General features: G+C 63.8%; 405 protein-coding genes, 1 tRNA gene and 23 pseudogenes (2 of these 429 only partly in view). 237 read left to right on the top strand and 192 right to left on the bottom strand.

Features of this window, described 5'->3' with window-relative positions; genetic code table 11:
* The 7 genes from bcsB to OKW30_RS33635 form a co-directional block, all read left to right on the top strand.
* Nucleotides 1-1,821 carry the 3' portion of a cellulose biosynthesis cyclic di-GMP-binding regulatory protein BcsB gene (gene bcsB, locus OKW30_RS33665; RefSeq protein WP_429348752.1) on the top strand. The gene continues 588 nt to the left of window position 1, outside the view, so the window shows 1,821 of its 2,409 coding nt (coding positions 589-2,409); the start codon falls outside the window, past its left edge; it ends in the stop codon at nt 1,819-1,821.
* A 312-nt stretch (nt 1,822-2,133) separates the two neighbouring features.
* On the top strand, nt 2,134-5,889 hold the full coding sequence (locus tag OKW30_RS33660; protein WP_429348751.1) for a cellulose synthase subunit BcsC-related outer membrane protein: 3,756 nt from the start codon (nt 2,134-2,136) through the stop codon (nt 5,887-5,889).
* A gap of 52 nt (nt 5,890-5,941) precedes the next feature.
* The gene (locus OKW30_RS33655; protein ID WP_184062768.1) at nt 5,942-6,592 is read left to right on the top strand and encodes an SGNH/GDSL hydrolase family protein; all 651 of its coding nucleotides are present in this window, start codon (nt 5,942-5,944) and stop codon (nt 6,590-6,592) included.
* A gap of 50 nt (nt 6,593-6,642) precedes the next feature.
* Entirely contained in the window at nt 6,643-7,338 is a 696-nt protein-coding gene (locus OKW30_RS33650; RefSeq protein ID WP_429348750.1) for a cell division protein FtsQ, read from the top strand.
* Between the two features lie 153 nt (nt 7,339-7,491).
* The gene (locus OKW30_RS33645; protein ID WP_429348749.1) at nt 7,492-8,901 is read left to right on the top strand and encodes an MBOAT family O-acyltransferase; all 1,410 of its coding nucleotides are present in this window, start codon (nt 7,492-7,494) and stop codon (nt 8,899-8,901) included.
* 4 nt (nt 8,902-8,905) lie between these two features.
* Complete coding sequence (locus tag OKW30_RS33640; RefSeq protein ID WP_429348748.1) at nt 8,906-10,081, top strand: alginate O-acetyltransferase AlgX-related protein; 1,176 nt, start codon at nt 8,906-8,908, stop codon at nt 10,079-10,081.
* Nucleotides 10,059-11,723, top strand: a complete 1,665-nt coding sequence (locus OKW30_RS33635) for a glycoside hydrolase family 44 protein (RefSeq protein ID WP_429348747.1) — start codon at nt 10,059-10,061, stop codon at nt 11,721-11,723. Before OKW30_RS33640 ends, OKW30_RS33635 begins: the two co-directional genes overlap by 23 nt.
* A gap of 236 nt (nt 11,724-11,959) precedes the next feature.
* Here the strand turns inward: OKW30_RS33635 and OKW30_RS33630 are convergent, their stop codons facing one another.
* From OKW30_RS33630 to OKW30_RS33620, 3 genes are all read right to left on the bottom strand, one after another.
* Nucleotides 11,960-12,748: a CDP-diacylglycerol diphosphatase gene (locus tag OKW30_RS33630; RefSeq protein WP_429348746.1), complete on the bottom strand. Its 789-nt coding sequence runs from the start codon at nt 12,746-12,748 to the stop codon at nt 11,960-11,962.
* 103 nt (nt 12,749-12,851) lie between these two features.
* The gene (gene iaaH / locus OKW30_RS33625) at nt 12,852-14,306 is read right to left on the bottom strand and encodes an indoleacetamide hydrolase (RefSeq protein WP_429348745.1); all 1,455 of its coding nucleotides are present in this window, start codon (nt 14,304-14,306) and stop codon (nt 12,852-12,854) included.
* Between the two features lie 203 nt (nt 14,307-14,509).
* Nucleotides 14,510-14,725, bottom strand: a complete 216-nt coding sequence (locus OKW30_RS33620; protein ID WP_187626537.1) for a transcriptional regulator — start codon at nt 14,723-14,725, stop codon at nt 14,510-14,512.
* 725 nt (nt 14,726-15,450) lie between these two features.
* Between OKW30_RS33620 and OKW30_RS33615 the strand changes: the two genes are divergently transcribed.
* Both OKW30_RS33615 and OKW30_RS33610 read left to right on the top strand, forming a co-directional pair.
* Nucleotides 15,451-16,164 carry a J domain-containing protein gene (locus OKW30_RS33615; protein ID WP_429348744.1) on the top strand — a complete coding sequence of 238 codons (714 nt, stop codon included), beginning with the start codon at nt 15,451-15,453 and terminating at the stop codon, nt 16,162-16,164.
* Between the two features lie 283 nt (nt 16,165-16,447).
* Complete coding sequence (locus OKW30_RS33610; RefSeq protein WP_184062752.1) at nt 16,448-17,068, top strand: arsenate reductase ArsC; 621 nt, start codon at nt 16,448-16,450, stop codon at nt 17,066-17,068.
* Here OKW30_RS33610 and OKW30_RS33605 read toward each other — a convergent pair.
* Nucleotides 17,065-17,391, bottom strand: a complete 327-nt coding sequence (locus OKW30_RS33605; RefSeq protein WP_184011295.1) for an H-NS family nucleoid-associated regulatory protein — start codon at nt 17,389-17,391, stop codon at nt 17,065-17,067. The genes OKW30_RS33610 and OKW30_RS33605 overlap by 4 nt on opposite strands.
* A 788-nt stretch (nt 17,392-18,179) precedes the next feature.
* Between OKW30_RS33605 and OKW30_RS33600 the strand changes: the two genes are divergently transcribed.
* On the top strand, nt 18,180-18,488 hold the full coding sequence (locus OKW30_RS33600; RefSeq protein ID WP_184062748.1) for a hypothetical protein: 309 nt from the start codon (nt 18,180-18,182) through the stop codon (nt 18,486-18,488).
* A gap of 118 nt (nt 18,489-18,606) precedes the next feature.
* Here the strand turns inward: OKW30_RS33600 and OKW30_RS33595 are convergent, their stop codons facing one another.
* Nucleotides 18,607-18,882 carry a hypothetical protein gene (locus OKW30_RS33595; protein ID WP_184031549.1) on the bottom strand — a complete coding sequence of 92 codons (276 nt, stop codon included), beginning with the start codon at nt 18,880-18,882 and terminating at the stop codon, nt 18,607-18,609.
* A gap of 903 nt (nt 18,883-19,785) precedes the next feature.
* On the opposite strand from OKW30_RS33595, the gene OKW30_RS33590 reads away from it, so the two are divergent.
* The 5 genes from OKW30_RS33590 to OKW30_RS33570 all read left to right on the top strand — a co-directional run bounded on the left by OKW30_RS33590 (nt 19,786) and on the right by OKW30_RS33570 (nt 23,825).
* The gene (locus OKW30_RS33590) at nt 19,786-20,403 is read left to right on the top strand and encodes a copper-binding protein (RefSeq protein WP_187626540.1); all 618 of its coding nucleotides are present in this window, start codon (nt 19,786-19,788) and stop codon (nt 20,401-20,403) included.
* A gap of 144 nt (nt 20,404-20,547) precedes the next feature.
* Nucleotides 20,548-20,781: a hypothetical protein gene (locus OKW30_RS33585; protein ID WP_184062744.1), complete on the top strand. Its 234-nt coding sequence runs from the start codon at nt 20,548-20,550 to the stop codon at nt 20,779-20,781.
* A gap of 162 nt (nt 20,782-20,943) precedes the next feature.
* Nucleotides 20,944-21,696 (top strand): SDR family NAD(P)-dependent oxidoreductase, encoded by a 753-nt coding sequence (locus OKW30_RS33580; RefSeq protein ID WP_184031531.1) that lies wholly within the window; start codon nt 20,944-20,946, stop codon nt 21,694-21,696.
* Between the two features lie 110 nt (nt 21,697-21,806).
* Nucleotides 21,807-22,985 (top strand): L-rhamnonate dehydratase, encoded by a 1,179-nt coding sequence (gene rhmD / locus OKW30_RS33575; protein ID WP_429348743.1) that lies wholly within the window; start codon nt 21,807-21,809, stop codon nt 22,983-22,985.
* A gap of 57 nt (nt 22,986-23,042) precedes the next feature.
* Nucleotides 23,043-23,825, top strand: coding sequence for an SDR family NAD(P)-dependent oxidoreductase (locus tag OKW30_RS33570; protein WP_184062740.1), 783 nt, complete (start codon nt 23,043-23,045; stop codon nt 23,823-23,825).
* 19 nt (nt 23,826-23,844) lie between these two features.
* Here the strand turns inward: OKW30_RS33570 and OKW30_RS33565 are convergent, their stop codons facing one another.
* Nucleotides 23,845-24,840 (bottom strand): LysR family transcriptional regulator, encoded by a 996-nt coding sequence (locus tag OKW30_RS33565; RefSeq protein WP_018425428.1) that lies wholly within the window; start codon nt 24,838-24,840, stop codon nt 23,845-23,847.
* A gap of 121 nt (nt 24,841-24,961) precedes the next feature.
* Here OKW30_RS33565 and rhaM point away from each other — a divergent pair, with 121 nt between their 5' ends.
* The 6 genes and pseudogenes from rhaM (at nt 24,962) to rhaS (ending at nt 30,951) form a co-directional block, all read left to right on the top strand.
* A complete protein-coding gene (gene rhaM, locus OKW30_RS33560) occupies nt 24,962-25,279 on the top strand; it encodes an L-rhamnose mutarotase (RefSeq protein ID WP_184062738.1) in 318 nt (105 codons plus the stop codon).
* Between the two features lie 74 nt (nt 25,280-25,353).
* Nucleotides 25,354-26,247 carry an amidohydrolase family protein gene (locus tag OKW30_RS33555; RefSeq protein WP_429348742.1) on the top strand — a complete coding sequence of 298 codons (894 nt, stop codon included), beginning with the start codon at nt 25,354-25,356 and terminating at the stop codon, nt 26,245-26,247.
* Nucleotides 26,248-26,294: 47 nt separating this feature from the next.
* A complete protein-coding gene (locus OKW30_RS33550) occupies nt 26,295-27,824 on the top strand; it encodes a sugar ABC transporter ATP-binding protein (protein WP_429348741.1) in 1,530 nt (509 codons plus the stop codon).
* On the top strand, nt 27,821-28,876 hold the full coding sequence (locus OKW30_RS33545; protein WP_184031485.1) for an ABC transporter permease: 1,056 nt from the start codon (nt 27,821-27,823) through the stop codon (nt 28,874-28,876). The genes OKW30_RS33550 and OKW30_RS33545 overlap by 4 nt, the downstream gene beginning before the upstream one ends.
* Nucleotides 28,869-29,901 (top strand): annotated as a pseudogene (locus OKW30_RS33540) (ABC transporter permease). Before OKW30_RS33545 ends, OKW30_RS33540 begins: the two are co-directional and overlap by 8 nt.
* 39 nt (nt 29,902-29,940) lie before the next feature.
* A complete protein-coding gene (gene rhaS / locus OKW30_RS33535) occupies nt 29,941-30,951 on the top strand; it encodes a rhamnose ABC transporter substrate-binding protein (RefSeq protein WP_184031481.1) in 1,011 nt (336 codons plus the stop codon).
* A gap of 92 nt (nt 30,952-31,043) precedes the next feature.
* Here the strand turns inward: rhaS and OKW30_RS33530 are convergent, their stop codons facing one another.
* The 6 genes and pseudogenes from OKW30_RS33530 to OKW30_RS33505 form a co-directional block, all read right to left on the bottom strand.
* Entirely contained in the window at nt 31,044-32,195 is a 1,152-nt protein-coding gene (locus tag OKW30_RS33530) for a CmpA/NrtA family ABC transporter substrate-binding protein (RefSeq protein ID WP_429348740.1), read from the bottom strand.
* A 7-nt stretch (nt 32,196-32,202) separates the two neighbouring features.
* Complete coding sequence (locus tag OKW30_RS33525) at nt 32,203-32,778, bottom strand: ANTAR domain-containing response regulator (protein WP_187616258.1); 576 nt, start codon at nt 32,776-32,778, stop codon at nt 32,203-32,205.
* Between the two features lie 419 nt (nt 32,779-33,197).
* Nucleotides 33,198-33,363 (bottom strand): annotated as a pseudogene (locus OKW30_RS33520) (cyanate transporter); the annotation flags it as partial.
* Between the two features lie 352 nt (nt 33,364-33,715).
* On the bottom strand, nt 33,716-33,985 hold the full coding sequence (gene infA, locus OKW30_RS33515) for a translation initiation factor IF-1 (RefSeq protein WP_184031475.1): 270 nt from the start codon (nt 33,983-33,985) through the stop codon (nt 33,716-33,718).
* A gap of 135 nt (nt 33,986-34,120) precedes the next feature.
* Nucleotides 34,121-34,402 (bottom strand): hypothetical protein, encoded by a 282-nt coding sequence (locus OKW30_RS33510; RefSeq protein ID WP_184062731.1) that lies wholly within the window; start codon nt 34,400-34,402, stop codon nt 34,121-34,123.
* Nucleotides 34,403-35,007: 605 nt separating this feature from the next.
* Complete coding sequence (locus OKW30_RS33505; RefSeq protein WP_184062730.1) at nt 35,008-35,226, bottom strand: hypothetical protein; 219 nt, start codon at nt 35,224-35,226, stop codon at nt 35,008-35,010.
* A gap of 237 nt (nt 35,227-35,463) precedes the next feature.
* On the opposite strand from OKW30_RS33505, the gene OKW30_RS33500 reads away from it, so the two are divergent.
* From OKW30_RS33500 to OKW30_RS33490, 3 genes are read left to right on the top strand one after another with little or no spacing between them, the layout of a single operon-like run.
* Nucleotides 35,464-36,108: a helix-turn-helix transcriptional regulator gene (locus OKW30_RS33500; RefSeq protein WP_018425410.1), complete on the top strand. Its 645-nt coding sequence runs from the start codon at nt 35,464-35,466 to the stop codon at nt 36,106-36,108.
* A 58-nt stretch (nt 36,109-36,166) separates the two neighbouring features.
* Nucleotides 36,167-36,409, top strand: a complete 243-nt coding sequence (locus OKW30_RS33495; RefSeq protein ID WP_187626547.1) for a DUF1653 domain-containing protein — start codon at nt 36,167-36,169, stop codon at nt 36,407-36,409.
* Between the two features lie 21 nt (nt 36,410-36,430).
* Nucleotides 36,431-36,625 (top strand): YqaE/Pmp3 family membrane protein, encoded by a 195-nt coding sequence (locus OKW30_RS33490; RefSeq protein ID WP_090806541.1) that lies wholly within the window; start codon nt 36,431-36,433, stop codon nt 36,623-36,625.
* 54 nt (nt 36,626-36,679) lie between these two features.
* Here OKW30_RS33490 and OKW30_RS33485 read toward each other — a convergent pair whose 3' ends face one another.
* Nucleotides 36,680-36,988: a 2Fe-2S iron-sulfur cluster-binding protein gene (locus tag OKW30_RS33485; protein ID WP_184062727.1), complete on the bottom strand. Its 309-nt coding sequence runs from the start codon at nt 36,986-36,988 to the stop codon at nt 36,680-36,682.
* Nucleotides 36,989-37,293: 305 nt separating this feature from the next.
* On the opposite strand from OKW30_RS33485, the gene OKW30_RS33480 reads away from it, so the two are divergent.
* Nucleotides 37,294-37,584 (top strand): DUF1488 domain-containing protein, encoded by a 291-nt coding sequence (locus OKW30_RS33480; RefSeq protein WP_026226687.1) that lies wholly within the window; start codon nt 37,294-37,296, stop codon nt 37,582-37,584.
* Between the two features lie 165 nt (nt 37,585-37,749).
* Here the strand turns inward: OKW30_RS33480 and OKW30_RS33475 are convergent, their stop codons facing one another.
* From OKW30_RS33475 to OKW30_RS33445, 7 genes are all read right to left on the bottom strand, one after another.
* On the bottom strand, nt 37,750-38,283 hold the full coding sequence (locus OKW30_RS33475; protein ID WP_429349215.1) for a cytochrome b: 534 nt from the start codon (nt 38,281-38,283) through the stop codon (nt 37,750-37,752).
* 186 nt (nt 38,284-38,469) lie between these two features.
* Nucleotides 38,470-39,771, bottom strand: coding sequence for an NCS2 family permease (locus OKW30_RS33470; RefSeq protein ID WP_184054534.1), 1,302 nt, complete (start codon nt 39,769-39,771; stop codon nt 38,470-38,472).
* Nucleotides 39,772-39,936: 165 nt separating this feature from the next.
* Nucleotides 39,937-40,431 (bottom strand): YaiI/YqxD family protein, encoded by a 495-nt coding sequence (locus tag OKW30_RS33465; RefSeq protein ID WP_429348739.1) that lies wholly within the window; start codon nt 40,429-40,431, stop codon nt 39,937-39,939.
* A gap of 140 nt (nt 40,432-40,571) precedes the next feature.
* Nucleotides 40,572-40,838: a DUF4148 domain-containing protein gene (locus tag OKW30_RS33460; protein WP_184062720.1), complete on the bottom strand. Its 267-nt coding sequence runs from the start codon at nt 40,836-40,838 to the stop codon at nt 40,572-40,574.
* Nucleotides 40,839-41,052: 214 nt separating this feature from the next.
* Complete coding sequence (locus OKW30_RS33455; protein WP_184031463.1) at nt 41,053-41,823, bottom strand: slipin family protein; 771 nt, start codon at nt 41,821-41,823, stop codon at nt 41,053-41,055.
* Nucleotides 41,820-43,448, bottom strand: coding sequence for an NfeD family protein (locus OKW30_RS33450; protein WP_184062716.1), 1,629 nt, complete (start codon nt 43,446-43,448; stop codon nt 41,820-41,822). Before OKW30_RS33450 ends, OKW30_RS33455 begins: the two co-directional genes overlap by 4 nt.
* 85 nt (nt 43,449-43,533) lie before the next feature.
* Nucleotides 43,534-44,580, bottom strand: coding sequence for an AraC family transcriptional regulator (locus OKW30_RS33445; RefSeq protein ID WP_184062714.1), 1,047 nt, complete (start codon nt 44,578-44,580; stop codon nt 43,534-43,536).
* 221 nt (nt 44,581-44,801) lie between these two features.
* On the opposite strand from OKW30_RS33445, the gene OKW30_RS33440 reads away from it, so the two are divergent.
* The 10 genes from OKW30_RS33440 to OKW30_RS33395 all read left to right on the top strand — a co-directional run bounded on the left by OKW30_RS33440 (nt 44,802) and on the right by OKW30_RS33395 (nt 57,286).
* Entirely contained in the window at nt 44,802-45,935 is a 1,134-nt protein-coding gene (locus OKW30_RS33440) for an acyl-CoA dehydrogenase family protein (RefSeq protein WP_429349214.1), read from the top strand.
* A 153-nt stretch (nt 45,936-46,088) separates the two neighbouring features.
* Nucleotides 46,089-47,780, top strand: coding sequence for an AMP-binding protein (locus OKW30_RS33435; RefSeq protein ID WP_429348738.1), 1,692 nt, complete (start codon nt 46,089-46,091; stop codon nt 47,778-47,780).
* A 116-nt stretch (nt 47,781-47,896) separates the two neighbouring features.
* A complete protein-coding gene (locus OKW30_RS33430) occupies nt 47,897-49,438 on the top strand; it encodes a CoA-acylating methylmalonate-semialdehyde dehydrogenase (RefSeq protein WP_184062709.1) in 1,542 nt (513 codons plus the stop codon).
* A gap of 31 nt (nt 49,439-49,469) precedes the next feature.
* On the top strand, nt 49,470-50,387 hold the full coding sequence (mmsB, locus tag OKW30_RS33425; RefSeq protein ID WP_429348737.1) for a 3-hydroxyisobutyrate dehydrogenase: 918 nt from the start codon (nt 49,470-49,472) through the stop codon (nt 50,385-50,387).
* Nucleotides 50,384-51,184 (top strand): enoyl-CoA hydratase, encoded by an 801-nt coding sequence (locus OKW30_RS33420; RefSeq protein WP_429348736.1) that lies wholly within the window; start codon nt 50,384-50,386, stop codon nt 51,182-51,184. Before mmsB ends, OKW30_RS33420 begins: the two co-directional genes overlap by 4 nt.
* Nucleotides 51,181-52,344, top strand: a complete 1,164-nt coding sequence (locus tag OKW30_RS33415) for an enoyl-CoA hydratase/isomerase family protein (protein ID WP_429348735.1) — start codon at nt 51,181-51,183, stop codon at nt 52,342-52,344. The genes OKW30_RS33420 and OKW30_RS33415 overlap by 4 nt, the downstream gene beginning before the upstream one ends.
* 300 nt (nt 52,345-52,644) lie before the next feature.
* A complete protein-coding gene (locus OKW30_RS33410; RefSeq protein ID WP_429348734.1) occupies nt 52,645-54,288 on the top strand; it encodes a hypothetical protein in 1,644 nt (547 codons plus the stop codon).
* Nucleotides 54,288-55,565: a hypothetical protein gene (locus OKW30_RS33405; RefSeq protein WP_429348733.1), complete on the top strand. Its 1,278-nt coding sequence runs from the start codon at nt 54,288-54,290 to the stop codon at nt 55,563-55,565. Before OKW30_RS33410 ends, OKW30_RS33405 begins: the two co-directional genes overlap by 1 nt.
* A 179-nt stretch (nt 55,566-55,744) precedes the next feature.
* The gene (locus tag OKW30_RS33400; protein ID WP_018425391.1) at nt 55,745-55,927 is read left to right on the top strand and encodes a CsbD family protein; all 183 of its coding nucleotides are present in this window, start codon (nt 55,745-55,747) and stop codon (nt 55,925-55,927) included.
* Nucleotides 55,928-56,191: 264 nt separating this feature from the next.
* Nucleotides 56,192-57,286 (top strand): AI-2E family transporter, encoded by a 1,095-nt coding sequence (locus OKW30_RS33395; protein WP_184062697.1) that lies wholly within the window; start codon nt 56,192-56,194, stop codon nt 57,284-57,286.
* 48 nt (nt 57,287-57,334) lie between these two features.
* Here the strand turns inward: OKW30_RS33395 and OKW30_RS33390 are convergent, their stop codons facing one another.
* The 15 genes from OKW30_RS33390 to OKW30_RS33320 all read right to left on the bottom strand — a co-directional run bounded on the left by OKW30_RS33390 (nt 57,335) and on the right by OKW30_RS33320 (nt 74,020).
* Nucleotides 57,335-58,618 (bottom strand): MFS transporter, encoded by a 1,284-nt coding sequence (locus OKW30_RS33390; protein WP_429348732.1) that lies wholly within the window; start codon nt 58,616-58,618, stop codon nt 57,335-57,337.
* A 66-nt stretch (nt 58,619-58,684) separates the two neighbouring features.
* Complete coding sequence (locus OKW30_RS33385) at nt 58,685-59,521, bottom strand: siderophore-interacting protein (protein ID WP_184062695.1); 837 nt, start codon at nt 59,519-59,521, stop codon at nt 58,685-58,687.
* Nucleotides 59,522-59,585: 64 nt separating this feature from the next.
* Entirely contained in the window at nt 59,586-60,428 is an 843-nt protein-coding gene (locus OKW30_RS33380) for a PadR family transcriptional regulator (protein WP_429348731.1), read from the bottom strand.
* A gap of 124 nt (nt 60,429-60,552) precedes the next feature.
* Entirely contained in the window at nt 60,553-60,870 is a 318-nt protein-coding gene (locus OKW30_RS33375; protein ID WP_429348730.1) for a hypothetical protein, read from the bottom strand.
* A 547-nt stretch (nt 60,871-61,417) separates the two neighbouring features.
* On the bottom strand, nt 61,418-62,587 hold the full coding sequence (locus OKW30_RS33370; protein ID WP_429348729.1) for an IS91 family transposase: 1,170 nt from the start codon (nt 62,585-62,587) through the stop codon (nt 61,418-61,420).
* Nucleotides 62,588-62,610: 23 nt separating this feature from the next.
* The gene (locus OKW30_RS33365) at nt 62,611-63,486 is read right to left on the bottom strand and encodes a tyrosine-type recombinase/integrase (protein WP_184062687.1); all 876 of its coding nucleotides are present in this window, start codon (nt 63,484-63,486) and stop codon (nt 62,611-62,613) included.
* 469 nt (nt 63,487-63,955) lie between these two features.
* Nucleotides 63,956-65,524, bottom strand: a complete 1,569-nt coding sequence (locus OKW30_RS33360) for a tetratricopeptide repeat protein (RefSeq protein ID WP_187630461.1) — start codon at nt 65,522-65,524, stop codon at nt 63,956-63,958.
* Between the two features lie 518 nt (nt 65,525-66,042).
* Nucleotides 66,043-67,212 (bottom strand): IS91 family transposase, encoded by a 1,170-nt coding sequence (locus tag OKW30_RS33355; RefSeq protein WP_429345668.1) that lies wholly within the window; start codon nt 67,210-67,212, stop codon nt 66,043-66,045.
* A 23-nt stretch (nt 67,213-67,235) separates the two neighbouring features.
* On the bottom strand, nt 67,236-68,111 hold the full coding sequence (locus tag OKW30_RS33350; RefSeq protein WP_184062687.1) for a tyrosine-type recombinase/integrase: 876 nt from the start codon (nt 68,109-68,111) through the stop codon (nt 67,236-67,238).
* A gap of 574 nt (nt 68,112-68,685) precedes the next feature.
* The gene (locus OKW30_RS33345; RefSeq protein WP_429348728.1) at nt 68,686-69,684 is read right to left on the bottom strand and encodes an aldo/keto reductase; all 999 of its coding nucleotides are present in this window, start codon (nt 69,682-69,684) and stop codon (nt 68,686-68,688) included.
* Nucleotides 69,685-69,775: 91 nt separating this feature from the next.
* Nucleotides 69,776-70,567, bottom strand: coding sequence for an IclR family transcriptional regulator (locus OKW30_RS33340; protein WP_184062670.1), 792 nt, complete (start codon nt 70,565-70,567; stop codon nt 69,776-69,778).
* Nucleotides 70,568-70,603: 36 nt separating this feature from the next.
* A complete protein-coding gene (locus OKW30_RS33335) occupies nt 70,604-71,413 on the bottom strand; it encodes a sugar phosphate isomerase/epimerase family protein (RefSeq protein ID WP_429290791.1) in 810 nt (269 codons plus the stop codon).
* 45 nt (nt 71,414-71,458) lie between these two features.
* Complete coding sequence (locus OKW30_RS33330; protein WP_429348727.1) at nt 71,459-72,325, bottom strand: intradiol ring-cleavage dioxygenase; 867 nt, start codon at nt 72,323-72,325, stop codon at nt 71,459-71,461.
* A gap of 10 nt (nt 72,326-72,335) precedes the next feature.
* Nucleotides 72,336-73,421, bottom strand: a complete 1,086-nt coding sequence (locus OKW30_RS33325; protein ID WP_429348726.1) for a maleylacetate reductase — start codon at nt 73,419-73,421, stop codon at nt 72,336-72,338.
* Nucleotides 73,421-74,020, bottom strand: a complete 600-nt coding sequence (locus OKW30_RS33320; RefSeq protein ID WP_429348725.1) for a nuclear transport factor 2 family protein — start codon at nt 74,018-74,020, stop codon at nt 73,421-73,423. The genes OKW30_RS33325 and OKW30_RS33320 overlap by 1 nt, the downstream gene beginning before the upstream one ends.
* Before the next feature lie 199 nt (nt 74,021-74,219).
* Here OKW30_RS33320 and OKW30_RS33315 point away from each other — a divergent pair, with 199 nt between their 5' ends.
* Nucleotides 74,220-74,975 (top strand): SDR family NAD(P)-dependent oxidoreductase, encoded by a 756-nt coding sequence (locus OKW30_RS33315; protein WP_429348724.1) that lies wholly within the window; start codon nt 74,220-74,222, stop codon nt 74,973-74,975.
* A 60-nt stretch (nt 74,976-75,035) separates the two neighbouring features.
* Nucleotides 75,036-76,436: an MFS transporter gene (locus OKW30_RS33310; RefSeq protein ID WP_429348723.1), complete on the top strand. Its 1,401-nt coding sequence runs from the start codon at nt 75,036-75,038 to the stop codon at nt 76,434-76,436.
* A gap of 26 nt (nt 76,437-76,462) precedes the next feature.
* On the opposite strand, the gene OKW30_RS33305 is transcribed toward OKW30_RS33310, so the two are convergent.
* The gene (locus tag OKW30_RS33305; RefSeq protein WP_184062661.1) at nt 76,463-76,849 is read right to left on the bottom strand and encodes a MerR family transcriptional regulator; all 387 of its coding nucleotides are present in this window, start codon (nt 76,847-76,849) and stop codon (nt 76,463-76,465) included.
* 86 nt (nt 76,850-76,935) lie between these two features.
* Between OKW30_RS33305 and OKW30_RS33300 the strand changes: the two genes are divergently transcribed.
* Together OKW30_RS33300 and OKW30_RS33295 are read left to right on the top strand one after the other, a co-directional pair.
* Entirely contained in the window at nt 76,936-77,844 is a 909-nt protein-coding gene (locus tag OKW30_RS33300; protein WP_429348722.1) for an alpha/beta fold hydrolase, read from the top strand.
* A gap of 25 nt (nt 77,845-77,869) precedes the next feature.
* Nucleotides 77,870-78,769, top strand: coding sequence for an alpha/beta fold hydrolase (locus OKW30_RS33295; RefSeq protein WP_429348721.1), 900 nt, complete (start codon nt 77,870-77,872; stop codon nt 78,767-78,769).
* 331 nt (nt 78,770-79,100) lie between these two features.
* Here the strand turns inward: OKW30_RS33295 and OKW30_RS33290 are convergent, their stop codons facing one another.
* The 6 genes from OKW30_RS33290 to OKW30_RS33265 form a co-directional block, all read right to left on the bottom strand.
* Nucleotides 79,101-79,520, bottom strand: a complete 420-nt coding sequence (locus tag OKW30_RS33290) for a thioesterase family protein (protein ID WP_429349213.1) — start codon at nt 79,518-79,520, stop codon at nt 79,101-79,103.
* Between the two features lie 89 nt (nt 79,521-79,609).
* A protein-coding gene (locus OKW30_RS33285; RefSeq protein ID WP_429346789.1) for an IS3 family transposase occupies nt 79,610-80,787 on the bottom strand; the annotation gives its coding sequence in 2 pieces (ribosomal slippage) (nt 79,610-80,520 and nt 80,520-80,787; 1,179 coding nt in all).
* An 83-nt stretch (nt 80,788-80,870) separates the two neighbouring features.
* On the bottom strand, nt 80,871-82,229 hold the full coding sequence (locus OKW30_RS33280; protein WP_184062654.1) for an FAD-binding oxidoreductase: 1,359 nt from the start codon (nt 82,227-82,229) through the stop codon (nt 80,871-80,873).
* A gap of 450 nt (nt 82,230-82,679) precedes the next feature.
* A complete protein-coding gene (locus OKW30_RS33275; RefSeq protein WP_184062652.1) occupies nt 82,680-82,949 on the bottom strand; it encodes a hypothetical protein in 270 nt (89 codons plus the stop codon).
* Between the two features lie 375 nt (nt 82,950-83,324).
* The gene (locus OKW30_RS33270) at nt 83,325-84,125 is read right to left on the bottom strand and encodes a class I SAM-dependent methyltransferase (protein WP_429348720.1); all 801 of its coding nucleotides are present in this window, start codon (nt 84,123-84,125) and stop codon (nt 83,325-83,327) included.
* An 84-nt stretch (nt 84,126-84,209) separates the two neighbouring features.
* The gene (locus tag OKW30_RS33265; protein ID WP_429348719.1) at nt 84,210-85,637 is read right to left on the bottom strand and encodes an FAD-dependent oxidoreductase; all 1,428 of its coding nucleotides are present in this window, start codon (nt 85,635-85,637) and stop codon (nt 84,210-84,212) included.
* Between the two features lie 459 nt (nt 85,638-86,096).
* Here OKW30_RS33265 and asnB point away from each other — a divergent pair, with 459 nt between their 5' ends.
* The 5 genes from asnB to OKW30_RS33240 all read left to right on the top strand — a co-directional run bounded on the left by asnB (nt 86,097) and on the right by OKW30_RS33240 (nt 91,315).
* Nucleotides 86,097-87,932 (top strand): asparagine synthase (glutamine-hydrolyzing), encoded by a 1,836-nt coding sequence (gene asnB / locus OKW30_RS33260; RefSeq protein ID WP_184062646.1) that lies wholly within the window; start codon nt 86,097-86,099, stop codon nt 87,930-87,932.
* Nucleotides 87,933-88,144: 212 nt separating this feature from the next.
* Nucleotides 88,145-88,624 (top strand): nuclear transport factor 2 family protein, encoded by a 480-nt coding sequence (locus tag OKW30_RS33255; RefSeq protein WP_429348718.1) that lies wholly within the window; start codon nt 88,145-88,147, stop codon nt 88,622-88,624.
* Between the two features lie 539 nt (nt 88,625-89,163).
* Nucleotides 89,164-90,543, top strand: a complete 1,380-nt coding sequence (locus OKW30_RS33250; RefSeq protein ID WP_429348717.1) for an FAD-binding oxidoreductase — start codon at nt 89,164-89,166, stop codon at nt 90,541-90,543.
* Between the two features lie 47 nt (nt 90,544-90,590).
* On the top strand, nt 90,591-90,953 hold the full coding sequence (locus OKW30_RS33245) for a hypothetical protein (protein WP_184062643.1): 363 nt from the start codon (nt 90,591-90,593) through the stop codon (nt 90,951-90,953).
* Nucleotides 90,950-91,315 (top strand): nuclear transport factor 2 family protein, encoded by a 366-nt coding sequence (locus OKW30_RS33240; protein WP_429348716.1) that lies wholly within the window; start codon nt 90,950-90,952, stop codon nt 91,313-91,315. The genes OKW30_RS33245 and OKW30_RS33240 overlap by 4 nt, the downstream gene beginning before the upstream one ends.
* A gap of 461 nt (nt 91,316-91,776) precedes the next feature.
* On the opposite strand, the gene OKW30_RS33235 is transcribed toward OKW30_RS33240, so the two are convergent.
* On the bottom strand, nt 91,777-91,953 hold the full coding sequence (locus tag OKW30_RS33235; protein ID WP_429348715.1) for a hypothetical protein: 177 nt from the start codon (nt 91,951-91,953) through the stop codon (nt 91,777-91,779).
* 606 nt (nt 91,954-92,559) lie between these two features.
* On the opposite strand from OKW30_RS33235, the gene OKW30_RS33230 reads away from it, so the two are divergent.
* The 4 genes from OKW30_RS33230 to OKW30_RS33215 all read left to right on the top strand — a co-directional run bounded on the left by OKW30_RS33230 (nt 92,560) and on the right by OKW30_RS33215 (nt 96,508).
* Complete coding sequence (locus OKW30_RS33230) at nt 92,560-92,937, top strand: STAS/SEC14 domain-containing protein (RefSeq protein ID WP_090807178.1); 378 nt, start codon at nt 92,560-92,562, stop codon at nt 92,935-92,937.
* 312 nt (nt 92,938-93,249) lie between these two features.
* On the top strand, nt 93,250-93,684 hold the full coding sequence (locus OKW30_RS33225; RefSeq protein ID WP_429348714.1) for a hypothetical protein: 435 nt from the start codon (nt 93,250-93,252) through the stop codon (nt 93,682-93,684).
* Nucleotides 93,685-94,000: 316 nt separating this feature from the next.
* Nucleotides 94,001-95,854, top strand: coding sequence for an FAD-binding protein (locus OKW30_RS33220; protein WP_429348713.1), 1,854 nt, complete (start codon nt 94,001-94,003; stop codon nt 95,852-95,854).
* 243 nt (nt 95,855-96,097) lie between these two features.
* The gene (locus OKW30_RS33215; protein WP_184062639.1) at nt 96,098-96,508 is read left to right on the top strand and encodes a hypothetical protein; all 411 of its coding nucleotides are present in this window, start codon (nt 96,098-96,100) and stop codon (nt 96,506-96,508) included.
* 157 nt (nt 96,509-96,665) lie between these two features.
* On the opposite strand, the gene OKW30_RS33210 is transcribed toward OKW30_RS33215, so the two are convergent.
* Nucleotides 96,666-97,715, bottom strand: a complete 1,050-nt coding sequence (locus tag OKW30_RS33210; protein WP_429348712.1) for a methyltransferase — start codon at nt 97,713-97,715, stop codon at nt 96,666-96,668.
* Nucleotides 97,716-98,244: 529 nt separating this feature from the next.
* Between OKW30_RS33210 and OKW30_RS33205 the strand changes: the two genes are divergently transcribed.
* On the top strand, nt 98,245-98,889 hold the full coding sequence (locus tag OKW30_RS33205; protein WP_184062635.1) for a hypothetical protein: 645 nt from the start codon (nt 98,245-98,247) through the stop codon (nt 98,887-98,889).
* Nucleotides 98,890-99,056: 167 nt separating this feature from the next.
* On the opposite strand, the gene OKW30_RS33200 is transcribed toward OKW30_RS33205, so the two are convergent.
* Entirely contained in the window at nt 99,057-99,593 is a 537-nt protein-coding gene (locus tag OKW30_RS33200; RefSeq protein WP_429349212.1) for an RBBP9/YdeN family alpha/beta hydrolase, read from the bottom strand.
* 124 nt (nt 99,594-99,717) lie between these two features.
* On the opposite strand from OKW30_RS33200, the gene OKW30_RS33195 reads away from it, so the two are divergent.
* Nucleotides 99,718-100,176 (top strand): Lrp/AsnC family transcriptional regulator, encoded by a 459-nt coding sequence (locus OKW30_RS33195; protein WP_187631826.1) that lies wholly within the window; start codon nt 99,718-99,720, stop codon nt 100,174-100,176.
* Nucleotides 100,177-100,347: 171 nt separating this feature from the next.
* Entirely contained in the window at nt 100,348-100,839 is a 492-nt protein-coding gene (locus tag OKW30_RS33190) for an NAD(P)H-dependent flavin oxidoreductase (protein WP_311539119.1), read from the top strand.
* A gap of 251 nt (nt 100,840-101,090) precedes the next feature.
* On the opposite strand, the pseudogene OKW30_RS33185 reads toward OKW30_RS33190, so the two are convergent.
* Nucleotides 101,091-101,842, bottom strand: a pseudogene (locus tag OKW30_RS33185) (efflux RND transporter permease subunit); the annotation flags it as partial.
* Between the two features lie 374 nt (nt 101,843-102,216).
* Entirely contained in the window at nt 102,217-102,672 is a 456-nt protein-coding gene (locus tag OKW30_RS33180) for a winged helix-turn-helix transcriptional regulator (protein WP_184062629.1), read from the bottom strand.
* Nucleotides 102,673-102,817: 145 nt separating this feature from the next.
* Between OKW30_RS33180 and OKW30_RS33175 the strand changes: the two genes are divergently transcribed.
* The 4 genes from OKW30_RS33175 to OKW30_RS33160 all read left to right on the top strand — a co-directional run bounded on the left by OKW30_RS33175 (nt 102,818) and on the right by OKW30_RS33160 (nt 106,932).
* Nucleotides 102,818-103,816 carry an aldo/keto reductase gene (locus OKW30_RS33175; RefSeq protein WP_429348711.1) on the top strand — a complete coding sequence of 333 codons (999 nt, stop codon included), beginning with the start codon at nt 102,818-102,820 and terminating at the stop codon, nt 103,814-103,816.
* 16 nt (nt 103,817-103,832) lie between these two features.
* Complete coding sequence (locus OKW30_RS33170) at nt 103,833-104,144, top strand: high-potential iron-sulfur protein (protein ID WP_429348710.1); 312 nt, start codon at nt 103,833-103,835, stop codon at nt 104,142-104,144.
* Nucleotides 104,145-104,215: 71 nt separating this feature from the next.
* Nucleotides 104,216-104,668, top strand: a complete 453-nt coding sequence (locus OKW30_RS33165) for a (2Fe-2S)-binding protein (RefSeq protein WP_429348709.1) — start codon at nt 104,216-104,218, stop codon at nt 104,666-104,668.
* Nucleotides 104,668-106,932: a molybdopterin cofactor-binding domain-containing protein gene (locus OKW30_RS33160; RefSeq protein ID WP_429348708.1), complete on the top strand. Its 2,265-nt coding sequence runs from the start codon at nt 104,668-104,670 to the stop codon at nt 106,930-106,932. Before OKW30_RS33165 ends, OKW30_RS33160 begins: the two co-directional genes overlap by 1 nt.
* On the opposite strand, the pseudogene OKW30_RS33155 reads toward OKW30_RS33160, so the two are convergent.
* The 3 genes and pseudogenes from OKW30_RS33155 to OKW30_RS33145 form a co-directional block, all read right to left on the bottom strand.
* Nucleotides 106,932-107,528, bottom strand: a pseudogene (locus tag OKW30_RS33155) (ankyrin repeat domain-containing protein); the annotation flags it as partial. The gene OKW30_RS33160 and the pseudogene OKW30_RS33155 sit on opposite strands and share 1 nt — an antisense overlap.
* Nucleotides 107,529-107,577: 49 nt before the next feature.
* A pseudogene (locus tag OKW30_RS33150) lies at nt 107,578-107,892 on the bottom strand (catalase-related domain-containing protein); the annotation flags it as partial.
* A gap of 81 nt (nt 107,893-107,973) precedes the next feature.
* Nucleotides 107,974-109,386 carry a DHA2 family efflux MFS transporter permease subunit gene (locus OKW30_RS33145; RefSeq protein WP_429349211.1) on the bottom strand — a complete coding sequence of 471 codons (1,413 nt, stop codon included), beginning with the start codon at nt 109,384-109,386 and terminating at the stop codon, nt 107,974-107,976.
* Nucleotides 109,387-109,976: 590 nt separating this feature from the next.
* Here OKW30_RS33145 and OKW30_RS33140 point away from each other — a divergent pair.
* The 13 genes from OKW30_RS33140 (at nt 109,977) to OKW30_RS33080 (ending at nt 119,956) form a co-directional block, all read left to right on the top strand.
* Entirely contained in the window at nt 109,977-110,399 is a 423-nt protein-coding gene (locus tag OKW30_RS33140) for an FAD binding domain-containing protein (RefSeq protein WP_429348707.1), read from the top strand.
* Nucleotides 110,383-110,886 (top strand): molybdopterin cofactor-binding domain-containing protein, encoded by a 504-nt coding sequence (locus OKW30_RS33135; RefSeq protein WP_429348706.1) that lies wholly within the window; start codon nt 110,383-110,385, stop codon nt 110,884-110,886. The genes OKW30_RS33140 and OKW30_RS33135 overlap by 17 nt, the downstream gene beginning before the upstream one ends.
* Before the next feature lie 14 nt (nt 110,887-110,900).
* On the top strand, nt 110,901-111,782 hold the full coding sequence (locus tag OKW30_RS33130) for an NAD(P)-dependent oxidoreductase (protein ID WP_429348705.1): 882 nt from the start codon (nt 110,901-110,903) through the stop codon (nt 111,780-111,782).
* A 9-nt stretch (nt 111,783-111,791) separates the two neighbouring features.
* The gene (locus tag OKW30_RS33125; protein WP_429348704.1) at nt 111,792-112,241 is read left to right on the top strand and encodes a CoxG family protein; all 450 of its coding nucleotides are present in this window, start codon (nt 111,792-111,794) and stop codon (nt 112,239-112,241) included.
* A gap of 44 nt (nt 112,242-112,285) precedes the next feature.
* Entirely contained in the window at nt 112,286-112,597 is a 312-nt protein-coding gene (locus OKW30_RS33120) for an NIPSNAP family protein (protein ID WP_429348703.1), read from the top strand.
* A gap of 110 nt (nt 112,598-112,707) precedes the next feature.
* Nucleotides 112,708-113,562: an SDR family NAD(P)-dependent oxidoreductase gene (locus OKW30_RS33115; RefSeq protein ID WP_184062621.1), complete on the top strand. Its 855-nt coding sequence runs from the start codon at nt 112,708-112,710 to the stop codon at nt 113,560-113,562.
* Nucleotides 113,563-113,750: 188 nt separating this feature from the next.
* Nucleotides 113,751-113,876 carry a hypothetical protein gene (locus OKW30_RS33110; protein WP_429348702.1) on the top strand — a complete coding sequence of 42 codons (126 nt, stop codon included), beginning with the start codon at nt 113,751-113,753 and terminating at the stop codon, nt 113,874-113,876.
* Between the two features lie 349 nt (nt 113,877-114,225).
* A complete protein-coding gene (locus OKW30_RS33105) occupies nt 114,226-115,359 on the top strand; it encodes an alpha-D-ribose 1-methylphosphonate 5-triphosphate diphosphatase (protein WP_429348701.1) in 1,134 nt (377 codons plus the stop codon).
* A 65-nt stretch (nt 115,360-115,424) separates the two neighbouring features.
* Nucleotides 115,425-116,324 (top strand): phosphate/phosphite/phosphonate ABC transporter substrate-binding protein, encoded by a 900-nt coding sequence (locus OKW30_RS33100; RefSeq protein ID WP_429348700.1) that lies wholly within the window; start codon nt 115,425-115,427, stop codon nt 116,322-116,324.
* A 137-nt stretch (nt 116,325-116,461) separates the two neighbouring features.
* Nucleotides 116,462-117,181, top strand: a complete 720-nt coding sequence (locus OKW30_RS33095) for a phosphonate ABC transporter ATP-binding protein (RefSeq protein ID WP_184031378.1) — start codon at nt 116,462-116,464, stop codon at nt 117,179-117,181.
* Nucleotides 117,178-117,978, top strand: a complete 801-nt coding sequence (gene phnE / locus OKW30_RS33090) for a phosphonate ABC transporter, permease protein PhnE (protein ID WP_184062617.1) — start codon at nt 117,178-117,180, stop codon at nt 117,976-117,978. The genes OKW30_RS33095 and phnE overlap by 4 nt, the downstream gene beginning before the upstream one ends.
* 114 nt (nt 117,979-118,092) lie before the next feature.
* Complete coding sequence (locus OKW30_RS33085) at nt 118,093-118,755, top strand: DapH/DapD/GlmU-related protein (RefSeq protein ID WP_429348699.1); 663 nt, start codon at nt 118,093-118,095, stop codon at nt 118,753-118,755.
* Nucleotides 118,756-118,939: 184 nt separating this feature from the next.
* Complete coding sequence (locus OKW30_RS33080; protein WP_429349210.1) at nt 118,940-119,956, top strand: aldo/keto reductase; 1,017 nt, start codon at nt 118,940-118,942, stop codon at nt 119,954-119,956.
* Nucleotides 119,957-120,048: 92 nt separating this feature from the next.
* Here OKW30_RS33080 and OKW30_RS33075 read toward each other — a convergent pair whose 3' ends face one another.
* The 4 genes from OKW30_RS33075 to OKW30_RS33060 all read right to left on the bottom strand — a co-directional run bounded on the left by OKW30_RS33075 (nt 120,049) and on the right by OKW30_RS33060 (nt 126,540).
* Nucleotides 120,049-121,518 carry an efflux transporter outer membrane subunit gene (locus OKW30_RS33075; protein WP_429348698.1) on the bottom strand — a complete coding sequence of 490 codons (1,470 nt, stop codon included), beginning with the start codon at nt 121,516-121,518 and terminating at the stop codon, nt 120,049-120,051.
* Nucleotides 121,511-122,698, bottom strand: coding sequence for an efflux RND transporter periplasmic adaptor subunit (locus tag OKW30_RS33070; RefSeq protein WP_184062611.1), 1,188 nt, complete (start codon nt 122,696-122,698; stop codon nt 121,511-121,513). Before OKW30_RS33070 ends, OKW30_RS33075 begins: the two co-directional genes overlap by 8 nt.
* Nucleotides 122,688-125,879, bottom strand: a complete 3,192-nt coding sequence (locus OKW30_RS33065; RefSeq protein WP_429290589.1) for an efflux RND transporter permease subunit — start codon at nt 125,877-125,879, stop codon at nt 122,688-122,690. Before OKW30_RS33065 ends, OKW30_RS33070 begins: the two co-directional genes overlap by 11 nt.
* A 340-nt stretch (nt 125,880-126,219) precedes the next feature.
* Complete coding sequence (locus OKW30_RS33060) at nt 126,220-126,540, bottom strand: DUF4148 domain-containing protein (protein WP_184062607.1); 321 nt, start codon at nt 126,538-126,540, stop codon at nt 126,220-126,222.
* A gap of 224 nt (nt 126,541-126,764) precedes the next feature.
* On the opposite strand from OKW30_RS33060, the gene OKW30_RS33055 reads away from it, so the two are divergent.
* The 5 genes from OKW30_RS33055 (at nt 126,765) to OKW30_RS33035 (ending at nt 130,069) form a co-directional block, all read left to right on the top strand.
* Entirely contained in the window at nt 126,765-127,175 is a 411-nt protein-coding gene (locus tag OKW30_RS33055; protein WP_429348697.1) for a putative quinol monooxygenase, read from the top strand.
* A gap of 362 nt (nt 127,176-127,537) precedes the next feature.
* Complete coding sequence (locus tag OKW30_RS33050) at nt 127,538-128,158, top strand: TetR/AcrR family transcriptional regulator (protein ID WP_429348696.1); 621 nt, start codon at nt 127,538-127,540, stop codon at nt 128,156-128,158.
* Nucleotides 128,159-128,301: 143 nt separating this feature from the next.
* Nucleotides 128,302-128,691 carry a methyl-accepting chemotaxis protein gene (locus tag OKW30_RS33045; protein ID WP_429348695.1) on the top strand — a complete coding sequence of 130 codons (390 nt, stop codon included), beginning with the start codon at nt 128,302-128,304 and terminating at the stop codon, nt 128,689-128,691.
* Nucleotides 128,645-129,112 carry a methyl-accepting chemotaxis protein gene (locus OKW30_RS33040; RefSeq protein WP_429348694.1) on the top strand — a complete coding sequence of 156 codons (468 nt, stop codon included), beginning with the start codon at nt 128,645-128,647 and terminating at the stop codon, nt 129,110-129,112. Before OKW30_RS33045 ends, OKW30_RS33040 begins: the two co-directional genes overlap by 47 nt.
* Nucleotides 129,113-129,322: 210 nt before the next feature.
* Nucleotides 129,323-130,069: a GntR family transcriptional regulator gene (locus OKW30_RS33035; RefSeq protein ID WP_184062603.1), complete on the top strand. Its 747-nt coding sequence runs from the start codon at nt 129,323-129,325 to the stop codon at nt 130,067-130,069.
* 235 nt (nt 130,070-130,304) lie between these two features.
* Here OKW30_RS33035 and OKW30_RS33030 read toward each other — a convergent pair whose 3' ends face one another.
* The 4 genes from OKW30_RS33030 to OKW30_RS33015 all read right to left on the bottom strand — a co-directional run bounded on the left by OKW30_RS33030 (nt 130,305) and on the right by OKW30_RS33015 (nt 134,644).
* On the bottom strand, nt 130,305-130,691 hold the full coding sequence (locus OKW30_RS33030; RefSeq protein WP_184059839.1) for a nuclear transport factor 2 family protein: 387 nt from the start codon (nt 130,689-130,691) through the stop codon (nt 130,305-130,307).
* 75 nt (nt 130,692-130,766) lie between these two features.
* A complete protein-coding gene (locus tag OKW30_RS33025; protein ID WP_187630946.1) occupies nt 130,767-132,113 on the bottom strand; it encodes an MFS transporter in 1,347 nt (448 codons plus the stop codon).
* A gap of 90 nt (nt 132,114-132,203) precedes the next feature.
* Nucleotides 132,204-133,736 carry a bifunctional 3-(3-hydroxy-phenyl)propionate/3-hydroxycinnamic acid hydroxylase gene (locus tag OKW30_RS33020; protein WP_187630959.1) on the bottom strand — a complete coding sequence of 511 codons (1,533 nt, stop codon included), beginning with the start codon at nt 133,734-133,736 and terminating at the stop codon, nt 132,204-132,206.
* Between the two features lie 56 nt (nt 133,737-133,792).
* On the bottom strand, nt 133,793-134,644 hold the full coding sequence (locus OKW30_RS33015) for a fumarylacetoacetate hydrolase family protein (RefSeq protein ID WP_184062597.1): 852 nt from the start codon (nt 134,642-134,644) through the stop codon (nt 133,793-133,795).
* A 147-nt stretch (nt 134,645-134,791) separates the two neighbouring features.
* Here OKW30_RS33015 and OKW30_RS33010 point away from each other — a divergent pair, with 147 nt between their 5' ends.
* The 3 genes from OKW30_RS33010 to OKW30_RS33000 all read left to right on the top strand — a co-directional run bounded on the left by OKW30_RS33010 (nt 134,792) and on the right by OKW30_RS33000 (nt 137,650).
* Nucleotides 134,792-135,358, top strand: coding sequence for a VOC family protein (locus tag OKW30_RS33010; RefSeq protein ID WP_184059845.1), 567 nt, complete (start codon nt 134,792-134,794; stop codon nt 135,356-135,358).
* Between the two features lie 116 nt (nt 135,359-135,474).
* Nucleotides 135,475-136,287, top strand: coding sequence for an IclR family transcriptional regulator (locus tag OKW30_RS33005; RefSeq protein ID WP_090809648.1), 813 nt, complete (start codon nt 135,475-135,477; stop codon nt 136,285-136,287).
* 301 nt (nt 136,288-136,588) lie between these two features.
* Nucleotides 136,589-137,650, top strand: coding sequence for an FUSC family protein (locus OKW30_RS33000; RefSeq protein WP_429348693.1), 1,062 nt, complete (start codon nt 136,589-136,591; stop codon nt 137,648-137,650).
* A gap of 49 nt (nt 137,651-137,699) precedes the next feature.
* On the opposite strand, the gene OKW30_RS32995 is transcribed toward OKW30_RS33000, so the two are convergent.
* A complete protein-coding gene (locus OKW30_RS32995) occupies nt 137,700-138,362 on the bottom strand; it encodes a TetR/AcrR family transcriptional regulator (protein WP_184062593.1) in 663 nt (220 codons plus the stop codon).
* A 135-nt stretch (nt 138,363-138,497) separates the two neighbouring features.
* Here OKW30_RS32995 and OKW30_RS32990 point away from each other — a divergent pair, with 135 nt between their 5' ends.
* The 5 genes and pseudogenes from OKW30_RS32990 to OKW30_RS32970 all read left to right on the top strand — a co-directional run.
* Nucleotides 138,498-139,790: an NAD(P)/FAD-dependent oxidoreductase gene (locus OKW30_RS32990; protein ID WP_429348692.1), complete on the top strand. Its 1,293-nt coding sequence runs from the start codon at nt 138,498-138,500 to the stop codon at nt 139,788-139,790.
* Nucleotides 139,791-140,444: 654 nt separating this feature from the next.
* Nucleotides 140,445-141,224: an acetoacetate decarboxylase gene (locus tag OKW30_RS32985; protein ID WP_429348691.1), complete on the top strand. Its 780-nt coding sequence runs from the start codon at nt 140,445-140,447 to the stop codon at nt 141,222-141,224.
* 28 nt (nt 141,225-141,252) lie between these two features.
* Complete coding sequence (locus tag OKW30_RS32980) at nt 141,253-142,035, top strand: 3-hydroxybutyrate dehydrogenase (RefSeq protein WP_184059855.1); 783 nt, start codon at nt 141,253-141,255, stop codon at nt 142,033-142,035.
* Nucleotides 142,036-142,046: 11 nt separating this feature from the next.
* Nucleotides 142,047-143,396 (top strand): DUF3734 domain-containing protein, encoded by a 1,350-nt coding sequence (locus OKW30_RS32975; RefSeq protein WP_429348690.1) that lies wholly within the window; start codon nt 142,047-142,049, stop codon nt 143,394-143,396.
* Between the two features lie 219 nt (nt 143,397-143,615).
* Nucleotides 143,616-143,729, top strand: a pseudogene (locus OKW30_RS32970) (ubiquinol oxidase subunit II); the annotation flags it as partial.
* A gap of 341 nt (nt 143,730-144,070) precedes the next feature.
* On the opposite strand, the gene OKW30_RS32965 reads toward OKW30_RS32970, so the two are convergent.
* From OKW30_RS32965 to OKW30_RS32945, 5 genes are all read right to left on the bottom strand, one after another.
* Nucleotides 144,071-144,892, bottom strand: coding sequence for a S1 family peptidase (locus OKW30_RS32965; protein ID WP_184062585.1), 822 nt, complete (start codon nt 144,890-144,892; stop codon nt 144,071-144,073).
* A 134-nt stretch (nt 144,893-145,026) separates the two neighbouring features.
* Nucleotides 145,027-145,102 (bottom strand) — tRNA-Lys (locus OKW30_RS32960).
* A 48-nt stretch (nt 145,103-145,150) separates the two neighbouring features.
* The gene (locus tag OKW30_RS32955) at nt 145,151-145,714 is read right to left on the bottom strand and encodes an Hsp20/alpha crystallin family protein (protein ID WP_187630960.1); all 564 of its coding nucleotides are present in this window, start codon (nt 145,712-145,714) and stop codon (nt 145,151-145,153) included.
* 285 nt (nt 145,715-145,999) lie between these two features.
* Complete coding sequence (locus tag OKW30_RS32950) at nt 146,000-146,407, bottom strand: Hsp20/alpha crystallin family protein (RefSeq protein WP_429348689.1); 408 nt, start codon at nt 146,405-146,407, stop codon at nt 146,000-146,002.
* 28 nt (nt 146,408-146,435) lie between these two features.
* A complete protein-coding gene (locus OKW30_RS32945; protein ID WP_429349209.1) occupies nt 146,436-146,879 on the bottom strand; it encodes an Hsp20/alpha crystallin family protein in 444 nt (147 codons plus the stop codon).
* A 245-nt stretch (nt 146,880-147,124) separates the two neighbouring features.
* Here OKW30_RS32945 and OKW30_RS32940 point away from each other — a divergent pair, with 245 nt between their 5' ends.
* The 4 genes and pseudogenes from OKW30_RS32940 to OKW30_RS32925 all read left to right on the top strand — a co-directional run bounded on the left by OKW30_RS32940 (nt 147,125) and on the right by OKW30_RS32925 (nt 149,469).
* A complete protein-coding gene (locus tag OKW30_RS32940) occupies nt 147,125-147,508 on the top strand; it encodes a hypothetical protein (protein WP_090809669.1) in 384 nt (127 codons plus the stop codon).
* A 321-nt stretch (nt 147,509-147,829) separates the two neighbouring features.
* A pseudogene (locus OKW30_RS32935) lies at nt 147,830-148,274 on the top strand (3-keto-5-aminohexanoate cleavage protein); the annotation flags it as partial.
* Between the two features lie 3 nt (nt 148,275-148,277).
* Nucleotides 148,278-148,628 carry a 3-hydroxyacyl-CoA dehydrogenase NAD-binding domain-containing protein gene (locus tag OKW30_RS32930; RefSeq protein WP_260335481.1) on the top strand — a complete coding sequence of 117 codons (351 nt, stop codon included), beginning with the start codon at nt 148,278-148,280 and terminating at the stop codon, nt 148,626-148,628.
* A gap of 529 nt (nt 148,629-149,157) precedes the next feature.
* Nucleotides 149,158-149,469, top strand: a complete 312-nt coding sequence (locus OKW30_RS32925; protein WP_429348688.1) for a DUF4148 domain-containing protein — start codon at nt 149,158-149,160, stop codon at nt 149,467-149,469.
* Nucleotides 149,470-149,632: 163 nt separating this feature from the next.
* Here the strand turns inward: OKW30_RS32925 and OKW30_RS32920 are convergent, their stop codons facing one another.
* Nucleotides 149,633-150,211 (bottom strand): TetR/AcrR family transcriptional regulator, encoded by a 579-nt coding sequence (locus OKW30_RS32920; protein WP_184059865.1) that lies wholly within the window; start codon nt 150,209-150,211, stop codon nt 149,633-149,635.
* Between the two features lie 130 nt (nt 150,212-150,341).
* Here OKW30_RS32920 and OKW30_RS32915 point away from each other — a divergent pair, with 130 nt between their 5' ends.
* Both OKW30_RS32915 and OKW30_RS32910 read left to right on the top strand, forming a co-directional pair.
* Nucleotides 150,342-151,076, top strand: a complete 735-nt coding sequence (locus OKW30_RS32915) for an SDR family NAD(P)-dependent oxidoreductase (RefSeq protein WP_184062577.1) — start codon at nt 150,342-150,344, stop codon at nt 151,074-151,076.
* Nucleotides 151,077-151,385: 309 nt separating this feature from the next.
* Entirely contained in the window at nt 151,386-151,985 is a 600-nt protein-coding gene (locus OKW30_RS32910; protein WP_187631229.1) for an NADPH-dependent F420 reductase, read from the top strand.
* Here the strand turns inward: OKW30_RS32910 and OKW30_RS32905 are convergent.
* The gene (locus tag OKW30_RS32905) at nt 151,949-152,233 is read right to left on the bottom strand and encodes a DsbA family protein (protein WP_184062574.1); all 285 of its coding nucleotides are present in this window, start codon (nt 152,231-152,233) and stop codon (nt 151,949-151,951) included. The genes OKW30_RS32910 and OKW30_RS32905 overlap by 37 nt on opposite strands.
* 238 nt (nt 152,234-152,471) lie before the next feature.
* Here OKW30_RS32905 and OKW30_RS32900 point away from each other — a divergent pair, with 238 nt between their 5' ends.
* Nucleotides 152,472-154,178 (top strand): FAD-dependent oxidoreductase, encoded by a 1,707-nt coding sequence (locus OKW30_RS32900; protein WP_429348687.1) that lies wholly within the window; start codon nt 152,472-152,474, stop codon nt 154,176-154,178.
* A 54-nt stretch (nt 154,179-154,232) separates the two neighbouring features.
* Here the strand turns inward: OKW30_RS32900 and OKW30_RS32895 are convergent, their stop codons facing one another.
* Together OKW30_RS32895 and OKW30_RS32890 are read right to left on the bottom strand one after the other, a co-directional pair.
* Complete coding sequence (locus OKW30_RS32895) at nt 154,233-155,117, bottom strand: pirin family protein (RefSeq protein WP_429348686.1); 885 nt, start codon at nt 155,115-155,117, stop codon at nt 154,233-154,235.
* A gap of 41 nt (nt 155,118-155,158) precedes the next feature.
* Nucleotides 155,159-156,739: a cation:proton antiporter gene (locus tag OKW30_RS32890; protein ID WP_429348685.1), complete on the bottom strand. Its 1,581-nt coding sequence runs from the start codon at nt 156,737-156,739 to the stop codon at nt 155,159-155,161.
* Between the two features lie 493 nt (nt 156,740-157,232).
* On the opposite strand from OKW30_RS32890, the gene OKW30_RS32885 reads away from it, so the two are divergent.
* Both OKW30_RS32885 and OKW30_RS32880 read left to right on the top strand, forming a co-directional pair.
* A complete protein-coding gene (locus tag OKW30_RS32885; protein ID WP_429348684.1) occupies nt 157,233-158,246 on the top strand; it encodes an alpha/beta fold hydrolase in 1,014 nt (337 codons plus the stop codon).
* A 20-nt stretch (nt 158,247-158,266) separates the two neighbouring features.
* The gene (locus OKW30_RS32880) at nt 158,267-158,767 is read left to right on the top strand and encodes a hypothetical protein (protein ID WP_262421684.1); all 501 of its coding nucleotides are present in this window, start codon (nt 158,267-158,269) and stop codon (nt 158,765-158,767) included.
* 8 nt (nt 158,768-158,775) lie between these two features.
* On the opposite strand, the gene OKW30_RS32875 is transcribed toward OKW30_RS32880, so the two are convergent.
* Nucleotides 158,776-159,057 (bottom strand): XapX domain-containing protein, encoded by a 282-nt coding sequence (locus tag OKW30_RS32875; RefSeq protein ID WP_184062564.1) that lies wholly within the window; start codon nt 159,055-159,057, stop codon nt 158,776-158,778.
* Nucleotides 159,058-159,342: 285 nt separating this feature from the next.
* Between OKW30_RS32875 and OKW30_RS32870 the strand changes: the two genes are divergently transcribed.
* The 7 genes from OKW30_RS32870 to OKW30_RS32840 all read left to right on the top strand — a co-directional run bounded on the left by OKW30_RS32870 (nt 159,343) and on the right by OKW30_RS32840 (nt 165,981).
* A complete protein-coding gene (locus OKW30_RS32870) occupies nt 159,343-160,029 on the top strand; it encodes a hydrolase (RefSeq protein WP_184062562.1) in 687 nt (228 codons plus the stop codon).
* A gap of 164 nt (nt 160,030-160,193) precedes the next feature.
* Nucleotides 160,194-160,361, top strand: a complete 168-nt coding sequence (locus OKW30_RS32865) for a DUF1427 family protein (RefSeq protein ID WP_184062561.1) — start codon at nt 160,194-160,196, stop codon at nt 160,359-160,361.
* 28 nt (nt 160,362-160,389) lie between these two features.
* Nucleotides 160,390-162,279 (top strand): amidohydrolase, encoded by a 1,890-nt coding sequence (locus tag OKW30_RS32860; protein ID WP_429348683.1) that lies wholly within the window; start codon nt 160,390-160,392, stop codon nt 162,277-162,279.
* A 1-nt stretch (nt 162,280) separates the two neighbouring features.
* Nucleotides 162,281-162,727, top strand: a complete 447-nt coding sequence (locus tag OKW30_RS32855; RefSeq protein ID WP_429348682.1) for a DoxX family protein — start codon at nt 162,281-162,283, stop codon at nt 162,725-162,727.
* A gap of 40 nt (nt 162,728-162,767) precedes the next feature.
* On the top strand, nt 162,768-163,682 hold the full coding sequence (locus OKW30_RS32850; protein WP_429348681.1) for a glyoxalase: 915 nt from the start codon (nt 162,768-162,770) through the stop codon (nt 163,680-163,682).
* On the top strand, nt 163,679-164,374 hold the full coding sequence (locus OKW30_RS32845; RefSeq protein WP_429348680.1) for a YoaK family protein: 696 nt from the start codon (nt 163,679-163,681) through the stop codon (nt 164,372-164,374). Before OKW30_RS32850 ends, OKW30_RS32845 begins: the two co-directional genes overlap by 4 nt.
* A 92-nt stretch (nt 164,375-164,466) precedes the next feature.
* A complete protein-coding gene (locus tag OKW30_RS32840; RefSeq protein WP_429348679.1) occupies nt 164,467-165,981 on the top strand; it encodes an alginate export family protein in 1,515 nt (504 codons plus the stop codon).
* Between the two features lie 125 nt (nt 165,982-166,106).
* Here OKW30_RS32840 and OKW30_RS32835 read toward each other — a convergent pair whose 3' ends face one another.
* The 4 genes from OKW30_RS32835 to OKW30_RS32820 all read right to left on the bottom strand — a co-directional run bounded on the left by OKW30_RS32835 (nt 166,107) and on the right by OKW30_RS32820 (nt 173,145).
* Nucleotides 166,107-167,537, bottom strand: coding sequence for an ATP-binding protein (locus tag OKW30_RS32835; protein ID WP_429348678.1), 1,431 nt, complete (start codon nt 167,535-167,537; stop codon nt 166,107-166,109).
* A 69-nt stretch (nt 167,538-167,606) separates the two neighbouring features.
* A complete protein-coding gene (locus tag OKW30_RS32830) occupies nt 167,607-168,623 on the bottom strand; it encodes an alpha/beta hydrolase (protein WP_429348677.1) in 1,017 nt (338 codons plus the stop codon).
* A gap of 240 nt (nt 168,624-168,863) precedes the next feature.
* Nucleotides 168,864-171,410 carry an ATP-binding protein gene (locus tag OKW30_RS32825; RefSeq protein WP_429348676.1) on the bottom strand — a complete coding sequence of 849 codons (2,547 nt, stop codon included), beginning with the start codon at nt 171,408-171,410 and terminating at the stop codon, nt 168,864-168,866.
* Between the two features lie 178 nt (nt 171,411-171,588).
* Complete coding sequence (locus OKW30_RS32820) at nt 171,589-173,145, bottom strand: ATP-binding protein (protein WP_429348675.1); 1,557 nt, start codon at nt 173,143-173,145, stop codon at nt 171,589-171,591.
* A gap of 369 nt (nt 173,146-173,514) precedes the next feature.
* Between OKW30_RS32820 and OKW30_RS32815 the strand changes: the two genes are divergently transcribed.
* From OKW30_RS32815 to OKW30_RS32795, 5 genes are all read left to right on the top strand, one after another.
* On the top strand, nt 173,515-174,198 hold the full coding sequence (locus tag OKW30_RS32815) for a response regulator transcription factor (protein ID WP_184062541.1): 684 nt from the start codon (nt 173,515-173,517) through the stop codon (nt 174,196-174,198).
* 38 nt (nt 174,199-174,236) lie between these two features.
* On the top strand, nt 174,237-179,231 hold the full coding sequence (locus OKW30_RS32810; protein ID WP_429348674.1) for an AAA family ATPase: 4,995 nt from the start codon (nt 174,237-174,239) through the stop codon (nt 179,229-179,231).
* Nucleotides 179,191-181,884, top strand: a complete 2,694-nt coding sequence (locus OKW30_RS32805) for a PAS domain S-box protein (protein ID WP_429348673.1) — start codon at nt 179,191-179,193, stop codon at nt 181,882-181,884. The genes OKW30_RS32810 and OKW30_RS32805 overlap by 41 nt, the downstream gene beginning before the upstream one ends.
* A 5-nt stretch (nt 181,885-181,889) precedes the next feature.
* Nucleotides 181,890-183,065, top strand: a complete 1,176-nt coding sequence (locus OKW30_RS32800) for a hybrid sensor histidine kinase/response regulator (protein WP_429348672.1) — start codon at nt 181,890-181,892, stop codon at nt 183,063-183,065.
* 175 nt (nt 183,066-183,240) lie between these two features.
* Nucleotides 183,241-183,513, top strand: a complete 273-nt coding sequence (locus OKW30_RS32795; RefSeq protein ID WP_311539117.1) for a hypothetical protein — start codon at nt 183,241-183,243, stop codon at nt 183,511-183,513.
* Nucleotides 183,514-183,536: 23 nt separating this feature from the next.
* On the opposite strand, the gene OKW30_RS32790 is transcribed toward OKW30_RS32795, so the two are convergent.
* On the bottom strand, nt 183,537-183,947 hold the full coding sequence (locus OKW30_RS32790) for a hypothetical protein (protein ID WP_429348671.1): 411 nt from the start codon (nt 183,945-183,947) through the stop codon (nt 183,537-183,539).
* A gap of 249 nt (nt 183,948-184,196) precedes the next feature.
* On the opposite strand from OKW30_RS32790, the gene OKW30_RS32785 reads away from it, so the two are divergent.
* Nucleotides 184,197-185,066 carry an NmrA family NAD(P)-binding protein gene (locus tag OKW30_RS32785; protein WP_184062529.1) on the top strand — a complete coding sequence of 290 codons (870 nt, stop codon included), beginning with the start codon at nt 184,197-184,199 and terminating at the stop codon, nt 185,064-185,066.
* Between the two features lie 122 nt (nt 185,067-185,188).
* Entirely contained in the window at nt 185,189-185,983 is a 795-nt protein-coding gene (locus OKW30_RS32780) for an AraC family transcriptional regulator (protein WP_429348670.1), read from the top strand.
* A gap of 54 nt (nt 185,984-186,037) precedes the next feature.
* On the opposite strand, the gene OKW30_RS32775 is transcribed toward OKW30_RS32780, so the two are convergent.
* Nucleotides 186,038-187,639, bottom strand: a complete 1,602-nt coding sequence (locus OKW30_RS32775; RefSeq protein WP_429348669.1) for a DHA2 family efflux MFS transporter permease subunit — start codon at nt 187,637-187,639, stop codon at nt 186,038-186,040.
* A gap of 294 nt (nt 187,640-187,933) precedes the next feature.
* Here OKW30_RS32775 and OKW30_RS32770 point away from each other — a divergent pair, with 294 nt between their 5' ends.
* The 6 genes from OKW30_RS32770 to OKW30_RS32745 all read left to right on the top strand — a co-directional run bounded on the left by OKW30_RS32770 (nt 187,934) and on the right by OKW30_RS32745 (nt 192,547).
* On the top strand, nt 187,934-188,596 hold the full coding sequence (locus OKW30_RS32770; RefSeq protein ID WP_187610792.1) for an alpha/beta hydrolase: 663 nt from the start codon (nt 187,934-187,936) through the stop codon (nt 188,594-188,596).
* A 189-nt stretch (nt 188,597-188,785) separates the two neighbouring features.
* The gene (locus tag OKW30_RS32765; protein ID WP_429348668.1) at nt 188,786-189,838 is read left to right on the top strand and encodes a rod shape-determining protein; all 1,053 of its coding nucleotides are present in this window, start codon (nt 188,786-188,788) and stop codon (nt 189,836-189,838) included.
* A gap of 64 nt (nt 189,839-189,902) precedes the next feature.
* Entirely contained in the window at nt 189,903-190,190 is a 288-nt protein-coding gene (locus OKW30_RS32760) for a hypothetical protein (RefSeq protein ID WP_184062519.1), read from the top strand.
* A 105-nt stretch (nt 190,191-190,295) separates the two neighbouring features.
* Complete coding sequence (locus OKW30_RS32755) at nt 190,296-191,126, top strand: RNase A-like domain-containing protein (protein WP_429348667.1); 831 nt, start codon at nt 190,296-190,298, stop codon at nt 191,124-191,126.
* Nucleotides 191,127-191,157: 31 nt separating this feature from the next.
* The gene (locus tag OKW30_RS32750; RefSeq protein ID WP_184031263.1) at nt 191,158-191,469 is read left to right on the top strand and encodes a hypothetical protein; all 312 of its coding nucleotides are present in this window, start codon (nt 191,158-191,160) and stop codon (nt 191,467-191,469) included.
* 217 nt (nt 191,470-191,686) lie between these two features.
* Nucleotides 191,687-192,547 (top strand): alpha/beta fold hydrolase, encoded by an 861-nt coding sequence (locus OKW30_RS32745; RefSeq protein WP_429348666.1) that lies wholly within the window; start codon nt 191,687-191,689, stop codon nt 192,545-192,547.
* Nucleotides 192,548-192,609: 62 nt separating this feature from the next.
* On the opposite strand, the gene OKW30_RS32740 is transcribed toward OKW30_RS32745, so the two are convergent.
* Nucleotides 192,610-193,011 carry a hypothetical protein gene (locus OKW30_RS32740; protein WP_184031255.1) on the bottom strand — a complete coding sequence of 134 codons (402 nt, stop codon included), beginning with the start codon at nt 193,009-193,011 and terminating at the stop codon, nt 192,610-192,612.
* Between the two features lie 385 nt (nt 193,012-193,396).
* Here OKW30_RS32740 and gltA point away from each other — a divergent pair, with 385 nt between their 5' ends.
* The 4 genes from gltA to OKW30_RS32720 all read left to right on the top strand — a co-directional run bounded on the left by gltA (nt 193,397) and on the right by OKW30_RS32720 (nt 198,672).
* The gene (gene gltA / locus OKW30_RS32735) at nt 193,397-194,695 is read left to right on the top strand and encodes a citrate synthase (protein WP_184062514.1); all 1,299 of its coding nucleotides are present in this window, start codon (nt 193,397-193,399) and stop codon (nt 194,693-194,695) included.
* A gap of 329 nt (nt 194,696-195,024) precedes the next feature.
* Complete coding sequence (locus tag OKW30_RS32730; RefSeq protein WP_184063344.1) at nt 195,025-197,304, top strand: amylo-alpha-1,6-glucosidase; 2,280 nt, start codon at nt 195,025-195,027, stop codon at nt 197,302-197,304.
* Complete coding sequence (locus tag OKW30_RS32725) at nt 197,301-197,927, top strand: DUF429 domain-containing protein (RefSeq protein WP_429348665.1); 627 nt, start codon at nt 197,301-197,303, stop codon at nt 197,925-197,927. Before OKW30_RS32730 ends, OKW30_RS32725 begins: the two co-directional genes overlap by 4 nt.
* Nucleotides 197,928-197,988: 61 nt before the next feature.
* Entirely contained in the window at nt 197,989-198,672 is a 684-nt protein-coding gene (locus tag OKW30_RS32720; protein ID WP_429349208.1) for a hypothetical protein, read from the top strand.
* A 133-nt stretch (nt 198,673-198,805) separates the two neighbouring features.
* Here OKW30_RS32720 and lhpH read toward each other — a convergent pair whose 3' ends face one another.
* Together lhpH and OKW30_RS32710 are read right to left on the bottom strand one after the other, a co-directional pair.
* On the bottom strand, nt 198,806-199,813 hold the full coding sequence (gene lhpH, locus OKW30_RS32715; protein ID WP_429348664.1) for a trans-3-hydroxy-L-proline dehydratase: 1,008 nt from the start codon (nt 199,811-199,813) through the stop codon (nt 198,806-198,808).
* 29 nt (nt 199,814-199,842) lie between these two features.
* Nucleotides 199,843-200,964 (bottom strand): annotated as a pseudogene (locus tag OKW30_RS32710) (branched-chain amino acid ABC transporter substrate-binding protein).
* Between the two features lie 92 nt (nt 200,965-201,056).
* On the opposite strand from OKW30_RS32710, the pseudogene OKW30_RS32705 reads away from it, so the two are divergent.
* The 5 genes and pseudogenes from OKW30_RS32705 (at nt 201,057) to OKW30_RS32685 (ending at nt 205,090) form a co-directional block, all read left to right on the top strand.
* Nucleotides 201,057-201,779 (top strand): annotated as a pseudogene (locus OKW30_RS32705) (haloacid dehalogenase type II).
* Between the two features lie 81 nt (nt 201,780-201,860).
* Complete coding sequence (locus OKW30_RS32700; protein WP_187630723.1) at nt 201,861-202,715, top strand: MurR/RpiR family transcriptional regulator; 855 nt, start codon at nt 201,861-201,863, stop codon at nt 202,713-202,715.
* A gap of 97 nt (nt 202,716-202,812) precedes the next feature.
* Nucleotides 202,813-203,169 carry a hypothetical protein gene (locus tag OKW30_RS32695; protein ID WP_429348663.1) on the top strand — a complete coding sequence of 119 codons (357 nt, stop codon included), beginning with the start codon at nt 202,813-202,815 and terminating at the stop codon, nt 203,167-203,169.
* A gap of 5 nt (nt 203,170-203,174) precedes the next feature.
* The gene (locus OKW30_RS32690) at nt 203,175-204,503 is read left to right on the top strand and encodes an aspartate aminotransferase family protein (protein WP_184059906.1); all 1,329 of its coding nucleotides are present in this window, start codon (nt 203,175-203,177) and stop codon (nt 204,501-204,503) included.
* 32 nt (nt 204,504-204,535) lie between these two features.
* Nucleotides 204,536-205,090: a carboxymuconolactone decarboxylase family protein gene (locus OKW30_RS32685; protein WP_184063339.1), complete on the top strand. Its 555-nt coding sequence runs from the start codon at nt 204,536-204,538 to the stop codon at nt 205,088-205,090.
* Between the two features lie 167 nt (nt 205,091-205,257).
* On the opposite strand, the gene OKW30_RS32680 is transcribed toward OKW30_RS32685, so the two are convergent.
* Entirely contained in the window at nt 205,258-205,566 is a 309-nt protein-coding gene (locus OKW30_RS32680) for a DUF4148 domain-containing protein (protein WP_184039690.1), read from the bottom strand.
* 320 nt (nt 205,567-205,886) lie between these two features.
* Here OKW30_RS32680 and OKW30_RS32675 point away from each other — a divergent pair, with 320 nt between their 5' ends.
* The 4 genes from OKW30_RS32675 to OKW30_RS32660 all read left to right on the top strand — a co-directional run bounded on the left by OKW30_RS32675 (nt 205,887) and on the right by OKW30_RS32660 (nt 209,496).
* On the top strand, nt 205,887-206,312 hold the full coding sequence (locus OKW30_RS32675; RefSeq protein ID WP_184039692.1) for an OsmC family protein: 426 nt from the start codon (nt 205,887-205,889) through the stop codon (nt 206,310-206,312).
* A 192-nt stretch (nt 206,313-206,504) separates the two neighbouring features.
* Nucleotides 206,505-207,134, top strand: a complete 630-nt coding sequence (locus OKW30_RS32670) for a TetR/AcrR family transcriptional regulator (protein WP_184062500.1) — start codon at nt 206,505-206,507, stop codon at nt 207,132-207,134.
* 58 nt (nt 207,135-207,192) lie between these two features.
* On the top strand, nt 207,193-208,740 hold the full coding sequence (locus OKW30_RS32665; protein ID WP_429348662.1) for an MFS transporter: 1,548 nt from the start codon (nt 207,193-207,195) through the stop codon (nt 208,738-208,740).
* Between the two features lie 486 nt (nt 208,741-209,226).
* Nucleotides 209,227-209,496 carry a YodC family protein gene (locus OKW30_RS32660; protein ID WP_184039698.1) on the top strand — a complete coding sequence of 90 codons (270 nt, stop codon included), beginning with the start codon at nt 209,227-209,229 and terminating at the stop codon, nt 209,494-209,496.
* Nucleotides 209,497-209,587: 91 nt separating this feature from the next.
* Here the strand turns inward: OKW30_RS32660 and OKW30_RS32655 are convergent, their stop codons facing one another.
* Entirely contained in the window at nt 209,588-209,899 is a 312-nt protein-coding gene (locus OKW30_RS32655) for a superinfection immunity protein (RefSeq protein ID WP_187630728.1), read from the bottom strand.
* 168 nt (nt 209,900-210,067) lie between these two features.
* Here OKW30_RS32655 and OKW30_RS32650 point away from each other — a divergent pair, with 168 nt between their 5' ends.
* Complete coding sequence (locus OKW30_RS32650; RefSeq protein WP_429349207.1) at nt 210,068-211,528, top strand: M20 family metallopeptidase; 1,461 nt, start codon at nt 210,068-210,070, stop codon at nt 211,526-211,528.
* A gap of 123 nt (nt 211,529-211,651) precedes the next feature.
* Nucleotides 211,652-212,755, top strand: coding sequence for a malate/lactate/ureidoglycolate dehydrogenase (locus OKW30_RS32645; protein ID WP_429348661.1), 1,104 nt, complete (start codon nt 211,652-211,654; stop codon nt 212,753-212,755).
* Between the two features lie 18 nt (nt 212,756-212,773).
* Here OKW30_RS32645 and pdeR read toward each other — a convergent pair whose 3' ends face one another.
* Nucleotides 212,774-214,780, bottom strand: coding sequence for a cyclic di-GMP phosphodiesterase (gene pdeR / locus OKW30_RS32640; protein ID WP_184062492.1), 2,007 nt, complete (start codon nt 214,778-214,780; stop codon nt 212,774-212,776).
* 205 nt (nt 214,781-214,985) lie between these two features.
* Entirely contained in the window at nt 214,986-219,665 is a 4,680-nt protein-coding gene (locus tag OKW30_RS32635; RefSeq protein ID WP_429348660.1) for a DEAD/DEAH box helicase, read from the bottom strand.
* 260 nt (nt 219,666-219,925) lie between these two features.
* On the opposite strand from OKW30_RS32635, the pseudogene OKW30_RS32630 reads away from it, so the two are divergent.
* Nucleotides 219,926-220,982: pseudogene (locus OKW30_RS32630) on the top strand (aldo/keto reductase).
* 170 nt (nt 220,983-221,152) lie between these two features.
* Here OKW30_RS32630 and OKW30_RS32625 read toward each other — a convergent pair.
* The 3 genes from OKW30_RS32625 to OKW30_RS32615 form a co-directional block, all read right to left on the bottom strand.
* Nucleotides 221,153-222,490, bottom strand: a complete 1,338-nt coding sequence (locus OKW30_RS32625; RefSeq protein ID WP_429348659.1) for an AAA-associated domain-containing protein — start codon at nt 222,488-222,490, stop codon at nt 221,153-221,155.
* A gap of 4 nt (nt 222,491-222,494) precedes the next feature.
* Entirely contained in the window at nt 222,495-224,252 is a 1,758-nt protein-coding gene (locus OKW30_RS32620) for an ABC transporter permease (protein WP_429348658.1), read from the bottom strand.
* 214 nt (nt 224,253-224,466) lie between these two features.
* Nucleotides 224,467-224,607, bottom strand: a complete 141-nt coding sequence (locus OKW30_RS32615; protein ID WP_429348657.1) for a hypothetical protein — start codon at nt 224,605-224,607, stop codon at nt 224,467-224,469.
* 1,157 nt (nt 224,608-225,764) lie between these two features.
* Here OKW30_RS32615 and OKW30_RS32610 point away from each other — a divergent pair.
* Nucleotides 225,765-227,261 carry a carbohydrate porin gene (locus tag OKW30_RS32610; protein WP_429348656.1) on the top strand — a complete coding sequence of 499 codons (1,497 nt, stop codon included), beginning with the start codon at nt 225,765-225,767 and terminating at the stop codon, nt 227,259-227,261.
* Nucleotides 227,262-227,402: 141 nt separating this feature from the next.
* Here OKW30_RS32610 and OKW30_RS32605 read toward each other — a convergent pair whose 3' ends face one another.
* The gene (locus OKW30_RS32605) at nt 227,403-227,744 is read right to left on the bottom strand and encodes a carboxymuconolactone decarboxylase family protein (protein WP_090809722.1); all 342 of its coding nucleotides are present in this window, start codon (nt 227,742-227,744) and stop codon (nt 227,403-227,405) included.
* A 117-nt stretch (nt 227,745-227,861) separates the two neighbouring features.
* On the opposite strand from OKW30_RS32605, the gene OKW30_RS32600 reads away from it, so the two are divergent.
* Nucleotides 227,862-228,842, top strand: coding sequence for a cupin domain-containing protein (locus tag OKW30_RS32600; RefSeq protein ID WP_187630732.1), 981 nt, complete (start codon nt 227,862-227,864; stop codon nt 228,840-228,842).
* Between the two features lie 25 nt (nt 228,843-228,867).
* Here the strand turns inward: OKW30_RS32600 and OKW30_RS32595 are convergent, their stop codons facing one another.
* The gene (locus tag OKW30_RS32595; protein ID WP_184039715.1) at nt 228,868-229,440 is read right to left on the bottom strand and encodes an FUSC family protein; all 573 of its coding nucleotides are present in this window, start codon (nt 229,438-229,440) and stop codon (nt 228,868-228,870) included.
* Nucleotides 229,441-229,511: 71 nt separating this feature from the next.
* A pseudogene (locus OKW30_RS32590) lies at nt 229,512-229,769 on the bottom strand (PLP-dependent aminotransferase family protein); the annotation flags it as partial.
* Here OKW30_RS32590 and OKW30_RS32585 point away from each other — a divergent pair.
* From OKW30_RS32585 to OKW30_RS32570, 4 genes are all read left to right on the top strand, one after another.
* The gene (locus tag OKW30_RS32585; RefSeq protein WP_260335516.1) at nt 229,750-230,841 is read left to right on the top strand and encodes a YadA family autotransporter adhesin; all 1,092 of its coding nucleotides are present in this window, start codon (nt 229,750-229,752) and stop codon (nt 230,839-230,841) included. The pseudogene OKW30_RS32590 and the gene OKW30_RS32585 sit on opposite strands and share 20 nt — an antisense overlap.
* A gap of 288 nt (nt 230,842-231,129) precedes the next feature.
* Nucleotides 231,130-231,915, top strand: coding sequence for a response regulator transcription factor (locus tag OKW30_RS32580; RefSeq protein ID WP_184062474.1), 786 nt, complete (start codon nt 231,130-231,132; stop codon nt 231,913-231,915).
* 159 nt (nt 231,916-232,074) lie between these two features.
* Nucleotides 232,075-233,985 carry an AAA family ATPase gene (locus OKW30_RS32575; RefSeq protein ID WP_429348655.1) on the top strand — a complete coding sequence of 637 codons (1,911 nt, stop codon included), beginning with the start codon at nt 232,075-232,077 and terminating at the stop codon, nt 233,983-233,985.
* Entirely contained in the window at nt 233,986-234,840 is an 855-nt protein-coding gene (locus tag OKW30_RS32570; protein ID WP_429348654.1) for a LuxR C-terminal-related transcriptional regulator, read from the top strand. It abuts the gene before it with no gap.
* Nucleotides 234,841-234,878: 38 nt separating this feature from the next.
* Here OKW30_RS32570 and OKW30_RS32565 read toward each other — a convergent pair whose 3' ends face one another.
* Both OKW30_RS32565 and OKW30_RS32560 read right to left on the bottom strand, forming a co-directional pair.
* Complete coding sequence (locus OKW30_RS32565; RefSeq protein ID WP_429348653.1) at nt 234,879-235,292, bottom strand: DUF3175 domain-containing protein; 414 nt, start codon at nt 235,290-235,292, stop codon at nt 234,879-234,881.
* Nucleotides 235,293-235,354: 62 nt separating this feature from the next.
* Entirely contained in the window at nt 235,355-235,861 is a 507-nt protein-coding gene (locus OKW30_RS32560; protein ID WP_429348652.1) for a PRC-barrel domain-containing protein, read from the bottom strand.
* Nucleotides 235,862-236,160: 299 nt separating this feature from the next.
* Between OKW30_RS32560 and OKW30_RS32555 the strand changes: the two genes are divergently transcribed.
* Nucleotides 236,161-236,472, top strand: a complete 312-nt coding sequence (locus tag OKW30_RS32555) for a hypothetical protein (RefSeq protein WP_184062466.1) — start codon at nt 236,161-236,163, stop codon at nt 236,470-236,472.
* Nucleotides 236,473-236,549: 77 nt separating this feature from the next.
* Here OKW30_RS32555 and OKW30_RS32550 read toward each other — a convergent pair whose 3' ends face one another.
* Entirely contained in the window at nt 236,550-237,857 is a 1,308-nt protein-coding gene (locus tag OKW30_RS32550) for a DNA topoisomerase IB (RefSeq protein ID WP_429348651.1), read from the bottom strand.
* Between the two features lie 171 nt (nt 237,858-238,028).
* Between OKW30_RS32550 and OKW30_RS32545 the strand changes: the two genes are divergently transcribed.
* From OKW30_RS32545 to OKW30_RS32520, 6 genes are all read left to right on the top strand, one after another.
* Nucleotides 238,029-238,373 (top strand): chemotaxis protein, encoded by a 345-nt coding sequence (locus OKW30_RS32545; RefSeq protein ID WP_184062462.1) that lies wholly within the window; start codon nt 238,029-238,031, stop codon nt 238,371-238,373.
* 198 nt (nt 238,374-238,571) lie between these two features.
* Nucleotides 238,572-239,123 carry a type 1 glutamine amidotransferase domain-containing protein gene (locus OKW30_RS32540; protein WP_187630740.1) on the top strand — a complete coding sequence of 184 codons (552 nt, stop codon included), beginning with the start codon at nt 238,572-238,574 and terminating at the stop codon, nt 239,121-239,123.
* Nucleotides 239,124-239,183: 60 nt separating this feature from the next.
* Nucleotides 239,184-239,756, top strand: a complete 573-nt coding sequence (locus OKW30_RS32535; RefSeq protein ID WP_184062459.1) for a DUF4142 domain-containing protein — start codon at nt 239,184-239,186, stop codon at nt 239,754-239,756.
* Nucleotides 239,753-240,097, top strand: coding sequence for a DUF1488 domain-containing protein (locus tag OKW30_RS32530; protein WP_429348650.1), 345 nt, complete (start codon nt 239,753-239,755; stop codon nt 240,095-240,097). The genes OKW30_RS32535 and OKW30_RS32530 overlap by 4 nt, the downstream gene beginning before the upstream one ends.
* A gap of 97 nt (nt 240,098-240,194) precedes the next feature.
* Nucleotides 240,195-240,776 carry a hypothetical protein gene (locus OKW30_RS32525; protein ID WP_187630742.1) on the top strand — a complete coding sequence of 194 codons (582 nt, stop codon included), beginning with the start codon at nt 240,195-240,197 and terminating at the stop codon, nt 240,774-240,776.
* A 291-nt stretch (nt 240,777-241,067) separates the two neighbouring features.
* Nucleotides 241,068-241,520, top strand: a complete 453-nt coding sequence (locus tag OKW30_RS32520; protein WP_184039760.1) for a PA2169 family four-helix-bundle protein — start codon at nt 241,068-241,070, stop codon at nt 241,518-241,520.
* Nucleotides 241,521-241,614: 94 nt separating this feature from the next.
* Here the strand turns inward: OKW30_RS32520 and OKW30_RS32515 are convergent, their stop codons facing one another.
* Nucleotides 241,615-241,953 (bottom strand): BON domain-containing protein, encoded by a 339-nt coding sequence (locus tag OKW30_RS32515; protein ID WP_018425284.1) that lies wholly within the window; start codon nt 241,951-241,953, stop codon nt 241,615-241,617.
* 509 nt (nt 241,954-242,462) lie between these two features.
* On the opposite strand from OKW30_RS32515, the gene OKW30_RS32510 reads away from it, so the two are divergent.
* Nucleotides 242,463-243,950: an RNA polymerase factor sigma-54 gene (locus tag OKW30_RS32510; protein WP_184062450.1), complete on the top strand. Its 1,488-nt coding sequence runs from the start codon at nt 242,463-242,465 to the stop codon at nt 243,948-243,950.
* Between the two features lie 194 nt (nt 243,951-244,144).
* Nucleotides 244,145-245,338, top strand: coding sequence for a pyridoxal phosphate-dependent aminotransferase (locus tag OKW30_RS32505; protein ID WP_429348649.1), 1,194 nt, complete (start codon nt 244,145-244,147; stop codon nt 245,336-245,338).
* Nucleotides 245,339-245,406: 68 nt separating this feature from the next.
* On the opposite strand, the gene OKW30_RS32500 is transcribed toward OKW30_RS32505, so the two are convergent.
* The gene (locus OKW30_RS32500; protein WP_429348648.1) at nt 245,407-246,396 is read right to left on the bottom strand and encodes a ferritin-like domain-containing protein; all 990 of its coding nucleotides are present in this window, start codon (nt 246,394-246,396) and stop codon (nt 245,407-245,409) included.
* 215 nt (nt 246,397-246,611) lie between these two features.
* On the opposite strand from OKW30_RS32500, the gene OKW30_RS32495 reads away from it, so the two are divergent.
* From OKW30_RS32495 to OKW30_RS32465, 7 genes and pseudogenes are all read left to right on the top strand, one after another.
* A complete protein-coding gene (locus OKW30_RS32495; protein ID WP_429348647.1) occupies nt 246,612-248,426 on the top strand; it encodes a S10 family peptidase in 1,815 nt (604 codons plus the stop codon).
* Nucleotides 248,427-248,520: 94 nt separating this feature from the next.
* A complete protein-coding gene (locus OKW30_RS32490; protein ID WP_184062442.1) occupies nt 248,521-249,267 on the top strand; it encodes a FadR/GntR family transcriptional regulator in 747 nt (248 codons plus the stop codon).
* 154 nt (nt 249,268-249,421) lie between these two features.
* A pseudogene (locus OKW30_RS32485) lies at nt 249,422-250,166 on the top strand ((Fe-S)-binding protein).
* Nucleotides 250,163-251,566, top strand: a complete 1,404-nt coding sequence (locus tag OKW30_RS32480) for a lactate utilization protein B (RefSeq protein WP_184062440.1) — start codon at nt 250,163-250,165, stop codon at nt 251,564-251,566. The pseudogene OKW30_RS32485 and the gene OKW30_RS32480 overlap by 4 nt, the downstream one beginning before the upstream one ends.
* Complete coding sequence (locus OKW30_RS32475; RefSeq protein WP_429348646.1) at nt 251,553-252,137, top strand: LutC/YkgG family protein; 585 nt, start codon at nt 251,553-251,555, stop codon at nt 252,135-252,137. The genes OKW30_RS32480 and OKW30_RS32475 overlap by 14 nt, the downstream gene beginning before the upstream one ends.
* Nucleotides 252,138-252,206: 69 nt before the next feature.
* The gene (locus OKW30_RS32470; protein WP_429348645.1) at nt 252,207-253,976 is read left to right on the top strand and encodes a VRR-NUC domain-containing protein; all 1,770 of its coding nucleotides are present in this window, start codon (nt 252,207-252,209) and stop codon (nt 253,974-253,976) included.
* A complete protein-coding gene (locus OKW30_RS32465) occupies nt 253,973-256,234 on the top strand; it encodes an ATP-dependent DNA helicase (RefSeq protein ID WP_429348644.1) in 2,262 nt (753 codons plus the stop codon). The genes OKW30_RS32470 and OKW30_RS32465 overlap by 4 nt, the downstream gene beginning before the upstream one ends.
* Nucleotides 256,235-256,275: 41 nt before the next feature.
* On the opposite strand, the gene OKW30_RS32460 is transcribed toward OKW30_RS32465, so the two are convergent.
* Both OKW30_RS32460 and OKW30_RS32455 read right to left on the bottom strand, forming a co-directional pair.
* Complete coding sequence (locus OKW30_RS32460) at nt 256,276-258,933, bottom strand: mechanosensitive ion channel domain-containing protein (RefSeq protein WP_429348643.1); 2,658 nt, start codon at nt 258,931-258,933, stop codon at nt 256,276-256,278.
* Between the two features lie 416 nt (nt 258,934-259,349).
* Nucleotides 259,350-260,777: a sigma-54-dependent transcriptional regulator gene (locus OKW30_RS32455; RefSeq protein WP_184062431.1), complete on the bottom strand. Its 1,428-nt coding sequence runs from the start codon at nt 260,775-260,777 to the stop codon at nt 259,350-259,352.
* A gap of 1,329 nt (nt 260,778-262,106) precedes the next feature.
* Between OKW30_RS32455 and OKW30_RS32450 the strand changes: the two genes are divergently transcribed.
* The 4 genes and pseudogenes from OKW30_RS32450 to OKW30_RS32435 all read left to right on the top strand — a co-directional run bounded on the left by OKW30_RS32450 (nt 262,107) and on the right by OKW30_RS32435 (nt 265,491).
* Entirely contained in the window at nt 262,107-262,376 is a 270-nt protein-coding gene (locus OKW30_RS32450; protein WP_429348642.1) for a hypothetical protein, read from the top strand.
* Nucleotides 262,377-262,557: 181 nt separating this feature from the next.
* On the top strand, nt 262,558-263,760 hold the full coding sequence (locus OKW30_RS32445; protein ID WP_429348641.1) for an AAA family ATPase: 1,203 nt from the start codon (nt 262,558-262,560) through the stop codon (nt 263,758-263,760).
* A gap of 101 nt (nt 263,761-263,861) precedes the next feature.
* Nucleotides 263,862-263,948, top strand: a pseudogene (locus tag OKW30_RS32440) (isoprenylcysteine carboxyl methyltransferase); the annotation flags it as partial.
* Between the two features lie 103 nt (nt 263,949-264,051).
* Nucleotides 264,052-265,491 carry a nicotinate phosphoribosyltransferase gene (locus tag OKW30_RS32435; RefSeq protein ID WP_184062427.1) on the top strand — a complete coding sequence of 480 codons (1,440 nt, stop codon included), beginning with the start codon at nt 264,052-264,054 and terminating at the stop codon, nt 265,489-265,491.
* Between the two features lie 127 nt (nt 265,492-265,618).
* On the opposite strand, the pseudogene OKW30_RS32430 reads toward OKW30_RS32435, so the two are convergent.
* Nucleotides 265,619-265,789: pseudogene (locus OKW30_RS32430) on the bottom strand (LysR family transcriptional regulator); the annotation flags it as partial.
* Nucleotides 265,790-265,834: 45 nt separating this feature from the next.
* On the opposite strand from OKW30_RS32430, the gene OKW30_RS32425 reads away from it, so the two are divergent.
* Nucleotides 265,835-266,314: a nuclear transport factor 2 family protein gene (locus OKW30_RS32425; protein ID WP_429348640.1), complete on the top strand. Its 480-nt coding sequence runs from the start codon at nt 265,835-265,837 to the stop codon at nt 266,312-266,314.
* Nucleotides 266,315-266,434: 120 nt separating this feature from the next.
* Here OKW30_RS32425 and OKW30_RS32420 read toward each other — a convergent pair whose 3' ends face one another.
* The 3 genes from OKW30_RS32420 to OKW30_RS32410 form a co-directional block, all read right to left on the bottom strand.
* The gene (locus OKW30_RS32420; RefSeq protein WP_429348639.1) at nt 266,435-266,872 is read right to left on the bottom strand and encodes a GNAT family N-acetyltransferase; all 438 of its coding nucleotides are present in this window, start codon (nt 266,870-266,872) and stop codon (nt 266,435-266,437) included.
* A gap of 39 nt (nt 266,873-266,911) precedes the next feature.
* Nucleotides 266,912-268,351, bottom strand: coding sequence for an MFS transporter (locus OKW30_RS32415; protein WP_429348638.1), 1,440 nt, complete (start codon nt 268,349-268,351; stop codon nt 266,912-266,914).
* Between the two features lie 295 nt (nt 268,352-268,646).
* Nucleotides 268,647-269,531: an isocitrate lyase/PEP mutase family protein gene (locus tag OKW30_RS32410; protein ID WP_429348637.1), complete on the bottom strand. Its 885-nt coding sequence runs from the start codon at nt 269,529-269,531 to the stop codon at nt 268,647-268,649.
* 200 nt (nt 269,532-269,731) lie between these two features.
* On the opposite strand from OKW30_RS32410, the gene prpR reads away from it, so the two are divergent.
* From prpR to ahpF, 3 genes are all read left to right on the top strand, one after another.
* Nucleotides 269,732-271,753 (top strand): propionate catabolism operon regulatory protein PrpR, encoded by a 2,022-nt coding sequence (gene prpR, locus OKW30_RS32405; RefSeq protein WP_429348636.1) that lies wholly within the window; start codon nt 269,732-269,734, stop codon nt 271,751-271,753.
* Between the two features lie 148 nt (nt 271,754-271,901).
* Nucleotides 271,902-272,465 carry an alkyl hydroperoxide reductase subunit C gene (gene ahpC / locus OKW30_RS32400; RefSeq protein WP_090809789.1) on the top strand — a complete coding sequence of 188 codons (564 nt, stop codon included), beginning with the start codon at nt 271,902-271,904 and terminating at the stop codon, nt 272,463-272,465.
* 172 nt (nt 272,466-272,637) lie between these two features.
* Nucleotides 272,638-274,236 (top strand): alkyl hydroperoxide reductase subunit F, encoded by a 1,599-nt coding sequence (gene ahpF, locus OKW30_RS32395; protein ID WP_429348635.1) that lies wholly within the window; start codon nt 272,638-272,640, stop codon nt 274,234-274,236.
* Nucleotides 274,237-274,347: 111 nt separating this feature from the next.
* Here ahpF and OKW30_RS32390 read toward each other — a convergent pair whose 3' ends face one another.
* Together OKW30_RS32390 and OKW30_RS32385 are read right to left on the bottom strand one after the other, a co-directional pair.
* Nucleotides 274,348-274,761, bottom strand: a complete 414-nt coding sequence (locus OKW30_RS32390; RefSeq protein ID WP_184035498.1) for a DoxX family protein — start codon at nt 274,759-274,761, stop codon at nt 274,348-274,350.
* A 97-nt stretch (nt 274,762-274,858) separates the two neighbouring features.
* Nucleotides 274,859-275,584: a pirin family protein gene (locus OKW30_RS32385; RefSeq protein ID WP_184062413.1), complete on the bottom strand. Its 726-nt coding sequence runs from the start codon at nt 275,582-275,584 to the stop codon at nt 274,859-274,861.
* A 137-nt stretch (nt 275,585-275,721) separates the two neighbouring features.
* On the opposite strand from OKW30_RS32385, the gene OKW30_RS32380 reads away from it, so the two are divergent.
* Nucleotides 275,722-276,633 carry a LysR family transcriptional regulator gene (locus tag OKW30_RS32380; RefSeq protein ID WP_090810514.1) on the top strand — a complete coding sequence of 304 codons (912 nt, stop codon included), beginning with the start codon at nt 275,722-275,724 and terminating at the stop codon, nt 276,631-276,633.
* A gap of 14 nt (nt 276,634-276,647) precedes the next feature.
* Here the strand turns inward: OKW30_RS32380 and OKW30_RS32375 are convergent, their stop codons facing one another.
* Nucleotides 276,648-277,664 (bottom strand): 1-aminocyclopropane-1-carboxylate deaminase, encoded by a 1,017-nt coding sequence (locus OKW30_RS32375; protein WP_429348634.1) that lies wholly within the window; start codon nt 277,662-277,664, stop codon nt 276,648-276,650.
* 140 nt (nt 277,665-277,804) lie between these two features.
* On the opposite strand from OKW30_RS32375, the gene OKW30_RS32370 reads away from it, so the two are divergent.
* The 9 genes and pseudogenes from OKW30_RS32370 to OKW30_RS32330 all read left to right on the top strand — a co-directional run bounded on the left by OKW30_RS32370 (nt 277,805) and on the right by OKW30_RS32330 (nt 290,194).
* Nucleotides 277,805-278,344 (top strand): Lrp/AsnC family transcriptional regulator, encoded by a 540-nt coding sequence (locus OKW30_RS32370; RefSeq protein ID WP_184062407.1) that lies wholly within the window; start codon nt 277,805-277,807, stop codon nt 278,342-278,344.
* Between the two features lie 147 nt (nt 278,345-278,491).
* The gene (gene msrA, locus OKW30_RS32365) at nt 278,492-279,250 is read left to right on the top strand and encodes a peptide-methionine (S)-S-oxide reductase MsrA (RefSeq protein WP_184060005.1); all 759 of its coding nucleotides are present in this window, start codon (nt 278,492-278,494) and stop codon (nt 279,248-279,250) included.
* 354 nt (nt 279,251-279,604) lie between these two features.
* Entirely contained in the window at nt 279,605-280,504 is a 900-nt protein-coding gene (locus OKW30_RS32360) for a MipA/OmpV family protein (RefSeq protein WP_184062403.1), read from the top strand.
* Nucleotides 280,505-280,611: 107 nt separating this feature from the next.
* Nucleotides 280,612-282,744: pseudogene (gene katE / locus OKW30_RS32355) on the top strand (catalase HPII); the annotation flags it as partial.
* A 261-nt stretch (nt 282,745-283,005) separates the two neighbouring features.
* Nucleotides 283,006-286,594: pseudogene (locus OKW30_RS32350) on the top strand (response regulator).
* 34 nt (nt 286,595-286,628) lie between these two features.
* Nucleotides 286,629-287,474 (top strand): CheR family methyltransferase, encoded by an 846-nt coding sequence (locus tag OKW30_RS32345; RefSeq protein ID WP_184062399.1) that lies wholly within the window; start codon nt 286,629-286,631, stop codon nt 287,472-287,474.
* 10 nt (nt 287,475-287,484) lie between these two features.
* Nucleotides 287,485-288,129 carry a chemotaxis protein CheB gene (locus OKW30_RS32340; RefSeq protein WP_187628136.1) on the top strand — a complete coding sequence of 215 codons (645 nt, stop codon included), beginning with the start codon at nt 287,485-287,487 and terminating at the stop codon, nt 288,127-288,129.
* A gap of 9 nt (nt 288,130-288,138) precedes the next feature.
* The gene (locus tag OKW30_RS32335) at nt 288,139-289,266 is read left to right on the top strand and encodes a hybrid sensor histidine kinase/response regulator (protein WP_429348633.1); all 1,128 of its coding nucleotides are present in this window, start codon (nt 288,139-288,141) and stop codon (nt 289,264-289,266) included.
* A 103-nt stretch (nt 289,267-289,369) separates the two neighbouring features.
* Complete coding sequence (locus tag OKW30_RS32330; RefSeq protein WP_429348632.1) at nt 289,370-290,194, top strand: helix-turn-helix transcriptional regulator; 825 nt, start codon at nt 289,370-289,372, stop codon at nt 290,192-290,194.
* 58 nt (nt 290,195-290,252) lie between these two features.
* On the opposite strand, the gene OKW30_RS32325 is transcribed toward OKW30_RS32330, so the two are convergent.
* Nucleotides 290,253-291,197 carry a LysR family transcriptional regulator gene (locus tag OKW30_RS32325; protein WP_429348631.1) on the bottom strand — a complete coding sequence of 315 codons (945 nt, stop codon included), beginning with the start codon at nt 291,195-291,197 and terminating at the stop codon, nt 290,253-290,255.
* Between the two features lie 192 nt (nt 291,198-291,389).
* Here OKW30_RS32325 and OKW30_RS32320 point away from each other — a divergent pair, with 192 nt between their 5' ends.
* The 3 genes from OKW30_RS32320 (at nt 291,390) to OKW30_RS32310 (ending at nt 294,537) form a co-directional block, all read left to right on the top strand.
* Nucleotides 291,390-292,589, top strand: coding sequence for an aromatic amino acid transaminase (locus OKW30_RS32320; RefSeq protein ID WP_429348630.1), 1,200 nt, complete (start codon nt 291,390-291,392; stop codon nt 292,587-292,589).
* Nucleotides 292,590-292,687: 98 nt separating this feature from the next.
* A complete protein-coding gene (locus tag OKW30_RS32315) occupies nt 292,688-293,482 on the top strand; it encodes a class II aldolase/adducin family protein (RefSeq protein ID WP_429348629.1) in 795 nt (264 codons plus the stop codon).
* A gap of 71 nt (nt 293,483-293,553) precedes the next feature.
* Entirely contained in the window at nt 293,554-294,537 is a 984-nt protein-coding gene (locus tag OKW30_RS32310) for a 2-dehydropantoate 2-reductase (RefSeq protein ID WP_429290458.1), read from the top strand.
* 108 nt (nt 294,538-294,645) lie between these two features.
* Here OKW30_RS32310 and OKW30_RS32305 read toward each other — a convergent pair whose 3' ends face one another.
* The 4 genes and pseudogenes from OKW30_RS32305 to OKW30_RS32290 all read right to left on the bottom strand — a co-directional run.
* Nucleotides 294,646-294,840, bottom strand: coding sequence for a hypothetical protein (locus OKW30_RS32305; protein ID WP_090809820.1), 195 nt, complete (start codon nt 294,838-294,840; stop codon nt 294,646-294,648).
* A 21-nt stretch (nt 294,841-294,861) separates the two neighbouring features.
* A complete protein-coding gene (locus OKW30_RS32300) occupies nt 294,862-296,598 on the bottom strand; it encodes an FAD-dependent oxidoreductase (RefSeq protein ID WP_429348628.1) in 1,737 nt (578 codons plus the stop codon).
* Between the two features lie 128 nt (nt 296,599-296,726).
* Entirely contained in the window at nt 296,727-297,983 is a 1,257-nt protein-coding gene (locus tag OKW30_RS32295; protein ID WP_429349206.1) for a PLP-dependent aminotransferase family protein, read from the bottom strand.
* Nucleotides 297,972-298,254: pseudogene (locus OKW30_RS32290) on the bottom strand (GntR family transcriptional regulator); the annotation flags it as partial. The pseudogene OKW30_RS32290 and the gene OKW30_RS32295, both read right to left, overlap by 12 nt.
* A 190-nt stretch (nt 298,255-298,444) precedes the next feature.
* On the opposite strand from OKW30_RS32290, the gene OKW30_RS32285 reads away from it, so the two are divergent.
* On the top strand, nt 298,445-299,197 hold the full coding sequence (locus OKW30_RS32285) for an SDR family oxidoreductase (RefSeq protein WP_184062382.1): 753 nt from the start codon (nt 298,445-298,447) through the stop codon (nt 299,195-299,197).
* Between the two features lie 99 nt (nt 299,198-299,296).
* A pseudogene (locus OKW30_RS32280) lies at nt 299,297-299,533 on the top strand (SDR family NAD(P)-dependent oxidoreductase); the annotation flags it as partial.
* 95 nt (nt 299,534-299,628) lie between these two features.
* Here OKW30_RS32280 and OKW30_RS32275 read toward each other — a convergent pair.
* Both OKW30_RS32275 and OKW30_RS32270 read right to left on the bottom strand, forming a co-directional pair.
* On the bottom strand, nt 299,629-300,981 hold the full coding sequence (locus OKW30_RS32275) for an alpha/beta fold hydrolase (protein WP_429348627.1): 1,353 nt from the start codon (nt 300,979-300,981) through the stop codon (nt 299,629-299,631).
* Nucleotides 300,982-301,239: 258 nt separating this feature from the next.
* Nucleotides 301,240-302,277, bottom strand: a complete 1,038-nt coding sequence (locus OKW30_RS32270) for a GlxA family transcriptional regulator (RefSeq protein WP_429348626.1) — start codon at nt 302,275-302,277, stop codon at nt 301,240-301,242.
* Between the two features lie 97 nt (nt 302,278-302,374).
* Here OKW30_RS32270 and OKW30_RS32265 point away from each other — a divergent pair, with 97 nt between their 5' ends.
* The 4 genes from OKW30_RS32265 (at nt 302,375) to OKW30_RS32250 (ending at nt 304,587) form a co-directional block, all read left to right on the top strand.
* Nucleotides 302,375-302,842 (top strand): hypothetical protein, encoded by a 468-nt coding sequence (locus OKW30_RS32265; protein WP_429348625.1) that lies wholly within the window; start codon nt 302,375-302,377, stop codon nt 302,840-302,842.
* On the top strand, nt 302,823-303,227 hold the full coding sequence (locus tag OKW30_RS32260; RefSeq protein WP_429348624.1) for a hypothetical protein: 405 nt from the start codon (nt 302,823-302,825) through the stop codon (nt 303,225-303,227). The genes OKW30_RS32265 and OKW30_RS32260 overlap by 20 nt, the downstream gene beginning before the upstream one ends.
* A gap of 48 nt (nt 303,228-303,275) precedes the next feature.
* Nucleotides 303,276-304,247, top strand: a complete 972-nt coding sequence (locus OKW30_RS32255) for an alpha/beta fold hydrolase (RefSeq protein ID WP_429348623.1) — start codon at nt 303,276-303,278, stop codon at nt 304,245-304,247.
* An 88-nt stretch (nt 304,248-304,335) separates the two neighbouring features.
* Entirely contained in the window at nt 304,336-304,587 is a 252-nt protein-coding gene (locus OKW30_RS32250; protein WP_429348622.1) for a LysR family transcriptional regulator, read from the top strand.
* 277 nt (nt 304,588-304,864) lie between these two features.
* On the opposite strand, the gene OKW30_RS32245 is transcribed toward OKW30_RS32250, so the two are convergent.
* A complete protein-coding gene (locus OKW30_RS32245) occupies nt 304,865-305,566 on the bottom strand; it encodes a carboxymuconolactone decarboxylase family protein (RefSeq protein WP_429349205.1) in 702 nt (233 codons plus the stop codon).
* Between the two features lie 44 nt (nt 305,567-305,610).
* Nucleotides 305,611-306,021: a (R)-mandelonitrile lyase gene (locus tag OKW30_RS32240; protein WP_429348621.1), complete on the bottom strand. Its 411-nt coding sequence runs from the start codon at nt 306,019-306,021 to the stop codon at nt 305,611-305,613.
* Nucleotides 306,022-306,135: 114 nt separating this feature from the next.
* Between OKW30_RS32240 and OKW30_RS32235 the strand changes: the two genes are divergently transcribed.
* Nucleotides 306,136-307,041 carry a LysR family transcriptional regulator gene (locus OKW30_RS32235; protein ID WP_187628122.1) on the top strand — a complete coding sequence of 302 codons (906 nt, stop codon included), beginning with the start codon at nt 306,136-306,138 and terminating at the stop codon, nt 307,039-307,041.
* Between the two features lie 64 nt (nt 307,042-307,105).
* On the opposite strand, the gene OKW30_RS32230 is transcribed toward OKW30_RS32235, so the two are convergent.
* Both OKW30_RS32230 and OKW30_RS32225 read right to left on the bottom strand, forming a co-directional pair.
* Nucleotides 307,106-309,085, bottom strand: coding sequence for an AI-2E family transporter (locus tag OKW30_RS32230; RefSeq protein WP_429348620.1), 1,980 nt, complete (start codon nt 309,083-309,085; stop codon nt 307,106-307,108).
* Between the two features lie 142 nt (nt 309,086-309,227).
* On the bottom strand, nt 309,228-310,508 hold the full coding sequence (locus OKW30_RS32225) for a DUF445 domain-containing protein (protein WP_187619234.1): 1,281 nt from the start codon (nt 310,506-310,508) through the stop codon (nt 309,228-309,230).
* Nucleotides 310,509-310,715: 207 nt separating this feature from the next.
* On the opposite strand from OKW30_RS32225, the gene OKW30_RS32220 reads away from it, so the two are divergent.
* Together OKW30_RS32220 and OKW30_RS32215 are read left to right on the top strand one after the other, a co-directional pair.
* The gene (locus OKW30_RS32220; protein WP_429348619.1) at nt 310,716-311,921 is read left to right on the top strand and encodes a metallophosphoesterase family protein; all 1,206 of its coding nucleotides are present in this window, start codon (nt 310,716-310,718) and stop codon (nt 311,919-311,921) included.
* Nucleotides 311,918-314,539 carry an AAA family ATPase gene (locus tag OKW30_RS32215; RefSeq protein ID WP_429348618.1) on the top strand — a complete coding sequence of 874 codons (2,622 nt, stop codon included), beginning with the start codon at nt 311,918-311,920 and terminating at the stop codon, nt 314,537-314,539. The genes OKW30_RS32220 and OKW30_RS32215 overlap by 4 nt, the downstream gene beginning before the upstream one ends.
* Before the next feature lie 35 nt (nt 314,540-314,574).
* Here the strand turns inward: OKW30_RS32215 and cobJ are convergent, their stop codons facing one another.
* Genes cobJ through cobG form a run of 4 tightly spaced genes read right to left on the bottom strand, consistent with a single transcriptional unit; the run spans nt 314,575 to nt 319,128 of the window.
* The gene (gene cobJ, locus OKW30_RS32210) at nt 314,575-316,329 is read right to left on the bottom strand and encodes a precorrin-3B C(17)-methyltransferase (RefSeq protein WP_429348617.1); all 1,755 of its coding nucleotides are present in this window, start codon (nt 316,327-316,329) and stop codon (nt 314,575-314,577) included.
* Nucleotides 316,326-317,069: a precorrin-2 C(20)-methyltransferase gene (locus tag OKW30_RS32205; RefSeq protein WP_184062360.1), complete on the bottom strand. Its 744-nt coding sequence runs from the start codon at nt 317,067-317,069 to the stop codon at nt 316,326-316,328. The genes cobJ and OKW30_RS32205 overlap by 4 nt, the downstream gene beginning before the upstream one ends.
* Nucleotides 317,070-317,696 (bottom strand): precorrin-8X methylmutase, encoded by a 627-nt coding sequence (locus OKW30_RS32200; RefSeq protein WP_429348616.1) that lies wholly within the window; start codon nt 317,694-317,696, stop codon nt 317,070-317,072. It abuts the gene before it with no gap.
* On the bottom strand, nt 317,689-319,128 hold the full coding sequence (cobG, locus tag OKW30_RS32195) for a precorrin-3B synthase (protein ID WP_429348615.1): 1,440 nt from the start codon (nt 319,126-319,128) through the stop codon (nt 317,689-317,691). Before cobG ends, OKW30_RS32200 begins: the two co-directional genes overlap by 8 nt.
* 307 nt (nt 319,129-319,435) lie before the next feature.
* Here cobG and cbiE point away from each other — a divergent pair, with 307 nt between their 5' ends.
* From cbiE to cobM, 4 genes are read left to right on the top strand one after another with little or no spacing between them, the layout of a single operon-like run.
* A complete protein-coding gene (gene cbiE, locus OKW30_RS32190) occupies nt 319,436-320,659 on the top strand; it encodes a precorrin-6y C5,15-methyltransferase (decarboxylating) subunit CbiE (protein ID WP_429348614.1) in 1,224 nt (407 codons plus the stop codon).
* Complete coding sequence (locus OKW30_RS32185) at nt 320,659-321,759, top strand: cobalt-precorrin-5B (C(1))-methyltransferase (protein WP_429348613.1); 1,101 nt, start codon at nt 320,659-320,661, stop codon at nt 321,757-321,759. The genes cbiE and OKW30_RS32185 overlap by 1 nt, the downstream gene beginning before the upstream one ends.
* Nucleotides 321,756-322,496, top strand: coding sequence for a cobalt-precorrin-6A reductase (locus OKW30_RS32180; protein WP_429348612.1), 741 nt, complete (start codon nt 321,756-321,758; stop codon nt 322,494-322,496). Before OKW30_RS32185 ends, OKW30_RS32180 begins: the two co-directional genes overlap by 4 nt.
* Before the next feature lie 20 nt (nt 322,497-322,516).
* Nucleotides 322,517-323,245 (top strand): precorrin-4 C(11)-methyltransferase, encoded by a 729-nt coding sequence (gene cobM / locus OKW30_RS32175; protein ID WP_429348611.1) that lies wholly within the window; start codon nt 322,517-322,519, stop codon nt 323,243-323,245.
* 155 nt (nt 323,246-323,400) lie between these two features.
* Here the strand turns inward: cobM and OKW30_RS32170 are convergent, their stop codons facing one another.
* The gene (locus OKW30_RS32170) at nt 323,401-324,894 is read right to left on the bottom strand and encodes an MDR family MFS transporter (protein WP_429348610.1); all 1,494 of its coding nucleotides are present in this window, start codon (nt 324,892-324,894) and stop codon (nt 323,401-323,403) included.
* 205 nt (nt 324,895-325,099) lie between these two features.
* Between OKW30_RS32170 and OKW30_RS32165 the strand changes: the two genes are divergently transcribed.
* Both OKW30_RS32165 and OKW30_RS32160 read left to right on the top strand, forming a co-directional pair.
* On the top strand, nt 325,100-325,375 hold the full coding sequence (locus OKW30_RS32165; protein ID WP_008923225.1) for a DUF1488 domain-containing protein: 276 nt from the start codon (nt 325,100-325,102) through the stop codon (nt 325,373-325,375).
* A 319-nt stretch (nt 325,376-325,694) separates the two neighbouring features.
* Nucleotides 325,695-326,330 carry a carbonic anhydrase gene (locus OKW30_RS32160; protein ID WP_184062347.1) on the top strand — a complete coding sequence of 212 codons (636 nt, stop codon included), beginning with the start codon at nt 325,695-325,697 and terminating at the stop codon, nt 326,328-326,330.
* Nucleotides 326,331-326,440: 110 nt separating this feature from the next.
* On the opposite strand, the gene OKW30_RS32155 is transcribed toward OKW30_RS32160, so the two are convergent.
* Nucleotides 326,441-326,722, bottom strand: coding sequence for a PA14 domain-containing protein (locus OKW30_RS32155; RefSeq protein ID WP_429348609.1), 282 nt, complete (start codon nt 326,720-326,722; stop codon nt 326,441-326,443).
* Between the two features lie 272 nt (nt 326,723-326,994).
* Here OKW30_RS32155 and OKW30_RS32150 point away from each other — a divergent pair, with 272 nt between their 5' ends.
* Nucleotides 326,995-327,789: a DUF4148 domain-containing protein gene (locus OKW30_RS32150; RefSeq protein WP_429348608.1), complete on the top strand. Its 795-nt coding sequence runs from the start codon at nt 326,995-326,997 to the stop codon at nt 327,787-327,789.
* Nucleotides 327,790-327,820: 31 nt separating this feature from the next.
* Here the strand turns inward: OKW30_RS32150 and surE are convergent, their stop codons facing one another.
* Entirely contained in the window at nt 327,821-328,600 is a 780-nt protein-coding gene (surE, locus tag OKW30_RS32145; protein ID WP_090809866.1) for a 5'/3'-nucleotidase SurE, read from the bottom strand.
* Nucleotides 328,601-328,716: 116 nt separating this feature from the next.
* Between surE and OKW30_RS32140 the strand changes: the two genes are divergently transcribed.
* The 4 genes from OKW30_RS32140 to OKW30_RS32125 all read left to right on the top strand — a co-directional run bounded on the left by OKW30_RS32140 (nt 328,717) and on the right by OKW30_RS32125 (nt 332,649).
* On the top strand, nt 328,717-329,892 hold the full coding sequence (locus OKW30_RS32140; RefSeq protein ID WP_429348607.1) for an epoxide hydrolase family protein: 1,176 nt from the start codon (nt 328,717-328,719) through the stop codon (nt 329,890-329,892).
* Nucleotides 329,893-330,155: 263 nt separating this feature from the next.
* Nucleotides 330,156-331,115: an aldo/keto reductase gene (locus OKW30_RS32135; RefSeq protein WP_429348606.1), complete on the top strand. Its 960-nt coding sequence runs from the start codon at nt 330,156-330,158 to the stop codon at nt 331,113-331,115.
* Between the two features lie 172 nt (nt 331,116-331,287).
* Nucleotides 331,288-332,232, top strand: a complete 945-nt coding sequence (locus OKW30_RS32130) for a metallophosphoesterase family protein (protein WP_184035353.1) — start codon at nt 331,288-331,290, stop codon at nt 332,230-332,232.
* Nucleotides 332,233-332,268: 36 nt separating this feature from the next.
* Entirely contained in the window at nt 332,269-332,649 is a 381-nt protein-coding gene (locus OKW30_RS32125; protein WP_429348605.1) for a cupredoxin domain-containing protein, read from the top strand.
* Between the two features lie 78 nt (nt 332,650-332,727).
* Here OKW30_RS32125 and OKW30_RS32120 read toward each other — a convergent pair whose 3' ends face one another.
* Nucleotides 332,728-333,033, bottom strand: a complete 306-nt coding sequence (locus OKW30_RS32120; RefSeq protein WP_090809877.1) for a hypothetical protein — start codon at nt 333,031-333,033, stop codon at nt 332,728-332,730.
* 197 nt (nt 333,034-333,230) lie between these two features.
* Nucleotides 333,231-334,298 (bottom strand): FUSC family protein, encoded by a 1,068-nt coding sequence (locus OKW30_RS32115; RefSeq protein WP_429348604.1) that lies wholly within the window; start codon nt 334,296-334,298, stop codon nt 333,231-333,233.
* A gap of 589 nt (nt 334,299-334,887) precedes the next feature.
* Between OKW30_RS32115 and OKW30_RS32110 the strand changes: the two genes are divergently transcribed.
* Nucleotides 334,888-335,655, top strand: a complete 768-nt coding sequence (locus tag OKW30_RS32110) for a hypothetical protein (protein ID WP_429348603.1) — start codon at nt 334,888-334,890, stop codon at nt 335,653-335,655.
* Complete coding sequence (locus OKW30_RS32105) at nt 335,612-336,808, top strand: diguanylate cyclase (RefSeq protein ID WP_429348602.1); 1,197 nt, start codon at nt 335,612-335,614, stop codon at nt 336,806-336,808. The genes OKW30_RS32110 and OKW30_RS32105 overlap by 44 nt, the downstream gene beginning before the upstream one ends.
* 12 nt (nt 336,809-336,820) lie before the next feature.
* On the opposite strand, the gene OKW30_RS32100 is transcribed toward OKW30_RS32105, so the two are convergent.
* The 3 genes from OKW30_RS32100 to OKW30_RS32090 form a co-directional block, all read right to left on the bottom strand.
* Nucleotides 336,821-337,471, bottom strand: a complete 651-nt coding sequence (locus tag OKW30_RS32100) for a glutathione S-transferase family protein (RefSeq protein WP_429348601.1) — start codon at nt 337,469-337,471, stop codon at nt 336,821-336,823.
* Nucleotides 337,472-337,636: 165 nt separating this feature from the next.
* On the bottom strand, nt 337,637-339,112 hold the full coding sequence (locus OKW30_RS32095; protein WP_184062327.1) for a sodium:solute symporter family protein: 1,476 nt from the start codon (nt 339,110-339,112) through the stop codon (nt 337,637-337,639).
* Entirely contained in the window at nt 339,109-339,324 is a 216-nt protein-coding gene (locus OKW30_RS32090; protein ID WP_187628102.1) for a DUF3311 domain-containing protein, read from the bottom strand. Before OKW30_RS32090 ends, OKW30_RS32095 begins: the two co-directional genes overlap by 4 nt.
* A 349-nt stretch (nt 339,325-339,673) precedes the next feature.
* On the opposite strand from OKW30_RS32090, the gene OKW30_RS32085 reads away from it, so the two are divergent.
* On the top strand, nt 339,674-340,351 hold the full coding sequence (locus tag OKW30_RS32085) for a MarC family protein (RefSeq protein ID WP_184062325.1): 678 nt from the start codon (nt 339,674-339,676) through the stop codon (nt 340,349-340,351).
* Here the strand turns inward: OKW30_RS32085 and OKW30_RS32080 are convergent.
* Nucleotides 340,268-340,636 (bottom strand): hypothetical protein, encoded by a 369-nt coding sequence (locus tag OKW30_RS32080; RefSeq protein WP_260335476.1) that lies wholly within the window; start codon nt 340,634-340,636, stop codon nt 340,268-340,270. The two genes, OKW30_RS32085 and OKW30_RS32080, sit on opposite strands and share 84 nt — an antisense overlap.
* Nucleotides 340,637-340,840: 204 nt before the next feature.
* On the opposite strand from OKW30_RS32080, the gene OKW30_RS32075 reads away from it, so the two are divergent.
* Nucleotides 340,841-341,086 carry a DUF6723 family protein gene (locus OKW30_RS32075; protein WP_090809892.1) on the top strand — a complete coding sequence of 82 codons (246 nt, stop codon included), beginning with the start codon at nt 340,841-340,843 and terminating at the stop codon, nt 341,084-341,086.
* 47 nt (nt 341,087-341,133) lie between these two features.
* Here OKW30_RS32075 and OKW30_RS32070 read toward each other — a convergent pair.
* Nucleotides 341,134-341,369, bottom strand: a pseudogene (locus tag OKW30_RS32070) (hypothetical protein).
* Nucleotides 341,370-341,565: 196 nt separating this feature from the next.
* Here OKW30_RS32070 and OKW30_RS32065 point away from each other — a divergent pair.
* The 5 genes from OKW30_RS32065 (at nt 341,566) to OKW30_RS32045 (ending at nt 345,696) form a co-directional block, all read left to right on the top strand.
* A complete protein-coding gene (locus tag OKW30_RS32065; RefSeq protein WP_184062323.1) occupies nt 341,566-341,892 on the top strand; it encodes a hypothetical protein in 327 nt (108 codons plus the stop codon).
* A 60-nt stretch (nt 341,893-341,952) separates the two neighbouring features.
* Nucleotides 341,953-342,129, top strand: a complete 177-nt coding sequence (locus OKW30_RS32060) for a hypothetical protein (protein WP_184047024.1) — start codon at nt 341,953-341,955, stop codon at nt 342,127-342,129.
* Nucleotides 342,130-342,182: 53 nt separating this feature from the next.
* Nucleotides 342,183-342,728 carry a cupin gene (locus tag OKW30_RS32055; protein ID WP_184062321.1) on the top strand — a complete coding sequence of 182 codons (546 nt, stop codon included), beginning with the start codon at nt 342,183-342,185 and terminating at the stop codon, nt 342,726-342,728.
* A gap of 265 nt (nt 342,729-342,993) precedes the next feature.
* The gene (tkt, locus tag OKW30_RS32050; RefSeq protein WP_429348600.1) at nt 342,994-345,075 is read left to right on the top strand and encodes a transketolase; all 2,082 of its coding nucleotides are present in this window, start codon (nt 342,994-342,996) and stop codon (nt 345,073-345,075) included.
* Between the two features lie 162 nt (nt 345,076-345,237).
* Nucleotides 345,238-345,696, top strand: a complete 459-nt coding sequence (locus OKW30_RS32045; RefSeq protein WP_018425186.1) for a ferritin-like domain-containing protein — start codon at nt 345,238-345,240, stop codon at nt 345,694-345,696.
* Between the two features lie 284 nt (nt 345,697-345,980).
* Here OKW30_RS32045 and OKW30_RS32040 read toward each other — a convergent pair whose 3' ends face one another.
* On the bottom strand, nt 345,981-347,042 hold the full coding sequence (locus OKW30_RS32040; RefSeq protein ID WP_429349204.1) for a DMT family transporter: 1,062 nt from the start codon (nt 347,040-347,042) through the stop codon (nt 345,981-345,983).
* 517 nt (nt 347,043-347,559) lie between these two features.
* On the opposite strand from OKW30_RS32040, the gene OKW30_RS32035 reads away from it, so the two are divergent.
* A complete protein-coding gene (locus OKW30_RS32035; RefSeq protein WP_184062315.1) occupies nt 347,560-348,264 on the top strand; it encodes a LuxR C-terminal-related transcriptional regulator in 705 nt (234 codons plus the stop codon).
* A 43-nt stretch (nt 348,265-348,307) separates the two neighbouring features.
* Here OKW30_RS32035 and OKW30_RS32030 read toward each other — a convergent pair whose 3' ends face one another.
* Both OKW30_RS32030 and OKW30_RS32025 read right to left on the bottom strand, forming a co-directional pair.
* Complete coding sequence (locus OKW30_RS32030; protein ID WP_429348599.1) at nt 348,308-350,254, bottom strand: hybrid sensor histidine kinase/response regulator; 1,947 nt, start codon at nt 350,252-350,254, stop codon at nt 348,308-348,310.
* A gap of 69 nt (nt 350,255-350,323) precedes the next feature.
* Nucleotides 350,324-352,153, bottom strand: a complete 1,830-nt coding sequence (locus OKW30_RS32025) for a hybrid sensor histidine kinase/response regulator (protein ID WP_429348598.1) — start codon at nt 352,151-352,153, stop codon at nt 350,324-350,326.
* A gap of 895 nt (nt 352,154-353,048) precedes the next feature.
* On the opposite strand from OKW30_RS32025, the gene OKW30_RS32020 reads away from it, so the two are divergent.
* On the top strand, nt 353,049-353,405 hold the full coding sequence (locus tag OKW30_RS32020) for a DUF4148 domain-containing protein (protein ID WP_429348597.1): 357 nt from the start codon (nt 353,049-353,051) through the stop codon (nt 353,403-353,405).
* A gap of 123 nt (nt 353,406-353,528) precedes the next feature.
* Nucleotides 353,529-353,861 carry a hypothetical protein gene (locus OKW30_RS32015; protein WP_429348596.1) on the top strand — a complete coding sequence of 111 codons (333 nt, stop codon included), beginning with the start codon at nt 353,529-353,531 and terminating at the stop codon, nt 353,859-353,861.
* On the opposite strand, the gene OKW30_RS32010 is transcribed toward OKW30_RS32015, so the two are convergent.
* Complete coding sequence (locus OKW30_RS32010) at nt 353,836-354,669, bottom strand: oxidoreductase (RefSeq protein WP_184062305.1); 834 nt, start codon at nt 354,667-354,669, stop codon at nt 353,836-353,838. The genes OKW30_RS32015 and OKW30_RS32010 overlap by 26 nt on opposite strands.
* Nucleotides 354,670-354,823: 154 nt before the next feature.
* On the opposite strand from OKW30_RS32010, the gene OKW30_RS32005 reads away from it, so the two are divergent.
* From OKW30_RS32005 to OKW30_RS31995, 3 genes are all read left to right on the top strand, one after another.
* Nucleotides 354,824-355,735, top strand: coding sequence for an AraC family transcriptional regulator (locus OKW30_RS32005; RefSeq protein WP_260335475.1), 912 nt, complete (start codon nt 354,824-354,826; stop codon nt 355,733-355,735).
* 1,221 nt (nt 355,736-356,956) lie between these two features.
* On the top strand, nt 356,957-357,373 hold the full coding sequence (locus OKW30_RS32000; RefSeq protein ID WP_429348595.1) for a TadE/TadG family type IV pilus assembly protein: 417 nt from the start codon (nt 356,957-356,959) through the stop codon (nt 357,371-357,373).
* A gap of 10 nt (nt 357,374-357,383) precedes the next feature.
* Nucleotides 357,384-358,571, top strand: a complete 1,188-nt coding sequence (locus OKW30_RS31995; protein WP_429348594.1) for a pilus assembly protein TadG-related protein — start codon at nt 357,384-357,386, stop codon at nt 358,569-358,571.
* 213 nt (nt 358,572-358,784) lie between these two features.
* Here the strand turns inward: OKW30_RS31995 and OKW30_RS31990 are convergent, their stop codons facing one another.
* The 5 genes from OKW30_RS31990 to OKW30_RS31970 all read right to left on the bottom strand — a co-directional run bounded on the left by OKW30_RS31990 (nt 358,785) and on the right by OKW30_RS31970 (nt 364,154).
* Complete coding sequence (locus OKW30_RS31990) at nt 358,785-359,072, bottom strand: hypothetical protein (RefSeq protein WP_184062297.1); 288 nt, start codon at nt 359,070-359,072, stop codon at nt 358,785-358,787.
* A gap of 229 nt (nt 359,073-359,301) precedes the next feature.
* Nucleotides 359,302-359,730, bottom strand: coding sequence for a VOC family protein (locus OKW30_RS31985; protein ID WP_429348593.1), 429 nt, complete (start codon nt 359,728-359,730; stop codon nt 359,302-359,304).
* Nucleotides 359,731-359,980: 250 nt separating this feature from the next.
* Nucleotides 359,981-361,081, bottom strand: a complete 1,101-nt coding sequence (gene zapE, locus OKW30_RS31980; RefSeq protein ID WP_184062293.1) for a cell division protein ZapE — start codon at nt 361,079-361,081, stop codon at nt 359,981-359,983.
* A 238-nt stretch (nt 361,082-361,319) separates the two neighbouring features.
* Nucleotides 361,320-363,155: a thiamine pyrophosphate-requiring protein gene (locus OKW30_RS31975; protein ID WP_429348592.1), complete on the bottom strand. Its 1,836-nt coding sequence runs from the start codon at nt 363,153-363,155 to the stop codon at nt 361,320-361,322.
* A 96-nt stretch (nt 363,156-363,251) separates the two neighbouring features.
* Nucleotides 363,252-364,154, bottom strand: coding sequence for a YihY/virulence factor BrkB family protein (locus OKW30_RS31970; RefSeq protein ID WP_184062283.1), 903 nt, complete (start codon nt 364,152-364,154; stop codon nt 363,252-363,254).
* Between the two features lie 159 nt (nt 364,155-364,313).
* On the opposite strand from OKW30_RS31970, the gene OKW30_RS31965 reads away from it, so the two are divergent.
* Together OKW30_RS31965 and OKW30_RS31960 are read left to right on the top strand one after the other, a co-directional pair.
* Nucleotides 364,314-365,396 carry a ligase-associated DNA damage response exonuclease gene (locus OKW30_RS31965; RefSeq protein WP_184062281.1) on the top strand — a complete coding sequence of 361 codons (1,083 nt, stop codon included), beginning with the start codon at nt 364,314-364,316 and terminating at the stop codon, nt 365,394-365,396.
* Nucleotides 365,397-365,406: 10 nt separating this feature from the next.
* Nucleotides 365,407-367,080, top strand: a complete 1,674-nt coding sequence (locus OKW30_RS31960; RefSeq protein ID WP_184062279.1) for an ATP-dependent DNA ligase — start codon at nt 365,407-365,409, stop codon at nt 367,078-367,080.
* A 234-nt stretch (nt 367,081-367,314) separates the two neighbouring features.
* Here the strand turns inward: OKW30_RS31960 and OKW30_RS31955 are convergent, their stop codons facing one another.
* Entirely contained in the window at nt 367,315-367,476 is a 162-nt protein-coding gene (locus OKW30_RS31955; RefSeq protein ID WP_429348591.1) for a hypothetical protein, read from the bottom strand.
* A gap of 47 nt (nt 367,477-367,523) precedes the next feature.
* On the opposite strand from OKW30_RS31955, the gene OKW30_RS31950 reads away from it, so the two are divergent.
* The 6 genes from OKW30_RS31950 to OKW30_RS31925 all read left to right on the top strand — a co-directional run bounded on the left by OKW30_RS31950 (nt 367,524) and on the right by OKW30_RS31925 (nt 373,509).
* Nucleotides 367,524-368,000, top strand: coding sequence for a response regulator (locus OKW30_RS31950; protein ID WP_018425151.1), 477 nt, complete (start codon nt 367,524-367,526; stop codon nt 367,998-368,000).
* Nucleotides 368,001-368,259: 259 nt separating this feature from the next.
* Nucleotides 368,260-369,126 carry a glucose 1-dehydrogenase gene (locus tag OKW30_RS31945; RefSeq protein WP_429348590.1) on the top strand — a complete coding sequence of 289 codons (867 nt, stop codon included), beginning with the start codon at nt 368,260-368,262 and terminating at the stop codon, nt 369,124-369,126.
* An 87-nt stretch (nt 369,127-369,213) separates the two neighbouring features.
* Entirely contained in the window at nt 369,214-369,531 is a 318-nt protein-coding gene (locus OKW30_RS31940) for a hypothetical protein (protein ID WP_184062275.1), read from the top strand.
* Between the two features lie 155 nt (nt 369,532-369,686).
* A complete protein-coding gene (locus OKW30_RS31935) occupies nt 369,687-370,247 on the top strand; it encodes a (2Fe-2S)-binding protein (protein WP_429348589.1) in 561 nt (186 codons plus the stop codon).
* Nucleotides 370,244-371,251, top strand: a complete 1,008-nt coding sequence (locus OKW30_RS31930; protein WP_429348588.1) for an FAD binding domain-containing protein — start codon at nt 370,244-370,246, stop codon at nt 371,249-371,251. Before OKW30_RS31935 ends, OKW30_RS31930 begins: the two co-directional genes overlap by 4 nt.
* Complete coding sequence (locus tag OKW30_RS31925) at nt 371,248-373,509, top strand: xanthine dehydrogenase family protein molybdopterin-binding subunit (protein WP_429348587.1); 2,262 nt, start codon at nt 371,248-371,250, stop codon at nt 373,507-373,509. Before OKW30_RS31930 ends, OKW30_RS31925 begins: the two co-directional genes overlap by 4 nt.
* A gap of 71 nt (nt 373,510-373,580) precedes the next feature.
* Here the strand turns inward: OKW30_RS31925 and OKW30_RS31920 are convergent, their stop codons facing one another.
* On the bottom strand, nt 373,581-374,003 hold the full coding sequence (locus OKW30_RS31920; RefSeq protein WP_187616711.1) for a PRC-barrel domain-containing protein: 423 nt from the start codon (nt 374,001-374,003) through the stop codon (nt 373,581-373,583).
* Between the two features lie 294 nt (nt 374,004-374,297).
* Between OKW30_RS31920 and glgX the strand changes: the two genes are divergently transcribed.
* On the top strand, nt 374,298-376,511 hold the full coding sequence (gene glgX / locus OKW30_RS31915) for a glycogen debranching protein GlgX (protein WP_429348586.1): 2,214 nt from the start codon (nt 374,298-374,300) through the stop codon (nt 376,509-376,511).
* Between the two features lie 151 nt (nt 376,512-376,662).
* Nucleotides 376,663-376,839, top strand: a complete 177-nt coding sequence (locus OKW30_RS31910) for a DUF2934 domain-containing protein (RefSeq protein ID WP_184035182.1) — start codon at nt 376,663-376,665, stop codon at nt 376,837-376,839.
* 264 nt (nt 376,840-377,103) lie between these two features.
* On the opposite strand, the gene OKW30_RS31905 is transcribed toward OKW30_RS31910, so the two are convergent.
* On the bottom strand, nt 377,104-377,277 hold the full coding sequence (locus OKW30_RS31905) for a hypothetical protein (RefSeq protein WP_429348585.1): 174 nt from the start codon (nt 377,275-377,277) through the stop codon (nt 377,104-377,106).
* Between the two features lie 63 nt (nt 377,278-377,340).
* Nucleotides 377,341-378,951, bottom strand: coding sequence for an FAD-dependent oxidoreductase (locus OKW30_RS31900; protein WP_429348584.1), 1,611 nt, complete (start codon nt 378,949-378,951; stop codon nt 377,341-377,343).
* 251 nt (nt 378,952-379,202) lie between these two features.
* On the opposite strand from OKW30_RS31900, the gene OKW30_RS31895 reads away from it, so the two are divergent.
* Both OKW30_RS31895 and OKW30_RS31890 read left to right on the top strand, forming a co-directional pair.
* On the top strand, nt 379,203-381,362 hold the full coding sequence (locus tag OKW30_RS31895; RefSeq protein WP_429348583.1) for a response regulator: 2,160 nt from the start codon (nt 379,203-379,205) through the stop codon (nt 381,360-381,362).
* 151 nt (nt 381,363-381,513) lie between these two features.
* Nucleotides 381,514-381,798, top strand: a complete 285-nt coding sequence (locus tag OKW30_RS31890; protein ID WP_429348582.1) for a hypothetical protein — start codon at nt 381,514-381,516, stop codon at nt 381,796-381,798.
* A gap of 121 nt (nt 381,799-381,919) precedes the next feature.
* Here the strand turns inward: OKW30_RS31890 and OKW30_RS31885 are convergent, their stop codons facing one another.
* From OKW30_RS31885 to OKW30_RS31875, 3 genes are all read right to left on the bottom strand, one after another.
* Nucleotides 381,920-382,939: a class I fructose-bisphosphate aldolase gene (locus OKW30_RS31885; protein ID WP_429348581.1), complete on the bottom strand. Its 1,020-nt coding sequence runs from the start codon at nt 382,937-382,939 to the stop codon at nt 381,920-381,922.
* Nucleotides 382,940-383,036: 97 nt separating this feature from the next.
* A complete protein-coding gene (locus OKW30_RS31880) occupies nt 383,037-383,456 on the bottom strand; it encodes a secondary thiamine-phosphate synthase enzyme YjbQ (protein WP_184062255.1) in 420 nt (139 codons plus the stop codon).
* A gap of 15 nt (nt 383,457-383,471) precedes the next feature.
* Nucleotides 383,472-383,792 (bottom strand): thioredoxin family protein, encoded by a 321-nt coding sequence (locus OKW30_RS31875; protein ID WP_090809954.1) that lies wholly within the window; start codon nt 383,790-383,792, stop codon nt 383,472-383,474.
* A 172-nt stretch (nt 383,793-383,964) separates the two neighbouring features.
* On the opposite strand from OKW30_RS31875, the gene OKW30_RS31870 reads away from it, so the two are divergent.
* The 5 genes from OKW30_RS31870 (at nt 383,965) to OKW30_RS31850 (ending at nt 388,500) form a co-directional block, all read left to right on the top strand.
* Nucleotides 383,965-384,261, top strand: coding sequence for a DUF2628 domain-containing protein (locus OKW30_RS31870; protein ID WP_184062253.1), 297 nt, complete (start codon nt 383,965-383,967; stop codon nt 384,259-384,261).
* A 78-nt stretch (nt 384,262-384,339) separates the two neighbouring features.
* Complete coding sequence (locus OKW30_RS31865) at nt 384,340-384,828, top strand: hypothetical protein (protein ID WP_429348580.1); 489 nt, start codon at nt 384,340-384,342, stop codon at nt 384,826-384,828.
* 304 nt (nt 384,829-385,132) lie between these two features.
* On the top strand, nt 385,133-386,476 hold the full coding sequence (locus OKW30_RS31860) for a sugar efflux transporter (RefSeq protein WP_429348579.1): 1,344 nt from the start codon (nt 385,133-385,135) through the stop codon (nt 386,474-386,476).
* 216 nt (nt 386,477-386,692) lie between these two features.
* A complete protein-coding gene (gene gnd / locus OKW30_RS31855; protein WP_184062247.1) occupies nt 386,693-387,727 on the top strand; it encodes a phosphogluconate dehydrogenase (NAD(+)-dependent, decarboxylating) in 1,035 nt (344 codons plus the stop codon).
* A 74-nt stretch (nt 387,728-387,801) separates the two neighbouring features.
* A complete protein-coding gene (locus tag OKW30_RS31850; protein WP_184062245.1) occupies nt 387,802-388,500 on the top strand; it encodes an HAD family hydrolase in 699 nt (232 codons plus the stop codon).
* A 51-nt stretch (nt 388,501-388,551) separates the two neighbouring features.
* Here OKW30_RS31850 and OKW30_RS31845 read toward each other — a convergent pair whose 3' ends face one another.
* Together OKW30_RS31845 and OKW30_RS31840 are read right to left on the bottom strand one after the other, a co-directional pair.
* Nucleotides 388,552-389,082 carry an ankyrin repeat domain-containing protein gene (locus OKW30_RS31845; protein WP_429348578.1) on the bottom strand — a complete coding sequence of 177 codons (531 nt, stop codon included), beginning with the start codon at nt 389,080-389,082 and terminating at the stop codon, nt 388,552-388,554.
* Between the two features lie 114 nt (nt 389,083-389,196).
* Nucleotides 389,197-389,325 (bottom strand): hypothetical protein, encoded by a 129-nt coding sequence (locus OKW30_RS31840; RefSeq protein WP_260335472.1) that lies wholly within the window; start codon nt 389,323-389,325, stop codon nt 389,197-389,199.
* Between the two features lie 219 nt (nt 389,326-389,544).
* Between OKW30_RS31840 and OKW30_RS31835 the strand changes: the two genes are divergently transcribed.
* Together OKW30_RS31835 and OKW30_RS31830 are read left to right on the top strand one after the other, a co-directional pair.
* The gene (locus OKW30_RS31835) at nt 389,545-391,938 is read left to right on the top strand and encodes a phosphoketolase family protein (protein WP_184062242.1); all 2,394 of its coding nucleotides are present in this window, start codon (nt 389,545-389,547) and stop codon (nt 391,936-391,938) included.
* Nucleotides 391,939-391,951: 13 nt separating this feature from the next.
* The gene (locus tag OKW30_RS31830) at nt 391,952-393,103 is read left to right on the top strand and encodes an acetate/propionate family kinase (protein WP_429348577.1); all 1,152 of its coding nucleotides are present in this window, start codon (nt 391,952-391,954) and stop codon (nt 393,101-393,103) included.
* A gap of 15 nt (nt 393,104-393,118) precedes the next feature.
* On the opposite strand, the gene OKW30_RS31825 is transcribed toward OKW30_RS31830, so the two are convergent.
* A complete protein-coding gene (locus tag OKW30_RS31825) occupies nt 393,119-393,373 on the bottom strand; it encodes a BON domain-containing protein (protein ID WP_184062237.1) in 255 nt (84 codons plus the stop codon).
* Nucleotides 393,374-393,568: 195 nt separating this feature from the next.
* Here OKW30_RS31825 and OKW30_RS31820 point away from each other — a divergent pair, with 195 nt between their 5' ends.
* Nucleotides 393,569-394,264, top strand: a complete 696-nt coding sequence (locus tag OKW30_RS31820) for a YceH family protein (protein WP_184062235.1) — start codon at nt 393,569-393,571, stop codon at nt 394,262-394,264.
* A 55-nt stretch (nt 394,265-394,319) separates the two neighbouring features.
* On the opposite strand, the gene OKW30_RS31815 is transcribed toward OKW30_RS31820, so the two are convergent.
* The 6 genes from OKW30_RS31815 to OKW30_RS31790 all read right to left on the bottom strand — a co-directional run bounded on the left by OKW30_RS31815 (nt 394,320) and on the right by OKW30_RS31790 (nt 399,670).
* Nucleotides 394,320-394,838, bottom strand: coding sequence for an SLATT domain-containing protein (locus tag OKW30_RS31815; RefSeq protein WP_184062233.1), 519 nt, complete (start codon nt 394,836-394,838; stop codon nt 394,320-394,322).
* Nucleotides 394,839-394,860: 22 nt separating this feature from the next.
* Nucleotides 394,861-395,904 (bottom strand): rod shape-determining protein, encoded by a 1,044-nt coding sequence (locus tag OKW30_RS31810; protein ID WP_429348576.1) that lies wholly within the window; start codon nt 395,902-395,904, stop codon nt 394,861-394,863.
* 146 nt (nt 395,905-396,050) lie between these two features.
* On the bottom strand, nt 396,051-396,908 hold the full coding sequence (locus tag OKW30_RS31805; protein ID WP_187616728.1) for an IclR family transcriptional regulator: 858 nt from the start codon (nt 396,906-396,908) through the stop codon (nt 396,051-396,053).
* 90 nt (nt 396,909-396,998) lie between these two features.
* The gene (locus OKW30_RS31800; protein WP_429348575.1) at nt 396,999-397,727 is read right to left on the bottom strand and encodes an SDR family NAD(P)-dependent oxidoreductase; all 729 of its coding nucleotides are present in this window, start codon (nt 397,725-397,727) and stop codon (nt 396,999-397,001) included.
* 13 nt (nt 397,728-397,740) lie between these two features.
* Nucleotides 397,741-399,042 (bottom strand): MFS transporter, encoded by a 1,302-nt coding sequence (locus tag OKW30_RS31795; RefSeq protein WP_184062229.1) that lies wholly within the window; start codon nt 399,040-399,042, stop codon nt 397,741-397,743.
* Nucleotides 399,043-399,148: 106 nt separating this feature from the next.
* Nucleotides 399,149-399,670, bottom strand: a complete 522-nt coding sequence (locus OKW30_RS31790; protein WP_090809981.1) for a 2,4'-dihydroxyacetophenone dioxygenase family protein — start codon at nt 399,668-399,670, stop codon at nt 399,149-399,151.
* Nucleotides 399,671-399,997: 327 nt separating this feature from the next.
* Here OKW30_RS31790 and OKW30_RS31785 point away from each other — a divergent pair, with 327 nt between their 5' ends.
* Nucleotides 399,998-401,416 (top strand): trypsin-like peptidase domain-containing protein, encoded by a 1,419-nt coding sequence (locus OKW30_RS31785; RefSeq protein WP_429348574.1) that lies wholly within the window; start codon nt 399,998-400,000, stop codon nt 401,414-401,416.
* A gap of 63 nt (nt 401,417-401,479) precedes the next feature.
* Here the strand turns inward: OKW30_RS31785 and OKW30_RS31780 are convergent, their stop codons facing one another.
* From OKW30_RS31780 to OKW30_RS31750, 7 genes and pseudogenes are all read right to left on the bottom strand, one after another.
* Nucleotides 401,480-402,961 carry an efflux transporter outer membrane subunit gene (locus OKW30_RS31780; protein WP_429348573.1) on the bottom strand — a complete coding sequence of 494 codons (1,482 nt, stop codon included), beginning with the start codon at nt 402,959-402,961 and terminating at the stop codon, nt 401,480-401,482.
* Complete coding sequence (locus OKW30_RS31775; protein WP_429348572.1) at nt 402,954-406,151, bottom strand: multidrug efflux RND transporter permease subunit; 3,198 nt, start codon at nt 406,149-406,151, stop codon at nt 402,954-402,956. The genes OKW30_RS31780 and OKW30_RS31775 overlap by 8 nt, the downstream gene beginning before the upstream one ends.
* A gap of 11 nt (nt 406,152-406,162) precedes the next feature.
* A complete protein-coding gene (locus OKW30_RS31770; protein ID WP_429348571.1) occupies nt 406,163-407,371 on the bottom strand; it encodes an efflux RND transporter periplasmic adaptor subunit in 1,209 nt (402 codons plus the stop codon).
* Nucleotides 407,372-407,739: 368 nt separating this feature from the next.
* Nucleotides 407,740-409,206 carry an amino acid permease gene (locus OKW30_RS31765; protein WP_429348570.1) on the bottom strand — a complete coding sequence of 489 codons (1,467 nt, stop codon included), beginning with the start codon at nt 409,204-409,206 and terminating at the stop codon, nt 407,740-407,742.
* A 362-nt stretch (nt 409,207-409,568) separates the two neighbouring features.
* On the bottom strand, nt 409,569-410,297 hold the full coding sequence (locus tag OKW30_RS31760) for a hypothetical protein (protein ID WP_429348569.1): 729 nt from the start codon (nt 410,295-410,297) through the stop codon (nt 409,569-409,571).
* A gap of 293 nt (nt 410,298-410,590) precedes the next feature.
* A pseudogene (locus OKW30_RS31755) lies at nt 410,591-411,686 on the bottom strand (helix-turn-helix domain-containing protein).
* A gap of 606 nt (nt 411,687-412,292) precedes the next feature.
* Nucleotides 412,293-412,715: a hypothetical protein gene (locus OKW30_RS31750; protein ID WP_429348568.1), complete on the bottom strand. Its 423-nt coding sequence runs from the start codon at nt 412,713-412,715 to the stop codon at nt 412,293-412,295.
* A 703-nt stretch (nt 412,716-413,418) separates the two neighbouring features.
* Here OKW30_RS31750 and OKW30_RS31745 point away from each other — a divergent pair.
* Nucleotides 413,419-413,823: a helix-turn-helix domain-containing protein gene (locus OKW30_RS31745; RefSeq protein ID WP_429348567.1), complete on the top strand. Its 405-nt coding sequence runs from the start codon at nt 413,419-413,421 to the stop codon at nt 413,821-413,823.
* Nucleotides 413,824-413,866: 43 nt separating this feature from the next.
* Here OKW30_RS31745 and OKW30_RS31740 read toward each other — a convergent pair whose 3' ends face one another.
* Entirely contained in the window at nt 413,867-414,850 is a 984-nt protein-coding gene (locus OKW30_RS31740) for a pyridoxamine 5'-phosphate oxidase family protein (RefSeq protein ID WP_429348566.1), read from the bottom strand.
* 43 nt (nt 414,851-414,893) lie between these two features.
* On the bottom strand, nt 414,894-415,535 hold the full coding sequence (locus OKW30_RS31735) for a glutathione S-transferase family protein (RefSeq protein ID WP_429348565.1): 642 nt from the start codon (nt 415,533-415,535) through the stop codon (nt 414,894-414,896).
* A gap of 109 nt (nt 415,536-415,644) precedes the next feature.
* Here OKW30_RS31735 and OKW30_RS31730 point away from each other — a divergent pair, with 109 nt between their 5' ends.
* Nucleotides 415,645-416,559, top strand: coding sequence for a LysR family transcriptional regulator (locus OKW30_RS31730; RefSeq protein ID WP_184073004.1), 915 nt, complete (start codon nt 415,645-415,647; stop codon nt 416,557-416,559).
* A 122-nt stretch (nt 416,560-416,681) separates the two neighbouring features.
* Nucleotides 416,682-416,972, top strand: a complete 291-nt coding sequence (locus tag OKW30_RS31725) for a formyltransferase family protein (RefSeq protein ID WP_429348564.1) — start codon at nt 416,682-416,684, stop codon at nt 416,970-416,972.
* 58 nt (nt 416,973-417,030) lie between these two features.
* Here OKW30_RS31725 and OKW30_RS31720 read toward each other — a convergent pair whose 3' ends face one another.
* The 10 genes from OKW30_RS31720 to OKW30_RS31675 all read right to left on the bottom strand — a co-directional run bounded on the left by OKW30_RS31720 (nt 417,031) and on the right by OKW30_RS31675 (nt 429,494).
* Nucleotides 417,031-417,888 carry a glycine betaine ABC transporter substrate-binding protein gene (locus OKW30_RS31720; RefSeq protein ID WP_184038367.1) on the bottom strand — a complete coding sequence of 286 codons (858 nt, stop codon included), beginning with the start codon at nt 417,886-417,888 and terminating at the stop codon, nt 417,031-417,033.
* Nucleotides 417,889-418,071: 183 nt separating this feature from the next.
* A complete protein-coding gene (locus tag OKW30_RS31715; protein ID WP_429348563.1) occupies nt 418,072-419,262 on the bottom strand; it encodes a 2Fe-2S iron-sulfur cluster-binding protein in 1,191 nt (396 codons plus the stop codon).
* A 34-nt stretch (nt 419,263-419,296) separates the two neighbouring features.
* On the bottom strand, nt 419,297-420,583 hold the full coding sequence (locus tag OKW30_RS31710) for an aromatic ring-hydroxylating oxygenase subunit alpha (RefSeq protein ID WP_429348562.1): 1,287 nt from the start codon (nt 420,581-420,583) through the stop codon (nt 419,297-419,299).
* Nucleotides 420,584-420,656: 73 nt separating this feature from the next.
* Nucleotides 420,657-421,436, bottom strand: a complete 780-nt coding sequence (locus OKW30_RS31705) for an electron transfer flavoprotein subunit beta/FixA family protein (RefSeq protein WP_429348561.1) — start codon at nt 421,434-421,436, stop codon at nt 420,657-420,659.
* On the bottom strand, nt 421,433-422,620 hold the full coding sequence (locus OKW30_RS31700) for an electron transfer flavoprotein subunit alpha/FixB family protein (protein WP_429349203.1): 1,188 nt from the start codon (nt 422,618-422,620) through the stop codon (nt 421,433-421,435). The genes OKW30_RS31705 and OKW30_RS31700 overlap by 4 nt, the downstream gene beginning before the upstream one ends.
* Before the next feature lie 7 nt (nt 422,621-422,627).
* Nucleotides 422,628-424,553 (bottom strand): (Fe-S)-binding protein, encoded by a 1,926-nt coding sequence (locus OKW30_RS31695; RefSeq protein WP_429348560.1) that lies wholly within the window; start codon nt 424,551-424,553, stop codon nt 422,628-422,630.
* Between the two features lie 2 nt (nt 424,554-424,555).
* Complete coding sequence (locus OKW30_RS31690) at nt 424,556-426,619, bottom strand: FAD-dependent oxidoreductase (RefSeq protein ID WP_429348559.1); 2,064 nt, start codon at nt 426,617-426,619, stop codon at nt 424,556-424,558.
* A 25-nt stretch (nt 426,620-426,644) separates the two neighbouring features.
* Nucleotides 426,645-427,184 (bottom strand): DUF5943 domain-containing protein, encoded by a 540-nt coding sequence (locus tag OKW30_RS31685; protein WP_018425095.1) that lies wholly within the window; start codon nt 427,182-427,184, stop codon nt 426,645-426,647.
* 45 nt (nt 427,185-427,229) lie between these two features.
* Nucleotides 427,230-428,201 carry a dipeptidase gene (locus OKW30_RS31680; RefSeq protein WP_429348558.1) on the bottom strand — a complete coding sequence of 324 codons (972 nt, stop codon included), beginning with the start codon at nt 428,199-428,201 and terminating at the stop codon, nt 427,230-427,232.
* 18 nt (nt 428,202-428,219) lie between these two features.
* A complete protein-coding gene (locus OKW30_RS31675) occupies nt 428,220-429,494 on the bottom strand; it encodes a serine hydroxymethyltransferase (protein ID WP_429348557.1) in 1,275 nt (424 codons plus the stop codon).
* Nucleotides 429,495-429,912: 418 nt separating this feature from the next.
* Here OKW30_RS31675 and OKW30_RS31670 point away from each other — a divergent pair, with 418 nt between their 5' ends.
* On the top strand, nt 429,913-430,908 hold the full coding sequence (locus tag OKW30_RS31670) for a GlxA family transcriptional regulator (protein ID WP_184072988.1): 996 nt from the start codon (nt 429,913-429,915) through the stop codon (nt 430,906-430,908).
* A 151-nt stretch (nt 430,909-431,059) separates the two neighbouring features.
* Here the strand turns inward: OKW30_RS31670 and OKW30_RS31665 are convergent.
* Nucleotides 431,060-431,209: pseudogene (locus OKW30_RS31665) on the bottom strand (alcohol dehydrogenase catalytic domain-containing protein); the annotation flags it as partial.
* Nucleotides 431,210-431,398: 189 nt separating this feature from the next.
* On the opposite strand from OKW30_RS31665, the gene ampC reads away from it, so the two are divergent.
* Nucleotides 431,399-432,580 (top strand): class C beta-lactamase, encoded by a 1,182-nt coding sequence (ampC, locus tag OKW30_RS31660; RefSeq protein ID WP_429348556.1) that lies wholly within the window; start codon nt 431,399-431,401, stop codon nt 432,578-432,580.
* Nucleotides 432,581-432,592: 12 nt separating this feature from the next.
* Here ampC and OKW30_RS31655 read toward each other — a convergent pair whose 3' ends face one another.
* The 6 genes from OKW30_RS31655 to OKW30_RS31630 are packed head-to-tail and all read right to left on the bottom strand — an operon-like array spanning nt 432,593 to nt 439,576.
* A complete protein-coding gene (locus OKW30_RS31655; RefSeq protein WP_018425089.1) occupies nt 432,593-432,856 on the bottom strand; it encodes a hypothetical protein in 264 nt (87 codons plus the stop codon).
* A gap of 31 nt (nt 432,857-432,887) precedes the next feature.
* On the bottom strand, nt 432,888-433,544 hold the full coding sequence (locus tag OKW30_RS31650) for a sarcosine oxidase subunit gamma (protein ID WP_187616750.1): 657 nt from the start codon (nt 433,542-433,544) through the stop codon (nt 432,888-432,890).
* On the bottom strand, nt 433,534-436,536 hold the full coding sequence (locus tag OKW30_RS31645) for a sarcosine oxidase subunit alpha family protein (RefSeq protein ID WP_429348555.1): 3,003 nt from the start codon (nt 436,534-436,536) through the stop codon (nt 433,534-433,536). Before OKW30_RS31645 ends, OKW30_RS31650 begins: the two co-directional genes overlap by 11 nt.
* Complete coding sequence (locus tag OKW30_RS31640; protein ID WP_184072978.1) at nt 436,533-436,880, bottom strand: sarcosine oxidase subunit delta; 348 nt, start codon at nt 436,878-436,880, stop codon at nt 436,533-436,535. Before OKW30_RS31640 ends, OKW30_RS31645 begins: the two co-directional genes overlap by 4 nt.
* 17 nt (nt 436,881-436,897) lie before the next feature.
* Entirely contained in the window at nt 436,898-438,142 is a 1,245-nt protein-coding gene (locus OKW30_RS31635; RefSeq protein WP_187616752.1) for a sarcosine oxidase subunit beta family protein, read from the bottom strand.
* Between the two features lie 39 nt (nt 438,143-438,181).
* Complete coding sequence (locus tag OKW30_RS31630; RefSeq protein WP_429348554.1) at nt 438,182-439,576, bottom strand: L-serine ammonia-lyase; 1,395 nt, start codon at nt 439,574-439,576, stop codon at nt 438,182-438,184.
* Nucleotides 439,577-439,901: 325 nt separating this feature from the next.
* On the opposite strand from OKW30_RS31630, the gene OKW30_RS31625 reads away from it, so the two are divergent.
* On the top strand, nt 439,902-440,984 hold the full coding sequence (locus OKW30_RS31625) for a GlxA family transcriptional regulator (RefSeq protein WP_429348553.1): 1,083 nt from the start codon (nt 439,902-439,904) through the stop codon (nt 440,982-440,984).
* Nucleotides 440,985-441,015: 31 nt separating this feature from the next.
* On the opposite strand, the gene OKW30_RS31620 is transcribed toward OKW30_RS31625, so the two are convergent.
* The 5 genes from OKW30_RS31620 to OKW30_RS31600 form a co-directional block, all read right to left on the bottom strand.
* Nucleotides 441,016-442,017: a GlxA family transcriptional regulator gene (locus OKW30_RS31620; protein WP_184072972.1), complete on the bottom strand. Its 1,002-nt coding sequence runs from the start codon at nt 442,015-442,017 to the stop codon at nt 441,016-441,018.
* Nucleotides 442,018-442,037: 20 nt separating this feature from the next.
* Nucleotides 442,038-442,940 carry a choline ABC transporter permease subunit gene (gene choW / locus OKW30_RS31615; protein ID WP_184038314.1) on the bottom strand — a complete coding sequence of 301 codons (903 nt, stop codon included), beginning with the start codon at nt 442,938-442,940 and terminating at the stop codon, nt 442,038-442,040.
* Nucleotides 442,933-444,108, bottom strand: coding sequence for a quaternary amine ABC transporter ATP-binding protein (locus OKW30_RS31610; protein ID WP_429348552.1), 1,176 nt, complete (start codon nt 444,106-444,108; stop codon nt 442,933-442,935). The genes choW and OKW30_RS31610 overlap by 8 nt, the downstream gene beginning before the upstream one ends.
* 272 nt (nt 444,109-444,380) lie before the next feature.
* Nucleotides 444,381-445,508 carry a VIT1/CCC1 transporter family protein gene (locus OKW30_RS31605; protein WP_429348551.1) on the bottom strand — a complete coding sequence of 376 codons (1,128 nt, stop codon included), beginning with the start codon at nt 445,506-445,508 and terminating at the stop codon, nt 444,381-444,383.
* Nucleotides 445,509-445,574: 66 nt separating this feature from the next.
* Entirely contained in the window at nt 445,575-445,886 is a 312-nt protein-coding gene (locus OKW30_RS31600) for a hypothetical protein (protein WP_176078901.1), read from the bottom strand.
* A 526-nt stretch (nt 445,887-446,412) separates the two neighbouring features.
* On the opposite strand from OKW30_RS31600, the gene OKW30_RS31595 reads away from it, so the two are divergent.
* The 3 genes from OKW30_RS31595 to OKW30_RS31585 all read left to right on the top strand — a co-directional run bounded on the left by OKW30_RS31595 (nt 446,413) and on the right by OKW30_RS31585 (nt 448,660).
* Entirely contained in the window at nt 446,413-447,618 is a 1,206-nt protein-coding gene (locus OKW30_RS31595) for a DUF6402 family protein (protein WP_184072962.1), read from the top strand.
* The gene (locus OKW30_RS31590; protein ID WP_184072960.1) at nt 447,615-448,037 is read left to right on the top strand and encodes a hypothetical protein; all 423 of its coding nucleotides are present in this window, start codon (nt 447,615-447,617) and stop codon (nt 448,035-448,037) included. Before OKW30_RS31595 ends, OKW30_RS31590 begins: the two co-directional genes overlap by 4 nt.
* 245 nt (nt 448,038-448,282) lie before the next feature.
* Nucleotides 448,283-448,660: a BON domain-containing protein gene (locus OKW30_RS31585; protein WP_184072958.1), complete on the top strand. Its 378-nt coding sequence runs from the start codon at nt 448,283-448,285 to the stop codon at nt 448,658-448,660.
* Nucleotides 448,661-448,678: 18 nt separating this feature from the next.
* Here OKW30_RS31585 and OKW30_RS31580 read toward each other — a convergent pair whose 3' ends face one another.
* From OKW30_RS31580 to OKW30_RS31570, 3 genes and pseudogenes are all read right to left on the bottom strand, one after another.
* Nucleotides 448,679-449,248: a helix-turn-helix domain-containing protein gene (locus OKW30_RS31580; RefSeq protein ID WP_429348550.1), complete on the bottom strand. Its 570-nt coding sequence runs from the start codon at nt 449,246-449,248 to the stop codon at nt 448,679-448,681.
* Between the two features lie 14 nt (nt 449,249-449,262).
* A pseudogene (locus tag OKW30_RS31575) lies at nt 449,263-449,379 on the bottom strand (recombinase family protein); the annotation flags it as partial.
* 242 nt (nt 449,380-449,621) lie between these two features.
* On the bottom strand, nt 449,622-449,912 hold the full coding sequence (locus OKW30_RS31570; protein ID WP_184010058.1) for a nucleotidyltransferase family protein: 291 nt from the start codon (nt 449,910-449,912) through the stop codon (nt 449,622-449,624).
* A gap of 294 nt (nt 449,913-450,206) precedes the next feature.
* Here OKW30_RS31570 and OKW30_RS31565 point away from each other — a divergent pair, with 294 nt between their 5' ends.
* Together OKW30_RS31565 and OKW30_RS31560 are read left to right on the top strand one after the other, a co-directional pair.
* Nucleotides 450,207-451,601: an LLM class flavin-dependent oxidoreductase gene (locus tag OKW30_RS31565; protein WP_429348549.1), complete on the top strand. Its 1,395-nt coding sequence runs from the start codon at nt 450,207-450,209 to the stop codon at nt 451,599-451,601.
* 47 nt (nt 451,602-451,648) lie between these two features.
* On the top strand, nt 451,649-452,212 hold the full coding sequence (locus tag OKW30_RS31560; RefSeq protein ID WP_429348548.1) for a flavin reductase: 564 nt from the start codon (nt 451,649-451,651) through the stop codon (nt 452,210-452,212).
* Between the two features lie 222 nt (nt 452,213-452,434).
* Here OKW30_RS31560 and OKW30_RS31555 read toward each other — a convergent pair whose 3' ends face one another.
* The 6 genes and pseudogenes from OKW30_RS31555 to OKW30_RS31530 form a co-directional block, all read right to left on the bottom strand.
* Complete coding sequence (locus OKW30_RS31555) at nt 452,435-453,583, bottom strand: DUF1501 domain-containing protein (protein ID WP_429348547.1); 1,149 nt, start codon at nt 453,581-453,583, stop codon at nt 452,435-452,437.
* Between the two features lie 5 nt (nt 453,584-453,588).
* Nucleotides 453,589-455,085, bottom strand: coding sequence for a DUF1800 domain-containing protein (locus OKW30_RS31550; protein WP_429348546.1), 1,497 nt, complete (start codon nt 455,083-455,085; stop codon nt 453,589-453,591).
* Nucleotides 455,086-455,167: 82 nt separating this feature from the next.
* On the bottom strand, nt 455,168-455,680 hold the full coding sequence (locus tag OKW30_RS31545) for a periplasmic heavy metal sensor (protein WP_429348545.1): 513 nt from the start codon (nt 455,678-455,680) through the stop codon (nt 455,168-455,170).
* The gene (locus tag OKW30_RS31540) at nt 455,677-456,093 is read right to left on the bottom strand and encodes a hypothetical protein (protein ID WP_429348544.1); all 417 of its coding nucleotides are present in this window, start codon (nt 456,091-456,093) and stop codon (nt 455,677-455,679) included. The genes OKW30_RS31545 and OKW30_RS31540 overlap by 4 nt, the downstream gene beginning before the upstream one ends.
* Nucleotides 456,090-456,680: pseudogene (locus OKW30_RS31535) on the bottom strand (RNA polymerase sigma factor); the annotation flags it as partial. The gene OKW30_RS31540 and the pseudogene OKW30_RS31535, both read right to left, overlap by 4 nt.
* Nucleotides 456,681-456,924: 244 nt before the next feature.
* Nucleotides 456,925-457,242, bottom strand: a complete 318-nt coding sequence (locus OKW30_RS31530) for a YXWGXW repeat-containing protein (protein ID WP_429291181.1) — start codon at nt 457,240-457,242, stop codon at nt 456,925-456,927.
* A gap of 289 nt (nt 457,243-457,531) precedes the next feature.
* Here OKW30_RS31530 and OKW30_RS31525 point away from each other — a divergent pair, with 289 nt between their 5' ends.
* Nucleotides 457,532-457,903 carry the beginning of a phospholipase C gene (locus OKW30_RS31525; protein ID WP_429348543.1) on the top strand. It continues 1,353 nt past the right edge of the window, so 372 of the gene's 1,725 nt are visible here — the first part of the coding sequence; it begins with the start codon at nt 457,532-457,534; its stop codon lies beyond the right edge, outside the window.

Raw genomic sequence — 457,903 nt, 5'->3', positions numbered from 1 at the left:
AACATCAGCAACGACAGTACGCTGAGCATCGACACCCAGCCGCTGGCGCAGGCCAGCGAGCTGGCTCGCCTGCCGCGACCCTTCTTCGACGAGCACGATATTCGCCGGTTGAACCTGCCGTTCGTGTTCGCCGGCAATCCTGATACGGCCGCGCTGGAAGCGGCCGGCGCCGTGTCGTCGTGGTTCGGCGCATTGGCGACCTATCGCGGCGCGCAATTCCCGGTATCGATCTCTACCGTGCCTGCCAGGGGCAACGCGGTCGTCATCGTCGACAGCGCAGCGCAAGCGAGCCTGGCGGGCTCGCCGCTGCAAGGTCCGACTCTCGCCGTCGTGACCAACCCCAACGATCCCAACGGCAAGCTGTTGCTGGTGATGGGCCGTGACGGCAAGGAACTCAAGCAGGCCGCCGACACGCTGGTCACGGGCAGCCAGACGCTGTCGGGTTCGAGCGCGCTCATCGCGCGGTTCGCCGACCTCGCGCCGCGCAAGCCGTACGATGCGCCGCGCTGGCTGCGCACCGACCGTCCGATGTCGTTGGGCGAACTCGTCGACGCCAAACAATTGCAGGTGTCGGGCTACAGCCCCGATCTGATCCGCATCAATATGCGCGTGCCGCCCGACCTGTTCGGCTGGCACGCGCCCAACGTGCCGATCGACCTGCATTACCGCTATACGCCGCAGCCTTATATGGTCAATTCGTCGCTGCTGTTCAGCGTCAGTGACCAGTTCATGAAGTCGATTCCGCTGCTCTCGCTCGAACGGCTCGAGGGCGGCAGCAAGCTGCGGGGTGAAGTTTTGCCCGACAGCAGCCTGCCGCGCCAGGCGAAACTGGACGTGCCGCTGGAGGCGCTGTTGCAGCCGAATACCCAGTTGCAGTTCCGCTACATGTACGACTACATCAAGCAGGGCGAGTGCCGGGACATCATCATCGACAACGTGCGCGGCGCGGTCGATCCCGAATCGACGATCGATCTGTCGCAGTATCCGCACTACATCGCCATGCCGAACCTGGCCTCGTTCGCCCAGGCGGGCTTCCCGTTCACGCGCATGGCCGACCTGTCCGGAACGGACGTCGTATTGGGCCCCAACGCGGGCACACCGGAATACAGCACGTATCTGGCGGTGATGGGCCGCATGGGCGATTCGACCGGCTATCCGGCGCGCGGCGTCACCGTGCTGCGCGGTCAGCGCATCGACGCGATGCCGTCCGACAAGGATCTGCTCGTGATCGCCTCGGGTGCGGATCAAGCCTGGCTCAAGGACTGGGCGCGGACCATGCCCGCGGCGTATGACCACAGCGCGCAGTTCGCCGTATCGGATCTGCCGGGTCGCGTGCTGGGCTGGTTCCATGCCAACCCGCGCCTCGACGCCGAACCCCGCCGCCTGTCGCTGGCCTGGTCGGGGCCGGGCGCGAGCGCCGTGCTCGCAGGCTTCGAATCGCCGAAGCAACCGGGCCGCAGCGTGGTCATGCTGGCCAGCAATCAGCCCGACGGCCTGAAGGATGCGGTCTCCGCGTTGCTGGATGCGCCGAACTCCGGCAAGCAGCCCATCCAGGGAAGCCTCGTGTCCATCCGCGGCACGGAAGTCGATTCGCTCGTGAGCGAGCATACCTACTACGTCGGGCATCTCGGCATCTGGCGCGGCCTCGACTGGTGGCTGGCTTCATTCGGCCTGTCGCTCGCGTGGGTGCTGAAGGCGCTGGGCATCATCGCGCTCGTGCTGATCGCGGTTGGTCTGTTTTCGTTCTTGCGGCGCCGCCAGGCCCGGCGCGACGCTGAAGCCCGTGAGCGGCTGCGGGCATCGCGGCAGCAACAATCATAAGCAAGGAAAGTCATGTCAGTCAGACGCAGCCGCAACCGGGCCTGGATTCTCGGACTGATGGTCGCATCGGTCGGCCACCCGGGCTGGGCGCAGGATGCTACGTCCAACATGCTGCTGGAACAGGGCCGCTACTGGCAAACGCATGACAAGCCCGATCTGGCCGCGCAGTCCTGGTCGAAACTGCTGCTGAGCGACCCGAAGCAGCCCGAGGCGCTGTATGGGATGGGCACGATCGCCGTCGGCAAGCAGCAGTTCGCGGCGGCGAACGGGTATCTGGCCAGACTTCGTGCGGCCGCGCCGGGCAGCCGCTTCGTGCCGCTGCTCGAGCAGAGCTTGCGCCTCGCGGTCGAACCGGGTAAGTCCACGTTCGCCAAGGCGCGCCAGATGGCGCAAGACGCCGTCAACCAGAAGGATCAGGCCGCGTTGCTGGCGGCCATCGCCGAATATAACAAGGCCTTGGGCGGTAAAGCGCCGCAGGGCAGTGTGGCGCGAGAGTATTACAGCTATCTCGGCTATACGGATGGCGGTGTGGATCAGGCCATCCAGGGCCTCGAGCGCCTGAATGCCGAGACGCCGAACGATCCGAACACCATGTTGCCGCTGGCCCAGCATATGGTGCGCGACGAACAGGATCGCGCGGCGGGTGTCGCCCTTCTGGAAAAGCTTGCCGCTCGTCCGGACATCGGCGGCGAAGCGACGGAAGTCTGGCGCTCCGTGCTGACTTGGGTCACGCCCACGCCGAAAAACAGATCGTGGTTTGAAGACTATCTGAAGCTGCATCCGGACGACGACGAAATACGTCATCAGATGCTGGCGCCGCATCCGCTCGCACCGGCCGGTCCGGTCGTGGATGCACGACTGACACGCGGCTTCGCCGCGTTCAAGTCAGGCGACATCACCACGGCCGAGCAGTCCTTTTCCGCTGTGCTGCGTGACAAACCCGACAGCACGGATGCGCTGGGGGGACTGGGCCTCGTGCGCATGCAGCAAGGCGACCTGGCGCAGGCGCAGACGCTGCTGTCGCGGGCGGTGTCGCGTCCGGGCGCGGGCGCGAACTGGGCCAAGGCCCTCAATTCCGCGCGCTACTGGCTGCTGGTGAGCCAGGCCGAGGGCGCGCAAAACGTGGGCGACTTCGCCGCCGCGCGACGCGAACTCGATCAGGCGCTGCGGCTGGATCCAGCCGAGCCGGGCGGGCGCAATGCGTCGGCCCGGTTGGATGCGGCGCAGGGCGATCTGACGCGTGCTGAAAAGGGCTACCGCGACGTGCTGGCGACAAGCCCCGATAACCGCGAGGCGGCGAGCGGCCTCATCGATATCCTGGCGCAGACGGGACGCGCCGATGAGGCCCAGAAGTTGATCGACGGCATGTCACCCGAACAGAAGGCCGGCATCGGCGGGCTCGATCGGCTGCGCGCCGCCGTCGCCGCCGGCCGGGCCGATGCCGCCGCGCAGCGTGGCGATCTGAGCGCGGCCCGGCACATTCTGGAAGACGCCCAGCGCAGCGCGCCCGACAACCCGTGGATTCGCCTGGAGCTGGCGCGCTACGATCTCAAACAGGGTCATGCCGACGAAGCGAAGCAACTCGTCGACGGCCTGCTCGTCACGAACCCGGACAATCCCGACGCGCTCTATGCGAGCGCGCTGCTGGCCATGCAGATGGGCGACTGGACGCGCGCGCAGGACACGATGACGCGCATCTCCACCGCCTCGCGCACGCCGAACATGGTTGCGACGGCGCAGCAGATCGATTTTCAGGTGGTCGTGGCGCAAGCCTCGCAAACGGCGCTCGAAGGCAATCTGGAGGATGCGCGCAGTGTGCTGGCGCGGCTCGAACCCGCGGCGGGTCAAGACCCGGCCAAGGTGGGCGCGTTGGCGCAGGCGTATGTCGACGCGGGCAACACGCCGCGCGCCATGAGCCTGATGCACGGGCTGATGCCTAACGGTCTGAAGGGCAGCGGCCCGGATGTGCAACTGGCTTATCTGGGCCTGTTGCTCAAGACCAACCAGTATGTCCAGGCCGGGCTCGCGATGCGCGAGTTGCACGGCCAGACGCTGACCGCGGACCAGCGCCGGCAACTGAACGAACTGAACTACCTCTACACCGTGCGACTGGCTGACCAGCAACGTCAGCAAGGTGACCTCGCGCAGGCCTACGACACGCTGGCGCCGATCCTCGCGAAGCGGCCCGACGACAGCCTCGCCACGGCCGCGCTCGCGCGCATGTACGCCGCCGATGACAAGTATGACCAGGCACTGTCGCTTTACCAGAAGGCGCTCGTCAACGACCCCAACAATCCGGGTTTGCAACTGGGCGTCGCGATGGCGGCAGTGCAGGCCGGCAAGAACAGCGTTGCCGATGCGGCATTGAAAGAGGCCGTTGCGAAGGCGCCCAACGATCCCGACGTGCTGGCCGGCGCCGCGCGCATTTACGTCATGCAGGGCAAGACCCGCGAAGCGCAGTCGCTGCTGGAATCCGCCATTGCCGCCAAGGAAAAGCGGCTCGGCGTGCAGGCGCAAGACGTCCACGTGGCGGGCAATCCCTTTGTCCACGACGACGACGGTCATCGTCGTCAGGTCCGCCACCGTCGCCTGCCCGCTGCCGAAACGTTCGCCCCGCAACCCGCGGCGCCGGATTGCGTGCTGGCGAACCAGAAGCCGGGTTTCGGGCCCGCTGCCGCTCCGGCTGCTCCGGCTGCTACCGCGGCGAGCGCGACTGCCTCGACCGTGACATCCACGGCTGCGCGCGAGCGCTCGTCCTCTGGTCCATCCGCTCTGCCAACCGTGGCGGGCACGCCGGTCGGCGGCCTGGCGCCGCAAGACACGGTCGCGGTGAGCGAGCCTCAGGACGGTTCGCCGTCGCTCGAGGAAATGCGTAATGAACTCAGCGACCTCCGTGCGCAGCGTTCACCGGAAGTCAGGGGTGGGCTGTTCGTCTCGTCGAACAACGCAGCACCCGGTACGGGTCAGTTGACGAGCGTGCAGCAAGCTCTGGAAGGGGTGCTGCCGGTCGACAACGGCAAGCTTTCCATTCGCGTGACGCCGGTTGAACTCGAGGGCGGCACGTTGGGTACCGACGTCTTCAGCGCCAGTCAGTTCGGCGGCGGCCCGGCCGCCACCCGGGCGCAGCAGGCCGGCAAGGTCGCCGCACCGGGCAAACAGACCGCCTACGGCGTCGGTCTGGGTCTCGGCTACGAGACCGGGAACTGGGTGGCCGACATCGGCACCACGCCTTTGGGTTTCAAGTACACCAATGTCGTTGGCGGCGTGATGTTCAGGAACTCCATCGATGCCGGGCAGGGCAGTTGGTTCAACGTGGGCGTGTCGCGCCGCGCCGTGACGGACAGCATCACGTCTTTTGCTGGCTCGACCGATTCGCGATCCGGCTTGAGCTGGGGTGGCGTGACTGCCACCGGCGTGCATGGTGCGATCGGCCTCGACAATCAGGACTACGGCGTCTACGGCTACGGTTCCGCGAAATACCTGGACGGTCATAACGTCCAGTCCAACGTCGGTGCCGAGGTCGGCGCCGGGACGTACTGGTACCTGCTGCGCACGGAAAACAGCATGCTGAGCGCGGGCGTGAACCTGAGCGGCATGATCTACGACCACAACGCGAACAACTTCACCTACGGCAACGGCGGCTACTTCAGCCCGCAGCGCTTCTATGCGTTCAACCTGCCGCTCACGTGGGCGCAGCGTTCGGAGCGCTGGACCTACAAGCTGCAAGGGGCCGTCGGTGTGCAGTACTACCACCAGGCCGGCTCGCCGTATTTCCCGACCGACAGCGGGTTGCAGGCCGCAGCAGTCTCAGCGGCTTCGACCATTGGCCTCGCCGACGGCGCGATCCATCCCGACCAGTCCTCGACCGGCTTCGGCTACAACCTGCTGGCCACGGCCGAATACCGCTTCACCAATCATCTGACTGGCGGAGCCTCGGTGGGCGCCAACAACTCGTCCAGCTACCGGCAGTGGGCGGCGGGCCTGTATCTGCGCTATACCCTTGCGCCACAGACGAAGGCGCTCGATATGCCGGTCATCCCTTACCAGTCGCATTACAGCGATCAGTAGCCCGCCATACTGATCGATCGGACATTGATTATTTTTCAGGAGTCGAAGAGTCATGCTTGCTTCCGTACTTGCTGGTCTCAGCATTCTCATAGTCGGCGATAGCCATCTGAGCGAACCCGGTTATCTCATCGATACGTTGCAGGATCAGTTGATCGCCGCTGGCGCGCAGGTGCATACCTACGGCGTCTGCGGCAGTATTCCCGGCGATTGGGTGAAGTCCGTGCCCGGCACATGCGGTGGCGCCGAGCGTAACGGCAAGGCGCCCCTGGTCATCGACCACAACGCGAAGACTCAACCCGTCGATCAATTGATCGCCGCGAACAAGGCCAAGCTCGTCATCATCGTCCAGGGCGACACGGTCGGCGGATACGGCAAGGACGATTTCCCGAAGGCCTGGGCCTGGCAGCAGGTCACGGCGCTGACGCAAGACCTGGCCGCCAACAAGACGGCTTGCGTCTGGGTAGGGCCGGTTTGGGGCACCGAGGGCGGCAAGTATCAGAAGAGCTTCGCCCGTGTGAAGCAGCTGTCGTCTTTCCTCGCCGCCAATGTCGCGCCGTGTCAGTACATCGACTCGCTCACGTTTTCCAGGCCGGGCGAATGGGCGACGGTCGATGGTCAGCATTTGACGACGACCGGCTACAAGTACTGGGGCACGGACATCATGAAGGCACTGGTCAAGCTGCCTGTCGTTCCGCAGAAATGACGCGCCGGGCTTCGAGCTGCGCCTGCCCAGGTTTCCCGTTTGAGAAAAGAATGAAAAATTTCCTCTCCTCCCTGTTGTTGTCCGGCTTCGCTCTGTCCGGTCTCGGTTTGTCCGTGCAGCCGGCCATGGCCGCAGAAATTCCGCTATACCCGACCGGTCCCGCGGAGGACTCGTCGTTCGTGCGTTTTGTCGATGGCGGTTCGGGTCCGGTCGACGTAAGCGCGGCGGGGTCGAAAGCGCGTCTGACGCTCGACGCCGCGAACCCGGCCACTCACTTCCTTCCGATCGCCGCCGGCAAACCGGTGGGCGGCACACTGAGAGCCGGTAGTGCGCACCAGGACGTATCGGCGACGGTGCAGCCTGGCGAGTTCGTCAGCATCGTTGCGCTCGATGGCGCGGATAAAGCGGGTGGCCTGCATACGGTGACGGTCCGCGAAAAACCCGACGACTTCAATGCGCTCAAAGCTTCGGTGGCTTTCTACAACCTCGACGCTGGCTGCGCGACACCCACGCTGAAAGTGCCGGGTCGCGACATCGTGCTGCTCGACGGCGTGGCTGTGGGACAAGCCAGGCGGCGCCAGGTCAACCCGGTCGCCCTCTCGGTGCAGCTGGTCTGCGGCGGCCAGCCTGTGGGGCAGCCGCTCAGCCTGGGTACGCTCGCGGCGGGGCAGCGTTATACGGTGTTGCTCGTGCCGGGCGGGGCGCATTCGCGCATCTTCATGGCGAACGACGCGGTGAGCCGCTGATCGCATTTGCGCCTCCTCCTTGAAAGCGACGCCGCTCATCGCCGATTTCCGGCTGTTCCCCGTTTTTCATCTGGTTACGACGGGCAGAGCGGGGTTCGGTGTGTTTCGCGATGGCGCGTCGGTCCAGATATCTTTTTCGATTGAGAACGATGCATGGTTTTCGCGTCCCTCGAATTCCTGACGCTGTTTCTGCCGGCCTTTCTGGCGATCTACGTCGCGTTGCCCGCGCGTTGGCGCAATGGCGTGCTGCTGTTTTGCAGCTGGCTTTTCTACGGCTGGTGGAGCCCCGTCTTTCTGCTGCTGTTCATCGCGCTGACCTTCTGGGGCTGGTTCGGCGGCATGGTCATAGACAGGGCGCCGAGCCAGCGTGCACGCGGTGGCTGGCTGGCCGTGTTCATCGTCGTCAACGTCCTGATATTGGGCTGGTACAAGTACGCCAACATCGTGGTCGATAGTCTCGACAGTGTGCTGGGGGCAGGCCATGCAGGGTCCATCCCTTGGCGACACGTCGTGCTGCCCATCGGGCTTTCGTTCATCGTGCTGCAATCCATCTCCTATCTGATCGACGTGCAGCGCGGCACGGTGGCGGCCGATCGCAGCATGATCCGTTACGGCGCCTATCAGGGGATGTTCGTGCATCTGATCGCGGGGCCGATCATTCGCTATACGTGGGTGAGGCGCGAGCTGGTGTCGCGCGAGGTCGACTGGGACGGTTTTGCAGCCGGCGCAAGGCGGCTCATGGTGGGCATGAGCATGAAGGTGCTGGTGGCCGACACACTCTCGCCGCTGGTCGACGCGATCTTCTCGTTGCACGCGCCCACGCTGGCCGACGCCTGGCTGGGCTGCGGTTTCTACACGCTGCAGTTGTTCTTCGATTTCGCGGGCTACAGCGCCATGGCCATCGGGTTGGGGCAGATGCTGGGCTTTCGCTTTCCCGAGAACTTCAACCATCCGTACCTTGCCAGCAGCATTCAGGATTTCTGGCGCCGTTGGCACCTGTCGTTGTCGAGCTGGATACGCGATTACCTGTACATCCCGCTGGGCGGCAACCGCCACGGTGAGTGGCAAGCCTGCCGCAATCTGTTGCTGACCATGGCGATCGCCGGCCTGTGGCACGGCGGCGATAGCTGGAACTTCCTGCTGTGGGGCCTCGTTCACGGCATCGCCCTGATGGTCGCGCGCCTCTGGCGCCGGTTCGATATGCTGACCATGCCGTCCTGGTTATCGCACGTGCTGACGCTGGTTTTCGTCATGCTCGCGTGGACACTGTTTCGCGCGGCGGGTTTCCCTGCCGCGCTCGCCATGTATCGCGGCCAGTTCGGTTTGAATGGCATCGGCCTGAGCGACGCGACGCTCGTGCTGCTGCGGCCCGTGCACGCTCTGGCTGCCGGGTTGGGCATCGTGTGCGTGCTGCTGCCGCTCTGGCAACAGCGTTGGGATAGCCTTCCCGACACGGCGCTGCGGCAGCTATGGCAGGCGGGGTGGCCGCTGGCGGGTTTTCTGTTGTCGTTCGGTCTGATCGTCGCGCGCGGCGCGGTGCCTTTCCTCTACTTCCAGTTCTGACGCCATGGAAGATCCCAAGCCGCTACCTCAATTACCCGCCTCGCGCGCCAGCAAGATCGCCGCCGTCATCCTGATGGTCTTCCTGTTCGCGGGCCTGCTTTCCAATCTCAGGTTCGCGTCGACGACCGAATCGGTGTTGCCTCATGCCGTGACCCGGGCCGGCATTCTGGACGGTGCGGTATCGAAAGAACTCGCCAATCGCATGGCCGATACGCCGATCGCCGCCGACGCGGCGCGCGCGCAGCGTGCGCTGGGCTGGCTGACGCTGCACGATCTGGGCCCGCGCGTGCGGCAGGGCTGCCCGGGCTGGTTGTTCCTGCGCGACGAACTCAGCGTGTATGCCGATAGCGACAGTCATCTCGCCACGCGCGCGGACACGGTGGCCGCCGTGCGGCGCGAGCTGGCGAGGCACGGTATCGCGTTGCTGGTCGTCGTGGTGCCCGACAAGTCGCGTATCGAGCCGCAACATCTGTGCAGTCTGTATCGACCGGTTTCGTTGGGTGCGCGTCTCGCTGAGTGGACCTCGCGTCTGACCGCTGACGGCGTGCAGGTGCTGGATCTAAGTGCGGCGCTGCGTGGCGCGCCGGGCGGCGCTTTTTTTCGGACTGACACGCACTGGACCGAGGACGGCGCGGGTGCCGCGGCGCAGGCCGTGGCGCAGCGCATCCGTGCGATGGGGGTCCCGCTGGGTTCGAGCAAGCCCGACTATCGCGTCACAGACAAGCCTCCCGGCCGGCGGCCCGGCGATCTTGTGCGTCTGGCCGGCCTGGATGATTTGCCGCCGTCCTGGCAGCCGAGGCCTGAGATTGCGGCCAGCCGTGACTACATTCCTCAGGCTCAGGCGGCCGCGTCAGCCGACGATCTGTTCGGCGATGCCGATCTGCCTGGCATCGCCGTGATCGGCACTTCTTATTCGACGACGTCCGATTTCGTGCCTCAGCTCGCTTTGGCACTCGGAACAGGCGTGGGTAATTTCGCACGCGAGGGCGGCAAGTTCGGCGGCTCGGCGCGCGCCTATTTCGCGAGTCCGGCTTATGCTCAGACGCCGCCCAGGCTCGTCGTTTGGGAATTGGACGAACGGGATCTGCAGTCGCCGCTCGAAGCGGAAGATACGGTCATCGTGCCGAAATCCAGCGCCATAGACTCACGGACTCCGCATGTCGAAGCCAGGACACTTTAACTGCCATAGCTTGATGGCGATGATGCTAGGGGCGGGCGCGCTGCTATACGCCGATCTGCCCATGGCTGCGCCGCTGCCGGTGATCATTACGGTGGATGCCGCGGCCAACCGGCATCCAATCAGCCCGCTCATCTATGGCTTGAACTTCGGGACGGCGGAAATCCTGCGGGATCTGCGCGTGCCGATCAACCGCTCGGGCGGCAACACCGCTTCGGCTTACAACTGGCGGGTCGACGCTCACAACACGGGCCAGGACTGGTTTTTCGAAAGCCTGCCGACCGATCCAAAGGACATCTACCAATATAACGACCGTTTCGCGGCGCTTACCCGTGACGGACACGCTTTACCGATGCTGACCATCCCGATGATCGGCAGGGTAGCGCGACTCGATAAGGACGGTAAGCCGCTCGTCAGTTTTTCGGTCAGCAAGTACGGCAAGCAGCAGAGTGTCGACGCTCACGGTTTGTCTGACGCGGGCAACGGCATCGCACCCGACGGCACCCCTATCAGGAACGACCCGGACGATGCTTCGTTGCTGGACGATCCGCAGAGCCAGCAGGAGCGCGTCAGGCAACTCATGCGTGGATCCGGTAGTGCCGGCTCGGACGGTGTGCATTACTACCTGATGGACAATGAGCCGAGTCTGTGGCAACTCAACCATCGCGACATGCATCCCATCGGCGCCCATGCCAGCGAGGTAGCGAACAAGGTGATCGCCTATTCGCACGCCGTGAAGGCGGCAGACCCGGGCGCGCGTGTCGTGGCGCCGGAAGAGTGGGGTTGGACCGGGTATCGTTTTAGCGGCTTCGATCAACAATACTTCGCCGCGCACGGTCAGGGCAATCCGCCGGACAGGGAAAACGAAACGCGAGGCATGGACTACGTCCCATGGCTGCTCACGCAATGGAAGCAGGCCGGCCGCCCTGTCGACGTTTTCAGCCTGCACTTTTACCCGCAGGGCGGAGAATTCAAGGAAAACCAGAATGCGGCCACGGCTGAAACGCCTGCCATTGAACTCGCCCGTAACCGCTCCACGCGCGACCTGTGGGATACGAGCTACAAGGATCCGACCTGGATCAACAGCGTGGTGGCCCTGATTCCGTTGATGCGGCGGTGGGTCGACAGCTATTACTACGCTGGTACGCCGATCGCGCTGACGGAATACAGTTGGGGCGGCGATACGACCATGAACGGCGCCACGGCCCAGGCCGACGTGCTGGGCATCTTTGGCCGGGAAGGGTTGGACATTGCCACGCGCTGGGGCACATTGAATCGGGACATGCCGGTCTACAAGGCGATCAAGCTCTATCGCAACTACGATGGCCAGGGCTCGGGCTTTGGCACCACCAGCATCGCCGACACGCAGCCCGACCCGGATCGGGTCTCGTCTTTTGCCGCCGTGCGTGATCACGACCGCGTCATGACCATCGTGGTGATCAACAAGCAGCTTGATCAACCGGCTGACGCCACCATTGCGATCAACAACTTTGATGTGACTCAAGGCAAAGCCCAGACCTGGCAACTGATGGACAATGCCTTATCCCGTCTGCACGACACCGACTATGCGAGCGGCCAATTGCACCTTACTCTGCCGCCGAAAACCGTAACCTTGCTGGTTTTGCACGGCGCGGGCCGGCGCTGACTCCGTTGCTCGCATGCTGGTGCGGGCCAATTCCGGCCCGGTGGATGCCGGCCTTGAGCCGCTCGATCTGATCGTGTATCGCGCGAGCCATGCGGGTACGTCGCGCCAATCGCCGTCGCGACTCGCAGGTTCAGACCGATCGTACGGGGCAACGCTGTGCGCCCGAACCATTTGATTGAGCAATGCATCTGCGCAATCGTGGAAGCGGGCGCGAATTCTGCGTGTTCGGCAAACGCTCAATGATCGTCCGCGACGCGGCACGCGTGATCGAGCAGCCCTTCGGCCGTGCCGCTGCCGCCTTCGATGTCGATGCCGCTGTTGACGATCAGCCAGCCATCCCGAGCCGCGGACGGTCCCGCGCCGGTAACCAGGATGGTTTGCGTGGCCATCGTCGCCGGATCAGGATTGTCGCGGGCGACGATCCGGAACGGGTTGTCGGCGCCGCTCAGCGAGTTCACCCGCATGATCCTGTAGCGCTCGCCATCGAGCGTCTCCCAACGCCACTCGCCGGGCGTGTCGTGAGCGTGATCGGCGAGCGCGGCGCTGACTTCACGCCGCATGCAGTCGATGTGGATATGCAGCTGGTTTTGCGAGCGACGAGATTCGGAGTTGATTTCGAGGCCGAGCTGATCGTCGGGCAACTCGCGTTTGACCGCCTGCTGCACGTAATGACGCGAATCCCACGCGTCACGCCAGTAGTCCTTCGCATCGGGCGCGAGGATCAGCGGACTTTCGATGCCGGTGATGCGATCGGTCGGCATCAGCAGAAACTGCGAGCGGCCGAGAATGTCCTTCAGGACGACGTAGCGTTTGTCGAGATCGACGACCGTGCATTGACCCGGTGTGCCCGTGGCCTGCTGCGACGGCACGCAGCGGATGTCGACGATCTTCCACAGCGCGTTGGAATCGACCGTCGCGAGGCGCGCGCAGGCGCTGGCGGCGAAAGCGACCGCGAGCACGGCGCTCAAATGAACGACGCGGCGTACGAGGCCGCGAAATGAGAGGGCGGTGGGGGGGGTCGTCATCGTCGCTTAAGGGGAGGTTCGGGCGGGCAAAGCGTCGGAATGCGGGCTGCAACGCGCTGGCATTAAAGCACAAACCTGATGGCGCGCACGTGAAACACGGGCTTCAAAGCACCGGCGCGGGCAACGTTCCCAGTACCTGTTCGAACGCGACACCGATGGCCAGCAGGCGCCTGTCCGAGCCGAGCGGTCCATCGAGTTCGAGGCCGACCGGCAGCCCGCTCGCGCTGATACCCGCCGGCAGCGACAGCCCCGGAATGCCGGATGTGCCGGCCGGGTCGGTATTACGCAGGAACGCTTCCATCGTATCGATTGGTGGACCGCCGTCGATCGTGACCGTCGACGAGCCGTTCAGATCGTCGATCGGTACCGCGACGAGCCGCGTCGTCGGAAACAGCAACGCGTCGAGACCGGCATTCGCGAACGTCGCGGCGACGTAGTTCCGCAGCCGTGGTCGCCAGTAGTTGAGCGCCGCCGAGTAGTGCGAGCCGAGCACGTCGGCGAGCACGTCGTCGTAGATCGCGCGCACATCCGGGCTCGCGATGCGCACGGCCAGTGCGGCGACGGTTTGCACCGGCGCCCGATTCGCGACCAACCACGCGAGCACGTCGTCGCGCGCTTCGTGAATGGCGAGCGGACCGCCGACCATCCCGTTCAGATACTCCAACTCATGCATCGCGACCGGCACGAACGTGACGCCCGCCGCTTCGAGCTTTTGCAGTGCGGCGCGCGCGACGTCCTCGACCTGTCGCTCGAGAGCATCCCACAGCGGCGCGGGCAAGCCGATGCGCAAGCCATCGAGCGCAATCGCAGGCAACGCGCCGTCGCCGGTGATCACGCCGTCGAGCAGCGCCAGGTCGGCGACGCTGCGTGCCATCGGCCCGACGGTGTCGCGCGTATGGCTGATCGGCACCACCGCGTTGGGGTCGTGATAGCGCCGCTCGGCACCGCCATTGCCGACCGATGGACGCAAACCTGCGGTGCCGGTCAGCGCGGCCGGGATGCGGGTCGAGCCGCCGGTGTCGGTGCCGAGTCCGGCGGGCGCGATGCGCGCGGCGATCGCCACCGCGGTGCCGCCCGACGAGCCGCCCGGTATCAGCGACGGATCGTACGGATTGCGCACCGGCCCCGCGTGCGCGGACAGGTTGGTACTCGTGATGCCGAACGCGAGTTCGTGCATGTTGGCCTTGCCGAGCACGATCGCGCCCGCGTCGACGAGGCGTTGCACCGATGGGGCGTTGGTGTTCGGCACGAAGCCCGCGAGCGCGGGCGTGCCGGCCGTCGTCGGTAGACCTGCGGTGTTGATGTTGTCCTTGACGACGATCGGCAAACCGGCGAGCGGCAGACGTGCCCGCTCAGCCGGCGGCAATGCGTCGATGCGCTGCGCCGCCGCGAGCGCGCCGTGGAAGTCGAGCGTGGTGAGCGCATTCAGGTGCGTGAGCGCGGCGGCGCGCGCGAGCAGGGTGGCGACGTAGTCGGTGGCTTTGAGGCGGCCCGATTGCAGCGCCTCGACCGCTTGTGTCGCGCTGAGCGCGAGCTGTGCGTCGACGGTCCATGTCATGACCGGCGTCTCCGTATCGATGGGTGCGTCGCGGGCGGCGCGAGTTTCGACTGCATCCGTCGAAGTCGCGGACAGCTCACGCGGGCAGACAGCGAACGCAAGGGTTCAGCTATTCTGGCACATCCGCCTCAAACCCGATGCCGGGCGATGCGCAACGCTTGTCGTGCTCGCTGTCATCGACATCGATGCGCTCCGGGATCGCCTTATTGGTGATTATCGATCCACATACGCCCCCAGTCCGACGCGTAGGCGAGCGCATGCTCTTCGTCGAAGAAGTAGTCGAGCGCGTCGAACGAATAAGCCTTGCGCGTATTCTCGTTGCGCTGCTCGATCGTCAGATTGGCGGCGAATAATCCGTTGGGGAGCGGTTGCGTTGCCGCTTCGACCTCGTAGCCCTTGTAGCGGATGTGTGAGTTCATGATCTTGACTTGTCTGTGTGCCCGCGAATGTCGTGCGGAATACCAATGCGTGTGGCGCGGCCCTGTCGTTGCCATAGGTGAGTGAAGCGGCGGGCAGGTCAAGCGTAGGGCGCGCTGCGCAGCGGTTGAACCAATCTTTCGTCGAAAGCAGATCAGCGCGGGGCCGGAGTGGTAATCAGAAGCCCGGATTGGATCGAAGTCGCTGTGTGCGGTGACTCTATTCGCGTGGAGGCACGGTGTCTGTTATGTGGCGCACGGTCGCTCGGCGCAAAGCGTGGCGCCGCGCGCGATTGCGGCGGCGTCACGGTGCCCGGGGAGTATTCAGACCGCGTGCAGCACGCGCGCGGGACGACCGTCAGCGGCGATGGAGGTGGCGGGGCTCGGTGCGCAGGCCAGGCTCGCAGTCGCATGGCTCGACGCGGCGCGCGCTTTGCAATGCACGTGAGCGCGCGGCCGATAAGCATATGGCGAACCGATGGTTGGGCGCGTGCGGGTCTGACGATAAAATGGGCTCGTCTCCTCCATGACATCTCCTTAGACATGGGACTCGGTCTCGCTACGCAAGTGGTGGGGCCTTTTTTTCGTGGGCCGTTGGAGGACGATCTGCCGCCGTGCCATCGCGGCAATGCCGGCATGCGCGTGCCTGCGTGGAGGCCGGGTCACGATGACGCCGCTTTTAGCATGCTACGATGCCCGCAGTGATTTTTCGCGAGATCGAGTCCAGCATGGCAACCCTGTACGAGACGCTCGGCGTGCCCGCGCACGCCACCGACGACGAAATCAAGCGGGCCTACCGGAAAGCCGCGATGAAGTGGCATCCGGACCGCAACCACGGTGCCGAGGACGTGGCGCGCGCGGCGTTCCAGGAAATCAGGGACGCGTACGCGATCCTGTCCGATGCCGAGCAGCGCAACGTCTACGACGCGGTCTACACCGAGCAGATGCGCGAGTGGGAGGCGCAGCACACGCGTCGGCAACGCGCGCAGGCGAAGCGCGAGGCAGCGGCGCGCGCGGCCGACGAAGCCGCGTATGCCGAGATGGTGTCGATCGCGATCCGCTTCGCCGACCAGGGCCACAATCGCGACGTGCTGTTCGGCGTGCTGCTCGGGCGGCAATGCGAACCGCAGCGCGCCGCGCAGATCGCCGACAGCGTCGCGGCGTTGCAGGCCGCGCGCCGCGACGAGGCGGACGCCGCGCAAAACGCCCAACGCGCGGGAAAGACCGCGAAGAGCGCGCAAGCGGCGCAAGCCGAGGCGTCCGAGCCCGAACTGGCGGACCGCGCGCAAGACACCGGCGCGGCCTCGCAAACCGCCCCTCACGACACGCAGCCTTCCAGAAGCGAGAACCATGCGAAGCGCGACGAAACCGTCAGCGACATGCATCCGGCCGGCGCGCTCGGCAACCTGTGGTTTCAGTTCCTCAACAGCCTGAAGTTCTGACCCGCCGCCGACGGCGACCGGGCCAGGCCCATCGTGCCGGACCGGCGGGCCGGCGGCAGCGTCGGTTGATCTGGCAAATATTGACAGGGTGCTGAAACAGTGGGCCGGACACTGGTACACTGCCCATCGTTCGCAAAGTTGTGCTCTGTGCCCGTGAGTCGAGATACCTGGTGCGAATCCCGAGGCGCAAATAATAAAGATGCCGTAGTGTCACGGGGGCGCAAGACTGGAGCGGCACAATTCCGCCCAGAGGCCAATAAAAAAACATCGGTACGGGGTAAGCGTGTCCAGAAAATATAAGGTGTTGTTTCTCTGCCGCGATAATTCGATCCGCAGCATCATTGCCGAAGCTTTACTGCGCGAACTGGCGGGGCACCGGTTCGACGCGTTCAGCGCGGGCCCTGAACCGGCCGCGCGCCTTCATCCACTCGCGGTCGCGCAATTGCGGCCCGGCATTTCCGGGCGCGCGGTGCTGAGCCCTAAAAGCTGGCTCGAATTCACCGGCGAATGGGCGCCGCGCATGGATATCGTGATCGCGCTCGACGAATTCGTCGGCGGACTGCACGCGCCGGTATTTCCCGGTGCACCGGCGTTCGTCTATTGGACCATTACCGATCCGCTCGCGGGCGGCCACGGGTCCGCTGACGAGCAGGCCTGTCTTTTCGACAAGACCTTCTGGCAGATCGTCCGGCAGGTCAGCGCGCTTATCGAGCTGCCGCAATATGCGCAGCCTGCCTCGAATCACGCGAATCTCGTCGATGCGGCGAATGCCGTCAATGCGGGGAATACGGTGAATGCCGTAAATGTGGCAAGCGGTGGCGCAAAACCGGTGCGTGGCACGGCGGTTCGTTTCGAAGCCGCAGCCATTGTGCCCGCGCCTTCGAGCGCGGCGGCCTGCACCTAGCGGTTATTCGGGCGCCCGAGCCGCGTGCCGGCGAACGGGTCATTCGACCAGTCCACCTGTTTTTTCGGTTGGGGCGCGGGCGCCGGTTTTGCGGCCAATTCGAAATGCTCAATGCTCTGGCCGGCACTAATAGCCTGCTTCAACCATTGCGGCATTTCGCCGTTGCCGTCCCAGCTGTCTCCGGTCGCATTGCGATAGCGCTCAGCCTTTTTGGCCAATGACTCGGTCGCCAGCGCTGCGGCAAGGTCTTCTGGTCTGATACCAAACTCTTCCATACGATGGCGGAGATACGCAATCATGCTATCTCGCTTCCTTTCGTCCATAGGATATTCGTCCTTCTAAAACGTGCAGCGTGCTGTCGAAGACAGATTGCGGGGAAAAAGCTGCGAAGCATCGAGCCCGACTGAATGGGGCCGCTCCGCGGTGGGGTTGTCGATTGACGGAAATGCCATGTGCCGGGTTAAAAAACGTTGCTCCCTGAATTGCAATACGGCCTCGGACAAAGACGGCCGCTGGAACAACCGACCCTCGAACCGAGAGTCTCGATCAGCAAATATTTCAGCATGTCGCAACGCGACGAACGAGGCCGGTAAGCCTGACGTTCGCTATGAAAAACTCTGTGTCTCGATGCAATGATTGCGAATGGATGGAGTCATTCCACGCTGTCCGTCTTTCACCGGACTTTCGTCGATGTGCGGGTTCGCTTTTTGTGCGTTGTAGCAACATGATAGCGCAATGCGCGAGCAAAGCACGCTTAGTTCACGTTGAATTTGTCGGTGAACGCGGTTTATCGAACGGTGTGGACGATTGGCGACACTGCTGGAAGCTCCTGGGATTGAATTCCGGTATGCGCGAACTATAAAAGAAGGACGACAAGCTGCGAATGCAGACTTACAGCCGCCTTGTGCGCGCCGATTCCGCCGACGCTCGGGAACGCGTCGAGTATCGGCTGCAAGCGCGGTAATTCTTCATCTGTTTAGTTCGGTGACCCGTCGCAGCAGTAGCGCATTGGCATCGACCCGTTCCTCGGCCCGATTGGGCAGGTTGGCTGTTCGCGGATCAATTCTTGTGGAGGACGAACACTGCTGCGCCGGATTCGAGGAGTCCGGAAATGAGAGTACGTATATTGATGATTGCCGCGACCGCCGTTCTGTTTCTCGCGCCGAGAACGGCCATCGCGGAGGAGTGGAGCGGCCAGGCGGACCACGCCGTGTCGGGTCGCGCGATGATGGAGCACGATGCGGACGAATCGGCGCAGGCGACGACCGACATGTCGTTCGGTCAGAACTGGGACCCGCGAGAGCAGGGCATACGCAACGCGTCGTATGGTGGTGTTCCGGCGGGCGAGTCGCAAGCGGGAGGCCGGCGCAGCCAGTCATGCTCGTTCAGCACGGAGTGCAAGACTTATTTCGGTCAATGACCAGAGTTAGCGAGCGGCAGCGGGGCGCCAGGAACGACCCCGGATCGCGAGGCAACGAACAGGTGCCGAGCGCTGCCGCCGCCGCCTTTCACGCGCTTGATCGCAAGCGCATGCCATTTCACGCGAATGCCAATTCCCGCTGGGCATCAGCGCAGCGCTCGCCGAGGCGAGCGACGATATCGTCGACGCCGCGCGCCGCGTCGTTTTCCGCCGCTTCGTAGTAACCGCGGAACTCCTCGAGCAGAGCGCGCCATGACCCATGCCAGCGCGTTTCTCTTAGACAGGCGCCGGACGAATCGGCAATACGCAACACGCCGTTGTCCGGATAGAACGTCAGCGTGACGAGGAGGCCGTCGATGACGCAGGCGGCGGTGCAGGGGCGAGTCGTGACCATGTGTGGTGTCCTTTCGATAAACCAATGTGTGTGCGTTAGACGGTGACGCGAGGTTTAGCAAACGCTGTGCCTGTGATGCCCACGTGACCGTGGCCATCGACTCAAGCGTCCTTTTTCGTTGCCTTGACGGCAAAATTCGCTCGATCAATAACCCGTGTTCGCAGTATTCCAATGATTGACGACAATTTTTTGTATTCGTCGCGCAGCGATGCGTAATCGCTTCAGTATCATCCATTAAGGGTTTGTGCGGAGTCGTTCTATCGAATGCGCCGATTCGACTGTTGTCAGGCAACCGGACAGAGTCAGAGCGAGGACGGCGTCGCCGGGCATCTGAGCTCAGCGAATTGCAGCGATCATATTTTTATGGCAAATGAATCGCCCACCGTCATAAAAGATTTGACGCGGCAAACCCGATTAATCGGGAATGGCGATGCGCAGCCACTTGTCTTGCCATTCCTTTGCGCGTTTGCTAGCATCCCCGAAACCGTTTGAAATAGTCATAACGTTCGGCAATTTCCGGACCCGCTCACGTTGGGTCGCCCGGTAGTCCATCTCGTTGCGAGGAATATGTTATGGCTAGCTCTCTACCCCTCCGCTGACGCTCGCGGGAACGCATGTGCAAAGCCGCGCGGCTCCTTGCGCAAGCTCATCCGCCACGACTCCGCATACCGATTGCATCGCATGGAGAAGCACGCGCTTTTCGCGATTGGCTCTCCGGAACAAATCGACGCATTAGAAAGGAACCGCTATTGGTTTCAAAAAGCGTAACCCCGTCCGATAAAAGCGATTAATAGTCCGCTTTTCTTTTTATTCGAAGCGACTGCACTTGCCGGTGCCAAGCGTAGTACGCGATCTGCGACAAAACATTTGCCGTAACATCGACGCAATCAAAAGGAGCATTTCATGGCTTGTAATTCTACGGACTCCGGGCTCATGCAGGTGAAGGCGATCGCGGTTGCGTTGGTGGTTTGCGTCGCCGCGGCGGGTCCGGCGCTGGCACAGGACAACGCGGCCGCGTCCGCGCCGGAACAGCGGGCAATTGGCGCCGCCGCGCTGCTGCACGTTCAGGCGCGCGTCGTCGCGATCGACCCCGCGACGAACAGCGTGACGCTGCGCGGCCCGCAAGGCGGCGAGGAAACTTTCGACGTGAATCCGCAAGCCGCCGACGTCAGCAAGCTGCATGTCGGCGACGTCGTGACGATTGCGTACAAGAGGGCGGTGCTGGTCGGCGTCGACAAACTCGCGCCGAACGGAATCCGCCAGCGCATCGATACCGAAGTCACACAGCCTGCGGCGAACGGTGTCGTTGCATCGGCGCGGCGCGTCGAGGTCGTCGCGACGGTGCGCAAGATCGATCGCAAGAAGCGCACGATCACGCTGCGCGGGCCGTCGCGCACGGAAACGCTCGACGTGGCGCCGGACATTACGCTCGACAAACTGAAGGTCGGCGATTCGGTGCGCGCGGTATTCGTCTCGGCCATCGCGGCGTCGGTGTCGCGCAATGGCGCGGACGTCAAATAACGGCGATCGAGAAGGCTTAAATAAACTACGCTGAAGCGTATCGAGGTGCACGGCGTCGAACCGCAACCGGCGGTTCGACGTCGCGCCGGCCATTGCGGCTCAGGTTTCACGATGGTCATCGCGTCGCGCGCGAAGGAGCGGGGAATGGAACAGAGCGAAACGGAAACCACTGCCGAATCGGAGCGCAAACGGCTGGTCCGCAGCAAGATACACGTGGGCTTCGCCGCGCTCGGCACGTTATCGTCGGTGTTCGGGATCGGCATAGCGATCATCGGCGGGATCAACTTCGACCAGACCAAGGTGCTGGTCGGCGTCGGCATCATCGTCGTGTCGACCATTCTGTATGTCTCAATGCTTTTCATCGCTGCCGATGATTAGCCGCTTCGCTTCCCTTTAGCGCTCGCTCCCGCTGCCGATCCACTTTTGCTATCGCCCCCGCGAATAGTCGAATTGTTGGCGCATCGCACCGCCCGTATATTGACTGCAGCGATATACAACAACTCGATGGCACGCCGCACGGCGGCCTACAGGAGCACAGCAATGAATCGGATCGATCTGGAGGGGCGCACGGTCGTCATCACCGGCGGCGCGCGTGGCATCGGCTACGCGGTCGCGCAGCGGGCGTTGCGCTCGGGCGCGTCGGTCGCGTTGTGGGACGTCGATAGCGAACGGCTCGCGCGCAGCCAGCGCGAGCTGAGCGAACTCGGCAAGGTCAGCGCCATCACGGTCGAGCTGACCGACGACGCCGCGGTTCAGCAGGCCACCGCGCAAACGGTCGCCGGGCACGGCTCGATCGACGTGCTGATCAACTGCGCGGGCATCACCGGCGGCAACGGCGCGACCTGGGAGCTTGCGCCCGACATGTGGCGCCGCGTGATCGACGTGAATCTGATCGGTCCGTACCTGACCTGCCGCGCGGTCGTGCCGCAGATGCTGAAGCAGGGCTACGGCCGCATCGTCAATATCGCGTCGGTGGCGGGCAAGGAGGGCAATCCGAATGCTTCGCACTACAGCGCATCGAAAGCGGGGTTGATCGGGCTCACCAAGTCGCTCGGCAAGGAACTCGCGACCAGAAACATCCTCGTCAATGCGGTCACGCCGGCCGCGGCCAAGACCGAAATCTTCGATTCGATGTCGCAGCAGCACATCGACTACATGCTGTCGAAGATTCCGATGAACCGTTTCCTGCTGCCGGAAGAAGCGGCGTCGCTGATCCTGTGGCTGTCTTCCGAAGACTGCGCGTTCAGCACCGGCTCGGTATTCGACCTGTCGGGCGGCCGCGCCACCTATTGAGCGCGCTGCTCGCGCATTGCTCACGCAGTGCTCACATCCCGCAGCGTATTGCACACGCGTCGAACGCGCGTTGTCGAGCCGCTTCGACGCCTCTCTCCCGGAGCCCTTTCATGGCCATGCCTACCATCCGGCACGTGCGTGCCTTCATCGTTCGCGGCGGTGGCGCGGACTATCACGACCAGGCCGGCGGACACTGGATCGACGATCACATCGCGACGCCGATGGCGCGTTATCCCGAGTACCGCCAGAGCCGTCAGTCGTTCGGCATCAATGTGCTCGGCACGCTGGTCGTCGAGATCGAAGCGAGCGACGGCACCGTGGGCTTCGCGGTGACGACCGGCGGCGAGATCGGCGCGTTCATCGTCGAAAAACATCTCGCGCGTTTTCTCGAAGGGCAACTGGTGACCGACATCGAAAAGATGTGGGATCAGATGTACTTCGCGACGCTGTACTACGGGCGCAAGGGCGTCGTGCTGAACACGATTTCCGGTGTCGATCTCGCGCTGTGGGATCTGCTCGCGAAGGTTCGCAAGGAGCCCGTGTATCAGCTATTGGGCGGCCCGGTGCGCGACGAGCTCGTGTTCTATGCGACCGGCGCGCGGCCCGATCTCGCGAAGGAGATGGGCTTCATCGGCGGCAAGCTGCCGTTGCAGCATGGTCCCGCGGAAGGCGAAGACGGACTCAGGCAAAACCTCGACAAGCTCGCCGACATGCGCTCGCGCGTCGGCGACGACTTCTGGCTGATGTACGACTGCTGGATGAGCCTCGACGTGCGCTACGCGACGCGGCTCGCGCAAGGCGCGCACGAATACGGCCTCAAATGGGTCGAGGAATGTCTTCCTCCCGACGATTACTGGGGTTACGCCGAACTGCGCCGCAACGTGCCACGCGGCATGATGGTGTCGACCGGCGAGCACGAGGCGACGCGCTGGGGCTTCCGGATGCTGCTGGAGATGCAGTGCTGCGATCTGATCCAGCCCGACGTCGGCTGGTGCGGCGGCATCACCGAGCTGATCAAGATTTCCGCGCTCGCCGATGCGCACAACGTGATGGTGGTGCCGCATGGGTCGTCGGTGTACAGCTATCACTTCGTCGTCACGCGCCATAACTCGCCGTTCTCCGAGTTTCTGATGATGGCGCCGAAAGCCGACGAAGTCGTGCCGATGTTCAACCCGCTGCTGCTCGACGAGCCGGTGCCGGTGAACGGGCGCATGAAGGTGCCGGACACGCCGGGCTTTGGCGTGCGGCTCAATCCGGAATGCGCGCTGCTGCGGCCTTATCAGCATTGAACGTGTCGAACGTTTTGAACCTGTGCCGAACGGCGAACCGCCGCAAAGGAGATTAGGGTGCTGCTCAAGGACAAAGTCGTGATCGTCACCGGCGGCTCGCGCGGCATCGGACGCGCGATCGCGGTGGCCTGCGCGCGCGAAGGCGCGGACGTGGCGATCAACTACTGGGGCGACAACGACGCATCGTATGGCCGGCGCTCGGCGGTCGAGGAAGTCGTCGGCGAAATCGAGGCGTTGGGGCGGCGCGTGATCGCGGTGGAAGGCAACGTCGCGGCGCGCGACACCGGCCAGGAGCTGGTGCGACGGACGGTCGACGCGTTCGGCAAGCTCGACGTGCTCGCGAGCAATGCCGGCATCTGCCCGTTTCACGCGTTTCTCGACATGCCGGCGGACGTGCTCGAATCGACGGTCGCGGTCAATCTGAACGGCGCGTTCTTCGTGACACAGGCTGCCGCGCAGCAGATGAAAAAGCAGGGCACCGGCGGCGCGATCGTCGCGACGAGTTCGATCAGCGCGTTGGTGGGCGGCGGCATGCAAACGCATTACACGCCGACCAAGGCCGGCGTGCATTCGCTGATGCAGTCGTGCGCGATCGCGTTGGGGCCGTTCGGCATCCGCTGCAACTCTGTCATGCCGGGCACGATCGCGACCGATCTGAACGCCGAAGATCTCGCCGACGAAGCGAAGAAGGCCTACTTCGAAAAGCGCATTCCGCTCGGCCGCCTCGGGCGTCCCGACGACGTCGCCGATTGCGTCGTGTTTCTCGCGTCGGACCGCGCGCGCTATGTGACGGGCGCCGCGCTGCTCGTCGACGGCGGCCTGTTCGTGAACCTGCAATGAGCGACGCGCGATGCGGGCGTCAATTGACCGTGACGGGCGTAGTCGGCGTGCCGGGTGCGGCGGCCGGATTGTCGCGCGCGAGGTCGCGCGAGAAGCCGCGCAGCAGTTCGATGAAGCGCAGCGCCGGCTCGGCGAGCTGCTCTTCCTTGCGCGTGAGAATGCCGAAACCCGCGAGACTCTTGCCGATTTCGAGTGGCAGCGCGACCAGCAGCCCGCCGCGCACATGATCGCGCACGACCGACTCCGGCAGCATCGCGACCGCATCGTAATTCTCGAGCAATTGCAGCGTCGCGAAGATCGACGCGCATTCGGTCAGATTGACTGGCGTGGCGAGCCCGGCACGCGCGAGTTCTTCCTCGAACAGCACGCGCGCCGGACTCGTGACGGGTTGCGCAACCCACGGCCACGCGACCAGTTCGCGCAACGTGATGCGCGTGCGCCGCGCGAGCGGATGCACGGCGCGCACGACGAGCAGCAGCGTTTCGCGCGCGAGCGGCTCGAAGCTGAAGTCGTTGTGCTGCAGAGGGTTGGTCAGGCGCCCCAGCGCGAGATCGACCTCGCGCCGATGCAGCAATTGCACGACCTGATCGCTTGTTTCACCGAGGATGCGCACGCTGAGCAGCGGGCTTTCGGTCTTCAGCGCGGCGACCGACATCGCCAGCAGATCGGGCGCGGCGCCCATGATCGCGCCGACGGTCAACTGGCCGTGACCGCCGCGGCGTTTGACATCGAGGTCTTCGGCGAAGCGTGTGAGCTCGGCAAGCGCACGGCGCGCGTAAGCGAGCGTGACGACGCCGAGCGGCGTCGGCGTCATGCCGCGCGCGTTGCGCTCGAACAGCAGGAAGCCGAACGCTTCCTCGATGTCGCCGAGCATGCGGCTCGCGCTCGGTTGCGCGACGTTGACGGCCTCGGCGGCCTGATGCAGGTTGCGGGTGTCGTCGAGTGCGACGAGCAGGGCGAGATGCTTGAACTTGAGACGATTGACGAGTGCGACGGCGGCTGAATGTTGGCTCATGGTGCCAGTAGGAGTGCCCGTGCGATTCGGTTTGTGGATCGACCAATCCCAACAACGGATTGAGAGGCTATCGATGCAGGAATTATAGTCGTTCGAAGAGGTCGACAGGAGACAGGCCGCAATGGAGACAATCGCTTTCCGGATGGTGCTGAACCCCGGCATGCGCGAAGAATACGAACGGCGTCATACGCAGATCTGGCCCGAGCTCGTTGACGCGCTGCACAACGCCGGCGTGCGCGACTACCGGATTTTCTTCGACCCCGACACGCATCATCTTTTCGCGGTGCTCTCGCGCACCAGCGATCACACGATGGACCAGTTGCCGCAACTCGACGTGATGCGCAAATGGTGGGATTACATGGCCGACATCATGCAGACCGGGCCCGATCATACGCCGCTGTCGCAGACGCTCGAGCCGGTCTTTCATCTCAGTCATTGAGTCGCGCTGAACGCAGCTGAACCCCGCAACGACGCACGAACCTCGAAACGCTTTTCACCGGACGAAGGTGCCGCATGCAGGTTGTCGATTCGCATATCCATCTGTGGGATCTGAAGACGCATCGCTATCCGTGGCTGGAGAACCCGGGCGTGTCGTTCGTCGGCGATGCGCGCGATCTGAAGCACGACTATCTGCTCGACGATCTGCTCGGTGAAGCGGGCGACGTCGACGTGCTGAAGCTCGTGCACGTCGAAGCGAATCACGATCCGGCCGATCCCGTCGAGGAAACGCGCTGGTTGCAGTCGATCGCGGATCGCGACGCCTCGCGCGGCTTGCCGAATGCGATCGTCGCCGCCGTGGACCTGTCCGCGCAAAATGCGCCCGCGTTGCTCGAAGCGCATGCGTCGTTCGCGAATACGCGCGGCATCCGGCAGATTCTCAACGTGCACGACAACAAACTGTTCGATTACGTCGGCCGTCATTACATGCGCGAGCCGCGGTGGCGCGAGCATTTCGCGTTGCTGCGCCGTTACGACCTGTCGTTCGATCTGCAGCTGTATCCGTCGCAAATGGAAGAGGCGGCCGCCTTGGCGCGTGCGCATGCGGACACGCTTCTGGTCGTCAATCATGCGGGCATGTTCGTCGATCGTAATAGCGTGGCCGGTTACCGCGCGTGGCGCGAAGGCATGCGCCTGCTCGCGGCGTGTCCGAACGTCGCGGTGAAGATCAGCGGGCTCGCGATGTTCGATCATCACTGGACCGTCGAAAGCCTGCGGCCTTATGTGCTCGAAACGATCGATACGTTCGGCGTCGAACGCGCGATGTTCGCGTCGAATTTTCCGGTCGACCGGCTGTTTGGTTCGTATACGGATTTGTGGCGCGCGTATGCGGCGATCGTTGGCGATGCGAGCGAGGCTGAGAAGGACGCGCTGTTTCGGCGCAACGCGGAACGGTACTACCGGATTTGACGCGCCGCGCGTCGAAGAGAAGACAGCCGCAAAAAAGGAGACACGCAGTGCAGCCATCCCTTTCCACGGTGCCGCGACTCGAATTGCGGCACGCGAGCAAATCCTTCGGCCGGGTGCGCGCGCTGTCCGACGGCGACCTCGTGCTGTGGCCCGGCGAGGTGCATGCGCTGCTCGGCGAGAACGGCGCGGGCAAATCGACGCTCGTGAAAATTCTCGCCGGGGTGCATCAGCCCGACGCCGGCGAGCTTCTGGTGAACGGCGAGCCACGTCGCTTCGCGACGCCGGCCGAAGCGCGCGACGCCGGGCTCGCGGTCATCTATCAGGAGCCGACGTTGTTCTTCGATCTGTCGATCGCGGAGAACATCTTCATGGGCCGGCAGCCGGTCGACCGCTTCGGCCGCATCCAGTACGACGCGATGCATCGCGAGGTGGACGGACTGCTCGCGTCGCTCGGCGTCGAGTTGCGCGCGGATCAACTGGTGCGCGGTCTGTCGATCGCGGATCAGCAGGTGATCGAAATCGCGAAGGCGTTGTCGCTGAACGCGAGCGTGCTGATCATGGATGAACCGACGGCCGCATTGTCGCTGCCCGAAGTCGAGCGGCTCTTCGCGATCGTGCGCAAGCTGCGCGAACGCGACGTCGCGATTCTGTTCATCACGCACCGGCTCGACGAAGTGTTCGCGCTGACGCAGCGCGTGACGATCATGCGCGATGGCGCGAAAGTCTTCGACGCGCTGACCGCCGATCTGAGCACCGACGCGATCGTCGCCAGGATGGTCGGCCGCGATCTGCAAACGTTCTATCCGAAGGCCGATTGCACACCGGGCGACGTGCGTCTGTCGGTGCGCGGCCTGACGCGCATCGGCGTGTTCAAGGATGTCTCGTTCGACGTGCGCGCCGGCGAGATCGTCGCGCTCGCGGGCCTCGTCGGCGCGGGACGCAGCGAGGTCGCGCGGGCGATCTTCGGTATCGATCCGCTCGATTCGGGCGAAGTGTGGCTGACCGGCAAGCGGCTCGACACCGGCAAGCCCGCGGCCGCGGTGCGCGCCGGGCTCGCGCTGGTGCCGGAGGATCGCCGCCAGCAAGGGCTCGCGCTCGAACTGAGCATCGCGCGCAATGCGTCGATGACGGTGCTCGGACGGCTCGTTCGGCATGGGCTCATTTCGACGCGCAGCGAAACGCAGCTCGCCAACAAGTGGGGCACGCGTCTGCGCCTGAAGGCGAGCGACCCGGGGGCGCCGGTCGGTACGCTGTCGGGCGGCAACCAGCAGAAGGTCGTGCTCGGCAAGTGGCTCGCGACCGGCCCGAAAGTGCTGATCATCGACGAACCGACGCGCGGCATCGACGTTGGCGCGAAAGCCGAGGTGTATGGCGCGCTCGCCGAACTCGTGCGCGATGGCATGGCCGTGCTGATGATTTCGAGCGAGTTGCCCGAGGTGCTCGGTATGGCCGATCGCGTACTCGTGATGCACGAAGGCCGCATCAGCGCGGAGCTCGCGCGCGCCGACGCGAACGAGGAGCGCATCATGGGCGCCGCGCTCGGTCAGGGACTTTCACCATTGGGACGTGCAGCATGATGCGCCATTCGACCCATCCCGCGCCGGTGCGGCAGTCGCTGCCGAAGCGTTCCGCCGCTTCATCGGGCGGCCTCGTCGCGAGCGTCGCGAAGAGCCGCGAAACCACGTTGTTCGTCGTGCTGATCCTGCTGATCGCGGGGACCGGGCTCGCGAAGCCGCAGTTCCTGAATCTGCAGAACCTGCGCGACGTGCTGCTGAACGTATCGATCATCGGTCTGCTCACGGCCGGCATGACCGTCGTGATCCTGATGCGGCATATCGATCTGTCGGTCGGCTCGACGGTGGGTATCAGCGCGTACGCGGTGGGCAGCCTGTACGTTGGGTTCCCGCATATGCCGGTGCTCGTCGCGCTGGCCGCGGGGCTCGCGATCGGGCTCGTCGCGGGCGGCATCAATGCGCTGCTCGTCGCGGTGGGGCGCGTGCCTTCGCTCGTGGCGACGCTGTCGACGCTGTACATCTTTCGCGGCGCCGATTACGCATGGGTGCACGGCGGCCAGATCAACGCGACCAGTCTGCCCGACGCGTACTCGCGGCTCGCGACCGGCACGCTGCTCGGCATCCCGACGCTCGCTCTGATCGCGATCGTCGTACTCGCCGGCCTGTCGGTGTATCTGAAGCAGTTTCGCGGCGGTCGCGAGCACTATGCGATCGGCTCGAATCCGGAAGCCGCGCGGCTCGCGGGCGTGAACGTCGAGCGTCGCGTGATGTCGGGCTTTTTGTTGTCCGGGGCGATTGCGGGCTTCGCGGGCGCGTTGTGGCTCGCGCGCTTCGGCACCGTCGATGCCAGCACCGCGAAGGGCATCGAATTGCAGGTCGTCGCGGCGGCGGTGGTCGGCAGTGTCGCGATTACGGGCGGCGTCGGCACGATCCTCGGCGCGACGCTCGGTGCGCTCGTGCTCGGCGTGATCAGCATCGCGCTCGTCGTGCTGCACGTGTCGCCATTCTGGGAGCAGGCGATCCAGGGCGCGCTGATCGTCGCCGCGATCGCCGCCGATACGCTGCTGGCCCGCTCCGTCGCCAAACGCATGATGAGGAAACGCGATCATGGCTAAACCCGATTCCGCGCTGCTCACGCGCAAGCGCGAAACGCCGCTGCAATGGGAAGTGTTGCTGGTGATCGTGCTGATCGTGTCGCTGGTGTTGGGCCGCTGGCTGTCGCCGGTGTTTCTGACCGGCGCGAACCTGAGCAACGTATTCGCCGATCTGACCGAGATCGCGCTGATGGCGCTGCCGATGACGCTGATCATCGTCGCCGCCGAAATCGATCTGTTCGGTCGCGTCGGTGCTGGGCGCGTCGAGCGCGCTGATGGGCGTGCTGTGGCACATGGGTCTGCCGATGCCGGTCGTGATCGTTGTGGTGCTGATCGCCGGCGCGCTGGCGGGCCTGCTGAACGGCCTCGTGATCGTCAAGCTGAACCTGCCGTCGCTCGCGGTCACGATCGGTACGCTCGCGCTGTTTCGCGGTCTCGCGTATGTGCTGCTCGGCGATCAGGCGGTCGCGGATTTTCCGGCCGCGTATACGGCGTTCGGCATGAACACGCTTGGCCCCACGTTCGTTCCGTTGCCGTTCGTGATCGTGATCGTCGCCGCCGTGCTGTTCACGGTTGTGCTGCAAGCCACCGCGTTCGGCCGCAGTCTCTATGCGATCGGCGCGAATCCGACCGCCGCCGCGTTCTCCGGCATCGAGGTCGCGAAGATCCGCTTGCGCCTGTTCGTGCTGTCGGGTCTCGTCAGCGCGCTCGCGGGCATCGTCTATACGCTGCGCTTCACGAGCGCGCGCGGCGATAACGGCGAGGGCTTCGAGCTGTCGGTGATCGCCGCGGTGCTGTTCGGTGGCGTCAGCATTTTCGGCGGACGCGGCTCGATGGTCGGCGTGCTGCTGTCGCTGCTGATCATCGGCGTGCTCAAGAACGCGCTGACGCTCGACGACGTATCGAGTGAAACGCTGACCATCGTGACCGGCGTGCTGCTGCTCGCGTCGGTGCTGATTCCGAACCTCGTCGCGCGCTGGCGGGCGGCACGCGACCGGCGTTTCATCGCGAAGTCCGCAGCCACGTCTTCTTCATCCGCAACCTAGCTTCCCCTCTCTGTCCAACAACAACGCAGGAGACACTTCATGTTCAAACCTCTACGTCACACCGGCATGGCCGCGCTCTGCGCCGCGTTGCTCGCGATCAGCTGCGGCGGCGCGTTCGCCGCGGAACTGAAAAGCGGGCTGAAGATCGCGTTCGTGCCGAAGCAGATCAACAACCCGTACGAAGTGATCGCCGACGACGGCGGCCTCGCCGCGATCAAGGAATTCGGCGGCGTGGGCAAGGCGGTCGGGCCATCGGATGCGGGTGCATCGTCGCAGGTGTCGTACATCAACACGCTGATCACGCAGCACCAGGATGCGATCGTGATTGCCGCCAACGATGCGAACGCGGTCGTGCCGTATCTGAAGAAGGCGATGGGTCAGGGCATCAAGGTCGTCACGTTCGACTCCGATACCGCGCCCGAGGGCCGCCAGCTGTTCGTCAATCAGGCGAACGCCGAAGGCATCGGCCGCGGCCAGGTGCAACTGGTCGCGAAGCTGATGGGCGGCGAGGGCGAGTTCGCGATTCTGTCGGCGACGCCGAACGCGACGAACCAGAACACCTGGATCAAGTGGATGCAGGAGGAACTGAAGAAACCGGAGTACTCGAAGATCAAGCTCGTCAAGATCGCGTACGGCAACGACGACGATCAGAAGTCCTTCGTCGAAACGCAGGGCTTGCTGCAGGCGTATCCGAACCTGAAGGCGATCGTCGCGCCGACGACGGTCGGCATCGCGGCGGCGGCGCGCTATATCTCGTCGTCGTCGAGCAAGGGCAAGGTGGCGGTGACGGGCCTCGGCACGCCGAACCAGATGCGCGCGTTCGTGAAGAACGGCACCGTGACCGCGTTCCAGTTGTGGGACCCAAGCGAGCTCGGCTATCTGGCCGCGTACGCGGCGGCGTCGCTCGCGTCGGGCAAGATCACAGGTAAGGAGGGCGAAACGTTCGACGCCGGCAAGCTCGGCAAGCGCACGATTGGCGCGCACGGCGAAATCATTCTCGGGCCGCCGACCACGTTCGATGCGAGCAACATCGACAAGTACAACTTCTGAGCTTCGGCAACGCCGACTGTCCACCTGATCGCCGTTGGCGGGTCGTGGGCAGTCGGCGCAGCGGATCTCGGGGCTTTCGCGTGCGGTCCCGCTCAGCGGCGGATCGCAAAACGCTGCGCATAAGCGGCGGATGGTGAGCCGCTTCCCCACACTGCGCCATCGATCAGTTCCCTTGTGACGTCCTCGCCGGGCACCGGCACGTTCACGCGCGCGGCGGCCTCGCGATACAACTGCGTCTGGTTGATGCGCGCGGCGACCGCGTCGTAGTCGTTGTGCGCATCGATGATCCCCCAGCGCTCGAACTGCGTGAGGAACCACGCGCCTTCGAATGGATGCGGATAGTTGACCGCGCCGTCGTCGAAGAAACGCATCGGCAGGCGGCGCGGGTTCGCCGTGTCGAGGTGGTCGCCGAGCCGCGCCGCGATCAGCGTCTCGTCGATACCGATGTAATCGGGCCGCGCGAGCCAGCGGGCGATCTCGTCGCGATGCCCGGCGCCGTCGAGCCAGCGGCACGCTTCGAGCACGGTCTGCACGAGCGCGCGCGTCGTGCGCGGATGCGCATCGACGAAATCGCCTCGGCAGGCGAGCACTTTCTCGGGATGCTCGGGCCACACCTCGCTCGAATAAGCGATCGTTTTGCCGACACCATGCGCCTCGGCCATTTCATTCCACGGCTCGCCGACGCACAGACCGTCGAGCCGGTCTTCGGCAAGCGCGGCGACCATTTGCGGCGGCGGAATCGCGACACTGTCGATGTCGCGCAACGGATCGACGCCTTGCGCCGCGAGCCAGTAGTACAGCCACATCGCATGCGTGCCGGTCGGGAAGGTGTGCGCGAACACCGGCTTGCGGCCGAGCGTCGCGAGCGCCTCGCGCAATGTGCCATGCTTCGCGAGCGCATCGGCGAGCCGATTCGACAGCGTGATCGCCTGGCCGTTGCGGTTCAGCACCATCAGCACGGCCATGTCGGTGCGCGGGCCGCCGAGGCCGAGCTGCACGCCATACACGAGCCCGTAAAGCGCGTGCGCGGCGTCGAGATCGCCGGCTAGCAGCTTGTCGCGCACGGCGGCCCACGACGGCTGGCGGCACAGTTCGAGCGTGAGCCCGTGCGCATGGCCGAACTCGAGCAGCTTCGCCGCGATCAGCGGCGCCGCGTCGGACAACGCGACGAAGCCGAGCCGCAGATGGGTCTTTTCAGGCGGCTCCGCAAAGGCCGCGGCGGTGACGGAAGTGGCTGGATTCATGAGCGCATCATTTGAGCGAGCCGGCCGACGCGACGACCTCGCGCGCGACCTCGGCGAGTTTGACGCCCTGGTTCATCGCGCGTTTGCGCAGACTCGCGTAGGCGGCCGGTTCGGTGAGTTTCTGCTGATCCATGAGCAGGCGTTTCGCGCGATCGATCAGCTTGCGCTCGGCCAGTTCGTTTTCGGCCTGCGCGAGCCGCTCGCGCAATTGCGACTCCTGCGCGAAACGCGCGAGCGCGACTTCGAGAATCGGCGCGAGCCGCTCGGTCGCGAGGCCTTCGACCAGATACGCGGTGACGCCCGCGTTGACCGCTTGGCGGATCAGTTGCTGGTTCGCGTCGTGGCTGAACATCAGCACGGGGCGCGGCGCGCTCGCGTGCATCACGGCGAGCTGTTCGAGCGTATCGCGCGACGGCGACTCCGTATCGATGATGATGACGTCGGGCCGCTCGTCCTGAACCGCGCGATGCAGCGCCTGCGGCGTCGCGGTGCCGGAGAGCATTTCGCAGCCGAGACAGGCGAGCGCGTCGCGCAGATCGCCGATGGGTTTGTCGGTGTCGGTGACAAGGAGAACACGCAGCATGGAGTCGGGGGAAGGGACATCTGACCAACAGTAGAGCAATGGGTAAAGCAATGGATATGCCAGTCTTCGCGCGACGGGGCTTGGCGAGGTGTGTGAGCGCATTCGCGCGAATGGCGGGGATCAATTGGGGTTTGTTGCGGGCGATCGCTGCGAATCGTCCGCGAAAGAGGTGACGCGGCCACGCCGGTCGCGCTGCACCGGCGAGGGGCATGCAGGACAGCGGACGCCCGATGCACCGAAGCGGCGCAGCGCGTTCGTAGCGGCCGCAGCCTTGGAGCCTTAAAGCCAGCGCGAATAACTGCGCGGTGAAAACAGCAAGGTCACCGCCATCATCGCGGCGATGCAGCCGGTGAGCATGATCCACGCGGCGACGAATCCGCCGCTCCAGTCGCGCACGATGCCGGCCACGAGCGGCGCAACCGCCGCGCCGAACGCGCCGGCGCCCATCGCGACCACCGGCAGACTGGTCAGCAATGACGCGCCGTAGAAGCTCAAGCCGGTCGCGTCGCGAATCGCCGTCGTCAACGGGCTGAGCGAGGTCAGCAGCGGGTGCAGATGGAGCTGGAGGAGCGGGTGGTCGAGCAGGTGCGCAAAAGCGCGGGTGGGGAGGATTTGGGGGCGGTGTTTGGAGTTTAGCGAGACGTGCTGCGACGTGCGCGGTCGCCGAAGCGGCGTGCCGCCAGATTCCAATCAAGACGCCGCGCGTGTTGCGGCGTACGACGTTCGCGCATGCGCTGGAAAGCATCCCGAATGTCAGGGAAGACGTCTATTTCACGCGCTTGGGCGGCGAGGCTGACGTAGCGCGTTCAAGCAGAACGCGGAGTCGGAAGGTATGGCGCGAGTCTGTGGGGCCTCGCGCTTTCGCATGGGTTCGGGCGGGCTGCCCGCATCGCCTGCACAACATCACAGGTACGCAGGGCGGCGCCGTGACCCCTGCTTACCTCCGCCGCGCCGCTTGCCGTGGGGCACCGCCGCCACTCGCACGCTCGTCCTTGTGGCGGAAATTGATCCGCCCCTTGGTCAGGTCGTAGACCGACAATTCGAGCGTCACGCGATCGCCCGCGAGAATACGGATATGGTTCTTGCGCATGCGCCCGGACGCATAGGCGCCGACCACGACGCCGTTGTCGAGCGTCACGCGGTAGCGGCTATCCGGAAGCACTTCGTCGACGATACCGTCAAGTTCAAGCAGTTCTTCTTTCGCCATGCATAACTCCTGGTCGATGGGATAAAGGGGAAACCGGCCGCAGGCATTGCGAGCGGCGCGACTGTGGATTCGTTTGAAAAGCAGCGGCGCCCGAAAGCACGCTGCGCGACATGAGTGACGCGCCGATGACGCCGCTCAAAGATCGGTGACCGACTGACCGCTCACCTGGCCGTCGATCAGCCGTTCCGCATGCGCCATGCACGCGATGCGCGCCTTGCCCATGCCGTCGAACGGAAACAGATACTGCAGGCGAAATACCCGGCCGTCGGCCGCCGGATTGGCGCCGACGCGGCAGATGCGCACCGACGCGTCGTAACCGGCGCCCGGATTGCGGGTCGCTTGCGCGCCCGGGGGGCGGCGCGGATAAACGAGCGGGTGAATTTCGTAACCCTTGTAGGTCTTGACTGCTGGATTCATGAGAAACATGTCCTGTATTGCGTGGTCCACGCGCCGCCTGCGGGGCGCTGCTTCCGGCAACGCTCCTTTGACGCGTCACGGCGCGGACCGGCGGCGCAGCACCGACGGGCGCGCCGCGTTAAAAATGGTTGGCACAGGCCTGCTAGACCCGGCGGGCTCAATGACAATGGCTCGAGCGGTCGCGCGAAAACGCGGATTCGACCGAAAAAACGCTGAAGCGGCGCGTCAATTCGGGCGCCGGACGCATGATGCTGAACCGCTCGGTGTACTTCTCGCGACGGCGAATGCGGGCGGCGCATTGCCGGAGTGACGGGATCGCCGATAAAGGGCGGTCGAACAGTCGGGGGTGGTGCGGAGATGCCGGGTTGAGACTGCCTGGTGCTGCCAGTGCTATATGGGTGCGAGGTGCAACTATTGCAATATGATGCCTGAAATAGCCCTGATTGGATAGTGCAAACTTCAGCGCACGACCGGAACGCCCGACTGGCAGGGCTTCGCGGGCGGTTGGCGAAGTCGTGTCGGAGGCGGGACGGGCGACGGACGCGCGAATTGCGCGAGTGGCGCGCGCGAGGCTCGCTATCCGAACGCGTGCGCGAACGCGTGCGTCAGCGCGACGTCTCGGCGACGCGCTTCTGCAATTCGCGCGCGGCCGCCCGCGGCAGGCGCGCATCGTCCCAGCCGGTCAACCATTCGACTTCCTTGGCCGTGAAGACCTGACCATGGTTGCGCAGCGCGTACTGCAGCGAATCGATGATGTGGTTGCGAATGATCTCCGGCGTGCGCTTGTCGTCGAGCACGGCGCGAAGCGCTTCGAGTGTGGCCATCGGTTGGCTCCGTTCGGTTGGGTGTCGGCGGATCAGTGTTTATCGCACGAAAAAAATGCGCTCGCGAGGTAGACAAAATTGCCGTCCGGCCTCGAGTCGCGGCGCCAGCGCGAGGCCGCTACAATGGCGACTTCCTGAATTTCGGACCGAGCGGGCGCGCCGGCGTCCACTGCGGGCATCTGGCTTCGTCGTCATCCGCTATTGCGCGCCGCCTCCTTCGAACCTCGCGTTTTTTCCATGCGCAACCCGAACGTGTCTCCTGTCAAAGACCTGCTGCTGAAGCGCTATGCGCCGATCGCCGACGGCATCGCCGCGCTGCTCTATCCGTGCGCCGAGGTGGTGATTCACGATCTGCGCGATCAGACCATCGCGTATCTGGTGAACAATCTGTCGCGGCTCGAAGTGGGCGCGCCGTCGGTGCTCGACGACGCGCACTTCGCGGCGCGCGGCCAGACCATCGGCCCCTATGAGAAGCTGAACTGGGACGGCCGCCGCATGCGCTGCGTGAGCAACATCCTGTTCGACGACGACGGCAAGCCCGCCGGCATCCTGTGCGTGAACTTCAACATCGCGGTGTTCGAGGATGTGCGCTCGACACTCGATCTGTTCATCAAGGGCGGCGCGATGACGGACGCGCCTGCCGACGATCTGTTCCGCGACGACTGGCAGGACCGCATCAACACGTATCTGCACACGTGGCTGCGCGACCGGCAAATCGGCATCAATGCGCTGACGCGCGAGCACAAGCGTGAAATCGTCGAGGCGCTGCACGCGCAGGGCGCGTTTCGCGGCCGCAGCTCGGCGAATTACGTGGCCGCGGTGCTGACGATGGGCCGCGCGACCGTCTACAAGATCCTGAAGCAGATGAAAGAGGGCGGCTGAGCTCAGGCGCGCCGTGCTTGAAAATGCATCGACGACGCCCAAAATAAGGCCACAGACCATGCGCTACCGACACTACAAAGGCGGCATTTACGAACTGGTCTGCGAGGCCACGCTCGAATCGGATCCGACGGTCACGATGATCGTCTACAAGGCGGCCAATGGTACGATCTGGACCCGTCCAGCGACGGTGTTTTTCGAGCTGGTTGAGCAGGAAGGCATCAAGGTGCCGCGTTTTGCGCCGCTCGATGAGTTCAGCAACGAGGCAGATGCGTCCCCCGCGGACTCACCCATGCTGCCGTAATCACAGGAACAGGAAAACCGAATGCGTCTTTTGCTTGCCATCATTCTGCCGTGGCTGCAGTTTTTCACGATCGGCCGTCCGTTTGCGGGCATCATCTGCCTGATTCTGCAAATCACGCTGATCGGCTGGGTGCCGGCGGCCATCTGGTCGGTGTATTCGCTGAGCCAGTACAACACGGACAAGAAAATTGCCCGCGCAATGGGCAACGGGCGGTAAGACACAGCGCGTGAAAGCGTCGGCTAGCGGGGCGCCAGGCCCCTACGCTCCCGCTCACCGTGCCGGTATCGCGACCGCATCCGGCACTTCGATCACCACGTCGGTTTCCGCGACCGCCACGCACGGCAGGATATAACCGTCCGCCTTTTCCTCGCGGCTCACGCCGGGCCATTCAATCGAGTAGCGCACACGCCCAGACGTCATCCGGCACAAGCATGTTCGGCACGTGCCGTTGCGGCACGAACGCGGCAAACGCAGATTGGCGAAAGCGGCGGCTTCGAGAATCGTCAGCGAATCGGGCGCTTCGAAGCTCTGGCCGAGCGGTTCGACGCGAACCACAGGCGGGCGGGTGGGGGCGGACATCGTGCAGGTCAATGACTAGGTGCGCGACACTTTACACGGGATCGGACACCGCTTTATGCCGCGCCGCAACATCGGCGCGTCAGTCGCGCCTTCAAGAAAAAATCGGGGAAATCTTGCACCTGGCCCGAACTCGTCTAAAGTAAATCAATTCACCTCCGCGTGGCGCGAACTGACGATGCCGCGTCGAGGCGACGGCCCGCGTCGGCTGCATGGGACAAGGAGGAACGAGCGGCGGACGCGATAGCAAGCAATCAGCGCGTGCATTACCCGAGCGCATCGTGCGCGCACTCTTCCAGGTGACTCCCATGCAGATCCAATTCCCGAACGAAGCCCCTGAATATTCAGGTCGCGAACTTACTTTGGCGTTTCCGGCAATGGTCGATGGGCAGAGGGTGGAGTGCATGATCACCGCGGAAGCGCTCGAAGATCACTTCGGCGCTGCGTCCCCCCGGTTGGAGGACATGATCGTCGCTTTCGACGCGCACCGGCCGCGCATCGAGGCCGCCACGCGCCGGCTGTTGTCGGAAACGCGCGCGCAGTGTCTCGTGCTCAGAAGCGGTTACGTGCGGTTTTACGAGGCGAACTGGCGTAACTGACCGATCTGAAATTATCGGCTGGCTACCGGTACCGCAGCTTCGGCAAGCGCGACTGCTGCCGAAGCGCGAAGTTCGGATTCACCCGTGCCGCTGCCGCTGGCTGGCCTGCGCGCAAGCCGCGACCGCGTGCCATGCATCGGCGGCAGGCAGCCAACTCCATTACTTTCAAATGATCCGCCGCAGCGCCCGATCCTTGAACACCACATGGTGCGCGATCGCCGCGAGCGCGTGCAGTCCGATCACCCAATAGAACACGTTGCCGAGCCACTCGTGCGCGTCCTTCAACAGCGGCCGCGCGATCGCATCCGCACGCACCAGCGTGAAGCTGATGTCCGTCCATGCGAGCGACACCGGCCGCCCGCCCGCATTGACCATCAGCATGCCGAGCAGCGGCTGCGCGAAGATGAACACATAGAGCGCGAGGTGCGCGGAGCGCCCGAGAAAAGCGAGCAGCCGATTGCTTTCGAGCTCCTCCGGCGCGCCGGCCCACAGTCTCCACAGCAGCCGCAACACGGCCAGCCCGAGCACCAGCGTGCCGGCCCAATAATGCACGCCGGTCCAGAACGCGCGGCCGTCGGAGCCGCGCGGGCCGCGGATTTCGATGGCCAGATAGGCCAGCGCGACCAGCAGAAAAATCATCCAGTGGAAGAAAATCGCGGGCTTCGTGTAGCGGTCCGTCGTGCGGTTATATGAGGACATCAAGGCTCCTGGGGTGGCGACCCGTGCCGCGGCGACCGAGTCGATCGCGACCCGGTCGATCGCGACCCGGTCTATCGCGACCCGGTCTATCGCGACCCGGTCGATCATCATTCGAAACATCGGATGATAAACGGTCCCCGAACCCGACGACACATTCGACCCCCCGGCCGCGCGAGCGCGACCTCCTCATTCGCTGCCGAGATAGAAATACCGGAACAGGAAAATCGCCGCGATGATCCACACGACCAGCTTCACCTGGCGTGCCTGGCCCGTCAGCAGCTTGAGTCCCGCGTACGAGATGAAGCCGAACGCGACGCCGTTCGCGATCGAGTAGGTGAACGGCATCAGCAGCGCGGTGAGCGCGGCCGGCACGACTTCGGTCGCGTCGTCCCACGGCAGGTCGACCAGTTCGCGCAGCATCAGGCACGACACGTACAGCAGCGCGGGCGCGGTCGCATACGGCGGCACCACTTCGGCGAGCGGCGCGAAAAACAGCGCCGCGACGAACAGCACGGCGACCGTGATCGCGGTCATGCCAGTACGGCCGCCGGCCTGCACGCCCGATGCGCTTTCGATATACGCCGTCGTCGACGAAGTACCGAGCATCGAGCCGGCGAGAATCGCGGTGCTGTCCGCGAGCAGCGCGCGGTTCAGGCGATGCATCTTGCCTTCCACCAGCAGCCCCGCGCGGTTCGCGACGCCCATCAGCGTGCCGGTCGCATCGAACAGCTCGACGAGGAAGAACACCAGCACCACGTTCAGCACGCCGCTCGACAGCGCGCTGCGGATATCGAGCTGCAACAGCGTCGGCGCGATCGACGGCGGCGCGGACACGATGCCGTGAAACTGGTTGCCGCCAAAGAAAAAGCTCAGGATCGTCACGCCGACGATACCGATCAGGATCGCCCCGCGCACGCGCATATGATCCAGCGTGACGATGCCGAAGAAGCCGACCGCCGCGAGCACGACGTGCGGGTCATGCAGATTGCCGAGCGTCACGAGCGTGGCCGGATTGCCGACCACCACGCCGGCCGACTTCAGCGAAATGATCGCGAGAAAGAGACCGATGCCGCCGGTGATCGCGATGCGGATCGAATGCGGAATGCCCTTGACGATCACCTCGCGCACGCGGAACAGCGTGACGATCAGGAACAGGCACCCGGAGATGAACACCGCGCCGAGCGCGGCCTGCCACGTGTAGCCCATGCCCTTGACGACCGTGTATGCGAAGTACGCGTTCAGGCCCATGCCGGGCGCGAGCGCGATGGGGTAGTTCGCGTACAGACCCATGATCAGCGACGCGAGCGCGGCCACGAGGCAGGTCGCGACGAACACCGCGCTCTTCGGCATGCCGGCGTCGCCGAGAATCGCCGGGTTCACGAAGATGATGTAGGCCATCGTCAGGAAAGTGGTCACGCCGGCTAGCACTTCGGTGCGCAGGTTGGTGTCGACGGCGTCGAAGCCGAAGTAGCGTTTGATCGAGTCCATGTGGCGGGTTTTCTCTCTTTCGTCGTTCAGACAGTGTTTTTGTCATCGAGGCGGTGACAGCGCGGCGCGGCAAGGCAGGCCGCGCGGCAGCGTTACGGCGGAATTGTAATCACGAATGGCAGCGCCCCGGCGCCTGTGGCGGCGCCAGCAGGCCGCCCGGGCCCGTCAGGCGGGCGGTTTGCCGTGCGACTGTGGCGCCTGCGCATCACCGCGAGGCGCCTGACGCGCGAGCCAGCGATCGAGTTCGCCAGCAAACGCCTTGCCATCGCGCGCGCTGAAGGCGGCCGGCCCGCCCGTGTCGACGCCGCTCGAGCGCAACTGGTCGAGCATCGAGCGCATGCGCAGCCGTTCTTCGATCGTGCCGCGCGTGTACCAGTTGCCGCGCGGATCGAGCGCGTGGGCATTTTTTGCCAGCACGGCGGCGGCGAGCGGGATGTCGGCGGTGATCACGAGGTCGCCCGCGACGACGCGCTCGACGATCAACTGATCGGCGGCGTCGAAGCCGGCCGGCACCTGGATCGCGCGGATCAGCGGCGACGGCGGCACGCGCAGAAACGAATTGGCGACCAGCGTCAGCGGCATGCCGGTCCGGCGCGCCGCGCGATAAAGCATGTCCTTGACGACGGCCGGGCAGGCGTCGGCATCGACCCAGATTGGCATGGCGCGGGTTCCGGCTGTGTGCGGCTGGTTTGCTGCGTGGGGGATGGAGGGACCGGATGATACCTTGCCGCGACGCAAGCCGTGCCATGCCGCTCGCGGCGGGCGGCATTCAGGCTGCGACTACGCCAGCCGCGACCGCTTTACTGCACGGCCGTCGGGGCGTTGCCTTGCTGCTGCTCGCGGTGTTGCGCGACGATGCGGCCCGCGCGCTGCGCGTTCTCCGGATAGTTGATCCAGTCGAGCGGGTCGTAGCCGGCGGCGAGCCATTCCGCGAGGTCAGCGCGGACCTGGGCGCGCGTTTTCGGCGCCGACGGGTCGGCGGGCTGCGTCACCGCTTGCGCGTAGACGGTGCTGATACCCACGGCGGCCAACAGCGCGCCGAGTCCAATGCGGGAAGACAGTTTCATGGCGGGCTCCTGCGAAGCGGAAAAACAGCCGGACCTGGTGGTTTTTCGGTGCGCCGGGTAAGGCGGTACAAGCAACGCACCATTTCTGCCGGCAAATCGAACCCGCCGCGAGCCTCGTTCGCCACGTCAGCGCAAGCAACGCGCAAGCGGGCGGGTATGCCGAAACGTCGACGCTAATCCGCGCCGAATGGATGTCCTGACAAATATCGTCCTATCACGCCGATGGCTTGTTGAAGCGTTCCAGCCCCGCACTCACGAGGTCGATCGGCAGCGGAAACACGATCGTCGAGTTCTTGTCGGCGGCGATCGTCACCAGCGTCTGCAGATAGCGCAACTGCATCGCCTGCGGTTGCCGCGCGAGCGTCTGGGCCGCCTCCAGCAACTGCTTCGATGCCTGCAACTCGCCTTCCGCGTGAATCACCTTCGCGCGCCGTTCGCGCTCGGCTTCGGCCTGACGCGCAATCGCGCGGATCATCGTTTCATTGATATCGACGTGCTTGATCTCGACGATCGATACCTTGATGCCCCACGCGTCGGTTTGCGAGTCGAGCACTTTCTGGATGTCGGTGTTCAGCTGCTCGCGCTCCGACAGCAACTGGTCGAGGTCGTGCTTGCCGAGCACCGCGCGCAGCGTCGTCTGCGCCAGCTGGCTGGTCGCCTCGAAGTAACGCGCGACCTGGATCACCGCCTTCTCGGGATCGACGACGCGGAAATACACGACCGCGTTGACCTTGACCGACACGTTGTCGCGCGTGATCACGTCTTGCGTCGGCACGTCGAACACGATGGTGCGCAAATCCATGCGCACCGCCTGCTGCACGATCGGAATGATCAATACGAGCCCGGGCCCCTTGACCTTCCAGAAGCGGCCGAGCATGAACACGACGCCGCGTTCGTACTCGCGAAAAATCCGCACCGACGACGCAATCAGCGCGACCACGAGCAGGATCAGGATGCTGCCGAAGCCGAATGTGAAGCCGATCATGAGCGTTCTCCTTGTAAGGCGTCGACCGACGTAACGGGCACCACGGTCAGTGTGAGGCCGTTGCGCGCCGTCACGCGCACGCTCTGACCCGGCGCGGCCGGCGTGGTGCTCGAGACGCGCCAGCGCTCGCCGTGCACGCGCGCCCAGCCGGCCAGCGGGCCGCCTGCCGCGTGTTCGGGTTCGGGCAGCAAGCCGCCGTCCAGCACCACGCCGACGCAGCCGATCAGCGCCTCCGAGCCCGTCACGACCGGCCGCCGCCGCGCGCGCAGCGCGAGCCGCGACACGCCGAGCACGAACGCGACGCTGAACACGACGACCGCGGCGATCAGCGGCAGCGGGATGCCGTAGCCGGGCACGTCGGTATCCATCAGCATCGTTGCGCCGACCACGAACGCGACCACGCCGCCGAAGCCGAGCGAGCCGAAGGTCGGCAGGAACGCTTCGCCGATCAGGAAGGCGATGCCGAGAAAGATCAGCCCGAGGCCGACGTAGCTGATGGGCAGCATCTGCATCGCGAACAGGCCGAGCAGCAGGCTGATCGCGCCGACCACGCCGGGCAGCACGAAGCCCGGATTGGCGAATTCGAAGAACAGGCCATACATGCCGAGCATCAGCAGAATCAGCGCGACGCTCGGATCGGTGATCACGGCGAGAAAGCGGCTGCGCCAGTCGGGTTCGAGCGTGATCAGCGGCGCATGCGCGGTGTGCAGCGTGACGCTGCCCGCGCTCGTGACGTACGTGCGGCCGTCCAGCTGGCGCAGCAGGTCCGGCACGTCGCGCGCGACGATATCGACGACGTGCTGCGCGAGCGCTTCCTCATCGGACAGGCTCACCGCTTCGCGGACCGCGCGCTCGGCCCAGTCGGCGTTGCGGCCGCGCATCTGCGCGAGGCCGCGGATGTAGGCGGCGGCATCGTGGACCTGCTTGCGCAGTTCGGTCGATTGGGTGTCGAGCGGCAGAGCGCTGGCGGCTTCGGATGATGCGCCGGGTGACGCAGGCGCAGGCGCGGACGCGCCGCCAGGCAGCGTGCGCATGTCCGGCAGCCCCGGCGTGCCTGGGGTGGCTGGCGTTACCGGCGGGCCGCCGGCGGGCGGCTCGTTGCCGCCGATGCCCATCTGGATCGGCGTCGCGGCGCCGAGGTTGGTGCCCGGCGCCATCGCCGCGATATGGCTCGCGTAGACGATGTAGGTGCCGGCGCTGGCCGCGCGCGCGCCGCTCGGTGCGATGAAGGTTGCGACCGGCACCGGCGAGGCGAGGATCGCCTTGATGATCTGCCGCATCGACGTATCGAGGCCGCCGGGCGTATCGAGTTGCAGGACCGCGAGCTGTGCGCGCTCGCTGGCCGCGCGCTGCAAACCACGCACGATGAAATCGGCGGTGGCCGGTCCGATCGCGCCATTCACCGGAATCACGACGACGCTGTTGGCGGTCGCGGCGGCGACGTTCGCCGCGCTTGCCGCATTGGCCGCTTGCAGCGGCGCCAGCGCTTCGCGCGTCGCGAAGCCGAACGCGCATAGCACGCCGAGCACGGCGATGCCGCGCATCAAACGGCCCACGATGCCGCCGCGGATAAGCGGCCTGCGCGGACCGGACTGCCGGAGCGGGAGACGCGGAGTCGTGTTCATCGCTGACGGCCGTCGCGCCAGCCGGTGCGAACCGGCGGCGCGGGCCCCTACCCTCGATCAAGGCTGGCCTGTTGCCGCTTAAAGCTTAGTCCGATTCGGCGCGTCGCGTGAGATCGAGCCCCGCGGCCCGGGCCGGCCGATAGTCGGTCGGGCGCATGCCGGTCCATTTGCGGAACGCGCGATGAAACGCGCTCGGCTCCGCGAAGCCGACGGCGTTGGCGATATCGGCGATGGTGCGCTGCGTGCGCTGCAGTTCGGCGATCGCGATGTCGCGCCGCAGCGCGTCCTTGATCGACTGATACGTGTGGCCCTCCTGCTTCAGGTGCCGCCGCATCGTCGCCTCGGCGACGTGCAGGCGCGCGGCCATCTGATCGGCCGCGGGCCAGCCCGACATCGGCAGCGCGCGCAGCGTCTTGCGCACGCGCGCGGCGAGCGAACCCGGATTGCGGTACTTGACGATGAAGCTGCCCGGCGCATCGCGCAGAAACGGCCGCGCCGAGCGCGAAGTCTGGATCACCGGCAGTTCCAGAAACGCAGGGTCGAGATCGACGGACGACTCCGGCTCGTCGAAATACATCTCTTCGCAGAACATCAGCCGGTATTCGTGCGCGGCCGGCGGCGCGGCGCAGCGAAAGCGCGCTTCGAGCAACGGAATGCGCCGGCCGACGAGCCAGCACACGAGCCCGTACACGAGGATGAAATACGTCGCGTAAGCGAACATCGCCGGCTTGCGCGTGCCCGCGCGCTCGACGAACTTCAGGCGCACGCGCTGCGCGTCGGTGTCGATCGTCGCGCCGAGATCGTCGAGCACGAGCCGCATGAAGCCGACCGCGCGCGCAAGCGCCTGCGCGCCGTTGCGCGCGCCCAGCGCCGTCTGCGTCATCGCGATGAAGCTGCCGCTTTTCATCGGATGCGAGTCCTGGCCGAAGAATTCGTCGTCGAGCGCGCGTGCGATGCCGGCCCACAGCGCGCCGTATTGCGCCGACGATACGCGGCTTTTCGGCGACGCGAGCATCGCCGCGGCAATGCCGGCCGCTTCGGCGAGCGTTCGCGCGTCGAGGCCGCGCGCCGTCGCGAGCGCGAGCGTTTCCTCGACGAGACTGACGGAGATCGTGCCTTTGTCGCTTTTCATCGGGATTCGGCTTTTCTGGCAAAAGCGCTCAGCATAGGCTGGACCGTGGTTCATGAAGCCCTCGAAATGGCGAGGCTCCATGCACGTGCATGGTAGCAGGATGGCAAAAGCGCTCAGCAAGAATGAGCGGAGCGAGCATCGAACGGCGCGGGCCGCTTGCCTACACTTGCCGCATCACCGCGATCGCCAGCACGGCCGCCAGCACCAACGAGGACGCAGTCATGGACAGCTTCTACACCGACGAACAACGGATGATCCGCGACGCCGCGCGCGACTTCGCGACCGAATGTCTCGCGCCGCACGCGGCGCAATGGGATCGCGACGCGCAACTGCCGGCCGAGGTCGTCGCGCAGCTGGGCGAACTCGGCTTTCTGGGCATGATGGTGCCGGCCGAGTGGGGCGGCTCCTACACCGATTACGTCGCCTATGCGCTCGCGCTGGAAGAGATCGCGGCCGGTTGCGCCGCCTGCGCGACGCTGATGAGCGTGCACAACTCGGTCGGCTGCGCGCCGATCCTGAACTTCGGCAGCGCCGCGCAGAAAGACCGCTATCTGCGCGAGCTCGCCAACGGCCGGACGATCGGTGCGTTCTGCCTGACCGAGCCGCAGGCGGGCTCCGAGGCGAACAATCTGCGCACCCGCGCGCAGCGGCGCGACGGGCAGTGGATTCTGAACGGCAGCAAGCAGTTCGTGACCAACGGTGCGCGCGCCGGTGTCGCGATCGTGTTCGCGGTCACCGATCCCGAGCGCGGTAAGCGCGGCCTGTCCGCCTTCATCGTGCCGACCTCGACGCCGGGTTTCGACGTCGGCCGGCCGGAGCACAAGCTCGGCATTCGCGCGTCCGACACCTGTCCGATCTCGCTCGATCAGTGCGCGGTGCCCGAGGCCAATCTGCTCGGCGAGCCGGGCGAGGGTCTGCGCATCGCGCTGTCGAATCTCGAAGGCGGGCGCATCGGCATCGCCGCGCAGGCAGTCGGCATTGCGCGCGCCGCGTTCGACGCCGCGCGCCGCTACGCGAACGAGCGCGAACAGTTCGGCAAGCCGCTGAAAGACCACCAGACGATCGCGAACATGCTTGCCGACATGGCGACGCGCCTGAATGCCGCGCGCCTGCTCGTGCATCACGCGGCACGGCTGCGCTCGGCGGGGCGGCCGTGTCTGTCGGAGGCGTCGCAGGCGAAGCTTTTTGCGTCGGAGCTTGCGGAGGAGATCTGTTCGAACGCGATCCAGATTCATGGCGGCTACGGCTATCTGGAGGACTATGCGGTCGAGCGCCACTATCGGGATGCACGGATCACGCAGATTTACGAAGGGACGAGCGAAGTGCAGCGGATGGTGATCGCGCGCCATGTTTGAGGGCGGCGTTTGAGCGCACAATAGCCTGGCCGTGGATGCTCGCCTGGATCACCGCGGCGAAAATAACCGAGCGCGGACCGCGCCACTCGCAACTACGTTGCATGGGACCGGAGTAAGCGCTAAAGCGCTAACTCTGGTCGACAGGAGACGACGATGACAGCAGCGAAAGCCTTTCTCGAAGCGCGCGATCTGCTAGTGCGCCATCGCACCGACTACGAGCGCGCGTACCGCGAATTCGCGTGGCCCGCGCTCGGCGAGTTCAACTGGGCGCTCGACTACTTCGACGCGATGGCGCATGGCAACGACAACCCCGCGCTGTGGATCGTCGACGATCCTTCCAGCGACGGCCTGCGTCTGTCGTACGCGCAGATGTCGGAGCGCTCGTCGCGGATGGCGAACTTTCTGCGCGGCGCGGGCGTCGGCCGCGGCGACCGTGTGCTGCTGATGCTGCCGAACCGCGTCGAGCTATGGGACGTGATGCTCGCCGCGATGAAGCTCGGCGCGATCGTGCTGCCCGCCACCACGCAGCTATCCGCCGACGACGTGCGCGACCGCGTGCAGATCGGCGGCGCGAAGTTCGTCGTGGTCGACAGCGCGGAGCTGGGCAAATTCGATGCGCTCGACGTGCCGCTCACCCGCCTGTCGGTCGGTGCGCCGCGCGACGGCTGGATCGATGTTGCCGCCGCGTACGAGGCTTCGCCGCATTTCACGCCGGAGGGCGTCACCCACGCCAGTGATCCGCTGTTGCTGTACTTCACGTCCGGCACCACCTCGAAGCCGAAGCTGGTCGAGCATACGCACCAGAGCTATCCGGTCGGGCATCTGTCGACGATGTACTGGATCGGCCTGCAGCCCGGCGACATCCATTGGAACATCAGCTCGCCGGGCTGGGCCAAGCACGCGTGGAGTTGCTTCTTCGCGCCGTGGAACGCGCAGGCCTGCGTGTTCGTGTTCAACGTCCCGCGCTTCGTGCCGAAAGACACACTCGCCGCGCTCGTGCGCTTCAACGTCACCACGCTGTGCGCGCCGCCGACCGTCTGGCGCATGCTCGTGCAGGAGCCGCTCGGCGACTATCCGGTGAAGCTGCGCGAAATCGTCGGCGCCGGCGAGCCGCTGAATCCGGAGGTCATCGAGCGCGTCAAGCACGCGTGGGGCATTACGATTCGCGATGGCTACGGCCAGACCGAAACGACCTGCCAGATCGGCAATTCGCCGGGCCAGCCGGTCGTGGCCGGCTCGATGGGGCGTCCGCTGCCGGGCTACCGGGTCGAGCTGCTCGACGCCGACGACCACCCGGTCGGCGAAGGCGAAATCGCGCTGCCGCTCGCCGAACGGCCGCTCGGCCTGATGACGGGTTACGCGAACAACGCCAACGCGACCGCGCAGTCGATGCGCAACGGCCTCTATCGCACGTCGGATGTCGCGCTGCGTCGCGACGACGGCTACTACGTGTACGTCGGCCGCTCGGACGACGTGTTCAAGTCGTCCGACTATCGCCTGAGTCCGTTCGAACTCGAAAGCGTGCTGATCGAACACGAGGCGATCGGCGAGGCGGCCGTCGTGCCGAGCGCGGACGCGTTGCGTCTGTCGGTGCCGAAGGCGTTCGTCACCGTGCGTCACGGCTACGAAGCCGGTCCCGAACTCGCGCGCGCGGTGTTCGCGTTCTCGCGTGAAAAACTCGCGCCGTACAAGCGGATTCGCCGTCTGCAATTCAGCGAACTGCCGAAGACGATCTCCGGCAAGATCCGCCGCGTCGAATTGCGGCGCCGCGAAATGGAGCGCGCGGCCGAGCCCGCGCGTCTGCCGGACGAGTATTGGGAAGAGGATTTTCCCGACTTGCGGTGACTGTCTTTATTCCTCGCCATTGCTGGTTTGCCGCCCCGGTTTGAATCGCACGCGTTGAATTCGAGCTTTGGATTCGACGCGTCGGGGCACTGTTTTCTAATCACAGGAGTTTCAGCATGAGCACCCTTGCTTCGAACGAGACCGGCCGCGACGTTGCCGGCGCCGTGGCCACCGTCAAACTGCTGATCAACGGCGAGTTCGTCGAATCGAAGACGACCGAGTGGCGCGATATCGTGAACCCGGCCACGCAGGCGGTCCTCGCGCGCGTGCCGTTCGCGACCGTCGCTGAAGTCGACGCGGCGGTGCATAGCGCGCATGCCGCGTTCAAAACGTGGAAGGAGACGCCGATCGGCGCGCGCATGCGCATCATGCTGAAGTACCAGGCGCTGATTCGCGAGCATATGCCGCGCATCGCGAAGACGCTGTCGGCCGAGCAGGGCAAGACGATTCCCGATGCCGAGGGCGACATCTTCCGCGGTCTGGAAGTCGTCGAGCACGCGTGTTCGATCGGCACGTTGCAGCAGGGGGAGTTCGCCGAGAACGTCGCCGGTGGTGTGGACACTTACACGCTGCGCCAGCCGCTCGGCGTATGCGTCGGCATCACGCCGTTCAATTTCCCCGCGATGATCCCGCTGTGGATGTTCCCGATGGCGCTCGTGTGCGGCAATACCTTCGTGCTGAAGCCATCCGAGCAGGACCCGCTGTCGACGATGCAGCTCGTCGAACTGGCGCTCGAAGCCGGCGTGCCGAAGGGCGTGCTGAACGTCGTGCACGGCGGCAAGGAAGTCGTCGATGCGCTGTGCACGCATGAACTGGTGAAGGCGATTTCGTTCGTCGGCTCGACGGCGGTCGGCACGCACGTGTATCGCCTCGGCAGCGAACACGGCAAGCGAGTGCAGTCGATGATGGGCGCGAAGAACCACGCGGTCGTGCTGCCCGACGCGAATCGCGAACAGACCCTCAACGCGCTCGCCGGCGCCGCGTTCGGCGCGGCCGGTCAGCGCTGCATGGCGAGTTCGGTGGCGGTGCTGGTCGGTGCCGCGCGCGAGTGGCTGCCCGAGCTCGTCGCGAAGGCGAAGACGCTGAAGGTCAACGCGGGTCACGAGCCGGGCACCGATGTCGGGCCGGTCGTGTCGCGCGCCGCGAAGCAGCGCATTCTCGGTCTGATCGACGCTGGCGTGAAAGAGGGCGCGACGCTCGCGCTCGACGGCCGCGATGTGAACGTGCACGGCTACGAGCAGGGCAACTTCATCGGCCCGACGGTGTTCACCGACGTGACGGCCGACATGGAAATCTACCGCACCGAAATCTTCGGGCCGGTGCTCGCGGTGCTGAACGTGGCGACGCTCGACGATGCTATCGCGCTCGTCAACGCGAACCCGTTCGGCAACGGCGTCGGCCTCTTCACGCAAAGCGGCGCGGCGGCGCGCAAGTTCCAGAGCGAGATCGATATCGGCCAGGTCGGTATCAACATTCCGATCCCGGTGCCGGTGCCGTTTTTCAGCTTCACCGGTTCGCGCGGCTCGAAGCTTGGCGATCTCGGTCCCTACGGCAAGCAGGTCGTGCAGTTCTACACGCAGACCAAGACGGTCACCGCGCGCTGGTTCGACGACGACACCGTCAACGATGGCGTCAACACGACGATCCGCCTGCGTTGAAGGCACTGAGGGCACACCCGGAGACGACATCATGAAGATCGGCTTTATCGGACTCGGCAATATGGGCGCGCCGATGGCGCTGAACCTGCTGAAGGCGGGCCACGCGCTCAACGTGTTCGACCTCAGCGCGGAAGCTGTGCGCACGCTCGTCGACGCGGGCGCGCAGCCGGCCCGCTCACCGCAAGCCGCCGCGAGCGACGTCGAATGCGTGATCACGATGCTGCCCGCCGCGGCTCACGTGCGCAGCGTGCTCGTCGCGGACGATGGCATCCTCGCCGGCATCGCGCCGGGTGTACCGATCATCGATTCGAGCACGATCGATCCCGCCAGCGTGAAAGCGTTTGCCGAACTCGCCGCGGCTCATGGCAACAGCTTCGTCGATGCACCGGTCTCGGGCGGCACGGGCGGCGCGGCGGCGGGCACGCTGACCTTCATGGTCGGCGGCAGTGCGAGCGCGTACGAGCAGGTCAAGCCAGTGCTGTCGGCGATGGGAAAAAACATCGTGCATTGCGGCGACACCGGCACGGGCCAGGTCGCGAAGATCTGCAACAACCTCGTGCTCGGCATCTCGATGGCGGGCGTCGCCGAGGCGATGTCGCTCGGCGAGGCGCTCGGTATCGACACGAAGGTGCTCGGTAGCATCATCAATACGTCGACCGGGCGCTGCTGGAGTTCGGACACGTATAACCCGATGCCGGGCGTGATCGAGACCGCGCCGTCCTCGCGCGGCTATACCGGCGGCTTCGGCACCGACCTGATGCTGAAAGACCTCGGCCTCGCCACCGATGCCGCGCGCGGCGTGCGTCAACCGGTCTATCTCGGCGCGCTCGCGCAGCAGCTCTATCAAACCATGAGCGCGAACGGCGCGGGGCGCCTGGACTTTTCGGCGGTGATCAAGCTGTATCGCTCGCGTGAGCGCGGCGGTAACGGCCAGGGAGGCACGCAATGATCGACCTCGATTACGCACATGACGGCGCCGTTGCTTTGATCACGTTGAAACGGCCGCTCGCGAACGCTTTCACGCCCGACGCTCTGCTGCAATTGCAACGCACCGTCGAGCAGTTGAACGCCGATGCGCGCGTGCGCGCGCTCGTGATCACCGGCGACGGTCCGAAGTTTTTCAGCGCGGGCGCCGATCTGAACACGTTCGCCGACGGCAATCGCGAAGTCGCGCGCACCGCGGCCGCGCGTTTCGGCGCGGCCTTCGAATCGCTGCAGAACGCGCGGCCCGTCGTCATCGCGGCGCTCAACGGCTTTGCGATGGGCGGCGGTCTCGAATGCGCGCTCGCCTGCGATATCCGCATCGCCGAGCAGCATGCGGTGCTGGCGCTCCCCGAGACGGCGGTCGGTCTGCTGCCATGCGGCTGCGGCACGCAGACGCTGCCGTGGCTCGTCGGCGAAGGCTGGGCCAAGCGGATGATTCTGACCGGCGAGCGCGTCGATGCGGCGACCGCGCTCCGCATCGGTCTCGTCGAAGAAGTGGTGGAGCGCGGCGCCGCGCGTGAAGCCGCATTGAACATGGCGCAGCGCGTCACCGGTTTGAGCCCGCAGGCGGTCAGCTTCAGCAAGGAGCTGATCCATCAGGCGCGGCATGGCGTGCCGCGCGCCGCCGCGCTCGCGCTAGAACGCGAGCGCTTCGTCGATCTGTTCGATGGCGCCGATCAGCGCGAGGGCGTCAACGCGTTCCTCGAAAAACGCGCGCCGCGCTGGCAGACGAGCCGTGCATCGGGGGAGACGCAGCAATGAGCACTTCGCACGGCTTTGCGGTCGAAATGCGCGCCGCGACGAACACGCAAGCCGAACCCGACGTGCTGTTTCGCGTCGTCAACCGCGTGGCGATCATCACGCTGAACCGGCCTGCCGCGCTCAACGCGCTGTCGCACGCGATGGTGCGCGAACTCGCGGTGCTGGTCGAGCATTGCCGCACCGATGCCGGGATCGTCGCGCTGGTGCTGAAGGGCGCTGGCGACAAGGGCTTTTGCGCGGGCGGCGACGTGCGCGAGGTACATCGGCTCGCGACGCAGGGCGACCCACGCTGGCTCGCGTTCTTCGTCGACGAATACCGGCTCGATTACGCGTTGCACACGTTTGCGAAGCCGGTGGTCGCGCTGCTCGACGGCATCGCGATGGGCGGCGGCATGGGCCTCGGCCAGGCGGCGCGGCTGCGCATCGTGACCGAACGCAGCCGCATCGCGATGCCGGAGACGCGCATCGGCTTCCTGCCCGACGTCGGCGCGAGCCGCTTTCTGAGCGTGATGCCGGCCGAGCTTGCGCTGTATGTCGGGCTGACCGGCGCGACGCTTGCGGGCGCCGATGCGATGCGGCTGCAACTGGCCGACCTGTGCGTGCCGGCCGACTGGCTCGCGAGCTTCGAGGAACGTTTGCAGCGCATGTCGCACGACGGCGAGCGCATCGACGCGCTGCGCGCCGTGTTCGAGCCGCCGTGCAATATCGTGCCGCACGCGCCGCTCGGCGCGCTGACGCAACTGATCCTGCGCCACTTCGACCGGCGTTCGGGCGTCGAGCGCATCGTCGCGACACTGCGTCAGGATCTCGAACGCGAACCGCCGCGCGAGGTGCGGCAATGGCTGCAGGCGACCTACGACGCACTGACCGCCCATTCGCCGACGATGCTGCACGTGACGCGCGAAGCGCTGCTGCGCGGCCGGCAGATGACGCTTGCCGATTGCTTCCGGATGGAGCTCGGCATCGTGAAGCGCTCGATCGAGGAAGGCGATTTCCGCGAGGGCGTGCGCGCGCAACTGATCGACAAGGACCGTCGGCCGCGCTGGTCACCGGCGACGCTCGCCGATGTGCAACCCGAGCGCGTGCGGCATTTCCTGAGTTCGCCGTGGCACGGCGACGCGCATCCGCTGGCGGCGCTGGGCGCGGAGCATGGCGACTGACTTGCGCGGCGTATCGCATGCCGCGCGGGGCGCGCGGCCCGGCGCACGCGCGCCCGCCCTTAGCTCTGCCTGGCATGTCCCGCCCATCAGCCGCCGGTGCCAATTGTGGTGTGGCGGACACAGACTACGCGCGCCGATTGACATCTTTCCGGGCGCAATCTTAGATAGATAGTTCAGCCCCGTCCCGACCGGCAAAGCCTGCTCGCAGCCCTCATCACGGCGCTCGTCCGACCTACGGTGCGTTTATACGTCACCGCTTCCCGCATTCCCGTGCTCTTGATCGATCAGGAGGCAATGCGTATGGAAAAGCCGTCAGATGAGAATCGCCGCTCCAAACCCTTCGGCGACAAACCCGCTTCCCACCTCGATCAGGGCCCTCATGCAAAAAAGCTCGCCCTCACCGCGCTAGGCGGCATTGCGGTTCTGGTGGGCAGCGGTATCTACTGGATGGTGACCTTTTCGCATCGCGTGCCGGATGCGGATTGCTTTCCTCCCGGCATCGAGTGCGTTAAAAAGATCGCCGCGGTGATGAAGGAAGTCAGCGACGCGGATCGCGCAACCAGCATGGGCGAGAGCTGGCTGCTTGCGTTGCTGGTCACGGCCTTCACGTTCCTCGTGTTTTATGTCCACATTTGCCGTGGAGAAGAAGAACGGGCGCGGACCATCGCGGAACGCGAGTTCGAGGAGAAGAAGCGTATCGCGGAAGAGGAAGGCGAGGCCGCTCCCGACGTCGACTCCCGCTCGAAGGGTGTAGTCGGCATCCTGCGAACCTGGTTCGCGTCGCGCTGGTGCATTCCGGTGTTCTGCTACGTCCCCGCGGTATTGCTGTTCGGCGGAGAGATATGGGAGGGCTATACCGATGCGGTCGTACTCGCATTGGCGCTCGCCGCCATTTACGTGGCCGCCGAACACTATTCCGCGCTCGAGCAGCAACGCAAGCTCGTCGACGAGCAGGAAGCGGTGCTCGAGACCATCCGCAAGGAACTCAGCGACAAGGTGGCCAGCATCGATAACGCGATGGGAACCCGCTATGGTCTTCGCGTGATTTACGACGCCTATCGCGACCCGAACCACGACCAGTCCCGCGCAGAGGAGAGGCAGCGCTTGCAGCCGGGCGCGGCGCACCAGCCTCACGGCGGCGCGGCGAACGTTCAGGAGTCTGAAAAAGGCATTTTTTCGATCTATCGTTTCTTCGATATCGACAAGCAATGGTGGGCGCGCGAGTCCTGGGACGGCTATCGCAGCAGCCCCGCGGCGACGCTCTATCGGACCTTGAAGGAAGGCGCGCGCACGAAGATGACGCTGGTGACGCCTCTCGAATATCCCGAGTTCGACGACGGCTCGATGCAGGACAAGGCACTCTTCTTCGGCAAGTTCATTGGACTCGTATGGCATTACGTCGTGCTGTGGCACGTACGGCGCGAGCTCGAGGCCGACTCGAAAGACGTCGCGTGCGAACACAAGATCCGCATTGCGCAGACTTCGCTGTGGCTGCATGTGGTCGACCGGACCGTCTATCAGATTCTCGGCGACGATCGCGGCAAGGACGTCAAGGTGCGCAACCTGACGCACGACATGGATGAGATCTCGGTATCGCTCGCCCGCTGGGCCAAGCGTGAAATTCAAACGCTGGCGGCGCGTGGCCCGACCGTCGAGGAGTACATCTGCACCTGCCTGACCGATGCCCATCAGGCCATACCCGCGGACGGCGCGGCCACCTTCGGACAGAACGAGGATCACGTACTCGAAAGACTCGGATTCAAGGAATGGGCGAACGAAGGAGACGCGCCATCGGGAATTCGCAAGCGAGTGTTGGCCGCGCGCTGCAAGGGATTGATCCGGGATGCCGTGGCGATCATCGCCACGTCCGAGCCGGGGCAGACGGCGATCATCGACGGCCGATACGATCCGTCGATCGAAGAGATAGCAGCGGAGGTCGAGTGATGACTAATTCCATCGATGCGATGCTGGCCGACTTGGAGATCATCAGCGACCTGGTGATGTGCATCGTGGTGCCGACGAAAAACACGGACCGGTCGAACTTCACGACGCCGATCTCGCTGATCGTCAGACACCATCTGGTCGGCGGGCAGTCGCCGCTTGCCGGTCGCGACGTGCGCGGTCTCGTCGACCGGCTCAAGCACTGCGCCGGCGCGCTGTGCAAGGTCGGATCGGGCAAGAAGCTGCTCGCCGATTCGCAGTTGATGCGGGGCATTCCTGCGGCGCCATATCAGGCGAATCAGTTCTACGTCGAGTTGCTGACGGCGGTGTCGCTCGGTCTTTACTTTCTCGGCGTGCCGATCGGCGAGCCGTGGGACCTGGTGCAGACCTGGGCCGACGAGGAGGGCGGCGGGCTACCGAACGGCATCTGCGTGGCGAAGGCGATCGGCGATATCGTGCGCTCGTCGCGCAAGTGGCATCCCACGCTGCCGGTGGAAGCCGATGCGAACGAGCGCGCCAAACGCAGGGCGTCGACGGATCTGATCGTCCATTCGTTCCTGCCGATGATCCTGTTTCGCGATCTGATCCTGTGGGGCGGCGGACAGCCGGAACCGGAGAATTCCGGGCTGCCGGAACATCCGTCGATCCGCAGTCAGACGGCGACCGGACCCACCGAAGGCGACGAGTCGGATGAACGGTCTTTGCTCGTGCCGTCGATCCATGCGTTGGGCCGCTGTTACGAAGTGTTGCAACTGCAACTTTACCTGAGGGCGGGTTATCCGATTTACTATGCCGTGCCAGAGGCCATTCTGAAGACCGAAATTTTGCGGTCCTGCGCGGCGGGAAAATCCACCGAGGAGTGCTGGGAAGAAATGTGCACGTTCCTGCGTGACAAGATCTTCCGCGGCAAGCTGCCCGACGCCGGCAATCTGCAGAAGCAGTGCGTCTACGTGATCGACCGGACCAAGCCTCCCGCGTGCTTCATCAATCACGATGCGGGGCTGCTGACCTTCGAAGGCATCGATCTCGACGTGGGCAGCCGCGAACTGCCGCTACCGGCGAGTTACATGCTCGATGAACGCAGGGAGCGCTACCGCAAGAGAGTGCTTTCGTTCAAGCCGGCCGATGACGAAGCCGCGCTGCGAAACCTCTTGAATGGCGCAAAGAACAAGGAACTTTTCAAGCATATCTTTCATGGCGCGAAAGATGATCATCCTGATCCGGCTCACGGCAAGGATGCCGCCAACGACGCCGCGAAGGACACCGTCACGGCGAGGTGACGATGCGCGGCGCACTGGGTATCGGGAACGCCGGATGCTAGGAATTTTAAGGTTGCTCCGACGCGGATCGCCTCTGGCGAAGCGATCCGCGCCATAACGAGGCGCGTCGCGCCGTACGTTGGCTGTTTCGTTGCAACGCCAGCAGGCAACTCCACAGTCAAACCTGGCAGGAAGGCACCATGGACAGGAATCGTGTAGAAGGTACAGCGAAGGAGCTCAAGGGCTCGGTCAAGGAAGCGATTGGCAAGGTCACCGGCAATCGCGCGAAACAGGCCGAAGGAGCGGCCGAAAAAATAGCCGGCAGGATACAGGCGAGAATCGGCGAAGAAACCGAAGAGGTACGAGAGCGTGTGAAGAGTTAGCGAGCCGAAACTTCACGTACCCGCAGCTTCATTTATCCTGCCCCCCGGTTTCGGGCGCATCAAGTCACGCACGCAAGCCGTGCAATGACGCACCGCGTGCGTAGCGCCTCGCACGCCGCCGGTGCTCGCCGCGTCGCGCCCTCGCCGCGTCGCGCCCTCGCGGCGCGGCGTTCGACACACGGAACGTGTAAATTTCTGTTACGGTCCAGAGTCAGCCGGCGCACTCGTCGCGCCGGCGCCGCATCGCCCATTCGAGGACGCTTCATGCTGGGATTCGACGTCGGCGCGGCCAGGAAAGTCTGGACCGCGTCTCTGCTCGCGCTGCTATTTTTCCTCATCTATATCGCGTCGACGACGGTGCTCGTCGTCGTGTTCGCGGTGTTTTTCAGCTATCTGATCTACCCGATGGTGGTGCTGGTCGAACGCGTGAGGCCGCGCCGCATGCCGCGCGTCGTGTCGATCGCGGTCGTGTTCGTCGTCGTGGTCGCGCTGCTCGCGGTGGTTGGCTCACTGTTCGGCGTGGAATTGCAGGATCAGGCGACGCGCCTCTTCACGCAACTGCCCGCGCTGCTGCGCACCGATGTGCCGAACCGTTTTCCGCTGCCGCATTTTCTCGAACCGCTGCGCGAGCGGATCGTCGATTTCGTGCGCAGCCAGATCGAGACCGGCTCGGACAACGCCGTGCCGTTGGCGCGCAGCCTCGGGCTCGGCGTCGTCCACGCGGCGAGCAACCTGATCTACCTGGTGCTGATTCCGATCCTGAGCTTCCTGCTGATCAAGGACGGCGAACGGATGCGCGACGCGTTTCTGGCGTTGCTGAACAGCCGGCATCGCGTGCTGTGGAACGAGATCGTCGACGATCTGAACGTGCTGCTGTCGAAGTACGTGCGCGCGCTGCTGTTTCTGTCGCTCGCCACGCTATTTAGCTACGGCGTCGTGTTCTCGCTGCTCGGCGTGCCGTACGCGTTTCTGCTCGCGGTCAGCGCGGGGCTGCTCGAATTCGTGCCGTTCGCGGGGCCGCTTGCCGCGGTCGCGATCACGCTCGTGGTCGCCGTGTTCAGTGGCTATCCGCACCTGTTGTGGCTCGTGATTTTTATCGGGCTGTACCGGCTGTTCCAGGACTACGTGCTCAATCCGTATCTGATGAGCGAAGGCGTCGAGGTCAGTCCGTTTCTGGTGATCGTCGGACTGCTCGCGGGCGATCAGCTTGGCGGCGTCGCTGGGATTTTTCTCGCGGTGCCCGTCATCGCGACGCTGAAAATCGTGATCGGCCGGGCGCGCGTGTTTTACTCGGCGTCGCACGGGCAGGGCGAGGCCGCGCGGCGCGCGCTGACGGGCAGCACCGACGATGAGGCGTAACGCGCGGCGCGCAGTCGGCGCAGCGACACCGCGCGCTGCCTGGCATCGCTAACCTTCTCCAGCGATGTGAGCTTCGATGCCGGCGCGAGGCATCGTCGCGCCAGCGGCGCTGGCCGCCGCCACTTCGCGCGGCACGCCCTTCACGCGCGAGATCCACAGCACCGCCGCGAATGCGACCGCCACCGCCGCCCAGCCGACGGTTCCATACCCGGCGATGCGGCCATCAGCCGACGTGCTCAGCATCAAGCCGCCGAGCCACGCGCCAGTGCCGGTGCCGAGCGCCTGCAGCGCGCTGTTCGCGCTCAGGAACGCACCGCGTCGCGCGGGTTCGGGGACCGTGGTCAGCAGTGCCTGCATCGGCACCATGCGGCCGTTCATCAACACGAGGAAGCACGGGAAGAACAGCACGAGCGCGTAGAACGGCAGGTTCGGCAGATGCGTGATGAACAGCACCGGCACGAACGACAGCAGCGCCGCGCAGCGAAACACGCGCTGCGTGCCGAAGCGGTCGGCGAATCTGCCGACGAGGCGCGACGTGAAGAAGGTCGCCGCACCGCCGGCCATGTACAGCCACGACAGCTGTCGCGGTGCGACGCCGTGATTGGCGACCAGCATCGGCGCAATGAACGGGATCACCAGCATGTGCGCGATCATCATCATGAACGTTAGCGCGAACGCGTTCAGATGGCTTCTGTTGCTCAGCAGGCGCCACAGCTCGGGCAATACTTCCGCGAGCGGCGGCTGCCGGCGGCTCAGATGCGCGGCCAGCGACGGCACCTGTTGCGAGGCCGCGAACCACACCAGCAGCGACAACGCGACCAGCAGGAAGAACGGCGCCGCCCAGCCGAACTGCGCGCCGAGCATCACGCCGGCCGGCACGCCGGCGATCGCCGCGAGCGAGAACGCGGTCATGATCGTGCCGGTCGCGGCGCCGCGCCGTTGCAGCGGGATCACGTCGCCGACGATCGCCATGATCACGGAGCCGAGCACGCCGCCGGTGATGCCCGCGAACGCGCGCGCGGCGAGCAGCAGCGCGAAGCTCGACGCGAGCGCGCACGCGAGGTTCGACAGCGCGAACAGCGCGTAAATGGTGAGCAGCAGACGGCGCCGGTCGAAGCGGTCGATATAGGTCGCCGCGAACAGGCCCGACAGCCCCGAGCACCACGAATACGCGGATACGGCCGTCGCGAACGCGGCCGGCGCGATCTGGAACGCGCTCATGATCTGCGGGCCGAGCGGCATCATCACCATGAAGTCCATGATGATCGTGAACTGCGTGAGCGCGAGCAGCCACAACAAACGACGCTCGTGCCGTGCAGTGATTGAGTACATCGGTTGATTTCCTTTTGTCGTTGTTCGAAGTACGCCGCTAATGCCGCGCGCCACGCGAGCAGAAGCTCAGTCGTCGATCGTTTCGTGGACCGCGACCGCGCCCTGTTTCCAGTAGCTGGCCGCGCGAATCCGCGTTTTGTCGACGCCGCGCTCGCCGCATAGATGCTGACGCACCGCGCGGATCGTCGCCGCTTCGCCTGCGGCCCACACGTAGCCTTCGCCGTTCTCCGGCAGCCAGGTCTCGCGCACCGCGTGCAACAGCGCTTCGCCGCGCGTGCCGTTTTGCGTGTTGGCTTCGTTGCGATAGCACCAGACCAGATGCACCTCGGCCTGCGTCGTGAACTCGATGCGCGCCGACGGATCGGCGACCTCGATCACCGCGGCGACGCGCGTGCCGGCCGGCAACTCTTCGAGACGGCGCGCGATCGCGGGCAGCGCGGTGTCGTCTCCGATCAGCAGATGCCAGTCGAAGCCGGTCGGAATCACCAGCGAACCGCGCGGGCCGCCGACGCCCAGATACTGGCCCGCCTGCGCCTGCGCGGCCCACGTCGCCGCGGGGCCCGCGTCGTGCATCGCGAACTCGATGTCGAGCTCGCGGGCGTCGCGATCGAAACGGCGCGGCGTGAAATCGCGCGCGGTCGGCCGCTTGCCTTCCGGGAACACCGGGCCGTCGGGGCCGGCTTGCGGCAGCGTAGGTTTGTCGGCGCCGGGGTCGGGGAAGAAGACCTTGATGTGATCGTCGAACGAGGCTGAGACGAAGTCGTGCAGATCGGCGCCGGTGAAGGTCACGCGAATCAGGTACGGCGTCAGCGCGCGCACCTGCTTGACCTGCAGCAGACGAAACTTCAACGGATGCCGTACGCGATGCACGGCGAGATCAGGGCGAGTGTGTTGCTCTTGCATGTGGGCGATGCTCCGGTTCGGTTCGGGAGGACGCGCGGGTCGCCTCATGGACGGGCGCGCGTTGTCAGGCGGTCGGCTCGCTGTCGTTGCAGGGCTTTGCGATGTCGCCACGGTTGCCGCCTTCGATTTCTTTGGCCGCGCGCATCAGGATCGCCGCGATGCGGCGCTGTTCGTCGGCCGGCGCGTTGTCGCGGCGCAGCAGCGCGTTCTTCAGCGTGCGGCGCGCTTCATTCAGCTCGGGCACCCAGCCGCCTTCGCTGACGTCGGCCGGCTCCTCGCCGGCAAACGCGCGGCGCACCGAATCCATCTTGCGTGCGATATGCGAGAGTCGCGCGAGCATCAGCTCGACGCGCTCGCGGTTCGCGGCCAGATATTCGCGGCCCGCATCCGCCAGCTCATAGCGCTTGCGGTTGCCTTCGAGCTGCACGGTGACGTAGCCGAGTTCTTCGAGATAGGTCAGCGCTGGATAGACCATGCCGGGGCTCGGGCTGTAGAAGCCGTTCGAGCGCGTTTCGAGCGCCTTGATCAACTCGTAGCCGTGACTCGGCTGCGCTTCGATCAGCGATAGCAGCAGCAGTTGCAGATCGTCGGAGCTGAATTTGCGACCACGCGGGAAACCATCGCCGTCGCCGCCGAAGCCGCCGGGGCCGCCGCCACCGTATCCGCCCGGACCGCCGAAACCACCGCCGAAGCGCGAGCCACGGCCGCCGAAGCGCCACTCGTGATGGCGGCCAAAGGCGTGACCCAAAACGTGCAGCTGGTAGTGGTGGCGGGCGCCGGAGGAAGCGCATGCTTCGGAGGCGCCCAGGTCGGCGACTTCGCTCGCCTGCGGCGACGGAAGGCGGAAACCGGGATGAAAACGGTCGCGCGCGCCGCGCGGACCGGAAAAATGATGTGGATGACGCATCTGGGACTCTCCTATGAGTGTCGTAAGATGCATCTTAAGATATATATCTAAAGATTGTCTGTCAAACTTTTTTTGCGGTGGTATCGGCGCACAACAAAGTCTGCGGCATACGAAAACCCCGCTTTCAGAGACAACAAAGTCTGCAGCAAGTCCAAAAAGCGCATTGCAATGCAGCATTTTCTGCCGGGGTTAGCAGGGTTGGAACGCCTGAAAGTAGGGCGGAAGCAATGGCTATTTTTCGATCGCTTAAATAGGGATGGATTGAAGTGATCCCGTGCCTCGGATCAAGCAGACGTCTTCGACTCTTGACTTTCCGACTCTTGCTCATGCGGAGATTGCCGCCCTTGCCGAAGACGCGCAACGTCCACTGGTCAGCCTCGTCGACATTGATCCGCGGCAGCGCCAGATCCTCATTCCACACCAGCTCCGCCACGGAATGCATGCTGGCGCTCGGAGATGGTATGGCTGACTATGAGGGTGCGCATTCGTCCCGCCGGAGGCGGCGCTCCACGAATGTTTCGATGCGCTTTCATGCCGGTGGCCTTCTTAAGGCGGGAAGGAGGTGCGGGCCAGGCTCGTGACCAGCCCATCGCCGGAATCGGGCGACATTCGCGGGCAGTTTCGAGTGGCGCAATGTCTTGAGGTTTGTTCGATGCCTGCCCATGTCCGTGGACTCGGGGTGCGCGCCGGCGCGTGCGGGCAGGCGTTGAATAAACCTGAAGGGAGGAAACCGCGGAGTGCTCTGATGCAATGGAGTCTTCGGGGCTATGGCGATTGATTGCCCGGGATGGCGAGCGGTGTTGCGGGATGCGTGGTCAGGCGGGAGGCCGGTTGAGGGCTGAGGTTGTGCCGAAGCGGTGCAGTGGCGCCATCGTGATGGCGGAACGGACGTGCAAGGGCCTGTGCGAAGCGACAGACGCAAAGGTCTGCTCGTGGGCCGCGTTGCCGCAAAGCCGAGGGTCGGGTTGTTCGTCCTGGAACAGTGGCGCTCATATCTCGCCCCGGCGCGTGGGTGGTGCGCGGATCGGTGCAATGCGCGCAAGGATATCGATGACGATCATCGGCGCGCCGCAGTGCCGGCAGATGAAGGCGGGGCGCGTTTCGATGACGGTTTCGTGAGCTGATGTGTTGACGTCGGTCGCGACGTGCAGCAGTTCGCGGACCTTCGCGAGACTGGCGCGGCGCACCGGGTTGGCGAGCAGTCCGTAGTGACGGATACGATGGAAGCCACCGGGCAGCACATGGAGCAGGAAGCGGCGCATGAACTCGCCGGCTTCGAGGGTCATGGTCTTGTAGCGGGTGTGCCCCTTCGCACGGTAGTCCTTCCAGCGGAAGGTCACGCCGCGTTCATCGAATGCAAGCAGGCGCTGGCTGGAGATCGCGACGCGGTGCGTATAGCGCGACAGGTACGCGAGCACTGCTCCGGGTCCTGCAAAGGGACGCTTTGCGTAGACGACCCATTCGCAGGCACGCAGCGGCGCAAGCCACACGTCAAAGACAGCTGGGTCGGCAAGTTCAGCGTACTGGCCGAAGAACTGCAGGTGGCCGTGCCGGTGCGCGTCCGTGAGCGCTTCGAGCAAGCGCCTGCGGAACAGGCGCGATAGCACACGTACCGGCAGGAAGAAGCCGGGCCGGCATCCGATCCACCGCTGACCATCGGGCGACAGCCCACCACCGGGGACGATACCGTGTACGTGCGGATGATGCGTGAGTGCCGAGCCCCAGGTGTGCAGCACGAGCGTCGCGCCGATCTGGGCGCCGAGGTGCTTCGGATCAGCGGCAATGGTGCGTAGCGTTTCGGCGGCGATATCGAACAGCAGCCCGTAGATGACGGCCTTGTTGTACCAGGCGATGGCACTGATGGGCGCGGGCAGCGTGAAGACGACATGGTAGTACCCGACCGGAAGCAGATCGGCCTGGCGTGCCTGGAGCCAGCGATGCGCAGCACTGCCCTGGCACTTGGGGCAATGACGGTTGCGGCAGGAGTTGTAGGCAACCTCGATGCGGTCGCAGCCGGCGCAGCGCAGCACATGCCCCCCGAGTGCCGCACTGCGGCACTGTTCGATGGCCGACATGACCTTCAGCTGCCCCAGGCTCAGCGCTACCGTGCGCCGCCACGCCGGCCCGCAGGCGCGGAAGATATCCGCGACCTCCAGCACGGGGTGCTCCGCGTGCGGCCGGGCTAGCCGGCGGGCAGGCGGTCCAGCGGACTGACCACCTTGCGCAGGAGGTCAGTGGCAACCTGGGTATAGAGCGTGGTGGTCTCGATCTGCCTGTGTCCAAGGAGCACCTGGATCACGCGGATATCCTCCTTCTGTTCCAGCAGGTGCGTGGCAAAGGAATGCCTCAGCGTGTGCATGGATACGCGCTTGTCGATGTTTGCGGTCTCGGCGGCCGCATGGATGGCGCGGGTCAGTTGCCGCGTGCTGAGCGGGTCGATCGGATCGAGGCCCGGAAAGAGCCACCCGCCATCGAGCATGCAGCCCTGGGCACGGGCAACGCGCCACCAGACGCGCAGACGTTCGAGCAGGACCGGCGAGAGCATCGCGTAGCGGTCACGGCGGCCCTTGCCCTGCTCGATGCGCAGGGTCATGCGCTGGCTGTCGATGTCGCTGACCCTGAGGGCGACCACTTCGCTCGCACGCAGCCCGGCGCCATAGGCGACCGACAGCGCGGTCTGATGCTTGAGGTTTCCGGCTGCCGCGATGAGCCGGCGCACCTCCTCGGGGCTGAGCACAACCGGGAGCGTGCGAGGCACGCGTACCGGCTGCATCCGCGCCATCAGCTCAGGCCGGCCGAGCGTGACTTCGAAGAAGAACTTCAGACCGCTGATCGCGGCGTTCAGCGACACCGGCGACGCGCCGTGATCGACCAGATGCAGCTGGTAGTCCCGGAGGTCCTCGACAGTGGCGGTATCGGGTAAACGCCCGAGGTATCGGGCGAACTGACGTACGGCACGTAGGTAGGCGGCCTGGGTCTTGGGTGCGAACTTGCGCATGCGCAAGTCCTCAAGCATACGGCGGCGCAGCGGGCTGATGCCCGGATCGGAGGAGGTCATGATGGGGCTCCTGCTGGAGGACGAGGCGGATTGCCTCAACCACCAACATAAGCGCGGGCGCCACTGGCCTCCCATTCGCCGCCAGAGACGGGCCGCAGCCCCCTACCGCGCGAGCGGTTTAGTCCCATCGGCCATTGCCGACGTTGGGGCGCTCTGGGTCGTGCGTCAGCAATATCGCGGATTGCTGACGGTGGCGGCATCGAGCAACCCGACGGCAGCTTCCTGCATCAGCGAATTCACACTTCCGACCCTGAGCCGCCTGTCGAGTCACCATAGCGAATGTCCGTAAGAGAGCTGCAATTGGACACTCGACACGACGGACAATGTTTCCCGGTGTCTTCACCCGTCCATTCGACGCGCTTTGCTCGCTCAAAGCGGTTAATCGACCCGACGGAGATGACACGATCACATTTGCGGCTCAAACCCCCGCGAGCACATGAGTGGGCGCTCGCTGTACGTAGGGCGTCGTTCAGGCACCCCGCAATGCGTCGAGCTCTGCGCGAAGCGCAGCCACTACGCCAGTCCAATCACCTCGCGTCGTTTGTCGAAACAAGTGCGCCTGTGCGTACCATGGACTATCGCTTCTGTCGAGTTGCCATCTCCAGTCCGGCATGAACGGCAAAGCAATCCATACGGGCTTGCCGAGCGCCCCCGACAGATGCGCTACAGCCGTGTCGACGCTGATGACGAGGTCGAGGCGAGCGATCAGCGCAGCCGTCTCAGCGAACGTAGTGAGCCGCGTGGAAACATCACGCAGCACCGCGCGCTGCTCAAGCTGCGCGAGGCACGTACGATCACTGTCGCGTACATCCTGTTGCAGCGCGAAGAAGTCCGCGTCGGCATCTAACAACGGCTTCAGTTGCTTGAGCGACATAGACCGGTTGCAGTCATTTACATGCGTCAGGCTTCCCGACCATACGATCCCAACTCTCGGCCGTCGAGCAGAGCCTGCAAAAAGATCGTCCCATTGACGTACAAGCGCGTCGTCTGCGTGAATATATGGACCGGTCACCGCGAGATCGGGTGCACGAACCTTGAGCGCAAACGGTAGACTCAGGGTCGGAACGTGATAATCGAAATGCGGCACCTGTCCTGTCTCGCCGATGACTTCGGCCGCACCCTGATAATTCTTGAGAAGCGGCAGCAGTGCATCCTGAACACGCAACACGACCCGAGCTCCAACTGCACTGAGTCGATCCACGAAACGCACGAATTGCAGCGTGTCGCCGAACCCCTGCTCGTGATGAACGAGTATTGTCTTGTCACGTATCGGTTGGGTGCCGGTCCATAGGGTGTTCTGCGGAAAACCGTGGCTATCGGTGCCATCGCGCCAACGCCATTCATATTCGCGCCAGCCGTGTTCGAATTCGCCGAGCAGCAAATTCGTCTGAGCCCGATTGGTGCGGGCGCCGACGTCGTTCGGATCGAGCGAAAGCGCCTTCTTGAATTGAAGCAACGCCTCATCAAAGCGTCGCAGATCTCGCAACGCGACACCGAGATTGACGTATGCGCGCACGAAACGCGGCTTGAGCGCGATCGCCTGCCGGTAGGCATCCAGTTCGTCCTCATAGCGCTCCAACTTGCCGAGCAGCGCGCCCCGGTTGTAATGCGCTTCGGCTGAATGTGCCTGGATTTTGCACAGATGCACCAGGATTTCGAGTGCACGCTGCGGTTCGCCAAGCTGTATCAGCGACATTGCGACGCCATGCAATGAAGCGGCATGGTTTGGAAACTGGGCCAGGCAGCGCTCGAACAGCGCTATCGCATCATCGTGACGTTGCGCCAACTGACACACCTGCGCGGCGAAATTCAGGTGTTCCGCCGACATGGACATGTGCGCCGATGCCTGTATCAGATACGCCGCTGCGCGTGCATGATCGCCCTGTTTGGCCGCGATGTAACCGAGGCCCGCAAGAGCTTCACCGTGGTCGGGGACGCTTGCCAGAATACCGCTCAGCAGACGTGTTGCATCGTCGAATTGACCGGCCATGAGGTTCTTTTGCGCGGCAGCGAGAGCGTGTTCAGTGTCGTGATTCATGGCGATGTAGGGCGGCGCAGAATGCGATCTGTCGACGGGTGGGAAACGCCTCATTGTACGGCGTCGCGTAACGCGGGCCTCCAGATCGAAGCAATGGCAGCCGTCGGTTCTCTGCGTATGGAAATAGCGACGATTCCGGCGACGCGGAGCCCTGCAGTCCTCCTTTCTTGAGGTTTGTTCGATGCCTGCCCATGTCCGTGGACTCGGGGTGCGCGCCGGCGCGTGCGGGCAGGCGTTGAATAAACCTGAAGGGAGGAAACCGCGGAGTGCTCTGATGCAATGGAGTCTTCGGGGCTATGGCGATTGATTGCCCGGGATGGCGAGCGGTGTTGCGGGATGCGTGGTCAGGCGGGAGGCCGGTTGAGGGCTGAGGTTGTGCCGAAGCGGTGCAGTGGCGCCATCGTGATGGCGGAACGGACGTGCAAGGGCCTGTGCGAAGCGACAGACGCAAAGGTCTGCTCGTGGGCCGCGTTGCCGCAAAGCCGAGGGTCGGGTTGTTCGTCCTGGAACAGTGGCGCTCATATCTCGCCCCGGCGCGTGGGTGGTGCGCGGATCGGTGCAATGCGCGCAAGGATATCGATGACGATCATCGGCGCGCCGCAGTGCCGGCAGATGAAGGCGGGGCGCGTTTCGATGACGGTTTCGTGAGCTGATGTGTTGACGTCGGTCGCGACGTGCAGCAGTTCGCGGACCTTCGCGAGACTGGCGCGGCGCACCGGGTTGGCGAGCAGTCCGTAGTGACGGATACGATGGAAGCCACCGGGCAGCACATGGAGCAGGAAGCGGCGCATGAACTCGCCGGCTTCGAGGGTCATGGTCTTGTAGCGGGTGTGCCCCTTCGCACGGTAGTCCTTCCAGCGGAAGGTCACGCCGCGTTCATCGAATGCAAGCAGGCGCTGGCTGGAGATCGCGACGCGGTGCGTATAGCGCGACAGGTACGCGAGCACTGCTTCGGGTCCTGCAAAGGGACGCTTTGCGTAGACGACCCATTCGCAGGCACGCAGCGGCGCAAGCCACACGTCAAAGACAGCTGGGTCGGCAAGTTCAGCGTACTGGCCGAAGAACTGCAGGTGGCCGTGCCGGTGCGCGTCCGTGAGCGCTTCGAGCAAGCGCCTGCGGAACAGGCGCGATAGCACACGTACCGGCAGGAAGAAGCCGGGCCGGCATCCGATCCACCGCTGACCATCGGGCGACAGCCCACCACCGGGGACGATACCGTGTACGTGCGGATGATGCGTGAGTGCCGAGCCCCAGGTGTGCAGCACGAGCGTCGCGCCGATCTGGGCGCCGAGGTGCTTCGGATCAGCGGCAATGGTGCGTAGCGTTTCGGCGGCGATATCGAACAGCAGCCCGTAGATGACGGCCTTGTTGTACCAGGCGATGGCACTGATGGGCGCGGGCAGCGTGAAGACGACATGGTAGTACCCGACCGGAAGCAGATCGGCCTGGCGTGCCTGGAGCCAGCGATGCGCAGCACTGCCCTGGCACTTGGGGCAATGACGGTTGCGGCAGGAGTTGTAGGCAACCTCGATGCGGTCGCAGCCGGCGCAGCGCAGCACATGCCCCCCGAGTGCCGCACTGCGGCACTGTTCGATGGCCGACATGACCTTCAGCTGCCCCAGGCTCAGCGCTACCGTGCGCCGCCACGCCGGCCCGCAGGCGCGGAAGATATCCGCGACCTCCAGCACGGGGTGCTCCGCGTGCGGCCGGGCTAGCCGGCGGGCAGGCGGTCCAGCGGACTGACCACCTTGCGCAGGAGGTCAGTGGCAACCTGGGTATAGAGCGTGGTGGTCTCGATCTGCCTGTGTCCAAGGAGCACCTGGATCACGCGGATATCCTCCTTCTGTTCCAGCAGGTGCGTGGCAAAGGAATGCCTCAGCGTGTGCATGGATACGCGCTTGTCGATGTTTGCGGTCTCGGCGGCCGCATGGATGGCGCGGGTCAGTTGCCGCGTGCTGAGCGGGTCGATCGGATCGAGGCCCGGAAAGAGCCACCCGCCATCGAGCATGCAGCCCTGGGCACGGGCAACGCGCCACCAGACGCGCAGACGTTCGAGCAGGACCGGCGAGAGCATCGCGTAGCGGTCACGGCGGCCCTTGCCCTGCTCGATGCGCAGGGTCATGCGCTGGCTGTCGATGTCGCTGACCCTGAGGGCGACCACTTCGCTCGCACGCAGCCCGGCGCCATAGGCGACCGACAGCGCGGTCTGATGCTTGAGGTTTCCGGCTGCCGCGATGAGCCGGCGCACCTCCTCGGGGCTGAGCACAACCGGGAGCGTGCGAGGCACGCGTACCGGCTGCATCCGCGCCATCAGCTCAGGCCGGCCGAGCGTGACTTCGAAGAAGAACTTCAGACCGCTGATCGCGGCGTTCAGCGACACCGGCGACGCGCCGTGATCGACCAGATGCAGCTGGTAGTCCCGGAGGTCCTCGACAGTGGCGGTATCGGGTAAACGCCCGAGGTATCGGGCGAACTGACGTACGGCACGTAGGTAGGCGGCCTGGGTCTTGGGTGCGAACTTGCGCATGCGCAAGTCCTCAAGCATACGGCGGCGCAGCGGGCTGATGCCCGGATCGGAGGAGGTCATGATGGGGCTCCTGCTGGAGGACGAGGCGGATTGCCTCAACCACCAACATAAGCGCCGGCGCCACTGGCCTCCCATTCGCCGCCAGAGACGGGCCGCAGCCCCCTACCGCGCGAGCGGTTTAGTCCTTTCCGATTGCTACGCAAGACAGGTCAACCCCAGTGGCTGTCGTATGTTGAATGGGGAACGGACGGTCGCAGGTTGGGTTCCGGCGGCTGCTTATGGCCGATTGCGCCAGTTCAGCGAACTCTCTCCAGAGGGGGCATTGGAGTCGTCATCGGCAGTTTTCCTGCAGGCTGGGTCAATGCGTACTTCCGGCCATTTCCAGCCGTTCACCTTGCCGCAGGGGGACTCGTCCTAACGTCGGGATGCCATCTGCAAGGAGACATTCCAGCGCGTGTTGTTCAGTCGGGGGGAACCGAAATGAGAAAGTAGCGACTGCGAAGAGGCCCGCTACGGAGCCTCGAACATGAGACCGAAGAGGCCGTAAAGTCACCGCCTCAGGTTGGCGAGCGCCGCCGTCGACGGGGCTGCGGCAAACAGCGTCTTGACCGGTGTCCTTCTCGAATGGAAGCGATTAAGCTCCCTCGCAACCTCCGCTTAATCGTCCTTCCCAATCCTTCGTCTCGATCAGGAATGCGTCCATCTCCTGCCAAAACTGATCCGAAAGATTTTCAGAGAGACGGGCGAAGGACTGCTTGAATTCATCGGCGGTCTTTGCCCCGAAAACGATCGTGCTGACCGCAGAATGTCGCAGAGGAAAAAGCAGGGCAGCGGTAGCCAGCGATACGTGATGGCGCCGGCAAATGCGTTCGAGTCCTTCCGTCTGCAACAGGGCTAGCCGCGTCGCGGGCCGCATGTTGTAGAAGGCGTCGGGACGCGAACCGGTCGCGAGAATGCCCGAGTTGAATGGCGACGCCGCGATCCAGGCAATGCCTTTCTCGACGCAGTGATCCAGCAATGCGGTGCTGCGCGTGCGAAGCAACGAGTACTCTCCCGCCGGCATGACGACATCTACGTCGGCCAGTTCGGCGAAGTCCAGGCAGGCCTGCCAGTCCATACTGGCGACGCCTATCGCGCCGACCACTTTTTCATCCTTTAGGCGCTGTAACGCGGGAAACGCACCTTCGACGGCCGTTTTGAGTTCCTCGCGATACGCCGTCCGGGCAAAACCGGGATCCAGATCGTGAATAAAAACTGCACCGAGACGATCGACATTGAGTCGCGACAGGCTGCGCTCGACCGATCGGAGCGTCGTATCGTACGTGTAGTCCAGGTCAAAGTTGCTACCACCTGGCAAGGAGCTTGCGCCAGGCTGGCTCAAGTACCTGCCGAGCTTGGTCGATACGTACAACTCGTCTCGCGGATACGCTGCCAGCGCCGCGCCAAGCCGTTGCTCGCTTACACCGCCAAGATAAGCTGCCGAGGTATCAAAATATCGAACGCCACTCGCCCATGCGGCATGAATCATGTTGAAGAACGCCTGCTCGCCCGCCGCGTTTGCGAGGCTGCCGGCTCCGACTCCCACCCGGGGAAACTGAACAGTTCCATTCGGCTCTGAAATTCGCGCGGTCATTAAATTCGGTATCCCTGATAAACAGTTGTGACAATCGCCAACGATTTTGTGGCGACCACAAAGACGAGCCCCCGAAAATGTGTCAGTAGGCTTACCTGGTATGTTCGTTTGCGGCGATGTAATCGCGGCGCACGCGCTCCGCGGAGGCCTGGAGAACGGCGACGGCCCGCGCGCCGACACGTTCCGAATAGCGCACCGACGGAATCGCGACGTTCAGCGAGCCGAGCGGAAAGCCCGACGATGACAACACTGGCACGCCGATGCCGACGATGCCCGGCGTGTATTCGTCCATCGAATAGGCGACCCCGGTATGTCGGATGGTTTCGATCTGTGCAAGCAGCGCCTTCTTTGATGTGATCGTCTTCGGCGTGATGGCTTGCATCTTCACGGTCTTGATGTACTCGCTACGCATCTGATCCGGAAGAAACGCGAGAATCACCTTTCCACCCGACACTGCATACAGCGGTGCAAGATCGCCGAGTCGCAGATGCGATACCAACCGTTGCGGGCTGGTCACTGTCGCAACGACTTCCACCTGATCGCCTTTGATCTGATTGAGCGCGCACGACTCCAGCGTCTGCTGTGTGATCTCTGCCAGCACCGGCTGCGCGCAGCTGACGAGCGAGCGGCTATGCGTGGATTGCTGCGAAAGCCGGATTAGCGCTTCGCCGAGGCGATAACCCTTGGTGACAGGGACGAATTCGACAAAACCACGAGCCGTAAGATTCTTGAGCAGCTTGGTCAGCGAACTCTTCGGTATATCCAGCGCTTCCGCGATTTCCGTATGGGACATCTCGCGTCCCCATCTCGCGAGCAACTCGATCACGTCGAGCACGCGATCCGCCGATTTGACCACTGCATTCGATTCGTCTTCCAACAGCATATCCGGCTCCTGTTTACATATGGAAACATACTAGCATCAGGACACTGGACCAGCGAGAAACGTCCGCATGCGTGCATGGATGCGTCTCGCCTGTTCTTCGAACGGCAGGCCACGCAGCGGGAGCGTCGGCGCCTCGACGGCGAGTGGAAGATCGGACCGCAGTCTCGACAGCAGTTCGCGCAGCGGCAATTCACCATCGCCGGGCAGCAGCCGGGCCGTCCTCGCTTCTTGTCGCCGTGCTTCGAGGGACTGCGGTGCGGCGCTCGGTGCATCGCAAATCTGGATGTATTCGATCAGCGCCGGGTCGATTGCATCGATCTGCTCGCACGTCGCGCCCGCACGGAAGTACTGCAGTGCGTCAATGAGTATTCGCGCGTTCGGCTGTCCGCTGTCTCGCACGACCTCGAGCGCGTCGGCGGGCGTCCCCACCGCGCAGTATGTGATCGCTTCGAGCCCGACCGAAAGGTCAAAGCCGTCGGCCGCTTCGCACAGGCGGCCGAAGTTGTCCCGCAGGCGAGCGCGTTCGGTGTCGTTGCCGACGCAGAGCACGTGCCGCGCACCGAGCATACGACCCGCTTCGAGTGCAGGCAGTAGTGACGCGACATCCGTCTGCGGACTCAGCCAGATGGCCTCGATGTCCAGCAGCCTGACGCCGGTTGCGTGGAGTCGCGCGCGTAACTCGCGGATGAGTGCGGGATGGTTCGCAACATCCACGATCGCATCGGCGGCGGTGGGCGCGACCAGCCGCAAGCCGCAAAACTCAAATCCCGCAGCGGCGGCCGCATCGACGAGTTGCAGCGGATGCGCGTCAAGGATGGTCAGATGATGCAACGACAGTTCATGCATCGGAACACGTCCGTAACATAGAAAATGGCTCGTGGCGCACAGCGGTCAGTTCTGCGGCGGCAGCACGAAATCATAGGCAAGCAGGGCACTCGGAACATCGACGAGGTGACCGGCCGGACTCAGACCCGGTGCGAGCCGTACCAGTGGTTCGATCAGTGCGTCTTTCACGCCGAACACGACGTCCGAGTCCAGGTAGATGTCGCCGCTCACGAACACATGCGTAACGAGGGTCCGGAAGCCGGGTGCACTGACGCGGAAGTGCACGTGAGCGGGGCGGTAGGGATGCCGCCCCTGCGCATCGAGCATGCGGCCAACCGGGCCGTCGTTCGGAATCGGATAGGCCGCGGGTACGATCGAGCGATACCAGAATGCGCCTTCCGGATCGGTCAGGAAGCGCGCCCGCATGTGCAGGTTCTCCTTGCCCGCCGCCTTCTGCACATCATAGAAGCCATGGCTGTCCGCGTGCCACGTCTCGATCAGTGCGCCCGCGATCGGTTTCCCGTTCAGATCGCGTACGGTGCCCTCCACCAGCAGAGGGTCGCCCGGCTCGCCATCGGTGATCGAAGCGCCGAGCGGCAGAATAGCCGCTTCTTCTACATAGAACGGACCGAGCACGGTAGTTTGCGTCGCGTCGCCCGGATAGCGATGATTGATCGCGTCCACCAGCATCGATACACCGAGCGTGTCGGAGAGCAGAATGAACTCTTGCCGGGTGTCGGTGCACATCTGCCCCGTCTGCGTGAGAAAGCGAATCGCGGCGGCCCATTCGCCTTCGGTGGGCTCGATCTCCTTCACGAACGCGTGCAGATGACGAACCAGCGCGTCGCTGATCTGGTGCACGCGTTCGCTCTTGCTTCCCGCAAGACGCTCGATGACCGCTGCAGTGATGTTGTCTTCGTCGAAATTGCGCATCGCGTATTCCTCACAGCGAATCGGGTTGTGGTGCCGCGCCGCGCCATGCCCTTTCGAGCATTGCCCTGATCGAGTCATAGCCCGGCGTGCGCGGATTCGCATAGGCCTGTTGCAGCACCAGATCGGCCGCGCGCCCGATGCCATCGTGCGGCATGCCAATCTCCGCAAGAGACTGGGGAACGTGCAGCCTTGCAGCGAGCGCGTGCAGCCCAGACCATGCGTCATCGGCTTCAAGCGCGTGTGCGATGCGGCGCATTGCATGCGGCGCCGCGCCAGCCTGGTAGGCAACGACGTGCGCAAGCATGATCGCATGGGTGTCGGCATGCGGCAGATCGAAGGTGCCGCCCAGCACATGACAGACTTTGTGATGCAGCGCCATGCCGACGGAGCCGAGGCACGTTCCGCACAACCACGCACCGTACTGGGCGCGGCTGCGCGCATCACGACTGGCGGGATTGGCGAGAATCTCGGGCAGCGCACCGGCGAGGGCCGCGATACCCTGTTCAGCCATGATCGACGTGACCGGATTGGCGTCGACGGAATAGAGCGCTTCCACCGCGTGAGCCATCGCGTTCAGACCGCTGGCCGCCGACAAGGGCGCGGGCAGCGTCAGGGTGAGTTCCACATCGTAGATCACGGCCTCCGGCAGCACGTCAAGCGTACGACGCGTACGTTTCTCGCCGTCCTGCGTCTCGCCGATGATTGGTGTGACTTCAGAGCCGGCGTACGTAGTGGGCAGCGCGATTTGCGGCAGGCCGGTGCGCAGTGCAAGCGCTTTGGCGAGGCCTATTGCCGATCCACCGCCGACAGCAATCAGGGAGTCCGCGCCGGTCTCCTTCGCGAGCGCGAGTGCACGCGATGTCACGTTCCACGGCGTGTGCATCGCGGCCTCGGGAAAGATATGCGCCGGCGAACCAGTGAAGAACGACGCGATGGCATCGGCCAAATCCTTCTGCTCCGGCGTGGAGACGATCAACGGATGCGCGCAGTCCAGTTGCCGGGCGACTTCAGGCGTTTCCCGACGCCTACCCGCGCCGAACAGCACGCGCGCCGGCAGCGCCTGGTAATCGAAGCGCATCGGCGAGACGTCCTCCATCATAGCGCTCCGTTTTGCAGATACTGGCGGCCGCGCGCATAGAGCGCTTCTACCTCCGGGCCCGTCAGTGTCGGCATGTCGCGTTTGACCTTGTAGCCGATTCGGGTCTGCATATATGCGAGATGCCGGTAGCCAACGGGGAACTCGGCCAGCAGCGCCGCATCGAGAACGGGACGGGCGTCCGGCTTGACCGGATCCAGACGATCCTTTTCGTAGATGGGCTGTCGAAGCAGCAGCAGCCATCGGTCGTGGACCTTCTCGAAGAAGTCGTAGAAGCGGCCGGTGCACACGACGTCGCATAACGTGTCTTCGACTTCTCCACGCTGCGAAATGGTCATCTTGGTCTGCGCGACGGCACGCGAGCCGCTCACTACGATCGACGTGCCGCCCAGAAAATGCAGGATGCTCACGCCGTTGGCCCAACCGGTCTTCGTCACTTCGATGAACTCGCGGCCGCTTCCCTGAAACCACGTCGCCATCATGCGGCCGTCCGGATGCCAGAGCGTCGCGAACCGCTCCCAGTCTCCTGCATCTCGCCATACCGCCCAGTTTTCGATCGTCTCGCGGATCGTCAATCGATCAATCATCGCCTGTTCCATCTATCGCTCCTCGATGTTCCCGTATAGAAATCAGTTTCTATGTTGGTACTCATGACGCTGCGCGGTCAAGCGGTTTTTATCGCGAACCGGGACATTCCCTAGTTTGTTCCCCTATGTGAATGAATGGTGGGATTGCCGTTGACGAGCCGGAATATCGTTTCTAGGATAGGAACTACGTTATATATAGGAACAAACGGACATGGAAAACCAATCGATAACACAACGAAGATTTGAATCACGCACGGCCATCGTGACGGGCGCCGCGCGTGGCATCGGGCGCGGTATCGCAGAGCGTCTTGCGGACGAAGGCTGCCGGATCGCCTGTTGGGATATCGATTGTTCATCGCTCGAAACAGGCGGCGACTCGTTCGCGGCGCTTGTTCAGGCCGTCGATCTTGCCGACGCGCGTTCCGTTGAGGCCGCGTTCGCTGTCACGCTCAAGTCGTTCGGTCATGTCGACATACTCGTGAACAACGCCGGCATCAACGGACCGGTCGTGCCGATCCAGGACTATCCGGTCGACGCATGGAACCGCGTTCTCGCCGTCGATCTGAACAGCGTCTTCCACACCTGTCGCCTCGCCGTGCCACACATGCGCGGACGTGGCGCGGGACGCATCGTCAACGTGGCGTCGATCGTCGGCAAGGAAGGACATCCGAACATTTGCGCTTATGCCGCAGCGAAGGCGGGTGTCATCGGTCTGACGAAATCGATCGCGCGCGAGTTGGCGGGAACGGGCGTCACGGTCAATGGCATCGCGCCTGCGATCACCGAAACGGATCTTTTCCGGGAGATGACGGAGGAGCACATCGAGGCCAGTAAAGCACGCATTCCGATGGGGCGGTTTTTGACCGTTCCGGAAATCGCCGCCATGGTGGCATGGATCGCAAGCGACGAATGCAGCTTCACAACCGGCTTCACTTTCGACTTGTCAGGCGGCCGCGCGACGTATTGAGCGCACGACGGTACGCGAGCCCTGTTCCCGACCACCCGCAAGACACATGCAGGAGACGAAATGACAGCAACGCATCAGCAGAGCAGTAATCAGGCACGAACCGCCACCGCGAGCGCGTGGATAGGCTCGGCGCTGGAGTACTACGACTACTTCATTTATGCGCAAGCCGCCGCGCTGGTTTTTCCGCAACTTTTCTTTCCTTCCCAAGACAGTCGCGTTGCGATCGCCGCGTCGCTTGCGACCTATGGCGTCGGCTATCTCGCACGACCAGTCGGCGCATTTGTGCTCGGCCGTCGTGGCGATACGCATGGCCGCAAGAGCCTGCTTCTCACCTGCATGTTCATGATGGGGTTGTCGACGCTCGCCGTCGGTCTTCTGCCGACATTTGCGCAAGTGGGCTTCGCAGCGCCGATCCTGCTCGTGATCTTGCGCCTCATCCAGGGCTTCGCGGTCGCCGGGGAGATCTCGGGTTCCAGTTCCCTCGTGCTGGAGCATGCGCCGCTCGGCCGTCGCGGCTACTTTGCGAGTTATGCGATGCAGGGCGTGACCGCCGGCCAGGTGTTCGCTGCGGCCATCTTCATGCCGCTCGCCTACTATCTGCCCGAGAAGCAGTTCCTGGCGTGGGGTTGGCGCGTACCGTTCCTGCTGAGTGTGCTCGTGCTGGTAGCCGGTTATGTAATTCGGCGGAAAGTGTCGGAGACACCGGCTTTCGTCGATGAAGCGCAACAGCGGCAGATTCCCGCGTCGCCCGTCAAGGAAGCATTGCGCGATGGCTGGCGGGATATCGTCCGCATCGCCGCAATCGCGTTGATTGCGATCATCCTCGCGGTGACTTCTATCTTCGGCGCGGCCTATGCGGTACAGCCCGCTTACGGTATCGGTCTTTCGAAAGGATTCTTTCTCTGGATTCCGCTGCTCGCCAATCTGACCGCGATGTTCTTCATTCCCTTCGCAGGCAGTCTGTCCGATCGATGGGGACGCCGGCCGCTCATCATATTCGGCGCGCTTGCCTCGGGTCTGCTGTCTTACGTGTATCTCTATGCGATCAGTCTGCACAATGCCATGCTGGCGATCGTCATCGCGATCGTGATGTGGGGCGTGGTGTATCAGTGCTTCAACGCGGTCTATCCGAGCTTCATGCCTGAGCTGTTCCCGACGCGTATCCGGGTTACCGCCATGGCGATCGGCCAGAACATCGGGACGGCCATTACCGCGATCCTGCCGGCGTTCATCGCAGCCGCCGTGCCGCCCGGCACGCAGCACATCCCGTTGATCGTGGGGACGATCACGCTGGTCGTCTGCGGCATCGGCGCGCTAGGCGCATGGACGGCGCGCGAAACCTACCGGCTGCCCGTCAACGCGCTCGGCCAGCGAGATGCAGCACCGATCAGCCAGGAGGAATACGACAGCCTGCGCGCGGACATTCGCAGGAAGAAAACTGCGACCAACGTTCCCGTTTAACGCGATTTCTGTTACCGCCGTCCGCGTCAGTCGACGGGCGGTACCGCACCTTCGACCAAGGTCTTGATGAGCCGCGCGCGACGCTTTTCGAGGTCCGCGATCTGACGATCGATGGCTTCGAGCCGTATCCGCTGGACGTCGGTGATCTGGTCGCACGAGCGTGCGCCTTCGATCAGAAGCATGCAGTCCGGAAAGCCGCGAATATCGTCGATGGTGAAACCGGTCGCGATCATGCGCTGAATCTGCTTGACCTGCGTGACTGCCTTCCCGGGGAACATGCGATAGCCATTGCTCGCACGTACCGAGGTGAGCAGACCGTGTTCGTCGTAGTGCCGGATCGATCGCACGCTCGCGCCGGTGAGTTGCGAGAGTTGTCCGATCGTCAGCAGTTCCTGTGGAGGCTTGTCTTTCATGAAAAGCAGGCTAACACAATTCGCTTGACTCTTACATCAGTGTGAGGGTTGAGACTCGGCGCACTGACACTCTCCAAGGAAGGGCAATGAGCTTACGAACGTTCCCTCACTTTCTGGTTTCCACGCGTTCGGCGGCGACCTTGTTCGCGTCCGCACCCGACGCCATCGCAGCACCGACCAGCTATACAATTGCATCGACGGATGGCGTAAGGCTGGCGGTTGAGGAAAGCGGTAACCCGAACGGCCCGCCAATTATTCTGGTGCACGGGCTGCTTGGCAGCCGCCTGAACTGGGAGGAGCAGGTCCGCAGTCCAGAATTACGCCAATACCGGATCATTACATACGATCTGCGCGGCCACGGTCTGTCGGACAAGCCATCCGGCCCGCAGGCATATCACGACGGAACCCGTTGGGGGGACGACCTCGCAGCGGTAATCCACGGTTCACACGCGCGCAAGCCCGTCGTAGTCGGCTGGTCGCTCGGCGGCGTGGTGATATCAAACTACCTCGCCAGGTATGGCGACCGCGCGATCGCGGGCGCCGTGTATGTCGATGGCGTGGTCGAGCTCGCTCCGGGTCAGATCGTCGATCAGCCCGACATTTATCGGGACATGAATTCGCCCGATCTGAAGACGCATCTGGACGGTGAGCGCACCTTCGTCGGCCTTTGTTTCAACCATCGGCCTGACGCCGACACATTCGACCGGCTGCTCGCGAACGCCGCCATGGCATCGTGGGACATGCAGAAGGAAGTGCCGACGATGACGGTTTTTGCCGCGAAGGGGCTCGGCAAGGCGCGTGTGCCGCTGCTTTTTATCTACGGCGGTCATGACGCGCTGGTCGACACTCACGCGACGCTGGCCCGCGCGACCGCGCTGAATCCGCACATCGTCAGCAAGGTCTATGCGGACTCGGGGCACGCGCCGTTCATCGAGGAAGCCGAGCGTTTCAATCGCGATCTGGCCGAGTTCGTCAGGTCGGCGTCGCAGCAATGAAGTCACGTTTTACGAGGAGATAACCATGGAGCATGAAGTCGGGAAGGACTTCTTTCCGGGCTTCGCGAGGCTTGACGTCGAAGCAGGCGATGTCTCGTTTTGCGGCAGGAGCGGCGGGAGCGGATCGCCGGTTTTGCTTTTGCACGGGTACCCGCAAACTCACGTCGCGTGGCGATTGATTGCGCCGACGCTCGCGAAGTCGCACACCGTCATCGTGCCGGATTTGCCAGGGTACGGCGACAGCCGCACCCGCAACGATCAGCCGCGATGGACCAAACGTCGCGTAGCCGGCGCGCTCGTCGCGCTGATGGGCCGGCTCGGGCACGAGCGCTTCGCAGTGGTCGGGCATGATCGGGGCGCTCGGGCGGGATACCGGCTTGCGCTCGACCATCCTCGACGCGTCGCCGCGTATGCCTCGTTGACCGTGATACCGACGCTCGATGCATTCGCAACTATCGACAAGACGTTCGCGTTGAACGCCTGGCACTGGTTCTTCCTGGCACAGCCGGGCGATCTCCCGGAGCGGATGCTTGCGGCTGATCCGGATGCTTATCTCGACACTGCACTGGCGAAGATGGCGGGCGGTCCGGAGCGGATCGATCCTTTGGCCCTCGACGTTTATCGAAGCGCGTTCAGGAATCCGCACGTGCGCCACGCCATGTGCGAAGACTATCGCGCCGCCGCTTCCGAGGACCTGGAGCACGATGCGAGCGATTTGGCTGCAGGCCGAAGGCTTGCCTGTCCGGTCCTGGTACTGTGGAGCGAGAGCGAACAGAAGGCGAGAAGCACTCTGCCCCTCGACGCGTGGTCCCGATGGGCAGCGAACGTGACGGGCAAGGGATTGCCCGGCGGCCATCTGCTGCCCGAGGATGCGCCGAATGAGGTGTTGACGTCCCTTGAGAATTTTTTGGTCGGACAGGTTTAGCGTTGGCTACCGTGAAGACATTGACGATTCGGAGATCGATGGGCAGCAAGATCCCGAAAGTAGATCAATCACGATAACGTGATCCATCGATATCGCGCCCGCAAGCAGTCTATAGAGCGAATGACTGCTTCAGCTCCAAAAGCGCAAATAAGGAGGCCGGGTCAGTGAACGGCCGAGAAGGGTCGGACAGCGCCCGCAAAGTGTCATTCGGCGTAGCGCCGGTCGGCCGTTCAGACGTCCGTTCCACTCTTCAAACGGTCATTGGTCTTCCAAAGGCGCGCGTTGCCTGACCGGACCAGGACTTAACTCCGACGGAACCGGAGCCGAGGGCTCAACTCGATTGCGCTCGGTTTACGCTGCTCGGCAATTCGACAAAATCCTCGGTCTTGTCCAATGCATGCATCGCATCGAGCAGGGCGGGAGGTGGACACGTCAGCTTGCGCTTTTCCAGATCGAGCCAACCAACCGCTGAGGTCACGCGGGCCACCAGCTTGCCTTCGCGAAGAAACTCGTTGCACAACAGCGTACGGCTTCCATCGGCAGACAGGCCAGCGAGCGCAAAGCCTACTGTTATCCGATCAAGCAGATGGATCTCGCGAAAATATTCGATCTCGTCCTTCATCACCACCGGTCCGATACGGAGCTTCATGAACTCCGACATCGAAAAACCCTGTTTCGCGAAGTACAGCATCCGCGCATCGACCGACTTGTCGAGATAGGCGGTGTTGCGCATATGTGAGTTGAAATCCATGTCGCCCCAGCCGGCGAAGAGTTCCGTCTCGAACATAGTGTGGCCTTACAATAGGTGTTGCGTGATATCTTCCTGCCGGTCTGTGGTGGTCAAGTAATTTCGGACAGGCAGATAGGTTCTTTTGCTGTCGATTTCGCCTCGTAGGCGGCGGGCGACAGATAGCCCAAAGTCGAGTGCAAGCGCACGGGGTTGTAGAAGCCGACGATGTACTGCGTGATGTCCTGCCGTGCCTCGTCGTGATTGGCGTACCGGCGCTGCCATACGCGCTCCATCTTCAGGTTCAGGAAGAAGCGTTCCATCACCGAATTGTCCCAACAATTTCCCTTGCGGCTCATGCTGCAAACCACGTGATGCCGCTTGAGCAAGGCTTGATATGCGTCGCTTGCATATTGGCTGCCACGGTCCGAATGCAGGACCAATCCCGGCACTGGCCGGCGTTGCTGCAACGCCATGGTCAGTGCCGACATGACCAATCCGGCCGGCATGCTGGGTGCCATGGACCAGCCCACGACCTTGCGCGAGTAAAGGTCCAGCACGACCGCCAGATAAAGCCAGCCCTGGGCCGTGCGGATATACGTGATATCCGAAACCCACGCCCGATTCGGCTCAGCCACGTCAAACTGACGGTCCAGCACGTTCTCGGCCACCGGCAACGTATGCTTGCTGTCGGTCGTCGAAACGAACTTGCGCTTCCACGTCGTGCGCAAGTCCGCTTCGCGCATCAGCGTGCGCACCCGATGGCGGCCCGTGCGAAGCCCTTGCTCGCGTACGGCATGCATCACACGCCGGCTGCCGTAGCTCGCGCCGCTGGCAGCAAATGCTGCCCTGATGTGGGTCTGCTCATGCAGGCGCTTTGGGCTCGGCTTGGCGCGCCGGTGCGCATAGTAGCCCGAGCGGCTTACCCCCAATACCCGGCACGCGGCACTGACCGATACGGCCTTCTCTTGCAAGTGGGCTACCGCGCGGTAACTCACTTCAGTTCCCGTGCAAAGAAGGCCGAGGCTTTTTTTAGCAGGGAGTTGTCTTCACGCAGTTGCCGGTTCTCCGCCTCCAGTTGCCGAATGCGTTGCTGTTCGGCCGTCAGCGGCTTGCCCGCGCCAGCACCGCCCGCGCATTCCGCGTCGTACTGCGCCAGCCAGCGCCGTACCCCCGTCTCGCCAAGGTCCATCGACCGGCAAACCTCGCCCACCGACAAGCCTTGGTCTCGTATCATCTTCACCACTTCCAGCTTGAAGCTGGCATCGAATTGTCGGCGCTTCCTTGTCATCTAGCTCTGTTCCTCGTCGATTCCGGATTGTCCTCCTATCGACCTGTCCGAGGGAATTAGACCATTACAGTCTTGTGTTCGCATCACGGGAGTGGAATGGCCTTAAGAACGCCTGAAGGGTTGAATTGCTCTTTAACGCTCGCTAGACGCGCGGCGTTAGGTCCATAGGCGCACGCGATTTGTTCTGCGGACGTGTCGGGTAGCAGGTTGGCGTACCCGCCCGGGAGTGCTGTCGGGCTAAGCGCCGCGTTGAGCCTATGTGCCCACGCCCGATGGGGTTCAGCGTCATCCCTCTCAGGCGTCCAGGTCGCATAGATCAAGGCCGTAAAGTGAGGCTTGCGCATCCCAAACGCGGTATCCTCGGGAGCGACGTCGGTTGCTGCTCCGTGGCAGTGGTGAATGATGATTGACGTGAGCGGCGAGGTACGGGCCTCGAACGCAGAGACAAGAGCGTCGATTGTGGCCGGGCCGAGCGCGTCGAACCATCTGGTCGCGACCTCGTAACCGCGGCCTTGCGCGAGCTTCCCGTCGGTGAGAGACAAGAGGCTTGACGCCGGCATCGGAACGGCCTTGACGAGAAGCGGAGTTCCCACGGACCCGACCCTGGCCAGAATTGCCTCGCCGGTCGCCACCTCGCCTGACCAGACCATGGAAAACACGACGACCGGTTTGCCATCAGGTACAGGCGACAGGACGGCTGAGGCGAACAGATTGGCGGGTGCCTGACTTGCCACGTCCGCAAAGCGAGCCAACACCGCGCGCGCGTCTGCCAAAGGGAAGACTATCGTGCCACTGAGCACCGTTCCGGGATCGTACAGGCGCAGCCGCATGGCGGTGACGACGCCGAAGTTCCCACCGCCGCCTCGCAAGGCCCAGAACAGATCGGCGTTGCGCTCCGCGTCGCAGACGACAATCCTCCCGTCAGGCAGCACGACCTCCGCGGACAGAAGGCTGTCGCAGGCCAGGCCAAAGCGTGTCATGAGCGGGCCGTACCCCCCACCGAGGACGAGGCCGGTCATGCTGACCGCGCCGTCATTGCCGATCACTGCCGCGAGGCCATGCTCGCCCGCAGCCTGATTGAGTTGGGCTGCCGTGACACCGCCGCCGATCATGACCTCGCGACTATCGGCGTCGATCGCGAGTTTCGCCATCCTTGATATGTCGAGGATGACGGTGCCTTCGCGGAGTGAGCGACCGGCCCAGTCCTGCCCGCCGTTGTAGATAGATATTGGGACGTGAGCGTCGTTGGTTACGCGCAATGCACGACTCACCTTCTCGGTGGTATCGCAGCGCGCCAGGAGCAATGGCCGTGGGCAAAGCGCGCCGTTCCACCAGCGCGGCGAAACATTTGCCCAGTCGCTCGGTTCGACGACTTCGAATCCCACTTCTCTGAGAACTTCAGCCAACCTGAGGAGGTCAGCGCTTGTGTGGTTAGCATTCATTGAACTCTCCCGCTCACTGTTCCGAAAGTTGTAGCAGGGTCCGTGCCGCCTTGAGCGCGATGTGGCGGGTCCGAATCCATTGAGGGGCGACAACAGGCTGTCCCCGTGCCGAGGCCGTCCGGTCTCTTTCAATGTTACCGCTTTCCCCTGGGGGCATCATTGGACCGCGTGCGGCCAACTCCGGACGTTCGACTCGTTGCTGTGAACCGTTGACAATCACCGCGCTCGATCCAGCGAGTCGACGGCCCCAATATTTAGCGACCTCGTGGAGCATGCCGGAGCTCATTTCGCAAGACCGGATGTGGTCGCGATGCAAACCATCGGCATTTCTGCTGTCGCAACGGATTACTTGCGTTCCCCAAAATGCACGTCCACTATGCGGAGTGAACGGTTTGTGGTCTTGCATCTTTGCGCAGCAATAGATTGCTAATGTCATGAGTTATAAATTCGCTAAACAAGCAGCGAGCCGCAATCCCGCTGCAAATCATGAACGCTCATCGCAGGACGTTCGACCGCAGGTGGAAACACGCACCACACACCGTCATCGTGGAGGAAGAAATAGATTGCCAATGTGCCTGCTGGCCGCAATGCCTCCACACATACATAGCGCCGCTGATTTGAGTTCATGCGGCCGAACCGGGTCACCCGGGCCGACATGGCCGCAGTCGGCCCAAGCCATTTTTCGACCAGCAGACGTAAAGAGCTCTTTATCGTACTCATCGACCGCTCCTTCAACTTCGCATCTCGTTGATGCAGCTAGCTCCCCGTTTTGTTAGGGGCTACGAATGGCTGGCCAAAGTGTCGTATGCGAATTTCCAACTCATGGCACTAGTTCGGCTTCAGGCACTACACGATAGTTTGGTGTAAGCAAGCGATACAGCGCCTCCCTCAGGCCAGAAGAGGCACTCCCGATTAGGCGGCGACCGGGATAAGTCACCAAGGCGGCAAGGCTCCGTAGCTGTCGGCAGTCAGCGCGCTCGCGCCCGACACCCGCCACGACCCGGGAACAAAGTTTCCAGCCAATATCCAATGTTTGGTCTGTGCAGCCATCTGCGACAAGAGCAGGTCGAGCAGTTTGTCCGCACAGGCATCACCTCATTTCGACTTGCGCCCGACTGCGATGAGCGCCGATGAAGGCAGGTTGATTGAGCCGTCCGACTCTGCATACGCCTGGAAAGCCGCTTTCAGAGCGGGTTGGAGCCGCGCGTGTTGCTCGTCTGTCAAGGCCGCATAGTTCGGCGCGAAGTGAAATAATGGGCCGAATTCCTCCAACAAGGCGTCGACCGAAGCAGCACTTTGGATCGTCTCGCAAACCGTCACGGTGACGTCGGAGCAGCCACTTTCAATCACGGCGCCTCGCAAGCTCGTTTGCGACCACTCATTCAGGCCATTTTCGCCCCACAGCGATCGGCCGGGGAAGACGCGGCTGAACACGCCATCCAGAATCACCATCGGCGTGGCGCCAACCCGGCTTGGCCAGGCTGCCACAACGACCCGCCCATTGGCCCGCACGACGCGCACCATCTCAGCCAAACCCGCCCGCCACGACGCAAACAACATCACGCCAAAGATCGAAAACGCCGCGTCGAAACTCGCGTCACCGGCGTCGAGTGAAGCGCCGTCCATCACTCGCGCCTCACATTCCGGGAACGGACGTAATCGTTCGCTGGTCCGCGCTACCATGGCAGGCGCGATATCGGTGGCAAGAACCCGGGCCCCCATAGCCGCTATAATCAGCGCAAGTGCGCCCGTACCGGTCGCCACGTCGATCACCTGCTCGTTACTGCCTACGCCAGATAAAACCGCTGCCCGCTCGCAAAAACGGCTGGTCAGTGGTTCAGCAAACCGCTCATACGGGTTCGCCAATGAGTTGAAGTCCGGCATGTCTTCGGTCATGAACGCGCTCCTGTCAGAATTGGGTTGACGTATGGCACTGCGGCGGAACGCAACCCGTCTGCGACCTTCGCTATGGACATCTGATTAGCTTGCATCTGCGTAGCCTGGGTTTGCGCCTGAGGCGGAAGGCTCGCTGCGCCGGGCGCCGTGTGGCCCTACACACGCTTTGACCTCTTCACTCGTCACCTTGCGCATGACCTCCGGCGCCTTTAACGCGCTGACCGGCTTCAACAGGTTCAACACCTCGATAAGCAGTTTATGAATATCAGGATCCTGGTGCGCCGCCTGGGTGACCGCAATATGGTGCTCAATGGATTTCTCCAAATCGGCCGGGCGTTTGCCCCGCGCGTCGGGATAGGCCAGATCCGGCAACGCAGCCAGCGTCCACGGGTTCTCGACAATCGACGCGATCGCTAACAGGAACTCACTGCTGAGTGTGGCAAGCGGATCGGCATCGCCGGCGTGCGCCGCGAGCAGATTTCGCAACACGACAGCTTCCTGCGCGGCGGCGCTCATTCCCTGTCCATAGACCGGATTGAAACGGCACACTGAATCGGCGATCGGGATCAGTCCGCGAGGAAAGTCGTTGGAGCTGTCGAAGTGACGCCGCCGACTTTCAGGGAACGCAAACTGTTCGATGTGGCCGTGCAGGGTGGCGTTTTTGATCGCGTGATACACGGTGGCAGTCGGCAGGCTTGCGGCGTAGTCGGCGAATGCGTCGCCGTCGGCGGGCGGCGTGTCTGTGCCTCGTCCTCCGAGTGCCGCGAACCACTTGCCGTCTTCACGCAGAAGCACGATACCCATACGGCTTTCTTCCGGCGCCTTGGGCATGGTGTACATGACCTTCATGTCGGGAGTCGCATCGGGCGCAATCGTATAGACCGCGGTCGAGTAACCGAAGTCGACGCCGATGACCGTCTCCTCAGGCATGGGTCGGCCGGTAGCCTCAAGTAAGTCCAGCGTAGGCTTGCCGCGTCCGGACGCATCGACGACGAGGTCGGCCGGCAATATCTCCAGCTTGCCCCCGCCGGTCTTGTACGAAACCGAAGCGACCGAATTGCCGTCTGGCGTTGCGCCGATGGCGACGACGCGACACCCGTCGCGAAAGACGACGTTCGGGCGTTCATGCACACGACGACGCACGGCAAGCTCGAGCAGCGGACGCGTCATCGTAAAGGTTGCTACACCGAGACTGCGAGCCGGAAACGGATCCTGTCCTGGATACTCAAGGTATACCTCGAGACCCGAGTCGACCGAGTGGGCGCCTGCCTGCACGAGTGTGGATGAAAAACCCGGAAACAGGTCGCACAGTGCCTTGAAGCCGCCGGCAAGCAGCCCATGCGGGTGCTTGCCCTGCGGCACGCCAGGCCGAGGCGTCGAGTCGGACGGAAGCGCATCCCGTTCGAGCACGACGACTTCCCTGAAGTAGTCGGCAAGCGCCTGAGCTGCGGGCAGTCCGCCCATTCCTGCGCCAATGACAACTGCGCGTTCACCTGAAAAACGATTCGGCATCCTAGCTCCTGCGACGTTAATTGGAAGTAAAGCACCTGCTCGGCGTAACGTGCACCACGATGAATTCTTGTGAGCGGGAGAGTCCGCGACTCAGCGGACTTAGCTAGAAAACAGCCGTAGCAGTGGCTTTATTCCGTGCCGCGGGAGAAGGGCGCGATGCTGTTTTCAGGGAGCCGTCTACAACAAAGGAAGACTGAGTGCGCCGGAAGACCGTCAAGAAACAGGAGGCGCATGACCGCTTCTGGCCGCTTTTGCAAATGCTCTGTCTCCAGCAGAGTGTCACAACATCGTCAACAGAACCAGACATCTACCTATCCGCCAAATACCGCGGAATTTTCTATCTTGTGAGGTGTTATCCGAGGAAGCAATGCAACCGCTTCGTCTGGATCCGTTTGATTTCAGATAGCTAGATGACGATCGGCCTGTTGCATGTCTTTCAGATTGCAAGGGAGATGCACGATGTGTGGAATCGCTGGCTGGGTAGATTACGACCGCGACCTGAACGAGCAAAAACCGATCATTGAGGCAATGACACGCACGATGGCACTGCGCGGGCCCGACGCGCAGGGCATCTGGATCGACCGCCACGCAGCACTGGGACACCGCAGGCTTTCCGTCATCGATCTCGAAGGCGGAGCGCAACCAATGCAAGCTGCGGAAGAAGGTAAAGCGGTTGCATGCCTGACCTACAGCGGCGAAGTGTACAACTTCGTTGAACTACGCGACGAGTTGATGAAGCGCGGCCATCGCTTTACGAGCCGCAGCGATACCGAAGTCGTGTTGCGCAGCTACCTCGAGTGGGGCGAGTCATTTGTCGATCGTCTGGTTGGTATCTATGCGTTCGCGATCTGGGATACGCGCAAAGAGGAGTTGCTGCTGGTGCGCGACCGTGTAGGCGTGAAGCCGCTGTTCTATCAACCCTTCGGCAGCGGCGTGCTGTTCGGTTCCGAGCCAAAAGCGATTCTGGCTCATCCGGATATTGTCCCGCGAGTGGGGCTGGAAGGGTTGCGGCACGTAATCAGCATGTTCCGCATGCCCGGCGACGCGGTATACGAAGGCATGCGCGAAGTGATGCCTGGACACCTGGTGCGCGTGTCGCGCAGTGGCATCGCGCAACGGTCCTACTGGAAGCTCGAGGGTTACGAACATACCGATTCGCTGGGTGTCACGATCGAAACGATTCGTGGACACCTCGACCGGATCATGCGCCAGCAGACCGTTGCCGACGTTCCGCTTTGCAGCCTGCTTTCGGGCGGGCTCGATTCGTCGTTGGTCACGGCGATGGCCGATCGGATATTGCGCCAACGAAGCGGCCGTGCAGTGCACTCCTACTCGGTCGATTTTGCGGACCATGGGCAGGCGTTCGCCAAGGACCCGTACCGCGATACCGCCGATACGCCGTTCGTGCGTGAGTTCGTCAAGCAGGTGAATACGCGGCACACCGAGGTCGTGTTGAACGACCGCGAGCTCGCGAACATGCAAGTGCGGCGTGCCGTTGTCGACGCGCTCGACTCGGCATGGTTCGTCGGCGGCGACCTGTTCCCATCGCTCTATCTACTCTTCAAGGCAGTGCGCGAGAATTCGACGGTCGCATTGTCCGGCGAGGCCGCCGACGAAGTGTTCGGCGGCTATAGATGGTTTCACACGCCGGAAACCGTCAACCTCGACACGTTCCCCTGGATGCGGGTTGCGCCGTCGAAGCTCGACACGCTGTTGTCGCCGGACCTGTCAAAGGAGCTGCGACTGAAGGAGTATGAGGCCGACTGTTACGCCCAGGCACTCCGCGCAGTACCGCATGTCGGCAAGACGGGCGCCGAAAAGCGTATGCGCGAGATATGCCACCTCCATCTGATCAACTGGCTCCCCATCCTGCTAGACCGGAAGGACAGGATGAGCATGGCTGTAGGCCTCGAAGTGCGTGTGCCATTCTGCGACCACGAACTGATGCAGTACGTATTCAACACGCCGTGGAGCATGAAGACGTTCGATGGTCGCGAGAAGAGCCTGCTGCGCGCAGCGGCAGGCGACGTCGTGCCCACGGCGATTCTCAAACGCGTGAAAAGCCCCTATCCGGCCACGCAAGACCCAGCGTATGAACGCGCTTTGCGTGACTGCATGGGCAGCGTGATCTCGAAGGCGTCGCCGCGCACGGCACAGACTTTCGACGTAGACGCGGTTCGTAAGCTGATCGATCAACCGCTGAACGAAGTTAGCATCGGTTGGGAGCGAGGGGACATCGATCACGCGCTCGCGATGTCGGACTGGCTGGAAAGGTACGACGTGGAACTTGTATAGGCGAGGTGGCGCTATGAGATTTTAGCGCCGGATGCGCTCTGCCGCCGTCCCTGCCGGCCAACACAACACACGCCGATAAGTTCGCCTTGCTGGGGGCAATCAGACGCATCAAGGATTCGCGGCTCCGATCAAGGGTGCCGATACATGTCATTTGCCTTCGGCAAACACTGATCCGACGTGTAACCAGCCAATGAAACGTTCAAGGAGAACACATGGCGACTACCCAGGATATCGCTGCACGGATCGATGCACTCGAAAGCCAATTCGCGCTGGACCGGCTCATCGCCGCATACAGTCAGGCGTTCGACAATCGCGATGAGGCACTGCTACGCAGCATTTGGCATAGCGATGCGAGTCTGTTACTGGGCGACGCGTTCGGCAACTGTACCGGTATCGATGCCATCATCGAGTCAGCTCACAGGAACTGGGCGCAGATCCCGTACATGCATCACTGGACGGCCAATCCACTGATCGACATTAACGGCGACCTCGCCACGGGCAAGGTGGCGCTCAACGCGCTGGTTACCCATGCGGAGATGGGGCCGGTCCAGATCAGCGGCCTTTATCACGACCGGTTCGAGCGCCGTGACGGCCACTGGGCATTCACGGAGCGCAGATTCGATTTGCACTACGTGACGCCCCTGCCGAACTGGAAACCGGTTGCCGGAATCGAAGCTGCGTCCCAGTCCTGAGCCGAATAGCCAGGCGGATCACCGGGCCGGATCAATGTCCGGAGCAACTTCGGGCCAGTGTGGAGGACACTCTCCGCAGTCAGGGCGTCGACCAGCTTGCCGTCGCCAATCTGCGCCGCCTGGACGTCGGGCCCGGACTGAAGGCCGAAGGTGATCAGGTCGTCGACCTGGATGACCAACTGGCTGTGAGTTGCGGCTTTTGATCAATATCTCGGTGACATTCATACGTAAGTCCTACGTACTTTTTGTTGGCAACGCCCAGTACCGCTTATGGAATGACCACAGCCCACAAGGTGTTGTATCGATGTGACCGGTCAACTCACATGCACTTCGAGATTGCAGGCCGCCAATGGACGGGTTCGATTGGTAGAGAAAACTCCCCGTCGTGAAGACCAGCCCATCCGGAACGCTGTCGACGCTGGATTTCGGGAGGTTCGGGTCGAGCCGCTGCTCGGCCCGGATTCGATGATTATCGGCGTCCGGTAGGTACCCCAAATTCGCGAATCAATCGTAACGCGAAATCATACGAGGAGTAATTGATGAGTGTAGCGACCACACATACTGCTTCGGAGCTGACCGCGGCGCGTGAACTGCGCGCCATGATGCAGGGAAGAGTCGTGTTGCGCGGCGACGATGACTATGCTCGCACGCGGCGGATATGGAACGGAGCAGTGGAGAACCAGCCTGCGTTATTTGCAGTGTGTGAGACGTCCGCGGACGTCGAGGCGGCCGTGCGTGTCGCGCGTCGCAATGGCCTGCCGCTCTCGGTGCGCGGCGGCGGGCACGACTGGGCAGGCCGTGCCTTGTGCCCGGATGGACTCGTCATTGACCTCGCCAGGATGAGGCAAGTAGTCGTGGACCCGCACTCGCGAGTCGCGACAGTCGCAGGGGGCGCCACGACCAAGGACCTGGCCGTGGCCGCCGGCTCCCACGGCTTAGTCGCGGCATTGGGCAACTGCGGTGCAGTCGGCGTAGCCGGCTTGGCCCTGGGTGGTGGCTATGGCCCTCTTAACGGTCGATACGGTTTGGCAGCGGACAACCTGCTTGGCGCTGAGGTGGTGCTTGCGGATGGGCGGCTCGTGGCCACCGGTCCCGATGAGGAGCCGGAGTTGTTCTGGGCGATCCGAGGCGGTGGCGGCAACTTCGGCGTGGTTACGTCTCTGCGGTTCCGTCTGCACGAGATGCGTCACATGCTCGCGGGGCCAATTGTGTATTCCTGGAGCGAGGCCGAATCGGTGCTGCGCCGCTACGCGGCCTTTGCGGCCACCATGCCTGACGAACTCGGTGTATCTATGGGAATGCCGTCCGGCCCGGATGGCCAGCCCACGCTATTGTTGTTGCCGCTGTGGAATGGCGACAAGCACAGGGGCGAGCAGATCATACGTGACTTGCAAGCCCTTGGTACACCTCAGCTTGCCCAGGTCGGGCCGACGACCTACGGCGACATGCTTGCCTTGTTCGACGCGGCGGTGGATGCGGCAGACTGCTGCCATTGGGAGACCCGGACGCGCTCACTGCCCGTGCTCACGCCCGGTGCCGTCGATGCGATCATCACGGCGGTCGCCCGCAAGACGTCGCCCTATTCTATGGTCAACTGGCACCACGCCCACGGCGCGGCCACGCGTATCGCTGCAGAGGAGATGGCTTTCGGCTTGCGCCGGGAACATTTTATGGTGGAGATCATCGCCGGTTGGAAGCCCGACGCGGGTAACGGCGCGGAGCACCGGCAATGGGCGCAGGAGCTTTGGGAAGGCCTCGCCCGTTTTGCGTTGCCAGGCGGCTACGCCAATTTCCTGGTACCACGTGATCGAGAACAGGTTCGGGATGCCTACGGCAGCAACGGTGCCCGGCTGAGATCCTTGAAGCGCCGTTTCGATCCCGACGGCGTGTTCGCCTCCGCCATTCCGTTGCCCGACTAGCATGGATGTCCCAGGAGCGCACGACAACCAACTAAAGGGAGAACGTTATGAATATCGCGGAGAAGACAGTCTTGATCGCCGGCGCCAACCGCGGCGTCGGTGAGGCGCTTGTCAAAGAAGCTCTCAATAGAGGAGCGAAAAGAGTTTTTGCGGACACTCGGGGCGCACTTCCAAATACTGACCCACGCGTGACGGCGCTGACGTTGGACGTAACCAACGCTTCGCAGATCCAGGTTGAGCATTCTCTTACCCACCTACGGCTGCACGCCCTGGCGCCACCTCTGGTGCCGCTTGCTCAAGCGGCAAGAACGGAAGCAGAATCGTCCGCACGTGCGGCGCAACGGCGCGGCCTGCAGCAAGACAAGTGGCCGCGCGAGCGGCTGGCATACTTTCACCGGAGGCAACAATGACGCTCGACGAAATCGTGAGCGCGTATTGCGCCGCATGGAACGAGAAGGACGAGGTGGCGCGCACCGCTTTGCTGGAGAAATCTTGGGGCGATAGCGGCGTCTACGAGGATCCGACGAGTGCCGTTCCGCCAGGCCGCGCAGCGCTCCATGCCCATATCGCCGGCTTCCATCGGGCCTATGCGGGCGCAAGACTCGTTCGCACCAGCAGGGCCGACCAGCACCATGGCAAGATTCATTTCACCTGGCAGATGATGTTGCCCGACGGAACCGTTGCCGTCGAAGGGCGCGATTTCGGCGAACTCGACACCACGGGACGCATTGCCCATATCGTCGGCTTCTTTGGCCCGCCCCCGGCGCTGTGAGGACGGCCGCGCGCTTTTCTCGTGTGCGGCGCCTCATCCGGCCTTCAGCACCACCCGCTCGATGTCCTGAACGATGACTGGAATAGCCGATCACGACCGGCGCTACGATGGACCGCGTACGCGGGTGCTTTGACCGCCCAGAATGTCGGGCCAATGACTCGCGCCAAGACGCGGACATCCTGGCGTCGCCTCTGCCAAGGAAGCCGCCGTACAGGTGGCGCCGGTTTCTATGTCCGTAGTGGGTCGATCAGCGACATTCGAAACGCCGCTTCTGGACGACCTGTCCCGCCTCCGCTGGCAGGTACCTGCCCAGCTGTGACCAGTATCACCGAATGCGGGGCAGGCTACCTATATCGCAAGATTGTCGGTCACGAACCACGTCTCATCCGTGCTCGCGCCGGACAGCCAATTCACGTCAAGCCACCTTCTAAAGCCCGACGCCATACAAGGGTTGCGGATGCCTACTTGCCGCCGATGCCGACCTTGCCGCGCCCGACCTTTCGATGCGGCACACAGGGGCGCAGCCTCTTCCTTGAGCTAGCCGTCAATGTGACGTGCTCCGCAGGGTAGTGGGTCGTCCTGTTCAGCGCGGCCTGATAGGCGGAATGGCCCGGATCGATGCGCTTGAGAGCTGACATCACTGACTCCTCCTCAGAGGATTCTAGTCCGAAACGGCACGGCGGTTATGTCGCCTTCCTGAACATGCTGTAGTCGAAGTCCGCGACCCGGCGCTCGGCGAACCCGGGCGTGCCCTTGACGATTGCCATGCGCTCGTTCCGGTGTGTGCCCACAGGTAATTATTCGAGCGCGCGGCGCACACGCGCGGGATTCTAACCTTCAATCCAATCGGGACTCGTGCGTCCCTTCCCGGGTGGGGCGGGACACGGCATGCCGTCGGGGCGAAAAAAACCGAATCTCGACGGGCACCCCAAGCAACGCATCCTTTCGGCCATCGATCACGACATCGCGAGCCTGCTGGAACGGTCGGCTGATGCCGAACCGGCTCCGGCACCCCGGCCGCGCATGAAGGGGCGGCTTCATAATTCCGACAATAAAGCACGCTAAGCGGTGGACGCAGGTTGCCGGCTGCGCATTCGTGTCCGCCTCTTGTCGGCCGGCCATGAGCGGTCACTGACCCTGCGAGAACTGTTACCCGAAGCGGTCGCTCATGAGCCTACAATAGGAACGCATCATCGCGGCCGCAGGCACCGAATTGCACTGCGGAGAACCAATGGGGGACGGCGATGTTCAAATTCATCGATGGGTTACCGCAAGATGTGCTCGCGATCGAAGCCACGGGCAAGGTTACGCACGACGACTACAAAAGTACACTCATACCCAAGGCTGAGGCGATGATGGGCAAGGGGCCGATCAAGATGCTCTATGTCGTCGGGAAAGAGTTCACGGGATTTGAGGTTGGAGCGCTTTGGGATGACGGCGCGTTCGGGCTGAGGCACTGGCACGATTTCAGCCACATCGCAGTGGTTACGGATCTCGCATGGCTACGGGTTATGGTTGGTATGCTAAAACCCTTTTTTCATGGCGATGTCCGCTTGTTCTCGCTTGCTGAATTGCCTACCGCGAGACGCTGGATCACGGACTCCAAGCGAGTTAGTCGATGAATAACATCCGCTGGTAAAAATCTGAAATCCATCTGCGCTACAAGGCGTTTCTACGGAAGATGAATTTGCCGGAACAACCTCATTGCACCATTTTCGATTCCCTATTGCTGTCAGTCACGAGTGTCTCAAGCGGTCGGCCCCGGCCTTCCGCGCGAGACGCAGCTCGCGAATTCAGGCCCGTGGCGTCATCTGGCAGAGGTCGGCCAGTTAAAGACCTTCGACGTCTCGGCCAAAATTGACGACAATGTTCCCAAGGAAAGATTGCGGGTCGTGCTCCGTCGTCGGAGACGCCGCTGAATCTAAAAGGAAAACATGAGACGACTGTTCCTCGCTGGGCTCGCAGCCACCTCTTTCGTGACTTGCGTTCATGCGCAAAGCAACGCGTCCGGCCCGCTCGTCACGCCCTCGGGTAACTTGCAATTCGTGCGCGTCGACGGCGATTTCGTGGGGATGCTCGACAAGGAAATTTTCGATCGCTTTAGCGCGAGCATGCTCACGCATTTCGACGACGTAGGCAATGCAAATGACAGCGTCACGCGCACGCTCGTGCAGACTGATTCCGGCCCGGTGCTGTACGACTTTCGCCACCATCCGCCGCTTGTGCAACGCTCGGGTAAGCGCATGACGGTCAAGCGCGTGTTCTGGCAAGGCGATCTTGAAGTCGTGATGCAAAGCTCGCAAGGCTGGTTCCAGTTCAAACGCGGCGTGCTGACGAAGCTGCAGTCGTCTACGACGACGTACCATTGATTACGCGCACACCCCCCAACACACGAGCCAGCGATGACATACGTCGCCTCGCCGCGCACGTCGTTGCCTTTTTCCAAGTTGCCTTAACCTCTTGCGGGTCGAGCTCAGCGCGTCGTCGTGGGACAGGTTTCGGCCAATCGACCCCGAAGGCTAAGTCGTTGAAAATCTGTCCGGCGGCGGGCTGGGGGCTAACGATTTGCGGTGCACGGTTGGCGGACTTCGAACGCTTGATGCACGTCTTCCGGTCACCCCATTATTCGAAGAGTTCTGCCGGTTTCTCAGTCATCCGGGTTGCAACCATATTGAGATTTCACGCATGCCGATGAAACCTTCAAACAAAACCACGTCCTCGAAAAGACGACGTATTTTGCAATCTGCGGTCGGAATCACATTTTTGCATGGTGCCCGGAAACAGATGCTCGCTTCGGCGCAAGCGGCGGTATCCGGAGCGTTCACTCGCGTGCGTCCGGGCGATCCAGGCTGGCCGTCCGAGGCGCATTGGAACGAACTCAGCCAGCAGGTCGGCAATGCACTGGTGAAAGTGCAATCGCCCCTGGTGGCTTGCCTGAACGCGCCCGATAGTGACGACTGCAGGCAACTATTCAGGGAGCTCAAGAACCCCTATTTTCTCGGCGACGAGGTGGGTCTAACGCAAACCCTCGGCTGGGTTGACGCGTGGACATCGACACCCAGCGTCTACGCGGTGGCTGCCCGCAACACGGATGACGTCGTCGTCGCCGTTAACTTCGCACGTCGGAACAATCTCCGCCTCGTGGTGAAGGGCGGCGGCCACAGCTATCAAGGCACATCGAATGCGCCGGACTCTCTGCTGGTCTGGACGCGAAAAATGAACAACATCACCGTGCAGAACGCGTTTGTCGGCACAGGATGCGAGGGACATGCGGCACCGGTGAGGGCGGTCACGGCCGGTGCCGGCGCGCTCTGGGCGCACGTCTACGATGCGGTCACTACCAAGGCGGGCGGTTACGTGCAAGGTGGCGGCTGCATGACGGTCGGCGTGGCTGGCCTGATCCAAAGCGGCGGGTTCGGCAGCTTTTCCAAGGCCTACGGACTGGCCGCGGGAAGCCTGCTCGAAGCGGAAGTTGTGACGGCAGATGGCGCGGTCCGGATCGCCAATGCCTGCACGAATCCCGATCTATTCTGGGCGCTGAAAGGCGGCGGCGGCGGGAGCCTGGGCGTGGTCACCCGGCTGACGCTGCGGGTTCACGAATTGCCCGAGACTTTCGGCGCGGTGAACATGACGATCAAGGCGACATCGACGTCTGCGTTTCGCCGGCTGATTGGCGTGATCATCGACTTCTATAATCAGAACCTGATGAACCCGCACTGGGGCGAACAGATCAGATTTCGCCGCGACAACGTCCTCACTATCTCGATGGTGTTCCAGGGGCTCAGTCGCAGTGAAGCGCAAGCGATCTGGGAGCCGTTCATGGATACGCTTGCCGCGTCCCCGGACGATTTCAAGGTCGAGTTCTCGCCACTGAAGATTGTCGCCATCTCGGCCCGCAGTTTCTGGGCTCCAACCCTGTTCAAGAAGCTCCTCGGCTTCATCAGCACCGACGACCGGCCGGGCGCACCCGACGACAATATCTTTTGGTCGGGTAATCGCGGAGAGGCGGGACAAGTGCTACACGGCTACGAGTCCGCGTGGCTCCCCGCGGCCTTGCTGCAAGATGACCGGCGTCAAACCCTGGCCGACACGCTGTTTGCGGCGACCCGTCAATGGAGCGTGTCGCTGCACGTCAACAAGGGCTTGGCGGGTGCACCGGCGGAGGCTGTCGCTGCCGCGAGAAACACAGCCACGAACCCGGCCGCGCTGGACGCCTTCGCGTTGCTTATCGCCGGGGCGGAGGGGCCGCCCGCGTATCCGGGCATTCAGGGCCACGAGCCCGACACCGCGCTGGCGCGCCGGGACCGGCAGGCCATCGGACGTGCAATGGCCGAGGTGCGCAAGCTGGTTCCAGACGCCGGTTCCTACGTGGCGGAAAGCAATTTTTTCGACGCGGACTGGCAGCGGTCCTTCTGGGGCTCAAATTACAGCAGGCTGCTCGCCATTAAGGATCAGTATGATCCCGATGGTTTGTTCTTCGTTCATCACGGCGTAGGGAGCGAACGCTGGAGCGCCGACGGTTTCACGAAAATCGTCTGAACGACTCGACCTTCGAACTCGCACATATGGTTCAGCGGAAATCACATTTCGAAATCTCGTATTGAGGCTTCCCAGCACCATTCGGTCATGACAGGCCGCTAACGTGATTGTTGAAAGGCTATATCCGGTCGACTCCCGCCGACCGCATCGGGCAGGACCCGGCCAAGACCGGTCGTTCGACACACCGGCGCGAATCGTCGACAATCGAGTGAAACAACTTCATTTCCGACGGAAATCAGGCGGATGGAACCTTGCGAGATCCAATTTACAGTGGATAACCTTTGCCATTGGGCAGGCATGGGCGACTATGTGCTGACACCGCCTGATCGCAGTTATGCGGTCACGCTGCGATATCAGGGTGAACCGCCACATGGGGATTCATTTCACATTATTGATGTGGCCGGGCGCAGGTTTCCAGGCTATGCATGGGGTTGCATGTTCGTGATGTCCGATTGCTCGAACTTCATTGCCTTCAGTTGGATGGAACGGAAATTCGAAAGACTGACGACGGTGATCGACGTGAGACATTCCAGTTACTTCGTTTTGCAGCAATACATCTACCATCCACGCATCGAGTGGCCATCAATCCTGGACGCAGCGAACGAACAGGAAGCGTATGCATTCGACGGGACGGAGGCTTGGATGGTCTTTTGACGTTTCGAACCTTCATGTCCGCATCTAGGAGCCACCTTCGATTGGAGATTTGCGGTGGGGCAAGGTCTGCGCCTGATTATTAGCGGTCAATCGGCACGGCATCGTAGATCGTTGTCAATCTATGACCAGTCACCAAACTAGTGCACCGGCTGGCCGACTATCGAATCCCGATGATCATCGAATCCGGCCCGAGTAGTGGTTCGACCCGAATCTCCCTGAAGCCGACGTCGGCCATCCATTCACGGCACTGCGCACCCGTATAGTCAAAGCCCCCGGGCGTCTCGATTAGCATATTGAGGCTCATCAGCAAGCCGAACGCATTCTGTCTGCGCTCATCGTCAATAATGGCGTCGTAGACGATCAGGCAGCCGCCCGGAGGCAGCGCCTCATAACATTTGGCGAGCAGTTCGCGCTTCTGCTCGAGATTCCAGTCGTGAAGAATGTGGCCCATCACGAGCACGTCGGCCGACGGGCAGGCTTCCTTGAAGAAATCGCCCGGATGGAAACGAAGGCGCTCCTTTAACCCGTGTTCCGCGACATACTTGTCAAATAAAGGTCCGACTGCCGGCAAATCGAAGCCGCCACCCGTGAGATGCGGATGCGCGCTTGCAACCTCTACGACTAAAGCGCCTTGCGCCGCACCAATGTCGACGAACGAACCGTAGTCTTGCCAAGGAAATTTCTGCGCAAGCGCTTTAGCGGCGACGAGGCTGATCCCAGTCATCGATTCCAGAAAAACACGCAGTGTTCGTTCGTTCCGATAGATCGCATCAAACGGGTTGCCGCCCTGCTTCGCCTCGTTCTGCGGCAGTCCGCTGCGCAGCGCTTCGGTAAGCGATCCCCAGAACGGATATAGTCGGTCGTTAGCCATTTGCAGTATTCCCCCGATATATCCCGGTTGCGTTCTATCGAGAAATAGTCCTGTCTCGCACGTGTTCCGATAGAGACCTTTTTCTCGCTCCAGCACCTGCAACGAAACCAAAGCATCGAGAAAGTCCAAAGCCGATCTCGGATGCAATCCCAACTCGTCAGTCAACTGCTCACCGTTGCGAGGCCCTTTCCCGAGGTGCGTAAATACACCGAGCTCGACCGCGGACAGCAACGCTTTAGAGCCCCAAAATCCCATGCCCAGTTGCATGAGATTAGCGGGCGAATAGGCTGCCCCGTCTACGTCGTCAGACACTCTTGTGCCGGATTGATATTCCATTGACTCATTTCCTTTGGCGAACGCGATAATGGGGTTGCGGTTTGTACTGCACGACTACATTCACAGAACACCTTGTCGTTAGACTTTATTCCCGCGCCCCAATCCAGGCAGACAAATTGCCCGAACAGCGCACGGCCCATTTCCGCTGAATCCCGCGGCTAAACTGGCGAGCACCGCGCCGCCCTGAATGTCCGGTCTCGGCGATCTCGAATGACTGAAACGGGTCGTATTTGGGCTTTCAGTTGCCCGGATTCTGCCATATCCTTCGTTAGCCGCTCTCATAGAATGAGCGTTAGCGAGAAGTCGATAATCGCCTGTCCGCTCATCCTCTGACTTGCGTTGCTCGATTCATCTGATGTCCGGCGGCATGAACAAGCATAAGCCGCGCCATTGCCACCCCGCGAGCCGGTAACAGGCAAATGGCGCAGAATAGAATCGCGCGCATGTTCGCGCACGCGAGAGGACGTGGCGCCCGACTTTGGACGTCAGAGCCTCCATGTTAGTGAGACAACCTTGCTGTAGTGAGACCATGAAGAAAGGAAAGACAAAACTCACCCGCCACGATGCTGAGCGCCTTTTCGAAGGCCTGCCCAGCGGGAACGTGAAAGTAAGCGGCCGGCCCGAGAACCCATTCGAAGCCGGGGCGTTCGACGCAGTCGAGCGCGTCGACAACGAAACCAAACTCTGGAAGGACAACCTCATTACTCTTCCGATGGCGATCGAGCTGCCTACTGGCTACGAGTCGGTGTCTCACGTACGCGAGGCGATGGCGAAAGCATGGCACGCGAAGTGGGTAAGGGAAGGAAAAAACGAGGTTGTCGCTGAGTTTCCTGAGGGTTGGACAGCCGTTCGGCAGGGAAGTGGACCCACGGAGTTGCGAGATTCCACCGGCGTAGTTCGCGCGGTATACGGGTGGGCGGAGGACGCGGAGCTCAGGATTCTGCCGCGGTATCTGGTTGAATCACAGACGAACAGTTCAAGCGGACTGGGCAGCCTGGTTGTCCGTGATCGCTTGAACGGTCTGGTTCTTGAAAGATCGTCAATATGGTCTGCCCAAACCGGTACCAACCATCCCGACTGGGCCAGACTGTCGGCGTGGCTCAACTTACACTATCCACAATATCGCGATCCGCTTCGGTACTGGGAAGACTACGGTAAAAACGTCCAAAACTAAATAAGCCATTTTCTGGCGTGCCGTCGTCAATCAGCGGCGCCATCCCGAAACTGGATGGGTGTTTCCATTGCCGCTCAGTGAAGAACTATTCCACCGTCGGCGGCTGCGACCCGTGAGCGATCCGACCTCGCACGCTGGAATAGGCACGCCGGCGGTTGAACACCGGATCAACCGTTGTTCATCTTCTCCAGCAATCGAAACCCTTCGGGCCAATTGCCAAGGTTGCTGTCGGCGTTGAGATGTCCCTTCGCTCTAACTTCGACGAGTTCGCTGCCCCACGCAGCTGCGCAGGCGCGTGCGTGGTCCACGCTGCCGTATGGATCGTTGGTGCTGGATACGACGGTCGTCGGAAACGGCAACTGCTCCGATGGCAGGGGCGCGAATCCGCTCGCGGCTACCCGGGGAAATGCCGGTGATGCCGGGTCCGGCACGGCCACAAGCAGCGCGCCACGAATCTTCCGCGCGTACCTGGCAGCCCAATGGACCACGGCCAGACATCCGAGGCTGTGCGCCACTATGACAGTCTCCCTCCCGTTTGCCGCTAGCTGCCGTTCTATCGCCGCTACCCACTCATCGCACACGACGTAATCCCAATCCTCGACTGCGAGGCGTTGCCAATCCGGATGCGCGGCTTGCCATACGCTCTGCCAGTGCAATGGACTGGAGTTGCCGATGCCAGGAACAACAAGAACGGGGTAGTCCATCTGCCAGATCTCCATGAGTGAATGAGCATCCAGTGTAAAAGCTCGCGAATTCAGGCAACATCGCAAATCAAATGGATTGATGGTCATACACAAACGAATTGACTGAGCTTGAGGGTGCTTACAAATGAAAACTAAGCCGGTAACGTTGGACAGGCTCGACTGGCGGATCTTGGAGGTGCTTCAGCGCAATGCACGTGTCACCAACACGGAACTTGGGAAGCAGATCGGGCTTTCTCAGCCGGCTGTCACCGCCCGCATCAGAAGGCTCGAGGAGCGGGGAGTCATCGAGGGCTACGCGGCGCGGATAAATCCCGGCCTCGTCGGTCGGGGCATCGCGGCGATCGTGCGAATCCGCACCACCCATGCTGAGATTAAGCATTGCCTGAGCGCCTTCGAAGCAATGCCTGAGATCGTCGAGGCGCACCGGATCACTGGTGAAGACTGCTTCATCGTTCGGATTGTGGTTGAAGAGATGGCCCAGCTCGAAACCGCAATCGACGCGTTTGCCAGATTCGGGCCCGTGACCACTTCTGTCGTGCTAGCGAGCTATCCGCCGAAGGCGATCCTCGGATCGCAGACTTGACGGGCTGCTTTGTAGAAAATCTGGATGACCGCTATATGGGGTCGATAGTACCCTTCGTTTAGCACCCCCCAGCGGGGGAAATGCGGTCAGCGTCGCAGCGATGCACAATATAGTCGACGTGGCGAGCGCGCAAAACCACGCACTAGTCATGACCAGGCGAAGGAGCGTGCGATGGGCACCACTGAAAACTCAAGTAACCTGCTTGCGAAACTCGGAATTGCTGTACCGATCATCCAGGCGCCGATGGCCGGTTGGGCCACCCCGGCGCTGGCTGCGGCCGTGTCCGATGCAGGTGCGCTGGGCTCCGTCGGTCTTGGCGGCATGACTGCGGAGAACGCTCGCGCCCTCATCCGCGAAACACGTTTGCTCACTGAACGTCCATTCAACGTGAATGTCTTTTGCCATGTTCGACCACCCGCAGACTTGGCGCGTGACGCGCGTTGGCTCACGTATCTGAAGCCGCATTTCGAGCGCTTCCAGGCACAGCCGCCAACGGCCCTCGGCGCGGGTTACTCAAGCTTCGTCGACGACGACGCGATGTTGACGTTGCTGTTAGAAGAACGCGGCCCATACACCAACTCGCCTAATGGTGAACCGTCGCGGCATCCCCGTGATTTCAATGCAGATTACGACTGTAGTGCGATCCAGACACGACAAGGTTAAGCGGTCAGCTCGAACTGGACCGTCCCTATTTAATGCGGCGCAGCATGATTCGAATGCGGCACTTTTTTGTTGTCGCTTCACAAGCCTTGTTGGTAGGCGATCCCGCAGACTTTGCGGATCTGCAATCGATGCAGTCTCAGAAATCGCGGTTGCTGGTGCAAACTTTGACCCTGCCTCGTGCTTGCGACTTCGACGGTGATAGCGGCCGTTCGATCAATTTTTCCCCCGAACTTTGTTGTACGCCCATAGGTGGGCAGATCGTTGAGCGCGGCTATGGTGTCCGTGCTGCCGTTCATCTGCACGTTGTATTCCTTCGTGCCGATCTTCGCGGTGCCGCCCGGCAGGATCAGGTTCTGCGCGTTGACGGCGTTGACCACGTCGAGCGGTGCGAGGCCTTTGGCTTGCAATGCGCGCGGGTCGATATCGACCATGATCTGCCGGACCTTGCCGCCGAACGGCAGCGGCACCGACGCGCCTTGTACCGTCGCCAACTGAGTGCGGATCGCGCTGTTGCCGAGGTCGTAGAGTTGCTGTTCGGAGAGCGTGTCGCTGCGGAGAGCGTGTCGCTGGAGAGGCCGAGTTGCAGGATCGGCACCGTCGAGGCGTTATAGGTAATGATGTTCGGCGGCAGCGTGCCGGGCGGCAGCACGCGTAGGATCGATGCGGAGTTCGACGCTGCCTCGGCGATCGCGCGATTGATGTCCGCGCCCGGATGGAAAAAGATCTTCACCACCGAGACGCCGTTCAGCGATTGCGACTCGATATGCTCGATGTCGTCGACGTCCGAGCTCAGCGCGCGCTCGTAATTCGACGTGATGCGATTGGCCATGTCCTGGGCGGAAAAGCCGTTGTACGTCCAGACGATGCTGACCACCGGGATATCGATGTTCGGGAAGATATCGGTCGGCGTGCGCAGTATCGCAAGCGGGCCGACGATAAGGATCAGTACGGCGAGGACCACGAAGGTATAAGGGCGGCGCAGCGCGAGCTGGACGATCCACATGACGGGTTCCTGAAATGAGGCCATGAAGGCACGGCGTTCCTGCGCTGTCAGAGCGCGTGACGCGGGCTTCGCGAGTCAGGAGTGTGATGGTGCGGCCCTTATGGGCTGCGGTCGGCCAGATTACCGTTCTGTTATCTGGTGTTGATGGGAACGTGCGGTGACGTGAGGACTCACGCGCGATCTATCGATCGTGGCCGGCCTCGCGTCTATGGAGACGGTTCAGGAAGACACCGGCGACCCGACCACCCATGGCAAGCGCGCTGCCAACGCGCCGCGCTTCCAGGCGAATGCGTTCCTCGTTTGCCGCGTTCCGGGCGTCCCTGATGTCGCAACGTCTTACCAGGCTCGCGGCCAACCTGACAGTGCGCGTTCGGCTATTCCAGGCGCGTTTCTGAGCCGGACTCCGCGTCCCGGTTCGAAGGCGCGCGATCGGTACGCCTTTCGCCGAGATCGAACTGCCGTCGCGCCGATTCCATTTCCGCCATATGCGCTTCCACCCAGTCCCAGATCCCACAGATCTTGTCGAGCAGACTGCGTCCTAGCGGCGTCAACTGATAGTCGACACGAGGCGGTATCACGGGATGCACATAGCGCGTGACGAGACCGTCGCGCTCGAGTTGCCGCAAGGTCTTCGTGAGCATCTTCTGACTGACGCCCCCCACCTCGTCGCGTAGCCGCGAGAAACGCATCTCGCCATGGGTGCCCAGCGCGTCGATCACGAGGATCGTCCACTTGTCGGCGATCTGCTCGATGACGTTGCGCGCGAGGTCATCGGTTTTCTTCTGTGGGTTCTCGGCGGCGTGAGGGCCGTCGTAGCAATTTGTTTCCATGGGGAAAGTATGGAACCTTCAGGTGCCTTCTTGTGATCGCCGGATCCGGCTGAAATAATCGACTCGCCTGCCCGTCCTTTGGGCACGTCGCATTTTCTCGGACCGCATTCGACATGGATGCGGCGCTTTAACCAGAGAGCATCGCATGACTATTGAAACAATTGAAGTTGAGGGTTTATCGACGCCTGTATCGCGTATCGGCCTGGGCACGTGGGCGATCGGCGGATGGATGTGGGGCGGCACTGATGAGAAGGACTCGATTGCGGTGATCCGCCGGGCGCTCGACAGCGGCGTGAACCTTATCGACACGGCGCCGGCGTACGGCTTCGGCGCGTCGGAGGAAATCGTCGGCAAAGCACTGGCCGATGGATATCGCCACAAGGCAGTCATCGCGACTAAAGTCGCTCTCGAATGGCAGGACGGCAAGGTATTTCGCAATGCTTCGCCGGAGCGCATTCGTCACGAAGTAGAGGATACACTTCGGCGCTTGCGGACAGATTACATCGATCTATACCAGGTTCACTGGCCCGATCCGCTCGTGCCAATCGAAGAGACGGCCGCGGTGCTGAACGACCTACACAAGGAAGGCAAGGTTGGCGCGCTCGGCGTCAGCAATTTCTCTGCGGCGCAAATGGACGCGTTCCGCCGCGTGGCGCCGCTGTCCACCACGCAGCCGCCTTATAACCTGTTTGAACGCGACATCGACCGCGATGTGCTGCCTTATGTGAAACAGCATGGGCTGGTTGCACTCGCCTATGGCGCACTGTGCCGCGGATTGCTGGCAGGGCGCATCGGCGCCGAGACGCGTTTCGAGGGTGACGATCTGCGTCAACATGACCCGAAGTTCCGTGCGCCGCGTCGTCAGCAGTATGTCGACGCTGTGAAAGCACTGGACGTCTTCGCGCGCGATAACTTCGACAAGTCGGTGCTTGCGCTTGCAGTGCGCTGGGTGCTGGACCGCGGCCCGACGATCGCGCTGTGGGGTGCGCGCCGTCCGTCGCAACTGGACGGACTCGAAGCCGCGTTCGGCTGGCGACTCGACGACAAGGCCTTCGCGCAAATCGACGCGATCGTCTCGCAATTCGTCAAGGACCCGGTAGGCCCGGAGTTTATGGCGCCGCCGCAACGTGTTCTGGTGTCGTGAAAGGAGTGTATTGAACATGCGAACCAATCGACGAACTTTCATTGTGCATACCGTTGGCGCCGCGGCGCTGGCAATGACCGGCGACACGGCGTGGGCCGCGCCCACGCAGCTTCAGGAAAGCGATCCGGCCGCGCAGGCGCTCGGCTACCGGACCGACGCATCGCGCGTCGATCACGCGAAATATCCGCGCTTCAGCGCCACCCAGCGCTGCTCGAATTGCCAGTTCTATCAGGGCAAGCCAGCCGACACGAGCGCGCTTTGCGCGCTGTTTGGTGCGAAACAGGTGAGCGGCGCGGGATGGTGCAACGCCTATCAGGCGAGAGCCTGATAGGCTTGGGCGGGTAAAGCGATACGGCGCATGACGACTTCGTGCCGTTCGCGTCGACTACGAGGAATCAGTTGATGGAACTCATTGTGAACGGCGTTCATCACAACGTCGATGCGGATGCGAATATGCCGCTGCTGTGGGCAGTCCGTGATCTGCTCGGGCTGCACGGTACCAAGTTCGGTTGCGGGGTCGGCGCGTGCGGCGCATGCACGGTCCATCTGGACGGTGTCGCTGTGCGTTCGTGTGTGACCGCACTGGCGGATGTTCAGGGCAAGCCCGTCACGACCATCGAGGGACTCGGCAAAGGCGGCGATCACCCCGTGCAGCGCGCGTGGAAAGCCGCCAATGTGCCGCAGTGCGGTTACTGCCAGCCTGGACAGATCATGCAGGCCGCGTCGTTGCTCAAGCAGACGCCGAAGCCGAGTGACGAGCAGATCGTCGAAGCGATGTCCGGCAATGTTTGCCGCTGTGGCACCTATCAACGCATCAAGGCCGCCGTCAAGGCGGCAGCGTCGGAGGCGTGATGGGCGAAATCGTCAATCTGAGCCGGCGCGGGGTGTTGAGAGGGACTTTGGCAGGTGGGGTTGTGCTGGGCTTGCAGATCGGCGGCGCGGGTACCGCACTCGCGGCGAGCGTGCTGTCATCCGCGAATGGCGCTAAAGCGCCTTTCGCACCGAACGTGTACGTCTCGGTCGCGCCGTCCGGCGAGATCATTCTGGTCGTGCATCGTTCGGAGATGGGGACCGGTATCCGCACCAGTCTCGCGATGATTCTTGCGGACGAACTCGATGCCGACTGGAACACCGTCAAGGTCGTGCAGGCGCAAGGCGATGCGAAGTATGGCGACCAGAATACCGATGGCTCGCGCAGCATCCGCCAGTTCTTCCAGCCATTGCGCGAAGCAGGTGGCACGGCCCGGCAGATGCTCGTGGCGGCGGCCGCCGTGCAATGGCGCGTGGCGCCGGCGACCTGCCACACTGAGCCGGGTCATGTCGTGCATGCGGCGAGCGGGCGGCGCGTGGCCTACGGCGCGCTCGCAACGGCGGCGGCGCGTCAGCCGGTGCCGGGCCGTGACACGCTGCATCTGAAAGACGAGGGTACCTGGCGCTATATCGGCAAGTCGCTGCCGATCGTCGATCTCGACGACATCGTCCACGGCCGGGCGACGTACGGCATCGATGTCGTGTTGCCCCGAATGACGTACGCGTCGATCGAACGTTCGGTGGTCTATGGCGCGACGCTCAAGAGCGTCGATTCGACCGAAACGATGAAAGTGCCCGGCGTGCTGCATGTGGTCCGCATTCCCGCTGCGCCGTTGCCCGCCGGTTTCCAGCCGCTGGGCGGCATCGCGGTGGTGGCAACCAGCACCTGGTCTGCGATGCAAGGGCGGCGGAAATTGAGGCTCGACTGGGACCTTGGGCCGAATGCATCCTATGACAGTCAGGCTTATCGCAAGGCGCTCGAGGACACCGCGCGGCAGCCGGGCAAAATCGTTCGCAACAACGGCGACACAGCGGCTGCGCTAAAGAGCGCCGCCCACCATGTCTCGGCGGACTACTATGTGCCGCACCTGGCGCACGCGGCGATGGAGCCGCTCGCCGCGACCGCGTCCTACGCGAACGGTGCGGTTGAAGTATGGACCGCGACGCAGAATCCACAGCAGGCTCGCACGACCGTGGCACAGGTGCTCGGCTTGCAGGAGCCGGCCGTGACGATCAATGTCACGTTATTGGGCGGCGGCTTCGGCCGCAAGTCCAAGCCTGACTATGTGGCCGAGGCGGCGTTCCTGTCACGCGAGGTTGGCGCTCCCGTGAAGCTCACGTGGACTCGCGAAGACGATGTGCACAACGACTATTTCCATGCGGTGTGCGCCCAGCACATGGAAGGCGGGCTCGATGCGCAAGGCAAGACGGTCGCGTGGTTGCACCGCACGGTGTTTCCGTCGATCAGTTCGACATTCAAGGCTGATGTCCGTTACGGGGCGGCGGGTGAACTGGGGCAGGGCGTGACCGACATGCCTTACGACATCGCCAACGTGCGGTGTGAGAACGGCGCCGCCTCTGCACACACGCGCATCGGCTGGTATCGATCGGTGTACAACATTCCCCACGGCTTCGCATTAGGGTCGTTCGTCGATGAACTTGCCGCGGCCGCGCGGCACGATCCGGTGCAGCACCTGCTCACGCTGCTCGGCACGCCGCGGCATGTCGATCTGCATGCACTAGGGGTCGATTACCCAAACTACGGCGCGTCGATCGACGAGTATCCGATCGACACCGCCCGCTATGCGGCCGTGGTTCGCGCGGCCGCCGCGCGCTCCGGGTGGTCGACCGTATTGCCGGCGCGGCACGGGCGCGGGGTTGCGGTACATCGCAGCTTTCTGAGTTACGTGGCGGCGGTCGCGCATGTGCAGGTGGCCGACGACGGTTCGGTGCGTGTGACACGCGTCGATCTGGCCGTCGACTGCGGGCGCATCGTCAATCCCGATCGGGTTATTGCGCAGTTCGAGGGTGCGGTGGTGATGGCGCTCGGCAACACGTTATACAGTGAACTCACTTTCCGGAACGGCGCGTCGGAGCAATCGAACTTCACGGACTACCAAGTTGCCCGTATCGATTCCGTTCCCGAGACACACGTGTATATCGTGCCGAGCGATGCGCCGCCGGGCGGTGTTGGCGAGCCGGGCGTGCCGCCGACTTCAGCGGCCATCTGCAACGCGATCTTCAATGCGACCGGCCAGCGCATTCGTGCGTTGCCGGTGGATACGTCGCTGCTGAAACGGGCGTAGCGGCGCAACGCATCGGTTGCGGCGGTATTGTGTTGCGAAATGGCCATTTGCAGCGCGGTGCCTCCGCGTGCGTCGACATGATTGACGTTCGCTCCGTGCGCCACCAGCACCGCAAGCATATCGAGCCGGCCGAGCAGCGCAGCAAACGATAGCGCCGTTTCCCCTGCGTTGTTGGTTTGATCGATAGGGCAGCGCGTCCCGAGCAATATTTGCGCAATGTTCGTTTCGCCCTTGAAAAGCGCACCCATCAACGCGGTATTGCCGTGCTTGTCGGCGGCGCATGCGTTGGCGTGTGCGGCAAGAAGCGCCTTTAGCGTGTCCGGGTGATTGTCATACGCGCTAAGAATGAGCGCCGTATATCCGTCAGGCGTTGCGGTTTCGATCGGATAGTGTGCGTCGATCAGCAATTGAACGATATCGGTGCGCCCTTCGCGCGCCGCGGCGAACCAATCATCGGTGTATCCCCGCGCGTCGACCGTGCCGGAATACGTTGCTGGCCGACAAACGTGCTCCGCACAACTCGCGGTCAGGAGTGCGGCTATCGCTGCCGCGGGTGCGTTTCGAACTACTCGCCGCGCAGTAGAGAAACCTCGCATGACATTCTCCGTCGGAAATCGTATTCAGGCAACACGGGGCCTACTGGCTTCAGTTATTGCCAAGGTGCGACGCCGTATCCTGCACGCGTGAGAGATCCGCATGTGTGGCGCGCGCGAGGCGGGTACCGTAATCGGAATCAGCCTTGTAGAAGTACGACAGCATCGTGTACTTGTTCGCGTCGTTTGTTACACGGCCCAGATCGCCCGACAATGCCGTGACCCGATCCGCCTTGTTGGCTTCAGGTAGCGTCCGGTAGAACTCGCCAGCCTGACGGAAGTCGAGCGTCTTGTGGATCGCCATTTGCTGCGTCGTTCCGCTGAGCGGCGTCTGCACGGACTTGTACCTGGCCTGCTGCGAGATCTCCGCTACCCGGGTCATTCTGAACGGACTCTCTCTGTTTAATTTGGACCGGTAGCCGTCAATGCGCTCGATACAATTTCCGCACTACTGCGATGCGGCTTGCGTATGGCCGCTAACCTCGCAGCCGGCATCGGGTTCGATGCCGATAAAGTAGAGCATGGAGATCAGTACCAACGCCGCGACAAGCAGAAACGCGACCCGGAAGTCAGCGAGCGAAAGCTGCGCGTGGCCGCCATGTATCAGGACTGCAGCATGCAGCGCGATCGCACCGAATGCGATGCCTAGACCGATGGTCATCTGCTGGACCATGCTGAAAAACGTGCTCGCCGAACTCATCCGCGCCGACGGCACGTCCGCGAATGCGAGCGTGTTGATGCTGGTGAACTGCATCGATCGGCATAGCCCGCCGATCAGCAGCACCAGCATGATCAGCGTGCGTGGCGTGTCCGGGGAGAGTAGGGCGCACAGGGCGATGGTGGCGGCAGTGAGCAGGCCATTCACGATCATTACCTTGCGAAAACCAAAGCGCTTGAGAATGGGCATGGTGACGGTCTTCATGGCCAGATTGCCGGCCGCGTAAGCGAGCACGAGCAAACCGGCGGCGAACGCGTTCAGCCCGAAACCGAGTTGGAAGAACAGCGGCAACAGGAAGGGCGAAACGCTGACCGAGACGACATACAACGAACCTCCTTCGAGGGTCAAGCGAAAGGTCGGGATTCGCCACGGCGCAAGATCGATCAGCGGATGTTCGGCACGCCGGAAATGCCGTACCGCGAAGGCCGCGGCGACCATGCCACCCGTCAGGGCTGCGACCGTGATGTGCCAGTCGCCATATGGTTGCCCAACGAGTTCCATGCCATACATGAGGCAGGTTAGCGCGACTCCGCTAAGCACGAATCCGGGCACATCGAACGGCCGGCGGCTGGATTCGCGGTAGTTCGGAATGAACGTGGCGGTCAGCACCAGACCCAGCAGACCGATCGGTACGTTCAGCAGAAAGATCCACCGCCAGCTGAAATAGGTCGATATAAAGCCGCCCAGCGCTGGACCCAGCACCGGTGCGGCCAAGCCGGGCCAGGTAATGTAGGCGATCGAGCGCATCAGATGACGCTTCTCAGTGCTGCGCAGCACCGCGAGCCGGCCTACCGGCACCATCATTGCACCGCCGAGTCCCTGCAGGATCCGCGCGACCGTGAATTCGACGAGACCGTTGCTGAGTCCGCAAAGTATCGAGGCGCCCGTGAACACGACGATGGCGCTACCGAACACAGAGCGTTGCCCAAAGCGATCCGCCACCCAGCCGCTGATCGGGATGAAAACCGCGAGCGCGAGCAGATAGGCGGTCATGCCGATACTCAACCTCACGGGCGTGACGCCGAACGTAGCGGCCATGTGGGGCAGCGCCGTCGCAATCACCGTAGCGTCGAGGTTCTCCATGAAATAGGCACTGGCGACGATCAATGCGATGACGACCGATTGACGGCTTGACAAAGACATGAGCGGAGAACCGATACGGGTTGAGTGGCAGACTCGCAAACGCCCTGGCACGAGTGTTTGCCGATGCCGGCAGTCACAGATGAAGCTCGCTTCGCGATGGCACTGAGATAGTGCATGGCTAGACCGGGAGCATGGCGACACCGGTTCATGCTTGCGGACGATGTACTCTATCAAATCATAAGTCGTCATGTGAAGACGTATTTTAAAAACCCGTTCACAAGGGAAGGGCATGAAGGCAGGGATGATGCCGATCAAACGGCCGATAAAAAACGCCACATCGCGATTTCCCTTACAAACAGGCAAATACACCAGCTTGCATGCTGGATCGACGTCGAGACTGTTCATGGAAATTTAGTCGTCAATTGACGAGTTAATTTATTGGCGATATCCTCGTTGCCAATGCGATGGCTGAAGCAGTAGCTATCCCACGGGGTGAACAGCGCCGCGCACGCGGCTGGGGCGACTCATGAGCAGCGTCAAGCGAATCGGGAATGGCCGTCGTCGATTGCCTCGGTTATCGGCGGGCGGGGCTGTCGCGGGTTGCCTGTCATCGCCCGGAATCGCAGCCTGAGTGCGCAGGCGCAACGCGTATGAAGCCCACCGCATTTTCGTATCACCGGCCGAGCACGCTCGACGACGCGCTGTCGCTGCTTGCTCTTCACGGTTTTGACGCCAAGCTGATCGCCGGAGGACAAAGCCTCGCGCCGATGATGAATATGCGCTTCGCGCAACCGGCGCACCTGGTCGATCTGAATGCGCTGCCTCAACTCAAGGGCGTCACGCTTGAACCCGATACGCTAGCGGTCGGCGCAATGACGCGCCATCACGAGCTGGCCACCAGCAACACAGTGCGCGCTGCTTGCCCGCTACTGGCTGAAGCGGCGGCGACGATCGGACATTACGCCATCCGACAGCGCGGGACACTCGGCGGCAGTCTCGCGCATGCGGACCCCACGGCGCAACTACCGCTCATTGCGAGTACGCCAGGCGCAAGGTTTGACGCCGGGCCTTGAATTTCACCTGACTTACGACCCTCCGGCCATGACCTATTCGAATGCGGCTCATGGATGCGAGATCGAGGTGGACGTCTTGACCGCCGCCATCCGTATCGCGCGTTACGTCGTCGCCGAAAACTGCGGCACGCTGCTCAATCCCACCGTGGTGGAAGGGCAGCAGCATGGCGCCGTGGCGATGGGACTGTCGGGCGCGCTGTTCGAGCAGATGCGTTACGACGACTCGGGACAGAACGTGACCGGCTCACTCGCCGACTACCTGATCGCTACTTCAACTGAATTGCCCAACTTCGAGATCATCCCGCTGCATACGCCTGGCAAGTCGACGGCGGCCGGCATCAAGGGGATGGCCGAAGGCGGGGTGATGGGAGCGATCGGCGCATTGACCAACGCGGTCAATGATGCGCTGGCGCCATTTGGCGTCGTTGCCGACCGTCATCCACTGACTCCCATGCTATTGCGCGACTTGCTGCGCGACAAACTCTGAACGGACCAACCATCATGAATCAATCTACAGGCAAACCCGCGATTGGCTTTATCGGCCTTGGCATCATGGGTTTCTCGATGGCCTCGCGGCTCGCCGCCGCCGGCTATCCGCTGCATGTCTATAACCGTACGCGTGCGAAGGCTGAGCCGCTCATCGAGGCCGGCGCGACATGGCAAGCGACCCCGCGGGCGCTCGCCGAAGTATCGGACGTCGTGTTCACGATTGTCGGCACCCCCGCGGACGTCCGCACACTATATCTGGGCGACGACGGTCTGATCGCGCATGCGCAGCGCGATGCGGTGCTGGTCGACATGACGACGTCGAGTCCGAAACTGGCCGAAGAGTTGGCCGCGCACGCCGCTGAGCGCGGGGTGCACATGCTGGATGCGCCGGTATCGGGCGGCGACATCGGTGCGCGCGAAGGGCGCCTGTCGATCATGGTCGGCGGCGCAAGCGCTGTGCTCGCACGCGTGGAACCGATGTTGCGCTGCCTCGGCACCAACATCGTCCTGCAAGGCGGCCCGGGTGCGGGTCAGCACACGAAGCTGTGCAATCAGATCGTCATTGCGTCGACGATGATGGGCGTGTGCGAAGGGCTCGCCTATGCGCACAGCGCCGGGCTGGATGCCGACACCGTATTGAGCGCGATTGGCGGAGGTGCGGCGGGTGGATTCCAGCTGAACAACCTGGGGCCGCGCCTTGCCAAGGGCGATTTTGCGCCCGGTTTCTTCATCGAGCATTTCATCAAGGACATGCGGATTGCGCACGAGGAAGCGCGGAGCATGGGACGTGAATTGCCGGGTCTGGAACTGGTGCGCGTAATGTACCAGGAGTTGGCCGAGCGGGGCTGCGCGCGCAACGGCACGCAGGCGCTGTTCAAACTCTACGAGCGCTGAGCGGCGGCGATGAAGCTGACAGATCAAACCATCCTGCCCGTGCCCCCTGAAGCCGCATGGCGTGCATTGAACGATCCCGTAGTACTCGAAGCATGCCTGCCTGGCTGCAAAGCGCTGAAGAGGCTCGACGACCTGCATTTCGAATCGACCGTGCAGATTCGCGTCGGTCCGATGGCGGCGACCTTCAAAAGCAACGTCGAATTGTCGGATCTTGATCCGCTCAGGGCCTATACGATTGCCGGTATGGGCAGTGCAGGTGCGCTAGGCTTCGCCAAAGTCACTGCGCGCCTGCAACTTGGAGCGCAAGGCAATACGACCGTGCTGGTGTACGACGCTGACGTCGGGATTGGCGGGAAGCTGATGAGCGTGGGCTCGCGCCTGATTCAGTCCGCCGCGAGCAAGAATCTCGATGAGTTCTTCAGCGCGCTAAAGGCGCATGTCGAAAGCCACGCGGTCTGACGGCGGTGTGCTGCGAGAGAGTACCGATCGAAACAGAGGGAATCATGTTGGTAGAAATGCGTACATATCAGATTACGGCGGGAAAGACAGGCGAGTTCCTGGACATCTACGAGCGCGAAGGGCTCGGCATCATCAGTCAGTACGCCCGCCTCAAGGGTTGCTGGACGAAGGACTCAGGCACGTTGAACTCGATCGTGTTTTGCTGGGGCTACGAGGGCTACGCGCATCGGGCCGCGCAGCGCGCGAAACCCGCAGTCGATCCACGCTGGCAAGCTTTCACGCCGCGCATCCTGCCGTATCTCGTCCATCAGGAATCGGTGTTTCTGTCGCCAGTGCCGTTTTGCCCAATGGACTGAAGTGAGTGACGAATTTCCCGGCCGCGCGACCTATCGACGTACCTGCCGTTTGGCGGTCTGCTTGTGAGGTGGCGGGCTGACGTTTTATGACGTATCAGAAAGGACTATTGATGACACACTTTACTTTCACTCCCGGAGCCGTCGCCGTCGTGACAGGCGGCGCTGCCGGCATTGGACTCGCCTCGGCGAAGCGGTTCGCGCAGCTCGGGCTTCGCGTGTGCATTGCGGATCTGGGTGAGGACCGCCTGGCGCACGCGAAGCAGGCGATTGCCAGCGTGGCTGCTGAAGGCGCGAAGGATGTACTGGCCGTCGAGACGGACGTCAGCCGCCTCGAAGACCTGGTCCGCCTCGAAGCAGCCGTTCGGGATCGCTTCGGCGGCACGGATATCCTCATGAACAATGCGGGGATTCAACCGGGTAGCGCCATGTTCGGAGCGGCCGCTAACTGGGATCGGGTGCTCGACGTCAACCTGTGGGGTGTCATTCGTGGCACTCAGACCTTCGTGCCCGCGATGATCGCGCGCGGACGCCCGGGCCTCGTCATTAACACCGGTTCGAAGCAGGGCATCACGACGCCGCCCGGCGACCCGGCTTATAACGTCTCCAAGGCCGGCCTGAAGGCGTTTACCGAAGCACTGCAGCACGAGTTGCGCAATACGCCGGGCTGCCGGATCAGCGCGCATTTGCTGATTCCTGGCTTTGTGTTTACGGAGCTTGCCGCTCAAGGTCGTACCGAGAAACCGGCGGCTGCCTGGACGCCCGAGCAGACTGTCGATTTCATGATCGAGCGACTGGGTGCCGGCGATTTCTACATTCTGTGCCCCGACAACGATGTGCCTCGCTCCCTCGACGAGCGACGCATCCTTTGGGCTGCGGGAGACATTGTAGAGAATCGCCCGGCGCTATCGCGTTGGCATCCGGACTACGAGCAGGCGTTCGCAGCGTATATCCGGAAGAACGACTGACTTGCCCGCCCCGCAAATCGTAAGTGGAAGATGGGAGATCGTAGAGATTCCAAGGTGGCGACAGAGCGAAAGCTATCCCGATCCGTCGGTGGAGATCCTCGATCCGCGCTTTCTGAAATATCGCATTACCAATGCCGCAGTGGAGCGCCTTGCGACTGGAATGCGCTTTGAGGCAGCCGGCTTCAGCATTGCGACTGCCCTCGATGCTCATCGACGACGAATGGCGTCCACTTGCGATGCCCGTGACCACCTCGTCAATCAAGAATCTGTTCGATCTGCCGCTCCATTACAACGTCTACTCCGCGCTCGATTGAAACGCTCGGTGTTTGTTGTCGGTCGCTGTCATGGTCTTGTCATTCCGGTCGGGTGAAATGAATTCGCAGTCGTGCATGGTAGAGCGCGGACCGTGATGAAGCCATCACGGTCGTGCTCGCGGAATCGGCCGGGTGGATCTTTCCCTAAACATCTAGACGTTTAGACGAAAGCGCGGCCAGCAACCGCTTTCTGGGCCGGCAGGAAACGCCCATGAAGCACGAGCGTCGCTTTCTGCCGGGCGGAGCGTCGAGATCGCGGACGCAACAGCACGACTCATCGCGTCGAATCACGACCAACGCTGCGTCGTACAGCAGCACGCTAAAGCCGACACACATACGGAGCATGTCGATGCTGATCAGGAACGCTCGCGTCGTCACGCGGGACGAGGAATTTACGGGAACCTTGCGGATTGAAAACGGCGTCATTGTCGACCTTGAACGGGGCACGACGTCGGCGGCCGAAGCCGCAGACTGGAACGGTGACTATCTGTTGCCGGGCCTGGTCGAACTACACACAGACAATCTCGAGAAGCATCTGGCGCCGCGGCCGGGCGTGAGATGGAATATCGACGCGGCGTTGGTGATTCATGACGCACAGGTGGCCGCGGCGGGCATCACAACCGTATTCGATTCGCTCAGGATCGGCGCGCGTTCGGACGTCGACATGCACAGCCGGGATCTTCAGACGCAGTGCGTGGAGGCACTCGCGCGCCTGTCCGCGTGCGAGTTGCTGCGTGCCGAGCATTTCCTCCACCTGCGCTGCGAAATCGCCGCCCCCGACGTCGTGAATGTATTCGATTCACTGTGCACGGATCCATTGCTGCGGCTCGCTTCGGTGATGGATCACACGCCGGGCCAGCGCCAATGGCACGATCGGGATCAATGGCGTCGCTGGCAGGAACGGCACGGCAAATTGACTGACGAACACTTCGCCGCCGTGATTGCTGAGCTTTCAGACGGACAGGGACGTTTCGCCGACCGGCACCGTCGCGAGATCGTTGTGCGCTGCATGGAGCTCGGCGTGCCGGTGGCGAGCCACGACGACACCGTAATCGAGCATGTTGAACAGGCAGCGGCCGAAGGCATCGTCCTGGCGGAATTCCCAACCACCCGCATCGCCGCGCAAGCCGCACGCGAACACGGCATCGCAACGATTATGGGCGCGCCGAACGTCGTAAGAGGCGGATCGCACTCGGGCAACGTCTCGGCAATCGAACTTGCGCAAGCCGGACTGCTCGACATCCTGTCCTCGGACTACGTGCCCTCGAGCCTGTTGACCGCCGCCTTCGAACTGGTCGGCAAGGCCGGCTGGACGCTGCCGCGCGCGATGGCAACGGTATCCGCGCAACCCGCGCGCGCAGTGGGGTTGGACGACCGCGGCGCGATCGCCCCCGGTTTGCGTGCCGATTTTGTGCGCGTGCGGATGCACGATGCGCTGCCTGTCCCCCGCGCGACGTATCGGGCAGGCGAGCGCGTCGTCTGATGGACGGAACAAAGCAATCCGTTGTTGAATCGCCTGGCATGTACGAAACATAAATTGAGGAAAATATGAAGGTCTCCAAAATTCTATCTGCCGCGGCTCTGGCCGTGAGTTTTGTCTCCGTTACGGCACATGCAGCTGGTACGTGTCCGAACGATGGCGTGGTTCGCTTTGGTGTCGAACCATACGAATCGGCCCAGCGCATGCTGCCGGTCTATACGGATCTCGTCAGGATGATCGGCGACAAGCTTGGCTGCACGGTGCAACTTTACGTCGCAACCAGCTATAACGCCGAGATCGAGGCAATGCGCAACAACAAGCTCGAATTCGGCGAATTCGGTCCCCTCGGCTACGTGCTCGCGCACCAGGTCGCGCACGCTGAAGCCGTCGCCACGTTCGCCGGCGAGCAGGGCAAGCCGGCCACTTACTACGCCTCCATCGTCACGTGGCCCGGCTCGGGCATCAAGACGCTGGGCGATACCAAGGGTCGCTCGTTCGCTTACGCCGATCCGGCGTCGACGTCCGGCCATCTGTTTCCCGCCTTCGGACTGAGCAAGAACGGCATCGATCCGGACAAGGGCGTAAAAGCGGTCTACGCGGGCAGCCACACGGCGTCGTTCGAGGCGCTGCGCAACCACAAGGTCGAAGCGGGCGAGCTGAACAGCGAAGAAATCGCCAGCGCCAAGCTACACAACGAATTCGATCCTGCGGCTTACGTGACGCTGTGGAAATCGGAACCGATTCCGCTCGACCCGCTGGCCGTGCGCGGAGACTTGCCGGCGGATTTCAAGGCCCGTCTGGCCAGTGTGCTGAGTTCGCTCGATCTACGCCAATTACCGGAAGCCGATCAGAAGTTCCTGGCATCGAACCAGAACCCGGAACTGAAGACGGTGCCGCAAACGGATGCTGCTTATAACCAGATCCGCGATCTGGTTTCGACTCTTCACATCGACCTGGCAAAACTGTGAGCACTCTGTCCAGCACCTCGGGTGGCGTCCCGATAGATTCGGCGAGCCGGTTTTCAGCCGGCGTGTCGAGCCTACCCGGAGCAGCACTCCATACGACGCGTGGGCCCGGCGTAAAGCTGGCTGTCCGTGATCTGACGATGCGTTACGCAAATGGCCACACTGCGCTGCGCGGCATGAATGTGTCGGTCCACGCCGGTGAGCTGGTCGTGGTGCTGGGCAGCAATGGCAGCGGCAAGTCGACCTTCATGAAGTGCGTGGTCGGACTGAATCGGCCGACCGCCGGGTCGGTCGAGGTGGCTGGGCGCGATCTCGCCGCACTGTCGGGCAAAGCTTTGCGTGAGGCGCGTCTGCCGCTTGCGTTGATCTCGCAGAACGCCAATCTCGTGAAGCGGCGCAGCGTGCTGGCGAACGTCTGCTGCGGCGCGCTCGGCCGACACCGGACGCTGGCAACCGCGCTGGGTCGGGTGCCTCGCGAGGAGATCGATCCGGCGCTGTCCTATCTGGACGAGGTCGGCTTGCTGCATCTGGCGCGCCAGCGCGCCGGCACGCTTTCGGGCGGACAGGCGCAGCGCGTGGCGGTGGCCCGCGCGCTGGCCCAACGTCCTCACGTCTTGCTCGCCGACGAGCCGGTCGCCAGTCTGGACCCCGAAGCGGCCGACGAAGTCATGCGGCTGCTGCGCCGCCTCGCCGACGAGGACGGTCTCGCGGTGGTGTGCGTACTGCACCAGCCCGAACTGGCGACGCGATATGCCGACAGACTGATCGGTCTGCGCGGCGGCCTGCTTGAATTCGATCGGACGGCGTCGGCCGTCTCCCGTCAACAGATCGCGAGCCTTTATTTGGCCGAGGCGTCATGAGCAAGGTTCTTGAAATGCGTGCATCGACGGGCTCGTCGAGCAGCCGGACCATCTGGTCGGTGTGTGCCGCCGTCGTGCTGTTCGCGCTGTTTGTGCAGGCGTGGATCGTCGTCCAGGCCCGTCCGCAGGATCTGGTTACCGGTGCCCACGGTATGGTCGACATCATTTCGCGCGCCGTGCCGCCGGCGTTCGATCAGTTCGTCCCGAACTTGTGGCCGGTTCTCGAAACGATTGACCTGGCGATTTTCGGCACGGTGTTCGGGGTGCTGCTCGCCTTTCCGCTGTCGATTCTGGCGGCCGCGAATGTCACACCGGCGCTGCCCCTGTACTACGCCGCGCGCGCGCTGATCGGCGTCACCCGGGCAGTGCCCGATCTGGTCTGGGCACTGTTGTTCGTCACGGCGGTCGGGCTGGGGCCGTTTCCGGGCGCACTTGCGCTTGCGGTCCATTCGGTCGGCATGCTTGGGCGGCTGTTCGCGGAAGTAATCGAAGACATGGATATGGGCCCCGTCGAAGCGTTGACGCTGACCGGTGCAGGGCGCCTGCAGGTGTTAAGCCATGCTGTCGTGCCGGGCGTGTTGCCCTCGCTGCTCGGCATTGGGCTGTTCCGCTTCGACGAAAACCTGCGCTCGTCGCTCGTGCTCGGCTTTGTTGGAGCAGGCGGAATCGGCTTCCAGTTGCTGACTGCAATGAACCTGTTCCAGTACCAGACGGTGTCGTTCCTGTTGATCGCCACCTTCGTCCTGGTCGTCTGTGCCGAACGCGTTTCCGCTTACCTGCGCAGCCGTGTCACCTGAACGCGGGCCGCTCACCTGCGTCGCCGTCGCTCTACATGCCCTGGCGCGATCGTCATGGGAAGTGCGCAGCCGGCGGCCCAGGGCTCTCCTCATCATTGAAGCACGAGAATCGATATGTTGATCAATCATGGCGTCGGCGTCGATCCGTGGGCGCTCGGTTGCGTTCTGTCGGAGCATCCGGAAATCCATCCAACGGCGGTAGTTCGCGCCAGCGACTTTGGCCGTTACACCTATCTCGGTCCGCGCAGCCATGTCGCCGAATCCGTCATCGGCGACTACGGCTATGCGATGGGTGACAATCAGATCGCCCACGCACTCATTGGCAAGTTCGCCAATATCGCCACCGGCGTACGCATCAACCCGCCCAATCATCCTTCGTGGCGTGCGACCCACCATCACTTTACCTATCGCTCACGATCGTACGGATTGTCCCTCGACGACGACGCTGACATCTTCCAGTGGCGGGCCCAGGAGCCAGTCGAGATTGGTCACGACGTGTGGCTCGGCCACGATGCCATCATCATGCCCGGCGTGACGATCGGCACTGGCGCCGCGGTCGGCTCAGGAGCCGTTGTGACCAAGGACGTACCGCCGTTCGCCATCGTCGTCGGGGTGCCGGCGCGGGTGCTGCGTTTTCGCGTCGACGCGCGCACCTCGGAGCGCATGCAGCAGATAGCCTGGTGGGACTGGAGCGCCGAGCGCATTGACGCGGCATTGGCCGATTTTCGTGGGCTCACGGCGGCCGAGTTCGTGGAGAAGTACGACGGGCAAAAGTGAATGAATGGCCAAGCGGCCGTTTCTCCGCGACGGGCGGAGCCTTGCACGGCCCTAATGGTGCGTTGCCCAGACGAGGGTGCCAACGGTCGTCGCTTCAATCACCTGGTCTCGACGTGCCCGTCTCTATGGATGTGTCACGTGGAATTCCCAGGTTAGATCCTTCAAATTAACGGAACAGTCTCAAATGGAATTTCGCCAACTTGGCCGCTGCGGCCTCAAGGTTTCGACGCTGACGCTTGGGACGATGCTGTTCGGCGATCCGACCGACGAAGCAACCGCGGCACGTATCGTCGACCAGGCGCATGAACAAGGCGTCAACTCGATCGATACCGCCGACGTCTACGCTGGCGGTGAATCGGAGCGTGTCGTCGGGCGTTGCATCGCCGCCCGGCGCGATCGCTGGGTGCTGGCGACCAAATTGGCCAGTCCATTCGGCGATGGTGACGTCAATGCGCGCGGCGCTTCGCGCAAACACATGGTGCGAGCCGTTGAGGCCAGCCTCAAGCGCCTGAAGACGGACTATATCGATCTGCTTTACCTCCACGCTGAAGATCACGACACGCCGGTCGATGAAACGGTGCGCGCGCTAAATGATCTGGTCCAGGCCGGCAAATTGCGCTACTACGGCCTGTCGAACCATCGCGCATGGAAGATCGCCGAATTCAGTCATACCGCCCAGGCACTGGGTCTCGCTGCCCCGGTAGCCAGTCAGCCGCTCTACAACCTCGCGAATCGGCAGGCCGAGGCCGAACAGCTGACAGCTGCGCACCGTTACGGCCTAGGCGTGATTTCGTACAGCCCACTCGCTCGCGGCGTGCTGACCGGCAAATACGAATTGGGCGTGACGCCCGCGGCCGATACGCGTGCAGGGCGCGGCGACCGCCGCTTGCAGCAGGCCGAATGGCGGCCCGAATCATTGGAGCTGGCACGGCGCGTTCGCGAGCATGCAGAGGCGCGTGGACTGAGTGCGGGACAATTCGCACTCGCTTGGGTGCTCAACAGCAGCTATATCAGTTCAACCATCGCCGGACCACGCACCGTGGCGCAATGGGACGATTATCTGCCAGCCTTGAGCTATCGCCTGAGCGCCGAAGACGAAGACTTCGTCGACTCGCTCGTCACTACGGGCCACCCTTCGACGCCCGGGTTCAATGATCCCAAGCATCTTTTCTTTGGGCGGATTCCCCGTCACGGTTCGTAAGCCGGACAGGTTCCGCCACATCGGACTGCTACGCATGCTATCGACAGCGTGCGCAACCGGGTCACCCTTCCGGTTGCGCCCTGTGCAGGCCTTCAATTTGCGCCCTGTGCCATCGTTGTCGCGACGAGTACCCGCGTGGCAGCCACTTGGGCGAGTTCATCGCTCGACCATCCGCCGCCCAGCGCATGCAGCAGTTGCACGTTGGCACTTAGCTGGCGTGTCTGGATATCGAGCACGCTGCGTTGTGCTTCGAGTGCGACGGTCTGCGCCTGCACGACATCGAGGTAACCTACAGTGCCTTGGCGATATTGGCGCAACGCCAGATCGACCGAGTACTGCGCGGCATTCGCGGCATCCTTTTGCTCGCCAAGCGCGGTGCCGAGATACGACAGCAGCGCAAGGTTGTCTTCGACCTGCTGGAATGCCGACAGCACCACGCTGCGGTAGCGGTCTCCGGCTTCCTCGGTTGCCGCCTTCGCGGCATCGAGCTGCGCATGACGGTAGCCGCCGTCGAAGACGTATTGCACGAGCTGCGGGCCGATCGCCCAGAACAGATTGGGCGCGCTAACCAGTCCAGCATAGGCGGCGCTTTGCACACCACCCTGCAAGCTCAGCGTGATGTCCGGGAAATATGCCGCGCGCGCGACGCCAATCTTTGCGTTAGCCTCGGCAACCCGGCGTTCCGCTGCTGCGACGTCGGGGCGACGTTGCAGCAGCGTCGAGGGCAGGCCGGTTGGAATCGCCGGCAACGCGATGGCGGCGGTCTGCTGCGGCAGGCTGAATTCGGACGCGGAAGTGCCGACCAACACGGCAATCGCGTGTTCGATGAGCGCTCGTTGCGCGAGATTCTGCGACAACTGGGACTTCGCCGACGACAATTGCGTTTGAGCCCGCGAAACGTCGAGGCCCGCCACGATCCCACTGCCATGCAGCGTCTGCGTGAGTTGCAGCGCTTTCGCATACGCCATGACCGTCTCGTTCAGCAGTTCGGTCTGCTGGTCGAGGCCACGCAAACCGATGTAATTGTCTGCGAGTGCCACTTGCAGGGCCAGTTTCACCGAAGCCAGATCGGCTTTGGTCGCCTGAGCCTCATCCTTGCCGGCCACCACGGAGTCACGCACGCGGCCCCACAGGTCGAGGTCGTAATTGACTTCGGCGCCGAGCGTGACGGAGTTGTAGTCGTTCGGGCCGCCCACGCGCAACGGCCGGTCGTCGGACTGGCGAACGCGCTGCGGCACGGCGCTTGCGCTGATGGTCGGATACAGTCCCGACGCGACCTGCGCGACGAAAGCCTGCGCTTGCGCATAGTGCGCGTACGCGGCGCGCAGATCGGTGTTGTTTGCCAGTAGACGCGCTTCGAGATCGTCGAGTTGCGCGTCGCCATATATTTTCCACCAGCCGTTACGGTCTATCCGGTCGGCAGGCTGAGCGGCGGTCCAGGGACCAACGGTTTTGTATTGCGCCGCTATCGGCGCCGAAGGCAGCTGATATTGCGGCGCGAGCGAGCAGGCGGATAGCGCCAGAACGCCCGTTAAAATCGCGACAAGTCCTGGCTTAACCATGTGCGGTCGCCTTCCTGTCAGTGGCCGGCGCAACCTGCACGCCGTCGCCGTCGGCGAGTCCATCGGGCGGCGTATCGATCACGCGATCGTTGGCGGCGAGTCCCGAGCCGATCTCCACCGAGTCGCCCAGATCGCGGTCGATCTTCACCTGCTTGAACAGTACGTGACCGTTCGCACCGAGCGTGGCGACCACGACGCCGCGGCTATCGAACACGAGCGCGCTAGCTGGGACCCGAAGTGAATCGGCGGACGCGGGCAACGTGAATTTCAGGCTGGCGAAACCGCCCGGCAGCAGCTTGCCGTTGGCATTGTCGACCAGCAGCTGCACCAGCGTCGTTCCCGAACTCGAATTGACGGAGTCTGCCGCTGCTATCACGCGCGCGGTGAAATGCTGGTCGGAGTACTCGGGAACGGTCAGGGTCGCGGTCGTGCCATCGTGGATCGCGGGAGCGTAGTTCTGCGGTACCTGAACATACACACGCAATTGCTTGACCTCGGAGACCGCGAACAGCTCCTGGCCGACGCCACCGCTACCGGCGTTCACCAGCGCGCCGACGTCGGTGTCGCGCGCGGTCACCACGCCGTCGAACGGCGCGACGATCCGCGCGAAGGCCTTCGTAGCGACGAGGCGATCGACGTTGGCCTTCGCGGCCGCCACGATCGCCTCCTTCGCGGTGTAATCAGCAGTGCGTTGGTCGACGTCCTGCTGGGCCACGGAATCGGTGCCTCTTAGCGCCTCCCAGCGCTTCGCCGTCGTACCCGCTACGACGGCATTCGCCTGCGCGCTCTGCAGATCGGCGCGTGCCTGAAGGAGCTGCTGGTCAAGCTCGGGTGTTTCGATTTCGGCGAGCACTTGACCCGCCTTGACCGGCGCGCCGATATCGACGCTCCATGATTTCAGGTAGCCGCTGACCTGCGCGAAAATCGGCGCCCGCGTGAACGCTTCGAGCCGGCCGGGCAGTTGCAGTGAAGGTCCGTTGGGGTCGCGCATGGGCTGGATCAGATTGACTGTCGGTACGGCCTGAGCCTCCGTCCAGGTTTTCAGCTTGCGGGCGTCGACGGCTCGCAGCGCGACACCGCCAACGACGATGCCTAAGGCGACCAGCAGGCCGATCACACCCGCAACCCGAAGCGGACGGCGCGATGGCGTATTAGTGGGAAAAGCGGATTCAGACGACATGTGCAGGATCTCCCGGGACGGATGCTGGGGTCGCCGCGCGCCCTGGGCGCGCGTGAACAATACAGAAGATGACGGGGACCAGGAACAGCGAAGCCGTGGTGGCAAACATCAAACCGCCGATCACGGCGCGGCCGAGCGGCGCGTTTTGCTCACCGCCCTCGCCGAGAGCGAGCGCCATCGGCGCCATGCCGATCATCATGGATAGCGCGGTCATGAGCACCGGGCGAAAGCGCGTAAAGCCCGCTTCGAGCGCCGCCTTGAACGGATCGCCATGGACGGCAAGACGTTCGCGGCAGAAGCTGACGACCAGAATCGAATTGGCAGTCGCCACCCCCATGCACATGATCGCGCCAGTGAGTGCGGGTACGGAGAGCGTCGTGTGCGTCGCGAACAGCATCCAGACGATACCCGCCAACGCCGCCGGCAATGCGCTCACAATCACGAACGGATCGGCCCACGACTGGAAGTTGACGACGATCAGCAGATAGATCAGCACCACTGCGCCAAGCAGGCCGAACAACATGCCGGCAAAGGCGCTGTTCATCGTCTGCACCTGACCCAGCAGCGCGATGCTCGAGCCCTTCGGCAAGGTGCTGGCGTTCTGGTGCACGACGCGCTGGATATCGGCCGACACCGCGCCGAGGTCGCGATCCTGGGTGGTCGCGAAGATCTCGACCATGGGCTGGATGTTGTATTGGCTGACGACTTCGTTGCTGGTGGTGCGATCGACCGTTGCCAGACCGCCGAGGATCTGGGCGGTGCCTCCACCGCTGGCGGTGATCGGCAGATTTTGCAATGCTGCTAGTGAATCGAGACTGTATTGCGGCGTTTGCATCACGATCGGATACGACACGCCGTTCGCGTTGTTCAGCCAGTACGTGGGCGCAACCTGGCTCGAACCTGCGAGGTTCACCACCATACTGTTCGTCACGTCGCGCTCGGTGATGCCGAGTAACTGTGCACGCGTGCGGTCGACATCGACGTTGAAGGTGGGGTTGCCGTGCGACTGCGCGATCCGTGCATCGACCACGCCGGGCACGTCGCGGACCGCGCGCAGCAGACGGTCTGCATACGCATAGTTGGCGTTCAGGTTGTTGCCGCGGATCTGCAGGTCGATCGGCGCCGGCGAGCCGAAGTTAAGGATCTGACCGATGATGTCCGCCGGTGGAAAAGAGAACGTGACTCCAGGGAATTCGCGCGGCAATCGTTCACGCATGATGCGGACATACTCGTCGGTCGGACGATGCCCTTCGTTCAGCGCAATCTGGATGTCGCCGTCCTGCGAACCGACCGTCCCGGTGTTGTTGTACGCGGTATTGATGCCGCTGACCGGCAGACCCATATTGTCGACCACCGTGCCGAGATCGGATGGCGGGATGATCTGCCGGATTGCGCCTTCGACATTCGCGAATATCTGCGCGGTCTTTTCGACGCGAACCCCGACTGGTGCGCGCACATGCATCAGGATCTGCCCGGCATCGACCGCCGGGAAGAAGTCGCGGCCGAGCAAGGGCGCGAGGGCGAACGAGAGCGCGACGAAGCCGAGGAAGCAACTGACGAACGGACGCCGATGGTTCAGCGCGAGTTCGAGTAACCCGCGATACACGCCACGCACCGTTTCAAAGCGTGCTTCGAAGCCGCGCTGGAAGCGTCCGAGCGGACCCGGACGCTGCGCCTCATCGGCATGCTCACCCTGCGCATGCGGTTTCAGCAGGTATTTGGCCATTGTCGGCACGAGGGTTCTCGAGAGGATGAACGACGAGATCATCGCGAAAATGACGGCCTCCGCCATCGGCACGAACAGGAAGCGCGCCACGCCGTTCAGGAAGAACATCGGCACGAACACGATGCAGATGCACAGAAGAGAAACGAACGCGGGTGTGACGATCTGCGCGGCGCCATCGAGGATAGCGGTCTCCACCTCCTTGCCGTGCTCGAGATGCCAGTTGATGTTCTCGATCGTCACGGTCGCATCGTCGACAAGAATCCCGACCGCTAACGCGAGACCGCCGAGCGTCATGATGTTCAAGGTTTCGCCCAGTGCGGAGAGCGTGGCTATCGAGCCAAGGATGGCCAGTGGGATCGAGGTTGCGATGATGATCGTCGAACGCCAGCTGCCGAGGAACAGCAGAATCATCAGGCTGGTGAGCACGGCAGCGATCACGCCTTCGCGTGCCACACCGGTGATGGCTGCGCGCACGAAGATCGACTGGTCGCCGATCGGCTCGACATTCAGGTTATCGGGCCACGATGCTTTCCCGTTGGCGATTTGCTGTTTGATGCCGGAGATGATCCCGAGCGTCGAAACCGAACCGTTCTTGAGTACCGACATCAGCACCGAACGCCGGCCGTTCACGTGAACGATATTGGTTTGCGGCGGACTGCCGTCGCGAACATTCGCAATGTCACGAATCGCGACCGTCGTGCCATTGACCGCCTTGACCGGTAGATCGCCCAAGGTCTTGATTTCCGAGGGCGCGTTGTTGAGTTGCAGCGTGTATTCGTAGTCGCCGATCTTTTCCGTGCCGACCGGCGTGATCAGGTTCTGACCCGCCAGGGCATTGGCGACGTCCTGCGCGGATAAGCCGCGCGCCTGCAGTGCCGCAGGATCAATGTCAATCTGCACCTGGCGTGTCTTGCCGCCGAAAGGGTAGGGAACCGACGCACCGGCGACAGTCGTGAGAACGGGACGCACCGCATTCAGACCGAGGTCGCCCAGCTTCTGCTCGGACAGCCCCTTGCCGGATAGCGCCAACTGGATGATCGGTACGGTCGACGCGTTGTAATTGAGGATCAGCGGCGGCGTAGTGCCCGCGGGCAACTGCCGCAACTGAGTTTGCGCGACCGCGGTCACTTGCGCGTTCGCCGTGCTGATATTCACGCCCGGCTGGAAGAAGATCTTGATGATCCCAAAGCCGGCGACCGATTCCGCCTCGATGTGTTCGACATCGTTCACGGTGGTAGTCAGCGTGCGTTCGAACGGCGACGTGATCCGACCGACCATCTGGTCCGGCGGCAGCCCCGTGTATTGCCACACCACGCTGATCACCGGGATTCTGATATCGGGAAAAATGTCGGTGGGCGTCTTCATCGCGGACAGTGGCCCGATGATGAGGATGAAGATCGCGAGGACGACGAAAGTGTAGGGGCGTCGGAGCGCGACACGAACTAGACCGAGCATGAGAATTCCAGGGCTTGGAGGAAACGTAAGAGCATCTTGGAGCGATCTAGCGCGATGTACGGCCGACCTCGGCCGCAGTTCTGAAGCCTGACACACTCATAAAACACGGTTGAGCCAGCGACATGTTTGGCTGTGACGGATGGCGCAACGTTTGAGAGGGCCATCGAGGGTTCTCGTGGCTCGTTTCAGACGGCATTCAAAGGGTTGGCTGCGTTCTAAAGGCGAGGTCTTCGCGTTACTGCCGTATCGTTCAGGATGATCGTCACTTACCTCTCGGTGAAGATCGCTTTAGGTGGAGAGTCAAGCGACGATTCACGGATGACATGCACATGAAGGTGCATCAGTGACCAAAGTAGATCGAGTGAGTACCTGCGGGCGTCGACGGCGCACCCGACTGCGAGGAGCCGTTCATTGACACTCCGCCGACTGCCATGCTGCCCGGCGTCGTGGCATCCTGCGCGTGAATACGCGCCTCCGCAGCCTGAATATCGGTTGGATAGTGCAAGTCATTGGCGCTCGGGCGATACCCGGCCTGTTCGACTTGCACCAGGTCCGCGCGCACTTCGGCGCGCGTCAGCGGGGCAGTGACGTCCTGCGCAAAGGAGACTGCGGGGACGACGAGTGCGCTGGCAACCAACGCTGCATAGATCAGAGACTTCATGGTGAATTACCTCTCAAGTTAATTGTGGTCAGCTTCAGGCACGATGAATGAAGCCTGGGGTCTCGCCGCGCCACCGCCGCGAGGATGAGTAAGCTCTATTGTCCGCAGATCAGGTGACGCGAGGCTGACCTCTGCATTACGCCGCTGCCATGTTCAGATAGGCAAGAGCGTGCTGAGCGTCGCGACGTAGTGACGGATCGAATCGCTGACGAGCCACGTCGGAAGTGCGGTCTGAACTCGATGAGGCTCTATCGGCAAACGTACGCAAACGCGGCTATGATTTCTCGCGGCGATCGGCGCCGAAACAGAAAAGGAGAAGTACCCGGATGATTCATGTCATTGCCACAATCACTGCACAGCCCGGTCAACGCGAAGCCGTGCTGGCACTTTTCAACAAGAACCGGCCGGCGGTGTTGGCCGAAGAGGGGTGCATCAGCTACGAGGCCGTCATCGACGTACCTGAGTTCGGGACGATTCAGACACCGCTCGGCAAGGACACGTTCGCTGTCATCGAGCGCTGGGAAAGCGCGGAAGCGTTGAGGGCGCACGGGGCCTCCGCGCATATGGCCGAATATGGACACAATACGCGCCCGTTGCTCGTGAGCCGCGTCATCAACGTGCTTCAGGCTTGCTAAAGAGAGCGTTCGTGGCGGCCCGCCATCGGCTGGGCGGGATTCGATGCCAAAGCGGGCGCCGTCACGCCGACACCCATCACGATGCCTCCGTGGCAACGCGGACATGAACGAACATCCGGTTCCAGGTTAGTTGGCAGCAGCAAGGACGACGCTCGCTTCGCAACGGCTGAGATAATGCGAGGGTCACGCAGGGCAGCGCGGGACTGCCGCCCACACCCGGGGCGTATACTTTATCAAAACGTAAATCGTCATGTGATGATAACAGCTATAATCCGAGAGCGTAGGGAGCTATGAAGACCAAAGGGACTATCGAGAAGCCGAGCCGTGGAACCGGCGCCGACCGCGCGGCGGTCAAGCGGCCGATGAAAAAAGCGCCGCAGCGTTTGCCGCGCGCCGAGCGTCAGGCGCGCGTGCTGGAGAAGGCCGCGGAATATTTCGCGGAGCATGGTCTCGGCGCACAGACCCGCGCCATCGCGGAAGCCTGCGGCGTATCGCAACGCTTGTTATATAGCCTGTTCCCGAGCAAGGCCGCTTTGATTGATGAAGTCTACAAGCGGGAAGTCGTCGGAATCTTCGACGCAATCTGGTTCGTTCAATTGCAAGACCGAAGTGTGCCGATTGAAAGCCGACTCAACCGCTTTTATTGCGAGTACTATGATACGCTCCTGACGCGCCGCTGGCTGAGGCTCTTCCTTTATTCGTCGCTCGAGGGCCTGCACACCGCGCCGGCCTATACGAACGCGATCGTCAGCCATGCGCTCGAGATCATCGTCACGGAGACCGCGTATGAACTGGGTCTACGCATGCCCGCCGACCTGACTCAACTGGGCGAAGTGGGTTGGCTGTTACATGGCGCCGTGTCTCATCTGGCGATTCGCCGCCGCATCTATTCGAATGAAAACAGCATGCCCGCCGCAGCGGTGATTGCCATGCACGTGCGCGCCTTCCTGACGAGCCTGCCGAGCCTGCTGCCTGCGCTATAAACGCATTGCGAGTCGGCGCCGGGCGGCTCGCCGGTGTTATCGCTGCGATCGTCCGAGTCGTCTCCAGCGCAACTCGTCAGGTGACGATATAATCCTGCGAAATTGAGCTGCGTTGCCGCGATGGCGCCGATGCAGTCGCCGACATGAGTCACGCGATTGCCGCCGGCAATGCCGATCTTGGCGCGCGCACCGAGCTCCAGGCCAGCGCGCTCGAGCAGGCCACCGGCGCACTCAAGGAATTCGACGCGAGTGTGGCCACCAACGCTGCGAACGCGGGACACGCGGACGAGCTTGCCAGGCACGCCTCGGAAACGGCTGGGGAACGCGGCATGGCGGTCGGCCGGGTGGTGGAGACGATGCATGGGATACGGGCGTCGTCGGCGCGCATCGCGGAGATCATCTCGGTCATCGACGGGATCGCGTTCCAGACCAACATCCTCGCGCTGAATGCGGCGGTCGAGGCCGCGTGGGCAGGTAGCCAGGGACGTGGTTGCCGTGGTGGCCGGCGAGGTCAGAGTCCTCGCGCAACGTAGCGCAGAAGCGGCGAAGGAAGTCAGGCAACTGATCGTGGCGAGCGACGCTCGCGTGAAAGACGGCGCTACCCAGGTCGATGACGCGGGCTCGACCATCACCGCGGTCGTGGGTTCGTCGGCGCGCGTCACGGGCATCATGAGCGAAATCCATGACGCGTGTCAGCAGCAAACGCTTCAGATCGGCGAGGTCCGCGAGATGATCGCAAGCCTGGAGCACAGCACGCAACAGAACGTCGCGCTCGTCCAGCAATCGGGCGCCGCCGTGGACGCCTTGAACCGGCAAGCACGAAACCTCCTTGGAGCGGTCAATCTTTTCTGCGTTGGGTCCGAACGCGGCTCGGAACTGAAATCGCCCAACCCACAGCAGCGCGATGCCACTGCGCGCAACCCGGCGCTTTCGCTCGCCAGCAGCTACTCGTGAGCGCGTGGCGGCATAACCCGATTTTCAATTCAATCGAAATCGTCCGCGCTGCAGGCGCGCGGACATCGATACGTTTCTGTCGGCTGTAAAGGTGTATTTCGCTCGCGGCTGATGTCCGTGCGATGCCGGTTTTTTCATCGCGTGTTGACATGGCGCGTTCGGGTCGGACAATAATCTCAGCGCCGACACTCGCCAACTCAGGTTCCAAGCGTGAACGACATCACCGGCATTCCCCCCTCGCGGGCTGATCATGTCTATGTCAGCGTCCGCGAAGATATCTTCGATATGCGCCTGCTGCCCGGCGACCGCGTGACGGAAGGCAGCATCGCCGAGCGCTTCGGCGTGTCCCGTACGCCTGCGCGCGAGGCCTTGCAGCGCCTGCAAAGTGACGGCCTGATGCGCGGCTATGTGCGCGGCGGCTGGGAAGTCGTGCCGGTCGATTTCAAGCGCTTCGAAGACCTGTACGAAATGCGCAAGCTGATTGAAACCTTTGCGGTCTCGAAGCTTGCGAGTGCCGAAGGGGAGCTCTCCGAAGGCGTCGCACAGATGCTCGGTCAGCTTGAACAAATCTGGAAGATCCCGCTTGCTCACCGCCGGCGTGACGGCCGCGAGATGGTCGCGCTCGACGAAGCATTTCATCACGCCCTCGTGCAGGCCGCCGATAACGCCGAGCTGACCAATGCGATGCAGCGCGTGACCGATCGCATCCGGGTCGTGCGGCGGCTCGATCTCGTGTATGGCGACTGCATCGACGAAACCTACGACGAACATGTCGCGATCCTCGATGCGATTCGTTGTCGCGAAACGGATCGTAGCGTTGCGTTGATCGCGCGCCATATCGAGGGTAGCCGCGTTGCGGTGCGCACCTTGACGGGCGAGCGCCTGCAACGCGCACGCACTGCAATGGGGCCGAATGCGGTCCCCTATGCACCACCCAGGTTGCGGGGCACCAAATAGCGACATCGCCGCGCGTACCGAGCCGTGCGAAACCTATCTGGCGCGCATGAGCGGGCGACTCGCGTGCTGGCATGCTTCTCGCGTTAGTGATCGACGATGACTGAACATGACGGATGGCGCCGGATGGTCGAGAATCGACGGGTGCGCCTGACAGGCACGCAGCATAAGCTCGTGAACCTGTTCAGGATCGGTGTGCAGGCTTACCCCGAGATGGACGGCAAGATAGGGATCTGCGTCAATCCGGCAAGCGCCCAGAATGGAGATGCAGCAGTTTCCAGCCGCCCTCGCGTTTGACCCAGATTTCAGTTATGAGCGCGCGAATGTTGAGCTCAGATCCATCGGTCCTGCGCACCAGGGATTGCTCGAGATGGCCCGTCGTGATCACGGTGTCTGGCAGGAACCTATACGCGAGCGGTTGCGGACGCACGATTTGACGCACCTTGATCTTCTCGGTAAGGAAGGACAGATACTCCGACTTGCCATGAACGTAGCCAGCTGAATGGACGAACGTCAGATCGTCGTCGAGTAGCGACGCGAGTTTGAGCAGGTCTCCAGCCACTGTGGCGTCGCAGCGCTGTTGTTCCAACGCCTCGACGGCGGCCTGAATGGACGCATCTTTCATCGTAAATCTCCCGAAAATACTGCATGGATACCTCTTGTGAGAGACGGTGCCGGCCGCGTCGTGGCTCGATTCGGCTCAACGCAACAGTTCGCCGCTCAGTCCATCTGTCTTCGAAGGCGACCCGGCCCGAGACTTTCCCGTCGGCAACCCATAGCTCGCAAGCAGCGCGACCGTGCATGCGGCGATGACATACCAGGCTGGCGCTGCCAAGGAGCCGGTCATGCGAATCAGCATGGTCGCCAGCAAGGGCGCAAAGCCGCTGAATACGACAACGGCCAGGTTGTAAGCCAGCGCGATTCCGCTGAATCTGACCTGGACAGGGAATTGGTCGGCGAGCACCGACGCCCATGTCCCGCTTGCCAGTGAAAAAACCAGGCCGGCAAGCACAAACAGCACCACCGGATTGACGGTGTGACTCGCCAGCGCTTCATAGAACGGGTAGCTCAATGCGATCAGCAGCGCCGCTGACGCTCGAAGCAGGTACCGGCGTGGAATCTTGTCCCCGAGCCAGCCTGCGGCGAGGAGGCCGAGGGAACTGACGATCAGATAAGCGTTCTGGGCAATTGCCGCGGTCCGTGGTGCATAGTGCAGCTGCTGGACGAGGTAGGCGGGCATGTGGCCATAAAGTATGCCGTTGACGCCGGCCATCACGGCGATCGCCAGTGCCCCCGTCACGACCGCTTTGCCATGACGTCGCAAGGTCTCGCGAAACGGCTGTTTGACGACAGCTCCTTGCATCTTCTTGAACTCGGGCGACTCGTCCAGATTACGGCGCATCAGGTAGGAAGCGATCCCGCAAACGCCGCCGAAAAGAAACGCGATCCTCCAGCCATACGCCGCCGCGTCCGTGGCGGACAGGTAGGTCTGGATGCCGAGGTTGACGAATGTGGCCAGCAAAACACCCAGGTTCACCGCGCAGATAATAATGCCCGCGGCGAGCCCCGCCCGATGCGGCGCGGCTTCCACTGCATAGGTAATCGCGCCGGGCATTTCTCCGCCGACGCAAAAACCCTGAAGCATGCGCAGCAGGATCAACAGGATCGATGCGGTCATGCCCCAGCTCTGAAAGTTGGGCAGCAGACCAAGACAGATCGTCGCGGTCGTGACCACAATGATTGAGCCGAGAAACACTGGACGCCGGCCATACCGGTCGCCCCAGCTACTGAGCACAATTCCGCCGAGCGGTCGGATCACGTACCCGATTGCGAGCACGGAGAAAGTAGCCAGCATGCTGACCAGCGACGACGAGTTCGGGAAAAACTGGGCCGCGATGTTATGGGCAAAAAAGCCGTAGACGATGAAATCGTAAAACTCCAGCGAGCCGCCAAGGCTTGCGATGAGAATCATCTTCCACTGCGACCGGGACAAGCCGGATGGCTGTGAACGGTCGGCGCCGCCGACCGGGTTGTGGGATATTCCCATGACTCCTCCAATTTGATTATCGGATGCTTTGTCCGATGGTCTACGTGCGTCGACCGCGAGACATCTCGCGTGACAACGGGGGGTGCGGGCTCACATGGCCACAGCACCTTCGGTTTGCAAGCCGGGTACGGCGTGGTGCAGAAGGTTTTGCAAGGATTCACCGTCCTGCGCGACGCCGTACACATACCGGTCGGGGCGTACAAGCACCGCTGGAGCGTCGATCGACTCCAACCACTCGCGAACAGCCGCTCCATCGCTGGCCACAATCCCGACGCCCGCTTGCGCAGCGCTATTGGCGACGTCGGGGCATTCACGAAGCAATTCCGGTCGCGCAAGCAGCGCAAACCGATAGCCGACCACGTCGTCCACGAGTTGTCCGTCCGGCAGGCGGGGTTGCGGTGCAATATGCCCGGCCACGCCCGATGGTTCATCGATCCATGCGCCCGGGCCAAGCCTGGGTTGTGGGGTCACAAAATTGCGAATCGCTGCGCTCATTTCTTCATCACGGACTTCGGCCAGGTCTGACCTCGTCGTTTGAATGACTGAGCCGAGCTGTACCGCCGTTTCGATAAATAAGCGCACGTGCGGCGAGCGTTCGGATTCGTAGCTGTCGAGGAGGGTATCGGGCGCTTCGCCATGAATGACGGCACCAAGCTTCCACGCGAGATTCGACGCGTCGCGAATGCCGGCTCCCATCCCCTGGCCCATAAAGGGTGGCGTCTGATGTGCGGCATCGCCTGCAAGCAGGAGTCGGCCACGGCGCCAACCGTTCGCCACGACCGAGTGAAATGTATAGATGGCAGAACGTTCGAGGCGCGCATCGGCCGGAGAAATCCAGCGAGCGAGTTTGTCCCACAGCCATTCGGGGGACGTGAGTTGCGTCACGTCATCACCGGGCATCACCATGATTTCCCAGCGGCGCCGATTTCCGGGACCACGCGTGTAAGTGGTCGGGCGCGCCGGGTCGCAGTATTGGACCGAGTAGTCGCCAAGATCGGGCCGCGGTGCATCGAGCAATACGTCGACCACAACCCAGCGTTCATGCGATTTCAGATCGGTCAATTCGGTGCCCATGAAGCGTCGCGCAATCGAGCGCGCACCGTCGCAGCCGACTACATATCGCGCGGTGGTACGTCCAAGTTTGCCGCAGCACGTATCCTCGAAGCGCAACTGGACGCCATCGCTCGCCTCGTCAAGCGCGAACACTTCGTGGCGCAACCGGACGTCAACGCTCGATTGCTGCGCAAGACGCTCGCGTAACGCATTCTCGAGATCGGGCTGATGGAACTTGTAACTCGCACTCCACCCCTGTGGTCCGATACAGGTTGGCCGTTGCCAGTCGATCAGCAACTTGCCTTCCCCGTTCACGAATTTCATGCCGGGACCCACGAACAGCTTGGGTAGCAGCTTGTCGGTTAAACCGAGGGTTTGGAACACGCGCATGCATTCACCGTCGAAATGCACCGCGCGAGGAAGCGCGAAAATCTCCTTGTCTCGCTCCAGCACCAGCACCCGCAAGCCTTCGATTGCCAGCAGGTTCGCGAGCGTCGCCCCGGTGGGCCCGAGACCGATAACGGCCACGTCGTAGTCGCACGCGTGCGTCGAAATAGTTTTCTCTAACATGTCTTGTTCCGCCAGATAAGACGCCGAGCGCACACGAACGCGCCCGGCTACGACTTTTACGCTTCGTCGGCGATTGGATTGGACAGAACGCCGATCCGATCAACCTCCACTTCCGCCACGTCGCCGGCCTTCATGAACAGCGGCGGATTGCGCTTCGCGCCGACGCCGCCAGGCGTGCCGGTCACGATCACGTCTCCCGGAGAGAGCGGGGTGAACGTCGACAGGTAGGCAATCTGTTTGGCAATGCCGTGGATCAGCATCTGCGTCGTCGCGCGTTGCACTTCCTGTCCATTCAGGCGGGTGACGAGCGTCATCACCGCGTTGGGTTCGATCTCGTCGCTCGTCACCATCCACGGTCCGAACGCGCCGGTGCGATAGAAATTTTTGCCCGGGCCCCACTGGCCCGTATGAAGCTGCCAGTCACGCACGGAACCGTCGTTGTAGCAGGCGTAGCCAGCGATGTGATTCCACGCGTCGGCCTCGGCGATGCGTCGTCCACCGCGCCCGATGACGACGGCAATCTCACCCTCATAGTCGAACTTCTGCGACTCAGGCGGACGCAGCATCGGCTGGCCATGGCCAACCTGGGAAGCGGGCACCCGCATGAAGATGACCGGATGCTCGGTGGTTTCGCGGTTGGTTTCCTTGACGTGGTCTGCGTAGTTGAGTCCCACGCAAAAGATCTGTTCGGGGTTCGGGATCACAGGCAGCAGCGTGACTTCCGACAGCGGGTAGTCGCCCTGCCTGCCATCGGCGGCCTGCGCGGCCTCGCGGAATGCGTCGGCGGCAATCAGTGCCTTCAGATCGGCATAGCGGCCGCCGAGACGCTTGCCAAGGTCGAACACGGTTTCGTCGCGAACGATGCCGAACGACGAGCCAAGGTGGGTGGAGAAGCTGGCGAGTTTCATTGATGCTCCGGATAGATAAAAAGTAGATTGGGTCAACGCCTAGATTCGCAAAAAACCCGTGCATTTATCTTATAGTGAGAATAGACTAAATATACCTAATGTCACAACGTGTTTTTTGCTAGGGTTTATCACTACTTGGAGACGAGCATGAACGGTATGAAGAAAGCGAGGGCAGGGCTGTCCCTCAGTCACATGGGCTTCTATGTGAGCGACATGGCGCGCGTGGAGGACTTTTATACGCGGGTGATGGAATTCACCGTGACGGATCGGGGTTCGCTGCAGACGCCGCACGGCGCTGTGCAGTTGGTATTCTTGAGCCGCGATCCCGCGGTGCATCACCAGATCGTGCTCGCGAGCGGCCGCCCCGAGCACCTGGCGTTCAACCCGATCAACCAGATTTCGTTCACAGCAGACAGCCTTGCCACGTTGAGGCGGTTTCATCGGCAGTTCATTGCAGAAGGCCTGCAGGAAATCAACCCCGTCACCCACGGCAATTCGGTTTCGATCTATGCGCGCGATCCCGAGGGCAATCGCCTCGAGCTCTACATCGACACGCCGTGGTACGTCGACCAGCCGATGCGGGTGCCGGTGGACTTCGGCTTGCCCGATGCTGAACTGATGGCGGCTGTCGAACGCCACGCAAGAACGCTATCGGGATTCAGGCCGCGAAGTGTCTGGCAAACCGAAATGGCCGAGCGCATGGGGCTTGCATAAGCGTGGCGCTGCGTGGCTCGCGTGCGACTGTTTCCGCGCGGTGGTCGTTGAAGGCGTCAATGGCGATCTTGCCAGTGGATATAATTCCGTTCACACACGGAGGCGCAGCGCAATAGATGTCGAGCATTACGAGACTTTTATCCATACTCGAGCTGTTTTCGGAGGCGAAGCCGTTCCTGTCCGTCGAAGACGTTGCCGCCGAACTCGATTGCTCAACTCCAACGGCTTATCGCTATGTACGCGAGCTCCTGGATGCTGGCTTGCTCATCCGGTTTGCAGGAGGAGACTATGGTCTCGGCCCTCGCATCATCAAGCTTGACTACCACCTGCGCATGTCGGATCCGCTGCTTGCGGTCGGGCAGCCGATCATGCGTGAGTTGAGTGAACACTCCGGCTTCGATGTGGTGATGTCGCGCTGGTACGGTAACGAACTCGTGGACACGCATCGTGAGACTCACGGCGCGGCGCTTGACCTCCGGTACGGCCGGGGCCGTCCTCGCCCCCTATTTCTCGGCGCCGCTCCAAAAGCGATCCTGTCCACCTTTCCGAAGGCCAAGCTCGCGGTCCTGTTCGATCAGTATGCCGACGAGATCGCGCAAAGCGGCCTTGGGGCGACACTCGACGAGTTTCGCGCGTCGCTGCTCAAAATCCGGCGTGCCGGTTTTTATCTGTCGAGGGGCGAACTGGAAAGCAGCGTTTCTGCACTGGCGTCACCGCTATTTACGGACGACTCCAGTGAAGCAGTCGGTTCGCTTGCGGTGATCGTGCCGACCCAGCGACTCGAATTTGCCAATCTGGACCGTCTTGTCGAATCGATCCGGGAGGCAGCGGCGCGAATCTCGCAGCGTACGCGTGCGTTGGTTGAAAGTCGGAGGACCGGAGCCATCACGTCGTCGCACACCGTTGCGCGAGGCAAGCGGTCCGCATGATGGCCGTCACGTGAACGTGATTCGATCGCGCTCGCGCACTTGAACCTCGGTGGGTTCGGGGGAAGCGGCACTTGCGACGAACGAACTGGTAGCACGAACGCGTAGACCGACGTCGTCAGGAGAGGGCCGTCTTGAAGCCGCGAAAAGGCGGTTGGTCACTTGCGACCCTGCGGGATGCGGCTCTGAAGTGTCGACAGACAAGACGTGCAATCCGGAGCGCCGTCGGAGCGAAAACGCGATCTCTGGCTTCGATTCAAATTTCATGACCCAATCACCTGGTCGCTTCACAAAACAATCCCAAATGAGAAGACCTTTCTTGCCGCCCCGCGTACTGAAAAGCCTGCTCGGCTTCAACGACGGCCCGTGGCGGTGGTCGGCCGGCGTCGGAGGGGGCGTCGCCATGGGCGTGCCTCTGAGCGCGTTCATGCTGGCCGGCCACCAGTCACTCGGGCTCATCGCTTCTCTCGGCGCCTTCACGGCTCTCTACGGCTCGACGCTGCGCCTGGGCGACCGGCTCCAGGCCTTGCCGTTCGTCGCGGCGGGGTTCGTGGCCGCCTCCACGCTGGGCGTAATGTGCGCGACGAATGCGTGGCTGACCATCGCCTGCCTCGTCGCCGTGGCTGCGCTCGCCAGCATCATTCTGCTCGGTGTCGGAATGGGGCCGCCCGGGCCGATGCAGTTCGTGCTGGTCGCCGGTGTCAGCGGTCATCTGGCCGCTTCCGCGCGTTTCAGCGGTTCGCCCCTTGGCGTCTTTATGATCCCCTCTCTGGTCGCGCTCGGCGCGCTCAGTGCGTACTTGCTCGTGATCGCACCCCTCGCGCTGCCGCTTGTGCACCAGCGCAAGGGCGAAGCGCCCAGCTTGCGCATGCGGTTTCCTCCCAGCTTGCTCGACGGGGAAAAGGCCACGATCGCCGCGAGGGTGATCGTGGCGGTTGCCAGCGCCGGCTTGCTGAGCCTGTCTTTTGGGGAGCACCGTGCCTACTGGACGGTTATGGTCGCGGGTGCGGTGCTGCAGGGCAGCCACGTCTCGCGCTCAAGTGCCATTCGGGCCGTGCACCGCGTTGTGGGCACGGTCTTGGGCGCGGCTGTCTTTGGCTTGATCCAGCTCGTCGACCCGAAAGGCCTCTGGCTCGTCGGGGTCCTCGCGCTGCTCCAGTTCGCGATCGAAGTCGTGGCCGCGCGGCACTACGCCCTGGCCCTGACCTTCATTACCCCAACCGCGTTGACCATCTCAGCGGTGGGCGGGACGAGCGCTCCCCTCGCCCTCGTCGGCGAGCGGATCGTGGACACGTTCCTTGGGGCGGTCATCGCCATGGTAGTTCTCTTGGGCAGCGAATGCGTCAGGGGACGACGCGCACGATAAGCAGGTGGAGGATTCTGCGCTTGTCGCGAAGCGCATTGGGTCTTGCTGATTACTTTCTGATCATGTTCAGCGCCGTGTCCCGCACCGCGCGCTTGAACCTGGTCTGATCTTCAGGAAGTGACGAGAAAGCCCGAAGCATATGGTGGTAAGCCACGGTATTGCTGATGGCGTTCATCAGCATGGAAAACATGACTTCGGGGTGGTGCGGTTTCAATTCCTTCGCCCTCGATGCATCTTCGAGCAAAGGCACGAACACGTCGTGATAGGGGCGCACCAGACGCCCGATGAGTATGTTGAAGCGCTCGCCTTCTTCGGTCGCGGCAGTCGAAAAAAACATACCAAGGTCGGGTTCGTCGAAAACCTGATCGATGAAAAGAACCACTGCGTGTTCGACACGCTCACGCGCACCTAGCGTGGCCGAGCGCAACCTGGCTGTGGCGTCGATCATTGGCGCAGCGTGATCCGCGATCTGCTCTACCACCGCAACCCATAGCGCTTCTTTCGACCCGAAATGATGCGCGATCAGCGCCGGGTCGACACCCGCGTCGCGCGCGATTTCCCGCACACTGGTAGCGTCGAATCCACGCTTTGCGAAGGTGTGCCGGGCCTTTCGCAGGAGGACGTCGGCACCGACGGAAGCACTGTACGCGGGTCGTCCGCGGGTACGCTTTTTCTCGATCAGCTTGGCAGGTCCTGACTTTACGTCGTTCATTTGGGTGTGAGTTGTGGATCGTCAATTCAGCCGAAGTTTAACTGACGGCGCGTGAGACGCTGAGGAGGGCCACGGTTTGACGGAGCTCGTGCTTCAGGCTACGATGTGATTTATTCATCATGCGTTGAATTTATTATGTCACAACCAATACGGATTGTCATCGTTGGCGGCGGGATTGCGGGAATTTTGCTGGCTACCCGACTCGGCGACCTGTTAGGGCGTAGCGGCCGGGCCAGCGTCACGCTGATCGACAGCAGCCCGACGCACATATGGAAGCCGATGCTGCACACCATTGCAGCCGGCACGCGCGATGTTCAGCAGCAGCAGGTGATCTACCTCGCCCATGCCCGCGATCACGGCTTCACCTATCAGCCCGGCGCAATGCACGGGCTCGATCGAAGCCGGCGGCTGGTCCAGCTCGACGAGCTCAGGACGCCGGAAGGTGAAGTAGTGCTCGGTCCGCGAACGGTCGGGTACGACGTGCTTGTGCTGTCGCTGGGTAGCCGGGCGAACGATTTCGGCGTGCCGGGCGTGAAAGAGCACTGCCATTTCATCGACAGTCAAAAACAGGCCGAAGCGTTCAACGCCGCGTTGCGAGCGCGCGTATTTCGAAGCGTCGCGAAGGACGAACCACTGCGTGTGGCGATCGTCGGCGCGGGTGCAACGGGTGTTGAGCTGTCCGCTGAACTGAGCCGCTTGCTTGACGTTGCGTCGAGTGACGGAGACCCGACTGTGCGAGAGCGGCTGAGTCTGACGCTGCTCGAAAGCGGCCCGCGCGTGCTCGGGGCGTTTGCGCCGGAGATATCGGCATCGAGCCAGTCGCAGCTCGAGCATATCGGTTTCCGCGTGCTGACTTCGACGCGCGTTACCGCGGCAGAGGCGAATGGTTTTCGCCACGGCGACGGCACGCTTGCCGAGGCCGATCTGATGGTCTGGGCAGCGGGCGTCAAGGCGCCGGATTTCATGAACAATCTCGACGGACTCGAAACGAACCGGTCCAACCAGATCGTCGTCGGAGCGAGTCTGCAGTCTTCGCGTGACGATCACGTGTTCGCGCTTGGCGATTGCGCAAGCCTGACACTTGCCGGTCACGAACGGCAACTTGCACCGACCGCGCAGGTCGCCACGCAGCAGGCCGAGCATCTCGCGCGTCACCTTCCGGGGTGGCTTGCAGGCAAGCCACTTGCCGATTTCCGTTTCCGCGATTTCGGTTCGCTCGTCTCGCTGAGCGACTACAACGCGTTCGGCACGCTTGGGCGCTTCGGACTCTTTCGTGGCGGTTTCGTGCGCGGACGTTTCGCCCAACTGAGTCACGCCATGCTCTACCGGCGCCATCAGCAGGCTCTCCATGGCTTTCGAAAGGCGACGCTGCTGTGGACAGCGGAACAGATCAACGGTCTCGTCCAACCGAAGATCCGCCTGACCTGAAAGTGGCGCCGAACCCTTTGCAGACCCTGTCGGTTTCCTGGTGCGATTCGTGCGGCGGTCGCTGTGATTACCAGCCCTGACGGGTGTTCATCGCGAAGGGACCGGGCACGTGCGTGTTGAGCGGTCATCCGATTGAGGCGGGCGACGCCGTGTACTCTCCCGGAGCAGGCGATCCGCCGCCGCGAAACGCAGGCGCAATGATGGTCGCGGCTTCCGTTAATGTCCAACTGTGACCTTGCGCGCGTTTATATTCTCGGGGACGCGGTTTCGAATCGACGTGCCTGAAGCAAGCGAGGCATCGGGGACGAAACAATGAGCCATGTGGCAATTAATACGTATGCCTATATGTGCGACATTGCCTATCACGAAGCGACATCGCTACACGCGGCGTTTCGCCGATGAGAAGCTGACGCGTACAAGGATCGAACCAATTGTTGCGGTGAGGGGGACAATGTTTTGCGACCAGCAAGGACCCCGATGCATGGACCAAGGCGCTACTATTGCCCGTGCTCTGTACAACGATGCAAAGCACAGGGCCACTCGAATCCGACACGCTGTGATAAGGCAGAGGCGCGGTGTGCAGCACAGCACCTCTGGTGCGCATGCGTGGCTTTAAAGACGCGACGTCATTTGACGTCACTACTGGAGAGATAGTTGAAAATCGAACAAATCCGCAAAGATGCTTTTGCGATGCCCGTCCACAATCCTTCCTACCCCCGCCCGCCGTTTCGCTTCCTTAATCGTGAGTACTTCATCATTTCGTACGAGACCGACATGGACGCATTGCGCGCCGTGGTGCCGGAACCACTGACAGTCGCAAGCCCCCTCGTGCATTACGAATTCATTCGCATGCCAGACTCGTCGGGATTCGGCGATTACACGGAAAGCGGCCAGGTTATCTCGGTGAGAGATGATGCCGGCGCGCCAGGCAGCTACACACACGCGATGTACCTCGACGACGAAGGCCCGATTGCCGGCGGTCGTGAGATTTGGGGCTTCCCCAAGAAGCTGGCGAGTCCGAAATTGCGTGTTGACGGCAACGACACGCTGCTTGGAACGCTCGACTATGGCACCCAGCCCATTGCCACGGGCACGATGGGCTACAAGTACGAGCCACTTGACCTCGAGGTCGAGCGCAAGAAGCTGGCGGACACGCCGAACTATCTACTGAAAGTCATTCCGCACGTTGACGGCTCGGCCCGCATCTGCGAGCTCGTGCGTTACTTCCTGCGGGATGTCACCGTGCTCGGCGCGTGGGGCGGTCCGGCCGCGCTTGAGCTGCACCCGCATGCCTTGGCTCCCGTGGCGGATTTGCCGGTGCGCAAAATCGTCGGCGCGCGGCACGTCATCGCCAATCTCACGCTCGACATCGGGGAGGTGGCTTTCGATTACCTCGCCGAGGCGCCGGCACTCAAGCTTGCCGCGAATCAGTAAGCACCCTCTGACATATTAAGGAAAAGGCATGTCCGTAACAGATAAGGTCGCGCTCGTGACGGGCGCTGCAAGTGGTATCGGTGAACAGTGCGCACGCAAGCTCGCGGCGCTCGGCGCGTCGGTGGTAATCGCGGACCTGAACCTCAAGGCTGCTGAGAGCGTGGCCGAGAGCATCCGCAAGGAGGGTGGCAAAGCGCTGCCTGTATCAATGGACGTGACGAGCGAAGAAGCGGTCAACGCCGGCATCCAGCAGGCTGTCGACAGGCTTGGCAGCATCGATGTGCTGGTCTCGAACGCGGGCATCCAGATTGTCAACCCGATTGAAGATTATGCTTTCTCCGACTGGAAAAAAATGCTCGCCATTCATCTGGACGGCGCGTTCCTCACGACCAAAGCTGCTGTCAGGCACATGTACGCTGCGGGCAACGGTGGGTCGATTATCTATATGGGCTCGGTCCACTCGCACGAAGCGTCGAAGCTGAAGGCTGCCTACGTGACGGCCAAGCATGGACTGCTCGGTCTCGCACGCGTGGTAGCCAAGGAAGGTGGTTCGCGCGGTGTACGGGCCAATGTCGTGTGTCCGGGGTTCGTGCGCACGCCGCTTGTCGACAGGCAGATTCCGGAGCAGGCGATAGCGTTGGGCATTTCGGAAGCAGACGTCGTCAAGAACGTGATGTTGAAGGAAACGGTCGACGGCGAATTCACGACGGTGGAAGACGTCGCCAACACCGTGGCATTCCTCGCCGGCTTCGAATCGTCCGCATTGACGGGCCAGTCCATTATCGTCAGCCACGGCTGGTCGATGCATTAAGGAGCCGCCCAGTGCGTCAAGATCAAGAAACATCAGGCACACCTCGCAAGACTTTCAAGCTTCCGGCCTATGACGAGGTCGCTCTCGTGCTACAGGGTGGCGGCGCGCTGGGCTCCTATCAGGCCGGCGTCTACGAAGGCCTCGAGGAAGTTGGCATTCATCCGGACTGGATTTCCGGCATCTCCATCGGCGCGCTTAACACAGCCATCATCGCGGGCAACGCTCCGGGCAAGCGTACCGAGGCATTGCATGGATTCTGGAACACCATCTGCCAGCCGGCGGACATGCTTGGGAACCTTGGCGCGTGGCTACCCCGTGCCGCGGGCATGCACGACCTGTCGCGCAAGTGGTCGAGCTGCTGGGCGGCAGGCCGCGCACTCACCGAAGGGCAGCGAGGCTTTTTCTCGCCGCGCCTTCCGGTGCCCATCCCAGGGATGGGTAAGCGCTCGCCAGAAGAAGTGAGCTTTTACGATACCACCGCGCTTCGGGCGACCCTTCTGCAATTCGCCGATTTCGACAGAATCAACGACGGCGATATTCGCGTCTCCGTCGGCGCGGTCAACGTGCGCACGGGTAACCTGGTCTACTTCGACAACACGCAGATGCGCCTTTCGCCGGAGCACTTCATGGCCTCGGGTGCGCTCCCTCCGGGCTTTCCTGCCGTCGAGATTGATGGCGAATATTACTGGGACGGCGGTCTGGTGTCGAACACCCCGTTGACCGAGGTTGTAAGCGACCCGCAGCACAAGGACACCCTGGTCTTCCAGGTTGACCTCTGGAGTTCGAGCGGCGGCCTCCCGGGCGACATGCTGGATGTGTCCGAGCGCGCCAAGGACATCCAGTATTCCAGCCGGACCCGCGCTATCACCGCGATGCTCGGGTCGACCCAGCGTCATGCACAGCTCATCAAGGAGCTACTGAAGCATGTGCCGCCGGGCCTGGAGAAGCAGCATCCGCTCATCCGGGAGGCACGGGAAGTTGCCGATGGCAGCACGGTCAATGTTGTGCACCTCATATACAAGAACAAGGCGTATGAGGGGCACTATAAGGATTACGAATTCAGCATCGACACGATGAGCGAGCACTGGCAGACGGGCTTGGACGACATTCGCGCGTCGTTTGAGCATCCGGACTGGTTTGCGATACCGAATCACGATTCGGGATTCGTGACGCACGACGTGCATCGTCCCGGGGGCGCGCCTCACGCGGCGCGACTGGAGGGCGCTACCAAGCCAGCGCATTACTCGCGCAGGCGCCATAAAGCGGGCGTCGCGCAACCACATCTCGAGGTGGCAGCGCCGAAGTCCGCCCCACCTGGGGAAACCACGAAGGAAGCTGTGCAGGATGCGACAGGCCGCTAGCCATCGTGGGGCCGGCCGGGTTCAGTTTGGCCGGTCCCTTTCCACGCCAGCCAAAAGGGCGCTGCCGCAGGTGAGTTCGTCCGCCTGTGGTGTTACCGGCAACCAAGGTACATGACATGCAGAATCCCAGGTTTATGTAGAAGAAGTCCCTGTATCGGGTCAAGTGCGCACGGTCAATCTGATACCGTCAAACGGTTTTGCGTTGCCGCAGGCCGCGTTATGCCGCTCGGCGCATTCGGCCTGCTCGGCGGATGCAGCATGACTTCATTCAATCCCAAGGGCGACATCGGTGCACAGGAGAAGCGTCTGATCCTACTTGCGTTGGGTCTGATGCCTTCGAAGAGGTTCATCGAAAAACCGACATCACATACAACGCGGCGACGCTTGAAACGATCCTAACCGACAGGGAGGTCACTTCATGGAAAAAGTCCAACGATGAATCGCCCGACTAGCATCGATGGTTGTGGGGCGTCACATGGCCGATGCGCAGCATTGTCAGGTCAAACGGGCGCAGTAAGCTCCGGCCCGCTCGAGATGCGCTGGCATCGATTGCTGTCGAATTACCTAGGAACGGCAGCCACACTCCGCGCTAGCGCTGAAGCGATCCCAAAAAGCGTCTAAGACGTCAAACGGACAGGCTGTTTTGATCGAGGGCCGCCTTGTACAAAGAGACATTACTCGTAAGGAACAATGCCTAACTCAACGAGGCGAGCCAATTTGACGGTTTGGGGTGGGGTAGAAGCATCGAACGTCACCCCTTCTATGTCTAGCTGAAGCAACGGCGACACCATTGAGACAAATGACACGTCGGGGCTGTCAGGAAAAGCAGTGCTGTTAATTCCGCATACGCGCCCGGATCGTAGGTCAAACACAGGCCCTCCGCTTGCTCCTCCATGCATATGCATTGACGTCCGAAAACAAGGCCCCGGCATCATGACTCGATCACGCCCGTGCGGGTAGCATTCGACCACCGTGCCTTCGTAAAAAAGTGGATACAAATGCGCCTTGTGCCAATCGTCTGCTATGCGCTCCGTCGTCGCGTTCGGGTACGCGTACGTGGCGATTTTGTCGCCGATTGATGCTTCTGACGCGCTCAGCACCACCGAGTCGCTCCATAAATTCTCCCGCGTCGTCCGATGCTGCATCGGGGCGGCCATTCCGACCGCGACGTCCGAGGAGTCATGTAGAACGGCTCTAATGATTGGACGTACTTGCACCGTTTGAGTCAGGGGAAATCGATGAACGATGCTCAACGGTATGGTTGGCTGACCGCGTTTATCCAAGCATTCCTTAAGTACATGCTTGGCGGTGGCAAACAGCCCATAGTGGCAAATGTAAAAGCCCGTTCCGATGACTGTCAAGTCGCCGTAAGGCGGGTCCGGTTGACGGATGATTGCGAAGATCGCCGAAGATGGATCGACCTTGCTTCCGGTGCTTGACCGCACATCGAAGCCATCTTTGGGAGACGCCCCGACCTTGGCTATTTCCCGCTCCATAGAGCCCCCCTTGAGATCGCAAGAGGTTCAATCATACTCGGCGAATTAAGCCAAATCGCGGGCCGCCACAACAATGCCGTTGACAGTCGGAAAAGAAAAAGGGCCTAGCGCGAACGCTAAGCCCTTGAATCTTTTGGTAGGCCGTACTGGATTCGAACCAGTGACCAACGGATTAAAAGTCCGCTGCTCTACCAGCTGAGCTAACGGCCCGGCTCGCCCGATGTCCGCCGCGACCAGGGCACTTCTTGCCTGGTTGCCCTAGCCGATATCGATCGTGCGGCTAGTGGATCGCGCCGGCTCCGATTTTGGCACGGTCAACGTGAGCACACCGTTATCAAATTTTGCCAATGCGTGATCGGGGTCGGCGTTTTCCGGCATCGGAATCGTGCGCATGAAGCTTCCATAGGCGCGCTCGAGCCGGTAGCAGCCGTCTTCCTCGCTGCGTACGTCCTGTTTCTTTTCGCCGCGCAACACGATCGCCCCGTCCTCGACGCTCACACTCAGGTCTTCGCGCTCCATCCCGGGCAGCTCGGCGGTCACGCGCAACACCTTCCCTTCGTCGACCATGTCGATGCGCGGCTGGAAGCGCGATGAACTGAAGTCGCCAAACCATCGTTCGAGCGCGCCGCGACCTGCAAACGGGTCATGGAAGAACTCTTCCAAAGCACGCCACGGTTCGCGTGCGAACAGCCGCGGAATGTCAGGCCACGGGGCACGCCACTGTTCGCTCGCCTGGGGGCTTTCCGAGGTGTCCGCATCGGACTTGCGGGCCGCCCCGCGTAGGAACTTGAAGGGATTCCACTTTTTCGGATCCGTATTCATCGTATCCTCCTCTACAGTCTGGCCGGAGAACCGGATTCCTGTCATTGCGCTGAAGTCGCGACTCTGCCCTCGACATTCCGGACTGCATCTGCGGAACACCGTCACGGCCGCGTCGCGATCCGCGGCGCGTCCTGAGCTCACGTACCGGCACCGCGCCGTATGCTGAGCGTGCGTCCGCGCCAGCATTCATGTATGACGTCCGCATCCAGGCCTCCGCAGTCAGTAGGTGGCGGCCAGACGACCGCCACCGGTTTTCTCCCTGTCGTTGCTGTCCACCTGCCGACTTCAGTCCGTCCGCACCTCGATCCGGCGCGGCCGGGCTTCGTCGCGGCGCGGTATCGTCAGTTTCAGCACGCCGTCTTTCAGGTTCGCATCGATTTTCGTTGCGTCGAAGTCAGCCCCAAGAGCGAACGCCCGCGCGAAATGCGGCTGGCGGATCTCCGCATGTTGCAGGCGCAGCCCGGCCGGCGTGGGCACCACCGCCTCGGCCTCGATGTACAGGTTGCCATCGTGTACCTTCACATCAAGGCGGTCCTTTGTAACGCCGGGCAGATCGGCCCACAGGGTGATGCCCTGGCTGTCCTCGAAGATGTCTACGGGCGGCGTTAGCGTGATCGGGCGTTGCGACTGCTCGTCTTCGCGACGGGCCACCGCCGTTTCGTCTTTCCTGGCAAGTTCTGTCATGTCGTTCATGATGTCCTCCTCAGTTCTGCGACCGGTTTCATTGGACAGTGATGGCCCGCGGCTTCGACGTCTCCCGCTTGCCGATGCTCACGGTCAGGCAACCATTGGTGTACTGCGCCGTGACCTTGCCGGGGTCCGCATGCTGCGGCAGTTCAATGACGCGCCGGAAGGTGCCGACGAACCGCTCCTGCGCATAAGTACGCACGTCGTCGCCGGCAGCTTCCGGCTGTCCCGTCTGGCGCTCGCCGCTGATGGTCAGCAGCCCTTTGTCGATGGATACGTCGAGATGCGCCGGATCGATACCGGGCACGAACGCGACGATCTCGATAGAGTCGTCGGTCGAACCGATGTTGACCTGCGGGAAGGCGCCCAGGCGCCCCGAGCGGATGCTGGACGGGAAACCGCCGAAGAGACTCGCCATCTGCCGTTGCAGACGGTCGAACTCGCTGAAAAGGTCGGTCCCGAAGTAGAGATCACTCATGATCGTTTCCTCCTTGGATGCAGCAGGGAAACGAACCGGCATACGCGCTCCAGTCCGTCTGCCATGCTGCGGCAAACAAATCGAAACACGCAGCGCGCCGCAATGCCGGCGCGACTGCCTGAGCGATATCTAAGATAGGATTGGAAACAGAAATTTCAAGTGGGTCATGGCGACTTTTTGTTCTTGAATTTGGATTGCCACACCCCTACGTTCACGACACCCATGCAACACCATGCGAGGACACCATGGAATTCGAATACGATTGGCTCACTCTTGGGCGTCACCGTATCCGGTTGCGCTCAACAAAGGGGTTCCCGACCGAGACGATGCGCACGGCGGTCGAAGTCATCCGGCTGGCGATCGACAGCAACATGAGCGCCCGGGCGCGGCTGGTTGAAGTGGTGTTCCGGCAGGAGTCCGCTTACGAGATTGCTGTCGGCACCACGTTCGCCGACGACCGGCTATGCGCGCCCCAGCTGGAAGCGGCGATCGCGACGGTGCTGGGCCTGCAGCCCGCGCAGATCACTATTTTCGTGACCGTGGTCACCCAGGAAGAGGTCGATCTGCACTTTGGTGTCTACGAAAGGATGCTGGCTGAAAAGCTCGGCGTGGTGCCGCTGATCCAGTGACGTCGCGGCAGGCAAGGAGCGGGGGATCGGCAAGGGGCGAACTGCGCGCCTGCCGGTGCGGACGGCGGCGGCGCCTTTGCTGCAATGCAATGAGGAGTATCCGACCGGATTCGGCCGCCCTCATTGCGGAGCATCCTGCAGCCGGATGCGGGAGGGTCTCGAAGAGCGTGTCATATCCCTGATAGCGCATTCGAACGCAGATTGTTCGCCGCCTGGATTCGATCAATCGGCTTCCGGAACGGCGCGACACAACTGATAAGACGCCCGCATGCGTCAAAATAATGGCGATTGTCGACGATGTAGCCTACGTCGTCGAGGGTCCCCTTGTGGGCGGTCAGCCTCGCCGACATCGTCCAGGATGTTCAGCGCGCCATCAACGAGGGGCTCGACGACGCGCCGCACTTTATCAATATCGTGATCGGCGCCAATGCGTTCCGGGGCGCGTTGCCCTGCACGCCCCGGCTGTTGCAGACGATGATCGATCATCTGCCCCGCAACGCCGTCTTCAACGTCAGCGCTATCGCCGCGGCGCAGTTGCCTGCCGCGATGAACTCGCCGTTGCTGGGAGGGGACGTGCGCGTCGGACTCGAAGACAACCTCTACTGACAGACAAGGTCAGTTGGCCACCAATGTTCACCTGGTCGAGCGGCTTGTTCGCCTGGTCCGCGAGATGGGTTACGAGCCGGTCACGCCGGCTGAAGCACGGAAGATCATTGGGCTGCGGCCGTTGCGCGAACCAATCCACGCTGCCTGCCAGGAGGGCTAACCGATGACAACGCGAGCCGTCAACGTCGCCGTCGTCGGCACTGACGTCATTGGCGCGGGTTGGGTGACACACTTCCTGGCTCATGGTTTCGCCGTCACGGCGACCGATCCCAGCCAGGGGGCCGCGTCGCGCCTGCGCAACTGGATCGACGATAGTTGGCCTGTAGTGGAGAGGCGCGGGCTTGCAGACGGCGCCTCGCGGGACCAGTTGACGTTCACGCCTGACGTGGGCTCGGCGGTGCGCAACGCCGATTTCATTCAAGCAAGCGGCCCTGAGCGTCTGGATATCAAACACGCGTTGATCGTGAGCATCGAATCGGTGGCAAGGGCAGAGGCGATCATCGCATCGTCGTAGTCGGGGCTGGCGATCAGCGACATTCAAGCAGGCGCGAAGCACCCGGAACGAATCGTCCTGGGACTGGATGCAGATATCGTTGGCACACATTGAATCTGCCATTATTGCGGCAGAAAAGATGCTACTCGTTGCGCGGTATGGCCGTTCCACTTTGATACCTGCCGTTTGAACCGCGACGACTTGACCGTCGGCAACGGGTCGAAAAGAGCGACTCTCGAGGACCGAGACTGCGCCGATGCGAACCTCGCGCGATCCTGTTCGCGGCGCGCCTCGCTGACCAACCTCCGCGGTAGCCGGGAGGAACGATGCTTGCTGCTCCCGCGGCGGATCAACCGAAGGAGCGTGAGGGCCGAAGGGCACAAACCGGGCGAGAAGGTTCAGACGTGTGGCATCTGCAAGGTGGTGAGAAAAGGTGACGCCGGTTCCGGCTTCGAAGTGACATGCGTCGAAGGCGGGCATTTTCACCCGCGGCGGCAACGGTGCGCACTACGAGTTGGTTCACGGCGCGGCGCAGGGAAGGAGACGTACTATGAGAAATCGGCCTGGAACACGGTCAATACTTCCCGCTCTGGTGATTTTGCTCACCGGCTGTGTCGCTGGTGGCATGCCGTATACCGGGCCGCACCTCACTCCGACAGAGTGCCGCGACCTGGCGGCGCTCAAGACAAACGCGCCCCCTACGATGGCGCAGCACCAAAGCGAACTCGCTGCCTTGAGGAAAGCGGGCTACGACCCGTCACCGTGGTTTGATGATCCGTATTACCCGGATGATCTACAAGCGGCACAGCGCCTGGTCGACTATTGGTTCCAAACGGAGTGCCAGCACCTTCAACCCGGCTGAGATAGAGAGATCGAGGACTGACCCGGATGTCTCCGCCGCCAGAAGCGGCCGATCGATCAAGTGCGGTAATGGCCATTCGAGTGTCGGCTCCAGTCAGCTTTCCGCCGTCTGGTTCGAATCCCCGGGGCTTTCCTGGTAGGAAAGTATGCGTCGGCGATCTGATTCAACACGTCGCCTTCTCGACATCGTTGCTCGACCGGTTTGTCAGGATGGCGCTCGTAATAATGTGAAAGAGATGATCCCCGCGTGGCGCGAATCCGGGTTGGCCGTCGAGCCAGCCGAGCGCCGACATCAGGGCGAACAGGTCGACCCCATCAATATCGGCGCGCGCCGTTCCCTCGGCCTGAGCACGGCGCAGTAGTCGCGCGCCCGCTGAACGCAGCGCTGTGCTCGAAGCGTGAAGCGCGGAGTCAGGGTCCGCGTGCGCGGTCGCGAACAAGGCGCAAATGCCGCTATAGCTACGAACGAATGCAACCCCTTCGCGAAACCAGGACACCAGCGCTTCGTCAGGCGGATTCGACGTTTCTAGTTTGGCTGCCTGCTGTATCAGTTCGTCCACGTTCATACGCAGCAACGCTTCGAACAAGGCTTCTCGTGTCGGGAAATGGCGAAACAGTGTGGCCAACCCGACGTCGGCCCGGCGGGCGATATCTCGCATGGACGCATCGGCGCCATGCTCGGTGACGACGTCACGCGCAACCGCAAGTAGATGGCTGTAATTTTTTCTGGCGTCGGCTCGCATAAATCGTCTTGACAATCGGATCGGTGATCCGTATAAAATGAAGCTGTATCTGGATCAGTGATCCACAAGATACAGCACATTTGTGCAAATGGGAACCGAGACGCTGTCCGACACCACGAAAGGAGATGTCATGGGAAAGCTTGAGGGTAAGGTTGCAGTCATCACGGGCGGATCGAGCGGCATGGCGCTGGCGAGCGCCAAGCGGTTCGTTGAAGAAGGCGCCTATGTTTTCATCACGGGCCGGAGGCAGGAGGTGCTCGACGAGGCCGTCAAGCAGATTGGCCGGAACGTGACCGGTGTGCGCGGCGACGCGGCCAATCTCGACGACCTTGACCGTCTGTTCGATACAGTCAGGCGTGAAAAGGGCAAGATCGACGTCCTGTACGCGAGCGCTGGCACGGGCAAAGCCGTCCCGCTGGGCGAGATTACCGAGCAGCACTTCGATGCGGAATTCGGCCTGAATACGCGCGGCACGCTGTTTACGGTTCAGAAGGCGTTGCCGCTGTTCAACGATGGTGGATCGATCTTCATGACCGGGTCAGTTGCTTCGGTGAAGGGTTTTCCTGGTTACGGCGTGTATGCGGCGAGCAAGGCGGCATTGCGCTCATTCGCACGCACTTGGCTCAACGAACTGAAGGGCAGGAATATCCGGGTGAACGTGCTGAGCCCGGGGCCGATCGCCACACCGATGCAGGACCAGGTTCTCACCGAGGAGGCGAAGCGGATGTTCGAATCCCTGATCCCGCGGGGAAAGATGGGGCGTCCTGAGGAAATTGCGGCGGTCGCGCTGTTTCTTGCTTCAGACGATTCGAGCTTCGTGAATGGGGTGGAATTGTCTGTCGACGGCGGCTTCTCGGCTATCTGAAATCGCGCCGAAAAGCGCGTAGTGGGCCTGTCAACCTGACGAACATGGTCCGAGTTGTGTCTATAAATATGAAATCCTGATCAATAACCTGGATTGGTTTCGGTGATTGTCCAGCGGGTATTGTCACGTCTGCTCGCGCTGCGCTGCAAACGGCGGTGAAAGCGCTCGGCTCCGCGTGTCTGCTGCGGCTCGCGTGGCGCATCGCGCGCAGCGGGCCGCCTAACGCGGGCAACGGTCCCGCGCGCCCGGTTACCAATAATCACCATGGGTCCATGGTTGATCAAAACGTCACCTGAATGGAGAGTTCGCATGAGCTATTCGATTATTGGCTTTGGCGCGGTAGGCCAGGCACTCGCCCGAGCGTTTGCAAGAAAGAACATCGACGTAACGGTCGCCAGCCGGCGCCCTCCCGAGACGTTGATGCAGCAGGCACGAGAGATCGGCCCTACCGTCGTCCCCAAGACGCTGCAGGATGCAATCGCGTCCGACACGATCTTCCTGGCGGTTCCTTTCTGGGAGCACCGCGAGGTCGCGAAGCAGATCAAGAGTTGGAAGGGCAAGACGGTCATCGACGCGACAAATGCTTATGGCGTTCCCGTCGAAGAGCTACAAGGTCTGCCGTCCTCCGCAGTTGTCGCCAAAGCGTTTACCGGGTCCAGGTTCGTAAAGGGTTTTAACCATCTGCCCGCCGCCGTTCTGGCCGCTGATCCGAGTGTGAATGGCGGCAGCCGCGTCGTGTTTTTGTCGAGCGATGACGAAAGTGCGGTGGCACCGGTCGCGGCTCTGGCTGAACAACTCGGTTTCGCGCCGATTGCGCTAGGACCGCTCAAGGATGGCGGTTCGCTCGTCCAGGCCAGGGGGAATACCTGGGCTCAACTGATCTTCAAGGATCTCGTCAAGTTCAAATAGCGGCGCGTCACGGCAAAGTCACGTCCGCCCAGCATTTCCGAGCGAGTCCAGCTACCGAACTCGAGCCTTCGGTAGATGCGCCGGTGCATCCCTTGAGGCGGTATTTCCGGGTTCAATTCGAACGGAAGATAACGAACATCTAATTCGGGAAGATCCTCAAGGGCCTTGCCGGCCTCCAGATTTCGATGTCCGATCCAGCACCATGGACAAATGAAGTCGTAGGCGATCGTGATTTTTGCGCGTTCCATGGGATGCCCCGTGGGCAAGTTGCGATGCTCACCAGGCAAAACAACACGAGCTCCCAGCTGAATATACTCAGCGCGCGAGCTCGTGTTGCGCGTGGCGCAATGGCCCATTCGATGGGAAAGCGCTTCCCCTGGGGTTGCTGGTCTCTTCAGAACTATTCAGCTTCGCAACAAGAACTTTTGGGCTTGATGTCGCTAACATCCGGACTCGAACTCAACGCGGCCGGCAGGCGAGGCGAATATGATCGACGCAGGTAATACGAACGCAAGCTCACTCGACTCTGAACTTCCGTTTTCGTCCCTTGAATATCGGCAGCATCAAATGTTTCCACGCCTTTCCAATGCGGAGATACGCAGTGCGAGCCGCTATGGCCGCCCGAAGTCGTTCAAGGCCGGCGATTCGATCTTCAGGACGGGGCGCATTGCAGAAGGGCTATTCATCTTGCAGCGCGGGAGTGTGCGGATCTATTCGTGCGACCCGCAAGGGCGTACCACGGTCGTGACAGACCATCATGACGGCCATTTCATGGCCGAAATGGCGCAACTCACCGGCAAACCGTCGCTGGTGGACGCGATTGCCATGACTGACTGCGATACGCTCGTCCTGAACTCAGAGCAGTTGCGGGCGCTGATCATCGCGGACGCCCAGTTGGGCGAGCACATCATGCGCGCGTTGATCCTGAGGCGTCTCGGGCTCATCGAGCAGGGGCTCGGTCCCATTATCGTCGGCAAGGGTGACGACGCGAGGGTAGTCCGCCTGCAAGGCTTTTTGCGGCGCAATGCCTATCCGGCTGCGGTGATCGATGCACACAAGGATTCGGACGCCGTGCAGCTGCTCGCCGGCCTCACTTGGAAGGCCGACGATTTCCCGCTTGTTTTTTGCCCGGACGGGTCGGTCCTGAGGGCGCCCGACGAAGTGGAGCTCGCCACCCGGCTCGGCCTGGTGCCGACGTTCTGTGCGTCGCAGTGCTACGACATCGCTATCATCGGCGCGGGTCCGGCGGGCCTCGCGGCGGCCGTTTACGCGGCGTCGGAGGGGCTTTCGGCCGTCGTTTTCGATCGGCGCGCGCCAGGTGGTCAGGCCGGTGCGAGCGCACGTATCGAGAACTACCTTGGCTTTCCGACCGGCATATCGGGGCAAGCTCTTGCAGCACGCGCGTTTCAGCAGGCATTGAAATTTGGTGCTCACGTGGCCATTCCCACTGCGGTCGATCGGGTCGAGGGCGCGGCGGGCAACTTCGTGCTCGCGCTTTCCGATCGACAGTGCGTGCGTGCGCGGACAGTCGTGGTCGCGAGCGGAGCGGTGTATCGAAAGCCTTCCGTGACGGGCCTTGAGCGCTTCGAGGGCAGAGGGATCTACTATTGGGCGTCGCCCATCGAGGCGCGTCTAGTCAGCGGGAAAGACGTTGTGCTGATCGGTGGCGGTAACTCGGCTGGGCAGGCTGCCGTCTTTCTCGCCAACTTTGCGAAAAGCATACGCGTTTTGATACGTGGCCATGGTCTCGAAGCCACCATGTCCCGTTACCTGATAGACCGGCTCAGCGCTCTGCCAAACGTGTCGATCTGCGCAAGATGCACGCTTGAATCACTGGAAGCGAGCGACGGTGGTCTTGAGCGAATTCGCGTCTTTCATCACGAACAGGGCAGTGAGCTCATTGAGATACAGCATCTTTTCCTGTTCATCGGCGCCGATCCAAAAACAGACTGGTTGACATCGATGGGCGTTCAACTGGATGAGCGCGGCTTTGTCGAAACGGGGCCGCCCGATGCGAACGCAGGCACTGAGCGCTTCCCACTCGAGACGAATGTGCCGGGGCTTTTCGCGATCGGCGACGTCCGATCAGGGGCGCCGAAGCGGGTGGCCGCAGCGGTAGGAGACGGCGCAGCGGTAGTCAGCCAGATTCATGCGTGGCTCGGTCGAGTCGAAGCGCGCGTCAAGGCTTCTTGAGGCGCGCAATGAGCGGCATGACGGGCCAAACGCAATCGCTCCCCAAGTCGATGCTCAATGTGCGCCACGCTCGGGTTGAGGCGTCCACTCGTGCTCTTCGCCAGGCACTTTGCCGAAGGTCTGCGCAGCCCAGGCTTGCCGCGCAGCCACAATTTTCTCGCGCGAACCAGACACGAAATTCCACTCGATGAAGCGTTCGCCCGGCAGGTGCGCGCCGCCGAGGAGCATCACGCGCGCGCCATGCGCGCTGGCGAGTTCGACCGTTGCATGCGGCTCCAGCATGGCCATCGTTGTAGGAGACAACGGCGTCCCGTCGATGGCCAGATCTCCGTCGACGAGATAGATGCCGCGCTCCTCGTGCTCGGCATCGAGTGAAAGGCGACCGGCAGCCGCGAACTCGGCATAGACGTAGAGCGTGGGTGAAAAGACTTCGACCGGCGAGGTCTTCCCGAAAGCCGTGCCTGCGATCACATGTACGGTTGCCCCGTCGCGCGTGAACGTCGGCAGCGTATCGGCCGGATGATGAATGAACGCGGGCGCGGCGTCTTCGTGTTCGACAGGCAGCGCGACCCAGGTCTGAATGCCGTGGATCGCCTGTTCAACTGGCCGATCCTCCAGCGGCGTGCGTTCTGAATGGACGATGCCGCGACCGGCCGTCATCCAGTTCACGTCGCCGGGTACGATTTTCTGCCGATAGCCGAGGCTGTCGTGATGCATGAACGAGCCTTCGAACAGGTACGTGACGGTCGCGAGGCCGATATGCGGATGCGGCAGCACATCCACGCCGCTGCCAGCGGGCAGCACGGCTGGCCCCATATGGTCGAAGAAAATGAATGGTCCGATGAGGCGCGCGGCACGGGCGGGAAGCACGCGCCGCACGATCAGGTTGCCGATGTCGCTTTCGCGCGGCGTGAGCAGAGCCTTGATCGTAGTAGGCATGATGAAGACCTTTCGTTAAGGGCGGACGTGGAGGCAAGCCGTCACGGTTCGAGCAGCCGCAACAGCCGCAGCTCCTCGAAATCAAGTTCGGATTCGATGCGATGCAGGACCGCGTCGTCCACCTTGCCGTCGCGATGCAGGCCGAGCAATGCCTCACGCGACACGCCAACGAGTTCGAGTTCGACACCCAGGAAGTGCGCACGGTGTTCGATCCGGTCCGCACCCAACTGGTATGCGCTTTCGTTCGCGGTGACGCGAATCCGGTATTCGGCTAGCAGCCGCTCGAACGTCGCGCGTTCGATGCCGGACGAGCGCTCGTCGATTTCCTCGAGCGCAGCGAGAGAGGCGCCGAACGCATGGGCGCGCGCCTCATGCTCGGACATGGTGTGACGGGCTGTCGGGCGCAGTTTCAGCAGCCGGATGAGCGGCGCGAGGCTGCCGCCCTGCACGACAAGCGTCGCGATGATCAGCAGAAATGTGCTGAAGACGATCAGGTCGCGGCCGGGGAAATTGTCTGGCAGCGCGATTGCGGCCGCCAGACTGACGACGCCGCGCATACCCGCCCAGCCGAGCACAACCGCTTCCTTGAAGCTCCACGGCTCGCGGCCCGAACGTTTCGCGCGTATCTGGTCGGGCAGCCAGATCGCAGCGAACACCCACGCGAGGCGCGCAACGATGGCTGCCGCAGTTGCCGGCAACGCGACACGCAGCCCGGCCGTCAACACGGCCGATTCGTGATTCACCCGTGAGAGGAGTGCATGCAGTGTGAGGCCGATCAGGATGAAGACCAGCGCCTCGAGCACGAACACGACCGCTTCCCAGGTCGCCTTGGCTTTTATGCGCATATCGGCGTCGAATACCCGATGCTGGCGGATGCCGAGCACGAGACCGCAGGTCACGACGGACAGCACACCCGATCCGCCGACGGCCTCCGCGATACCGTAGCTGGCCCACGCCATAACGAAGGTCACGACGATGCCGAGCATCGGATCGCCCAGACGCGGCAGCACCCAACACATGGCCTGGCCGCACACGATGCCGACCGCGATGCCGATCAGGGTAAGCGTAAAGAACAGCACCGATCCGCTCGTGGCCGTGATCGTCGCGGCTAGCGCTGCCGAGACCGCCATCTGATAGAGCAGCAGGCCCGACGCGTCGTTCACGAGGCTTTCGCCTTCCAGCACGGCCACGAGCCTGGCGGGTAGCGGGTGGCGCTGAAGGATCGCTTTGGCGGCGACCGCGTCGGGCGGCGAGACGATCGCACCGAGCGTGAAGCACGCCGCCCATGGCAGGTTCGGGTTGAAGGCATGCACGGCGACGGCCACGGCGACGGTGGTGAATGTCACGGCCCCGAGCACGAGCGAAACGATCGTGCCGATGCCGCGTTGGAATTCCTTCCACGCCGTATAGAACGAACTCGACATCAGCAGCGGCGGCAGCACGGCCGCGAGCAGCAGGTTCGGGTCCACGTCGGGTACGCGCCTGCCGGCGACTGCGATCACACAGCCGCCGAGCAGCAGAACGACGGCAGGCGGGATCGCGATGCGCTGCGCGAGCCACGTCAGGGCGCCCGCTCCGCAGATCAACAGCAGGAGGTAATGAAAAAACTCGACGTTGTTCATCCGCTAGAAGCCCGGGGATTGCACGTCGATCAGACCGTAGACGACCCCGGCGAGAGTACCGGCAAGCAGCGAAGGGATGTACGGATTCATGATGCGAGTCTTGGTTGGTGAACGTGGCGTGACAGGAACTACGCGAAAGGCTCGCGGAAAAAGTATAGGTTCGTCTGGAATCAGGCAGAGTCTGATTAAGAATATTTAATCTCTGGCGCATGCGAGATATCCGTTCGACCGAGCTTTGGGGGCGTGCGTGAGCGCGACAACGGTGCCGAATCGTGGCTAAAGCTTTTGCGCCTCGCTGGGCGCAAAGGCATTGCGGCTTCATTTCAGGACTTTTCAGTTTGCGCCAAGGACTTTGGTCGCTTGCATCATTAGAGTGCCTGCCGGCATGTGGCGCTATTCAGCGAGTTCTCACTCCTCGCCGCATCGCTATCCATCTCAACACGCAAGGTCGTCGCCACGCCCGCGCGCGGCGATGCAACGACGGAGATCTAGCATGAACACCCAGCAAATCGATTCGACCAGGCCTTCGGCGTCCCGCCGCAGGCTGCTTTCGGCAAGTGCGGGCATGGCCGGCGCCGTGGCAGCCATGTCGAGCCTGTCCGCGAACGCAGCCGCGTCCGTGACGGGCGGCTCGGCGCATACGCACGGCGCCTCGCATCATCACGGCGGCAACTACGTGAGCGCGAAGGACGGCACGCAGATCTTCTTCAAGGACTGGGGCACGGGCATGCCGGTCGTCTTCTCGCACGGCTGGCCGCTCTCTGCTGACGCGTGGGACGCGCAGATGCTCTTCCTGGTGAATCAGGGCTACCGGGTGATCGCGCACGACCGCCGCGGCCACGGCCGTTCGGGCCAGCCGTCCGAGGGCAACGACATGAACACCTACGCCGACGATCTCGCGGCTGTGCTGGACGCGCTCGACGTGAAGGGCGCGCTCGACGTGAAGGGCGCGATGCTCGTGGGCCATTCCACGGGCGGCGGCGAGGTGGCGCATTACATCGGCCGCCATGGCGAAAAGCGCGTGGCGAAGGCCGTGCTGATCGGCGCAGTGCCGCCGCAAATGGTCAAGTCTGCGAACAATCCGAACGGTCTGCCGATGTCGGTGTTCGACACCATCCGCGCGGGCGTGGCGGCGAACCGCTCGCAGTTCTATCTGGATCTGGCCACGCCGTTCTACGGCTTCAACCGCCCCGACGCGAAAGTCTCGCAGGGCCTCCTGCAGGACTTCTGGCGCCAGGGCATGGCCGGTTCGATCAAAGGCCAGTATGAGTGCATCAAGCAATTCTCTGAAGTCGACTACACCGACGACCTCAAGAAGATCAGCGTGCCCACGCTGATCCTGCACGGCGACGACGACCAGATCGTGCCGATCGACGATTCGGCGAAGCTCTCGGCGAAGATCGTCAAGAACGCGACGCTCAAGGTGTACAAGGGCGCGCCGCACGGCATGTGCAGCACGCACGTCGATCAGGTCAATGCGGACCTGCTCGCGTTCCTCAAGTCCTGAGGCGCTACGACGAGATCGGCGTGACGCGCCTGCGAGGCAACGCGCGTCTGTTCAGAACGCTTCAGCTTGTCACAAGGACTTTCAGGCGCGCGTCGCCTCAGCTCGATGCCTATCGCGACCACCATACGAACGAACGCGAAACAGGCCTCTTGCTCCTGGCGGCCAGTTTTGAGTGGCTTCGAAAAGGGAATGAAATGGGTTTGAAACTGCAAGGCTCGCACCCGCATAGCCTCGAGATCGCGCGTCTCGCTGCCGCCGTTCGTGCGAACGCTGACGATGCGCGTGTCTGGCGCTGGTACGCCGACCTCATGGAAGACGGACGCGTGAGTTGCACGCGTACGCGCAAGGGGTGGCTGATCACGGTAGACGGTCGCTGCACGGTGGAAGACGAGTCGTTTGATTGCGCCGTGCGTCGAGCGGAGCAGACATGGAGTGACATCGCGCAGTCCCAGGTCAAGCTGCTCCGCCGCAGCAAGACCGCTGTGAAGACAACCGCCTCGAATTTGCCGCGGCTTCGGTGAAGCGCCGCTCAGAATGAGGATGACTGCTGGTCCCTTGCGGCCGCGTTGGAGCCTTGAGCGCCCGGCAGCGAGCCGAACATGTGCTGGCTGCATTTCGCCTCGCGCCATGCGGCACCCAACTTGTAACCGGAGAGCACCCTGCGTGCGAGGGGAAGTATCTGCTCGCCGGCCAGCATGCCGAGCAGGCCCGTCAGCGCAATGGTGGGCGGGGCCGGCGATTGCACGCCGATCGCACCGTAGACGACCCCGGCAAGGATGCCGGCCAACAAGGAAAGGATATACGGTTTCATAGTGCGAGTCTCATTGACGACCTGTCCCGTTACAGGATCTACCCAGCGAATTCGTGGAAAGACTACCGGCTACTCTGGATTAAGAAAATACCAATTAAGAGCTTTTAAGATTAATTCTTTGGGCAATAAAATTTAATCCCTTTTTAGTTGTTGCTGCTCTGTCCTTGCGTGTCAAATAACCGGAGCTGGATGTCGAATTGCCCAGCGCCAATGCACATTGGACGCCTGCCGGTCATGCCGGCATGGCGGCTTCCTCCTCTCTCCGGTTCAAAGGACCTACCCGTCATGAACGATTCGAAACTCGAAGTTCTCACTCCTCAGAACAGCCAACTGATCATCATCGATCACCAACCGCAAATGGCGTTCGGCGTTCAGTCGATCGACCGCCAGGTGCTGAAGAACAACGTCGTCGGTCTGGCCAAGGCGGCCAAGGTGTTCAACGTTCCGACCACGATCACCACGGTCGAGTCGCAAAGCTTCTCGGGTTACACGTATCCGGAACTGCTCGACGTGTTCCCCGAGCACAAGGTGCTCGAACGCACGTCGATGAATTCGTGGGACGACCAGAAGGTACGCGACGCGCTCGCCGCGAACGGACGCAAGAAGGTGGTCGTGGCGGGTCTGTGGACCGAGGTCTGCAACACGACGTTCGCGCTCTGCGCCATGCTCGAAGGTGACTACGAGATCTACATGGTGGCCGACGCATCGGGGGGCACGTCGAAAGACGCGCACGACTTCGCGATGCAGCGCATGGTCCAGGCGGGCGCCGTGCCCGTCACGTGGCAGCAGGTCCTGCTCGAATGGCAGCGTGACTGGGCTCACCGCGCGACCTACGACGCCGTGATGGCGATCGCGAAGGAACATTCGGGCGCGTACGGCATGGGCGTCGACTACGCGTACACGATGGTCCATAAGGCAGCGCAGCGCACGGCTACGCCGCACGAGGTGCTGCCGGCTGTACCGGCACGCTGATCGCCTCCGCGATCGCCGAAAGCGGGGCGATGCGCTCCGCGTGAAGTCGGCGGCAGCGCACGCGGTCTGCCGGTCGCTGCGCTGCAGTGCATTCCCCGCGAGGTACTCGGGTTGAACCGCGAGGTCTCGCATCAGCATTCCAATCTCACGGAGAGACTGATCGTATGGAATCTTATCTGGTGTCCCTCGGTGCAGGGATGCTGATAGGCGTGATCTACAGCGTGATCAAGGTCCGCTCGCCCGCGCCCCCGCTCGTTGCCCTCATCGGCCTGCTTGGCATGTTGATCGGCGCACAGGCCGTTCCATCCCTGAGGCAGTTGTTGGGCTTTTAATCGAACTGATAGAAACGAGGAAACGCAAATGAGCGCAACCGTTACCCATCCCGATCTCATTTTGCACAATGGACGGTTCACCACGCTGGATCGTTCGAACCCGATCGCCAGTGCCGTGGCGATTGCCGATGGCCGCTTCGTCGCGGTCGGCAGCGATACCGACGTCATGCCGCTCGCGGGCCGCGCAACCAAAGTTATCGATCTCGGTGGCCGGCCGGTGCTGCCAGGCCTCATCGACAATCACCTGCATTTGATCCGCGGCGGTCTGAACTACAACATGGAGCTGCGCTGGGACGGCGTGCGCTCGCTCGCCGTTGCCATGGAGATGCTCAGGCAGCAGGTTGCGATCACGCCCGCGCCGCAATGGGTGCGCGTGGTCGGCGGCTTCACCGAGCACCAATTCGAAGAGAAGCGGCTGCCGACGCTCGATGAGTTGAACGCCGTCGCGCCGGATACGCCGGTCTTCATCCTGCATCTGTACGACCGGGCGCTGCTCAATGCCGCCGCATTGCGCGTGGTGGGCTACACGAAGGATACGCCGGAGCCGCCGGGCGGCACGATCATGCGCGACAGCGCGGGCAATCCCACCGGGCTGCTGCTGGCGAACCCCAATGCGTCGATCCTCTACGCGACACTCGCGAAAGGCCCGAAGCTGCCGCTGGAGTATCAATACAATTCGACGCGTCATTTCATGCGCGAACTCAACCGCCTTGGCGTGACCGGCGCGATCGATGCCGGCGGCGGCTCGCAGAACTACCCGGACGATTACGAAGTCATCCGCAAGCTCCATGATGCGGGCGAGATGACGGTGCGCATCGCATACAACCTCTTCACGCAAAAGCCGAAGGCCGAAAAGGAAGACTTCGTGAACTGGACCGGCTCGGTCAAGTATCACGATGGTTCGGACTACTTCCGCCACAACGGTGCGGGTGAAATGCTGGTGTTTTCGGCGGCCGACTTCGAGGACTTCCGCGTGGCGCGCCCCGAACTGCCGCCCGGAATGGAAGGCGAACTCGAAGGCGTGGTGCGGGTACTCGCACAGAACCGCTGGCCGTGGCGCCTGCATGCGACCTATGACGAAACCATCAGCCGTGCGCTCGATGTGTTCGAGAAGGTCAACAAGGATATTCCGCTCGACGGAATCAACTGGTTCTTCGACCACGCGGAAACCGTTTCCGAGCGATCGATGGATCGCATTGCGGCGCTGGGTGGCGGCATCGCGGTTCAGCATCGCATGGCCTATCAGGGCGAGTATTTCGTCGAGCGCTATGGCGCGCAAGCGGCACAAGCCACGCCGCCCGTCGCGAGAATGCTCGAGAAGGGCATCAAGGTCTCGGCCGGCACCGATGCGACGCGCGTCGCGTCGTACAACCCGTGGGTGTCGCTCGCATGGCTCGTGAGCGGCAAGACAGTTGGCGGTCTGCGGATGTATCCGCAACGTAACCTGCTCGATCGCGATACCGCGCTGCGCATGTGGACGGAGTACGTCACCTGGTTCTCGAACGAAGAGGGCAAGAAAGGGCGCATGGTGCCCGGGCAGCTCGCCGACCTCATGGTTCCGGACCGCGACTTCTTCTCGTGCGCGGAGGACGACATTGCCGGCACCACCGCATTGCTCACGGTGGTCGGCGGAAAGATCGTCTGGGGCGCGGGCCCATTCTCGCAACACGATCAGCCAATCCCGCCTGCAATGCCGGACTGGTCGCCGGTGCGCCAATACGGCGGCTATGGCGGCTGGGGCGCTACGCAGCGCGAGGGCGCGCCGCTCGGCCGCGCCGCTGCCGCGGCGATGTGCGCCTGCGCGAGCGCCTGCGATGTGCACGGCCATGCACATGCGAGCGCCTGGGCCAGTGCATTGCCGACTTCGGACGCAAAGGGCTTCTGGGGCGCATTCGGCTGCGCTTGCTGGGCGATCTGACATGGCGATATGGAACGGCAGCAGCAACCCCGCATGGGTTCGCGCGCTGCTATCGCAGCCGTGGGTTGGGCCGCTCGTGCGCCTTGCGCTCGTGTCCGCCTACCTCATCGGCGGTGTCACCAAAGCGCTGAACTTCGAGGGCGCGATTGCGGAGCAGGCGCATTTCGGCCTGCACCCGGCCGCCCTCTGGGCAGCGCTCGCGGTGGCGGTCGAGATCGTCGGCTCGCTATGCGTGGTATTGCGCCGCTTCACGTGGATCGGCGCAGGCGGCCTCGGCATGCTGACCGTCGTCGCGATGCTGGTTGCCAACGACTTCTGGAACCATGCCGGTGTCGAGCGCTTCATGGCGCTCAACAGTTTTTTCGAGCATCTGGGACTGATCGCGGGGCTCGTGCTCGCGATCCTGCTCGGCGATTCGCAGCGTCCGGCCGGCGAGAACCGCGCCTGACCGATTGATCAGTACGATGAAATATCAAGGAAATTCCGCTATGAAAGCAATTCGCACTGCCTTAGTTGCCCTGATGATCGCGGGCGGTCTCGTCGCCGCGCCCGTTTCTTTCGCGAAGCCGCCCGTAGCGCCGGTCGAAGCGCCGTCGGTCGCAGTCGGTCCGCAGTACGACACGACGCACGTATACGTGGCACCAGAGGACTTCGACCGCTTCACCGACAGCTTCGCGGCGACGTTCGGCGGCAGCAAGTCGAAGCAGGGTGTGTTCCAGGTCACGCCGACACCGAGTCAGACGATGTCGCAGCTCGTATTTACCCCGGCAGGCACGATCTCCGTGTTCGGCTTCAAGACGCCCATGCCGTATCCCTTCGGCGCGGAGCGCACGGGCTACCTCGTGACGGATATGGACGCGGCGGTGAAGTCGGCGCGTGCACTCGGTGCCGATGTGATCGTCGATACGTTCCCCGACCCGATCGGCCGCGATGCGATCATCACGTGGCCGGGTGGTACCAACATGCAGCTCTACTGGCACACCGAGGCCCCGCACTACGACAAGCTGCAGACCATTCCCGAGAATCGGGTCTACGTGTCGCCGCAAAGCGTGCACAAGCTGGTTCACGATTTCGTCAAATTCTCGCACGGCAAGGTGGTGTCCGATGATCTGAAGGCGCCGGGTGTCGAGATCGGCAGACCTGACGACACCTATCGCCGCATTCGAATCGAATCGCCGTTCGGCAAGATGACCGTGCTCGTGACGGACGGTCATCTGCCTTACCCGTTCGGGCGCGAAGTGACCGGGTACGAAGTACCGAATCTGGCCGATACGCTTCAAAAGGCGAAGGCCGCTGGCGTCAATGTGCTGGTGCCGCCGTTCACCTCGGCCGGGCGTGATGCCGCGGTCGTGCAGTTCCCGGGCGGCTATATCGCCGAAATTCACGCAGGCGCGGCGCAATGAAGTCCGAGGACACGATCCTTGCCGCGATCGCCGGCTTTGTCGACACGCTGAGCTTCGTTGCACTGTTCGGTCTGTTCACCGCACACGTGACGGGCAACTTCGTGTTGATTGGCGCCGGCATCGCCGGCTCGGGGCAGGGCGTTCTGCTCAAGCTGATCGTGTTCCCCGCGTTTATCGGTGGGGTCGTTCTCAGCAGCCTGCTCGTGCGTTGGCTCTCGCAGGGGCATGCGCGTCAGGGCGCACGCCTGCTCTATGCGGTGCAGGCCGTGCTGATCGTCGGCTTTTGCCTCGCCGGCGTATGGGCGACGCCGGTCAGCCGGCCCGACAGCTTGCCTGTCATCGTGGCCGGCGTCGTGGGTGCGTTCGCGATGGGTGTGCAGAATGCGCATCCGCGCCTGATCCAGCGTCCTGGCGTGCCGAATACCGTAATGACGGGCAACGTCACGCAAGCCGTTCTGGACGTGATCGACATGCTGTCGCCGGGCACGGTCGACAGTGTGCGCGCCGCGGCGCGCTCGCGCTTCGGGTCGATGATGCCGGCCATTGTCGCGTTTGCGGTTAGCGCGGTGGCCGGGGCACTGGGGGTGGTCTACATGGGCTTCTGGGCGCTGCTTGCGCCGGCGTGCGCCCTCGTCGGGCTCGCGGTGACCACGGGAGAGCATGAGCGCGCGATCGCACCAGGGCACTCATGAATCCAGGCGGCGCAGGGAATCGCCCCGCTCAGGCCCGGCGCGTGAGCGGGACGGGCAAACACAAACACAAGCCGACACAGGCAAGGAAATCCATGGTATTGGGCACGATGCGCGGGCGTCGATTCGAGAAGGCCGCGCGCTTGACGGCCATCGCCGGGCTGTTGCTGATGGGCGCCGACGCAGCGTTCGCGGATACGGCGGCGCAACCGGTTGCAGGTGCGAGCCTCGCGGCTGACTCGGCCGGCGCGACCACAGGCACGGTGGCGAATGACGCCACAACGACCGACGCGTGCAACGTCAAACGTCCTGCCGTGATGTTCAACCGCTGGCAGGAGGACTGGTCGGTGCTTGCGAACCCCTGCGTTCCGCGCAAGCCGCTCGACAGCCTCAAGTACATTCCGCTCGGCGGCGACCCCGCCTCATATCTGTCGCTTGGCGCGAACCTGCGTGAGCGTATCGAAACCAATGACGCCCCGCTGTTCGGTATCGGCTCTGCGCAGTCGGATACTTATCTGATTCAGCGCATCGAAGTGCATGCCGATGCACATCTCGCCGAGCACTGGCAGTTTTTCGTGCAACTCGTGGATGCGCGGGCGTTTGGCAAGAACGTGGTCACGCCGGTGGACAAGAATCCGCTCGATCTCGAGCAGGCATTCGTGGCCTACACCGGAGCGGTCGGCGGCGGTACGTTCAAGTTTCGCGTTGGCCGCCAGGAAATGGCATTCGACTTGCAGCGTTTCATTGCCGTACGCGATGGCCCGAACGTACGACAGGCGTTCGATGCTATCTGGGCAGACTACGAATACCAGAAGTGGCGCTTTATCGCCTACGCGACGCAGCCCGTGCAGTACCGTAACGCGACGGTGTTCGACGACGTGTCGAACCGCAATCTCACTTTCAGCGGCGTGCGTTTCGAGCGCCAATCCGTCGGGCCGGGTGATATGTCCGGCTACTGGTCGCGCTACAACAACACCAACGCGCGATACCTCGACGCTCAAGGTTCCGAGCACCGCGACGTCTGGGACCTGCATTATTTCGGCACGCGCGGCCGCGTCGATTGGGATGCCGAGGCGATGCTGCAGACGGGAACGGTCGGTAACAGTACGGTTCTCGCGTGGGCGATCGGCTCGCTCGCGGGTTACAAGCTCGACCTGCCGTGGACGCCGCGCGTGGGGCTGCAGATCGACGCTGCCTCTGGCGACCGGCACCCGCATGATGGGCGGCTCGAGACCTTCAATCCGCTATTTCCGAACGGCTATTACTTCACGCTCGCAGGCTATACGGGCTACGCGAACCTGATCCACATCAAACCATCCATCACGCTCAAGCCTTCGGCCAGTCTCACGCTGCTTGGCGCGCTGGGCTTCCAGTGGCGCGAGACGACCGGCGACGCCGTGTACCAGCAGCCGAGTCAGCCAGTGCCGGGCACGGCGGGCAAGGGCAGCCGGTGGACCGGCATGTATGTGCAGTTGCGCGCGGACTGGACGATTGCGGCAAATCTGGTAGGTTCGGTCGAAGCCGTGCACTTCCAGGTGGGAAACTCGATTCGGGAGGCGGGCGGCCGCAATGCCGACTACGCCGGCGTCGAACTCAAGTACGGGTGGTAGGACTCGTCGGCGATCAGGCTCGTGGCGATCCCGGCCGCGTGAGGAGCGTTGCCGGGATCGCGCCATTTGTCAGCCTCGTTCAGGCTCTGATTACGGCTGGCCCGATGGACGAAGGGGCTCGTTGTTCAGGTGCTCAAGGCTAACAGCTTGCCGAGAAGGTTAACATCGCCTTCGAGAGATTTTTGAGTTGCCCGCTTAGGGGCGTGCTCGTCGAAGGCGCATTGGAACTTCTCTGAGACGTACGCCCGGGTGCATTCGAACAGGCTATACATCGCCTCTGGCCCGTCGAAACAGACGTTAACAAGTGACTTCGAGACCAGCTCATCCATGCTTTCAATCAAGCCGCCTGTCGTCACTGCCATGTGGTTGACGACTCCACGCAGCGAATCAAAGCTGAACGGTCTGTCGAACCGGTAAAGTTGAACGAGCAGGGCCTGGGCCGGGTCGCTCAACAGGTCGAAGCTGGCATCAAAGGCTGCCTGTAGACAGCGATGCCGCGCCGTCGCAGTGCGGTATCCCCCGGACAGGAACGACAGTCCATCGTTCAGCAGGCGTCGCACGCCTTCTACGCCCAATAATTCCGCTCGTCCGGCGGCCAACTCGATTGCAAGTGGAATACCATCCAGGCGCTGACAAATCTTTGCGATGCTCTCTATCTCAGCGATGCGAGGGACAAACCTCGGGTGCATCTGCTGCGCATGGTGGACGAACAGCTGGACAGCCGGGCTGTTCAGCATCTCGTCGCAACGGTCCGTGAGTTTGGGAACATCAAGCGGATGCACCCTGAAGACCGTCTCACTTCGAATCCTCAGCGGCTCCCGACTCGTAACCAGGAACTGGATATTCAGGCTTGCTGCCAACAATGCTTCTACGATTTGTGCAACAGCTGAGATGACATGCTCCGCGCCATCGAGTATCAACAACCACGGCGCATTCGATAGCGCTGCTCTTAAACACTCGGAAGAGACGATTTCCTCCGGCATTTCGACGCCGCAACCGCACGCGATGGCACTCAGCACCTCGTCAATCGTGGCTAGGGACGCAAGATCGACAAAGGCCACCGTCGCCGGGCATGACGGCACTATCCGATAGGCGACTTCAAGTGCAAGGCTCGATTTTCCGACACCACCTGTGCCCGTCAGCGTAAGCACCTGGGACTCCACCATTGCCTCGGCTGCCTTGGCGACGACTACGTCTCTCCCGACGAAATTCCGGACGCGGCGCGGGAGCGGCCGCGGACCGGCGGCGGTACGGAATTTCGGGGGTACGTCCTGAGACGGGGCCAACCGGTAGCCACGGCGGGCGACCGTGATGATGAGGTCCCGGTCATCACCCAGCGCCTTGCGCAGCGCAGAGATGTTGACGTCGATATTGCAGTCTTCGACGATGGTGCCGGGCCAGACCGTCTGCATCAGCTCGGACCTCGACACCACTCGACCCTGTGCCGAGGCGAGCGTCACCAGCAGGTCGAAGGCGCGCGAGCCCAGCCGCACATCCTGGCCATCACGCCGCAAGCGTCGCGCGTCCATATCGAGTTCGATTCGGCCGATTTTCATAAGGTCGCCTCCAGCAAGGGAAATGGACACGCGTGTCTTCGCCATCGGTGAGTGGTGAAGTCAGGTCGGTTACCGCCGGAGTGCGCGCTTTATAACGCTGCTGGCGTGTCTGAACGCAGCGTCTGTCGGACTGGTTTCAGCCAGGCCATCGAAAACCATAAAGTCATGAATCGTGCCGATATAACGAGCGGCATTGACTCTGACGCCGGCGCGCATGAGCTTGCGGGCATATTCTTCGGCGTCATCTCGCGTAATGTCGTTCTCTGCTGTGATGACGAGTGCGGCAGGCAGGTCTTCGAGTTCGTCGGGTTTCGACTGTATCGGCATCGCCGCCGCGAGCGACCGAGATTTCTCGGGAAACTGCGACTCGATAAAACGCTCCAGCGCTCTCGCCGTCATACCGGGCCCCGTCGCGAACTGACGATATGACTGCGTGGTGGAATCTGCCGACAGGATGGGGCAGAACAGCACTTGCAGGTGCAGACTCGGGCCATGCCGGTCCCTCGTCCATCGCGCCATGACTGCAGCGATGTTTCCGCCTGCACCGTCGCCGGCCACCGCAATCGCGCGAGCATCGACCTGCAGCGCTTCGGCATTTGCAGCGACGTATTGCAGTGCGGCGTATGCCTCTTCGTTTTGTGTCGGAAACAGCGCGCGAGGTGCAGGCGAACAAGAGACGAAGACAACCGCCACCTCTGCTTCAACCGAAAGGCGTGACACGAGCCTGCGGTGGGTTGCGAAGCTCGCCATGCGCCAGCCGCCGCCCGGATAGTAGAGCACGACGGGCAGTAAGCCCGGCGTGCCGGCCGGTCGCACGATGTGCACGTCAACGGAGCCAGTCGGTCCAGTCTTGAAGGTCAGCGCTTCGGTCGTGACGGCATAGTCGTCCGCGAAACTGTTGTCACTGTCGGCGCGGCAGGGGAACGACGGCTGTTCGGCGAGCAGCGAATCCGGATGCATGCCGGCTTCGGAGACCAGATCGAGAAATTGCTGCGTCTCGGGGTCCAGTACTGGGTGGGACGACCATGGCGTCGCGAGACGCGGTGACGCGGAATCGACGGTACTTGCAGGCGGAACGTGGTCCATGAAAGCCGACATATGAGAGTTCAGCGGTTGGGGGGACTCCCACTCGCGCCACAGACAGTGTCAACTGCACCTGCTGAGCCTGAAACGATGTCGAGTCCCGGTAACCGCTATTCTCCAGGCAATGCGCCGGGACCGTTCAGTTAAAGTTTGCTAAGAAGCGTTAGCCGCAGGTGCAAACCCGGCAGCGCGTCCGCGTCAGGCGCCGCCTCCGCGAGGCTCACCCTTGCAAGGTGCGGCCCATTACACGCTCGAGCGCGCATGCTCATGAAGCACCTCGCTCACCCAGGACGGCTCTGCAACGCGATCCGCCAGAATCAGCGCATCCATGGAGACTTTGCACCCGGCGCTTGCAAACGCTTCCAGTTGGGGAACAGTTGCTCTGGAAAGGGCGATAGGCCTGCCGCCAAGAATGTTTTCGAATCCTTCCCCGTAGATGTCCCAATGCGCCAATCCCCGCCGGCTCGTGCACTCGCGAAGCTTGCGGGTGAGCTGCCGGGCGAAGTCATGCTCGCCTGCCCAGATCATGACGGGTATTGAGCCGAGTGCGAGGCCGTAGACGATCGACAGGTCGTGCCCGATCGAAGCGACGAGCTCGGCGCAGTCCCTTGCCAGCTTCACAGGGCGCTCAGTCTCGCCTTGCAGCCAAAGAATTCGCATGTACACCACCATGCTTGCGATGCGGCCATCCATTTGTGCATCATTTGCCCTTGCAAGATTTTCCCGCGTGGGGCCAGCTTCGAGGGCGATGACCTGTTCAATCAGCGTTCGCGCTTTCGCCTGGTCGCCGAGGTAGTGGTGTGCAAAGGCGAGATTGCGGCTCGACATCTGATTGAGCGTGGAGTCTCCGAAACGATTCGCGAATGCCTGCATCGCCTCGGCCAGTGCAAGACCTTCCACGTATCGACCTGTGACAAGCCGATGCGCAAATACGCCCCACAGAATGCGAAATTCCAACGCCTCGTCACCCAATCGTCGGCTCAGGGCGTAGGCACGTTCAAAAGCACGTGCCATTTCGATGGTTGGCCCACGCGTGTGCCAGAGCGAGTGTCCGTAGGCCACCAGCAGTTCGACGTGTCGCGTGCTACCGGCCTGCTCCGAGCCCTCAACGGCTGCAATGGCGTGTTCCGCCATGCTAAGGAACTCGTGCGGCCGCGACAGATGGAGCCAAAGTGGTGCCGTGGCGATAACGAGGTCGATTTCGAGCTCGGAATCCCCCTCCTGATGCGAGGCCCACTCGAACGCCGCGCGGATATCGTCAATTCGCTTGCTGAGCTGGGCGAGCCATTGGGGTTGCGCCTTGCCCTCCCAGGCGGCGCCCAGGTCCGCGAAGGTCTCGCAGCAATGTATCGTAAGCAGGCGCCAGGCCTCGTTCGCTTCGCCGGCTTCCAGCAATCGAAGGTGTGCGTATTGGCGGGTTGTATCGAGGAGCCGATACGGGTTGTCGGCATCACTGATATCACGTGCGACAAGCGACTTGGCGACAAGGCCGCTGATTGCGTCACATACCGCCAGTTCATCGATCTGCCCACGACCTGCCACGGCAACGGCTTCACGAATGCCAAACGAAGAGCGCATCACCGACAGCCGGCGCAGGACGTGCTGCTCATGCGAGTCCAGCAGCTCGTAGCTCCAGTCAAGCGTCGCTTTCAACGTTTGATGCCGCGGCAATGCGGTTCGGCGCCCTTGTGTGAGTAGCGCAAAGCGGTCGTCCAGGCGCGCGGCGATCGCACCCACGTCCATGTGCGCGACGCGCGCCGCGGCAAATTCAATCGCCAAAGGAATTCCGTCCAGGCGCCGGCAAATGTCGGCCACGGCGCCGATGTTCGAAACCGTGAACTGAAAGGCGTCGTCGGCAGCCTTCGCCCGGTCGTGAAACAACGAGATGGCCGGATAACTTCCGGCCTCCTCGATGCCAATCCTCGCACCCACTTCCGGAAACGGCAGGGCCGACAGCCGATGCACCGACTCGCCATCCGCGCGCAACGGCTCCCGACTTGTTACCAGAAGGTACACGCCAGATGCGCCTTGCAGCAATTGTTCCGCGACCTGCGCAACCGCCTCGACGACATGTTCGCAATTGTCCAGGATCAATAGTATTGGCGTGTCGCCCAGTGAGGCAAGCAGGTCCGGGACTGGCTTGCCGCTGAATACGGCGACGCCGAGCGTCGACGCCACGGTACTGGCGACGCTCGCCTTGTCGGAAACGGGGGCGAAGTTGACGAATAGTGCCCGGATACCGGTACGCTCGGAAAAGCGATGCGCTATAGCCACGGCGACCGTGGTCTTGCCGATGCCGCCCGGACCGGCGATGGTCAATAGCCTGCGTTCGGGGAGCTGGTCGGTCAGGCCGTCAATGACATCCTCCCGGCCGATGACCCGGGTGAGGGTCACGGGCAACGCTCGCGCACCTTCATCGGGGGTACGGGCCGGCGCAGTCGGCGTGGCGGCGGTGAATTGCGTAGCCCTCGTGGAATCGACCGGCACCGCGAGCCGATAGCCGCGTCCATTGTCGTTCACGATGTAGCGGCTGTCCGATTTGCCATCGCTCAGCGCTTTCCGAAGCGTGGAAACGTGCACACGAAGCGCGCCATCGTCGACCACGCTTTCTTTCCAGACCTGGTCGCGCAGTTGACGCGTTGAGACCAGTTCGCCACCGTGCTCGGCTAGCACGATAAGAATGTCGAGCGCACGACTCCCAATGCGGACTTCATCGCCATTTCTGGTGAGGACACGCTGCGGGAAATCGATGCGGAACGGGCCGAAAGTCAGGCTATACCGGGCAACCATCAAACCACCATGCAGGTCAATAGTACGGCCATCCGTTACGGCCACACTAAATATCTGATGATTCTATCACCGCAAAGTCTGATTTCCTGTCTGTGCGGATGGATGAGTCTTCGCCACGTCGATGACGAAAGCATCCAGTGTCCTTTGCCGTAACGAAGACGGGGGCTCAAATCAATTGTTAAGAGGCCAGTCGCCAAAAATCCCGCAGAGCCTCAGGCTGCGCGGCCGTGTAGGGCGCTTGCCGCGAGGTTTGGGTGAAATCCTCGTCGGTGTGTTGGCCGCTGGCGTACAGGGCGTATCGTTCCACGATTGCGTCCAGTTCACCGGCCTCGGCAAGCTTTTCTCTTCCGTACGCGCGGGCCAGCGCCAACACGTGATAGGTGACCACGGTGCCTTCGAAGCGAATCTCGACCATCGATTTGTCGACGAGCTCGCAGACGCAATCCATCACCGCCGAGTCATTGAGAGCGTCATCGCGGGCGATCAGGCACGCGGCCTCAGCGTTGAACGGATAGCCGAACACGCAAAAGCGCCGAAATACCGCCCGCTCCCGGTCGCTGAGCATCTCGAAACTCCAGTCCAACGAGGCTCGCAAGCTTTTCTGTCTTTCCTGCGCGGTTCTGAAGCCGCCGCCCAGGTAGAGCAACGGTTCCTCGAGCCCAACTCGGAGATGCTCCAGTCCAAGAATCGAGGCGCGCCCCGCCGCCAATTCAATGGCCAGTGGGACACCGTCCAGGCGTCGACATATGTCGTCGATCAGCCGTAGGCGGTCACAGCTCATATCCATGTTCTGCCCATTGGAGAACAGACGTCGCTGGAACAGCCGAAAGGATGGGGAGCGAAGCGCTGCCCCAGGGGCATCCTCGACGTCAGGCAGTGCAAGCGGGCCGACGCGGTAAACAACTTCACAGGGCACGCGAAGCCGCAGTCTGCTGGTAACGAGGAAGCGCAGCTCGGACGTATAACGGCAAGCGAACTCCAGGAACTGAGCCACGTATTCGACGACATGCTCGGCATTGTCGACGATGAGCAAGCCCTTCGTGCCCGCGAGCATCAGTGCAACGCGCTCGAGGTCGAATTCCCCGCTGTCGACCGGGATACCATAGCTGGCGGCCAACGCCTGAGCCACGCCGCGACAGGTGTTGTGGGCGGCAAGCTCGACGAAGTGAATCGCGGGGTCGCATTGCGCCGAAACGCTGCGGGCAATTTCCCGGGCAATCGATGTTTTGCCGATTCCCCCGGCGCCCACAAGCGTTAGAACGCGTGTGGATGGCAGCAGCGACCTGATTTCCGCGATGGCGCTTTCCCGCCCGATCAGTCGCTCTTCCCTCGGCGCCACGTCCGATTTGACGCGAATGGGGCGGTCCTGCGCAACCTCGTCAAAGCTGGGTGCGTCGATTCGGGAGGCTATCAGTTGGTAGCCACGTCGTGGCACCGTTACAATGAACTTGCCATCGCGGCCGAGTGCCTTGCGGATCCAGGAGAGGTGCACATGGAGGTTGTTTTCCTCGACAACCGTATCCGGCCAGACCACCTCCATGAGTTCATTCTTCGTGACGACGCGGCCGGCTGCCAGAGCAAGCACAGCGAGGATGTCGAATGCGCGAGACCCCAGTTCCAGTACCTCAGCGCGACGGCGCAACAATCGCGCGCTGAGGTCGATCTCGCATTCACCAATTCGGATAACCCGCGCACCGGAAGTGCATGTCGAGGGGCGTAGTGTTGCTTGAGTCATGGCGCTTTCGTCCGTGGGCAACCCGGAGGTTTCGGCGGGCAGCTGAGTTATTCACTAGTTGTCATGCCGCGTACGGTCGGTGTCGCAAGGATATTAGCTGAGTCGTATTTTCCGCCTTGTGAACGCCGCATTAATTATTGTTAATGTTTTTACAAGTGGGGACGTGGCAGTTTTCGGCCGAGTGGGTGTGAGAGGTCAGCATTGACAAAATATGGACGAAACGTTAACGAAATTTAATGAGCGCATGGAAGCTTGTGTTTTCGGGCGAAGCGGATAATCCAGGGTTGGCTGTCGATCAGAAGAGAGCGGCATCACTGCCGAGATGCGTTAACTGCCCGGCTCGGCATCCCCAATTCAAAAGTCAAACTGATGAAAATCTTGTTAGTAGAAGACAACGTGCAGGTGGCCGGCTTCCTGAAAAAGGGTTTGACGGAAGCGGGTCATGTGGTTGATTCCGCGGATAACGGCCGCGACGGGATGTTTCTGGCCATGGGGGGCTGCCCTTACGATGCAATCATCCTCGACCGCATGCTGCCGGGCGGGCTTGACGGACTTAGCATCGTCGCGGCAATGAGGGCAACCGGGAGCAAGGTCCCGGTGCTTATCCTGAGCGCCCTCGATGCTGTCGACGAGCGGATTCGGGGTCTCAAGGCAGGCGGTGACGACTATGTGGTCAAGCCGTTCGCGTTCGGAGAAGTGCTCGCGCGACTGGAGGTGCTCATGCGCCGGTCACCGAGTGAAGCGGTCGAATCGACGCTCAAGTGCGCGGACCTGTGCATCGACCTTTTTTCACGCAAGGTGTCACGTGCCGGGAAAGTCATTGTCCTCAAGCCGCGCGAATTCAAATTGCTCGAATATCTGGTGCGGCACGCCGAGCAGGTCGTCACCCGGACGATGCTCCTCGAGAACATCTGGGACTACCACTTCGACCCGCAGACCAACGTGGTGGATGTGCATGTCAGCAAGCTTCGGCAAAAGATCGATGCCGGGTTTGAAGTGTCACTTCTAAGAACTGTTCGAAACGCTGGGTACATGCTTTCGGCGAATGGATAACAGCCGGTGTCGGAGTGGAGAGGGAACGGCGGAGACTCATGGATATCGAAGAATCGGCGGCGCAAATGTTATGGGACGATGGTCTGTTCGTCCTGTCGCGAATCGACGCTGGCGACGGCCGGACGTCACGGTTGTCACTGAGGCCAACGGCTAGTCAGCCCTCCGGTCAAACGCTGGCCTTGCTCGAGAACGCCTTTTCGCTTCGTGCCCACCTGGATGGACCCCGCTTCACGCAGCCTGTTGAGTTCGTCCGCGATAGTTCTTCCATTACGCTGCAGCTCAAGGACCCGGGCGGCATCGTGTTGCCTGCACTCGATACGTCTCTGTTGTCATTCGGCCAGATCGTGACGATAGCCGCGAACGCCACGGCTGCCTTTGAGATGTTGCACAGGAAGGACGTCATACACAAGGATGTCCGGCCGGCGCATCTTCTTGTCAACCCAGCCAACTGGGCAGTGGCTCTGACGGGCTTCGGTCTGTCGACGCGCGTCGATTCTGCTGGAAAAGAGTCGACTCACCCGGTCATCCTCGCGGACGCACTTCCTTACCTGGCTCCCGAGCGCACTGGGCTCGTCAACCGGCCGGTCGACGCTCGCGCCGATCTATACTCGCTGGGCATCCTCATCTACTGGATGCTGACGGCAAAGTATCCGTACTCTGCTAACTCCCCTGGGGAATGGCTTTACTGTCATACGGCGAGGAAGCCAACTCCTCTGCGCGAGCGCGTTCCTGACGTTCCTGAATCGCTTGAAGCCATCGTCGAGCGATTGCTCGCAAAAGCGGCGGAAGACCGCTACCAGACCGCGCGCGGAGTCGAATACGACTTGCGTCTGTGCGCGGAGCAACTGCGCACAGGAGACTGCCTCGCGCCATTTGCCCTCGGAACGGCAGACTCTGACGACCGGCTGCTGATACCAGACCGACTGTATGGGCGGGAAGCGGAATTGAGCGCACTGACTCAAGCTTTCGATCGCGTGGCTCATGACGGTACGACCGAATTCGTGCTGGTGTCCGGTTACTCAGGGATCGGGAAGTCATCGCTGGTTGGAGAATTCCACCAAACGCTGAGCCGCGGGCGATTTGCGTCGGGCAAGTTCGATCAGTACAAGCGAGATATCCCCTACGCGACGATTGCACAGTGCATGGAGACCGTCGTCGAACAGATCATCAGGGAGGACAAGCGCGAACTGGTGAAGTGGCGCAAGCGCATCCAGTACGCGATGGGACCGCATGGCCGCCTGCTCACCGACCTCATCCCCGCGCTGGAAGAAATCGTCGGGCCGCAACCGGCAGTCGCCGAATTGCCGCCTCTGGACGCTCAGAAGCGCTTCGTCACTGCTTTGATTCGCTTCATTGGAGCGTTCGCGACACCCGCACAGCCGCTTGTACTGTTTCTGGACGATCTCCAATGGCTGGACGCAGGAACCATTTCGATACTGGAGGCGCTCGGCCGAGGCTCCGCTATTGCCCACTTTCTGCTCATTGGAGCCTTCCGTGACAACGAGATCGGCCCCAGTCACCCTCTCGCTCGCGTGATCAGCGACATTCGAGAAAGCTCGGTGCCAGTTCATGACGTGTTGCTGGCGCCCTTGGGGGTTGGCGATGTGGAGCGACTCGTTTGCGATACCACTCGCGGTGATTCAGCAGAGGCCAGAAGGCTGGCGCGACTGATGTTCGAGAAGACGGGCGGAAACCCGTTTTTTGCGGTTCAGTTCCTGCGCGTCCTCGCCGAGGAAGGTCATCTGACGTTAAACCGTGCCTCGCGGGAATGGGTGTGGAATGTCGAGCAGATTGCGCAGGGAGCTTTCCCCGATAGCGTGGTTGACTTGCTGGTGAACAAGATCGTGCGGTTGTCTGACCGCGCGCGACGGCTGCTCGTTGATTTCGCTTGTCTTGGCGCCACGACGGCTACGTCGGTATTGGCGCAGGTGAGCGGGCAGTCAAGCGGAGAAGTCGACTCGGCGCTCGGCGAGGCAATCGAGCAAGGCCTGGTTTACCGCCGTTCGGAGGGCTACGCTTTCGTCCACGACCGGATTCAAGAGGCTGCATACGCGTTACTTGGGGAGGCCGAGCGCGCGCCATCGCATCTTCGCATCGGAATGCGGCTGGATACGGGAGACGCCGACCCGAATCTCGAGCGGAATATTTTCGAGGTCGTCAACCAGTACAACCGGGCACTCCACGCAATCAGCGACTCTCGGGTCCGCACGCGCGTAGCCCTCCTGAATCTCCGCGCTGGCCGTCGCGCGAGAGCAGCGGCTGCCTACGGTACGGCGCTGAACTATCTCACGGTAGGGAGTCGGATTTTCGGCGAGGATGCGTGGGAGACCCATTACTGCGAGAAGTTTTCCCTTGAGCTTTTGCTCGCAGAATGCACGTTCCTCGCTGGCAGTCCAATCCAGGCAGACGACCGCCTGCGTCGTCTCGAAAGATATGCCGGGAGCGTACGCGACAAGGCCGCAGTGGCTTTCCTTCGGATCACGCTGCATACCGCCCTGGACAAGATGCACGCCGCGGTAGAAATTTGCCTGAGCTATCTTCGCGAGGTCGACGTCAATTGGGTACCCCATCCGGACAGGGAAGAGGTCGATAGAGAGTACGCGAAGGTGGTCGCTCATGTTCAACGCGGCTCGATTGCAGAATTGCGTGACAATCGATTGCTCGATGACGAAGCGCTTGAGGCGACGCTGAACGTTTTCACAGCCGTTTTGCCGCCCGCATTCTTCACTGACGAAAACCTGGTGTGTCTTGTGCTGACGCGCATGGCGAATCTCAGCATAGCGCACGGCAACACCGATGCATCTGCGTTGGGTTTCGCCTATTTAGGAATGGCTGTCGGTCCATTCTTCGGCGACTACGAGAACGCCCACGAGTTTGGCAAGCTCGGGATGGCGCTCGTCGATGAGAAGGGGCTTGACCGGTTTCGCGCCCGTGTCTACCTGTGTTTCTCGTATCACGTCATGCCGTGGACAGAGCCGATACGAACAGCGATTCCGCTCTTGCGACGAGCATTCGAAGTGGCAACACAATGCGGCGACCTGACATACATCGGGTTCAGCAGTTGTTGCCTGGTCACCACTCTGCTCGCCGCCTCTGCGCCACTAGCCGAAGTTGAAGAGCAGGCAGTCGAACGGCTGCATGTCGTCCGGTCCGCCGGATTCGGGTTGATTGTCGACATCATTGATTCGCAGCTCTCATTGATTCGTGAATTGCGCGGCGGCGCGCCATGGTTTGGTTCACCTGATTCGGAATATCCGAACGCGAAGGCTCTGGAACAGCACCTCGAAGGCAATCGGGCACTCGACATTGCGGCATGCTGGTACTGGATTCGCAAACAGGAGGCGCGCTACCTGGCGGGCGACATCGCTGGTGCGATGGAGGCAGCGAACAAGGCAGCCCCCTTGTTGTGGACGACATGGGGGCACCAGGAACTCGCCGTTTACCACTTCTTTTCTGCGCTGACGTGGCTCCAGGAGTGGGATGCCCACTCATCGCAAGCCGACGTTCTCGCTGACGCGAGGCTTGCCGAGCACGTGAACAAGCTCCGCGCTTGGGCATTGAGCGGTCCGACGAACTTCGCCGCGCGTGCAGCGCTGGTCGAAGCAGAAGTCGCACGCGTGCGCGGCAACGCTTTTGAAGCCATGCGGCTATACGAGCGAGCCATCGAAAATGCAAAAACGCACCGATTGCTGCATGTCGAGGCGCTAGCCAGCGAGATAGCCGGACGGTTCTATGCCAACCGCGGCTTCGCGACCATCGCCGCGGTGTACTTGCGTAATGCCCGATCGGCCTACCTGAACTGGGGGGCAACGGCGAAAGTCAGAATGCTGGAGGCGGCATATCCGGACCTCGGGGCTAACGAGCCGGGAGGTCCGTTGTCAGGTGCCGTGGAAAGTCAGCTGGAGATGGAGACGGTCGTCAAGGCGTCACAGGCGATATCGAGCGAAAGGGTACTCGACAGTCTGATGAATACACTCATGACCATCGTGCTCGAGCACGCGGGCGCGCGGCGCGCGCTGCTCATCCTTCCGCACGAAGAGCAGCTTTACATTGAAGCCGAGGCCAACGAGGGAAATAACGTCCGCGTAGAGCGGCGAACTGCCTCGCCGCGGAACTTGCCGCTCTCCCTGCTTCACCATTGTCTTCGCACCCACGAAACGCTTCTTGTCGATGATGCGACGACGGAAAACCCGTTTGCCTCTGACGAGTATTTCAGTGGCAAAGGCTCACGCTCGATGCTCTGTTTGCCCCTCATCAAGCAGACGAGACTGGTCGGCGCGCTGTACCTCGAGAACGAGCTCGCGCCCGGCGCGTTCACGCCGCCGCGCATGGCGGTGCTCAAGTTGCTGGCGTCCCAGGCGGCGATTTCTATCGAGAACGCCAGCCTGGAGAAGGTCGAAGCACTTCTCGAAGAAAAGGACGCTCTGCTGAAGGAACTGCACCATCGGGTGAAAAACAATCTGCAGCTGATTAGTAGCCTTCTCAACCTTCAGGCAGCTCGTGTGCAAGATAAGGTCGTGGCGGAGCTGTTTCAGGAGAGCCGAAACCGCGTTCGCTCGATGGCGATGGTCCATGAAAATTTGTATCGTGCGGGCAACTTCGCGCGAATCGACATGGCGCCTCATATCAGGAATCTGTGCGCGCACCTGTCGCGCGTTTACGAACTGAGTCAATCGAACGTCATCCTGGAGGTTGTCGTCGACGACGTTCAGCTCGACATGAATCGCGCGATAGGATGCGGCATGATCGTCAACGAGCTAGTTTCGAATGCACTCAAGCATGCGTTTCCGAACGGTCGAAGCGGGCGGCTGCGCGTTGGGCTGGCCGCGGAAGAAGACCATCGGTGCCGCTTGAGGGTCGCCGACGACGGTATCGGCTTGCCGCCGGAGTTTTCACTTGAGCGTGCCGAATCCCTGGGACTGCAGCTCGTATTCGACCTTTCCCGGCAACTCCACGGGTCAATCGAGGTTAGTCGCGAGAGAGGGACGGCCTTTGACATTGATTTCAGACTCCAGCAAACGGGCGGCCACTAACATGTCTTCTGCGCGAATACTGATTGTCGAAGACGACCGGGTGGTCGCTCGTGACATTGCCCAACAAATGACTCGCTGCGGGCACGTCGTCATAGGTTGCGTGACGACCGGCGAGGATGCGATAACGGTTGCCGCGAAGGAAAAGCCAAGCCTTGTCCTCATGGATGTGCGCCTCGAGGGAAAGCTGGACGGCATCGATGCGGCTCGTCAGTTGCGCGAGTCGCTCCGTTTGCCCATTGTGTTCCTGACGGCTTATGCCGACGAGGAAACGGTCCGGCGCGCCACAGTGACCGAACCATTCGGTTACGTCCTGAAGCCTTTCGACGACCTGCAACTGCGTACGGTTGTCGAGATGGCCCTCTATAAGCACGATGCGGAGCGTCAGCTGCGCGAGAGCGAGCAGCGTTATGCGGTTACGCTGGACTGCATCGGCGATGGCGTCATTGCCACTGACTGTAAGGGACACGTTACGCTCATCAATCCCGTCGCCGAGGCGTTGACAGAATGGTCGCGGGAAGACGCTGTCGGGCAGCCGCTCGAGAAAGTCCTCCGGCTAATCGACGAGGACACGAATGCGCCACTGAAATTCAGCGTGTCAGCAGCCCTGGGCGAGGGCGGCTTCGTTTCTTTTCCCCCGAAGACGATGCTCGTCGGTAGAGCAGGGCGCATGGTGTCCGTTGAAAATCGTGGAACGCCGATTGTGAACGACTCGGGCAACGTCATCGGCATGGTGCTCGTTGTGCGTGACGCTACAGCGTCACGTCAGGCAGCCGAGGCGGAAATTCTGCGCGAAACCAACGATCGGCTGGACGGCGCGATGCGCGGCTCGAAGGTCGGGGTGTGGGCCATTGATCTCGCGGGCGAAGAGGGGCGGGACCTGTCGCTGAGGTGCTGGAACATCCAGGCATGGCTAGGTTACACGGAGGCTGACGCCGCTCCCGGCATCGCGCGCGTGATGGAGGTCATCCACCCGGAGGACAGGCAACGCGTTTGCGACGCGTTTTGGCGGTGCAGCCGGGAGCCAGGCGGGCTGTTTGGCATTGAACACCGCGTGCTCCATCGCGACGGGTCCTGGCGATGGGTCTTGACGCGTGGCGCGGGTCCTCGGTTTTCTTGCGGGCCGGCTACGCGCGTCTCTGGGACCATGGTCGATATTACGGACTTGAAGCGTGCAGAACTCGCACTGCGAACCAGCGAAGAGCGCTTCCGTGGAACCTTTGAAAACGCAGCCGTGGGTATTGTTCATTGTGACCAGAGCGGCCGGTTCCTTCGCGTCAACCGGCGCTATTGCGATATCGTTGGCTACAGTCGTGAAGAATTGCTCTCGATGACGTTCATGGAAGTCACAGCGGTTGGCAGTGTTCCAGAGAGCATCAATCAGTTCAAGAAACTGCTCAAAAACGACTTCTCGCATTACACGGAGGAAAAAGTCAACATACGGCGCGACGGATCGCGCGTGTGGGTCAGTGCGACCGTGTCGTTACAGCGTGATTCCAGCCAGCAGGTTCAGCATACCATTGCGATTATCCAGGACATCTCGGCGCGCAAAGCGCTCGAGGAGACGGTGCGTGTTGCCCGGGACGAGGCTGAATTGGCGAACAAGGCGAAGGACCAGTTCCTGGCTAACATCAGCCACGAACTCCGGACCCCGTTGAACTGCATTCTCGGATATACGCAGGTTCTGCGGCGCGATGACAACCTGAGCGTTCGTCAAAAGTCGCATGTTTCGCTGATCGAGCAAAGCGGGTCGCATCTCGTCACGTTGATTAATGATTTGCTTGACTTCGCGCGCGTCGGCGCCGGTCGAATTGACCTGGAGCTGAACGATGTTTTGCTCGCGCCGTTCCTCGAAATGCTTGGGGAGATGGTTGGCGTGCGGGCTCGTGAGAAGGGGCTCGCGCAGATTTGTGCGGCTGCGCCAAACCTGCCCGCAGTGATTCGCGTTGACGAGAAGCGATTGCGGCAGGTACTGCTCAATCTGCTCTCCAATGCCGTGAAGTTCACGGACATCGGAGAGGTGGCATTCTCGGTGAAGTTGGTCCGAGGTGGCGTTTTGAGGTTTGAAGTGAAAGATACCGGGATTGGCATTAAGCATGACCAACTCGAGCGAGTCTTCCAGCCATTTGAACAGGCGGGTGACATCGAGCGCAGGAGCGCCGGGCTGGGGTTGGGGCTTTCCATCAGCCAACATTTGGCACGGCTTATGGGCAGCGATATTCACGTCGAGAGTGAATACGGGCGAGGAAGTCGATTCTGGTTCGACCTCGCGGTTGAGTGTCCCGCTCACGAGCCGCTGGTGCGTGACGACGCCGGCGATCGGCAAGCTCCACGCGACGAATGCCTGATGTTTGCCGGACGTGATGGTGTGCGCCCGGCAACTGAACATGTGGCCGAGCGTCCGCGCCGGATTGGCGCAACGCCATCCGACGCCGAAGCGGTCTCGTCGTTCGTCCTGCCGCCGCGTGCGAGCATGGAGGTGTTGCACGATCTCGCGCGCAGAGGTTCGATGCGGGAGGTCATGCGACACGTTGAGTCGCTTCGGGCGAGCGACACCCGCTATACGGCATTCGCTACCAGAGTAGGCAACCTTGCGGAAAACTTTGAGTCGCGAGAACTGCTCGTGCTCATCGAGAAACACCTGAACGGAAGTTAGTGCACATGTCGGATGAGTTCGAGAAAAATCCGCCCGTAGTCCTGGTGGTTGATGATACGGCACCGAATCTGGGCCTGGTCGTAGACTTTCTTGAGGGGAGCGGTTTGCACGTCTCGATTGCCCGGGACGGTGAAGAGGCGCTGAGTCGCGCGGCCCTCGTACGTCCGGACCTGATCCTGCTCGACGTGATGATGCCGGGTCTGGATGGGTTCGAGGTTTGCCGCCGTTTGAAAGCGACCCCGGAAACGTGGGACATCCCCGTCATCTTCATGACCTCACTGTCGCACACCGAGGACAAGACCGTGGGGTTCCAGGTCGGGGCCGTTGACTACGTCACCAAGCCCTTGCAGATGGAAGAACTCCTCGCGCGAGTGAGAACCCACGTGAAGTTCCGGCGGCTACAGAAGGTCCTGCAAGAGAGCAATGCACGCTTGCACGACGAGGTGGAGAGGCGGCAGGCCGCCCAGGAGGCGCTGGTCGAGATGATCAGTAGCGTGCGCAACACATCGAATGCAATCGCTCACGATTTGCGAACGCCTCTGACTGAACTCCGGACGCGGATGGAGGTGATGATTCTCGATTTGAAGAAGAAGGTCGACGCCGACACGCTTGAGCGCCTGGAGGGTTCGCTCACCGATATCGACCGGGTGATCAGCATTTTTAATGCCCTTCTTCGTCTGGCGGAGATCGATGCAGGGGTGCGAAGGTCAGGCTTTGTTGCGAGCAATGTTGCAGATATCGTTTCCGAAGCGGTGGAGTTTTACCAACCGCTAGGCGACCTTCGAGGGATTGCCCTGTCGCAGACTTGTCCCGCCGAGCTGGAAGCGGTTGTGGACCCGCTACTGATTGCGCAAGCAGTCGGAAACGTGATTGATAACGGACTGAAGTTCGCATGTTCGCGCGTGCATGTGACAGTGAACGAGCGCGAAGGGCTCATCGAGATTGAAGTAGCGGACGATGGCCCGGGCGTTCCTGCTGCCGAGAAGGCGAAGGTAACGGAGCGCTTCTACCGGGGCGATGCGAGCCGGGGAACGCCGGGCGTCGGGCTCGGCCTCGCGCTCGTGAAAGGTGTCGCAACGCTGCATAGAGGCACGCTGACACTGGTGGACAACCATCCCGGACTCGTTGTGAAGTTGACGGTGTCCTGCCGATCCGACTATCGCCTCGAGGGGCAGCACTGAGAGAGGTTTGTGGCCGTGCTCGCCCCGAAAAGGGGCGAGGTCGGTGCGAACGAAGCTGCCGCGCAGTCGCATGTATACTTGTCGGCCCTGTTGCGCGATACGCGGCAACTTCGGTTCGTAAAGCATGAATAAACTTGTTTCCTATGTCAGCTCCATTCATGGGCTGTCCGGCCCTGTGACGATCGTGCGCCAGGACGTTTCAACGGAGACCTGGCGCGAACAGGACATCGAAGTTCACAAGCAGGAAATCACCTTCGCTTTCGACAACGGCGCGGTGATTCGCCGATCCCTCGAGTGGGATCAGGTGAGCTCCGATGCGCTCTGCGCCGAATGCTGGATCGACTATGTCGTGATCCAGCATCCCGCCGGCCTCAGCATCGATCCGGCGAGCCAGAGATTCGACAACGTCTGCCGCGAAACCTTCTGGCTGCGTTATCACACCGCATGACGTTCGCCCGGATGTCCGTCCAGTCAGTCTTGCCTCGCGGCCGCGTGGCTCTCGCCAAGCGCACCGTAAAAGACGCCGCCAATGATTGCGACGCCCAGTGCCGAGCCGATCTGAAACGTAGAAATCACAACCCCTGAGGCGAGTCCGGCATGCTTTGTCGGGACTCCGCCAATGACCGCCTCGATGCGCCGCTGCGGCTTGCATCGCTGTCGACATCGTGCGACCTGCGCAGTCTCGCGACCCGCAAGCTCGACGCAGCGGGGATCGCCTGGATCGACGTGTTCATAGGCGGTGGCACGCCGGCCGTCACCGTCGCTGTCTCGGCCGGGCTTGCCGTCGGTGCGTTCGCGCAGCGGGTCGCGCCGGTCGGTGTCATCGAAGTCGGCGCGCTGCTGGGGCTCCCCGCGCTTCCTCCTTCGGAAATCGTGCTGCATTCGAGCCTCTCGGATACGAGGTCGCGTGGAGCGCTGCGCACGATTGCCGCTGCGTTTCGCGAACATCGAGCGGCGATTCGATACTTGGCGTTGAGAACACTCCGTCAGACAAGCGCATCACCTGGGCCCGCCAAGGAGGTTTGATGACGTCGAGTCATTAAACAAATGACACCCACGCTCTCGCGAAATCACCACGCCACACAGAGAATGCTTCCCAACACGGCATCCGCCGTAATCGAGGAGAACAGCATGTTTGCAATTACCGGTGTGACAGGACAGGTGGGCGGCGCGGCGGCACGCGCGTTACTCGACGCGGGGCACGCGGTGCGCGCCGTGCTGCGCGACGAAAGCAAGGCGGCACCGTGGCGCGAGCGCGGCGCGGAGGTGGCGATCGCGTCGTTCGAGGACGCCGACTCGCTCAGCGCCGCGTTTCGCGACACGGCCGGCGTATTCGTGATGATTGCACCGAATTTCGCGCCGCAGCCCGGTTATCCGAACGCGCATGCGGCGGCCGCGATACTGAAGGATGCGTTGTCGAAGGCGCGGCCGGGGCGGGTGGCGGCGTTGTCGTCGGTGGGCGGGCAGCGCGATGCGGGGCTCGGCCTCATCACGCAGGTGCATATTCTCGAACAGGCGCTCGCCGATCTGCCGCTTCCGACCGCGTTCCTGCGGCCGGCCTGGTTCATGGAAAACTCGTTGTGGGATATCGCACCGGCCCGCAACGCCGGCGTGATGCCGAGCTTTCTGCAGCCGCTCGATCGCGCGTATCCGATGGTCGCGACCGCGGATATCGGCCGCGTGGTCGCGCAGGCGCTCACGCAGTCATGGCAAGGGCGGCGCGTGATCGAGATCGAGGGGCCAGGGCGCTATACGCAGCACGAGATTGCCGCGCTGCTCGCCGAGGCGCTCGGGCGGCCCGTCGAAGCGCAGACGGTGCCGCGCGAGCAGTGGGAGGCGCTGTTTCAGGCGCAAGGCACGGAGTGGCCCGCGCCGCGTATCGAGATGCTCGACGGCTTCAACTCGGGGTGGATCGATTTCGAGCAGGGGGTGAACGAGCGGGTGATTGGCATGACGTCGTATCGGACGGTGCTGGAGGAGTTGGTGAAGCGGGCGGGGTAACCAGGCCTTAGGCGGGATGCGCGCTCACGGTGGCCGGACGCTGTTAGCCCGCCTCGCAGCCGCGCCCCGCGCGCGTGCTAATCTTGCTCCCTTCGCGGACGTCCCGCGTCAGAGCAGACACCATGACGGAAGCCTTCGATCCGGACGGCATCGAGCAAGCGGTCTTCGTGGTCGGCGAACGCCATGCGACGCTGGACGAGCCGTGGCGCGCGTATCGGCGCGCGCGTCTGATTTACGTTAGCGAAGGCGTGCTGACCGTGCGCACGGCATCCGGCCGTTGGGTCGTGCCGCCCGCCCGCGCGCTGTGGATCGCCGCGAATACGCTGCACTGCCTGCACGCGACGCGGCCGGTGCAGTCGTATTCGCTCTACGTCGCAACCGATGCCGCAATGGACGCCACCGACGACTCCGCCGCCGCCGCCGACGCCGCGCCGCTGCCCGCGCAGACCGGCGCGCTGATCCCCGACACACTGGTGCAGGCGCTGCTCGCCGCCGCGGCCGATCTGCCGCACGATCGCGCGCCCGACGAACCCGCCCGCCGTCTGCTGCAGGTGCTGCTGGATCGCGTCGCCGGCTTGTCCGCCGCGCCGCTTGGCTTGAACTGGCCGGCCGATCCGCGCGCGCGGCGCATCGCCGAGGCGCTCAGCGCGAATCCCGCGCAATCGCTGGTGCTGGAGGAACTCGCCGCGGCCGCGGGCGTGACCGCGCGCACGGCCGCGCGTTTGTTCGCGAAGGAAACGGGGCAGACCTTTGGTCAATGGCGCCAGCAGTTGCGTCTGCTGGCCGCGCTCGAACATCTGGGCGCCGGTGAGAGCGTCACGCAGGTGGCGCTCGAAGTCGGCTATAACGACGTGTCGTCGTTTATCGCGGTGTTTCGCGATGCGTTCGGCGACACGCCGGCGCGCTATTTCCGCTGACGCCGCTTCGTGGCCACCGCGCGAGCGTCGCCGTCGCGCGAGAACGAATCTGCCTCAATGGGCGCCGGCCGCATCCGGTCCACCTCCGCCCTTGGCCGGCCGCGTGATCCAGATCAGCGGAATGATCAGCAGGAAGATGATCGCCGACACAAAGAAGACGTCGTTCAGGCCCATCATCGCGGCCTGCGTGTTCACGGTGAAATCGAACAGCGCATTCGCCGATTGTGGATTCAGATGCAGCACCGACTGCGTGTTGTCGATCTGCTGCACGAACAACGGGTTGTCGACCGACGCCTGCTCGGTGAGCCGCACATGATGCAGTATCGTGCGGTTGTTCCACGCGGTACCCGCGATCGACGTGCCCACCGCGCCGCAGAACACCCGCACGAAATTCGACAGCCCCGCCGCCGCCGGAATCCGGCTCTGCGGCTGGCCGGACAGGATGATCGCCGTCAGCGGCACGAAGAACAGCGCCATCGGAATGCCTTGCAGCAGCGTCGGCAGCACGAGGTGCCACGTGTCGATCTCGATCACGTACTTCGAGCGCATGTAGAACACGATCGCGAAGCCGACGAACGCGACCGTCGAGATCACGCGCGCGTCCGAGTGCGGCAGCACGCGGCCGAGTATCGGCGCAAGAATGACCGCGAAGATGCCGAGCGGGGCGGTGACGAGGCCGGCGTCGATCGAACGGTAGTTCAGGTACTCCTGCATCCATTGCGGCAGCAGCACGAGATTGCCGAAAAATACCCCGTAGGCGATCGAAATCGCGATCGTGCCGCCGAGAAAATTGCGCTGCTGAAAGAGCCGTAGATCGACGATCGGGTGCTCCTCGGTCAGCTCCCATACGAGGAAAAACGCAAAGCTGATCAGCGCGACGAGGCCGAGAATCGTGATCACCGGCGACGAGAACCAGTCGAGATCCTTGCCCTTGTCGAGCATGATCTGCAGCGACGCGACCCACGTGATCAGCAGGCCGAGGCCGACCACGTCGATCGGCGGCTTGCGCGTCGGCGATTCGCGGGTGCGGTAGATCATCCACGTGACGCCGGCCGCGAACAGGCCGACGGGGATGTTGATGTAGAAGATCCATGACCAGCTGTAACTGTCGGTGATCCAGCCGCCTAGCGCCGGGCCCGCGATCGGGCCGACGGTGGCGGTCATCGCCCACAGCGCGAGCGCGGTCGACGACTTCTCCTTCGGATACGAGCCGAGCAGGATCGCCTGCGATAACGGAATCAGCGGCCCGGCCACCGCGCCCTGGAATACCCGCGCCAGCAGCAGGATCGGCAGCGTCGGCGCGATGCCGCACAGCCATGACGCGAGCGTGAAGGACAGGATCGCGCCGACGAACAGCTTCACCTGGCCGATGCGTTGCGTGAGCCAGCCGGTCAGCGGAATCGCCACCGCGTTGGAGGCCGCGAACACGGTGATCACCCACGTGCCTTCGTCGACCGAGACGCCGAGGTTGCCGGAAATGGTCGGAATCGCGACGTTCGCGATCGACGTGTCGAGCACGTTCATGAACGTGGCGAGCGCGACGGCGATCGTCGCGAGAACCAGCCGGCCGCCTTCGAGAGGCGCGGGCGGCGACGGTGGCGCGGGTGGCTGAGGCGACGACGACGCGGAATCAGGCGCGGCGTTGGGCTGGCTCAAAAGGCGTTCTCCGGAGGTTTTGCGGCGGACGGCGCGAACGGCGTGAGGACGGACGGCGAGGGCGCGCGACTCGCAATGCATGCTCGGCGCAGGATGCCGTGGACCGTGCACCGCGGCGGCGGGTCCGTCGATGCGCAAAAGCATACCCGCAATCGCCGGCCGGCGTCGGCCACGGCAGCAGCCGATGCGGCGCCCGACGGCGCGAAACGCGGCACGCGGCGTATGCTCGCGGCTGAGGCTGCGTCAGCAAAGGCCGAAACGTACACCCAATCCCACGGAAAAAAGGACCCCACCATGAGCTGGCAACAATTCGAACACGGCTGGCGGCGCTCGCCGCAAAACACGCCCGCGACGAGCCTCGTCGTGCTGATGCACGGCGTCGGCAGCAACGCGCGCGATCTGATGCCGCTCGCCGACATCTGGAGCGAGGACCTGCCCGGCACGGCGTTCGTGTCGCTCGACGGCACCGATCCGTTCGACGGCGGCTTCGGCGGCCGCCAGTGGTTCAGCCTGCGCGACGTCGGCGCGGCGAACCGCGAGGCGCGCGTCGCCGCCGCCTATCCGGCGCTGCGCCGCGTGCTCGACGCCGAGCTCGCGCATTGGCAGCTGTCTTTCGATCGGCTTGCGCTGGTTGGCTTCTCGCAAGGTTCGATCATGGCGCTGCATCACGTCGCGTCGAGCGTTGAGGGCGCGGCGGGCGTCGTCGCGTATTCGGGGCGGCTCGCCTCGCCGATCGTGTCGTCGAACCGCGCGACGCCGCTCACGCTCGTCCACGGCGAGAACGACGAGGTGATCCCGGTGCGCGAACTCGAATCCGCGGCCGACGCTTTCAACTCCGCCGGCTATGCGGTCGACGCCTACGTGCTGCCCGGCGTCGGCCACACGATCACCGCCGACGGCGTCGCGCTCGGCCGTGATGCGCTGGAACGCGCGCTGGGCGAGCTGTCGCGCGATTGACACAAACCCACTAGAAAGTGGCCCTAAAGATTCTGATGGGCTTGCCGTCATACGGGCAATAGCTTGAAAATCACCCCCGCCGTGCGGGAAGCGCAACGCCCAGCGGGGCGTGTCGCGCGGCTTCGGGGTACCGGGGGCGCATTTCCAGACCGCCTTGGACGGCGCATAACGACACATCAGAGCCTGCATATGGCCAGACCGACGCCGCATTACCCGCTCTTTGAGCGACTGTTCCGCCACGCCGTGGCGGTGGATCTCGGCACGGCCAACACCCTTATCTATACCGACGACGGCGGCATCGTGCTGAACCAGCCGTCCGTCGTGTGCTTCGAGACGCAGCCCGCGAGCGGGTCGAAGCGGATCGCCGCGATCGGCGCCGAGGCGCGCCAGCTGCTCGGCCGCGTGCCGCGCAATCTCGAAGCGGTGCGGCCGATGCGCCACGGCGTCATCGCCAATTTCTCCGCGGCCGAACACATGATCAAGCAATTCGTCGACATGGCGCGGCCGCGCCCGCTCTTCAGCCGACGCGCGGCATTCACGCTGTGCGTGCCGGCCTCCGCGACCCACGTCGAGCGCCGCGCGATCCGCGAAGCGGCCGAGGCGGCTGGCGCGTGGAAGGTCAGCCTGATCGGCGAATCGCTCGCGTCGGCGCTCGGCGCGGGCCTGCCGGTGGGCGACCCGACCGGCTCGATGGTGGTCGACATCGGCGGCGGCACCACCGAGGTGGGCGTGATCGCGCTGGGCGGCACCGCGTATAGCGGCTCGGTGCGCGTCGGCGGCGACAATTTCGACGCGGCGATCATCAGCTACGTGCGCAATCTGTATGGCGTGCTGCTCGGCGAGCAGACCGCCGAGCACGTCAAGAGAGCCATCGGCTCGGCCGTGCACGACGTGCCGCTCGAGCAGATGAACGCAACCGGCCGCAGCGTCGACGATGGGCTACCGCGCACGGTGCAGTTGAGCAACCGCGATATTTCGGAGGCGATCGAAGGGTCGCTGAGCCAGGTGATCGGCGCGGTGAAGCGTGGGCTCGAATTGGCTCCCGCCGAACTCGTGACGGACATCGCGCACAAGGGCATCGTGCTGACCGGTGGCGGCGCGCTGTTGCGCAATCTGGGGCGGCGTTTGAGCCGGGAAATCGGCCTCGACGTGCACGTCGCCGACGAACCGCTGACCTGCGCGGTGCGTGGCGCGGGCGCGGCGGCCGCGGCGGGGTGGGTGGACGAAGCCGGGGACGCGTGAGCGGTGGATAAGGGCTTCACTACAGCTCGGCAAAAACCCGGCATTCGGTGGCAAGGTAACCGGGTTGCTGCTCACCCTTGGCAAGGCGGGCTGCAAATGGACGCTGCGCGTTACCGGCCCTGTGACGGGCAAGCGACGCGATGCGGGCCCGGCGTGTCTCCCGAGGTCTCTATTGCGGACGCATGTGAAGGCGCTTGCGATGGGCCGTTCGATCGACGCTGGCAAACACTCAATTAACGAATGCGACCGCGAACAGGAAGCGGCCAGCGTTGCCGCCGCAGCGCTCCCGTTTCAGAATGCCGCGCACGCGCTTCCCAGTGAACTGAGACCCTCCGACGCGGAAAAATATTGACATTTCGTTGACCGAAGCGGAATCCAAAAATCATCCATCGCCCATTCCGTACCCCTGTGGATGCCTGCTAGCGTAGCAGCCCCAACAACTACAGAGGACACCGGAATGTCGTATCAACAGGATTCGGACGGCGTGCGGGTGGTGCTCAGTGCGCCGCAACTGGCGGCAGTGCTCTCCCGCCAGTCGATCAGCCCCACGGAGATGCTTTCCAACCGGCTATGGGGCGGTTTGCAGGTGGTCGGCGGGGTGCTGGAAATGGTCGGGGCGGCGGCTCTGTGTGTGCTGCCGGAACCGACGATGGCCAGCAAGGCCGCGTGTGTCGTGTTCGGCGTGCATGGCTCAGATACGGCGTCGGCCGGTCTACGCCAAATCTGGACAGGCCGGGATACGGCCACGCTGATACAGCAAGGTACGACGAAACTGGCCGAGGCGATGAAGGCCGGTCCTGACTTGGCGAACAACATCGGCCTGTCAGTTGATATGGTCGTGCCGTTCGGCTTTGCCGGTTCGATCAGGGCGGTACGCGCCGCCAGCGTTACGATGGGCCGGATCAATCTGATTGAGCATGAGGCGCAAGCTGGCAGCCGGATTGGTGGGCATACAATCGCAAAGCATGTGGGACGAACCGAGGCGCAATTGCGCGCCAGGCTGGCTGCTGAAAGTCGCATTGACATCGCATCCTCATTTACGAATTTGCGCGCCGCTGAAAGTGCAGTTTCAAAGGTTATGCAATTCAACTCTGCGAGGGTGAAGGCATGGGCGGCGACAAATGACATACGTCTATGTCTGATTCATGACGTAGGGTCCCCTGCAGGGTATGGAATGACTCGATCAACAGGGAAACTCGTGCCGTTGAGCAAGGTTAAAATGTTTATAAAGCGCGAACCCCACAATGGCATGCCGTACTACATTCTCACAGCGTATCTTGAGCTTTGATGCCAAAATTTTTGACCGGCAGGAGAAGTTAATGAAAGTAATTGTGAGCCACCATATCGACTGCAGTGACCGCGATGAAAATGGAATGTATGAATATTATTACGAGTACGATATCTATGAATTTGTCGAGGGAAATGTCAGTTATATAGTCAGGGCCTATATGGACGAACCAGGCGACGCACACTTCTTAAAGATGAAAGGAGACGGCGACCAGGATTGGCGAATAATGATGGAGCCAGACAAAGATGAGCCTCTGTTTAAAGAGGTCGTCGAACATCTAAAAAATATCGGGAAACCCAATATACGGTGCTTTATGGGGCGCACCGGTTATGTTGATCTTTAGGAAACGGCCCGACTGATGAAGTACTCTCCAGGCGAGTAATATCCTTGTCGCCACCCGTCAGTGGTTTAATGAAGACGCCTGCCCGACGCGTCGCTGACGCTTATGTGACAATACGCATCGCGTCCCATTTTCAGGGACACCGGTACGCTCATTTCCCAATGCCTGTAGCCGGCTCCGCCCGCATTCCCGCGCCGATGCCGCTGTCCGTAGCTCACCCGTGAATCAATCCGTTTCCGCTTCGTCGCTGTCGTCATCGCCATCCTTCATCGGACTACGCAGCGGCTTGCGCATGCCTTACGTCGAGGCCGGCGACGGCGACTTGCTGCTGTTCGTGCACGGTTCGTTGTGCGACTACCGCTACTGGCAGCCGCAACTGGCCGGCCTGTCGAAGCGCTATCGCTGCGTCGCGGTCAGTCTCACGCATTACTGGCCAGTGACCGATAGCGCGGCGGGCCTGCCGTTCAGCTGGAGCAGCCACGCCGATGAAGTGGCGGAGTTCATCGCGCGTTTCGGCGCGGGGCCCGCGCATGTGATCGGGCATTCGCGCGGCGGCTGCGTCGCCTATCATTTCGCGCGACGCCATCCCGAACACGTGCGCACGCTGACGCTCGCCGATCCGGGCGGCCCGCTGCAGATCGCCGGACGTCCACCCGCGAGCGTGCCGGAGACGGTCAACGCATTGCGTGCGAAAGCGGCTCGGTTGATCGAAAGCGGCGAGGTCGAAGCAGGCCTGCAACTGTTCGTCGATTCGGTGAGCCGCCCCGGCTTCTGGGCGATGAGCACCCCGGGTTTTCGCCGCATGGCGACGGACAACGCGCACACGCTCGCGCGGCAATTCCGCGATCCGCTGCCCGCCTACATGCCCGAGGACGCGGCCGATCTGCGCTGCCCGGTCCTGCTGATCGACGGCGAGAAGAGTCCCGACATGTTCCACCGCACGGTGACGGCGTTGCAGGGATGGTTGCCCGATGCGCGCCGCGAAACGGTACGCGGTGCGTCGCATGGCATGAACCTCGCGCATCCGTCCGCGTTCAATCGTTACGTGGATGATTTCATTCAGGCGATGAGCGCGCGCTGAGCAAGTGAAGCGAAGATCAAGGGCGATCGGCCGGCGCGCACCGCCGATCGCCCGTTACTGCATCAGGCCTTGCGATGCGCGTCCTTGTCGAGCGCGCGTTCGGCCGCCTCGCCGACGAGCCCGTGATAGTACAGATGTACGCCGATCGCGAGCGAGTCGTTGCGGATTTCGTGGAACACCTTCCACGCCTTCACCGGGTCCTTGAACAACAGATAGTGCGCTTCCTGCGCGATCAGATCCGCGACTTCATGCAGGCCGTGTCCATGCAGCACGTCGACGAGCGTGTCGAGACTGCGATGCGTGCGCGCGTCGGTGCGCGGATAGAGCATGTGCAGCACCGCGACGTCCTGCGTCTTCAGCGCCGCCGACAACGCGACGACGATATCCTGATGATTCAGCGCGGTGACCGTGTGGTCTTCGGTATGGACATGATCCGGAAACAGCGTTTCGAGAGAGACATTCATTTGTATTCGTCCTGCTTTTCTGTGTGATCAAAAAAGCCCGCTTCGAATCACGGGCCGCAAGCATCAATGCACGGATTGAGTATCGCAGATGGATCCACGCCGACGCAGTGTGCTGGCAGCAAAACATTGTTGCGGCTGGTGTTCCGACTTTCGTGCAACTTTCATCGGCATCGCGATGCACCCGCCGCGTGCCGACAACGAATGTTGCGCCCAAGGAGATGGACTGTTGCGATCAATCGACGCAATCAACGACACGCCGACCCGTAGAATGCGCAGCGGAGCCTGAGCATGCCCGTACTTCTTCGGGAGCGCCGATGTCGCGCCTCGCCGTACGACTGCGATGCATGCCGGCGCGAGTGCGGTATCAAGCAAAAGGAAGACGTACATGAACTCGAAGTCACACGCAACGCTGAGCTTTTCCGACAGCGACCAGACCATCGATCTGCCGATCTATCAGGGCTCGCTGGGCCCCGACGTCATCGACATCCGCAAGCTGTACGGCCAGACCGGCAAATTCACCTACGATCCTGGCTTCATGTCGACGGCGGCATGCAACTCCGAGATCACGTATATCGACGGCGACAAGGGCGAACTGCTCTACCGCGGCTACCCGATCGACAACCTCGCGCAGAACGCCGACTTCCTCGAAACCTGCTACCTGCTGCTGAAGGGCGAACTGCCGAACGCCCAGCAGAAAGCCGGGTTCGAGAACACCGTCACGCAGCACACGATGGTGCACGAGCAGATGCACTTCTTTTTCCGCGGCTTCCGTCGCGACGCGCACCCGATGGCGATTCTGGTTGCGGCGGTCGGCGCGCTGTCCGCGTTCTATCACGACTCGCTCGACATCACGAACCAGCAGCATCGCGACGTATCGGCGATCCGCATGATCGCGAAGCTGCCCACGCTGGTCGCGATGGCGTACAAGTACAGCGTCGGTCAACCGTTCGTGTATCCGAAGAACGACCTGTCGTACAGCGCGAACTTCATGCGCATGATGTTCTCGAATCCGGCCGAAGAGTACGAGGTCAACGACGTGCTGGTGCGCGCGCTCGACCGCATTCTGATCCTGCACGCGGACCACGAGCAGAACGCGTCGACGTCGACCGTGCGTCTCGCCGGTTCGTCGGGCGCGAATCCGTTCGCGTGTATCGCGGCCGGTATCGCGTGTCTGTGGGGCCCGGCGCACGGCGGCGCGAACGAAGCCGCGCTGAACATGCTGGAAGAGATTGGCTCGGTCGACAACATTCCCGACTTCATCGCGAAGGTGAAGGACAAGAATTCGGGCGTGAAGCTGATGGGCTTCGGCCACCGCGTGTACAAGAACTACGATCCGCGCGCGAAGCTGATGCGCGAAACCTGCCACGAAGTGCTCGAAGAGCTGGGCCTGCACGACGACCCGCTGTTCAAGCTCGCGATGGCGCTGGAAAAGATCGCGCTCGAAGACGAATATTTCGTGTCGCGCAAGCTGTACCCGAACGTCGACTTCTACTCGGGCATCGTGCAGCGCGCGCTGGGCATTCCGACGTCGATGTTCACCTGCATCTTCGCAATGGCACGCACGGTCGGCTGGATCGCGCAGTGGAACGAAATGATCGCCGATCCCGAGCAGAAGATCGGCCGTCCGCGTCAGCTGTTCATCGGCGAGACGCTGCGTGAAGCGAAGCCGGTCGCGAAGCGGTAACAGGCCGGATAGACGCCCGACAACGCGTTCAACGACGGTCGCCAACCCACGGCTCACGAGGCCGTGGGTTTTTTTACGTTCCGTGCATCCTGCCGCCTGCACATCCCGTGCCACCGAAAACGCCGTCAAAAAACGGCCCAAAAAGCCGAAACTCCGAGGCGATAAGCTCGTCTCACGCGGAAAGAGCCTCTACAATCGGATGGGCCGGCCAACCGGGGGCCGGCCAACCGGGGCCCGGGTGACGGGGCAACCGGGCAATCCGGCGGCCGATCCGAGGCGAGACCCGAAGTGCAACCAAACGCAGCAGCGAATCCATAGGAGCGACCTTGATACAGCAGCCAGAAGCCCTCGGCGGGCTGACCCACTCGGGCGGCGTCGATCATCGCGAGCCCGAGCAGGACGGCGTTTTCATCCCGACGGAAAACCTTAACGTCGCGAGCGCTACGCAGCACGTGCTCAAGTCGGGCGACACCTTCATCGTCAACGATCCGCTCGGCGATATCACCGGCCACGACGATGGCCTGTTCGTCAACGATACGCGCGTGATGTCGCAACTGCGCCTGACCTTCGGCGGCCGCGCGCCGTCGCTGCTGTCGGGCAGCGTCAGCAGCGACAACACCAGTTTCACCGCGCATCTGACCAACCGCCCGCTGCCGCCGCTCGGCGGCGACAGCACACCCGAAGGCGTGATCCACGTCGAGCGTGTGCGTGTGCTGTCGGGCACCGTGCTCAACGAGGCGATCGAGCTCACGAACTACGGCACGCACGATGCGACCGTGCCGCTGTCGATTTCGTTTTCCAGCGATTTCCGCGATATGTTCGAAGTGCGCGGCCTGAAGCGCGACAAACAGGGTCGCGTGCAGCCCGCGCGCATCGAGAATCAGGAGGTGCTGCTCGGCTACATCGGTCTCGACGACGTGGCGCGCAACGTGCGGATCGCGTTCTCGCCGCAGCCGGACAAGCTGTTCGCCGACCGCGCCGACTACACCGTCAAGCTGCCCGCGCAGGCCTGCGTGTCGATCTATCTGTCGATAGCGGTGCATGTCGTGCCGATGACCGGCAAGCCCGGCGCCGACGTGTCGCAGCCGATGCATGCGTTGAGCGAAGCGCATCTCTCGCAGATCGATGCGGAGCGCCCGCGCGTCGGCCGCACGGCGGTACGCGCGGCAATGGTGGATGCGCACCTGGTGATGCGCGAGCGACGCAACGCGAGCGCGCGCGTGCGTTCGAGCAATCCGCTGTTCAACGCGTGGATCGACCGCTCGTTCGCCGACCTCGGCCTGCTGACGACGGATCTCGCGACCGGCCCGTACCCGTACGCGGGCATCCCATGGTTTTCGACCCCGTTCGGCCGCGACGCGGTGATCACGTCGCTGCAGACGCTGTGGCTGCAACCGCATCTCGCAGCCGGCGTGCTGCGCTTTCTCGCCGAGCATCAGGCGCGCGAGAACTCGCCGTTTCGCGACGCCGCGCCGGGCAAGATCATGCACGAGATGCGCAAGGGCGAAATGGCCGCGGCCGGCGAAGTCCCGTTCGCGCTGTACTACGGCGGTGTCGACACCACGCCGCTGTTCATCGTGCTGGCCGGCGCCTACGCGGCCCGCACCGGCGACGTCGGCTTGATCGACGAACTATGGCCGGCGCTCGAACGCGCAGCGCAGTGGGTCGCGGGCGTGTGCGACAAAAACCGGCACGGGCTGCTCGATTACCAGCGCGAATCGGATGGCGGCCTCGCGAACCAGGGCTGGAAAGACAGTCACGATTCGGTGTTCCATGCGGACGGGCGTTTCCCTGACGGCCCGATCGCGCTCGTCGAAGTGCAGGCCTACGCGAGCGCCGCGTTCGACACGATGGCTCACTACGCGAAGCTGCGCGGCCTGCGCGACGCGGCCGTGCAATACGCGGAGCGCGCGAAGAAGATCCGCCGCTGCGTCGAAGAAAAGTACTGGATGGACGAGGTCGGCTTTTACGGCATCGCGCTCGACGGTCATGGCGAGTTGTGTCGCGTGATGGCATCGAACGCGGGGCATCTGCTGGCGTTCGGCCTGCCCACGCGCGAGCGCGGCGAGGCGGTGGTGCGGGCGCTCGACTCGACGCTGTTCCACACCGGCTGGGGCGTGCGCACACTGGCCGCGAGCCAGGCGCGCTTCAATCCGATGGCATATCACAACGGCTCGGTCTGGCCGCACGACAACGCGCTGTGCGCGCGCGGGCTGTCACGCTATGGCGGCAAGGCGTCGGCCGTGAAGCTGCTGCAGGCGCTGTTCCAGGCCGCGGTCAATTTCGACATGCGCCTGCCCGAGCTGTTTTGCGGCTTCCCGCGACGCCGCGGCGAGCCGCCCACGGCCTATCCGGTCGCGTGTTTGCCGCAGGCATGGGCGGCGGGCTCGCCGTTCATGATGCTCGAGGCGTGTCTGGGCATCACGATCGACGCCGAGCGCCGCGAAGTGCTGATCGAACAGCCGATGCTGCCCGAAGGTATCGACTGGCTCGAGGTCAGCGATCTGCGGGTCGGGGATGCGTCGGTGTCGATCACGTTCCGCCGGATCGGCGAGAAGGTGGTGGCGTCGGCGGAGCAGGGCGATGTGAGGGTGGTGGCGCTGCTTTGACGCCGACCACGGTAGCGGGCATCGATGTTGGCGGCGACCGGAAGGGAAACCATCTGGTCGTCCTGCGCGGCACCGAGATCGTGAGCCATCTCGGCAACGCGACCCCCGAACAGATGCTGGAACGGTGTCGCGCATTCGGGGTGGCGGCGGTCGGCATCGATGCGCCGTGTCGTTGGCGAACAGGCGCCGCGGGACGACTAGCCGAGAAGGCGCTCGCGCGGCAGCGAATTTTTTCGTTTGCGACACCGGCTCGCGAAACGGCGATCGCCGGCAAAAGCGGCTTCTACGGATGGATGTTCAACGGCGAGCGCGTCTACGACGCATTCGTCGCGCACTTTCCGCTTTTCAGCGGCGGCGAAAAAATCAATGGCCGCGTGTGCTTCGAGACATTCCCCCACGCGATCACGTGCGCTTTCCTCGGGACGGACGTCGCATCCGCGAAGCAAAAGGGTCCGCAGCGCCGGGCAATCCTCGAACGGGAAGGTATCGCAACAGCGTCGCTGACTTCGATCGACGACGTCGACGCGGCGCTATGCGCGTTGGCGGCACGTTATCTGCTGGAAGGCAGAGTCGATACATACGGTGACGAGCCAGGCGGATTCATCGTGGTGCCTGGACTTTGACACTCACATTCTGGGAGGACGGGTGCACCTGGCACGACGATTCGGAGTATTGCTGCTTTCCATGGCGGCGTTGGGTTCGACCGCGGCATCGGCGAACGACATTCAGTGTGCAACCTCGCAGCAACCCGCTGAGCGCGTCATTTGCGATCACGCGATCCTGAACAACGAGTACGACGACATCTTCGCGCAGCAACAGGCTCTTCTGAGCAGCGGGAAACTCTCGTCCGCGCAACTGGCGAAGTGGCGGCAGGCGCGCAACGCCTGTATCGATGTGCACTGCGTGGATGGGGTGTTCGCGCAGTGGAAGGCGATGGCCCGGTCCGTCGACGTCGCTCAGGCGGCCGCGCCTGAGCCGGCCGCGCCTGAGCCGGCCGCGCCTGTCGTGACGGCCTCGGAAGCGGCGATGGCACCTGTCGGTCCCAATCCCGAAGCGCCTCCAGCCGTATCTGCGTCTGATGCATCTCAGGTGTCCCAGGCCTCGCCGACATCGGAGGCTTCTCTGGTGCGTCAAGGGAGTGCCGCCGGTGTGGCGCTTCCGCAGCCCGTCGCGGCGGAGGCTTCCGCGCCCGTGGCTGCCTCGGCGGCTCCCAGCCAGAGCGAATCTCGTGGCATGACCGGCATGAGCGACATCAGTGGCGGCCTGATCGTGGTTCTGCTCGTCGCGCTCGGAGCCGGTGTGTTCTTCGCGCTTCGGAACCGAAGCAGAGCGACCGCAAAGAAGACGCAAGGTAAGAACGGGCGATGAGGTGATGCCAACGCGCTGGCCTCGCGCACGAAACCGCGCTTTGACCTACTGGTCGGGCCGCGCGATTCGCCAATCAAACAACGCGGAATGCCTGTCACAGCGTTCCGCGCTAAAAGCGACTGCAAGGAACCGATTATCGGACGAGGAAACCGTAAGTCAGCGGGTCACGCTCGTCCACGATCCAGGTTGCGAAACCGCAAACGTATGCGTTGCCCCGGACCTCGGGGACGACGGCCTTGAAGTCGCCGACGGTCGTCTCACTGAGTACACGCCCCTTGAAGACCGTGCCGATGATGGACTCATTGACGAGCGTCTCGTTGCTCGCCAGTTCGCCGCGCAGATAGAGTTGCGCGACGCGTCCGCCCGTCCCTGAGCCGGTGGGCGAACGGTCCACTTCACGGTCGGCGAACACGCAACAGTTGGCTTGCGTCGAGCCTTCGTGCCGTGGTGCGTTGGCAATGATGGTCCCGTAGATGTGGTTGATTTCCGGGATATCGGGATGCTCAACCGGGTAGGCGTCGTTTGCAGCTTTTTTGACCTCGGCGCCAAACTTGATCAGTTCCTCGACCGAAGACTCCCGGACTGCGAGACCGTGCGGCGCACCGTCCGTATAGAAGTAGAAGGCACCGCCGAAGGCGATGTCACCCTTTACCGTGCCAAACGACGGCGTCTCGACCGTGACATCCCGTTTCCAGATGAACGACGGAACGTTGACGAAGCGTACGTTGCCGGCGTGTTCACCATCCCATTGCACGAACGCCTCGATGAAGCCACATGGAGCGTCGATGCCGATTCGCGTCTCGGGAATCTGGCGCTGAACCCAGCCCAACTCGACCGCCGCGGTAGACAGCGCGATAACGCCGTGTCCGCAGTGGTCGCTATAACCCTCGTTGTGGACGAAGATGATTCCGAAGTCTGCCGTGGGACTAACGGGTTGGGTCAGGTATCCGCCGTACATGTCAGCATGACCGCGTGGTTCGAACATTAGCGCGGTACGAATTTCGTCGGCGTTCTCCTTCAGCCACGCTCGACGCTTGACGATGGTGTCACCGGGAAGACGAGGAAGCCCGCTCGTCACGATACGGAACGCTTCGCCGCCGGTATGGACCTCGACTGTCGAAATAGTGCGAGTGATTTTCATGTGTGCGTTGGGGGTTATTCGATTGAACGTCACTGCCCGTACGGCACCGGAAGGCCGTTTCTGATCACATAGACGGTCGTGGGCGCGCCCTTCAGATCGCCGTTTTCATCGAAAGAGTAGGTGCCTGCCACGCCCTTATAGTTGGTCTTTGCCAACTGGGCGGTGAGCTTTGCCTTGTCGGTCGTGGTTCCCGCTTTGACCATCGCATCGGCCAGCAGTTTTACGCCGTCGTAGTAGCTGACCGCATAAACCTGCGTGTCGGTGTTGAACGCGGCCTTGTATTTCTGCAGAAACTCACGGCCGGCTGGGGTCTTGTCGAGCGCGATGCCGCCCTGGGCGCAATACACGATAGAGGCCGCGTCACCGGCAACCCTGCCCATGTCGGCCGAGCAAATGCCATCACCGCCAAGCAGCTTGGCTCGCAGTCCGCGTGCGCGCATCTGCCTGGCCATCGGCGCGCCTTGAGCAGCGTATCCGCCGAAGAAGACGACATCCGGATTTTTGGCCTTGATGCTGGTGAGAATCCCGAGGAAGTCAGTCGCCGACGAGTTCGTGAACTGTTGGTCCACGATTTGAATTCCATTTGCCTTCGCCTCTTTGACGAACTGCTCGGCCACACCTTGCCCATATGCCGTGCGGTCGTCGATCACCGCGGCGGTCTTGGCCTTCAATGTTTTGGCCGCAAACTGACCCATCGTTCCGCCTAGCTGCTCGTCACTCGCGCCGATACGGAAGATGTTCCTGAAGCCTTGCTTCGTCAGCGCCGGATTGGAGGCAACCGGCAGCATCGGTACCCCGCCGGTGTTATAGACGCGCGATGCCGGAATAGCCACACCTGAGTTGTACGGGCCGAGGACAGCAATCACGCCGCTGTCGACGAGTTTCTGCGCGACCTGAACGCCAACCTTCGGATTTGCCTGGTCGTCCTCGGAGTCCAGTTTGAAAGTGACCTTCTGGCCAGCGACCGTGACACCGCTCTAGTTGAGTTCATCGATAGCAAGGCGGGCGCCGTTCTCGTTGTCCTTTCCGTTCGGCGCCTGGGGGCCCGTAAGCGGAGCCGAGTGACCGAGGGTGACAACCGATTGAGCATTGGCGGATGCGGTGATGCCGGCGGCTGTTAAGACAGCCATTGTTAGGACGAGGTGGCGCATATAGTCTCCAGGTATTGGACCCGTGTTTGACCAGATTAGCTCCGCTTCGGCATGGGTTCAACCTTTGAGCACGCCATCCGACAGGAGGAGTCGTGAAACTGACCGATTTCGATACACTGACTTTTGACTGCTACGGCACCTTGATCGACTGGGAGAGTGGCATCCTTGAAGGCCTGAGGCCTCTGCTGGAGCGAGCCAGGACACCGCTCACGCGTGACCAGGTTCTCGAAGCGCACGCTCGCCACGAGTCGTCGCAGCAGAACTTCACCCCTGCGAAGCGCTATCAGGAACTGCTTCCCATCGTATATAAGCGCATGGCTGAAGAGTGGGGCCTGCCCTATACACACGAAGAATGCGTGGCGTACGGCCAGTCGATCAGAAACTGGCCGGCATTCGCCGATTCCGCGGTCGCGCTGCAATATCTGAAGAAGCACTACAAGCTGGTCATCCTCTCGAACATCGACAACGAAAGTTTCACCTTCAGCAACGCCAGGCTGCAGGTTGAGTTCGACGCCGTCATCACAGCGGAGGACGTCGGGTCCTACAAGCCGTCGCCGCGCAACTTCGAGTACATGCTTCAGAAGCTCGATCAGCGCGGCATCAAGAAGGAAAAAATCCTTCACACGGCAGAAAGCCTCTTCCATGACCACAAGGCCGCAAACGAGTTCGGCCTGGCATCGTGCTGAATTTACCGCCGTCATTCGCAGCCGGGCTTTGGCGCGACGATGAACCCGGGCTCGCAGCCTGACATCGACTTCCGCTTCGACAGCATGGCGGACTTCGTCGACGCGCATCGGGAAGCGCTGGTGAACTGAGCATCTTCGCGCCGTTGAAACGCGCCTGCCCGGTGGTAACATTTGTTGTCATCTCTCACTCCGGCGCCGACCCACCTCACCATGCCAGACAGCTTCGATCAGCTCGTCGCCCTGATTCGGGCGCGCTTTCCCGAACTGAGCCCGCAGTTCCAGATGGGAGCGGGCTTCCTGCTCGATCATCCCGACGAGGTCGCGGTGTCGTCGATGCGCAAGGTGGCCGAGCGCGCGCAGGTGCAGCCCGCGTCGCTGGTGCGGCTGTCGCAGCAACTGGGGTTTCCCGGCTGGAACGAATTGCGCGATCTGTTCGTCGCGCGCGTGCGCACGCGGCCCGAGCCGTTGACGAGCCGGGCGCGCTCGATGGTCAAATCGAAAGATGCGCTCGCGAACGATCTTCTCGTCGCGCAGCAGCACAATCTCGAAACGACCGCCGCGCATAACGGCCGCGTGATCGTCGAGGCCGCGCGCGTGTTGCGGCGTGCGTCGCACGTGCACGTGGCGGGCTTCCGCTCGTGTTACGCGGTGGCGTTCGGTCTCGTCTATGGCTACCGGCTGTTTCGTCCGTCGGTGTCGCTGCTCAACGGCGAGGCCGGCACGCTCGAAATGCAACTGCGCACGATCGAGCGCGACAGCGCGACCATCGTCATCAGCTTCGCGCCGTATTCGGTCGAAGCCGCGCGCGTCGCCGAGGCCGCGCTCGACAAAGGCAGCAAACTGATCGCCATCACCGACAGCGCCGTGTCGCCGATCGCGTTGAACGCCGACAAGGTACTGATCTTCTCGCACGAAAGCCCGTCGTTCTTTCCGTCGCTGGTGGCCGCCACCGCGATCGCCGAAGCGCTGGTCGCGCATTTGCTCGCGCTCGAAGGCGCGGATGCGCTCGAGCAGCTTGCGCTCGCCGAACAATCGTTGCATGCGAAGGGCGCGTACGTGCCTTGAGCGATTGCGTGAGGCACGGCGCGCTCCACTCGATATCGTTCAAGGCATTTGACAACAAATGTTGTATTGGCGTATAAATACGTACCGATTGTTGAATATGGTGCGACCCGTGGCGTCGATGCAGGAATTCAGTGTTTTTCAGGTCAGCGGCGAGCCGTACGACATCGGCTACCGGCTCGGCGAAATCGCGCTCGCCGCGGTCGGCCCGCTGCAACCGGCGGCCCTGCTCGACGTACTGCACGATCGCGCGCCGTCGGGCTTGCCGATCTATCGCGACGATCCTCACGATCCCGACGACGAAAACACCCTCGCCACCGCGCTGTTCGAAATCGGCAACGCTGGTGTGTCGATGAAAGCGTATCGCCAGAGGCAATGCGCGTTCGACACTTTCGTCGCATGCGCGACGCCCGAACCGGCCCGCGTTTCAGCGCCCGCCGCCCTCACCAGGAACTGAACATCATGTCCACCGTTTTTCATCGCTCTCCGAAGCAATCCTTGCCGGTGGCCGTCGCGGGCGACGGCATCGAAATCATCGACTCCACGGGCAAGCGTTATATCGACGCGTCGGGCGGCGCAGCCGTGTCGTGCCTCGGTCACAGCAACCAGCGCGTGATCGACGCGATCAAGCGGCAAGCCCAACGGTTGCCGTACGCGCACACGTCGTTCTTCACGACGGAGCCGGCCGAGCAACTGGCCGACCGGCTCGTCGCGAGCGCGCCGGCCGGACTCGAGCACGTGTACTTCGTGTCGGGTGGCTCGGAGGCGATCGAGGCGGCGCTCAAGCTCGCGCGTCAGTATTTCGTCGAGAAGGGCGAGACGCAGCGGCGCCATTTCATCGCGCGTCGGCAGAGCTATCACGGCAACACCCTCGGCGCACTCGCGATCGGCGGCAATGCATGGCGCCGCGAGCCGTTCCTGCCGATCCTGATCGAAGCGCATCACGTGAGCCCGTGCTACGCATATCGCGAGCAGCGCGCGGACGAAACCGAAGAAGCGTTCGCTCAGCGTCTCGCCGATGAACTCGAGCAGAAGATCCTCGCGCTCGGTGCGGACACGGTCGCGGCGTTCGTCGCGGAAACGGTGGTCGGCGCCACGGCGGGCGCGGTGCCGCCGGTGCGCGAATACTTCCGCAAGATCCGCGCGGTGTGCGACCGCTACGGCGTGCTGCTGATTCTCGACGAGATCATGTCGGGCATGGGCCGCACCGGCTATCTGTACGCGTGCGACGAAGACGGGGTGGCGCCCGATATGCTGACCATCGCCAAGGGCCTTGGCGCGGGTTATCAGGCGATCGGCGCGACGCTGGTCAGCGACCGCATCTATCAGACCATCGTCGGCGGCTCCGGCTTCTTCCAGCATGGCCATACCTATATCGGCCATGCGACCGCGTGCGCGGCCGCGCTCGAAGTGCAGCGCGTGATCGCGGAAGACGATCTGCTGGCGAACGTGCAGGCGCGCGGCGAGCAGTTGCGCGGCCGGCTGCGCGAGCACTATGCGCAACATGCGCATATCGGCGACGTGCGCGGGCGCGGCTTGTTCGTCGGCGTCGAACTCGTCAAGGATCGCGTTACCAAAGAGCCGTTCGACGCCAAACTGAAACTGCACGCGACGATCAAACGCGAAGCGTTCGCGCGCGGCCTGATGGTGTATCCGATGGGCGGGACCGTCGACGGCAAGAGCGGCGACCACGTGCTGCTCGCGCCGCCGTTCATCTGCACGGAGCGCGACATCGACGAGATCGTCAGCCGCCTCAGCGATGCGATCGGCGCGTCGCTCGCCGCCCGCTGAGATTCGACCCACCGCCTTTTGCGAGAACGATGATGACCGAGCGCTTGCCTCACTTCGACATGTCCACTGCCACGCCCGAACAGAAGGCGGTGCTCGACGAAATCCTGTCCGGCCCGCGCGGCAACCTGAATGGGCCGTTCCTCGGCTGGATTCACAGCCCCGATCTCGCGCAGCACGCGCAACGCCTCGGCGCGTTTTGCCGCTACCAGACCGGGCTGCCGCTGCGGCTGTCGGAACTCGCGATTCTGGTGACCGCTTCGCGCTGGCAGGCCCAGGCGGAGTGGTACATCCACTATCCGATCGCGCTGCAGGCGGGCGTCGGCGAAGCGGACGCCGAGGCGATCCGCCAGGGGCGCCGCCCCGAGTTCGCCGATGCCGACGACGCGCTGATCTACGACTTCGCGAGCGAACTGTACGAGACGAAGCGCGTGACGGCCGCGACGTATGCGCAGGCGGTCGGGCGTTTCGGGCATCAGGTCGTGATCAACCTGGTCGGCCTGCTCGGCTACTACGCGCTGGTCGCGATGACGCTGAACGTGTTCGACATGCGCGCATTGGGGCAGCAAAGCCTGCCGTTTCCCGAATAGCGCTTTTGCCAACGAGCGGCTGCGCAGCAGCGCCGCGCGCGCCAACGAAAAGCCCCGGTTGCCGAACTTCGCAACCGGGGCTTTTTACTGCGCGCTGCATTAACGACTTGCGCGCTCAGTTACCACGCTCAGTTACCACGCTCAGTTACCACGCTCAGTTACCACGCTCAGTTACCGCGATACGTCGAAAAGAGACGTTGCTGCACCGTCGCCGGCGCGCCCGCGTCCGACGAACTGGCCTTCGCGCCGCCGACGTCTTGCGAACCTTGCGCCGAAGCGGTGACGATCGTCGAGTCCTGGGGCACGGCCTTCGGATAGGTGGTGTCGTTCTGGTTCAGGAGGCCTGCTTTTTGCGCGGCTACGAGTTCGGCGCGCACCTGAGCGCGCGTGACCGGACCGTTTGCCTGCTGGGCGAACGACAGTGCCGGAACGATAAGAGCGGATGCGACGACGACTGCGGAAAGAAGCGATTTCATGACGACCTCCAATTGATTGTGTGGTGGATCGGTGTGAACCGCGTTCCCCGATCCGTTGAACGCAGTCTATTTCTTACGAGGTCAGCAAAAAAGCGGCTTTCTGGCGAAATATTGTTGCCAGTTTTGAAATAGTGAAAAAGGCGCTTTTCCGCGCCGGGACGCGGAAGCGCCTATGATGAAATCCGGTCCACGCCCGCGCCTGCAAGCCGCGCGGCACCTGCGACCGATGCCCAGGCGCGGACACATCCGGGCGGACCGCCGCGGCGGGCATCATCTTTGGTCGAGCAGCGTGCGCGGCAAGGCACAAACAGGAGAGAGCAATGAAGCGCAAGGCATCGGCAGTCTGGCAAGGCGGTCTGCAGAACGGCAAGGGCTCGATTTCCACCGACAGCGGCGTCCTGAAGGACACCCAGTACTCGTTCGCGACGCGCTTCGCGGACGGCATCGGCACGAATCCGGAAGAGCTGATCGCGGCTGCGCATGCGGGATGTTTCTCGATGGCGTTGTCGGCGGAGCTGGGCAAGGCCAACATCACGCCGGAGCGCATCGGCACCACGGCCACCGTCACGCTCGACAAGGATGGCGGCGGCTTCGCGATCACCGCAGTGCATCTCGACGTGACCGTGAAGATTCCGGGCGGAGACAAGGCCGCGTTCGACAAAGCCACCGCGGACGCGAAGGCCGGGTGCCCAGTGTCGAAGGTGCTGAATGCGACGATTACGATGGATGCGAAGCTCGAGACCTGAGCCCCTGCTGTCACTGTGAGCGCGCAACGAAGCCGGCGACGGGCCATGTCCGCCGCCGGTTTTTTGATGCCGGTTGTCGAATGAACGGATGACCCCGACGCGAGTAGGCCTACGGAATGCCATCCTTGATTTATTGAACATCCAGTCATAATATCAACGGACCGACGCAACCAGGCAACAAGGTCATCGCAATTGAGTCATTCAAAGCAAGCCGCGAAAAAAGCCGGCGAAACATGTCAGCGCGGCCGTCCGCGCGAGTTCGACACGGCCACCGTGCTGGCGAACGCGAGCCAGGTGTTCTGGGATCACGGCTACCACGCGACGTCGATCGACGATCTGTGCAAGGCCACCGGCCTGCTGCGCGGCAGCCTGTACGGCGTATTCGGCGACAAGCACGGCATCATGCTCGCCGCGCTGGATCATTACTCGGAAGGCGCGGTCGCGCGGCTTGCGCAGCGACTGAGCGCGACGGCCGAACCGGAGCAGGCGCTGCGCGACGCGCTGCTGCACTACGCGAGGGTGTCCTGCGCATTGAGCGGCCGGCGCAGCTGTTTCATTACGAATACGACGCTCGAAATGCAGCCCGATGACGAAGTGCTGCGCGCGCGCGTCGCCGCGATTCAGCGCCGCATGGCGACTTTGCTCGCTGCGGCGGTGATCCGCGGTCAGGCGAGCGGCGCATTCGATTCGACGCTCGACGAAAAAGCCGTCGGCGATTTCCTGCTATGCGTGATGCAGGGCTTGCGGGTCATGGGGCGGGTCGCGCATCAGCAAGATGCGCTGATCGGTATCGTCGATGTGGCGATGCGCGCGCTGGTGTAACACCTCGTTCGCGAGCAGTGGCGCAAAAATTTTTTAACCATTTTTTGAACGATCGGTCATGAAACCTGAGGCAATCAAGTCCGCTCCGGCGGCATTCGGTGGGTCCGTCAGCTGCGCGGCGAGCGCAGCCGTGACCGGTCCCGGCCCGGCGATGGCCGGCATGGCTGTCGCCGCCAAAGCGTCGGCGCCCGGCTTTCAGCGCCAGGCGCTCGCGCTCGCCGTGCTGTTCGTCGGCGCCTTTCTCGCGCCGCTCGATTACTTCATCGTCAATCTGGCGCTGCCGTCGATTCACACGGGCCTCAACGCGAGCGACGCGCAACTGCAACTCGTCGTGTCGGCTTATGCGTCCGCCTACGCGGTGCTGCTGATCACGGGGGGCCGTCTTGGCGATCTGTTCGGCCGCCGTCGCATGTTCATGACGGGCATGGCGGCTTTCGTGATCGCGTCGGCGTTGTGCGGCTTCGCGACGAGCGGCCACATGCTCGTGATCTCGCGCATCGTGCAAGGCATCGCGGCCGCGGTGATGGCGCCGCAAGTGCTCGCGACGATTCGTGCGGTCGTGCCGTTGCATCAGCAGACGCGCGTGATGAGTCTGTATGGCTTCGTGTTCGGCTTGTCGTCGATCGTCGGGCAACTCGGCGGCGGCGCGCTGATCACGTATCACCCGTTCGGGCTCGACTGGCGCGTGATCTTCCTGATCAACATCCCGATCGGCATCGCGGCGTTCATCGGCACATGGAAGTTCGTGCCGGAGAACCAGCCGGCCACGCATACCGGCGTCGATCTGAAGGGCGTCGCGCTGCTGTCGGCGGTGCTGCTGCTCGTCATCTATCCGATGACGCATGGCCGTGAAGCCGGCTGGCCCGCGTGGACCTTCGCCATGTTCGCACTCGCGGTGCCGGTGTTCGCGCTGTTCGTCGCGACCGAGCGGCGCGTCGAGCGCGCTGGCGGGCATCCGCTCGTCGATCTGCAACTGTTCCGCAATCGCGCGTTCGCGCTCGGTCTCGTGCTCGCGTTTCTGTTCTATTGCAATAGCGCGTTCTTCCTGACCTACGGCATCTTTCTGCAAACCGGCCTGCACTGGACGCCGCTCGCGTCGGGCATCGCGATCATGCCGTTCGCGTTCGGCTTCGTGATCGGGCCGTTGACGTCGCCGGCCGTGGTCAAGCGCATCGGCGCCCATGTGCTGACGCTCGGTTTCTCGATGATGACGCTGGGCTTCACGGTGACCGGTTGGTCCGCGACCCAATCCGCGACGCCCGATCTGCTGTTCTACTGCGGGCTAGTGTGCGCGGGCGTCGGACATGGTCTGCTGTTGCCGTCGATCATGCGCATCGTGCTGCAGGAGGTGGTGCCGGAGAAGGCCGGGCTTGCATCGGGTGTGGTCTCGTCGACTTTGCAGATCGGCTCCGCGTTCGGCATCGCGGCGATCAGCGGCGCGTTCTTCGGGGCGCTCGGCGGCAGTTCGACACCCGCCTCTTATGCGCACGCGTTCCAGCTGAGCCTCGCTATCAATGCCGTGCTGATGTTCGTGTGTATCGGCCTTAGCGTGCTGCTGGTGCGTCATCAGCAAGGCGTGCGGCGCCCGGTCGCCCCGGCAGTTTGAAGTTAATCCGCTGGTAATCGCTTTCATTTGTTAGCTTGCTGAAAAAACCGTTCAATTTGAACGAAGCGGTATAACGAACTGCATGGTATTTACCGGCGATCTACTCGTTCACAGGTAACTCTGATTTAGATCAAACTGGCTCATCCGATTAACGGCTCGACGACATCGCGTCAGCTTTTCTAATCAGATGAAACCGACCTCGCATTTTCTACCTGCCTGCAAATGGCCTGCAGTAAGTGTTGCGTTTGTGCGGTAGCGCACATAGGGTTAGCCGCAAGGTGTCGCGATGATTGTTTTCGGTAATGCACGGAACTTTAGCCAGCGAGCATGAACTGCGGGTTCAATGAAAACGGTATCAATAAAAAAGCGCTTGCCGCGTTTAAATTCGATTGTTAATCTGTCTTAACTTTAGAGTGTACGTTCAACAGGTCGGAGTCGATAAAGCCGGGCTCAACTTAATAAACGCTCAAGATAGGGGGACCCAATATGCTGACCGCTACCATTGACGCATTCCAGACAACATCCGCCGCCTTCAATGTGGGCGACGTCGTGAAGTTAAAAGAAGGGGGCCCGCGCATGACCGTGACGTACGCAGGTCCGGTCGCGCTGAATCCCGGCGACTGGGTGATCTGCGAGTGGTTCGACGAACACGGCGAACTGCGCCACGAAAGCTTTGCGGCGCAAGCCGTGCGGGCGGAGCCGCGCTCCATTCCGGCGGGCTCGGTACAGTGGAGTCGCATCGGGCGCGCGGCCTGAGTGACGCCCCTGAGTGACGCCCGTGCACGTCAATCAATCGGTTTCCTGTTGTTCGTTTGTTGCTCGTCTTGCTCGAGCCGCCCGAATCGTTTCAGCGCTCGGGCCGGTCGCGCGCGGCCTCGCGTCGCCGCACGCGCAGCGTCAGCGCCGATGAAAACGCGCGCAAGGTCGACACCTTGCGTGTCTCCACGACGTCCCGCGCGAGGCTCTCCGCCGGATTCGGCTGTAGCGCCCAATACAGCGCGAGCACCCAGCCGAGTATGGTCCAGCCGAGGCAGGCATTGAAGAGCGCGAGCGTCAGCACGTCGCGGCGCTTGCGCCGGTCCGCGATGATCGCCGGCAGAAAATACAAGGCCAGCGCGAACGTCGCGCCGATGGCCTGAACGGCCACGTTGCCACCCATACAAGCTCCTGATGCGCGATGCATGTAGCGATTGTCGCGCGAATGGCGGCCGCGCGCCTCGCACCTGCGCGTTCCAGTCTCCACCCCAATCACCGCAAGGGGTTCAGCCCGACACGCATCGGGACTATCATGATCGTTTCGACCGAACAGTACTTCACGGACCCGATCATGATCACCGACGACACGACCCAGCAGGCTCAACTCAACCCGGACACGCTACGAGAATTCGTCGAGCGCAAGTGGAACGACGAGATCGTGCCCGCGCTGACGGACTACATCGCGGTGCCGGCCAAGAGTCCGGCGTTCGATCCCGACTGGGCGAAACACGGTTATCTGGAGCGCGTGATCACCGACGCGGCGCAATGGGCCGAGCAGCAACCGGTGCGCGGCCTGAAGCTCGAGGTGGTCCGCCTGCCGGGCCGCACGCCGGTGATCTTCTTCGAGACGGCCGCGACGCGCTCGGGCAGCGACGAAACCGTCGTGCTCTATGGCCACCTCGACAAGCAGCCCGAGTTCGATGGCTGGCGCAACGACCTCGGTCCGTGGACGCCGAAGTTCGAAGACGGCAAGCTCTACGGCCGCGGCGGCGCGGACGACGGCTACGCGATCTATGCGAGCCTGACGGCGCTCGCCGCGCTCGATGCACAGGGTGTCGAACGTCCGCGCTGCGTCGGGCTGATCGAAACCTGCGAGGAGTCGGGTAGCTACGATCTGCTGCCCTACGTCGATGCGCTGCGCGAGCGGCTCGGCAACGTCGGGCTGGTCGTGTGTCTCGACTCGGGCGCGGGCAATTACGATCAGCTGTGGCTGACTACGTCGCTGCGCGGCCTCGTCGGCGGCGATCTCGAAGTGCAGGTGCTCGACGAAGGGATCCACTCGGGCGTCTACGGCGGCATCGTGCCGTCGAGCTTCCGCATCATGCGGCAGCTGTTCGACCGTCTCGAAGACTCCGCGAACGGCACGCTGCTGCCGAAGGGCTTCCACTGCACGGTGCCGGCCGATCGTCTGCGCGAAGCGGAGGCCGCCGCAAGGATTCTCGGCGATGACGTCTGGAAGAAGATGCCGTGGGCGTGCGGCCAGGACGGCCGTCAGGTGCTGCCCACCACGACCGATCCGCGCGAGGCGCTGCTCAATTCGACGTGGCGTCCGTCGCTGTCGGTGACGGGCGCGGCTGGCTTGCCCGCGCTCGCCGACGCCGGCAACGTGCTGCGTCCGCGCACGGCGTTCAAGCTGTCGCTGCGGCTGCCGCCGACCATCGAAGCGGAGAAGGCGGTCGCCGAACTGAAGGCGCTGCTCGAATTCGATCCGCCGTACAACGCGAAGGTCACGTTCAAGCCGGATGCGGGCGCGGCGAGCGGCTGGAACGCACCGGAGGTCGCGCCGTGGCTCGCCACCGCGCTCAACGATGCGTCGCGTCAGCACTTCGGCGCCGACGCGGCCTACATGGGTCTCGGCGGCACGATCCCGTTGATGAACGTGCTGAAGGCGGGCTTCCCGAAGTCGCAGTTCATGGTGTGCGGCGTGCTCGGGCCGAAGTCGAACGCACATGGGCCGAACGAGTTCCTGCACGTGCCGTACGGCAAGAAGCTGACGGCCGCGGTTGCCGAAGTGATTGCCGCGGCGCCGTGAGTTCTGGTTTCGTTTGAGTGGGGCTCGGGCGTGACCCGGGCCCGCTGTTTATCGATGCTGCTTTGATGCAGCTGTTTTTCCCGCCGTTTCATTCCTTCCGTTCGAACCTCACCGACACGCTGAATGACCGACTCCCGGACTGCCCAAACCACCACGCCCCGGATTCCGGCCGATCAACTGCATGCCTACGTCAGGGCGATCTGGGAGCGAGCGGGCAGTACGCCGCGCGAAGCGGAGCTGGTGGCCGATCATCTGGTGGCCGCGAATCTGACCGGGCACGACTCGCACGGCGTCGGCATGATCCCGCGCTATGTCGAATCGCTCGCCGACCAGCAACTGCAACTGAATCGACACGCCGACGTCGTGAAGGACGCGGGCGCGGTATTGACCGTCGAAGGCGGCAAGGGCTTCGGTCAGGTGATCGCGTTCGAGGCGATGGAGCGGGGCATCGAGCGCGCGCGGCGGCTCGGCGTCTGCGCGGTCGGCTTGCGCGGCGCGCATCATATCGGCCGCATCGGGCATTGGGCCGAGCAGTGCGCGCGCGCCGGGCTGGTGTCGTTTCACTTCGTCAACGTGGCGGGCGATCCGCTCGTCGCGCCATTCGGCGGCGCGGACCGGCGCATCGGCACGAATCCGTTCTGCGCCGCTTATCCGCGGCCCGGCAAACCGCCGCTGGTGCTCGACTTCGCGACCAGCACGATCGCGTTCGGCAAGACGCGCGTCGCTTATAACCAGGGCAAGCACACGCCACCCGGCGCGCTGATCGATCACGAAGGCATGCCGACGCTCGAACCGAAAGTGATGCACGAAGCGCCGTTCGGCGCGCTGACGCCGTTCGGCGGCTACAAGGGTTTCGGGCTCGCGGCGATCTGCGAGATTTTCGGCGGCGCGCTGTCGGGCGGCTTCACGACGCATGCGGACACGCTCGGTACCACGCACGCGATCATCAACTGCATGCTATCGGTGATCATCGATCCCACCGCATTCGACGCGCCCGATGCGCAAGCCGAAGCCGATGCGTTCCTCGCGTGGGTGAAGGCGTCGCCGCTCACGGCGGGCGCGGAGCGCATCTACGAACCCGGCGAGCCCGAGCGCGTGACGCGCGCGCAGCGCGAGGCCGCCGGCATTCCGATCGACGCGGCTACGTGGACGCAAATCCACTGCGCGGCGCGCGCCGTCGGGATGGATGAAGACGAAGTGGGTGGTTGGTCCGCGCGCCTCGGCTGAAGCGCGCGACAGCAGGGCTCAGGCGATCAGCCTGAGCTTGCTGCGCCTATCGAGCAGCCAGCGCTCGAACTCGGTGGCGGGCATCGGCTTCGCGTACAGGAAGCCCTGCACGTAATCGACGCCGAGCCCCTTCATGAAGGCTTCTTCCGCCTCGGTTTCGATCCCTTCGGCGACCACCTGGAAATCGAGCTCCTGCGCGACGGCGACCATCGAGCGCACCAGCGCCTGTGCCTTCATATCCGCGTGGATCGAGCCCGTGAAGCTGCGGTCGAGCTTGATCACGTCGAGCGGAATACGGCCGAGTTGCGACAGCGACGAGTAGCCGGTGCCGAAGTCGTCGAGATGCACCTGCGCGCCGAGTTGGCGGAACTGCTTGATCAGCTCGATCGCGGCCGCTTCGTTTTCGATCAGGCAGCTTTCGGTCAGTTCGAGGTCGACGAGGCATGGATCGAGACTCGCGTGCTGCAATGCCTCGGTGAAATGGCGGACCACGGCTGTATCCGTGAGCTGTCGCGCCGACACGTTGATCGCGACGCGCAGGTCATAGCCGGCCGCTTTCCAGCGGGCCGCCTGTTTCGCTGCGGTTTCCATCACCCAGCGGCCGAGCACGCCGATCAGTCCGGATTCCTCGGCATAACGGATGAATTCCGCCGGCATGATCTGGCCGCGCTCCGGCGAATTCCAGCGCACCAGCGCTTCGGCGCCTTGCACGGCGCCCGTCGCGAGTTTCAGCTTCGGCTGATAGTGCAGCGCCAACTGGCCTTCCTCGAGTCCGCGGCGCAGATTCGTGTCGAGCCACATGAACTCCGCGACGCGGCGATTCATGTCCGGCGAGAACACGCGATGCGTGCGCTTGCCTTCGTCCTTCGCGACGTACATCGCCGTGTCGGCCGAACGGATCAGCGATTCGAGGGTTTCGCCATGTTCGGGCGAACGCGCGATGCCGATCGAGCAGCCGGTATAGACCTCGACGAGCCCGACGGCGAACGGCATGCGCATACGATCGAGAATGCGCTGCGCGGTGTTTTCCAGGTCATGCGCGGAGCCCTTCGCCGCGAGCACGATGAATTCGTCGCCGCCCAGACGCGCGAGCGAGTCGCCCGGATTCAGGCAGTCGCGGATCGCGTCCGACACATCGCAGATCAGGCGGTCGCCGAACACGTGGCCGTAGTGATCGTTGACCTTCTTGAAGTTGTCGAGATCGAGAAACAGGACGCCGACGGTTTCGCCCGGCGCGGCCAGTTCGATCGCGATCTGGATGCGCTCCTGGATCGCGTTGCGATTGGCGAGGCCAGTGAGCGGGTCGGTGGTGGCCTGCTCGATCAGGCGGTCCTGCGCGAGCCGTTGCTCGGTGATGTCGGTGCCCGAGCAGATCAGGAACTGCTCTTCGATGCCGCTGCCGCTGCGCACGAATTTGTTGCGAAACAGGAACAGCCGTTCGCCGTGCACCGTTTTGATGCGCCGTTCGATCTCGTACGGTTCGCCACGATTGAAAAAGTTCGCGCTGACCTCGTTCGAGACCCCGCCGTCGTCGGACGACATGAACAACGTCCAGACGCTGCGGCCGATGATGTCCTCTTCCCTGAGTCCGGTCAGCTCCTCGGCGAGCCGGTTGAAGCGCTGTATCCGGCCGTTCCGGTCGACGATCACGACGACCGAATTGACCTCCGAGACGACCTGTTCAGCGAACGACAGACCGTGCAGCAGCGCTCGCGCGACGGATTCGGTGTCGCCATCGGCCGACGCGGTGCCGCCCCAGCGATGACAATCGAGTTTCTTGCCGACCAGATGCAGCCGCAGCGGCGCGGCGTCCAACTGAACGTCGACGACGACGTGGGAGGTCACGCCGCTCAGCGCGCGGACTAGGGAAGCTTGAGAAGAGGTGAGGGAAATGGCGACGCCGACAGCCGCGTGGCCGTGCGCAGGCACGAGTTCCAGCATGTCGCTGGCGGCCGCCAGGCGCCAGCAAGGGCTGCTCGTGCCGAACCGCGCGTGAAGCACCTGGTCGTGTAGCTGGTCGCTCATGAAATCCCCGGAGTGTGCCGGCGGTCCCAATCAAGGCGGGCGGCGGCAGACAGTCTTCCTCATACTAAAGTGAAACTGCCTCATTGTATCTAAGCGTGACAATTCGAGCGAAGAATCATTAACGTTTTGCTAACCATGAGTATGGGCCGGCGCGGCCGCGCGCGGCGCGATTATTACCCGCCAGAACGACGCCACGACGACGTCGCTAGAGGCGGCGCGCCAGCAGCGCGCGGGCGCGTTCGCGTTCGGGCGGGTTGGCGTCGAGCGCCGCGTCGAACCGGAACTTGCCGGCCACCAGCGTGGCCGCCACCACGCCGTCGCGATACAGCACGCGGTTTCCGGTCACGGCCGGCACCTTGTCGCCGACCAGCAGCGTGCCGACGAGATTCAGCGGATCGGTCCCAGCAACGCAGATAAGAGCACCGTCGTTCGGCTGCCGGCGCACCTCGCGCAGCAGCGGAATCGCCTCGGGCAGCGCGAACTGCTCGCCCGCGAGTCCGTTGACGAACCGCCCGCCGCGGATCACGCCGCGCGCCTCGAGCCGCTGCAGAACGCGCAGCAGATCGCGCCACGGCGGAAGCCATTCGGCCTCGCGTTCGAGCACGCGCCAGAACACGACACCGTAGCGGCGCAGCAACGTCATTGCGGCGTGTTCGAGCGCCTCGGGCGGCAACTGGCGCCGCCGTTCGGGGGGATTTTCCGGCGCGCCGGCGGACGGACGGCTTACGAGCGCCCAGCGCCCCGCGTCGTCCATGCCGCCGATCAGCGCGCTCGCTCGCGCGCGCCGGCTGCTGGAAAACGCGTTGCGTTTGGCGACCGGCTTCAGCAACGCGCGCAAGCCCGCGAAGCTGTCGGAGTTCGCGAGGCCGGCCGCGACCAACTCGCCGAGCGCGTTTTCGAGCTCCATGCGCAGCACGCGCACCTCGGCGAGCAGTTCGTCGAAGAACATCGCGCCGTGTTGCGCGAGGGTGTCGTGCACGCTTTGCGCGAGCGCCGACAACTCGACCTGGCGCGCCGGATCGAGCAGCGCGCGCCACGCACGCAGCTGGACGCGCGGCAGCAGCACGATCGGCGTGCCGCGGACCGGACCGGCGGCGCCGCGCGCCCGCTCGGTCAGGCGGGTCCAGACGATCTTGCCGGCGCGGCATAGCTCATCGAGCGAACTGCTGGCGTAGGCACGCACGCGCGCGGGCAGGATGTCTTCCTCCCACGCGCCGGCCGCGGCCTGGAAGCCTTCGAGCTGGTCGAGCGCGGCGGCGAGCGCGTCGCGGCCTTCGGCGCGCGACGTCGGCGTCAGATGCTGCCATTCGAACAGGAAGCGCATGAAGTCGTGCCGCTCGACCGGCTCGATCTCACGCCGCAGCCGCCTCACCGTGTAGCGGTGGATGCGTGCGAGCAGGTGTCGTTCGCACCATTGCTCGTCGCTCGTGTGCGGCGTGAAGCGGCCGCGCAACAGATAGCCTTCGGCTTCGAGCCGGATCAGCGCCTGTTCGATCCGGTCGGCCGGCAAACCGAGCGGACGCGCGATCGCCTCGACCGTCAGCGGGCCGAAGCCGGTCAGCCGCGCGCGCAACACGTCGACGAGCGCGTCGTCGGCGTTCCAGCTCTCGGTGTAGCCCTTCGGGGCGCTCAGCGGCGGTGTGTAGCGATTGCGCGCGATGCCGGGGTACAGCGCTTCGAAACAGGTGAGGCGTTCGGCGGGCAGCCACAGTGCGCTGTCGCTGGCGTTGTCGTTGCCCGTGTTCGCGTTGGCTTGCGCGGCCAGCGGCAAGCGCGTCGCCCGGCCGGCATTCGCCAATGCCGCAAGCAGCGTCGGCCAATCCTCGTGCGCGAGCGCCTCGGCCCCGGTGATGCACGCGAGGCCCGTCAGCGCTTCGTGCATTTCGTCGGCGTTGCGCGCCTGCGGCCACGCCTCGTCGCGCACGCTGTCGATCGCGGCGGCGTCGAGCGCGCCAAGATCGTCGGCGCTTTCAGGGTCCGTCCAGCGGCGGTTCAGCACCGCCTGGGTGCGGCGCTCCTCGATCGGCGCGTCGTCGAGATACGCGTAGGGCTTCGCGGTCAGGATTTCGGCGGCGAGCGGTGACGGCGCCGGCAGATCACGCGCGACGAGCCGCAACTCGCCGCGCTCGATGCGGCGCAGCAGCGCGAGCCAGCGTTCGCTGTCCATCGCGTCGTGCAGACAGTCGTCGATAGTTTGGTCGACTAAAGGGTGGCGCGGCACCTCGCGTTCGCCGACGACGTTCTCCAGACACGCGGCCTGCTCGGGAAACACGCTCGCGAGCAGATCCTCGCTGCGCATGCGCTGCAGTTGCGGCGCGGTCTTGCGGCCGCCCGTGTAGCGCGGCAGGCCGAGTGCGGTCGTCGCGTTCCAGCGCCAGCGCACGCCGAACAATGGCGCATCGAGCAGTGCCTGGATCAGCAGATGTTCGGCGCTGTTCGAGTGCAGATAGCGCCAGACCTCGTCGAGCACGAACGAGTGGCTGCCGGTCAGCGACAGCACGATCGCGTCTTCGGTGGCGGCGGCCTGCAACTCGAAGTTGAAGCCGCGGCAGAAGCGCTTGCGCAGCGCGAGCCCCCACGCGCGGTTCACGCGGCTGCCGAACGGCGAGTGGATCACGAGCTGGGTGCCGCCCGATTCGTCGAAGAAGCGCTCCATCACCAGCGTGCTCTGCGTCGGCAGTACGCCGAGCGCGGCGCGCGCACGCGCCAGGTATTCGACGATCTGGCGCGCGGCGGGCGCGTCCAGCACGAGCTCGTCGGCGAGCCAGGCGATGGCGCGGTCGAGGCGCGCGGCCGTGGGTTCGGCTTCGCTCGCGGGCAACGTGGCTGCGGCGGTTGCGGACGCCGTGGTGGTCTGCGTCGCGCTCTGCGCCACGGCAGCTTTCGCTTTGCGTCCTCTCTTTGCCGCGGATTTCGCGGGCGTTGCGGCTGCTTCGGTTTGCGCCGCGGCGATTGGCACCGACGCAACCGCGTGTGACGCCGGCTCGCCCACCGTCAGCAAACGCTCGACCTGCTCCCGCAATCTCGTGACCGCGAAAGACAGCTCGTCGCTGCGCCCCGGCGCCTCGCCGAGCCAGAACGGAATGTTCGGCGGTTGCCCTTGTGCGTCCTCGACCCGCACCCGGCCACTCTCGATTCGCAGAATCCGGTACGACGCGTTGCCGAGCTGGAACACATCGCCGGCGAGGCTTTCGACCGCGAAGTCCTCGTTGACGGTGCCGATATTGATCGCCTGCGGTTCGAGCACGACGGCGTAATCGGCGTTTTCGGGGATCGTGCCGCCCGACGTTACGGCGACCAGCTTGCCGCCGCGCCGGCCGCGCAGCGTGCCGCTTACCGCATCGCGATGCACGTACGCGGCGCGCGGACCGTGGCGGCTCGTGTAGCCCTCGGCGAGCATGCGCAGCACCGCGTCGTATTGCTCGCGCGACAGATCCGCGTACGGCGCTGCGCGCCGCAGCATGTCGAACAACGCATTCTCGCTCCACTCGGCGCTCGACACTTCCGCGACGATCTGTTGCGCGAGCACGTCGAGCGGCGCGCGCGGGATGCGTAGCGCATCGAGTTCGCCACGCCGCACGCAATCGAGCAGCGCCGCGCATTCGAGCAGGTCGTCGCGCGAGGCTGGAAAGAGCCGCCCCTTCGGCATGCCGCCGACGTGGTGGCCCGAGCGGCCGACGCGTTGCAGGAACGGCGCGATCGCGCGTGGCGAACCCATCTGGCAGACGAGGTCGACGTCGCCGATGTCGATGCCGAGTTCGAGCGAAGCGGTCGCGATCAGCACGCGCAGTTCGCCGCGCTTCAGGCGCTGTTCGGCGTCGAAACGATGTTCTTTCGCGAGACTGCCGTGATGCGCAGCGACCGCGTCCTTGCCGAGCCGCTCGGTCAGATGACGCGCGGCGCGCTCGGCCATCCGCCGCGTGTTGACGAAGATCAGCGTCGTGCGATGCTGCGCGACCAGCTCGGCGAGCCGGTCGTAGACGCGCTCCCACACTTCGTTGGCCATCACCGCTTCGAGCGGCACCGGCGGGATCTCGAGCGCGAGGTCGCGCGCGCGGACGTGGCCGACGTCGATCACCGCGCACTCGGCCGGTACGTCGCTCTCGAGGCTCGCGCCGCCGACCAGAAACCGCGCGACCGCGCTGACCGGCTTTTGCGTCGCCGACAGCCCGATGCGCGGCAGGCGCCGGGCGCAGAGCGCGTCGAGCCGTTCGAGGCTCAGCGCGAGATGACTGCCGCGCTTGCTGCCGGCGAGCGCATGAATCTCATCGACGATCACCGTGCGCACCGTCGCCAGCATGCGGCGGCCAGAATCCGAGCCGAGCAGCACGTACAGCGACTCGGGCGTCGTCACGAGAATGTGGGGCGCGCGCTTTTTCAACGCATTGCGTTCCTGCTGCGTGGTGTCGCCGGTGCGCACCGCGGTGCGAATGTCGAGCGGCGGCAGGCCGAGCCTGTCGAGTTCGGCGGCGATGCCTTGCAGCGGCAGTTGCAGATTCAGGCGGATGTCGTTCGAAAGCGCCTTCAGCGGCGACACGTAGACGACCAGCGTTTCGTCGGGCAGCGTGCCGCCGTTCGCGAGGCCTTGCGAGACCAGGTCGTTCAGCGCGGACAGGAATGCGGTCAGCGTCTTGCCGGAGCCCGTCGGCGCGGCGACCAGCGTCGAGCGGCCGCTACGGATCTGCGGCCACGCGGCGGCTTGTGCGTCGGTCGGAGCGGCGAAGGTTTGCTGGAACCAGTTGGCGACGGCTGGGTGAAAACCGTCGAGCGCCTGCTGGGCTGGCGGTAAGGCTGGCGCGGCGGCGCGCGCCGCGCTCGCGGTGGAGCGGGTCTTGCGGGAGCGGGGCGCCGCGTCGAGTGCGGCGGAAGTCTTTGCCGAAGTCATGCTTGTGCAGATGAGGGCGGCGCCGGGGATATCCAGTCGGCACCGGGCAATGTCGACCGTTTTGGGGTTGTGGGTCATTCCACGCTGACGGCGCAATAGCCGTCAGTCTCGCAGGTTTTCGCCGCTCGTGCGCGGCGCATCGGGCTTCGCGCCGCTGCTGGAATTCGTAGTCTTTTGCGGCGTGTGTGCCACTCCTACCAACCTCCGCCAATTGCAGTACGCTTGACGACTCTTCCTGCACCCACGATGGAGCGTCGACGATGCGATATAACCAGTTGGGCCGTACCGGTGTGTTTGTTTCAGAGTTGTGTTTGGGCACGATGACCTTCGGCGGTGGCGAAGGCATCTGGCGGCAGATCGGCGATCTGCAGCAGAACGACGCGGAGCGGCTGGTCGGCCGGGCGCTCGACGCGGGCATCAATTTCATCGACACCGCCGACGTTTACGCGGGCGGCCTGTCCGAGCAGATCACCGGCCAGGCGCTGAAGAATCTGCAAGTACCGCGCGACAAGGTCGTGATCGCGACCAAGGTGTTCGGCCAGACCGGCGAGTTCGCAAACGCGCGCGGCGCGTCGCGCTATCACATCCTCGACGGCATCAAGGCGAGCCTGAAGCGTCTGCAACTCGATCACGTCGACCTGTATCAGATCCACGGTTTCGATCCGGCCACGCCGATCGAAGAAACCGTGCGCGCGCTCGATACGCTCGTGCAGCACGGCCACGTGCGCTACGTCGGCGTGTCGAACTGGGCCGCGTGGCAGATCGCGAAGGCGCTCGGCATCGCCGAGCGGCTCGGCACCGCGCGCTTCGAAACGCTGCAGGCGTATTACACGCTCGCGGGCCGGGATCTCGAACGCGAACTCGTGCCGATGCTGCAAAGCGAAGGCCTCGGCCTGATGGTGTGGAGTCCGCTCGCGGGCGGTTTTGCTGAGCGGCAAATACGGACGCGAGCAGCAGGCCGAAGCGGGCAGCCGTCGCACGAACTTCGATTTTCCGCCGGTCGATCGCGAGCGCGCGTATGACTGCATCGACGTGATGCGCGAAATCGCTGCAGCGAAAAACGTCTCGGTCGCGCAGATCGCGCTGGCGTGGCTGCTGCATCAGCGTGTCGTCAGCACGGTCATCGTCGGCGCGAAGAAAATCGAGCAGCTCGACGACAACATCGCGGCGACCAACGTCGCGCTATCCGCCGATGAGCTCGCGAAGCTGGCCGAAGTCAGCGCGCTGCCGGCGGAGTACCCCGGCTGGATGCTGGAGCGGCAGGGCGAGCAACGCCGGCAGCAGCTGGCCGAGGTTCGGCACGTCGTGCAGCGATAACGCGACGGCGTACTCGCGTTCGCCCTGGAAGCCCGAATCTTCATCGATGGGCCGCGCGAGTTTCATGCTCGCGCGCGCGGGCCTGAGGCGGTCGACTGGAAAAACCGCCAACTCGTGAAGACGATCCGCCGCTCTCAGGTTCTCCGCGGCCATTTCGTTTCGGCACTCGCTCAGGTCTCGACGTCCGCGAGACTGAAAGTCTCCGTCTTGTCGTTGTACGAGAAGATTTCCGCGTAACGACCCCAGTCGATCACCGCATCGAGTGTCTCCTGCGCCGCGCTGTCGGACAGCAGGTCCTCGAGTTCCTGCTCGAAGCGCACGCGCGGCGCGCGATGTCCGGGCCGTTCGTTGAGCACCTTTCTGATTCGCGCGGCGAGCGGCACGCGCTGCAATAGATGATCGGCGAACATGATCTTGCGCTCCTGCGTGCTGTCCTCGGCGAATCGATGCGCGGGTGGCGTCAGGAGCACGTCGCCCTCGCTGACTTCGGCAAAGCCGAGGTACTGCAGCATCTCCGCGACCGGGAACAGTTCGTCGACTTCCAGCTGCAGTGTGCGCGCGATGTCGGGCATGTCGGCGCGGCCGTTGTAGGGCGCTGCAGCGAGCGTTTCGAGCAGACCGGCCATCAGGTTGGTCGACACGTTCGGCAACCAGCTGCCGGGTTCGAGTTCGCGTTTGGCCGCGGTGTCGCTGGGGCGCGCGGTCATCTTCGCGTAGATTTCGTCGACGAGCGCGCGAAAATCCGGGTCGAGCCGGTTGCGCGGATGCGCGAACGGCACTACGGTCTCGGCCACCACGCGCCCGGGGTTCGACGACAGCACGAGAATGCGATCGCACATGAACACGGCTTCCTCGATGTTGTGCGTGACGATCAGCACCGACTTGATCGGCATGCGGTCCTGGTTCCACAGGTCGAGCAGGTCGGTGCGCAGCGTTTCGGCGGTCAGCACGTCGAGCGCGGAGAACGGCTCGTCCATCAGCAGGATGGTCGGATCGACGACGAGCGCGCGCGCGAAGCCGACGCGCTGCCTCATGCCGCCCGACAGTTCGCGCGGATACGCATTTTCGAAACCATCGAGGCCGATCAGATCGATCGCGGCGAGCGCGCGCGTGCGCCGCTCCTCGACGCCGACGCCGAGCGCCTCCAGCCCCGCTTCGACGTTCTGCAGCACCGTCAGCCACGGAAACAGCGCGAAGGTCTGGAACACCATCGCGACACCCTCGGCGGGACCGTCGAGCGGCTTGCCCAGGTAGGTCACATTGCCGCTCGTCGGCCGGATCAGACCGGCGATGATGCGCAGCAGCGTCGACTTGCCCGAGCCCGAGCGGCCGAGCAGTCCGACGATTTCGCCCTCGTGCAGCGTCAGATTGACGTCGTCGAGCACCAGCAGGTCGCTCTGGTTTTTATGGAAGCCGCGGCTCACGTGCTCGATGTTCAGCACTTGCGCGCCCACGCGCGGCGACGACTGGAGCCGGTCGGCGGGAATGGCTTGAATGACGTTTTGCATGGGTTCACTCCTGGTCGAGTCGCAGCCTGATTTCGGCAAAGGCATACAGGGGGCGCCACAGCGCGCGGTTGAATAGCGTGACGAATAGCGACATCACGGCGACGCCAAGGATGATCTTCGGAAAGTCGCCCGCGGCGGTCGTCTCGGCGATATAGGCGCCGAGGCCGTGCGCGACCACATTGGTATCGCCCCACTGGACGAACTCGGACACGATGCTCGCGTTCCACGCGCCGCCCGATGCGGTGATCGCGCCAGTTACGTAGTAAGGGAATACGCCCGGCAGCATCAGCTGGCGCCACCATTGCCAGCCCCGGATGCGGAAATTGATGGCCGCCTCGCGGTAGTCGTTCGGATAGGCGGTCGCGCCCGCGATCACGTTGAACAGGATGTACCACTGCGTGCCGAGCACGATCAGCGGCGACAGCCAGATATCCGGATTCAGATGAAAGCGCACGATCACGATCACGAACACCGGGAACAGCAGGTTCGCGGGGAACGCGGCGAGAAACTGCGCGAGCGGCTGGACCTTTTCGGCGAGCGCCGGACGCAGGCCGATCAACACGCCAATCGGTACCCAGATCACCGAGGAGATCGCGATCAGCACGGCGACCCGCAGTAGTGTGATGAGCCCGAGCACGAACACGTGACCGACCTCGTCGAGCGTGACGCCGGCACGCACATAGGCGACGACGCGATAGATCGCATAGACCGTCAGCACGAATACGAGCACGCCGCACACGATGTCCCCCACGCGCGTCGATTTCTCGCCGCGCGGTCCGCTGGCGCGTCGCGCGCTCGCGAAAGGCACACGGAACGGAATGCGTGCGGTGGTCGCGAGCATCACGCCCGCCGGCGTCAGCAACTGATGAATCAGACGTGTGCGCCGCATCGTGTCGAGCAACCAGGACTGCGGCGCGTTGCCCGAAGTCGTGGTCTCCATGCGGAACTTGTCGGCCCACGCGACGAGCGGCCGGAACAGCAACTGGTCATAGGCGAGAATCACGACCGTCATCGTCAGAATGACCCAGCCGACCGCGTGCAGGTTCTTGTCGCTGATCGCCTGCGCCAGGTAGGCGCCGATGCCCGGCAGCGTAACCGTGTGATTGCCGACCGTGATCGCTTCTGAAGCCACGACGAAGAACCAGCCGCCCGACATCGACATCATCATGTTCCAGATCAGGCCGGGCATCGAGAACGGCACTTCGAGTTTCCAGAAGCGCTGCCATGAAGTCAGATGAAAGCCGCGCGAGACTTCGTCGAGATCGCGCGGCACCGTGCGCAGCGACTGATAGAAGCTGAACGTCATGTTCCACGCCTGGCTCGTGAAGATCGCGAAGATCGCGGCGAGTTCGGCGCCGAGCACGCGGCCCGGGAACATCGCGAGGAAGAACGTGACCGTGAACGAGATGTAGCCGAGCACCGGCACCGACTGCAGGATGTCGAGGATCGGCACCAGCACGAGACCGGCGCGGCGGCTCTTGGCGGCCAGCGTCCCGTAGACCAGCGTAAAGATCAGCGACGCGACCATCGCCGCGAGCATGCGCAGCGTGGTGCGCATCGCGTACTCGGGCAGGTTGGCCGGATCGAGCGAGATCGCCTGCGTCTTTAGCGTCGACATCGGCGCGAGCGTCTCGTGAAAGCCGATCGACGCCATCGCGATCAGGCAGATGATCAGCGGGAACGCGACGAAGTCCCATCCGTTTGGACGCAGCCGTCGTGCGGATGCATTGGCGGTGCGGTTCAGGTTGAAACCGAACTCCATCAGTAACCTCCGGGGCCGTGGGTATTTGCGCACAGCGAAGTCGTGCCGCCGTACAGGGCGGCGACACATGCATCGATTCGCGAGGGATTGTTGAGTTGGAACATGACGAATCGCAAGTTGATGAAAGGGTTCATTCAGCAAGCAACGGCCACGACGAGGCAACGCCACAATCTTTCGATAATGGCGTTGATTCGTGACAGAAACCTGGCAGGACTTAAGAGAGCAGCGACCCGATTCGGTGCCACAGCGTGACAAGCCGATTCGATTGGACCGGATCGAGCGACAGAAGCGACTCGTAGTGAGCGCGCGGCTCGTTGCGATAGGGCAGATGCGGCAAAAGCAGAGCGAAATACATGACGTTTCTCCGCGCGTCGTATGTGACGCGGCAAGCGGAAAGCGGGCAGACGGTCCAACGTCGCACGCTTGGCGCGGCGTCAGGTTGCTAGCTGCTTTCCTTCTCTAAGGCTGAAGGGAAGGGGCATAAACAACAACTGTCACTGTCGGGCATGGGGCTCCTCGTCGGGTTGAACTGCGCTCAGGCACGCAGCGTGGTTTTACCGGCCTCGCCAGAACCCGCGACCAGGCGCGGGTATCGGCGAGCTTCGGCCGCAAACCCGAAGGCTTGCGAGGGCGTGCCAGTGCGGACGAGCGAAGGCGGCGTCCACATGGCGCTCATGATCGAGGTGCACGAAGAAGATTTGCTACGGCGCGCACCGTTCTGCCTGCTGGCGGAACGGCGGCGCGGGGAAGGGGCGCGGACGTTCTGCCGGTCAGGCAGTGAAACTGTTCGAAGATCGACTACTGCAGGTGTCCAAGGCATCAGCCCCATTTGAGAAGACGGGCGAATTCTAGACGCGGTAAAAACCCGGAGTCAACCAGATTCTGTAAGCAGAGCCAACATTTATCGACGAAGGCTTGCGTAACGAGTTCGAGAATCATTGCGTGCGGCCCCGAGAACCCGACGTTGTCTTTATGCGTTTTTTACTTGCGCTTTTTCGGGCGACGTCAATACAATCCGCCCCAACGTATCGAAGGAGTCACCCATGGACGCATGTTCAGGCAGTGGAAGTCCGATGCCGGCCAGCGCCGGCAACACAACCGCGAGATAGTCGCCGCAGGTTCACTCCTTCGCCGCTAACTCGCCCCATTCGGGTTAGCGCGCTTCAATTCTGACCGGCCTTTGCTGCCGGTTTTCCGTAGCACGCTTCCTCTTTTCTGACCGTCGTCTGCAACCTCGGCTTGCAGAGGCGGTTGCGCTTTCGCATTGCGCTCGCCTTCGGGCCGAGCGGCGCGGAGGGATGATGCTTGTCTATCTGCTTCAGATAGTGCAGCAACGCCTGTGGCGGGCGGAATCAGTAAGCGCGTTGCGCTCGTTGTGCGCCGGAGTGCGTTACGTAACGTCGCTGGCTCGCGCAAGCTTGCATGCCGGGAATGAATTGAACACACGTTTGCCACCTGCGTGTGCGAACAACAACGGAGCGATCCGCCTATAACTTCAACCCCAGATACGTGATGGAAAATATCTACAAGCGCAGACCGCTGAGTTCCGGCGGTGCCATCGCCGTGAGCGCAGTTCTTTCTCTCGGCCTCGTTCCTCGCGCGTTCGCGCAGACACCCGGCGAAGCCGCGCCGACGCAAGCGGCGTCATCGACCGCCCCGGCCGCACCGGCTCCCGGCGCCACGGACAATGCGGCGCCCGCCGATCAGAGCGTCGCCGCGCCCGCGGGATTGTGGGAGCGCTCGAACCTGCTCGGCGACATGGGCGGTTTGCGTCCGTGGCTCGGCAACTACGGTGTGACTTTCAATCTGCAGGAGACCGGCGAGTACATGGGCAACCTCTCGGGCGGGACGAATCGCGGCGGTGCTTATCAAGGCTTGACCGAGTTCGGACTCGTCGTCGATGCGCAAAAGGCGTTTGGATTGCCAGGCGGCACTTTCAACGTGTCCGGTCTGCAGATTCACGGCACGAGCCTGACCGCCAGAAATCTGCAAACGCTGCAAACCGCGAGCGGCATCGAAGCCGACGCCGCGACCCGTCTGTGGGAACTGTGGTATCAGCAGTCGCTCGGCAACGTCGACGTGAAGATCGGTCAGCAGAGTCTCGATCAGGAGTTCATGGTCAGCCAGTACGCGGCCACCTTCATGAACGCGACGTTCGGTTGGCCAGTGCTGCCGTCCGTCGATCTGCCGGCGGGCGGCCCGGCCTATCCGCTGTCGTCGCTCGGCGTGAGGGCGCGGGCGTCGTTCGCGAACGGAGTAACCGTGTTGGGCGGCGTATTCGACGGCAATCCGGCGCCAGGCGTCGGCGATCCGCAAAAGCTCAACGCGAGCGGCACGAACTTCAATCTCGGCAACGGCGTGCTCGTGATCGGCGAACTGCAGTACGCGATCAACCAGCCGTCGGCGAATGCGTCCGATCCGAAGCCGGCCGGCCTGCCGGGCACCTACAAGCTCGGCTTCTGGTACAACAGCAACCACTTCGCGGATCAGGGTTTCGACACGAGCGGCCTGTCGCTAGCGAATCCGGCGAGCAACGGCGTGCCGACGAGTCATCGCGGCAACTACAGTTTCTACGCGGTCGCCGATCAGATGGTGTGGCGCGCGGGCTCCGACAGTCCGCGGTCGCTCGGTGTGTTCGCGCGCATCATGGGTGCGCCGGGCGATCGCAATCTGGTCGATCTCGGCGTAAACGCGGGCGTGACGCTCAAGGCGCCGTTCAAGGGGCGCGACACCGACGTGGTCGGGCTCGCGCTCGGCTATGCGAAGATCGGCTCGCACGCGCAGGATCTTGCGAGCGCGCAGCCGCTGTACACGCCGGGCTATCCGTCGCGCAGCGCGGAGACGATGCTCGAAGCCACCTATCAGTATCAGGTCGCGCCGTGGTGGATGCTGCAAGCGGACTTCCAGTACTTCTGGCGGCCGGGCGGCGGAATTCCGCATCCGGACGATTCGTTCCAGCGCATCGAGAACGAAGCGGTTCTCGGTTTGCGTACGACGATTCAGTTCTGAGGAACGGTCATCAGGCTGGTACGCGTTTGATCGATCGCTTCAACAAGGGCCGCGCGCCGCATCGCCGGACATGACGGGTCGATGCGGCACGTAAGGACGGACGATGACTTGGCAATCGCTGCGTCTAATCATCAGTCTCGCTTACCCCTGCGTATGCGCGGCGACCGCGTCCAGCGTGCGCGCCGAGTACACCAGCGTCGCGCCCGCGTTGATCGCCATCGCGACGCCGAGCGCTTCGGCGATTTCCTCGCGGGTCGCGCCGTGCTTCAGCGCCTCGGCCGTATGGACCGTGATACAGCCGTCACAGCGCAGGCTGACCGCTACCGCGAGCGCAATCAGCTCGCGCATTTTCGCGCCGAGCAGGTCGGTCTTCTGACCGGCGCTCGACATCGCCTGATACGCCTTCACGCTTTCGGGCGCGAGCTTCGACATTTCGCCGATACGGCCGAACAGTTCCTTGCGGTAATCGATCCAGTTCAACATGGCAGTGCTCCTTGGTCCGTTGCGCGCCGGCGGTTGCCGGCGTCGTGGGACAAAGTATTGCGCCGCGCCGCGATATCCTGAATACTCATTCGACTCAACTTTTAGCGCGCTCGTCTCATGGACACGCTCAGTCGCCTGATCGACCTTGCCCGGCCGCAAGCGAGTCTCGATCTTCGCTGCCTGCTATCAGGCGCATTCGACATCGATCACGCGCCGCTGGAGGCGGGCGTTGCGCCGTTTCATCTGGTGCTCGACGGCAGCTGTGTGATCGAGACCGCCGCCGGCGAGCCGCTCGAATTGCAGGCCGGCGATTTCATGCTGTTTCCGCGTGGCGCCGCGCATCGCATGCGCGACGTAAAGCGCTCGGCGGGTGGCCTGCCGTTGACGCTCGGGCATGACGGCATGCTGCCGGTGCGGCGCAACGATGGCCACGAAACCACTGCCACGGCCGCGCACGCGCCCAACGACACCGCGATTCATGACGGCGTCGATCTGCTGTGCGGCCGCTTCGTCTATGCACCCGGTTCATCGGCGTTGCTGCTCAATGTGCTGCCCGATCCGCTGCACGTATCGCTCGGGGATGCGCAAACGCTCGATGCGTTGCAGACGATGATCACTCTGATGCGCGGCGAAGCGGAGCGGCGTCAGCCTGGCGCGCTCGCGATCGTGACGGCCTTGAGCCACGCGCTGTTCGCGATGGCACTGCGCGTGCACGGCGAGCGCAATGCGAACGGCACCGGGATGCTCGCGTTGCTGACGGACGCACGCCTCGGCGCATCGGTGCAGGCCATGCTCGACGCGCCCGAACGCGCATGGACGATCTCTGAACTCGGCGAGCGCGCGGCGATGTCGCGCGCGACCTACGCGCGCCACTTCAACGCGCGCGCGGGCGTGACCGTGATGGATTTTCTGACGCAGATCCGCATGGCGATCGCCAGCGATCTGCTGTTGCGCACACAACGCAGCGCGGCGGACATCGGCGAGGCGGTCGGCTATCAATCGGAGGCGGCGTTCGGCAAGGCGTTCGCGCAAAGCGTCGGTGTGACGCCGGGACGTTACCGGCGCCGCACACCAACGGACGATGCTCTGGATGACTGACTAAAGACTCAACGCGTGGGCGATTCTATCTGGGCGGTCCGCCCTTGCTGAACGCGCGCCTTTCGAGCGACGCCATCAGTCGCGCGACCACGAGCGCGCAGACCGTGCCGAGCGTCACTTCGGCAAGCCGCAGAAAGGCCTTGTCCCACGCCGGGCCGATGCCTGGCGCCAGCAGCATGATCGTCGCGGTGATGCCGCCGAGGCGCGCTGCGCTGCCGACGTTGACGACCCAGCAGATCAGGATCGCGACCGCCACGGTCGCCGCGTACGCGGCAAAATGGCCGCCGCCCGCGAGCGTGCCGATCAGCCCGCAAATACCGCCGACCATCGCACCGATGAACTGGTCGCGCGACAGCTTGCGGGTGTCGATATAACTATGCTGGCTTACCGCGATCGCGGTGATCGCGGCCCAGAACGCCTGCTCGGTGTGCAGCGTGCGACCGATGCCGAACGCGAGGCTCGCGCCCGCCACGGCCTGCACGGCCATGAAGCCGCCCTCGATCAAGCGGTCGCCGAGCGGCAGCGTCTTCAGGAAAGCGAACAGCGCATCGGCGGCGTGCGTGCGTGAGGAAGGGCTTGAATCGTCGGACGGAGTCATCGGATGAAGGCGGCTCGGCGGGGCAGGAGGTCCCGTATTCTAGCGGCTCCGCTTCACGCTTCCACTGCTAGCTAGATCGTACCGAACAGCGCGCGCGGCCGGTCGCGTAGCGTGTGCGCGAGAATCTGCAGGCCACGCGTCAACTGCTCGCGCGACTCGGCGCAAGCGAGGTTGATGCGCACGCCGTGCTCGACCGTCGAGCGATCGACCGCGAACGCGGATGCGGGCATCGTGTTGACCCCGCGCGCGAGCGCGTTTGCCGCGAAGTCGTCCGAGCGCCACGGCGGCGGCACGCGCAACCACACGAACATGCATGCGGGGTCGCTCTTCGGTCAGTTGACCTCGCTGTCGACCTCGACCGCGACCGGCTTCAGCACCGCACAAAGCTGCGTTACGTTGCTATCGACCGGACTGAGCACGACCAACAGCAACCTGAGCCAGCTGTCGACCTCGACTTCAACGGCGATCAGCGCCGCAGAAAGCGGCGTAGCGTCACTGTCGACCGGGCTCAACACCACCAACAGCAATCTCGCGTCGTTGTCCACCGGCCTCACCACGGCGTCGAGCAGTGTGACGGCACTGTCGACAGGCATCGCCAACGGCACCGTCGGCCTCGTGCAGCAGGTCGGCGGCGCGCCGGGCAATGGCACGGTAACGGTCGGCGCGAACACGGGCGGCAACGTCGTCGACTTCGTGGGCACCGCGGGCGCGAGCCAACTGACCGGCGTCGCCGCGGGCACAGCGCCGACCGATGCGGTCAACGTGAGCCAGTTGCAGGCGGTGACCTCGATCGACAACGACGCGGTGCTGTACGACAACGCGTCCCATGCAAGCGTGACGCTCGGCGGTGTCGGCGCCAGCGTTGCGCTGGGGTCGGGCGCACAGGCGAGCGGCGCGGGTTCGTCGGCGCTCGGCGCGAATGCGGTTGCGGCCGCGCCCAACTCGGTCGCGCTCGGTGCGGGCTCCGCCGCCAGCGACGCGAACTCGGTGTCGATCGGCTCGCTCGGTCACGAACGGACGATCTCGAACGTCGCGCCGGGCGTCAGTCCGACCGACGCGGTCAACATGCAGCAGTTGGACTCGGTTCAGCAGGGGGTGAACGCGGTGGCGCGCCAGGCCTATTCAGGCATCGCCGGCGCGACCGCGTTGACGAGGATCCCGGACGTCGACCCCGGCAAGACCCTCTCGGTTGGAATCGGCTCGGGCAACTACAAGGGCTACACGGCCGTTGCAATCGGCTTTTCCGCGCGGGTGACCGCCAACCTGAAGGTCAAGGGCGGCGTCGGTACGAGCGCGACGGGGAAACCGGCTGTATGTCCGCGACGATCCCGATCCATTACCGCCGCCGACGCGCGGCCGGATGCTCGCGCGCCAGATCGAATCACTGATAAGGGGGGGTGATCGTGCAATATGACCCCCCCTTCGAAAACACCATCCCCCCCTCCCAAAGGGGGGCGATTTGAAAGGCGACTGGCTCTATCGTTCTTCTCGAAATTCACAATGCATACGGGGCCGGCGCCGCTGGCCGCTCACGCCGACCTGGTGCCGTATGCGATTTTCTATGTTGGCTTTTTCGTCCTGTTTGAACTGGTTGCTCGTGTGAGTGAAATTCCAGATGCAAATGTCTTTCGCCGCATCTGTCGAGCGGGCCGGTCTTCAAGTCGCCAGGGCGAAAGAAAAAGGTGATAGATGAATATCCTGTTGGTGGAAGACAATCCCGCGCAAGCTGATTCGGTCGAAAGGGAGATCGGGCAATCCGGGCATCGAATAAACAAGGTCGAGCGGGGCAAGGACGCAATCAGTTTTCTTCAGGCCAACGAGGTCGATCTCGTGGTGCTCGACTGGGAATTGCCGGGCATGAGCGGCTTCGAGGTGCTGTACTGGATACGCCGTCACCTGGGCCGCGAACCCGCGGTGCTGTTCGTGACCAGCCGGCTTCTGGAAGTCGACATCGTGCAGGCGCTGGACGCCGGCGCGGATGACTACGTCGTCAAGCCGTTCCGGGCCAAAGAGCTGGGGGCACGGGTAGGCGCGCTGTTGCGTCGCACACGACGCAGCATCAAGGTGGAAAGTGCAATCGCGGTTGGGCCGTATGTCTTCGACGTCACGCAGCGCAGTGTTTTTCTGCACGGCGAATCGATCTTGTTGACGGAAAAGGAATTCGACGTGGCGGCCTATTTCTTCGCGAACCTCGGACGGGTCGTTTCCAAGCGGCTTCTGGCGAAGCTTGCGTGGGGCCGCGAGCTGGATAGTACGTCGCGCACGATCGACACGCATATCTACCGGCTGCGACGCAAGCTGACCCTGCATCCGGACAACGGCGTGCGATTGACGACCGTCTATACGCACGGCTACCGGCTCGACGAGGTCGCTGCTGGCAGCGCGCAAGCGCAAGCGCCGGCGAGCGCCGAGCCGGAAGACGCTGTCGCGGAGAAGGACAGGTCCGAGCAGGGCGCGCAAAACGATCTCCGCTAGCGATCCGACACGAGACCATGAGCGACCTGAAGCGGATTGCGCTGGTCGCGCCTCGTTGCGCGGCTCCTCATTGAGTCGTCATACGGTTCGGCGTATCTTGAAAGCAAATTCACAACGACCCTCCATGCCTCTCACGGATAGCCGGTGAGAGGACACCTCATGAATACAACCGCTGATAGTTTCGAGCGTGAATGGATCGTGTCGCTGATCCAGACCAAGATGATGCCGCCGCGTCTTCCCGCGGGTTGCGTGCAACGGCCGGGATTGCTCCGGCGACTCGATGAACGACGTCCGCGTCACATTACGCTCGTGACCGCGCCCGCGGGTTTCGGCAAAACGACCTTGCTTGCCGCGTGGAGCGACGCGCAAACGAGAAAGAAGCGTCCCGTTGCGTGGCTCAGTCTCGATGAAGAAGACGACGATCCGCAGCAACTCGGGGCCTATCTGGTGGCGGCGCTTTGTCGCGCGTCGAAGGAGATCGCGTGGCAGGCACAGCAACTCCTCGATAACGATGCGCACACGCCGGTCAGAACGGTCATTTCAGTGCTGCTCAATGGCATCGCCGCATACGGCCGCGGTGTTTTCCTGGTGCTCGACGACGTCGACCGTCTGAGCGCGAAACCCGTTCTCGCGATCGTGTCGCGCCTGCTGCGCTACGCGCCCGACAACCTGCACGTGCTGCTCGGCGCGCGCGGCGAACCGGCGCTGTCGCTGAGCGGGCTGCGCTCGCCCGACAAACTTTCGCGTGTGAATGTCGACGATCTGCGCTTTTCGCTCGACGATGCTCAGGCGTTTTTCGACCACACCGGTAACGCGCTGCTCAACCGCAACAGCGTCGAGTTGTTGAACAGCGCGACCGAAGGCTGGGTGGCCGGTTTGCAACTGGCTTCGCTCGGACTGAACCGGATCGATGACGTGGCCGCGCTCGCCAGTCATCTCGCCGGTTCCCGCTTCGGCATCGATCGCTACCTGAACGATACGGTGTTTGCGCATTTGCCGCCGCCCATGCTGACGTTTTTGCTTTACACGTCGATTCTCGAGCGGCTTACGGCGACGCTGTGCGACGATGTCATGGGCGGTGAGGGCGAAAGCGGAGAAAAGCTGGACTGGCTCGAGCGGCATAACGTGTTCATCCGGCCGCTCGATGAGACGCAGAACTGGTATCGCTATCACGCATTGCTGAGCGATGCGCTTCGCCGCCGTCTCATGCGTCAGACGCCAGGACAGGTTCCGTTGCTGCATCGCCGGGCCAGCCTGTGGTTCGCGCGGGCTCGCCTGTGGCGCGAAGCCGTGCGACATGCGCTGGCCGCGGGCGACATCGGGCAGGCGGCGCAGTGGGCCGAAAACTGTGCGATGGAGATGCTCCAACGCGGCGACCCGTTCAGGCTGCCGGGCTGGATTCGCAAACTGCCGCCGGACGTGATCGCGGGTCGACTGCGCTTGCGTCTGGCGAAAGCCTGGGCTCTCGCGATGTCGCTTGAGACCGCGCGCGCGTCGAAGGAGATCGGCGAGATTGCCGACGAGTTCGAACGAATGGCCCGTGATGATCGGTCGGTAGCCGACGAGGTCGCATGGGCGGAGATCAACGCGATCCACGCGATGATCGCTTGCGTGAACGACGACAGCGAACATGCGCTGGAACTCGGGCGTGCCGTTGAGGCATCGACGGCGCCTGCGGAACCGTGGGTACGCCATTACGGGCAAAGCGCGGAGATTTTCGGCTTGATGTATAGAGGGCAGTTCGCCTACATCTCCCGCGTATGGAGAGCGCGGGTCGATCAGGTGGGACTCAGCCGGAAACCGAACAGCGCGGATATGTTGCGCGACGCGGTGTACGGCATCGCCGCGCTGATACACGGCGAACTTCCCGATGCGAGGCGGGTGATGGAGGTCGCGATGCGGTACTCCGAAGACAAGCTAGGAGAGTGGTCGGCGGGCGCGGCCGCGGTAGCCGGTTGCCTTGCGTCGATTTACTACGAGTGCAACGAGCTGTCCAAGGCGCGGAAGTTGATCGACGGTCGCATGACCATCGCGCTGGAGACTTCGCCGCTCGCCGCATTGATGCGCTAGATGCTCACCGCGTCGCGCCTGCTGTGGCGGGATGGCAAAAAAGGGCCGGCGCTCGCCGTTCTCGAGGACGGTCGACAGCTCGCGATAACCCGTCGATGGTTGCGTCTGAAGCTCGCGTGCGATGCGGAAACCGTCAGACAGCTGCTTGCCGACGGTAGGGTGGTCGAGGCGCGACAGGTCACCGACGAACTGAGCGCGAGTGTACCGATGATGTGCGAAGGGCGACGGGGCTCGGCGATGGAAACGTGGGCAAGCTACTGCGTGCTGCAAGCCCGCGTTCTGCTCGCTGAAAATGCCGCCGGCGACGCCGTTGGTTTTCTCTCGCGCTCACTCGACAATCTGGTTGCACTGGGCTGGCGCTATGCCGAGGCCGTCGTTTCGCTGCTGCTTTCTCTCGCGCATGAGCAGAACGGTGCTTCGGAACAGGCGTTCGCCGCGCTGGGAAACGCGCTGCGGATCGGCGGCGCGATGGGGATGATCAATAGCTTCGTGGACGAGGGGCCGCCGATGCGTGCGTTACTGGAACGCTTTCGCCGCACGCCATCGGAAATCGCGACCGGGCACGCCACGTATATCGGCACGGTGCTGTCGGCTTTCGACGAGGCGGATAACACGCCATCTTCTTCGTCGAGCTATGCCGACACGAAGATAACGCCGGGCACACTGAGCGCGCGAGAACTCGAAATACTGGGCTACGTCGCTCGCGGGCTGTCCAACAAGGAAATCGGACGATCATTGAATCTGGCACCCGAGACGGTCAAATGGCACATGAAGAACGTGTTCGAAAAACTGAACGTCAATTCGCGGTACGAGGCCGTGCAGAGTGTCTTCGGCATTCAGCCTGGAGCCGACTGAAGCGCCGTGCCGCGTGATGGCGCCGTCATCCGGTCACCTCACCGCGGCTCTCGTCCAAATGCTTCGCGCAGCTTGCGCTTGGCCCGCTGCAACGTATCGCGCCGCTCCTTCGGCAGGTTTCGGCCCGCTCGATTGATGTAGAAATTGAGCATCGACATCGCCGATTGAAACGGCGTGCCCTTGCGTCGACTGCTCGCCGTCGACGAGTGCTTCAACGATTGCGCGATGGACTCCGCGCTGCCGGTTTTGAAAATATCCTTCCGGATGTCCATCGCGTCGCTCGTTTCCATTACGTGATGCGACCATCTCTTCGCGCCGGACGCGCCGTTCGACTTCGCGGTTTTGGCGCGCTGCGCGGCATGCGCCCGCGCGTGGCGCTGACGCGGTGGCCGTCCCGACTTGCCACGAGACACAGGGCGTTTCGATTTGCTGCTGGTCTTTCGGGTCGCCATTGTGTGGTCTCCCGAAGCGGAATGTCGGACTCGCCACGCGTCGAAAATGGTCGATTTGGCGATCAGAGCTTCACGCCACCGGCCTCGGGCGCATCCGACGAACCCGCGGGAATGTCATCGGCGCCGAGGTCGTCGCGCCTCGTATAGACGTCGCCGCCCCAGTAGGGTTCGCTGCCGTAGTACTGATGCACGGTGGTGGCCCACGTCTGATCCGCCATCGATGGCCAGTGATCCTTATCAAATCCCGGTGCGTTCTTCACGCGCTCGGCCACCATGTTCAGCACGAAGCATTTTTCCTGCGTATCGAGTGTCAGCGCACTCCACGGAATCGCGAGCAGCTTGTCGCCGATGCCGAGAAAACCGCCGCTCGACAGCACCGCATACGCGACGCGGCCCGAACGCACGTCTAGCATGATGTCCTTGATCTTGCCGATGTGCTCGCCGTCGCTGCTGATAACCTTGTTGCCGTCGAGCGTAGCCGCGGCCATTACATCCGGACCTGGGCCTTCCGCGGTCGCGGTGCCTTTACCGACGATGTTCGCACCTTGTGTCTGGGTCTGCATCACCATGATGGGCTCCTTTTGAAGGGGTGAATGTACCGAGGCATTTAGCAACGGCCGTTCCATCTAGCCATGCGGCGCCGTTACGCCGTGGCGCGCGGCGCATCCGCGCGACGAGGCACCGCGTGCGTAAAGGATGCAAGCGCGTTTGCAATTATTTCGTCCGTGCCGACGCCAGCGCTGATCAGCAAAGCGCGATGCGCGCATGCGACGACTGCATCGCGCGGCATAGGCCTTGCTCGACTCTCAGTGATGGCAGCAGGGAACCGAAGGATCGCACCCGTCCTTTTACTTCAGGGAGAACCCAGATGAGCAAGTATCCGAAGGCATGGCTGTTCGCGGCATGTGTGGTCGCGTCGGGCGCCGTCGCGTCGGGCGCCGCGTTCGCGCAGGCGGGCGGCGGTAACGGCAATAGCGGCACCGGCGGCGGCAACGCGCATGGCGCGGCGACCGCGGCGCCGACGGCGGGCAACGAGCCCGCGTCGAATGTCACGGGCAGCACCATGGGATCGACTTCGTCGATGAAACATCATCACAAGAAGTCGAAGGCAAACAATCCGATGACCGATACGACGAACACGCCCGGCGCCAATGCCAGCAGCGATACGAAGGGACAGTAACGCTGGATCGATGCGGGCGCGGCCATGCACCTGTGCGTTCGTCGTAACGCGCCGGCGTCGATTCAGCGCTGAGCCCGTCACTGGGCCCTTGGTTTCGGTTCGGATGCCATTTGCCGCGCAGCGCGCCGCGTACGAACGCGTGCCGTGGCTCGCAAATGTGCCGCGGCGCTTTTGTCTTTCGCGGCGGTGGCATTCTTGCGCACCACGCGCGACTTTTTTAGCAGACTCGTCAACGAACCGTTGATACTGTCGTCGACCGACGACTCCCGCGTCTTGCGTCCTTTGCCACCGGATGCGCGCGCGAGTTTCGCCGCACGCTTTTCCGCCTGCGCGAGCAGCACCGCAAAGGCCACTTCATCTACCTTGAGTCCGCGGCGCGATTGGCCTGGCGCGAGGCTCTGCAACTCATCCGCCTCGAACGCGCCGATGATCGCCGGGTGGATATAGCAGCGCCGGCAGACGGCGGGCGTATTGCGTAGCAGCGTCGCCACTTCTTTCACGGTCGCGACGATATGACGACGCGCTTCGGCCGCGCTGCTGCACATCAAGCGGCGCAATGCCGCCAGCGCGTACACGCTGCCGGCCCACGTGCGGTAGTCCTTGGCGGTGAAGTCCGCGCCGCTTACGCGGCGCAGGTAGTCGTTGATATCCGTCGAGCCGACGCTGTGGCGCGTGCCGTCTTCGTCGAGATACTGGAACAGGTCGTGACCGGGCAGCTCCGCGCAACGTCGCACGATGCGCTTGATGTTCGGATTGTCCACTGTCACGTCGTGCTCGATGCCGCTCTTGCCGCGAAACTGGAAGCGCAATTGACCGGCCCTGATCTTCACATGCTTCTTGCGCAGCGTCGTCAATCCGTACGAGTGGTTATCGCGCGCGTATTCTGCGCTGCCGATGCGGATCAGCGTCGTGTCGAGCAACTGCACGATGGCCGCGACGACCTTGTCGAGCGGCATGCCGGGCAGCTTCAGATCACGCGCCACGCACGCGCGGATTTTGGGCAATGCGCGGCCGAACTCGGCCATCCGTTCGTACTTGTCGGCGTCGCGCGTTTCGCGCCAGCGGGGGTGATAGCGGTACTGCTTGCGGCCGCGCGCGTCGCGGCCGGTCGCCTGCAGATGACCGCGCGGATCGGGGCAGATCCACACGTTTTCGTACGCGGGTGGAATCGCGAGCGAATTGATGCGTTGAATCTCGTCCTCATCGACGATGCGCTTGCCGTCGACGTCGAAATAAATGAAGCCGTTCCGGTCGCGCTTGCGTGTGTAGCCGGGCCTCGTGTCGTCGGCGTGGCGCAGTCCCGGCGGCATCGGTTGGGGTGCGGTGTTGCCGTTCGCGGTGGTCGGGCTGCGTGATGTGGTCGTGGAATGAGTCGCGGTAGCCATTGTTGCAGGTAGAAGTTTCAAACCCGGTTCGAACCGGTTCGCCGGGTAGGTGCGATGTGTGCCGTGTGATCGGCGGGAAGCAAGGGGGATGCCACCGACAAGTGACCAGCGCGCTGAGGCGGAACGGTCCTTGCGGAAAAGTCGACGTGACCAACCGGAAAAGGAGCTTTCATGAGCAGCACACTCAACCCCGATGAAGAGCCGCAGCAGACCGTCAAGCAAACGTCCGGCACGACGGGCGCGCTGGGTCCCAGCGACTCGTCCGATAGCGGCAGCGACGTGGCGGGCGCGAAGCGTCACGATTTCGACGTCGATACGGAGCTCGACAATCACGCGCTCGAAGCCGGCGACGCCGCACTCGGCAGCGATACCGATCGCTCAGGTACGGGCGAGCGCGCGTCGGCCGATGGCGATTCGACGTTGGAGATGGACCGCGATATCGACACCGACCACGTCGTCGATCCGCAAGTGCCGCCGGGCGCGGAACGCTCCGACGAAGACGAAAACGACGTCTGACCACGACGCTTTTGCACGCGCGGCGGCTCGAGCTGAACGGTGCAACCGCAGCGTCGGTGCACCGCCAACTGTCAGCCCGCTGAACACTGCCTCAAGCAGGCGCGTTTTTTGCTGAACCACGCTTAGCGAAGGCGCAGACCTATGCACATGCATCACGGGCAAGTGCATGAGCGCGGCGCCGCACGAAGGAGAGCACGCATGACTGATGCACTGAATGGCTACAAGGTAGCGGTACTCGCCGTAGATGGTTTCGAGCAGGCAGAACTCATGGAGCCGAAACGCGCGCTCACCGAGGCGGGCGCGACGGTCCATGTGATCTCGGCGAAGCCGGGCAAGATCCAGGGCTTCAAACACATCGACAAGGGCGATTCCGTCGACGTCGATGCGACCTTCGACAAGGCCAGTCCCGACGACTACGACGCGCTGGTGTTGCCGGGCGGCGTCGTGAACGGCGACGCGCTGCGACTGCTGCCGCAGGCGCAGGCGTTCGTCAAAGCGGTCGACAACGCGAAGAAGCCGATCGCGGTGATCTGTCACGGCGCGTGGCTGCCGGTATCGGCGGGGATCATCAAGGGGCGCACGGTGACGAGCTGGCCTAGCCTGCAGGACGATATTCGCAACGCGGGCGGCACGTGGGTCGATCAGGAAGTGGTCGAGGACGGCAATCTTATTTCGAGCCGCAAACCCGACGACCTTCCCGCGTTCAACAAGGCGCTGATCGCGCAACTGACGAAGCGCAAGGCGGCTTGATCGCGGGCGGCGCGTTGGCTTCGGAGCCTGCGCATCGGTGATTCGACAGGGAGAAAATGCATGAAATTCCGGTATTCCCTACAAGTGTTGACTGCCGCGCTGGCCGTGTTGGGCGTGAGCGCGGCATCGATCGACACGGCCCGCGCGCAGGCGAGCGATGCGCCCGCGAGCGCAGCGCCGACCGGCGGCACGACGCTGTCACCCGCGGATCAGCAGTTCGTGCTCGAAGCGTCGAAGTCGGACGCCACTGAAATCGCCGCTGGCAAGGTCGCGCTGAAGAACTCCAACGATCCGCATGTCAGGAAGTTCGCTCAACAGATGATCGCCGACCACACGAAGCTGTCGCACGCAATGGCCGGGCTGGTCGCGAAGAAGGGCTTCAAGCCGACGCCGTCCGCGGATTCCGCGCTGGTCGGCAAACTGCAGACGTTGAAGGGCACCGAGTTCGATCAGGCCTATGTCGAGCAGGTCGGCGTGGAAGCGCATCAGCGCGCGGTCGACCTGTTCCAGCAGCAAAGCGAGAGCGGCACCGACTCGCAACTGAAGGCCGCGGCCGCGCAAGCGCTGCCGACCATCAAGCATCACCTCGAGATGGCGGAGCAACTGGCCGGCAAATTGAAGGGCTCGTCATGAACGCGATCCTGCCACGGCCTGCTTATAAGGACTCTCTGATGCAGATCACTTTCCCCGATGACGAAGCGGCCTTCGACGGCGCCAATCTGACCGTGCGCTTTCTTGCGCGCGTCGATGGCGAGCCAGTGGTTTGCGCGATCACTGCCGAGGCTCTGGAAGATCATTTCGGCGCGGAGTCCGCGCTTGAAGCGGCGTTGATGGCCGCTTTCGACAGAGGCCGTCAGCGCATCCGCTCGGTCTGCGCGGAAGCGCTCGACCAGAACGACGGAGAAAGCGTAGTGTTGCATAGCGGACTGTTCAGAGTGGAAGGCATGGAACCGGATCGCGGCGCCGCGGCGTAGGGCCGCTGCGTGTCGCATTGACTGGGCGCGCTGCTTCCGACTCGCGCCCCCGGCGACAGGATGGTCCGCGAGCGGCAATTAACGATAAGGAGGCCGTATGTCACTCATCGTCGCAGCACGCTTCACGACTTTTCCCGCTGCGGAAAGCGCGGCGCAAAAACTGTTCGATGCGGGTTTCGTGGAAGAGGACGTCACGCTGTTTTTCGTCAATCCGCGCGGCCAGCATGCGCGTTTCCCGATCGGCGGCGACACCGATACCGACCCCGGCGCGCGAGAAGCGCCTAAAGGTGCGGGCATGGGCGTGACGATCGGCGCGGTGATTGGCGCGGTGATTGGCGTGGCGATCTTCGCGGTGTTTTCCGCGCCGCTGCTGGTGTCGCTGATCGCGGCCGGCGTCGGCGCGTATGTCGGCTCGCTGGTCGGCGCGATGTCGCGCACCAGGGAGCGCGGCAAATCGGACCATCGCGTGCCGTATCACGAGGAGGCGCGCGATTCGGGCGTGCTCGTCGCCGTGCACGTGTCGCCCGACAATCAGCTGGACGCCGCGCGCGTGCTGCGTGAAGCGGGCGGCGTGTCGATCGAGAAGGCGACCGGCCGCTGGCAGCAGGGACGCTGGGCCGATTTCGATCCGCTGAAGACGCCCGAGCCGATCAAGGAATTCGCGGAGAAGCGCGCGTGATATGAGCGACTCGGCAGACCAACAAAAAACGGCCCGATGACGATCATCGGGCCGTTTTCCGTTTTCCGCGCTGTTTCCACGTCGCGCGACACCCGCGGTTGCCGCGCATCGCGCGGCGGCTGCGATCGTTCGAGCTGCCTTTCGCTACGCATCGGCTCGCGCGAGGTGCCGGGCACGCGTGATGCGTGCTATCGAATGCAGCCCGCCGCACGTCGAACCGCTTCATCGCGAGGCACATAAAAAGGCCCGCGCGGCGGATTCCGCGATGAACGAAACCCTTGGAGGTATTGAATGGCTACCAACGTTGTTTCCGTATTGAATGATCTGGTCGAAACGTCGAAGGATGGCGAAAAGGGCTTTATGAAGGCAGCCGAGGATGCGCACGACGACCAGCTGAAGATGCTGTTCCGTTCGAGTGCCGAGGACTGCTCGCGCGGCGCGCGTGAGTTGCAGGATGCCGTTCAGACTCTGGGCGGCAAGCCCGAAACCGGCGGCAGCATGAGCGGTGCGCTGCATCGCGGCTGGGTCGACGTGAAATCGGCGGTAGCGAATCGCAGCGACCATGCGATTCTTGCCGAGTGCGAAAAAGGCGAGGACGTCGCGAAGAAACGCTATCACGACGCGCTGGAGAAGGATTTGCCGGCGGACGTGCGGGCAATCGTCGAGCGGCAGTACCAGGGCGTGCTGCAAACGCATGACCGCGTGCGCGATCTGCGCGACCAGTATGCGGCGATGAAGCGCTGATCGACGCGTCAGTGCAATAAGGAAGAGCCGGCTCTACCAGCCGGCTCTGTTACGTTCTGTTCAGTCGAATCGGTGCGAACCAATCGCGCGGATGTCAGTCAGCCGCGACCTTCAGATGGTTCTTCACGCTGGTCACGCCCTTCACGCTTTGCACGACATCTTCGGCGGCGGACTTGTCGTCGGCCGACGGCACCGAACCCGTGAGCCACACGACGCCCTTGCGGGTCTTCACGTGGATATGCGTCGATTTGACGTTCTTCGCGGCAAGCAGATCAGCCTTGACCTTGGTCGTGATGGTGCCATCGTCGATATGCTGGCCGACGCTTTCCGACGCCGCGGGCGGGGCCGAAGCGCTGGTCTGGGCGTTCGCGTTCAGCGCGAACGCGACGACGGCGATGCTGCCTGCGGTCTTCAGAAGCTGGATCGTCTTCATGGTTCTCTCCATCAGGTGGTAATGAAAATGGCGGTCTTGTTGGCCGGCGGCCGATCGCGGCCGAAGCCGCTGATGACACACGTGGGGTCGTCGCCGCTACGGTACCGTCAGGGGCCCGTTTCTCGACACCGGACGCTGTACTCGCATCCGCGCTCGATCGAGGCGTTTGCGAAGGGCGGCGTCCGTCCACACACCGTTGCTCCGCAACCATCGTGCCTGCCGGCTGCGAGCCAATCCATGCCGCTCGCGAAAGCCGCATGCACCGGGGAGTTTCGACTGACGAATACGGTTGCAGTGCGGCCATGCGCGAGGCCGCCGGAGAGGAGAAGAAAGGGACCGGAAATTGCCTGCCGTTTGTAAAAACCGGCGCGCCCGGTCAGGGCAATTCATCCTCCTGAATAAACAAAGCGCAATCAAAACAGCGTCTTGCGCGATCTGGTACGGACGTTGCGTTGGTCAGTGAACTCGGCTCGTTGAGTCTGAGGCTACTAACGAACGGGATCATTCCAATGCCTTCAATCGAACTACGTACAAGGCAGTCTCTCGCACTGACCCCTCGTCTTCAGCAGTCGGTGCGGCTCTTGCAATTGTCGGCTCTCGAGTTCCAGCAGGAATTGCGCACGGCGCTCGATACCAATCCGTTCCTCGAATACGACTCATCCGAAGCGGAAGACGTCGCGCTCGCCGGCACGACGCCAGGCGAAGGCGAAGACGCCAACGCGCCGCCCGCCGTCGATACGCTTGCCGCCGCCGAGCCGGACGGACTGCCGGCGGAAAGCGCCGGTAGCGATACGCTCGAAAGCGCGGGCCAGGACGACATGCCCGCCGATTTTTCCGGCGACTACGGTTCGCGCAACTCGACGCGCCAGAACGGCGACGCGGACGGCAGCGACCCGGGCGATTGGGCTCGCTCGCAACCCACGCTGCGCGAGCAGTTGCACGACGCGTTGCGCCTGTACCGGCTAGACGACCGCGATCGCGCGGTGGCCCGTTTCATCATCGAGGCGCTCGACGACGACGGCTATCTGCGGCAATCGCTGGCCGACCTGGCCGATAGCGTCGATCTGGAACCCACGCTAACCGAGGAAGAACTGCTGGTGGCGTTGCGCCTCGTGCAGGCGCTCGATCGTCCGGGGCTCGGCGCGCGTTCGCTATCGGAATGCCTCGCGCTGCAGATCAATGCGCTACCCGCCAATACGCCGGGACGTGACGTCGCGCGGCAGATCGCCGAGCATCATCTGGAAAGGCTCGCGCGCCGCGAGCAGGCCGAGTTGCAAAAACAGATCGGCTGCAGCGCGGAGGAATTGCGTGTGGCTTGCGCGTTGGTGCGCAAGCTCGATCCGAAGCCCGGCAATTGCTACGGCCGCACCGAGGATAACTATGTCGTGCCCGACGTGATCGTGCGTCAGGTGCGCAACAAGTGGGTCGTGTCGATCAATCCGGCGGTGCAGCCGCGGGCGCGAATCCATCGCATGTATGCGCAGCTGTTCGCGCAGTCGGCCGGAGCAAGCCGTTCGCCGCTCGCGCAGCAGCTGCAGGAGGCGCGCTGGCTGATCCGCAACGCGCAGCAGCGCTTCGATACGATCCAGCGGGTTGCCGAATGCATCGTCGCGCATCAGAAGGCGTTCTTCCTGTACGGCGAGATCGCGCTGAAGCCAATGGTGCTGCGTGACGTGGCTGACGAGCTGGGCCTGCACGAATCCACGATCTCGCGCGCGACGGGCAACAAATATATGGCGACGCCGCGCGGCATCTTCGAGTTCAAGCATTTCTTCCCGCGCGAGCTCGGCACCGAAAGCGGCGGAACCTGCTCGGCCGCCGCGGTGCGCGCGCTGCTCAAGGAGATGATCGCCGCGGAAAATACGCGCGATCCACTGTCGGACGTGACGCTCGCGAAGATGCTCGCGGATCAGGGCGTGCTGGTCGCGCGACGCACGGTGGCGAAATACCGGCATCTGATGAAGGTGCCGCCGGCTGAACTGCGCCGGCAGCTTTGACGCGCCGAAGTTATAACGGGGGTTTGAAGCACAACAGTCATTCAAACAGCAGTACATTGCGCACAGGGTCATGCGAGGTTATCCGCTCGCATGACCCTTTTTCGTATCTGGACGTTTCGCCGGCGTGCCTTTACATTGGCGGGTCAATTGGAAAGAGATCGGCGGAACGGATCGCACAACAACGGGTGAGCGCAATGAAGTATTCGAATCTGGTCGAGCGACTGCAAGGGCGGCGCACGTCGGCGTGGGAAATTCATCGGGTCGCGCAGCAGGCGGCTGCCAGGGGCGAAGACGTGATCGTGCTGAGTGTCGGCGATCCCGAGTTCTCGACGCCCGCGCCGATCGTCGAGCGCGCCATCGATGCGTTGCGGGCCGGCGACACGCACTATACGGCGATGGCCGGTCGCGAGCCGCTGCGCGCCGCGATTGCCGCCGAGCACGCGCGCACGACGGGCTGCGACGTGAGCGCCGCCAACGTGGTGCTGACCGCCGGGGCGCAAAACGGCGTGTTCGCGGTGTCGCTGTGCCTGCTCGAAGCGGGCGACGAAGTGATCGTTCCCGAGCCGATGTACCTGACCTACGAGGCATGCGTGCGCGCGGCGGGTGCGACGCTCGTCGCGGTGCCGGTCGATCCGGCGCGCGCTTTTCACGTCGACTGCGACGCGCTCGAAGCGGCGATCACGCCGAGCACGAGGGCGATCTTCTTCGCGACGCCGTGCAACCCGACCGGCGTGGTGATGCAGCGCGCCGATCTCGAACGCATCGCGCGGCTCGCGTGCGAGCACGACCTGTGGGTGCTGTCCGACGAGGTCTATGCGGAACTCACGTTCGAACGCGATCACGTGAGCATTGCGTCGTTGTCCGGCATGGCGGAGCGCACGGTCACGCTCGGCAGCCTGTCGAAGTCGCATGCGATGGCGGGGTGGCGCGTCGGCTGGGCAATCGGGCCAGCGACGCTGATCGAGCACATGGCGCGGCTCGCGCTCGCGATGCTGTACGGCCTGCCGGGTTTCATCCAGCAGGCCGCGTTGACGGCTTTGGAGAACAGGGCGGAGATCGTCGCCGATATTCGCGAGATCTACCGGCGGCGGCGCGACGTCGTGTTCGAGCGCTTGCATCGTGTGCCGGGCTTGCGGTGCCTGTTGCCCGAAGCGGGCATGTTCATGATGGTCGACGTCAGCGGGACCGGGCTCGATACGACCGAGTTCACATGGCAGCTGTTTCGCGCACAAGGCGTGGCCGTGCTCGACGCGAGTGCGTTCGGGGAGACGGCGAACGGCTTCGTGAGGTTGGGGCTGGTGGTGGGCGAGGATCGATTGATCGAGGCGTGCGAGAGGATCGCGCGGTTCGTGGAAGGGGGGCGGGGCCGAGAGGGCGGTGGGTTGTAGATTGCGACGATCCGGTCGCTGGGCACCACGGCCAGCCGAAGGTGGCTGGGCAGTGCGTTCGGCGCGGCTTACTTTTTCCTGCGCACGAATTTCAGGCCGAAGCGCACCAGCCGAGGCATCGTTTCGGGCCGCAACAACCGTGGATCATACCCAGCAAATCGCCGCTCATTCTCCTGAAGACACAGTTGCATCAATTCGGGCACGCTGATATCGACATCCGTTACCGACTGCGCGCCGTTTACCGTGAAGTTGTTATCGTGCTCATGGACGTTGCCGTCAGCATCCATCGCACGTGCGAGGCCAATGCGCTCCCACACCAGAAACGCCCACACACCCGCCACCTTGAGCTCGAAGCGGATGCGCTGCCACCATGAAAGCTGCGCGCGATGCCACGCGACCCAGTTCGCGAACAGCAGAATATGGCGGCACTCTTCCTGCATCACCGGCTCGAATGTCTCGGTCAGTGCCGGCGGGAACAGGCCCGAGCGCCGCGCCACCTCGAACAGGCCGAACGCGAAGAAGCTGTCGATACATTCGCTATAGCCGGTCACGAGGTAAGCCCGTTCCGTGTCTTTCGGATAGACGTACGACGGCTCGCTCGCGAGCGCGATGCCATACGCATGCACCATGCGCGACAGCACTTCCTTATGGCGGTTCTCTTCCCACGCGTTCAGCGCAAGTGCGTCGCGCAGCTCCGGGGTGTCGAGCGTGGCCGCGTAGGCGGCCATGCGCAGGCGCGCCCTGCCTTCGGTTTGCACGGCGATGTCCCAGATCGGCAGATCGACGATGCGCTTGAGCGTCGCGGCTTCGAGCTGCGGCCATGCGAGCACGGCCGGGCGATACGGATTGAAGGTCTCGCGAAACATGCGGCACATTTCCTGCCGGTGCACGTCGGAGCCGGGCGCCAGCGGGCCGCTGACGGTGCTGGTCCAGTGCCGCATCGCGTGGTCGGCGGCGTCGAGGGTCGAGGGGTCGGGCTGCTCGTGCGGCAGTTGCGGCGCGCGAAAGCCGGGGATCAGCGCGGCAGCGTCGAATGCATCCAGTACCAGTTGGTCCATTGGGTATTCTCGACAAGGCGACGAAGGCGCTGTCGATTCTGCCATGACTGCGCAGGTCTGCGCCACGTCGAGCAAAAAGCGCTTTGTAATGTTCGGCGTGCTGTGACGCCGACCGTTGACGCCGCGCAAACTTGCGTCAAGAATCGAGCGCCGGGTGTGCTCCCGAACCCGGCTAGCCCGATTCCAGCGCGTTTCGACTCGTCGCGGAAAACTTCATGATCCATCGCTTCTCTTCTTCATTGCGCCGCTTGCTGACAGCCGGATTGCCGGCCGCCGCGCTGACGGTGACGCTTTCTGTCACTGGTGTGGTGCCGTTCGGCGAACGGTGCATGGCAGCCGAACAGGCCGATGCGTCGAGCACCTCGGAAAGCACGGCAACGGGGGGAAGCACGGACGCCGCCGCATTCGCGCCGATCGCACCACGCCAGGGGCCGGAGGCGAACGCGTCGCCGGTCGGCGAATCGAGCGAGCCGCACGCGATGACGGCGCGCCCGAACGGCGAGCCGCGCAGGCGGACGGCTGCGCGTGGCGACACGCAGGCTGCATCGAATGCACCGGACTCGGCCGACGCGACGGCAACGCCTCGCAACGACAGGGCTTCGACGCCCGCGATTCCCGTGCCGCCCGAAACCACCAGCGTCACCACGCATTCGCTTCGCCTGAACGGCCGCAAGCTCGACTACACGGCGAGCGCGGGCAATCTGTTGCTGCACGACAAGACCGGCGCGCCCAACGCGAGCGTGTTCTATGTCGCGTACACGGTGCCGACCAGGACGCCTGCGACGCGTCCGATCACCTTTCTGTTCAACGGCGGCCCAGGCGCCGGCAGCGTATTCCTGATGATGGGCTCGGTCGGCCCGAAACGCGTGCGCACCGCGAGCCCCGCGAGCACGCCGCCCGCGCCGTACACGCTCGACGACAACCCCGACAGCCTGCTCGATACCAGCGACCTCGTGTTCATCGACGCGGTCGGCGCGGGCCTGTCGAGACCGGTCGGGCATGGCACGGGCAAGGACTTCTGGGGCGTCGATCAGGACGTCAGTGCGTTTGCGCAATTCATCGACCGTTATCTGACGATGAATCAGCGCTGGAATTCGCCGAAGTACCTGCTCGGCGAATCGTATGGCACCGCGCGCGCCGCGATGCTCGCTTATCGGTTGGGGCAGAACAATATCGCGCTGAACGGCGTGATCCTGCTGTCGTCGGTGCTCAATTCCGCGGCGTTCACGCCTGGCAACGATTTCAGGAGCGAGAGTTATCTGCCGAGTTTCGCGGCGATCGCGTGGTATCACGACAAGGTCACGCCGAAGCCCGCGAGCCTGCCGGCCTTTCTCGACGAAGCACGCGCGTTCGCCCGCGGACCCTATGCGCAGGCGCTCGAACAGGGCGATGCGCTGCCCGACGACCAGCGCGACGCGATCGCCGCGCGCATCGCGTACTTCACCGGATTGGACGTGGGGTTCGTGAAGCGTAACCGTCTGCGTCTTTATCCGTCGCGTTTTCGAAACGAGTTGCTGCGCAACGAGTCGCGCAGCGTGGGCCGCTACGATGCGCGTTTCGAAGGCCTGAACTACGACGATGCATCGGAGGATCCGGACTTCGATGCGTCGGTGAGCAGCGTGTCGAATGCGTTCAATGCGGCGCTTCATCAGCATCTGTCGGACGACCTGCACTACACGCCAACCGACCGTTACCTGGTGTTCAGCGACGACGCGTTGAAGCAATGGGACTGGAAACATCGCGAATGGTGGGGCGAACGGCTGGAGCTGCCCTACGCGGGCGGCGATCTGGCTGAAGCGATGCGGCAGAATCCACAGTTGCGGGTGTTATCGCTGAACGGCTACTTCGATCTCGCCACGCCGTTCTATGCGACCGAATATGCGCTCGCGCATCTCGGCCTCGATCGGTCGCTTCGCGAGAACGTGCGCATCGCCTACTATCCGACCGGCCATATGGTGTATCTCGACGATGCCGCGCTGCACGCGATGAAGCGTGACCTCGTGAGCTTTTATACGGCGCAGCCGCGTTGAGATCGGCGAATCGTCGCACGGTGTCGAACGGTATAATTCCCCGCACCGTGGAGTAGCCGCGCGCTCTGTCAACCGGCTTCATCGTTCGCCGCTCATGCCATTCACCCCGATTCCGTCCTTCGCGCGCAAGCGCATTTCCGACGTGGTGTCCGACCAGATCAAGCAATTGGTCTCGGAGGGCACGCTGATGCCCGGCGACCGTCTGCCGGCCGAGCGCGATCTCGCGGCGCAGCTCGGCGTGTCGCGACCATCGCTGCGCGAGGCGCTGATCCGGCTGGAGGCGGACGGTTACATCGAAACGTCGGGGCGCGGCGGTTTCACGGTGGTCGACGTGACCGCGCCCATCATCTCGAAGCCGCTTGCCGAACTGTTGCTGCAGAATCCGCGCACCAGCGCCGACATTCTGGAGTTGCGCCAGGGGCTCGAAGCGATTTCGACGGTCTATGCCGCGCAGCGCGCAACCGCCACCGATCTGAAGAAAATCCGCGCGGCGTTCGAGGCGTTGAAGGCCGCGTCGCTCTCGCGCGATCGCGCGAATCTCGCCGAACTCGATGCCGCGTTTCATCTCGCGATCGCCGACTCCACGCACAATGTCGCGCTGGCGCATGTGATGCACGGCATTCATGCGCTGATTCGCGAGGGCATGCGCCAGTATCATCGGTTGATCGATTACGACGACGCGATGGAGAAGCAGTTGATGAGCCAGCACCAGGCGATTTACGACGCGGTCGTCGCACGCGATGCGCCCAAGGCACGCAAGGCCGCCGAGCGGCATCTGGCGTTCGTGCGAGAGATTTACAAGGACGATGCGACGAAGCCGTCGGCCGCGGTGATTTCCTGATTCCCTGATTTCAAGGCCCGCGCCGTCCGAATTGACACCGCCAACGGACTTTTTTATAGTCTTGGTCAGACCAACATGACCAAGACGGCCAGCCAGGCCACACCGGCCACACCGGTCAACAGACATCGTTCCCGCCGCTTTTCCTGAAGAGCCTATGAAAGTCGCGCTGTTTATCCCGTGCTTTATCGACGCGTTCTATCCGGAGGTCGGTATCGCGACGCTCGAACTGCTCGAACGTTTCGGCATCGAGGTCGACTATCCGCAGCAGCAGACCTGCTGCGGCCAGCCGATGGCCAATAGCGGCGCGCATGCGGACGCCCGCCGCCACGGAGCGACTATTCGCGCGCAACTTCGCGGGTTACGACTACATCGTCGGGCCGTCCGCGAGTTGCATTCATCACGTGCGCGAACATCTGACCGCGCTCGAGCAGACCGACGAAGTGAAGAAAGTACGCGCAGGCGCTTACGAACTGGTCGAGTTTCTGCACGACGTGATCGGCGCGCGCGAATTTCCTTGGGCCGAATTTCCGCACCGTGTCGGTCTACACACCAGTTGCAGCGCGCTGCGTCATCTGAAGCAGGCGTCGGCGTCGGAAATCGCCGGCACGCCGTTTTCGAAGCCGCGCGCGTTGCTCGAAGGCGTGAAGGGCATCGAGTTCGTCAAGCCGGCGAGGCCCGACGAATGTTGCGGTTTTGGCGGCACGTTCTCGGTCACCGAAGAGGCGGTGTCGGTGCGCATGGGGCAGGACAAGGTGCGCGACCATCTGGATGCGGGCGCCGAGTACATCGTTTCGGGCGACATGTCGTGCCTGATGCACCAGCAGGGTTGCGCGGAACGCATGAAAGCCGACGCGCGCTTCATTCATATCGCGCAGGTTCTCAATGGAGCACGCGCATGAGCGGCGACCATCACCGCATCGATCACGCCAAAGCCGCGGGTTCTTTCATCAGCAAGACCGAGCATGTTGCGTTTCACGACAAGCGTCTGTGGGACCTGCGCGAGAAGCGCGACGCGCAGGCGCACGGCATTGCCGAATGGGAAACGTTGCGCTCGCTGGCGTCGGGCATCAAGGAACACACGCTGTCGCATCTGGCCGACTACCTGGAGCAGTTCGCGGCGGCGGCCGAGGCCAATGGCGTGGTCGTGCATTGGGCAGCGAGCGCGGAAGAGCACAACGCGATCGTCCACAAGCTGATGTCCGGGCGCGGCATGACGACGCTCGTGAAGAGCAAGTCGATGCTGACCGACGAATGCCGGATGCGCGAGTATCTCGAACCGCGCGGCATTACCGTGATGGAAACGGACCTCGGCGAGCGCATCCAGCAGCTCGATCATCAGGACCCGAGTCATATGGTCGTGCCGGCCGTGCACAAGCTGCGCGCGGACGTGGCCGAGCTGTTCGGCCGGACCATCGGCACCGATCCGAAGAATAGTGATATCCACTATCTGGCCGAAAGCCAGCGCATGAATACGCGGCCGTATTTCGTGCGCGAGAAAACGGCTGGCATGACCGGCTGCAATTTCGCGGTGGCGGAAACGGGCACGGTCGTCGTCTGCACGAACGAAGGCAATGCCGATCTTTCGGCGAACGTGCCGCCGCTGCATATCGCATCGATCGGAATCGAGAAGCTGATACCGAAGGTGTCGGATCTCGGCGTGTTCGTGCGCATGCTGTCGCGCAGCGCATTGGGTTCGCCGATCACGCAGTACACGTCGCATTTTCGTGCGCCGCGGCCGGGCACCGAGATGCATTTCATCCTCGTCGATCATGGCCGCTCCGAACGGCTCGCGATGGAGGACTTCTGGTACTCGCTCAAATGCATACGCTGCGGCGCGTGCATGAATACGTGTCCGGTCTATCGACGCAGCGGCGGCCTGTCGTATGGCGGCACCTATTCGGGGCCGATCGGCGCGATCATCAATCCGACGTTCGATCTGAAACGCTATAGCGCGTTGCCGTTCGCATCGACACTCAATGGCAGTTGCACGAATGTGTGTCCGGTGAAGATCAACATTCACGAGCAGATCTATAAATGGCGCGCGGTGATCGCCGAGCAGCACGAAGTGCCGTTCGTGAAGCAGGAGGTCCTGAAGATGGCGGGGCGTCTGCTATCGAGTCCGACCTTGTATCGCGCGACGGTGTCGTCGATGGGCAGCGCGTTGCGGCGGCTGCCGAATTTCGTGCTGTACAACCCTCTGAATATCTGGGGCCGGCAGCGCGAATTGCCGGAGGCGCCGAAGATGACTTTTCATGCCTGGTACAAAAAGAATCGCGGAGGCGGCGATGACAACGCGTGAGGCTTTTCTCGCCAAGGTGCGCGCCGCGCAACCGGCCGCGCGGCCGCGTCCCGACGTGCCGCTGTTCGAAGCGGTTGGCGGCGATCTGCGGGCGCGCTTCACGGCGGCGTTGCAAACGATGGGCGGCACTTGCGTCGAAGCGACCAGCGTGAGCGACGTCAGCGATCTGATCCGCGAGCGTTTTGGCGCGGCGGCATCGATCGCATCGGCGAGCGCCGAAGTGCCGGGCACGCGCGTGATCGGCGCGGATACGGACCCCGCATCGCTGCAGGACGTCGACGTCGGTTTGGTCCGTGCGCGCTTTGGCGTCGCCGAAACCGGCTCGGTGTGGTTTAGCGAGCGCGAATATGTGGTCAATGCATTGGGCTACATCGTTCAGCATCTGGTCGTGCTGCTCGATCCGGCGCAATTGCTCGATGGACTGCAAGACGTCTATCGTCGCGACGATTTCCGCAGGGCGCGCTACGCGGCGCTCGTTACCGGCCCTTCGGCCACCGCCGATATCGAGGGCGTACTGATTCGCGGCGCGCAGGGCGTGCGCTCGCTGACGGTCGTGTGGCTCGCGGGCTGATGCGCGGCGGTCGCAGCGCCGGACTTTGCTATCATCACTGTATAAACATACAGGTCCCGCACAAAGTCCGTGGCAACCGATGCTCGCTCAGAGATCCGCTCTGAAGCCTCTTACTACCTGCTGAATTTCGAGAGCGCGCTTGCGTGGCTCGCCGCGCGTTACGACGATCTGCTCGACGACGAAGAGCACGCTTTTCTGGAAACTTTCGCGACGTTGCCGCGGGCATCGCGTGCGCTGCTCGTGCGCATGCTGATGCGCAAAGGCATGCTGTTCCGCGCGAGCCGCCTGGCTTACGACGAAATCGGCTGTCCGTTGCAGGCGGCGATGCCGATGACGGTGCATCGCTGGATCGACACCGAGCCGGCCCTGTCTCTCGACGACCTGTTTGCGCTCAGCACGCGTGCGCAATTGCTGGACATCTTCGCGGACGCGATCGCGCGGATTCCCGGCGCAAAAGCTTTGCGCAAACCGGATCTGCTCGAAACGCTGCGCGAGTTTCATGAAGCCGCAAGCGGCGACGCGCAAGCATGCACATCACGTCCGCTCGCCGCCTGGCACGACGCTTCTACGGACCGCGTGCTGCACGTCGCGATCGCGCCGTTGTGCGATCGCTTGCGCCTGATGTTCTTCGGCAATCTGCATCAGGACTGGTCGGAGTTCGTGCTCGCCGATCTTGGCGTGTTCCAGTACGAGAAGGTCGCGTTCGGGCCTTTGTCGCGCGCGTTCCAGCAACGCGCGGACGTCGACGTCTATCTCGCGCTGCACGCGTGCCGCGAAGCGCTCGAATGGCTACCGGTCGACACCGACACCCCCTCCCTTCACGAACTGATCGCGACCGTCCGCTCGATCGGCACCGCGAATCCGTGGCTCGAAACGCGTCGCGCGAAACTGCTGTTCCGGATCGGCCAGGATTGCGAGCGGCGCGGGCAGTGGGACACCGCGCTCGCGGTGTACGACGCGTGCGCTTGGCCCGGCGCGCGTCTTCGACGCATGCGCGTGCTCGAGCGCAGCGAGCGTTACGGCGAAGCGCTGGCGCTGGCCTCGCAGGCCGATGCCGCGCCTGAGAGCGAAGAAGAGGCGCAGCGCGTCGCCCGGATGTTGCCGCGCTTGCGGCGCAAGTGCGGCGAGCCGGTGCCGCGCGCACCAGCGGCGAGGCCTGTGGAGCGCGGCACGCTGGTGCTGCCGAAGCCTGATACGCCGGTGGCCGTCGAGTACCTGGTGCGCGATCATTTGAGCAGCGACGCCGCGCCGGTGCACTACGTCGAGAACGCGCTGATCAATTCGCTATTCGGCCTGCTGTGCTGGGAGCCGGTGTTCACGGCGTTGCCCGGCGCGTTTTTTCATCCGTTCCAACGCGGACCGGCCGATCTGCACGCGCCGGACTTTCACGCGCGTCGCGCCACGCAGTTCGCCGCGTGCTTCGCGCAGCTCGATAGCGGCGTCTATCGCGACACGATTCTGCGGCATCTGCACGACAAGGCCGGCATGCAGTCGCCGTTCGTGTTCTGGGGACTGCTGACGCCCGAGCTCATCGCGCTCGCGCTCGACTGTCTGCCCGCCGCGCATCTGAAGCTGTGCTTCGAGCGCTTGCTGCGCGACATTCGCGGCAATCGTTCGGGCTTGCCCGACCTGATCCGGTTCTGGCCGGCCGAGCGTCGCTATGAACTGATCGAGGTGAAAGGCCCCGGCGATCGTCTGCAGGACAACCAGATCCGCTGGCTCGCGTACTGCGCGCAGCACGGCATGCCGGTGCGCGTCGTCGACGTGCGCTGGGCCGGGCAAGAGGCGCAGAGCGAAGCGGACGCCGCGACGCAAGCCGAAGCCGAGCGCGTCGTATGAGCTACGTGGTGGCCGTCCGCGCGATGTGCGAATTCACCGCTCGGCGCGGCGATCTCGATCTGCGCTTCACGCCCGCGCCGACTTCGCTCGAAGGCATCGCGGGTCATCAGATGGTCGCCGGCCGTCGCGCGAGCGGCTACGAAACCGAACTCACGCTGACGGGCACGCATCGCAGTCTGACCGTGCGCGGCCGCGCGGACGGCTACGACGGAATCGCGAACCGGCTCGAAGAAGTGAAGACGTATCGCGGCGATCTCGCGCGTATGCCCGCGAATCATCGCGTGCTGCATTGGGCGCAGGCACTCGTGTATGGGCATCTGCTGTGCCGGGCGCGCGGGCTCGGCGAGCTGACGGTCGCGCTCGTGTACTTCGATATCGGCAGTCAGAAGGAAACCGTGCTGACGCAACAGCACAGCGCGCGCGAACTCGAAATCTTCTTCGTCGACCAGTGTGAACGATTTCTCGATTGGGCCGTGCAGGAAGACGCGCATCGCGTCGCGCGCAACGCGGCGCTCGTCGCGTTGCAGTTTCCGTATGGGCGGTTTCGGCGCGGGCAGCGCGAGCTCGCGGTGGCCGTGTATCGCGCGGCACGCGACGGCAAGCCGTTGATGGCGCAGGCGCCGACCGGTATCGGTAAGACTCTGGCGACGATTTTTCCGTTGCTGAAAGCCTGCGGCGAAGACCGGCTCGATCGCGTGTTCTTTCTGACCGCGAAGACGCCGGGCCGCGCACTCGCGTTCGATGCGATCGACTCGCTGCACCAGAGCGCGCCGTTGCCGCTCAGAACGCTCGAACTCGTCGCGCGCGACAAAGCCTGCGAGCATCCGGACAAAGCCTGCAACGGCGAGTCCTGTCCGCTCGCGCGCGGCTTTTACGACCGTCTCGATGCGGCGCGCGCCGCCGCGTTGGCGACGCCACGGCTCGATCGCGCGGCGGTGCGCGAGGCTGCGCTCACGCACAATATCTGTCCGTACTATCTGTCGCAGGAGCTCGCGCGCTGGGCCGATGTGATCGTCGGCGATTACAACTACTACTACGACGGGAGCGCGATGCTGCATGCGCTCACGCAGATCAACCAGTGGCGCGTCGGCGTGCTGGTCGACGAAGCGCACAACCTGCTCGAACGCGCGCGGCGCATGTATACCGCGTCGCTAGATCAAGGCGCGTTCGGGCTCGCGCGCAAGAGCGCGCCGGTGGCGCTGAAGAAGCCGCTCGAACGCTTGCAGCGCGAGTGGAATGCGGTGAAGCGCACGCAGACGTCCAGCTATCAGGTGTATGCGGAGGTGCCCGGCAAATTGCTGTCCGCCGCGCAGAACCTGATCGGCGCGGTAACGGATCAGCTCGCCGACGCGCCGTTGTCGATCGACGAACATGCGCTGCGGGTTTTCTTCGACGCGATGCACTTCGTCGCGCTCGCCGAGCAGTTCGATGAGCACTCGATGTTCGACGTGACATTGAGCGCCGAGCGCTACGCGCCGCGCGACAAAACCAGTGCGACGCTCTGCGTGCGCAACGTGATCCCCGCGCCGTTCCTCGCGCCACGCTATGCGGCCGCGCGTACCACGGTGATGTTCTCCGGCACGCTGAATCCGCAGCATTTCTATCGCGACACACTTGGGCTAGCCGAGGACACGCAATGGCTCGACGTCGAGGGACCGTTTCGCGCGGAGCAGTTGCAGGTGCACGTGGCCGCTCATGTGTCGACGCGCTGGCGTGACCGCGAACGCTCGCTCGCGCCGATCGTGGAGCTGATCGCGAAGCAGTACGACTCCCAGCCCGGCAATTATCTGGGGTTCCTGAGCAGTTTCGACTATCTGCAACGCGTGGTCGCGCTGCTGCGCGAGCGGCATCCCGGCTTGCCGGTGTGGGCGCAGGAACCCGGCATGGACGAAGCCGCGCGCGATGCGTTTCTCGCGCGCTTCAGGACGATGAATCAGGGCATCGGCTTCGCGGTGCTCGGCGGCGCTTTTTCGGAGGGTGTCGATCTGACCGGGCAGCAACTGATCGGCGCGTTCGTCGCGACGCTCGGTCTGCCGCAGATCAACGACGTCAACGAGCAGATGCGCCGCGCGCTCGATGCGCGCTTCGGCAATGGCTACGACTACATGTACCTGTATCCGGGTTTGCAGAAAGTCGTGCAGGCGGCGGGGCGCGTGATCCGCACCGAAGAGGACCGCGGCGTCGTGCATCTGATCGACGACCGCTTTCGCAGGCCGGAAGTGCGGCGCCTGTTGCCGCGCTGGTGGCAGGTTCGCTAGCGCCGCGCTAGCGAACCTTTACGCGCGCGACGCGCGAGGCGTCACGCGTGCGGCGAGGTCGAGCCCGGATTGCCGGGCGTACCAGGGCCGCCGGCCGGGCTCGGATCAACCGGGATCTGGTCGTCGAGCGGCGCGTCGCCCTTGTGCGGAGCGTGGCCGTCCCCCGCGGCGTCGCCGTCCGGCCGGTCGCCATGGCGTTCGCGCGGCAGGGCCGTATCGAACCTGGCCTTGCTCGCCGGGTCCCACGTGAGCAGATGACGCTGCGGATTCGCGATCTCGATGCCGAGTTCGCCGAAGCGCTCGAGGATGCGTCGGTTGAATTCGCGTTGCACGCCCCAGCGCGACGTATCGCGGCATTGCATCTGGCCGGCCAGCGTGATCGCCGAACCGTCGACCGCATCGACGCCCCAGAACGAGAAGTCCGCCAGGATGCCGTCCTTGAAGTTGTCGTCCGTGCGCAGCGATGCGCCGATTTCCTTCAGCGTGTCGATCGCGCGCTCGACGTCCTGGCCGAACACGATATTCACGCGCACCGCCGCGTTGCCGATGCCGCGATTCGTGTTGTTCACGGTCGACACCGAGCTGAACGGCACCGTAAACAGCGAGCCGTCGCCGCCGCGCAGCCGCACGGTGCGAATCGACAGATATTCGACGGTGCCCGACACGCCCGCGAGCGTGACCCAGTCGCCGACCTGCATCGCGTTTTCCATCAGCAGAAAGATGCCGGTGATGAAGTCCTGCACGAGCTTCTGCGAGCCGAAGCCGAGCGCGACGCCGAAGATGCTCGCGCCCGCGAGCAGCGGGCCGATGTTCACGCCGAGTTGGCTCAGGCCGGTCAGCACGACGACGAGCGCGATCACGCAGAACAGCGCGGTGCGCAGCATCGGCATCAAGGTGCGCAGACGCGCGGCGCGCACCAGATCGCCGCTGCTCGTCCAGTTATCGAGGCGACGTTCGGCCGACACGTTGACGAGCTCCCACACCACTAGCGCGATGATCGCGGCGACGGCGATCGTCGCGAGCGCCGAGGCGAGCCGGTGGCCGATCGTGCCGCTGCGGAACAGATCGATGACGTCGACGCCCCACGCCTGCAACAGCACGAGCGCGGTGACGCTGCCGATGATCCAGCCGATCACGCGCCGCAGCGCCGGATAGTATCGGTAGGCGTGCTGATGCACGAGCGAGTGTGACGCTTCGTCCTGCACATGGAAGATGCGCGCGAGCGCGCCGAAGATCACGATCGACACGAGCCGTGCGCCGATCAGTATCGCGAGCGTCATGCCGCCGATATTCACGAGCGCGTGATAGCCGTTCCGTACGTCGAAGGCCCAGACGAACCACAGGCCCATCACGATGACCACGGTCACCACGGCCCACGCGTCCGCGAACGCGTTGCCGAACATCTCTAACGACTCGTGAGCGGCGAAGCGATTGCGGATCCGGTTGGCGACCGGTTTCGCGCAGCGCAGCACGAGGATCGAGATCATCACGTGACCGGCGAGTGCGACCACTTTCAGCAGCGCGAGATGCGCGGCGTCGTTCATGCCAAGCGCCTGCGCGACTTCGGCTAGCGCGACGCCGGCGCCGACCACGCTGACGATTCGCACGATCCAGCCGAGCACGAACGCGGCCCACGCATCGCCCATGCGCAGCAGCCGCAGACGCGGTGCGCTCGGCTCCAGGAAGAACGCGCCGACGATCACGACGCAGCGGCACACCACATAGACGTCGATCAGCGAATCGAGCGCGCGATCCTGCGGCGTGCCGTTGCCGGTGAAGATCGACATCAGCGCGCTCGCCGCGCCGAGGAACACCGCGATCGGCACGAGCCGCACCAGCGTGATCAGCAACGCGCGCGGCAGACGTTGCAGCAGCGTCCAGTGGTGCGTCGCGTTGCGCTTGCCTTCGGCTTCGATGGCGCGGCCTTTGGCGGATGGCGTCGCGTACGGCGCGGCCGGGCCAGTCGCGACGGCTTGCGCCTGCGCTTCGAGCACTGACGGCACCGATGACATCGGGGGCAGCGGCGGCGTGCCGGTCGGCGGATGACCTGCCGGCGCGGCGCCGGCGGCGTGCGCGGGCGGCGGTGAGTTGTCGTTGTCATCCTGCAGCGCGGCTTCGCGGCGCGCGGCGATCGCCCGATAGACGCGCCGCAGCAGCAGCCGCGCCAGCCATTCGAGCACCAGAGCGGGGATCAGCGCGGCCAGCAGCGACCACAGCACCTCGAACAGCACCGCGCGCGCGTGCGGATTGGCGAACTGCCAGTTCCACCAAGCGCGCACCGACGCGACGTCGAGCAGCGCGGCGATCGAGCCGCGCAGCGAGGTCGCGAGATAGCCGGCGTAATGCGCGCCCTCGCGCGCGAGTTGCGAGGCGAGGCCATTGGATTTGAACGCGTCCGGCACGAGCGCGGCTGCGCCGCTTGCGGCGGCGGGCGCCGACGCTGCCGCCGGCGCGGAAGCGGGCGGCGCGCTCAACGCGCCGGCCGCGGCGATCGCTTGCAGCGTATCGGCGACTTGCGCGCGGCGTTTGGGGTCGTTCAGGACAGCGAGCGCGTCGCGGGCCTGCTGAGGTGTCAGCGTGACGGCGGCGGAAGCGGGGGTCGCGGGCGTGGGATGGGCAGGATCAGGCGCGGCGGCGAAGACGGGCGCCGCGCCTGCGAGCAGAAAAATGAAAAAACAGATACGCAGAAATTTTTGCATAGGGTGTAAAGCGGGATGAAGCCAGTGCGGACGATTGTGCCGGAACATGGGCTGTTTCAGCGGGGTGACCCGGGACCGACACGGGGCGGGGCGCTGAAGTTCCTGCGGCGCAGGCCCGCCGGACGGGCGAAAGCGCCGCGAGAGCGGCGCCCGTCGGGCGGGGCGTTGACCCGACAGGATAGCCGATGATGGCCGGCAGGCCTGTCGAAGGCAGCAGAAAGCCTGCCCGGAAAGCCCCGTGGGCGGGGCGGCGCAGGAGGTAGGAGGCCGCTTGCCGGGTGGCAATGCTGGCGGCGGCGCGAGGATGTTCTCGACGACCACGCTACGTGCGGGCAGAGCACGGAAAGTCGGGAATGCTCAATCGCCGTGACCGTGCGCTGCTAAGCGTTCACTACAAAAAACGCTTAAATCCGCGCTTATGCCACTGAAGAGGTCTGGCGCTCTGCTTCGTCATCGGCATGGGGGCCGCTGCTCGCGCCGCGTCCGGCCGGCTCCTGATGCAGCCGGTTCGCGTGCATCAGCCGGTACAGCGTCGCGCGCGAAATGCCGAGTTCGGCCGCCGCATCGGACAGCTTGTAGCCGTGCCGCAGCAGCGCGTTCTCGATCGCATCCTTTTCGGCCTTGCTGCGGATTTCCGCCAGCGTGACCGCCGGGCCATTGTCAGCTTCGGGTAGGCCGAGGTCGCTCGCGGTGATGAAGCGGCCCTCGCTCATCACGACCGCGCGGCGCACGCAGTTGATCAGCTCGCGCACGTTGCCGGGCCACGGATAGTTCGACATCGCGACGATCGCGTCGCTCGACAGGCCGCGCAGCTTGCGCGCGCCGTCCTGCTTGTACATGCTGAGCGCGTAATTGGCGAGTAGCTTGATGTCGCCGCCGCGCTCGCGCAATGGCGGCTCGACGAGGCGCAGCACGCACAGCCGGTGATAGAGGTCGGAACGGAAACGCCCGTCTTCGACGGCGCGCTCCAGATCGACGTGGGTGGCCGAGATCACGCGCACGTCGACGCTGATCGGACCGTTGCCGCCAAGCCGCTCGATCGTGCCTTCCTGCAGGAAGCGCAGCAGCACCGCCTGGCATTCGTGCGGCATGTCGCCGATTTCGTCGAGAAACAGCGTGCCTTCATGCGCGCTCTCGATCCGGCCGAGCTTGCGTTGCAGCGCGCCGGTAAAAGCGCCGCGCTCGTGGCCGAACAGTTCGGCCTGCAACAGGCTCGGCGGAATCGCCGCGCAATTGATCGCGACGAACGTGCGGCCCGCGCGCGGCGAGCGGTCGTGAATAGCACGAGCGGTCAGCTCCTTGCCGGTGCCCGATTCGCCCGCGATGAACACCGGCGCATCGGTCACGCTGCATTTGTCGATGCGCCGGTAGAGCTGCTGCATCGGCTCGCATTGCCCGACCATGCCGTGGCGGCCGAGCGACGGCTCCGGCGCGACGCGCGGCTGACGCAGGCTCGACAGCCCATGCGCGTGGCCGAGCGCGAACACGAGCCGCTCGTTGAGCCACGGCTGCGTGACGAAGTCGAAGCAGTAATCGAGGATGAAACGGCTGACCAGCTCGTTGTCGGCCTGGCCCGGCACGATCTGCGCGACCCAGTTGGTTTCGACGCGGCGCATGCACAGCGCGAGCGCGGACAGCTGCTGTGACGTGCAATCTTCGGGCAACTGAACGAGACCGACCTTGATGTTGCCGCGTTCGATCATGCGTTCCGCCACGGCCGTGCTTTTTGCGTGCACGGCTTGCCATCCCGACGCGGCCAGAAACTCGACGAGTATCTGGTCGGGCGCGTTCGCCACGTACAGAACCGTGCGTTCCATATCGGCCGGCGTGCAAGTCGTAGTCATGGTTCCCCCCGTTCGATCCTCAGGACTGCCGTGCGACGTTGTGAGATTCAGGCGGCCAGTTGCTGCACTCCGGCTGCGACGCATTCACGACAGCAGCAATCACGAACAAGGGACACGCTTCAAGCGCGGCGCGAACCGGAACGCGCTGCATGGCGGACCGATTCATGCAATGGCGGCGACCTTGTCGTTCATTGCTGAAACTGCCCGGCGATTTTTTCCCCGAACCGTGAAAACCACTTGAACCGTGGCTTGCCTCGTTGGCGCTGATAGAAGCGCTCTGATTGGCGCATGGCCTAACGATAAGCGAAAGCGCCTGAAAGCGCCAGACAAAGAAACAGGGATGAAGAATGCGTGTTGGATTTTCGGATTAACACGGATCGCTAATGAATAAGCGGTCAAGGCCGGTTATGCGCGGAATCGCACATTGCGTAGCAATTGCCCTGGTATTAAGGCGTGACTAAAACGGACGGGGCGCGAGCAGTCATGTTTCACAGTTGCGACAGATTGGACAGCGCGAGTCGAATGCGTTTTGCCGCGCCGGGTGGGGCGCTTTGCCAGCCGGAAGGAGCGGCGAAGCCGCATGTGGCCGGCCCCGCGGCGAGTCAGCAGGCTGGCGAGACGGAGCGGGAGGCGCGCTTTTCGGCCAGCGCGCGGCGATTTGGCGTGTCAGAAACGAATCAATGCGCGCCACGCCAAAAATCGGGCAGGCTCGCACTGCGTCAAAAGCAAACCGATTTCTCGGCAGCGTGAAGCCGTGACGGGCGCCTTACCGATTCGAACGCGTGTTGGCATAACCATTGCAATAAGGTCTGCACAGAAAAATGTTTTGCCGCCAGGTCGACGGTACGGGGAAAACCGGATTAAAAAAGACCGGCGGTAAAAAAGTCACTCGCAGACATGGTCGGGGAAGCCATCAGGTGTTTGCGGGAGCGCGGCGGGGCCTTCTTGAATACGTTAGAAAACGGGTGAGTGGCGGACCGGTTTGGCGGCCATTCAAAACCGGACGAAAAAAAGGGCAACGACTTCGCCGTTTTTCCTTTTCGACTTTTTGTCCTCACGACGCGAGAAGGGTGGCGATAACGACAGGCAACGCGCTGGCAACGTTCGCGAGCGACGCGCCGCAAAGGGAAGGGGCAGCGCCGGATCAGGACACCGGCCGGCGCGACGAAGCGGGGAGAGACGCTAGTCTCCACAGAGAGACGAATGTACGAGGTGAACCAGGGGCCGTGTCCGTGGGTTGGCACGGGCACGGCGACCTGGCCCAACGGCCGGGGCGCTGAGACCAGACGGCGTGACCTGGCGCAAATCTGCTCGACATCGGGGGTTGACATGAAACCACAACTGATTCGCAGGCCGGCCGCTTCGGGAGGAACCAGAAGCACTTACCGGCGGTATGTCGCGGCATCGCGCGCGCGCTTTTTCGCGCAGGCGGCGGGCTCGTCGGTCGATCTGCTGACGCTCGTCGTCGCCGAGTCGCTCGAGCGCCGAGCGCAAGCCGAGATCCGCCGCGACCTGCTGCGCGACGCGCTGTACGCCATGCCGGTGCGCGCTGAACGCAGCGCGGCGCAGCGGCGCGACGACGATGAAACCGACGTCTGACGCTTGCCGCTCGTCGGCTCGCAGCGACCGCGCAGGAATTCGATAACACCGTTTGCCGGCTCATGGCTTTCACGGAGGAGCGTCGCGGTAAGGAACTCGCGCCGAAGCCTGCGTCGTCAATCGTGAACAGACGACTGGAATAAAAGCCCGCGCATGACGCGCCAAGCGCCGCAGAGCTGCCATGATCGACATCTTCCTGATTGCCGCGAGCATCGAAAACGCGCAGCGAATCGTCGTGCGGCTCGAAGAGAGCGGCGTGCGTTACCGGCTGCACACCGCGTTCGGCCCGGCCCGGCAACTGCCGATGCACGCGCGCGTGGTCCGCGGCGCCGACCTGCTGATCGTCGACGACGCCAATCTGAGCGTCCGCGGACTAGACGGCATCGAGGAAACGCTCGCCTGCGCGCCGACGCTCCATTGCATGCTGGTGACGCCGGCGCCGTCCACCGCGCTGATCGGCGCGGCGCTGCGCGTCGGCGTGCGGCAGGTGCTGTCGTGGCCGCTCGATCGTCAGGCCGTCGTCGATGCGCTTGCGCAGATCGAAGCGCGGCGCCGCGAGCCCGAGCGGCGCCACGCGCGCGTGGTCACCCTGACGTCGAGCAAGGGCGGTAGCGGCACCACGCTGATCGCGGTCAACCTCGCGTGCGCGCTCGCCGCGCGGCGTGAGCGGCGCGTGCTGCTGATCGACCTGAGCCAGCAATTCGCCGACGCGAGCCTGCTGATGGCGAATCGCCCCCCGCCCATGACGCTCGTCGATCTGTGCTCGCGCAACGAGCAACTCGACCCGGCGCTGTTCGACGCGTGCGCGATGCACGTGTGCCCGAACCTGGATCTGCTCGCCGGCGCCGGCGATCCGTTGAAGGCCGCCGAACTGCTGCCCGGTCAGGTGGACCGGATTCTGACGCTGGCGCGCGAGCGCTACGACGCGGTGCTGATCGACGTCGGCCCGAGCCTGAATCCGTCGACGATCCGCGCGCTCGCGCATAGCGACGCGATCTGCATGGTGGTGCGGCAGAACCCGCTGTACCTGCATGGCGCGCGCCGCATGCTCGATATCTTTCGCGAACTGGGGCATCCGTCCGGCAAGGTCCGAGTCGTCGTCAACCAGTACGACAAGGACGCGCAGATCAATCTGCCGATGCTCGAACGCACGCTCGGCGCGAGGGTCGCGCTTCAACTGCCGCGCGACGATCAGCACGTCAACGATGCGCTCAGCCGCGGCGTGCCGCTCGTCGCGTGCGCGCGCGACAGCGGGCTCGCGCAAGGTATCGTGCTGCTCGCGAACATGCTGTGGCCCGCGGGTGCGGAGCGGCGCAGAAGCATGCTCGGCAGATTGCTCGCGACGTGGCCGAATCTGCCGCCGCAATTGAAGCCGGGGGGCTAGGACGACGTCTACTCGCTGCTCTAGCCTGGTCTTCTGCTGGTGAACCTCGAGATCCGGAGGATGATCGTCTGCGGCTGCGGTTGGCGCTGCGGGCCTGACTCATCCTGCGCGAAGAGAAGCTACAGTCCGACGACGAGCGCTATCGCGCATACCGTAGTAAGGTGAGATACAGGGTCATCCCCGGCATAGTCTGTAGGCGTAGAGCCGCGGCCTCAGAGTTTCGAAAGCGTCGGGCAGGCTCGCGCCGTCCGGTCACTCCAGCGAGAAAATCACGTGAGGGCAGCACCGTCCATGCAAAACGCGCAGGGTTTCAGCGACCTCGCGTCGATCCTCTCCAATCCGATTCTGAATACGGATTCGTACAAGGCGTCGCACTATCTGCAATATCCGCCCGACGCGACGGCGATGTTCTCGTACATCGAATCGCGCGGAGGACGTTACGGCCGCACGCTGTTCTTCGGCTTGCAGATGCTGCTGAAGGAGTACCTGTGCCGGCCGGTTACCGGCGCGATGATCGACCAGGCGCGGACCTTCTTCAGCGCGCACGGCGAGCCGTTCAACGAGGCGGGCTGGCGCTACGTCGTGCAGCGATACGGCGGCCATCTGCCGGTGCGGATTCGCGCGGCGCCCGAAGGCTCGGTCGTGCCCACGCACAACGTGCTCGTCACCGTCGAATGCGACGATCCGCAGGTGTTCTGGCTCACGTCGTATCTGGAGACGATGCTGATGCGCGTGTGGTATCCGATCACGGTCGCGACGCAAAGCTGGCATCTGCGCCAGACGATCCGCGCGTATCTGCTGAAAAGCAGCGACGATCTCTCGCAGCTACCGTTCAAGCTGCATGATTTCGGCGCGCGCGGCGTGTCGAGCGCGGAGTCGGCGGCGATCGGCGGCGCGGCACATCTCGTCAGCTTCATGGGCTCGGATACGGTGCTCGGCGTGGTTGCGGCGAATCACTACTACCGCGACCGCATGGCCGCGTTCTCGGTGCCGGCGGCCGAGCACAGCACGATCACGTCGTGGGGCCGCGAGCGCGAAGTCGACGCGTATCGCAACATGATCGCCCGCTTCGGCAAGCCGGGCGCGATCGTTTCGGTGGTGTCCGACTCTTACGACCTGTTCGCCGCGCTGAACGCATGGGGCGGCGAGCTGAAGCAGGCCGTGCTCGATTCCGGCGGCATGCTCGTGATTCGCCCGGACTCCGGCGATCCGTGCACGATCGTCCTGCACACGCTGCGCTCGCTGGAGGCTTCGTTCGGGTCGCAGACCAACAGCAAGGGGCGGCGCGTGCTCGACCATGTGCGCGTGATTCAGGGTGATGGCGTGAACCCGGATTCGATCGTCGCGATCCTCGCCGCGATGGACGAGGCCGGCTTCGCCACCGACAACATCGTGTTCGGCATGGGCGGTGCGCTGTTGCAGCAGATCAACCGCGATACGCAGCGCTTCGCGATGAAGTGCTCGGCGATCCGGCTAGGCGACACGTGGCTCGATGTGTCGAAGGATCCAGTCACGGATCACGGCAAGCGCTCGATGAAAGGCCGGCTCACCTTGCTGCGCCATCGCCGCACCGGCGAGTACCGGACGGTCACGTTGCCGATCGCGTGGGACGGGAGCACGGTGGAGGGCGAGTGGGATGAAGCGCTCGAGACGGTGTTCGATGCGGGCCGCCTGCTGGTCGATACGTCGCTGGCCGAGATTCGAGGCCGCGCATATGCGGACGAAGGTTGATCCAGCTTTCTGACGCATCGGCATGGTCACGAGCGGGCGGGTCATCAGCGCCCAGTGCTGCATGAAGGGCAGACCTACGGCAATATCCGACAGGATGCCGACCCCGATCAACGTAGCGACGCTGCCGTCAGCGTGAATCTTTACCATCGCGCGCGAAGCGCAGGAACGCCTTGACGGCGGGCGCTCGCTCGTGCCGACGAAACGCGAGCGCGATTTCGGACCCAATCGCCCGGCCGGCGATGTCACGGTAGACGACGCCCGGCAGCGCGATGCAATCGGCGAGCGTATGCGGCACGACTCTGCGCGTGCATGACGCGCTCCCGCAATACACGATACGACATCAATGAGCCATCCCAACACCGAGCTGATCGAACGTTTCTACACCGCCTTGCAGCAACGCGACGCCGAGACCATGGTCGCCTGTTATGCCGACGACGTCGTCTTCAGCGACCCCGCTTTCGGCGAGCTGGTCGGCGACGAAGCGCGCGACATGTGGCGCATGCTCGTCAAGCATGCGCAAGACTTCACGCTGACCTTCAGGGACATCGAGGCGGACGACCATACCGGCCGCGCGCAGTGGGTGGCGCGCTACCGTTTCGTCCAGACGGGGCGCGACGTCGTGAACCGGATCGAGGCGCGTTTCGTGTTCCGCGATGGGCTCATCGTCGAGCATCGCGACCGCTTCGATCTGTGGCTGTGGATGCGCCAGGCGATGGGCGTGCGCGGCACGCTGTTCGGCTGGTCGCCGTTCGTGCAGCGGATGCTCAGGCAGCAGGCGCGCCGAGGGCTGCTGCACTATCGCGGGCAGTTGAAGCGCGACTAGGTGCGCGCGGGCGGCGCGCCAGTGCTTGCCGGCGATAAGTGGATCATGACGAAGTGGATGCGCGAGCGCGCGTACGGCCGGGGCTGGCTCACATCAGTGGGAGGCGTGCCGAGGCGGGGCCTATTCGGCCGCTTTGTAAACATCCGGTCGGTGCAGCTCCATATACCGCTCGGGGTTCTCGAGCGACGTGAACCCATGCGGCGCATAGACGTGATGCGCGTCGGTCGTGACCAACATGATTCTGCGCAGCGTGACGAGCGAAGGGCTCGCAAAGATATGTTTCATCAACGCCGACGCATAGCCCTGGCCGCGATACGCGGGCAGCACGAACACGTCGCATAGGTAGGCGAAGGTCGCCTCGTCGGTGACGAGGCGCGCGAACGCCATCTGCTTGCCGTCGACAAAGCCGCCGAAGCACAGCGACCCGGCGACGGCGCGCTCGAAGGTCACGCGTGGCATGCCTCGCGCCCACGGCGTTTCCTGCGACAGGAATGTGTAGACGAGGTCGAGGTCGAGATCGTCGATGCGGCTGGAAATCGTCAGTTCGCCTGCTTGCACGGCACGTCTCCTTTTGATCGCGCAGCGCTTGCGCGTCCCCTAGCTCTTCGCCGGAGTTTCGCCGCCGCGCGAACCCCCACCGATACTCTGCCCAGCATTGCGGGCGAGCCCCATATATCCAAGCACGGACAGCAGCGTCAGCACGCCCGCGAACAGGAACGCGAGGCGGAAATCGTCGAGCGTGAACAGGTGGCCGGTCGTCTCGCCGTTGAACAGCGCCGCGACGCGCAGCGACACCGCGCCGAATGCGATGCCGAGACCGATCGTCATCTGCGCGGCCGCGCTCCACAGCGTACTCGCCGCGCTCATCTGCGGCTGCGGGATGTCGGCATAGGCGAGCGTCGCGAGCGTCGAGAACTGCATCGAGCGCGCGACGCCGTACACGAACACGACGATCAGCACGAACACGAGCGGCACGTCCGGCGTCAGCAGTCCGCACGCGATGATGAAAATGCCGGCCACCGCCACATCGACGATCGACACCATCCGGAAGCCGTAGCGCCGCAGGATGCGCGTAGTCAGCGCCTTCATGCCGAGATTGCCGAGCGCGCTCGCGAGCAGCAGCAGCCCCGAGCGGAACGCCGACAGCCCGAAACCGACCTGGAACAGCAGCGGCATCAGATAGGGCACCGCGCCGATGCCAATGCGCGTGAACGAACCGGTGATGACCGTCACGGAAAACGTCGGCACCTTCAGCGTCGATACGTCGACGAGCGGATACGGATGACGCTTCGCATGCTGGAACGCGAGCGCGCCGACCAGCAGACCGCCCGCCACGATCGAGACCGCGAGCCACGGATTGCTGGTCGGCTGGCTCGCGAGTTCCGCGCCGTACAGAATCGCAGTCAGCGCGACGCCGCTCAGCAGCAGGCCGACGACGTCGAGCGGCTTGCGTTCGGTGCCGCGCAGGTTCGGCACGATGGCGAGCGCGACGGCAATCGCCGCGAGGCCGAACGGCACGTTCAGCAGGAAGATCCAGCGCCACGACGCGTAGGTCGTGATGAAGCCGCCGATCGGCGGGCCGATCACCGGCGCCGCGATGGCCGGCCATGTGATCGTCGAGATTGCCTGCATCATGCGAGCTTTCTCGGTGCTGCGGACCACGATGAGACGGCCGACCGGCACCATCATCGCGCCGCCGATGCCTTGCAGCAGCCGCGCGGCCGTGAACTCGGGCACATTCTGCGACAGTCCGCACAGCACCGACGCGACCGTGAACACGCCGATCGCGCTGACGAACACGGTGCGCGCGCCGCAGCGGTCGGCGACCCAGCCGCTCGCCGGGATGAAGATCGCGAGCGCGAGCATGTAGGCGGTCATGCCGAGACTCAGGCTGTTCGGGCCGACGCCGAACGAACGCGCCATCTGCGGCAGCGCGGTGGCGATCACCGTGGTGTCGAGGTACTCCATGAAGAAGGTAGCCGCGACGATGTACGGCAGCCAGCCGACGTGCGCGGTGCGGGTGCCGCTGCAGCTCATCGGGCGAGCTCCCGTGCTGCGCGCGTGCGCGCTGAAAGACAATTGACGAGCCCGCGCGGGGCGCGTGAAGAGTTTGACTTCATGGTGCTTGCGACGACCTTTCGTTTGCGTTTTTGTGCTTCTGCCGGCAGCCGGGAGAGCGGCCCCGCGGACGAGGCCGGCGCCGCGAACGGTCGCGGCGGGGCTGACGCGAACATCAGCTTGCCTGATTGCCAGCCCTGAATCCTAACGCAATAACGGGTTCCATATCGCGCAGGCATGCAGCGCGTCGCACCGCCGCGCCGCCGCCCGAGCGTCAGTCCTTCCCCGCGTACTCCTTGTCCAGCCGGTCATACAGCGGCTTGTTGACGAGCCGCTGGCGCTCGCTGAACGGCGCGACGATCGTCGCGTCCTCGTCGAGGCGGCCGTTGCTTTGCAACCTGCCGAGCGCGCGTTGCATGCCGAGCACCGCGCCCTGCAGCGCCGCATTCGCGTACAGCACGATGCCGTAGCCGAGCTTCGCGAGCGCGTCGCGCGACTGCACCGGCGTCTTGCCGCCGATCACGATGTTGATCAGCTGCGGCACATTGAACAGCGCCGGCAGACGCTCGATGTCGGCGAGCGATTCGGTCGCCTCGATGAACAGGATGTCGGCGCCCGCCTCGATGAAGCGATGACCGCGCTCGATCGCGTCCTCGATGCCGTGGACTGCGGCCGCGTCGGTGCGCGCCATGATCTGCAGGTTCGCGTCTTCGCGCGCGTCGACAGCCGCGCGGATCTTGCCGACCATCTCGCTCGCCGCGACGACTTCCTTGCCCGAGAAGTGGCCGCATTTTTTCGGCATCACCTGATCTTCGAACTGGATCACGTCGGCGCCGCTGCGCTCCAGCACGCGCACGGTCTGGCGCACGTTCAGCGCGTTGCCGAAGCCGGTGTCGGCATCGACGATCAGCGGCAGCGCGACCGCGTCGCGGATGCGCGCGGTGTGCTCTGCGACTTCGGCAAGGCCGATGAACCCCAGGTCGGGTAGACCGAGCGACATGTTGGTGACGCCCGCGCCGGTGATGTAGACCGCCTCGAAACCGGCGTCCTCGATCACGCGCGCGCTCATCGCGTTGAACGCGCCGGGCACGAGCATGCCCTGACGCTGATTGACCTTGGCGCGGAAGGCGGCGCGGCGGGTGGCGGAAGTGGTGGTCATGATGCAGGTCTCCAGAAGGGAAATCGGTAAGGGAACGCGGCCGACATTCTGCAGGAAGCGTGCCATTGAACGGCAGTTCGCCGGTCGTGCCGCTGGAACAAGGGTTTGCGCGATATGAACTCCTGCCTGAACGTTCATGGCACAATCGGTGGAACGTTTCATGAAACGTTTCGAGGAACGTTTCAATCAAGGAGAGCCGCGTGTCCACGTTCACCCCATTTGTCGCCAATCCTAGCCCCGCCGTCGATGCCGGGCGGCCCGGTGTCGCACTCGTCAGTATCAGCCGACTGCAGTCGCTTTGCGAGGCGGTGGCGCCGCGCTACGCGGGCCGGGCGAAGTTCTTCACGGTGCGGGAGGGCTACGGCGCGGCCGTCGCCGCGCTGCAGGCTTACGTGGACGCAGGTTCGGTCGACGTCGTACTGTCCGCCGGCTCGAACGGCGCGTACCTGCGCGAGAACCTCAGCGTGCCGGTGGTAATGGTCAAGGTGAATGGCTTCGACGTGTTGAGCGCGATCACGCGCGCGACCGCCACATGGCCGCAGGCGCGCATCGGGCTCGTGCTGCACGAAGCAATCGCGCAGGAGTTGGCCGACCTGAGCCCGCTCTTGAACGTCGATCTGCGGCAGCGCGCGTATCGGTCGATCGACGAAGTGCGGCTCGCAGTCGATGAACTCGCCGCGCAGGGCTGCCGCGTGGTGGTCGGCGCTGGCATGGCCTGCGATCTGGCGCAGCAGGCCGGCATGGAAAGCGTGTTCCTGTATTCGCTTGCCGCGGTCGAGGAAGCGTTCGAGCGCTCGGTCGAACTGGCGCGGGTGAGCCGCCAGAAGGAATCGAAGCGGGTGCGCCTGAACACGATCGTCGCGCATCTGCGCGACGGCGTCGCCGCGTTCGACGAAGCCGCCCAGCTCGAAGCTGTCAACCCGGCAATGCTCGAACTGCTCCGTCTAGGCGCCGCGCAGGCGGTCCCAAACGACGACGAGGACACCCCCGCACGAGTGGCGCGCGCGCTCGCGCCGCTGCTGCGCGAGACGCGCGCCGCCGACCAGCCGGTCGACGAACGCATCGAACAGATCGGCGGCCGCGCGCTGATCGTCGGCTGTGTGCCGATCGTCGAGCAGGGCGCGCGCGCCGGTTTCGTCGTAACGGCGCAGGACGCGCTCGTTGCGCAGCGGATCGACCGTTCCCTGCGCACCAGCCAGCGGCCGAGGCATCTGGTTGCGCGGCACCGGCTCGACGATCTGATCGGCGCTTCGGCGGCGCTCGAGCGCGTGCGCCGGCTCGCGCGCGCCGGCGCCGCGCACGACGCGACCGTGCTCCTGAGCGGTGAAAGCGGCACCGGCAAAGAACTGGTCGCACAGGGCATCCACAACGCGAGCCGGCGGCGCGGCAATCCGTTCGTCGCGTTCAACTGCGCGGCGCTGCCCGAGGGGCTGATCGAAAGCGAACTGTTCGGACACGAGGAAGGGGCGTTCACGGGTGCGCGGCGCGGCGGCAAGCCTGGGTTGTTTGAAATCGCGCACACCGGCACTATTTTTCTCGATGAGATCGGCGAAATGCCGGCCGCGCTGCAAAGCCGGCTATTGCGCGTGCTGCAGGAGCGCGAGGTGATGAAGCTCGGCGCGGGCCGCGCGACGCCGGTCGACGTGAGGGTGATCGCCGCGACGCACCGCGATCTGCACGCGCTCGTCGAGGAGGGCGCGTTTCGCGCGGACCTGTATTTCAGATTAAATCTGCTTCAGATAAAATTGCCGCCGCTGCGCGAACGCCGTGCCGATATCGCGCCGCTGGCGCGGCACCTGTTGGAGCGCAGCGCGCTGCAGTACGGCTTGTCGGCGGCGGGGCTCGAGCGGGTGCTCGTGTTTCTCGCCCCGCTTTTTGCGGATTACGCGTGGCCCGGTAACGTCCGCGAACTGGAAAATCTCCTGGCCCGCGCGGCGATTTATATCGGTGACCCGACCAACGAGATGTCCGGGAACTTGACTGCCGACGCCTTGCCAGACCGGCAGGCGGTGTTTCCCGAGTTCTTCCGGATCAGGGCGGTCGAGGTCGAGCAGATCACACAGGCGCCTCCGGGCCCTGCGCCCGGCAGTACGGCGCCGCGCGCTACCCCCAGCCGTGAGGCTGCGCTGCGCGCCCTCGAACAATCGGGCGGCAATCGCGCCGCCGCGAGCCGAGCGCTCGGCATCGGCAGAACCACGCTGTGGCGGCTTCTGAAGGGCTGAAACGCCCGGCAAATCGTCCGATAGTTTCGACCGACGAAATGAATAGTGCGAGACTATCGAACTCATTAACACAATCCGCTTTACCTATTAAGCGTAGTCTGACATACTGACTCAACTTTCCAACCCCCTCAAAGAGAGGATTCAGCAAATGCCGATCATCAACAGTCAAGTCAAACCGTTCAAAGCACAGGCTTTTCACAACGGCGATTTCCAGACCGTCACTGAAGAAAGCCTGAAGGGCAAGTGGTCGGTTTTCGTGTTCTACCCGGCCGACTTCACGTTCGTGTGCCCGACCGAACTCGGTGACCTGGCCGATCGTTATGAAGATTTCAAGAAGCTGGGCGTGGAAATCTACAGCGTGTCGACCGATACGCACTTCACGCACAAGGCCTGGCACGACACGTCGGATACGATCCGCAAGATCAAGTACCCGATGCTGGCTGACCCGACGCTCGCTATCTCGCGCAACTTCGACGTGCTGATCGAAGAAGAAGGCCTCGCGCTGCGTGGCACGTTCGTGATCAACCCGGAAGGCGAGATCAAGCTGTGCGAAATCCACGACAACGGCATCGGCCGTGACGCTGGCGAACTGCTGCGCAAGGTTCAGGCTGCTCAGTACATCGCCAAGCACCCGGGCGAAGTATGCCCCGCCAAGTGGACGCCGGGCGCGCAAACGCTGACCCCGTCGCTCGACCTGATCGGCAAGATCTAAGGTCCGCGCAGCTCACGCTGCACCCGCAGTCTGCATCTGCCGGGATCTTCCCGGCGCTTCACCGCGCGAATCGCCTGATACGGCGCTTCGCGCGTCCCCGGGCCCAACACGTCCTATCCGGATGCGTGCGGCGCCGGGACACCCACACCCCTCGTCACGGAATCGCAACGCCATGCTTGACGCCAATCTCAAGACTCAACTGAAGTCGTACCTCGAAAAAGTTAGCAGGCCTATCGAGCTCGTCGCGTCGATCGATGACAGCGCGAAGTCCCAGGAGCTGCTGGCCCTGCTGAACGACATCGCGACCTTGTCGGAGCGCGTCACGGTGATCGAGCGTCGCGGCGACGACGAACGTAAGCCGTCGTTCTCGATTGGCGAAGCGGGCAAGGAAACCGGCATCCGTTTCGCCGGCATTCCGATGGGGCATGAATTCACGTCGCTCGTCCTCGCACTGCTGCAGGTCGGCGGCCACCCCGTCAAACTCGACGATGCGGTGATCGAACAGATCCGCAGCCTCGACGGCGACTATCAATTCGAAACGTATTTCTCGCTGTCGTGCCAGAACTGCCCGGAAGTCGTACAGGCGCTGAACGTGATGGCGTTGATCAATCCGCGCATCCGTCACGTCGCGATCGACGGCGCGCTGTTCCAGAACGAAGTCGACGCGCGCCAGATCATGGCGGTACCGACGATGTTCCTGAACGGCGAAACTTTCGGCCAGGGCCGCAGCGGCGTGAAGGAAATCCTCGCGAAGCTCGATTCCAACGCCGGTGCGCGCGCCGCGAAGGAACTGGAGAACAAGCCGGTGTTCGACACGCTGATCGTCGGCGGCGGCCCGGCGGGCGCGGCGGCGGCGATCTACTCGGCGCGCAAGGGCATTGCGACCGGTGTCGTGGCCGAGCGTTTCGGTGGCCAGGTGCTCGACACGCTGGCGATCGAGAACTTCGTCTCCGTGACCGAAACCGAAGGACCGAAGTTCGCGACCGCGCTCGAACAGCACGTGAAGACCTATGACGTCGACATCATGGACGTGCAGCGCGCCGAAGCGCTGATTCCGGGGCGCATCATCGAAGTACGTCTGGCCAACGGCGCGGTGCTGAAGGCGAAGACGATCATCCTCGCGACCGGTGCGCGCTGGCGCGAAATCAACGTGCCGGGCGAGCGCGAGTATCGCAATCATGGCGTCGCGTACTGCCCGCACTGCGATGGCCCCCTGTTCAAGGGCAAGCGCGTCGCGGTGATCGGCGGCGGCAACTCGGGCGTCGAGGCCGCGATCGACCTCGCGGGTCTCGTGCGCGAAGTGACGCTGCTCGAATTCGGTGCGACGCTGCGTGCCGACGAGGTGCTGCAACGCAAGCTGCGCAGCCTGCCGAACGTGACGGTCGTCACGCAGGCGCAGACCACGGAAATCATCGGCGACGGCAAGAAGGTCAACGGTCTGGTCTACAAGGACCTCGCTTCGGGCGAAGTGAAGACGGTCGAACTCGAAGGCGTGTTCGTGCAGATCGGTCTCGTGCCGAACACCGAATGGCTGAAGGGCACGGTCGAGCTGTCGAAGCATGGCGAGATCGTCGTCGATGCGCGCGGCGCGACGTCGGTGCCGGGCGTGTTCGCCGCCGGCGACGTGACCACGGTGCCGTTCAAGCAGATCGTGATCGCGGTGGGCGAGGGTGCGAAGGCATCGCTGTCCGCATTCGATCACCTGATCCGCAACAGCGAAGAAGTCGCGGCGGTCAGCGAAGCGGAAGCGGAAGCCGAAGCAGCGGTTTGATTCGGTAGCTCAGAGAGGCAAACCGCGGCCCGCGGGCCGCCGTTTCAGTTTGCGCATGCAACAAGGCCCGCATTCGTGCGGGCCTTTTTCGTTAAAGCACGGGAATCGGTATCACCGCCGGTCGAACGAATACTTGCCGGGGCCGGTCACGCACAACAGCAGCAACCCGCCGATGATGCCGATGTTCTTGTAGAAATGAATCATATTGTCGTACTGCATCGCGCCCGTCATGTTCCAGTAGTGATGGCCGATGATCGCGGTGCCGAGCGTATACACCGCAAGCAGCAGCGCCAGCGGTCGCGTGAAAAATCCCACTAACAGCGCGACGCCCACCACAAGCTCCATCACCACCGCGATAACAGCCGACAACGCCGGCACGGGCGCGCCGGTCGACGTCATATAAGCGACGGTGCCGGCAAAGCCGGTCAGCTTCGACCAGCCGAACATCACGAACAGCACCATCAGCAGGATTCGAGCGACGAGAACGACGACGTCTTTCTGGTTTTCAAACAGTGTGTAGCGCATGATTTTTCCCGATAGGGTAGAGGGATGAAGCTCGCTGGAAATCGTCGTCCAGCGAGCCGCGTTCAGGTTTGAGTCAATAGCGGCGCAAGCGGAGCGCTTATGCCCACAACGCCGAGGTTTCGATATTACGCAGGTCGAACACGAGCACTTCCGCATCGCGGCCCTGCGTGAACGTCAGCGCTTCTTCACCCCGCACCCGCGCGCCGTCACCCTCGCCAAGCTCGACGCCATTCACCGTAACGCTGCCGCGCGCCACCTGAACATATGCATAGCGGTCCTTCGCGAGTTCGAGCCGTGCGGTTTCCTCGCCGTTGAACAGACCGGCATACACGCGCGCATCCTGTTGCAACTGCAGCGAACCGTTCGCACCGTCCGGCGACAGCACGAGCCGCAGTACACCGCGCTTGTCGGCCGCGCTGAAGTGCTGTTGCTGATAGCGCGGCTTCGTGCCTTGCTGGGCCGGCGCGATCCAGATCTGCAGGAAGTGCACCGGCTCGCTCTTCGAATGGTTGTATTCGCTGTGCGCCACACCGGTGCCCGCGCTCATCAACTGGATGTCGCCCGGCACGATCACCGAGCCCGTGTCCATCGTGTCCTTGTGTTCGAGCGCGCCTTCGAGCACGTACGAAAAGATCTCCATGTCGCGATGCGGATGCTTGCCGAAGCCCTGCGCCGGCGCCACACGGTCGTCGTTGATCACGAGCAGGTCGGAGAAGCCGTTCTGCTTCGGATCGTGATAGTTCGCGAACGAAAACGTATGACGCGAGCTGAGCCAGCCGTGTTCCGCGCGGCCACGTTGGTTGGCGTGTCTGATTTCGAGCATGCTCTTTCTCCTTGAGTTTTGTCGTGCGATCCGGGCCAGATGTTTGGCTGCGATCCATGAACGACAGTGTAGGTCAATCAGGATGGATATAATCATGATAAAACCGGAAACACTGTCGCATTGGAGTGGACAATACGATGCAACTCGATGACATGCGCATCTTCGTCGCGACCGTCGACGCCCACAATTTCACCGCCGCGGCCAACCGGCTGTCGCTGTCGAAACAGTTCGTGAGCCGCCGTGTGATGGCGCTCGAGGAAGCGCTCGGTGTGCAACTGCTGATCCGCAACACGCGCAAGCTGGCGGTGACCGATCTGGGTCAGGAGTTCTACGAGCGCGCGAAGCGCATCCTCGGCGAGGTCGAGGACGCCGAGCAGGCCATGTCGCTGCGCCGCGCCGGGCCGCGCGGGCTGCTACGCGTGAGCGCGCCGATGTCGTTCGGCATGACGCATCTGTCGCCGCTCGTCGCGGCGTTTCTGCGCGAGCATCGCGACGTGCGCTTCGACATGGAGCTGAGCGACCGCGCCGTCGATGTGGTCGGCGAAGGCTTCGACATGGCGATCCGTATCGGCACGCTGGCGGATTCGTCGCTGATCGCGCAAAAGCTGATCGATGTGAAGATGGTTGCGTGCTGCAGCCCCGGTTATCTGCGCCGGCGTGGCAGCCCGGCCGTGCCTGGCGATCTCGCGAACCACGAATGTCTGCTGTACGGCCACGGCGGCGCGGTGAGCTGGGACTTCAGCGTCGAGGGCGTGGTGAAGAGCGTCGAGGTGCGCGGGCCGTTACGCGCCAATAACGGCGATCTGATTCGCGATGCGGCCGTCGCGGGACTTGGAATCGTTCGGCTGCCGGATTTCATCGTCGCCGATGCGCTCGCAAGCGGACAACTCGTGCCCGTGCTCGAAGCGTTCCTGCCGTCGGCGACGGGCGTCTATGCCGTCTATCCGCAGCATCGGCAAAGCTCGGTCACGATCCGGGCATTCGTCGAGTTTCTGCGCAGGCATCTGAGGAAGAAGCTCGCGACCGAACCGCGGACGCCCGTCGGCTAATCCCCTAAACCCTATCAACCGTTGCGGAAGATAAAGCTGTACGCGCTCAACGCCGGCACGCCGCCCAGGTGCGCATAAAGTACGCGCGAGCCGGCCGGAAATTCGCCATTACGCACCTTGTCGATCATGCCGTGCATCGACTTTCCCTCGTACACCGGATCGGTCAGCATGCCTTCGAGCCGCGCGCACAAACGGATCGCCTCGAGCGTGCCGTCGTTCGGCAGACCGTATTCCGGGCCGCCGTAGCGCTCGTCGAGGACGATGTCCTTCGCGGTGATGTCGCGGCCCAGTTCGACGCTCTCGGCGGTCCGCTTCGCGATGCGCGTGATCTGCTCGCGTGTCTGCGCCGGTTTCGCCGATGCGTCGATGCCGATAACCCGATCGGCGCGGCCGTCGGCGGCGAAACCGACGACCATGCCAGCCTGCGTGCTGCCCGTCACCGAGCACACGACGATGTAGTCGAACTTGAAGCCTAGTTCGGCTTCCTGCTGACGCACCTCTTCGGCAAAGCCGACGAAGCCGAGGCCGCCGAGCGGATGGTCCGAGCAGCCGGCCGGAATCGCGTACGGCTTGCCGCCGGCCGCGCGCACGCTGTCGAGCGCGTCTTCCCAGCTCTTGCGAAAGCCGATGTCGAAGCCGTCCGGCACGAGCCGCACGTCGGCGCCCATCATGCGCGACATCTGGATGTTGCCGACGCGGCCGTACACCGCATCTGAGTAGTTGACCCAGTTCTCCTGCACGAGCACGCACTTCAGGCCCAGATGCGCGGCAACCGCCGCGACCTGGCGCGTCTGGTTCGACTGGATGCCGCCGATCGACACGAGCGTGTCGCAGCCCTGCGCGAGCGCGTCGGGGATCAGATACTCGAGCTTGCGGGTCTTGTTGCCGCCGAACGCGAGGCCGCTATTGCAGTCCTCGCGCTTGGCATACAGCTCGACCTTGCCGCCGAGATGCTCGCTCAGACGCTTGAGCGGTTGAATTGGCGTCGGTCCGAAGGTGAGCGGGTAGCGGGGGAATCGTTGCAGGTTCATCGCGGCTCCGTGGTGGGGTGATTTCCATGAGTTTATGTTAGGAAAAACCGCCAGAAATGAGCTTGCGAAAAAAATCGCGTGGACGTATTTTTCGAAATCAAAGAACGTCCGGTTCCTAACAAAACTTCGTACACATGGTCATGAGCGCAACGAAAGTTCGTGCTGGAGCGGCACCTTCGGGCATCGGCGCGATCCCCTCCGCCTCGCCGGCCGATCCCCACCACCCGCTCGATCGCATCGATCGCGCGATCCTGCGGCAGTTGCAAACCGACGCGTCGATTTCGAACGTGGCGCTCGCCGCGAAAGTGAAGCTGAGCGCGCCGGCGTGTTTGCGGCGCGTCGAACGCCTGAAGGAATCGGGGCTGATTCGCGGCGTGGTCGCGCTGCTCGATCCAAAGGCGGCCGGCGCGGGCATGCTCGTGATCATCGGCGTGGTACTGGATCGCTCGACGCCCGAGTCGTTCGCCGAGTTCGAGAAGGCCGCGCAGAAAGTGGCCGGCTGCATGGAGTGCCACGTGGTGACCGGCGAGTTCGACTATTTCATGGTGATCCGCACGCGCGACAGCGACAGCTTCAATCGACTGCACGCCGAGCAGTTGCTGTATCTGCCGGGCGTGCGGCAGATCCGCTCATTCATGGTGCTGAAGGAAATCCTGTCGACCACGAAATTTCCGCTGTGAGCCGCGCGGCCGCGCCGCCGGCCGCGAAAGCGCGCATGCTGTCATAAACGCCGCGCCCGCGCGACCAAGCTTCGGCGCACCCGCATGCGGCCGTGGCAGCACCGTGCCAAAGCGGGCGGGCGCCGGCACTTTTCCGGAGCGACCATCATGACTCGCAACAGACCGCAATTCCTTACATCGTTCGGCGGCACCTCGAAACGCACACGCGCGGCCGTGTTGTCGCTGCTGCTAGGCGCGGCCGCGCTCGCGTTGCCGCTCGCGCAGCGCGTCGCGTTCGCGGCGGAGAGCGCCGTCGTGATCGCGCCGCCCGCGCTCGACGAACCGATCCCGGCCAGCACCGCGCACGAGGAAACCGCGGTGTTCGCGGGTGGCTGCTTCTGGGGCGTCCAGGGGGTGTTCCAGCATGTGCGCGGTGTCACGCGGGCGGTGTCCGGTTACTCGGGCGGCTCACGCGACACCGCGCAGTACGAGACCGTCAGCGGCGGCGAGACGGGGCACGCGGAATCGGTGCAGGTCACGTTCGATCCTGGCAAGGTCACCTACGGCCAGTTGCTGCAGGTGTATTTCTCAGTGGTTCAGGACCCGACCGAGCTGAATCGTCAGGGGCCCGACAGCGGCACGCAATACCGCTCCGCGATCTTTCCGCTGAACGACGCGCAACGGCACGTCGCGCAAAGCTACATTGCGCAGCTCGACAAGTCGCACGTGTTCCCCGCGCCGATCGTCACGAAGACGGAGCCGTACAAGGGCTTCTATCCGGCCGAGTCGTATCACCAGAACTATCTGACCTTGCATCCCGATTCGGCCTACATCGTGTTCAATGACATGCCGAAAATCGCCAACCTGAAACGCCTGTTCCCCAACCTGTATCGCGACAAGCCGGTACTCGTCGAAGCAGGGCAATAACCCCTCCGAACGGCGGCGCCAGCGGCGCCGCCGCAGCGCCGGACCGTCTTCGGGTTACGCCTTGGGTCGCGCTCGTCATCAATCTTCCACAGAGTTGGCGCGTATCTTGCGCAGCAATGTTCCGTTGGCCATTGTCCACGTCACCGCGGCGTGCAAGGACTATGCGCAGTGGCCACACGAGCGCGGGGGTCATGCGGGCTCGCCGCGCCTCGTGCGCATCGCGCTGCCCGCTTCATCGACTGGAAAAATTACACGCCGTAAGTAACAGCGCGGCGGTCGTCCGCGTTTTGGGTCCGCGCAGGACCCCGGGCGAAAACCTAACCTCATCGCGACGAGCGAAATTGGAGGCTTCCGGTGGTCAACAGCCGTAGAAAGAAGCGGGGCGCCATGCCTCGCCATAAACAAACCGGCATCGCGGCGAGCTCGCTCGTCGCCGCGACCTTGGGCGCAATGGCCTGCGTGCCGGGTGTGGTCTTCGCGCAGACGCCGTCGCCGCTCGGCGAATGGCAATATTCGGTGGGCGTTCCGCTGCAGAAGATGTGGCAGCCGAACATTCCCGACTGGCAACTGCGCTTCGGCGTGGCCACATCGTTCCAGCCGCGCTTCGAAGGATCGGACCGCTATCACCTGGTGGCCGGCCCGAGCATCGACGTGCGCTACAAGGATCTGTTCTTTCTGTCGAGCGGCGAAGGTTTCGGCGTGAATTTCGCGCAGGGCGAGAACTGGCGCATGAGTCTCGCCGCGGTCTACGACCTCGGGCGACGCGGCCAGGACGATCCGCAGGAACTCAACGGGCTCGGCAACATCAACCCGGCGCCCGGTCTGAAGCTTTCGGGCGAGTACGTCGTGTCGAAGGATTTTCCGCTCGTCCTGCGCGCCGATATCCGCCGCTATTTCGGCGGATCGAACGGCTGGATCGGCGATCTCGGCGCCTATATGCCGATGCCCGGCAGCACCAGGCAGTTCTTCTGGTTCGCCGGCCCGAACGTGGTGCTCGCGGACTCCAATTACATGAACAGCTGGTTCGGCGTCAATCAGGAGCAGGCCGCGCACTCGCAGTATCCGCAGTACCACGCGAGCGCGGGCTTCAAGTCGGTGGGTTTCGGCGTCAGCGCGATCTGGCTGTTCAGCAAGCACTGGTTCGCGACCGCCGACGGCGCGTTCGAGCAGCTCGTCGGCAGCGCCGGCAACAGTCCGATCACGCGCAGCCGCGCGACCGGCGTCGCCGACGTGTCGATCAACTACCGGTTCTGACGCACCGCCGCCGCGCAGCCACTGCGCCGTGACTTGGTGGGAATAGCCCTTGCTGACTCTGTGATCGCGCGCCGCGACGCCTCCGTCGCCGCGCGCCCGAACACAAGGAGTCGATCCCCATGGCAGGTAAAGCGAATACCCAGAAGGCCGCGGCCCAGGCAAACGGGGCCGCGCAGTCGAACGACGCGAAATCGAACGATCTCGAACGCAATCGCGTGAAGCCGCAAGGCGAGGCCCTGAGGACCAATCAGGGCGTCAAGATCGCCGACAACCAGAACACGTTGCGTGCGGGACCGCGCGGTCCATCGCTGCTGGAAGATTTCATCATGCGTGAAAAGATCACGCACTTCGACCACGAGCGCATTCCCGAACGGATCGTGCATGCGCGTGGCTCGGCCGCGCATGGTGTCTTCAAGGTCTACGAATCGATGCGCGAGTACACCAAGGCCGCGTTTTTGCAGGACCCGGCCGCCGAAACGCCGGTCTATGTGCGTTTCTCGACCGTGCAAGGTCCGCGCGGCTCTGCCGACACCGTGCGCGACGTGCGCGGCTTCGCGACGAAGTTCTACACGCAGGAAGGCAATTTCGATCTGGTCGGCAACAACATGCCGGTGTTCTTCATCCAGGACGCGATCAAGTTTCCTGACTTCGTGCATGCGGTGAAACCGGAAGCACCGAACGAAATGCCGACCGGCGGGTCCGCGCACGACACGTTCTGGGACTTCGTCTCGCTCGTGCCCGAATCGGCGCACATGGTGCTGTGGACGATGTCGGACCGCGCGATTCCGCGCAGCTTACGGACGATGGAAGGCTTCGGCGTTCACACGTTCCGCTTCGTCAATGCGCAGGGCAAAGCTCGTTTCGTCAAGTTCCACTGGCGTCCCGTGCTCGGCTCGTATTCGCTGCTGTGGGACGAAGCGCAGAAGCTCGCGGGCAAGGACCCGGACTTTCACCGCCGCGACCTATGGGAAGCGATCGAGCGGGGCGATTATCCGGAGTACGAACTGGGGGTGCAGATCGTCGAGGAAGCCGACGAGCACAAGTTCGATTTCGACCTGCTCGATCCGACCAAGCTGATTCCGGAAGAGCTGGTGCCGGTGAAAATCATCGGCAAGATGACGCTCAATCGCAATCCTGACAACTTCTTCGCCGAGACCGAACAGGCCGCGTTCCATCCGGGGCATATCGTGCCGGGCATCGATTTCACCAACGATCCGTTGCTGCAGGGGCGTTTGTTCTCGTACACGGACACTCAGATCAGCCGCCTCGGTGGCCCGAACTTTCACGAGATTCCGATCAACCGGCCGGTCTGTCCATCCGTCAACAATCAGCGCGATGCGATGCATCGGCAGGCGATCCATGTCGGCCAGGCGTCGTACGAGCCGAACTCGCTGAACGACGGCTGGCCGAAGGAAACCGATCCGGCCGCTGAAGATGGCGGCTTCGACAGCTATCAGGAACGCGTCGAGGGCACGAAGATTCGCGTGCGCAGCGACTCGTTCGCCGATCATTTCTCGCAGGCCGCGTTGTTCTACAACAGCATGTCGCAGCCGGAAAAAGACCATATCGCGGCGGCCTATCAGTTCGAGCTCGGCAAGGTGACGAAGCCCGAGATTCGCGCGCGTCAGGTCAACGAGATTCTCGCGAACTTCGACGCCGATCTCGCCGCGAAGGTCGCCGAAGGACTCGGCTTGCCGGCGCCGAAACAGGGCACGGCGAAACTCGTCGGGCCGAAGACGTCGCCGGCGTTGAGTCTGCTCAATCGCGTGAAGCCCGGCATCAAGACCCGCAAGATCGCGCTGCTCGCCGCACCCGGCTCCGATGGCGCGGCGATCAAACAGTTGCAGCAGGCGCTCAAGGCCGAAGGCGCGACGCCGATGCTGATTGCGCCGACGCTCGCCGGGATCGATGGCCTCGCGCCCGACGCGACGATCGCCGGGCTGCCATCGGTGATGTTCGACGCGGTGATCGTCGTCGGCGGCGAGAAGGGGGCGAAGGCACTGTCGCAATCGGGCGATGCGCGGCACTTCGTGCTCGAAGCGTTCAAGCATCTGAAGGCAATCGCGGCGCTCGGCGCGGGGCGCGACCTGCTCGCGGCCGCGCAGTTGCCTGCGCAGTCGGACGGCGTCGCGACCGGCGAGGACTCGCAGTCCGCCGACGTGTTGAAGGCGTTCATCAAGGCCGCCGGACAGCATCGCGTGTGGTCGCGCGCGGCGCAGGCGGAATCGGTGCCGGCCTGAGCGGGCCGAGCCGGTTGCGCTGATGCGCTGCCGCGTTAGCCGCTGAACGGTGCTGAGCGTAGCTGAAACGCGGCGCGTCGATACGCGTCGATGCAGGAATCTGGCCGGCGTTAGCCGGCCAGGTTGGTTTTGCATTCGGCGTCGCGCGCGTGCGGGTCGTCCTTGTATGATGACAGCGGTCGCATCGCGGCACTCAACACCGTGCGCAGACCCGAAAAATATTCTGCATCGACCCGATTCGCCATGCCACTTACAGAAAAAATGACCGCATCGCAGGCCGTCGATCAACTCCGTTTCCGCCGCATCCTTCGCCGCAATATCGCGCTGCCTTTGGGCGTCGGCCTCGTCACGATGGCGCTGTTCGTCGGCTTGATCGCGTATCTCGTGTCGACGATGAACTGGGCCGAGCACTCCGAGCGCGTGATCGGCGACGCCAACGAAATGCTGCGGCTCGCGGTGGCTCGCGAATCGTCGATGCGCGGCTTTCTGATCACCGGTAACGAGAGTTTCCTCGCACCGTATGAAAACGGCGGCCCGAAATTCAAGGCACAGCTCGAAGCGTTGAAACAGCAGGTCGCCGACAACCCGCCGCAAATCGAGCGGCTCAAGCAGATCGAGGCCTTGCAGGAGCGTTGGAGCCGCTTCGCCGAACAGATCATCGACGCGCGCCGCCGCAACCAGGACTATGAGAGCGCGATCGCAGCGGGGCGCGGCAAGCTCGAATTCGACGAAACGCGCCGCGAATTCGGCGATTTTCTCGACGTCGAATTGCGCTTGCGCCAGCAGCGCGTCGAAGCGACGCGCAACGTGACGGCGACGCTGGTCGGCGTGTTTCTGCTGTTCAGCCTCGTCGTCAGCGGCCTGCTCGCGTGGCGAGGCCGTCGCGAACTGCTGGACCTGTCCGAGATCTATGACGACGTGCTGCGCCGTCGGGCCGAACAGACCGCGCTGCTCGAGCAGCAGGTCTGGTTGCGCTCGGGCCAGCGGCTGCTCGCGGACAAGGTCGTCGGCCAGACGAGCGCGCCGCTCGTCGGCCGCGCGATGCTCGAGTTTCTCGCCCAATATCTCGATGCGGTCGTCGCCGCGCTGTACGTGCGCGACAGGCAGAGTGGCACGCTGCGCCGCGTCGCCGCGTACGGCTATGGCCGTGACAGCGAGCAGACGGCCGCTCTGAGTTTCGAGGAGGGTGAAACGCTGGTCGGCCAGGGCCGCGCGCTCGCGCCGCACGCTGGTGCTGCACGACGTGCCGGCCGATTACGTGCGGGTCGTGTCGGCGACGGGCAGCGGCGCGCCGCGCAATCTGCTGATCCTGCCGATCGACAACGACGGCCAGGTCAACGGCGTCGTCGAAATGGGCTTCCTGCGCGAGGTGACGCCGCGCGACGAAGAGTTCATGGAGCTGATCCGCCACAGCATGGGCAATTTTCTCGAGGCGGCGCTGTATCGCGAACGCCTGCAGGATGCGCTCGCCGAGACGCAGCAGCTGAACGAGGAGTTGCAGGTCCAGCAGGAGGAGTTGCGGGTCTCCAACGAAGGGCTCGAGGAACGCGGCCGCGCGCTGCTGGAATCGCAACGGCGCCTCGAAGCGCAGCAGGCCGAGCTCGAACAGACCAACGTGCGGCTCGAGGAATACGCGCTGCGGCTGGAGCGGCAGAAATCGGATCTGCTGCGCGTGCAGAACGATCTGGCGGCCAATGCGGAGCGCCTCGAACAGTCGAGCCGCTACAAGTCCGAGTTCCTCGCGAACATGTCGCACGAATTGCGCACGCCGCTGAACAGCTCGCTGATTCTCGCGAAGCTGCTGCAGCAGAATCGCAGCGGCAATCTGACCGACGAGCAGGTGCGCTACGCGGAGACGATCCACGCGTCGAACAGCGATCTGCTCGTGCTGATCAACGACATTCTCGACCTGTCGAAGGTCGAGGCGGGTCAATTGACGGTCGAGCCCGAAACGGTGTCGATCGAGGCGACGCTGCAATCGCTCGAAGAAATGGTTCGTCCGATCGCGGCGACCAAGCACTTGCGTCTCGCCTTCGACACGTTGCCGGGCACGCCCGATACGTTCGTCACCGATGGCCAGCGGCTCACGCAGATCCTGCGCAACCTGCTGTCGAACGCGGTGAAGTTCACCGAGCGCGGCGAGGTCACGCTCGAGGTCGCCAGGGTCGAGGACAACGTGCTGCGCTTCGACGTGCGCGATTCGGGCATCGGTATTCCGGCCGACAAGCTCGACATGATCTTCGAGGCGTTCCAGCAGGCCGATGGCTCGACGAGCCGTCAATATGGGGGCAGCGGCCTCGGGCTGTCGATTTCGCGCGAGTTCTCGCGGCTGCTGGGCGGGCGCATCACGGTGGCGAGCGAAGTCGGCAAGGGCAGCGTGTTTTCGCTGTGGCTGCCGCTCGATGCGCGCGAGGCGCGCGTGAGCGCGGACGGCGCGATGACGACGAGCGTCGCCACGCTGAACGCGCTGAACGAGGGCATGGGCGCGCAGGCGCCGGCGCAAGCGCCGTTGCTGCGCACGCCGCTCGACACCGCACCCGCCGCGGTGATCTCGCCAGCGAATCGTCTGGCAAGCCGGGCGCCGCCCACCGCGTCGCGCGAAGCCTTGCTGCCCGTCGCCGCCGAGCCCGCCGCCGCGTCGATAGCCGACGATCGCGACCATCGCACCCGCGCGGGCCGTCTGATCGTCGCGGTCGAAGACGATCCGCCGTTCGCCGCGATTCTGCGCGATCTCGTGCACGAACTCGACTTCGACTTCGTGCACGCGAGCGATGCCGCGAGCGGCCTCGCGCTGGTGCGCGACATGCGGCCGGCCGCGGTGCTGCTCGACGTCGGTCTGCCGGACCGCTCGGGCCTCACGGTGCTCGAATGGCTGAAGAACGATCCGCTGACTCGCCACATTCCGATCCATATCGTGTCGGCCACCGATCACGCCGACAAGGCCCTGCATCTCGGCGCGATCGGCTACACGCTGAAGCCGACCGCGCGCTCGACGATGGAGGCCGCGATCCGCCGCCTCGAAGCGCGGCTGCAACAGCGCCTGAAGCGCGTGCTGGTGATCGAGGACGACGCGCCGATGCGCGAAAGCATCCGCGCGCTGCTGCAAAGCGAGAACACCGAGATCGTCGCGGTCGCGACGCTTGCCGAGGCGTTCGAGCAACTGTCGGCGCTGACGTTCGACTGCGTCGTCACCGATCTCGCGCTGCCGGACGGCACCGGCTACGATCTGCTCGAACGCCTCGCCGCGAACAGCGCGCATGCATCGCTGCCGGTGATCGTCTACACGGGCCGCATGCTGTCCGACGAAGAGGAGCACCGGCTGCGCCGCTACTCGAAGTCGATCATCATCAAGGGCGCGAAATCGCCGGAGCGTCTGCTCGATGAAGTCACTCTGTTTCTGCATAGCGTCGAGTCGTCGCTCGCGCCGGAGCAGCAGCGCATGCTGCGCACGGTGCGGCAACGCGACAATGCGTTCGAGGGCCGCACGATCCTGCTCGCCGAAGACGACGTGCGCAACATCTTCGCGCTGTCGCACGTGCTGGAGCCGCTCGGCGCGAAACTGCTGATCGCGCGCAACGGCCGCGAGGCGCTCGACGAACTGGAGAACGGGCCGGAAGTGCATCTGGTGCTGATGGACATCATGATGCCCGAGATGGACGGCCTGACCGCGATGGGCGAGGTTCGCCGCAATCCGCGCTTCGCGCATCTGCCGATCATCGCGCTGACCGCGAAGGCGATGGCGAACGATCGCACGCGCTGCCTCGAAGCGGGCGCCGACGACTACGTGTCGAAACCGATCGACATCGACAAGCTCGTCGCGCTGTGCCGCGTGTGGCTGCGGCAGCGCTGACGGCGCGAGCGTAAGCACGGAAGCGAGCAACGCGATGAAACCGTCCGCATCTGAGGCACCGCACCGCATCAGCGATTTCGACATCGAGCTGCGGCTGCTGCTCGAGGCGATCTATCTGAAGTATCAGCACGACTTTCGCCACTACGCGATGTCGTCGCTGCGCCGCCGCCTCGCGCAGGCGCTCGATGAATTCAACGTGGAGACGCTGTCGCAATTGCAGGACCGCATCATGCGCGACGGCTACGAGTTTTCGCGGCTGTTCCGCTACCTGACCGTGCAGGTCAGCGACATGTTTCGCGATCCGTCGTATTTTCTCGCGCTGCGCGAGCACGTGCTGCCGCGTTTGCGCACCTACCCGTCGATCAAGGTGTGGGTCGCCGGATGCAGCACCGGCGAGGAGCTGTGGTCGCTGAAGATCCTGTTCGACGAGGAGGGTCTCACCGAGCGCACGCTGTTCTACGCGACCGACATCAACCCCGACGCGCTCGCGCGCGCGGAGGCGGGCATCTACGCGCTCGAACGCATCCAGGGCTTCACGCAGAACTATCTGGCGGCGGGCGGCACGCGTTCGCTGTCGGACTACTATCATGCAGCGTATGGCGGCGCGCGCTTTGCCGGCTCGCTCAAAGAGCGCGTGGTGTTCGCCGATCACAGCCTGTCCACCGACGAAGTGTTCCTCGAAGCGCATCTGGTGTCGTGCCGCAACGTGCTGATCTATTTCGATCGCGGCTTGCAGGATCGCGCGTTGGGGCTGTTCGAGAACGCACTGGTGCGGCGCGGCTTTCTCGGCCTGGGCAGCAAGGAAACCCTGCGGTTTTCACATCACTACCCGGCGTTCGACGAGTTTCGCGCGGCCGAACGCATTTATCAGAAGCGTTAGCGAGGTCGCGATGCCACGCTCGACCAGTGAACCCCCGCCCACCCAGGCCGCCGACGCCGGCACCGCCGCGCGGACACACGCGCGGCGCGGCTATCAACTGGTCGTGATCGGCGGGTCGGCGGGCGGCATCGAGGTGCTCAAGGTGCTGCTCGCCGCGCTGCCCGCGCGCTTCGCGGCGGCCGTGATGATCGTCGCGCATCTGCCGCCCGATTCGCCGAGCTATCTGGTGCCGGCGATCGCGCATCGCTGCGCGCTGCCGGTGCTCGAACCCGATGCGGGGGAGCTGATCCTGCCGGGCCGGGTGTACGTCGCGCCGCCCGGTTATCACATGCTCGTCGAAGTGGACCGCACGGTCGCGCTGTCGACCGCCGCGGCGGTGCGCTTCTCGCGGCCGTCGATCGACGTGCTGTTCGAATCGGCCGCCGCGGTGTACGGCGAGCGGCTGCTTGCGATCCTGCTGTCCGGCGCCAACGACGACGGCGCGCAGGGGCTCGAATGCGTGCGCGCGCTCGGCGGCGCCGCGTGGGTGCAGGACCCCGGCAGCGCCGGTGCACCGGAGATGCCGCGCGCCGCGATCGAGCGCGGCGCGGCCGACGCCATCTACAATCCCGAAACCCTGGCGAAGCGCCTTGCCGCGCTGCCGACTTCCCTCTGAACCGGTGCCATGACGAACTCACCTGTGAACATCCTGATCGTCGACGACATCGTCCACAACATCACCGCGCTGGAAGCCTTGCTCGCGCGGCCCGACGTCGCGGTGCTGGTCGCCGACTGCGGCACCGCCGCGCTCGATCTGCTGCTCAAGCACGAAGTCGCGCTGGCGATTCTCGACGTCAATATGCCCGGCATGAACGGCTTCGAGCTGGCCGCGCTGATGCGCGGCAGCCCGCGCACGTCGCACGTGCCGATCATCTTCCTGAGCGCGACCGCGCAGGACGCGTCGCGCACGTTCCGTGGCTACGAGGCGGGCGCGGTCGATTTCCTGTACAAGCCGTTCGATCCGCGCATCCTGCAGTCGAAGGTCGACGTGTTCGTGCAGCTGGAGCAGCAGAAGCGCGAGCTCGCCGCGCAACTGGTGACGACGCGCCAGATGCTCGAAGCGAACGAGATGCTGATGGCGGTGCTCAGCCACGATTTGCGCACGCCGCTCGGCGCGGTGCTGGCGTCGGCGGAATACCTGATGCGCACGGCCGCCGACGAGCAGGCCGCAACCGTCGCCGCGCGCGTGAAGAACAGCTCCCTGCGCATGGCGCGGATGGTCGATCAGCTGCTGAACCTCGCGCGCCTGCAAGGCGGACGTCTGCCGTTGCAGCCGCGCTCGATCGAACTCGCGACGCTGTGCCGCTCGGTCATCGACGAATTCGCATCGCAGAAGAGCGGCAAGCAGATCGTGTTCACCTGCACCGGCAATACGGCCGGCGCGTGGGATACCGATCTCGTGTGGCAGGCGGTGTCGAATCTCGTCAGCAACGCGCTCCATCATGGCGCGCCGGAGGGCGATATCGGCGTGGAGGTCGATGGCGACGCCGAGGATTGCGTGCGCCTGAAGGTGTCCAATCGCGGCACGATTCCGGCAGAGGTGTTTCCGCATCTGTTCAAGGCGTTCGTGTCGAACGGCAACGGCGCGCGCTCGCGCGAAGGGCTCGGGCTCGGTTTGCATATCGTGCAGGAGATCGCGCGCATGCATGGCGGCGGCGTCAGCGTCGTATCCACGGACGAGTCCGGCACGACCTTTACGATCGAATTGCCGAGGACGGTGGCGTTGCAGCGGGGGTCGTTTACCCGGCGATAAAGCATCGCCAGGCCGGCGATCACGCCGCTAGGCCAGCGCCGCGTGCCCGCTGTGCTACGCTTGCCGCAACCCAATTCACGCAGCGCAAGCACGAATCCCCATCATGCGTTCCTGGCGCCTCGCATCACCGCAGCGCAGCGGTCAGATCAGCACCGCGCGCGCCACCGACCTCGTCATGGCGATCTCCCATCCGGATGCCGACGCGCTCGCCGCGAGCATTCTGCTGACGGTTGGCGAATCGTTGTCGCTGCCCGTCTCGCAGTGCACGATCTTCGCGTATGAGTTCGACGCGCGACCCCGTACGGTGTCGGCGGCCGACCATCGCGGCGGGCATTTTCTGCGCGACATCGCCGAACGCTACGCCGCGCATTTCTATGCGCTCGACGGCAATCGCGCGATCATCGGTCAATCGAACCACAGCCGGCGCACCGCTTCGCGCGATGCGCTGGTGCTGCATCAGCAGCGCGGCGACGAAATCGAAAACGAAGCATACCGCGCGGCCTGCTACGCGCAGCCGAACGTATCGGACCGGCTGTCGTTGCTCGTGCAGCCGGCGGATAGCGTGTGGCTGTCGATCAACCTGTATCGCGACCGCGCGTACGGCGTGTTCGCGCCGGGCGAACTGGAGCGGATCGAAAGCGTCGCGCCGCTGTTCGCGCATGCGGCGAAGGGCCAATACGCGCTGAACGGGCAACATCAGCAGGGCACCGGTGCGGCGATGCTCGCGCGCGTGCGGCGCGCATGTCCGACGCTGACGCCGCGCGAGCTCGACGTGTTGCGTGGCACGCTCGATGGCGCGAGCGCGGCCGAGATCGCCGGGCAGATGGGCGTGAAGCCGGCGAGCGTCGTCACGTACCAGAAGCGCGCGTACGCGCGGCTCGGGATTTCAAATCAGCGGCAACTGTTCGCGTTGTGTATGCAGCCCTAGCTGCACATCTGTCGAAACTCGCGCCGCAGCGCGCGTCGCATCGCGCTTCGAGTCCGCTTCAACTCCGCTTACCCCGCGCCTCGGCCTGCGTCTCCCGATCCCAGCGTTTCAACCACGGCATCACGAAATCCGCGAAGCCGTCGGCCGATGGCGACAGCGCACGCTCGGTCGACCGATACACGCACACCTCGCGAATCGTTTCAGGATCGACGATGCGCTTCATCACGAGCCCGAAGGTCCGCGCGAGCGGTGCGACATAGGCTGGCGCGAGCGTGACCGCCAGCCCTCGCGCGGCGAGGCCGAACGCGGTGGTCACGTTGTCGACGACATCGACGGGAATGATGCGCGCCTCGACCGGCAGATTGGCGAGCATCTGGTCGACCGCGCGCTCGCTGTGGTCGCGGCCGGTCGCGACGATCGGCACGTCGCGCAGATGCTGCCACTGCACGCGGCGGCGCGCGGCGAGCGGATGCGCGGCCGAGCACCACATGACCCACGGACTCGCGAACGCGGGCTCGGAGCGCACGCGCGGCCCGCTTTGCCGATCCGGGCCGATCGCGAGATCGATGTCGCCGCTCTCGACGCGCTCCACCAGTTGCTCGACCACGGTATCGCAGACGCGCACGACCACCTTCGGTTTGTCGCGCGCGTATTCGGCGATCGCCGCGGGCAGCGCCGTCGACGCGATGACGAGCGGCGCGCCGACCCGCACGATGCCGGCCGCGCGGTTGCGGATATCGTCGGCGGATTGGGCGGCTGCGCGCACGTGGCGCAGCACCGATTCGGCCGACGCCAGAAAGTCCTGCCCCGCGCTGGACAGCGCGACGCGCCGCGTGGTGCGATCGAACAGCCGGAAGCCGAGCTCCGTTTCGAGTTCGGCAAGCAGCTGGCTGACCGCCGACGAGGTCAGCCCGAGCCGCTGCGCCGCCGCGCCGATGCTGTGCAGATCGACGATGGCGAGGAACGCTTCGAATTGACGGATCGTGACGCGGGTAAGAGGCATACGATCGATTCTAAAGAAAAACTTACGAATCATGAAAAATCGATTGATTGTGCGCGGCGCGTCGACGACCGACACTCGTGCGGGTCGACTTGGCCCGGCAAACCCGCTTAGACTCAAGGTTTGCCCTGTCGTCCCGCGGCGCGCGGACGACCGCTACAACAGGCCTGCAGAGGCCGTCTTCAAGGACCCGTCATGTTCGACCATATTCCCGCCTATCCGGGCGACCCGATTCTGAGCCTGAACGAAGACTTTCAGCTGGACCCCCGGCCGAACAAGGTCAATCTCAGCATCGGCATCTATTTCGACGACGCCGGCAAGCTGCCGGTGATCGACGCGGTGCGCCGCGCCGAAACCGCGCTGCTCGACGCGATCGGCCCGCGCTCGTATCTGCCGATGGCGGGTCTGCCGCTCTATCGCGACACCGCGCAGGCGCTCGTGTTCGGCGCCAACAGCGCGGCGCGCGCCGAAGGCCGGATCGCGACGCTGCAAACGCTCGGCGGCTCGGGCGCGCTGAAGGTCGGCGCCGATTTCCTGAAGCGCTATTTCCCCGGCTCGCAAATGTGGATCAGCGATCCGAGCTGGGAAAACCATCGCGTGGTGTTCGAAGGCGCGGGCCTCACGGTCAACACCTATCCGTACTACGACCCGCAAACGGGCGGCCTGCGCTTTGCCGAAATGCTCGCCGCGATCGACGCGCTGCCGGAAAAGAGCATCGTGCTGCTGCACGCGTGCTGCCATAACCCGACGGGCGTCGATCTGAGCCCGCCGCAATGGGCGGAACTGGTGCCGGTTTTGCAGCGCCGCAAGCTGATCGCGTTCGTCGACATGGCCTACCAGGGTTTCGGCGCGGGCCTCGAAGAAGACGCCGCGCCGGTGCGCCTGCTCGCCGACGCGAACGTGCCGCTGATCGTCGCGAACTCGTTCTCGAAGAATTTCTCGCTTTACGGCGAGCGCGTCGGCGCGTTGAGCGTGGTCTGCAAGAGCGCCGACGAAGCGGCGCGCGTGGCGGGCCAGCTGATGTCGGCGGTGCGCGCGAACTACAGCAATCCGCCGACGCACGGCGCGCGCCTCGTCGCCAACGTGCTCGCCGATGCGACGCTGCGCGCGTCGTGGGAAGCCGAGCTCGGCGCGATGCGCGAGCGCATTCTGGCGATGCGCAAGGTGATCCACGCCGGGCTCGACGGACGCGTCGATGAAGTGATGCGCGCGCGCTATGTCGCGCAGCGCGGCATGTTCACGTATACGGGCCTGTCCGAAAGCCAGGTCGAGCGTCTGCGCAACGAATACGCGGTGTACGTGCTGCGCTCGGGCCGCATGTGCGTCGCCGGGCTGAACGCGCGCAACGCGGGCTATGTCGCGTCGTCGATCGCGGCGGTGGTGTCGGGCGCCTGAAGCGCTCCGGCGCTCGGGCCGCTGTTGCGGCACGCGTGAATATGATGGGCGGCGCGCACGGGCGCGCCGTCACAACGACAATTTTGGAGACACCGACGATGGCCACGACCCTCGAAGCGCAACCGGCGAGCGCGCCCAGGTCTGCCGCGATGCATCCGGACGAATGGCAGGCGCGCGTGCAACTCGCCGCCTGCTACCGGATTTTCGATCTGCTCGGTTGGACCGAGATGATCTACAACCACATCACGCTGCGCGTGCCCGAAAGCGTCAGCGGCCCGGAGCGCCAGTTCCTGATCAATCCGTTCGGGCTGCACTACAGCGAAGTGACCGCGAGCAATCTGGTGAAGATCGACGCGCAGGGGCGCGTGCTCGACGGCTCGCCGCATCCGGTGAATCCGGCTGGCTTCGTGGTGCATGCGGCGATTCACGAGGGCTTGCCCGACGCGCACTGTGTGATGCATACGCATACGACGGCAGGCGTCGCGGTCGCCTGTCTCGAAGAGGGCCTGCAGCAGACCAACTTCTATAGCGCGCAGTTGCACGACCGGATCGCGTATCACGACTTTGAAGGCGTCACGATTCATGCGGAAGAGGGGCCGCGGCTGCTCGCGCATATCGGCGACAGACAGGCGGTGATCCTGCGCAACCACGGTCTGCTATCGTGGGGCCGGACGTTGCCGCAGACCTTCGCGATTCTGTGGACGCTGAATCGCGCGTGCGAAGTCCAGGTGGCGACGTTCTCGATGGGCCGCGCTCGGCCGGTGCCGGAGGAGGTCGCGATTCGCTGCTCGCGCGACGCGCTGCAGTTCGATCCGCGCCACGGCGCCGGACAGGACGTGTTCGATGCGCTGGTGCGGCGGGTCGACCGGATCGATGCGAGTTTCCGGCAATGATTGAAGCCACGCGTAAACGAGCACGACAATCAACGCTGCAATAATCACAGCAACAGGCAAGGATTCAGGCGATGAAAGTAGCGATCTACGGCGCCGGCTCGATCGGCGGCTGGATGGGAGTGAAGCTCGCGCAGGCGGGCCATCGGGTCAGCGTGGTCGCGCGCGGCGCGACGCTCGACGCGGTGCGCCAGCATGGTCTGCGGCTGATCGAAGGCGGCGTGATCTACGCCGAGCAGGTGAAGGCGAGCGACAAGCCGGCCGATCTCGGCGTGCAGGAACTCGTCGTGATCGCGGTGAAGGGCCCGGCGATGGCGACCGTGGCCGCGCATATCAAACCGCTGCTCGGCCCCGAGACGATCGTGCTGACGGCGATGAACGGCGTGCCGTGGTGGTTCTGCGAGGGCCTGGGCGGCGAACTCGCCGGCCAGCGCCTGAAGACGATCGATCCCGACGGCGCGATCACCGCCGCGATCCCGGCCGCGCAGACGGTCGGCTGCGTCGTGCATGCCAGTTGCCTGATCGACGCGCCCGGCGTGATCCGGCATCACCAGGGCAACGGGCTGATCGTCGGCGAGGCGTCGGGCAAGCCGAGCGAGCGTGTCGAGCTGCTCGCCGCGCTGTTGCAGGCGGCGGGCTTCCATGCAACGGCTTCGGCGCAGATCCAGCGCGACGTGTGGTTCAAGCTGTGGGGCAACATGACGATGAACCCGGTTAGCGCGATCACCGGCGCAACGACCGACCGGATCCTCGGCGACGAACTCGTGCGCGGTTTCGTCACGCACATCATGCTGGAGGCGAAGGAAATCGGCGCGCGCTTCGGCATCCCGATCGACCAGGCGCCCGACGACCGTCACGCGGTCACGCTGAAACTCGGCGCGATGAAGACGTCGATGTTGCAGGACGTGCAGGCCGGCAAGGCGGTCGAACTCGATGCGCTGGTCGGCGCGGTGCGCGAACTCGGGCAACTGACGCGCGTGCCGACGCCCTATACGGATGCGTTGCTCGGACTCGCGCGGCTGCATGCGAGTACGTTGGGCTTGTATCCGAGGCAGTGAGGTCGGTCTGCCAGCGCCCGTTTTGTTGTGATGGCTGTAATTCCCTCGCACTGCTGCGGCATTGCCGTTACCGCCGCTAGCGAACCGCCTCCAGGGAGGCGGTTTCTTTTACCCGCGCCAGGCCGTGGCGGCAGCCGGCAGCTTCGCCGCTTCGATCAACGACAACGCGCGCCGCGAGTCGTCGAGTTCGGTCAGGCACAAGAGCGCGAGGCGCGCGAGATACAGCGACGCCTGCGCCTCGCCTTCGTGGGTCAGCGTGTTGCACAGCGTCGTATAGACGAGGTCGAGATCGGAATCGGTCATGATGTCGAAGGTCCTTGCGCGTTAGTTCTGCTGTGTCAGCGTGGCATCGAGCGCGCGCAGAACGGCCGCCGCGCTGCCGTTGCGCCAGCGCGCGAGCACGTGGCCGTCGGGGCGGATCAGATAGACGGTGCCGGGCCGTGCGCCGAGCATCTCGTGCAGGCGGCCGGTTGGGTCGATCGCTCGCGGGCTGTTTGCCGATTGCGCTTCGGCCGTGACGATGTCGATCACGTTGAACGGAATGTCCCGGCTGGCTAGCGTGCTTTGCAGTTGCCGCCACGCGTCACCATCGTTCGCGTGGTCTGCGTCGAAGCGCAGCGCCGTGAAGCACGGTCCGAGCAGATCGGTTAGATGAATGCCGAGCCGTGCGCCATCTTGCGATTGTTTGAGCAGCCTGCCCTCGGGCAGCACGGTACCCGGCGCGGGGCCGCGATCGAACGCATCGGCTCCGTCGCCTGCGAAGTTCAGCGGCGATTGCCGATACGCGATCGCATGCGTCTGGCGCGGATTGATCAGCGGCCGCACCGCCGCATGCCGCTCGGCGAGCCCGAGCACGGCCGTGCGCAGCAAGTCGAACGCGAAGGTCGGCGGCGCCATGAACTCGGTACTTTTCATGCCGTAGCTCAGGTTCTCGCGCGCCGCGTACACACGTTCGTCGCTATAGCTATCGAGCAGCGCTGGCGACGCGCTCCCATTGATCACGCAGCCGAGCTTCCAGCCGAGATTGTCGGCGTCGTCGATGCCGGAGTTCGCGCCGCGCACGCCGAAGATCGGCACCAGATGCGCGGCGTCGCCCGCGAATAGCACGCTGCCATGCCGATAGCGTTCGAGCGTCAGCGCATTGGCCTTGTAGATCGTGATCCAGATCGGCGACCAAGCGCCGGCTTCGCCCATCGAGTCGAGCAAGTTTTGCACGCGCGGTATCACGTTCTCGGGCAGCACGGCGGCGTCGGGGTCTTCGTCGTCGCGTAACTGATAGTCGATGCGCCACACGTTGTCAGGCTGCTTGTGCACGAGCACCGTCGAGCCCGGATTCGACGGCGGATCGAAGTACGCGAGCCGTTCGGTCGCGCGCGTGCTGTCGAGTTCGATATCGACGATCACGTAGCGGCCTTCGTAGGTCGTGCCTGTGAGCTTCAGCCCGAGCAGGTCGCGGATCGTGCTGCGTCCGCCGTCGCAGGCGACGACCCACGCAGCGTCCATCTGCCAGCTTTTGCCTTGCGGATCGGCAGGATCGGCGCTGCGCAAGGTCAAGGTCGCGCCGCCCTGCGGCCGTTGCTCGAGGCCCGTCACACGCGTTTGCCAGCGCACGTCGATCAGATCGGCGTGCCGTTCGATCTCGTCGAGCAGCAACTGCTCGATCTGATACTGCGCGATATTGATCATCGGCGGCAGCGACTGCTCGTCGTCCTGATGCATCGCGAAGCGGAACACCTCGGTGTCGCGATAGAAACTGCGCCCGCCGGTCCACGCCAGCCCCTTTTGCAGAAAACCGTCGACGACGCCGAGCCGCTTGAGGATTTCGAGGCTGCGTCGCGAGATGCAGATCGCGCGGCTGCCGGTGCACACGCTGTCGTCGGCCTCGATCAGCACCGAGCGCACGCCCTGGCGCGCGAGTGCAAGCGCGAGCGTCATGCCGACCGGACCGCCGCCGACGATCGCGACGGCGCGCGCTTGTGGATCGCGTCCGTCGATGAGCGGCGGCACCGCGGCCGGATAGCGGCGCGGGGCGAACGGATAGGGCTTGAACGGGCGGGTCATGCGTGTCTCCAGTTTTCCTGCGTTATCGGTGCAGTATGCGTCGGCGTTCGCGCGCGGCTGTCCTCATTTTGGGTACAGCGCCGCGCGCGAGCGTGAGGAGTGGTAGAGACCTGGACCTTCGCCGCTCGTTAGCCGTCCAGACAGGCGCGCAAGCTCCGCGCGAGGTGGCCCGCTTCACCTGCATTGGCGATGTTTGCGAAGCCCATCACAACGCCACGCGGCGTCCTACGCGTGCGAGCATTCGCGTACCAGACCGAGAGCGGCAGAACGGCGAGCCCCGCTTCGCGGGCGCGCGCCGCAACCGCGACGTCGTCGACCGGGCCATCAGGGCCCTCGACGAACTGTGCCGCGAACTGGATTCCCCCTGGCGGCAGTTCGACGATCAGCCGTTCGCCGAACGCCTGCTCCAACGCGCGCACGATCAGCACGCGCCGCTCGGCGTATAACGCACGCATGCGCTTCAGATGTCGCGCAAAATGCCCCCGCTCGATGAAGTCGGCCAAAGCGGCCTGCAACAGGGTTGGCGATCCGGCGTTCATGCTGCGCGCCACCCGCCCGACGCGCTCGACGGCCCGCTCCGGCACCACCGCATACGCGAGCCGCAAGCCGGGAAACATCACCTTGCTGAATGTGCCGCAGTAGATCACGTGATCGCGACGATCGAGGCTCTTCAATGCCGGCAATGGCCGGCCCAGATAGCGGAACTCGCTGTCGTAATCGTCTTCGACGATCCAGCTGGACGCTTGCTCTGCCCAGTCCAGCAACGCCATGCGTCGGGGGAGCGATAACGTGTGCCCGAGCGGGCTCTGGTGCGACGGCGTGACCAGCGCGAAGCGCGCCTGCGGATCCAGCCGTGTGCCGTGTTCGACGTCGATCCCATCTTTGTCCACCGGCACTGCGACGAGCTGCACGCCGGTTTCGGCGAGAAAACCGCGCGCGAGCAGATAGCCCGGATCTTCGTACCACACGCTGTCGTTCGGGCGGGCGAGGCTGCGCAACACGAGCTCGAGCGTCGCACGGTAGCCGCCCGTCACGAACACCTGGTCCGGCAGGCAGGTCACCCCGCGCGACAGCCCAAGATACGTGGCGATGTGTTCGCGAAGCGGCCGGTAGCCGACAGGATCCGGGTACGCGAGCATCGCGCGCTCGCCGCTGTGCGCGCGATGCGAAACGAGACGATTCCAAACCTTGAGCGGAAACGCGTCAAGCGCGGGCAGCCCGGGTTGCAACGGCCGGGGCTCGCCGCTCATGGCGGCGGCAATGGCAAGCTGGCGCGGCGCCGGTTGAGCGCCGTGCGATTCGCCTGGCGTCTGAGCTGCGGTAGCCGCTTTAACGCTCTGCGTGCCGTTCGAACTCTTTGTGCTTTGCGTACGCGAGCGCGTCACTGAAGCGGGCAGCGAGGGCGACACGAACGTGCCAGCCGCACCGCGCATCTGGAGGTAGCCTTCGTCGACGAGGACCGTATACGCCAGTTCAACCGTGCCGCGCGCCCGTGTTCAGTTGCGTAGCGAGGCTGCGCAGCGCGGGCACGCGATCGCCTGGACGCAGATGCCCTGCGGCGATCGCGGTTCTGAAGCGCGCGCAGATCTGCAGGTAGATCGGCAACTGGAGCTGCCGATCGATATCGACGGTGAATGCGGTAGGCGATACGGTCATCACGGTCTTGCCGGCAAGCAGACCGGAATCAGGATGTCCTGGTCCGATCGACAATTCTTGGCACTTTTCGATAGTTCATGATCTTCTCACAATAGCCTCACACGATGCGACGGCGGCGAGTTCTTTGCCGCGATGCAACGGCCGCCAGTCGCCTGCCCGTGTCAACTGACTCTGATCCGGAGAATGTGCCATGAAGATCGTCGTAATCGGTGGTTCCGGCCTGATCGGCTCGCGCCTCGTCACGCTGCTCGGCGAGGCGGGTCATGAGGCACTTGCTGCGTCGCCGCGTACCGGTGTGAACGCCGTGACGGGGGAAGGTCTGAGCAACGCGCTAGCGGGCGCGGACGTCGTAGTGGATGTGGCGAACGCCCCTTCCTGGGAGCCTCAGGCGGTGCTCGACTTTTTCCGCACCTCGACGCGCAACCTCGGCAAAGCCGAAGTGGCTGCAGGGGTACGCCATCACGTCGCGCTTTCCATCGTCGGCTGCGACCGCACGCCGGAAAATGCGTATTTCGTTGCCAAGGTCGCGCAGGAAGAGGCGATTGAAGCGGCGGGCGTGCCCTATACGATCGTGCGCGCGACCCAGTTCATGGAATTCATCGGCGCGATTGCTGATTCCGGCACAGAAGGCGGGACGGTGCGCGTTGGGGACGGACTGTTCCAGCCGATAGCCGCGGACGACGTCGCAGCGATCCTCGCGCAGGTCGCTCTCGCCACGCCACTGAACGGCACAGTCGATATCGCGGGCCCGGACCGTGAACCGTTTGCCGCCATCATCAGACGTTATCTGAAGTCTGTCGGCGACCCGCGCCCTGTTGTGACGGATCAGGGTGCGCGCTATTACGGCGGCCGCGTCGAGGAACAGTCGCTCGTACCGCTCGGCGACGCGCGGATCGGCCGCGTGAGCCTGGACGAGTGGCTGGCGCAAACTGAAAAGGGGTGATGTCAGGTCGATGCGAAAGCAGAATCAGCATGTCCGCGTTTTGCTTGATATTGCGCTCGGCCCTTCTGGCGGCCAGCGCAAGCCCGTTATTAGCGTGAAGAGGCCCTGGCGATCGAGTACGCGAGGAAAGGGATTCGCGTGAATGCGGTCGCACCGGGGATCATCAAGTCGCCGATGCACGCGCCGGAAACACATGAGGCGCTGGGCGCCTTTCATCCGCTGGGGCGCATGGGCGAGATGAGCGATATCGCCGACGCGATTCTCTTCCTTGATTCGGCACCGTTCATCACGGGAGCAATTCTGCACGTCGACGGCGGGCAGAGCGCCGGTCGCTAGCCTTCCCCGGGCACCGTGAGCGGGTGCCCTTTCGTATCCCGATAGCGAATACAGCATTCGCGAGGTCCCGGGATCGTGCCTTGCACCTTCGCACTTCAGGCGCGCAAAGGCCTTAATCCCGTGCGCACTTCATTCGCGAAGATCATCGGTTCTTCCCATGCCGCGAAGTGCCCGCCCGTTTCGGGCTTGTTGAAGTAAATCAGGTTGTGATAGGCCTTTTCGGTCCAGCTCTGCGGCGCCTGGTAATTTTCTCCCGGAAACGCGCTCACGGCGGCAGGCACATTGACGTCGGCCGCGAGGAAGAAGTTCGCGTGCGATTCCCAATAGAAGCGCGCCGCCGAAACCCCCGTATTGGTGAGCCAATAGAGTGTGATGTCGTCGAGTACGTCATCGCGGGTTAGCGCGCCTGCCGAATGACCGTTGACGGGATGTCCGAGCACGGCCGCGCTCAATGCCGCAGCAGGCTGCCCGTAGCCATCGCCGTGGTCGAGCAGCCACGACGCCAGCGCGACGGGCGAGTCGGCGAGGCCGTACAGCGTCTGCGGGCGTGTACCCATTTCGAACGCGTAGCCGCGCTTCTTCTTGAAGTTGGCGCTCAACTGTACATAGGCGTGCTGCTCCTCGTCCGATAAGCCGGCAGGCATCGCGTCGCCCGCGGCCAGCGACTTCAGAATTTCTGCGGGAACGGAAGCAGGGAAGTTCACGTGGATGCCCATCAGTTCGGGCGGCGCCTGTTTGGCCATGACGTTCGTCACGATGCCGCCGAGATCGCCGCCCTGTGATGCGAAGCGCTCATAGCCGAGCCGCTTCATCAACGTGACCCACGCGCGGGCGGTGCGCTCCGGACCCCAGCCCGTGGTGGCAGGTCGCGCCGAAAAGCCATATCCAGGCAATGATGGAATCACGAGATGAAAGGCATCCGAAGCCGGCGCGCCATACGCAGTAGGCTCGACGAGCGGGTCGATGATCTTGAACTGCTCGATCACCGAGCCGGGCCAGCCGTGCGTCACGATCAACGGCATCGCGTTGTCGTGCTTCGAGCGCACATGGAGGAAATGGATATCGAGTCCGTCGATCTCGGTGACGAACTGCGGATACGAGTTCAGCCGCGCCTCGCATTTGCGCCAGTCGTAGCCGGTCGCCCAGTATTGCGCGAGCCCCTGAATGGTGGCGAGCTGAATACCCTGCGATTCGTCCGCAACCGTCTCACGATCCGGCCAGCGCGTGGTCTTGATGCGATGCCGCATGTCGACGAGCTGCGAGTCGGGAACGTGAACGTGGAACGGGCGAATCGCGGACTTGTCGCCGTTCGCGGGTTCCGTGATTTTGCCGACTGCCGGGTTCGTATCTGCGAAGGCGAGTCGGCTCAGCGAGCCCGCGGCGAGCGCCGCGGCGGCCATACCGACGAAGTGTCGGCGCGATGAGGATTGGGGCGTGTCTTTTGACATGGAAAACATCTCCTGCGTTGATCAGCCTGTTGCGTTGCGGGCGAAGTCTGCGACGTGCAGCTTCACGAAGTGCGGCGCGGCGTTCCGCTCGCGATCGGCGTATTTGAGAGGATGAACGTATCCCGTTCGTGTCCAAAAGTTGGTTATTTGTAAGCGTGCGTATCCCGATCTTATTTGCAAATACGTTGGGATACAAAGGGAAGGTGCGGGGAGAGAGGCAGGGCGGAGACGAGGACGGTGGCGTGATGGGGCGAGGCCTCAGCCGGTTTTGCTGGCTGATTCGGCTTCCATATTCTTCGCCGCGCCCCGCGAAAACCGCATTTGATATTCGCTCGGGGACAATCCGGTCTTGCGCTTGAACAATTGCCGAAATGTGCTGATATCGCCATAACCGACACGTTGACTCACCGCCTCGAGCCCAATTGGCCGCGTTTCCAGCAAGCGTTTTGCGACCTCGATGCGCAGATTTTGCAGATACGTCAACGGTGCCAGCCCGACCGCTTCCTTAAAACGGCGATTGAGCGTGCGTTCGCTGACAGCAAGCGACGCTGCCAGATCGCTCAAACGGAATCCCTGCTGCAACGTAGCCTCCATCTGCTGCTGGGCGCGCGCGACGAGCGTGTCGGTATGCCCATGTTCGTCGAGAAGCGTTGCAAAGGAAGCCTGCGAAGTCCGGTTCATGTCGATCAGCAGCGCCTTCGCGGTCATCGCGGCGAGTTTTTCGCCGGCGAATGTTTCCACGAGCCGCACGGCGAGATTCAGATACGACGTCACGGACCCGCCAGAGATGATGCCGTCCTGCTCGATCAGCAGTTCCTGTGCGCGAACTTCGACACGCGGATAGCGGCGCCCGAAGTCCGACGCTCTCGCCCAGTGCGTCGTTGCGGCGCGGCCATCCAGCAGGCCGGCTTCGGCGAGCAGATAATTGGCCGTGCAATAAGCCGCCAGCACGGCGCCGGCCTTGCGTTGGCGCCGCAGCGCGGAAGACAGCTCGTTCAACTGCTCGCGGCGCCCTATGAACTCGTCGATGTTCGAGAAAAACGGTGCCGTCAGCAGAACGGCATCCGCCCGTTTGCGCGGGTCGATCTTTCCGTCGACGTGAACGGTCTGACCCGACGCAGCCGTGACGGGATGTCCGTCGAGTGATTCCACCCGCCATACGAACACGGGCGCGGATGTCGTGCCCGCTCCAGCCTTGCGCGTATGGAACTGATTGGCCGCGCTGAAGACGTCAACAGGGCCCGCGACGCCGGACGCGAGGATTCCGTCGTAGACCCAGATGCGGATGATGGCCATTTGCGTGTCTGAAATTCCCTGAATAATGGCGATGCTGCCACTTCTAGCCGCACCAGTAAACCCCGATCATGGCCACATCCAATCCGGAGCGCCCAGCATGAAATTCAACGACACAGCCCCCGTCATGGCATCCGCTGGCGCTCCGCCGCTCTGGCTAACGAGCCTCGCTGAAAACGCGACGCTCGAAGCCTCCGTGCTGAAGCGTCCGATCGAAGGACGAGCCGATATTCTCTCCGTGATCAAACACGCGGTCTCGCTGTACGAATTCCAGCATCACAGCTACAAGGGCACGATTGGCGACGGTTTATATATGGAATCCTATCGCTCGCAGATCCAGGGGGTGCCGATCGAGACGGTGGTCGTCGCGCATATGAACGGGCAAGGCGAGACGGAGTCCGTGGTCATCAATCATCGCCCACTCAATGCGATGCTGCTGTTTTCGAAACTGATGGGGGAGTGCGTCGAAGAGCGCTTGCGCGATTGCTATCTGACGGGACCGGAAGCAGCGGCGCTGAATATGTTCAGCCGCTGTTCGGAGCCGAATGATGAAACGGCTTCTTCCTGATTTGACAACAGCCTCCGTGCTGGTCGCTTCTGCTGGAGTTTCCATGGCGCATACCACTCAGATGCCAACCACGCCAACCACGAAGATATTGGCGATTGGCACCTTTCCGCCGGGCACGGACATGCAACTTGTCCAACACTTCCTTCCGAGCGAGGCTCGCGAGACGGCGCAGCTCTACCTCGAGGGCAAGATTGATCAGTGGTATTCACTGCAAGACCGGGCTGGGGTGGCGTTCATCCTGAACGTTACCGACGTAACTCAAGCGCATGAAATGCTTGAGGCCCTTCCTTTAGGGAAAGCGCACTTGATGACATTCTCACTGCTCCCAATTGGCCCACTGAAGCCGTTGAGTAAGCTTTTGAATTCGCCTTCCCCCCAGCAATGAAGTGCAATTTACCTGGCGCAATTTCGCACTAAAACGGGAACCACGATCATGTTCAAACCTGTAACGGAGACGACAGTCTTCTCCGCAGTAACTGCGGGCATTTCAGCATGCAGCATTGTGCCCACGTCATCCTCGTCGGCGCCGAAGGTTGAAGTCGGCGAGGTGCAGGTCAATCCTGACATCAAGCTGCGTCATATGGTCTATCGGCCCGCGCATCCAAAGGGTACGGTACTGTTCCTGCATGGTTTCCCGGAGACGATGTATGCGTGGAAGCCGATTGCCGAGTCCCTGTCCAGCGACTACGAGGTGCATGCGTTTGACTGGCCGGGCTACGGGCAGTCCTCGCGTCCAGGCGCCGATCGCTTTTCCTACGCGCCGAAGGATTATGCGCATGTGCTGGAAGACTATATCCGCACTTCTGGCATCGACAGTGCGAAGCTGTTGATTTATGCGACCGATATCGGGGCCTTGCCTGCGCTGCTGGCAGCATTGGAGCAGCCGAATATTGCCAGGCAAATCATTGTTGGCGATTTTGCCCCGTTCAACCGCCCGCAGTACATGTACGAAAGCCTGCAGGGCCTGAAGTCAAAGCCATCGTCTGACGCCGTGCGTGCCGCGATGAACCAGAACCGTGACGAAATCCTGGCAAACACGTTCTTCCGCGGCATGTCGGCGAAGGAGCGCTACGCATTGTCCGAGGAGTTCAAGGACGATATGGCGAAAGGGTGGGGCGGTGATGTCACGTCGGCAGACGCCTTCTTCCACTACTACTCGTACTTCACCCGCGACCAGGACTACTTCGAAGCCAACATGGCAAAGCTGAAGGTCCCCGTGAAGGTGGTGTGGGGCGAGCAGGATTTCTATATCAAGAAGGAAATGGGCGTTGAGTACGCGAACCGTAACGGTGTGAAGCTTTCGATTTTTCCTGAACTCGGCCATTTTCCGCATCTGCAAGCGCCTGAACAGACGGTGAGCGAAGTTCGGGCCGCGTTTAGCGCGGGCAATCCTGTGAGTGACTAGAGCGAGTGCGCCGTCGATGCAGAGGTGGTTTCCGATGGTTCGACTAGGTTGCCGTCGACGATGATGTCATTCAGGTATCGTCGAAAACATGGATATCGGTGGCTTTGATCTCAATCTACTGAAGGCGTTCGACGCGCTTTATGCTGAGCGTCATGTAACGCGCGCGGGACTGCGCATTGGTCTCGGTCAATCGGCGATGAGCGGAGCGCTCACCCGCTTGCGGGAACTGTTCGACGATGAACTGTTCGTTCGCGCGCCGTCGGGCATGCAGCCGACTCCGCGTGCGTGCGATCTTGCCGTTCCGATATCCGATGCGTTACGACCGATACGCCAGCGTTGAGGACTTCGCGGCTGCGTCGCATCTGCTGGTATCTCCCGAAGGCGACCGAGCGAGTCTGGTTGATCGCGAACTCGCGAACCTGGGGGTCGAAAGGCGCGTGGCCCTGAGCCTGCCGCAATTCCTGGTTGCCCCCTTCGTCATCGCCGAGACCGATCTTGTCGCGACGGTGGCCTCGCGTGTGGCCCGACGCTTCGCGGCGAGCGGGCTCGGCATCGCCGTACGTCAGCCGCCGATCGGACTGCCCCGCTGGACGCTCGCGATGCTGTGGCATCGACGTTTATGCCGCTCGCTTCGCGAATACATCCTTGAACACGGGCATCGCCGAAAAGACGTTCGGCCAGCCTGCGTAAAAGGCGAGCTGCGTCAGCATTTCGGACGCCTCGTCCTTCGTCAGACCGTTGTCCATGGCACGGCCGAGGTGATACGGAATCTGCGCGACCTGACCGCTGGCAACCAGGGCGCTCACCGTGACCAGGCTCCGGTCGCGTGGAGCGAGTCCTGGACGCAGCCAAAGGTCGTGGAAAAGCACATCGGTCGTGTACTGAACAACGCCGGGAGCGACCGAGCCGAAGCTTTGCTCGACCGCCTGCGCACGCTGTTGCTCTGCGACTTCGTTCAGTGGCAGCGGCTCGACCTCGGCCCGAGGGACCTGATCGATACCGATGCCACGTTCATCGAAGATACGCTTCGCGACGACAGCCGCTGCGGTCGCGTTTCCCCAGCCGGAATAGAAGGCGAGGTGCGTGATCATTTCCGAAATCTCGGCAGGCTTCACACCGCTATCCAGCGCCAACCGGAGATAGAACGGCATCTCGATGGTCTGGTTGCGGGCGATGAGCACCGACAGCGTCACGATGCTCCGGTCTCGCGGTGACAGTTGCGGCCTCTTCCAGAGGCCGCCGAGCACGGTCTGGCTCGTATAACGCGCGAATGCCGGAGAAACGGGAGTGAGATCAACTTGTGACAATGGATCTTGCATGTTTCCAGTCCTTTCGATTGAGGTACAGGCAGCGAAGAACCGCATTACACCTGCTCGCCGCTGCCGAGGTACTGCTCGTCCGTGACCTTCTCCAGCCATTCGACGTTCTTGCCGTCGAGCGCTTCCTGAATGGCGATATGTGTCATCGCGGTCGTCGAAGTTGCGCCATGCCAATGCGTGTGGCCAGGCGGGCACCAGATCACGTCACCAGCCCGGATTTCGACGCGCGGCTCGCCTTCGCACTGGGTCCAGCCACAGCCGGCCGTAACGATCAAAGTCTGGCCGAGCGGGTGGGTATGCCAGTTAGTCCGTGCTCCCGAATCAAAAGTGACGCTCGCGCACGAAACGCGTGCCGGCGGAGGCGGAGCGTTCAGCGGGTCGAGCCGCACCGTGCCCGTAAACCATTCTTCAGGGCCTTTCTTCGAGGGCTGGGTGCCCGCACGTTTCAATTCCATGACTGTTCCTCGTCGGTACCGTCTGGGCGATATGCCACTGCAGCTAATCTAACTCCTGGTAATTGATGCGACTAGATGGCAATATCGGGATGCCCTTATGCTCTGGAGCATTAATTGAAAGAGGATTTCAACGATCTGGTCGGCTTCATGAACGTCGCGCGTGAGCGCAACTTCACGCGGGCGGCCGCGCAACTGGGAGTCTCGCAGTCGGCCTTGAGCCGGACGGTTGCCGGCCTTGAAAAGCGGATGGGCCTTCAGTTACTGATGCGCACTACCCGGAGTGTCTCGTTGACGGAGGCAGGTGAACGGCTACTGGCGGCGATTGCACCGCGCTTTCAGGAAATCGAAGCGGAGGTCGATTCTTTGCGCGCGATGACGAGCCGCCCAGGCGGAACTGTCCGGATCACGACCACCGACTACGCGGCAAACTCGTACGTTTGGCCGCGTCTGCAACCGTTGCTGCGCCAGTATCCGGATCTGAAGATTGAATTGGTCAATGACTACGGGTTAGCCGACATCGTCGCGGATCGGTACGACATCGGCGTGCGGCTAGGCGACCAGGTGGCCAAAGACATGATCGCGGTGCGAATCGCGCCTGATATGACGATGGCAATCGCGGGCTCTCCAGGCTACCTGCAATCGAGCGCACCGGCGAAGACGCCGCAGGATCTAACGCTGCACAACTGCATCAATCTTCGATTGCCGACGCGAGATTCACTGCTCCCGTGGGAGCTACGGAAGGGGCGGCGAGAACTGCAGGTGCGGGTCGAAGGGCAGCTCACCTTCAATAGTGTCTACCAGATGATGGACGCAGCGCTTGGCGGGTTTGGGCTCGCGTACGTGCCCAAAGACCTGGCTGAGGTGCATGTCCGGGCCGGGCGCTTGAATTGGGTGCTGGAAGACTGGTTTCCCACGTTCGTCGGACATCACGTCTATTACCCTGGTCGCCGCAAATCATCCCGGGCAGTCGAGCTTGTAGTGGACGCATTGAAGAGCGGTTATCAGCGTCGAGCGCAGTGACCGCCAAATGGCGATCACGACGCAGATTTTCACCACTGCGGTCACGGCGTCAGCCCACCCAGCCTCAGCCGGCGCTGGCCGTCTGCGACGGCTGCCGCATGGGCTGCCCAGCCGTCGCCGCGTGACATGCCTCGATCATCGCGCGGAACGTCGGCGACGCATGCAGCTCGCCGCCCGCATCGAGTTCGACGCTGCCGTCCGGCGCGTCGCCGACGCCGACGCCGACCACCAGCGTCGCGCGTGGCCGCCAATCGCGCGTGCGCCGCAGCATGTTGCGCAGGTACAGCGGCGACTCGGGCGCGTCGAGCGACACGATGCAGATGATCGACGTGTCCTTGAAGCTCGGCTCGTCGGCGCGTGCGCTGCGATAGCCCGAGTGCGTCGCCATCAGCGGCGCGAAGCCCTGGCGGTTCAGCAGTTGCACGGCGATCGCGGTCGTCACTTCGTCGAACGCGCCGCGGCCGGGCACGCACAACACCGCGGCCTTGCCCGCTCCGTCCGGCTGTTGCGAGCGCATGAGCAGATCGCTGCGGTATCGCTCCGTGGCACCCGCGCCCGGCGACGCCAGATCCGGCGTCCCGGCAAGCAGCGCGCTACCCGCGTCCGCCGGTTCGGCGGGCGACAGCGAATCGCGCAGCCCTTCGGCGATATCGAGGTTCTCGACGATATCGACGAGCGCGTCGTTGATCCGCTGCAACTGGTCGGGCATCAGCACGCCGCGCTGCGCGTCGTTGCGCGCGAGCCGCAGGCCTTCGAGCGCGACCTTGTCGTAGTAGTCGATCAGCGACATCTCGCGCAGCAGCCGTTCGGCCTGCACGATCGCCTCGTGCGGATCGTCGGCGAGCAGGCGCTGATAGAAGTTCTGCGCGGGCGTCAGCGCGGGCTGATCGCCGAGCAGCACGGTCAGGAAGTTCAGCCGGTCCGCGTAGCGCCCGAGCGTGACGACGCACAGCGTGAGCGGCGTCGACAGCACGAGGCCGATCGGCCCCCACAGCCAGCTCCAGAAAATCGCCGCGACCACCACCGCGAGGGGCGACAGGCCCGAGCGATGACCGTACAGCAGCGGCTCGGCGATCTGCCCGGCGACCACGTCGACGACGATGAACAGGATCAGCGTGAGGACCGCCATCGTCCATTGCGGCTGGATCGCGGCCGCGAGAAAGAATGCGAGGATCGCCGCGATCCAGATGCCGATGTACGGCACGAAGCGCAGCAGCGCGGCGATCACGCCGAACAGCAGCGCCCCCGGCACGCCGATGATCGCGAGCCCGATCGCGATGATGCCGCCCGCGCTCAGATTCACGCCGAGCTGCGCGACGAAATAGCGTGACAGGCGCCCGGCGGCGTCGTTGATCGCGGTAGTCGTGCGGTGCAGGTCGCGCGAACCGAACAGGCTGATCAGACGGTCGCGCAAATCCTCGCGCTGCAACAGGATGAAGATGGTCACGACGAGCACGATGAAGGTCGTCTCGATCGGCGCGATGGCCGGCGTCAGCGCGCGCTGCGCGAGTTGCACAGGCGTCGGCGCGGGCTCGTGCACCTCGACCTGTTGCGGCACCTGCGGCGCGTTGCGCGCGGCGCGGCCGGTCGGGCGCGGCGGCGCGGGGCGCGATGGCGCCACGCGCTGCAGCGCGCTGGCAGCGCTGCTCATCAGGGCGTCGGCGCGGCCCACGGTCTTTTCCTGCACGGTTTCGATCTTCTGCTCGATCGCTTCCTGGTACTGCGGCAGCGCGTTCGCGAGCTGCACGAGCTGCGCGCCGATCAGCGCGCCGACCGCGAGCAGCGAGGCGAGAGCGAACAGCACCGCGATGAAGATCGACGGCAACTGGCCCATGTGCAGACGCCGCAGCATCTGCACGAGCGGCGCGAGCAGGAAGCTCAGCAGCACCGATAACGTGATCGGAATCAGTATCTCCCGCCCGAAGTACAGCCCGCACACGACCACCACGCCGGTGATCAGCGACACGAGGCCATGCAGGCCCGGCGTGCCCGGCGGGTAAACGCGGTTGGGCCGCCCTTGCGGCGGCGGTAGCGATATTTTCATGTAAGCAGAATTCCGGTTGGGACGCGTTGACGACCGAGCGGAGCACTGGTCGTCAGCAAGACAGATGCCCGAATTGTAGGTGGTTTGGCGGGAGGGGGCTCCCGCGTGGCTGCGCGTTGAGTCGCTCAACGCGCTCGAGTCGTCAGCCGACATGCACCCGCAGCATCTCCAGCAACAGCGAACTCACATACAGCAACAAGCCGATAAATCCGCCGACGATCGTCCCATTGATGCGGATGTACTGCAGATCCTTGCCGATATTCATCTCGACCTGGTGCGACATCTCGTGCGCGGGCCAGTTCTTCACCGTATCGCTGATATGGCGTGTGAGGAACCGCGCGAAGTCCGGCGCCATCGCGCGCGCCGCTTCCTCGAGGTGATCGTTCAGCGATTGCCGCAGCGCTGGATCGCGCGCGAGTTCGCGGCCGACCCACGCGCCCATCGCGGCGACACGCGCATGCAGTGCCGAATCGGCGCTTTGCAGATCGCGCTTGAGCCACGCGCGCAGCTCGCCCCACATGTCCTTCACGTAGCTGCCGAAAGCCTCGCCTTCGACCAGATAGCGCTTCAGTGCTTCGCCTTGCTGCAGGAACACGGGATCGGTCTTCAGCCGCACGATCAGCTTCTGCACCGCGTGGTCGAACTTGTCGCGCAGCTCGTGCGTGGGGTTCTCCGCGATCTGTTCGAGCATACGGTTCGCGGCGCTCGCGATCGCCTCCGCCCCCTTGTCGCCGAGCCATACCGACGGCAGAAACTTCTCCATCGTCGGATACTCGCTTTTCACCCAATCGACGATGCGCGCGGCAATGAATTCGCGCGCCGGCGCCTCGCGCAGCACCGCGATCACCTGATCGATCGCGGTGTCGAGCAGTTCCTGATGGCGGCCGTCGCGCGTCAGCGTGTCGAGAATCGCGCCGAGCGATTGCGACAGATCGACCTTCGCGAGCACGTCGCGCAACCCGTCCCTGATGAAGTTCTGAATGCGCGCGTCGTCGGCCACGTCGAGGATGCCGCCGGTGAGTCGCACCACGTAGTCGCCGAGGCGCGCGGAGTTGGCCGATTCGCTGAGCCACGCGGTGATGGTCTGCGCCGGATCATGCCGGCGGATCAGACCGACCAGCGACGGCACGTCGAGAAACTTGTCCTGCACGAAGTGCGCGAGGTTGTCGGCGATCTTGTGCTTGTTGCGCGGGATGATTGCGGTGTGCGCGGACACGAGCGGAATCGGCACGCGGCGAAACAGCGCCGCGACCGCGAACCAGTCGGCGAGCGCGCCGACCATCGCGGCCTCGGCGACGGCCTTGATGCCGTCGACCCACAGGCCGCGCGGCAGGAATGCGGCGACGACGAAAACGCAGGCGGCCGCGAGCAGCAGCAGTAAAGGCGTGCGCTTGGCCTTCTTCAGTTCGGTGGTCTTGTCCATCGGGCGCGGTTGATCGTGTCGGGCGGGGGCTGGAAAGTCGGCGGGCTCGGCCGGTTCGGTTGCAATGATGCGGTACGGCCCGCGCGCGCGTCCAGCCTGGATACGCGCGCGCAATACGCGCCGGCGCTTCGGCAAGGTAACATCCGCGATTGGGCTCCTCGGCGAAATCAACGCAAGAGGACGCAACGCAATCGCAATGGAGGCACAGTGATCAGGTTTCTGCACACCGCGGACTGGCAGATCGGCACGCAATTCGGTCAGTTCGAACCGGACGAGGCCGCGCATCTCGCCCAGGCGCGCTTCGACACGGTGCGCCGCATCGCCGAAGAAGCGGCCGCGCGCAACGTCGACGCGGTGCTCGTCGCGGGCGATGTGTTCGATCTGCAGACGGTGTCGGACACCGTGATCCGACGTTTGTTCGCCGCGCTGCAAGCGTTTTCCGGAGCGTGGGTCATGCTGCCGGGCAATCACGACGCGGCGCTCGTCGAAAGCGTGTGGACCCGCGCGCAGCGGCTCGATTGCGTGCCGCCGAACGTGCGCCTCGTGCTCGAAGCCGGCGTCGTGCTGCTCGACGCGTGCCGTTGCGCGCTGCTGTGCGCGCCGCTCACGCAGCGCATCACCTACGACGACACCACCGCGTTCTTCGATTCCACCGATACCCCACCCGGCTATCACCGCGTGGGGCTCGCGCATGGCAGCGTCGGCGGCATTCTGCAAGACGGCATCGACTCGTCGAATCCGATCGCGCCGACGCGCGCCGCCAGTGCGCGGCTCGACTATCTGGCGCTCGGCGACTGGCACGGCCATCTGCGCGTCGACGAACGCACGTGGTACGCGGGCACGCACGAGCAGGACCGTTTCCGCGCGAACGAGCCGGGCTTCGTGCTCGACGTTACCGTCAGCGATCCCGGCGCGGTGCCGCAGGTCGACGCGGTGCGGGTCGGGCAATACCGGTGGCACCGTTGGGACGAGACGATTTCGGTGCCGACCGATGTCGATGCATTGAAAACCCGCCTCGCCGAACTCGGCGCGAATGACGTGCTGCGCATCGAGGTCGGCGGCACCGCGGCGCTCGCCGATGCCGAGGCGCTGCATGTCGCGGTCGAACAGGCGCGCGCCCGCGTGCGCGCGTTGCGTGCCGATCTGGGCAGTCTGCACGTGCTGCCGACCGCCGACGATCTCGCCGAACTCGGCGCGCAAAGCGGCTATCTCGCGAAGGTGGTGGCGCGGCTGCGCGGCCTGCAGGAAGACGCGCAGGCCGATCCGCAAGAGGCGCGGCGCGCGGCCGAGGCGTTGCTGCTGCTGGCGCGTTTTCAGCGCGACCAGCGGCAACGCGATTCGCCGGCCGCACCACCCGCGCAGACGCGCGAGCGGCAGCAACCTGAAGCGCCGCGTGAAGGAGCCCCCGCATGAAGCTGCAACGTATCGCGATTCAGGAATTCAGGCAGTTCGGCGGGCAGATCGTGATCGACGATCTGCAGCCCGGTCTCAATCTGTTCATCGGCCCGAACGAGGCCGGCAAAAGCACGATTGCCGAGGCGGTGCGCACGGTGTTCCTCGAACGCTACAAGGCGTCGCATCTGAAAGACCTGTTGCCGTGGGGGCTCGCGAGCGGGCAGCCGTCGGTCGAGGTCAGCTTCGAGCTCGATGGTGTGACGTGCCGTCTGTCGAAGCAGTTCGTGTCGCGTCAGCGTTGCGAGCTGAGGATCGGCCAGGCCGTGTATAGCGAGGATGAAGCCGAAGACAAGCTCGCCGCGCTGCTCGGCTTCTCGCGCGCGGCGCGCGGTCCGATGAAAGCCGAGAACGCCGGCGTGCCGGGTCTGTTGTGGGTGCAGCAAGGCGGCACGCAGGAGATGCGCGATTCGACCGGGCACGCGGCGCAGTATCTGCGCGACGCGCTCACGCAACTGTCGGGCGGCCGCGAAGCGGGCGGCGAGGACGCGCTGATCGCGGCCGTGCAGCGCGAGCTGCGGCAACTGCTGACCGCGCGCACGCAGAAGTCGACCGGGCCGCTCGCCGAGGCGGAGCAGAAGCTCGCCTCGCTGATCGCGAGCCGCGACGAGCTGCAACAGCAGCGCCAGCAGTTCGACGACAACATCGCGCGCCTCGCCGCCCAACAGCAGGCATTCGACGACGCCGAGCGCAGGCGTCCGTGGGAGCTTCACGAGCAGAAGGCCGCGCTCGCGCAGCAACGTGCCGCGGCGGTCGAACAACTCGAACGCGGTCTCGAAGGGCTCGCGCATTCGTTGAAGATCGGCGAGGCCGAACTCGCGTTGTCGGTGCGGCAGGAGCAGGGCGCGCTCGAACTGGAGGCGGCCATTGCGCTCGAACGCGAGCAGCTCGACGCGGCGCGCGCCGAGGTCGCGGCCGCGCAAACCGCGCATGCGCAGGCGCAAAGCCGTGTGGCGCAATTCGAGCAGGCATCGGTCGAGGCGAACCGCTCGCTCGAACTCGCGAACGCGGCCGTGACCGCCGCCGATCTGCGCAGCCAGGTCGATTTCTATCGGGCGGAGAGCCAGCGGCTCGAAGCGTCGATCGGCGAAGCGGACAAGGCGAACGCGGCGGTGTTGCAGGCCGCGCGAGACGCGGCGGCGCTCGAACTCGACGACGCGCAGTTCAAGCGCCTCGTCGCGCTCGACGGCGAACTGACCGTGTTGCGCGCGCGGACCGAAGCGGCGATGACGCGCATCGAGTACAGCTTGAATGGCGAATTGAGCGTCGGCGATCAGACGATCAGCGGCACGGGCGTGCTGCATGTCGACGATGAAAAGCGCATCGGCCTCGGGAAGCTCGGCGAATTGCGCGTGATTCCGAGCGTGTCCGATCTGTCCGCGCGGTTGTCGGAGCTGGCGTCGCTCGAGGCGAAGCACGCGCAGTTGCTGCGGTCGCTCGGCGTCGCGTCGGTGGGCGATGCGCAGGCGCGTCACGAGCAATGGAAAACGCTGGTCGCGCAACAGAAGAGCCAGGCGAGGATTCTCGAGGTGCACGCGCCGCAAGGCATCGATGCGTTGCGCGCGGCGCTGGCGTCGACGGCGGCCCGCTTGCAGGCGTCGAGCGAGCGCCTTGCCAGTCTGCCCGACGTGTCCGCGGCGGCACCGCTCGACGACGCGCGCCGCAACGCCGACATCGCGCGCGACGCGTTGGAGACCGCGCGCAAGGTGCTCGCGCAGGCGGCGGGCGCGCAATCCAGCGGCGTTGCGAAGGCCGATTCGCTCACGGCGCAGTTGCAGCGTAAAGAAGCGCAGCTGCACGACGAAGCGTTTCGGCGCAACCGCGCGCAGTGGCAGGCGCATATCGTCGAGCAACGCGTCAAGGTCGATGCGCTGAAGAACCAGCGCGGCGAGCGCGAGCGCGAACTCGATGCGGCGCGTCTGGACGACCCCGTGGCGGAGGCGAAGCGCTATCGCGCATCGGCGGACCTCGCGCGCAACGAGCAGCACGAGCGTCAACTGCGGATCGCGGAGCTGCGGAGCCAGCTCGAAACGATGGGCGCATCGGGCCTCGGCGAACGGCTTGCCGCGCTCGAAGCCCAGGTTGAGCAGGCCACGCGTCGCAAGGACGAACTGCGCCTGCGCGCGAGCGCGCTGAGTCTGCTCGACGAAGTGCTGGTCGACGAACGCGACGCCGCGCTCGCCCAACTGCGTGCGCCGTTGACCGAGCGGGTCGGTCACTACCTGAAGCGGCTTTTTCCGCAGTCGAGCCTCGCGCTCGGCGACGATCTGATTCCGGCGATGCTCGATCGCGACGGCCGCGCGGAACTGCTCGATGCGCTCAGCTTCGGCACGCGCGAACAGCTCGGCATCCTGACGCGGCTCGCGTATGCGGATCTCTTGCAGGCCTCAGGCCGGCCGACTCTGCTGATGCTCGACGATGCCGCGGTACACACCGATGCCGCGCGCCGAGACGCGCTCAAACGCGCGTTGATCGACGCGGCGACGCGGCATCAGATTCTGGTGTTCACGTGCCATCCGGAGTTGTGGGACGACCTGGGCGTCAGGCAGCGGGCGGTGCAGGATCTGAAGGTGGCGTGAGCGGGGCGGGCCGGTACCACCCCGGTACGGTCCGCTTACTCGTACCACCGCGGCGTGTACACCCACTGCGCGCCGTGATGACCGCAAGCGAATCTTCTCGTCAGCGACGACCCGACGATCACCATCGTGCGCATATCCACATCGGCCGAGCGCAGCTCGCCGAGCGTCAGCGTGCGCAGCGTGCCGCCGGGCCGGCCGATATCGCGACCCAGCACCACCTGGGTCGATGGCACGCGATACTCCCGCACGACGTCGAGTGCCTTGTCGAGTTGCCACGGACGCGCGCGCGAAATCGGGTTGTAGAACGCCATCACGAGATCGGCTTGCGCCGCATGGCGCAGGCGGGTTTCGATGATCGTCCACGGCTTCAGGTTGTCCGACAGCGACAGCATGCAGAAGTCGTGGCCGAGCGGCGCGCCGGCCTGCGCGGCGGTCGCGAGCGCGGCCGACACGCCCGGCACGATCGATAGTTCGACGGCCGCCCATGCGTCGTTCCGGGAAGCTTCGAGCGCTTCGAGCACGGCGGCTGCCATCGCGAACACGCCGGGGTCGCCCGACGACACCATCACGACCGAGCGGCCTTCGCTCGCGAGCTCGAACGCGTGCCGCGCGCGCTGCATTTCCTCGCGATTGTCGGTGCCGTGCACGCGCTGACCGGCGCGCAGCGGGCCGGCCATTTTCACGTAGGTGTCGTAGCCGAGGATGTCGGTCGCTTCGTTCAACGCGGTGCGCGCGGCCGGGACCATCAGCTCGGCCCGGCCGGGGCCGAGGCCGATCACGCTCAGACGGCCGCGGGCACGGCCGAGCGTCGCGGGGTCGATGGCGAGCGGGGAGAGGGCGAGCGCGACGCCGGGGTGTGCGTCGTCGTGCAGCGTTTCGTGGGGGACGCGTAGCGCGGTATGCAGCAACCTTGCGGCACTCGATTCGCCCTGTGCGGCGCTGGCATCGGCGAAGCGCAGCGGCACCTCGAGAAGCCTTGCCGCTTGCGCGAGCGCCGGGTCGGCCATGCTCGTCGATGGCGCGAGCAAGGCCGCAAGCGAAAGCATCGCGAGACCCTGCGCGCTCAGTGCCGCGCGCACGCGTGCGACGATCGCGTCGGCGGCATCGGCATCGTCGCTGGCGACAGCCGCCACCACACTGCGCGGATGAATCACGAGTTCGTCTTCACGCCCATCCCACGCGCGCGGCGTCACGCGAATCGCGAGACGCGCCGACGCCGAGCGCGGCAGTTGCGCGTCGTCGAGCCACGGCGCGTCGCCTTCGATGCGCGTGCTTTCGCCCGCGAGCAGATCCGACACGAAGCGCTTGCCCTGACCCAGGTCGGCGAGCGCATAGCCATCGGGTGGATTGAGCACGCAGGTGCCGAAGCGCAGCTCGCCGCTCGTCGTGATCGCGGGCTGTACGGCCAACGCCGCGGCGATGTCGCGCGCCATCACGTTGACGCCCGCGAGGCCGCCGAGCAGCGGCACGACCGCGCTGCCGTCCTCGGCGACCGCGAGCACCGGCGGCTCGGCGCCTTTGTTCGACAGCAGCGGCGCGAGGCAGCGAATCACGATGCCGGCCGCGCACAGCGCGACGATCGGCGTGCCGCGCGCATACAGCTCGCGCAGATGCGCGCCGAGTTCGCTGTACGAGACATCGGCGTCGGCGCGCCCCTGCAGCGCATGGACCTGGCAGTCCGCGGCAACGCCGGCCGCGGCATGCGCGCCACGCTCGACATACGACGCCTGAATCCGCCGCGCGGTCGCAAGCGCGCCCGTGCCGAGAATCACGATGGCGGGCCCGTTCATCCTTGCCATTTTTGCCCCGGCACGACCAGCAGTGAGAAATACGGCGACGCCATCGGATCGACTTCCGCGAGCGGCACGATGCGCTGATTTCGCATCGTCGCGCGTTCGACGTACAGCGCGCGCTGCGCGAGTCCGAGTTCGTCGAGCACGCGCCGTACCTTGTCGAAATTGCGGCCGAGTTTCATGATGACCGCCGCGTCGGCGTCGGCCAGACGGCGGCGCAATTCATCTTCGGGCAGCACGCCCGACAGCACCGACAAGCTCTGATTGCGATAGACGAGCGGCGCGCCGAGCACCGCCGCGCCGCCGAGCATCGAGCACACGCCGGGCACCACCTCACTGTCGTAGCGCGCCGCGAGCCGGTCGTGCAGATACATGTACGAGCCATAGAAGAACGGATCGCCTTCGCAGATCACCGCGACGTCGCGGCCCGCGTCGAGATGGCCCGCGACGATTTCGGCGGCGGTGTCATAGAAGTCCGCGATGATCGCTTCGTACGACAGCGGCGGTTCGAGTGCTTCGGTGGTGACCGGATAGACGAGCGGCAAATGCTGCTGCGCGTCGTGCAGATACGCCTCGATGATGCCGAACGCGTTGCCCTTCTTACCCTTCGCGACGAAATACGCGACCACCGGCGCCGCTTTGAGCAGCCGCAGCGCCTTCAACGTCAGCAATTCCGGGTCACCGGGACCGACGCCGATGCCGTACAGCCGTCCGCGACTCGTTAGCTGGCTCGCCATTTATTCGACCTCCGTCGCAAGCGCGTTGACCGCGGCGGCGGCCATCGCGCTGCCGCCGCGCCGTCCGTGCACGACCACATAGGGGACGCCGCGGCTGTTTTGCGCGAGTGCCGCTTTCGATTCCGCCGCGCCGACGAAGCCGACCGGAAAGCCGAGAATCAGCGCCGGCTTCTGCGCGCCGGCATCGAGCATGTCGAGCAGATGAAACAGCGCGGTCGGTGCATTGCCGATCACGACGACGCTGCCCGCCAGATGCGGGCGCCACAATTCGAGCGCGGCGGCCGAGCGCGTGTTGCCGATTTCGCGCGCGAGCGCGGGCACGTCCGGGTGCGTGAGCGTGCAGATCACTTCGTTGTTCGCGGCCAGCCGCGCGCGCGTGACGCCCTGCGCGACCATGCCCGCATCGCACAGGATCGGCGCGCCTTGCGCGAGCGCGCGGCGGCCCGCGCTGCCGGCGCCGTCGGAGAACGCGAGGTCGTCGATCACGTCGACCATGCCGCACGCGTGGATCACGCGCACCGCGAGCTTTTCGAGGTCGGCGGGGATGCGCGCGAGGTCGGCCTCCGCGCGGATCGTCGCGAACGATTGGCGATAGATCTCCTGACCGTCGCGAATGTAATCAAGCATGTGGAGTACTCCGGGCGAGGCGCGCGAGCAGCGCGGCGGCCTCGTCGATCGTCAGTTGGGGCGCGACGCATTGGCCGAAGCCGGGGTGGCCGTCGCGTCGATAAAGGTCGTAGAGGCCGGGCGCGGCGGCGAGCAGCGTGTAGGGCGCGCGATGGGCGGCCGCGCAGGAGCGCGGACAGCCCGTCAGATGCACGTCGACGCCGGCGGGTAAGCGCTCGGCGAGTTGCAGCGCGTCGGTCTTGGTGTCGGCGAGGCCCTTCGCGCAGCCGGCCGAACCGGCGCAGGCGATCACGTGCGTGATGGCCTGCGCGGGATCGCACGCGAGACCGAGTGCGATCAGCTTCGCGAGCACGGCGGGCACCGCCGTCGTCGCGATGTCGGGCAGCAGCACGCTTTGCCATGGCGTCGCGTGCAACCTGCCGTTGCCGTGTTTTTGCGCGAGCGCAGCCAGGGCGCGCAGCGTGGCCGCATCGATCCGGCCGAGCGGTGGTTGGCCGCCGACATGCGACGTGCCGTCGCCGCGCTGCGCGTGCGCGCCGAGCCGCAGCGATGGGTCGGCGACGATGTGTCGTTGCCAGTGGCTCAGCGATGCGTTGCGCGCGAGCGGGAAATCGACGTAGCGCTGCGCGTGCTGCAGCAGCGCGTCGGCGCAATGCGTGGCGAGCAGGTCGCGCATGCGGGTCGCGTCGGCTGCGGCGAGGTCGAGGAACGTGTGCAGCAACGCGCGCAGGAGCGCAGGCACGCGCGACGGCGGCACCGCCGCGAGCGCGCCCGTGCCGTTGGAATCGCGATGGTCGCGTGGGTTAGAGTTTTCGCCTGCCGGAGCCGGGCACCCCGCGAGGCCGAACACGAAGCGCACGCCTTCTTCGTCAGCCGACGCCGCGAGCCACACGTCATGCGGATGATCGACCCGCGCAAGCTGTTCGCCGCCGTCGAGCAGCAGCGCGAATTTCGGCGACAACGCTACGAAACGCGCATCGCCTTGCAGCAGCGTCAGCAGTTCTGCGCACAGCGGCGTCGTGTCGATCAGCGCGTGCGGATCGCGGCCGGCGGCGGGGCTGATCATCACGTTGCGGACGTCGTCGGCGGAACTGAGCGCGCCGGCCGGTCCAAGCCCCGCGCCGATCAGCGCCGCGCTCAACGCCGCTTCGTGTCCGTTACGCACGCCGCGCAGTTGCAGATTCGCGCGATTGGTCAGCTCGGCGACGCCGTTCGCGTGCCGCGTGCTCGCATCGGCGATCGCGCGTGCCTGCGCCGCGCTCAGCACGCCGCCGGGCAGTTTGATGCGGCAGATGCCGCCGTCGCGCGCGGGGACGATGCGCAGCAACCCCGGACATGCCGAGGACCGCGGTGTCGTGACCGCGTGGGACGAAACGGTGGGAGGCGAAGCTCGATTCAAAGGGGCACCGGGTTTAGCGTCGCGCGACGGCATGGCTGCGGCCTCGCTGCATGCTGCCCGACGAGGGCCGGCGTGAACTGTGCGGCCGAAAGGCGCTTCGGGCTGACCGTGGGCAATGAAAGCGGCCATTATATCTTTACGCTGTGGCCGCAGCGCCTGTTTGCCGGCCATCGCGCGATGCCGGTGATCCCGGCAGCATGGCGCTCCGCCGCGAAGCCGCGGGCCGCATGGCGGCGGTATCATGCGGACTTTCGCAACCCGCGCTCCGAGCCTGCGCAAAGCCGCATGCGTGAGCCGGTGCAATTGCTAAAGAATCGACGCAACTGATGAGGATGGATGCATGCCGGCATGGCTGACCGTAGTGGGCATTGGCGACGACGGCTTCGCCGGTTTGGGGCGGCCCGCGCGGCGTGCGTTGCTGGGCGCGTCGGTCGTGTACGGCGGCGAGCGCCATCTGGCGATGCTGCCCGCGCGGCTCGCCGCGCGCCGTGCCGCATGGCCGCGTCCGTTCGATCTCGCGCCGTTGCTCGCCGAGCGTCCGCACGCGGTGTGCGTGCTCGCGAGCGGCGACCCGATGCTGTTCGGCGTCGGCGCGACGCTCGCGCGGCAGTTGCCGGCCGGCGAGCTGCGCGTGCTGCCGGCGCCGTCGTCGTTATCGCTCGCGGCCGCGCGGCTCGGCTGGCCGTTGCAGGATGTCGCGACCGTCTCGCTGGTCGGCCGACCGCTTGCCGCCCTGAATGCGCATCTGCGTGACGGCGCGCGCCTGTTCGTGCTGAGCGCGGACGGGCGCACGCCCGCGGCACTGGCGGCCTCGCTCGATGCGCGCGGTTTCGGCGCGACTGCCATGACCGTGCTCGAACATCTGGGCGGTGCACGCGAACGACGTGCCGATGGCCGCGCGGATCAATGGCCGGCCGGCGAGATGGCCGCGCTCAATCTGATCGCGCTCGAGTGCCGCGCGTCGGCGCATGCGCCGCGTCTGCCGCTGACCTGCGGTTTGCCCGACGACGCCTTTATCCACGACGGCCAGTTGACCAAGCGCGACGTGCGCGTCATCACGCTCGCGCGCCTCGCGCCCGCGCCCGGCGAGTTGCTGTGGGACGTCGGCGCGGGCAGCGGTTCGATCGGAATCGAATGGATGCGCGCGCATCCCACGTGTCGCGCGATCGCGATCGAAGCGAACGAAGCGCGGCAGCGCTTCATCGAACAGAATCGCGATGCTTTGGGCGTGCCCGGGCTGCAACTCGTGGCCGGCCGCGCGCCCGACGCGTTGCGGGGACTGCCGGCGCCGCACGCGGTGTTTATTGGCGGTGGGGTGACGGAGCCTGACGTGCTCGACACCTGTTGGACACAACTGCGCGACGGCGGCCGGCTCGTCGCGAACGCGGTGACGCTGCAAGGCGAGGCGGTGCTCGTCGCATGGCGCGAGCGGCATGGCGGTACGCTGACGCGCATCGGGCTCGCTCACGCGCAACCGCTCGGCGGCTTCGATACGTGGCGTCAGGCGTTGCCGATCACACTGCTCGACGTGACCAAACCCGCCAAACCATCGGCCGATTCGTGATGCGCGACGAGACTCCCGAGCAGCCGGCGCCGCTGCGCAGCGGCTATACGACCGGCAGTTGCGCGACCGCGACGTCGCTCGCGGCCGCTCGTCTACTGCTGGCGGGCGAGGTCAGTGAGGTCGCGGAGATCGTGTTGCCGAAGGGCCAGCATGTGCCGATGCGGCTCACGTTCTGCCGGCTTGCCGCCCTGGACGGCGAGCGGATCGCCGAAGCCGGCACGATCAAGGACGCCGGCGACGATCCCGACGTGACCCACGGCGCGCTCGTGTTCGCGCGCGTGCGCCTCGTGCCCGGGCCCGGTGTGATCTTTCGCGCGGGGCCGGGCGTCGGCACGGTCACGCGCGCGGGGCTCACGCTGCCGGTCGGCGAACCGGCGATCAATCCGGTCCCGCGCCAGATGATTACGCAGCACCTCGACGAACTCGCCGCGCGCCACGCGTATCGCGGCGGCTTCGAAGTGACGCTCGGCGTCGAAGGCGGCGAAGCGCTCGCGCTGAAAACGATGAACCCGCGACTCGGGATTGTCGGTGGGCTGTCGATACTCGGCACCACCGGCATCGTGCGGCCGTTTTCGTGCTCGGCGTATATCGCGTCGATCCACCAAGGCATCGACGTCGCGCGCGCGAACGGCTATACGCATGTGGCCGCCTGCACCGGCAACGCGAGCGAGGACGCGATGCGCGCGCACTACGGCCTGCCCGATATCGCGCTGATCGAAATGGGCGATTTTGTCGGCGCGGTGCTCAAGCATGTGAAGCGCGCGCCGGTCGAGCGACTGAGCATTTGCGGCGGCTTCGGCAAGCTCAGCAAGCTCGCGGCCGGCCATCTGGATCTGCATAGCCGCAACTCCAGCATCGATCTCGAACAACTCGCCGGCTGGGCTGCCGCGCATGGCGCCGACGCCGCGCTGCAAGCGGCGATGCGCGCGGCCAACACGAGCCAGCAGGCGCTCGCGCTCGCTCACGCGCGGCAGGTGCCGCTCGGCGATATCGTCTGTCAGCACGCGTTGGCCGTTGCTCGCGATATCGTGCCGCCGCAGGTCAACGTCGAAATCTTCGCGATCGACCGGCAGGGCAACATCGTCGGAGTCGCGCGGTGACGCGCATCCTGCTGCTCGGCGGCACCGGCGACGCGCTGAAGATCGCGCGCCAACTCGGTCCCGCGCATGTGTACAGTCTCGCGGGACTCGGCAAGGTCCCCGACGACTTGAAGTGCGCGGTGCGCGTCGGCGGTTTCGGCGGCAGCGCGGGTCTGGCGCGTTACCTCGCGAGCGAAGCGATCGGCCTCGTGATCGACGCGACGCATCCGTACGCGGCGCGGATCAGCGCGAATGCCGTAGACGCGTGCCGCGCGGCGAAGGTGCCGTGCTGGGCGCTGCGGCGTCCAGCGTGGCAGCCGCAAGCCGGCGACGACTGGCGCATGGTCGATGACTGGAACGAACTGATCGACACGCTCGCGCCGTTCAGGCGGCCGCTTTTCACGCTCGGGCGCGAACCGCTCGCGCATCTCGACGAGATTGCGCCGCATCAATTCTGGACCGTGCGCGCGCTCGATTCGCATCCGGACACCGCGCGCTCGCGCGTCCTCGCGGCGCGCGGACCGTTCACGCTCGACGGCGAACGCGCGCTGTTCGCGCTGCAGGCGTTCGACGTCGTCGTCAGCAAGAACAGCGGCGGCGGCGCGACCGAGGCGAAGCTCGAGGTCGCGCGCGAGCGCGGCTTGCCGGTGATCATGCTGCGACGGCCGGTGTTGCCCGAGGTCGATCGCGAGTTCGCCAGCGTTGCCGATCTTCTCGATGCGTTGCCCGCGCAGGCGAATGCGGATTCGGGTAAGTGAGCAAATAATTGGAGTACTGAATGACAGTGTTTTTTATCGGCGCGGGTCCGGGCGACCCGGAACTGATCACGGTCAAAGGGCAGCGTCTCGTGCGCAGTTGTCCGGTGATCCTGTATGCGGGGTCGCTGGTGCCGGCCGCGGTGCTCGAAGGTCATAGCGCGCAACAGGTGATCAACACCGCGGAGCTCGATCTCGACCAGATCGTCGCGCTGCTCGCGGCGGCGCACGCGAAGGGCCAGCATGTCGCGCGGGTGCATTCGGGCGATCCGTCGCTGTACGGTGCGATCGGCGAGCAGATCCGCCGTTTGCGCGAGCTGGCCATTCCTTACGAAATCGTGCCCGGCGTGACCGCGACGGCCGCATGCGCGGCGGCGCTCGGCTGCGAGTTGACGCTGCCCGGCGTGTCGCAGACGCTGATCCTCACGCGCTACGCGAGCAAGACGTCGATGCCCGAAGGCGAGCAGTTGGGCGCTCTCGCGCGGCATCGCGCGACGCTGGCGATTCACCTCGGCGTGCGGCATCTCGCGCGCATCGTCGATGAGTTGCGGCCGCATTACGGCGGCGCGTGTCCGATCGCGGTGATCTATCGCGCGAGCTGGCCCGACGAGGAAAAGATCACGGGCACGCTCGACGATATCGTCGCGAAGGTGCAGGGCAGCGCGATCGAGCGCACCGCGCTGATTCTGGTCGGCCAGGTGCTGGCCGCCGAGGGGTTCGCCGATTCGACGCTGTATGCGAAGGGCAGTTGACGGCGCCGTGAAAGCCTTTCTGGCGTCAGGAAGTGTCGATCGCGCCGCGATTCATGCGCGAACCGCGGCACAGGTGCGTGATTTCTTCGCGGCGACGCTGCCGGCGGGCGGCTCATAGCGCTCGCGAACGCAAGTGGTTCGCGACGCCGCGCCACTCAGTCCTCGAGCGGCGACAAGGCCTTGAGTGGTGCCGGCTTGTCGTCGCCGAATCGGATCGTTGGGACCAGCGCGAGCAGCGCGACCACGAATAGCGCGATCACGAACATCGACACGAAGGTCAGATGCAGCGACTGGTGCAGCACGAGCCGGACCAGATCGCTGTCGCCGAGATCGGCGGCGCGGTTCTGCAGCAGCGCCTTCAGCTGATCCGACGTGACCGTCGCGACGCCCTGCGAATGACTGAGCCCGAAGTTCAGCACCGCGCCGAACAGCGTCGCGCCGAGCGTGCTGCCGAGATTGCGCGAAAACAGGTTCGACGCGGTCGCGCTGCCGCGTTCGTCCATCCTGACGATCTCCTGGATCAGCACGAGCGAACTGACGCTCGACGTCCCCATGCCAAAGCCCATGATCAGCGACGCGAACCCGGCGACGAGCGGCGACGCGCCCGGCGACAGCAACAGCAGCAGCACCGCGCCGAGCGGCACGAACGCGCTGCCGCAGATCAGGATGCGCCGCAAGCCGAGCCGGTGAAACGACTTCGCCGCGAACGTCGCGCCGGTGGGCCAGCCGACCATCATCATCGTCAGTGCGAGGCCGGCCACCACGGGCGAACGATGCAGCACGCCCTGCACGTACATCGGCAGGAACGTGGTCGCGCCCATCAGGATCATGCCGGCCAGCACCGTCGCGCTGTTGCATGCGGCGATCGGGCGGCGGCTCCATAGCGCGAACGAGATCATCGGTTCGGCCGCGCGACGCTCCTGCCGCACGAACAGCAGCACGCACAGCACGAAGACGCCGCCTGCGAACGAGGCTGGCGCCAACGCGTCGTCGCCGGCGTAGGTCAGCGCCATCATCAGCGCTGCGATCGCGGCCATGAACAGCGCGGCGCCGGCGAAGTCGATGGACGGCCGCGCGTGCCGTTCCGATTCGCGCAGGAACGCGATGAAGCCCGCCGCCGACGCGAGCCCGATCGGCACGTTCATCCAGAAGATCCACGCCCACGACAGGTTGTGAATGATGAAGCCGCCGACCATCGGACCCACGACCGCCGAAATCGCCCACACGCTCGCAAGATAACCCTGCACCTTGCCGCGTTCGCGCGCCGGGTACAGATCGGCGACGACGGTCAGCGTGACCGGCTGGATCGCGCCCGCGCCGATCCCCTGGATCAGGCGGAACACGATCATCGCCGGCATCGACCACGCGAAGCCGGCAAGCACCGAGCCGACGAGGAAGATCGCGATGCCCGCGAGGATCACGGGCTTGCGCCCATAGAGGTCGGCGAGCTTGCCGAACACCACGGTCATTGCGGTCTGCGTGAGCAGGAACGACGAGAACACCCAACTGTATAAATGCAGGTCGCCGAGTTGCGAGACGATCTGCGGCATCGCGGTCGACACGATGGTCGCTTCGATCGCGACCATCGCCATCGAGGCCATCACGGCGGCGATCACGAGCGGGCGCGAAGATTGAATATTGCGGGACATGAAGGGCGTAGTATCGATATGTTGAATGCGTCGACGGCCCGGAGGAGGCCTTGCTGCGACGCATCGGCGCGGCCGCGCGCGGCGGCCGCTCAGGAGTATGCACCTTGCGCAGAATGCGTGCTCGCGCCCGGGCAGCCGGCGAGCCGGCCGGATTGGGCACGACCGTTGCGTATTCGGATTTCCCTTTGACACACGGAGGACAATCATGAGGATCGAATTCACCGGACGCCGGGAAGTGGTGGCTGCTGCGCGCGTCGCCTACGAGGCCAATGTGGACGGGAAGGACGTATGGTGCAGCGTGTCGCTCGACGCGCTCAATGACCATTTCGGCAATGGCAGCCTCGGCAACGGCGCCCCGTCTGCTCACGATCTGGTGGGAGCGTTCGAGGCGAACCGCGCCCGCATTGAAAATGCTACGCGGCGGGTGCTCGAACGCAACGGGGGACGGTCCGTGGAGCTCGAGACGCGCGACTTCGATTGAGCGACCCGCTTGCTTGTATCGGGTCAAGCGATTCGTGCCGCGGTGGAAAGGACTCTTCCATCGCGGCGACTATATCCGCGATGTCGGCGCGGCTACCGTATCGACGCACACACCGCTTAACGCGTGTGAGCGAGAGAGTTGGACCCGGCTGCCGGCAACCGGGTCTTTTTTTATGGCGCGTGCGAGCACGCCATTATTTCGCTGGCAATTCGCCGCAGGAGCGTGCGACGATTAGCACGGTGATTCGCGCGACGATTGAAAGGCTGCGGTATAGTCGCGGCAACTTTAAATCCGTCTCTTCGATTCTCTGGAGAATATCGTGCAGGAAATCATCGAAGGTCTGATCCGCTTTCAACGCGAGGTCTTTCCACAGCAAAGCGCGCTCTTCAAGCGTTTGTCGACCGCGCAGAATCCCAGCACGCTCTTCGTGACATGTTCGGACAGCCGCGTGGTGCCGGAATTGCTGACGCAGACCGAACCGGGGTCGCTGTTCGTGATCCGCAACGCGGGCAACATCGTGCCGTCGTACGGTCCGGAGCCGGGCGGCGTGTCGGCGACCGTCGAATATGCGATTGCCGTGCTCGGCGTGACCGACATCGTGATCTGCGGCCATTCGAACTGCGGCGCGATGACGGCGATCTCGTGCTGCACGAATCTGGAGCACATGCCGGCGGTCGCGAGCTGGCTGCGTCACGCGGATGCGGCGAAGGCGATCAACGCGTCGCGCCACTACGGCTCGGATGCGGAGCGTCTCGAGGCGCTGGTCAAGGACAACGTGATCGCGCAGCTCAGCAACATCCGCACGCATCCGTCGGTGGCGGTCGGACTCGTGAACAAGACGCTGCGGCTGCATGGCTGGATCTTCAATATCGAAAGCGGTGAAATGCTTGCGCTCGATGGCAAGACCGGTAACTTCTTGCCGCTTGCGGATAATCGGGAAATTTGTGCGGGTTAAAGCGGCATTAAAACGGGTTTTTAGTTTGAAGGATTAACACTCGGCTTGCTAAAAGCCGGCGCGGCGGCGCGGTTTCAACCCCACCGCGCCGCCCGCCACAACCACCTCTATCAGCTCGACGTCACCAGCGAATCCGACGGCACGATCTTCAACACACCAGGGCTCTTCGCAGCCGGGTTCGACCACAGCAGATGCATGCTCGCCGCGCCCGTGCCGTGCACGTACTCGACCTTGATCGACGCGCTCTGGTTCGCGGCGAGATGGACCTTCCCGGTCGCGCTGCCTGGCGTCGTGCTCGTCTTGTCGATCACCTTCACGCCGTCGATCCACAGACGCGCGACGTTGTCGCTGTTGATCGTCGGCAGTTCGATCGCCGTCGCGATGCGCCGCAAGCCGGAGGAAGGGCCGCTCGTCTGAGCTGCGCTTGCGTCGCTGAAAACAGGGTCGAAGGCGGCGCCGGAAGAATCGCTTGGGACTCCGATTAAGGCGCGCGTTTGAACGGAAGAATACCCGTCGATTTCGGACACATCCCCGACCAGATCCGCCGATTCGTCGGTTGTTGGGTCTAAAAGGGAAAACACTGTCATTCGTATGGACCAAACTTTGACCAATGGGTCGGTCGATCGGTTGGAATGGGGAGCGTGCCTTGTATAGCGAACCGAGAATGATCGTGTTGATGGGCCTCGTCTTCGGCGCGGTGACGATTGGGGCCTATGTGTCACAGCTGGACAACGACTGGTCGTCCGGTCGGGACGTGAGTCTCGTCGCCGACGGCGAACGGGGTGTCAGCGCGACGGGGGCGGCGGCGGGGCAGAGCGAAGGCCGGCCCGGCGCGGCGACGGTCGCGCCGGCAACGCGCCGCCGTGCGCTGCGCGACGACGTGACCGCCTTGCGGGCTCAGCCGGCCGCGTCGATTGGAGCGCAGGCGGGCGATGCTCTGGCCATCGCGGCGCTACAGTTCGCGCGGGAGTCGAACAAGGCGCAGCAACAGCAGCAGCCGCACCCGCAGCCGCAGCAGACGAGTTTGCCGCCGCAGCCTGCGGTGACTTCGAACCGGACCCAGGCGCCACCCACGGCAAAGACCGGGCACGCACACCATAGCCGCGTTGCGTCGGGTACCAAGACGAAACCTCGCTCAGCGCAAAGTGTTGCGACGACATCGGGTAGTCATGCGCGGGGCGGCAGCCACCGGAAAAGTTCTACTGCCGAGCGGTCTGGGAAGAAAGCGGCCAGCGTCGTGCCAGAGATGCGGCCGTTGCCGCAATATGCAACGCAAGGCGTCGAGTCGCCATGGTCGATGCCGCGCGCGGGGCTGACCAGCCAGTCCGCAACTCAGGCGGTCGCCAGCAACGGCCCCAAAACCCGCGCCGAGGTAGAGGCCGAACTCGTGCGCGCGCGTGAGAACGGCACGATGCCCGCGTTCGGCAGACCCGAGCCATCGGGACCTGGGGCGCACTGAAGCGGGCCTCGCGCCGTGTCCCCGGCAACCGTTAGATCAACGACGCGGCGAGCCGCGCGAAGGTGGCTTCGTCGGTGCGATCGAACGCAAGCGGCGTGACCGATACGCGCCCCGCCGCGACGGTTGCCGTTTCGCTGTCGGCATCGTTCTCGCGCGGGCCACGATCGAAGCGCAGCCAGTGATACGCGATGCCGCGCGGGTCGACTTCCGGCAGCACCTCGATGTCCCTGACGAGCCCGACGCCCTGGCGCGTCGGCGTCAGCGGACCTGCGTCGGCGGCATCGACGTCGGGAAAGTTGATGTTCAGGCAGGTCGGCGCCGCATGCTCGATCGCGAGCAATTGACGGATCACGCCGGGTGCGAGCGTGCGCGCGGTGTCCCAGCGCACGCGCTCGCGATCGCTGAACGCCTGGCTCAGCGCGAACGACGGCAGCCCGAGCAGCAGACCCGTCATCGCCGCGCCGACCGTGCCCGAGAACATCGTTTCGATGCCGAGGTTGCCGCCGCGATTGACGCCGGACAGCACCAGCGACGGCGGCGCCTCGCGCATCAGATGACGCACGCCCATCACGACGCAATCGCCGGGCGTGCCGGTCACGCCGAAACGGCGTTCGCCCTGGCGGCTCACGCGCAGCGGCGAATGCAGGCTGATGGAATGCGACGTACCGCTCTGGTCGTGCTCGGGCGCGACCACCCAGACTTCGTGCGCGAGCTCGGCGGCCACGGCTTCGAGCACGGCGAGGCCGGGCGCGTCGATACCGTCGTCGTTCGTCAGCAGCACTCGCGGCAGCTTGGATTCGTAAGCGGACATCGCGTCAATCTCCTGTGGCTCGGTGAATGAATCGTAGGGAAGGGACGCCCATTATCGGGCTTTCGTCGGACGCGCGTACGATGACGGTGAGCCGCCAATGACCCAGGACGACCCCCATGCAGATCGACCCGTTTGAGATTGCGATCGCCGATCAGGACATCGACGATTTGCGCCGCCGCATCCACGCCACCCGCTGGGCGCCCGCGACGCCCGCGCCCGCCTGGCAGCAGGGCGCCGACCAGGCCTGGCTGCGCGAACTCGCGACCTATTGGGCCGGGCCATTCGACTGGCGCGCGGCCGAACGCAGGTTGAACCAGCTGCCGCAATTTCTCGCCGACGTGAACGGCCAGACCGTGCACTTCGCGCATCGGCGCGCCGCCAGTGTCGCGCCCGGATTTCAGGCTTATCCGCTGGTGATCACGCACGGCTGGCCCGGTTCCTTCTTCGAGTTTCACGCGCTGCTCGATCAGTTGTGCGATCCGGTCGCGTTCGGCGCCGATCCCGCCGACGCCTTCGACGTCGTCGCGCCGTCGCTGCCGGGCTTCGCGTTTTCGCCTGCGCCCGCGCAGGCCGGCATGTCCGCGTTCCAGGTCGCGGACCTGTGGGTGTTACTGATGCGCGGGCTCGGCTACGAGCGCTTCGGCGCGCAGGGCGGCGATCTTGGCGCGGGCGTGTCGATCGCGTTGGCCGCGCATCATCCGCGGGTGGTCGACGGCATCCATCTGAACTTCCTGCCGAGTTCCTATGAGCCCGCGATCGGGGCGGCGCAGCGGGAGCTGACGCCGGCCGAGCAGGACTATCTGCGCGAGAAGAACGACTGGGCCGCACTCGAAGGCGGTTACGCGCATCAGCACGGCACCAAACCGCTGACGGTCGCCGCGTCGCTGAACGATTCGCCGGTGGGACTCGCCGCATGGATCGGCGAGAAGTTTCGCGCGTGGAGCGATTGCGGCGGCGAGGTGGAAAGCGTGTTCTCGAAAGACGATCTGCTGACCAATATCTCGCTGTACTGGTTCACGCAGTGCATCGGCCCGGCGATGCAGATGTATTGGGAAAACCGCCTGCAGCCGATGCGTTTCTCCGACGGCGAGCGCATCGACACACCAGTCGGCTTCGCGCTGTTTCCGAAGGAGATCAATCATCCGCCGCGAAGCTGGCTCGAACGAACCTTCAACGTCGCGCAGTGGAGCGAAATGCCAGCCGGCGGGCATTTCGCGGCGATGGAAAAGCCCGCGTTGCTCGCGGCCGAGATTCGAAAGTTCTTCAGGCCGTTGCGGCAGAAAGCGCGCTAGGCCGCGTCGATCACTAACGGCGAAGGCGGCTCATGCCACCTTTTTTATTCATTCGGCGCGCGTCGAACGCCTCGGCGCGGCCGCAACGGACACGCTATTCATCGACGACAGCCAGGCCAGCGTGGACGGCGCGCTCGCGGCCGGTTTTCAGGGCTTCCGGTGCGTCGACGCGGCGAGCTTGTCGATCGAACTCGCACGGCGCGGTGTGTTATAGCAGTTGCGATGACGGTCGAACTTTCATGCACGAGGGCACCATACACGCTATGGCACATTCGTCGAACCACGATCACCGTCGCCGTTTTCTGCGCACGGCGCTCGGGCTGCCGGCAGCGCTTGCGTTGTCGCGCGTCACGTCCGCGCAAACCGAGGCGCACGCGCAATCCGGCACCACCTTACCCCGCATGAGCCGCCGCGCGATCCCGTCCACCGGCGAAGCGCTGCCGGTGATCGGCTGCGGCACGTGGCGCACCTTCGACGTCGGCGACGATGCCGCCGCCCGCGCCCAACTCGCCGAGGTGCTGCGCATCCTGTTCGAAGCGGGCGGCTCGGTGATCGATTCTTCGCCGATGTACGGTTCGTCGGAAGCGGTCGCGGGCGCGCTGCTCACGCAGCTCGACGCGCATCGCAAGGCGTTCGTCGCCACCAAGGTCTGGACCGAGGGACGCGAAGCCGGCATCGCGCAGATGGAGGAATCGCTGCGGCGTTTTCAGCAGCCGCATGTCGATCTGATGCAGATCCACAATCTGCTCGACTGGCGCACGCAGCTCGCGACCTTGCGCGACTGGAAAGCGCGCGACCGGATTCGCTATCTCGGCATCACGCATTACACGTCGAGCGCGTTCGACGAAGTCGCGGCGGTGATGCGCAGCGAGAAGCCCGACTTCGTGCAGATCAACTACGCCGCCGACGATCGCGCGGCCGAGCAGCGCATCCTGCCGCTCGCGGCCGATCTCGGCATCGGCGTCGTGATCAATCAGCCGTTCGGCGGCGGCGGTTTGCTCGCGCGCGTGATGAAAATGCCGTTGCCCGCATGGGCCGGCGAAATAGGCTGCACGAGCTGGGCGCAGATTCTGTTGAAATTCGTGCTCGCGCAGCCGGCGGTGACGGTCGTGATTCCGGGCACCGGGCGGCCGCAATACATGGCGGACAACGTGCGCGCGGGATCGGGACCGCTACCCGACGACGCGATGCGCGCGCGGATCATCGCGGCGGTCGGCGGCTGACTTGATGCGCAATCCAGTGCGCAGTCCGCCACGGCGATTACTTGCCGCTTGCTATTCGCATACAGGTGCCGCCTCCCACAAACGCCGCACGACACGGGAATAAAACCCGCCCCACGCCAGTCATGCCTCACGAACCGGGTTCGGTTCGGCGAATCCTTATCGTGAGGTCATCATGTCGTCACATCATTCATTCGATCCGGCGCGCCGGGGCGCGCTGAAGTGTCTTGCGTTCGGTGGCCTCGGCACCGTGTTCATGCTGTCGGGCGGCGTGCTGACGCCGGTCGAACTCGCGCTCGCGGCCGACGCGAACACCGCAACGCCAGCGGCTGGCACGCCGCTTTTCCTGCAGATCAGCGACACGCATATCGGCTTCAACAAGGAGGCGAATCCCGACGTCGCCGGCACGCTGAAACAGACGATCGATTACGTCAACGCGATGCCGGCGCGTCCGCCGCTCGCGATTCACACCGGCGACATCACGCATCTGTCGAAGCCCGCGGAATTCGATCTGGCCGCGCAGCTGATGTCGGGACTGAAGATCACCGAGCTGCACACGGTCCCCGGCGAGCATGACGTCACCGACGGCCCCGGCACGGAGTACTTCAGCCGCTTCGGCAAGGCTTCGGATAACCGCGGCTATTACAGCTTCGATCACCAGGGCGTGCATTTCGTCGGGCTCGTCAACGTGATGCATTTCAAGCCGAACGGCCTCGGCGGTCTCGGCGACGAGCAGCTCGAATGGCTCGAAAACGATCTGAAAGGCCGCTCGTCGAGCACCCCGGTCGTGGTGTTCGCGCACATGCCGATGTGGACCATCTACGAGCCGTGGGGCTGGGGCACGGGCGACGCGGGACAGGCGATGAGCTATCTGAAGCGCTTCGGTTCCGTGACGGTGTTGAACGGCCACATTCATCAGATCGTGACGAAGGTCGAGGGCAACGTGACGTTCCATACCGCGCGCTCGACCGCCTATCCGCAGCCGAGCGCCGGCCAGGGCGATGGCCCTGGGCCGCTGAAGGTCGCGAGCGACCAGCTGCCGAAGATGCTCGGCGTGACGAGCGTCAGCATCGCGCGTCATCCGCTGAAGGCGACGCTCGACGACACGACGCTCGCCTGACGACACGCGCTACTTTTACGCTCGAGGAGATCAATGATGCTAACCAGGATGATGGGCCGCGCGCTCGCGATTCTGCTCGGCAGTGTCGCGATTCTGGCGGTGTCGGGGGGGGCCGGTTTTGCGCAAACGACGATGCCGATGCAGGTGCAGAAACAGACCGTCGCGTCGACGCCTAACGCGATCGTCATCAAGAACTTCATGTTCTCGCCGATGGAACTGACCATCAAGGCGGGCACGACGGTCACATGGAAGAATCTCGACGGCGAGCCGCACAGCGTGGTCAACGACGCGGGCCTGTTCCGCTCGGCCGCGCTCGATCAGGACGACACCTATCAGTTCAAATTCGATAAACCGGGCGTGTACAAGATCTTTTGCGGCATCCATCCGAACATGAAGGCGACCATTACCGTGCAATGATCCAATTGTCGCCAAGCCCTTGCTCGGCAAGGGCAGTTCGGATTTTGCTCCGAACTCAACCCTGGATCGCGAGCACTGTTATTCCGTAGGCGGCTTGGCCTGTCCCCAGTCGACGGGGTGGTGCAGCGAAATCTGCAGACGATCGCGCAATTCGGGATGGACAGACGCTTGGTTGAGAACAGCCATGCCTCCGATTTGACGCAAGGTTTCGTCCGTGATCGGCGCGCGGCAATCGTCCGAACCCAGAGGCACAGTCATTGCCATTCCGCGCGCGATCTGCCGATCTATTGCCCCCTCGACTTCCTCGCGCGACACGGTACATACCTGGATTTCACAGGCATCCTCGTTATAAAAAATCACGGTGGCACGCTGGCGCTTTGTCATCTCAGAAACCTCTGCAGCTCTGGTAATTTTGAAATGCCGTCTGTTTGCACATGGCATAAGCACGGGGGTCTTGGGTCATCGCTCGTACGAAGTTGCATTGCTCCAAATCGAATTCGTACTCGGCAAAACAATTTGCCTCAGTTGCCCATCGTGCATCGTGTTGCGGTCCTGGTAGTTCTGACGGTGCGGAAGGCCCCTCACGCGGTATGCAGCTCGCTCAACCGACATAGCAGAATCCCATAGCCGGTCAGATGCCCGAGGTACACGCTCGTAAACACGTCCGACGCGGGCAGGTCCTCGGTCAGCTGACGCAGGTCCTCCAGATGCAGCGGCGGCGCGTCGAGCGGCGGGCGCTCGACGCGCAGGTCCGCCGCCTCGGCCAGTTGCCGGTGCGCGTTGACGAGCCGCGCGAGCCGCGCGAGAAACATTTCGCGCCACGCGGCGTCGAGCGCGGCGAACTGATCGTGAAACGTGTCCATCGTTTCAAGAAAATTGACCAGCGAATCGAAGGTCTCCTGATAGCTCGCGAACACCGGCAGCCGTGCCGCGTTGCGCTTCAGATGTGGCGACACCCACGCCTGCTCGAGGTCGGTCTTCAGCAGCAGGTGCGCCTGCTTCAGGTTCGTGCTCAGCGTGCGCAGCCTTGAGGCCGCCGGCTTGATCTGCGCTTTGTCGAGCTGTCCCGCGGCCAGTTGCGCGACGACATCGGTGGCCTGTTCGTTGCCGTCGTTGACGAGCGTGTTCGCCCAGTAGCCGTGATCGGGCGGAAACGCGATCTGCTGGATGACGAAGCCGAGCAACATGCCGAGTACCACGCCAATCAGGCGCTGTTCGAGCAGCGGAAGATGTTCGCCGGTATAGAGCACGAGCGTGATCGGCACCGTGATGCTGGTCATCTGGAACAGCGACGGCCGCAGCGCGACGATGCCGAAGATCACGACCGGCAGCAGCGCCGCGCCCATCCACAGGTGCGGCGCGGTCAGCCAGATCAGCAGCGTGCCGATCGGCATCGCCACCACGTTCGAAAACACCCGCTTGTAGAAGTAGCTTCGGGCCGCCGAAATCGAGCTACCGAGCGCCAGCGTCAGCATCGTCGAACCGGCGAGCGGCACGGCCGCGTCGGGAAAGCCGAGCAGGTATGGGATGCCGAAACCGATCCACAGGCCGAGCGTCAGCTTCGTGTACTTGGCGGTTTCCGACAGAGAAAAGCGCGCGAGCGCGCGGTGCAACGGCGTGAGTGGCTGGTGCTGATACCTGTTCGACATGATTTTTATGCTGACCGATGACGTTGGGCCGGGCACCGTTGGGCCGGGCACCGTTGGGCCCGGCACGGCGCGGCGTTCGCGACATGCGCGCACGTGACCTTATCATCCGGCGCGGACGGCTTTGGGAATTCGCACGACAGCAGGTTCGCGGAATGCGGCTCGAGGCGCGCGGCGCGCGCAGTCCAACGCGGGTTTCAAGCGGCGGTTTCGGCGTCGCGCGCGCGTTCGCCGCCAGGCCCGCTTGTTGCATGCGAAACGGCGACCGCGTTGGCGCGTTTCGCAGAATCCGCGTCGCATCGGGCGTAGCGGCCCACGGCAGGCGCACGGCTGGCTGTCGGGCTCTGTGCCGGGTTGGAGTTTTTACCGGCTTTGCACGCTTTTTTGCCAACTCACACGGCATCTGGCGGCGTCGTTTGAAGCACCGCCGAAGCGAGGCGGAAACGCAACGCTGCTATGTTGTCGGCCGTTCGCGACAGGATTACATTCATTGAGCATTGCGTGCAGCGGCAGCCTGCGAGTTCGGTTTACGCGCCGGCTCGTCAGCGCGCCAGTTTGTCTGCAAGAAGTGGCATACCCGGAGCGTATTGCGATGGCTACCGATCCCGACGATATCGACTTGCGTCATTCCACAACGGACGGCCGGTCCTCCTTCGAACCCGACGGCCCTGACGAATCGGGCGTGCCGCCCCCGCGCTTCGGCCGCCTCGCCCTGTGCCTCGCGGCGGCCGGCGCGCTGACCTTCGGTGTGATCGGCACCGTCGCCTACGGCGTCTGGTTCAACCAGGATCAGCAGACGTACGCGGATGCCATTGCGGGCGCGCGCCGGGCGCTCGGCTCATCGGCATCGGCCCGGGTGCCGACGGTGGCCGTCGCGCACGCGCCGGAGGAGGCCGCCGCGCCCTTCGCCATGCCGTCAGCCAGGCAGCCCGCCGCGCCAGACGTCGCGCTCGAAGCGGCCGGCGCGAACGGCGGCTTCGAGGACACCAACCCGGCCGTGTGGTCCGGGCAGATCCACGCGAGTACGCCTGACCCGAATCTCACCGCCACGCTGGCCGATACGCCGGTCGATACCTCGGCGGATATGTCGGCGGATATGTCGGCCAACCCACCCACAGCCCCCATTGTTCCCACGCCACCGCCGGGCTACACGCGGCACGTCGCCAATGCCGCCAATTCCACCGCGAAGCCCGCGGCCGGTCACGACGCGAAAGAAACGCGGCTCGCACAGCAGGAGCGGCGCGCGTCGTCGCAGCACAAGGGCAGTCTGTTTGCGCGGATCGGACAGTTCTTTCGACGCGTGAGCTATCGTCAACATGACAACGGCCGACGGCAACAAGATACCTACTCCCATCCCTGAGCACGCGGTCGTCGGGCCAGCGGGGCGAGCGGGGCTGCGCGGCGCCGCACGCGCGCGCGTGCCGGTGTGGCGCTTCCGGCCGGGGCCCGCGAGCGTCGCCGTGGCCGCGCTGTTGTGTCTGCTGTTCGGCCTGCTGTATGTAGCGATGCAGATCCGCACGGTGTTTTCCGATCAGTTGAAGCAGGAGTACGCGGGCCTCGTGCTCGAAGCCGCCGGGCGCGTCGACAGCGCGCGCGAACAGTTGGCCGCGTGGCAGCGTATGGCCGACACCCGGGCGAGTCACGACGCGTCGTTCGTGCCGGCCTATGACGCGGCGCGCGCCGAACTCGCGCGGCGTTTCGCGGCGCTCGCGGCGCTCGTCAACGCGAGTCCGTCGCCGGCGCCGCCCATTCCGTCGGTGTCGCCGACACAGGCGACGCCCGAAGCCGTCGCGGTGGTGCTCGGCAGCGTATCGGCCTATTGGCGCGCGCAGCGCGACGCGTCGAGCGCCGACGTGCGGCTGCGCGTCGCGCACGTCGCGCGCACGCTGATCGCGCTCGCCGCGCTGCTGTTCTGCATGCTGATCACGGCGCTCGGCATGTACGCGAAGCGCAACCGCCAGCTCGCGGGGCAGTCGCACGAGTTCGAGCTGGCGTCGCTGCACGATTCGCTGACGGGCCTGTCGAACCGCCGCAAGCTGCTGGCCGCGCTCGACTCTGCCGCCAGGCACGCGCGGACCGCGGCCGTCGAGCGGCGTCTCGCCGTGCTGTATATCGACCTCGATGGCTTCAAGCAGGTCAACGATTCGTTCGGGCATCGCACCGGCGACGAATTTCTCGCCGCGGTATCCGCCCGGTTTCGCGCGTCGGTGCGCAAAGGCGATCTGGTCGCGCGCATCGGCGGCGACGAGTTCGCGGTGCTGGTGCGCACCTTTGCGGGCGATGACGAGCTCGCCGAGATCGCGCGCCGGCTGATGGCCTGCGTGGTCGACACCGACGCACAGATGGGAATCGGCGGAGTGCGCGCGAGCGTGGGCATCGCGAGTTATCCCGACGACGTCGAGGATCACCGCCGTCTGGTCGCCGCCGCCGATGCCGCGATGTATCAGGTCAAGCGCGACGGCAAGAACGGCTTCGCGTTCGCGGCGCAGACGGGCAGGGAAGCGACGTTGTGAACCGCCTGAACGTCACTGGCCTTCGTTGCGCCACTCCGTCAGCTTTTCGCGCTCGTTGAGTTCGATGAACGCCGGCCGTGCGCGCAGCCCGCGGATATAGCTCGCGAGATGCGGCCAGCCCACCGTCGCGGGGTGGGGCATGTTGCGGGTCCAGCGCATCAGCACGAGCGCGAGCAGATCGGCGGTGCTGAGCTTGCCGCCCGCGAGGTATGCGTGGCCGTCGGCGAAATGCCTGTCGAGCCGCGCACACGCTTGTTCGATGCGGCGTTGCGCGAGCGCGCGCACCGCCTCGGCGCCCGCGGGGTCGCCGTCGCTGCCGGCGTAGAACCAGTCGCGCATCGCGGGCAGCAGCGTATTCGCGAGGTAGATCATCCATTCGAGCCATTCTGCGCGTGCGGCCGAGCCGGGCGCGGGCGCGAGGTCGGCCTCGGCGTGGCGCTCGGCGAGCAGCATCAGCAGCGCGGCCGATTCATGCCGCGGCACGCCATCGACGACCAGCGTGGGCACGCGCCCGGCCGGATTCAGACGCAGATACTCGGGATCGTGCTGCTGGCCCGCGTCGATATCGACGAGGCGCGCTTCGAACGGCACGCCCATTTCGAGCAGCATCCAGTGCACGGGCATGCTGGCCGCGCCGGGCGAGTAGTAGAGAACGTAGGACATTCGGGGCTCCGTGGATCGTCGAGAGCGCGGTCGAGCCGTGAACAGAAAGAATCAGGGGCTGTCGCCGAAACGAACAGCCCCTTCAGATGCGTCAGGCGCCAGCGTACGCAAATGCGGGCGCTTCGAAACAGCAAGCCTCGAATCACGCCCGCGGCCAGGTCTCTTTCAATGCGCCGACGCGTGCTTCTCCTGCTCGGCTGCGCTCGGCTGCGTCACCGCGCTGACGATCACGAACACGATCACGTTGACCGCGAGCGCAAGGAAGCCGATGTTGACGTCCTTCAGCGCATCGGGCAGGAACGGCATCAGTTGACCGACGCTCCAGTGCAGCGTCGTGGTCAGTGTGACCACCGCGACACCCGCGACGATGCCGCAGAACGCGCCTTGCCTCGTCGCGCGGTTGTGCGGGAACAGGCTGCAGAGCACGGCCGGGAACAATTGCGTGACGAAGCTGTAGCCCATCAGCAGCAGCGCGACGATGGTTTCGCCGCCGTTCAGCGTGAAGGTGACCGCGACCAGCGCCACGACGGGTACGAGGAAGCGCGCGATCACCGCGACCGACGCATCCGACGCGTTGCGGTTCACCATGCCGCGATACACGTCGTTGGCGAGCAGCGTCGACGCCGAGGTCAGGATCATCGAGCCCGGCACCAGCGCGGTCAGGATACCGGCCGCGCCGATCACGCCGACGAACCACGGATCGAACGTCTGCAGCGACAGGCGGAACAACGACAGGTCGATGTCGGCGCCCTTCAGGCCCGGCACGCGCAGCGTCGCCGCGAAGCCGACGAAGAACACGAACAGCAGGATCAGCTGATAGAGCGGCAGAATCGCGGCATTGCGGCGGAAGATTCGCTCGTCCTTCGCCGTGAAGATCGAACCGAACGTGTGCGGCCACATGAAGAAGCCGAGCGCGGTCAGCAACACCGTCGACTGGAACCACACGACGCTCGAACCGCGCGCCGGGAAGGTCAGGAAGCCGGGACGGGCGGCGTCGATCGTGCGGAACATCGCGCCGATGCCGCCGTAGTAATGCAGCGGCAGATAGATGCCGAGGAACAGCACGATCGCGAGAATCAGCAGATCCTTGGCCACCGAGTTCCAGGCGGAGCCGCGCACGCCCGACACGATCACGTAAGAGGTCACGACGATCGCGCCGATCCAGATCGCCGCCGTCGACGAGATCGCACCGTACGACGCGGTCGAGACGATGATGCCGAGGCCCTTCAATTGCAGCACCAGGTACGGGATCAGCGCGGCCACGCCGACCAGCGCGACCAGCGTGCCGAGCGCCGGGCTCTCGTATTTGCGCGTCAAGAAGTGCGGCTGCGAGACCAGGCGGTGCGTCTTCGCGTAGCGCCAGATCGGCGGCAGCATCCAGTACGACAGGATGTACGCGAGCGTGCCGTACGCGAGGATGTAGTAGACCGGCGCCCCCTTGCCGTAAGCGAAGCCGCTGCCGCCGAGGAACGTGAAGGTCGTATAGATTTCGCCGGCCATCAGCAGGAACACGAACGCGGTGCCGAAGCTGCGGCCGCCCACGCTCCACTGCTCGAGGCTCATGTCGTGGCCGCGCCTTGCGCGCACGCCGAGGAACAGCGCGAATAGCGTAACGGCGGCGATGATGACGAGTGCGCTCATGGGCGAACCTCCTCGCCATCGGCGACGACGTGTCGGTTGGACGGATCGAGGTTGTAGATGATCGCCATGATGATCGCGCTCAACACCACCCACATGACGATCCAGGCCAGCACGAACGGCATGCCGAGCACGATCGGCTCGACGCGATTGACAAACGAAACGCCGACCAGGATGCCGACGAACGGCAACGCGGCAAGTACACGAAGCAGCATGTGGACAACTCCTCGAACCAGTAGGTATGTGTCGTTGAAATTCCGGCTTCGCTGAGGACTGTATGCCGGATACTTCGGTCCCGTAAAGCAGGTCAAAATAAATGTCGGAGTTTCGACCGCTGCAATTGCATCTTTCCAGCCCGGATTGCTGCAGTGCAAAGCGGGACGCGCCGTGGCGCGCAAGGTGTCGCGCGGCTTTTCTCCAGGCCGACTGGCGCGCCGCGATATGATCTGCGAGCATTGCAGCATTTTCCGGACCGCGCGATTCCAGCCGGGTTCATGACCGGCGGCGCGCCCAGGCGCGAACCCGCGCGAGCACACGCAGACAAGCAGGCACACGGACACGCACATGGTCGAAAGTCTGATCTCGGACATCATGTTTGGCTTTATCGGCTTAATCAGCATCATCAATCCGTTCAGCGGCGCGTTTGTGTTTCTGGACCGGACCGCGTCGTTGACCCTCGACGAGCGCACCGTACTCGCCCGCAAGATCGCGATCAACGCCGCCGTTGTGCTGCTGGTGGCATTCTTCATCGGCACGCCGATCCTGCATTTCTTTGGTATCTCGATGGAGGCGCTGCGCATCGGCGGCGGGCTCGCGCTTGCCGTGGGCGGCTGGCAAATGCTCAATGCGCCGGACACGCCGGCGGTCGAGCAGACGGAAGTCAAGCGCGTCGACGCCGAAACCGCGAAATCGCGCGCGTTCTTTCCTCTGACCGTGCCGCTGACCACTGGCCCCGGCTCGATCGCGACCGCGATCGCGCTGTCGGCGAATCGCACGCACAAGCTGTCGGCGTTCGTGATGGGGGGCATCGCGTCGGTCGCCATCACGTTCGCGGTGGCCGTCTGCGTGTATCTGATCTACAGCCGCGCGACGATCCTCGCGCGCTATCTCGGCGTCGAGGGCACCAAGGTCGCGTTGCGGGTGTCGGCGTTCCTGCTGCTATGCATCGGCGTGCAGATCATTCTGACCGGCGTGTCCGAATTCCTGATTCCGATCGCGACGATGCGCCCGCCGGCGGGCTAGCGCCGCATGCCGGCGCCATGCATGCTGTGGCGGCGGCGCCGCCGGTGGATCGCCTTCGGGTGGTTCGTGCGGAACGTCGACCGGATCGTCCGGGATCGGATCGGGGTCGATCTTCGGCGGCGGCGTGTTCGGCGCGATGTCGGGGTCGACTTCGGGCGGCATCGGCGCATGCGGATGCAGCGGCAGCGGCAGCGGCTGCAACGAAATTTGCGCGTGGGTTGGCGCGTTCAGGTCGAATGTGCCGATTGCACTGGGCGCTTGCCGGCTCGTATCAGGTAAATCCATCAGTCCTCTCCTAGGGTCTGTTTCCATATGTAAACAGACCCTAGTCTTCGTTCAGACGCGCAATGCTCGTGCCGCATGCCGACGGATGTCGTTCGCGTGGAACGCCAATTGCTGGAACCCGGCACGCGCGCCGCATCGCGATGACTGCGCGCGCCCGGCTCACATTGGACATCGCCCACGCAAAGCACTGGACGAGGAGCGCATATGGCGCGACACAAGGCCGACGTTGCCGACGACGACTTCGAGATTTTCGCCAGCTATCACGGAACAGGTGACGGCCGATACATAGGTGGGCTGAAGGTTGTGAGGAAAGCGGACAGGCGGATTCTGTTCCCGTTCGAGGGCGCACCGCAGATCGGCCCCTATGCGACCGCCGACGAAGCACGCCGCGCCGCGATTGCGTACGGCCGCAAGCTCGTCGCGGCCGATCGTGCCGCGCCCGAAGGCTGAGCGGGCGCAGCCGGTTTGGCAGTGCTTCCGTGAGAGGCGCAGAGCCATCAGGGCAGACCGCCGAGCGACGGCGAAATCGTGCTGCCGCGCGCGGGATCGTCCGGATGTTCGTCGGGCACGGTAGGGCGCGCCGACAGCGGCGGATGATCGCGATAGCAGGTGTCGACCGAACCGTCGACGAGGCAGTTCTGGAACGCATCGGCTCGCTCTTTTGCGCGAACGTGTACAGCGTGCGCTCGACCTGCACCTCGGTATCGGATACGCGAATTGTCGTAATGCTCATGAGGTTCTCCTTCGGGGGCGCCTTTTTTACAAAGCGAACGTGCCGCGCTACCGCCTTCGAGGCCGCAATGGCCGTGCCTGTTGCGCTGCGCGCGGACTTCTCCGGCAAGGCTCGAATGTTGCTGCGTGAACCAGATGCCCGTTCGAGATGGCGCGTGATGACGCGAATCGACGGCAGAACAAACGAGGAGGGCGCGATGCAAGATCCCCAATCGACCGACACCCCGCAGCAGAGCGCGACGCCAGGCGGCGAGCAGTCCGCGAGGCCAGATAACCGCGCCGCACCCACGCTGTCCGACGAAGTCAAAGCCCGCAACAAGCCGAGCGGTACGCACTACGTCGAGCCGAGTCCGCTCGGCATCGAACCGGTCGTGCAGACCGGCGTGGACAAAGCGACCAATCCGCCACGGTCGAGCGAGCGGCCGCGCCAGGGCGCCGAAGTGCCGCTCGGCAGCGGCGAGCACGCCGAGCCGCCGGGGGGCGGCGGGCGCGAATCGCATCACAAGCAGCCGGGCGAGCAATGACGCTGCGCGTTGCGTGCCAGCCGTGCATCCAATCCGTCAACACCCAACCGGAGAAAGCGCATGCAACCGGACAATCCAACCCAATCGATGAACCCCGGCGACGAAGCGCCGCCCAACACGCCGGGCGCTGGCGAAGACCTGTGCGCCGCCTGCCACGGCACGGGCAAGGTCGAGGGCGCTCGCTGCGCGGTGTGCGGCGGCACGGGCAAGGTGCTGCAGGGCATCGGCGGAGGCTAGCCGGCTGCTCGTCCGCAGGTTCGCGGCAACCGCATCACAAGCCAGGAGCAACCATGTTCAACGAGTCCAGGCACGGCTTCGACGCCGCGCAGACCGAATACGAAGCGTTCATGCTGGAGCCGCACGACTGGGTGCCGAACAACAGCAAGCTGCCGGTCGTGCTGTACCGGCGCGCGCTGTCGCCCGGCAGCGGCAATCTGCCCGCCGCGTTCGAAATCCTCTTCGAGCGCAATGCATGGCCCGCGCAGTGGCGCAACAGCATCTTCGACTTCCATCACTTTCACGCGACCGCGCACGAGGTGCTCGGCGTGACAGACGCGAGCGCCGAGGTGATCGTCGGCGGACCGGGCGGACGCGTGGTGACGGTGCACGCGGGCGACGTGCTGCTGCTGCCGGCCGGCACCGGCCATTGTCTGCAATCGTTCGAGCGGCATTTTCAGGTGGTGGGGGGCTATCCGTTAGGGCAGCAATGGGACATTCGCCGCGAAGCGCTGACGCCGCAGGAACTCACCGAGATGCTGGCGTTGCCGTTTCCGCCGCTCGATCCGATCGACGGCAAGCATGGTCCCGTCATCGAGTTTTGGCTGCAGTCAGCCTGAACTTCGTCGTTCGCGAAGCAACCGACCTGCCGCGGCGTGGCGTGCAGAGTTGCGCGGTTAGGCGCATCATCTGTGGGCTTTGCCGCGATTTTCCCGCGCGCTTTCGGCGCTGACGCTGGCACGTGGGCGGTTCCACGTGCGGCTTGGCGTCCTTATCGACATGCCCGGACGCGCGCGATTCCATGTCGACACGATGCGCCGATCCGTCCGCGCGCTCCGCGGCGCGCGTCGGCCGTCTTCCGAATTGCCGAACAAGGAGCGTCCCATGCAAAACGATTCCGCCCTCGATCAGTTGTGCATCAACACGATCCGCACGCTGTCGATGGACGCCGTGCAGAAAGCCAATTCCGGCCACCCCGGCACGCCGATGGCGCTCGCGCCGGTCGCCTATCACCTGTGGCAACACCACCTGCGTTACGACCCTGACGAGCCGCTGTGGCCGAATCGCGACCGCTTCGTGCTGTCGGCCGGGCATGCGTCGATGCTGCTGTATTCGCTGCTGCATCTGGCCAACGTGAAAGCCGTCGACGAACACGGCAAGCCGACCGGCGCGCCGGCCGTGTCGCTCGACGACATCGAGCATTTCCGCCAGATCGACAGCAATACGCCGGGCCACCCCGAGTACCGGATGACGACCGGCGTCGAGACCACCACGGGACCGCTTGGGCAAGGGCTCGGCAATAGCGTCGGCATGGCGATGGCCGCGCGCTGGTACGAGAGCCACTTCAATCGCGCGGACGCGCCGCTGTTCGACTACCGCGTGTACGCGATTTGCGGCGACGGCGACATGATGGAAGGCATCTCGCACGAAGCGGCCTCGCTCGCGGGGCATCTGAAGCTGTCGAACCTGATCTGGATTTACGACAGCAACCGCGTGACGATCGAAGGCCATACGGACCTCGCGTACAGCGACGATGTGGCAAGCCGCTTTCACGGCTACAACTGGCACACGCTGCACGTCGGCGATGCGAACGACACCGCCGCGCTGGAAAAGGCGCTGGTCGAAGCAAAGAGCGTGACCGACCGGCCGACGCTGATCGTGGTCCACAGCATCATCGGTTGGGGGGCGCCGAACAAGCAGGACACTGCGTCCGCGCATGGCGAAGCGCTCGGCGTCGAGGAAGTCGCGCTCGCCAAGAAATTCTACGGCTGGCCCGAGGACAGGTTCTTCTACGTGCCCGAGGGCGTGCACGAGCGCTTCGCGCAGGGCATCGGCGCGCGCGGCAAGGCGGCGCGCGAACAATGGCAGGCGAAGTTCGACAGCTACAAAAAGCAGTATGCGGAGCTCGCGCGCGAATTCGCGCAGATCGAGGCGCACGAATTGCCGCAGGGCTGGGACAGCGACATCCCGAGTTTCAACGCGGACCCGAAGGGCATCGCGACACGCGAATCGTCGGGCAAGGTGCTCAATGCGATTGCCGCGCGTGTGCCGTGGATGATCGGCGGCGCGGCGGACCTGTCGCCGTCGACTAAAACCAACCTGAAGTTCGAAGGCGCCGGCAGCTTCCAGGCGGATCACTATGCCGGCCGCAATCTGCACTTCGGCATTCGCGAGCATGCGATGGGCGCGGTGGTCAACGGTCTTGCGCTATCGAATCTGCGCGCGTACGGCTCGACGTTCCTGATCTTCAGCGACTACATGAAGCCGCCGATCCGCCTGTCCGCGATCATGGAAGTGCCGGCTATCTATGTGTTCACGCACGATTCGATCGGGCTCGGCGAAGACGGTCCGACGCATCAGCCGATCGAGCAGCTCGCGTCGCTGCGCGGCGTGCCCGGCCTGACCGTGCTGCGTCCCGGCGACGCGAACGAAGCGGCCGAGGCATGGCGTGTCGCGCTGACACAGCCGCATCGGCCGGCGTGCATCGTCTTGTCGCGCCAGCCGCTGCCGACGCTCGACCGGAGCCGCTATGCGCCCGCGAGCGGCGTCAGGCACGGTGCGTATGTGCTCGCCGATGCGCCCGCTGGCAAGAAGCCCGAGGTGATCCTGATGGCGACCGGCAGCGAGCTATCGATCTGCGCCGACGTGTACGAGAAGCTGAAGAGCGAGGGCATCGCGGCGCGCGTCGTGTCGATGCCGTCGTGGGACATCTTCGAGCGCGAGGACGGCGCGTATCAGGAGTCGGTGCTGCCTGCGGACGTCGAGGCGCGCGTCGCGGTCGAGCAGGCTGCGTCGCTCGGCTGGGATCGGTATACAGGACGGCTCGGTGCGCAGGTCGTCATGCATACGTTCGGCGCGTCGGCGCCGATCGCGGATCTGAAGAAGAAATTCGGTTTCACGCCGGAAGCCGTGTATCAGGCGGCGAAGCAGCAGATCGAGCGGGTGAAGAAGGGGAAGGGCACTTGAGCGTGCGGCGCTCGACGACGTCGTGAACGCTTGATGCGAAAAGCGGTGGGCCGGCGGGATCTATCCGTTTCGATCAGGCATGCGGCCACGGTTTGCGGCCGCTTGCCGGCCTACTCGGTCGCGAGGCCGGACGCCTCGCCGCGCCATGAAAGGAGACTTCAAATGGCCGAGATCAATAAGGAAGACGTTGTTGCGGTGCTGAACCGGATTCTCGAATCCGAGTTGGCCGGCGTCGTCCGATATACGCACTATTCGTTCCTTGTGTTCGGATTCGGACGCATTCCGATCAGGTCGTGGTTGCGCGCGCAGGCCGATGAATCGTTGTTGCACGCACAGCAGGCCGGCGAATGGATCACGACTCTGGGTGCCTATCCGTCGCTTGCGATCGGTCCTCTGCTCGACTCGCACACCTTCGATATCTCTTCGATCCTCCGCGAGTCGTTGCAAGCCGAGAATCTTGCGTTGCAGTTGTATCGCGACCTGCTGGCGCTCGTCGAGGACCGCTCGGTTGCACTCGAGGAGTTCGCCCGTCAGATGATCCACGTCGAGGAGATGCACGCGGGCGAAGTCGACAAGATGCTGCGCCGCCCTGGGGAAATGACGACGTCGGAGGACAGCTAGGGCCTGTTCACGCTAATAACGGGCTTGCGAACGTGCCTTTCCGCGCGTAGTGCAAGGAGAGAGGAGCGCCGTTTGGCCGAGCCAAACAAGCGACGACCGACGCCGCAATACGGGCGGAAAGGCACGTTCCCCTGTTTTAAAAAAACCTTCAAGGGGCTGGCCGCCAGAAGGGCCGATCGCCGCGTCATGCTCCTTGCGAATACGTCGAGTATTCGCTGCGTCGCAATCCTTGCGCTCGGCCCTTCTGGCGGCCAGCGCAAGCCCGTTATTAGCGTGAACAGGCCCTAGTGCTGATGCCGATGATGGATATCGGGGAAATGCGCGTGCGAATGTGTAATAGGCAGATGCACGTGAGCGTGCGTGTGCGGATCTTCACCGGCATAAGGAAACTCATGCGCGTGCTGATGGTGCTCGTCATGGCGATGCCGGTGCGTGTGTTCAAGAAACTCATGGCTGTGCTCATGCTCATGCCGCTCGCGCACATGTAGCCAGATACCCAGCGCCATCAGGGCGGCGGCAATCCAGAAAGACAGATTGGGTAGCGCGGGCCATATGATCAGCGAAAGCATGACACCGAACAGCGGCGCAATGGAAAAGTACGCGCCTGTACGCGCCGTACCGAGATGGCGAAGTGCAACAACGAACAGCACGAGGCTGATGCCGTAACCGCCAAGCCCGGTCAGCATCGCTGCCGCCATGGTTCCTGCTGACGGAAGCGAAGCGCCCGCCGCGATCGCAATGCCGAGATTCACGGGACCGGCCACCATCCCTTTGAGACACGCGATCACCATCGCGTCGTTCGCCGAGACCTTGCGCGTCAGGTTGTTGTCGATTGCCCAGCACAGACACGCGCCGACGATCAGTAACGCACCCACCGGCACGCCTGACTGTCCCGGATGCCACGACAGCAGCACGCCGCCCGCAACGATCGCCACCATCCCGAGAAAAACCTGAATGTCGACATTTTCCCGGAAGACCACCCAGGCAATCACTGCGGTCAACACACCCTCAAGGTTGAGCAATAACGAACTCGTTGCCGCTGATGTGGTGGACAGGCCCAGCATCAGCAATGCGGGGCCGGCGACGCCACCCATCGCTATCGCCCCGATCAGCCAAGGCAACTCGCCTTTGGTGATGCGGTGGTCCGCGGCGGAGTGAAGTCCGCGCGATCGGAAGGCACGCCACGCGATGCCGACCCCAAGCCCCAGGCCGCTACCGAGATAAAACAGTCCTGCGAGCATGAAGGGGCTGACTGAGCCGAGCAGCGCCTTGGCCAACGGTGTCGCGGCGCCGAACAGCGCCGCGGCGATTAAGGCAGTGAATATCGCGCCGTGTACTGATCTCACCACTCCAACCTCTTGTCCGCAGCAGAAGGGACAGTTTACAGACCATCGCTGGGGTGACGGATGATATTCGCCGTTGGGCGCGGCAGCGGTGAACCTGGTCGTCTCTGACACGCGGCTCGACTAGCGCGGCACGGTACATCGGTCGTTCAACACCGCCTGGACGAAATGATAGGGGCATACGTCGACGCACTTCGCACATGTTCGGAGCATCGAACTGTCGGCACGCCGCAGACATTTCGCCGCGAGGCTGTCCGTGCGCCACCACCACTCGCGAATCGCCTTCATGCCCGCGGCTGCCGCGCAAACCGATTCGATCGCGCAAAGCCGTGTGCCGCCCGGGCCGCGGCACACGGCGCGAACATGGCACACCCTGTGCGCTAGAGACCGCGGGTCCGCAACACTCTGCAGTTCAAGGATCTGCGGCCTCGCTCGATATGCTAAGCTGTCAGGCAGTGCTCCGCACAAACGTAGCGCACGATCGATGCTTTTCTCGGATGTATAAAGAGGAGAAGCGACCATGAAAATCCTATGGGTCGATGACCACGAAATTCTTTGCGTTGCTCTTTCCGAATATGTCCAAACACACGCGTCGGAGCTGAGCGCAGCCCCAATCGACATCACGCCCGTCTTTACGCTTGCCAGCGCGCTTGAAGAAGTCAACAAGACACCGCCCCCGGACCTGGTATTCCTGGATCTTAATCTGGATGGTGAGAATCGTGGCGCCGCGACACTTGAGCATTTTCAGGCCGGAAATCCATCCAATGTTCCCGTGGTCATCTGCACAGGACTTGCTCCTGGAAACGATCATGAAGTTGAAATTTTGCGAATGTGCATGCGTGACTACGCCGCTCGGGGAATCCTGTTGAAAGGAGGCGCGTACAAAAAAATGTTCATTGGACTGAGCAGGATCTTAGGAGGTGAACTCTGGATTCCGGAAGAAGTCTTGCTCCGCTTTGCCTGCTCGACACAAGCGCCCTCAGCTAGCCAGAATCAGCATCATCTTGGGCTTTCTCCGCGAGAGTGGGATTTGGCGCGTTGCATTGCACGTGGCCTCTCAGGTAAACAGATCGCAAGAGAGCTTGGCGTCTCCGAGGGACATGTCAGACAGGTTTCTTGTGTTATTTACGACAAACTTCAAGTCAGAAACCGCGTCGAAGCTGCACTTCGAGTCAATGCCGAGCTTACCCTTGGAAGTGGGGCAGCAGATACGCGACTGTCGTGAAGATCTCTGCTACACCGCTCTTCATGTTTCCCTGCCATCACTTTTAACCGCCTTCGGTCGACGTTTTTGGCTTATGTTCTGCAAGTGTGGTCAATAAGGTTCGTTCCGAAACCGGTTTCGACAAAAGCTTGATGCCACTGACGGCTACTTTTTTGAGCACAGCTGACGAGGTGTCGCCCGACCACAGGATCGCAGGGATCGAGGCGTCGGTAGCAGCGCGGACCGCCGTAATCGCCGCAATGCCGTCCTCGTTTTCCAGCCGGTAGTCAGAGAGGATGAAGTGCGGACCGCTTGCCAAAGCCTCAATGCGCAACTGCTCGATGACGTCGGATGACGATTCCCCCGCCACGACGTAGCAGCCATGCTCGATCAGGCGCATCGATATTTCGATTCTTAAGTCGCTGTTGTCCTCGATGATCGCCACGACCATATTGGTCAGGTCCGGGTCGCCGTCTTCAACCGTTTGAACCTCGCGCAACGCCGGCGGTATGAGTCCCATGAACGGGACCGTAACCGAAAAACGCGATCCACGTCCTGGTGTCGAGTCCACGTCCAGTTTGTGACCAAGAAGGTTCGCGAGACCCTGGACAATGGACAGACCCAGGCCGAACCCTTTTTCACGATTCCTCTCGGGATTATCGACCTGTACATAGCTTTTGAAGATATCCGCCTGTCGACCTTCAGGGATACCGATCCCGTTGTCCCAGACGCTTATCTTTATGCCGCTGCCTCGCCTCTGGCAACTCACCAGAACATGTCCCTTCTTGCCTCCCTGTTCGGAAGGCGTGTAACGGACCGCGTTGATCACCATATTCCGGACGATCCTGTCCAACGCATGTCGATCCGTACGGACCAGATAGGGGCGACTACGGAGTCTTAACTTCAGCCCCTTCGTCTCAGCCAGCGGCTGCATATCCACGACTATGCCGCGTAAAAGGGAAGGCAGCGCCACCTCCTGAATTTCTACATTCCAGGTGCCGGACTCGAGGCGGCAGATATCCAGTGCCCCGTTAATCATTCCTTCCATCGCGTCCACTTGCCTTTGCGCAATCGAGACGCCTTCGACCAGATTGGTCGATTTAATGCTCCGCCCGATGAAATTTAACTTCAGGCCGAGCGTGGTGAGCGGTTGACGCAGGTCATGGCTTATCGCAGCGATCAGCAGGTTCTTCTCCGCCGTTGCCGCTACAGCCTGAGAACGCGCCTCCTCGAGAATAATCTCTTTAACATATGCGCGTTTCTGACTGTAAAAAATAAACCACGCGAGGAAACAATAGCCAATTAGTTGAGCCGTATAAAAGCCCAGCATTGCTGGCCGGTAAATAAATAGAGGTGGTCCCAAGCTAAATCCGAACGGGATAGCCCCGAGCACGAATGAACCTAAATTCGCACGAAGACTCGGTGCGAGCAGCAGCAAGGTAAATGTATGGCTGATTAGCGTGTACTCAAGGAAGCCAGAACTGGCCAATTTGACGTAGGGAGCATGGCCCGAGAAATCGGGTGGGGTGAGCCCAAAGCTACCCGCCGCCCACCAGAACGATGTCAGTGTGACGACTGCAGCCCATGTCCAGTGCATCTGCTCGACCGCGTCGACGCTGGCGTGCTTCGGGAGCGCCATGGTCTTTTTCAGCAAGTATGCTGCCATGGGAGTGGCTATCCCCCACAGTCCCAGGACCCAGACGACACGGAACCAAAGATAGCTATCCGACGTCTTGATCCACGATCCATATATGCACAACAGTGTGGCTCCGACCGACACTAGCGCGGTCCAACATACCGCTCGACGGGACAGCGATTTCAATAACTCACGTTTGACATAGAGATTCTGCTCGGTACTGAGTGCTGCAACGGGTCCCAGAAAAGGATTCACAAATTCAGCGAATCTGCGGAGCTCGATTTCGTGAGCCGTTTCACCCGCCCACAGTGATGTTTTGGCCCCGCGCTTTTCGCCCGAGTCAGAATCACGTCGTGTTTGAATACGGGACGCCATAGCAGGCCTCCGAGAATCAAGTGCAGCTACGCTCCGTTATGCAAGCTTTGTGTTCCCCTGCCATCTCTTTCACCCGCCTTCGGTCAATGTTTTTGGCTTATGTTCTGCAAGTGCGGTCAATAAGGTTCGTTCCGAAACCGGTTTCGACAAAAGCTTGATGCCACTGACGGCTACTTTTTTGAGCACAGCTGACGAGGTGTCTCCCGACCACAGGATCGCAGGGATCGAGGCGTCGGTAGCAGCGCGGACCGCCGTAATCGCCGCAATGCCGTCCTCGTTTTCCAGCCGGTAGTCAGAGAGGATGAAGTGCGGACCGCTTGCCAAAGCCTCAATGCGCAACTGCTCGATGACGTCGGATGACGATTCCCCCGCCACGACGTAGCAGCCATGCTCGATCAGGCGCATCGATATTTCGATTCTTAAGTCGCTGTTGTCCTCGATGATCGCCACGACCATATTGGTCAGGTCCGGGTCGCCGTCTTCAACCGTTTGAACCTCGCGCAACGCCGGCGGTATGAGTCCCATGAACGGGACCGTAACCGAAAAACGCGATCCACGTCCTGGTGTCGAGTCCACGTCCAGTTTGTGACCAAGAAGGTTCGCGAGACCCTGGACAATGGACAGACCCAGGCCGAACCCTTTTTCACGATTCCTCTCGGGATTATCGACCTGTACATAGCTTTTGAAGATATCCGCCTGTCGACCTTCAGGGATACCGATCCCGTTGTCCCAGACGCTTATCTTTATGCGGCTGCCTCGCCTCTGGCAACTCACCAGAACATGTCCCTTCTTGCCTCCCTGTTCGGAAGGCGTGTAACGGACCGCATTGAGCACCATATTCCGGACGATCCTGTCCAACGCATGTCGATCCGTACGGACCAGATAGGGGCGACTACGGAGTCTTAACTTCAGCCCCTTTGCCTCAGCCAGCGGCTGCATATCCACGACTATGCCGCGTAAAAGGGAAGGCAGCGCCACCTCCTGAATTTCTACATTCCAGGTGCCGGACTCGAGGCGGCAGATATCCAGTGCCCCGTTAATCATCCCTTCCATTGCATCCACTTGCCTTTGCGCAATCGAGACGTCTTCAACCAGATTGGTCGATTTAATGCCCCGCCCGATGAAATCTAACTTCAGGCCGAGCGTGGTGAGCGGTTGACGCAGGTCATGGCTTATTGCGGCGATAAATTGGTTCTTCTCCGCCGTTGCCGCTACAGCCTGAGATCGCGCCTCCTCGAGAACAACCTCTTTTACACATGTGCGTTGCTGATCGTTGCAAATGAACCATGCGACGACACAATAGCCAATTATTTGAGCCGTATACCAGTCAAACATTCCTGGCCGGTTAATAAAGAACAGTGGTGCCATGTTAAATCCGAATGGGATAGTGCCAATCACGAGTGCGCCTAAAGCCGCACGAAGACTGGGTGCGAGCAGCAGCAACGTAAATGCCTGGCAGATCATCGTCAGTTCCAGAAAGCCATACCGGCCGAATCTAAAGTAATAACCATGGAGGACCACGAATTTGGGTGGGATGAGCCCAAAGCTGGCCGCCGCCCACCAGAAAGATGTCAGCATGACCAATGCAGCCCATGCCCAGTGCATCTGCTCGACCGCGTTGACGCTGGCGTGCTTCGGGAGCGTCATGGTCTTTTTCAGCAAGTATGCTGCCAAAGGAGCGGCTATCCCCCACAGTCCCAGGATCCAGACGACACGGAACAAGGGATAAATATCCGATGTTTTGATCCACGATCCAAATACGAACCAGAACGGGCTTCCGACCAGCAGCAGCGCGATCCAATATACCGATCGGCGGGACAGCGATTGCAATAACTCGCGTTTGACGAGGAGATTCTGCTCAGTACTGAGTGCTGCAACCGGTCCCACAAACAGATTCATAAATTCAGCGAATCTGCGGCGCTCGATTGTGTGAGCCGTTTCGCCCGCGCACAGTGATGTTCTGGCCCCGGGCTTTTCGTTCGCGTCGGAATCACGTGGTGTTCGGGTACAGGACGCCATAACAGGCCTCCGGGCATCAGGTGCAGCTACACGCCATTGTGCTAGCGGTCCGCCAACAAGTCGATGGACAAGTGTTCTGTTTTTTGCCGAACAAAAGTTCGTGATCCACGCAGGTGGTCCCTACCTGAGATTTGTGCCCCCTGTGCCGAGCGTTGCGCGGAAGACCGTCAAAGCTGCTGAACGAGGGTAAGTATGAGGCTGATCTCTCGCGCTGCGCGGTACCAGTAACTCGCGGTTGTCCTGATCAAGCACGGCTCGCCAATTGCGATATTGGGTGCTCGCTCCGTGTGTGCCGCGTCGAACTGCATCCGTAACCAGGCGTGCGCCGTACTCTCAAGAAATCACTCTAGCGAATAATCGTAAAGCGACACCCAACATTTATTCTCCCGAAAAGGAACATTTAATGCCGAACATCAAATTATCGACGTAACTACAACTGACGCGATTACACGGCGCAATAATGCAACATAATTCGATACAAGGAGGGCGTCAATCACCGCACAACGGCCCGCGTTCTTCTCTTGTCGAATGCCTGTTACGAGTACGGCTCTATAACCGGCCGATGCGGAAAACGCAGTGCGTACATGCGCGACGTTTTCCACCTCACTTTCAGGGAGATCGACATGATCCGCAATACGCCCCCGAGTTAAGCCAGCTGAATCGCGGACGACTCCATACCCCATATCAACCACAACTTGCAGTTTGTCTGCAGAACTGGCTGCAGTGTGCTATTCGGTTTCCCGATTGTTAAGTTAGCCATGAATCAAGGAGCTCCATGATGAAAACCCTTGCATGCCTTGTCCTCGCCAGCTGTGCGCTTGCCAGCCCAGTCGTCAGCTTCGCTCAGAGCACCGCGCCCGTCACCCGTGCGCAGGTGCGCGCGGAACTGATCCGTCTCGAGCAGGCCGGCTATCACATGGGCGACGGCGACCATACGAAGTATCCCGAGCAAATTCAGGCTGCTGAAGCGAAGATCGCTGCACAGGACAGCCAGCAGGCGGGCAACAGTGACGTTGGCGGTACGACGACCAACGGCACCGCAGCTTCCGGCAGTGTCCAGCATGTGTCGAAGCCCTCGCCATCGTCGTGCGTCGGCCCCGCAAGTTATTGCAACCTTTTCTTCGGTAATTGACCGCGAGATGGCTCGCCCGACACCTCTCCGACGATCCGGGTAACGTGCCTGGATCGTCTGGGGGCGTCCTCACCGGTGGCGTCCGAATCTTCGGACCCTGCGCAACGAATTCCAGGTGAAATGATGAACCCGCGGTCGATACGCATCGCCGGCCACATGGTGTTGACCTCGTTGACGCTTTACGTCGCCAATGTATTGCTGCGCACTAACAACAGCGTTGCAGGCGCGATGTTGCTGATCCTCGGGACGTTGGTCATACATCTCCTTCGCCCCTTAATCCATTCGAGCATCGAGCCGCCTTCGATGAGCTTTCGCGTCTGGCTCAACAAATCCTCGCTGCCAACGGACTTTCAGATCGGGCAAGCATCGCTTCGTTCGCACCCGACGCCGCGGGATACGGTTCTCGACAGATTCTCAGCCTCGGCGCTCATCAGCCGTCCGTCGAAACGGTGGTAGCCTCCCACGCATCGATTTCCACGTTCAATGCCGACAACTTGTCTCGAACGAGCCCGAGTGCGTCGCTACCGAGCAAAAGACGCGTGGGCGGATGATCCGCTGCCATGGCGGCCAGCATTGCGCGCGCCGCTTTCCTGGGATCTCCCAACTGCTTGCCGCTTTTTTCCTCGCGGGCCTGGCGGATGGGATTGAAAATATCGTCGTAATCCGAAATCGAGCGGGGGGTCCGCGTCATCGAGCGACCTGCCCAGTCAGTGCGAAATGAGCCCGGCGCCACGGCCGTCACGGCAATACCGAAGGGCTTGACCTCTTTGCCAAGCGCCTCGGAGATGCCCTCCAACGCAAACTTGCTCCCGCAGTAATAAGCGATTCCCGGCATCGTGATGTAGCCGCCCATCGATGTGATATTCAGAATGTGGCCGCGGCGGCGCTCACGCATGAACGGCAGGACGGCCTTCATCATGGCGACCGCACCAAATACATTCACATCGAACTGTCGGCGCATATCCGAGAGCGGCGATTCCTCCATGATGCCCTCGTGGCCGTAGCCGGCATTGTTGACCAGCACATCGATTGGGCCGATGCCAGCCTCGATTTCCGTCACGACGCCGTCGATCGCGTCGAAGTCGGTCACGTCGAGCACGCGTCCCCAAGCGGCATTCGCGGATACGGACTCGAATTCACGCTTTGCCTGGGCACTTCTCACCGTACCGACGACCTTGTGACCCACCGCCAGCGCTTCCTGTGCGAGCGCGCGGCCAAAGCCGCTGCTGACGCCGGTGATGAGCAGAGTTTTGCTGCTTGCCATTGAAGCTTCTCCCGAATGTCGATTGGAGAGTGCATACTAATCTGACCAGCGAGGCAAATTAAGCCGAATTCAGCTGATTTTCTTGCATAAAACTATGAACACGATACGCGCTTTGGCCCAGCATCCAGATCTATCCTCTCGAAGCCAGAAACGCATGATTGTCCTGCTACGCGCATTGGCGCCCGACGAGGGCTACAACCTGACGGCACTGCCGAGCGTCCGCATCTTGCGGTCGAACCGGGCGCTATCGCGCACGCCCGTTCTGTACGATCCCGGTATCGTGATCGTCTGCCAGGGCCGCAAGCGAGGTTATTTCGGCGACCAGCTCTACCTGTACGACGAGCGTCACTACCTGGCCGTGTCCGTGCCCGTGCCGTTCAGCATGGAGACCGACGCAACCGAGGAGCGCCCACTGCTCGCGCTGTATCTGCACCTCGATTTCGGATTGGCCGCCGAACTTGCGGAGCGGATCGACCGCGAAGGCGTGGGGGAGTGCGCACCAGCACCTCAAAGCATGATGTCGACGCCGATGGATGACGCAATGCAAGCGTCCGTGCTGCGCTTCCTCGAGGCGATGCATCGGCCACTCGAATCTGCTGTGTTGGGCGCCGGGCTGCTGCGTGAACTGTATTTCCGGGTGCTCACCGGAGCCCAGGGAGGCTCGTTGCGCGAGGCTTTGGCGATGCGAGGACAGTTCGGCCAGATAGGCCGCTCACTCCGCCTGATTCATGCAAGCTATGCGCAGCCCCTCGACGTAAGGCAACTGGCCGACGAAGCGGGTATGAGCATTCCGAGTTTCCACAGCCACTTCAAGGCAATTACGCAGGTGTCGCCGATGCAATATGTGAAGTCGACGCGCCTTCATCAGGCTCGCCTGTTAATGGTGCGCGAGGAGCTAACCGCGGAGGCGGCGGGACACGCTGTGGGTTATGCGAGCCCGTCCCAGTTCAGCAGGGAATTCAGGCGTCTGTTTGGCTTGACGCCTGCCGCAGAGGCAAAGCGTATGCGCGAGAGCTTCGCGATCCCGGCAGTATTCGCTGATACGGCTTATGTCTCGTCGCACTGAATTTGCCGCGGTTCGGTTCGATCGTAGATCAGTGATCGGACATCCACGAGTGTCTGCTAGACGGTGAGAATCATGCGCCCGCAACGTCGTCATGGAGGACGGTTACTTTTGACGAGGGAGGCTTTCAGCGCAGGTTGAAACCCGCCGCGAGTAACCGTCTTCGCTGGCCGCGGGTTGCCAGACCGCCGGCCCCGCGTCGTAATCAGGGCAGCGTTGGATCACAACCGGCACCGGTGAGCGCGATTGTTCGATGTCACGCCGATTGTCCGAAAGTTAGGGGGATACTGGGACGGCGGCCGTTTTCAAGCGGCGATGCAAACCACCGAGCCAACGGATCAACTGACTGCATGAAGGACTCGATCAACAACACACCGCTTCTCTTGACGACGAATACACAATCGCGGTCACGCGCCCAGATGGCTGTGCGTGTGTGGATGACGAAGCACGAACGCGTCGGGCCATGTGCCTGCGTGAGGGTTCGCGAAAACGTCGCAAGGCTAAAGTTCTTGCGCAGCAACGACTCGAAACTCGCGGGCAGATGCGATTGGTGGAATGACTATCGCTCGCATTCGCCGGAGTCTTCTTGAATTGAAGCCTGCGCGATAAATGCAACTCAGCTATGTCTGACTGCGCGAGAGCAGCCGCGGCCGGAGTTGTCGAGGCGCTGCGGCCGGGTCAAGCCACTTTCTCATCCACCGCGATGCAGTAACGTCGATCTCATTGAGCATGAGGCATCTGAAGCAATAAACCGGGTGGCCAGGATCAAGCGTAGCGAGATAAACGAACCCAATGTGTCGTCTTCAATAGCCGTTTTGCCTTTATTGCTGAAGAATTGTCTGGAAGCGCACAGATTCCCCCGATACGCCTCGTATGCTTTAGCGCTATAAGCGAAGCCAAAATGACAACCAGATGGCTTCTCGAGGCCCTTCGCATTCAGCAATCACATGCGGAGTGTGGCACTCAACGTCGGGGGACACCATGAGAAATCAAGCGAACAGCACCGTCGCGATTCCATCATATTTCAAGCGGGCCACGTCATCGGTGTTACCTCGATGTGCGCTGGCTCGTTACTGTTCACGCCCACTTCGATTCCCCGGCGCTAGCCGCGCCTTTGCGAAATTCAGGATCGCGTCGACCGAATCAGCGTCCAGAGCAGAGCGCAAGCTTTAGCCAACGAGGTGCTGTCGGTGACTGTTGCGTGTGCACATACGGAGTCAAATAATGAGCCTGAAAAAAATGCAAAAGGGCGTGGTGGCCGTTGAAACCGCGCTCGTACTTCCGATCCTGCTGCTGATTGTGTTTGGGATCGTCGAGTTCGGCCTGGCGCTGTACGACCAGGCTGTCATCACCAACGCCGCCAGAGAGGGCGCGCGGGCGGGCATCGTGCTAACAAGTCCCAGGCCCACGCCGACGGACGTCACCAACGTTGTGACCAACTATACGTCCTCGTATCTGATTTCGTTTGCGACGAAAAACCCCACACCGTCAGTCTCGGTGACCAACGCAGGCGGGTCGTTCGGCACCGCGTTGGCAGTCAAGGTTTCGTACACGTTCACAGGGTTGCTGCTCGGCCCCCTGATGAACCCGTTGACTGGGCCGATCACCTTGAGCTCCACGGCCACGATGAACAACGAATAAGAAGAACATCATGCGTAACATCCATACCATGCGTACTCAGCGCCGCGCAAAATCGATGAAGAAGCAAAAGGGTGCGGTGGCGATCATGGTCGCTCTGCTGCTGCTTATGCTCCTGAGCTTCGCGGCGCTCGCGATCGACATTGGCAACCTGATGCTCGCCCGCACTCAGGCACAGACTGCCGCCGACGCTGCGGCGCTTGCAGGGGCACAGTGCCTATATGCCCAAGCCAACAACCCTGGCTGCAACAACGCGAACGCCGCCAATCCGGATTGGAACGACTCGCAGACCGAGGCTGTTTCGTTCGGACCGAATAACAACGTCCAAGGGGCAGCCGTCCAACTGCATTCGTCGGATGTCACTACCGGCTATGTGAATGTCAGCAATGTCGCGGCTGGTGTATCCCAGGCAACCGTGCCGGTAGCAAGCGGAAACATCGTGCCGGCGGTCCAGGTGACGGTCCACAAGGACGGGACCGACTCTAACGGGGTCGTTCCGGTGTATCTGGCACAAGTGCTGAACATCGCGTCGCTGAAGACGAGTGCGACAGCGACTGCGGTCGTGGCTAGTCCGGGAACCGCTGAAGTTGGGGCACTGTTCCCGATTGTGATGTCGCGATGCCTCTACGACACCTACTGGAATTCGGCGACCAATTCACCCGATCTTGCTACCAGTACAACCGACCCCCAAGCGGCGAACAACGGCACACCAATTCCGCAGACGATCGGCCAACCGTACATCTTCGCGATCAGAGCGTCGTACCAGGCCGCCAATTGCAACGCAGGGCAATGGACTTCCCTCTCATCGGCGAACAGCCAGCTTGGTTCCAGCGCCATAGTCGGGTTGATGACGAGCGGAAACGCAAGTCCGATGTCTATCGGCGAACCGATCTATCTTGAAACGGGCCTAAATAGCAATGCGTTCCACAGTGTTGCAACGTGTAGTCAGATCGCGGCGGGTTCGGCGGGTAGTTGTGCCTGGGTGACCGTAGCTGTAGTGAGTAACGTCACGGGGGGACAGGGGAGTACTCCGCCGATAGTCGCATTCGGGTGCCTGCACATCCTGAACGAGACGGGCAGCGGCTCCAACGCAGTCATCACCGTTCAGATGGGCAACGATCCCAACTACTGCAAAAACAACCAGACGGACGGCATCGGGCCCGACTATGGGACGATCATGATGCCCCGGTTGGTTCAGTAGCTTTGCAATCGAGACGTCGTGGCAATCAGGGCCGACACGTTGGGGCGAACTCGGCCTTCTGGCGCGTTTATGACCGGCCAGTCACACCAACTTTTTTCTACCGTCGCGATCTGTGTTGCAAGTCGCGGCTATTCGGTCACGCTACGCCCGACGAAATTGAACCGCCTGGTCGCTTTGCGCTCATTTGCGCCCGGTTGCCAGCCTTGATTGCTGTCATTGGCCGGCTGGCGACTTTGTGGTTGGGGTCGCCAGCGAGTTGTTAACCCCGTAAGCGGGGGGGCGGGACGTCGAGCGACTGTTCGCGCTATTCGGCTGGCCCGAGGTCGACGACGCGGCGCCGCTGTCCGTGTTGGTGGCGCCAGGCGTGCCGTAGCCACTCGTTGCAGCGGCCGGCGACTGTGTGGTCGGAGTCGCCAGCGTGTTGTTGCTTTGTGCATATACGCTGCCCGACAGCGTGAGTGCGGCGACGGCCGCGATCAATGTGCTGGTTGCCTTGTTCATGACACGCGTCTCCTTGGTTGGACTGCGATTTCGACGCAAACGATGCATCCGCACCGTTTCCGTCGTGCTCGCCTAATGCCAAGTTTAGGAAAGCGATGGCTGATAGTTACGCGCATTATTCACAATGGTGAATATCGATTTTCGGCGCTAACCGGGTAACCTGACGCGCGCTGGTCCCCGATCTGAGGCTATCAGTCAACGCGCGCAAGACTGCCACTGTGGTTGCCCATCATTTCTGTTCCCGCATCCACGGCGTAAACGTGATTCCGACCAGCAATCCTTCCGGCCCGATGAAGCGACTGACCGTCTGGTCCCACGGCTCATTCCGGTTCCTGACCAGCATCCGATACCCTTGCGATTCAAGTTCCGCCGTTGCCGCCTGGACGTCGTCGACATCAAACTCGATCCAGGCTTGCGGGATGGGTACGTCGCGAGGCCACGAATCCGTGCCGAAGCACGACTGCGAGGCGTGGGAGAGCGGCCACAAGGCGAAAGAGTTTGCGCCGTTCAGACCCTCCGTATGGAGATAGCCGCCGTTCTCTTCCTTGAAGGGGATACCGAAGGCCCGACCGTAGAGATCGCGGCTTGCCTGGGCTTCAATCACAATCGGGCCAAAACCTGCGATGAACAAGGCCGTGGCTTTTGGGATCTTTTCCATGGCTTCTCCTTTGCCGCGAAAGAGCGGCGCGATGAAGAACGAACAGGTTCGCCCACGCCCATCGAACTGATCTGGCGGCGAGTTTTCCGGTACCGCGGGGCATGGCATGGTTGAGTGTAGGCTTGTTTCGGGTGGCCGGCGATGCATCGCGCGGCGCCGTGGCGCGTGCGTCGAGGCGAAACGGCGTTGGCACGCTTTACCGTTGCTTTGCAAGAATTGCAGAAATGCGCGCGGGTGCGATGCCCGGCCATCAAGCCTCGGCGTTGATGCCGTCTTGCGCGTTGTCCTCGCCGCCCCGTTCAAGCGTGCTGCGATATGCGCGCGACTGCATCTCGGCAAGCCGGCTCAGCGTACGCGACAGATCACGCGCGCCTTCGAGACCGATCAACGCGGTCTCGATCGGCTGATCGGAGGCGATGAAGAGCGCACGCTTGCGGTCGTAGAAGATGTCGATCAGCCAGACGAGGCGCTGCAGCGTATGCGGCTGCCTCAGCGCTTCCGTATGCAGACGATCGACGATCAAGCCTTGCCATTGCTCGGCGAGATCGAGGTAGTCGAGGTGCGAGCGGCTTGCGACGCACAACTGCTCGAAGTCCGCCCACAGCAGCGCGCGGCCGGCTGCCCGCGCTTCGAGCGGCCGGCCCGCCGCGCTCAGCCTGATCGGCTCGATCGCAGCGTCGCGTTCATGGCTCGTGAAGATATCGCGCAACGCGGCCTCGCTCGATGCGTCGAGCGGCGCGAAAAAGCGCGGCACCTCGGCCGCTTCGCCGCTGAAGCGGTAATCGCGCACGCCGTCGAAATGGATCACCGTGAAGCCGCGTTTGATCTGCGCGATGGTCGGCAGAAAGCGCTCGTGAAACTCGGGGTCGGGCAACAGATCGTCCGGTGCGTAGTTCGACGTCAGCACGATTCGCGTGCCCAGGTTGATCGCGGTGTCGAGAAAGCGGCCCATCAGGAACGCGTCGGCGATATCGTGCACATGAAATTCGTCGAAGCACAGCAGCTCGATACCGTCGAGCCATTGCCGCGACACGTCGCCGAGCCGGTCGTCGCCGCGCGGCGCGTGCACGAGCCGGCGGTTCATCTCGCGCAGGAACTCGTGGAAATGCAGGCGCCGTTTGCGGCATGGCGCAAGCTCGAACAGCGTATCGACGACGAGGCTCTTGCCGCGGCCCGGCAGTCCGTGACAGTAGACGCCTTGCGGCCCGAACGCGGCGGTGGACCATGCCTGCCGCGCGCGCTGCTGCGCGCCGACCAACCCGACGAGCGCGCCGATGGCCTCGCGCTGCCGCGCATCGGCAGAGATGCCGCGCGCGGTCAGTGCGCGCGCGATGCGGGTTTCGTCAAGCATGGGCAAGAGCGTCCATGCCTGATGACGCGAACGACGCGAATGATGCGACTTGCGCGAATGACGCAGTGTGGGCCGCCGCGAAAACGGCGAGGATGTGTGTGAGCATGAGATAACGGCCGACGTGATGGCCTGCGGCGAAGCAGACCCAATGAGCGCGTGCACGGAGCGCGCGCCATTTTACCAGCCACGTTCTGCGTCGAACGTTGGCGCGCACACGCGTCGTCGAGCCGCTACCGCGTCATTTGTCGTGATGCCCCGGCAGCACGGCACCGAGCACCTGCTTTGCCGTTTCGACCACCACGTTGCCCTGATCGGGGTCGCCCTTCATCAACGTCTCGACGAACGCCTTTGCCTGCGCGAGCGTGACGTGCGGCGGCAGCGGCGGCACGTTCGGATCGGCCTTCACCTCGATCACGACCGGGCGATTCGACGCGAGCGCGTCGTCCCAGGCGGTGGCCATCTGATCGGGATTGTCGACATAGATGCCCTTCAGACCGATCAGCTCCGCGAAGCGGTGATACGGCACGGACGGAATGTTCTGCGAGGCCTCGAACTTCGGATCGCCTTCCATCACGCGCTGCTCCCATGTGACCTGATTCAGGTCGCCGTTGTTGAGCACCATGCAGATCCAGCGCGGATCGCTCCAGCCTTGCCAGTACTTCGCGACCGTGATCAGCTCCGCCATGTTGTTCATCTGCATCGCGCCGTCACCGACGAGCGCGATCACGGGCCGCTCGGGGTACGCGAACTTCGCGGCGATCGCATAGGGCACGGCCGCGCCCATCGACGCGAGCCCGCCCGACAGCGAGCACATCATGCCGCGCTGCACTTGCAGATCGCGTGCGTACCAGTTCGCGACCGAGCCCGAATCGCTGGTGACGATCGCGTTCGAGGGAATGCGCTTCGACAGCTCCCATACCGAGAGCTGCGGATTCAGGCCATCTTTCGCGGGTTCGTGCGCGCGTTTCTCCAGCGTCTTCCACCAGTCGGACACCCAGCCTTCGATGCGCTCGCGCCACAGCCGATCCTTCTTTTCCTCGAGCAGCGGCAGCAGCGCGCGCAGCGTCTCGGCGCTATCGCCGACGAGGTTCACTTCCATCGGATAACGCAGGCTCAGCATGTCGGCCTTGATGTCGATCTGCACGCCGCGCGCGTCGCCTTCCTTCGGCAGAAATTCCGAGTAGGGGAAGCCCGAGCCGATCATCAGCAACGTATCGCAATGGGTCATCATGTCGTAGCTCGGCTTCGTGCCGAGCAGGCCGATCGAACCGGTTACCCACGGCAGATCGTCGGGCAGCGCGGCCTTGCCGAGCAGCGCCTTGGCGACGCCGGCGCCGAGCTTCTCGGCGATCGCGATCACTTCGTCGGTCGCGTGCAGCGCGCCCGCGCCGACCAGGATAGCGACCTTGCGGCCCGCGTTCAGCACGTCGGCGGCCTGGCGCAACTGCTCGTCGCTCGGTACGACGCGCGGGCGCGCGTAACCGATGCCCGAATGCAGCGTGCCATGCTTGCGCCCCGGCGGCTCATAGGGGATGTCCTGTAGATCGTTCGGCAGTATCAGTGCCGTGACCGCGCGCTCGGCGAGCGCGATGCGCACGGCGCGATCGACCAGATGGCGGACCTGCGCGGGCATCGTCGCAAAGCCGACGAACGAGCCGGCCACGTCCTTGAACATCGCGGGCAGATCGAGCTCCTGCTGATAGTGTCCGCCGATCGCCGCGCGTGCCTGCTGACCGGTAATCGCCAGCACCGGCATGTGATCCATGCGCGCGTCGTACAGCCCCGTCAGCAGATGCGATGCGCCCGGCCCCGAGGTGGCGATGCACACGCCCAACTCGCCGGTGAATTTCGCATGCGCGGAGGCCATGAACGCGGCCATTTCTTCGTGACGGACCTGAATGAATTCGATCGGGCCCGGCTGATCCGTGCTTTTGTGGCGTTTCTTCGCTTCGCTCTGCGCGCGGTTCAACGCGCCGAACACGCCGTTGATGCCGTCGCCCGGATAGCCGTAGATTCGCCGCACACCCCATGCGTGCAGCCGCCCGATGATGAAATCGCCGACGGTTTCAGCCATGATCCTCGCTCCTCGATAGCCAGTCGATGCCGCCCTGCGAAATGGGCGGCCGTCGTCGGTATCGGCGAGCAAGGCTTGTTCCTTGCGAATGGCTTGCTACCCGGTCTTGATCCTCGGCTGCGGCGCGTCGAGCGGTTCGTGGCCGAAGCGCTCGTATTGCGATATCACCTGCGCGCCGAACAGCAGCAAGGTGGCGAGCCATTCGAAGCTGAGCAGGATCACGATCGCCATCGTCAACGAGCCATAGACGACGCTGACCTGCGACAGCGTAGCGAAATACCAGACCAGCACGTGCCGCGTGATCTCCCACAACACGCCGGCCACCACGCCACCGATCAGCGCGTGTTTGAGCGACGGACGTCCCACCGGCATCACCAGATACACCGAGGTCAGCACGAAGATTTCGCCGGCGAGCCCGAACAGATACAGCATCACTCGCGAGAAGCCCCGCAACGACACGTGCAGACCGAACAGTTTGAGTCCTTCTGCGCCGATCGTGTCGAGCGCGCTCGACACGAACGTGACGATCAGCAGTCCCACGCCGAGAAACAGGATGTAGCAGTACGGCAGCAGCGCCGAGATCAGGAAGTGGCGCCGCTTCACGACGACCCGATGCACGAAGATCAGCGACATCGCGTTTTCGAGCACGGTGAACGCGAGCGAGCTGAAGAAGATCATCGTCAGCAGCAGCACCCAGCCGATTACCGCGCGATGCAGCAGGAAGTTCGACAGCTCACGCACGAGCGCGGCCGATTGTCCGGGCACGAGCCAGCGCAGCAGATGCGCAAGCGCGTCGAGCACCAGCTGCTGCGGCACCACGCGCGACAACACGATGACGATCAGGATCAGCAGCGGCACGATGGACAGCAACGCGTAGTACGCGACCGCGCCCGCGAGCAGCAGCCCCTGGTTCGCGCGAAACGCTTTCAGCGTTTGCAGCAGGAAGCGCCAGGGATGTCTGGCGATATACAGCGCTTGCTGGTCGAGCAGGATCGGCATGAGGCCTCGCGGTGCGCGCCGGGCACTGCCGGATGGCAGCCGCTCTCGACACGCCTGTGTGCTTTATATACCGTAAGCAGAAACGGGGCCATCAATGGTGCGGCATATAGTTTGCTTGGCCGCGTTCGCAAGATCGCGTTCCCTTGCCGAGGACAGCCGATGGATCAGCCGCCGCGTCAGACCGACACCGCGCCGCAAGCCAACGATCTGGTGATCGCGCGGCCGGAGGGACTGTATTGCCCGCCCGGCGATTTTTACATCGATCCGTGGCGGCCGGTCGAACGCGCGGTGATCACACATGCGCATTCCGACCACGCGCGTTTCGGTCATCAGCGCTACCTGGCCACGCGCTCGGGCGCGAGCGTGCTGCTATCGCGGCTGCCCGGCATCGCGCTGCACCCGCTCGACTACGGCGAGCCGCTGACGATTGGCGCGGCGCGCGTGTCGCTGCATCCGGCCGGGCACGTGCTCGGCTCGGCGCAGGTGCGCATCGAACACGCGGGCCGCGTGTGGGTGGCGTCGGGCGACTACAAGCTCGAAGCCGATCCGACCTGCGTCGCGTTCGAACCGGTGCGCTGCGATACGTTCATCACCGAATCGACGTTCGGTCTGCCGATCTATCGCTGGGATACGCCGCAAAGCGTGTTCGATTCGATCGATTCATGGTGGCGTCACAACGCCTCCGAAGGGCGCGCGTCGGTGCTGTTCTGCTATTCATTCGGCAAGGCGCAACGCGTGCTCGCGAGTGTCGATGCGGCGATCGGGCCGATCTTCTGCCACGGCGCGCTCGAGCCGCTCAATCGCGCGTATCGCGACGCGGGCGTGCGGCTGCCGGCGGTCGGTCTGGTCGGCGAGATTGCCGCGAAAGACAAGGGCGTATTCAAACAGGCGCTGATCGTCGCGCCGCCGTCCGCGCAGAACAGCGCGTGGCTCAAGCGCTTCGGCGACTACAGCGATGCGTTCGCGTCGGGCTGGATGCGCCTGCGCGGCGCGCGTCGCCGGCGCGGCGTCGATCGTGGCTTCGTGCTGTCGGATCACGCGGACTGGCCGGGTTTGCAAACGGCGATACGCGAGAGCGGCGCCTCCCGCGTGATCGTCACGCATGGCTCGATCGAACCGATGGTGCGCTGGCTCAACGAGCAGGGCCTGCACGCCAGCGCGTTCGAAACGCAATACGGCGACGATACCGTCGAAGCCGATGCGGCCGGCGCCGACCAAGCGCCGGCGGCGAGCGAATCATGACGGGCACCGTATGAAACGCTTCGCGGCTCTCTACACCGCGCTCGATGCGACCACGTCGACGCACGACAAGCTCGCGGCGCTGACCAGTTATTTCTCGGTGGCCGACCCCGAAGACGCGGCATGGGCGTCGTATTTCCTCGCGGGCGGCAAGCCGCGTCAACTCGTGCCGACGCGTTTGCTGACCGAAATCGCGCGCGAGCGCGCCGGCTTGCCCGAGTGGCTGTTCGAGGAGTCGTATCACGCGGTGGGCGATCTGGCCGAGACCATCGCGCATATCCTGCCGCCGGCGTCGCGCAAGTCCGAGCTGGGTCTCACGCAATGGATCGAGCAACGCATGCTGCCGCTGCGCGGCCTGCCGCCCGACGAGTTGCGCAGGCGTCTGCTCGGCTACTGGGACGAACTCGACTGGGGCGGTCGTTTCCTGCTGACCAAGCTGATCGGCGGCGGCTTTCGTGTCGGCGTCGCGCGGCAACTGGTGGTGCGTGCGCTCGCCGAAGTGGCCGGCGTCGATCACAAGCGGATCGCGCAACGAATGGTCGGCTGGACCGATTCGCAACAGAAGCCCGATGCGGCGCGCTATCTGCGTCTGATCGCGCCGCAGACCGACGACGATATGCAAGCGCACGCGCCTGAACACGATAGCGACCTCGGCCTGCCGTATCCGTTCTTTCTCGCGCATCCCTTGCAGACCGATCCGGCGACGCTCGGCGATCCCGCGCACTGGCTGATCGAGTGGAAGTGGGACGGCATACGCGCGCAACTCGTCAAACGCGGCGGCCGCGTGTGGTTGTGGTCGCGCGGCGAGGATCTGATTACCGATCGTTTTCCCGAAGTCGCGGCATTGGGCGAGTCATTACCCGATGGCCACGTGATCGATGGCGAGATTCTCGCGTGGGAGCCCGGCGCGGCAGCGCCATTGCCGTTCGCGCGGCTGCAACCGCGCATCGCGCGCAAGACGCTGACGCGCAAGATACTCGCGGATTCGCCCGCCGCGCTGCTCGCATACGATCTGCTCGAAGCAAACGGACAGGACCAGCGCATGAACCCGCTCGCTGAACGGCGCGCACGCCTCGATGCGCTGGCCAGCTCCGTCGATGGCACGCTGGCGCGTGGTCTGCTGCGCATATCGCCGCTCGTCCTTGCAGCGGACTGGACCGCGCTCGCGGCGTTGCGCGACGAGAGCCGCGCGCGCGGCGTCGAAGGTTTGATGCTCAAGGAGCGCGAGTCGATGTACGGCGTCGGTCGTACCAAGGCGTCGGGCACGTGGTGGAAATGGAAGATCGAGCCTTATGCGGTGGACGCTGTACTTGTTTACGCGCAGCGCGGTCACGGCCGTCGCGCGAGTCTTTACACGGACTACACGTTCGCGGTGTGGGACGAGGCCGACGGCGTGCGCACGTTGGTGCCGTTCGCGAAGGCCTATTCAGGGCTCACGGATGAAGAGATGCGTCGGGTCGATGCGATCGTGCGCAAGACCACCGTCGATAAATTCGGCCCCGTGCGCAGCGTGACGCCAACGCTCGTGTTCGAGATCGGCTTCGAAGGGATACAGGCGAGTTCGCGTCACAAGTCCGGCGTGGCCGTGCGTTTTCCACGCATGCTGCGCTGGCGCACGGACAAACACATCGACGACGCAGACACGCTCGCGATGTTGAAAGGGTTCATCGATAATCGTGCGGGATAACCCGCAGAGCACAAACCCCTAACATGTCGAGCATTTTTTTATCGGCATCGTCGCTTATTCTTTGTTAAGACCGCGTCATCGATTCGCGCCATCAGTGCGCAAGCGGCATGCATTGCGTGGCCCCCCAATTCGTTGAAATTACCGATAACCTGCGACGCCCCGGAACGAGGCGGATAGCACAAAGACAGAGCGTCAATCGATGTTGCGCAGCGCGCACATCGTAGGCGCCGTCATTCAAATGCCGTGATGAATGGTCACGCTGAATCCCGCATTCCAGCTGATTGAAATGCTGGAATGCGCGACGAGGCGTGCTGGCCGCGGCATCGTCCGATGCGAAGCGGGAATAACAAAAAGCTGATCGTAGTCCGGCAAAAGCAATGGGATCGAATCTTGCACGTGTGGCGCGGATGCCCTTCAGGGCCAATGTAAAAGGGCGAGAAATAATGACAGTGTTCAACGACAACGTGGACAGCAGCGACGACGTGCTCGTATGGCGGCCGATCCGCTATGCGATGGCCGCGCATCGTCGTGTGCTGGTAGTCGACGATTACCGGGAAGCGGCCGATGCGCTGCAAATGCTATTGATGGCCGACGGCTTCGAATGCCGCGCGCTCGACGATCCGTTCGCCGTGTGCGAGACCGCGCGCGAATGGCAGCCGTTCGCGGTGGTGCTCGACATCAAGATGCCTGGACTCGACGGGCTCGAACTCGCGCGGCGGCTGCGCGCGCATCCGCAGACTTCGCACATGCTGCTGGTCGCGTGTACCGCGTTTGCGTCGCGCGACGATCGCGCGCTCGCGAAGGCGGCCGGCTTCGACGCGCATTGCGCCAAACCGTTGACACCCGAGCGTCTGCTGCGCGTGCTCGAATCGGCGGCGGCGTTGCATGCGGCGGAGCCATCATCTGAATCACGTTGTTAGCGAAAACTTACTGACAGTTCTGTTACTTCTGCGCGGTCGTCGCCAGAAAATCGCACTCGTCGCTCTGCGAATCCGTTTGTCATCAATCTGCCATCTATTCGCCACCGTTCTGTCCGACGCAGTTTCTTTAGCCATGCGTGTCCTGCGCGCAGGAGTTTCCTCTCGCTATTGCATGCAGGCCCACTCGTTGCTGAAAGACCGATGATGCGGCGCGCTCGTGCGCGCCGCCCATGGTCATTCGCACCGAGGGAGATCCGACATGAGCGACACGCAACGTCCGGCACCGCCGTTTCCGGAACAGCAGCAGGACCAGAGGCCCGGCCGCACGGCCGACATGAACCCGCAACCGGATCACGGCGAGAAAACCTATGAAGGATCGGGGCGTCTCGCAGGCAAGGCGGCGATCGTGACCGGCGGCGACAGCGGCATCGGCCGCGCGGTCGCGATCGCGTTCGCGCGCGAAGGCGCGGATGTGCTGATCGCCTATCTCGACGAAGACGACGATGCGCGCGAGACCGCACGCTGGGTCGAGGACGCGGGTCGCAAGGCGGTGCTGGTCGGCGGCGATATCCGCGATCGCACGCATTGCGATGCGATCGTCGACAAGGCGATCGAGGCATTCGGCCGGATCGACGTGGTGGTCAACAACGCCGCGTATCAGATGAGCTATCCGTCGCTCGACGCGATCAGCGACGAAGAATGGGACAAGACCTTCGATACCAACATCGGCGCGATGTTCAGGATCACGCGCGCGGCGGTGCGCCACATGAAGCCGGGCGGCGCGATCATCAATACTTCGTCGATCAATGCCGATCATCCGAATCCTGGCCTGATCGCGTATGCGACCACCAAGGGCGCGATCCAGAACTTCACCGGTGGCCTCGCGCAATTGCTCGCGGAAAAGGGCATTCGCGCGAACTGCGTGGCGCCGGGACCGATCTGGACGCCGTTGATTCCATCGACGATGCCGGCAGACAAGGTCGAGCAGTTCGGCAAGCAGGTGCCGATGAAGCGCCCCGGCCAACCGGCCGAACTGGCCGCCGCGTACGTGATGCTCGCGTCGGATGAAGCGAGCTACATCTCGGGCGCGACGATTGCGGTAACGGGCGGCGCGCCGATTATTTAGGTTGTCGAACTGATGGCGGCATGGCCGCCTGCGCTCACGTACGAGGTTCGCGCAGTGGGTTTTCATAACGTCATAAGGGAGAGTTCCATGAAGATCGATGTATCCGTCAAACTGGCTGCCACGCTCGTTTCAGGCTGCCTCGCGCTAGGCTTTGCGCAGGCGGGCTTCGCGCAGACCGGTACCAATCCGTCCGTGCAAAACAGCAAGTCTGCCGCGCAACCCGGCGCAAGCCAGGAAGAGTCGCGCACGCCGGATACGACCAGCGCGAACAACGCGAACGGCAATGTCGGCGAATCGGGGGGCGCCACCAATGGCGTCGCCGGCAGCGGCAATGGCCGCACCACCACCCACAAGCGCTTCAAAGGCGCGACGCCGCCGCACGCGGGTAGTGGGGCGGGGCAATAAGCGATCCGTCGAGCGCGTCGGCCTGCCTCCCGACGCGCCGCACGCCGCGGCGGCATCGCGCTCGCGCGCTGTCGCCGCTTTGCGTTGGTTTGAGTTGCGTTGAGTTCCGTCGCGCGCCGCATTGCTTGCGCGATGCCTTGTGAGGAGGAAATCCGATGGCTACCCCCAATGCTGAAACCGCCCGGGCCGACGCGCCCGCGTCGCATGCATTGACGTTCGAGATCAACGGCGAGACGCGGCGCTTCGACGTCGAAGCGTGGACCTCGCTGCTCGATCTGCTGCGCGAGCATGCGCACCTGAGCGGCACCAAGAAGGGCTGCGATCACGGTCAATGCGGCGCTTGTACGGCGATCGTCAATGGCCAGCGGATCAATACCTGCCTCGCGCTCGCGGTCGTGTACGACGGCGCAGCGATCACGACGATCGAAGGTCTCGCGAACGGCGACACGTTGCATCCGCTGCAGCAGGCGTTCATCGATCACGACGCGTTCCAGTGCGGCTACTGTACGCCCGGACAAATCTGCTCGGCGCACGCGATGCTCGAAGAAGGACATGCGCGCTGCGCGGACGATGTGCGCGAGCAGATGAGCGGCAATCTGTGCCGCTGCGGCGCGTATCCGAACATCGTCGCGGCGATTCTCGACGCTGCGCATTTCGGTCATGAGGACGCAAGGCAAGACAGTGCGGTCGCGAATAAATCTGGAGCGCGGCGATGAACCGCTTCTCGTACACGCGCCCCGATGCGGTGCAGGATGCGCTCGAACGGCATCGTTCGGACACGGGCGCCGCGTTCATCGCGGGCGGCACGAATCTCGTCGACCTGCTGCGCGAAGACGTCGCGCGCCCGGCTTTGCTCGTCGACATCAACCGTTTGCCGCTCAGGCAGATCGAAGCGTCGGCGCAAGGCGGCCTGAAGATCGGCGCGCTCGTAACCAATAGCGCGCTCGCGTATGACGATACCGTCGCGACACGCTACCCGCTGCTCGCGAAAGCGATCCTGGCGGGCGCGTCGCCGCAGATTCGCAACGTCGCGACGGTCGGCGGCAATCTGCTGCAACGTACGCGCTGCTACTACTTCTACGACATTGGCACGCCGTGCAACAAGCGCGAACCCGGCAGCGGCTGTCCGGCGCTGCATGGCGTGAACCGCATTCACGCGATCCTCGGTGCGAGCGAGCACTGCATCGCCGTGCATCCGTCCGATATGTGCGTCGCGTTGGCGGCGCTCGGCGCCACCGTGCATCTGATCGGCACCGACGGCGCACGCACGCTGCCGTTCGCGGATTTTCACCGGCTGCCCGGCGATACGCCGCAGATCGACACCAACCTGCGCGACGACGAACTCGTGACCGCGATCGAACTGCCGCCGCAAGGTTTTGCCGCGCATCACGCGTACGTGAAGGTGCGCGACCGCGCATCGTATGCGTTCGCGCTGGTGTCGGCCGCGGTCGGTGTCGAACTCGATGACGAGGCGCGGATCGTCGACGCGCGTTGCGCGCTCGGCGGGGTCGCGCACAAGCCGTGGCGCGATCCCGCCGCCGAAGCCGCACTGCGCGGCGAGACGCTGAACGCGCGAACCTTGCGCGATTTCGCGGCGACGCTGCTGCGCGGTGCGCGCGCTCAGCGCGACAACGCGTTCAAGATCGAACTCGCGGCGCGCGTGATCGTGCGCGCCTTCGGCGAGGCCACACAACGTTCGTTCGAGGAGGCCGCGCGATGAACCGTGCCGAACCCTTGCCGTCGACAGGCAGCCCGAAGCCTGCCACCGGCGTGCCGCATTCGCGTGTGGACGGGCCCGTCAAAGTGACCGGCGCCGCGCAATATGCCGCCGAGTTCTGCGTCGAAGGGCTTGTGCATGGCGTCGTCGTGTCGGGCACGATCGCGGCAGGCAAGATCGTGTCGATCGATACCTCGGCCGCCGAGGCGCTGTCCGGCGTGCTGCTCGTGCTCACGCATCGCAAGCGTCCGGCGCTGCCGTCGGACGTCGACGCGTTCAAGGACATGGTCGCGCCCGGCGGCACGCCATTGAGGCCGCTGTGGGACGAGCGCGTGTGGTACAGCGGGCAGCCGGTTGCGCTGGTAGTCGCGCAATCGCTGGAACTGGCGCGCTACGCGGCGTCGCTGGTGCAGGTGTGTTACGAGACCGGCTCGCACCAGACCGATATCGAAGCAGCGTTGACGAGCGCCGTGCCGCCGTCGGCCGAGAAGGGCGGCTTCGATCCGCCTCCGCCCGAGCGTGGCGACCCACGCAAGGCCTTGGCCGATGCAAAGGCGCGCGTGGACGCGTTCTACACGACACCACCGGAGTATCACAATCCGATGGAAATGCACGGATGCACCGTGGTGCCCGATGCGCAAGGACGCTTGACCGTCTATGAAAAGACTCAGGGCGTCGTCAATACGAAGGGCTATCTGACGCGTGTGTTCGGTTTGAAAGACGACGAAGTGCACGTGGTGTCGCCGTTCGTTGGCGGCGCGTTCGGCTCTGGCTTGAGGCCGCAATATCATCTGGCGCTCGCGGTAATGGCCGCGCGCGAACTGAAGAAACCCGTGCGCGTCACGCTGACCCGGCAGCAGATGTTCACCTTCGCGCATCGTCCGCAAACGGTGCAGCGCGTCGCGCTCGGCGCGTCGGCGGATGGCCGCCTGCAGGCGGTGATCCATGAGGCGGTGTCGGAAACCTCGCGCTACGAGGACTACTGCGACGTGGTGGTCAACTGGGCGGGGCAGCTGTATCGATGCGACAACGTGTCGATGGGCTACAGGGTCGCGAAGCTCGACGTGCCGACACCGGTCGACATGCGCGCGCCCGGCGCGACACAAGGGCTCTTTGCGCTCGAAGTCGCGATGGACGAACTGGCCGAGGCATTGCGGATGGACCCGCTCGAATTGAGGCTCGTCAACTATGCGGAGCGCGACGCGAACAGGAATCTGCCGTTTTCGAGCAAGGCGCTGCGCGACTGCTATCGGGAAGGCGCGGCCCGCTTCGGCTGGGCGGCGCGGCCGCTCGAGGCGCGCGCACGCCGCGACGGCAACGAGTCGGTCGGCTGGGGCATGGCGACCGGTGCGTGGGACGCGATGCAGAACGAAGCGGCCGCACGCGCGGTGTTGACGCCCGATGGCCGCGTCAGCGTGTCGAGTTCGACCGCCGATATCGGCACCGGAACCTACACCGCGATGACGCAGATCGCCGCCGATGCGCTCGGCGTGCCGCTCGGCGACGTCAGCTTCGAACTCGGCGATACCCGGCTGCCGAAGGCGCCGATCGAGGGCGGATCGTGGACGGTGTCGTCGGTGGGCAGCGCAGTCGATGCCGCGTGTACGCGCCTGCACAACCGTCTGGTTGAACTGGCGCGCGAACATGGTGGGGCGCGGTTCGCGTCGGCGACTCGCGAACACGTGCGGCGCGAGCGTAACCGGCTCGTGTGCGGCCCACACGAGGACGACTCGATCGCGATTGCGACGCTGTTGCAGCGCGCCGGGCTGGACGAACTCGAAGAGCAGGCCAGCGTGAAGCCGCACGAAAAGCAGCAGGCGTATTCGATGGGCACGCATTCGGCGGTGTTCGCCGAAGTGCGCGTCGACGAAGCGCTCGGCACTGTGCGGGTGACGCGCGTGGTCAGCGCGGTCGCGGCGGGACGCATCGTCAATCCGAAGACGGCGGGCCATCAGGTCGCGGGCGGCGTCGTGTGGGGCATCAGCATGGCGCTGCACGAGCACGGCCAGTTCGATCACGCGCTAGGACGCCAGATGAATCACGACCTGGCCGAATATCACATGCCGGTGAATGCCGACATTCACGAGATCGACGTGCTGTTCGTCGACGAGCGCGATGACATCGTCAATCCGCTCGGCGTCAAAGGTGTCGGCGAAATCGGCGTGGTGGGCGTGGCCGCGGCAGTGTGCAACGCGATCTGGCATGCGACCGGCAAACGCATCCGCGATTTGCCCATTACGCCCGACAAGCTGCTCGGCTGACTAGGCCCCTGAACGCATGTGCATGGATGGCCCGTTGCCGCGTCGATCGATTCGACGCGGCAACGCCGCGCTCAATTCGCGTACTTGAACTCCGGCAACGCCTCGAGCGATTTCTTCGTCGCCTCGGGCAGCACGACGCGCCGGTTGTCGATCTGCAGATCGTTGAACGGCACGGCGACCAGATGCTTGCCCATGCCGAGAAAGCCGCCGACCGACAGGATCGCATACGTGGTGCGCTCGGTGCCCGGCGACACGATCAGATCATCGAGCGTGCCGATGTTGTCCTTGTTGCGGTTGTACACGTCCGCGCCCGACAGCTTCGACGCGCGATAGCCGCTCGCGAGCTGCACGACATCCGTGCGTTTTTCGGTGATCGCCTGCGGCGCGCCTTGCGCGAACGCGCTGCCGCACGTGCCCAACGCGGAAATCAGCGTAATGGCGGCGAGAAGCGATGCGGAAGCGGCCAGCGGTGTGATCTGCGTGTTGCGCATCATCTGTGTTCTCCCGGTTTGGTGTGGTGGCGTTTCGACGGCGCGCAATGCGTGCGCCTTGCCGGTATGCTGCAAATCTCATGCCGCGACTTTGAGCTGAGGGAAAGCGAGGCGGATCAGGCCCGTAAGTTGCTACACGCACCGGCGCGCTGCTTGCGCGCGGTGCAATGTCCGGCGCGCGGGCCTCGAATGCCTACACTGGAACAATCAGCAGCAAAGAACACGTGGAAAGGCAGTTGAAAAAAACACATGCATGACCCTGAGATACCAACCTCCTTGCAGCCACTGAGAACACCTATGTCATCCCCAGCCAGCTACTCGACGCGCATTGCCGAAGGCACGCCTTTTCCGCTCGGCGCGACATGGAACGGCAGTGGCGTCAACTTCGCGTTGTTCTCCGCGCACGCAACCAAAGTCGAACTGTGTCTGTTCGATGAAACTGGCCAACACGAACTCGAACGGATCGAGCTGCCCGAATACACCGACGAGGTATGGCATGTGTTCGTACCGAATCTGAAACCGGGTGCCGTCTATGGATATCGCGTGCATGGTCCCTACGAGCCCGAAAACGGGCATCGCTTCAATCCGAACAAGCTGCTGCTCGATCCATATGCGAAGGCGCACATCGGCGAGCTGAAATGGGCGCCGGAAATTTTCGGCTATACGCTCGGCTCGGAAGAGCTCGACCTGTCATTCGATGAACGCGACAGCGCGCCTTTCGTGCCGAAGTGCAAGGTGGTCGACGCGAATTTTTCGTGGAGCCATCCGGAGCGCAACGCGCTGCCGTGGGAGCGCGTGATTCTCTACGAGACGCACGTACGCGGCTACACGAAACGTCATCCGCGGGTGCCCGAGCGTTTGCGCGGCACGTTCGCGGGTCTGGCGCAGCAGCCGGTGCTCGACCATATCCGCAGCCTTGGCGTGACCTCGGTCGAGCTGATGCCGATCCAGACTTTCGTCAACGACAGCCATCTGCTCGACAAGGGTCTCACGAACTACTGGGGTTACAACACGATCGGCTTTTTCGCGGCCGATCCGCGCTTTTTCGCGTCATCGACCGAGTCGGTCGGCGAATTCAAGGAGATGGTCGACCGCTTTCACCAGGCCGATCTCGAAGTGATACTCGACGTCGTGTACAACCACACGGCCGAAGGCAACGAACGCGGCCCGACGGTCTCGTTCAAGGGCATCGACAACGCGTCGTACTACCGGCTGATGCCCGACGAGCCGCGCTACTACATCAACGACACCGGCACCGGCAATACGCTGAACCTGTCACATCCGCGCGTGCTGCAGATGGTGACCGACAGCCTGCGCTACTGGGTCACCGAAATGAAAGTGGACGGCTTCCGCTTCGATCTCGCGACGATCCTCGGCCGCGAAGATCACGGTTTCGACGAGGGCGGCGGCTTTCTCGACAGCTGCCGCCAGGACCCGGTCCTCTCCAGCATCCGGCTGATCGCCGAGCCGTGGGATTGCGGCCCCGGCGGCTATCAGGTGGGCGGTTTTCCGCCGGGCTGGGCCGAATGGAACGATCGCTTCCGCGACACCGCGCGGGCGTACTGGAAGGGCGACGAGGGCACCGCCGCCGATCTCGCGACGCGCGTCACCGCGTCGGGCGACAAGTTCAATCATCGCGGCCGGCGGCCGTGGGCAAGCGTGAACTTCATCGCCGCGCACGACGGCTTCACGCTGAACGATCTGGTCTCGTACAACGACAAGCACAACGAGGCAAACGGCGAGGACAACCGCGACGGCCATTCGGACAACAAGTCGTGGAACATGGGCGTCGAAGGACCGACCGACGACGCCGACCTCCGCCAGCAACGCGAGCGCCAGAAGCGCAATCTCCTCGCGACGCTGCTGCTGTCGCAGGGCACGCCGATGATCCTCGCCGGCGACGAATTCGGCCGCACGCAGCAGGGCAACAACAACGCATATTGCCAGGACAACGAGATCAGCTGGGTCGATTGGGATGCGATCGACGACGACGGCCGCGCGCTGACCGAGTTCGTGCGCAATCTGACCACGCTGCGCCACCGTTTGCCGGTGCTGAGGCGCGGCCGTTTTCTGACTGGCGAATACAACGAGACGCTCGACGTGACCGACACGCGCTGGCTATCGCCGGACGGCACCGACATCACGGGCGAGCAGTGGGCCGATCCGGCGATGCGCTGCTTCGGCCTCGTGATCGACGGCCGTGCGCAGGCGAGCGGCATTCGCCGTCTCGCGTCCGACGCGACCTTGCTGCTGGTGCTGAACGCGTATCACGACGTCGTCAACTTCACGCTGCCCGACATTCCCGAGGGCGATTTTTGGACCTGCCTCGTCGACACCAACATGCCGGTGCGCGCCGAGCTGCCGCAATTCAGCGCGGGCGATGCCTACCAGGTGACCGGCCGCTCGCTGCTGCTGTTCGCGCTCGAAGCGCCGAGCCGCGCGACGCAGCGCGTGTTCGACCGCCTCGAAGAGCAGTTGACTTCCGACGAAGGCGACTCCGCGCCAGGCTAGTCCCGGCTGGCGAGCGACGCCAGCCCCGTTGCAAAAGCGGGCCGCAGCACAGGTACAAGGTTTGCTCCTGCTGTTATCGACGATACGCACGCGTCTGCGATCTTCGCCACGGCAGGCGCGCGCACGCAAACGGCCAAGCTGGAGTGAACAAATGGAACAGGAACCGAGCGTCGAGGAGCAGATCCGCACGCGCGCCTACTATCTGTGGGAGCAGGCGGCCGAGCCGAAGGGCACGCCCGAGCAATACTGGGAGCAGGCCCGCAGTGAGATCGAGAAGGAGGCACCACCGGTCGAGAGCGGGCCGGTGTCGGGCGATTCGATGAAATAGGTATTGCTCAACAGGATTGAGTAATAAGACTCCGAGCCGGCGAACCGCGTGCGGCTCAGGGACCGTTTTTCCATGCCCGATCTTCGCTCCGCAACATGAACGACACACCCGAGCCGCGCGGCACGAGTGCCGCCTCGCGCCGCGTGCCGTCGCATCGATGCGACGCGAACGGTGATCGCGCAGCCCCAGTTCGAGGATGGCCGATAGGTGGTTTTCCTGAGCGATCGTTGCTGATGCGTCCCGGCATCGCGGCTTGTTATCCGCCTATTGACCGGCGGGCTTGTCGTGCCCGCCCTTCGACTTGTCCTGCTCCGGCTCGATCTTCGTGGTGCCGCCCGTCGAAGGCGGGTCGCTAGCCGGGAAGCTGTCTTCGACCTGCCTGTCGATCTGCTGCTCGCTCTTTTCCGAGTGCGGATGCTTTTCCTTGTTTGTCGTCATGGTGGCTCCTTGCTCCAGGTTGAACGTCAAGACATCGGATCGCGCGGGTCCACGTGCGCATCGTCACGACGCCGCCGCTTCCGGCGCGCCGATGATCGCGAGCGCGTCGGCCCGCGACAGCCCGCCGCGCATCGCGTCGGAAAGCCGCGCGGTCAGCGCTTCGCGCTCGCAGGCGAACACCGCGTCGACGTGGCCGTCGCGCACGTACAGCGCGATGAACTGGTGACGATCGAAGTCGCCATCGACGACGATCTCATCCCACTCGCTCGCGTAGCCGAGGTATTCGAAGTTCTTGCCGTAGTGATAGGTCCAGAAGAACGGCACGTCGGCATAGCGATTGCGCAAACCGCACATGTTCTGCGCGGCGATGCGCGCATGCTGCTGCGCGACGCGCCAATGCTCGATACGCACCGGCTCCTGGTTCTCATGCAGCGTGAACACGGCGATATCGCCGGCCGCATAAAGACCGCACGCGGCGTTCATGCCGGCATTGACGACCACGCCGCCGTCCTTCTGCAATGGCAGTCCTTCGACAAACCCCGTAGCCGGCGCAACCCCCGTGCCCAGCAGCACGACATCGGCCGCGATGGCCTCGCCGCCGGCGAGCATCACCGTATGCACATTGCCTTCCTCGCCCTCGAGCGAGGCGACCTTGGCGTCGAGATAAAACTTCACGCCATTGCTTTCGTGCAGCGCGCGAAACATCTGGCCCGCGCGCTCGCCGAACTGCTTCGCGAACGGCACCTTGTCGCGCGAAATCACGGTGACGGGCACGCCGTGCTTGCGCAACGCGGACGCGACTTCGAGGCCGATGAAGCTGCTGCCGAGAATCGCGACGCGGGTTTGCGATGCATCGTCGCCGAGCGCGTCGATCAACGCGGCAGCATCGTCGAGGTGTCGAAGCACATGCACGCCGCCGAGTTCGCAGCCGGGCATGTCGGGCACTTTCGGCACGCTGCCGGTCGCGAGCAGCGCGGTGTCGTATTTCAGCGGCTCGATGCTCTGCTCGCTACCACCCGCGCCGGCTTCGAAATGGATCGTGTGCGCAGGCACGTCGAGCCGCGCGACCTTCGCGACGATGCGCTCGATGCCGTGCGTGTGCAGCCAGTCGGGCGGCAGCAGCGGCGGCACGTCGGCGGGCGTCATTTCAAACGAGGGGACGAATTTGCTCAGCGAGGTGCGGTCATAGGGTGCGTGCGCTTCGTCGCCGATCAGCGTGATGCGGCCCTCGAAGCCGAACTCGCGTAACGCGGCACAGGCAGCGGCGCCGGCCGCGCCCGCGCCGATTACCACGTAGTGCTTGTCCTGCGCTGTGGCATCGGGCGGGGATGTGTGCGCCGCCGGTGCCGGCGCTGCGATTTTTTCCGCCGACACGAGCACGTCGTCGCCATCGAGCGTGACCGGGTAGCGATCGAGCGGCAGCAGCGCGGGCGGCTCGAGCACGTTGCCGGTCGCGACGTCGAACGTACCCTTGTGCCATGGGCAGATGATGCGGCCGTGGCACAGCGCGCCCTCTTCGAGCGGGCCCCCGGCATGCGGGCAATCAGGCGAGTACGCCCGCACGGTGTCGCCATCGCGCACCAGCAGAATCGGCGTGCCGTCCACGATCACGCGCACCGCGCGGTCCGCTGGCAATTCCGAGAGCCGCGCGACGCGGCGGGCAGTCGTGGACATGGTGAGGCCTCGCGCAAGAAAGAGCTCGCGCAGCGCACGCAAACGCGTCGCGAGCGGTGACGGAAGTACGCTTGCCATCAAGCAGCGATAAGGCAGCAATCGTCGTGCCCGGACGCGTCGGCGGAGTGATGCCGTGAAGCTGCTTGGGAAGATAGGCCGAGTTGCGGTAAATTTCGAGACGGGGGAATTAGCGCGCGAACAGCGGCGTGCGAATTCACAGGCAATGCCTTCCCTGACCGTATGCAACTTTCATGGAGCAGGTGACCGTGCAGCGTGCAGAACGTGTCGCAGTCGATGTGCCGATGCCGTCACGCAACTTCGCGGCGACGCGGCGCATGCTGCTGATCTTGCTGGCCGTGTCGATCGTGTTTCCGTTGGCCTGCCTCGTGGGCTATGGCTACTTCGACTACCAGCGCCGCATCTCCGATGCGAACGATATGATCGACCGCATCGCGCGCGTGGCGCAGGAGCAGGCCATCAAGGTGCTGGATTTGAACCGGCAGATGGCCTCGCGCGTGATCGAGCTGCTCGGCAATTCCGACGACGCGCAGATCCGCGCGCGCGAGCGCGAATTGCACGAGCGTCTGCAGAGCATCGGCGGCGACTATCCGCAGGTGGCGTCGATCTCACTGCTCGGCGTGAACGGCCAGTTACTTGCGTCGAGCCTCGCGTATCCGGCGCCGGCAGTGACGATCGGCTTGCGCGACGACTTTCTCGCCGCGAAGGCGATGCGTCCGCAGCCGTATTTCTCGCTGCCGATGTTCGGCACGCTGTCGAAGGTCGACGTGTTCACGACCGCGATCGCCCGCACGGGTACGGACGGTCAGTTTCTCGGCGCGGTCACGGTGGCGCTGCGCAACGAATATTTTTCGCGCTTCTATCGCGAGCTGACCAACGGCGATCCGTCGCTCGCGCTCGCGCTGTACCGGCAGGACGGCAATCTGCTGGTGCGCTATCCGCCGTGGCCGGCCGGCGCGCGGCCGTCGATACACAGCGCGTTCATGTCCGCGTTGCGCGACAAACAGCTGTTCGGGCACGTGCGTCTGAATTCGACCGTCGACGGTGTCGAGCGGCTGCTCGCGTTTCGCCGTGTCGGCGACTATCCGTTGTATGTGATGAGCGCGTACGCGACGTCGTCGATCGTGGCGGCGTGGCGCACGCACTTTCTGTTGATTGCGGCGCTGACGGCGGTGCCCTGCATCGCGATCTGGGGGCTCGTGCTGTATTCGCTGCGTCAGCTCGAGGCGGAGCGGCGCGCGTGGGAGCGGTGGCAGGGCGAGGTCGCGATGCGTCTGTCGGCCGAGGCGTCGAGCCGGCAACTGCAGCGCATGGGCGCGCTCGGCAATCTGGTCGCGAATGTCGCGCACGATTTCAACAACCTGCTGATGGTGGTGTCGGCGAACATCGAGCTCGCGCGCCTCAAGCATTACAACGATCTCGAGAAGGAAGTGCATGCGGTCGAGCGTGCCACCGCCACGGCCGAAGCGCTGACGCGGCGTCTGTTGAGCGTCGCGCGCAAGCAGCCGCTGAAGCAGGAGCCCGTCGAGCTTGCGCGCTGGCTGCCGGCCGCCGTGCCGCTGATCAACGCGGCGCTCGGCGACACGATCGAACTGGCGTTGCGCATCCCGGAGAACCTGTGGCAGGTGCTCGTCGATCCGACCGATCTCGAGTTCGCGATCGTGAACATCGCGATGAACGCGCGCGATGCGATGCCGCGTGGCGGACGCTTCGTGATCCGCTGCCAGAACAATCGGCTGGTCAGCAGCGATACGCTGCTGCCGGACGGCGAGTACGTGCTGATCGCCTGTTCCGACGACGGCGAAGGGATGCCCGAATCGGTCGCGCGACGCGCGTTCGAGCCGTTGTTCACGACCAAGCTGCGCGGCTCGGGCACCGGCCTCGGGCTCGCCCAGGTACTGTCGATGTCCGAGCAGGCCGGCGGAACCGCGAAGATCGAAAGTGTGCTGGGCAGTGGCACGACGGTGCGGATGTTTCTGCCGCGCTATCGTGAGGGCGCCGCGCTGGCCGGCGCCGATGCGCGCCAGCCGCTGCCGACCGCGGCCGGGGCCGTGCTGCTCGTCGAGGACAACGAGGACGTCGCGGCCGGCGTGACCGCGGTGCTCGAAACCTTCGGCTGCGAAGTGCATCACGAGCCGACCGCCGACCAGGCGTTCGACGTGCTGAGCGCCGGCGAGCGCTTCGAGCTCGTGCTGTCGGACATCCAGATGCCGGGCAAGCTGAACGGTATCGACCTGGCGGAGAAGATCCGCAGCGCGTGGCCGTCGCAGAAGATCGCGCTGATGACCGGTTACGCCGACGAGCTCGACCGCGCGCGTCGGCTCGGCATTGCGATACTCGCGAAGCCGTTCAATATCGACGAACTGCATGCGCTGGTGGCTTGCGGCACCTGAAGCCGCGGCACCGTTCGTCTATCGCGTCCATGGGCTTTTCCTGGCGTGCTGTGCTGCGGCACAGCCCTTGCTGAAAAGAGCGCGAGGTTTGCGCGTGCGGTCACCGCGCGCCCACTTCCTTTCGACACTCTCGACACCTAGGAGAATCGCCATGAAGATCAGACAGGCAGTGCTCGTTTCCACCTTGCTCGCGGCTTCGTCGCTCGCAATGGCCCAAGGCGCCGGCGGTGGCGCAGGCGGCGGGGGACCGGCCGGCAACGACCCGAACACCAACGCCGCGACCTCGACACGCGAGGGCGGCGATGCGGGCGCGACCGGGGAGACCACGCCTTCGACTCACCATCACATGAAGAAGCATTCGAAGTCGAAGAAGCCCATGACCGACTCGACGAATACGCCGGGCGCCGACGCGAGCAGCGATACGAAGGGGCAGTAAGCGCAGCGTGTCAAGGCAGAAGGGCGGCTGGAGTCGCGCGTCGGGTGTGACCCGGCGTGTCGGCTCCCACCGTTTTGTTCATAAACGTGATTACTGGCGATTCGCAATCGCTCGCCAGCGGTCAATCCTTTTCCGTCTCCGCGTCGTACTTGCCGAGCGCGGCCGCGCCGTTCAGACGCGCGCGCTTGAGCAACGCCTGCTGCGCTTCCTTCACGTTGGCCGGCTGTCCGCGCCACGCATTCAACGGCGGCTCCTGCAACGCGCGCCCGTACGAAAAGCTCAGATTCCACGGCAGCGCGCCGAGCCGGTTCATCGCACTGAGATTGGCGGTAGCCTCCTCGGGCGACTGTCCGCCCGACAGGAACACGAGACCGGGAACCGAAGAGGGCACCGTACGCATCAGCACGCGCACGGTTGCCGCCGCGATATGCGCCGTGCTCGACTGCTGCTGATGCTCGGAGCCGGCCAGCACCATGCTCGGCTTCAGCACGATATGTTCGAGCACCACGCGATGCCGATGCAGCGCATGAAACACCTCGTGCAATACGGCCTCGGTGACTTCGGCGCAACGCTCGATCGTGTGATCGCCGTCCATCAACACCTCGGGTTCGACGATCGGCACGATGCCGGCTTCCTGGCTGATCGCCGCGTAGCGCGCGAGCGAATCGGCGTTCGCCTCGATCGCGAGCCGGCTCGGCAGGCTCGCCGTGATGTTGTAGACCGCGCGCCACTTCGCGAAGCGCGCGCCTTGCCGCTTGTAATCGGCGAAGCGTTTGGCGAGACCGTCGAGGCCCTCGGTGATCTCGTCGCCGGGAGCGAGCGCGAGCGGCACCTTGCCGAGGTCGACCTTGATGCCGGGCACGATGCCGTTTGCCGCGGCCACCTGCGGGAACGGCGTGCCGTCGTCGGCTTTCTGGCCGAGCGTTTCTTCGTAGAGGATCACGCCGCTCACGAACTCGCCGAGGCCGGGCGTCGTCAGGAGCAGGTTGCGATACGCGCGACGGTTTTCCTCGGTCGATTCGAGGCCGATCGTCTTGAAGCGTTTGGCGATGGTCGGGCCGCTTTCGTCGGCGGCGAGAAGACCCTTGCCCGGTTGAACCATCGCCTTGACGGTGGCTTGCAGCTCGCTACGGGTGTCCATGAGGTGTGCTCCCTTGGGTAGGCTCCGTTCGATGCGGTGTGCGGAGAAGTGCCGGTGACAGTTTCCTTTGCGTAACGAGTGGGTGCAAAAGCGGGCTTCATTCGCCGAGCAGATGCAACACGATATCGCGCGGCTGCGGGTGACGCCGATGTTCGAACAGATACAGCCCCTGCCATGTGCCGAGCACCATCCTTCCATGCTCGACGGGCACGGACAACTGCACCTGGGTGAGCGCCGTGCGCAGATGCGCGGGCATGTCGTCGGGGCCTTCGGTGTCGTGCTCGTAGCGCGTGTCGTCCTCGGGCGCGAGGGTTTCGAAGTAGCGCTGCAGATCTCGCCGCACGGACGGATCGGCATTCTCCTGAATCAGCAGCGACGCCGACGTGTGCCGGCAAAACAGCGTCAGCAGACCGGTACGGATGTCCGTCTCGTCGACGAAGCGGCGCGCGTCGTCGGTAACTTCGACGAGGCCGCGGCCGCGGGCCTGGACACTCAGATGATGGATGACCTGGCGCATGACGGAGCTCGAATCTCAGAGCGACGCGAACGCGTCGTCGATATCCTCGGCGCTGCGTGGCCGCACCACGCGCGCGACCTCGGCGCCGTCGCGCATCAGCACGAGCGTCGGCCACAGTTTGACCTTGAACGAGCGGCCGAGCGGGCGGCCGGGGCCGTCCTCGATCTTCAGATGCCGCAGGCCCGCGTGCGGCGCGAGCGCCTGCCGGATCGATGCCTGCGCGCCCTGGCAATAGCCGCACCAGTCGGTGCCGAATTCGACGACGGTGACGCCGGGCAGCGAGTCCAGCTCGGCGCGGGTCGGTCCTTTCGGGGAATAAGCTGTCGGCGAGGTCATGCGTGCTCCGCTGCTGATCGTGATCTGCCAAGGGTAGCAGCTATGCCGCGGATCGTCAGCGCAGCTGCCGTATGCTGCCGATGCGCGCGGTGTCGCCGCGGCATGTTAAAAAGCGGTGCGCGCGTGCTCGACCGATCGACGCGCCGCGTCATCGCACGGAACCTCGCAAAACATGAACACACGAATCTATCTGCAACATCCGCAACACCAAGACGCTATCGCGGTCGCGACCGGCTTCAGCTGGGGCGCGTGCCTGCTCGGCTTCATCTGGGCGCTGTCGAAGAGAATGTGGTTCGCCGCGTTCGTGATGCTAGGCATCAACGTGATCCTGCTCGGCATCGGTCTGTGGGGCGAGACGGCCGATCTGATCGGCTTCGTGCTGTCGATCGTGTTCGCGTTCGCATGCGGCGCGTATGGCAACCGGTGGCACCGCTGGACGCTCGAACAGCGCGGCTACGTCGTGGTGTGATGCGTTCGCGCTGGAGCGGGGATTGCTGCGCGCAGGAATGTGATCGAAGCTGAGTTCAATCCGTCATGGAGGCGTTTCATGTTTATTGCATCGGCAGTCGCTGGTCTTTCCGCTGCTCGGCTTTCGACACGCGGCGCGCGGGCGGTCGCGCTGGCTGCATCGTTGGTCATGTTGGCCATCGCGCCGCTCGCGCACGGCGCCGACGCGGCGCCCCCCGCCACGATTGCGGCCACCCCAGCCACGGCAGCCTCCGCCCCCGCCGACGACACCTTCCTGCTGACGATCTTCCTGCGCCACGACGAATCGAAGCCGCTGCCGAAAATCAACGATCAACTGCGCGAGCAGGGCTTCTTCAAGACCTTCCCGCCGCCAGGCATCGAAGTCGTGTCGTGGTACGTGATGATGGGCATCGGGCAGGTCGTGACGCTGCGCGTGCCCGCGAGCCGGTTGCGCGAAGTGAACCGCGCGATCGAATCGACCGCGTGGGGCGGCTATCACACCGAGTTCTATCCGACCTACGACTACAAGGCGCAGGCGCAGCAAATGCGCGCAACTGAGGGCAAGTAGCGGTGAGCGTGCCGGCAGCTTGCCGCTAACGGCACGCATCGGCGCGCATCGGCACGCATCGGCACGCATCGGCACGCATCGGCACGCATCGGCACGCATCGGCACGCATCGGCACGGCGCGGCGCGAGTCGCCGGATGCATCCGCGCACGCCTCACGGATTTGGGACAGCTCTTAGCGGGTTTACGCGAGCCGCGCTCCGGGCCGATAATGCCCCGGTCGTTCCGGCCCCCTGCCTGCGACGCCTAACGTGCCTTCGAGCGCTTCGCTGCATATCGAGGCCCGCTCCACCTGACCCACCGCCCCGTGTTGAAAACTGCGCGTTTTTTCGACCTGCTTCGCATTCCTGGCTTCAAGCCGCTCGCCGCCGCCACCCTGATGCTCGGTGTGGCGATGTCCTTCACCGCACCGTATCTGTCTCTGTTCGGCATCGAACGCGCCGGCATGACGCCGTTCCGGCTCGGCGTATTCATGACGCTGATCGCCGCGAGCGGCGTGCTCGCGAGCACGGTGGCGGGGCGCTGGAGCGACCGGAGCGGGCGGCATCGACCGTTATTGCTGGCGGCGCTCATCGCAGCCGCGCTCGGCTACCTGTGTCTGTGCGTGGTGCGCGATTACCGGCTGCTGCTCGTGGTCGGCATCGTGTTCATCGGCGCGGGCGGTTCGGCGATTTCGATGGTGTTCTCGTTCAGCCGCGCGGCGCTGCCGGTGCCCGACCCTGCCGAGCGCGTGTTCGCGAGCGCGACGCTGCGTACGATCCTCTCGGCCGCATGGGTGTTCGGGCCGGCGGTCGGCGCGCTGGTGCTCGCCGCGACGAGCTTCACCGGACTCTTCCTGTTCGCGGCCGCCAGCTTCGCGACCTGCGGCTTCATCGTCTGGCGCATGCAGGAGCCGCAGAGCCATCTCGGCGATCACACGGTCGAGGACACCGCGTCGGAGCCGTCCGCGTCGATCACGGTGCCGCCGCTGAGGCAGCCCGGCGAGGACGCGCACGAAACGCTGCCGGTCGCGTCGGCGAACGACATCCTGCGCTCGGTGACCGCGCTGACCTTGCTCGGCCTCGCCGCGAACGCGACGATGATCGTACTGCCGCTGTACATCGTGCATGGGCTCAACGGCACGCATCTCGACGTGTCGGTGATGCTCGGTCTCGGCGCGCTGACCGAGATCCCGATGATGCTCGCGCTCGGCGCGAAGTCGTCGTCGCTGCACAAGCCGAACTGGCTTGCCGCGTGCGCGGCCGTGCATGCGGTGTACTTCGTCGCGATGTCGCTGGCGGGCAACGTCAGCGAGCTGATCCCGATGCAGATGCTGAACGCGTTCGTGGTCGCCGTGACCTCGTGCCTCGGCATGACCTACGTGCAGGATCTGATGCCGCATTCGCCCGGGCGCGCGACCGCGCTGTTCTTCAATGCGGCGCGGGTCGGCTCGATCCTGTCGGGCGTGCTGTCGGGGCTGCTCGTGCAGGCGTTCAGCTATCGCGGCACGTTCCTGTTCTGCGGACTGCTGGGGCTGTGCGCGCTGGTGCTGTTCGCGGTGCCCGGCTATCGCTATCCGCTGATGTGGCGCGCGGTCAAGCGGTTCGCGGCCGAGCAATACGCGAAGCTGGCCACCCGCCGCGGCACGCGCGTGCCCGAGCGCAGCGAATGACACGTGAGCCCGCCGCGTTCGCTTTCGTGCGGATGCGGCGCGCCTCCAGTTGCGTGGAACTTTGAGCCGCGCTGCGCCTCTGCAAAAAAGTGCGGCTTGCTTCGATACATGCGGCGTAGCTCGCGACACAGCGTCTATGCTTAAGGGCAGCCACGCCGCCGCAACACGACGACCGGAAAATCGGGCAGCGCAACGCAGCATCTTTCGGAGCGAGCCATGCAGCTAGGCATGATTGGATTGGGACGAATGGGCGCCGACATGGTGCGGCGCCTGACCAGGGGAGCTCAGCAGTGCATCGTCTACGACGTGCAGCCGGCGGCGGTCGACAGGCTGAAGCAGGAAGGCGTGGCCGGCGCGAGCTCGCTCGAAGACCTCGTCGCGAAGCTCGACAAGCCGCGCGCCGTGTGGCTGATGGTGCCCGCCGCCGTGGTCGACGCGACGCTCGACAAGCTCGTGCCGCTGCTCGAGCCGGGCGATGTCGTGATCGACGGCGGCAACTCCTACTACCACGACGACATCCGCCGCGGCCAGCAACTCGGCGCGCGCCAGCTTCATTACGTGGACGTCGGCACGAGCGGCGGCGTCGCGGGGCGCGAGCGCGGCTACTGCCTGATGATCGGCGGCGAGGCTGAGGTCGTCAAACGGCTCGAACCGATCTTCTCGACGTTGGCGCCCGGCGTGGGCACGCAGAGCGCGACACCGGGCCGCGCGGCGGGCGCGAGCACCGCTGAGCAGGGCTTTCTGCATTGCGGCCCGCAAGGCGCGGGGCATTTCGTCAAGATGGTTCATAACGGCATCGAGTATGGGCTGATGGCCGCCTACGCCGAGGGTCTGAACGTGCTGCGCCACGCCGACGCCGGCCGGCACGCGCGCGAGGCCGATGCGGAGACCTCGCCGCTGCGCCGTCCCGAGCTGTATCAGTACGATCTGAATCTCGCGGACATCGCCGAGGTCTGGCGGCGCGGCAGTGTGATCGGCTCGTGGCTGCTCGACCTGATCGCCGGCTCGCTCGCCGGCGACACCGAACTGAAAGGCTACGCGGGCCGCGTATCGGATTCGGGCGAGGGGCGCTGGACCGTCACGGCGGCCATCGACGAAGGTGTGCCGACGCCGGTGCTCAGCGCGGCGCTGTTCGCGCGCTTCAGTTCACGCGGAGAAGCCGATTTCGCGAATCGCGTGCTGTCGGCGATGCGGCACGATTTCGGCGGCCACGCGGAAAAACCCGTTGCGCCGGACGGCGGGCTGAAGTAGCCGAGGCCATCCACGCGTGCGCTATCACGCCGATTCGCCGAACCATCCCGCCGAACTTGCCACAAGGAACCGCGATGCCAGTCACCTCCGCCACGCCGCACGACGTCGTGTTTCTGTTCGATTGCGACAACACGCTGCTCGACAACGATCACGTGCTGCAGGATCTGCGCGCGCACATGATGGGCCAGTTCGGCGAAGAGAACAGTGCGCGCTATTGGGAAATCTTCGAGAACCTGCGCACCGAACTCGGTTACGCCGACTACCTCGGCGCGCTGCAGCGCTACCGGACCGAGCATCCACGCGACACTCGCCTGCTGTTGATGTCGTCGTTCCTGATCGAGTATCCGTTTGCGAACCGGCTCTATCCGGGTGCGCTCGACGCGCTGCGGCATCTCGGCAAGCACGGGCCGACGGTGATCCTGTCGGATGGCGACGTCGTGTTCCAGCCGCGCAAGATTTCGCGCTCGGGCTTGTGGGACGAAGTCGACGGGCGCGTGCTGATCTACATCCACAAGGAGTTGATGCTCGACCAGGTGATGGAATGCTATCCGGCGCGCCATTACGTGATGGTCGACGACAAGCTGCGAATTCTGAGCGCGATGAAGAAGGCATGGGGCGCGGAGCTGACCACCGTGTTTCCGCGCCAGGGACACTATGCGTTCGATGCGAAGGAGATTGCGAGCAATCCGCCCGCGGACGTGACGGTCGGGCGGATCGGCGAGTTGGCGGAGATCGACGTGCAAACGCTGTTGCGTAGCGCGAAGGGCAACTAGGCGGCGCCGCGCGCGTGGTGCGGGCGCCGTTTCATGGGTGACATCGCGGGCTCACGCGCCCAGCGCTTTCAGGCGCGCCTGGGTATCGGCCGCGCCCATCCGTGCGGCGGCATCGGCTGCGCTGACGCCGTTCGCGTCGCGCGCATGCGGGTCCGCGCCGTGCGCAAGCAGCAGATCGACGATCGCGGTGCGGTTGAACATCGCCGCGATCATCAGCGCGGTGCGGCCATCGGGCGATGCGCCTTCGACGTCGGCGCCATGCGCAAGCAAGGTTTCGATCACCTTGCCGAAGCCCTTGAACGCGGCGCCCGCGATCGGCGTCTGGCCCGCGTCGTTGCGCAGGTTCGCATCGGCGCCCCGGTCGAGCAGCGTGCGCACCGCGTCGACGTGGCCGTGGTAGCTCGCGAGCATCAGCAGGCTGTCGCCGCGCTCGTTGCGCAAATTCGGCGGCACGCCTTTCTCGATGACGGCCGCGAGCATCGTCGCATCGCCGCGCCGCGCGAGGTCGAAGACTTCGCGCGCGAGCGCCTGCAATTCGGGATCGGGTTGCGATGCGGGCGGGTTGTCGGTGTGGTCGGTCAAGGCACTCTCCTTGCGATGAATGAGCGGCGTGTTGCCAATGCCGCGCCCGGTCTTTCAGCGAGCATACACATTCCGTGGCGCTCGCGTTCGCACGCTGGCAGCCGCGCCGCTGTGCTAGACGTGGTCGAACAGCTTGACCAGCAGCCCGAATATGCCGATCGGTATGGCGACCGCGAGGCATGTGAACACGAGCGTAAGGACCAGGACCACGAGCACTTTCAGCGCACTGGGAGATGTCGACATGGCGGCCATTGACCTGAGACAGGAAATCACGACAAGAAAGCAGACAGCGCAAGGAGTTGCAGCACGAATGCCACATTCAGCGCGACATACTGCGAGTGGTAGAAAGCATTCGCCCCCGTTTGAGCAGCTTAGTACATTCGACTCGCACCGCCCGGCTTCGTTTCGAGTGCGCTGCATCATCCGCCAACCAGCCTGACAGTTCTTTCGAGGAGTGACGCCATGGCCGAAGCAACCTCGCATCCCACCCCACCGCAAGTTCTGGACCCCGATACGCTGCGCAACCTCGATCGCTACTGGCGCGCATGCAATTACCTGTCGGTGGGCATGATCTATCTGCGCGACAACCCGTTGCTGCGCAAACCACTGAAGGCCGAGCACATCAAGAACCGGCTGCTCGGCCACTGGGGCTCCGACGCCGGCCAGAGCTTCGTGCTCGTGCATCTGAACCGGCTGATCCGCAAACACGATCTCGACGTGATCTTTCTGTCCGGCCCCGGTCACGGCGCCCCCGCGAGCCTCGCGCACTGCTACCTGGAAGGCCACTACTCGGAAATTTATCCGGACCGCAGCGAGGACGAAGCCGGTATGCGGCGCTTTTTCCGGCAATTCTCGTTCCCGGGCGGCATCGGTTCGCATTGCACGCCCGAAACGCCGGGCTCGATTCACGAAGGGGGCGAACTCGGCTACAGCCTGTCGCACGGCTACGGCGCGGCGTTCGACAACCCCGAGCTGATCGTCACCGTGATGATCGGCGACGGCGAAGCGGAAACCGGCCCGCTCGCCACGTCGTGGCATTCGAACAAATTCCTGAACCCGATCCGCGACGGCGCGGTGCTGCCGGTGCTGCATCTGAACGGCTACAAGATCGCCAACCCGACGCTGCTCGCGCGCATTCCGCGTGAGGAACTCGAAGCATTGATGGTCGGCTACGGGCACAAGCCGTATTTCGTCGAAGGCGACGATCCCGACACGATGCATCAGCAGATGGCCGCGACGCTCGAACAATGCATCGACGAAATTCGCGCGATCCAGCAGCATGCGCGGCAGAACAACGACACCACGCGCCCGCGCTGGCCGATGATCGTGCTGCGCTCGCCGAAGGGCTGGACCGGGCCGAAGGAAGTCGACGGTCACAAGGTGGAAGGCTCGTGGCGCTCGCATCAGGTGCCGGTGGCCGATGCGGTGAGCAATCGCAAGAGTCTGCAGATCGTCGAGGATTGGCTGCGCAGCTACGGCCCCGAAACGCTGTTCGACGCGAACGGCCGGCTCGTCGAAGAACTGCGCGCGCTCGCGCCCGAGGGCGCGCGCCGCATCAGCGCGAATCCGCACGCGAACGGCGGACTGTTGTGCAAGATGCTCGACATGCCGCCGTTCCGCGACTACGCGGTGGCCGTGAAGAAACCGGCGGCGGCATATACGTCGCCGACCGCGGTGCTCGGCACGTTCCTGCGCGACGTGATGCGCAACAACATGTCGAACTTCCGGCTGTTCGGTCCCGACGAAACTTCGAGCAACAAGCTGCACGCGGTCTATGAAGCGTCGGGCAAGACCTGGCTCGCCGCGCTCGAACCGGGCGACGCCGACGGCGGCGAACTCTCGCCCGATGGCCGCGTGATGGAAATGCTCAGCGAGCACACGCTCGAAGGCTGGTTGGAAGGCTATGCGCTGACCGGCCGTCACGGACTCTTCGCGACCTACGAAGCGTTCGTGCACGTGATCGACTCGATGTTCAACCAGCACGCGAAGTGGCTCGAAAAAGCCAAGCGCGAGCTCGGCTGGCGGCAGCCGGTGCCGTCGCTCAATCTGCTGATCACGTCGATCGTGTGGCGCCAGGATCACAACGGTTTCACGCACCAGGACCCCGGTTTTCTCGACGTGGTCACGAACAAGAGCCCGGACGTCGTGCGCATCTATCTGCCGCCCGACGCGAACTGTCTGCTCAGCGTCGCCGATCACTGCCTGCGCTCGCGCGACTACGTGAACGTGATCGTGTCCGACAAGCAGCCGCATCTGGACTACCTCGACATGGACGCGGCCGTCACGCATTGCACCAAGGGCATCGGCATCTGGGACTGGGCGTCGACCGATCAGGGCGTCGAGCCGGACGTCGTGATCGCGTGCGCGGGCGACATCGCGACGATGGAAGCGCTCGCCGCCGTGCAGATCCTGAAGGAGCGCTGCCCGACGCTGAAGATCCGCTTCGTCAACGTGGTCGATCTGTTCCGCCTGATGCCCGAGCATGCGCATCCGCATGGGCTGTCCGACCGCGATTTCGATTCGCTGTTTACGACCAGCAAGCCGGTGATCTTCAACTTCCACTCGTATGCGGCGCTCGTGCACAAGCTCACGTACAACCGTCAGAATCACGGAAACATGCACGTGCATGGCTATGACGAGAAGGGCAACATCAATACGCCGCTCGAACTCGCGATCATCAACGGCGTCGACCGCTTCACGCTGGCGATCGATGCGATCGATCGCGTGCCGTCGCTGCGCGGCGTCGGCGATCATACGAAGGAGTGGCTGCGCGGGCAGATCATCGAGCATCTCGCGTATGCGCACGAGGAAGGGATCGACAAGGAGGAAATCCGCAACTGGACGTGGAAAGGCTGAGCGAGGAGGCGCCATGCACGACCACGATCAGGAACGGACGATCCTCGTGCTGAACAGCGGGTCGTCATCGCTGAAGTTCGGGCTGTTCGCCCACTCGGCCAACGACGAAACACTGTTGCTCGAAGGCGCGGCCGAAGGCATCGGCCGCGACGACGGCCGCCTGCGGATCAGAGCGGCCGATGGCCGCGTGCTGTTGCAGCAGGAGCACTTGCTCCAATCGCAGACCGAGGCGTTGCAGGCGCTCTCGCAGGTGCTCGTGCAACAGCATCATGCGCGGCCCTCGGCGGTGGGGCATCGCGTCGTGCATGGCGGTCCGCATCTGCGCACGCACCAGCTCATCACCGACGACGTACGCCGTCAGTTGCGCGACGCGCTGCACTTCGCGCCGCTACATATCCCGCCGGCACTCGCGCTCATCGATGAAGCCACGCAGATCTTCGCCGACGCGCCGCACTATGCGTGCTTCGACACCGCGTTTCACGCGACGCTGCCGCCGCGTGCGGCGCAACTGGCGTTACCGGGCCGTTACGCGGACGCTGGTGTGATCCGCTATGGCTTTCATGGACTGTCGTACGAATCGCTGGTCATGCAGCTCGGCGCGGCGTTGCCGTCGCGAGCGGTGTTCGCGCATCTCGGCAATGGGGCGAGCCTGTGCGCGCTGCTCGACGGCCGCTCGGTCGATACGTCGATGGGCCTGACGCCGACCGGCGGCATCCCGATGGGCACGCGCTGCGGTGACCTCGATCCGGGCGTGCTGCTGTATCTGCTGCGCGCGGAACGCCTCGACGCCGATGCGCTGGAAGCGCTGCTCAATCGCCGCAGCGGGCTGGCCGGTTACGCGGACGGCGAAAGCGACATGCAAGTGCTAGAAAAACGCGCGGCGGCCGGCGACCCGCGGGCGTCGCTCGCGCTCGATGCCTTTGCGACCGCGGTGCGCAAGACGATCGGCGGGTATGCGGCACTGCTTGGCGGCATCGATCTGCTCGTGTTTACCGGCGGGATCGGCGAGCACAGCGCCGAGGTTCGGCGGCGCGTATGCGATGGGCTTGCGTTTCTTGGGCTCGTCGAAAACGACCCGGCGGGCAAGGTGAGGGTGTTGCACACCGAGGAGGAAAGGCAGATCGCGCGGCATTGCCGGCAACTGCTGCAAGCGGGCGGGAGCTGACTCGCCTGACTGAGGTCAGTCCTTGCGGACGACGGTCCGGTCCGCGACTGAGGTGACGCCGAACAGACGCGTCACGTCTTCGAGCATCGCGGCGCGCTGTGCTTCGCGCTGAAGCTCGCCCGACAGCGTGATGCGCCCCCGCGCGACCTTCACGCGCACGGCGCGCGGCGGCACGGCCGAATCCCACGCGAGACGGCGAGCTGCTTCGGCGGCGATCTGCGCGTCGGTCAGGCGGGCAGATTCGCTCGCTCTCGAGCTTGTGGACCGCATGGCGTCTCCGCGAAACAGAATGTCGATCAACTCACACTAGCAGATGTGGCGGGTTTTGCCGGCGTGCGCGCTTCGCCGGCAGCGCAGATTCGCTCGCCGCGCCGGGCTCGCCACGTTTATCATAGTGCCCACCTGACAGAACGCGCCGTCCAGCCGCGAACGGCGCGCGCATCTTCCACGAGACCTCGCAATCCCATGAATTCGACTCCCGACGCTCCTTCCCGACCCTCGCTGCGCGCGCTGACCGCGCTCGAAGGACGTGTTCTCGGCGTGCTCGTCGAAAAACAGCACACGGTACCCGACAGTTATCCGTTGTCGCTGAACGCGCTGACGCTCGGCTGCAATCAGAAGACCGGCCGCGCGCCGGTGATGAGCGCGACCGAGGCCGAGGTACTGACCGCCGTCGACGGCCTGAAACGCCTGAGCCTCGTGTTCGAGGGCAGCAGCAGCCGCGTGCCGCGCTTCGAGCACAACATGAGCCGCGTGCTCGGGCTGCCGGGACAGTCGATCGCGCTGCTGACCACGCTGCTGCTGCGCGGCGCGCAAACGGCCGCCGAATTGCGCCTGAACAGCGCGCGCCTGCATGGCTTCGCCGATATTTCGTCGGTCGAGGCGTTTCTCGACGAGTTGGCCGCGAACGATCCGCCTCGCGTCGTCCGGCTGCCGCGCATGGCGGGCGAGCGTGAGAATCGCTGGATGCATCTGTTGTGCGGCGAGGTCAGCATCACCGAAGCCGCGCAGTCCGCGCTCGCCGAGGACGACAGCGTGCCGCTGTCGGCATTCGAGGCGCTGAAGGCCGAGCAGAAGCGTCTCGCCGATGAAGTCAGCCGTCTGCAGGCCGTCGTGCGGCGCATGGCGACCGAGCTGGGTATCAGCGCGGACGATCTGTGATCTGAAACGGAAACGAAAGCGAAGGCGAAGGCGAAGGCGCGCCCGGCCGCCTGTTTCACGCATCACGTCGACGCGGCCTATCCGCCAGCAACGTGCGCTGCGTGCGATAGAAGATCCGCGGCGGCACGTTCGGCGAGTCTTCGGCGAGACGGTCGAGTTCGGTACGGATCCCGGTGAGGTAGTGCGCTTCGCGCGCATCGGCGTCGCCGGCAAACACCGCTTCGAGCCGCCGACGCACCGCGCCATAGCGCGCACCGGCCGCGCGATGCTTCTCGGCACGCTCCGCATAGCGCAGGAACGTCTGCAACGCGGCCGACATCGCCGCCGCCACGCTGACGAGCCCAACGACTATCCGCATCTCGATCGACACCGGCGGCGCGCTCAACGACGCGAACACCGCCGTGCCGACGAACGCGGTCAGCGCGGTCACGAGCCAGCCCATGCCGCGCTCGCGCGCCGACAGCAGATCCGCCATGTCGTAATGGCTCATCTGCGATTCGCGCGCGCGGCGAATCCATTTCAACAGCAGCTCGGTTTCGTCGACGGGCGGCTCGTAGGCGGGCAGGGTCGTCATCGTTCAGCGTTCGGCACGCGCATCAATCGTAGGAAAACGAGCTGCCGAACTTCTCGATCCGCTCCAGCGCCATGCCCGAGCCGCGTACCACGCAGGTCAGCGGCGCCTCTGCAACGAACACCGGCAGGCCGGTTTCCTCGGCGAGCAGACGGTCGAGGTCGCGCAGCAGCGCGCCGCCACCCGCGAGCGTGATGCCGCGCTCGGCGATGTCCGCGCCGAGTTCCGGTGGCGTCTGTTCCAGTGCGATCTTCACCGACGACACGATCTGATTCAGCGGATCGGTCAGCGCTTCGAGGATCTCGTTGCTCGACACCGTGAAGCTGCGCGGAATGCCCTCGGACATGTTGCGGCCTTTGACTTCCATCTCCTTGACCTCGGAGCCCGGAAACGCGGAGCCGATTTCCTTCTTGATCGCCTCGGCGGTCTGCTCGCCGATCAGCATGCCGTAGTTGCGGCGGATGTAGTTGACGATGGCGTCGTCGAACTTGTCGCCGCCGACGCGCACCGAGCCTTTGTACACAATGCCGCCGAGCGAGATCACGCCGACCTCGGTGGTGCCGCCGCCGATATCGACGACCATCGAACCGGTTGCATCCGACACCGGCAGGCCGGCGCCCGTCGCCGCGGCCATCGGTTCCTCGATCAGATAGACCTGCGAGGCGCCCGCGCTATGCGCGGCTTCCTTGATCGCGCGGCGCTCGACCTGGGTCGAACCGCACGGCACGCAGATGATGATGCGCGGCGATGGCGCAAACAGCCGCGACTCGTGCGCCATCTGGATGAAGCGCTTGATCATCTGCTGGGTGATGTTGAAATCGGCGATCACGCCGTCTTTCATTGGGCGGATCGCCTCGATGTTGCCCGGTACCTTGCCGAGCATCTGCTTCGCTTCGCGGCCCACGGCGAGGATGATCTTCTTGCCGTTCGGCCCGCCTTCCTGGCGGATCGACACGACCGACGGCTCGTCGAGAACGATGCCCTTGCCGCGCATGTAGATCAGCGTGTTCGACGTACCGAGGTCGATTGCCAGGTCGTTGGAAAAGTAGCCGCGCAGAAAACCGAACATGCGTATTCCTGTCTTTGCGAAGGCGGGCGCGTGAGCGCCGCCGGGAGCTTGTCGGGGTCTGCCGCTTGCACGCGGCGGGCGGCCAGAGCGGCCGCGCGACAGCAAGAATAGCAGTTTATCGACGGGCGCGGCCGCACTATCGTCCGCTATCTGCCGCTCGCCGGCCCCAGCCGCGCCGCGATCGTGCGGCATGCCGCAAGCAGCGGCTCGATGTAAGTGGCTTGCACATCGTCGCGTCGGCGGAAGGTCGGCATGCTGATGCTCACGCAGCCGGCAGCGCGGCCGTCCGGGCCGCGGATCGCGGCGCCGTAGCAGCAGATCGATACTTCGTTCTCCTCGCGGTCTTCCGCGTAGCCGCGCTGCGCGGTCGCGTCGAGCTCGCGGCGCACGGCGTCGAGGTCGGTCAGCGTGTGCTCGGTGAAACGCTCGAGCGGCGCGTTCTTCAGCAGCGCCTCGCGCTCGGCCACGCTGAGTGTCGCCAGATACGCCTTGCCGACCGAACTCGACGTCAGCGACACGCGCGTGCCGATGCGCGATGCCATGCGCACCGCGTGTGGGCTTTCGAGCTTTTCGATGTAGACCATCTCGCCCTGGCTGGGCACCGCGAGGTGGATCGTCTCCGATGTGAAGTCGCGCAACGCCATCAACGCATCGACGGCCGCGAGCCGCAGGTCCGAGCGCTCCCAGCTATGGCTCGCAAGGTTGATCAGGCGCGGTCCGAGGCCGAAGGTGTTGCCGCTGCCGCTCGCGACGATCAGCCCTTCAGCCTGCAAAGCCGCGACGATGCGATGGACGGTCGGGCGCGGATAGCCGCTCGCCGCGCTAAGCTTTGCGACGTTGGGCGGCGTTGGCGCATCGGCGATCAGTTGCAGCACAGCGATGAACTTCGAGAACGCGGCCGCGCCGGCGACGGCCTTGGAGTCGGCTTTGTCGTCGGCGTGCCCGACAGCGTCATGGCCGGCGGCGCCGGCGTGGGAACGGGGTTTGGAAGCGGAACTCGACATCACACGGAGGCAGGGCAGAGCAGGGGTACGCAATTATGCCTTTATCGATGGCGTCGAACGACGGCGGCGCCGCTTCACGCAACGACTCGATCACGCGACGAGATATCCGCCGTCGACCGGCACGATTGCGCCCGTCATGAACGACGCCGCCGGCGAGCACAGGAACACCGCGACCTGCGCGACTTCCTCCGGCGTGCCCCAGCGACGCAGCGGCGTACGTTCCAGGATCGCCAGCGAGCGTCCATCGTCGTCCTGCAACGCCTGGGTGAGCGGCGTTGCGATCCAGCCCGGCGCAACCGCATTGACGCGAATGCCGTCGGCGGCATAGGCGATCGCGAGCGACTTCGTTAGCTGGGCCACCGCGCCCTTGCTCGCGCTATAAGCGGGCACGAGACCGCCGCCGAAAAAACTCAGCATCGACGCCGTATTGACGATGCAGCCCGTCGACGCCTTCAACGAGTCGCGCGCGGCGGCGCACACGCGCATCGTGCCGTTCAGGTTGATATCCATCACGCGTTCGAACACGTCGAGCCGATGTTCTTCGACGCGGCTGATCACGCCGGCGCAGTTGACCACGATGTCGAGACGCTCGAACGCGTTCACCGCGGCCGTGACGGCGTTGCCCGAGCGGACATCCAGCGTGACGCGTGCAATCTCGCGATTGAGCGTATCGGGCGTGCCTTCGGGCAGCGGCAAACCAGCCGCCACCGTGTGCGCGCCAAGCTGCGCGAGCGTGTTGGCGATCGCCGCGCCGATACCGGACAAGCCGCCGGTCACGAGCGCGGTCTTGCCTTCGAGGAGCTGGTTCTGGAACGTCATGGGAGAAGCCGCCTCAGGTGGGTTGGGTCTCGATCGAGCTCGCGAGCGGCGCGGGCGCCACTTCCTGGACGACGAACAGATAGACGAGCGCCGCCGCGAACGCGACGGCCGCGCTGATCAGCAGCGCGTTGACGAACGAATGCGTCCGATCGACGACGATGCCGGTGATCACCGGCGCGAACGAGCCGCCCAGATAGCCGCCGAAGTTCTGCATGCTGCCGAGCGACGCCACCAGATGTCGCGGCGCGGCGACGCTGACGAGCGCCCATGCGCTGCCGCTCGACAGGTTCACGAACAGCATCGCGAGCGACACGTAGACGATCGCGAGCGTCGTGCTCGGTGTGTAGGCGGCCGGCACCGTGAATGCGGCCGCGCCGACGAGACCGACGCACAGCGGCCACTTGCGGCTGCGGATCGGCGCCATGCCGCGCTTCAACAGATAGTCGGCGATCACGCCGCTGCTCGCCATGCCGATCGTGCCGAACACATACGGAATCGCGACGAGCCAGCCGGTGTGCGCGATGCTCAGATGACGCTCACGCTCCAGATAGCCGGGCAGCCACGTCAGATAGAGCCACACCATGTAGATCACGCCCATGAAGCCGAAGATCATGCCCCACGTGTTGCGCAGCTTGAACAGCGCGCCCCATTCGGACCAGCTGAGGCCCTGCGGATTCTCCTGGCCGGTCGCGCCTTCGTTCAGATGCGCGGTTTCTTCTTCGGTCAGCACGATTTCGCTGCGATTGCGATAGACGAGGTACCACGCGAGGGCGACGACAACGCCGAGCACGCCCATGATGACGAACATCGTTCGCCATCCGAAGGAAAGCATCAGCACCGTGAGCAGCGGCGGTGCGATCATCGGCGCAATGGTGGATGACGAGATGAAGGTGCCGATCGGCGTGCCGCGCTCGCGTACCGCGAACCATTCGCTGACGACTTTCGCGCCGGCCGGAAACAGCGGCGCCTCGGCGATGCCGAGCACGACGCGCGCCGTGAGGAAGTGATTGAGCGTCTGGATGAAGCCGCCCGCGACCTGGGCGATCGACCACACGAGCATGCCGAGGCCGAGCATCACGCGCGATCCGAAACGGTCCAGCAGCGCGCCGACCGGCAACTGCGCGAACGCATACGACAACGAGAACGCGGACAGCAGCAGCCCCATCTGCGAAGCGGACAGATGCAATTCCTCGCTGACCAGATGATTCGCGATCGACAGCGTGCTGCGGTCGAGATAATTGACGATGCCCGCCACCGTCAGAAAGACGACGGCGACCACCTGGATACGTTTCAGACGCTGCGACTTCTGAAGCATGTTTGTCTCCTGCGCAATGGGTCCTGCTGTGTGGGAATGGTGTTGCCGTGCCTGTCGGTATTGCGGTGTCCTGGCCGTTGGTTCCGTTGGGGGCTTGCGCGGCGTTTTACCGGACGAACTGCTCGACGTAGTCTTCGCCGAGGCCCACCGCCGCGTAGTGCTTGCGGCACATGTCGATCTTCGTGAATACGTCTTCGTAACCGGTGTAGTTCCCGTACGGATCGCAATAGAACATCACGCCGTTGACCTGGAAGTACGTGATCATTTCCTCGACGTCCTCGGGCACATATAACGTATGCGTTTCGCCCGGCGGCTCGTACACATAGCTGCCTTCGGTCGCGACCCAGTCATGCTCGAGATAACGCCAGCGGCCCTTGAGCACCATGCCGTGCACGGCCTGCGGATGACGATGCCGGCTCAACACACCCGAGCGGCGTACGCGCAGCAGATTCATCCAGTATCCCTGCGACGCATTCAGGCACAGTGGGCGGAACGACACGTTTTCTGCCTGCGGGACCCACACGCGTTCGTCGGTCGGAATCGCGAAGGGCACGACGATTTCCTTTTGCGCTTCCTTCGGGAACGGTAGCTGGTACGGCGTCAGGTCGGATTGATTGGCCTCTGGCATGGGAAATTCCTCGCGCAGTGTGCAGAAAAAAGCAATGTCCACATTGTGGATACAAAGTCCACAATGTGGTTATTATCGGAGCCGCTTTGGGCGGGGTCAATCCTGGGGAAATTACTGGTCAGGCACGATAAAGCGACGCCGCACCCGTTCTCGAACCGCGCGAAAGATGCACGTGTTGCTATCTCATAAAAGCCGCACGACACGCAAAAAGCGCCTAAAGCAACGCCTGCGCGCGCATTCTGATCGAACACCATCTTTAAGTCTGCTTTAAGTGGAGGCCACTACATTACGCATCCACCACGTAACCCTCCGCAAGACTCCCTGACTATGACCACCAAAAACTATTGGCGCGGTAGCGCTGCGATCTGCGCTGTCCTCGCAATCGGCGGCGCGTATGCGCTGAGCCATCGCAATGCCGATGCGTCGGTGAACGACGCGCAGGGCCCGACGTCGTCGCTGCACGCGGCGGCGGATATCGTCGGCTCGCGCTCGTCGGCACCGGACTTCTCCAGCATCGTGACGCGCTATGGCCCGGCGGTCGTGCATATCGGCGTGAAAGAAGCCGCGTCGGTCGACGAGAACGGTCAACCCAAGAGCGGCGGCGAAGCGCTCGGCTCGGGTTTCATCATCAGCCAGGACGGGTACATCCTGACCAACAATCACGTCGTCGACGGCGCGACCAGCGTGACCGTGAAGCTCACCGACGGCCGCGAATTCCACGCGCGCGTGATCGGCAAGGACAAGGCCACCGACGTCGCCGTCGTCAAGATCGACGCGACCAATCTGCCGACCGTGAAGATCGGCAACCCGGACAGCAGCAAGGTCGGCGAATGGGTCGTGGCGATCGGCTCGCCCTACGGCTTCGACAGCACGGTGACCTCGGGCATCATCAGCGCGAAATCGCGCTCGTTCTCCGACGATAGCCCGATCCCGTTCATCCAGACCGACGTGCCGGTCAACCCGGGCAACTCGGGCGGTCCGCTGTTCAACCTGAACGGCGAAGTGATCGGCATCAACTCGATGATCTACTCGCGCACCGGCGGCTTCCAGGGACTGTCGTTCGCCATCCCGATCGACGCGGCGATGCACGTGAAGGACCAGCTCGTGAGTACCGGTCACGTGAGCCGCGGCCGCATCGGCGTGGGCGTGCAGCCGCTCAGCGCCGACAAGGCCAAGGCGCTCGGCCTCGACTCGACGGGCGGCGCACTGGTCGGCTCGGTTGATCCGAATGGTCCCGCGCACGCAGCCGGTCTGCGCCAGGGCGACGTGATCGTCGGCGTGAACGGCAAGCATATTGGTAATACGACCGAATTGATCGGTCAGGTCGCGCAACTCTCGCCGGGCAGCAAAGCGACGATCAGCGTGTGGCGCAACGGCGGCGAAAGCAAGCTGGCGGTGACGGTGGGCGCGCAGCAAGCGTCGGACATGGCGTCGGCCGCGCCACGCGAAGAGCAGCAGGAACAACCGCAGCAGCAAAACCGTCCGCGTCTCGGCGTCGCCGTGCGTGCGCTGACCCAGGACGAACAGCAGCAAGCGCAGCTGCCGGGCGGCGTGGTAGTGCAGCAGTCCACCGGTCCGGCCGCCGAAGCCGGCATTCAGGCGGGCGACATCATCGTTGCCGTCGACGGCAAGGTGATTCACGGCGTCGAGCAGCTGCGCCGCATGATCGCTCAGGCGGACGACAGCGTGTCCGTCACCGTGGTGCGCGATGGTGAACAAGCATCGGTCGACGTAACGCTTGGCTGATGAGTAGAACCCGCCGGTGCAATGCCGGCGGCGGGCACGACGCGCTGCTGTGGCGCGCGTGCCTCAGTTGGACGGGTGGACCCCCTCAGCGTGAGACGTGCTTTGCGTGACGTTCCGCGGCTCGTCGGGCCCGCCCCCCAATGCGACGTAAAGCGACACCCCGTTCTGCAAGGCCGTCGCCCGAAGCTGGATCAGCTGCTGCTCGGCGGCAAACTGATTGCGTCGCGCATCCACCACCTCGAGATAGATCGAGATCCCGTTTTCGTAGCGCAGCTCCGCCGTTTCGGCGAGTTGCCGCTGCGCCTGCACCGCCTGTTCCTGCGCCGCGATCTGTTCCTTGTAGCGTTGTCGCGCGACCAATGCGTCGGACACTTCACGAAACGCGTTCTGCACCGTGCGCTGATAATCGGCGACCAGTTCGTCGCGTCGCGCGCGCGCCTGCGATAGTTGCGCCTGGCGCTGTCCCGCATCGAAGATCGGCATGCCGACCAGCGCGCCGAACGACCACGCCTGCTTGGCCGGCACGAACAGATCGCCGAGTTCGGGCGACACATATCCGAAGCTACCCGTCAGCGCGATGCGTGGAAAAAAGTCCGCGCGAGCGGCGCCGATGTCGGCATTGGCTGCGCGCAGTTGCTGCTCGGCCTGCTGGATGTCCGGCCGGTCGATCAGCAGTGCGGAGGGCAGGCCCGCATCGAGCTCGCGGAACTGCGCGGCGTCGGCGATCGGTGGCGCCGGCGGTAGCGACCCGCTGAGCGGCCCGCCGATCAGCACCTCGAGCAGATGGCGCTGCTGCGCGGTGGTCCGTTGCAGCTCGGCCAGCTGCGTCTGTGCCTGCGTGACCAGAATGGCCGCCTGGTCGTAATCGACCATCGACGTGACGCCCGCGTCGAGCCGCATCTTCGCGACTTCCAGCGCGTAGCGCCGACTGTCGAGCGTCTGTTGTGCAAGCTCGATGCCTTCCTCGCCCGAGCGGATCGCGTAGTAGTTCGACGCGACATTGCCGATCAGCGACAAACGGAACGCGTGCTGCGCGTCGACGGTGGCCAGATATCGACGCCGCGCGGCTTCGCTGGTGTTGCGCACGCGCCCCCAGAAGTCGAGTTCGAACGACGTCACTGCGGCCTGCACGTTGTACTGGTTGAACTGGACCGAGATGTCCGTGTTGTCGAACTCGGGATCGATCGAACCGAGTGGCGCCCTGGTGCGGGTCGCACCCGCGTTCGCATTGACCTGCGGCAAACGCGCGGCGTTCTGGATGCGATAAAACGCGCGCGCCTGCTCGATGCGCGCGATCGACGCGGCGAGATCGCGGTTGTGCTCGAGCGCCGCGTCGATCAGCAGCTTCAGTTGCGGATCGGCGAAGAAGGTCTGCCAGTCGACTTCGCTTGCCAGATGCGCGGCGGCCGGATTGGCGGTCTCCGTCGTGTCGAAACGATCCGCGATCGGCAATTGGGGCTGCTGATAGTTCGGCGCAAAGTTGCAGGCGGCGAGCGAGCAGCAGAAGAGGGGCAGCGCGAGGCGCACATGAAGGCATTTACGCATCGCGCTGCCCTCCACCCGAATCGGGCGGCATGGCCGTCGGCAGATCGTCATCGTCGAGATCGATGCTGCGTTTCTTGCGGCTCAGCCAGCGTCGCGCGGCGACATAGAACAGCGGCGTAAAGAAGATGCCGAACATCGTCGCGGTCAGCATGCTGCCCATCACGCCGGTGCCGACCGCACGGCGGCTCGCCGCGCCCGCGCCGGTCGCGAGCACGAGCGGCAGCATGCCCAACACGAACGTCACGCTCGTCATCAGAATCGGGCGCAGACGCTGCTGTGCGCCGCTTTTGGCGGCGGCTAGCGCGTCCCTTCCTTCGGATTCCTCCTTGATCGCAAATTCGACGATCAGAATGGCGTTCTTCGCGGCAAGGCCGATGATCGTCACGAGGCCGATGTTGAAATACACGTCCGCGGACAGTCCACGCAGCATCGTCAACAGTACCGCGCCGATCACGCCGAACGGGATGATCAGCAACACCGCGACCGGAATCGCCCAGCTCTCGTATAGCGCCGCGAGCAACAGGAACACGACCACGAGCGACAGCCCGAGCAGCATGCCGATCTGGCCGCTCGCCTGTTTTTCCTCGAGCGCGGTGCCGGTCCATTCATAACTCAGGTTGCCGGTCAACACGTGCGACGCGATGCGCTCCATCTCGGCGATCGCCGCGCCGCTCGAACGGCCGGGCGCGGCCTGACCCGACAGTGTCGCGGACGGAAAGCCGTTATAGCGTTCGAGCTGCTGCGGTCCGGAAATCCAGCGCACGCGCGTGAACGCCGAAAACGGCACCATCTCGCTGCGGTTATTGCGCAAGCGCAGCGAAGTCACGTCCTCGGCACGCATGCGTTGCTCGGCGTCCGCCTGCAACAGCACGCGCAGCACGTTGCCCTCGAACACGAAGTCGTTCACGTAGTTCGAGCCGAACGTCAGCGCAAGCGCCTGGTTGACCTGACCGATTTGCAGGCCTAATGCGCGCGCCTTCACGCGGTCGATCTCGACATACAGTTGCGGCGCTTCCGGCATGCCCTCGGCGCGCACGCCCGCGAGAACGGGGCTTTGCGACGCCTCGATCATCACCCGCCGCGCGGCCTGTTGCAGCGCTTCGCCGCCGATGCCGCTGCGATCCTGGATCTTCATCGTGAAGCCGGTCGCGTTGCCGAGCGACGGAATCGGCGGCGGGTCGAGCGCAAAAATGATCGCCTCGGGAATCTGCCGAAACGCCGCATTCGCGCGACGCACCAGCGCGCTCGCCGAATTGGCCTCGCCCGAGCGCTCGTCCCACGGCTTCAGATCGACGAACGACAGAGCCGCCGATTGCCCCTGGCCAAAGAAGCTGAAGCCCGTCACGGACGCGACGTTGCGCACTTGCGGCTGGGTTCGCAGAAACGCCTCGACCTGGTCGATCGCGTGCTGCGTGCGCTGGTCGGTCGAACCCGGCGGGCCGGTATACGTAATGAAGATATGCCCCTGGTCCTCGGTCGGCAGAAAGCCGGTTGGCAGCCGCGTGAAGAAAAACACGGTGATCGCGCAGGCCGCGACGAACACCAGCAGCCAGCGCAGCGGCGAGCGCAGCATCGCATCGACGCCCACGATATAGCGTGTGGTGCCCGCGTCGAGCCCACGATTGAAGCCGTCGAACACGCGATGCAGCAGACGCGAAGCCGCGTTCTTCGGCCGCTCTTCGGCGGCCGCCTCGCTGCGCAACAGCGCCGCGCACAACGCCGCGCCGAGTGTCAGCGCCAACATCGTCGACAGCAGGATCGACACCGCGAGCGTGACCGAAAACTGCCGGTAGATGCCGCCCGTCGAGCCCGGAAAAAACGCCATCGGAATGAACACCGCGACGAGCACCAGCGTACTCGCGATCGCCGCGCCCGATATCTGCCCGATCGCCTTCACCGTTGCGCGCGGCGCGCCGAGCCCTTCCTCGCGCATGATGCGCGCGACGTTTTCGACGACGACGATCGCGTCGTCGTTGAGGATACCGATCGCGACTACCATGCCGAACAGCGACAGAATGTTGATCGACAGCCCGAACAGGTAGAGCCCCGCGCACGTGCCGATCAACGCGATCGGCACCACGATCGTCGGGATCACGGTCGCGCGCCAGTCCTGCAGGAACAGGAACACCACGACCGTCACGAGCAACAGCGCCTCGACCATCGTGCGGATCACGCCCTGCACCGAGGTCGTGATGAACGGCGTGGTGTCGAACGGCACGGTCCACGCGACGCCGCGCGGGAAGATCGGCTGCAATTCGGCCATGCGCTGGCGCACCGCGCTGGCGACTGCGAGCGCGTTCGCGCCGCTCGCGAGCTGGATCGCGATCCCGGCCGACGCCTTGCCGTTGACGGTCAGGCGGTTGCCGTAGCTGTCGTTGCCGAGCTCGACGCGCGCGACGTCGCCCACCCGCACGGTCGAGCCATCCGGATTCGCGTGCACGATGATTTCGCGGAACTGCTCGGGCGTCGTGAAGCGGCTTTGCGTGACGATCTGCGCGGTGAATTCGGAGCCCGGCGCGATCGGCTGATCGCCGAGGCTGCCGCCTGCGGTCTGGCTGTTCTGCTCCTGGATCGCCTGCAACACCTCGCTGGCCGACAGCCCAAAGCCCGCGAGCTTGCGCGGATCGAGCCAGATCCGCATCGCGTACGACGAGCCGAACAGCTGCACGTCGCCGACGCCGTCGATACGGCGCAGCTCGTTGATGATGTTGTTCGACGCGAAGTTGCCCATCGCGACGGCGTCGGTGGTGCCGTCGGTCGCCTGCAGTGCAAGCAGCATCAGAAAGCCCGACGACGCCTTCGTCACGCTCAAGCCGATCTGACGGACTTCGAGCGGCAGGCGCGGTTCGACGCGGCTCAGACGGTCCTGCACCTGAGTGCGCGCGATGTCGAGATCGGTGCCGGGCTTTAGCACCACGGTGATCTGCATCGTGCCGTTCGAGCGGCTCACCGACGACATGTACAGGAAATTCTCGATGCCGTTCATCTCGTCTTCGACGATCGACGTGACGGTACGTTCGAGCGTGCTCGCGTCCGCGCCGCTGTAGACCGCGCTGATGGTGAGCGACGGCGGAGCGACGTCGGGGTACTGCTCGACCGGTAGCAGCGCGAGCGCGATCGAGCCGAACAGCACGATGAAAAGGGCGATGACCCACGCGAAGACCGGCCGGGCGACGAAGAATCGATTCATCGGCGAGCCCGTCAGTGCGCGGTCGAAGCGGGAGCAGGGGACGCGGCCGAATGCGCCGCTGGCGACGCATCGGGGGCGGGCCGCGCGTCGACCCGTTGACCGGGCTGCACCTTCTGCCAGCCATCGACGATCAGGCGCTCGCCGGGCTTCAGACCGTCGCGCACGGTCCAGCGTCCTTCGCCCTGCTCGCCGAGATAGATATTGCGGCGGACCACGGTGCCGTCGTCCGCGACCAACGCGACGCTTGCAATGCCGTTGTCGAGCTGCACCGCGCGCTCGGGAATACGGATGCCCCGCACATTGCCCGCCGCGATGATGCGCCCGCGCACGAACTGCCCCGGCAACAGCGTGCGGTCCGGATTCGCGAACTGCGCGCGCACCGTCTGCGTACCGGTCGACGGATCGACGACGAGATCGGCGAAGTCCAGAAAACCGCGCTCGTTGTAGACCTGGCCGTTGGCAAGGATCAGTTGCACCTCGACGTGCTTCATCCTGGTCGGCTTGCGCGCGCCCGACTGGATCTGCTGCTGGAAGTCGAGCATCGCGGTATTCGACTGCGTGAACACCGCGTTGATCGGCGTCAGTTGATTGACCTGCGTGAGCAGCGTGGCGGCGCCCGCGTTGACGAGCGCGCCTTCGGTGACGAGCGCGCGGCCCGCGCGTCCGGCGATCGGCGTGCGCACGATGCAGCGATCGAGCCGCAATTGCGCAAGCGAGACCGCAGCTTGCGCATCGGAGACATTGGCCTGCGCCTGCTGCATCGTCGCGAGCGCGGCGTCGTATTCCTGCGCGCTGACCGCATGACGGCCGACGAGCGGCTTGAACCGGTCCACCACCGACGCCGCGTTGTCGCGCACGGCGCTCGCGCGCGTGAGCGCGGCCTGCGCCTGCTGCAACTGCGCGCGATAGTCGCTCGCGTCGATCTGGAAGAGTGGGGCGTTGGCCGGCAGGTCCGTGCCTTCCTGATAGAGCGTGCGCTGGACGATGCCGTCGACGCGCGCGCGAATCTCGGCGGTGCGCACGGCCTCGATGCGGCCAGGCAACTCGACGACATCGGCGACAGGGGTGGTGGAAACCGTTTCGACCAGCACGGGAACCGGTGGCATCGACGCGGCGGTGGGAGTCTGCGACCGGTCGTTGCAGGCGGCAAGCAGGAGCGGCAAACCGGTGATCAGAAGCGATACGGCACGACTACGCAGGCGGAGTGCGGAGCAAAGCAAGAGAAACTCCTTTGATCAAGGCAGTCTTTTTTGCGCGTGAGATCGGTGACGGTTTTAACGGTTTGCGGTCGAATTAACTATTCAGAACGTGTGTGGGTGCGTTAATGCGGGGAAAAGATTTCTGTTGATCCTACCGTGTCTGGGTGGCTTGTCAATTTATTCTTGGTGGTCGCGAGTGGAATGGACTCGCAAGGACCAGGCGGCGGGCGCAGTGGTCACGACCGGGGGATTCCCGCTCGCAGACGAGATCTTGAATGGTAATTGTCAATTACATGTCAATTGCCATCCAGCAATTGCCGCAATTCAAAGGCATGCAATTGTCATCGAAATCGATGCGCCTGAAAATAATATTCCGAGTCGCCACACACTCACGTACGTTTGCGCTCCGGATGGCGCAACACCGAATGGTTGCGGCCGTATGACAGATAAATCGTCATGCCGATCACGAGCCACACGACGAGCCGCAGCCACGTGACGAGCGGCAAGCCGACCATCAGCAGCAGGCAGAACAGGATGCCGAGCACTGGCACGACCGGCACGGCGGGCGCCCGGAATGGACGCGTCGCCTCCGCGTCGCTGCGCCGCAGATAGATCACCGCGCCGCACACGAGGACGAACGCGAACAGGGTGCCGATGCTGACCATCTCGCCGAGCACGCCGATCGGTGTCAGCGCCGCCACGATCGCGACGACGGTGCCGATCAGGATCTGACTCAGATAGGGTGTATGCAGACGCAGATGGACCCTCGAGAAAAAGTGCGGCAACAAACCGTCTTGCGACATCGTGAAGAAGATGCGGCTTTGTCCATAGAGCAGCACGAGTATCACGGTGGTCAGCCCCGTCAACGCGCCGATTTTGATCAGGATCGAGAACCACGTGAGCCCGATCGCGTCGACGCCCTTGGCGATCGGATCAGGAACGTTCAGCTCGGGGTACGGAACGAGGCCGGTCAGCACACCGGCGACGAGGATGTACAGCACCGTACAGATGATCAGCGAGCCGAGAATGCCGATCGGCATGTCGCGCTGCGGCTGTCGCGCTTCCTGCGCGGCGGTCGACACCGCATCGAAGCCGATGAACGCGAAGAACACCACGGCCGAGCCGCGCAGAATGCCGCTCATGCCGAAACTGCCGAACTGGCCGGTATTGGCAGGAATGAACGGATGCCAGTGTTCCGGCTTGATGAAAAACACGCCGATGGCGATAAACGCGACCACCACGGTCAGCTTGATCGCGACCATCACGTTGTTGAGCCGCGCCGACTCCTTCGTCCCCAACACGAGCAACGTGGTCAGGATCGCGATGATCAACACCGCCGGCAGGTTGATCACGCCGGTGACCGTCGAGCCGTCGGCCAGTTTGACGATGGTGCCGGGGGCGGCGGCGAGGGTAGGTGGAATGTCGATGCCGACGTTGCGAAACAGGCTCACGATATAGCCGGACCAACCGACCGCGACGGTCGCGGCGCCCATCGCGTACTCGAGGATCAGGTCCCAGCCGATGATCCACGCGAAGATCTCGCCGAGCGTCGCATACGTGTACGTGTAGCTGCTCCCGCACACAGGCAGCATCGCCGCAAGCTCCGAATAGCACAGGCCGACGAACGCGCACGCGATGCCGCCCAGCACGAACGACAGCGTGATGGCCGGCCCCGCGAACTGCGCGGCGGCGGTCCCCGTCAGCACGAAGATGCCTGCGCCGATGATCGCGCCGATGCCCATCGCGGTGATACTCGTCGCGCCCAGCGTTTTCGACAGGTGACGGCCTTCTTCGACGTCGGCGCTGGCGACGATATCAGCAACGGTTTTGCGTGCCATGTAACCGGTATCGGCCATGATAAGTCGTCCCTTTTCAGTGTTGATCAGGCACGAACCGGTTAGGCTGCCATCGGCTCGTGGAGCACGACAAAAACATCCGTCGCCGCGCACGGCAATGGCCACGGCAAGTGCGAAGAAAGCGTCGAACGGAAAATTCAGTCTATGCCGGATTAAAGGCAAAGTGAAATCCGCTTGCTTTGTCGGCGCGATGGGGCAGTGCGATGGCAGGCGCGCGCAGCGCCGGGCGTGCCGCGGGCCGTGGGTGCATTTGTGCATTGCGATCGCAAGCAAGGCCTCTGGTTCGATTCAGGAGGGCTTACGATGTGCGATTGCGGGATCGGCAAGCCAACGTGGACGATTTCAGGCTTGCGGGGTGGACCTCAGCCGATCCGTCCGCGCCGCAGCACGCCGCTCAGACCGAGCGAGTGGCCTGGGTCGTAGTAGTGAATGAGGAGCGTGCGCCGCTGTCCGTTCTGTACGTCGAGGTTCGCATGCTGAAGTGCGAAGCCGTTGAATTCGTAGACGCTGCCCGGCTTGACCGGAATGCGTTTGCAGTTGCCGACACGCAGATCATGCAAGGTATGCCAGCTGCGCCAGCTGAGCGGCAGGCTGTGCAGGAAGCCATGGCGTATCTTGCAGATCATGTTGGTCAGCGTCGTTACGGACAGGCGCGGCTTGCGGTACATCACGAGGTCGCCGTTGTGAACTCCGTCGGGTGCGAGCTGAAGCGGAATCAGCAGCGTTAGCAGATGGGAGTCGTAGTGGCGGCAGTGGCTCTCGGTCAACGAAGTCTTGCTCGCACAGCGCAGTACGTGGAACGGCTCAGTCGGTAAGTTTGTCTGACCGAACTTCGCAGCCATCGCGCGCGCATTCGCGCAGATCGACTGCTCGAGTTCGCGAAAGGCCTGACCGCGACGCAGCATCTCAGCAATCTTTGCGCCGGACTGCGAGCGCGGTGCCGTCGTGCCAAACAGGTGGTCGATGAACTCATTGATTTCGACGATCGACTCCTGCGGAATCACGTCATCAAAAGACCTCAAAGCGACGCTTTTGTCGATTCGAATCTGCTTAGTCTCTGTATGCCCACGCACGTCTGTCAGGGTGTCCATAGCCCAAATTTCCATTCGCTTTTTATTCTACGGCCGTATTGAAAAATATCCCCTCCGAGGCGCGCACAATGTGCGCCAGCGTACATAAAGTCCTCAGGCGATTGAGCTCGATCATTAAATCTAAAGTCGGATTCATCTGACAGCTTTTGTAAATCTCGTTGGGCCGATTTGGAAAATGCTGCGACTGCGACGATTCAGCTTTGCCCAGGTACGACATTACAGCTTTGCCGCTACATCACATGTCCCCGCCAAGTTCAAATGTCGGGGTTTGCACTAGATTGAAATGTCGGGTTTTACGGTGCTTTTCTTATGTTTTTGGGGTGGGCGGCGCAGCCGCCCACCCCCCGTTCTTCATGTTTTTTGCGGCTCACTTCGTGCACGACCTGAGTGACGTCCGCTAGCGTGATCGCCCGCTGTTTCTTCAGGCCCACCAGCGCTTTCTTCGCCCGGACGTCCTCTCCAATATGGGTGCGTGAAGGCGAGCCGGAAACGCGCCGGTCATCACGCTGCGCCTGCACCAGCCTCGCAACCGCCAATGCCGCGGACAGCCGCTTGTTCTCAACCTCCGCGCCCTGATCGATCTGCGTGATCCGGTCGTATTCGCGATAGGGCAACACGCGGCCCGCCGCCTGAATCTCGACGGCTCCGTTCCGGTATTCAACGACCTCGACGTATTCATGCATCAGACGCCGGTTTGCCTCGGTGTCCTGCAACATGTACATCACCCTGTCGTACTGCACCGTCAGCGCATTGGAGACCTTGCGCGCCACGCGATAGGCCAGGATCTGCTTCAGGTCCTCGTCGTCACGCAGCGGCCGGTGCGCGTTGTGGTCGCTCTTCGGTGGCTTGCCAAAGCGCCGGTTGAAATCGGCGATGAAGGAGGGCGCATACGCATTGGCCGCTTCCCGCGTACTGATGTTACGCAACCTCAGTTCCTTGACGAGCCGGTCCTGCAACGTCAGGTTGGCGCGCTCGACACGCCCCTTGGCCTGACTCGTGTTCGCACAGAACGCCTCGAATCCACAGACCGGCGGCCATCATCAGCGCGCGCACCGTCTCGACTGACAAACTGATGCTGTGGCATTCCCGAAGCTTCTCGCACGCCAGTGTCGGTCCAAAATCGGCATAGCGCTCGCGAATGATCGCCAGCGCGCGTCGCGCCACACCGTCGGACAATTGATGGTTGCCCGCCCGACCGCGTTTGCCGGAGACCAGTCCTGCAACGCCTGCGGCCTGATAGCGCAGCACCAGGCGCTCAAGCTGACGCACGCTCAACGCGAGCCGGTCCGCGGCCTGGCCCGGCTTCAGCCGCCGCTCGCAAACGGCCTGTACCACCTTCAACCGGTCCAGCTCGGTCATCGACATGGTGATCGTCCCAGATGCGTTCATGGCCGGCGCTCCTTAAGGAATGCTGGCCACCAGCCTGAACCCGCAAACACGACATTTCAATTTAGCGGAAACGCGACATCTGAACTTTGGACTAACATCACAAATGTTGATAATTTATCTTATGTCAAATTGTGAATTCTTCGGAAAAGGCTTCCGCTACGCCCCGCACGGGCCACCGTAGATGCGCGTGCCGCGTGTCGGCCCTCCGCCACAAGCGATGCACACCGATGCCCGGTGGACGATCGCGAATCGTCCGAACCGAGGCTCTTTCGCCTGCCACAACTGACGCCGGGTGCAGCCCGATTCAGTGACCAACAAAACTGGCGCAGCAATTCAATTTCCAATTTTTATGGGTGGGCCCAATCAGAGCCCTCACGAATTAAGACGCGGCCATGCGTACAGATTAATTTGTGCGAGCCACATGCCGCAATTAGACAACTGTTAAATACAGCTTTGCGCACCATAAGAATAAGCTTTGTAGCGAAAGCCCATGCCGCTATCGCAGCTCGCGCGGATTTTTATCGTCGGCTATTGCCTTGTGGCTTACAGACGTTTCGCATTTCTCTCAACCGGCGAGCGTGTCATCGTTGAGCGACTGTGAATGGGCTACGTGCATTTCGACGTGGCGTACGGGTGCAACGTGTTCGCCACCCTCCCACTTGCCGCGATCTGAGATGCATGTTCGAACACGCGCAGACGCTCGGCATCCGCAATCAGTCGCTTCTTCGTCATCGAGCGTCCCGCCGATCCGAAGCCCATCACCTTTTCGTACTCACGCGGCCTGCCGTGCCTGAAGCGATTAAAGAAGTCATCGCCCGGCAGGCCGTTGTCGAGGCTCATCAGGCAGCCATAGTCGAGCAACGCGCAATCGCTCAGTGAACGCGCCGCGTCCTCCAATGCGCGATAGCGGCTTTGCAACGGTTCGTCGCGACCGAAAAGCGCGTGCAGTTCCTGATAAGTCACGAGTCTTTTGCGTTTCGCGGCACGCAGTAGCATCGCGGCAATATCGCGGGTCCTATCCATGTTCATGTCGTTCTCCTTACCGCCTGCTTGCAAGCGCCCAATGGCAACCGATGAAAACGCTGTCAGCTTTTATCGCGGTTATGCGTATCGAGTCGGAAACTGCCCGGCATAAAATATTTCCGGTATTGAACGACGCAGCTAAAATTAAGCGGGTGGTTACTGGATTCGGGCTTCACAACGCCACTCTGCGCGAATGTCCCGTTTACATATAATCCGCTGGAAAAACGCCGCGAAGGATTTTCAATCTTCAGCACCTTTTTCGCAGCTTTCCAGCGAATCGCCACCCTGCATCGAAAAATGCATTCCAATTACATTCGCAAAACAGGAATCCGCGCACTCAAACGGTTCAGTCTGCCGACCTGCCGCCCGCACTTAAAAGCGCCCGACGTCAAGCCGGATGCGGCCTGGCGGTATCCGGGCTGTCAGAGCGGGCCGAGCCGGATTGACGTCTTTGAATCACATCAATCAGGTTAGCAAACGTTAAATTCAATCGCAAGAGAGATATTTAAGATTTTAGAAAGAAAACATCGTGTAACCGCCTTACGGGAGGATCGCGTGATTTTCTATCAGAGGAAAAACGCGATTGATTTTTTATTCTTTTGGACACATCGGGCGATTTTTCGATTATCTGTAGGTGGCGCGCCCTCCTCACTGTCTACCCCAGTAACCGATTGAAATCCGGTCAGCGACCCAACGGCGGAGTTCTCCGATGCATCCACCAAATGACGATTTGCCGACCGTCGCACGGCGTCTCACGGCGGGCCAGAAACTGCTCGACGGCGTCGCTGCGGCCGAGGTCGCGAGACAGATGGGCATGGCCAAGACCACCGTCGAGCGATATCGCAAGCTATTGGAGCAAGGTGGGCTCGAGGCGCTGAGAAACATGAGCGTCGGCGGCCGCCATTCCGCACTCGCGGTGGCGGATCTGAACTGGTTGGCCCAGGCGCTGAGGGCCTCACCGCGGGACTACGGCTTCGACGCCGACGGCTGGAGCAATGCGCGCATGCGCGAGCTGATAAGCCGTCAGTTCGGCATTTCGTACTCGCGAGTCTATGTATGGCAACTGGCCACCAGACTCGGCGTGTCTTATCGGCTCGGCCGGAATGCGCAGTAAAACGGCGGCCGTACCCAGCTAAAGCACGCGCGTGCGCATCGGCTCAGGCGCTATCTCGTACCTTTGGCAGAAACTGCGGCGCCAGTTCGACCTTCGACCATTGGAACGGCAACGCGCCGCGACTGCGCCGCACTTCGCTCACATGAAACCGCACGAGCCGCTGCGCGCCCGCAAATGCCGCTAGTTCGTCGCCGTCCCAGATGATCTCTGCTCGCACCGCCAGATAAAGCAGATCGCCGGTTGCGAAGTCGATAAACAGCAGACCCGCGCGCGGATCGTGCACGAGGTTGCCGATCGTGTTGAAAAAGCGGTTGCCGCTGTAGTCGGGCGTGGTCAGCGTAGTTACGTCGTCCACGCGCACGAAGCCCGGCGCACCGCCGCGATGGGAAACGTCGATCCCCTTTCCCGGCCCCGCTTCCTCGCTCAGATTCGCGCTGGCGATAAAGAACGTGTCCGCGCTCGCGAGCAACTCGCGGTCCGCACTGCTCAGAAGCGTGGCGATCTCGGGCTGCGCGCGCGTCGCGGCCGCGTCCCGCTCGATGAAAGACGGCGCGCGGCTCTGGATATACTTCGGGCAATTGCCGAAGCTCTGCGTGACTTCGACCTGCAACGTGTCGCCTGCCACGGACCGGACGACGCCATTTGCCCGATTGCGCCGCCGCGTACGCGGCTCGATGCCCAGCGCACCGAGCTGCGCGCCTTCGCGCCAACCCGCGGCGAGCGGATCGCCAGCCAATGTGCCACCTTCGATGCGCAATGTCCGCGCATCCGGTGACGAGACGAAACCCGGCGCACCCGCACGCAGCGTCGCCCACGGCTGAGCGCTCGCATCGACGCCGCCGATCACGACGAACGGCTGCGCGGCAAAGAACTCGCGATGCTGCTCAGGCATGAATCGGCGAATGCCCCGACGTCCCATCGACTCGGCCACCTCCCGCACACCCGCGCGCTTCTGCGCATCCTGCTCGCCGGCATGAAACGGCGACGTGTCGCCTCCCCAGCTATTCAACGGGACGAACTCGGACATGATCGGACTCCTTTGCAAGATCTGACGCAGCCGTCAACACGTATCACGCCGCCAGCAAGCCCGCCTTCGTCGAAGGCATCGCGATGAAACGCGGCAGTGCCTCCACGCGCTGCAGCCACGCGCGAATGTTCGGATACGGCTGCAACGACACGCCGCCCTCGGGCGCGTGAGCGATATACGTGTGCGCGGCGATATCGGCGATCGTGACGTGCGCGCCAGCCACGAACGGCTTACCGGCAAGCTCCTCGTCGATCACGTCGAACAGCTTGACGGCGATCTGCTTCGCACGTTGGTGGTCGAGCGGCGCGCCGAACACCGTCACGAGCCGCGCCGCGCACGGCCCGTAGGCGATCTGGCCAGCCGCGAGCGACAGCCAGCGCTGCACCGCCGCGGCGCCGCGCGGATCGTCCGGCAGCCACGATGCGTCGCCATAGCGCTTCGCCAGATAGACCAGAATCGCGTTCGAATCGAACAGCGTGAGCTCGCCGTCCTGAATCGTCGGCACCTGACCGAATGGGTTCAGCGCGACGTACTCGGGCTTGCGGTTGTCGCCCGCCTTCATGTTCAGCTCGATGACCTCGAACGGCAGATCGAGCAGCGTCAGAAACAGCTTCACGCGATGACCGTGGCCTGAAAGCAGCGTCGTATACAGCTTGATAGGCTCGGCGGGTCTGGCAGCGGGCATGGATGGCTCCGGATACGTTGAATGACACGCCCAGCATAAGGCGTAGGCACTGTTGCGCGGAAGCCCGATAATCCGGGAAACACAGTCAAGCGAGAATGGACAATCGATCATGGCCGATGTGCGCAACGTGAACCTGAACCGCCTCGCGATCTTCGTCGCGGTCATCGACGCGGGCTCGCTGAGCGCCGCCGCGACGCGGCTCGGGCTCGCGAAGACGATGGTCAGCACGCACATGCAGAGGCTCGAGGCGGAGGTCGGCGCGAGCCTGCTGGTGCGTACCACCCGGCGGCTCGGCGTCACCGAGGCGGGCCGCGCGTTCTACGAGGCGAGCGTGAAGATTCTGCATGCCACCGAGGACGCGCTGAACGCGCTCGGCGGGGAAACCTCACCGGTGCGCGGCACGCTGCGCGTCAGTGCGCCGAACGACTACGGCACGCTCGTCGTCGCGCCCGCGCTGGTCGAATTGCGCCGCACGCATGCGCAGCTCGACGTCGAGCTGCTGAGCAGCGACCGCTACGTCGATCTGATCGCCGATGGCATCGATGTAGCGATCCGGCTTGGTCGCCTCGCGGATTCCAACTATCGCGCGGTGAAGCTCGGCAGCTTCGTCAAATGGCTCGTCGCGAGTCCGGAGTTCCTGCGGACGTGGGGCGTGCCGGGCACGCCGGCCGCGCTGGAGACGCTGCCCTATTGCGCGTTGTCGGTGCTGCCGCATCCGTTGACGCTCGATTTGCGGCACGTCGACGGCAAGATCGCGAGCGTGCGTTGCGCGTCCGCGTTGCGCGTCAACACGGCCGATGCCTGCCGCGCGGCGACGCTCGCGGGCGGCGGCATCGGTCTGTTGACGGATTTTTCGATCGCGGACGACGTCGCGGCGGGACGGCTGATCCGGCTGCTGCCCGAATGGGCGAGCGCACCGGCGAGCATTCAGGCCGTATTCCCGCCGACGAGTCACCCGCCGGCGAAGGTGCGCGCGTTGATCGATACGCTGAAGCGAAGGCTCGCGGCGGAGCCTGCGGATTAGCACGGCAGATCCTTCTGGCGCTCCATTCCAGCGCAACGGCGGTTAGCTTCTATCCGCGTTATCGCCCGATTTGCTCTACTGCGACGATGCGCGCCGCACCCCGCGGCCTCGCCTGATCGTCAATGTGGAGAGCTTATGTCCGCCATTTCCCGTCCTGCTCAAGGGGTTCTCAGCGTCGCGTGTCCGAGCGCGGCGTCAAGGTGATCGACGCCACCGCGCATTTCGTCACCGACGATCTCGACGAAGGTCCGATCATCGAGCAGGGAGTCGAACCGGTCGATCACTCGTACAGCCCCGAACGGCTGCTGACGACCGGACGCGACGTCGAATGCATTACGCTCGCGCGCGCGGTCAAGGCTTTCGTCGAGCGGCGTGTGTTCATCAACGGCGAGCGCACCGTCGTGCTGCGGTAAACAGAAAAACGCCGCTGAAAAGCGGCGTTTTCGTGTGCTGCGCCGACGCCTGGCCGAGTTACTTCACCCAGCTATCCACCCGGTCCGCATGCGCGCTGACCCACGCGTCGGCCGCTGCAGCCGGCTTTTCGCCATTCTGCGTGGCCAGCATCACCGTGTCGATCTCGCCCGGCTTCCATTGGAACTTCTTCAGGAACGCGACCACTGTCGGCGCTTTTTTCTCGAGCTCGGGATTCACCACGCTATCCACGTGCTCGGCTTCACCGAATACCTTCTTCGGATCGTCGAGGAACTTCAGCTTGTACTTGGCGAACATCCAGTGCGGCTTCCATCCGGTCACGATGATCGGCTTGCTGGCCGCCTCCGAGCGCGCCAGTTCGGCGGTCATCGCGCTTCCGGAACTCGGCATCAGCTGATAGTCGAGCCCATAGGCCTTGATCGCCTCGCTGGTTTTCTGCATCACACCCGCGCCGGCGTCGATGCCGACGATGCGCGCGCCGAACTCCGCCTTCTTCGCCTGCAGATCGCCGACGCTCTTCACGTCCGCGTTGTCCGGCACGATCAGACCGATCTTCGCGTCGTTGAAGTTCGGCCCGAGGTCGACCACCTTGTCCTTGAAGTTGTTCCAGTAGGCGCCGTGCGTGACCGGCAGCCACGCGGACAGCGTCGCGTCGAGATCGCCGCGCGCCACGCCCTGCCACATCACGCCGGCCGCCACCGGCACCAGTTGCACCTGATAACCGAGGCGTTTTTCGATCACCTCGGCGGCCACGTTCGAGGTCGCCACGCTATCGTCCCAGCCCTCCACGTAACCGATCTTGATGGTCGGCTTCGAATCGGCCGACACGCCCGCACTGACCGCCGCCAGCATCACCCCCAACGCGCTTGCCACCACTATCTTTCCGATCAGTCTCATCGACGTTCTCCCGTTGATCCATTTGCCCACTGACGCGTTTGCCATCGAACCGCACATCGCGTATTCAGAATCGCCAACCAGAATTGCCGGGTAGCGTTGTTTTGCGACATGCAGTTGTCCGCATGCGACTTCCACGCAATTCCGCCCAGTGTTTGCCGTGTTCTTGTGGTGTTATCAGTCGTATTACTTGTCGACGACGAGATCGGTCAACGGCTTGCTACAGCACAGCAGCACCATGCCCTGATCGATCTCGCGCTGACGGATACCGCCCGCGTGCTTCATCGCCACTTCGCCGGACACGAGCTTCACCTTGCAGGTGCCGCACATGCCTTGCGTGCACGACGCCGGCAGCCGCACGCCCGCCTGCTTCGCCGCATCGAGCACATGCTGGGCGCCGCCGCACTCGATCTCGCGATGACTGCGCGTAAAGTTCACCTTGAAACGCGTGGCGGTTTCGGCCGGCGCGCACGCATCGCTCAGCGTGTGCGCGACATGCGCTTCGGCCAATTGCGCGGCCACTTCGCTGACGGTCTCGAACGAGAAGCTTTCCTCGTGATAGTGCTGGCGATCGAAGCCGCCTTCATCGAGCAGATTGCGCACCGCCTGCATATACGGCGCGGGGCCGCACGTGAAAATCTCGCGCTCCAGAAAATCCGGCGCAATCAGTTTCAGCAGCGGCAGCGTCAGAAAGCCGGTGATGCCGGGCCAATTGGTGCGCGTGCCCACGCGTTCGCAGACGAACGCGGTGCGGAAATGCGCCTGATTGGCGGCGATCAGATCGAGCTCGCGCGCGAAGATGATGTCGTCCGGCGTACGCGCGCTGTGCACGAAGACGATATCGCTGTCCTCGCCGAGTTCATGATGCGCGCGGCTCATCGACATCAGCGGCGTGATGCCCGAGCCCGCCGACAAAAACAGCAACTTGCGCGCCGGATGCCGCGCGCAGGTGAATTCGCCGGCTGGGCCCAGCACGCGTACCTGCATACCCGCATGCAGATGGTCGTGCAGCCAGTTGGACACCGGGCCGCCCGGCACGCGCTTGACGGTGATCGAAATCGTATGCGGCCGTGTGGGCGCAGACGAGATCGTATAGCAGCGATTGACGCGCTCGCCGTCAATCTCCAACTCCAGCGTGATGAATTGCCCCGGCTCGAACACGAACGCCCGACCGGATGGCGCGCGGAAGAAGAAACTCTTCACGTCGTGCGTTTCGCTGCGGACCTGGCAGCACTCCAGCGTGTCGTCGGCGTCGCTGTTCCAGCGCGCCGGCAGCGCGTCCCAGAAGCGCGGCTGCGTGACGCGGCTCGGCGCGTCAACTGGATTCTGCGAAGTCTGCTCGATGTCCGGTTGAAACATGGCCTGATCGCGCATCATGGTTGTCCCCCCGCGTCTCATTGCGGTCTTGCGCTCAGCGCACGAACGACACGACTTTCTCGTCGTGCACCGCCCGTGAGTTCCCGTCGTAATCCGCGAGACGGCCGATATACCACTCGCAGAACTTTTCGACGAGTCCTTCGGTGAACGGCGAATAAGGACCCGGCTCATACGCGCTGCTCGTCGCGCCGCGCTGCGAATATTCGACGAGCGCGCGATCCTGGTCGTTGGTCGCGCGCCATACGGCGGTCAGATTGTCGAGGTCGTAATCGATGCCTTCGCGCGCGTCCTTGTGCACGAGCCATTTGGTGCGCACCAGCGTCTTGCCGGCCGACAGCGGAATCGCCGAGAAACTGACGATGTGGTCGCTCATGAAGTGATGCCACGAGTTCGGCTGGGTCCAGAACGACAGGCCGCCGAGATCCGCATGCCTGAAACCGCCGAGCAGCTTCTTCGAGGCGACCTTCGCGTCGAGCGTCTGCGATTCGCCGTCGCGATCGAGCGGCAGACGTTGCGTACGAAACCCGGTGACCAGGTCGGCAAGCCGCTCGATTTCCGCCGACGGCAACTGCATCGCCTCCCACTGCGCGGTGCGGCGCGCGACCGTCGTCTCGAACGCGGCCATGCCCTCCTCGTTCGCCGGCGTGCGCTGATAACCGAAACCGTATTCGTACAGCGAGATGGTCAGCTCCGGATGGTTCGCCACGCAGTGATAGCACTCGCGATTGTTTTCCATCGTCAGCTTCCAGTTGCCCTCCTCGATGATGTCGATCGACGCGGCGATCTTGCAGCCGGCCAGATCGTGCGGCAACAGATACGGTTCCATCGCGGCGCGCATCACGGCGAAATCGGCGGGCGGCTGCTCGGCGAGGCAGATGAAAATCAGTCCGGCGAGATTTTCGACATGCACCGCTTTCAGACTATGTTTGCAGCGCTCGAACTGCTCGCCCATGTGCTCGGCGAACATCAGGTCGCCATTGAGGCTATACGTCCAGCTGTGATACGGGCAGACGATATTGCCGAGCGAGCCCTTGCCGGTATTGCACAGACGCGCGCCGCGGTGGCGGCATACGTTATGAAACGCACGCACCCGCATGTCGTCGTCGCGCACGATCAGGATCGAATCGTCGCCGATCTCGACCGTCACATAGTCGCCCGGTTCGGGCACGTCGGGCTCGACCGCGACCTGAATCCAGTGCTGGCGGAAAATCGCGTCGATGTCGAGCGCGAAGATGGGCTCGCTGGTATAGAACGGCGCTTCCAGCGTGTAGTTCTGCTTGCGGCGTTCGATCATTGCGCGAACGTCTGCGGAAACTTTCATTGTGTGCTCCGTTGCGTGTCACGTCTGGCGCCGCGCCAGGCCCTCCTGGTCGCATGCTGGCCCGAGCCGGAATTCAGTAATCCACCAGTTGATGCTCGCGCAAATACGCGAGTATCACTTGTGCTTTTTCGACGGAACTCCCTTCAATTACGACGCTGCCGCCGCGGCTCTCGGTTGTCGTCGCTGACAGCATGCGCGCGTGGCCCGAGCGCTTTTCGGCGGCGGCGAGGCGCACCGGTTTCGCTGTGGCGGGGCCGATCGTCCATGCGGACTGTTCGCGAGTGGTGCCGTGCCGCGCGTCGGCGACCGGCGCGACGGCGCGCTCGATCGTGCCTTCGCGCATTCGTGCATACGCGTACGAGGTCGCGACGTTCGCGAGCGGATGCACGGCAACCAATGCCGGCAGCCGCACTTCGACGCGCCGTCGTAGGCCCTTCGGCATGAACTGCCGGACCTGCGCCCGACCGTCGCGCAGCGCCACATCGACGGCGGTGCCGACGAGCGGCACCGCCAGCGCATGCGCGACGCGATACGGCAGCATGCCGCTATCGAAACCGCCTTCGGCGCGCGTGCCGGTCAGCACCAGCTCGTAGCCACGCAAACGCCCGGCGAGTTGCGGCGCAGGATCGGCGTCGGGCGGCATCTCGAGCACTTCGATCGAACGCGCGCCGAGCGCCAGATACTCGTTCAACGCGGCGTTCGACGGATCGCCCGCGTGCAGCACGTCGAGCGTCGCGCCATGCGTTCTGACGAGCAACAGCGCCAGCGTCAACGCCGCCGCATCGTTGCGGCTGTAGCGCGCGACGCCGCTGACCGGGTGACGTCCGACTGAAACCAGCACGGCGATCTTCATGCGAGCACTCCTTCGGCAAGCTTGCCCGGCCGCAGCAGCGCGGCCGACGTGGCGCGGGCACCGCGCGCCGCGGCCGCCGCCTCGTTGAGCGCCGCGATGGTTTCCTGCGCGTCGGCGATCACGGTCAGATTCGCGCGCTTCGCGATCGGCGCGCTCGCGTCGAGATTCACCGCGATCACATGGCGGCAATCCTTGATGCCTTGCAGATGCTGCACCGCCCCCGAGATGCCGAACGCGATATACACGCTCGCCTCGACGGTCTTGCCGGTCGCGCCGATCTGCTTGTCGCGCGTGAACTTGCCGTCGTCGACGGCAACCCGGCTGGCACCGATCGCCGCGCCGAGGGTCGTCGCGAGTCGCTCGAACGCGGGCACGTCGCTGACGCCGTTGCCCGCCGACACGATGAAATCCGCCTCTTCCAGCGCGACCTGCGCCGCGTCGATTTCGTCGATGCCGAGATCGTGTATCGCTCGTTGCGCGACCGTGCTGTCCGCTTCGCGGTCGAAGCGCCACGCGACCCGCTCGCCCGCGCCGACGAACGGCAGCTTCGGATCGACCGCATTCGGCTCGAGCAGCACGACCTCGGGCAGCGCGCGGCTGGCGAGCGCCGTATTCGCGCGAATATAGGTGCACACGTGCCCGGCAGCGATCTCGACGACGTGCGTCGCGACGCTTGCATCGACCACCGCCGCATAGCGGCGGCCGAGGTCGCCGTCGCCGGTCGCGTTGTCGGGCAGCAAGACATGGGCTGGCGCATAGGCCGCGACGCAGGCCGCCAGCGCATTCAGTTCGTCGTCCGGCGCGTACGTGTGGCGATTGAACATCGGCAATTCGATCAGCTTGTCGGCGCCGAGCGCGGCGGCATCGCCGGTGAATTCGCCGAACACCAGCAGCACGACTTCGCTGTGCGTGTCCGCGATCAGCGCGGCGGCCGCGAGCGTCTGGCGCGCATGTTCATCGAGCGCGCCGCGGTCCGCGTGCGCCGCGACCAGCAGCACATGGCGCGGCGCGGCCGTCGTGCGGCGCGGCTTCGGCTGTTCGCGATGCGCGGCGTGACGCGCATCAGCCAGCGACGCACTGCCGCCGGCGTCCGCGATGCCAATGACGCCGAGCGTGATGCGCCTGAGTCCCTGTGCCGTCACCGCGAACGGCCGGCGCGGATCGATTCGTTTGAGCGTGTTCATCATCGCGTTACTCCAGCGCCGCGGCGACCAGTTCGGCCACGTCCAGCACTTCCGGTCGCGGCCCCACCACCCCTTCGAGCATCGCCGTGCAATTCGGACAGCCGACCGCGACGATCTCCGCGCCGCTCGCGCGCGCGTCGTCGATACGGATGTCGGGAATCCGCCGTTTGCCCGGGATATCGGTCAACGGTGCGCCGCCACCGCCACCGCAGCAGCGTCCACGCAGGCCGTGACGCTCCATCTCGACCACCTTGATGCCGATGCTCTTCAGCACCCGGCGCGGCGCTTCCGTCTCGCCGTTGTAGCGGCCCAGATAGCACGGGTCGTGATACGTGATGTTGCGCGCCGCGACGGCGGCGGCCGCGCGCGGCGACAGCTTGCGGCTCGCGATCAGTTCGTCGATCAGCGCCGTGTGATGCTGGACCTGATAGAACCCGCCGAGCGCGCGATACTCGTTGCGCAGGCTATGCAGCACGTGCGGATCGGCGGTAACGATGCGCGCGAACGAGTACTGCGCGAGCGTCCCGATCAGCGTACGGGCCAGTTGCTGGAACGTCGCTTCGTCGCCGAGCCGCCGCGCGGTGTCGCCGGTATCGGTCTCGACACCGCCCAGCACCGCGTAATCGACGCCCGCGCGGTTCAGCACCTTGACGAGCGCGCGCAGCGTGCGCTGATAGCGCATGTCGAACGCGCTTTCGCCGGCGATCAGCAGCACGTCCACCTGACGGCCCGGCTGCGCGACCTGCACCTGCAGATCGACGGCCCAGTCGTAGCGCGCGCCGATGTCGTAGCCGTTGAGGCTGCCGGTTTCGCGCAGATTCGCGAGCGTCGCCGGCCCCTTGCCCGGCACGCTGCCTTCGACGAGCGTCTGATTGCGGCGCATGTCCACGATCGCGTCCACGTGCTCGATCAGCATCGGGCACTCCTGCACGCAGGCGCGGCAGGTCGTGCAGGACCAAAGCGTGTCCGCTTCGATCAGCGTCGAGATCAGCGGCTTGGCGGGCGCGCCCGCGTGCTTGCCGACCGGAATGCCGGGCGTCGGGCTGCCCGCGTACTGCGCGTCGGTGCCGCCGACCATGCCGGTTACCAGATCCTGAATCAGCTTCTTCGGATTGAGCGGCTGACCGGCCGCGAACGCGGGACACGCCGCTTCGCATTTGCCGCATTGCACGCAGGCGTCGAAGCTGAGCAACTGGTTCCAGCGGAATTCGAGCGGCTTGCCGACGCCATATTCCTTCGCGTCGAGCAGCGGGGTTTTAAGCGCGGTGGGCGGCACGGCATCGCGAGCGTGACGCGCTGCGGTGGAATCGCCAAAGCGCTCCTGACGCGGATGAAACGCGAGATGCAGCAGTCCGGCCAACGCATGTTTCATCGGGCCGCCACGCGCCGCGCCGAGCGTCATCGTGAATGCGCCCGCCGCGATCAACAGCGCGACGATCACCGCGAGCGCGCCGGACATCATCGTCGCCGGAAGCGCGATGAACAGCGCGAGACCGAGCGCGAACGCGCCCAGTAGCAACGGCAACTGATCCCACGGCCCGCGCGAGAGTCGCGCCGGCACCGTCTTCGCGCCATGCCGGCGGCGCCACACGAACACCGTGCCGATCAGCATCGCCAGCGCGGCGAGAAAGATCAGTTTGTCCAGCCACGGCGAGTAGATCGCGAGACCGTAGTTGACGAACACGAGCGCCATCGCGAGGATCGCTCCGCCCGCCGTGGCGACGTGCGTGCGGGCGATATACGGATCGCGCGCGACCACGTGATGCAGGTCGACGAAGTAACGCTTCGGGATCGCGAGCAGATTGGCACAGCCATAGGCGCCCGCGACGGTCGCACGGCCCTCGCGCCAGTAGGCGGCGCGGCGCGCCAGCGCGAACGCGAGACCGGCCACCGACACCCACAGCAGGACGGTGATGACAAACACGGGGCTCATCGTCAGAAATCCTTGCAAAGGCGCAGCGCGTCGTAGATCGCGCCGTGAATGTTGTGCATCGAGATGCAGTCGCCGACCCGGAACAGCAGGAAGCGGCCGTCGCCGAGCTGCTCGTCGAGACACGGTTGCGGTTCGGACGCGAACAGCTTGTGCACGTCGACCTGGCCGAGATTGACCGATTCAGGCTTCAGCTTCCAGTAAAGCCGGTCGTTCGGCGCACTGCCGTTTTCGATCACCACCTGATCGACCGCGCGCTCCTCCTGCTCCTCGGTGTACTCGTTGCGGATCACGGCGATCTTCTTGCCGTCCTCCTCGTACACCCTGTCGAGCCAGTAATTGGGCGTATGGATCACGCCTTGCGCGTACAGACGGCGATAGAAGATCGGGAACGTGGTGCCGCCGACGTCGTCGGCGACCTTCACGTCGGGCGTGACGATCTCCACGTTGGCGCCGCGGCTCGCGATGAAATCGGCGACGCCCGCACCCGCATGCGTGCTGACGCCGTCGTACACGAGCACGTTTCTGCCCGGCTCGACCTTGCCGGCCAGCACGTCCCACGAACTGACCGCGAGCCCCGCGTCGACGCCCCACGCCGCGACCTGCCACGTGAACGCCGAACCGCCGGTGGCGAGCACGACGATGTCGGGCTTCTCGGCCATGATGGTCCGCTCGTCGGCGGCGACACCGAGGCGGCGCTCCACGCCGAGGCGCTTCGTCTCCATGTCGAACCAGCGCACGATGCCCGCCATCTGCTCGCGCTGCGGCGCTTTCGCCGCCAGCATGATCTGGCCGCCCACGTGATCGTTCTTTTCGAACAGCACCACGTCGTGGCCGCGCGACTTCGCGACGCGCGCCGCTTCGAGCCCCGCCGGCCCCGCGCCGACCACCACGACCTTGCGCTTCGGCCCGCGCGACCTGGCGATCACGTGCGGCATCGTCGCTTCGCGCGAGGTCGCCGCGTTCTGCACGCACAGCACGTCGAGCCCGTTGTACTGACGGTCGATGCAGTAGTTCGCGCCGACGCACTGCTTGATTTCGTCCTCGCGGCCATCGCGGATCTTGATGACCATATGCGGATCGGCGATCTGCGCGCGCGTCATGCCGACCAGATCGACCATGCCGCTCGCGAGCAGCCGCTCGGCCTGGCCCGCGTCGCGAATACTTTGCGCGTGCATCACCGGCACCTTGACGACCTGCTTGATGCCGGCCGCGAGATGCACGAACGGCTCGGGCGGCAGCGCCATCGGCGGCATGCAGTTGGCGAGCGTATTGTGGGTGTCCGCGCCGGAACCGATCACGCCGAGATAGTCGATCAGACCGCTTTCGCTCATCGCCTGGGCGATTTCCTTCAGCTGCTCGTGATCGAGCCCGTCTTCATGGAATTCGTCGCCGCACATGCGCAGGCCGACGCAGAAGTCGGCGCCCACCGCCGCGCGCACCGCCTGCAACACTTCGACGCCGAAACGCAGGCGGTTTTCGAGCGAGCCGCCCCATTCGTCGGTACGGAAGTTGGTGCGCGGGCTCCAGAACTGATCGATCAGATGCTGGTGCGCCGCCGAGATCTCGATGCCGTCCATGCCCGCATCCTTCACGCGCTTCGCGGCCGCCGCGAAGTCGCCGATGATGCGGCGGATCTCTTCGACCTCGATGATCTTCGCGTTGCCGCGATGCACCGGCTCGCGCACTCCCGACGGCGACATCAGATGCGGCCAGTGCTCGCCGTGAAACGCCGAGCGGCGTCCCATGTGGGTGGCCTGAATCATGATTTTCGCGCCATGCGCGTGCATCGCTTCCGCCAGCCGCGCGAGCGGATCGACGATCCGGTCGGTGGCGAGATTCACCGACTTCCACCAGCCTTGCGGGCTGTCGATCGACACCGGGCTCGAACCGCCGCACACGGCGAGTGCGACTCCGCCCTTCGCCTTTTCCTCGTAGTAGCGGATATAACGGTCGCCGGGCAGGCCACCCGGCTCCGCATAGACCTCCGCGTGCGCGGTACTGACGATGCGATTGCGCAGCGTCAGCTTGTTCAACGTGAGCGGCTTGAAAAGGTTCGGGTAGCGCATCGCGATCGACCTCGGAATGCCCGGATTAGATTGACGCGAGCGGCGAGACTTCGAACACGCAGTGCTCGTGTCCCTCCGCCGCGCAGCGTGCTTCTTTCGACTGCGACGGCGGGCCCTTGCGCGCGCCGTCGGGCGCGGTATCGTTGACCCAGTCCATCGCGCCCGCGAACCAGCCGGCGAACATGTAGCAAAGCTTGCCGGTCTTGCCCGGTTGCGCGAGCACGAACGACGAGTGCCGCAATTCGATCCGCGCATGCGAGCTGGCCGGATCGGCTTCGATGATCCTGAAGATGCCCCAGCCGCGCTGCGACAGACGGTTCAGGTAATGCTCGAATACCGCCATGCCGGCAAGACCATGTTGCTTCGCTTCCTTCTCGCACCAGAAATAGGCGGACTTGTGACCGGCCTTGTAGAGAATCCCGGCGTACGTGTCGCGGCCGAGCGCTTCCTCGACGGCGACGTGGTTGTTGGTGAAGAAGTGGCGCGGCACGTACAGCATCGGCAGCGCGTCGGTGGTCCAGACGCCGGTGTCCGGATCGACGTCGATAGGCAGTTGGGGTTGCATGTGGAGACTCCGTTTCGTATCCGCTATGAAAACAAGGGCTAAAGCTCACACCTTCCAGACTTCGCCGAACACCCGTAGCCAGTTTTCGCCCATGATCTTGCGGATGCGCGTCTCGCTCCAGCCGGCGCGTTCCATCGCGGCGGTCAGGTTCGGAAACTCGCCGATCGTGCGAATGCCTTCGGGATTCACGACCTTGCCGAAGTTCGTCAACTGGCGATAACGGCCCTTGTCGTGCGTGATCCAGTCGAAAAACTCGGTGCTGTAGCCCTGCGTGAAATCCGTGCCGATCCCCACCTGGTCTTCGCCGATCAGGTTCACCACGTACTCGATCGCCTCGATATAGTCCTCGACGGTCGCGTCCGGTCCGCGCTTCAGGAACGGCGCGAACATCGTCACGCCGACGAAGCCGCCCGCGTCCGCGATCTCCTTCAACTGCTCGTCGGTCTTGTTGCGCGGATGCTCCTTGGGCCCGGACGGGCAGCAATGCGAATAGCAGACCGGCTTCTTCGACGCCGCGATCGCCTCCGACGACGTCTTGCCGCCCACATGCGACAGATCGACCATGATGCCGACGCGGTTCATCTCCTGAATCACTTCGCGCCCGTAGCCGGACAGACCGCCGTCGCGTTCGTAGCAGCCGGTGCCGACCAGGTTCTGCGTGTTGTAGCAAAGCTGCACCACGTTGACGCCGAGATCCTTGAACGCTTCGATATAGCCGAGGTTGTCCTCGAACGCATGCGCGTTCTGGAAGCCGAAGATGATGCCGGTCCTGTTCTCTTGCTTGGCGCGGAAGATGTCGTCGGTGGTGCGCACCAGCGTGAGGATCTCGCTGTATTGGCGGATTTGCTGCTTCATTTCGGCGATGTTGTCGACGGTCTTCTGAAAACTCTCCCAGACCGACACCGTGCAGTTCACCGCGGTCACGCCGCCCTTGCGCATGTCCTCGAACACCGAGCGCTCGAACTTCGAAATGTTCAGCCCGTCGATGATGATGCTGTTCTCGTGCAGTTGACTCATCGTTTGCTCCACGCGTACTCAGTAAATGGGAAAGCGCTCGCACAGCGCGAAAATCTCGCGGCGCACGCGTTGTTCGGTCGCGGCATCGCCTTCGGGCGACACGCGCAGCGCATCGAGCACCGCGACGATCAGACGCCCGACCTCGCGAAACTCGCTGACGCCGAAGCCGCGTGTCGTCGCCGCCGGTGTGCCGAGGCGGATGCCGGAGGTGATGGTCGGCTTCTCCGTATCGAACGGAATGCCGTTCTTGTTGCAGGTGATGCCCGCGCGCTCCAGCGCCTGTTCGACCTGATTGCCCTTGAGCCCCTTCGGCCGCAGATCGACCAGCAGCAGATGGTTGTCGGTGCCGCCCGTCACCAGATCGACGCCGCCCGATGTGAGCACCTCGCCCAATGCCCGCGCGTTCGCGAGCACGCTGTCGATATAGGTTTTGAAGCCCGGCTGCAGCGCCTCGCCGAATGCGACCGCCTTGCCGGCGATCACGTGCATCAGCGGGCCGCCCTGCAAGCCGGGGAACACGGCAGAGTTGATCTTCTTTGCGATCTCCTCGTCGTTGGTCAGCACGAATCCGCCGCGCGGACCGCGCAAGGTCTTGTGGGTGGTCGACGTGACCACGTGCGCATGCGGGACCGGATTGTCATGGCGGCCGGCCGCGATCACGCCGGCGATATGCGCCGTGTCCACCATCAGCTTCGCACCGGCGCCATCGGCGATCGCGCGCAGCCGCCCGAAGTCGAGCGCGCGCGGATAGGCGGAGAAGCCGGCGATCAGCAGCGTCGGCTTGTGCTGTTGCGCCAGTTCCTCGATCTGCTCGTAGTCGATCAGCATCGTGTCGCGCCGCACGCCGTACTGCACCGCGTTGAACCACTTGCCCGACATCGCGGGTTTCGCGCCGTGCGTCAGATGCCCGCCCGCGTCGAGCGACATGCCGAGCACCGTATCGCCCGGCCTGGTGAGCGCGAGCATCACCGCGCCGTTCGCCTGCGCGCCGGAATGCGGCTGCACGTTGGCGAACTTCGCGTCGAACAGCTGCTTGATACGATCGAGCGCGAGCGTCTCGATCGCGTCGACGTATTCGCAACCGCCGTAGTAACGCTTGCCCGGATACCCTTCCGCGTACTTGTTGGTCAGCACCGAGCCCTGCGCGTCGAGCACCGCGCGCGACACGATGTTTTCCGACGCGATCAGCTCGACTTGCGACTGCTGACGCTCGAGCTCTTTCAGAATGGCGCCGCGCACCGCCGGATCGCGCGGCGCTAGCGAGTCTTCGAAGAAGGGATTCGGGTTCGACATGGAAGGTCCGTGAGAACGTTGACGGGGAGGCTGCTGCGGGTTGCCGGCGGGATCGCGCTACCGCTTTGCCTTGGGTCTATTCTTGACGGTCACCCGGCGCGTCTATTTACGAATTCAGACGCGTTCTTTGCCTTTTCCGCCATGCGCGACCTCTTTCGACAAGTCGGCGCGATCCGTGCGCTCAGCGCTGCACTACAACGCAGTATTCCTGCGCCGATCGGGTGCGCTGCAAGGGCGTCGCCGCGCTGTTCCGGTGCCGCGCCGATGGTTTCATCAGTCGATTGCTTAGCCATTCCAGGCTTTGTGCGCAGTATCCAGGGGTTTAGCCTGATGGCACGGTAGTTGCCCTGATACTCAGAATTCAGATAGTCGCCCTCCCCACGACGACGCGGCATTTACATCAGGAATCACCGTTCCCATGTCCACCGATCGCACGGCATCGTTGTCGCATTTCGCATTCATGCCGGTACCCAACTTCACGATGATCGCCTTCTCGAACGCGATCGAAGTGCTACGCATGGCGAACTATCTGACGGGCCAGACGCTTTACCGCTGGTCGATCGTGAGTCCCGCCGGCGGGCCGGTCATGGCGAGCAACGGGCTATCCGTCGATACGGGTCCGGTCGAATGCGTCGGGCAACCCGACATCGTGTTCGTGGTTGGCGGCATCGACGTGCAGCGCTCCACCACCGCCGAGCATCTGTCCGCGCTGCGCCGTTTCGCGCGCATGGGCTGCGTGCTGGGCAGTCTTTGCACGGGCACCTATGCGCTCGCGCGCGCCGGCCTGCTGGCCGGTTATGCGTGCGCGATCCATTGGGAAAACATGTCGGCGCTGAAGGAAGAGTTTCCCGATACGCGCTTTCTGAAAGAACTGTTCGTGATCGATCGCGATCGCGTGACCTGCACCGGCGGCGTCGCGCCGCTCGACATGATGCTGAACCTGATCGCGCCGCGTGTTGGCACCGCTCGGGTCACGCAGATCGCCGAGCAGTTCATCGTCGAACACGTGCGCGACACCAGCGCGCAGCAGAAGATGCCGCTCGTCGCGCGGCTCGGCTCGGCCAACAAATCGCTGTTCGAAGTGATCTCGCTGATGGAGAACAACATCGAGGAGCCGCTGTCGCGCGAAGAACTGGCGCGGCTCGCCGGCATGTCGCAACGGCAGTTGCAACGGCTGTTCCGCGAACATCTGGGCATGACGCCGACGCACTACTATCTGACACTGCGCCTGCGGCGCGCGCGCGAGCTGCTGTTGCAGACCGACATGTCGATCATGCACATCACGATGGCCTGCGGCTTCCAGTCGGCCTGCCACTTCTCGAAGAGCTATCGCGATGCGTTCGGCACCGCGCCGACGCGCGAGCGTCGCAAGCAGGTGCCTTCGCTATCCGGTGCGCCAGTGATGGCGGCTTGATCAATGAACAGAAGCGCCGCGTGCCCGGCAGGCCACGCGGCGCTTTAGCGACCAACCAAACTCAAGCCGCCTTCAACAACCCGTGCGGGTCGATCACAAACTTCTTCGGCGCGCCGCCGTCGAATTGCCGGTAGCCCTCGGGCGCATCGTCGAGCGACACCGGATCTCCGACCTGCAGCGTCTCGACGTCGCGCCCTACCTCGATCACTTCGCCGGTAATCTCGTGCCCGAGTACCAGGCCGACCTCGGCAGTCGTGCGGCCACGCACCCTATGCTGATCGGAGCCGCAGATATTCGTGCTGGTTCGTGAGCGGCACGCCGCACACGCTGCGCGGCGCGCCGTTTCACCAGCGTAGCGGCCTACAACTTTTTCTTTACCCCCGCGCAACATATCCTCGTTTGCCAGCGGTTCGCAAAAGCCCGATAGTGCTGCCTCAGCCGAATTGCCGATCCACCGACTCACACTCCCCCGACCGAGGACCCGTTTGCCATGAAGACCCGAGCGCTCAAACTGATAACAACCGCCACGTTCGCGCTGTTCACGCTCTGCGCGATCTCACCCGTCGGCCACGCGGCCGAGCCCACCGCCGCGCAACTCCAACCGACCATCGATGCCGCGATCAGGCCGCTGATGGCGAAGTACCATATCGCCGGCATGGCGGTCGGCGTGATCGACGACGGCAAGCCCTACGTCTACAACTATGGCGTCGCATCGACGCAAACCGGCAAGCCGGTCACACGCGATACGCTGTTCGAACTCGGCTCGGTCAGCAAGACCTTCACGGCGACGCTCGCGTCGTATGCGCAGCTCGACGGCAAGCTGTCGTTGTCGGACGGCACGGAACGCTATCTGCCGACGCTGCGCGGCCGCCCGTTCGGCAAAGTCAGCCTGCTGAACCTCGGCACGCACACACCTGGCGGTCTGCCGCTACAGGTGCCGGACGACATCCATAACGACGCGCAATTGCTGCGGTACTTCCACGACTGGGAGCCCGCTCATGCGCCCGGCACGTTCCGCACCTACTCGAATCCCGGCATCGGCACGCTCGGCCTGATCACCGCGAAGACCATGGGACAGGATTTCACCGTGCTGATGCAGCAACGCGTGTTTCCGGCGCTCGGCATGAAGAGCACCTATATCGACGTGCCCGCGGCGAAAATGCCGGACTACGCGCAGGGCTATGCGAAAGACGGTGCGCCGATCCGTCTGACGGGCGGCGTGATTTCCGCCGAAGCCTATGGCGTCAAGTCGACCGCCGCCGACATGCTGCGTTTCGTGCAGGCAAACATGAATCTGATTCCGCTCGACAGCCAGCTCCAGCGTGCGATCACGGATACCCATACCGGCTACTTCCAGGCCGGGGTGCTGACTCAGGATCTGATCTGGGAGCAGTACCCGTATCCGGTCGCGTTGCCGACCTTGCTGGCCGGCAATTCGCCGGAGATGGTCCTCAACGGCACGCCGTCGACCGCAATCAAACCGCCGCTGCCGCCGCAGCAGAACGTCTGGATCAACAAGACCGGATCGACCAACGGCTTCGGTGCGTATGTCGCGTTCGTGCCGCAAAAACGCATCGGTATCGTGCTGCTCGCCAATCGCAATTTCCCGAACGAAGCGCGCGTGAGCGCCGCGCATCAGATCCTCACGGCGCTGGATGGCGGCAAGCCCTGATACGGCGTGGACTTACGGGCGCAGCCGCGCACGCGCTGCGCCGGCGATCCGCGCGAGCGCATCCGCGCTCAGACGGGCCGCGATTTTCTCGACGTACGCATGATGCCGCGCTTCGAGCGGCGCACCGAGCTCCCGCGCGAGCAGATAGCGGATCAGCGCAATGCGCCGATGACGCAGCGCGATACTTTGATCGAGCAGCGCGAGCGCGGCGCCGGCATCGCGCTCATCGCACGCGCGTGCCGTGAGAAGCGAGGTGGCCGCGCGTGCCGACGTCATGGCGAAATCAGCAAAGCGAACTGCGCGACGCTCAGCACATCAACGGCTCGGCGGCGTCGAGCATGATCCTGACGAAGTAATCCGCGAAACTGCGACGCACGACGATGTCGAAACTGTCGGTGCCCGTGGGCAGCAACGTGATCGACGCCTTGAAATAGTGGCTCTGCGCGCACTGCCCCAGGCCGAAAAGTTTGGGATGCAGATCGAGCGGACAGCCGCGCGCGAGCACGTCGCGCGTGCGCGTGCCGGTGATTTCAAGGACCGTATAGCCGCTGCCCACATCGACCGCCGATGCGAACACGCCCGCGAACGCCGCGCCGAGCTTCGCCTGCAACGGCGCCGTGCGCGTCGCATCGTGCGCGGTCTCCGAACGCACGAGCCATTCGTCCGGGCCGAGCCAGACCATGTCGTAGCCGTTGCCGCGCGCGACGGTGTTCGGCTTCTCCGGCGGCTTGCAGCCGATCACCTGTTCCACCGCGCGAATGAACGCCGCGTCGCGCGTATCGCCGCGCACGTTCACGAGTTCGAGAAATGGCCGCTCGCCGAGCCGGAACGCGGCAGTCGCGTTGGCCTGATGCTGTTTCAGCAGCCCATCCACACCGACCAGCGGCGACTCCTGCCACGCGCCGTTTTGCCGCCCGAGCGTGCGGTCCACGATGGACACCGTCCCGCCTGTTTCATTCCACATGTTGACGTGCTCCTTCGCTGTCGTAGAACACCGGACTCGCGATCTTCGCCGCGATCTGTTTGCCGCTTGCGAGCGGAATCGTGACGGTCGTGCCGATCTTGTCGAGACCGCCTTTGACGACCGCCATCGCGATCGAGCGTTGCAGAATCGGGCTGTAATAGCTCGACGTGACGTGCCCGAGCATCGGCGCGGTGTCGCCCTGGAACGGACCGGCGACGATCTGCGAGCCCTCGGGTATCACGAACGACGCATCCTCCGCGAGCAGCCCGACCAGTTGCTTGCGTCCCGCCTTCGCGGTGTCCGAGCGGGCGAGCGAGCGCTTGCCGAGAAAGTCCTTCGAGTTCGCGACGAGCCCGCCCATGCCGAGGTCGTGCGGCGTCATCGAGCCGTCCGTATCCTGGCCGACGATGATGTAGCCCTTCTCCGCGCGCAGCACGTGCATCGTCTCGGTGCCGTACGGCGTGATGTCGAACTCCGCGCCCGCGGCCATCAACGCTTCCCACACCGCGCGTCCGACGTTGGCCGGCACGTTCACCTCATACGCGAGTTCGCCCGAGAAGCTGATGCGCATCACGCGCGCCGCCGCGCCCGCGACGGTGCCTTCACGATACGTCATGAACGGAAACGCCGCGTTCGCGAAGTCAATGTCGTCGCAGACCTTTTGCAGCACCTTGCGGCTCAGCGGGCCGACTACCGCAAAAGTAGCCCAGTGATCGGTGACCGACGCGAGCCGCACGCGCAGGTCGGTCCATTCGGTTTGCAGCCAGCGTTCGAGCCACGTGAGCACACGCGCCGCGCCGCCGGTGGTCGTCGTCATCATGTAGTGCTGCTCGGCGAGGCGCACGGTCACGCCGTCGTCGAAGATCATGCCGTTTTCGTCGAGCATCAGGCCGTAGCGGCACTTGCCGACTTCGAGCCTGGTCCACGGATTCGTGTACACCCAGTTCAACAGTTTCGCGGAATCGGGGCCCTGAATATCGATCTTGCCGAGCGTCGACGCATCGAGGATGCCGACGCTCGTGCGCACCGCGAGCGCTTCGCGCGCAACCGCCGCGTGCAGATCCTCGCCCGACTTCGGGTAATACCACGGACGCTTCCAGTTGCCGACGTCCTCGAACGCCGCGCCGTGTTCCACGTGCCATTCGTGCACCGCCGTCTTGCGCACCGGATCGAGCAATTCGCCCAATTCCCGGCCGGCGAAAGTGCCGAACGTGACCGGCGTGTAGTTCGGCCGGAACGTCGTCGTGCCGGTCTCGGGAATGGTCTTACCGAGCGCCTGGGCGAGAATCGCCATGCCGTTGATGTTGCCGAGCTTGCCCTGGTCGGTGCCGAAGCCCATCGCGGTGTAGCGCTTCACGTGTTCGACGGATTCGAAGCCTTCGCGCGCCGCGAGGAAGATATCGGCCGCCGCGACGTCGTTCTGGAAATCGACGAACTGCTTGGGCCCGCGCGTGGCCAACTCGCGTCCGCCGACGAGCCACAGCGGTTCCAGCTTCGTTTCGCTCAGTTCGGCGACCTGCACCGGCTTTGGCCGCGCGACGATGTGCCCGGCCGCGCGCGCCGCTTCGACGCCGGCGTCGAGCGCGAAGCGGATGCCCTGGCCGAGCGTGAAGGCGCCCGCGCAGGCGCCGACGCTGGTCTCAGGCTGGACCGCCTTGCCCGGCACGAAGCAGGCCTTGTCGTCATGCCAATGGGCCTTGCCGCCCGACTGCGCGAACAGATGCAGCACTGGGCTCCAGCCACCCGACATCGCGAGCAGATCGCACGGCAGTTGGCCCTGCTGAGCGGTGATCTGCCCTTTCGCATACGAGGCGAGCGACACCGACGCGACGCGCAGCTTGCCATGCGCCGCCGTGACAACCGCGCCGTTCAGCACCTTGATGCCATGGCGGCACGCGAGCGCCGGCAGCGTGCCCTTCGATGCGCCCGCGCGCGGATCGATGACGCTCACCTGCGCGCCGGCCGCTTTCAGGTCGAGCGCGCATTGATAGCCGTCGTCGTTGTTCGTGAACACGATCGCATTGCGACCCGGCAGTACCGCATACCGATGCAGATAGCTCGACACCGCCGACGCGAGCATCACGCCAGGCAGATCGTTGTTGCCGAACACGATCGGCCGTTCATGCGCGCCGGTCGCGAGAATCACGCGTTTCGCGCGGATCTTCCACAGCAGTTCGCGCGTGCCCTTGCGCTGCGACACGGGCAGATGATCGGTCAGGCGCTGGGTGACCGTGACGAGATTGTGGTCCTGATAGCCGAACGCGGTGCTGCGGCTCAGGATCTTCACATCGGGCAACTGCCGCAATTCCTCCTCGATTTTCTGCACCCACAGCAGCGCGGGCTTGCCGTCGATCTCCGCGCCGCAGGACAGCAGCGAGCCGCCCAGCTCGGGCTGATCGTCGACGAGCGTCACGCGCGCGCCCGACAAGGCCGCCGCGTGCGCGGCCGCGAGCCCGGCCGGGCCGCCGCCGACCACCAGCACGTCGCAATGCGCGAAGCGCTTGTCGTAGCGGTCCGCGTCGCGCTGTCGCGGCGCGGTGCCGAGGCCGGCCGCGTCGCGAATCGCTTCCTCGTACTTCGGCCAGAGTTTGCGCGGCCACATGAAGGTCTTGTAGTAGAAGCCCGCCGGAATGAAGCGCGCGATCTTCTGGTTGATCGCCATGCGGTCCTTCTCGATGCTCGGTTTCGCGTTCACGCTGCTCGCGACGAGCCCCTGGTACAACTCCACTTCGGTGGCGCGCGCGTTCGGCACCGTGTAGGCGCCGGTCTCCAGTTGCACGACCGCGTTCGGCTCCTCGACGCCCGCGGTCACGATGCCGCGCGGCCGGTGATATTTCCAGCTGCGTGCGACGAAATGCATGCCGTTCGCGAGCAAGGCGGACGCGAGCGTATCGCCTTGATAACCCTGATACTCGACGCCGTTGAACGTGAAGCTCAGCGCGATCGCGCGATTGATGCGCCCGCCGGTCGGGAGTCGGTCTTTCTGGCTCATGATGCTTTGCCCTCTTGTGCCTTTACCTGTGCCTTTACCTGTGCGTTTGCTGCCTGTGTATCGGTACTGTCCAGCGCCAGCAACGGACGCTCGAACGTCTGATAACCCTGGAACGCATAGCTGACGGTGTCGCGCTGCGCCTTGAACCAGCGGCGGCAGCCCTGCGTGTGGAACCATTGCTCGCGATGCACGCCGCGCGGGTTCTTGCGCATGAAAAGGTAGTCGCCCCATTCCTTGTCGGTGAGCTTGTCCGTGTCGAGCGGGCGGGCGATGTCCGCTTCGCCGCCGCACGAGAATTCGGTTTCGGCGCGGGGACCGCACCAGGGGCATTCGATCAGCAGCATCTGTGTCTCCTTGTCGACTAGTGGGCCACGGCGGCAGCGCCATGCTCATCGATCAGATGACCGGTATAGAACCGGTCCAGCGAAAACGGCGCGTTCAACGGATGGGGTTCGTCCTTCGCGATCGTGTGCGCACAGACCCATCCCGATCCGGGCGTCGCCTTGAAGCCGCCCGTCCCCCAGCCGCAGTTGAAATACAGTCCCTTCACATCGGTCTTGCTGATGATCGGGCACGCGTCCGGCGACACGTCGACGATGCCGCCCCACTGCCGGTTCATCCGCACGCGCGAAAACACCGGGAACATCTCGACGATCGCCTCGAGCGTGCCCTCGATGATCTGGAAGCTGCCGCGCTGCCCAAAGCCCGTGTACTGATCGACGCCCGCGCCGATCACGAGATCGCCCTTGTCGGACTGGCTGATATACGCATGGACCGCATTCGACATCACGACCGTGTTGACGACCGGCTTGATCGGCTCCGACACCAGCGCCTGCAACGGATGGCTTTCGAGCGGCAGCCGCACGCCGGCCATATCGGCGAGCGTCGACGTGTTGCCGGCCGCGACCACCGCGACCTTCTTCGCCTTGATGAAACCCTTCGTCGTGTCGACGCCCGTCACCTGGCTGCCGTCGCGGCGAATGCCGACGACCTGGCAGTTCTGCACGATGTCGACGCCGGCCTGATCGGCGCCGCGCGCGAAGCCCCACGCCACCGCATCGTGCCGGGCCACGCCGCCGCGCCGCTGGATCGATGCGCCGAGCACCGGGTAGCGGCTGTTCAGATTGATGGTCGGCTCGAGTTCCTTGATCTGCGCGGGCGTGAGAAATTCGGCGTCGACGCCGTTCAGGCGGTTCGCGTTGACGCGGCGTTCGGTGTCGCGCACGTCCTGCAGCGTATGCGCGAGATTCATCACGCCGCGCTGGCTGAACATCACGTTGTAGTTCAGATCCTGCGCGAGCCCTTCCCAGAGCTTCATCGCCTTCTCGTAGAGCGCGGCGGATTCGTCCCACAGGTAGTTCGACCGCACGATCGTCGTATTGCGCGCGGTGTTGCCGCCGCCGATCCAGCCCTTCTCGAGCACCGCGACATTGCGCACGCCATGCTCCTTCGCGAGGTAGTACGCGGTCGCAAGACCGTGCCCGCCGCCGCCCACGATCACGACGTCGTATTCACGTTTAGGCTCGGGGCTGCGCCATTGCCGCTCCCAGTTCTCGTGATACGACATCCCGTTGCGTAGCAGGCTGAATATCGAATAGCGGCTCATCGTCGTTCCTTTGCGGTTTTGCAGATGCGGTGTAGCGGTTCAACACTCGATGACGTTCACGGCCAGTCCGCCGCGCGACGTCTCCTTGTATTTCGTCTTCATGTCGGCGCCGGTTTCGCGCATGGTGCGGATCACACTGTCGAGCGACACCACGTGCTTGCCGTCGCCCTTCATCGCGAGGCGGGCCGCGTTGATCGCCTTGATCGCGCCCATCGCGTTGCGCTCGATGCACGGAATCTGCACCAGCCCGCCGACCGGATCGCAGGTCATGCCGAGGTTGTGTTCCATGCCGATTTCGGCGGCGTTCTCGACCTGGGTGGGCGTGCCGCCCATCACGGCCGCGAGCGCGGCGGCGGCCATCGAGCAGGCCACGCCCACTTCGCCCTGGCAGCCCACCTCGGCGCCGGAGATCGACGCCGTTTCCTTGTAGATGATGCCGATCGCCGCGGCGGTCAGCAGGAAGTCGACGATGCCGGCGTCGTTCGCCGCATGCATGAATTTCACGTAGTAGTGCAGCACTGCCGGGATCACGCCGGCCGCGCCATTGGTCGGCGCGGTGACGACCCGGCCGCCCGCGGCGTTCTCCTCGTTGACGGCCATCGCGTACAGGTTGACCCAGTCGAGCATCGACAGCGGGTCGCGCAGCGATTCTTCCGAGCGTGCGCGCAAGCGCTCGCACAGCTCGGCCGCGCGGCGCTTCACGTGCAGCGGGCCGGGCAACTCGCCGCGCGCCTTGCAACCGCGCTCGACACACGCGGCCATCGTGCGCCAGATCGCCAGCAGGCCCTCGCGCACTTCGGGCTCGGGCCGGGTCGCGCATTCGTTGCGCAACGTCACTTCGGCGATCGACAGGCCGCTTTCGCGGCACACGCGCATCAGATCGTCGCCGGTGCGAAACGGATACGGCACCTCCGCGTTGGCGCGCCGGCCGTTCACGCGGTCGCCGTCGCGATTGACGACGAAGCCGCCGCCGATCGAGAAGTACTCTTTTTCGACGAGCAGTTGACCGTTCTCGTCGAAGGCCTGGAAGCGCATGCCGTTCGGATGCACGACGCCCGAGCCCCGCGCGCCCGGCATCAGCTTGCGCAAGAAGCCGACATGTTCGCGCTCGTCGAACGCGACCGCATGCTTGCCGAGCAGCACGAGCTGTCGGGTCTCGCGGATCGCGCGCAGCCGCGGCTCGATCAGCTCAGGATCGAGCCGGTCGGGCAGATTGCCTTCGAGGCCGAGCAGCACCGCCTTGTCGGTGCCGTGGCCCTTGCCGGTCGCGCCGAGCGAGCCGAACAGCTCGGCTCTGACGCGCCGCACGAAGCCGAGCAGATTCGCGTCCTCGATGTGCGATGCGAAGCGGCATGCAGCGATCATCGGCCCGACCGTGTGCGAGCTGGATGGACCGATGCCGATCTTGAACAGATCGAAGACGCTGACGTTCATGGCGTGCCTTGTGCGTTGTGTCTTGCGTGTTGCGATGGCCGGAAGCGCTTCGACTCGACTCATGCGCCCGGATGGAATGTGCGTCTATTGCACCGCACGCCGGGCCGGATCGATAGAATAAAAACGGCATCGCAATGGGATGGCGTCGTCAGGTGAGCCGCCACGCGGGTCTCCCGGCGCATTTGCGATGACTTGGGACGCATTTGCGACAGGCGGCCCGATTGCGGCCGGCAATGCTGAAGGTCCGTGGTGCTATCCTCGGCTTCACCGTTTCGGTCAACGTCCGTTCCTCTTTCGCCGTTTTTTTCACCGACCCGCCGCGCGCATGAATTCCGCTGAAACGCTTGCCCCTCCCTCACTCGACACAGCCACGAAGCAGCGCATCCGCTTCGGCATCATCCTGCTGCCGAACTTCACGCTGACCGCATTCTCGGGTTTCGTCGACCTGCTGCGCCTGTCCGCCGACGAAGGCGACTTCAGCAAGCCGGTGCGCTGTTCGTGGAGCGTGATCGGGGAAACCCTGGCCCCGGTGCGCGCGAGTTGCGGCATCCAGATCACGCCGTGGGAAACCTTCGAGACCGCCGGGAAGTTCGACTACGTGGTGGTGGTCGGCGGACTGCTGCACTCGGGGCCGGCCGCGAGCGAGGCGACGCTCGCGTTTATCCGCCGCGCCGCAGCCCGCGACACGACGCTGGTCGGCATGTGCACCGGCGTGTTCTCGCTGATGCGCGCGGGCGTGCTCGACGGCCATCGGATCTGCGTGAGCTGGTTTCACTACTGGGATTTCATCGAGCGCTTTCCGTCGGTCGACGAACAGATGCTGGTCGCCGACCGGCTGTTCGTGATCGACCGGCGGCGCATCACCTGTTCCGGCGGCCGCGCGTCGATCGACGTCGCCGCCGCGATCCTGCTGCGTCATTTCGAAACCGCCACGGTGCAGAAGGCGCTGCGCATCCTGCTCGTCGACGACCTGCAGAAAGGCAACGCGCCGCAGCCTCATCCTCCCGGTCTCGCGCCGGCCTCGCATCCGAAGGTCAAGCGCGCGATCCTGCTGATGGAGCAGCACGTGGGCCGCGCGCTGCCGCTCGACGAACTGGCGGGCAAGCTCGATCTGTCGCCGCGTCAGCTCGAACGGCTGTTCAAGGCGCAGACCGGCAAGGCGCCGCAGGCCTACGCGAAGCTGGTGCGCCTGCGCACCGCCGCGTGGTTGTTGACGAGCTCAGACAAAACCGTCGCCGATATCGCGTCGAGCTGCGGCTTTTCGGACGCCTCGCACCTGGGACGGGAATTTCGCAAACAGTTCGGCGTGCCGCCGATGATGTATCGCGAGCAGCGCGGCACGGCGCAGCAAGCCGACGACGGCTCGTGCTACGACGAAACGTTTCCGGGCCGCGCGCAGGCGATCTGAATCTGCGCGGCATGCGAGGCCGCGGCACCCGCTACTCCGGCATGCGCCGCTCGACGCTCGGCGCATGTCCGAACTGCGCGCGATAGGCCTTGCTGAAATGACACGGAGAATGAAAACCGCACACCATGGTCACGCGCGCGATCGACGCGTCGGTATTGCGCAGCAGATCGCGCGCGCGGCGCAGCCGCAAGCTCAGGTAGTAATGCGTCGGCGACACGTTCAGGAATAGCTTGAACATCCGTTGCAAATGACGCTGCGACAGGTTGACGAGCCGGGCGAGTTCGTCGAGTGATAGAGGCTCCTCGATGTTCGCTTCCATCAGCCGCACCACTTCGATCAGTTCGGTGCGCGACAGGCCGACCCGCGCGTCGACCGGAATGTGCTGGTAATCGGTCGAGCCGCGAATCCGCTCGACGATGAATTGCTCGGACACCTGCGCGGCCACCGCGGCCCCCAGCCGCATGCCCACCAGATGCAGCATCAGATCGAGCGGCGCGGTTCCGCCGGTGCAGGTCAGCCGGTCGCGGTCGATCACGAACAGTTCGTCGTCGAAATGCACGTGCGGATAGCGCTGGTGCAACGGCGACATGTCCTCCCAATGCACGGTCGCGCGATAGCCGTCGAGCAGCCCGGCCGCGAGCAGCGCATATGGACCCGTGCAGATGCCGCCGAGCGGCACGCGGTGCGCGGCCGCCTCGCGCAGCAGCGCGATCACCGCGTCGTTCACATACTCGCGCACGTGCCAGCCCGCGCACACGAACAGCAGGTCCGGCATGCCGGCCTCGGCGAGCGTGGTGGTCGGTTTCACCGTGATGCCGTTGCTCGCGCGCGCCGGCTCGCCGTCCGGCGTGATCACCGACCACCGGTAGTGCTGCGCGCGGCCCACGTAGTTCGCCATGCGCAGCACCTCGACCGCGCTCGTGAACGCGATCATCGAGAAGTTCGGCAGCGTCAGGAAGCCGACGTGCGCGACGTGCGCGACGGCGCACAGCCGCGCATCGGCTTCGGCGGAGGCGATTGCGTCGCGCTTCATGGACGTATCGAATCAGGCCGTCAACCGTGTTGCGCCGCCGGCTCGCGGCGCACTTTCATCGCATTGCGCAAACCGGCGAGCAAGGGGGCGCGTACCTTGCCCGGCGCCCGGCCGAAGCTCTCGGTGATGCGGTCCAGAATGATCGCCAGCATCACGACCGACATGCCGCTTTCGAAGCCGAGTCCGATATCGAGCCGCTGGATGCTCGCGAGCACGTCGTTACCGAGGCCGCCCGCACCGACCATCGACGCGATGATCACCATCGACAGCGCCATCATGATGGTCTGGTTCACGCCGGTCATGATCGACGGCAGCGCGTTCGGAAACTGCACCTTGTACAGCAGTTGCCACGGCGTGCAGCCGAACGCCTGTCCCGCTTCGACGATTTCGCGATTCACGTGCTTGATGCCGAGCGCGGTCAGACGCACCGCGGGCGGCATCGCGAAGATCACCGTCGACAGGATGCCCGGCACGCGGCCGAGACCGAACAGCATCGCGGCCGGAATCAGGTAGACGAACGCGGGCATGGTCTGCATCAGATCGAGCACCGGGCGCACGATCATTTCGACGGCGCGGCTCTTCGCCATCCAGATGCCGAGCGGCACGCCGAGCACGAGACTGATCACCGTCGATGACAGCGTGAGGCCGAGCGTGATCACCATCTGATCCCAGAAGCCGGTGCCGTAGATCAGCAGCAGCGCCGCCAGCGTGAACAGCGCGAAGCGCCAGCCGACGCGCCACAAGCCGATGCCGACGAAAAACGCCATCAGCGCCCACATCGGCACGGCCTGCAAACCGTGCTCGACAGCCGCGGCGAAACTCTCGATGACCTTGCCGATCGTGTCGAAGGTCTGCGCGTCGTGATCGAGCAGGTAGTGAACGCCGCGATCGACCCAGGCGCCAAGTGGAATGACTTCAGACATGGGAACCTCGATGGCGCGTGAGAACGTTCAGCACGTTCGTCTTGTTGACCGAACCGCAGTAGGAGCCGTCCGCTTCGACGACCGGCAGCGGCGCGCGGCTCGCCACCACGCGCGCGACCACGTCGTCGAGCGGCGTGCTGCGGCGGATGCATTCGACCTGGTTGAGTTTCGGCGACGCGCTGCCCGTCGCATCGCGGCACACGAAGCCGCGAATCCGGCGCTCGCTATCGAGCACGAACGCGTAGTCGGCGCTGCCGTTGAGCGTCGCGGCGACGCTCGACGCGTCGATCTGCGGCGCGTGCATCAGCGGCACGTCGTCGGTCTGCATCAGATCGCCGGCCGTCAGATAGCGGCTCGTGTCGATGCCTTCGAAGAACGCTCGCACGTAGTCGTCGGCCGGGTTCTTGATGATTTCCCGCGGCGTGCCGATCTGCACGACACGGCCGCCTTCCATGATCGCGATGCGCGTGCCGATGCGCATCGCCTCCTCGAGATCGTGCGACACGAACAGGATCGTGCGCTGCTGCTCGCGTTGCAGATCGAGCAGCACGTTCTGCATCTCCTTGCGCTTGAGCGGATCGAGCGCGGAGAACGCCTCGTCCATGATCATCAGCGACGGGTTGACCGCGAGCGCGCGCGCAAGCCCGACGCGCTGCTGCATGCCGCCCGACAACTCGGCCGGCAGTTTCTGCGCGAACGGTGCAAGGCCGACCTGTTCGAGCACCGTCAGCGCCCGCGTCTCGCGCTCCTTGCGGCCGACGCCCGCTACTTCGAGCCCGAACGCCGCGTTGGCCAGCACGTTGCGCTGCGGCATCAGCGCGAAGGACTGGAACACCATGCTCATGTCCTTGCGGCGCAACGCGGTCAGCTCGGCGCGCGGCACGCCCGCGACATCGCGGCCGTCGATCAGCACCTTGCCGGCGCTGGGCTCGACGAGCCGATTGATCAGGCGAATCAGCGTCGACTTGCCCGAGCCGGACAGACCCATCAGCACGAAGATCTCGCCCTCGCGAACCTCGAACGACGCGTTGTGGACGCCGACGATCTGACCGGTGCGGGCAAACACCTCTTCTTTCGTGGCGCCGCCGGCCAGCATCGCGAGCGCCTGTTTCGGGTTGCCGCCGAACACCTTGCACAGCCCTTCGACCACGACCTTGGGGGAATTCATCGAGTGCTCTCCTCGCCTGCGGACGTCCGTCCGCGCTGTGCCTACATAGTTGCCAGAAAAAAGTGCGGCTAACCGACTAATTCCGACAACCACATGAGGAAATGCGACACCCGGCCATGCCGTGGACGCTCGGCGCGGCGAGCAAACCCTTGTGGGAGAAAGTTGTGGGAGAAAGGATTGACGCGGGTTGGCCCGCGCGCGGAGCGTGTCGCAACAGAGCAAGCGGCGCTCCCGGACGGCGGCGAGCGCGAGGCGCCTGAGAGGCGCCGGGTTCAGGAAATCGACACGCCCAGCAAGCGTCCGACGCCGAACGTGAACCCTGCCGCGATGAGCCCGATGACGATCTGGCGCAGCGCCGAAAACCCCGCGCTGCGTCCGTTGAACAACGACGTGAACACGCCGATCGACGCGAGCGCCAGCATGCTCAGCACGACACACTGCACGATTGCGCTGACGCCGCGTGTCCACAGGAACGGCATCACCGGGAAAATCGCGCCGAGCGAGAACAAGCAGAACGACACACCCGCCGCCGACCACGGATTGCCGCCCAGTTCCGCCGGATCGAGACCGAGCTCCTCGCGCGTGAGGGTGTCGAGCGCCTTGTCCTTGTCGCGCATCATCTGCGAAGCCACGCGTTTCGCCTCGCTCGCGTCGAGCCCTTTCGCGCGGTAGATCAGCGCGAGCTCGTGCTCCTCCGCTTCGGGCTGTTCTTCGATCTCCTCGGCTTCCTTGGCGATCTGCGTGCTCGCGAGTTCGCGCGCATTGGTGACCGACAGCCATTCGCCGAGCGCCATCGAACAGGCACCGGCGATCAGCCCGGCGAGGCCGGTCAACAGGATCGCCTGGTTGCCGGTGCCCGCGCCGGCGACGCCCATGATCAGGCAGAAGTTGGACACGAGGCCATCGTTCGCGCCGAGAACCGCCGCGCGCAGATCGTTGCCCGACGCGGCGCCCTTGTGCCACGACTCGGCCGCGGCAATGCGCGCGCCGGACGACAGGTTGGCATTGCCGGTGCCCGCGAGCGTCTGCACGACGGCCGCGTGATGATGTTCGTCGGCGGACATGTGGCCCGCGTCGCGTTGGCCTTGATATTTGTTGCGGTCCGCGTATTCGGCTGCGGCGAGCGTTGGCAGCACGAAGTCCGCGCCGCACACGCGCACGAGCCCCTTCATCAGACGCGTCTTGACCGCATGGCCACGGCCCTTCGGTTCGATGCCATTGGCTCTGAGCTTGTCGGCCCACACTTGCGCGTGGCTGTGTTCGGATTGCGCGAGATCCTGATAGACCTGCTTGCGGGTCTCGTCTTTCTCGACCTGCGCGAGCGTCTCATAGAGGGCAGCGCTGTGCAGTTCGTCGGAGAGATTCGCCTTGTAGCGTTTCACTTCATGTTTCGTTGCCATGATCGCGCCTCGCAACTGCCCGGCGCCTCATCAACGATGAATGCCACGCCGGGCTTCCGGTGTCCGTTACTGGCTGGCAGGCGCACCAACGCCGGCCTTCTTCTGGGCTGCCTGCAGCTTGTCCGGATAGTTCGGATCGTTCTGCGCCGGCTGGTAGCCCGCGTCTTCGAGTTTCTTCAACTCGGCGTTCTTTTTCGCGCGGGCCTGTTTGCGCTCTGCCTTGCGCTCGGCCTTGGTCGGCTTTGGGGTGGTCGTCGTCGCGCCTTCCTGGGCTGCGGCATCCGTCGAGCCCTGCGCGAGCGCGAGCGGAATCGTACCGGCCATCAGTGCGACGGCCGAAACGCCCAGCATGATTCGTTTAATGGCGAAGCTCTTCATCACTGATATCCCCTGAAAAATTGGCAATAACGTACGAGTTGCGTCTGCGAATCGTGAACCACACGCCGGGTCGCGCAGCCTCCACGCGAACCCGTCAACGGGAGCTTACAGCCAAATAGCGGGAGGTGGGTCGGGAGCGTGGACTGCTGCGGGCGTCGCTTCATCGGTGGGTATTCATGGGTGACACTTGCTGTGCACCGTTTTAGGTCGTGCTGCATTGCAGAATTACAAAACGGTACGGCTTCTTTCTCTCGAACATCGTAATCGCCAAGTTCGGCTTGATTACAAGGACTGACGAGGTAAATGAAACGCGTTGTTGGGCTTTGACGCGGCGCTGCCATTTTGGCAGCGGCTCGGCCCTGCGGCCTCAATTTCAGAATACTCCGGCTTTTGCCGCGGATTGACTCGCGAACAATAGTGGCGCGGATCGGTTGCAACGCGGCCATGCTCAATTCCCGATAGTCGAATTCGAGCGTTTGGGGCTATCCAGTTCCGTTGATTTTTACATCACGAGCCGTAAGCGCCTATGAACCACGACGAAAAATTCTCTTACTACAAGATCGACAAGCTTTTTTGGCGTTGGAAGAAGCAAGACGGGGCCCGCATCGTGCATGAGGTCTCGCTCTCCACTGACAATCCACCGCCTCCGCTTCCGGCCCTGCCAGTCGCGAAGCCGAAAGCCGTGCCAAGCCCACCCAAGTCACCCAAATCTGATCCGACCGTAAAAATGATCAACGACCTTCTCAAGGTCGCCGATTCGGTTTCCCGGTTCAGCACATGGTTAAAGACGCCTGTGCCGCCCAAACCACCCAAAGCGGAGAAGATCGCCGCCCCGAAAAAGACGGTACCGCCATTCGATATCCAGGAAATCCCGCAGGCTCTGCGCAAGGAAATGATGCCCATTGGGGCAAAGTTAATGGAGCGATGGTTTGCCGGCCGCTTGAACTATTCCGCAATCCCCAGCGATGAGATCAAGGAAATCAATCAGGAAGGCAAACCGTATCCGCCTGACATGTACGACACAACCACGGTAAAGATGGACTGGATATTGGAGTTCGCTCGTGCCAGACGGAAATACGACTACCTGATCAACGATGCAATCCGTTCACCCGCGGCGCTTCAAGTGCTTCAAAAGAAGCTTCGTTTCTACAGGCACAGAAGCGAGCTATCTACGCACGATATCTGTCGGGATGATCCCCAACACCTGCATCAGTTTTTCCAGTTTCAACACGTCGAGGTTGACGGTACCTTTGCGGAAAAAATCAAGCTGCAACTGATGGCGGATGCTGTGCGAACAGGCGTCCCCGACGATTTGACCGCTGCGCTTGGATCGTTCGTAATCTATGCCGCTATTGCTCACGTCCGCCTGTCGAGGGACCCATTTGGTACGCAAAAAACCACTGCCGAAGTAACGGGTGCATGGATCTATGTGAAAGATAACTTCACGTTTACCGATGAGCCGGGGCAGCGGTCCCAGTATCTGGGGCATTGGAGCAGTAACGGCGTTATCGTGATGCCGCTCGATGGCGTAGCCGCGGCATCACGATATATTCCTTACGTGGAGTCGCCTGTTACGCTTGGCGATCCGGTTATCAAAGGACAGGTCTATTACCCGATCCACAACAGCGATTTCCGACAATGGGCGATCAGACATCAGCGCGGTGGTGATTTCATCATCTACTCGGACCGTCGCTTCGTTCACATCTTTCCGCCGATCGTGCTCTATCTATGAAACGCATCTCTACGCGTGTCGCATTGTTAGCGGGTCTCATTGCCGTGCTTTATCTCGGTCTGTTCGACCATACTCCGCAAGGAAGCGAGTGTCGCAAATCGGCACCTGCCCACGGCCTGTACACGGCAGAGCTTTGCCTGTTGCGATGGATTCCGGGCCGCAGTGGAAGCCCTGAATATGTCGGCAGGCTATTCGATGCAAAAACTGGGAAGCTGCTTGCACAGCGCACGTTCAGCACGCCTGTCCCCGATCTTTTCTGGTCAACGGGTCTGCGATACTCGCTGAATCCGTATTCGCCGCCCCGTTATCTCGGTCCGTCCGTCGAATTTTCCCGCGGAGATGGCGGTGAAGGAGATTCGAGTATTTCGTTACCTCCGTCGTTCTGGGACAAACTAGCCGCCGCGCGCCCGCGCTTATAGTCGGCTGCGTCGTATGCCGGTGCCTGTGTCTCACCGTGCTGGATTCAAGCCGCACGCACTTCCTTCCGCGATTCAGTTTTTTGGCATGTCCGCGCCGTCAGGAGTATCTTTTAACCGCGCCGGAAGCGCCAACACCACCACTCCTCTACAAGACAGACGCTTCCCAGGGTCCAGACCAGCTCGACAAAGCGCGAAGTTTCTAACATGCAACGAAGCGACATCAACTTATCGAGGATGGTGAATCCGTGAAAACAGTCAATCTTTTGAAGGCGCTCGGTATGGCATTGTGCGTGGCAACCGCATCCAGCGCCTATGCGCAGGCAAGCGACGCGCAAGCGCCCGCCGCCACGGCACCTGCGCCGGCCACGACCGCCCAATCGACGCGTGCAGCAGATCGCAAGCTCGGCCGCGACGTGCGGCGCGCGCTCGGTAAAGCGCCGGGCTTCAATGTATCGAACGTGTTCGTGCGGGCGCGCGGCGGCGCGGTGACGTTGACTGGCTCGGTGCCTCAGGGCGACATGATCCAGCAGGCTGGCGATGTTGCGAAAGGCGTGCCGGGCGTGACCTCGGTGACCAACAGACTCACCCTGAACCTGCCATCCCGCGGGAGTGGCGGGAGCTGAGCACAAGCTGGACGCAACTCAGCGCCGCACCAAGCCCACCACGTATCTGCACACCTCGGTGCCCGCATTGAAGAACTCGCATTCGACCGGCGCACCGAGTTGCAAACAATCCCCCGCTTCGAGCCGGTGCGTGAGCGCGCCCTCGCGAAACGTCAGCACCCCTTGCGTGACCCAGATCTGCTGATGCTGAAACACGAACGCATCCGACGGATAAGGCACCCTCACCCCAATCGGCAATTCGATTTCGAGCAGTTCCAGCACGCCGCCGGTCGGCGGTGAAATGCGCCGCCGCGTATAGCCGGTTTCGGGGTCCTCCCACAGCGACTGGTCGGCATGACGCACGAGCCGCTCGCCGGTCTGCTCGGCGAGCGCGAGCAACGTGGACAGCGTCAGCCCGAACGCGCCCGACAGCCGCCCGAGCACCGTCGCGGTCGGACTCGCCTCGCCGCGCTCGATCTTGCTGATCATCGCCTTCGATACACCCGAGCGCTCGGCCAACTCGGCGAGCGACCAATTGCGCGCCTCGCGCTCGGTCTTCACGCGCGCGGAGATCGCCTGGGTCAGATCGATGGCGGAAGTTTCGGACATGGCGGGGTCGTCGTTGCGCAAGTGGGTGGCACCTTATCCTCAAAGACCTTTCGACAACCGGCTTTGGTCAAGGCCTCTTGTTGCAACTCAAGGTTCTGATCCTGCGTCGAGACACGGGGGTAGCCGATGATCGTGGCGTGACAGTGCCGATTGACGAGTTCGTTGCCGCCGGCGGCCGAGATAGTTGCCTTCAGTTCCGTTAGCTCCATCCGCTTGGTCATTGCTTCATTCCATCGTCCTTGCGGTCTTCATCTTCGGCATCCTGGCACGCGGCAGGCAGTTGTTTCAGTAGCTCTGGTAGCGCCGTTTGCACTGCAAGCATCGGTTGCGGCTTGCTGCATGTGGTCGAGGTAGTCCAGCAAGCGGTTCTCGTTCATACCGGCTGCGCCTCCGCAAGCACCTTGGCCCGGAACTTCTGCGGCAGGTCGGCCGGGGTCAGCAGATCGACGTGGACGCCGAGTAGCGCTTCCAGTTCATCCTGCAACCCCCCAAGGTCGAACAGCGTCGCCCCTGGCAGCGCATCGACCAGCAGATCGAGGTCGCTGCCGTCCCGGTCGGTGCCGTGCAGCACCGAGCCGAACACGCGCGGGTTCGCTGCGCGGAAGCGACTCGTCGCTTCGCGCACTACGCTGCGCTTCATGTCGAGAACAACGGACGGTCGCATGGGCATCCTTTCTTATCGAAACTCATCGAGACGATAAGCGATTGAGTCGAGACTCGCAATGCCTTCACCTCCCGTGCCATGCCGGTTGCGTTGGCGGGCTTGCTGCCCCGGCACGGCCTACGCCAAGCTGATTACCTTTGACGCAGCAGCGTCAGGATCAGCGCAGACCAGTTCAGGCCGCTACGACCACCGCAACCGGCACAGCCAGCCAACCATGTCTTGCATAGTGATTTTTCGTCCACTATATTAAACGAAACGCCATCGCCCGAACCCGCTCGTCAGCAGGAACACACCATGCCGAAGGAAATCGTTCTCAACGCGTTCGACATGAACTGCGTAGGCCACATCCAGCAAGGGCTGTGGACCCATCCGCGCGATCAGTCCACGCGCTACATGGATCTGCAGTACTGGACCGACTACGCGCGCAAGCTCGAAGCGGGCCTGTTCGACGGCATCTTTTTCGCGGACGTGGTCGGCGTGTACGACGTCTACGGCGGCAGCCCGGACGCGGCAATCGGCGGCGCCGTGCAGGTGCCGGTCAACGATCCGACGCTGCTGATTCCGGCGATGGCCGCGCTCACGCGGCATCTGTCGTTCGGCGTCACGTCGAATCTGTCGGTCGAGCAGCCGTTTCTGTTCGCGCGCCGCATGTCGACGCTCGATCATCTGACGCGCGGCCGGGTCGGCTGGAACATCGTGACCGGCTATCTGGACAGCGCATCGCGCGCGATCGGCCTGAGCGGACAGATGGCGCACGACGACCGCTACGATCTCGCCGACGAGTACATGGAGCTCGTGTACAAGCTGTGGGAATGCAGCTGGGAAGACGGCGCGGTGCTGCGCGACAAGGCGCGCGGCGTCTATGCGGACGCGTCGAAAGTCCACGTGATCCATCACCAAGGCAAGCAGTACCGCGTCGATGCGATGCATCTCGCGGAGCCGTCGCCGCAGCGCACGCCGGTGCTGTATCAGGCCGGTTCGTCTGCGCGCGGCAAACAGTTCGCGGCGGCACACGCGGAGTGCGTGTTCGTCAACGGCCAGGCGAAGCCGGCGGTCAAGACGATCGTCGACGACATCCGCGCGCACGCGGTCGCCGGCGGCCGCCGCGCCGACGACATCAAGGTACTGCTCGGCCAGACCGTGATCACGGGCCGCACCGATCAGCAAGCGCGGGAGAAATTCGAGGAGTACCGCCGCTATGTGAGCTCGGAGGCGGCGCTGGTGCACGCGGCCGCATCGCTTGGCATCGACTTCGCGCGCTACGACCTCGACGAGCCGATCGAAACGGGCAAGAGCCAGGCGATCGTGTCGAACGTCGAAGCGATGACGCGCGCGGCCGGTCCGCAATGGACGAAGCGCAAGCTGCTCGAACAGATGGTGCTCGGCAGCCGCCAGCAGCCGCTCGTCGGTTCGGCCGACAAGATCGCCGACGATCTGATCGCGTGGACCGAGCAAACCGGCGTCGATGGCTTCAATCTGTCGCGCACCGTCGTGCCCGAGTGCTTCGACGATTTCATCGAACTGGTCGTGCCGCTGCTGCAGGAACGTGGCGCGTACAAGCGCGCGTATCGTGACGGCACGCTGCGCGAAAAGCTGTTCGGCCATGCGCGGCTGCCTGAGAGCCACACGGCGGCGCGCTTCCGTTCGCCGGCTTGCGCGGCGGCGGCGGACGACGAGGCTCGCGGCTAACTCGACCACCGTTGTTTTGGCGAACCCGACTTCCAGCAGAGGCCCCCATGCTTGACAAGAGCACGTTCCGCGACGCGATGGCCGGGCTTGGCGCGGCCGTCAACATCGTCAGCAGCGACGGCGAAGCCGGCCTTGCGGGCTGCACCGCGTCGGCGGTCTGCGGCGTCACCGACGAGCCGCCCACCCTGCTCGTTTGCATCAACCGCAGCAGCCGCAACAACGCGGCGTTTCGCAGCAACGGCAAGCTCTGCGTGAACGTGCTGAGCGCCGAGCAGCAGGCGCTTGCCGCGCACTTCGCCACGAGCGCGCTCGCGATCGAAGAGCGCTTCGCCGCCGCGCAATGGGACGACCTCGCAACCGGCGCACCGGTGTTGCAGGACGCGCTCGCGTCGCTCGACTGCGAGATCGAGTCGGTGACCGAAGTCGGCACGCACACGGTGTTCTTCTGCGCGGTGAAAGCCGCGCGCATGCAGGGCGCGGGCGATGCGCTGATCTACTACGGCCGCCGCTATCATCGCGTCGGCGAGCGCTCGGTTCACGCGCCGCCCGCCGCTTCACCTGCCCCGCCCCAGCCTCGCCAACGGCCCGGCCGCGATCGTCCGGCCGAATAGCGCTGCCGCGGTGCGCTCCGGATCGAGCGCAATACTTTCGCTCGCTGCACCGACGATCAACGCGTCGAGCAAAGCAGTCAGCGTCGGCTCCCGCGACTCGCCATGCCGATGCGACGCGAACCCCCGTCCGCCGCGATCGCACGTCGCTCGCCCACGGAATCCTCGATCGCCCATCACGCCTCCGTGCCATGCGTCATTGCACGCCGTCGTTCGATCAACGCGTCACGCCCGCACGACGCCCGTCATCGGTCTGCCCGCCATGGTCCGGCCAAACAGCGCTGCCGCCGTCCGTGCGGGATCGAGCCCGAGACTTTCACTCGCGGTGCCGGCGATCAACGCATCGAGCGAGGCGGTCGGCTTCAGGTCGCGCGACTGATACAGCTGATGCGGCGCGAGGCCCGGCCAATCCGCCATTACGCGTCCGCCCTGCACCGACCCGCCGAGCACCATCGCGACCGAGCCGGTGCCGTGATCGGTGCCGCCCGTGCCGTTCGCGGCGGCGGTCCTGCCGAACTCCGTCGCGACCAGCACCGTGGTCTTGCTCCACGATGAACCCATGCCGTCGCGCAACGCCGCGAGCATCGTGTCGAGTGCCTTCAGTTGATTCGCGAGCCGCGCGTTCTGCGCGCTGTGCGTGTCCCACCCGCCGGTCTCGATCATCGCGATGCGCGGACCGTCGTCGCGGGCCAGAAAACCGGCCGCGAGCTTGCCGAGGCTCGCCGGGTCCTGGCGCGCGCCAGCGTCGCCCGCAAGGCCGCGCGCCGCCATCGCCGATTCCCACAGCGCACGCAGCTGCGCGTCGTGCTCGTACAGTTGCGACACGCGCGCGAGCAGATCATCGGGCGCCTGCGGCAAGGCCGACGGTGCATACGACGTCACCGCCGCGGGCCCGCGCAGCGCCATCGGCACGGTCGGCGCGAACGCGATCGCGTTTTCGCGGGTGGCGGGCAGTTGCGCGGCGAGCCGGTTGAGCCAGCCGTCCTTCGTCTGATACGGCGACGTGCCGCCGGTTTCCAGCACGTTCTGTCCGTCGAAATGCGAGCGGTCGCGATACGGCGAGGCGACCGCGTGCACGAACAACGCCTCGCGCTGCGCGTACAGCTTTGCCATCTGCGCGAGCGCCGGATGCAGCGCGAACGTGCCGTCCAGATGCGGCGCGTTCGACGCATCGATCGCGAGCGGCCCGCGCAGCGTCGCATACGCGGGGTCCGCGTACGGCACGACGATGTTCAGCCCGTCGGCCGCGCCACGCTGGATCACGAACACGAAGCGGCGGTCGGTCGCGACATGCGCGAACGCAATCCGCGGCGACACGAGCAGTGCGCCGGCACCGGCGGCGGCGACGCTCAGAAACTGACGGCGTGACAGCATGGCGTTCATCTCCGTTGAAAATCGGGCGATACGAGCAGCAGCGCGATCGCCGTCGATGCGCTTTCCGCGCGCGACACCGCCGTGGCCGTCGGCTCGCTGAGCGAGCCAGCCAGCAAGGTCTGGCCGAGCGAGCGCGCATCGAGCCGGTCACCCACGCGCGCGGCGAAACGTTGCGCGACTTCGACGCGGCGCACGAGCGCATCGGGCGCGGCCCAACTCGCGGCGATATCGTCGTAGCCGGCGGGTGAACCGGGCCGCCACACCGGCTGGCCAAGCTGCGTGAGGATCGGCGCGCTCTGCAGATTGCCGGGCTCGTGCCAGCCGAGTCCGCGCATCGACGAGATGGTCCACTCCCACGGCGTCTTGAACTTCACCGCGGCCGGCGACCACGCTTGCGGCGTATCGATCAACGCGCGATAGACGGTCGGCAGATCGCCGTCGCTGCGCGTGAACGCATCGGCCAGACGTTCGCTGACGCCAGGTGGAGGATTGTCGGCGACGAAATGGCGCGCGAGCTTCGTGCCGATATGCTGCGCGGTGGCCGGTGCGTGCGCGAGGTCGTGCAGGATCGCGAGCGCCTGCTGTTCGCCGGCTTCGTCGTAGCGGCGTCCCATGATCGTGCGCGAGCCGGGCTCGTGCAGCGCGGGACGAAACACGAAGCTGCCGGGTTCGCCGTTCTGTTCCAGCGCGCGGCGGTTTGCATTGGCGCCGCCGTTCCCCGGATTGCCGACGAGACTCCAGCCGGTCAGCGCACGCGCGAACTCGGTCACGTCGTCCTGGCTATAGCCGCTGCGCACGCCGAGCGTATGCAGCTCCATGATCTCGCGCGCAAGGTTCTCGTTGAGTCCGCGTTTGTTGTCCGGATTGCGCTGCGCGGCGCGCAGCGCGGCCATGCTGTCGGGACCGACCGAGCGGGTCTGGTCGAGGAACAGCTGCATGGCCGGATGACGCTCGACGGCCACCAGCATGTCCTCGAAACGGCCGAGCACGTGCGGGCGAATCGCCTCCGCTTCGAACGACCCGGCGAGCGCCGCGACGCCGGGCTTTTCGGTCGACACCGCGAAGTGATTCGCCCAGAAATGCACGAGGCGTTCGATGAACGGCGTCTGCGTGGTCAGCGCGCTTGCGACGCGCGCATTGACCGACGAGCGGTACATGTCGAGTATCTCGACGCGCAGTGCTTTTCTTTCGGCTTGCCTGGCGGCTTGCGCGTCGGTCTGGCTGGGTGCTGCGGTGTTGTTCGCATTCTGGCTCGGGGTGGTCTCCTCACCCGCCTTCTGTTTCGACTGCTGTTCCATCTGCATGCGCTGCTGCACGAGCTGCGTCGACAATGCGATCGAATCGGGTTGGTTCGCCCACGCGTCGGGCCGCGGCTGATATTGCTCGAACTGCGCGAGCAGCCAGCCTTTCGGATCGGCGGGCGGCGTGTCGTCGGCGCGCGCGCCGAGGCCGAAGCGGTTCAGTGCGATCGCCGCGGCATTCAGGTTCGGTGAGTTGGCCATACGCTCCTCGTCGGCAGGTAGGACACCTGCATGTCCGTTAAACGGCCGACACGCTGAAATCCGTCGCCATCGCGCGCATTTTTTATTCGCTCGATGCGGCATTCGCCGCCGGTTTTTTCGCGTTCGGCGCCGGCTGCGCTTCGCGCCATTGCCCGCGCAACTTCAAACTCTCGGCGAATTCGACGCGCTCCTCGGGCGTCAGCGTCGCCGCGAAATCGGCGACGCTCGCTTCGACCATCGCGCGCAGGCTGACGTCGGCCGCGCGCGTGCGCGCGAGCGCGGCATCGAGTGCGGCGCGATCGAACTGCGGCGCGGCCAGCAGACGCAGCACCTCACGACGCCCTTCGCGAGCGTCGCGCGCATACTGGCGCCCGTTGCGCCGCGCGCTCTTCAGGCCGTCGATAAACGCCTGCCGCTGCTGCGCCGACAGCGGCTCGGCGGCAAACCGCAGCGCGCGCTGGTCCTGCGCCGCCGCCGGCGGATTCGCACCGTGCGCGGCGAACCATTGATACGCGCCGCCGGCGATCGCGCCGAGCAGAAACACGTTGAGCACCACCGAGCCCAGCAGCGCAAATTTCCACGAGCGCCCGTTCATTCGCCGCTCCAATCGGCGGAGCTGCCGCCGAAGCTCGAAGTCAGATACGAGGATTCATGCACGACCGGCGCGTTCTCGGTCAGCACGAAGAACGACACCGCGAACGCCCCCGCCACGCCGCCGAGCAGCCCGACACCTGCCACCGCCGCGCCCGACCACCACAAACGCCAGCGCGCGGCTGGGCGTCGCGACGGCGCGCGGTCGATGATGCGACGCTGCAGTTCGAGGCTCGGCGGCTCGAGCTCGTCGGCGGCGAGCCACGCGTCGAGGCTGGCCGCATCGCTCAACGCCGCATCGGCTTCGTCGCGATGCGCGCGCGCCCACGCCTGCGCGGCTTCGCGTTCGCGCTCCGGCCAGCGGCGCGCGTCGGCACCGTAAGCTGCAACGATCTGATGGAATCTTTCGGTCGTCATGACTTGTCCTTGCTAAGGCCGCTGCCGGCCAGTTGAGCGCGCAAACCGCGGCGCGCGCGGCCCAGCAGACTCTCCAGCGCATCGACGCTGACGCCCATCAAGGCGGCAGCGTCGAGGTTCGACATCTCCTGGTAGTAGGTCAGCACGAGTGCCTCGCGCTGTCGCGCCGGCAGCGCGGCGAGCGCCGCGCGCACGCGCGCGTGGTCGGCACGTGCTTCGAGCCGCGCGTCGGGCGGCGCGGCGGGATCGGCCGAATCGGGCAGTTCGTCGCTCGGGTCTTCGCGCTGGCCGCGCAGACGGTCATAGCAAAGATTGAGCGCGACCCGATGCATCCACGTGTCGAACTTCGCTTCGCCTTCACGCCAGCGGGCCGCCTGTTTCCAGATTCGCACGAAGACCTCCTGCGCGACGTCCTCCGCTTCCATGCGATCGCCGAGCATGCGCGTGGCGAGCGCAAGTAGCCGCGGCAGCTTGCGCGCGACCAGCGAGCGGACCGCGCCGGGCTCCGCGCGGCCCACCCGCGCGATCAGCTCGGCGTCCGGATCGGGTGGTGCGTCGCTCAAGGCGTGCGGCTCGGTCGCGACATCACGCGCGCGCTTTCGCGTGAGGACCGCATCACGGGATCAACGTCGTTCACTTGCCGCCGCTCCTTCAGCTGTCGTGTCGTTATGTTGTCGTGCCGCTACGCCGCTATCCGGCCAGGTATCACGTACGCGGTCAATATACGACGACCGCCGGCCGGTAATAGGCCGGGCGTGCCGGATAGACCACACAGCCGGCGAGCGAGGCCGCCAGCAGAATCATCACGAGTGTTTTCATCGCGAGCCTCGTTCAAGCCCAATGTCCTTCGATCCAGCGCCAGTGCGGCCCACGTTGCGCCCAATGCCCGGGCACCCAGTGATAGCCGACGCGCACCGGCTGCCAGTGGCCCGGCACCCACACATAGCGGCCGTGCTCCCAGCGCCAGCGGCCCTGATCCCACACATAGCCGTCCCGTGGCGCGGGCACGACTTCGACGCGCGGCGGCGGCGGTGCCATCGGCGCGATCATCACTTGTGCGGAGGCGGGCGCGGCCGTCAGCGTGGCCGCGCAGCACAGCGCGGCGCTCAGCGTGGAACCGAGCAGACGAGTGATGCGGTTGGTGTTCATGTCGATTTCTCCCTTCAAGGCTGGAACAAGTCGGCGCCCAGGACGGCCCCGTTTCTACTTGAACGCGGCAGCGGAAGAAATCCGTCGCGCTTTTGGCAAAAAAGCACAAATACAGTCGGGCTCATGAAAGGCAATAGTCGGCGTATTGCCCGGAAATTTTCACCTTCCGATGGTCCAATGCCCGGGCTGCAATCACTGGCGTCGGCCGTTACGCTTCTAACAACAATTTCCAGCACCGTTCATACCTATCGATGGAAGGGCTGGACCGCGAATGTGGAGCCACCAAAGAATGTTCCGTAAAGCCCTTTTGCCCATTCCGTTTGCCGCCGCACTGTTCGTGCTGAGCGCATGCGGCAACGGCAGCGTCAGCTCTCCTTCGACTGCATCCGCGCCGGCCTCCGCACCGGCTGCTACCGTATCCGCCCAGGACGCGTTGGCCACGGCAACGCCGATCAAGCACCTCGTCGTGATCTTCGGTGAGAATCGTTCTTTCGATCACTACTTCGGCACCTATCCGAACGCGCAGAACCCGGCCGGTGAACCGGCGTTCACGGCGGCGAACACACCGGCCCAGATCAACAATCTGAATCAGAATTCGCTTCTGACGAGCAACCCGAACTTCCTGAACGCGGCGAACAACGCGGCCTCCGCAGGCAGCGGT

The sequence above is a fragment of the Paraburkholderia sp. Clong3 genome, from assembly GCF_050436485.1.
GTDB lineage: Bacteria > Pseudomonadota > Gammaproteobacteria > Burkholderiales > Burkholderiaceae > Paraburkholderia > Paraburkholderia tuberum.
This window is presented reverse-complemented; position numbering and strand designations above follow the sequence as displayed.

Bases quoted from the DNA above. Each gene is read 5' to 3' on its own strand.
- OKW30_RS33470 (WP_184054534.1), bottom strand. From the start codon at position 39,771: ATGGACTCGATCAAACGCTACTTCGGCTTCGACGCCGTCGACACCAAC.
- OKW30_RS33490 (WP_090806541.1), top strand. From the start codon at position 36,431: ATGCGTCTTTTGCTTGCCATCATTCTGCCGTGGCTGCAGTTTTTCACG.
- OKW30_RS32585 (WP_260335516.1), top strand. From the start codon at position 229,750: ATGCATGCGGGGTCGCTCTTCGGTCAGTTGACCTCGCTGTCGACCTCG.
- cbiE (WP_429348614.1), top strand. From the start codon at position 319,436: ATGCCGGCATGGCTGACCGTAGTGGGCATTGGCGACGACGGCTTCGCC.
- OKW30_RS32435 (WP_184062427.1), top strand. From the start codon at position 264,052: ATGCAAAACGCGCAGGGTTTCAGCGACCTCGCGTCGATCCTCTCCAAT.
- OKW30_RS32835 (WP_429348678.1), bottom strand. From the start codon at position 167,537: ATGAAAATCGGCCGAATCGAACTCGATATGGACGCGCGACGCTTGCGG.
- OKW30_RS33510 (WP_184062731.1), bottom strand. From the start codon at position 34,402: ATGAATCCAGCAGTCAAGACCTACAAGGGTTACGAAATTCACCCGCTC.
- OKW30_RS32570 (WP_429348654.1), top strand. From the start codon at position 233,986: ATGCTCACCGCGTCGCGCCTGCTGTGGCGGGATGGCAAAAAAGGGCCG.
- OKW30_RS32120 (WP_090809877.1), bottom strand. From the start codon at position 333,033: ATGACAAAGCGCCAGCGTGCCACCGTGATTTTTTATAACGAGGATGCC.
- OKW30_RS33140 (WP_429348707.1), top strand. From the start codon at position 109,977: ATGAAGCCCACCGCATTTTCGTATCACCGGCCGAGCACGCTCGACGAC.
- OKW30_RS31905 (WP_429348585.1), bottom strand. From the start codon at position 377,277: ATGACGACAAACAAGGAAAAGCATCCGCACTCGGAAAAGAGCGAGCAG.
- ahpC (WP_090809789.1), top strand. From the start codon at position 271,902: ATGCCGATCATCAACAGTCAAGTCAAACCGTTCAAAGCACAGGCTTTT.
- OKW30_RS32150 (WP_429348608.1), top strand. From the start codon at position 326,995: ATGATCGTGTTGATGGGCCTCGTCTTCGGCGCGGTGACGATTGGGGCC.
- tkt (WP_429348600.1), top strand. From the start codon at position 342,994: ATGCAAAACGATTCCGCCCTCGATCAGTTGTGCATCAACACGATCCGC.
- OKW30_RS33295 (WP_429348721.1), top strand. From the start codon at position 77,870: ATGGAGCATGAAGTCGGGAAGGACTTCTTTCCGGGCTTCGCGAGGCTT.
- OKW30_RS31835 (WP_184062242.1), top strand. From the start codon at position 389,545: ATGGCCGAAGCAACCTCGCATCCCACCCCACCGCAAGTTCTGGACCCC.
- iaaH (WP_429348745.1), bottom strand. From the start codon at position 14,306: ATGACATGGACCGTCGACGCACAGCTCGCGCTCAGCGCGACACAAGCG.
- OKW30_RS33500 (WP_018425410.1), top strand. From the start codon at position 35,464: ATGCGCAACCCGAACGTGTCTCCTGTCAAAGACCTGCTGCTGAAGCGC.
- OKW30_RS31815 (WP_184062233.1), bottom strand. From the start codon at position 394,838: ATGACGACCCTGCCCGCCTACGAGCCGCCCGTCGACGAAACCGAGCTG.
- OKW30_RS32230 (WP_429348620.1), bottom strand. From the start codon at position 309,085: ATGAAAATATCGCTACCGCCGCCGCAAGGGCGGCCCAACCGCGTTTAC.
- OKW30_RS31595 (WP_184072962.1), top strand. From the start codon at position 446,413: ATGAACCACGACGAAAAATTCTCTTACTACAAGATCGACAAGCTTTTT.
- OKW30_RS33465 (WP_429348739.1), bottom strand. From the start codon at position 40,431: ATGCCAATCTGGGTCGATGCCGACGCCTGCCCGGCCGTCGTCAAGGAC.
- OKW30_RS31885 (WP_429348581.1), bottom strand. From the start codon at position 382,939: ATGGACACCCGTAGCGAGCTGCAAGCCACCGTCAAGGCGATGGTTCAA.
- OKW30_RS32250 (WP_429348622.1), top strand. From the start codon at position 304,336: ATGGATATCGGTGGCTTTGATCTCAATCTACTGAAGGCGTTCGACGCG.
- OKW30_RS33325 (WP_429348726.1), bottom strand. From the start codon at position 73,421: ATGGAGGACGTCTCGCCGATGCGCTTCGATTACCAGGCGCTGCCGGCG.
- OKW30_RS32620 (WP_429348658.1), bottom strand. From the start codon at position 224,252: ATGGAGTTCGGTTTCAACCTGAACCGCACCGCCAATGCATCCGCACGA.
- OKW30_RS33485 (WP_184062727.1), bottom strand. From the start codon at position 36,988: ATGTCCGCCCCCACCCGCCCGCCTGTGGTTCGCGTCGAACCGCTCGGC.
- OKW30_RS31950 (WP_018425151.1), top strand. From the start codon at position 367,524: ATGACAGTGTTCAACGACAACGTGGACAGCAGCGACGACGTGCTCGTA.
- OKW30_RS33600 (WP_184062748.1), top strand. From the start codon at position 18,180: ATGAGAGTACGTATATTGATGATTGCCGCGACCGCCGTTCTGTTTCTC.
- OKW30_RS32415 (WP_429348638.1), bottom strand. From the start codon at position 268,351: ATGAGCTGCAGCGGCACCCGCACCGCGCACGTCGGCTGGCTGCCGTAC.
- OKW30_RS33080 (WP_429349210.1), top strand. From the start codon at position 118,940: ATGGAATTTCGCCAACTTGGCCGCTGCGGCCTCAAGGTTTCGACGCTG.
- OKW30_RS32345 (WP_184062399.1), top strand. From the start codon at position 286,629: ATGAAACCGTCCGCATCTGAGGCACCGCACCGCATCAGCGATTTCGAC.
- OKW30_RS33270 (WP_429348720.1), bottom strand. From the start codon at position 84,125: ATGACCGAAGACATGCCGGACTTCAACTCATTGGCGAACCCGTATGAG.
- zapE (WP_184062293.1), bottom strand. From the start codon at position 361,081: ATGCTTGACGAAACCCGCATCGCGCGCGCACTGACCGCGCGCGGCATC.
- OKW30_RS33360 (WP_187630461.1), bottom strand. From the start codon at position 65,524: ATGAATCACGACACTGAACACGCTCTCGCTGCCGCGCAAAAGAACCTC.
- OKW30_RS31930 (WP_429348588.1), top strand. From the start codon at position 370,244: ATGAACCGCTTCTCGTACACGCGCCCCGATGCGGTGCAGGATGCGCTC.
- OKW30_RS33440 (WP_429349214.1), top strand. From the start codon at position 44,802: ATGGACAGCTTCTACACCGACGAACAACGGATGATCCGCGACGCCGCG.
- OKW30_RS32905 (WP_184062574.1), bottom strand. From the start codon at position 152,233: ATGGAACGCGCAAAAATCACGATCGCCTACGACTTCATTTGTCCATGG.
- OKW30_RS32545 (WP_184062462.1), top strand. From the start codon at position 238,029: ATGAGCAGCACACTCAACCCCGATGAAGAGCCGCAGCAGACCGTCAAG.
- OKW30_RS33250 (WP_429348717.1), top strand. From the start codon at position 89,164: ATGAGTGTAGCGACCACACATACTGCTTCGGAGCTGACCGCGGCGCGT.
- OKW30_RS33095 (WP_184031378.1), top strand. From the start codon at position 116,462: ATGCGTTACGCAAATGGCCACACTGCGCTGCGCGGCATGAATGTGTCG.
- OKW30_RS31910 (WP_184035182.1), top strand. From the start codon at position 376,663: ATGGAACAGGAACCGAGCGTCGAGGAGCAGATCCGCACGCGCGCCTAC.
- OKW30_RS31620 (WP_184072972.1), bottom strand. From the start codon at position 442,017: ATGAAGCGCGACGCAATCGCCTCCGCCGAAGCCGATGCGCGGCTGTGC.
- OKW30_RS33340 (WP_184062670.1), bottom strand. From the start codon at position 70,567: ATGCTGTTGGAAGACGAATCGAATGCAGTGGTCAAATCGGCGGATCGC.
- OKW30_RS31875 (WP_090809954.1), bottom strand. From the start codon at position 383,792: ATGACCTCGCCGACAGCTTATTCCCCGAAAGGACCGACCCGCGCCGAG.
- OKW30_RS32660 (WP_184039698.1), top strand. From the start codon at position 209,227: ATGCTGACCGCTACCATTGACGCATTCCAGACAACATCCGCCGCCTTC.
- OKW30_RS32965 (WP_184062585.1), bottom strand. From the start codon at position 144,892: ATGGAGCGGGAAATAGCCAAGGTCGGGGCGTCTCCCAAAGATGGCTTC.
- OKW30_RS33475 (WP_429349215.1), bottom strand. From the start codon at position 38,283: ATGTCCTCATATAACCGCACGACGGACCGCTACACGAAGCCCGCGATT.
- OKW30_RS31545 (WP_429348545.1), bottom strand. From the start codon at position 455,680: ATGAACGGGCGCTCGTGGAAATTTGCGCTGCTGGGCTCGGTGGTGCTC.
- gnd (WP_184062247.1), top strand. From the start codon at position 386,693: ATGCAGCTAGGCATGATTGGATTGGGACGAATGGGCGCCGACATGGTG.
- OKW30_RS32755 (WP_429348667.1), top strand. From the start codon at position 190,296: ATGTCGTATCAACAGGATTCGGACGGCGTGCGGGTGGTGCTCAGTGCG.
- OKW30_RS32380 (WP_090810514.1), top strand. From the start codon at position 275,722: ATGCAACTCGATGACATGCGCATCTTCGTCGCGACCGTCGACGCCCAC.
- OKW30_RS32575 (WP_429348655.1), top strand. From the start codon at position 232,075: ATGAATACAACCGCTGATAGTTTCGAGCGTGAATGGATCGTGTCGCTG.
- OKW30_RS32580 (WP_184062474.1), top strand. From the start codon at position 231,130: ATGAATATCCTGTTGGTGGAAGACAATCCCGCGCAAGCTGATTCGGTC.
- OKW30_RS32675 (WP_184039692.1), top strand. From the start codon at position 205,887: ATGAAGCGCAAGGCATCGGCAGTCTGGCAAGGCGGTCTGCAGAACGGC.
- OKW30_RS32565 (WP_429348653.1), bottom strand. From the start codon at position 235,292: ATGGCGACCCGAAAGACCAGCAGCAAATCGAAACGCCCTGTGTCTCGT.
- OKW30_RS32595 (WP_184039715.1), bottom strand. From the start codon at position 229,440: ATGACTCCGTCCGACGATTCAAGCCCTTCCTCACGCACGCACGCCGCC.
- OKW30_RS32045 (WP_018425186.1), top strand. From the start codon at position 345,238: ATGGCCGAGATCAATAAGGAAGACGTTGTTGCGGTGCTGAACCGGATT.
- OKW30_RS32845 (WP_429348680.1), top strand. From the start codon at position 163,679: ATGAAGTCCGAGGACACGATCCTTGCCGCGATCGCCGGCTTTGTCGAC.
- OKW30_RS31920 (WP_187616711.1), bottom strand. From the start codon at position 374,003: ATGATGCGCAACACGCAGATCACACCGCTGGCCGCTTCCGCATCGCTT.
- OKW30_RS32810 (WP_429348674.1), top strand. From the start codon at position 174,237: ATGGATATCGAAGAATCGGCGGCGCAAATGTTATGGGACGATGGTCTG.
- OKW30_RS33630 (WP_429348746.1), bottom strand. From the start codon at position 12,748: ATGACGACCCCCCCCACCGCCCTCTCATTTCGCGGCCTCGTACGCCGC.
- OKW30_RS32515 (WP_018425284.1), bottom strand. From the start codon at position 241,953: ATGAAGACGATCCAGCTTCTGAAGACCGCAGGCAGCATCGCCGTCGTC.
- OKW30_RS32330 (WP_429348632.1), top strand. From the start codon at position 289,370: ATGCGTTCCTGGCGCCTCGCATCACCGCAGCGCAGCGGTCAGATCAGC.
- OKW30_RS33645 (WP_429348749.1), top strand. From the start codon at position 7,492: ATGGTTTTCGCGTCCCTCGAATTCCTGACGCTGTTTCTGCCGGCCTTT.
- OKW30_RS32465 (WP_429348644.1), top strand. From the start codon at position 253,973: ATGAGCTACGTGGTGGCCGTCCGCGCGATGTGCGAATTCACCGCTCGG.
- OKW30_RS31645 (WP_429348555.1), bottom strand. From the start codon at position 436,536: ATGAGCCAGAAAGACCGACTCCCGACCGGCGGGCGCATCAATCGCGCG.
- OKW30_RS32020 (WP_429348597.1), top strand. From the start codon at position 353,049: ATGATGAAAACCCTTGCATGCCTTGTCCTCGCCAGCTGTGCGCTTGCC.
- phnE (WP_184062617.1), top strand. From the start codon at position 117,178: ATGAGCAAGGTTCTTGAAATGCGTGCATCGACGGGCTCGTCGAGCAGC.
- OKW30_RS31550 (WP_429348546.1), bottom strand. From the start codon at position 455,085: ATGGCCAACTCACCGAACCTGAATGCCGCGGCGATCGCACTGAACCGC.
- OKW30_RS32625 (WP_429348659.1), bottom strand. From the start codon at position 222,490: ATGCAAAACGTCATTCAAGCCATTCCCGCCGACCGGCTCCAGTCGTCG.
- OKW30_RS32785 (WP_184062529.1), top strand. From the start codon at position 184,197: ATGTTTGCAATTACCGGTGTGACAGGACAGGTGGGCGGCGCGGCGGCA.
- OKW30_RS32005 (WP_260335475.1), top strand. From the start codon at position 354,824: ATGATTGTCCTGCTACGCGCATTGGCGCCCGACGAGGGCTACAACCTG.
- OKW30_RS33070 (WP_184062611.1), bottom strand. From the start codon at position 122,698: ATGTCGTCTGAATCCGCTTTTCCCACTAATACGCCATCGCGCCGTCCG.
- OKW30_RS33015 (WP_184062597.1), bottom strand. From the start codon at position 134,644: ATGAAACTCGCCAGCTTCTCCACCCACCTTGGCTCGTCGTTCGGCATC.
- OKW30_RS31655 (WP_018425089.1), bottom strand. From the start codon at position 432,856: ATGACGTCGGCACGCGCGGCCACCTCGCTTCTCACGGCACGCGCGTGC.
- OKW30_RS33330 (WP_429348727.1), bottom strand. From the start codon at position 72,325: ATGCGCAATTTCGACGAAGACAACATCACTGCAGCGGTCATCGAGCGT.
- OKW30_RS31865 (WP_429348580.1), top strand. From the start codon at position 384,340: ATGTTTATTGCATCGGCAGTCGCTGGTCTTTCCGCTGCTCGGCTTTCG.
- OKW30_RS32030 (WP_429348599.1), bottom strand. From the start codon at position 350,254: ATGGCGTCCCGTATTCAAACACGACGTGATTCTGACTCGGGCGAAAAG.
- OKW30_RS32535 (WP_184062459.1), top strand. From the start codon at position 239,184: ATGAAATTCCGGTATTCCCTACAAGTGTTGACTGCCGCGCTGGCCGTG.
- OKW30_RS32010 (WP_184062305.1), bottom strand. From the start codon at position 354,669: ATGGCAAGCAGCAAAACTCTGCTCATCACCGGCGTCAGCAGCGGCTTT.
- OKW30_RS33580 (WP_184031531.1), top strand. From the start codon at position 20,944: ATGAATCGGATCGATCTGGAGGGGCGCACGGTCGTCATCACCGGCGGC.
- OKW30_RS33045 (WP_429348695.1), top strand. From the start codon at position 128,302: ATGAGTCACGCGATTGCCGCCGGCAATGCCGATCTTGGCGCGCGCACC.
- OKW30_RS33620 (WP_187626537.1), bottom strand. From the start codon at position 14,725: ATGAACTCACACATCCGCTACAAGGGCTACGAGGTCGAAGCGGCAACG.
- OKW30_RS32685 (WP_184063339.1), top strand. From the start codon at position 204,536: ATGACCGAGCGCTTGCCTCACTTCGACATGTCCACTGCCACGCCCGAA.
- OKW30_RS33585 (WP_184062744.1), top strand. From the start codon at position 20,548: ATGGAACAGAGCGAAACGGAAACCACTGCCGAATCGGAGCGCAAACGG.
- OKW30_RS31780 (WP_429348573.1), bottom strand. From the start codon at position 402,961: ATGCGTAAATGCCTTCATGTGCGCCTCGCGCTGCCCCTCTTCTGCTGC.
- msrA (WP_184060005.1), top strand. From the start codon at position 278,492: ATGACTCGCAACAGACCGCAATTCCTTACATCGTTCGGCGGCACCTCG.
- OKW30_RS32955 (WP_187630960.1), bottom strand. From the start codon at position 145,714: ATGAATACGGATCCGAAAAAGTGGAATCCCTTCAAGTTCCTACGCGGG.
- OKW30_RS33460 (WP_184062720.1), bottom strand. From the start codon at position 40,838: ATGAAACTGTCTTCCCGCATTGGACTCGGCGCGCTGTTGGCCGCCGTG.
- OKW30_RS33200 (WP_429349212.1), bottom strand. From the start codon at position 99,593: ATGGACTACCCCGTTCTTGTTGTTCCTGGCATCGGCAACTCCAGTCCA.
- OKW30_RS33650 (WP_429348750.1), top strand. From the start codon at position 6,643: ATGAAAAATTTCCTCTCCTCCCTGTTGTTGTCCGGCTTCGCTCTGTCC.
- OKW30_RS32900 (WP_429348687.1), top strand. From the start codon at position 152,472: ATGATCGACGCAGGTAATACGAACGCAAGCTCACTCGACTCTGAACTT.
- OKW30_RS32920 (WP_184059865.1), bottom strand. From the start codon at position 150,211: ATGCGAGCCGACGCCAGAAAAAATTACAGCCATCTACTTGCGGTTGCG.
- OKW30_RS31785 (WP_429348574.1), top strand. From the start codon at position 399,998: ATGACCACCAAAAACTATTGGCGCGGTAGCGCTGCGATCTGCGCTGTC.
- OKW30_RS32615 (WP_429348657.1), bottom strand. From the start codon at position 224,607: ATGTATTTCGCTCTGCTTTTGCCGCATCTGCCCTATCGCAACGAGCCG.
- OKW30_RS33160 (WP_429348708.1), top strand. From the start codon at position 104,668: ATGGGCGAAATCGTCAATCTGAGCCGGCGCGGGGTGTTGAGAGGGACT.
- OKW30_RS32765 (WP_429348668.1), top strand. From the start codon at position 188,786: ATGGCCAGACCGACGCCGCATTACCCGCTCTTTGAGCGACTGTTCCGC.
- OKW30_RS33565 (WP_018425428.1), bottom strand. From the start codon at position 24,840: ATGAGCCAACATTCAGCCGCCGTCGCACTCGTCAATCGTCTCAAGTTC.
- OKW30_RS32375 (WP_429348634.1), bottom strand. From the start codon at position 277,664: ATGAACCTGCAACGATTCCCCCGCTACCCGCTCACCTTCGGACCGACG.
- OKW30_RS31710 (WP_429348562.1), bottom strand. From the start codon at position 420,583: ATGAAAGTTTCCGCAGACGTTCGCGCAATGATCGAACGCCGCAAGCAG.
- OKW30_RS32925 (WP_429348688.1), top strand. From the start codon at position 149,158: ATGAGAAATCGGCCTGGAACACGGTCAATACTTCCCGCTCTGGTGATT.
- OKW30_RS32090 (WP_187628102.1), bottom strand. From the start codon at position 339,324: ATGCTGCTTCGTGTACTTGCCGCGTTGCCGTTCGTCGGCATCCTGGTC.
- OKW30_RS32275 (WP_429348627.1), bottom strand. From the start codon at position 300,981: ATGTCAAAAGACACGCCCCAATCCTCATCGCGCCGACACTTCGTCGGT.
- OKW30_RS33445 (WP_184062714.1), bottom strand. From the start codon at position 44,580: ATGAAAAGCGACAAAGGCACGATCTCCGTCAGTCTCGTCGAGGAAACG.
- OKW30_RS32825 (WP_429348676.1), bottom strand. From the start codon at position 171,410: ATGGTTGCCCGGTATAGCCTGACTTTCGGCCCGTTCCGCATCGATTTC.
- OKW30_RS33320 (WP_429348725.1), bottom strand. From the start codon at position 74,020: ATGGAACAGGCGATGATTGATCGATTGACGATCCGCGAGACGATCGAA.
- OKW30_RS31560 (WP_429348548.1), top strand. From the start codon at position 451,649: ATGCTTGACAAGAGCACGTTCCGCGACGCGATGGCCGGGCTTGGCGCG.
- OKW30_RS32240 (WP_429348621.1), bottom strand. From the start codon at position 306,021: ATGGAATTGAAACGTGCGGGCACCCAGCCCTCGAAGAAAGGCCCTGAA.
- OKW30_RS32300 (WP_429348628.1), bottom strand. From the start codon at position 296,598: ATGACCCGCCCGTTCAAGCCCTATCCGTTCGCCCCGCGCCGCTATCCG.
- OKW30_RS33545 (WP_184031485.1), top strand. From the start codon at position 27,821: ATGATGCGCCATTCGACCCATCCCGCGCCGGTGCGGCAGTCGCTGCCG.
- OKW30_RS31555 (WP_429348547.1), bottom strand. From the start codon at position 453,583: ATGCTGTCACGCCGTCAGTTTCTGAGCGTCGCCGCCGCCGGTGCCGGC.
- OKW30_RS32665 (WP_429348662.1), top strand. From the start codon at position 207,193: ATGAAACCTGAGGCAATCAAGTCCGCTCCGGCGGCATTCGGTGGGTCC.
- OKW30_RS33180 (WP_184062629.1), bottom strand. From the start codon at position 102,672: ATGGAAACAAATTGCTACGACGGCCCTCACGCCGCCGAGAACCCACAG.
- OKW30_RS33280 (WP_184062654.1), bottom strand. From the start codon at position 82,229: ATGAATGCTAACCACACAAGCGCTGACCTCCTCAGGTTGGCTGAAGTT.
- OKW30_RS31590 (WP_184072960.1), top strand. From the start codon at position 447,615: ATGAAACGCATCTCTACGCGTGTCGCATTGTTAGCGGGTCTCATTGCC.
- OKW30_RS31975 (WP_429348592.1), bottom strand. From the start codon at position 363,155: ATGGCTGAAACCGTCGGCGATTTCATCATCGGGCGGCTGCACGCATGG.
- OKW30_RS33640 (WP_429348748.1), top strand. From the start codon at position 8,906: ATGGAAGATCCCAAGCCGCTACCTCAATTACCCGCCTCGCGCGCCAGC.
- OKW30_RS33300 (WP_429348722.1), top strand. From the start codon at position 76,936: ATGAGCTTACGAACGTTCCCTCACTTTCTGGTTTCCACGCGTTCGGCG.
- OKW30_RS31945 (WP_429348590.1), top strand. From the start codon at position 368,260: ATGAGCGACACGCAACGTCCGGCACCGCCGTTTCCGGAACAGCAGCAG.
- OKW30_RS31715 (WP_429348563.1), bottom strand. From the start codon at position 419,262: ATGATGCGCGATCAGGCCATGTTTCAACCGGACATCGAGCAGACTTCG.
- OKW30_RS33305 (WP_184062661.1), bottom strand. From the start codon at position 76,849: ATGAAAGACAAGCCTCCACAGGAACTGCTGACGATCGGACAACTCTCG.
- OKW30_RS33590 (WP_187626540.1), top strand. From the start codon at position 19,786: ATGGCTTGTAATTCTACGGACTCCGGGCTCATGCAGGTGAAGGCGATC.
- OKW30_RS32865 (WP_184062561.1), top strand. From the start codon at position 160,194: ATGGAATCTTATCTGGTGTCCCTCGGTGCAGGGATGCTGATAGGCGTG.
- infA (WP_184031475.1), bottom strand. From the start codon at position 33,985: ATGGCGAAAGAAGAACTGCTTGAACTTGACGGTATCGTCGACGAAGTG.
- OKW30_RS32605 (WP_090809722.1), bottom strand. From the start codon at position 227,744: ATGTTGAACTGGATCGATTACCGCAAGGAACTGTTCGGCCGTATCGGC.
- OKW30_RS32225 (WP_187619234.1), bottom strand. From the start codon at position 310,508: ATGGACAAGACCACCGAACTGAAGAAGGCCAAGCGCACGCCTTTACTG.
- OKW30_RS32060 (WP_184047024.1), top strand. From the start codon at position 341,953: ATGCAACCGGACAATCCAACCCAATCGATGAACCCCGGCGACGAAGCG.
- OKW30_RS32125 (WP_429348605.1), top strand. From the start codon at position 332,269: ATGCTAACCAGGATGATGGGCCGCGCGCTCGCGATTCTGCTCGGCAGT.
- glgX (WP_429348586.1), top strand. From the start codon at position 374,298: ATGTCATCCCCAGCCAGCTACTCGACGCGCATTGCCGAAGGCACGCCT.
- OKW30_RS32770 (WP_187610792.1), top strand. From the start codon at position 187,934: ATGAGCTGGCAACAATTCGAACACGGCTGGCGGCGCTCGCCGCAAAAC.
- OKW30_RS31745 (WP_429348567.1), top strand. From the start codon at position 413,419: ATGCATCCACCAAATGACGATTTGCCGACCGTCGCACGGCGTCTCACG.
- OKW30_RS32115 (WP_429348604.1), bottom strand. From the start codon at position 334,298: ATGTCGAACAGGTATCAGCACCAGCCACTCACGCCGTTGCACCGCGCG.
- OKW30_RS33385 (WP_184062695.1), bottom strand. From the start codon at position 59,521: ATGCAAGAGCAACACACTCGCCCTGATCTCGCCGTGCATCGCGTACGG.
- OKW30_RS31830 (WP_429348577.1), top strand. From the start codon at position 391,952: ATGCACGACCACGATCAGGAACGGACGATCCTCGTGCTGAACAGCGGG.
- OKW30_RS32480 (WP_184062440.1), top strand. From the start codon at position 250,163: ATGAGCGGCGACCATCACCGCATCGATCACGCCAAAGCCGCGGGTTCT.
- OKW30_RS33010 (WP_184059845.1), top strand. From the start codon at position 134,792: ATGAACGGTATGAAGAAAGCGAGGGCAGGGCTGTCCCTCAGTCACATG.
- OKW30_RS31740 (WP_429348566.1), bottom strand. From the start codon at position 414,850: ATGTCCGAGTTCGTCCCGTTGAATAGCTGGGGAGGCGACACGTCGCCG.
- OKW30_RS33310 (WP_429348723.1), top strand. From the start codon at position 75,036: ATGACAGCAACGCATCAGCAGAGCAGTAATCAGGCACGAACCGCCACC.
- OKW30_RS32095 (WP_184062327.1), bottom strand. From the start codon at position 339,112: ATGAGCGCACTCGTCATCATCGCCGCCGTTACGCTATTCGCGCTGTTC.
- OKW30_RS31890 (WP_429348582.1), top strand. From the start codon at position 381,514: ATGAAGATCAGACAGGCAGTGCTCGTTTCCACCTTGCTCGCGGCTTCG.
- OKW30_RS32305 (WP_090809820.1), bottom strand. From the start codon at position 294,840: ATGACCGATTCCGATCTCGACCTCGTCTATACGACGCTGTGCAACACG.
- OKW30_RS33365 (WP_184062687.1), bottom strand. From the start codon at position 63,486: ATGACCTCCTCCGATCCGGGCATCAGCCCGCTGCGCCGCCGTATGCTT.
- OKW30_RS33405 (WP_429348733.1), top strand. From the start codon at position 54,288: ATGACTAATTCCATCGATGCGATGCTGGCCGACTTGGAGATCATCAGC.
- OKW30_RS33415 (WP_429348735.1), top strand. From the start codon at position 51,181: ATGAGCACTTCGCACGGCTTTGCGGTCGAAATGCGCGCCGCGACGAAC.
- OKW30_RS33290 (WP_429349213.1), bottom strand. From the start codon at position 79,520: ATGGATTTCAACTCACATATGCGCAACACCGCCTATCTCGACAAGTCG.
- mmsB (WP_429348737.1), top strand. From the start codon at position 49,470: ATGAAGATCGGCTTTATCGGACTCGGCAATATGGGCGCGCCGATGGCG.
- OKW30_RS33255 (WP_429348718.1), top strand. From the start codon at position 88,145: ATGGCGACTACCCAGGATATCGCTGCACGGATCGATGCACTCGAAAGC.
- OKW30_RS32075 (WP_090809892.1), top strand. From the start codon at position 340,841: ATGGCGCGACACAAGGCCGACGTTGCCGACGACGACTTCGAGATTTTC.
- OKW30_RS32055 (WP_184062321.1), top strand. From the start codon at position 342,183: ATGTTCAACGAGTCCAGGCACGGCTTCGACGCCGCGCAGACCGAATAC.
- OKW30_RS32830 (WP_429348677.1), bottom strand. From the start codon at position 168,623: ATGGACCACGTTCCGCCTGCAAGTACCGTCGATTCCGCGTCACCGCGT.
- OKW30_RS32450 (WP_429348642.1), top strand. From the start codon at position 262,107: ATGAAACCACAACTGATTCGCAGGCCGGCCGCTTCGGGAGGAACCAGA.
- OKW30_RS33350 (WP_184062687.1), bottom strand. From the start codon at position 68,111: ATGACCTCCTCCGATCCGGGCATCAGCCCGCTGCGCCGCCGTATGCTT.
- cobM (WP_429348611.1), top strand. From the start codon at position 322,517: ATGACAGTGTTTTTTATCGGCGCGGGTCCGGGCGACCCGGAACTGATC.
- OKW30_RS32065 (WP_184062323.1), top strand. From the start codon at position 341,566: ATGCAAGATCCCCAATCGACCGACACCCCGCAGCAGAGCGCGACGCCA.
- OKW30_RS31730 (WP_184073004.1), top strand. From the start codon at position 415,645: ATGGCCGATGTGCGCAACGTGAACCTGAACCGCCTCGCGATCTTCGTC.
- OKW30_RS31985 (WP_429348593.1), bottom strand. From the start codon at position 359,730: ATGGAAAAGATCCCAAAAGCCACGGCCTTGTTCATCGCAGGTTTTGGC.
- OKW30_RS31790 (WP_090809981.1), bottom strand. From the start codon at position 399,670: ATGCCAGAGGCCAATCAATCCGACCTGACGCCGTACCAGCTACCGTTC.
- OKW30_RS33400 (WP_018425391.1), top strand. From the start codon at position 55,745: ATGGACAGGAATCGTGTAGAAGGTACAGCGAAGGAGCTCAAGGGCTCG.
- gltA (WP_184062514.1), top strand. From the start codon at position 193,397: ATGAACTCGAAGTCACACGCAACGCTGAGCTTTTCCGACAGCGACCAG.
- OKW30_RS33085 (WP_429348699.1), top strand. From the start codon at position 118,093: ATGTTGATCAATCATGGCGTCGGCGTCGATCCGTGGGCGCTCGGTTGC.
- OKW30_RS32260 (WP_429348624.1), top strand. From the start codon at position 302,823: ATGAAACGGCTTCTTCCTGATTTGACAACAGCCTCCGTGCTGGTCGCT.
- OKW30_RS31680 (WP_429348558.1), bottom strand. From the start codon at position 428,201: ATGAGTCAACTGCACGAGAACAGCATCATCATCGACGGGCTGAACATT.
- OKW30_RS32170 (WP_429348610.1), bottom strand. From the start codon at position 324,894: ATGTCCCGCAATATTCAATCTTCGCGCCCGCTCGTGATCGCCGCCGTG.
- OKW30_RS31810 (WP_429348576.1), bottom strand. From the start codon at position 395,904: ATGTTCGGTTTTCTGCGCGGCTACTTTTCCAACGACCTGGCAATCGAC.
- OKW30_RS32990 (WP_429348692.1), top strand. From the start codon at position 138,498: ATGTCACAACCAATACGGATTGTCATCGTTGGCGGCGGGATTGCGGGA.
- OKW30_RS31800 (WP_429348575.1), bottom strand. From the start codon at position 397,727: ATGACGTTCCAGAACCAGCTCCTCGAAGGCAAGACCGCGCTCGTGACC.
- OKW30_RS32315 (WP_429348629.1), top strand. From the start codon at position 292,688: ATGGCCACGACCCTCGAAGCGCAACCGGCGAGCGCGCCCAGGTCTGCC.
- OKW30_RS31825 (WP_184062237.1), bottom strand. From the start codon at position 393,373: ATGCGGTCCACAAGCTCGAGAGCGAGCGAATCTGCCCGCCTGACCGAC.
- OKW30_RS32525 (WP_187630742.1), top strand. From the start codon at position 240,195: ATGTCACTCATCGTCGCAGCACGCTTCACGACTTTTCCCGCTGCGGAA.
- OKW30_RS31610 (WP_429348552.1), bottom strand. From the start codon at position 444,108: ATGAATTCCCCCAAGGTCGTGGTCGAAGGGCTGTGCAAGGTGTTCGGC.
- OKW30_RS33100 (WP_429348700.1), top strand. From the start codon at position 115,425: ATGAAGGTCTCCAAAATTCTATCTGCCGCGGCTCTGGCCGTGAGTTTT.
- OKW30_RS32855 (WP_429348682.1), top strand. From the start codon at position 162,281: ATGGCGATATGGAACGGCAGCAGCAACCCCGCATGGGTTCGCGCGCTG.
- OKW30_RS32335 (WP_429348633.1), top strand. From the start codon at position 288,139: ATGACGAACTCACCTGTGAACATCCTGATCGTCGACGACATCGTCCAC.
- OKW30_RS32820 (WP_429348675.1), bottom strand. From the start codon at position 173,145: ATGACTCAAGCAACACTACGCCCCTCGACATGCACTTCCGGTGCGCGG.
- OKW30_RS32200 (WP_429348616.1), bottom strand. From the start codon at position 317,696: ATGCTTGATTACATTCGCGACGGTCAGGAGATCTATCGCCAATCGTTC.
- OKW30_RS33075 (WP_429348698.1), bottom strand. From the start codon at position 121,518: ATGGTTAAGCCAGGACTTGTCGCGATTTTAACGGGCGTTCTGGCGCTA.
- OKW30_RS32650 (WP_429349207.1), top strand. From the start codon at position 210,068: ATGATCACCGACGACACGACCCAGCAGGCTCAACTCAACCCGGACACG.
- OKW30_RS33205 (WP_184062635.1), top strand. From the start codon at position 98,245: ATGAAGAAAGGAAAGACAAAACTCACCCGCCACGATGCTGAGCGCCTT.
- OKW30_RS33375 (WP_429348730.1), bottom strand. From the start codon at position 60,870: ATGCATTCCGTGGCGGAGCTGGTGTGGAATGAGGATCTGGCGCTGCCG.
- OKW30_RS33170 (WP_429348710.1), top strand. From the start codon at position 103,833: ATGCGAACCAATCGACGAACTTTCATTGTGCATACCGTTGGCGCCGCG.
- OKW30_RS31970 (WP_184062283.1), bottom strand. From the start codon at position 364,154: ATGCCGATCCTGCTCGACCAGCAAGCGCTGTATATCGCCAGACATCCC.
- surE (WP_090809866.1), bottom strand. From the start codon at position 328,600: ATGTCCGCTTACGAATCCAAGCTGCCGCGAGTGCTGCTGACGAACGAC.
- OKW30_RS33215 (WP_184062639.1), top strand. From the start codon at position 96,098: ATGGAACCTTGCGAGATCCAATTTACAGTGGATAACCTTTGCCATTGG.
- OKW30_RS31635 (WP_187616752.1), bottom strand. From the start codon at position 438,142: ATGAGCCGCTATTCGATATTCAGCCTGCTACGCAACGGGATGTCGTAT.
- OKW30_RS33505 (WP_184062730.1), bottom strand. From the start codon at position 35,226: ATGGCCACACTCGAAGCGCTTCGCGCCGTGCTCGACGACAAGCGCACG.
- OKW30_RS33025 (WP_187630946.1), bottom strand. From the start codon at position 132,113: ATGGGAATATCCCACAACCCGGTCGGCGGCGCCGACCGTTCACAGCCA.
- OKW30_RS32110 (WP_429348603.1), top strand. From the start codon at position 334,888: ATGGCTACCGATCCCGACGATATCGACTTGCGTCATTCCACAACGGAC.
- OKW30_RS31735 (WP_429348565.1), bottom strand. From the start codon at position 415,535: ATGCCCGCTGCCAGACCCGCCGAGCCTATCAAGCTGTATACGACGCTG.
- OKW30_RS33105 (WP_429348701.1), top strand. From the start codon at position 114,226: ATGCTGATCAGGAACGCTCGCGTCGTCACGCGGGACGAGGAATTTACG.
- OKW30_RS33605 (WP_184011295.1), bottom strand. From the start codon at position 17,391: ATGGACGAAAGGAAGCGAGATAGCATGATTGCGTATCTCCGCCATCGT.
- OKW30_RS31600 (WP_176078901.1), bottom strand. From the start codon at position 445,886: ATGAAGAGCTTCGCCATTAAACGAATCATGCTGGGCGTTTCGGCCGTC.
- OKW30_RS32215 (WP_429348618.1), top strand. From the start codon at position 311,918: ATGAAGCTGCAACGTATCGCGATTCAGGAATTCAGGCAGTTCGGCGGG.
- OKW30_RS31670 (WP_184072988.1), top strand. From the start codon at position 429,913: ATGTCCACCGATCGCACGGCATCGTTGTCGCATTTCGCATTCATGCCG.
- OKW30_RS33145 (WP_429349211.1), bottom strand. From the start codon at position 109,386: ATGTCTTTGTCAAGCCGTCAATCGGTCGTCATCGCATTGATCGTCGCC.
- OKW30_RS32560 (WP_429348652.1), bottom strand. From the start codon at position 235,861: ATGGTGATGCAGACCCAGACACAAGGTGCGAACATCGTCGGTAAAGGC.
- OKW30_RS32185 (WP_429348613.1), top strand. From the start codon at position 320,659: ATGCGCGACGAGACTCCCGAGCAGCCGGCGCCGCTGCGCAGCGGCTAT.
- OKW30_RS32740 (WP_184031255.1), bottom strand. From the start codon at position 193,011: ATGAATGTCTCTCTCGAAACGCTGTTTCCGGATCATGTCCATACCGAA.
- OKW30_RS31530 (WP_429291181.1), bottom strand. From the start codon at position 457,242: ATGAACACCAACCGCATCACTCGTCTGCTCGGTTCCACGCTGAGCGCC.
- OKW30_RS31850 (WP_184062245.1), top strand. From the start codon at position 387,802: ATGCCAGTCACCTCCGCCACGCCGCACGACGTCGTGTTTCTGTTCGAT.
- OKW30_RS32700 (WP_187630723.1), top strand. From the start codon at position 201,861: ATGCCAGACAGCTTCGATCAGCTCGTCGCCCTGATTCGGGCGCGCTTT.
- OKW30_RS32245 (WP_429349205.1), bottom strand. From the start codon at position 305,566: ATGCAAGATCCATTGTCACAAGTTGATCTCACTCCCGTTTCTCCGGCA.
- OKW30_RS32780 (WP_429348670.1), top strand. From the start codon at position 185,189: ATGACGGAAGCCTTCGATCCGGACGGCATCGAGCAAGCGGTCTTCGTG.
- OKW30_RS32860 (WP_429348683.1), top strand. From the start codon at position 160,390: ATGAGCGCAACCGTTACCCATCCCGATCTCATTTTGCACAATGGACGG.
- OKW30_RS31720 (WP_184038367.1), bottom strand. From the start codon at position 417,888: ATGAGACTGATCGGAAAGATAGTGGTGGCAAGCGCGTTGGGGGTGATG.
- OKW30_RS33455 (WP_184031463.1), bottom strand. From the start codon at position 41,823: ATGATCGGCTTCACATTCGGCTTCGGCAGCATCCTGATCCTGCTCGTG.
- ahpF (WP_429348635.1), top strand. From the start codon at position 272,638: ATGCTTGACGCCAATCTCAAGACTCAACTGAAGTCGTACCTCGAAAAA.
- OKW30_RS31880 (WP_184062255.1), bottom strand. From the start codon at position 383,456: ATGCGCCAGGTCATCCATCATCTGAGTGTCCAGGCCCGCGGCCGCGGC.
- OKW30_RS33410 (WP_429348734.1), top strand. From the start codon at position 52,645: ATGGAAAAGCCGTCAGATGAGAATCGCCGCTCCAAACCCTTCGGCGAC.
- OKW30_RS32875 (WP_184062564.1), bottom strand. From the start codon at position 159,057: ATGAAACCGTATATCCTTTCCTTGTTGGCCGGCATCCTTGCCGGGGTC.
- OKW30_RS31965 (WP_184062281.1), top strand. From the start codon at position 364,314: ATGGATCAGCCGCCGCGTCAGACCGACACCGCGCCGCAAGCCAACGAT.
- OKW30_RS32265 (WP_429348625.1), top strand. From the start codon at position 302,375: ATGAAATTCAACGACACAGCCCCCGTCATGGCATCCGCTGGCGCTCCG.
- OKW30_RS32800 (WP_429348672.1), top strand. From the start codon at position 181,890: ATGTCGGATGAGTTCGAGAAAAATCCGCCCGTAGTCCTGGTGGTTGAT.
- OKW30_RS32690 (WP_184059906.1), top strand. From the start codon at position 203,175: ATGTCCACCGTTTTTCATCGCTCTCCGAAGCAATCCTTGCCGGTGGCC.
- rhaM (WP_184062738.1), top strand. From the start codon at position 24,962: ATGGAGACAATCGCTTTCCGGATGGTGCTGAACCCCGGCATGCGCGAA.
- OKW30_RS33210 (WP_429348712.1), bottom strand. From the start codon at position 97,715: ATGGAATATCAATCCGGCACAAGAGTGTCTGACGACGTAGACGGGGCA.
- cobG (WP_429348615.1), bottom strand. From the start codon at position 319,128: ATGCCGTCGCGCGACGCTAAACCCGGTGCCCCTTTGAATCGAGCTTCG.
- OKW30_RS33380 (WP_429348731.1), bottom strand. From the start codon at position 60,428: ATGCGTCATCCACATCATTTTTCCGGTCCGCGCGGCGCGCGCGACCGT.
- cobJ (WP_429348617.1), bottom strand. From the start codon at position 316,329: ATGAACGGGCCCGCCATCGTGATTCTCGGCACGGGCGCGCTTGCGACC.
- OKW30_RS31725 (WP_429348564.1), top strand. From the start codon at position 416,682: ATGTGGAGAGCTTATGTCCGCCATTTCCCGTCCTGCTCAAGGGGTTCT.
- pdeR (WP_184062492.1), bottom strand. From the start codon at position 214,780: ATGAGCGACCAGCTACACGACCAGGTGCTTCACGCGCGGTTCGGCACG.
- OKW30_RS32600 (WP_187630732.1), top strand. From the start codon at position 227,862: ATGGACACGCTCAGTCGCCTGATCGACCTTGCCCGGCCGCAAGCGAGT.
- OKW30_RS32890 (WP_429348685.1), bottom strand. From the start codon at position 156,739: ATGAACAACGTCGAGTTTTTTCATTACCTCCTGCTGTTGATCTGCGGA.
- OKW30_RS31650 (WP_187616750.1), bottom strand. From the start codon at position 433,544: ATGTGGAATGAAACAGGCGGGACGGTGTCCATCGTGGACCGCACGCTC.
- OKW30_RS32370 (WP_184062407.1), top strand. From the start codon at position 277,805: ATGAGCGCAACGAAAGTTCGTGCTGGAGCGGCACCTTCGGGCATCGGC.
- OKW30_RS31705 (WP_429348561.1), bottom strand. From the start codon at position 421,436: ATGAAGATCGCCGTGCTGGTTTCAGTCGGACGTCACCCGGTCAGCGGC.
- OKW30_RS33115 (WP_184062621.1), top strand. From the start codon at position 112,708: ATGACACACTTTACTTTCACTCCCGGAGCCGTCGCCGTCGTGACAGGC.
- OKW30_RS31760 (WP_429348569.1), bottom strand. From the start codon at position 410,297: ATGGACACCCTGACAGACGTGCGTGGGCATACAGAGACTAAGCAGATT.
- OKW30_RS32910 (WP_187631229.1), top strand. From the start codon at position 151,386: ATGAGCTATTCGATTATTGGCTTTGGCGCGGTAGGCCAGGCACTCGCC.
- OKW30_RS32000 (WP_429348595.1), top strand. From the start codon at position 356,957: ATGAGCCTGAAAAAAATGCAAAAGGGCGTGGTGGCCGTTGAAACCGCG.
- OKW30_RS32945 (WP_429349209.1), bottom strand. From the start codon at position 146,879: ATGAGTGATCTCTACTTCGGGACCGACCTTTTCAGCGAGTTCGACCGT.
- OKW30_RS33050 (WP_429348696.1), top strand. From the start codon at position 127,538: ATGAAAAAAGCGCCGCAGCGTTTGCCGCGCGCCGAGCGTCAGGCGCGC.
- OKW30_RS32495 (WP_429348647.1), top strand. From the start codon at position 246,612: ATGATCCATCGCTTCTCTTCTTCATTGCGCCGCTTGCTGACAGCCGGA.
- OKW30_RS33190 (WP_311539119.1), top strand. From the start codon at position 100,348: ATGGGCACCACTGAAAACTCAAGTAACCTGCTTGCGAAACTCGGAATT.
- OKW30_RS32895 (WP_429348686.1), bottom strand. From the start codon at position 155,117: ATGCCTACTACGATCAAGGCTCTGCTCACGCCGCGCGAAAGCGACATC.
- OKW30_RS31775 (WP_429348572.1), bottom strand. From the start codon at position 406,151: ATGAATCGATTCTTCGTCGCCCGGCCGGTCTTCGCGTGGGTCATCGCC.
- OKW30_RS33020 (WP_187630959.1), bottom strand. From the start codon at position 133,736: ATGTTAGAGAAAACTATTTCGACGCACGCGTGCGACTACGACGTGGCC.
- OKW30_RS31870 (WP_184062253.1), top strand. From the start codon at position 383,965: ATGAACACACGAATCTATCTGCAACATCCGCAACACCAAGACGCTATC.
- OKW30_RS32540 (WP_187630740.1), top strand. From the start codon at position 238,572: ATGACTGATGCACTGAATGGCTACAAGGTAGCGGTACTCGCCGTAGAT.
- OKW30_RS32850 (WP_429348681.1), top strand. From the start codon at position 162,768: ATGAAAGCAATTCGCACTGCCTTAGTTGCCCTGATGATCGCGGGCGGT.
- OKW30_RS32520 (WP_184039760.1), top strand. From the start codon at position 241,068: ATGGCTACCAACGTTGTTTCCGTATTGAATGATCTGGTCGAAACGTCG.
- OKW30_RS33220 (WP_429348713.1), top strand. From the start codon at position 94,001: ATGCCGATGAAACCTTCAAACAAAACCACGTCCTCGAAAAGACGACGT.
- OKW30_RS33495 (WP_187626547.1), top strand. From the start codon at position 36,167: ATGCGCTACCGACACTACAAAGGCGGCATTTACGAACTGGTCTGCGAG.
- OKW30_RS32270 (WP_429348626.1), bottom strand. From the start codon at position 302,277: ATGGCCATCATCCGCATCTGGGTCTACGACGGAATCCTCGCGTCCGGC.
- OKW30_RS31695 (WP_429348560.1), bottom strand. From the start codon at position 424,553: ATGAGCCCCGTGTTTGTCATCACCGTCCTGCTGTGGGTGTCGGTGGCC.
- OKW30_RS31700 (WP_429349203.1), bottom strand. From the start codon at position 422,620: ATGAACACGCTCAAACGAATCGATCCGCGCCGGCCGTTCGCGGTGACG.
- OKW30_RS31820 (WP_184062235.1), top strand. From the start codon at position 393,569: ATGAATTCGACTCCCGACGCTCCTTCCCGACCCTCGCTGCGCGCGCTG.
- OKW30_RS32255 (WP_429348623.1), top strand. From the start codon at position 303,276: ATGTTCAAACCTGTAACGGAGACGACAGTCTTCTCCGCAGTAACTGCG.
- OKW30_RS32455 (WP_184062431.1), bottom strand. From the start codon at position 260,777: ATGACTACGACTTGCACGCCGGCCGATATGGAACGCACGGTTCTGTAC.
- OKW30_RS31570 (WP_184010058.1), bottom strand. From the start codon at position 449,912: ATGCGACCGTCCGTTGTTCTCGACATGAAGCGCAGCGTAGTGCGCGAA.
- OKW30_RS31925 (WP_429348587.1), top strand. From the start codon at position 371,248: ATGAACCGTGCCGAACCCTTGCCGTCGACAGGCAGCCCGAAGCCTGCC.
- OKW30_RS32130 (WP_184035353.1), top strand. From the start codon at position 331,288: ATGTCGTCACATCATTCATTCGATCCGGCGCGCCGGGGCGCGCTGAAG.
- OKW30_RS32015 (WP_429348596.1), top strand. From the start codon at position 353,529: ATGAACCCGCGGTCGATACGCATCGCCGGCCACATGGTGTTGACCTCG.
- OKW30_RS32790 (WP_429348671.1), bottom strand. From the start codon at position 183,947: ATGCAGCACGATTTCCGAAGGAGGAAGCGCGGGGAGCCCCAGCAGCGC.
- OKW30_RS31675 (WP_429348557.1), bottom strand. From the start codon at position 429,494: ATGTCGAACCCGAATCCCTTCTTCGAAGACTCGCTAGCGCCGCGCGAT.
- rhaS (WP_184031481.1), top strand. From the start codon at position 29,941: ATGTTCAAACCTCTACGTCACACCGGCATGGCCGCGCTCTGCGCCGCG.
- OKW30_RS32325 (WP_429348631.1), bottom strand. From the start codon at position 291,197: ATGCCTCTTACCCGCGTCACGATCCGTCAATTCGAAGCGTTCCTCGCC.
- OKW30_RS33125 (WP_429348704.1), top strand. From the start codon at position 111,792: ATGAAGCTGACAGATCAAACCATCCTGCCCGTGCCCCCTGAAGCCGCA.
- OKW30_RS33420 (WP_429348736.1), top strand. From the start codon at position 50,384: ATGATCGACCTCGATTACGCACATGACGGCGCCGTTGCTTTGATCACG.
- OKW30_RS32555 (WP_184062466.1), top strand. From the start codon at position 236,161: ATGAGCAAGTATCCGAAGGCATGGCTGTTCGCGGCATGTGTGGTCGCG.
- OKW30_RS32085 (WP_184062325.1), top strand. From the start codon at position 339,674: ATGGTCGAAAGTCTGATCTCGGACATCATGTTTGGCTTTATCGGCTTA.
- OKW30_RS32390 (WP_184035498.1), bottom strand. From the start codon at position 274,761: ATGCGCTACACACTGTTTGAAAACCAGAAAGACGTCGTCGTTCTCGTC.
- OKW30_RS33275 (WP_184062652.1), bottom strand. From the start codon at position 82,949: ATGAGTACGATAAAGAGCTCTTTACGTCTGCTGGTCGAAAAATGGCTT.
- rhmD (WP_429348743.1), top strand. From the start codon at position 21,807: ATGGCCATGCCTACCATCCGGCACGTGCGTGCCTTCATCGTTCGCGGC.
- OKW30_RS33230 (WP_090807178.1), top strand. From the start codon at position 92,560: ATGTTCAAATTCATCGATGGGTTACCGCAAGATGTGCTCGCGATCGAA.
- OKW30_RS32840 (WP_429348679.1), top strand. From the start codon at position 164,467: ATGGTATTGGGCACGATGCGCGGGCGTCGATTCGAGAAGGCCGCGCGC.
- OKW30_RS32320 (WP_429348630.1), top strand. From the start codon at position 291,390: ATGTTCGACCATATTCCCGCCTATCCGGGCGACCCGATTCTGAGCCTG.
- OKW30_RS31895 (WP_429348583.1), top strand. From the start codon at position 379,203: ATGGAGCAGGTGACCGTGCAGCGTGCAGAACGTGTCGCAGTCGATGTG.
- OKW30_RS32870 (WP_184062562.1), top strand. From the start codon at position 159,343: ATGAACGATTCGAAACTCGAAGTTCTCACTCCTCAGAACAGCCAACTG.
- OKW30_RS31765 (WP_429348570.1), bottom strand. From the start codon at position 409,206: ATGGCCGATACCGGTTACATGGCACGCAAAACCGTTGCTGATATCGTC.
- OKW30_RS33615 (WP_429348744.1), top strand. From the start codon at position 15,451: ATGGCAACCCTGTACGAGACGCTCGGCGTGCCCGCGCACGCCACCGAC.
- OKW30_RS32750 (WP_184031263.1), top strand. From the start codon at position 191,158: ATGAAAGTAATTGTGAGCCACCATATCGACTGCAGTGACCGCGATGAA.
- OKW30_RS32680 (WP_184039690.1), bottom strand. From the start codon at position 205,566: ATGAAATCGCTTCTTTCCGCAGTCGTCGTCGCATCCGCTCTTATCGTT.
- OKW30_RS32695 (WP_429348663.1), top strand. From the start codon at position 202,813: ATGGTGCGACCCGTGGCGTCGATGCAGGAATTCAGTGTTTTTCAGGTC.
- OKW30_RS33525 (WP_187616258.1), bottom strand. From the start codon at position 32,778: ATGCTGCGTGTTCTCCTTGTCACCGACACCGACAAACCCATCGGCGAT.
- OKW30_RS31685 (WP_018425095.1), bottom strand. From the start codon at position 427,184: ATGCAACCCCAACTGCCTATCGACGTCGATCCGGACACCGGCGTCTGG.
- OKW30_RS32425 (WP_429348640.1), top strand. From the start codon at position 265,835: ATGAGCCATCCCAACACCGAGCTGATCGAACGTTTCTACACCGCCTTG.
- OKW30_RS31995 (WP_429348594.1), top strand. From the start codon at position 357,384: ATGCGTAACATCCATACCATGCGTACTCAGCGCCGCGCAAAATCGATG.
- OKW30_RS33530 (WP_429348740.1), bottom strand. From the start codon at position 32,195: ATGAATCCAGCCACTTCCGTCACCGCCGCGGCCTTTGCGGAGCCGCCT.
- OKW30_RS32530 (WP_429348650.1), top strand. From the start codon at position 239,753: ATGAACGCGATCCTGCCACGGCCTGCTTATAAGGACTCTCTGATGCAG.
- OKW30_RS33265 (WP_429348719.1), bottom strand. From the start codon at position 85,637: ATGCCGAATCGTTTTTCAGGTGAACGCGCAGTTGTCATTGGCGCAGGA.
- OKW30_RS32080 (WP_260335476.1), bottom strand. From the start codon at position 340,636: ATGGATTTACCTGATACGAGCCGGCAAGCGCCCAGTGCAATCGGCACA.
- OKW30_RS32035 (WP_184062315.1), top strand. From the start codon at position 347,560: ATGAAAATCCTATGGGTCGATGACCACGAAATTCTTTGCGTTGCTCTT.
- OKW30_RS33335 (WP_429290791.1), bottom strand. From the start codon at position 71,413: ATGCATGAACTGTCGTTGCATCATCTGACCATCCTTGACGCGCATCCG.
- OKW30_RS31565 (WP_429348549.1), top strand. From the start codon at position 450,207: ATGCCGAAGGAAATCGTTCTCAACGCGTTCGACATGAACTGCGTAGGC.
- OKW30_RS31935 (WP_429348589.1), top strand. From the start codon at position 369,687: ATGGCTACCCCCAATGCTGAAACCGCCCGGGCCGACGCGCCCGCGTCG.
- OKW30_RS32635 (WP_429348660.1), bottom strand. From the start codon at position 219,665: ATGACTTCGGCAAAGACTTCCGCCGCACTCGACGCGGCGCCCCGCTCC.
- OKW30_RS33060 (WP_184062607.1), bottom strand. From the start codon at position 126,540: ATGAAGTCTCTGATCTATGCAGCGTTGGTTGCCAGCGCACTCGTCGTC.
- OKW30_RS33480 (WP_026226687.1), top strand. From the start codon at position 37,294: ATGCAGATCCAATTCCCGAACGAAGCCCCTGAATATTCAGGTCGCGAA.
- OKW30_RS33065 (WP_429290589.1), bottom strand. From the start codon at position 125,879: ATGCTCGGTCTAGTTCGTGTCGCGCTCCGACGCCCCTACACTTTCGTC.
- OKW30_RS32980 (WP_184059855.1), top strand. From the start codon at position 141,253: ATGTCCGTAACAGATAAGGTCGCGCTCGTGACGGGCGCTGCAAGTGGT.
- OKW30_RS33175 (WP_429348711.1), top strand. From the start codon at position 102,818: ATGACTATTGAAACAATTGAAGTTGAGGGTTTATCGACGCCTGTATCG.
- OKW30_RS31625 (WP_429348553.1), top strand. From the start codon at position 439,902: ATGAATTCCGCTGAAACGCTTGCCCCTCCCTCACTCGACACAGCCACG.
- OKW30_RS31795 (WP_184062229.1), bottom strand. From the start codon at position 399,042: ATGCTTCAGAAGTCGCAGCGTCTGAAACGTATCCAGGTGGTCGCCGTC.
- OKW30_RS33030 (WP_184059839.1), bottom strand. From the start codon at position 130,691: ATGAAAGATGCGTCCATTCAGGCCGCCGTCGAGGCGTTGGAACAACAG.
- OKW30_RS31690 (WP_429348559.1), bottom strand. From the start codon at position 426,619: ATGCGCTACCCGAACCTTTTCAAGCCGCTCACGTTGAACAAGCTGACG.
- OKW30_RS33595 (WP_184031549.1), bottom strand. From the start codon at position 18,882: ATGGTCACGACTCGCCCCTGCACCGCCGCCTGCGTCATCGACGGCCTC.
- OKW30_RS32385 (WP_184062413.1), bottom strand. From the start codon at position 275,584: ATGCTCGAAATCAGACACGCCAACCAACGTGGCCGCGCGGAACACGGC.
- OKW30_RS32510 (WP_184062450.1), top strand. From the start codon at position 242,463: ATGCCTTCAATCGAACTACGTACAAGGCAGTCTCTCGCACTGACCCCT.
- OKW30_RS32165 (WP_008923225.1), top strand. From the start codon at position 325,100: ATGAGGATCGAATTCACCGGACGCCGGGAAGTGGTGGCTGCTGCGCGC.
- OKW30_RS32445 (WP_429348641.1), top strand. From the start codon at position 262,558: ATGATCGACATCTTCCTGATTGCCGCGAGCATCGAAAACGCGCAGCGA.
- OKW30_RS31580 (WP_429348550.1), bottom strand. From the start codon at position 449,248: ATGTCCGAAACTTCCGCCATCGATCTGACCCAGGCGATCTCCGCGCGC.
- OKW30_RS33430 (WP_184062709.1), top strand. From the start codon at position 47,897: ATGAGCACCCTTGCTTCGAACGAGACCGGCCGCGACGTTGCCGGCGCC.
- OKW30_RS33000 (WP_429348693.1), top strand. From the start codon at position 136,589: ATGAGAAGACCTTTCTTGCCGCCCCGCGTACTGAAAAGCCTGCTCGGC.
- OKW30_RS31540 (WP_429348544.1), bottom strand. From the start codon at position 456,093: ATGACGACCGAAAGATTCCATCAGATCGTTGCAGCTTACGGTGCCGAC.
- OKW30_RS31960 (WP_184062279.1), top strand. From the start codon at position 365,407: ATGAAACGCTTCGCGGCTCTCTACACCGCGCTCGATGCGACCACGTCG.
- OKW30_RS33005 (WP_090809648.1), top strand. From the start codon at position 135,475: ATGTCGAGCATTACGAGACTTTTATCCATACTCGAGCTGTTTTCGGAG.
- OKW30_RS32025 (WP_429348598.1), bottom strand. From the start codon at position 352,153: ATGAATCTGTTTGTGGGACCGGTTGCAGCACTCAGTACTGAGCAGAAT.
- OKW30_RS32340 (WP_187628136.1), top strand. From the start codon at position 287,485: ATGCCACGCTCGACCAGTGAACCCCCGCCCACCCAGGCCGCCGACGCC.
- OKW30_RS32140 (WP_429348607.1), top strand. From the start codon at position 328,717: ATGCAGATCGACCCGTTTGAGATTGCGATCGCCGATCAGGACATCGAC.
- OKW30_RS32645 (WP_429348661.1), top strand. From the start codon at position 211,652: ATGACCGACTCCCGGACTGCCCAAACCACCACGCCCCGGATTCCGGCC.
- OKW30_RS32490 (WP_184062442.1), top strand. From the start codon at position 248,521: ATGCCATTCACCCCGATTCCGTCCTTCGCGCGCAAGCGCATTTCCGAC.
- OKW30_RS33435 (WP_429348738.1), top strand. From the start codon at position 46,089: ATGACAGCAGCGAAAGCCTTTCTCGAAGCGCGCGATCTGCTAGTGCGC.
- OKW30_RS33245 (WP_184062643.1), top strand. From the start codon at position 90,591: ATGAATATCGCGGAGAAGACAGTCTTGATCGCCGGCGCCAACCGCGGC.
- OKW30_RS31990 (WP_184062297.1), bottom strand. From the start codon at position 359,072: ATGAACAAGGCAACCAGCACATTGATCGCGGCCGTCGCCGCACTCACG.
- OKW30_RS33345 (WP_429348728.1), bottom strand. From the start codon at position 69,684: ATGACCGCGCGAATTTCAGAGCCGAATGGAACTGTTCAGTTTCCCCGG.
- OKW30_RS33395 (WP_184062697.1), top strand. From the start codon at position 56,192: ATGCTGGGATTCGACGTCGGCGCGGCCAGGAAAGTCTGGACCGCGTCT.
- OKW30_RS31750 (WP_429348568.1), bottom strand. From the start codon at position 412,715: ATGAACATGGATAGGACCCGCGATATTGCCGCGATGCTACTGCGTGCC.
- OKW30_RS33130 (WP_429348705.1), top strand. From the start codon at position 110,901: ATGAATCAATCTACAGGCAAACCCGCGATTGGCTTTATCGGCCTTGGC.
- OKW30_RS31605 (WP_429348551.1), bottom strand. From the start codon at position 445,508: ATGGCAACGAAACATGAAGTGAAACGCTACAAGGCGAATCTCTCCGAC.
- OKW30_RS31805 (WP_187616728.1), bottom strand. From the start codon at position 396,908: ATGTCGAGTTCCGCTTCCAAACCCCGTTCCCACGCCGGCGCCGCCGGC.
- OKW30_RS33450 (WP_184062716.1), bottom strand. From the start codon at position 43,448: ATGAACACGACTCCGCGTCTCCCGCTCCGGCAGTCCGGTCCGCGCAGG.
- OKW30_RS32410 (WP_429348637.1), bottom strand. From the start codon at position 269,531: ATGACCACCACTTCCGCCACCCGCCGCGCCGCCTTCCGCGCCAAGGTC.
- OKW30_RS32475 (WP_429348646.1), top strand. From the start codon at position 251,553: ATGACAACGCGTGAGGCTTTTCTCGCCAAGGTGCGCGCCGCGCAACCG.
- lhpH (WP_429348664.1), bottom strand. From the start codon at position 199,813: ATGAAAATCACTCGCACTATTTCGACAGTCGAGGTCCATACCGGCGGC.
- OKW30_RS32720 (WP_429349208.1), top strand. From the start codon at position 197,989: ATGGCGGCGTTGGGTTCGACCGCGGCATCGGCGAACGACATTCAGTGT.
- OKW30_RS31940 (WP_184062275.1), top strand. From the start codon at position 369,214: ATGAAGATCGATGTATCCGTCAAACTGGCTGCCACGCTCGTTTCAGGC.
- OKW30_RS32995 (WP_184062593.1), bottom strand. From the start codon at position 138,362: ATGAACGACGTAAAGTCAGGACCTGCCAAGCTGATCGAGAAAAAGCGT.
- OKW30_RS31900 (WP_429348584.1), bottom strand. From the start codon at position 378,951: ATGTCCACGACTGCCCGCCGCGTCGCGCGGCTCTCGGAATTGCCAGCG.
- OKW30_RS31630 (WP_429348554.1), bottom strand. From the start codon at position 439,576: ATGAACGTCAGCGTCTTCGATCTGTTCAAGATCGGCATCGGTCCATCC.
- OKW30_RS32550 (WP_429348651.1), bottom strand. From the start codon at position 237,857: ATGGCTACCGCGACTCATTCCACGACCACATCACGCAGCCCGACCACC.
- OKW30_RS32285 (WP_184062382.1), top strand. From the start codon at position 298,445: ATGAAGATCGTCGTAATCGGTGGTTCCGGCCTGATCGGCTCGCGCCTC.
- OKW30_RS32885 (WP_429348684.1), top strand. From the start codon at position 157,233: ATGAACACCCAGCAAATCGATTCGACCAGGCCTTCGGCGTCCCGCCGC.
- OKW30_RS32460 (WP_429348643.1), bottom strand. From the start codon at position 258,933: ATGCAAAAATTTCTGCGTATCTGTTTTTTCATTTTTCTGCTCGCAGGC.
- OKW30_RS32105 (WP_429348602.1), top strand. From the start codon at position 335,612: ATGACAACGGCCGACGGCAACAAGATACCTACTCCCATCCCTGAGCAC.
- OKW30_RS32655 (WP_187630728.1), bottom strand. From the start codon at position 209,899: ATGGGTGGCAACGTGGCCGTTCAGGCCATCGGCGCGACGTTCGCGCTG.
- OKW30_RS33555 (WP_429348742.1), top strand. From the start codon at position 25,354: ATGCAGGTTGTCGATTCGCATATCCATCTGTGGGATCTGAAGACGCAT.
- OKW30_RS31640 (WP_184072978.1), bottom strand. From the start codon at position 436,880: ATGCTGCTGATCGAATGCCCCTGGTGCGGTCCCCGCGCCGAAACCGAA.
- OKW30_RS33235 (WP_429348715.1), bottom strand. From the start codon at position 91,953: ATGTCAGCTCTCAAGCGCATCGATCCGGGCCATTCCGCCTATCAGGCC.
- OKW30_RS33635 (WP_429348747.1), top strand. From the start codon at position 10,059: ATGTCGAAGCCAGGACACTTTAACTGCCATAGCTTGATGGCGATGATG.
- choW (WP_184038314.1), bottom strand. From the start codon at position 442,940: ATGTCTGAAGTCATTCCACTTGGCGCCTGGGTCGATCGCGGCGTTCAC.
- OKW30_RS33655 (WP_184062768.1), top strand. From the start codon at position 5,942: ATGCTTGCTTCCGTACTTGCTGGTCTCAGCATTCTCATAGTCGGCGAT.
- OKW30_RS32940 (WP_090809669.1), top strand. From the start codon at position 147,125: ATGGAATTCGAATACGATTGGCTCACTCTTGGGCGTCACCGTATCCGG.
- OKW30_RS33315 (WP_429348724.1), top strand. From the start codon at position 74,220: ATGGAAAACCAATCGATAACACAACGAAGATTTGAATCACGCACGGCC.
- OKW30_RS33195 (WP_187631826.1), top strand. From the start codon at position 99,718: ATGAAAACTAAGCCGGTAACGTTGGACAGGCTCGACTGGCGGATCTTG.
- ampC (WP_429348556.1), top strand. From the start codon at position 431,399: ATGAAGACCCGAGCGCTCAAACTGATAACAACCGCCACGTTCGCGCTG.
- OKW30_RS32505 (WP_429348649.1), top strand. From the start codon at position 244,145: ATGAAGTATTCGAATCTGGTCGAGCGACTGCAAGGGCGGCGCACGTCG.
- OKW30_RS33225 (WP_429348714.1), top strand. From the start codon at position 93,250: ATGAGACGACTGTTCCTCGCTGGGCTCGCAGCCACCTCTTTCGTGACT.
- OKW30_RS33240 (WP_429348716.1), top strand. From the start codon at position 90,950: ATGACGCTCGACGAAATCGTGAGCGCGTATTGCGCCGCATGGAACGAG.
- OKW30_RS33390 (WP_429348732.1), bottom strand. From the start codon at position 58,618: ATGTACTCAATCACTGCACGGCACGAGCGTCGTTTGTTGTGGCTGCTC.
- OKW30_RS32915 (WP_184062577.1), top strand. From the start codon at position 150,342: ATGGGAAAGCTTGAGGGTAAGGTTGCAGTCATCACGGGCGGATCGAGC.
- OKW30_RS31840 (WP_260335472.1), bottom strand. From the start codon at position 389,325: ATGTCGACATCTCCCAGTGCGCTGAAAGTGCTCGTGGTCCTGGTCCTT.
- asnB (WP_184062646.1), top strand. From the start codon at position 86,097: ATGTGTGGAATCGCTGGCTGGGTAGATTACGACCGCGACCTGAACGAG.
- OKW30_RS32930 (WP_260335481.1), top strand. From the start codon at position 148,278: ATGACAACGCGAGCCGTCAACGTCGCCGTCGTCGGCACTGACGTCATT.
- OKW30_RS32610 (WP_429348656.1), top strand. From the start codon at position 225,765: ATGGAAAATATCTACAAGCGCAGACCGCTGAGTTCCGGCGGTGCCATC.
- OKW30_RS32135 (WP_429348606.1), top strand. From the start codon at position 330,156: ATGGCACATTCGTCGAACCACGATCACCGTCGCCGTTTTCTGCGCACG.
- OKW30_RS32500 (WP_429348648.1), bottom strand. From the start codon at position 246,396: ATGGACCAACTGGTACTGGATGCATTCGACGCTGCCGCGCTGATCCCC.
- OKW30_RS33120 (WP_429348703.1), top strand. From the start codon at position 112,286: ATGTTGGTAGAAATGCGTACATATCAGATTACGGCGGGAAAGACAGGC.
- OKW30_RS32100 (WP_429348601.1), bottom strand. From the start codon at position 337,471: ATGTCCTACGTTCTCTACTACTCGCCCGGCGCGGCCAGCATGCCCGTG.
- OKW30_RS32950 (WP_429348689.1), bottom strand. From the start codon at position 146,407: ATGAACGACATGACAGAACTTGCCAGGAAAGACGAAACGGCGGTGGCC.
- OKW30_RS32815 (WP_184062541.1), top strand. From the start codon at position 173,515: ATGAAAATCTTGTTAGTAGAAGACAACGTGCAGGTGGCCGGCTTCCTG.
- OKW30_RS32310 (WP_429290458.1), top strand. From the start codon at position 293,554: ATGAAAGTAGCGATCTACGGCGCCGGCTCGATCGGCGGCTGGATGGGA.
- OKW30_RS32205 (WP_184062360.1), bottom strand. From the start codon at position 317,069: ATGGCGAGCCAGCTAACGAGTCGCGGACGGCTGTACGGCATCGGCGTC.